Raw genomic sequence first — 459,936 nt, forward strand, 5'->3', positions numbered from 1 at the left:
GCGGCGATATCGGTCGCCCAATTGCCCGGGTCCATATAGCCGACCGCCACGAGCAGCCCAGGTCCCGTCGCGCGCAGCAGCTTGCGCCACAACGGTGCGGCGTCGGCGATCGCGACCGAACCGCGCACCTCGGACGGGCAGAAGGGCGCGGTCGCAACGCGCGGCAGTTGGACAGACATGCCCAGGCTGTATCAACAGGGACGCGGCGGTGCCACCATCATCGATCGATGTCGTTGATCGCAATCGGCGATCAGTCCGCCTCGAACACCGACCAGCCGGTACGCTGCACCAGCCGCTCCAGCGCAAGCGTGCCGAGTTGCGAGTTGCCGCGCGCATTCAGCCCGGGCGACCATACCGCGATGCTCGCCTTGCCCGGCGCGATCGCCAGGATCCCGCCGCCGACCCCGGATTTCGCGGGCAGGCCGACACGGAAGGCGAACTCCCCCGAACCATCGTAATGGCCACAGGTCAGCATCAGCGCATTGATGCGCAGCGCGCGGCGCGGCGACACCACGGAATGGCCGGTCGACGGATTACGCCCGCCGTTCATCAGATAGCGCCCGGCCAGCGCCAGTTGCCGGCAACTCATCGCCAGCGCGCATTGGTGAAAGTACACGCCGAGCACGCGGTCGACCTCGTGGTGCAGATTGCCGAACGCGCGCATATAATTGGCGAGCGCTTTGTTGCGGTAGCCTGTCGTTGCCTCCGCATCGGCGACCGTAGCATCGATGAAAATGTCGTCTTCACCCGCCAGTGCGCGCACGAACCGCAGGATCTCCGCGATCGCTTCGGCCGGCTCGCGGCGGCCGAGCAGGATGTCCGACACGACGATTGCGCCCGCGTTGATAAAGGGATTGCGCGGGATGCCGAGCTCCGCCTCCAGTTGCACGATCGAGTTGAACGCTGTCCCGGAGGGTTCGCGACCGACCCGCTGCCATACCGCATCACCCGCCGCGCCAAGCGCCAGCGTCAGCCCGAATACCTTGGCGACGCTCTGCACCGAGAATGGCTGCTCGGCATCCCCGGCGAGGTGGCAGGTGCCGTCGGCGGCGATCACGGCCATGCCGAACCGGCGCGGATCGACCGCGCCGAGCGGGGCGATATAATCGGCCACGGTGCCGCGATCAGGCGCGTCGGCCATCTCGGCGGCGATGTCTGCAACGATTGCGGAAAGGTCGGTCATGCGCCGGCTTAACGGGTAGCGCGCCGCGCCGCCATCTGTCACACGGCCGGAATGAAGCGATCGTCGGTAGCGGGGCTGGGCCAGCACATCACCAACTGGATGCGTTTGCGCAAGGACGGGCTGGTGCTGCCGCTCGGCGTGTTCCGGCGACGCATCGCCACCGGGATCGGCGCGGTTCTGCTCGGAATTGTCGCCTTGCTGTTCGCGAAGGCGGGCGATTGGGCGCAGCATGTGTTCGCGGCCGACGTGGCGCGCTGGCCTTACGCGCCGCTGCTGGCGAGCCCGGCAATCTTCGCGGTGATAACCTGGGCGACACTGCGCTGGGTCCCGCAGGCGCGCGGCTCGGGCATCCCGCAGGTCATCGCCGCGAGCCGCACGCCCGAACGCTCATCGCAGGGGCCGCTCGTGTCGCTGCGCACCGCCTTCGCCAAGATCGCGATGACGGTGGTCATGCTGTTCGCCGGCGCGAGCGTTGGGCGAGAGGGCCCGACCGTCCAGGTCAGCGCCGCGATCATGATCGCGGTGCACAAGGTGCTGCGCGTGCCGATCACCGCCGGCGTGCTGATCGCGGGCGGCGCGGCGGGCGTGGCGGCGGCGTTCAACACGCCGCTTGCCGGTGTTGCCTTTGCGATCGAGGAGCTGGCCTCCGCCTACGAACAGCGCGTGGCCGTGCTCGTGATGGCGGCGGTGATGATCTCCGGCCTCGTCAGCCTCGGTATCGCGGGTGATTACGTCTATTTCGGGTCGATGCGGCAGACGCTGTCGCTGGCATCGGTTGTGCTGATCTGCCCCGTGGCGGGGGTGGTGGGCGGTGCCAGCGGTGGGCTGTTCAGTCGCGCCGTGCTGGCCTTCACGTCGCCGTCTCACCCGCTGCTGAAGCGTATGCGCTCACGCCCGGTTCTGTTTTCCGCCGGCTGCGGTCTGGTGGTGGCGGTCCTCGGCATCGCCACGCGCGGCGAGGTGTGGGGTACCGGCTACGACGCGACCAAGCAGTTGGTAGAGGGCGGCACAGGAACCCTGTGGTTTGGGCCGGCCAAGCTCATCACCACGCTGGCGACGACACTGAGCGGTACGCCCGGCGGCATCTTCGCGCCGTCGCTGGCGGTGGGGGCCGGCATCGGTCATTTGATCGCGGCGGCGTTTCCGAGTGATCCTGGCGGCGCGGTGGTGACGCTCGGCATGGTGGCATATTTCGTCGGCGTGGTGCGCGCGCCGCTCACCGCCGTCATCATCATCAGCGAGGCGACCGCGAGCCGTGGCATGATCCTGCCGCTGTTCGCGACCGCGCTGATCGCGGATGGCGTGAGTTCGGTCATCTCGCGCGAGCGCCTGTATCATGGCCTGTCGCGCGGATTTCTCGAACCCGCAGCGCCAAAAGACCCTGAACGTGACGAAGCTCCAAGCGGCAGCGCAGGTCCGGCCAGGTAATGCTCTCCAACTTGCGGCGGGAGCGGCCGGCATGTCGATTGCAGCTGTCAGCGCGACCATGAGAGCGGCTGACGAAGCAAAGCGTAGCCCGTACCCCCGCACGACACACCACATCGGTTAGAATGTAGCGGTTGCCATCTCCCCCGCACATGCCCGATGATCGCGCCATGAGCACGCTCGACACGCGCACCGATCAGATGTTCCCGACGCTCGACTCGATGCAGATCGAGGTCGCGCGACGCTTCGCCAGTGCGCCTGCGCGCGACTTCGCGGCCGGTGAACTGGTCTACGGTATCGGCGATCTCGCCGCGCCGGCATGGCTGGTTCTGGCCGGCAGCATCGACGTCACTCGCCGCGCCGGGCTTCGCGATGAGGCGGTCATCACCGTCCATATGCCCGGCCAGTTCAGCGGTGAGGTGGCGCAGTTGTCCGGCCGTCCCACCATCGCTGCGGGCCATGCCGGTAAGGATGGCTGTATAGCGTTGCCGTTCGATGCCGCGCATCTGCGCGCGCTGATGGTCGGATCGGCCGATCTTGGCGAAATCGTGATGCGGGCGCTGATCCTGCGCCGCGTCGGCCTGATCGAGGAAGGGGGCGCAGGCTCGATCCTGATCGGCACGCCCGGCAGCGCCGATGTCGTGCGGCTGCAAGGCTTCATGACGCGCAACGGTTACCCGAATCTGGTACTCGACGCCGCTGCGGACGACGAGGGGCGCGCGCTGATCGAGCGTAGTGGTATCCTGCCCGAGGAACTGCCGTTGATGGTCTGTCCGAACGGGGCGATCCTCAAGCGACCGAGCGATGCCGAGGCCGCCGCCTGCCTCGGCATGACGCCCGATCTCGATCCTGCGGAACTCTACGATGTCGCGATCGTCGGCGCCGGGCCGGCGGGGCTGGCGGCATCGGTCTATGCAGCATCCGAAGGGCTGTCGGTCGTTGTGCTGGACGAACGCGCGACGGGCGGACAGGCGGGCGCATCCGCGCGGATCGAGAACTATCTTGGCTTTCCGACCGGCATCTCCGGCCGCGCGCTCGCCGGCCGCGCGCTGACGCAGGCGCTGAAGTTCGGGGTAGAGGTGGCGGTGCCGCTCGCTGTCGAGCGGCTCGATTGTGGCGAGACGCACCGGGCCGGCGATCCGCATACGCTGGTGCTGACCAACGGCGGTACGGTGAGGGCGCGCGCCGTCATCGTGGCGAGCGGTGCCCGCTATCGGCGGCCCGCGATCGACAATCTCGCCACATTCGACGGCGATGGTGTGTCATATTGGGCGTCGCCGATCGAGGCGAAGCTGTGCGAAGGCGAGTGTATCGCGCTGGTCGGCGGCGGCAACTCGGCCGGGCAGGCGGTGGTATTCCTCGCCGCCAAGGTCAAGCACCTCGATCTGGTGGTACGCCGCGATCTCCGCGAGACGATGTCGCGGTATCTGATCGACCGCATTGCCGCGTTGCCCAATGTGACGATTCACGTCGGCTCCGAAGTTGTCGGGCTGGAGGGCGATCGCGCGACCGGGCTGACTGCGGCGATCTTCAAGGATAGGGCGACCGGCGCGACTAGACGCTGTGCCTTGCGGCACCTCTTCCTGTTCATCGGTGCGGACCCCAATGCGGGTTGGCTGGACGGTTGCGTCGACACCGATGCGAAGGGCTTCATCGTGACCGGCGGATCGGCGCTTCCGCTTCAGACCAGCCTGCCTGGCGTGTTCGCGATCGGCGACGTGCGCGCCGGATCGACCAAGCGCGTCGCGGCGGCGGTCGGTGAGGGCGCGGCGGTGGTGGCGCAGATCCACATGATGTTAGCCGAATGAGTGATCCCTACGATCTCGGTCGCTTCGTCGCGGCGCAGGCCGACAGCTATGCCACAGCGCTTGCCGAGGTGCGGCGGGGCGCCAAGCGCAGCCACTGGATGTGGTTTATCTTCCCGCAGATCGCCGGCCTTGGATCAAGCGCAATGGCGCGCCACTATGCAATTCGGTCGCTCGACGAGGCGCGGGCATATCTCGCGCACCCGCTGCTGGGCGCGCGGCTGCGCGAGATCGTCGGCGCGCTGGCGGATCTGCCGAGCGCGTCGCCGGAGGCGGTGTTCGGCGGGATCGATGCGGTGAAGCTACGCTCGTCGCTGACCTTGTTTGAGGCGGCAGGCGGTGGCGCGATGTTCGGCGCGGCGCTCGACCGCTGGTTCGGGGGTCAGCGCGACCCAGCGACCGTCGCGCGATTGGCCGATGGCAGGGCATCGCAAACGCCGCATTAACCGCATCTTTGTTCGTCGCACTTTACATGGCCACGATGCGGGCACTTCATCGATCACCGTTGGAACTGGGTCTGATCCTAGTGTTCGCCGGCATCCTGTTCGTGTGTTTCCACAATATCGCGATGCTCGATCCGGGCAATAACGGCTGGCTCCTGCGCGGCACGGACAACGGCGAAAACGCGCTCGGGCTTCACGCCTGGCTCAACGATCCCGACGCGCGCGGCTTCTGGACGTACCTGCTGAATGCGCCGGAGGGCGTCAGCCTGCTGTTCACCGACAGCAATCCCCTGACCGCACTGCTGGTAAAGCCGTTCGCGCCACGGGGTGACTTTCAGATCATCGGGCTTTGGTTCCTGCTGTGCCTTGTCCTGCACCTCGGTTTCGCGCGGGCGCTGCTGGCGCCGTATGCGGCCACATCGCTGGGGCTGTGGTGCGGCGTGCTGTTGCTCACGCTGCTGCCGACGCTGTTCGTGCGGCAGTTGCATGCCAATCTGTGTGCGCATTGGCTGATCCTGTGGGCGCTGTGGATCCATGTGTCGCCGCACCGCGCCGGAAACTGGCGCTGGTGGCTGCCGGTGATGGCGGTGGCGGCGATGATCCACGCCTATCTGTTGGTGATGGTCGCGTGCATCTGGGGATCGGCAATGCTCGAGCGCTTCGTGCAGGATGCGCCCGCCCGGCTCCGACTGGTGACGGGCGCGGTCGCGACGTTCGGCGTTACGGTCGGCATCGTGTTGCTGCTGGTCGGCGGCGGCGCGTTGGTGTCGACGGGATCGTTCGGACGATACGGCATGCCGCTCGACGCGCCGTGGAATCCCGCCTTGGCCGGCATGTCGCCGTTCCTGCCTGCGCATCCGCAGGCGGTGGACCGCCAGGTCGAGGCGTTTCAGTACCTTGGCGCGGGCATCCTGCTGCTGGTGGTGATGGCGCCGTTCCTGTCACGCCGCACTGTGCCAGCGATTTCCATGCTGCACCGGCGACTGCTGTGGCTGCTCCCCGCACTGGTGGTGCTGACGCTGCTCGCGATATCGCGACGGGTGGACTGGGCGGGCGAGACGTTGCTGACCGTGCCGATGTCGGCGCACGCCGTCGCGCTGCTCGATCCGGTGCGCGCATCGGCACGGCTGTTCTGGCCGGTCGCCTATGTGCTGGTGCTATGGGCGGTGACGAGCGCCTATCGGTTGCCGCCGCAAGCGGCGCAACTGCTGCTCGCGCTGGTGCTGGCGGTTCAGATGGTCGATCTGGTCCCGCTCGCCACCTTGATGCGGCACGACGCCAGCATTGCCGAGGATCGCACCAGATGGCTGCGCACGCGCGACCCGCGCTGGGCAGCGGTGATCGCGCGCGCACGCGACATCACGTTCGTGCCGGCGGATGCGGTCACTCATCTCGACCTGTTCCAGGAGGTTGCGTGGCGCGCGATCGATGCCGGCAAACCGATGCGGCTGGTGTACGCAGCGCGCGACAATGCCATCACGATCGCGCGGCAGGAAAGGGAAACGCGCGATTTCACCAGCGGAAGGCTGGTACCCGGCCGGCTATACGTGGTGCTTCCCGGCATGGGTGCGCCGCCGGGGCGACCCGTCTTGGTGCTCGATGGCGTGCGGCTGGTTCAGGCCGGCCCGACGTCTCGCCGCCCCTGACCCCTTGCCATGCCGCGTGGGGTTCCGCTGCGCGCCGGCTATGCTATCTGCCGCCGATCAAAAGAATACGGAGCAGGATGATGAGCCTTCAACTCGATTTCGCGCTGGGCGAAACGGCGGATATGATCCGCGACACGACCGAACGCTTTGCCGCCGAACGGATCGCGCCGCTCGCCGCGCGCATCGACGCGGAGGACTGGTTCCCGCAAGCGCTGTGGCCGGAGATGGGCGCGCTCGGTCTGCACGGCATCACCGTGGCGGAGGCGGACGGCGGGCTAGGTCTCGGCTATCTTGAGCATGTCGTCGCGATCGAGGAGATCGCGCGGGCTTCCGCGTCGGTCGGCCTCAGCTACGGCGCGCATTCCAACCTGTGCATCAACCAGATCGCGCGCTGGGCCAATCCGGAGCAGAAGGCGAAGTATCTCCCCAAGCTGATTTCGGGCGAGCATGTCGGCAGCCTCGCCATGTCGGAGGTCGGCGCCGGATCGGATGTGGTGGGCATGAAGCTGCGCGCGGTGAAGACCGATGCTGGCTATGTGCTCAACGGCACCAAATTCTGGATCACCAACGCACCCTATGCCGATGTGCTGGTGGTCTATGCCAAAACGGGCGAGGGGTCGCGCGGCATCACCACCTTCCTGATCGAGAAGGACATGCCGGGCTTCGCGATTGGCCAGAAGATCGACAAGATGGGGATGCGCGGCTCGCCCACCGCCGAACTGGTGTTCACCGATTGCGAGGTGCCGGAGGCGAACGTCATGGCGACGGTGGGCGGCGGCGTCGGCGTGCTGATGTCCGGCCTCGACTACGAGCGCACCGTGCTGGCCGGTATCCAGACCGGCATCATGCAGGCATGCCTCGACGTGGTGCTGCCCTATGTGCGGGAGCGTAAGCAGTTCGGCCAGTCGGTCGGCGGATTTCAGCTGATGCAGGCCAAGATCGCCGACATGTACGTCGCGCTCAATTCGGCGCGGGCGTATATCTACACCGTTGCGCGCAACTGCGATGCAGGCCGCACGACGCGGTTCGATGCGGCAGGTGCGATCCTGCTCGCGTCCGAAAACGCGGTGCGGGTCAGTCTTGAGGCGATCCAGGCGCTTGGCGGGGCGGGCTATACCAAGGACTGGCCGGTCGAACGCTTCGCGCGTGACGCCAAGCTGCTCGATATTGGGGCGGGTACCAACGAGATTCGCCGCATGCTGATCGGTCGCGAGTTGATTGGCGCGGCATGAACCGGCTGCGGGTGCGCGCCGCGACACGGGACGACCTGCCCGAAATCGTCGCGATGCTGGCCGACGATATCAAGGGCGCGGCGCGCGAGGATGTCAGCCTGCCGCTCGATCCGGGCTACGTTGCCGCGTTCGAGGCGCTCGCGGCTGATCCCAAGCTGCTGCTCGCGGTGGCGGAGCTGGACGGGCGCGTGGTCGGCACGGTGCAGCTTGCGGCGCTGCCCGGTCTGTCGCGCAAGGGAATGGCGCGCGGTTATATCGAGGCGGTGCGCATCGCGAGCGACCTGCGCGGGCAGGGGCTGGGCGCCGAGCTGATCGGCTGGGCGGTCGACTGGTGCCGCGCCGCCGGTTGCGGGATGGTGCAACTCACCACCCAGCGCGACCGGGTCGACGCGCACCGCTTCTACGACCGGCTCGGCTGGGAGCGCAGCCACCTCGGCTACAAACTTACCCTGGACGGCCGCGCATGATCGCCGCGACGAAAGCCGATGCTGCCGAGACGGTGGAGCTGTGGCACGCTTGCGGCCTGACGCGGCCGTGGAACGATCCGCATGCCGATTTCGCGCTGGCGCTTGCCACTTCGACCTCGACAATACTCTTGGCGCGGGACGGAGATACGCTGATCGGCAGCGTGATGGTCGGTTTCGACGGACATCGCGGCTGGATCTACTACCTCGCGGTTGCCCCGAACCGTCGGCGTGGCGGTATCGGCCGTGCGCTGATGGCGGCGGCGGAAGCGTGGCTGGCGGAGCTTGACGCGCCCAAGGTGCAGTTGATGGTGCGCGACACCAACGATGCGGCGCTCGGCTTCTACGCGCGGCTCGGTTATGCGCCGCAGGCGGTGGTGACGCTCGGCCGCTTTCTCAACGGAATGGTGAAGCCATGACCATACTCTATGGCATCCGCAACTGCGACACGATGAAGAAGGCATGGACGTGGCTGGACGCGCATGACGTCGCCTACACGGTGCACGACTACAAAAAGATGGGGATAGATCGCGCCACGCTGGAGCGCTGGAGCGATGCGCTTGGCTGGGAGGTGCTGCTCAACCGCGCCGGCACGACCTTCCGCAAGCTGCCGGACAGCGCCAAGGCCGACCTCACCCGCGACACCGCCATCGACCTGATGATTGCGCAGCCGCCGATGATCAAACGCCCGGTGCTGGAAAGCGGCGCGACGCTGCTGGTGGGCTTCAGGCCTGAAGCCTATGCTGCGGCCGGCTTGAACGTTTAGGAGGACATAACCATGCCGACCGCCAGTTGGAACGGCGCCGTCATCGCGCAATCGGATGACACTGTAGTGGTCGAGGGCAACCACTATTTCCCGGCCGAATCGGTCGATCCCGCGGTACTGGAAGACAGCGCCACGCAGACGATCTGCCCGTGGAAGGGTACGGCCAGCTACAAGACGCTGGTGGTGGATGGCGCACGCAACCCGGATGCGGCGTGGTTCTACCCCGATCCGAAATCGGCTGCCGCCGAGATCAAGGGCCGCTTCGCGTTCTGGAAGGGCGTGACCGTCGCCTGACCACATCGAAGCGCCGCCGCGCGATCCTATCGCGGCGGCGGCGCTTCCTTATCGGTTCCTAGAGCCGATCAGTTGGCGCTCGACGCGAGCGCCTTCGCCGAGGATGCCGGCACGTCGAACGACACTTCGCGGCGGCCCGAGAAGCCGGTCACGCGGTTGCCGCGAACGCTGAGACGGAACGTGTCGCCGGTGTTGAGCACGCGACCGGAAATGACGGTGTGGTTAGCGACCTGTTGCGTCGTGTAGACATAGGTATCGCCATCGCGGGTGAAGGTGTGCTGCGGCGCCGTGTCAGCGAGCGCCGGGGTCGAAACGGCCGCGAAAAGCGAGGCGGCGAGGAGGAGGGTCTTGTTCATGATCTTTCCTTTCGGTTGGGTCGAAAGCCAGATCAGCATCCTGTATGTTCTCGTTGGCGAAGCCCGGATTATTGCAGTGCAGCAATTCCGCCAAACGCAAAGAACGCGCGCCCGGATGCACGAAACGAACGCCAATCCGCGCAGCTGACACACTTTCGCGACGTTGCGGGGCTATGACGAGGATCCGGGGGCAGGAGACAGATGTCGATGAGCGCTGCCAGTATCGCCCTCAACCGATTCGGCCTCGGCGGCCGCCCGGACCAGCCGATCCCCGCTGATCCCAAGGCGTGGCTGATCGCGCAATTCACGCGTTACGATGCGAAGCCGGACGCGATCCTCGCCGCACCGACCAGCGCGGGTGTTTCCGCCGAACTCGCCAGCTATTATCGCGAACGCCGGGCGCTGCGCCAGCAAGCGCAGATGACCGCTGCCGCACGCGGGCCCTCGCCGGCGATGGGCGTCAGCCCTGCGGCTGCGACCATGGTGCCCGCTCTGGGCAAGTCGAAACCTGGTCAGGTGGAGCGGACCCCCGAGATGCGTCAGGCCGCGCAGTTCGCCCGTCGCGCCGGGCGACAGGATTATGCCGGTGCGGTCGGCGCCCGCGCGCAGTCGGCGCTGATGACCGATACGCCTTTCGTCGAGCGGCTGGTGCAGTTCTGGTCGAATCACTTCGCTGTCTCCGCCGACAAGCTGGAACTCACCGGTCTGGCCGGAACGCTGGAGTTCGAGGCAGTCCGCCCGCATGTGCTCGGCCGGTTCGGCGATATGCTCGGCGCGGTCGAGCGGCATCCGGCGATGCTGCTTTATCTCGACCAGGCCGTGTCGATCGGCCCGGACAGCGCGATCGGCCTGCGCAACGCCGCGCGCGGCAAGGGCAAGGTTGGCCTGAACGAGAACCTCGCGCGGGAGATTTTAGAACTCCACACCTTGGGTGTGCGCAGCGGTTACGGGCAGGCCGACGTGACCGAGTTCGCACGGGCGCTGACGGGGTGGACCGTCGCCGGCATCGGCCAGGCGCCCGGCGCGCGCATGGCGGGGACGGACGGCCTGCCTGGCGATTTCCTGTTCGTCGGTGCGATGCACCAACCGGGCGACCGCACCATCATCGGCAAGACGTACCCGGCCGGCGGTGTCGAGCAGGCGCAGGCGGTGCTCGACGATGTGGCGCTGAACCCGGCGACCGCGACCCACCTCGCCACCAAGCTCGCCCGGCATTTCGCGGGCGACACGCCGCCGCCGGCGATGGTGAAGCGGTTGCAGGGTGCATACCTGCAATCGCGCGGCGACCTGCCGACGGTATACCGCGCGATCATCGATTCGCCCGAGGCTTGGGTGGAGGCGCCGCGCAAATTCCGCGATCCGTGGGAATGGGGAATCGCGACGATGCGCGCGCTCGGCCAGAAGACGGTCGACCCGCAGGGGGTGACCGGATTGATGAATCAACTCGGCCAGCCGGTGTGGAAGCCGGGTCAGCCGGTCGGCTACGACGATCTCGCCGCGACCTGGGCGGGGCCGGACGCGGTGATGCGCCGCGTCGAGGCCGCGGAACGCTTCGCGCAGCGCGCACCCACCACGATCGACGCGCGCGCGCTCGCGCCGAAGCTGTTCCCGGCGGCGGTCAGCGATGCCACCACGCAGGCGCTCGCCCGCGCGGAAAGCCCGGGACAGGCGCTCGCGCTGCTGCTTGTCGCACCCGAATTCCTGCGGAGATAGAACATGCTCGATCGTCGCTCCTTCATCGGTACTGGTGCGCTGGGTCTCGCCGGCGTGCTTGCGCCGCGCATGGCGTTCGCCAAGGCGGCGACCGACCGCCGCTTTGTCTTTATCATCCAACGTGGCGCGGCGGACGGGCTGCATATCGTCGCGCCTGTGGGTGATCCGGCGTATGCGGCTGCGCGGGGCGCGTTTGCCGAGGATTTCGCGACCGCGCCGAAGCTCGACGCGACCTTCGCGCTGCATCCGGCGCTCGGCGCAGTGAACCGGCTGTACGGCCAGAAACAAGCGTTGTTCGCGCATGCGATCGCCTCGCCGTACCGGGATCGCTCGCACTTCGACGGACAGAACGTGCTCGAGACTGGCGGTGCGAGCGCCTATCAGGTGCGCGACGGCTGGCTCAACCGCATGCTCGGCCTAGTATCGCCTGATGAGGCCAAGGCGATCGCGATCTCCGCGACGATGCCGATGGCCTTGCGTGGCCCGCATGAGGTGTCGTCCTACGCTAGCGCGGCGCTGCCGCAAGCGTCGGACGATCTGATGCAACGGGTGTCGATGCTCTATGCGGGGGACAGCCAGTTGCATGCGCTGTGGAGCGATGCGCTCGCTACGCGCAGCCTGACCGGCGACATGGCGGCCGACAACGGCAAGAACGCTGCGGCGACCGGCGCGCTGGCAGCCAAGTTGCTCGCTCCCGCCAACGGCGCACGCATCGCCATGATCGAGACCGGCGGCTGGGATACGCACACCGGCCAGCGCGGGCGACTGGCGGCACAGCTGAAGGGGCTCGATGGCATGATCGGCGCGCTCCAGAGCGGTCTCGGGCCGGTATGGGCGGACACGATGGTGCTGGTCGCCACCGAGTTCGGTCGGACGGTTGCGGTGAACGGTACCGGTGGCACCGATCATGGCACCGGCACGGCGGTGATGCTGCTCGGTGGTGCGGTGAAGGGTGGTCGCGTGCTGGCCGACTGGCCCGGTTTGGCGACGAGCGCCTTGTACGAGAACCGCGACCTGAAGCCGACCATGCAGCTCGACGCGCTGATCGCCGGTGCGACCGCGTCGCACTTCGGGATCGAGGGTGACCGCGCGATGGCGGCGTTGTTCCCGGGCGGGCGTGGCGGCAAGGCGGTGACCGGGCTGGCGTAGACCGCGCCGTTTGAACCCGGACGCGCATTCCGCTAAGGCCCGCGCTCGCCAGACACGACCGGACCAGACATGACCCTTTACGCCCGTTTCGCCGCGCATCTCGATGCGGCGCTCGATACGCTTGTTGCTGCCGGAGACCTGCCCGCCGGGCTGAACCGCGCGGCCGTCACGGTCGAGCCGCCGCGCGACGCGAGCCACGGCGACCTCGCCACCAATGCGGCAATGGTGCTCGCAAAGCCCGCCGCCACCAACCCGCGCGCGCTGGCCGAGAAGATCGCGGGAGAGTTGCGTAAGCTCGATGAGGTCGAGGACGTGGCGATCGCCGGGCCGGGCTTTATCAACATGAAGCTTAACGATGATAGCTGGCGCGCCGAGCTGTCCGCTATCCGTGATGCGGCGGGTGATTATGGCCGCTCCACCACGGGCCGTGGCACGACCGTCAACATCGAATATGTCTCGGCCAACCCGACCGGGCCGATGCACATGGGCCATTGCCGTGGCGCGGTGGTGGGCGATGCGCTCGCCGCCCTGCTGGAGTTCGCCGGGCACACCGTAATCCGCGAATATTACGTCAACGATGCCGGCGGACAGGTCGATACGCTCGCCCGCTCCGTGCACCTGCGCTACCGCGAGGCGCTGGGCGAAGATGTTGGCGCGATCCCGGAGGGTCTGTATCCGGGCGACTATCTTGTCCCGGTCGGTCAACAGCTTGCAGCCGAATATGGCGACCGCTTCGTAACGGCCGATGAGAGCGAGTGGCTGGTGCTGTTCCGCAAAACCGCGGTGGCGGCGATGCTGGTGATGATCCGCGCCGATCTCGCGCTGCTCGGCATCCACCATGATCTGTTCTCGTCCGAGGCCGAGTTGCAGGCCGAGGGCAAGCCGGAGGCGGCCGAGGCGGAGCTACGGGCGCGTGGTCTGATCTATGACGGCGTGCTGGAAGCGCCCAAGGGGCAGGAGCTCGAGGATTGGGAGCCGGTGGTGTTGCCGCTGTTCCGCTCGACACAGTTCGGCGACGATCAGGATCGACCGATTCGCAAGTCGAACGGGCAGTGGACGTATTTCGGCGCCGACCTCGCCTACCATTTCCAGAAGGCGCAAGCCGCCGACGCGCTCATCGACATCTGGGGCGCCGACCATGCCGGCACCGTCAAGCGCATAACCGCCGCGGTGCAGGCGCTGACCGGCGGCACGACTCGCTTCGACGTCAAGCTGGTGCAGATGGTGCGACTGCTGCGTGCTGGCGAGCCGGTGAAAATGTCTAAGCGTTCCGGGAACTTCGTGACGCTTGCTGATGTCGTGCGCGAGGTGGGCAAGGACGTGGTGCGCTTCACCATGCTGACCCGCAAGGCCGATGCGCAGATGGACTTTGACTTCGCGAAAGTGGTCGAGGCATCGAAGGACAACCCCGTCTTCTACGTCCAATATGCACATGCGCGGATCGCTTCGCTGCATCGCCGGGCGGCCGACGCGAATATCGTGTGTGACGGCGTCGACCTGTCTCAACTTGATACGGAAGATCTCGCGCTCGTGAAGCTGGCGGCGCAGTTCCCCCGCATCGTCGAGACGGCTGCGGCGGCACGTGAGCCACACCGAATTGCGTTTTATCTCTATGACTTGGCTGCTTCGCTTCACGCGTTGTGGAATGTCGGCAACGATCGGCCGGAACGGCGCTTCCTTTTGATCGACAATCCCGCCGTCACATGCGCGCGGCTTTTCCTCGCCGACGCGATCGGGCAGATCATTCGCAACGGTCTCTCCATCATGGGGGTTGAGGCTGTCGAGGAGATGAAGTGATGACGTCGCCCAAGCTGGATTCCCACGACGACGATCGCCTGCCGTGGCTGGAAACCGCAGAGGATGATTATCACGAAGGACCGTCAGCACTGCATATCGCGCTGGTCGTGGCGGCGTTGCTCGCGGTGATCGCCGCGGCGATCCTCGGCTATCAGCTCATCCGCAATGCGCGCGATGCCGGCGGCAACGGCGCGATGATCGCCGCGCAGGAGGGCGATTACAAGGTTAAGCCGGATGAGCCGGGCGGCCTCAAGGTCGAAGGCGAGGGCGATAGCGCCATTGCGACCAGCAACGGCGCAGGCAGCGGCAATGCGTCTATCAACGTGAAGGCGGTGCCGGAGGCGCCGATCATCGGCAAGAAGGTCGCTCCGGCGGTCAAGGAAGGCGCCGGCACCAGCAAGGCGGTGGTGGCGTTACCGCCTTCGCACGGCAAGCTGGAGGCGAAAACGACGACGCCTGCCATCGCGCACGGCCCGTCCGGCGGTGCACTCGTGCAGCTCGGCGCGTTCCCGTCCGAAGCGGCGGCCAATGCGGCATGGAGCAAGCTGTCCGCGCGGATTACTTATCTCGCGCCCCTCGGCAAGTCGGTGCAGGTTGCCGACGTAAACGGTCGCACCACCTACCGGCTGCGCGTCAACGCCGGAAGTGCCAGCCAAGCCGGCGAGCTTTGCGGTAAGCTGAAGGTTGCCGGCGAGGCGTGTTTCGTCGCCAAGGATTGAGAGGTAAGCGAACGTGCGTCGCGTTGGCGGTGACTGCCGCGCCGATGGTGCTCCAAATCCCAGGCGCTGGTTGAACCCGGTTGGACGGTCCGCCCAAGGCTGATATGTTGCCGGAATGAAGCCTGTCATCTTTGGCCTGTCGGGCCTTACCGTTACCGCCGATGAGCGCCGGTTTTTCGTTGAAGCCGAACCTCTCGGCTTCATCCTGTTCAAACGAAACATCGAGAACCGCGCGCAACTCCTTGCCCTGACGGATCAACTACGCGGCATGACGGGTCGTGATGATCTGCCGATCCTGATCGATCAAGAGGGCGGGCGCGTCGCGAGGATGGGGCCACCGGAATGGCCGGCATTTCCTGCCGGCCCGGCGTTCGAAGCCCTGTATGATGTGGCGCCGATCTCCGCCATCGAGGCGGTGCGCGTGCATGCCGAGGCAACCGGCGTGATGCTGGCCGAAGTCGGCATCAACGTCGATTGCTGGCCGATGCTCGACATCGCGCAACCGAATACCGCCGAGATCATCACCATCCGCGCGCTTGGTCGCGAGCCGATGCGTGTCGCGGCGATGGGCCGCGCGATCCTTGACGGCCTCGCGCGGGCCGGTGTGGTCGGTGTGGTCAAGCACATGCCGGGCCATGGCCGCGCGCTTGTCGACAGCCATCTCGAACTGCCGCGCGTAACTGCCGATGAAGCCGCGCTTGAGGTTGACCTCGAACCGTTCCGCAGGCTTGCAGATGCACCGATGGGGATGACGACCCATATCGTATTCGACGTGTGGGATGCAGCGCGCCCCGCGACGCTATCGCCGATCGTCGTCGAGCAGGTAATCCGCGGCAAGATCGGCTTCGACGGGCTGTTGATGACGGACGACATCGACATGAAGGCGTTGTCCGGCACCGCGGGCGAAAAGGCTGCGGCGGCGATTGCTGCAGGCTGTGATGTGGTGCTCGACTGCTGGGGGCGCATGGACGAGATGGTCGAAATCGTCGAGCGGCTTGACGATATCGCTGCGGTGTCACGCGCGCGGCTCGACCGTGCGATGGCGGGTGTAACGGCACGCAGGAGTGATGTTGCATTCGCGGAACTGGTCGCCAAGCGCGACGCGTTGCTGGCGCTGGTTTGATCCTACGCACCCGGCAGGTCGTGCGAACAAGTGACCTCGGTTGTCGCACACGTGTCGGATCTGATTACCCCGCACCATGACCGAACCCGAAACCCTCACGCTCGACCTGGATGGCTGGGAGGGGCCGCTCGATCTGCTGCTGGCGCTCGCGCGTAATCAGAAGGTCAATTTGCGGGAGATTTCGATCCTCGCGCTGGTCGATCAGTATCTCGCCTTTATCGAGCAAGCCCGCGAGATCAGGCTGGAGCTCGCCGCCGATTACCTGGTGATGGCTGCGTGGCTGGCATATCTCAAATCCGGTTTACTGCTGCCGCGCGATCCGGAGGTCGAGCCTTCCCCTGAGGATCTCGCCCTGCGGCTGCAACTGCGCCTGGAGCGGCTGAACGCGATGCGCGACGTCGGCGCTCGGCTGATGGCGCGCGACCGGATCGGTCGCGACGTCTTCGCGCGGGGTTCGCCCGAAGGCTTGAGAACCATGCGCAAAACATTGTGGCAGGCCGAAATCTTCGACCTTATTGCGGCGTATGGGCGGATCAGCGCGCGGACCCGTCCGGTCATGCACATCGTTGCCGATCGCCCGGTTATGACGCTGGAAGCTGCACTCGATCGTGTCGCCCGTCTGGTCGGCAGTACGGTGGACTGGGCGGTGATCGAAAGCTTTTTGCCCGACGGCGCAAGCGACCTGTTCCGCAAGTCCGCGCTCGCATCTTCGTTCCTCGCGGCGCTGGAACTTGCGCGGCAGGGGAGGGTGGAACTGCAACAGGCGTCCCCGTTCGCACCGCTGTACCTGCGCGCACTGCGATGACAGCGCCCGATCCTCTCGTCCGCGCGGTCGAGGCCATTCTGTTTGCCGCCACCGAGCCGCTGACGGCCGACGCAATTCGCGCACATGTCGGCGAGGGCGCGAATGTGCGGGCTGCGCTCGATCGGCTCGCCGCCGATTACGCCGGGCGCGGTGTCGAACTGGTCCGGCGTGGCGACCGCTGGCACTTCCAGACTGCCGCTGACATGGCGCACCTGCTGAGACGGGATCGCGAGGAACCGCGCAGGTTGAGCCGCGCCGGAACCGAGACTCTGGCGATCGTCGCCTATCATGAACCTGTCACCCGCGCGGAGATCGAGGCGATTCGCGGCGTACAGATTTCCAAGGGAACCATCGACGTGCTGATGGAAGCCGGTTGGGTGCGCCCCGCCGGACGACGCGAGGTTCCGGGTCGGCCGCTGCTCTATGCGACCACGCCGGCGTTTCTCGCGCACTTCGGTCTGGCGAGCCGCCGCGACTTGCCGGGGCTTGAGGATTTGCGTGCTGCCGGACTGCTCGATCCCCTCGATCTTGCGCTAGAAATGCAAGCGGACACGAACGAGGTGGTCAAGCGTTCGGAACAGGACTAGAAAGGTCTTGTACTAGGAGAAGTGTGATGGGTTTCGGTAGTCCGATTCATTGGCTCATTTTCGGCGTTTTGGCGATCCTCGTTCTGGGTGGTGGCCGCTTTTCGAGCATGATGGGCGATGTCGCGAAGGGCATCAAATCGTTCAAGAAGGGCATGGCCGAGGAAGACGAGCCTGCGCGCCCGGCAAGCCGCATCGAGGCGAAGGCCGCAGCGGAACCGGCGTTCGACGTGAACGGCGAAAAGGTTCGCGAAGACCGTTGAGGCCGCAACTCCCTTAACGTCCTCGCTGAAGGTTCTGCCCGTACATGTTCGATATTGCGCCTATGGAACTGCTGATCCTCGGGACGGTGGCGCTTGTCGTCATCCCGCCGAAGGATCTGCCCAAGGCAATGCGCGTCGCCGGCTATTGGGTCGGCCGGATGCGCGGCGTCGCCAACCAGTTTCGCAGTGGTTTCGACACGATGGTGCGCGAAGCCGAGTTGCAGGACATGGAAAAGAAGTGGGCAGCGGAGAACGAGCGCATCATGCGTGAGCATCCGCCGACACCAGCGATCGAGGCGCCGCCTGTGGCTGCGATCGAGCATGTGCCTGCTACCACGCAGCCGGATATGCCAGCGCTTCCCGATAGTGAGCGGCAGTATAGCGAGGATGGCCCTCCGGTGTACGTGGAGCATCCCACTGTCACCCCCGCCGCCGAAGCTGTTTCGGACGTCGCGGCCGACCGCGACAAGGCGCCGTCATGAACGCACCGGCCGACGAACTCGACGCCTCGCGCGCACCGTTGCTGGATCACCTCGTCGAACTGCGGCGTCGGCTGCTTTACAGCATTGCCGCGCTGGCGGTTGCGTTCGGCGTCTGCATGTATTTTGCCGAACCGATCTTTGGTATTCTGGTCCATCCGCTCATCCAGGCGGGCCAGAAGCGAATCTACTATACCGGTCTGTTCGAGGCTTTCTTCGTGCAGCTCAAGGTTGGACTGTTCGCTGGATTGATGGTCGCGTTTCCGGTGATCGCTAACCAGCTTTGGCAGTTCGTCTCACCGGGTCTGTACCGGAAAGAGAAGCGCGCGCTCCTACCGTTCCTGATCGCGACTCCGTTCCTGTTCGCGAGCGGTGCAGCGATGGCGTATTTCGTTGCGGTGCCGACGGCGCTGCATTTCCTGCTGAGTTATCAGGGCAACGTCGGGGGCATCGAGCAGACCGCTCTGCCGGCGGTCGACAAATATCTCGATTTCGTGATGCAGTTCCTGCTGGCCTTTGGCATCGCATTCCTGCTGCCGGTCGTGCTGATGTTGCTGGAACGGGCGGGAATTGTGACCCGCAAACAGTTGGTCGGCGCGCGCCGCTACGCGATCGTCGGCTGCTTTGGCGTTGCGCTGGTGCTTGCGCCGCCTGACGCGGGTTCGATGATCATGCTCGCGGTGCCGCTGATCCTGCTGTACGAACTCGCGTTGATCGCGATCTGGTTTACCGAGCGGCGGCGGCCTCCGGTTGAGATCGAAGCCGAACCCGCTGAATAAAAAAACCAGGGTCACGGCGGTGCCGGTGACCCTGATTTGTTCAAAACGGAATGACGAAGATTACTTGGCGTCGTGAGCAGTCTTGGCAACGGTGTTGCCCGCCGACTTAACATCCTTGCCGGCGCCTTCGATCGTGTTGCACGCGCTTACCAGCAATGCACCAGCGACGAGCGCCAATCCTACGAACTTCCGCATTTGAAATCTCCTGACCTTCCGAAGGAAACGCCTTCGTGCCCGAACAATGTTCGAGGTCGCGCTACGTTCCGCGTGCATAACGCTGCGACGTTTAAAATGTCTTGGGAGCCGGAGTTTGCACGGAAAAGAATTTGGGTCCGGCGCACTACCGGGGGGGGGGGAGGGTAGTGCGTCCGGACCCATGTCTTGGATAGCGAGAGCGGGGGGGCATAAAGTCGCTATCCGAGGTGTAGAACGTGGCGGGTCAAATCGGGTTCCGGGCGCCTGGAAAAAAGTGTGACATGCGTAGCGGCCGGTCGGGTCGTTTGTCAGCGGACGCGAGCCGCTGGCGCGGTCGGCCTCGTGCCGCTAGAGAAACGATATGTCCACGACCTTCACGATCGATACCGCGACCAGCCGCGCCAATCCCACGCCCACCCCGATGAAACGGCTGACCGTGCCCGCGATTCGCAAGCGCAAAGGTGCCGATGGGGGCGGCGAACCGCTGGTTATGCTGACCGCCTACACCGTGCGAATGGCGCAATTGCTCGATCCGCATTGCGATCTCCTACTGGTCGGCGACAGTCTGGGCCAGGTTATCTACGGTCTGCCGTCCACGCTGCCGGTAACGCTCGATATGATGTGCGCGCACGGCGCGGCGGTGGTGCGCGGCAGCTATCACGCTGTCGTCGTCATCGACATGCCGTTCGGCAGTTACGAAGCGAGCCCGCAGCTGGCGTTCACCTCGGCGGCGCGGATCATGGCGGAGACCGGCGCGGCCGCGGTCAAGCTCGAAGGCGGGGCGGCGATGGCGTCGACGGTCGCGTTCCTGTCCGAACGCGGCATTCCGGTGATGGGACATATCGGCCTCACGCCCCAGGCGGTGAATGCACTCGGCGGGTACGGTGCGCGGGGTCGCAGCGAAGCGGAGCAGGCCAAGATCCTCGCCGATGCGCACGCCATCGCCAACGCCGGCGCGTTTGCGATCGTGGCGGAAGGTGTGCTGGAGCCGCTGGCGCGCACCATCACGGAACAGGTCGCCTGTCCGGTCATCGGCATCGGCGCATCGGCGCAGTGCGACGGGCAGGTGCTGGTGACCGAGGATATGCTCGGCCTGTTCGAGCGCACGGCGCGGTTCGTCAAGAAGTTCGACGATATGGCCGGCCGCATTTCCGCCGCGGTTGAGACCTATGCGCGCGATGTACGATCCCGGGAATTCCCGGGCGCGGACCAGACGTATCTGCCGAAGGACTGACCACTTCCCCTTGTTGCCGCGGACCGCTAAGGTCGGCGTCTTCCCAGCCTGATGGAGCTTTGCGTTGGCCGTTACGCCGAATACCGATGCCGCATTCCTGCGCGAAGTCGATGAAGAGCTGCGCCGCGACCAGTTGGCGGGTGCGTGGGAGCGTTACGGACGGCTCGCCATCATCGCGCTGGTAGTCGCGCTGGCGCTGTTCGGCGGATACCTGTTGTGGCGCAATCACGAACAGTCGGTATCGGGTGCAAAGGCCGAGACGTTGCAGAAGGTATATGACGGCATCGCCGCCAAGACGCCGGGCGCGGATAAGCCGCTCGCCGATCTCGCAACCGCTGGTGAGCCGGGCTACCGTGCGCTGGCGAAGTTCACGCAGGCCGATCTGCTGCTCCAGAAGAACGATCTGGCGGGTGCGGCCAAGATTTTCGCAGCGATTGCAGCCGATACCGGCGTGGGCCAGCCCTTCCGCGATCTCGCGCTGATCCGTCAGACCAGTGCGGAATTCGACGGGCTCAAGCCGGATGTCGTCGTGGCACGGCTGCGCGATCTCGCCCGGCCGGAGAACCCCTGGTTCGGCAGCGCCGGCGAGCTGGTGGCGATGGCCTATCTGCGGATGAACAAGCCCGACCTAGCTGGCCCGCTGTTCGCTCAGATCGCGCGCAATAATGATGTACCCGACACGATCCGCCAGCGTGCCGTCCAGATGACGGGTATGCTCGGCATCGACGCTGTCGATCAGGTTGAGGACAAGAAGGCCAAATGAACAAGCGTACCGCAATCCTGGCCGCGGCGGCTTCTGCCTCGCTCGCGCTGAGCGGCTGTGCCGCGCTAAAAGGCGGCGGGCGTCACAAGACCCCGACGTTAGGCGAGCGCATCCCGATCCTCGCCTCCGAAAGCGCGGCGGACGCGGACAAGACCATCGCCGATGTGCAGGTCACGCTGCCGGAGCCGACCGTCAACGACAGTTGGGCGCAGCCCGGCGGCAGCGCGGCCAAGTCGCTAGGTCAGCTTGCGCTTGGCACCGCGCTCACCCGGCAGTGGACCGCGCAGATCGACGGCGGATCGAACCGGCAGCGCTTCGGCTCCGCGCCGATCGTGGCGGATGGCAAGTTGTTCGCGGTCGATGTCGACGCCACCATTCACGCGTTCGACGCCACGACTGGCGCCAAGATGTGGACTGCCGATATCGCGGCGGGTTCGAAGAAGAAGAACCGCGCGGCTCGCTTCGGCGGCGGCGCGAGCTTCGATGACGGCAAGATCTTTGCGACCGATGGCCTTGGTGACGTCGTCGCGTTCAACGCCAAGGACGGCAAGGAGTTGTGGCGGGTCCGCCCGGGCGGACCGCTGCGCAACGCGCCGGCGGTGGCACTCGGCCAATTGTATGTGCTGACGCAGGATAATCAGCTTTACGCGCTGTCGCAGGCGGATGGCTCGGTGGTGTGGACCGGTTCGGGCTCCCTCGAAACGCAGGGTGTGTTCGGCGTGGCCGCACCGGCGGTGGCGCAAGGTACGGTGATCGCCGGCTTCTCGTCCGGCGAGTTGACTGCCTATCGTTACGAGAACGGTCGCACGCTGTGGCAGGATGCGCTGTCGCGCTCCAGCATCTCGACCTCGGTATCGTCGCTTGCCGATATTGATGCCGATCCGGTGATCGATCGTGGCACGGTGTTCGCGGTCGGGCAGGGCGGCCGCACCGTCGCGCTGGAGATCAACTCCGGCCAGCGTCAGTGGGAGCAGAACTTCGCCGGTATTTCAACGCCGTGGGTTGCGGGTGAGTGGCTGTTCCTGGTGACCGACGACGCGCGTCTGGTCTGCTTGGCGCGTTCGACCGGCAAGGTGCGGTGGATCAGCCAGCTCCAGCATTACAAGAGCGACAAGGTCGTTGCGGACGATGTCGCTCCGACTGACAAGAAGAAGAAAAAGAAGAAGGAAAAGCACAAGAACCCGATCACGTGGTTCGGCCCGGTGCTGGCTGGCGGACGGCTGGTGCTGACCAACTCGCTCGGCCAGATCGTGTCCGCCGCGCCGGAGACGGGGAAAGTGGTGTCGTCGATCAACGCAAAACAGAGCTTCACGCTGCCGCCGATCGTGGCGAATCAGACGCTCTATGTGCTCGATCAGAAAGGCCATGTGGTCGCCTATAAGTGACGGCGGGGCGATGCTGTTCGCGACCGGAAGCCGCTGGCTGCTGAGCGGGCGGGTGTAGATCGACGCGAGCACCGAGCAGATGCTCCGCCGCATCGCTGGTGCGGACGGGTCGTCCCGCGCGGATTCAGGCAACGTCGGGCGGCACGAAGCGCCTCGGGGGTGACGAAGCCGTGCGCGTGCCGTAAGGGAGCGCGATGCCTAACCTCCCCGTGGTCGCGATTATCGGCCGGCCGAATGTCGGTAAATCGACCCTGTTCAACCGCCTCGTCGGCAAGAAGCTCGCGCTGGTCGACGATCGTCCCGGTGTGACCCGTGATCGCCGCGAGGGCGATGCCTCATTGATCGGGCTCGACTTCCGCGTGATCGACACCGCCGGCTATGAGGATCAGGACGCCGCCTCGCTCCCTGGTCGGATGCGGCAGCAGACCGAGGCCGCCGTCGCGCAGGCCGACGTCGCGTTGTTCTTGATCGACGCGCGTGCCGGCATCGTTCCGCTCGATGAGGAGATCGCGCGGTGGCTTCGAGGTTCGACCACGCCGATCGTGCTGGTCGCCAACAAAGCCGAAGGCCGTGCAGGTGAGGCCGGCATCATCGAGGCGCTCGCGCTCGGTTTCGGCGATCCGGTCGAACTTTCCGCCGAACACGGCGAAGGCCTCAGCGAATTGTTCGAGGCGCTGCTGCCGCATGTCGAACGCGACGCGGATGCGCCGATCGAGGAAGAGCCCGAGGACGACGAGTTCTACGAACATGGGCCGCTGAAGCTTGCCATCATCGGTCGCCCGAATGCGGGCAAGTCGACACTCATCAACAAGATCCTCGGCGAGGATCGCCTCATCACCGGTCCGGAGGCCGGGATCACGCGCGATTCCATCGCGATCGATTGGTCCTGGCAAGGGCGCCCGGTTCGCCTGATCGACACGGCCGGCATGCGTAAAAAGGCGCTCGTACAAGATAAGCTCGAGAAGCTTTCGGTTGCCGACGCGCTGCACGCGATCGATTTCGCTGAAGTTGTCGTCCTGTTGCTCGACGCAACACGCGGGCTGGAGGCGCAGGATCTGCGTATCGCCGACGCCGCACTTCAGGAAGGTCGCGCGCTGATCGTCGCGATCAACAAGTGGGACGTGGCCGAGAATGGCTCCAGCCTGTTCAACGGCATCCGGGGTGCACTTGAAGACGGGCTTAGCCAGGTCAAGGGTCTGCCCGTGCTGACCGTCTCGGCGGCGACCGGCAAGGGCATCGATACGATGATCCAGGTGGCGTTCGAAACGCGTGAGGCATGGTCGCGCCGCGTCGGCACTGGCGAACTCAACCGCTGGTTTGAAAAAGCGGTCGACGCCAATCCGCCGCCGGCGCCCGGTGGCAAGCGCATCAAGCTCCGGTATCTTACCCAGGCCAAGACGCGCCCGCCCGGTTTCGTGTTGTTCGGCACGCGCGTCGACCAACTGCCGATGAGCTACCAGCGCTATCTTATCAATGGCATACGGCGCGATCTCGGCTTTGGTGCGGTTCCGGTACGGTTGACGTTGCGGGCTCCAAAAAACCCGTTCGATCGCTAGGATGCCATAGTTGACGCGGCAGTAAGCGTGTCTCGTCAATACCTCGTTTACCGGGACCGCGTAGAAGCTTCCTATAACTATCTCGGTCACTCATGGTCGTGATGGAGGAGGTTTACAGTGGCGCTCGACGATCGGGATCTTGTCGACTGGACGGCGTTCGCAAGCGCGCGCAACGAGTTGGGTGCGGGCTTCGTACGTATCCTTGGCTATTTCCGCGAAGATGGCGTGAAATCCGTTGCGGCGATCGAAGCGGCGATGCGCGCGCAGAGCGCCGCCGGTCTCGTGTTGCCGGCGCACACGCTGAAGGGCGAGTCTCGGCAGTTCGGCGCCGAACCGCTCGGCATGCTGGCGGAGCGGATCGAAACGATCGCACGGGATTGTGTCGAAAACCGTGATACGCCCGAAGAGGCGCTTGCACTGGTGGCAAGCTTACGTCCGCTGTTCGAACGCACGCTATCGGTGCTGGAGCACGAGGCGAACCCCATCGTGGCGCGGCGCGGTGGCTTCGGACGGCGTGTCGCCTAGCCTTTTCCCGCACTCGCGGGAACGAAGCAGAAGCGCCGCTTTAACTCCGTAGCCGCTCGATCGCTTGCGCCAGCGCGACGTAGAGTTTGCCCATATCGGAAGACAGCAACGTCACGCCCATCGGCGAGCCGTCGCGCTGCGCGAGGATCGCGCGCAGCATCGCCTCGAAATCGTGGATGTAGCGGTTGACGTGATCGCGAAAGCGGTTGTCGCTGTCATACAGATGCGCGATATCTCGCGCTTCGGCTGCATCCAGCAACCGCACGGCGCGCCGGGTGAACACCCCGCGATCGCCGCGCAGATAGGCGGCCCATGCGCTGTCGGCGACTTCGGTCGAGAAGCTTTTGGCGATGTCGATCGAAGCGGAGTTGAGTGCCTCGATCAGCAGCGACACCCGGCGTGCGAAGCTGTCCTCGTCGGCCTTCTCGCGCTCGGTCCGTGCCTGGTCGATGCGGTTCTCGACGATCGTGCTGGCCTGAGAGATCGTCGCGATCTGATCGGTCAGCCGCGCCGAAATCCGGTCCGCCACGTCCGCCGCCGCCTCGGCCGCTTCGCCGATCGCGGTGAGGTGCAACTCCACCGTCGCCGATGCTGCGCGCTGCATTGCGTCGGAGGTCGCGGCCTCCAACGCCGCCGCCGCTTCGGGGATGACATCGGCGAGCGTCTCGCGCGCGCTCGCAGCGGCAGAATTCGCAGTGTCGCGCACCCGCAACAGCGCCTCCAGCAGCCGGGGCGCGGCATCCTCGGCAAACCGGTGCGCCTGTGCGACGGTGTCGTCGACCGACGTGCCGAGTGCGGCTGCCTGTTCGGTGCTGACCGCCAGCGTGTCCTGCAACGTGCCGGCCAGCTTCTCGACCTGGTCGCGCTGGCTGGACACCACGGCGGCGATCGCCTCGATCGCGTCGTGCGTGCTCTCGGCGGCGGTGACGAGCGCGAGCAGCTCGGGCTTGGCATCGCCGACGATGCCGCGACTGGCGATGATCCGTGCATCGAGTCGCGACAGCGCAGTCGGGATCGTCTCGTCGATCTCGCGCGTCGCCGAATCGAGCGCGATGAGCAGCCGCTCCGTCGTCGCGATCGTGGTCGAGGCGATCTGCTCGCCGGTGCGGATCGTGTCGGTCATGCCCTCGGCAGATACCCGCAGCGCCTCCATCGATACCGCCAGTTCCTGCGTGTGCGCGGCATGACGATTGTGGAAGGCGTCGAACTCGCCCGACAGATGGTGGACGCCGGTGCCGAGCATCTCGACCACTTCGCTGGTGGCGTCGCCCTGCGTGGCGAGCCGGTCGGAAATGCGGTCGATCATCGTTTCGATCACGGCGATACGTGCCGCAAGCGCCTCGGCGCTGTCGCGCGCGGCATGGTCGAGCGCGGCCTGGTTGGTGCCGAGCATCGCCAGCATCGCCTCGCCCTGCGCGGCGATCCCCTTGCGTGCTTCATCAACCGCGCCTGCCGTCCGGTCGAGCAGCGCGTCGACGGAGATCGACATATCCGCGCTGACTTGTTCCAGCCGCGCCGCCGCCGATTCGCTGGTCGCCTTCATCCGCATCAGATTGGCGGCGAGCTTCTGTGCGGCGCCACCGGCAACCTGATCCGCCTCACGTCCGCGTTCGGTCAGCGCGGAAAGCTGCACGTCCAGCGCAGTCGCGCTTTCACTCGCGACGATCGCGGTCTGCTTGATCTGCTCGGTCAGGGTGGCGGTATCCTCCCCCGCGCCGGGCAGCATGGCGATCAGCGTCTCGAGTTCCGCGCGCGCGCTGCCGGACAGGGCGGCGAGCGCCTGCGCGTTGATCTCCGCGCGCTGGATTTCGGCGCCGATGTCGCTGCCGATACCGGCGAGTCGCAAGGTCGCGGTCTCGCCGATCGCCGCCATCGCCGCTGCCTGTTCGGAGAGTTGCTGGCGGTTATCCTCGATTTTGCGCGACAGCACCGCGATCGTGCGTTCGAGATACGCCGCTTCGGCCCGCATCGCCTGTGCGGTGCCGGCAAAGCGCGTTGCCTCGGCGCGGCTGGTGCGAAGCGCGAGCAGAAGCAGGATGCCGATCAGCGCGGGCGGCACGCACAACGCCGCAATGAAAACCGTAAGGCCCATCGGCGGCGTTGCGGCGAGATGCGGCCAACTCAGCGCGAGCATGCCGACGACCCAGCCGAACGAAACCACCGCGCCAAGCGCGGGAAATACCCGGGCCAAGCTACGCGTGGGCGGCTCTTCGGGATCAGCAAACGTCAGCAAGTCGTCGGTAAATTCGGGAACCGCTTCGCCATTATGCTCCGTGATGTCCGCGCTGCCGCTGCTGGACGAATCTTCCGCGCCGGGGCGAAGATCAATGATGCGAGAACCCCCGTTCATACGCTTCGTTTACCATGATTTGCGTGCCGGCAAAGCGAATTGCGAAACTTTGCCTTAACACGGGTCGGGCTATTCACCTCCTATGGCTTATGATCCCGGTGCAATCGATGCAACGCTCGCGGCTGCGGTAGGTGACGAACCCGCGCTGATCGCGGAGTTGCGTGGCGCGTTCCTCGACAGTGCGAACCGCGCGCTGGGTCTGCTGGAGGCGGCGCGCCGTCCCGAAGAATGGCGCCTCGCGGCCAGCAGGTTGAAAGGCCTTGCGGCGAGTTTCGGTGCGATTCGTCTGATGGCGATTGCCGGAGAGGCTGCGGAAGCGCAGCCGATGGACGCGGCGATGGTGCGCCGGTTGCGCCGCGCGGTGGAGCGGCTCTGAGGCGGATCGCCGCAATCCGGCTAAGGACTGCTACCGCTTTGCCTTTGCGCGAGACTGCGCTTAAGGCCCCCCGATGCTGGCAGGCCTGATTTTTGCGACTGAAGATGCTGACGATCGTGCGGGAACGCTCGGCGAGACGTTGCCGTTCGGCGGCCTGACGCTGATCGAGTTCCAGGCGCGGCTGCTGATCGCGGCCGGTGCGACCCAGATCATCCTTGCGGTGGCCCGCATGACGCCGGGTCTGCTCGGCGCGATCAGCCGGATCGGGCGGCGCGGCGTGTCGGTCGATGCTGTGCGTACCGCGGTCGAGGCGGTCGAGCAGCTTCACCCGCTCGCGCGCGTGCTGGTGGTGGCTGACGGGCTGGTCACGACCGGCGATACCGTCGCGCTGCTTGCGGCGGAGCGTGGCGACGCGCTGCTGGTGACCGGCGACGCGGACCCGCAGTTCGAGCGGATCGGCGTATCGACCAACTGGGCCGGGCTCGCGCTGATCGATGTCGCGCGGATCAAGGATGTCGCGGTGATGCCGCGCGACTACGATTTCCAGTCCACCTTGTTGCGAATCGTCGCGCAGGCCGGGGCCAAGCAGATCCGCTTGCCCAAGGCGGCTGAAGCCGCGCACGGGATCGAACGCGATTCGCAGGCGCTGGCACGCTGGGGCAACGCCATTGTCGTGACGCTGATGGCGCAGCCGGATCGCTGGGCGGACCGCTACGCCGCCGCGCTGCCGGCGGGACTCGCGCTGCCGCCGCTGCTCGCACGTGGTGCGCCGAGTTGGGCGTTCAGCCTTGGCGCGGGCGTGGTGGGGCTGGCCGGGATCGGCGCGATCCTGTCGGCATGGCTGACGGTCGGGCTGGTCCTCATCATCCTCGGGGTGCTGCTTGCCACCACCGCACACATGCTGGCCTGGTTACGGGACGAGGCCTTGCCGGCGCGCATCCTCGCCGTTGTCGGCCCGGTGCTCGGCGCGGGCAGCGTAATGGCAGTGGGTGATGCCACGCACAGCGCGCTCGGCTGGGCGCTCGCGGTGGCGGCGGTCGTCGCGGGCGTGCTCGTGGAGCGAGTCGCGCTCGCGGCGTGGCCGCGCCGCTGGTGGTCGAGCCTGACCGCTGCGCCGATCGTGATGCTGCCGTTCGCGATCGTGAGCGCGCCGCTCGCCGCGCTCGGCTGCGTCGGTCTGTATGCCGCCGCCACCCTTGCCGTGGCGATTGAGACGCTTGTCGAAAAGCCTTAGGCGCGTTTTAACGATACCGCGCTAAGCATGCCGGCATGTCGATCCACGCTCGCGATCCCGATACAGGCGGCACTGCGACCGCCAGCGCGCTGCTCGCCCGGGCGGCGGACGCGGAACTGCGCGCGGATCATCGGCTCGCAACGTCGATCGACGACTTCTTTCTTGCTGGCGACGGTCGGCTCGACGACCGCGTTCGCGCGCGTCTCGCCGCAACGCTGGAGGCGCTGGTCGGCGCGATCGAGGCGGCGATTCGCGCACATGCCGCACGCCTGCTCGCGGCGCGCGGGCTCACCGCGCTTGCGGTCGACGTCGGCAGCGGGGCTCCGGTGGCGCTCGACCGGCTGCTTGGCGCCGGGCTGATGCGCGATCCGGCGGTGATGCACGAATTGATCGGCCGGGTACGCCAGACCCTGATCGCGGAGGCGCTGCCGGTCGAGGCCGCGCCGCTCGGGAGCAGCGGCAAGGCGGATCAGCCGAGCCTGCTCGCGCGGTTGTCGCGTCATGCCGATCATGTCGTCGCGACCGGCGCGGTCGCGCTGCTCGCTACCGAAAGCCGCCGCAGGGCGCCGCTGGTGGCTGGGGCCACGACCCGGACCGATCTGCCTGCCGCAATCCAGCAGCGCCTGATCTGGTGGGTCGCCGCGACCGTGCGCGAGGCGACCACGTCCGAGGGTGCCGGCACGACCGAGCCGCTTGACCGCGCGCTCGCCGAGTCGGCGCAGCGCAGCCTCGCCGCGCATAACGAAAGCGATCGGCTGGAGGCTGCCGCTACCCGGCTCGCGATCGCACTCGATCCGCGCGCGGAGGAACTTGCCGCCCTGCTCGCCGAAGCGCTGGCGGACCAGCGTTTGTCGCTGTTCATCGCGCTGCTCGGCCATGCGCTCGGGCTGCATTATGCCGACATGCGCGACATCGTCCTCGATCCTGATGCCGAACGGTTATGGCTGGTGCTCCGCGCGCTCAAACTCGATCGTCCCGCCATCGCCCGCATCGGTCTGGCGCTGTGCGAGGCCGATCCGCGCCGCGACGTCGAGCAGTTCGCCGACCTGCTCGATACTATCGTCGCGGTCGATCCGGCGCAGGCGCGGGCGGCCATCGCGCCGTTGCTGCTGCATCCCGAATATCGCGCCGCCGTGCTGGCGATCGCGCGTGGAGCCAAGGCATGACCGCGGGCGAGCCGATCCTGCCGCTGGTGCGCGGCCTGATCGATCGCGACGGGCGGCTGGTCGAGGCCGATCCGCGGCTGCACGATCTCAACGCGCGGGCAGGCGGCGCGCTTGGCGAAACCGTCGCGGTGCCGCAACTCGCCAGGCTGGCGCACCTTACGCAGCGGCTCGGCATCCTCGTCTCACGCGGCATCGTCGCTGCCGATGGTCCGGGCGACCTTGAATTGTGGGTGCGGGCCGAGCCGGTCGCGGCGGGCGTGTCGCTCACCATCACCGGCTGGGCGGACCGCCCGGCGTGGACCGCGTCTGATGCGATCGGCGACACCGATCACGCCGCGCTCGCCGCGGATGCCGACTGGCATTGGGAAACCGATTCGGCGCTGCGGCTGACCTTCCTCACGCCGGATGTCGGCGTGCGGCATGGCTTTGATGCCGACATGCTGCTCGGCGCGCCGCTAACCGGGCTGTTCGCGCTGGCCGAGGACAAGAGCGGCAGCTTCCCGATCCTCGGCGGTCTCGCGCTGCGCGAAAGGTTTGAGGATCAGCCCGCTACCTTGCGCGCGACCGGGGAGGCGGTGCGCCTCGCCGCGCGGCCGCGTCGCGACGCGCGTGGTGATTTTGCCGGCTTCATCGGCGCGGTGACACTCGAACGCGCGCCGCCCAGATCCGAACCACAGACGATCGACGATGCCAGCGGCACGTTCGCGGTGCGGCTCGATTCGGCGTTGCGCTCGCCGCTCGGCCGGATCATCGCCAATGCCGACAGCATCAACGCACAGACCGAAGGCCCGCTGCGGCAGGATTACGCCGATTACGCCGCCGATATCGCCAGCGCCGCGCGCCACCTGATGGGGCTGGTCGACGATCTCGTCGATCTCCAAGCGATCGAGCGTACCGATTTCCACGTCGCGACCGAACATATCGATCTCGCCGATCTCGCCCGCCGCGCCGCCGGGCTGCTTGCGGTGCGCGCGTCCGACATGAAGGTACGGATCGATAAGCCCACGCTTGGCGAGACGCTGCCGGCGATCGGGGAATTCCGTCGCGTGTTGCAGATCCTCGTCAACCTGATCGGCAATGCGGTGCGCTATTCGCCCGAGGGCGGCGTGATCTGGGTCCGGGCCGAGCGTGAGGGCGATCTCGCCGCGATCATCGTTGCGGATCAGGGCAAGGGTATCGCGCTGGACGATCAGGCGCGCATCTTTGAAAAGTTCGAACGCGTCGACCCGCGCGAACCCGGCGGAAGCGGTCTCGGCCTCTACATCGCGCGGCGACTGGCGCGGGCAATGGGCGGCGAGATCACCGTCGACAGCGCGCCGGGGCAGGGCGCCCGCTTCGTGCTGACGCTCCCGGCACAAGCCACCGGCGCCGCTTGATCCGGCGCGCGTGGCTGGCATAGCCGCGTGCATGAAGATTTTCTTCGACGGTGGCTGTCGTCCCAATCCCGGCCGTATCGAACTTGCCGTCGTCGCGCGCGGCGTTGCTTATGTCGACCGCGATGCCGGCCATGGGTCCAGCCACGACGCCGAGTGGCTGGCGTTGCTGCGCGCGGTTGCCCAGGTCCGCGCGCTGGGCGTGCGGGACGCGGTGCTGCTCGGCGATTCGGCGGCGATCGTCACGCAGGCCAACGCCGCGCTGGCCGGCCGAGCCGCGCCGGGTCACGCGTCCGACTTCGCCGCCGCTGTCGCCGGGCTTCGCTTGCGCGTCCGCCACATCAAACGGACGCAGAATCTCGCCGGCATCGCGCTTGCCCGGCTGCACCGATGACGCTGCCGATCCTCTACAGCTTCCGCCGTTGTCCGTACGCGATGCGCGCACGAATGGGTCTGCTCGTTTCCGAAACCTTGTGCGAGATCCGCGAAGTGGCGTTGCGCGCGAAGCCGAACGACCTGATCGCCGTGTCGCCGAAGGCGACCGTCCCGGTGCTGGTGCTGTCGGATGGCCGGGTGATCGATCAAAGTCTCGATATCCTGCGCTGGGCGCTCGCGCGGCATGATCCGGAGGACTGGCTGGCGGGAGACGACACCGCGCTGATCGCCGGCAACGACGGTACGTTTAAACATCATCTCGATCGCTACAAATATCCCGATCGCCACGGCAGCGACCCGCTAGACCATCGCGACGCCGCCGTGGCGTGGCTGATGACGCTGGAACACCGGCTCGCCAGTCGTGCCAATCTGTGTGGCGAGCGACGGCAGTTGGCCGATATCGCGATCTTCCCTTTCGTTCGGCAATTCGCCGCGGTCGAGCCGGACTGGTTTGCCGCGCAACCCCTTCCGGGTGTGCGGGCATGGCTCGATCGCCATCTTGCCGCGCCGCTGTTCTCGCGCGCGATGACGAAGCTCGCACCGTGGCGGGCAGGGACGTACGTCGTTCTGGGTGACAACACCTCGTCGTGAAATCGGCGCGTGTCGCCTCTTGAAGAATCGCCATGCCGATGTAATTAGCATCCTAATGATGTCCACGCGAACAACTTCCGAGGCGCAGATCGCGGGTCGCCTGCTGCCGCTCGCACGGGTGTGGCGCAAATTGGCGGACGACGCGCTCGAGGCGCAGGGCTTGTCCGCGGCGACCGCATGGGTACTGACCCAGCTTGGCCGGCTTGGTGACGAAGCGCGCCTGACCGACCTCGCCGAGGCCACGGAGATGACCGCGCCATCGCTGGTGCGACTGCTCGATCATCTCGTCGAACAAGGGCTCGTCACGCGCACCCCCGACGATCAGGATCGCCGTGCCAAGCGGCTCGCGCTGACCGAGCACGCCAGGCCGATCGTCGCGGAAAGCGAACGGTCGCTCGCGGCGTTGCGGCACCGCATCCTCGGTGACTTCGACGCGGAGACGCTTGCCGCCACTGCCGCCGTGCTCGAACGGATCAGCGCCGCCGCCGCTGCCGAGAGCGAGCGATGAACGACCGTTACGGCCTCGATATCGCGCTGTTCTCGATCAAATGCTTCGTCGCGGCCATGTTGGCCTATTACATCGCGCTCAAGATCGGGCTGACGCGTCCGTACTGGGCGGTCAGTACGTCCTACATCGTCGCGCAGCCGCTCGCCGGCGCGGTAATCTCCAAGGCGGTGTTCCGGCTGCTCGGCACCGCGCTCGGCGCGACGGCGGCGGTCGTATTGGTCCCCAACCTCGTCAACGCGCCCGAACTTCTGTCGCTCGCGCTCGCGCTGTGGCTGGGGTTGTGCCTGTTCATTTCGCTTCAGGACCGCACGCCGCGCAGCTACGTGTTCCTGCTGGCGGGGTATACCGCCTCGATCATCGGCTTCCCGAGCGTTGCCGCGCCGGGACAGATCTTCCAGACCTCGATCCTGCGTGTCGAGGAAATCTCGCTCGGCATCCTGTGCGGCAGCCTGATCCACGCGCTGGTCCTGCCGCGTTCGGTGACCGGGCTGCTGTTCACCCGTGTCGATGCGATCATCGCCGATGTCGAACGCTGGTCGCGTGACGCGTTGAGCGGCGCGCCGGACGAGACGGTGCTGCGCGAACGTCGGCGGCTAGCGCTCGACGTCAACGAACTGCACCAGCTTTCCACCCATCTGCCCTTCGACACGGCCCGCTTCCTGCCGCGCGTGCGGACGGTGCGCGCGCTTCAGGACCAACTTTCGCTGTTGCTGCCGCTGGGCAGCGCGGTGGAGGATCGCATCGCCGAACTGAATGCGAACGGCGGCGTACCGGTACGCCTTGCGGCGTTGATCGTGCGGACGTGTGAGTGGCTCGCCACGCCTGCCGTATCGATCGCCGAACGCGGCGCGCTGGTGGAGACTCTGGTTGCGGACATTCGCGCCGAGGAGCCGCCGGTCGCGGCGCCGCTGCAATGGCGGGATGCGCTGATCCTCAGCCTGACGTCGCGTCTCGCCGACCTGGTCCGATCGCACAGCGCGGTGCGTGACCTGCGCGATCAGATGCGCTCGCCGACCCGCGCCGCCGTCACGCCAGCGGTCGCCGCGGCGCTGCGCACCGCCTCCAACCGCACCTTCCACCGCGACCGCTTCGTGGCGTTGCGCGCGGCGTGGGGAACGATCGCGACGATGGTGCTCGGCTGCGCGTTCTGGATCGGCACCGGCTGGCCGGAGGGCGCGGGCGCGGTGCTGATCGCGGGCGTGTGCTGTGCCTTGTTCGGCAATAGCGATGATCCCGCGCCGGCGATCCGCACGTTTTTGTGGGGATCGATCATCGGCGTGTGCATCGCCGGCTTCTACGTCTTCGCGGTCTTGCCACGCGCGACCGATTACGTGACCGTCGCCGCCGTGCTCGCGCCGATGTTCCTGCTGCTCGGCGCGCTGCTGGCAATCCCCAAGTACAACCTCATCACGCTGGGCGCGTTGCTCGGTCTCGCCAATCTGATTGGCCTGAACGCGTCGTACGAAGGTGATTTTGCAAGCTTTGCCAACGGCGCGATCGCGCAACTCGTCGGCACCGGCTTCGCGGTGGTGACGGTCGGACTGTTCCAGACGGTCGGCGCCGAACAGAGCAGCGCCCGCCTGATCCGCGCCGGGTGGCGCGACCTTGCGCGCCGCAGCATCCTGCCGGGTGAACCGGACGAGATCGGCTGGGTCAGCAAGATGCTCGACCGGATCGGCCTGCTCGCCCCGCGCCTGGTCGCGCGCGGGCAGGACCCGGGCCGCCCGCTGTTCGACGTGCTGGTCGATCTGCGCGTCGGCGTATCGGTGGCAGGGCTGCGCCGCGTGAAGCTGGCGGCGGGCGAGTTCGGGCGCGGCATCATCAACCCGGTGCTGTCGCGGGTAAGCGCGCATTACCGGGCGCGCACGCTCGACGAGCCGACGGTTGACGATCCCGACCTGCTCGCCGCGATCGACACCGCGATGACCGCCTTCGCGGCCGATCCGGCACCGGGCGAGCGCCGCGACGCATTGTTAGCGCTGACCAGTTTGCGCCGGAACCTGTTCCCGGCTGCACCCGGCTATCATGCGGAGGTGGCGGCATGACCGGAGAAGTGAGCTTGTTCGGCGTCTACGTGCCCGGGTTGCTGCTGCTGGCGATCGCAGCCGCGATCCTGACGGCGGTAGCCTCGCGTTTGTTCGCGCTTGTCGGCCTGTACCGCGCGTTTGCCTATCGTCCGCTGGTCGATGTGGCGATCTATATCCTCATCCTCGGCGGGCTGGTGCTCGCCTTTGCGCCCCCTGGAGTTGCGCTGTGAACTGGAGTCGTTATCTCGCCCCCGCCGGTCGCCTCACCGCGACTTTGGTCCTCGTCATCGTCGCCGTCCTCGTCGCGCTGTGGCTGTGGCACCGCTACGAGGTCGATCCGTGGACCCGCGATGGTCGCGTCCGCGCCGACGTGGTGCGCGTGACGCCGGACGTTGGCGGACTGGTCACGAGCGTGGCCGTGCGCGACAATCAGCTCGTCCACGCCGGTGACCTGCTGTTCGTGGTCGATCGCCCGCGCTACGCGCTTGCGCTGGAGCAGGCACAAGCGGCGATCGCTAGCGCCCGCGCCACGCTTGCGCAGAATCGGCGCGAGGCCGCGCGCGATCTCGCACTCGGCGATCTCGTCGCGGCGGAGGCGCACGAACAGAACGTCGCCCGCGTCGCCACCGCGCAAGCGGCACTCGCCCAGGCCGAGGCGCAGGCGGGCACCGCCCGGCTCAATCTAGAACGCACGCAGGTGCACGCCAGCGTCAACGGCACGATCACCAACCTCGATCTCCACCCGGGCGATTACGTCGCCGCCGGCCAGCAGGCGCTGGCCCTGATCGACGCGGATTCGCTGCGGGTCGAGGCGTATTTCGAGGAGACCAAGCTCGGCGGCGTGCATCCCGGCGCGGTCGCGCGTGTGCGGCTGATGGGTGATCCGCGCGTGTTCACCGGTCACGTCGAAAGCATCGCCGCCGGCATCAGCGACAGCGAGCGCACCGACACCGGCAACCTGCTACCCAGCGTCAACGCGACCTTTTCCTGGGTCCGCCTCGCCCAGCGCATTCCAGTGCGCGTCAAGATCGACCGCGTACCCGCCGATCTGCGGTTGATCTCCGGACGAACGGCTACCGTGACGATCACGCCGACCGCCGTGGGCGCTGCCACCGTGCAACCGCGTCGGGCAGCGACGCCGGGGATCGCGCGATGATCCGGCGTGCCGTCACGGCGGCGATGCTCGCGGCGAGCGTGTCCGCATGTACCGCCGGGCTGGACTACCACCTCCCCGACGGCGCCGTCGCGCGCGCGCCCGCTGCCAATGGCGCTTTTCTGGGAGGCAAGGACAAAGCGTTCACCGCCGCCCCGCTGCCCGACCATTGGTGGCGGCTGTACGACGATGCGCTGCTCGACGGCCTTGTTACCGAAGGGCTGGCTGCGAACACCGACCTGCGCGCCGCCGACGCCAATCTGCGCGCGGCGAGTGCGGTTGTGCGCGAAGCGGAGGCCGGCCGTACGATCCAGACCACACTTTCTGGCGGGGCGACGCTGGCGCGGCCCTATGGCACCGGCGCACGGTTGCCGGGGCAGGTCGGGTACGATCTCGGTGGTGGTCTGTCCTACCCGCTCGATCTCGCCGGGCGCATCCGCCGCCAGATCGAAGCGGCGCGCGCCGATGCCGAGGCCATCGAAGCGGCGCGCGACGAGGTCCGCGTCACCGTCGCGGCGGCGGTGACGCGCAGTTACGCCGCCACCTGCACGGCCAACGTGCGGATCGCGGCGGCCAACCGCGTCATCGGCATCCAGCAACAGACGCTTACCGCCACGCAACGCCTGCAGCGCGGCGGCCGTGACACCGCCTTCGACGTCACGCGCGCACAGGCCGCCGTCGAGCAAAGCCGCGCGCAGCTTCCCGCGCTGATCGCGGCGCGGCAGGCATCGTTGTTCGAACTGGCGGCGTTGCTCGGGCGGGCGCCGGCGGACTATCCGCGTGCGGTGGAGACTTGCCGTAAGCTGCCTTTGGTGCGCAGCGTCGTACCGATCGGCGACGGCGCCGCGCTGATCCGTCGCCGCCCCGATATCCGTCAGGCGGAACGCAACCTTGCTTCCGCTACCACGCAGATCGGCGTGGCTACGGCGAGCCTGTATCCGCAGGTCAGCCTCGGCGGGTCGGCGGGGTTCACCGGGCCGCTGTCGCCGCTTAACGTTGGAACGGCGTTCAACCTCTCACTCGGGCCGCTGATAAGCTGGAGCTTCCCCAACCGCATCGCCGTACGCGCGCAGATTGCAGCCGCGGGCGCCAACGCCGACGCCGCGCTCGCCCGCTTCGACGGTACTGTGCTGGAAGGGCTGCGCCAGACCGAAACCGCCTTGTCCGCCTATGCGCGCACCCGCGACCAGGTGACCGACCTGACCCGCGCGCGCGACAGCGCAGCCAAGGCGGTGGCGCAGGCGGACCGCCTGACGCGCTTCGGCCGCGGCACCTTCCTCGACACGCTGAGTGCGCAGGCCACGCTTGCCAGCGCGGAAGCATCACTGGCAAGTGCGCAGGCTGCGCTGGTGGATGCGGAGGTCGATCTGTTCCTGGCACTGGGCGGCGGCTGGACACCGGACACAGCGGAGCCCGTGCCGAGTGGGAAGTGACGGCTGCAGTTATCCAGATTCAGCCGTTGCGGACCGAACATTCCCATCCTGAAACCCGCCACTCGTGACACAAGCAGCAAAAATCTACGCCATGAGCGGCGATGCTTTCAGCTAAAGACCTTGTCGGCCTGTGAGTTTTGGTCCCAACCGATTAACGACGATGCTACAAAGCGCACCCACCAGACCAGCACGCCATAGGGAGTTCTCCCCGAAGTGCAGCGCATCTAAACCAAGTAGAACTAGAAAAACGAGAACGCCAACCGCTATGGGATAAAGAAGTGTTGGCTTCATCACATCTGCTCCACGTCACCCGCAACGGTATGCTTTGCCGCTAGAACTGGCAAGCCGCTCGCATCATCCTGTGCTTGTGATGTCCAGATCACAAGTTCTGCATCACGTCGGAACCCGCAGACATACAGGCACCTCTATAATGGTATCCAAAGCACCGCGCTGTGGACCATCCAGCCAACACGTTCCGACGCTCACATAGCCTGAAAGCCGACCGGCAGTTACCGGGCGGAAAGCTGCCCGGTCAAGCTCGCCCGACTTCGGATGTTCGGCGAACTTACGAGGAGCTACATGCCGGTGCTGCAAATGTAATACGCGATGTCATAAGGCGGAGATTTGCGTTGGAGGTCGCGTCTACGACAGTCCTGTAAGGAACGGTCGCGCGCGCCTGAAGCCTCAGCGACCGGGAAGCTGCGGACGGCGTATCTTCGACAATGCGCCAAGCGCTACCGGGCGGAGCAACATCTCTAATGAAGGAAGCGACTTGATCAGGCTTGCCGCTGACCCGGAGGATGACGTCTTGCGATGGCGCGGCACACTGCTCAACGGCAGGGGGTGCGTCGAAGATCATCTTGCATCTCCTGTGGCCGCCACCGCACTTAGGGGCATCTTAGGCCGAGGCTATCACTCTCTACGGCGACAGGGAAGCGAACGGATCGCTAGCCACCCCTATCGGCTACTCCGAGATCCTGGAGGAAAAAGCTTCCGCTAGGCTGCCTTTGCGACCTGACCGAGCGTGTTCAGTTCGAACGGCGTGGTCTGGTAGATCTCGTTGATCCAGTTGCCGAACAACAGGTGGGCGTGGCTGCGCCACTGGTTCGCGGGCGGGCGTGTCGGATCGTCGTTCGGGAAATAGTTGGACGGCACCGGCCCGCCGTCGCGCGCATATTCGTCGGCGAGCGTGGTGGTGTCGTATTCGAGGTGGTTGAACATATACAGCCGGCGATACGCCGGATCTTCGAGCAGGCACGGCCCGGTCTCGTCGTTGTCGGCGAGGATGCGCAATGCGGGCGTGCGCAGCACGTCCTCGCGCCGCAGCTCGGTCCATCGCGACACCGGCACCGCGAAATCGTCGGAGAAGCCACGCAGATAAGGCGACGAGGGGATCAGGTTGCGGTGCGGGAACACGCCGGTTGCCTTCGCCGGCAGCGCATGCTTGCCGATGTTGTGGAAATGGTAAGCGGCGGCCTGCGCCGCCCAGCAGATCGTCAGACAGGAGTGCACATGCGTCTGCGTCCAGTCGAACACCTGCCGCATTTCGTCCCAGTAGCGGACCTGTTCGAACGGCAGCTTCTCCACCGGCGCGCCGGTGATGATGAAGCCATCGAACCGCTCGTCGCGGACGTCTGACCACGGCCGGTAGAATGCCGCCATATGATCGGCCGGGGTGTTGCGCGCGACGTGATCGGTCATCCGCACCAGCGTCAAGTCGATCTGGAGCGGGGAGGCGCCGATCAGGCGCGCAAGCTGCGTCTCGGTGCTGATCTTGTTGGGCATCAGGTTGAGCAGCCCGATCCGCAAGGGGCGGATGTCCTGCCGGGCGGCATCGGCCTCGCGCATCACGGTGATTCCTTCCGCTTCCAGCGTGCGGGTGGCGGGCAGGTCGTCGGGGATTTTGATCGGCACGGGCGTTTGGTCCTATGACGGGGCGGACGCTTGCGTGGCTCTGGTCCGTTTGGTTGCCGGATCGGCCACATCCTCTCTGGCGAGAGTGCCACCTTGCCCGGACGGCAGGTTGGCGTTGGGCGTCGTCCCAACTCTTGATGTTGCGATACTCTTACGAAATCGCGGGGTGCTTGGCAATGCCACCAAGCACGCTACATCGGCTTGCATGAGCGACAGCAATATCGTGATCTGCCCTGCCTGCGCGACCGCCAATCGCGTGCCAATAGAGAGACGTGGCGCAGGCGGCACCTGCGGGCGCTGCCATGCGCCGTTGTTCTCCGGTGCGCCGATCGTGCTGACCGCTGCCAACTTCGATGCCCATGCCGGGCGTGGCGACCTGCCGCTGCTGGTGGATTTCTGGGCGGAATGGTGCGGGCCATGCCGCCAGATGGCGCCGGCGTTCGCCGCTGCCGCACAGCAGCTCGAACCGGCAATGCGGCTCGGCAAGCTCGATACCGAGGCGGAGGCCGCGATCGCGGCGCGCTATGCAATCCGCTCGATCCCAACGATGATCCTGTTCCGCGGCGGCCGGGAAGTGGCGCGCCAGTCCGGCGCAATGCCCGCGAGCGCGATCGTCGGGTGGGCACGCGGGGTGATGTGAGGGCAGTTATCCGCGCACGAACACGACCGACAGATTGTTGGCCGGCATCTCGATCACCCGATCCAGATTGAGCCCGAGCGGGGTCGCCGCCGCCGCGACGGTGTCGAGGTCGCGGATACCCCATGACGGGTCACGCGCCTTGAGATCGGCATCGAAGGCAGCGTTGCTCGCCACCAGCGGAACGTCGGCGCATCGGAACGGACCGTAAAGGTACAGGTGACCGCCCGCCGGCAACAGCCGCGCCGCGCCGCCGAGCAGCCCCAGCGTCGCCCGCCACGGGCTGATGTGCACCATGTTGATTGCCAACACCGCGTCGGCGTCCACCATCGGCCACGGCTCGGCTGCGGCATCGATGTCGAGCGGCGCACGTACGTTCGCCAGCGGTGTGTCGTGCAGCCATGCCGCAATCGAGGTCCGCGCCGCGAGCGAAGGGTCGCTGGGCTGCCAGATCAGCGACGGCACGGCGGCGGCGAAGTGCGTGATATGCTCACCGGAACCGCTCGCGATCTCCAGCACTGTCCCGCGCTCCGGCAGCACCGTGCGCAAAACGTCCAGGATCGGTTCGCGATTGCGAAGGGCTGCCGGGCTGCTCAGGCGGTAGTCTGTGTCCATGGTGCGCCTTGCGACAGGGCGCGCCTAAAGCCAAGTCAAACCGGCGTATGCGCCGCCTGTACCGAGGTGCGGGCGATCACGCGCAGATACGTGTCGAGCACGGTCTGGTTGATCCGCTCCCAACGATAGCCGGCCGCCTCCGCCACGCCGGCGCGGCCTGCGCCGACGCGGAAGCTGGCGTCTTCGCAGAAGCGTTGCAGCGCGTCGGCATAGCCCTCGATATCGGTCGGATCGACGATCAGCCCGGTCAAGCCGTCTTCCAGCAGCCCGACCGCACCCGACGCCCGCGCCGCCACCACCGGCACACCCGCCGCCATCGCCTCCAGCGTCACGTTGCCGAACGTCTCGGTCACGCTCGGGTTGAAGAACACGTCCATCGATGCGACCGCGCGGCCGAGATCGTCCCCCGTCACGAAGCCTGCGAATACCGCATCGGGAATTTCCTTGGCGAACCAGTCGCGTGCCGGGCCTTCACCGACGACCAGCGTCCGGTGCCGCACGCCACGGACGTCGAGCGCGTGCATCGCCTTGGCGAACACATCGAGACCTTTTTCCTTGACCAGCCGGCCGAGGAAACCGATCGCGATCTCGTCATCGCCGATGCCGAGCGAACGCCGCCATTCGAGGCTGCGCCGGGCCGGGCTGAAGCGATCGTGGTTCACGCCGCGCGACCAGCGCGTGACCGGCGTCGTCACGCCCCATTCGCGCAGGATCTCGCCCATCATCTGGCTGGGGGCGAGCACCTCATCGACGCTCTGGTAGAATTTGCGCTGCATGCGCACGATCAGCGGCGCGACGAAACCGATGCCGTAATATTGCACATAGGTCTCGAAGCGCGTGTGGTAAGACGCGACCACCGGAATGTCCTTTTCCCGTGCATAGCGTACCGCCGAGTGGTTAAGGAAATCCGGCGCCGAGACGTGGACGAGGTTGGGCGCGAACGCATCCAGATCGGCGCGAACGCGCGCATCAATCGCAAGCCCAAGCTTATACTCGGCACGGCCGCCCGGCATCTTGACCGAGCGCGTGCCGACGAGGTCGCCGGTCGGCGCGAACGCTGGCTTGCGGCTCACCGGCGAATAGACGCGCACCGCCGCACCCTGCTTGAGCAGATAGCCGACCAGCAGGTTTAGCGTCTGGTTGGCACCGTCGCGGGTGTAATTGTAATTGCCGCTGAAGAGCGCAACGCGGAGGTTTGTCGCCTGCATCGCCGCGCCATAGCGTCGAGTCGGCGGATTGGGAACAGAACGTTTCGGCGGCGGTGGAGCGGCGGGTCTCTTTGGCTTGCTACCGGTCGGTTTGTGTGCGGCAGTCCGCTGTTTTCGCTGCAGCCGCCGCAAGACCGGTCCGCCTGTTCAGAAGCGTGGCGACCTGATCGGCAAAGCCCCGCATCGTTATCGGCAGATCGCTCGCGCTGAGACATCGCCGTGCTGGCTTCGACGCGCACACCGTCCCGAAGAACTGCCATCGGCCAGCACGATCGGGATCGAGACGTGACGCTCGAACCGCAGGGAATCGGAGTGTGATGTATCCGCCAGCTCGGTTCGGCGGAGACAAGACCGATCGCCATTGCCCGGCCGCTGTCGCGTATTTCGCAGCAGATTCGTCGTCTTGCGTTCGCGTTCTTCCCCGGTTCGAGTCCGAAGTCGATACTGTCGAGTATCTGACAGGCGATCCAAACCGTGTCGGTGACGCAAGCGACGGCGGCGAAGCCCATGTCCGTGAGGTTGCACACCGAACGAGCATGTCACGAATTCGGCAGAGTCTGTCTGGGAGACTGCCTGACGTACTAAATCGCCCATGATCATTCCGTCCATTCAACCGATCGTAGCATTCCGTCCCAATTAGCCGGGCAACATTGTTCCCGAGAGCAGCAGACTTCCCGCCCGCACGCCTCGGACCGCGCACTTCGGGCAAGATTTCTGTTCTCTAATCGTTCCGGTTCGGGTATCGGACACACCATGGCGAAACCACAGAAGCGCTACGTCTGCCAATCTTGCGGCTCGGTCTCCCATCGCTGGGCCGGGCAATGCGGGGATTGTTCGGAATGGAACACAATGGTCGAGGAGGCGGGTGCCGTCGTCACGCCGTTCCAGGCCAAGCATAACCTGCAAGGTGGCGGGCGTTTTATCACGCTGTCCGGCCTCGATACCGACGTCGAACTCCCCGAGCGTATGGCGAGCGGCATCGCCGAGTTCGACCGCGCGCTCGGTGGTGGTTTCGTGGAAGGATCGGCGACGTTGATCGGCGGCGATCCGGGGATCGGCAAGTCGACGCTGCTGTTGCAGGCGGCCGCGAAGATGGCGCTTGCCGGCAAGAGCGTCGCCTATGTTTCTGGCGAGGAGGCAGCCGATCAGGTGCGGCTTCGCGCGCGGCGGCTGGGGCTGGGCAACGCGCCGGTGCAACTCGCCTCCGCCACCTCCACGCGCGACATCCTGACGACGCTCTCCCAAGGGACGCCGCCCGACCTGCTGGTGATCGATTCGATCCAGACGATGCACTCCGATCTGATCGAGGGCGCACCGGGTACGGTCAGCCAGGTCCGCGCCTCTGCGCAGGAACTGATCCGTTTCGCCAAGGAACGTGGCACGGCGGTGGTGCTGGTCGGCCATGTCACCAAGGACGGCAGCATCGCCGGCCCGCGCGTGCTGGAACATATGGTCGACACCGTGCTGAGCTTCGAGGGCGAGCGCAGCCACCAGTATCGCATCCTGCGCGCGATCAAGAACCGCTTCGGCGGCACCGACGAGATTGGCGTGTTCGCGATGGTTGCGGAAGGCCTGACGGAGATTTCCAACCCTTCCGCACTGTTCCTGACGCAGCGCGACGAAGGCGTGACCGGCACCACCGTTTTCCCCGCGCTGGAGGGGACGCGGCCGGTGCTGGTCGAAATTCAGGCGCTGGTGGTGCGGCTGGCGAGCGGCGCGACGCCCAGGCGAGCGGTGGTCGGCTGGGACAGCGGGCGGCTGGCGATGATCCTTGCGGTGCTGGAGGCGCGCTGCGGCCTGAGTTTCTCGGCGTGCGAAGTCTATCTGAACATCGCCGGAGGGTACCGTGTGCAGGACCCGGCCGCAGATCTCGCGGTGGCGGCGGCACTGATCTCCGGCCTGTCCGAGCGGCCGGTCCCCGCCGACGCGGTCGCGTTCGGCGAGATCGCGCTGTCCGGCGAGGTGCGCCCGGTCGCGCACGGACCGCTTCGCATGAAGGAAGCCGCCAAACTTGGCTTCGAACGCGCGCTGGTGCCGGCGACCACCGCCGCCGATCCAGCGCCGCTTGCGCTGACCGGCTTTCGCACGCTCGGCGCTTTGGTCGAGCATATGCTGGGCAAGTAGCGGGTCGGCGACCTAGCCGCCTGACACGCTCGACTCGCACCCGCGCCCATCGTAAGCGCAGGCGCATCATGGGACTAAGCGCGCTCGACATCATCGTTTTGCTGGCCGTGGGTGGCGCGGCGATCCTCGGCGTGATGCGCGGGTTCGTGACGGAGGTGCTTTCGCTGTTCGCATGGGTAGCGATCGTGTTCGCGGTGAAGCTGTTCCATACACCCCTCGCGGCGGCGCTGACCGGCATGGTCGGCACGGTGACCGGCGCGGCGGTGCTGGCGTTCGCGATTCTGGCCGGTGTCACCTACTTCGGTGGCCGGCTGGTAGCCCGCGCGATCGGCGGTCGTATCCGCGATTCGGCGGTCGGACCGATCGATCGCGCGCTTGGCTTCGGGTTCGGCGCGGTGAAGGGCTTGATCCTGGCGAGCCTCGGCTTCCTGGTCGTCGTACTGATGACCGATACCGTACATGGTGGCCCCGCACACCGACCGGAGTGGCTGACCGCCTCGAAAACCTACCCGCTGCTCAATGCAACCAGCGCGAGCATCGCCGATTTCGTTGATCGCCGCCGCAAGGGCTTGCCGGTCTTCGGCCACACCATGGCACCGGCCGTCCCGACGGGGAACCGGACCGACTGACGCGACGGGCCGAGCGGGCGCCAACTTCGTTTCGCACCCGCCATCGTGTGGGGTGACGCGCCGCCGCATCGGCCCTACATCCACGGCATGACCGCGACGCTCTACAACACCGAAATCCTGCGCCTCGCCGCAACCATCCCCTATCAGGAGCGGCTCGCCGATCCGATGGCCTCTTCGGAGAAGCGATCGCCAATCTGCGGGAGCCGGGTCACGGTCGACGTGAACATGGGTGAGGACGGGCGTGTCGCCGAGGTGGGCATGTTGGTGCGCGCCTGTGCGCTCGGGCAGGCATCGTCCTCGCTGCTGGCGGCGCAGGTTGTAGGGCGGTCGCCGGCCGAGATCGCCGCCGCGCGCGACGCGTTGGCAGCCTGGCTGGCGGGCGAGGGCGACGTGCCCGACTGGCCCGGTCTCGACATCTTCACGCCGGCTTTGCCGCACAGTGCGCGACACCCCTCGATCCGGCTCGCGTTCGAGGCCGCGGCGGAAGCGGCTGCGGCCGCGGCGCTCAGCCGCGCGGCATGACGGAAAGTCTGCTGATCGACGGTGCAGCGCTCGGCGGGTTCGGGCTGCTGTTCGTGCTGATCTTCCGCCGGCTGGGGCTCGGCGCGACGCTGGGCTATCTCGTTGCCGGTGCCGTCGTCGGGCCGCAGGTGCTGGGGCTGGTCGGCGATGCCGATCAGAAGATCGGCGTCGCGGAACTCGGCATCACGTTGTTGCTGTTCATCGTCGGGCTGGAGCTCAACCCGTCGCGGCTGTGGAGCCTGCGCAAGGAGATTTTCGGGCTTGGCCTGATGCAGGTCATCACCTGCGGTATCGCAGTGACGGGCGTGGTGTGGCTGATCGCGCGGTTCTCGCTCGCCGCGTCGCTCGCGCTCGGCCTGCCGCTGGCGCTGTCGTCGACCGCGCAGGTGCTGCCGATGCTGCAATCCGCCGGTCGGTTGCGTACGCCGTTCGGGGAGCGCGCGTTCTCAATCCTGCTGTTCCAGGATCTGTCGATCGTGCCGCTCATCACCATCGTCACGGTGCTGTCGCGCAATCCCGCCGATGCGAACGGCCCGCCCGGCTGGCAGTTGTTCCTCTATACCGTGCTGGCGATTACCGGGCTGGTGCTGGCCGGGCGGTATCTGCTGCGGCCGATGTTCCGTGCGATCGGCAATCTCGGCGAGCGCGAGATGTTCGTCTTCGCGGCGCTGTTCACCGTCGTGGCGGCGGCGGCGATCATGGAGTCGCTCGGCCTCTCCACCGCGCTCGGCGCGTTCGTCGCGGGCGTGATGCTCGCCGATAGCCCGTACCGGCACGAGATCGAAACCGATGTCGAGCCGTTCCGCTCGATCCTGCTCGGCCTGTTCTTCCTGGCAATCGGGATGATGCTCGATCTGCATGCGATCGCCGCGCGCCCGTTGTTCGTGGTCGGCATGGCGCTCGCGCTGATCGTCACAAAGGCGGCGATCATGATGGGGATCGGCCTGCTGTTCCGCATGAGATGGCGCGAGGCGTTCGCGCTCGGCCTGCTGCTGAGCCAGGGCGGCGAGTTCGGTTTCGTGCTGTTCGCGCAGGCGCAGCACGCCTATCTGATCGCCCCGGAGGCGGCGAGCCTGTTCGGCGCGGTGGTCACGCTGTCGATGGCGACGACGCCGTTCCTGATGGCGATCACCAAGCGGCTGCGGACCGAACCGGTCGTGGATGGCGGCGACCGCGAGGGGCCGCGTTCCGATGGCGCCAACGCGCTAATCGTCGGCTACGGGCGCTTCGGCCAGACGGTCGCGCAGATGCTGATCGCGCAAGGGATTCCCGTCACGCTGATCGACACCGACATCGAGATGATCGACGTGGCGGGTGAGTTCGGCGCGAAGGTCTATTACGGCGATGGCACCCGGCTCGACCTGCTGCGACAGGCGGGGGCGGGCGAGGCGGAACTGATCCTGTTCTGCATCGACCAGGATCAGGTGACGACCGACCTGGTCGAGGCGGTGCATACCGCATTTCCGAACGCGAAGGTGTTCGTGCGCGCCTATGATCGCCGCTCGCTCATCAAGCTGAAGGGCAGCCCGGCGACGGCGGTGGTGCGCGAGGTGCTCGAGTCGGCGGTGAAGATGGCGCGCCTGGCGATGGCGAGCATCGAGATCGACGAGGAGGAGATCAACCGCAGCGAGGCGCATTACCGTGCTCGCGACAAGGAGCGGCTGCGCGTGCAACTCGACACCGGCAACTTCCGCGACGAGGCGGCGCGCATGATGGTGCAGGACACGCGTGAAGAATTGCGGGAGGGTGGCTGATGAACTGGCTAGTGGTGGCGGCGGCGCTTTCGGGAGCGTTGGCGGTCGGTGCAGGGGCATTCGGTGCACACGGCGCTAGTGGTGTAGCGGCGGCTTGGCTAAAGACCGGCGGCGAGTATCAGCTCATCCATGCGGTCGCGGCGCTGGTCGCGGCGCAGCTGGGTGCGCGCGGAGCGGGGTGGTTGTTCGTCGGCGGGGCGTTGGTGTTCTCCGGGACGCTGTATCTGATGGCGCTCGGCTTGCCGAATTGGCTCGGCGCAGTGACCCCGATCGGCGGGTTGTTGCTGATCGCGGGCTGGCTGTGGCTGGCATGGGCCGCCGCGCGCTGAGGATCAGCGTTCGTTGCCGCGCTGTTCGATGCGGCCGAGGAGTTCGCGCAGCAACACGCCGAGATCCTCACGACTGATGTCGAGCGGCTCGCCATAATCCGCAAGCACCGCGTCGATGTCATCTTCGCCAAGGGCGAGCGGCGCTTTCGGCGGGTGCGGGTGGGCAGGTGGATGCGCGTGGTGCGGATATGAGCGTCGCGTCGCGTTGTTGTAGACCAAAGCGACCGCCAGCAGCAGCGCCGAATTCAGCCCGACCGGAACCAGCGCGAAGCCGTAGCCGAGCGCGATGATATACGGGCCGCCGAGTACGGCCGTGAGCGCGACCGCGCCGCTTGGCGGATGGACGCAACGCAGCAGCGACGTGGCGAGCATGGTGCCGCCCACCGCCACCGACGCGGCGAGCAGCGGCGAGCCGATCCACCGCGCCGCCGTAACTCCGATCAACGCGGCGACGAGATTACCGCCGAGGATCGACCAGGGCTGCGCGAGCGGGCTTGCCGGCACGCCGAACAGCAGCACCGCCGATGCTCCCATCGGCGCGATCAGCAGTAGTGGTGCGGCGCCGGTACCGAACCACAAGGTCGACGCCAGCGCGGTGACGAGAATGCCGAGGAACGCACCAAAGCCGGCGCGAAGGCGCTCCGCAGGGCTGGTGGCGAGCACTGGTGGCATCAGACGGGACAGCAGATCCATGCAATAGCGGCCGCGCAGGCCCTTCCTTTTACGATCGCGAAGGCGCGGATCAGCGCTCTGGGGTTGGATCCGGGACCTTCAGCGCCGTCGTCAAATTTGCCCAGGCGGTTCCTGCCACCATGCGCGTTCGGCCAAGCTCGAACAGCGCCTGCATCGCGGGCTGCCGGAAGTCGAGCGAGGAAGACGTTTCCGTCGGCGGCACCGCCGCGACATACGTACCGACGTTGTTTTGCTGGCCGAAGGCTGCAACCGTAGCCAGTGACGTGCGCTGCGTTGCCTTGCTTGCAGTATCGAAACTGCGCGTCAGCAGCGAGATCAGCGAGCGTTTGGTCACAGCGAACTCGTCATCCGCCTTGCCGTTGATCAGCACGTAGATGCGGCCGCCGCTGCCGCGCCCGGTGGGGGCGATCAGCGCGGTGTCGGGCAGCGCGAAGAACGCGCCGATCGTGCTGCCGTCGACGTGCAGTTCCTGCGCGACGTGGTTGCCCATCTGCGCCGAGATCATCACCGGCGGAAACACGCCGGGGATCGCGGCGGAGGCGGTGAGGACGGTCGCGAACAGCGCGCGCGCGGCTGTGCCGCCGTGTGCGGCGATCGCGCCCATGTCCCACACGACAAGATCCTGGCTGTCGAGATCGGTGGTGGCGATCAGCAGTTTGCGCCCGCGTGCGTTCTCGGCGGCGACGGCGGCGAGCAGCCGCGGCGTCACAAAACTGTCGACCAAAGCACGCAACCGCTTGCCCGTGTAGATACTGTCGCGGAACAATGGATTCACGAAGGGGAAAGGCAGCAGATGCGAGGCGCGGCCGTCGGTGAAGCCGGTCTTCATCTCGGCATCCCATTTGGGCCCTAGGAACGCGAAGGGCGCGATCAGGGCGCCGGTGCTCACGCCGGTGACAACGCTGAACTCGGGGCGGGTGCCTGCCTGTGTCCAGCCATACAGTACGCCCGCGCCGAACGCTCCGTTCGCGCCACCGCCCGACAGCGCCAGCATGATCGGGGGAGTGCCGGCGGCATCGGCGTGAAACATCGCGCGTACGGCCGGATCATCGGGACCGTAACGCACATGCGGGAACCCGACCGGGTAGGCGATGGCGTGTTCGGCTTGCGTGAACGGCTCACGCGGGATGGTGACGCAGCCGCTGGTCGCGAGCAGCAGCGCCGCCAGTCCGGCACGGTACCACGAGCGTATCATCGTGGATCCCGGTTGAGAAAGGCTGCAACCGCATCGAGATCCACCGACGTGTCGACGAAACTTTGCCCGATGCCGCGTGCGAGCAGAAAGGGGAGGGTGCCGGCGTCCATCTTCTTGTCGTGCAGCATGTGCGCGACGAGCACCTCGCCGCTGGCCACGATGCCGGCAGCCGCAAGGCCGTCCGGCAGGCCGACGCTGCGCAGATGCGCGGCAACCCGCGCCGCCTCCGCCTGTGGCGCAAGACCCTTCGCGGCCGAGAACCCATAGGCCAGCGCCATGCCGGCGGCGACCGCCTCGCCATGCAGCAGCCGGTCGGAAAAGCCCGCCTCCGCCTCAAGCGCATGCCCGAACGTGTGGCCTAGGTTCAGTAGCGCCCGGCGTCCCCTGGTTTCGCGTTCGTCCTCCGCGACGATGCGCGCCTTGGCGGCGACGGAGTATGCAATGGCATGTTCGCGCAAGGCAAGATCGCCCGCGAGCAAGGCTGCGCCGTTCGCCTCGCACCAAGCGAAGAAGTCGGCATCGTCGATCAGGCCGTATTTCACCACCTCGGCATAACCCGCGCGTACCTGCCGCAGCGGCAGCGTTTCCAGGACGACAGGGTCGATCAGTACCAACGCCGGCTGATGGAATGCGCCGATCAGGTTCTTGCCGGCCTGCGTGTTGATCGCGGTCTTCCCGCCGACCGACGAATCGACCTGCGCGAGCAGCGTGGTCGGCACCTGCACGAAGCCGCAGCCGCGTTTGAGGATGCTGCACGCAAACCCGACCAGATCGCCGATCACACCGCCGCCGAGGGCGATGACATGATCGCCACGTTCGATGCCGAGATCGAGCAGCCGATCCGTCAGATGCTCCAGCATGGCCCAGCTTTTGGTCGATTCGCCCGGCGGCAGCACGATCGCCTCGCTCTCGACCCCCGCGTCGGAGAGTGCGCCGCGCAGCACGTCGAGATGCGGCCGCACGTTCTCGTCGGTGACGATCGCCATCACCCGCCCGCGGGCGAGCGGCTTCAAGTGTTCGGCGGCGCGGGCGAGCAGCCCGGCTTCGATCACCACGTCATAGCTGCGCGTGCCGAGCCCGACACGGACGATCGTCATAATCCGATAGCCTTGAGAATGGCGTTGACGGTCAGATCATGCGGGGCATGCTGGCTGACGACGCGGAGGTGGGATTGGGCATAGATCGGGTTGCGCACCCGCGCGAGATTTTCGAGAATGTGGCGCGGATCGCCGTCGCGCAGCAGCGGCCGGGTATCGCGCCTTGCCACGCGGCTGACCAGTACCTCGGGGCTGGCGTCGAGCCATATCGCCAGCGCGCTCGCGAGGATCAGCGCACGCGTATCGTCCTGGATGAACGCACCGCCGCCGGTGGCGATCACACGCGGTTCGCCGTTCATCAGCCGCGCGATCACCCGGCGCTCGCCATCGCGAAAGTGCGCCTCACCGAAGCGGGAGAAGATGTCCGACACCGTCATGCCTGCCGCCGTTTCGATCTCCGTATCGGCATCGACGAAGGGCAAACGCAGGCGCTGGGCGAGCCGACGGCCGACGGTCGACTTGCCGGCGCCCATCAGTCCGACGAGGACGATCGGCTGGCCATGCCAGACAGGATTGGGGGCGGGGCTTTGCAACATCGGAAACGGGCTATACAGCGCACCCGCCGCTCGGGCAAAAGGGCCTGCCGGGCCGGTTCCGCCCAATTGTTACAAGGTTTGCCAATGTCCCGCTCGCTGCTTTCGCTTCTGGTCGTGGTCGTCGTGCTCGTCGGCGGAATGTTTCTGCTTGCCGGCCGCGCGCACGAGAAGCCCCTGACCCATGTCGAGAAGGTTGTCACGCTTGCGAATCTCCAGGGCTGATCTCCCGCTACTCGCATTGGTGACGGCGATCGCGCTGGGTGTGGGGATTCCTGCACTCGGCCAGAGTTCGCCGCAGTCGATCCTTCCGCCCGGCTTTGGCGATCCCGCCGCCACGCCGACCCCGTCCGCACGCCCGTCGCCCGCGGGCAACGCGGTCGTGCGCAGCGTGCCTGCGCCCGTGGCAGCACCGCTGCCCGCCAGCAACGGCGCACCGCCGCCGGTCACGCTCCCCAGCAGCACGCCGACGCCGCTGCCGAGCGGCATGCCCACTCCGGGCGCCATCGCGCTGCCGGTGCGGTACGACATGCCTGCTTATGCGCGGCGCTCGCTGGCCCAGGTCGGGCCGGTCGGCCGGGCTGACGGTGGACTGCCGGCGCAGGCGTTCGGCAATGCGTCCGGCCGCTATGTAGAGGGGCTGATGCGCGGGCTAAACCTGCCGATCGCGTCGCGCTGGGTAGCGATCGCGCTGCGCCGTGCGCTCGTGTCCAAAGTCGATACGCCCGCCGGGGTCAACGGCGCGGACTTCGCGGCGGAGCGGGCCTGGCTGCTGCTGCGCATGGGCGACTCGGTTGCGGCGCGCGGTGTGGTGCAGAGCGTCGACAATCAGGATTACACGCCCAAGCTCTACGAGATCGCGATGCAGTCGGCGCTTGCCAACGGCGACCCGGCCGAACTGTGTCCGCTTGCCGAGGGCGGCTACGCACTTGGTTTCGAGCGTGGCTGGGTGCTGGCGCGCGCGATGTGCGCCGGGCTGGCGGGCAACCCGAGCAAGGTCGCGCCGCTGATCGCCGCTGCCAAGAAAAGCCACGTGGCGACCGGCATCGATCTGTTGCTCGCGCAGAAGATCGCCGGTGCCGGCGCGCGGGGCCGTCAGGCGGTGACGATCGAGTGGGATGACGTCGATCACCTCACCGCCTGGCGCTACGGTCTCGCGATGGCCTCGGCGACAGAGATTCCTCAGCCGCTGCTCGACGCGACCGGCCGCAACGTGATGGCATGGCGCGCGCTGTCGCCCATGCTCGCCGCCCACGTCCGCGCGCCGGGCGCGGAACTGGCGGCAGCGCGCGGTGTGTTCTCGAGCGCGGCGCTGGTCGACCTCTACGGTATGGTCACCGAGGAAGGGGACGAGGCGTTGCCGGAGGCGGCGATCGCGCGGGATTTGCAGACCGCGTATAGCGGCGGCGATATCTCCGCACGGCTGAACGCGATCAAATCGCTGTGGGACGCACCGAAATCCGACGCAGGCCGGTATGCCCGGCTGGTGTTGACCGCAGGGGCGGCCGCGCGCATGCCGGCCGGCACGCAAGGTGCGGATGCCGACCGGCTCGTCGCTGCGATGCTTGCGGCAGGCCATGACGTTACCGCGCAGAAGTGGCGCGCTGCCGTAGCCACGTCGAGCGACGCGTGGGCGATGCTTGCGCTCGCCGATCCTGGAATGCCGCGCTATCGCTTTGCGGCGGTCAGCAACTATGCCGGTGCAGGCAACAATGCGACGTTGAAGCGACGCATGTTCTTTGCCGGGCTGGCCGGGCTGGGGCGCATGTCGGCGAGCGATGTCGAGCAGGGCGCGCAATCGCTCGACATCCGCATCGGGCAGGAAAACGCCTGGACGCGCGCGATCGGTCGGGCGGCAATGTCGAACCAGCCGGGAACGGTGGTGCTGCTCGCGGCCGTCGGCATGCAGACGCCGACGTGGGGCGGCGTTTCGCCGGAAGCGCTGTACCATATCGTCGTGGCGCTACGCACGGTCGGCCTCGAAGGCGAGGCACGGATGATCGCGGCGGAGGCGCTCGCCCGGCTTTGATCGAGGTGCCGCCTCCCGGCGCCGACCGCGCGCTGATCGAGCGGTTCCTCGAGATGATGGCGGCGGAACGGGGGGCTGCGAAGAACACGCTGGCCGCCTATCGCAGCGATCTCGCGCTCGCGTCGGATTTTCTGGCAGGCAGGTTGGCAGCCGCCAGCGCCGACGATCTGATGCGGCTCGCCGGCATGTGGGCGGACCTGTCGCACGCGACGGTTGCGCGCAAGTCCGCGGCGTTGCGGCGGTTCTTCGCGTTTCTCGCGGATGAGGGGCACCGCACGGACGATCCCCGTGCTGCGCTGCCCCGGCCCGGCACCCGCCGTCCGCTCCCCAAAGTGCTGAGCCATGCCGATGTCGATCGCCTGTTCGCGGTCATCGCCGAACGGCTGGCGGCGGAACCGCTCGATCCGCGCGACCTGCGGCTCTCCGCGCTGGTGGAGTTGTTGTACGGATCAGGCCTGCGTGCGACCGAACTGGTGTCGCTGCCGCGCGGCGCGGTCGCACCCGACCGGCCTTACTGCATCCTGCGCGGTAAGGGCGGGCGCGAGCGGCTTGTACCGATTTCGGACCGGGCACGCGCGGCGGTCGCCGCCTGGCGCGTGCATGTGCCGGCGGATCAGCCGTGGCTGTTCCCGTCCGGCAAAAGCTTCTTGTCGCGCGTGCGATTGTTCCAGGTGTTGCGCGATCTTGGTGGGGCGGCGGGGATCCCGCACGATCGGATTTCCCCGCATGTGCTGCGCCATGCCTTCGCCACGCATCTGCTCGCCGGCGGCGCGGACCTGCGCGCGCTCCAGACCATGCTCGGCCATGCCGATATCGCGACAACGGAAATCTATACGCATGTCGACGCGAGCCGGCTGGTGGCGCTGGTCAACGAACGGCACCCCCTTGCGGAAGCGCAGGCGCGCCGCAATCGGGGCATGCTAGCGTCAGAGCGCATCGTGTAGCGCGGAAAGCGCGGTGTGTGCGTCGCGTTCTGCGTATGTCGTAACGTTGCGTCGCTGGAACATTCTCGACGGGGATTGGTTTCTGTGCCGTTACGACAAGGGAGATATGTAATGGCTGAGTATCGCAATCCGGACGGCACCACGACCTATGTGGAGAAGCGCAGCAACACCGGTAAGGTTATCGGGCTTATCCTGCTCGCGATCGTGATCGTCGTCGGTATCTTGTTCGCGACCGGCTTCTGGAGCGCGGACGTGAAGGGTGGATCGCTTCCCAAGGTCAATGTCAGCGCCAAGGGTGGTGACATGCCAGACGTCGACATGCACTCCAAGGAAGTCGTCGTCGGCACCAGCAAGCAGACCGTGACGGTGCCGAAGGTTGAGACGAAGAAGACGACCGTCGACGTACCGACCGTTGGCGTCAAGGACGGCAACTAAGCCCGATTGAAGCTATTGGGCGTCGCGTCGCGAAGGCGGCGCGGCGCCCATCGCATTTTGGAGTGGGGCTCGCGATGGCGAGACGGGGTTGCAGCGATGCGCACCATTGCCAACTCCGCCCTCAGCCCGTAACCGACGCGGCCTGATGGCAAGCTTTCTAGACTTTGAAAAACCGATCGCGGAGCTGCAGGCTCGCATCGATGAACTCCGTGAAACCGGCGCGGGCGGCACCGTCGACATTTCCGCCGATGTCGCGAGGCTCCAGGCCAAATCCGACAAATTGCTGCGCGATACCTACGCGAAGCTGACGCCGTGGCAGAAGACGCTGGTGGCACGGCACGGTGAGCGGCCGCACTTCAAGGATTATGTCGCCGGATTGTTCGAGGGGTTCGTTCCCCTCGCCGGTGATCGCGCTTTTGGTGACGATCAGGCGATCCTCGGGGGTTTCGCGCGCTTTCGCGGCCAGCGCGTGATGGTGATCGGCCACGAAAAGGGCAACGACACCGCCTCGCGCATCCGCCACAATTTCGGGTCCGGCAAGCCGGAGGGCTATCGCAAGGCAATCCGCCTGATGCAGCTTGCCGATCGCTTCGGTTTGCCGGTGCTGACGCTGGTCGACACCTCCGGCGCGTTCCCGGGCGTGCAGGCGGAGGAGCGCGGCCAGGCCGAGGCGATCGCGCGGTCTACAGAGCAATGTCTCGCGCTCGGCGTGCCGATGATCGCGGCGATCGTAGGTGAGGGCGGATCCGGCGGCGCGATCGCGCTGGCGGCGGCAAGTCGCGTCCTGATGTTCGAGAATGCGGTCTATTCGGTAATCTCGCCCGAGGGTTGCGCCGCGATCCTGTGGCGCACCAACGAGCGCGCGCCCGATGCTGCCGAGGCGATGAAAGTCACCGCGCAGGATCTTAAGGGCCTGGGTGTGATCGATACGATCGTGCCCGAGCCGCTTGGTGGCGCGCATCGTGATCCGACTGCGGCGATCAGCGCGCTCGGCAATGCCATCGCCGAGTCGCTTGGCGAATTAAGCGGGCTCGATGCGGACGGGCTCCGCCGCGCTCGGCGTGAGAAGTTTCTGGCGATGGGTCGCCTCTGAACCGACGGCGTGCAACTCGCCTCGATAAAGTGGTGACGTTGCTGAACCTCTCTGTGCGCTGATTGCCGGGTCGCTGGATCGCGGTGCGTCACGCGTAGCCGAGTACCGCGAGCAAATACGCACTCATTACGTCCCGTAACAGAAAAGGGCGGCAGAACCTTGGTTCCGCCGCCCTTTCCTATGTAAGCTTTAGGCGCTTACGAAGCCTTCATGTTGCTCGACACGTTGCCGAAGGTGGTCTTGAGCTGATTGCCCAGGCCCTGCATGGCGGCGATCGCGGCAACGGCGATCAGAGCAGCGATCAGGCCGTATTCGATTGCGGTGGCGCCCTTGCTGTTCTTGATGAACTTGCGGATGGTCTGCATGTGTCCGGTCTCCAGTGATTCAGTAGCTTCAGTTACCCGGCTGAACCGGGAGTGCCGGGCCAGCGATGCCGGTTTAGGCGGTCACTCTTGATAAAACTTTAAGGCGGGGCAGAACTTCTACGTAGCCTGCGGCTCAGCCGGTCTTGCTGGCATGCTGAACCTGGGAGCTGACGTTGTTCCAGATGCCGGTCGTCGTTCCTGCCATTTCAACCAGTGCGGTAATCATCGTGATGACGACCAGCGCGGCAATCAGGCCATATTCGATGGCGGTGCCGCCCCGCCGATCCTGCAGAACCGTTTTGATCAGCTTGGCGAACATGCTTCTTGCCCCGGAGCGGAAAATCCCGTCGTGGGGATAGCAAGGCAATCTTAAGGAAAGGCGAAGGGCGTGGTTGATGTGGACGAAGCCGGCGTTCTTCTGGTGGTCGCGGCAGCGCTGATCGAGGCGGACGGGCGTGTCCTGATGCAGCGTCGTCCGCCCGGTAAAGCTCATGCGGGGCTATGGGAGTTTCCCGGCGGAAAGGTCGAACTCGGCGAAGCCCCCGAAGCGGCCTTGGCGCGCGAACTGCGGGAAGAACTGGGCATCACGGTCGCGGCAGCAGATCTCGCGCCGCTGGCCTTTGCCAGCGTGCCGGCGGGTGCGCGAAACCTGGTGCTTTTGCTATACGGCTGCAAACGCTGGGTAGGCGTACCGGCGGCGCTGGAGGCGGACGCGCTGGTCTGGCGCCGTCCCGCCAGTTTGCGTGACTTGCCGATGCCGCCCGCCGACCTGCCGCTCGTCGCGGCGCTGGAAGCGCGCGAGTCGCGAAATGCAGGTCGTTGAGAGTGGAGGCCCGACCGGGAATCGAACCCGGGTGCAAGGATTTGCAGTCCTCTGCGTCACCACTCCGCCATCGGGCCGAGAGGCGGCCAGATGCGCGGAGCCGGCGGGCAAGTCAACCGCTGTTACGAAAAATGCGTGCGCCGCTTGGCGAGGTCGCATGTGCGCGATACAAGCGGCAGTCAGATTAAGTGTATTGCACGATCAACACAGTCGTGCCACAGGGGTGACTATGACTTCGACCGCATCTCAGCCCATTCTTTCCAATCCCAGTTCGGGCCATACGGATCTGGAGGCGATGCGTCACGCGATGGTCGCGAGCCAGTTGCGGCCCAACGCGGTCAACGATCCGCGCGTGGTGGCGGCAATGGATCGGGTGCTGCGTGAAGCATATCTGCCCGCTGGCGCTGCCGAGCTGGCCTATCGCGATACCGCCGTGCCGCTTGGTCACGGCCGCTTTCAGAACGTGCCGATCGCGACGGGCCGCCTGCTGACAGAAGCGTATCTGCAACCGACCGACCGGGTGCTGCTGATCGGTGCGGCGGGTGGCTACACCGCGGCAGTGCTGGCGCAGTTGGTCGCATCGGTGGTCGCGGTCGAGAGTGACGCCGGCCTCGCGTCGATGGCGCGGGCGGCGCTTGCGGGTATGGCATCGGTGACGCTGGTGGAGGGGCCTTTAGAAGCGGGGCATGCCGCCGGGGCACCTTACGACGTGCTGATCATCGACGGTTCGGTAGAGCAGGTGCCTGAGGCGCTGGTTTCGCAGGTTCATCCAGGTGGCCGTGCGGTGGCAGGCATCATCGATCGTGGCGTGACGCGGCTCAGCTCGGGTCGTCGCACCGCCGGTGGTTTCGGCTTGGTCGGATTCGCCGATATCGAGTGCGTGGCGCTGCCGGGGTTCTCGAAGCCTAAAACCTTCTCTTTCTAAAAGGGCGCTGCGCCGGCAATGCGATATGGATTGTATCTTGCCGGCGCGAGCGTGCTGCTCGCCGCCGCTCCCGCGAGCGCGAAGACGCTGCGCGAGGCGCTCGTCGAGGCGTATAACACGAACCCGACACTGACGGCCGATCGCGCCAACGTCCGCGCGATCGACGAGAACGTGCCGATCGCACGCGCGCAGGGGCTGCCATCGGCGAGCATCAACGCGCAGTATAACGAGAACGTCTACAACAACGCGAATACCCTCTCCAATCCGGCGCGACAGCTCAATGTGCAGCCGCAGGTGTCGGTGCCGATCTATGCCGGCGGGGCGGTGCGCAACTCGATCAAGGCGGCCAAGACGCGAGTCGATGCCGGCCGGCTGAGCCTGCGCGACACTGAAGCGAGTGTTTTCAGCTCCGTCGTCGGGGCGTTCATGGACGTGCTGCGCGACGAGGCTATCGTGGCGCTCAACGCGCAGAACGTGCACGTTCTCGACGTCAACCTTCAGGCGAGTCGTGATCGGTTCCAGGTTGGGGACCTGACCCGCACCGATGTCGCGCAGTCGGAGGCGCGACTGGCGCTCGCACGCAGCCAGTTGCAGAGCGCACAGGCGCAGCTGATCTCCAGCCGCGAGAATTACATCCGCTACGTCGGCACCGCCCCGGTCGGGCTTGAGCAGCCACCGGTGCTTCCCAACTTGCCGACCGACCCTGAAGCGGCGGTCGACGTCGCGCTTAAGGACAATCCGGCCTTGCTGTCGGCGCAGAAAAGCCGTGACGCCAGCGTCTATGACGTCGGTACCGCTGCTGCGCAGCGCCTGCCACGCCTGAACGCGGTGGCGAGCGGGACGTATTACGATTATTTCGGATCGCTCGGCTCCGCGACGCAATTCGGTATCTCGCAGAGTGGCAAGTCTGCTGCGCTCGGGCTGCAACTCAGCCTCCCATTGTATCAGGGCGGCGGCCCGACCGCGCAGATCCGTCAGGCGCAGGCGCGCCGCGGGCAGGCGATCGAGCAAGTTACCGAAGTCGAGCGTAACGTGATCGCTCAGACCCGGTCGGCCTATGCCGTGTGGAAATCCTCGCTAGAGGTGATCGCGTCCAGCGAGACGGCGGTGGACGCCAACAAGCTGTCGCTGGAGGGTGTGCGCGCTGAAAACAGCGTGGGCAGCCGGACCATTCTCGACATCCTCAATGCCGAGCAGGAACTGCTGAACTCGCAAATCACGCTCGTCTCGGCGCAACGTGATGCGTACGTTGCCGGTTTCTCGTTGCTGGCGGCAATGGGCAAGGCCGAATCGCGCGACCTCGGGCTAGACGGTGGGACGCTGTACGACCCGACGCTGAACTACAAGCGCGTCAGCCACACCATCTGGGATTGGGCGCCCGCGCCGGCGCCGAAGCCGGTTGCGACCTCGACCGCCGCGACCCTCCCGCAAACCGCGATTGTGACGAAGCCACTTGACCCGTTTCTCGATACACCAGTTGACAGCACTGCTACAAATCAGGGAAACAGCACGGTCAGAAAACGTTAACCATAGTGCGGGGGCAAAAAGGTTGATCGCGATGGGTGATATCAGCGCAGAACCGTCGATGGAGGACATTCTGTCTTCGATCAAGCGTATCATCGCTGAAGAGGGAGATGTGAGCGCCGGGCGGTTGCGCCGGCCGAACCGCGCCGCCGGTGGACGCCCATTGCCGCTCACTCAGCCGCGTGAAGTGCTCGAACTCAGCGATCCCGTCGATTATGACGATCAAGACGAAGCGGAGGAAGCAATGCCCGCCACTCGGCCCAAGATGAACACGCCCGAACCCGAGCCGGTGCAGTTCGCCGATGCACTTGCCCAGGCGAGATCGGAATCACCCGCTCAGGAAATGCCAAAGCAAGCACCTCAGCCGACATCGGCGGAACCTTTGTTGTCGCGCGGTGCCGAAACCGCGACGCGCGGACCGCTCGACGCGCTGTCACGCCTTGTCGTCAAGCCGGAGGTGTCCGGGTCGGACACGCTCGAAGGCATGGTACGCGAGATGCTGAAACCGATGTTGCGTGAGTGGCTCGATTCGCATCTCCCCGCCATGGTCGAGCAGATGGTCGCAAAGGAAATCGCGCGGATCACCAGCCAAGGGCGGTGATCGTGCGGTTCTCGCCTGCCGGTGTCGTTCACACGGGCAGCGCGGGCCTTACTGTTGAGGCATTGCGGTCATCAAGAAACGGGTAGCGTTGCGACCGGCTAATGCAGGCCATTTACCGGTCGCGTATTGCTGACACGACGTCAGCCAAGTCGCCGTGCGAGTTCCGATATCCCGGCTTAAGTCGGCGCCTATACTACCCGGCCGTCAGAGCGTCGCAATCAACAGCGACCACAGCATCATCAGAATACCGGCTAGGCTGACGAGGAACACGAGCGAGCGCACATAGGTAATGCCGGCCGCGTAGATCGGCAGATACGCTACCCGCGCGACCAGCCACACCGTCGCCCCGGCTGCGGTCCAGCGCGTGTGGATGCCGGCAAGGCCGAGCAGCGCCACCGCCGCGATCACCAGTGGAAACGTCTCGAAGAAATTGCCCTGCGCGCGCATCAGCCGGCCGACCAGCGGGGTCGGCGTGCCCGGGTCCGACTCACGGTTGCCGGCGTTCCAGGCGGTGCCGTATTGCGCTGTGCGCACGGTCGATGCGGCGAAGATGTGAACCAGCGCCAACACGCAGCCCCAAGCCAGAACGGCATATTCTGTGTGCATCCGGTGATCCTTGCATGCGGGTGTGATCGCCTCAATGCACGGGCAGAGGAGAGGTTGCTTTCATCTGCGGTTCAGCTTGGCCGGATACATTCGCCATCGTTGTTCAACATGCTGAGGAGACAGCCATGAACCTGTTCTCGAAAATCGCGCTGGCCGGAGTCGGCACGGTGGCGCTCGCGGGCAGCGCGTTTGCCGCCGAGCGATCGATGCACGTGATGAACGTCGACCTGCCCGACGGTTCGGTCGCGCATGTCCGCTATTTTGGCGATGTGGCACCCAAAGTGGAACTGGTGCCCATATCTCAAGCGGTGCCGGTCGCGCTGATCGATCCGCGCGTGGCGTTCGCCGGCTTCGACCAGATGTTCGCCGATTTCGACCGCCAGCAGGCCGAGATGCTGCAGCACGTCGCGGCAATGCAGACTGCGGCGGTGCCGACTAACGGCAAGCTCGATCAGTCGGCGGTGAAGACGCTGCCGAACGGCGGCGGGGTCAGCTATTCGTACACCTCGTACAGTAGCGGCGGTGACGGCAAGAGTGGCGGCTGTACGCAGAGCTACCAGCTGACCTCCTACGGCAACGCGCAGCCGAAGGTCGTTTCGCAAAGCACCGGCGATTGCGCCCATGCAGCGAAATTCAGCACCGCACCCACCCCGGTGAAGGCGCCTGCGCCCGCGCCGCAGCCCAAGACGGTGCCGCACGATGCGGTCTGATCGGGACTGACAAAGCGATAGCAAGGGCGGTGCGGCAACGCGCCGCCCTTTTCATTTGCTCGTGCGGCGGTAAACGCGGGGCATGAGCGAACTTCCCAAAACCTTCGACCCCGCCGAAATCGAGCAGCGCTGGTATGCGCATTGGGAGGCGAACGGCCTGTTCCGCCCCGATCGCCCCGGTGCCGAGCCGTGGACGATCGTCAACCCGCCGCCCAACGTGACCGGCTCGCTCCACATCGGCCATGCGCTCGACAACACGTTGCAGGATATTCTCGCGCGGCACGCCCGGTTGAAGGGCAAGGATGCTTTGTGGGTGGTCGGCACCGACCACGCCGGCATCGCCACGCAGATGGTGGTCGAGCGGCAGATGGCACAGCACGGCCAGAAGCGCACCGATTTTGCTCGCGAGGATTTCGTCGCCAAGGTGTGGGACTGGAAGGCAGAGAGCGGCGGCGAGATCACGCAGCAGTTGCGGCGGCTCGGCTGTTCGATGGACTGGAAGAATGAGCGCTTCACCATGGACGAGGGCTTTTCCAAGGCCGTCCTCAAGGTGTTCGTCGATCTTCACAAGGAGGGCTTGCTGTACCGCGACAAGCGGCTGGTGAACTGGGACCCCGGCCTCGGCACCGCGATCTCCGATCTTGAGGTCGAGACGCGCGAGATCAAGGGCGGGTTCTGGCATTTTCGCTATCCGCTCGCCGATGGCGTTCGCCTCGCGGATGGGCGCGACCATATCGTCGTCGCGACGACCCGGCCCGAGACGATGCTCGCCGATATGGCGGTGGCGGTGAACGCGTCGGACGAACGTTATGCCAGCGTGATCGGCAAGTTCATCGAGCAGCCGATCACCGGGCGGCGCATTCCGATCGTCGCGGACGATCATGCCGATCCCGAACTGGGGTCCGGCGCGGTCAAGATCACGCCGGGGCATGATTTCAACGATTTCGAGGTCGGCAAGCGCGCCGGCATCGAGGCGCGCGACATGCTCAACATGCTCGATGCCGCCGCCAACGTGGTGCAGACCGCGGATGGCCTTGTGCCGGCGGAGTTCATCGGGCTGCACCGCTTCCGCAAGGACAAGGTCGACGGCGCGCGTGAACTGGTGGTGGCGCGGATGAAGGCGCTCGGCCTGCTCGTCACGCACCTCGACAAGGAGGATGCCGAGCACGATTTCGAACCGCGTACGATCCAGACGCCGTATGGCGACCGCTCGGGCGTGGTGATCGAGCCGTGGCTGACCGACCAATGGTATGTCGATGCTGCGACGCTGGCGAAGCCCGCGATCGAGGCGGTGCGCTCGGGCGCGATCAGGATCGTGCCGAAGAGTTGGGAAAAGACGTTCTTCAACTGGATGGAGAATATTCAGCCGTGGTGTGTGTCTCGTCAATTGTGGTGGGGGCACCGCATCCCGGCTTGGTTCGGCGATGACGGCAAGGTCTATGTTGCGCTAACCGAAGCGGAAGCACGCGCTCGGGCGCCGGAGGGCGTTACACTAACGCAAGATTCCGATGTTCTCGACACATGGTTTTCTTCAGCGCTGTGGCCGTTCGCGACGATGGGCTGGCCGGACGACACGAACCCGACGCTCCACGGTCGCTACCCTAATGACGTGCTGATCTCCGGCTTCGACATTCTGTTCTTCTGGAACGCCCGCATGATGATGCAAGGGCTGCACTTCATGAAGGATGTGCCGTTCAAGACACTCTACCTGCACGGCCTGGTCCGGGCGGCGGACGGGCAGAAGATGTCGAAATCGAAGGGCAATGTCGTCAATCCGCTCGGGCTGATCGACCGCTACGGCGCGGATGCGCTGCGCTTCTTCATGGCGGCGATGGAAAGCCAGGGCCGCGACATCAAGATGGATGAGAAGCGCGTCGAGGGCTATCGCAACTTCGCGACCAAGCTGTGGAACGCCGCACGCTTCTGCCAGGCGAACGGGATCGTTGCGAGCACCGCGCTGGAGGCCCCCGCCGCTGTCCTCGCAGTCAACAAATGGATCATCGCCGAGACGATCGAAACGGTACAGGCGGTCGATCTCGCGCTTGCGGACTATCGCTTCGACGGCGCGGCCAACGCGATTTATCAGTTCGCATGGAGCCGGTTCTGCGACTGGTACATCGAACTCATCAAGCCGCTGCTCGGCCAGATGGACGCGCCCGCGAGCGGTGCGGAGGCGGATGAAACGCGCGCGGTGGCGGGCTGGGTGCTCGATCAGATCCTCGTGCTGCTTCACCCGTTTATGCCGTTCATCACTGAGGAGTTGTGGTCGAAGACCGGCGCCCGTGAGAGCGAACTGATCGTCGCGCACTGGCCGATGGCGGATGCGCGCGCGATCGATCCGGAGGCGCGGCGCGAGATCGACTGGCTGATCCGGCTGGTGAGCGAAGTGCGCGCGGCGCGGACCGAACTCAACATCCCGCCGGGTACGCGGATGCCGTTCCACGTCCGCGATGCGGGCGCGGAGACACAGGCGCGGATCGCGCGGCAGCAGGCGGTGATTGCCCGGCTCGCACGGATTGACGTGGCCGAGGGTGAAGCGCCCGCCGGTGGTGCGGCACAGGTGGTGATCGACGAAGCGACCTTTGTCCTGCCGCTTGCCGGCGTGATCGACCTTGATGCCGAACGCGCGCGGCTCACCAAGGGCATTGCGGCGGCGGAGAAGGAGCGGGATGCGCTGGCCGGACGGCTTGGCAATGCGAGCTTCGTCGAGCGTGCCAAGCCAGAGGCGGTCGAGAAGGCGCGCGCGGACCATGCCGAGAAAGCGGCCGACGCGGAGCGGCTCGGCGCGGCGCTGGCGCGGCTCGGGTAAGTCGCGCCCACCGCTACCACCCGTTCCGGTCGAGCGATGTCTAGACGCTTTGCGGCGCATGTGCGGCTTGTCGCTCGAAACGAACGGAGCGGGCGGCAGGACGCATGCCACGGGCCGGACTTTTCGCCGCGCCCTCTATCCCCGGTCCCCGCGCCCGCCTATCCACGAGCTTGAAGAACGAGGGGATGCACGCTTGGCACAACCACCGAACGGACGGGGCCGGGACCTGACGACCGGGCCGATCGGCTGGACGCTGCTCGCCTTCGCGTTGCCGACACTCGCATCGAACATCCTGCAAACGCTGAATGGGTCGATCAACTCGATCTGGGTCGGGCGCTTCCTCGGTGAAAGCGCGCTGGCGGCGACGTCCAACGCGACGATCGTGATGTTCCTCACCTTCGGCGCGGTGTTCGGCTTCGGCATGGCCGCGTCGATCCTGGTCGGGCAGTCGATGGGGCGGCACGACGTCGAGGCGGCGCGGCGGGCGTTCGGGTCGGCGGTGGGGCTGGTCGTGATCGCGGCCTTTGTGGTTGCCACGCTCGGCTACGTGTTCGCGCCCGAAATTCTGCACGTGATGGCGACGCCGGGCGATGCGCAGGCGATGGCGCTGATCTACCTGCGCGTGATCTTCTTGGGGCTACCGCTGTCGATGCTCGGCCTGCTGATCCAGATGGGGTTGCGCGGCACAGGCGACGCGATCACGCCGATGTGGTTCATGGTGCTGAGCGCCTGCATCGACGCGGGGCTCAACCCGCTGCTGATTCGCGGTATCGGGCCGTTCCCGCAGATGGGCATCGCCGGCGCGGCGACCGCAACACTGATTGCGTCGGCGGTGTCGGCGGTTGGCCTCGTCGTCTACGTCTACGCGCGGGATCTGCCGATCCGGCTGCGAGGTGCCGAGTTGCGCTATCTCATCCCCGACCTCGCGCTGGTGCGGATCATCGTGACCAAGGGCGTGCCGATGGCGGCGCAGATGCTGGTGATGTCGGTGTCGGGTCTCACCATGATTGGGCTGGTCAACCGGCAGGGGGTGGAGACGGCGGCCGCCTATGCGGTCTCGCAACAGCTGTGGAACTACATTCAGATGCCGGCAATGGCGATCGGCGCGGCGGTGAGCAGCATGGTCGCGCAGAACATCGGCGCGGGGTTGTGGGATCGGGTGAGCCGGATCACGCGGTCCGGCATCGTCTACAATTCGATCATCACTTTGGTGGTGATCGCCGCGATCATCCTGTTTGACCGGCCGGTGATGAGCCTGTTCGTCGCCAGTACCAGCCCGGCGATCCCGATCGCGCGGCATATTCAGCTGATCGCGAGCTGGACGTTCCTGCTGTTCGGCGCGACGATGGTACTGTTCGCTACGGTGCGGGCGAATGGCGCGACGCTGGCGCCGCTGCTGATCCTGATCGTCTCGCTGATCCCGTTCCGTATCGGCATCGCCTCGCTGGGACGGCCGTTGCTCGGCGCGGATGCTTTGTGGTGGGCGTTTCCGCTCAGTTCGGTGGTGTCGCTGGCTCTGGCCGCCTGGTACTTCCTGCGTGGCGGCTGGCGGTCGCAGATGATGGCGGTGCCCGAGCATGGCGAAACCGCGAAGGAAAGCGTCCGTGCGACCTCCGAACCGGCCGGGCGGTTGCACCCGAGCGGCTGAGGGCGCATCTGGGCGGGCATGAGCCACTATCCTGCACTTCGCCTCCGCCGCACCCGCTCGACCGCGTGGAGCCGCCGCCTCCATGCCGAGACGGTGCTGACCCCCGCCGACCTGATATGGCCGCTGTTCATCGCCGAAGGGGAGGGCGTCGAGGAGCCGATCGCGACGCTGCCGGGTGTATCGCGCTGGTCGATCGACGGCATCGTCGCGCGCGCGAAAGAGGCCCGGGACGCGGGGATCGCCTGCATTGCGCTCTTTCCCAACACGCCGCCGCATCTGCGCAGCGAGGATGGCCGCGAGGCGCTCAACCCCGACAATCTGATGTGCCGCGCAACCCGCGCGCTGAAGGATGCGGTGCCCGAGGTCGGCGTGCTGACCGATGTTGCACTCGACCCCTATACCGCGCACGGCCATGACGGGCTGGTCGATGATGCCGGCTATGTGGTTAACGACACCACCGCCGAGATGCTGGTCGCGCAGGCGCTCAACCAGGCGGCGGCGGGGGCGGACATCATCGCGCCGTCCGACATGATGGACGGTCGCATCGGCCAGATCCGCGATGCGCTGGAGGGCGAGGGGCGCGTCAACGTGCAGATCATGTCGTATGCCGCGAAATACGCGAGCGGCTTTTACGGGCCGTTCCGCGATGCGGTCGGCTCGCGCGGGCTGCTGAAAGGTGACAAGAAGACCTATCAGATGGACTCGGCCAATGCCGAGGAGGCGTTGCGCGAGGTCGCGCTCGATCTCGCCGAGGGTGCGGACAGCGTGATGGTCAAGCCCGGCCTGCCGTATCTCGACATCATCATGCGCGTGAAAACCGAGTTTCAGGTTCCGGTGTTCGCCTATCAGGTATCCGGCGAGTATGCGATGATCGAGGCGGCGGTCGCGGCGGGCGTGGCGGAGCGCGATGCGGTGGTGCTGGAGACGCTCATGGCGTTCAAGCGTGCCGGTTGTTCGGGCGTGCTGACCTATCACGCGCTGCACGCGGCGCGGCTGCTTGGCGGATGATCGAAACCGCCCGCCTGATCCTGCGCCCGCCGCAACCGGGCGATACGGCGGCTCTGCACGCGATGTGGAGCGATCCCCGCGTCATGGCGGATCTTGCCCCGGTCAAGTCGCCGGCGGAGAGCGCAGAGACCATCGCTCGGCACGAAGCGTACCGTGCCACCCACGGCGTTGGCTTCTGGACGACGCTACGCAAGGAAGATGGCGCGGTAATCGGCTTTTGCGGGCTGAAGCCCGGTGCCGAAGACACGCCTATCGCGGGCGAACTCGAAGTCGGCTGGATGCTGGCAGCCGATCACTGGCGGCGCGGTTTCGGGCACGAAGCGGCGGCGGCGAGCCTCGCTTGGGGGTGGGCCAACCACGACGCACCGCGCATCGTCGCGATCACCGCCGCGCAGAATGCCGCCAGCCGTGCTTTGATGGTCCGGCTTGGCATGACCCACACCGCAGCGCTCGACTTCGAGCATCCCAAGTTTGCCGCGGATGACCCGCGCCGCGCGACGGTCACTTACGCATTCGAGCGGCCCTGACCGCACCGCACCGGTGCGTTACTTGCCGGGCAGCATCGCCTGGATTGCTGCGATCCGGTTGACCTCTGCGGTAAGCTGCGCCTCGCCGCGGGCGTGCAGGGCTTCGAGCGCGGGGTAGGGCGGCTTTGCGTCACGCGCGCGGCCGATCGCCAGTTCATCGAGGTCGGTTACAGCGCTCGACGTCGCCGCGCGAAAGCTGTCAAGCTTGGCGAGCGCGGTCTGCGCCGTGATCCAGCGCTCGCCACCCGGCGTATCGCCGCGCGCCGCGCGCACCGCCCGTTCCGCCGCGTCGGCGGCGGGCGTAAAGCCGGTGTCGGTGGTGGCGAGTGTCTTGGCATAGGTAACGAGCGTCGCATCGAGGCTCGGGTCCGGTACCGCCGAAGCCGACGCCGCGGCGACCGGCTCGGCATTGCTGCGCCGTTCGATCGGGCGCGGTTGCAGCGAGGGATAGCGCGATACGCGCTGCTCGACGCAACCGGTCGACAGTAGGGCGGCCGACAGCATCGAAGCGGAGAGCACGAGACGATTTTTCATGGCGCTTGCTGTATTCTCCACAAAAGAATCGCGCAACGCACTTGCGCGACCCAAAAAGCGGTCGTAAAGGCGACCTCCCAGCGCACCCGTAGCTCAGCTGGATAGAGCATCAGACTACGAATCTGAGGGTCGGGCGTTCGAATCGCTCCGGGTGCACCACTTCTTTCTTGATGATTTCGGCGGCGCGTCACGCGCCGCCGAGTGTCCATGCCGCCGGTCAGCGCGGCCTGCCCGCGCAAGTCATCGTCGACCATCTTCAGCACGCACTTGTGCTCGGCGTCATCATCGATGACGGAAGTAGGACGACAGCGCCCTCGGCTTCGATCCGTACGCGGAACTGCAACGGCTTGATCTCGCAATCCTCGAAGCTGTGCCGTCGCGGATCCTTGGCATCATCTGACCAAGCTCTGGTGGGGAGTGCAAGGAGGGTCAGTGCGACGATGCCGAGCGGTCAGGCATAACGAGACAGCACCTCAGCACCGATCGGCAGCAGTTACCGCCAGTCGTTACGCTCGACCGAGTCGAGGATGCGTGCGCCTGCCATGAACACCGCCACCGGGCAGACCGCGAACAGCATCCAGCCGCCGACGCTGCCGTGATATTGCTCGACGTAGTGCACGCCGCGCTCGACCGAACCAAGGCCAAGGCCGTAGATGACCATGAAAGCCTCGAACTTGTTCTTGATGACGAACAGGCGGGAGATTTTGTGCAACATGCCATGATCTTAAGCAAAGCCCGGGCCAGTCGCAGATTCGCGTGGCTTGGGCTTAACGAACATGGTTACGTGTCAATTAACTCGACAAGGTCGAGCCCCTCCAGCAACGCGCGCCGCGCAGCTTCGATCGCCGCCATCAGCGTCGGGTCGCCGATCGCATCGTGGCCGATCTCCTCGGGCCAATGCTGCGTGACGATGCGCTCAATCAGATCGAGCCGCGCGGTGTCGACCAGAAAGCGCGGGTCCACCGTCGCCGGATCAGCGACCACGCGCAGCCGTAGGCAGGCCGGTCCGCCGCCGTTCGCCATCGACTGCCGCACATCCACCACCGCAACACGCCGGATCGGGCCGTTGCCCGCCAGCATCGCGCGCAGGTACGCGCGCACCGTCAGGTTGCTGACCGCCTCACGCGGGACGATCAGCGTCATGCCCCCTTCCGGTGGCGTTACAAGTTGCGCGTTGAACAGGTAGGATGAGATCGCATCGGCAAGGCTCACCTCGGCGGCAGGCACTTCGACGATCTCGACCTCCGGCAGACGTGCGCGCAAATTCGCGTAGAAGCCGGCGCGGTCGGCGAAGGCATGTTCGTGGGTGAAGAGCACGCGCTCGTTCGCGACCGCCACCACGTCATTGTGGAAGGCGCCGGCCGCGATCGCCTCGTCGGATTGCTGTACGAACAGCGTTCGCTCGGGCGTGAGCCCATGCGCGCGCGCCACCGCCGCGCTCGCTTCCGGATGCTGGCGCGCGGGGTATGGGCCGCCGGGCACGCCGTAGACGAACACTTCGACACCGGGTGCGCCGTGGTGCGCGCACAGACGCATGTGATTGGCGGCACCCTCGTCCCCGAACGGAGCGGGCACCGGCCCGTGCACCACGAAGGCAGGGTCTGCGAAAGCGAGGCGCAACTGTGCGAGCGTGCCCGGCCATTCGTGGCTGCGATGCGGCATCGTCACCAGATTGGCGGCGGAGAGGTGACACTTGCCGTCCGCCGTGTCGGGGGCGGGAGAAACGGTCGCGGCATTGGCCGCCCACATCGCCGAGGCGGACAGCGCCTGCGCCTGTAGATGCGGCGCAGCGGTTGTAAAATCGACCGACAAACTCGCCAGCCAGCGATGATCCGGGCGCGCAAGCGGCACGAACACGCCTTGCGTCAGCCCGAGTGCGAGGTTCGCGCGCATTTTCGCGATCCCCTCCAGCGCGGCCTTGCGCGGGTGAGACGGCGTACCGGCGCTTGCCGTCGCGGCAAGGTTGCCGGGACTGAGCCCAGCGAAATTGTGGCTCGGGCCGATCAGCCCGTCGAAGTTGATTTCCGTCAGCATCAGTAGCGCGCCACCCAGGCGAGATCGTCACCGTCGATCGCACCGAGACCCGTCGCACAGTCCCGATCGATCACCACCCCGTCGCCGGCGGCACGCACCTTGCCGTAAGCGCAGCAGAAGTCACCCAAGCGCCCGCACGCGACCAGCGCGGCCTGGCCGCCATCGTCGTCGACCGTGAGCAGGCGGGCGGGGCGGGCGTTGGCGATCGTCTTCACCTTGTCGGTCGGCGCGGTCATGGTTGGGCCGCCGTCGAAGATGTCGACGTATTTGTCGAAGGCGAAGCCCTCCATCTCGAGCATCCGCATCGCCGCGCGGCCGGAGGGATGGGGCAGGCCAATCGCCGCGCGGGCCTGTTCGGGCAGCATTGCGACGTAGATCGGGTGTTTGGGAAACAGGTCGGCAATGAACTGGTGGCCGTGGATCGCATTGAACTGGTCGGCATCCTGAAAATTCATGCCGAAGAACCGCCCCGCCAGCCCGTCCCAGAATGGCGAGCCGCCCGCCTCATCGATCACGCCGCGCAACTCGGCGAGGATGCGATCGGCAAAGCGCGCGCGGTGCTGCGCAATGAACATGTAGCGGCTGCGGGCGAGCAGCATACCCAGACCACCGGCGCGCTCGCCTGGGTGCAGGAACAGCCCGCCGACCTCGCTACACCCCTCCAGATCGGTGGTGAGGCTCAACTGGTCGGCGCGGAAGGTGCGGCCAAGCTCCTTGCTGTGCTGGGTCAGCGTGCCCATCCGGTAGCTGTAGAACGGGTAATGCTGGCCGACATGCGTGAAGATCTGGCAGGTGCCGCGCACCTCGCCGGTGGCGGTGTTTTCCAGCACCAGCACGAACAGTTCGTCGGCCAGGGTGCCGCCGTTGCTGGCGAAGGCGGCGTGACTCTTGTCGAGCTTCGCCTTGAGCGAGCGTCGGTCGGGCGGCAGGTTGGTAAAGCCGCCGCCGGTCAGCTTCGCCATCTCGTAGAGCGGTTGAAGATCCTCGTCGCGCGCGGCGCGGATGCGAAAACTCACAGGCTTCCTTTCTCGACAATGCGCAAGATGGTGAGCGCCGACAGCGCGGCGCGCTCGGGCAGGCTGTCGGGAATGAGGAATTCCCGGTCGGAATGGATCGCGCCGCCGCGCACGCCCATCGTATCCACGACAGGTACGCCGCATGCAGCGATATTGTTGCCGTCGCACACGCCGCCGGTGTCGCGCCAGGTGATGTCGAGGCCAAGGTCGGCACCGGCCTGCTTGACGACACCGAACAGCCGCGCCGCGCTCGCGTCGATCGGCTTGGGCGGGCGATTGAAGCCGCCGTGTACGCTGATCGTGACCTCGTGCGCCGCTGCGGTGGCGCTGACGGTGGCCTCGATATGGACCCGCGCGCGGTCGATCTCGCCAAGATCGGCCGGACGAAAGTTGACGCGCAGGATGGCAAGATCAGGCACCACGTTGTTCGGGCCGCCGCCTTCGATCCGCGCCGGGTTCACCGACAGGCGCGGTGAGCGTGCCTCCGCCAGCCTGAGCGCCACTGCGGCAGCGGCGAGGATGGCGTTTCGACCATCGTCGGGGTTGCGCCCCGCATGTGCGCTGCGTCCGCGTACCACGATCGAGAAATTGCCGGTGCCGCCGCGCGCACCCGCCAGCGTACCGTCGGGCAGCGCCGGTTCGTAGGTCAGCGCCGCCACTTTGCCGCGTGCGGCGCGTGCGATCAGCGGCGCGGAGGAAAACGAGCCGGTTTCCTCATCTGATCCGATCACCACCTCGTAGCCGATCCGCGCGGCCAGCGGGGTAGTCTCGATCGCGGACAGCGCTGCCAGCATCACCGCAAGGCCGCCCTTCATGTCGGCCACGCCGGGGCCGTTGAGGCTGCCATCGTCCTGCCAGCGCAAGGTCTGGAACGGGTGATCGGCCGGAAACACCGTGTCCATATGCCCGGTCAGCAGCATCTGCACCGGTGCGTCGGGCCGCACCGCCAGATGCAGGTGCCTCCCGTGATCGAGCGCCGCGACGCTGCCGTCCGCCAGCACTGTCTCGGCAGGCGCGGGGTCGGCAAGCACCAGCGTGCCCGGCAGCACGGCGAACGCATCGGCGAGTTCACCCGCCACCGCTGCGAGGCCAGTGAGATTGCGCGTGCCGGAGTTGATCGCCGCCCAACGCTCGGTCAATGCAAGCATCGGCGTCTCGCCGATCCGGGCGATTGCCGCTTGCTCCGGGGTGGAAAGGGTGTTCATCGCGCCAGCCTAGCGCGGGTTCAGGCGTTACTCCACCCGCTCCAGATCGGAGAAGGCAGGCGGAGCAACTACCGCGATCAGAAACTGTACACGATCGACGCGGTGCTCGACGTATCCGTATTCACGCGACCTTCCGGTGGCGTGCTTTCATACTGTACCGCGTAAGAGAGTTTCGCCGACAACGGCCCGAACAGCTTGGCGTTGATTGCGGTCGTGCTGCTCACCGTGCTGTTGATCCGCTGGAGATAGGCCGATGCCGCCTGCGTGATCGAAATCGCGCGGTTGAGCTTCAGGTTGAAATCCATCGATCCGCGCGCGGCGAAGCTGTTCTCCTCCGTTTCATCGGTGAACGACGTGCGCCGATATGCTGGCCCGACTTCGAGATCGAGTTTGACGTTGGACGCGCGCACGACGCCATAGCCGGCACCGACCGACGTCGCATAGCGGTCGTAATAGCCGAGGAACCGGTCGCTCTCGTAACTGCCGGTGCCGTAGATATAGCCGCGCTCCGAAAACTTGTAGTTCGGCTCGTACGACGCGAGATAGTGCTCGCGGCTGATGACGCCGCTGCTCTGCTTGTAGTCGACCGCGACGTTTACGGTGTGCTTCCACCGCAACGTCTCGCGGCTGAGCTTCACCGCCGCGCTCACGCCGAGGTCGTTGGTGTTACCCGTGGTCGCGTAGCCGCCAAGCTGCACGCTGCCTTTCCACAGGTCGAGCGGCCCGGCCTCGACGATCGTCTCGACCCGCTTCGCCTCACGCGCCTTGCGCCAGCCATCTACGGAGGCCTTGATCGTTTTCGCCGCCTCGGGTGCCGCGTTCGACGCGTATTTCGAAATGATGGTGATGTCGTTCTCGTTGCCCGACGCGATAGCCGCATCGAGCATCGCCTTCAACTGCGGCGGGATAGGCTGCTCGTTTTTCGCCGTCGAGGGAGAGGCAGTGGACGGGGCAGTCGCCGGGGCTGGCGACGGCTCCGGAACGGGCGCCGCGATGAGGATCACCGGAGGAAGCATCGGCGCGCTTTAGCATCCGCCACGCTGTGGCGAAAATCAGGCCGTCGTAGCGTCGGGTCCGCTTGCCGCATCAGCCGAGATGCCCGGCGAACATCTCCAGAATCTCTTCGTACAACGCCTTCTTAAACGGCACGATCAGCACCGGCAGATCGGCAGGGTCGATCCAGCGCCAGGCGATGAACTCTTCATGTTCGGTGGCGATGTTCACGTCGCTGTCCTCACCGTGGAACCGGTACAGGAACCAGCGTTGCCGCTGCCCGCGCCATTTGCCCTTCCAAACCTTGCCGACGAGATCGGGTGGGAGGTCGTAGCTTAGTTCGCGAGGGCCGATCGCGATCAGCGAAACCTTGTCGGGGGTGATGCCGGTTTCCTCGCCCAGTTCGCGTAAAGCGGCGGTTTCGGCATCCTCACCGGGATCGATCCCGCCCTGCGGCATCTGCCATGCCTCAATGCTGGCGTCCTTGCGTTGGCCGACGAACACCTTGCCGTCGCGGTTGAGGATCATCAGCCCGGCGCAGGGGCGATAGGGCAGCGAATAGATATCGGTCGTGTCGGTCATGGTGCGCCCGCTGTCGTGGAAAAGTCAGCCGTCTTTATGCTCGGGGGCTTGTGTGTTCCGCAATCATTGTCTTTGCCGCCGCGAATGCGCCGGCGCAGTCCGCTACCGCAGAGGGAAGCGCCTGGCGTAGCGTGACGAAGCCGTGTACCATCCCGGCCGCCTCGCGGAACGTCACCGGCACGCCCGCTTGTGGCAGCGCGGCGGCATAGGCGCGGCCTTGGTCACGGATCGGATCGAGCCCGGCGGTGAGAATAACCGCCGGCGGCATGCCGCCAGACACGCCGGCGAGCGGGGAGGCGCGCAGGTCATGCTGGTCGGCGCGGTAGGCGTCCCGGAACCATGCGAGACTTGCCCGGTCGAGCAGATAGCCGCTTTCGAAGTCGATCAGGCTGGGATAATCGCGCGTGCCGTCCGTCGCCGGGTAGAATAGCAAGTGGCCAATCACAGGCACGGCAGCAGGCGTATCGCGCAGCGCCATGGCGGTGACGATGGCAAGATTGCCGCCCGCGCTGTCGCCGCACAGCACGAGGCTGGTGACGGTTCGCGGCAGACCCTGCGGAGCGCTTGCCGCCCAATGCGCCGCCGCGACGCAATCTTGCGGAGCGGAGGGCCACGGGTGCTCGGGCGCGAGCCGGTAATCGACGGCAAGCACCGGCAGGTCGAGCGCCCGCGCCATCTCCGCGCAAAAACTGGCGTGCGTGTCGAGATCACCGATCACGAACCCGCCGCCGTGGAAGAACACCACCATCGGCCCGGCATCTCGCGCTGCCCGCGCGTCGAACAGCCGCGCCGGCAGATCGCCGGCCGGGCCGGGTATGGAGACGTCGATGATCGCGCCGAGCGGTCCCAGCGGCAGATCGGCGATATCCTTGATCGCGCGCAGCGATTGCCGCGCCTGCGCGGTGTCCATTTGGTGCATGCGCGGACCGGGTGCCGCGTTCAGGAAGGCGAGGAAGGCACGCACATCGGGTCGGACGAACACTTCCACGGCATAGCCTCATCAGCCGGTGCTTTGCGGTCGGGCCGCCGCGACCTTACCTAGGCCGAGTGATCCATATCGTCCATCATTCCGCCTACGTTTCGGCCGCGCATGTGCGCAGCCCCAGTCAGCTCAGCAAGAACGGCCTCGTCCGCGATTTGCTGCGTGCCGAGGGGGAGGAGATCGTCTGGCACGAACCCGACCGCATCCCGCGCGTCTGGCTGGAGGCGGTGCATGACGCGGATTACGTCGCCGAGGTACTGGAGGCACGTGTGCCGCCCGACAAGGAGCGCCGCATTGGCTTCGCGGTAAGCGAGGGTGTCGCCGAACGCTCGCAACGGGTCGTCGGGGGTACGTGGCTCGCAGGCCAGCTCGCGCTTGAGCACGGCTTCGCCGCCAACACCGCCGGCGGCAGCCACCACGCGTTGGCCGGCACTGGTGCCGGCTATTGCGTGCTTAATGACCTCGCGGTGGCGGCGGTGCGACTGGTGGAGGAGGGCACTGTCGAGCGGGTGATCGTGGTCGATTGCGACGTGCATCAGGGCGACGGCACCGCCTCACTGTGCGCGGGACGGCCCGAGATCGCCACCTATTCGATCCATGCGGAGAAGAACTTTCCCGTCCGCAAGGCGCGGTCAACGCTCGACGTGCCGCTCGCCGATGGCACCGGCGACGACGCGTATCTCACCGCGCTGGCGGACAGCCTTGCGCCCATGCTCGACAGCGTGCGGCCTGGGTTGATCCTCTATCAGGCCGGGGTCGATCCGTTTGGCGGCGATCGGTTGGGCCGCCTCGCGCTGACCGAACCTGGACTGATCGCGCGCGACCGTTTGGTTGCGGATCTCGCGATCGCACGCGGCATCCCGCTCGCCAGCACGGTCGGTGGCGGCTACGGCGCGGATACCGCCGCGATCGCCGCGCGCCATGTCGCGGCGATCCTCACGCTGGGACGCGCGTTTGCGAGTACTTGATCCGTTCCGGCACATCCCCACATGTTGGATTGCGAGGGCATTGGCGCCATGCTAGTGGCCTGCCGCTGTGGATCACAGGGGCGCATTCGGTCTGCATATGACATACATCGTTGATTTCCGGGCAAGAATAGCCCTCCCGTGAGCACAAACCTGATCAGCGCGGCCGATCCCGCGCCTGCTGGAGTCGATTCCACGACGTCCGGCCACGCCGCGCATGGTGGTGAGGGGCTTCCAAAGCTCGCGCTCGGCGCGATCGGGGTTGTGTTCGGCGACATCGGCACAAGTCCGCTCTACGCGTTTCGAGAGACGTTCGCCGGACACCACAAGCTCGACGTGGACGCGTTCCACATCATGGGTGTTTGCAGCCTGATTTTCTGGTCGATGCTGCTGGTCGTAACGATCCAGTACGTCACCATCATCATGCGCGCCGACAACAAGGGCGAAGGCGGCAGTCTCGCCCTGCTCGCGCTGATCTCGGGCCGCGTAAAGCAGATCCGCTGGTCACGCGGTATCGTGCTGCTCGGCGTGTTCGCGACCGCGCTGTTCTACGGCGACAGCATGATAACGCCGGCCGTTACCGTGCTCGGCGCGGTCGAGGGGCTCGCCGTCGCGCAGCCGAGCCTGTCGCATCTGGTGCTGCCGCTGTCCGGGCTCATCATCATCGCGCTGTTCGTCATCCAATCCAAGGGCACTGCCAAGATCGGCCTGTTCTTCGGACCCGTGATGCTGCTGTATTTCGTGGTGATCGCCGCGCTCGGCATCGCCAGCATCGTCAAGACGCCGGGCGTGCTTTGGGCATTGTCGCCGCATTACGCTGCCTTGTTCTTCGTTCACGATCCGCTGCGTGCGTTTCTCGCGCTGGGTTCGGTCGTGCTGGCGGTGACGGGCGCGGAGGCGCTCTATGCCGACATGGGGCATTTCGGGCGCAACCCGATCCGCGTGTCGTGGATGTTCTTCGTGCTGCCGGCGCTGATGCTCAACTATATGGGGCAGGGTGCGCTGCTGTTCCGTGACGCGGGCGCGTTGGAGAGCCCATTCTACAAACTCGCCCCGGCCGGCTGGGAACTCCCGCTCGTGCTGATCGCGACGGCGGCGGCGATGATCGCCAGCCAGGCGGTAATCTCCGGCGCGTTCTCCGTCACCCAGCAGGCGATCCAGCTCGGTTTCATGCCGCGCCTGCGCATCGAACACACCAATGCGCAGACGGCGGGGCAGATCTACATCCCGCTCATCAACTGGCTGCTGCTGACCATGGTACTGCTGCTGGTTGCGTTCTTCCGCAGTTCGTCGAACCTCACCGCCGCCTACGGTATCGCGGTTACGGGTGCGATGCTGATCGACACCTGCCTGCTGGTGGTGGTGTTGAGGCGGTTGTGGAACTGGTCGGTCTGGGCGGCGGCGCCACTGCTGGCGGTGTTCTTCCTGGTGGATGGCGCGTACTTCACGGCCAACCTCACCAAGATCGTGTCGGGCGGCTGGTTCCCGCTGCTCGCCGGCTTCATCATCTTTACGATCCTGACGACCTGGTCGAAGGGCCGTCAGTTGATGATCGCGCGGATGCGGGAGGGGGCGATGCCGATCAAGGTGTTCATCCAGTCCGCCGCCAGTGCCGCCACGCGCGTGCCCGGCACGGCCGTGTTCATGACCTCCACGCCGGAAGGTGTGCCGCACGCGCTGCTCCATAACCTCAAGCACAACAAGGTGCTGCACGAGCGTATCGTGCTGCTGACGGTGAAGATCGTCGATGAGCCGTATGTGGCGGAAGGGCAGCGCTGCTACCTCGAGGATCTCGACCACGGCTTTCACCGCATGGTGCTGAAGTATGGCTTTATCGAGGAGCCGGACGTGCCGGTCGCGCTGGCCAACGTGCATCGCTGCGGCGCTGAGTTCCGCATGATGGACACGAGCTTCTTCCTCGCCCGGCAGACACTGCTGCCATCGTCACGCCCGGGCATGATGATCTGGCGCGAGAAGTTGTTCGCGTGGCTGTTACGTAATGCCGAAAGCGCGATGGAGTTCTTTCGTCTGCCGACCAACCGCGTCGTCGAACTCGGCAGTCAGCTGGAGATTTGACCGAGCCTGCGCCAATCATCGTCACGGCGCTGTTCGGCAAGACCGATGCGGCGTTCTTCGACGACCTGCGCCGGCAGCACTTCCCGCCCGAGCGCAACCAACTTGCCGCGCATCTGACGATGTTCCACCATCTGCCGCCTGCTATCGCGGCGGAGCTGAAGCAGCGTCTATCGGCCGAAACGCGCGGCGTGCCGGCGCCGGACGCGCGAGTCGGTGGCTTGATGTCGCTCGGCGGCGGCGTCGCGTTCCGCATCGAGAGCCCGGCGCTGACGGCGATTCGCGCCGGTCTTGCCGATGCGTTCGCAGCCCTGCTGATGCCGCAGGACAAGGCCGGCTGGCGTCCGCACGTCACCATCCAGAACAAGGTGCCGCCCGCACAGGCGAAGGCGCTGCTGCACACGCTGGAGGCGGATTTCCGCCCGCGCACCGTGGCGATCGCCGGTCTGGCGAGCTGGTATTACCGTGGCGGGCCATGGGAACCGCTATCTCGTCACATGTTCACTTGACCGCGCGGTTTCCGGCACATATAGGCGCGCCTCCGAATGGCAGGGCGAAGTAGCTCAGCTGGTTAGAGCACGGGAATCATAATCCTGGGGTCGGGGGTTCAAGTCCCTCCTTCGCTACCATTCGGACCTACATCCGCGCCGCGAAGGCCCGATGCGGATCGTTCAGCACCAGCATCGTATCCCGCCGCGCCAGCGCGATGAGGCTGAGCCCGTGCGCTCGCGCACGATCCACCGCCAGCGCGGTCGGCGCGGAGATGCCGACCAGCAGCGCCGCGCCCGCCACCAGCGCCTTGTCGACCATCTCGAAGCTGATCCGCGAGGTGACGAGCAGGAACCCCGCGGCGATATCCTCCCCCGCACACGCACCGATCAGCTTGTCGAGCGCGTTGTGCCGCCCGACATCCTCGCGTGCCACCCGCACCATGCCCGCGTCGTCGCACCAGGCGGCGGCGTGCAGCGCGCCGGTGCGGGCGGTGAGCGGTTGATGCGCGCGGATCGCCTCTAGCGCGGCGAATAACGCGGCGACGGCGGTATGCGGGGCGGGAGCGGGCCGCGCGACCGGACGGACCACCTGTTCCAGCCCCGACACGCCGCACAGCCCGCACGCCGTCTCGCTGGTGCGATGCCGCACGCGGTCGTGGATGCGGCCCGCGCACCGCTCGGCGAGGGTAGCGCGGACGATCCAGCCGGAGGGTGTCTCGAACAGATCGAGATCGAGCAGGTCGGCGATCGAATCGATCAGCCGTTCGGTGAGCAGGAAGCCGGTGGCGAGATCGGCGAGCGCGTCCGGCGTCGCCATCAGCACCGCATAGCCGATGCCGTTGATCTCGATCGCGATCGGGGTCTCCACCGCAATCTCCCGGCTTGCCGTGTGGGCGCCGTTGCGGCTGAGCACGAGCACGGTTTCGGTGCGCGCGGTCATGCCGGCAGGTCCGCCGGCGTATTGACGTTGCGTAAAGGGCCGGGCGCGGGCACCGCCGTCGCCGCGATCGATTCGGCCCAGCGGCGGATCGACAGCGCGCCGTCCTTCACACCGGTCGTGTATCCGCCCAACCGCGCCGCCAGCCCATCCGCCGCCGCAACCGGCCAGCAGCCCAGGATCGGCGCATCCGCGCAATAGGCCGGCGCGGCGGCGATCAGGGTGTCGAGTAGCGCATCCGGCACCTCCGGCATGTCGCACCCGATCGTCAGCACATGGTCGAAGCCCTCGGCGCGGGCATGGCCGAGCGCGGCGGCGATCCCGCCGAGCGGGCCAAGCCCCGCCACCGGCACATCGGCGAGCATCGGCAATCCGCCCCAGGGCCGCCCGCACACCACCATCGCGCCGACGAACGGCTCTAGCGCCGCCTGCGCATGTGCGATCAACGCTTGCCCGCCGAGCAGCGCCAGCGCCTTGTCGCTGCCGAAGCGGCTCGACGCGCCACCGGCGATGATCGCGCCGAGAAGGGTGGGATATGTCATCAATGCTGGCCCTTGCTGTGCCCGTACGTTGTAGCGATCGTGGCGCGCTTGTCGTCAACCAAGCCCGGCGGCAACGTATCCCTTTCTCGGCAAAGGCCGGGTTGAGTTATGGTATGCGGGTAAACGGGCGCGGTGCTGAACGCCGAAGCTCAGCCTCATTTCCACAAACCCAATCCTCGCCCGCCCCGGTTTGCGCTGGCGCCCCACGACACCCATGTTGCAATCCCCGGCGCTTGCCTCAATAGCATCGCCCGCAAAGCCCAAGCTGGAAGCCGTTCATGACCACCCATACCACCCGCATGTTGATCCTCGGCTCCGGCCCGGCCGGCCTCACCGCCGCCATCTACGGCGCGCGTGCCGGCATGAAACCGATCCTCGTTCAGGGCATCCAGCCCGGTGGCCAGTTGATGACCACCACCGATGTCGAGAACTACCCCGGCTTCGCGGACGTCATCCAGGGCCCGTGGCTGATGGAGCAGATGCAGAAGCAGGCCGAGCATGTCGGCACCCGGCTGATGTACGATACCGTGGTCGAAGTCGACGTGTCGCAGCGCCCGTTCCGCCTGATCGGTGACGGCGGCGATGTGTACGAGGGCGACACGCTCGTCATCGCCACCGGCGCGCAGGCCAAGTGGCTCGGCCTCGACAGCGAGGAGGCGCTGAAGGGTAAGGGCGTCAGCGCCTGCGCGACCTGCGACGGCTTCTTCTACCGCGGCAAGAAGGTCGCGGTGATCGGCGGCGGCAACACCGCGGTCGAAGAGGCGTTGTACCTCACCAACCACTCGCCCGACGTGACGATCATCCACCGCCGTGACCACTTCCGCGCGGAGAAGATCCTTCAGGAGCGGCTGTTCGCGCACAAGGGCGTGACCGTGTTGTGGAACAAGGAAGTCGCCGAGTTCGTCGACGGCGGCGGCACGGCGGGACTCGTCGCACTCCAGTTGCGCGATACGGTGACGGGCGAGCTGTCGCGGCTCGATACCGATGGCGGCTTCGTCGCGATCGGCCATCACCCGGCGACCGAGCTGTTCCGTGGCCACATCGCGCTCGACGAGGATCATTACATCACGGTCGAGACTGGCACGACCAAGACCAACGTCCCCGGCGTGTTCGCCTGCGGCGACGTGATGGACAAGCATTACCGCCAGGCGGTGACGGCGGCGGGCAGCGGCTGCATGGCCGCGCTCGACGCCGAGCGCTTCCTGGCGGAGCAGGATTTCAAGCTGGCCGAAGCGGCAGAGTAAAGCGCCGCTTCGCTGCCGCGCATAGGGTGGCGGCAAACATCACAATGCCGCGAGGATCTGCTCCAGCAGCCAATCATCGTCGCCCGGCAGAGCGAAGCTGTGCGACACGCTGTCCAGTAACGCGACCGGCGCGATCAGCCCGGCATCCTTGATCGCGTGCCTGTACGCGATCGCGGTCGCATCGCCGTGTGCCAGCAGGATGGTGCTGCGCGTCCCCCAGCCATGCAGCGCGGTGATCAGTCGAACAGCCAAAGCCCCTTCTTCGGGCGCGGGGGCTTGCGCAACTTTGCGCAAGCCTTTCGCGACTTTGCCTAGGCTTACCCCTCCGGTAGCGAGCCGTAGCCACTCCTTCGGCGTACGTAGCGCGGCCGCGTAACGTGCCCGAATCGCGGCGGCGGGCGGCAGATCGCCACCGCCTTCTATCACCCAGGGATTGGCGAGGATAAGCCGGTCGATGCCCGCACACTCGCCGAACAGCGCCAGCGCGGTCGCTGCATCGCAGTTGCCGAATGCCACCAGCCGGCGCAGGCCGGTCTCCGCCGTAAAGGTTGCCGCCGCCGCTGCGATGTCGGGCGCGGCACTCAGAAAGCCGCTGTTCTCGCCACTGGAATCGCCTACGCCGCGCCGGTCAAATCGGAAAACCGGCACCCCCGCCTTCGCCAAACGCTGGGCTAGCATAGCCATACCCCGATGCGCGCCACTGCGCACCTCATTGCCGCCGGAGACGATCAGCAGGCCGGTTTCGCCGCTGGCCTCATCCAGCGTGCCGAGCAATCGCTCGCCCGCACAGGCAAAGGCGATCAGCCGCCGCATCGCGTGATCCATTCGGCAATGTCGTCTGCGAGTAGCGCGGCAAGCGCCAGGTCGTTGCCCGGTTCCGCCCGCCGCCACAACGGCGCGCCTTCAACCTTGCGATCCGCAGGCAGCGGGTCGCTCGCCAGCCGGAGCGTGCGCAGCGGCACGCCGATGGTCGCCGCCACCGCATCATCGTCCGCAAGCGCACCGAACAGCGGCAGCGCAATGCGGTTGCCGGCGAGGAGCATCGGCGCGTCGGTGTCTGCGTCGATCTTCACCGCGACTGTCTCGCCCCGCGCCCGCGCGCCGTTTGTCGTCGCGCGCCGCAGCTCGGCCAACACCGCCGCGCCTGCGATCGGCGCAAGTCGCCAGCGGCTCACCAGCGCCGCCTCGACATCCACGGCCGCGCCGCTGCGCAGCGCTATGCCGTGCCCGCTGCGACCCACGTGTACGACGACGGCGGCGAAGGCGGCGCGCCAATCTTCGAACCGGGCCGCTTCGGTGGGCAACAGGCTTTCACCTTGGCCCGGCAGGTCGGGCAGCGCACTGGCAATCCCGCGCGCGGCAAGCGCCCGGCACAGGCTGACCGCGAATGCGCGCAGGCGGTTGGCCTCCTCGAACAGCGGCATTGCGATGATCGCCAGCGGACCCGTATCGGGGCCGAAGCGCAGCATCGCCTCGCGGCCGCCGCGCCATTCGTAGTGGTCGATCACCGGGCGCGCGTGCGCGGGAGTGGGCGGGAGACCACGGCCACCGCCGCTAGCGCGCCCGCGTCCGCGCCACCGTCACTGCGGCACCTTGTCCGTCGCAAAGCGCACCAGCGCACCGAACGTCTCGAGCATCTCGCCATCGACCTCGTCGTCGTCGATCAGGATGCCGAGCCGCTCCTCCATTTCCGTCAGCACGCCCGCCACCGCCATCGAATCCAGTTCCGGCATCGCGCCGAACAGCGGCGTCTCGCTGCGCAGTTCGGCGGCGCGCGCTTCGCTCAGTCCCAACACATCCCGCAACACGCCGCGCACGGTGGTTTCGACAATGTAAGTATCATTTGGCAGCACTGTACGCCCCGTCATCCTGCTTTTGCAGGCGGGTTAGAGAAAGCCAGGCCGTCTGCCAAGGGTCGCGCGAGCCGCAACCTCTTCACAGCGCAGCAGGCTCGGCTATCAGGGGTGGATGATCGCGCTCGATCCCGTGCCACGTCCGATCGATACTTTGCCTGCGCTTGGAAGTGCGGGGGCGGTGGCGCTCGCCTTACGGGATGAGACGCTTCGCTATGCCGACTTGGAAGCGCGCACCGGCGCAATCGCCGCGTGGCTCGCCAAGGCGGTGGACAAGGGAAGCCGGGTGGCGAGTTGGCTGCCCAAGACCGTGACCGCGTGCGTGCTGCCGCTCGCGGTGCCGCGTGGCGGATTGGTGCACGTGCCGGTCAATCCCGTGCTGAAACGCGGGCAGGTCTCGCACATCCTCGCCGATAGCGGCGCATCGGTGCTGGTTACGCAAGCGGCGCGGGCCGCCACGCTGGAGCCGGGTGACGTGCCGCCGGGCTGCCGGATCGTACTGGAGGAGGAGATCGTCGGCGATGACGTCCTGCCGCCATCGCAATCCGATCCGAGTACGCTGGCGGCGATCCTCTATACCTCCGGGTCTACCGGCAAGCCCAAGGGGGTGATGCTGTCCCACGCCAACCTGTGGCTGGGCGCGATCAGCGTGGCGCATTATCTGAAGATCTCGCCGGAGGATCGCGTGCTCGCCGTGCTGCCGCTGAGCTTCGATTACGGTCAGAACCAGTTGCTTTCGACCTGGGCGGCGGGGGCGAGCGTCGCCCCGCTCGATTACCTCACCGCGCGCGATGTGGTGAAGGCGGTCGAGCGGACGGGGGCGACGACGCTGGCGGGGGTACCGCCGCTGTGGGTACAGTTGCTCGACGCCGAGTGGCCGGCGGAGACGGCGGCGCGGCTGCGACGGATGACCAATTCGGGCGGTGCGCTGACCCGCCCGATCATCGCGGGGCTTCGCGCGCGCTTCCCCAAAGCAGATTTGTATCCGATGTACGGACTGACCGAGGCGTTCCGATCGACCTATCTTGCGGCCGATCTGGTCGACGCGCACCCGGACGCGATCGGTCGGGCGATCCCGTTTGCAGAGGTGATGGCGGTAGCCGCCGACGGGTCGCGCGCCGCGCCGGATGCCCCGGGCGAGCTGGTTCATGCCGGGCCGCTCGTCGCGCAGGGATATTGGCAGGACCCGGAGCGCACCGCTGCACGCTTCCGCCCCGCGCCGGATTGGACGGCGAGCGGCGGGATGGCGGTGTGGTCGGGCGATACCGTGTTCGAGGGCGCGGACGGGCTGTTCCGCTTCGTTGGGCGTGACGACGAGATGATAAAAAGCGCGGGCAACCGCATCAGCCCGACCGAGATCGAGGATGCTGTGCTGCGCGGTGGTGAGGCAGGCGAGGCGGTGGCGATCGGCGTGCCCGATGCCCGGCTCGGGCAGGTGATCGTTGTGGTGGCACGGGCGGTCGGCGATGCCGGCAGCGCGGAGGCAGCGTTGCGCGAGCGGCTGCGGCGGGAGTTGCCGAGCTTCATGCAACCGGCGCGCTATGAATGGCGCGCGGCGCTCCCGCTCAACGCCAACGGCAAACTTGACCGCGCGACGCTGCGCCGCGAGGTGACGGCATGAAGCCGATGGGAACGATACCTGCCGACTATGCCGGCATGCCGCTGACGATTGCAGGACGCAGCGCGGAAGCGTGGGCGGAGGCGGCTGGCGATACGCCGCTGTTCGTCTATGATTTTGCCGCGATCGCGCGACGGATCGGGCGGTTTCGCGCGGCGTTTCCGCACGTCGATCTGCATTACGCGATCAAGGCCAATCCGTTTGCGCCGCTGCTTGAGGCAATGGCGCCGCTGGTCGATGGCTTCGATGTTGCTTCGGCTGGGGAACTGGCGCGGATCGCCGGGCTGAAATGGGGCGCGGCGGTGAGCTTCGCCGGGCCGGGCAAGCGGCGCGACGAGATCGAGGCGGCGATCCGCGCGGGCGTGACGATCAACCTCGAATCCGAAGGCGAGGCGGCGCGGGCGATCGCGATCGGTGATATGCTTGGCGTCGTGCCGCGTCTTGCCGTGCGGGTGAACCCGGAGATCGAGCTGCGCGGATCGGGGATGCGGATGGGCGGGCGCGCGTCGCCGTTTGGGATCGACGCCGATCGCGCCGCTGCCGTTGCGAGCGAGGTGATCGAGGCGGGGGCGGATTGGCGCGGGTGGCATATCTTCGCCGGCTCGCAGGCGCTCGACGAGGGTGCGATCATCGAAACGCAGGCGGAGACGCTGGCGCTGGCGGGCCGGCTTAGCGAGCAGGTCGGCGTTACGCCGCCGCTGGTCAATCTGGGCGGCGGGTTCGGCATCCCGTACTTCCCGGGCGAGGTGCCGCTCGATATCGAGAGCGTCGGCGCGGCGCTATGCGCGCGGCTGGCGGACCTGCCGGCGGTGCTGGCGGGCGCGCGTTTCGCGATCGAACTCGGGCGCTGGCTGGTCGGAGAGGCGGGCGTGTATCTGACGCGCGTGGTCGATCGCAAGGTGAGCCGGGGCGAGACCTTCATCGTTACCGATGGCGGCATGAACCACCAGCTTGCCGCTACCGGCAACCTCGGCACGGTGGTGCGCCGCAACTATCCGGTCGGCGTGGCGACTGCCGCCGCCGATACGTCACGGGAGGTTGCGAGCGTGGTGGGCCCGCTGTGCACGCCGCTCGACCGGCTGGCCGACCGGGTGGGGATCGCGCGGGCTGGGCCGGGCGATCTCATCGCGGTGTTCATGGCGGGGGCGTACGGGCTGTCGGCCAGCCCCGCCGGGTTCCTCGGCCATGCGGCCCCGCGCGAAATCCTGGCGGGCGTCCCGGACGTTCCTAACGCAATCTTCACCTCTCCACAGGCATAGCCAGACCATCGCCGCGAGCCTGCACGCAAGACACACGCGTACAGGATGTAGCAGCAGGGAGTTTGGTGAATGCGTAACTCGGGGCTTCTCAAGGGCTTGATGACGACCAGCGGGATCGCGCTGGCGCTGAATGGCTGCGCGACTGGCGGTGGCACGCAGTTGCCGCCAGCCGCTTTCGTCGCCACGCAGGAGCAGCCGGGCGAGGAATATGTCATCGGCCCGCTCGACCAGCTCAACATCTTCGTGTGGCGTAACCCCGAACTGTCGGCGAAGGTGCAGGTGCGCCCCGATGGCCGGATCACCACGCCACTCATCAACGACATGCCCGCCGTCGGCAAGACGCCGGCGATGCTCGCGGACGACATGAAGATCGCGCTCGGCGAATACATCAAGGACCCGATCGTCTCCGTCATCGTAGAGAATTTCTCTGGCACGTTCAGCCAACAGGTCCGCATCGTCGGTGCGACCGCGAAGCCCGCATCGATCCCGTACCGCGCGAACATGACGCTGCTCGACGCGATGATCGCGGTGGGGGGACTAAGCGAATATGCGGCGGGCAACCGTGCCAAGCTCGTCCGCTACGACCGCACCACCGGCAAGCAGGTCGAGTATAACGTCAAGCTGTCCAACCTGCTGAAGAACGGTGATTCGAAGGCGAACGTCCGGCTGGAGCCGGGCGACGTCATCATTATCCCCGAGAGCATGTTCTGAGGGGGCGCGCCGAGTGAACGGTCTCTTTGACGAACTGCGGATCGCGATCCATTCTATCTGGATGCGGCGCTGGCTTGCGCTTGGCGTGGCATGGGGCGTGGCGGTGGTCGGCTGGCTGTTCGTGGCGCAGATCCCAAGCAGCTACGAATCAACCGCGCGCGTGTTCGCGCAGATGCAGACGATCCTGCCGGCGGCGGTGGGCATCACGCCCGCCGACCAGCAGAAGGATCTCGACACGGTTCGCCAGACGCTGACCTCTGCCGACAATCTCGAGAAGGTCGTGCGCGGCACCGATCTCGCCAATACGGTCGCGACCGACAAGGATGTGGCGGACCGGGTGGCGGCGCTCCAGCAGGCGGTGAAGATCACCTCTGAGCAGGACAATACCTTTACCATTTCGGTCGCGCAGCGCAGCCCCAGGATCGCACGGCAGGTGGTGCAGAAGCTGCTCGACCTGTTCGTCGAACAGAACCTTTCCGGTGACAAGGCCGAGACCACCTCGACCCTGCAATTCCTCGACCAGCAGCTCGCGCAGAAGCAGAAGCAGCTTCAGGATGCCGAGACCAAGCGCGAGGCGTTCCAGAACCAGTTCCTCGGTTCGCTGCCCGGTACCGGATCGATCGCGGACCGGCTGGCGGCGGCGCGTGCGCAGATGTCGCAGGTCGACAGCGATCTGGCGGCGGCGCAGTCGAGCCTCGCGGTGGTGAACGGCCAGATGGCGGGCACGCCGGCGAGCGTGCCTGGCGCGGCGGCGAGCGCGGGTAGCGCCGGGCCGGCGCGCGCCCGACTGGCGGCGATCCAGGGCCAACTCGCCGATGCGCGGGCGCGGGGTTATACCGAACAGCACCCGGACGTGGTCGCGCTGAAAAGCCAGTTGGCGGCGGCGCAGGCGGCGGCGCGCAACGAGCCGCTGGTCGGCGGCACGGGCGCGGGCGCACGTGCATCCAACCCGCTATACCTTCAGTTGAAGTCCAATCAGGCTGACAAGCAGGCGCAGGTCGCCGCTGCGCTCAGCCGCAAGCGGCAGTTGCAGGGTGATATCGACGCGATCAGCGCGAAGCTGACCGGGGATTCCTCGCAGATGCAGGAACAGTCGCAAATCGAGCGCGACTATCAGGTGCTGAAGGACAGCTACGACAAGCTGCTCTCCGACCGCGAGGACGTACGCCTGCGCGGGCAGGCGCAATCGCAAACCGACCAGATCAAGTTCAGCGTGCTCGACCAGCCGAGTGCCCCGCGCGTACCGACCTCGCCCAATCGTCCGCTGCTGCTGACCGGTGTGCTGATCGCGGCGCTGGCGGTGGGTGGTGGTGCGGCGTTCGCGATGACGCAGGTGCAGACCACCTTCCCGACCGCGAAGCGGTTGGAGGCGGCTACGGGCCTCAGCGTGATCGGTTCGATCGGCGAAGCGGTAACCAAGGCGCAGATCGCGCAGCGGCGGCGACAGCTTGGCTATTTTGGCGGCGGCGCGGCGGCCCTGGTGGTCGCCTGGGTGGCGTTGCTCGGCGTCGAGATGCTCCAGCGAGGACTTGCGGCATGAACGACCTTACGCCTCGCAAGAAGGGCGGTTCGCTGATCGAGCGTGCCGCCAAGGTGTACGACTTCAACGCCGAACTGCGCGCACGAAACCCGCTGCCGCCGGTGGACGACGCGCCCGCGCCGTTGCCGCTGAAGGTGGTCGAGCCGGTCGTGGCGGAAATACCGGTGTTCACGCCCGCGCCCGTCAGCGGCGCTGTCGCGGTGATCGACCGCGCTATGCTTGCCGCCAACGGGCTGCTGGTGCCGGACGCGCCGGTCGGCGCGCTCGCTGAGGAGTTCCGGCTGGTCAAGCGGCAGTTGATGGTCACCGCGCGCAGCCTTCGCGCTGCCGATGCGGACAAATCGCGCACGATCCTCGTCTGTTCGGCAAAGCCGAACGACGGCAAGACCTATTGCGCGGTCAACCTCGCGATTTCGATGGCGGCGGAGCGTGAGGTCGAGGTGATCCTCGTTGATGCGGACTTCGCCAAGCCCGACGTGATGGCGCGGCTCGGCATTGCCGAGAGCATGGGTCTACTCGACGCGCTTGCCGATCCGGCAGTAGATATTGAGGACTGCGTGGTGCGCACCGATATCGCACAGTTCAGCGTGCTGCCCGCCGGCACCAAGTCGCACAACGACACCGAACTGCTCGGTAGCGCGCGCACCGCCAAGCTGATCGCCCGGCTGCTCGCCGCCGATCCGCGCCGCGTGCTGATCTTCGATTCGCCGCCGGTGCTGGCGGCGTCGCCCGCCGCCGTGCTGGCGCATCACGTCGGGCAGACCGTGATCGTGGTGCGCGCCGACAGGACGGTGGAAAGCGACTTGCGTGAGGCGGTCGCGCTGCTCGACGGGTGCGAGGAAATTCAGCTGTTGCTCAACGCAGTCAGCTATGCGCCCGGCGGCCGCCGTTTCGGCAGCTATTACGGGCAGGAGGAAAGCAAATGAAGGCTCTGCTGCTGAGCGGCGCGGCCTGCGCCGCGCTCATCGCGATCCCTGCACAGGCGCAGCGGTCGAAATCTATCACGCCGTATATCGAGCTTGCGCAGACGGTCGACGCCGATCTCACCAACAACGACGTGCTGACCTATTCCACGATCGCGGCCGGGGTGGATGCCAACATCCACACCACGCGCACCGACGTGCAGGTGAGCTACCGCTACGAACGGCGCATCGCCTGGAACAAGGACATCGGCGATAACGACGTGCACAGCGGCCTTGCTCGCGCCAACGTGCGCGTGGCGCCGGGCGTGAGCATCGAGGGCGGCGCGCTGGCGGTGCGGACGCGGAACGACATCCGTGGTGCCGCGCCGATCAACCTCGCTGCCGATAACGACAACATCAGCCAGGTCTATTCGGTTTATGCCGGGCCGACCGTGGCCACCAATGCCGGCCCGGTGCAGCTCAACGCGGCCTATCGCTACGGCTATACCAAGGTGGAGACGCCGGGTGCGACGTTGGTCGCGCCGGGTGCGCCGAAGCTCGATACCTTCGATATCGAACAGAGCCATGTCGTCACCGCCTCCGCCGGCGTCAAGGCGGGTGAGGTCCTGCCGGTCGGCGTCACTGTCAGCGGCGCATACGAACGCGACACGCAGAACCAGCTTCGTCAGCGTTACGAGGGCAAATACGCGCGCGGTGACGTGGTTCTGCCGGTCACGCGGACGCTCGCGGTACGCGCCGGCGCAGGGTACGAAAACATCAAGGTCACGCAGAAGGATGCGTTGCTGGACGCGGCGGGCAACGTCGTGACCGATCGCAACGGGCGGTTCGTCACCAACGAGGCTTCGCCGCGCCGGATCGCGTACGAGACGGATGGGCTGATCTATGACGCCGGCGTGATCTGGCGGCCGTCGCCGCGCACCTTGCTGACCGCCAACGTCGGCCGACGCTATGGCGGCACGATCTACACCGGATCGTTCTCCTACGCACCGACCCGCTCGGTGAGCCTGCAGATCGGGGTGTACGACGGCGTGACCACGTTTGGCCGTCAGCTTCAGGACGGTATCGGTCGCCTGCCGACCACCTTCATCACGCAGCGCGATGCGTTCGGCCAGCAGTTCGGCGGCTGTACCTTCAGCACCGGCAACTCGGCAGGTGGCTGCCTGAACGGTGCGCTCCAGTCGATTTCGACCTCTGCGTATCGCGCACGCGGCGTCGATGCGATCCTGTCGGCCAGCCGCGGCCCGATCAGCTACGGCGTCGGCGCGGGCTATGCCAACCGCCGTTTCTACGCCCCCGAGGGTGAGGGCTTCACCGTCGACGGCGTCGAGGACGACAGCTATTACGCGCAAGCCTATGTCGGCCTGACGCTCGATCCGGTGTCGAGCATCAACGCGGATATCATCGCGAACTATTATAAGTCGGGGATCGTCGGCTCGCGCGGCATCTACAGCGAGGGCGCAACCGTAAGTTACTACCGCAGCTTCGGACGGTTGGGCGCGAGCGCGACCGCCGGGCTCTACAACTTCAGCCAGCAGGGCCTTCGCGACCAGACCTCCGCGCAGGGTCAGGTCGGCATGCGGTACAGTTTCTGAGGACGAGTGGCATGTACGACGACCATTACGGACTGAACGGGCGGCCGTTCCAGCTCACGCCCGATCCGCGCTTCTGGTACGAGACCGCCACGCACCGCAAGGCGATGGCGTATCTTGGCTATGGCCTCAGCCAGGGCGAGGGCTTCATCGTCATCACCGGCGATGTCGGCGCGGGCAAGACGACTTTGGTCGGCCACCTGATGGCGACTGTCGATCGCGACCGCTTGCAGGCGATCAAGATTGTCTCCACCCAGATCGAGGCGGACGATCTGCTCCGCATGGTCGGCAACGGACTCGATCTGCAGACCGACGGCATGACCAAGGCGCAATTGCTCACCGCGATTGAACGCGGCCTGCACGCCACCGCGCGCAGTGGACGGCGCACGCTGCTGATCGTCGACGAAGCGCAGGCGCTGCCGGTGTCCGCGCTTGAAGAATTGCGGATGCTGTCGAACTTCCAGGCGGGAGGGCATGCGCTGCTGCAGATCTTCCTGCTCGGACAGCCCGAGTTCCGTGAACGGCTGCATGGCTCGGACCGGCTCGAGCAGCTCCGCCAACGCGTGATCGCGACGCATCACCTCGACCCGATGGAGCGCGAGGAAGTCGCACCGTACATGATCCACCGGCTCGGCGTGGTGGGGTGGACCGGGCGCCCGCATTTCACCGATGATGCGTTCGCCGCGCTGTACTCCGGCTCGGACGGCGTGCCGCGCCGGCTCAACCAGCTTGCTGGCCGAGTGCTAATGTTCGGCGCGATCGAGCAGCTCGACACGATTGACGCAGAGGTGGTGAATACGGTGCTGGCCGATATTTCCAACGACACGCCGGCCGAAACGCCTGCGCCGGCGCCAGTCGCCCAGAAAGCATCTGCGCAGCCGCAATCGGCCGTGGTGCGCCCGATCCGACCGGTGGACGCGCTACCCGATCCAGCCTTGCTGGCGCGGATCGAATCGCTTGAATCGCGTGCCGACGAGCCCGGTGCGGACCAGTCGCTGATGCAGGCGATCGCCTCGATCGAGTCGCGGCTGGAGAACGTGTCGGCCGGGCCGCGTGGCGATCGTGGCATCCTCGCACGGTTGACCTCGCTGGAGGCGCGAGTCGAGCAGGTACCGAAGCTGGATCCGGCCTTGCCTGAGCGAATTGCCTCGGTTGAGGCGCGGACCGATCAGATCGCCGGCGTGGTTGCGGATGTCGACCAGATGTTCCGCGAGGATCTCATCACGCTGGGCACGGCGATCGAGCAGACCGCCGCCCGCATCCCGGAGGCTGACGCCGCCGCCCGCGAGCGGCTGGGAGTGCTGGAAGCTCGGTTTGAACAGCTTGCCGCCGATATGGCGATCCCGGCGATCGAGGCGCAGCTTGGGTCGTTGGAGGAACGGTTCGAGGCGCTTGCCGCGCGTCGGCCGGAGGTCGATCCGGCAACCGAGGCACAGCTTGCCGCGCTGGAGGCGCGGCTTGACGAGGTGGCGGGCCGGCCGGTGCAAACCGATCCCGCGGTGACGGATCATCTCGGATCGCTTGAAGCGGCGATGGCGCAACTCTCCGCGCGCCCAAGCGACCTTCCGCCTGCGACAAAGGCGCGGCTTGCCGTCCTGGAGACGCAGGTCGAGGAGGCGCTGGAGGCTTCATCGGCGGGCGACCCCGCCAGCCGCGCGCGCATCGCATCGCTGGAGGCGCGCGTGGAGGAGCAGGACGCGGCGTTGCGGCGCGTCCTGACGCTGCTGGTCGATTGGGTGGAAGGCGAGGGGTCGCACGACATGGCCGGCCTCCGCCGCGATTTGCGCTGACGTCATGCGGCACGCGCTGTCGGTCGATATCGAGGAGTGGTTCCAGGTCGGCGCGTTCGAGCGGGTCATCGCGCCCGCCGACTGGGACCGGCTGGAATCGCGGGTGGAATACAATACCGATGCGGTGCTGGCGCTGTTCGCCGAAAGCGGGGTGAAGGCCACCTTCTTCACGCTCGGCTGGGTGGCGGAGCGGCACCCCGCGTTGATCCGCCGGATCGTCGCGGGCGGGCATGAACTCGCCAGCCACGGCTGGGCGCACACCCGCGTGTTCACGATGACCGCCGATCAGTTCCGCGCCGATATCGTGCGCGCACGAAAGACGCTGGAGGATGCCGGGGGTGTCGCCATCACCGGCTACCGCGCGCCGAGCTTCTCGATCGACAAGCGCACGCCCTGGGCGCACCCGATCCTTGCCGAGGAAGGCTATGCTTACTCGTCGAGCGTTGCGCCGCTGAGGCACGATCATTACGGCTGGCCCGAGGCGCCGCGCTACGCGTTCCGGCCGGTCGCGGACGCGGGGTTGGTCGAGGTGCCGGTGACGGTGGCCGAGTTCGGCCAGCGGCGGATGGCGACCGGCGGTGGCTTCTTCCGGTTGTTCCCGGCGGCGCTGACCAACCATGCAGTGCGGCAGGTATCGGCCGACGGCCAGCCGGCGGTGTTCTACTTCCACCCGTGGGAGATCGACACCGGCCAGCCGCGCGTCGCGGCGGCCCCGCTCAAGTCTCGGTTGCGGCATTACAGCCGGCTCGGCGCGATGGCGGGCAAGCTGCGCGGGCTGATCCGTGCGCATCGCTGGGACCGGATGGACCGTATCGTGGCGGATCTGACGGTGCCTGCGTGACCGTGCCGTTGTTGTCGCCCCCGCTCGGGCTGCGCGCCGCCGATCTGAGCAACGCCGCCGACTGTGAGCGGATCAGCGAATTCGTGCGCGGGCAGGCGGGCGGTACGCCTTTCCACCTGCCGGCGTGGAGCCTTGCGGTGGCGCGAGGGTGCGGGCAGCGCAGCCACACGCTGATCGTCGAACGTGCCGACGGCGGGATCGAGGGCGTGCTGCCGATGACCGAAATCCGTTCGCGTCTGTTCGGGCGGGCGTTGGTCTCGAACGGCTTCGCTGTGGGTGGCGGCATCCTCGCCAGCAACGATGCGGCGGCGGGTGTGCTGGCGGAAGCCGGCTGGGCGCTGGCGCTGAAGCTTGGCGTTTCGAGCCTCGAATTGCGCGGCGGCCTTGTGCCGGGCGGCGATTGGATTGCGGAGGAAGGCGCGTATCTCGGCTTCACTCGCCCGCTCGCGGTGTCGGACGAGGCCGAACTGATGGCCATCCCGCGCAAACAGCGGGCCGAAGTGCGCAAGGCGCGTGCGCTCGATCTCGACGTGTCGGTCGGGAGCGGCAAGGCCGACCGCGAGGCGCATTATACCGTCTACGCCGAATCGGTCCGCAATCTAGGCACGCCGGTGTTCCCGGCAAAGCTGTTCGCGTACGTGCTGGATGCGTTCGGCGATGATGCGGATATCCTGACGATCCGCTCCGCCGGTAAGCCGGTGGCGAGCGTGCTGTCGCTATATCATCGGGGTATCGTCTATCCTTATTGGGGCGGCGGCACGGTCGAAGCCCGCGCGCTGCGGGCCAACGACCGGATGTACTTCGCGCTGATGAGCCATGCCCGCGCACGCGGCTGCTCGACGTTCGACTTCGGGCGATCGAAGGTCGGTACCGGGCCGGCGGCGTTCAAGAAAAATTGGGGTTTCGAGGGTGTGCCGCTGCGCTATGCCAAGCGTGTGAAACCTGGCGAGACTCCGCGCGAGATCAACCCGCTCAGCCCGAAATACCGGCTGCAAGTCGACCTTTGGAAGAAGCTGCCCTTGCGACTTGCGAACATGATCGGTCCGCATATCGCCAAGGGGCTTGGCTGAGCGGTGGACTGACGTATGAGCGACATCCTGTTTTTAGCGCACCGCGTGCCCTATCCGCCGGATCGTGGTGACAAGATCCGGGGTTTCCACGTCCTCCAGCATCTGTGCGGCCATACGCGCGTCCACCTCGTCGCGTTCGCGGACGACGCGCGTGACCTGGAGGCGGGGCCGCCCGCGTGGCTGACGGGGGAACGCAAGGTGCTATGGCGCGGCAAACCCCGCTGGCGCGCGGTGGGCGAAGCGCTGCTCCAGCATCGTCCGGTGTCGCTGACTGCGTTCGACGATGCTGGCGTACGCGATGCGGTGGCAGACATTATGGCGCGGCATGCGATTGACACGATCTACGTGTTCTCGGGTCAGATGGCGCAGTATCTGCCGCCGACGTTGCCCCAGCGCGTGGTGATGGATTTCGTCGATATGGATTCGGCGAAGTTTGCCGATTACGCTGCCGCCGCGCGTGGCCCGTCACGTTGGATGATGGCGCGTGAAGCCAAGATGCTGCAGGCGTTCGAGCGCAGCATCGCGGAGCGCGTGGATGCCAGCCTGTTCGTCAGCACCGCCGAAGCCGCGCTGTTCCGGACTGAAACCGGAGCGGACCGCGTGATGGCGATCGAGAACGGCATCAACACGCAGGTATTCGATCCGGCAGCCGATTTCGCGCGGGCGGACGCTCCGGACGAGGTGATCGTCTTCACCGGCCAGATGGATTACCGCCCGAATATCGAGGCGGTCACGTGGTTCGCCCAGGCGATCCTGCCGCAGATCCGCGCCCGGCGCCCGCAGGCACATTTCGCGATCGTTGGTCGTGCGCCGGCTCAGGCTGTGAAGGCGCTTGCCAAACTCCCAGGCGTGATCGTGACGGGCGAAGTGGCGGACGTGCGCGGCTGGCTTGCCGCCGCGAGCGTGGTGGTCGCGCCGCTGAGATTGGCGCGCGGCATCCAGAACAAGGTGCTGGAGGCGATGGCGATGGCACGGCCCGTGGTCGCCTCCGTGCCCGCCGCGGAGGGTATCGCGCATGCCGGCACGATCCGGGTCGGCGCGGACGCGGCCGAGATAGCCGGAGCGGTGAGCGCGCTGCTTGCCGATCGCGACGCCGCCGCGGCGCTGGGCCAGTCGGCGCGTGCGCAGGTTCAGCGACGCTATAGCTGGGCGGCATGCCTCGCTCCGCTCGACACCGTCGTCGCGGGTGGGGCGCGGCAGGCGGCGTGACATACGCGGTTCCCTCGACCGGCTTTGCGCCGGCCGCCAGCCCGGTGGAGGCGGCGTGGCGCCGTCACCTCGCGGGGCTGGCCGGCGTGGCGGTGGTGATCGTCGCGGCGTTCTGGCACGATGTGATGACGCTGGTGCATCTGTGGTGGACCAGCACGACGTTCGGCCATTGCCTGTTCATCGCACCCGTACTCGCATGGCTCGTCTGGGCGCGGCGCGGCGATCTTGCGAAGCTGACTCCGGTCGGCTGGGTGCCGGGGCTGGTGATCGTCGCATGTGGCGGGATGGGCTGGTTGCTCGGCGATGCCGGCGGCGTCGCACTGGCGCGGCAGCTTGGGCTGGTGATGATGTTGCAAGGGTCGGTGGTGACGCTGCTCGGGCCGAATGTGGCGCGCGGGCTACTGTTTCCGCTGTGCTATGCGGTCTTCCTCGTGCCGTTCGGCGAGGGAATGGAGGGGCCGCTCCAGACCGTGACGGTCGCGATGACGATGCCGATGCTGCACCTGTTCGGTGTGCCGGCGCAGGTCGATGGCGTGCTCATCACCATCCCGAACGGGTATTTCGAAGTGGCGGAGGCGTGCTCGGGCGCGAAGTTCGTGATCGCGATGATCGCTTACGGTACGCTGGTCGCCAACGTCTGCTTCGTATCGTGGAGCAGGCGCGCGGTGTTCATGGTCGTCGCGCTCATCGTGCCGGTGATCGCCAACGGCCTCCGCGCGTTCGGGACGATCTACGCCGCGTACTTGACGTCGGTCGAACGCGCGACGGGGTTCGATCATATCATGTACGGCTGGATCTTCTTCGGGTTAGTAATGGCGGCGGTGATCGCGATCGGCTGGCGCTGGTTCGATCGTGCGCCCGATGCGCCCGTGTTCGATGCGAGCACGCTGCAAGCGGTGCCACGCTTCCGGTTGGATGCTTGGCTTGCGGCGGCGTTGGTGCTGGTGTCGATCGCGGTGTTCCCGGCGTGGAGCGCGGCCATCGCCAATCGTGCGCAAGTCCTGCCCGCGCGGATCGCGCTGCCGGACGTGCCGGGCTGGCACCGCGTGTCGATGAGCGTGCGAGCGCCCTGGGCACCGAACTATCCGGGTGCGGACCATTATCTGATCGGGCGTTACGCCGATGCGAACGGCGACGCTGTCGATCTTGCGATAGCCGTGTATGGGTCGCAGCATGAGGGCAAGGAAATCGTCTCGTTCGGCGTCGGCGCGTTGCGCGAGGATGACGTTTGGGTGCGGATCGAGAACCTGCCCGATCTGGATGGTGGCTCGGTGATCCACGTAACGGCGCCCGGCCCGGTCGAGCGGTTGATCGCGACCTGGTACCTGGTCGGTGATATCGTCACGCACAGCGGCGCGCGGCAAAAGCTGGCGACGCTGCAGGCCAAACTGCTCGGCGGGCCGCAGCGCGCGGTGGCGGTGCATGTCTCGGCCGAAGTGCTGCCGGGGCGAGACGCGCGGGCGGCGATGACGCGGTTCCTGGCCGCGCTTGGTCCGATCGACGCGGTGGCGGATCGCGCCGCCGGGATGCCACGCTAGATGTGCGGGATCGCCGGCCTGTTCTACCCCAATATGCCCAAGCCGGTCGATCCGGCGCGGGTGCGCACGATGACCGACGTGCAGGCGCATCGCGGGCCGGACGGCGGCGAGGTGTGGACTGCGCCCGGGGTCGGACTTGGTCATCGCCGGCTCTCGATCATCGATATTGCCGGCAGTCCGCAGCCGATGCGCAGCGCGGACGGCGCGCTCACCGTCACCTATAACGGCGAAATCTACAACTTCGCCGAACTGCGCGCAGAGTTGCAGGCAAAGGGCGCGCGGTTCCTCACCTCCGGCGATACCGAGGTGCTGCTGCACGGCTGGGCAGCGTGGGGCCCGGCGATGCTGGACCGGCTGAACGGCATGTTTGCGTTCGCGATCCACGATGCCGCGCGCCAGACCCTGTTCATGGCGCGCGACCGCATGGGCGTTAAGCCGCTCCATTATGTTGAGCTGCCCGACGGCGCGGTGGCGTTCGCATCCGAGCTGAAGGGGCTGCTTGCGCATCCGCTGCTGCGACGCGTGCCGCAGATTACCGCGATCGACGATTATCTCGCGTTCGGCTACGTGCCGGACGACACCTGTCTGGTCGCGGGCGTGAAGAAGCTGCCGGCCGGTCATTTCCTGTTGCTCGAACGTGGTAAGCCGGTGCCAGCGCCGTCGCGCTGGTGGGACGTGGACTTCTCGCGCCGCGCCACCGGCAGCCGTAAGGCGCTGGAGGAGGAATTGGTCGAGCGGATGCGTGCCGCCGTGACGATGCGGATGGTCGCCGACGTGCCGCTCGGCGCGTTCCTGTCGGGGGGAGTAGACAGTTCGGCGGTGGTCGCGTTGATGGCGGAAGCCTCGCCGCGTGCGGTGAAAACCTGCACGATCGGCTTTGACGAGGCGGGCGTGGACGAGCGGTCTTACGCGGATGTGATCGCCAGGCGGTTCGCCACCGAACATCGCGAACGGATCGTGTCGCCGCAGGACTTCTCGCTGATCGATACGCTGGTTGCCTCGTTCGACGAGCCGTTTGCGGATGCTTCCGCGCTCGCCACTTACCGGGTGTGCGAACTGGCGCGGGAGACGGTGACGGTGGCGTTATCGGGTGACGGCGCGGATGAGGCGTTTGCGGGCTATCGACGCTACAAGTTCCAGACGGCGGAGGAACGCGTGCGCGCGCTGTTGCCGGCGTCGCTGCGGTCGCGTGTGTTCGGGACGCTCGGGCGGCATTACCCCAAGGCGGACTGGGCGCCGCGCCAGTTGCGCGCCAAGACGACGCTGCTCGCACTCGCCGAGGATGGCGCGGAAGGCTATGCTCGGTCGGTCGGCGTGACAACGCCGGCACTGCGCGCGGCGCTGCTGACCAACGCGGCTCGCCTTGCGCTGGGTGGGCATCGCGCGGAGGATCGTTACGTCCGCTCGATGCGTGACGCACCGGCGCGCGACGCGTTGGATCGGGCGCAATATGCCGATTTCCAACATTGGTTGCCGGGTGACATCCTGACGAAGGCGGACCGCACCAGTATGGCGGTCAGCCTGGAGGCGCGCGAACCGCTGCTCGACTACAAACTGGTTGAGTTCGCCGCAACCTTGCCGGCGGACATGCGGCTGCGCGGCGGGCAGGGCAAATGGCTGATGAAAAAGGCGATGGAACGTTATCTGCCGAAAGATACGTTGTACCGGCCGAAGATGGGGTTTGTCACGCCGATCAGCGCGTGGTTCAGGGGTGCGCTGGCGGATGAAGCGGCGGCGTTGTCACGCTCGCGCACGTTGATCGGTAGTGGATGGTTTGACGCGCGGGCGATCGAGAAGATCGCGACGGATCATCGCGCGGGTCGGGCGGAACACGGTCGGACGTTATGGCAGTTGGTGATGCTCGAACGCAGCATGGCTCGGCTGTTCGGGTAGAAGGCCGCTAGTCCGACATCATGGGCAAAGCCCATGATGTCGGACGCCGACGATGTTTTGCGCCGGCCAGTCCGCTGGACTCAGCAGCCGTTGCGGCGGTTCTGCGCGGCGTCATGCTTCTTGTCGAGGTGACGGCCGAGCAGCGCACCGCCGACACCGCCCGCAACCGTGCCAAGCACGCCGCCGCCGAGTACGTTGCCCAGCACTGCGCCGCCAGCACCGCCAGCGAGCGCGCCGGTGGTGCCCGACGAACGGCGGCAATCCTGATAATAGGTACGGCGGTGATGATACCGGCGCGCGTCGGCTGCGGTCGGCACGATGGCGGCCGACGCCAGGATCGATGCGGTGGTCAGCGAGAGGACGATCTTACGCATGTTTACTGCTCCCTAGAAACTAATGACGGCTGCGAAACGTCCGCAGCCGTCTTAGGTTTCATGGAGCAATGCAGATTAACCGAACATGGCATTCCTGTTAATCGAAGGATGCGCCCCAGCGCCGCTTTACGCGATCCTTCCACAGCCCGCGATGATAAGCGTCCGACGCCAGCAGCGGCATCACCGAACCGGCTTCGGCGAACACCATCTGCTCGATTGCGGTGTTAACCTTGCCCCACGAGGCGGCTTCCTGAAGCGTCGAGGAAGAACACGCACCGTCACGCACGTCCGCCACGGTGATCTGCACCGCATACTTATGCACCTGCACGTCGTCATGGCCGAGGATCTCCGCGCACACCACCGTGTCCTGGATGAAGTTCTTGGGCACACCGCCGCCGATCATCAGCAGGCCGGTGACACCCGCCTTGATCTTGATCTCGGTCAGCTCGCGGAAGTCGGCGATCGCGTCGAGCACCATGTACGGCTTGCCGGCTTTCACCGAGTCGACCTGATGCTTGACGAGACCAAAGCCAGCCGAAGAGTCGACGAAGGCCGGGCAGAAGATCGGCACGTCATGCTCATAGGCGAGCTTGACGAGGCTGTTGTCCTTCTTGCCGTGCTCGACGAGGTACTTGCCCATCTCGCGGATGAACTCGCGGCTGGAATACGGGCGCGGCTCCAGCGTCTCGGCGATCTCGAAGATCGTGTGGTCGACGTGCTGGAGCTGTTCCTCGTCGATGTACGTGTCGTAGATCCGGTCGATCAGCAGCGAACGCAGCGTGTCGTCGTCCGGCACTTCCAGCGCCTGGTAATGCTTGTGACCGAGGCCCTCGAAGAAATCCATGTCAACGATCGACGCGCCGGTCGCGACGATGCCGTCGATCATGTTGTTGCGCAGCAGTTCTGCGTAGAGGTCCATGCAGCCGCCCGCCGACGTAGAACCGGCGATGACGAGGAAGATCGAGCAATCCGGATCGGCGAGCATCTGGTTGTAGATGTCGGTCGCGCGGCCGAGGTCGCGGCTGGTGAAGCTCATCTTCTTCATCGCATCGACGATCGGACGCGCGTCGAACTTTGTGATGTCGATATGCTCTACCGTGGTCGAAAGCAGTTCGGCCTTGCGGTTGGTATTGAGGGGTTCGGTCATGGGGACTCCCAATCGTCTCATGCACCGCCGTCGTTGTAAGGGGACGCGGAAACCCATGTGGAGGCGGCACGCCGAAGCGCGCCGCCCCTAACCGATTAAGTCTATGAAAAGCCTGTTACAGCTTCACGACGTTCGAAGCGACCTCTGCTTCGTCCTCGCCGTACAGCGACACCATCGGTTCATCCCCGACGATCACCGTCTCGTCCGATCCGAACCCGTTGAACGCGGTCCGCATCGCCGAGCCATACGCGCCGAGCATGCCGATCTCGAAGTAATCGCCCGCCTTGGTATCGGCGGGCAAGTAGAACGGCCCCGCCATGTAATCCATGTCGTCGCAGGTCGGCCCGTAGAAGCTGAACGGCATCAGCTTGGCATGGCTGTCCGGCTCGCGCAGGAGCTGGGTCGGGAAACGCCAGTCGATGTGCGCCGCATCGAACAGCGCGCCGTACGCGCCGTCGTTGATGTACAGCTCGTCGCCACGGCGCTTTTCGACGCGCACCAGGATCGAGCTGTACTCCGCGCACAATGCCCGTCCCGGCTCAGCCCACAGTTCGGCCGAATAGCTGACCGGCAGCGATTCGAACGCACGGTGGATCGTCTCGAAATAGCGTTCGAGCGGGGGTGGCTCCATGCCCGGATAGGACGAGGGGAAACCACCGCCGACGTCGATCACGTCGACCGTCACCGCCGCCTCGACGATTGCCGCGCGCACGCGCTCCATTGCGTTCGTATAGGCTTCCGGTGTCATCGCCTGGCTGCCGACGTGGAAGCAGATGCCGAGCGCGTCGGCAACCTGACGGGTGCGGAACAGCAGTTCCTTCGTCTCGCCGGGAGCGGCTCCGAATTTGGATGCGAGGCTGAGCTTCGAATGTTCCGAGGACACGCGCAACCGGACGCACAACGTGAGGTCTTCCGCTCCTCGTGTCGCGCGGACGATCTTGTCCAGTTCCTCGGTCGAATCGAGCGAGAAGGTGCGGACGCCGTGCGTGAAATACGCCTCGGCGATCGCTTCCTCGGCCTTGACCGGATGCATGAAGCACAGGGTCGCTTCCGGAAGCGTACGCGCGACGAGCCTGACCTCGGCGATCGAGGCGACGTCGTACTGCGTGATGCCACTGTCCCACAGAATCTGCAGGAGTGCGGGCGACGGGTTCGCCTTCACCGCATACATCGAGCGACCCGGAAACTTCTCGACGAAGAAACGAGCGGCACGCGATGCGGCGTGCGGACGAACGAGCGTGACCGGCTGAACCGGTCCGTGCTTAGCGATATCGACACCGGTGACGGTGGTCGAAATGGTGGTCGCTAACCCCAGCGCGCGATGATGCTTGTGCAACTCAAGGGACCTCCAATGTCGTGAGACAAGACGAAAAAAGCTGCCTTGCGGTTGGAAGTCCCATGGGGCAGCGGAAGCGCGAGATAGGATCGACGTTTTCGGATGTAAAGCGGTTTTGATTGGTCGGAGACAGAGTGTGACGATTTTACGACAACCGACCCGCGCAGGGGTGCGAGATGCCGCAGCGAAGATGGCGGCAATCGTGCCGCCGACGCCCCTTTTTATAGCGGATTTTCAGGGTGTTCCGATCGCCTTCAAAGCCGAATCGCTGCAGCCGGTGGGTGCGTTCAAAGTGCGCGGCGCATGGCACCGACTGACCGCGATCGATGCGGATCAGCGTCTGCGCGGGGTGGTGGCGTTTTCCTCGGGCAACCATGCGCAGGGCGTGGCGTGGGCGGCGAAACGGCTCGGCATGCCGGCGACGATCGTGATGCCCGCCGATGCACCCAGGTCTAAGCGCGAGGGTACGCTCGCGCTCGGGGCGGAGATTGTCAGCTACGACCGCGCGAGCGAGAGTCGCGAGACGATCGCGGCACGACTCGCCGAAGCACGAGGGGCGGTACTGGTGCCGAGTTTCGACGATCCGTGGATTATCGAAGGGCAGGGCAGCGCGGGTATCGAGGCTGCGGCGCAGATGGCGGAACATGGGCTCGGAGCGGTAACACAGGCGGTCGTGCCGTGCGGCGGCGGCGGGCTGGCGGCGGGCATCACGCTCGCGCTGCCCGATGCCGAGATCACCGTTGTCGAGCCGGAGGGCTGGGACGATATGCGGCGCAGTCTGGAGGCGGGGTGGATCGAGCCGGTCGGCAAAGCGCCGCCGCCGACCGCGTGCGATTCGCTTCAGACGCTGCGCGTGTCGCCGCTCACGTTCGACGTCCTGTCCGGGCGCGGCGTCGAGGGGCTGGCGGTGAGTGAGGCGGAGATCCGGGTCGCGCAACGCTGGGCAGCGGAGCGGCTGCGGCTGGTGGTGGAGCCGGGCGGTGCGGTGGCGCTGGCGGCGCTGCTTGCCGGCAAGGTGACGCCGGTGGCGGGGATGCTGGTGGTACTGTCCGGCGGGAACGTGGATCTGGCGGCATATGGCCGCGTGCTGGCAGGGCGCGATTGACCAGAGTGGCGCGGCATGGGCAAAGCCCATGCCGTCGGTCGGCGCTGGAGCGCCGCCGGCCGGCTCGACGGCGCGGGCGCGGATCAGCTTCGCTAATCCGCTGCTCCTGACTCACCTTATGGGTGAGTTAGGGTCGAGCCGCATATCGAGATATTTGTCCACGCTGCCCATCAGGTCGGGCATCTCATGTTCGAAGAAGTGGTTCGCCTTCGGGATGGTGTCGTGGTGGATGGTGATGTGCTTCTGCGTGCGCAGCTTGTCGACCAGCTTCTGCGTGGCGGCCGGCGGCGAGACCTCGTCGTTCTCGCCCTGAATGATGATGCCACTGGCCGGGCACGGCGCCAGGAACGTGAAGTCATACATGTTGGCCGGCGGTGCCACCGAAATGAAGCCGCGGATCTCTGGACGGCGCATCAGCAATTGCATGCCGATCCACGCGCCGAAGCTAAAACCCGCGATCCAGGTGGTCGAGGCTTCGGGGTGGAAGCTCTGCACCCAATCGAGCGCGCTCGCCGCGTCGGACAGTTCGCCGACGCCGTTGTCGAACGTCCCCTGGCTCTTCCCGACGCCGCGAAAATTGAACCGCAGTGTCGCAAAGCCGCGCCGCTGGAACGTCTTGTACAGTTCCTGCACGATGCGATTGTTCATCGTGCCGCCCGCTGTCGGATGCGGATGCAGGATCATCGCGACCGGCGCGCGCGGACGCGGTGCGGGGGAGAAACGGCCTTCGAGACGGCCATCGGGGCCGGGGAAAATGACTTCGGGCATCGAACCTGCTGACAAATAATTGGGGCGCGTAAGGACACGCGGAAGTTGCGCGCTATATAGGCACAGCGCGCGCAGGCGCAATCATTGTGAACCGGAGCCCGATTGGCCGACCGTCTCTATCTCGATCATGCCGCCACTACGCCGATGCTGCCGGAGGCGCGGGACGCTGTCGTCGCCGGCCTGGCGCATTGGGCGAACCCGTCGTCTCCGCATGCCGAGGGGCGCGCGGCGCGAGCGGCGCTAGAGCGGGCACGACGTGGGATCGCCGCCGCCTATGCCTGGCGCGGCGAGGTGCTGTTGACCAGCGGTGCAAGCGAATCATTGGCGATCGCGCTCGGCCGATCGGTGATCGAGCGACGGGTGATCGGCGCGACCGAGCATGACGCAGCGATCCGCGCCGCGCCGTGTGCGGAAATCGTGCCGGTCGGACCCGATGGCGTCATCGACTGCGCCGCGCTGGCGATGTCGCTGGCGACGCCGGGGCTGGTGGCGGTGCAATGGGCCAACAGCGAAACCGGCGTGCGCCAGCCCCTCGCCGAGATCGCCTCAATCGTTCATGCAGCGGGCGGGCTGCTGCTGGTCGACGCGACGCAAATGCCTGCGGGCGCCGATCCGGACCTCGCGGGCTTGGCCGACTTCATCGCGATCTCGGCGCACAAGCGTGGCGGTCCGCCGGGGATCGGCGCGTTGCTGGTTCGCGACTTGGCCACACTGTCCCCGGTCGGCGGGCAGGAGCGGGGCTATCGCGCCGGGACGGAGAACCTGCCGGGCGCGCTTGGCTATGCGGCGGCGCTGGCAGTGCCGGAACCGGTCGGGCGGCTTGCTGCCCTGCGCGCCCGGCTAGACGATGCGATCGCGCGCTCCGGTGGCGAAATCGTCGCGGCTGGCGCGGCCAGAAATCCCGCGATCGGATCGTACCGGATGCATGGCGCGGCGGCGGCGACCCAGTTGATCCGCTTCGACATGGTCGGCATCGCGGTGTCGGCGGGGAGCGCGTGCTCGTCGGGCAGCATGAAGCCAAGCCACGTTCTGACCGCGATGGGCTGGGATACGGATGCGAGCCGTGAGGTGATCCGCGTCAGCTTCGGTCGGGCAACGACGGAGGCGGATGTCGACCGCTTCGTTGCGGAGTGGCGCAGCATCTCGCGCGGCATGGGCAGGTTCGCGGCGTGATCTACCTCGATTATCAGGCGACCACAGCGCTTGCGCCCGAAGCGTTCGAAGCGATGGTGCCGTGGCTGCGTGACGACTTCGCCAATCCGCACTCCGCGCACGCGGGCGGACGCAGGGCCAAGGCGGCGGTGGAAGTCGCGCGCGCGCAGGTGGCCGCGCTGCTGCCGCCGGGCGGCCGCGTCGTCTTCACCAGCGGTGCGACCGAGGCGCTGAATTGGGCGATCAAGGGCACATGCGGCGGCATCGTCACGCTGGCGAGCGAACATGCGGCGGTGCTGGATACGGTGGAGGCGGTACGCTGCGGCGGACGCGAGGCGTTGGTGTTGCCGGTGAACCGCGACGGGCGGGTGGAACCTGATCATGTGGCCGCATCTGGAACCGGACTGGTAGCGGCGATGCTGGTCAACAATGAGATTGGCACCATCCAGCCGATCGCCGCTCTTGCCGCGCGGGCAAAGGCGGCGGGTGCGGTCATGCTGTGCGATGCGGTGCAGGGCTTCGGGCGTGTTCCGTTACCCCATGGCTGCGATCTGATCGCCATATCGGCGCACAAGATACATGGTCCGAAAGGGGTCGGTGCCTTGTGGATTCGCGATGGCATCGTGTTGACGCCGCTGCTGCACGGCGGCGGGCAGGAGGAAGGCGGGCGATCCGGTACTCTTTCCCCGGCGTTATGTGTCGGCTTTGGCGTCGCCGCGCTGCTTGCGCAGGACCGATATGCGCCGGACGCCGCCCATGCCGATCGGCTGTTCGACGCCTCACTCGATCGGTTCGCCGCCCGGGGGTGGATGCTAAATGGCTCGGCTGAGCATCGCTACAAGGGCAATCTGAACGTGCGACGAGACGGGCTGGACGTGGCGCGGCTGATGTCTCAACTGCGTGACATCGCCTTTTCCGCCGGCTCGGCCTGCGCGAGCGGATCGGGCCGGCCAAGCCACGTGCTGCGCGCGATCGGCCTTACGGACACGCAGGCTCGTACCAGTATCCGCATCGGCTTCGGCCGCTATACCAAGGAGGCCGACCTGATCGACGCCACCGATCGCATCATCGCCGCCGCCGACGCGCAACGTGTCGCGGCATGATCTGCGTCACGTTTATCGCCGCCGACGGTACGCGCAGCATGGCGCAGGCGCAGCCGGGCGATCGGTTGCTCGAAGTCGCGCAAAATGCCGGTCAGCCGCTCGAAGGGACGTGCGAGGGGCAGATGGCGTGCTCGACTTGCCACGTCATCGTCGACGGCGCCGATTTCGCCAACTTACCACCGGCGAGTGAGAATGAAGAGGATTTGCTGGACCTGGCCAGTGGCGCCACGCGCTACAGTCGGCTCGCCTGCCAGATCCGGCTCGAACGTGCCATCACGATCAGAATTCCGGCGCAATCGCGGAACATGCATGGTCGGTGATCATTACGCTCCCGTGCCCTCAAGGTAACAAAAGGAGCGAACCCTGTGAAAATGAAGCTGATCCTCTCGGCATGCCTCGCCGCCGCCGCGACGCTCGCCCCGGTCGCTGCGTCCGCGCAGCATCACGACCGCGTCGTGACGCGTACCGTCGTGCGCCACAGCGAACGCCATCACGGTTGGAACCGACATCATACCCGCCGCGTGTGCAACTGGAAGTGGCGTGGTCACCACAAGGTCCGCGTCTGCCGCACGGTTCGCTGGTAACACAGCGGCGCCCGGCTTGGATCGTCTGAGCGCAAGCTCGGCGATCCAGGCGTGCTCCGCTGCACGGCTCGAAAATAAGGAACCGATATGAAGATCACTGCCCTCGCTGCCGCCGTGTGCGTCGCGGCTGCCTCGCTCGCCCCACTGCCCGCGCTTGCCGCTCCCCACGGCTGGCATTCCAAAAAGGTCTGCAAAACGGTTCGTCAGGGCCACCACGTCAAGCGCGTCTGCAAGATGGTGCGCGTCCGCCGCTGACGCGGGCTTGATCTCTCCGCCCGACCCCGGCATATGCGCCGCGGGAGTCGGGCGGACGTGGTCGTCGCCAACTTGGTCAGGGCCGGAAGGCAGCAGCCACAACGATTTCGCTACGGGTCGTTCCGGCTCCCACCTCGCACTGCACAAGTCGCAGTAAAGCTGCGCCGCACAGATCGCAGCGCGCCCGGTCGGCGGCGCTAAAGTGCGACCGACGACAGTGGCTTTGCCCGCTAACAGATCCTTTCCACTGTCTTCCGGCTTCGAGGCTTCCCAGGCTCATGCTCGCGAGCGGCCGATGTTCTCAGTTCGCCGGGTCTCGCTCAGCACGGCGCACCAGTGAACCATTCCTTCGACAACACGCGCGGCCGCTCCTAAATAGAGCCGATGTCCGACTCCTTCGATCTCGGTGAACCGCCGCAGCCGCAAGCCACGCCCAAGCCCGAGGCATACCGAGTCCTCGCGCGTAAATACCGGCCGCAGACGTTCGCCGAGCTGATCGGCCAGGACGCGATGGTGCAGACGCTCGGCAACGCGATCAAGCGTGACCGGCTCGCACACGCCTTCCTGATGACTGGTGTGCGCGGAGTGGGCAAGACCTCGACCGCGCGGCTGATCGCCAAGGCACTCAATTGCATCGGCCCGGACGGGCAGGGCGGCCCGACCATCGACCCCTGCGGAGTGTGCGAGCCGTGCCGCGCGATCGCGGAGGGGCGCCACATCGACGTGATCGAGATGGACGCCGCCAGCCACACTGGCGTGGACGACGTGCGCGAGATTATCGACGCGGCGCGCTATGCGGCGGTGTCGGCGCGGTTCAAGATCTACATCGTCGACGAAGTGCACATGCTGTCCAAGAACGCCTTCAACGCGCTGTTGAAGACGCTGGAGGAGCCGCCCGCGCATGTGAAGTTCCTGTTCGCCACCACCGAGGTGAACAAGGTGCCGGTGACGGTGCTGTCGCGGTGCCAGCGTTTCGACCTGCGTCGTATCCCCGCCGAGAAGCTTGCCGAGCACTTCGCCTATGTCACGCAGGCTGAAGGGTTCGAGGCGGAGCCGGAGGCGCTCGGGCTGATCGCGCGCGCGGCGGAGGGGTCGGCGCGCGACGGTTTGTCGATTCTCGATCAGGCGATCGCGCATGCCGGGCAGGAGGGCGGCGGTGTCCGCGCCGATGCGGTGCGCGACATGCTCGGCCTGTCCGATCGTGGTGCCACCCGCAGCCTGTTCGCGCTGCTGCTGGCGAGCGACGGGGCAGGCGCGCTGTCCGCCTTGCGCCGCCAGTACGATCTTGGCGTCGACCCGCTCAGCGTGCTGCGCGCACTGCTCGAGACGGTGCACGGCACGACGTTGGTGAAGCTCGGCGCGGCGGTGGACGCCGGGCAGTCGGTTGAAGAACGCGCCGCACTTGCGGACTGGGCGAGCAGGCTTTCGTTCGCGGCGCTGCACCGGCTGTGGCAATTGCTGCTCAAGGCGCATGAGGAGGTCGGTCGCGCCGCGCTGCCGATCGAGGCGTGCGAAATGGCGTTGCTGCGACTCGTCCATGCCTCCACGCTGCCCGATCCGGGCGAACTAGCGAAGATGCTGGCAGAGGGCCGCGTTTCGGCGACGCCTCTACCGGCGCCAGCACCCGCTGCTATCGCGGCCCCGGTGGCGGAAGACGCACTGCCGGCGACGATCGCCGCGCTACGCCATTATCTCGACGACAACGGGCAGCAGGCGCTCGGCTACGGCGTCTATGCGCACGCCAGCGTGGTACTGTATGCCGCGCCGGAGGTGGTGCTGAGTTCCGCCCGCCCGATCTCGGCCGATTTTGTGCGCGACCTCAATGTCGAATTGAAGCGGCTGACCGGCAAGGTATGGAAGATCACCACCGACAACGTGCCCGGCGCGCCGACGTTGAAGGAGCGGGACCTCGCAGCCAAGGAAGCGCGTCGCGCCGCGATCCTCGCAACCCCGGTCGTGGCCGCCGCGTTTGAAGCCTTCCCCGGTGCCGAGTTTCCCGAAGAGGAGCTCGACCGCATCATATCCCTGCAACGGAGCGAAGCATGAACAATCTCGAAGACATCATGGCCATGGCGCAAAACGTTCAGGCCGAACTCGAAAAAGCCCAGGCTGGCCTCGACCAGGTCGAGGTGGAAGGTGCCGCCGGCGGCGGTCTGGTCAAGGTGCGTGCCTCCGCCAAGGGCCGCATCATCGGCTTGTCGATCGATGATTCGCTGCTCGTGCCGGCGGAAAAGCAGATGCTTGAGGATCTCGTCGTCGCCGCCTTCAACGATGCGCGCGCGAAGGCCGACGCCGCCTCCGGCGAAGCGATGTCGAAGATGACAAGCGGCATTCCGCTGCCGCCGGGCTTCAAGCTGCCGTTCTGATCGCTACGATCAACACTTGCCCTTGCCGAAGCGCATCCCTAAGGACGCGCTTCGCGTCGGGGAGTGGCGCAGTCTGGTAGCGCGCCTGCTTTGGGAGCAGGATGTCGCAGGTTCGAATCCTGTCTCCCCGACCACTTTATCGCGAAAGCGACGGATTTCCGCCACTTTGAGTGTGTTTTATTCCGGTCTGTGCACAGAGCTGTAGCACACACCGGTGACACACGCCGAAAAGGCGAAGACCCCCTGTGTGCAACATCCCCCATGCCCATCGACGTGCCGGCCGCTACACCTTCCGGCGCCGCGTCCATTTTCGAAATCTTATCTCGACCCCGCTATCGATCGCGCTGGGCACCGCCGACCCGAAGGTCGCGCGCACCCGCGCGTCGATCCTGTCGGCGCGGTTCGTGCGGGTGAAATCGGGCGTGGATGCGATGTTGGAAGACGGACGACGGCTGAGCGGACCCGAGATCGAAGCGCTCTTTCGCGCCGAGCTCGAAGCCGAACTCACTTCATACGTCCACAGCGCCTATGAAAACGCCTCATGGTCATCCTCTGTCCCCGAGGTGGCAGCTCAGGAAGCCGAAGCCTACAAGATCATCCGCCGCCCGGACCGTGAGCTGGGTTTGACCGACCAGGACCGGGCCGAGCTGGTCAGGCGCGGGCTTGATGCTGACATCGGGCCGATCGAGGAATACGCGCAGCAGATTCGCGATCTGCTGAGGGACGATGTGGTTGCAAAGCGACTGGAGGCGGTTGGCGCACCAGTCCATGCTGGCACCATTGCCGTTGCACGGACGCACCTGATTCGCGCCGCGGCAAGCGCCTGCGTACGTGTCCAGCGTGTCTTTGACGACGACATCATGGACGCCGCTGATCCGATCGCCGCTCTGATGGCGGACCTTGGGCCGCCGGCCGAAGTGCGAAGGCTCACGGCTCCCACCGAGCCGACGGTCGTTCCGGTTGTGCAGTCGGTCGACAGCCAGTTTCAGATCTACGACCCGCGCCTCTTCAGCGCGGCTATCCCCGACGTGCTGGCCTCCTTGAAAGCCGACGGCATTTGGAAGGGCGACCTCAAGCAGCAGCGTCGCATCATGGAAACGTTCGCTTGGATCACCGGCGACAAGCCGCTCGGCGCTTATACGCACCTCGATGCGGCCATGTTCAAGAAAAGAATCCAGCAACTGCCGGCCCGCTTCTACTACGGCACCTCAACCAAAGGCGCCATGTCACGCCCTTGGTCAGAAGTGATTGCCGAGCTGCCGCCCGTCGCCGCTGCTGAGCGGCGCAATCCCAAGACGACCAACCGCGACCTGTCGACAATGGCGACTGTCGCCAAGCATCTAGCGACAACGTCGTGGAAACCTCGCATGCCAGGTGCGATCGTGATGGACTTCGGTGCCGGGCGCATCGCGATCAAGGACGATCCCAATGTCGACACCCGCCCGCCCTGGACGACGGCGCATCTGGAGCATCTGTTCCGCTCTCCGATCTACACAGGCGGCGGTGGCGCGCTAAAACGCCTGCGCGCCGATGGACTCCGCTGCCAAGTCTGGCACGACGCCGCTTACTTTCTGCCACTGCTCTGGTTCTACCATCACAGCTGTCGCGAAGAAACGGGCGGGCTTGAGGTCGCCGACGTCATTACGAACCACGCTGTCCCGCATTTGCACATTCGCGACAACCTCACTCGCGGGCGTGATGGCGAAATGGCAGGCGAGAAGCGCGGAGCGCGAAATCGCAAGCTGCCGATCCATGCCGAGCTGAGGCGGTTGGGGTTCCTGGACTATGTCGAGGCGATACGCGCCGAAGGGCATGTCGCGCTCTTCCCCGAGCTTTATGTGAACGAGGAGAAGCGCGGCGGCGCGCACTTCTACGAGCGCGCCTGGCAGCACATGGTTGATTACATCGCGGAGCGACTACCGCTACCCATCAACCCTCTCGGCAAAGGTCCGGACATACATTCGATTCGGGCGCTAGGATCGAGCTTCTACGAGGTCGATGGCGTCAACGCTCTGATGCGCGCGGACGTTATGGGCCACGCAAGAGAAGGAACCAACGGCAAGCATTATTCAAAGCGCATGGCGACAGAAGGGCTTGATGTCGTGCTACCCGAGCGGCGCGAATTCATCGAGCGCTACGTCCCGACGATTACCGGTGACATCGATCCTCAACCCATACGGCTGTTGCCGCTGGAAAGTCGGTCACGGGTCGGCGCCGGCGTCACCCGCAAGCGCCGGAGTGATGCGGGCACATCGCGGGCAGGCGATCTGTCACAAGACTGACTTTACCTACTCGCCGAACAGGTCGGTGTGCGTTCAGCCCTGACGAAGACGACGGTGCCGCCCTTACGGGTGGCATCCTCACCCTTGTAGATCAGCAGAAAAATCGCCGCGGACATGACATTCGCGGTGGCTCGACCACTCGCCTTTGAGCGGATGATCCTTCCATTCCGGCCCGAGCGGCGCGTCGTTCGCGATCAGCATGAGCATCACCCGTTGAGCCGATTCATGTCGTAGTGACCGAACCCGACAGGCGCGCAATCACCGCGCGCCCCAGCGTCGCGGCTCGAACGGCAAATCGACGCGATCACTCAGCTTCCCAAGGCCCGGCAGCGATTCGTTATGCAGATCCTTGATACCGTGCTCACCCAAAACGGGGCAGCGCGCGGCGCAGAACAGGAGGCAGTCGCGACGGCCTGATCCTATCAGCCGCATCTTCTTGCGGCACAACTATAGCGGAACGAACGAAGGGAGAGGCAACCAGGCTGCAGCCGGTGGCGGAGCCGTTTCAGCCACGCTATACTTCTACTTAGGCAGCGGGATCATGCCGTGCATGAACGGGCTGACCTCACCTGGATGCGGCAGAACGGTGTCACCCAACTGCCGCAGACCATCCTGAATAAGCTGGTCAACCTTGATGAAGGAACTGCCACGGAGGCCATAGCCCCGCGCGTCCAAGTCGGCATGCGCTTCCTCTGTCGTCATGGTGTCGATACGATCGTCCGAGTCCAAGCTGTAGGGCCGGTCGGGCCGCGCCATGTGACGCAGCGCCTCGACCGGCACCCGCCAGTAAATTGGGTCCACATAGCTTTTCGCAGGCTTGCCGTCCCGGTTGGAGGCCTCGACCGACAGCCACACCCGCAGGACATCCCCCCGAAGTCGGGGCCACGCCTCCGTCACTAGTGCGACCGCGCGGGCGGGCGAGACGCCATGCTGCCATAGCTGGGTCACCACCAGCATCTGGAACAGCATGTCGGCATCAAACCGCACCGCGACGCCGGGGCCGACCGAAACACCCGGGGGGAATCCACCACGGGTGAGATGCTTCAAACGGCCCGCATAGGCGCTGCGATGGGCGTCGGCGATGTCGTGGAAGCCAGCGAGGAAGCGGTCCACCTCGCGCGTGCCGAGGGTTTTGAAGAGGATATCAACCATGGGGATACATATATCCCCTTGATCTGGCCGCGTCCAGAGCCTACATCGGGATAATTCTATCCCAGTCCGAGGCCCGCCATTCATGACCGCCTGCGATCACCCGTCAGCACATACCCCAACTCACCGCGCAGCTCAAGCCGGACGGGTCAGTCGCAGCCATTCGGCCGGGCCACGAGGCTTCGCCTCATGCAAGGTTTCAGTATTACACCGGATGCACGGCTGTGCGGCCCAGAGCGTCACGGTCCCCAAGAGCACATCCGTATCGTTGCGCATACATAACAACCCGTCCCGTGGCCGAAGCCGCTGGGAACAGGCCGTTTTCATCGAGATGCCGCGATGAGCACCATCGTCATCCAGACCAGGGTCGACGAAGCCATCGCCAAGCTCATCGACGAGCGTGTGACGGCGACCGGCAGCGACCGCGCGAAGGTCGTGCGCAGCTTGGTGGAGGCAGCGCTCGCCGCGCCCGAACCGGCGTCTGTCTCCGCGACCGACTCGCTGCTCGCTCGTGTCGCCGACGAGGTTGGGGCGCTCGCCGCCAGGATCGACGCGGTCATGGATGCCAGCCGTGCGGCCGAGCGCCATGCGTTCGCAGCCTACGCGGCCTCTCGCCTCCACGCGCTGATGGCGTTGCCGCAACACCAGCAGGAACCGTTCGTCCAGAAGCTCGCCGGAAGGCCCCAGACATGACCGCGATCGAGATCAGCCGGGGCCGTGCGATCGAGGCCAGGCGTAGCCAGGCCATCCTTACGCTGGTGCGCGTCGCGGCCGTGGGCGCGTTGCTCGGATTGGTGATCGGCGCGGCGCTTGCCTGGTTCGCATCCAGTCCCGACGATCGCCAACTCGCCACGGTATGGACCCGCGCGCAGATCGTCCGTCACTTCGACCCAGCAACGCTCCTGCGTCCCGCCCCCACGCCCGAAGCAACTGGATTCGGCGAGCCGGTGACGCCCGAGCACGTCGCCGCGATGAAGCTGCTGACCCGCATAGCAAGTGCCGGCGTTGTCGCCGCGATCCTGCTCGGGGCGGGGATGACCACGCTCCTGCGCCACCAATGGATCGCGACCGCACGCAAGGCGAACATGGACCAAGTGCTGCGGGGCAGCCGCACCGCGACCGCCCAGCAAGTGGCATCGCTGGTCGCGCTGGCGAAGAAGAAGGGCCGATCTATCGTGATCGGGGGCGTTCCCATTCCGCCCGGCGATGAGAACCGCCACCTGTTGCTCTCGGGCAAGACAGGCTCCGGCAAGACCACGGCGCTACGCGCGATCGTGCGCCAGATCGCCGAACGCGGAGAGGCCGCGCTGATCTTCGACCCGGACGGCAGCTACATTTCTGCATTCTACCAACCCGAACGCGGCGATGTGATTCTCAACCCATGGGATGCCCGCACCGCGCGATGGAACCCGCTCGCCGATGTCACCGACCTCGCCGATGCCAAGCGGCTGGCAACGATACTGATCCCCAAGCCCAAGGGCCTCACCGAGAACGCGATCTGGTATGATCAGGCCCGCACCGTCGTCGCGCAGCTCGTGCATCATCTTGTGCGCACCGGTCGCGCCGACCTCGACGTGCTGGCCACCATGCTCGCCAGCGCCGACAAGGACGAGCTGAGCGCTATCGTCGCGGGCACCCCGGCTGCCCGCGTGTTCGAGGCAGGCGCAGACAAGGCCACCAGCAGCGTGTTGTTCATGCTGAGCGCCGCAGCGGATATCGTCGCCCTGCTTGCCGCCATCCCCACATCGGCAGCACCGTTCAGTTTCGATGGTTTCTATTCCCGCCTCGACGACCAGGACGGACCAGCGCCCTTCATCTTTCTGGCCGCACCTCGGCGCTACCGCGCATCGGCCGATCCCGCGATCGTCGCCTGGATCGATGCAGCCGCATCCGCCATTCTTCAGCGCCCGCCCGATTGCCGCGTCAACGCCTGGATGATCCTCGACGAGCTGCCATCGCTGCCCCGCGTCGAGTCGCTGCTGACGCTGCTACCCGAAGGCCGCAAGCACCGCGCCGCCATCACGATCGCCTTCCAATCGATCGCCCAGGTCGTCGAGAGCTACGGCGAGCAGGGCAGCCAGATATTGACGGGCCAAGCCGGCACTCAGATCATCATGGCAGCGGGCGATCACGCGACCGCAAAGTGGGCCTCCGACCTCGCCGGCACGACCGAGACCGAGGGGCAGCGGCCCAGCGAGACGCTCGACATCGACGCCAAGACCGAGCGCGGATCGCTCACCACCACGCGTGATCGCTGCGCCCTGATATTCGATTCCGAGGTGATGGGACTCGCCATCGGCGAGGCGTTCGTTCGCCTGTCCGGCTACCCCGTAGCGTGCGTCACCATCGCGCCGCCCCTGGACGAACCTGCCATCGCCCCCGCGTTCATCCCCGCGCCCGTCGTGAACACGCCCGCCACGCCCGCAGCTATGCCCACGCCCGCGACGCGGATCGAGGACCGCGACGATTGGCTCACCATGGAAGGCCCCGAGTGATGGTCGCGACGATCGCCAAGCTCACCGACCCGGCCGCAGCCGCCAGCTATTACGAACCCGGCGCGGACGATTACTATACCGGCGACGACCGCACCCCCAGCCGCTGGCACGGTCGCGCCGCCCGCAAGCTCCGCCTGGACGGCGAGGTCGATCCCCAAACCTTCCGGGCGCTGCTCGAAGGCAAGATGACCGACGGCACCGTGCTCGGCACCGTCCGCGATGGCGCGCGCGAGCATACCTTGGGATGGGATGTCACCTTCTCCGCGCCCAAGAGCGTATCGACGATGGCGCTGGTCGCAGGGGACCGCCGCTTGCTCGACGCCCATGACCGCGCCGTCGTCATCGCGCTCGACTATGCCGAACGCCACGCGGCCGTGACGCGCATCCGAGAAGGCGGCAGCAAGCCCGAGCCGACCGCGACCGGCAACATCGCGGCCGCACTGTTTCCGCACTACACGGCCCGGCCAGTCCCGGACCAACCGCCAGACCCGCAGGTCCACACCCACGCCGTTGTCCTCAACGCGACCCAGCACGATGGCGAGTGGCGCAGCCTCGACAGCCGCCCCCTCTACAGGCTCAAGATGGATATGGGCGCGGTCTACCGCCAGGCGCTCGCGATCGAAGCACAGCAGCTCGGCTACGCCGTCACGATCACGAAGAAGGCGCATTTCGAGATCGATGGTGTGCCGGACGCGGTGACCGCTGCATTCTCCAAGCGGTCCGAACAGATCGTCGCCAGGCTCACCGAGGAGGGCATGACTCGCGCGACCGCCAGCGCCGCCCACAAGAACGTGATCGCGATCGACACCCGCGCGACCAAGGAGGCCGTCGATCACCGCGAACTCGCGCAGGCATGGCGTGACCGCGCGACCGCGCTCGGGTTCGACAGCCCCATACGTCGTCGCATGGTCTCCGATGCCGAGGCCCGCACCGTCGCACAACCCGGCCTCAGCACCCGCCAGCGCATGCCAGCAGCCGACCGCGCCGTCGCGCTCGCCACAGCCGCGATCAGCGAGCGGCAGGCGACCTTCTCAGCCGCAAGTGTCGAACGCGAGGCAGGAGACGCCGCCCTGGGCCGCGCTACCCATGCCGACATCCTTGCCGCCATCGCCCGCGCCAAACGCCGTCAGGCGCTGGTCGTGCGCGCTGCCCCCCGCGCCGCGCGTGGCGTGGTCGGCTTCGCGACCCGCGAAGGTGTCGAGGCCGAGCGCACCATGTTGCGCATTGAGGCCGAAGGACGCTACCAGTTCAAGGGCAAGCCAGTGCTCGACCGCGTTGCCGCCAGCAATATCGTCACCAGGATCAAGCTGGCACCGAAAGACCAGGGTCACGCCTGGAACGAGGGACAGCTCGAAGCGACGCGGGCGCTGCTGGTATCCGAGGCGGCCGTGACCGGCATCCAGGGTAGCGCGGGCACCGCGAAGACCACGACGGTTTTAAAGACCTTCGCCGACGCCGCCCGCGCCAAAGGATTCAAGATCCGCGCCCTCGCACCGACCGCCACGGCCGCAGACGTACTTGCGCGCGCGATCAACGCCAAGCCGATGACCGTCGCAATGATGCTCGACCGCGCCGACGACGAAGAACCGGCCAAGCGGATCGACATCATCGACGAGGCAAGCATGCTGTCCGCGCGCGACGCCGCCCGCGTGCTCGCCCACGCACAACGCACCGGCACGCGACTCGTGCTGGTCGGTGACGTCGCCCAGCTCGGCTCGGTCGAAGCCGGGCGCAGTTTTGGGCAGCTCCAGCAGGCGGGCATGCCGACGTTCAAGCTGGAGAAGATCGTCCGCCAGACCAACATCAAGACCCGCGAAGCGGTCGAGGCGATGCTCGCAGGGGACGCGAAGGCGGCATTCGCCGCCCTCGACGCCGGGGGCGGTGCCATCATCGAGCAGCGCGACGACCAGACCCGCATCGCCTCCCTCGCGCGGGATTTTGCGAAGCTGTCACCCCAGGAACGCGCGGGCACGCTCGTCCTCGACCCGACCCGCGAAGGACGCCGGAACCTCACCGATGCGATTCGGCTCGCGCTGCTACACGAGGGCCAACTCGGCGACGAGGCGCTGGTCGCAACCGTCCTCGAACCGCATGGCCTCACCCGCGCCGAGGCGGCCCAGGCGCGCAGCTACACCCCCGGCGATGTCGTCACATTTCGCAAGAGCACCAAGGGCAAGCCGCGCCCCGGCGTCGGATACCGCGTCGATGCCGTGGATGCACAGGCCGGGACCGTCCGGCTCGTGCCTCCGAACCCCAAGGCCAAGACCCACGATTGGAAGCCCGCGCGCTGGGGCAGCGCACACGCCGAGGCGTTCGCCGAGGTCGAGCAGGAGTTCCGCACCGGCGACAAGCTCCAGTTCACCCGCAACAACTACTTCGCCGAGCGCCTCAACGGCACGAGCGCGATGGTCGTCGCGGTCGATGCCCAGGGATCAAGCGTTTTGGTTGAGAAGGACGATGGCGAGCGGCAGATGCTCGACCTTCGTCATCTTGCCGACCGCCATATCCGACCGGGATGGGTCCGCACGATCCACAGCAGCCAGGGCGCAACGTGCGATCGGGTTATGGCGAATCTAGAAAGTTATCGCGTCAACACCGTCGATACCCGCGCCGCCTATGTCGCCATCTCACGCGCCCGCAAAGGGGCCTCGATCTATACCGATAGCCGCGCCAAGCTCACCGAGGCCCTCGGTTTGCGCGACGGGGCGCAGGTCGGCGCACTCGACGAGATCATGATGCGCGAGGGGGCGGGGTTCGGGATTACATAGTCCCGCGGCCGGGGTCGGTAAAGCGGGTGCAACCGCCCATTGATTTAATTAAGTCACCGGGGGGTCTACTACCGACGAAAAACGGTTTGCCGAGGTGTTAACGGATTGCCGTTAGCAGGGTGGTATGTGGCGATCCTCCATGACCCCGGGCGTTGCTCAATTGCCCAAGAGAACGTGCCTGCGACCGGAAAGCGCTCGATCGCTGCTGCATGCTGAGCGGTTCGCGCGCAAGGCCCTATCGCCAATGGATACGGCGATCACCATCGAGTTCAGCTCTGCTTTGGCCGGCAGCATACAGCCGTATGATCTGTTCCGGAAAATATGGGAGAATACGCGACGCGCCTGGAATTATCGGGTGGGTCAGGGCACGGCGCAAGGGAGCTTCGATGCGATCGCCGTGTGGGAGAGGCCGCCGAACGGGCCGATTCACGTTCACTGGCTGCTGCGTTGGTCGCCGCTCGACCAAAACAATCTCGAAAAGCGCATCCGCCGCGCAATGAAGAAGCTCGCCCCCAATATGCCCCACCGCTGCCTGATGGTGCAGCCCGCGACGACCACGAGCAAGCTCGCCAAATATATGGCGAAGGGTATCGACGCCCCTTACGCCGCCCACTTCTATCTTAAGCACTCGCCCCAGGGTCCGATCCATCATCGTCGAATTATCATCTCCCGGTCCCTTGGGCCAACGGCGCGCGAGCTATATCGACAGACGAGCGGGCGGTCGCCGATCTGACATCGGAGCGCGGCGACCCATCCGACCCCGCGCCGATGAGACGTCCGACGATCCCCAACACTTGCGCCCGCAAAAACGCACGAATCGAAGCCCTCGCGCCGAAAGCGGATTGCCTACTCCCATCGCGGGGAGGCAAAGCTGGCGGCATGAACGCAGTCGAAATCGAAGAAGCCGTATCTCAGCTGGTCGCCGAGCCCTTCGATCCGGCCGAATTTCCATATCAGTTCATCACCGCGTTCGGCGCCAAGAAGACCACCGTCGATCGCCTGCGCAAGGGTGACAGCAACCAGTCCGATGTGGGCGGCGTACTCCAGCGCAACAACATCCACATCGCCGTCGCGCCACCGGGCGGCGTGCATGATGTGCTGGCGGCCCTGCGCGCGAGTCCCAAGACGGCGTCGATCAAGGCCAAGTTTCTTTTCGCCACCGACGGTGAAACGGTCGAGGCGGAGGATCTGGTCGGCGGGGATGTGATCGCCTGCGCCTACGCCGACCTGCCACGCTATTTCGCAACATTCCTGCCGCTCGCGGGCATTTCCACTGTCAAGGAAATCAAGAATAACCCGGTCGACATCAAGGCGACCGGGCGGCTCAACAGGCTGTACGTCACGCTGCTGAACGACAATCCGGAATGGGCGACCGAGGAGCGGCGGCACGCGCTAAACCAGTTCATGGCGCGGCTGATCTTTTGTTATTTCGCCGAGGATACCGGCATCTTTAACGGCGAGGGGCTATTCACCGCTGCCGTCGCCAGGATGTCAGAGGCCGGGCATGGCAGCGGCGAGGCGCAATGGGGCAACACTCACGAAGTGCTTCAGCATCTGTTTCTAGCGATGGAAACGCCGGTCAAGCATGAGGGCAATTTCGACGACCGCTATCGCCGTGCCGCGGGCATCCGCCCCTATGCGGACGTCTTTCCCTATGTAAACGGCGGGCTATTTACCGCGGCTGGCGAATGTCCGCGGTTCAGCCGCACTGCGCGTGCCTATCTGCTTAGCGCAGGCGAGCTCGACTGGAAAGAGATCAACCCGGACATCTTCGGATCGATGATCCAGGCGGTCGCCGACGATGGCGAGCGCGGCGAGTTGGGTATGCACTATACCAGCGTACCCAACATCCTGAAGGTGCTGAACCCGCTGTTCCTCGACGACCTGCGCGAGCAACTGGAGGCGGCGGGCCACAGCAAGCAGAAGTTGCGCAACCTGCGCAAGCGGCTGGCGAACATCCGCGTCTTTGATCCGGCGTGTGGATCAGGCAATTTCCTGGTCATCGCTTACAAGAGGATGCGCGAGATCGAGGCGACGATCGTTGAACGGCTAGGCGGCGAGGCCAGCTTAAGGCTGGACGAGCGTCGCAGCGTCATCCCGCTCTCCAATTTCTACGGCATAGAGATCAAAGGCTTCGCCGCCGAGATCGCCCGCCTCGCGCTGCTGATCGCCGAATTTCAGGCGGACTGCCTGTACTTGAGCCAGCAGGAAGCGCGGGCGATGGTGCTGCCGCTGCACAAGACGGGGCAGATCACTGTTGGCAATGCGCTGCGGCTGGATTGGCTGGAGGTGTGCCCGGCGGTGCGGCGGGCGGACAACTCTGAGCGCGTTCTGGCCGGCCCGACGGGGCGGCCGGCTTTGGAAGAAAATGGGCTGGAAAGCGGAGCTGAGCCGGAAACCTATATTTGTGGAAACCCTCCTTACTATGGCGGTAAGCTGCAGACGCTTCAGCAGAAGGAGGATCTGGAAGCCGTTTTTACCGCGCGCAGCGAAAAATGGGCTTCGCTCGATTACGTAGCGGGATGGTTTTTAAAGGCGTCAGACTATCTGGGACGCACCGGAAACGCCGGCGCGCTGGTCAGCACCAACTCGATCTGCCAAGGGCAACAGGTCCCCATCCTCTGGCCGCTAATCCTCCAGATGGGCATCTCGATCGCTTTCGCCCACACGTCTTTTCGATGGTCGAATCTTGCCAGCGGAAAAGCGGTCGTCACCGTCGTCATTGTAGGCCTGACGCAGCAACGCCGAAAGCAGGCCGTGCGACTCTACGAGACCACCGATGACAACGAGACGGTCGTTCGCCGAGCCGATAATATAAATCCTTACCTGATCTCCGGCCCTGACATCATCGTTCAGCCTGTGTCGAAACCTGAAAATGGTCTCCATGAGATGATGTTCGGGAATATGCCGCGGGATAATGGCCATCTTCTCCTTTCCCCTGAGGAAATGGCTGCACTCGCAACGTCGCATCCCAGCGCGCGTCCTTTCCTTAAGCGCTTCCAGGGTTCCGAGGATTTTATCGAAGGGAAGTATAGGGGATGCATCTGGATCAGAGAAAAAGACCAGGAAGAGGCATCTCGCATCGCCCCGCTTGCCCGTCGGATGGAGGCCGTCGCTTCCGCACGCCGTGGGATGAAGGCGGCATCAACTAAGAAATTTGCGGATAAACCCTACCGTTTTGTCCAAATACAGGGCGTCGCGAGCCGTCAGTCCATTATCATCCCGCGGCATTCGTCCGAGGCGCGACCTTACCTTCCTGTAGGACTGGTAGATGTTGATGTTATAGTAGCAGACAGCGCATTGGCGATCTACGATGCGCCTTTATGGAATCTAGCAATCATCGCCTCGAGGCTGCATCTGGTTTGGATTTCGGCCGTCTGCGGCAAGATCAAGACTGATTTCAGATACTCCAACACATTGGGTTGGAATACGTTTCCTGTGCCTGATATTACCCAACAGGACAAAATCGATCTTATCGGGTCTGCAGAGCGAATAATACTGGTCCGTGAGGCACACTTTCCGGCTAGCGTTGCAGACCTTTACGACCCCAGCACGATGCCGAAGGACCTTTACACGGCGCATGAAGAAAATGACAATATTCTCGAGCGCGCTTATCTAGGACGTCGTTTTCGTAACGACACTGAAAGGCTGGAGATATTGTTTAAGTTGTATGATCAACGCACGAAACATTCTAGCGCTTTATTGTCCTGCGGCCTTTCACCAATGCTCAAACTATGAGGCTGAACTTGTGATCGTAAAGGCAATTACACAACCGACGACTGGATCCGTGATCAACTCGGTTTCTTGGATTTTAGACCAATGCGAAGTGTCGCAGATCGACATCGCAGTTGCCTACATCACCACGCAAGGAATTGAAAAGTTGATCTCTACGTTTAGCGTAGGGCTAGGCAACCGGTGGCCTGACGTGAAGAAGCGCTGGTTGACATCATTCGACTATCTGCGAACCACGCCGCTCGCTTTAAGCACGATCAATGACTTGCCAATGTCAAAACTAAGGATTCACAACAGCGCTGTGCTGGATCGTAGCGGCTGCGTCCCCGGCATACCATTTCATCCTAAATCGATGATTTTTACCGGATCGGACGCGCGTTTCGTTCTTGCGGGTTCCGGAAACATTTCGAAATCAGGGCTTACACGAGGCCACGAGGCTGGCATCGTCGTCGGGGTGCCGGATCCGGTTCCAGAAAACGCTGCTCAATCGGCGGCCTGTATTGATACCTTTGAGACTTGGTTTGACGGGCTTTGGGGGCCGGCGACAAAGTTAAATCCCGCTTTGCTGAGCCGCTATCGCGACATTTACGAAAGCCAGCCCAATTTAAAGAACCCTACACCGACCGAAGACGATACGACGCCCGAACATACGAAGCGCGGACAGCTCACGCCAGTTGACCTGCGCAAGTTGCGCGTTTGTGCAAATCTTTGGATTGAGGCCGATCGGCACATTACTCGTAATCGGGGTGCCGGTCTTCCAGGTAATCAGCTAATGATGAAGCGGCTAACACGCGTTTTCTTTGGATTCGCTCCGGATGATGTTCCACGAGATTCGCAACTTGGTCACTTGAAAATCGTATATGGCAATCATAACCCGCATGATTGCTCGCTGACATTCAGCAACAACCTGATGGACAAGCTGACGCTTCCGGTCCCCGGCGTTGACGGGCCGGCAAAATACGACAACGAGAATTTGCTGTTTCAACGGGTCGGCCCCAGCATGTTTAGACTTACAGTGGGTAGCAACTCGGCAAAGGCACAGTGGCGTCGCCGCAGTCAGGAGATCGATGCCGCCTTCAAGATGGGTGGCGGACGTGCTTGGGGGGTGTTCTAGTGCTCACCACCCAGTTCGTCAGAAATCGACGGCATATGAAATCGAGTGCCAGCATTCCGCAGCTTCCCGCGAAATGTGGTGCTGCAGAACAAGCGCTTGTCCCCACACTCGCAGGCCTACAGGTTCATAACCTTCCGCGTCTTGAACTGGGTGCGTTGGCGGAGAGAAGTAATGACTGAGACCCGCCCAATTCCCGCTGTCCGTCTGGTCAAGGCAAATACCGGCGTATCTTCCAAGCCAAACGAACTCGGCATGCGCGAAATGCAGCGCGAGGCCTATGCCTATCGCGGCGAGCAATATTTGCTGATCAAGTCGCCGCCCGCGTCGGGTAAGTCGCGCGCGCTGATGTTCATCGCGCTCGACAAGCTGCACAATCAGGGCGTCACCCAGGCGATTGTCGTCGTGCCGGAACGCTCGATCGGCGGCAGCTTCGCCGACGAGCCGCTCACCAAGCACGGCTTCTACTGGGACTGGACCGTCAAGCCCCACTGGAACCTGTGCAACGTTCCCGGCGCTGACGATGTGAAGGTCGCGAAGTCGAAGGTGAAGGCGGTGGCCGAATTCCTCGCCAGCGGTGATCCGGTGCTGGTATGCACCCACGCCACCTTTCGCTTCGCGCTCGCCGAGCTAGGAATTGAGGCGTTCGATGGGCGGCTGATCGCGGTGGACGAATTCCATCACGTTTCGGCCGACCCGGAGAACCGGCTGGGCATGCTGCTTGGCCAGCTGATCGCGCGCGACCAGGTGCATCTGATCGCGATGACGGGCAGCTATTTCCGCGGTGACGCGGTCGCGGTGCTCAGCCCGGAGGACGAGGCGAAGTTCGTCCCAGTCACCTATACCTATTATCAGCAGCTCAACGGTTACGAATATCTGAAGACGCTCGACATCGCCTACAGCTTCTACACCGGGCGCTATATCGACAAGATCAACAACCTTCTTGATCCGGCCGTGAAGACGATCGTCCACATCCCGAGCGTCAATTCGCGGGAGAGCACCAAGGACAAGCATCGCGAAGTAGAGGAGATCATGGATCACCTTGGCACCTGGCGCGGCACCGACGAGGCCACCGGCTTCCACCTGATCGAAACGGCGGCGGGCAATACGATCAAGATCGCCGATCTGGTCGATGACGATCCGTCGAAGCGCGACCGCGTGTCTTCGGCTCTGAAAAGCCCGGAAGCGCGTAGCAACCGCGACTATGTCGATATCATCATCGCGCTCGGCATGGCGAAGGAAGGGTTCGACTGGATCTGGTGCGAACATGCGCTGACCGTCGGCTACCGCTCGAGCCTGACCGAGATCATCCAGATTATCGGCCGCGCCACCCGCGATGCGCCGGGCAAGACGGTGGCACGCTTCACCAATCTGATCGCCGAACCAGCCGCTGCTGACGACCTAGTCGCCGACGCTGTCAACGACACGCTCAAAGCAATCGCCGCCAGCTTGCTGATGGAACAGGTGCTGGCGCCGCGCTTTGAATTCACGTCCAAGGATGTCGGGCCAAAGAAAGACTTCGACTATGGCCCCGGCGGCTACCGTGAAGGTGAGGCCAATGTCGGCGTGAACGAGGAGCGGGGCCAGTTTCACTTCGAGCTGAAGGGGCTGATCGAGCCGACCACGACTGAGGCGAAGCGCATTTGCCAAGAGGATCTGAACGAGGTCATCACCAGCTTCATCCAAGACAAACAGGCGATATCGCGCGGCCTGTTCGATCCAGAGCTGGTGCCCGAGGAGCTGACCGTGGTGCGCATGGGCAAGATCGTCCGCGATCGTTATCCCGAGCTGAGCGAGACCGATCAGGAAGCGGTGCGCCAGCATGCCATCGCCGCGCTCAACATCACCCAGCAGGCGGCGAAGGTGATCACCGAAACTGCCAGCGACGACGGCACCGGTGAGCTCAAGGCCAACACGTCCTTCGTCGATGGCGTGCGCAAGTTCATGAACGTTCGCGAGCTCGATATCGATCTGATCGACCACATCAATCCGTTCGACGCGGCCGTCGCGATCCTCGCCAAGGCGATGAATGCGGGTCTTCTGCGCCAGGTGCAGGCCGCGATTACCGCGCGCAAGAACACACTGACCGAGGAGGAGGCGCGCGCCTATGCGATCCGCGCCGTGCAGTGGAAGCGAGAGCGCGGCCGTGCGCCCGAGGCCACGTCGCAGGATCCGTGGGAGCGCCAGCTTGCCGTGGGCGTCGCCGCCTTCGCCCGTTATCGCGCCCAGGCCACGGCCAATGGCTGAAATGACCGACGACGACATCCTTGCCGAACTGGGCGTCGATCTGACGCCCAAGAAGGTGCGCGCGCGCACCACGCGCGAGGAGCGGATAATCGCGGGGTTCGAGGATATCGTGAAGTTCCGCGAAGAGCATAGCCGTGCCCCGCAGCACGGTGAGGACCGCGATATCTTCGAACGGCTCTACGCCGTCCGCCTCGACCGCTTGCGCGTGCAGGCTGATTGCCGCGCGTTGCTGGCGGACATAGACATGCATGGGCTGCTCGACGGCGTGACGGCCGTCGCGCCGGTCGATGATCTCGACGACAGTGCGCTGTTGGCTGAACTGGGCGTCGAAGCCCCGGCAGCCGACGACATCACTCAGTTGCGCAACGTCCGATCGAACGCCGAGCGATCCGCCGCCGAGGAGGTCGCCGCCGCGACCCGCTGCGACGACTTCGACGCTTTCAAGCCGCGCTTCGAACAGGTCCAGGTCGACCTCGACGCCGGCACCCGGACGACACGCCCCTTCGTCCGCGACCTCGGGATGTCGAAGGCCGACATTAAGCAGGGCGAGTTCTTCATCCTCGGAGGCCAGATCGCGTACGTGGCGAGCGTCGGCGATCCGATCGCGGCACCCAATGGCGAGGTCGACGCCCGCCTGCGCGTCGTCTATTCGAACGGCACGGAAAGCAATCTTTTACTCCGCTCGCTTCAGCGTGCTTTGTATAAGGACGAGGGCGGCCGCCGCGTCAGCGAACCGACCGCCGGTCCACTGTTCGGCGACCGCGGCGGCGCTGAGGACGAACCCGACCGCTTGCCGACCGGCACTCTCTACGTCCTGCGTAGCCGTTCCACCCATCCCACTATCGCCGCCCATCGCGAGCTCATTCACAAAATCGGTATCACGGGCGGCAAGGTGGAATCCCGGATTGCCCGTGCCGCGGACGACGCGACCTACCTCCTCGCTGACGTCGATGTGATCGCAACCTACACGCTGCACGACGTGCATCGCACGCGGCTGGAGGCTCTCATTCATCGCGTCCTTAATCGCGTCCGGTACGATGTCGAAATCCCCGATCGTTTCGGCAAGCCCGTCCGCCCACGCGAATGGTTTCTTGTGCCGCTGGCGATTATCGACGAGATCGTCGACCGGATCGGCGACGGGACGCTGGCGGGCACGACCTACGATCCAAAGACGGCAAGGCTGCTGCCGGAAGCGTCGATCTGACCTCTGTTGTTGGACGACCGTAACGTCCTGCGTCCCCTCCGATACCGGCAGATGCGCGATAGGTGGGAGGCCGGCACCCTCGCATCATGGTCGCCCGCCAACGTGCGTCCATCTTCCGTCGCTAGACGCTCGTCTAGCAGCGCGACAAAATAAGGTGCAACGTTGCGTGGTCAGAATCTGATACCTTTTAAGCACACATTATGATCGTTTGACTCCGACCGGCTGGACCCACAATCGGTCGTTCACGGCAGCTCGGCGGTTACCGCGGAAGCGGACGGTTGTTCAGGCAGGGCGGTTTGGCTGAAGATGGGCCGGTTGCGGACGGTCCGATTTGGAACCGATCATCGCTAAGCTGCGATTCTCAGCCCCATCGTGCAACTCCTCGTCAATTCACCCGGACCAAGGCCATTACCCGATCGACCAGCATCGACGAAGTTGGAATTCGGCGTTCGCTGTTGCGCATTTTCCTGTCGTCTGCGACAAGTAATCATGTCGCTGCAAACGATCCATTTCACTCAAGAACAAGCGCGCGATCTTGCGGGCGTCTCACCTGGTGAGGTGCGTGCGTGGCGCAAGGCAGTGAGGTATCTCGCCGCCAAGCCCGGCAAAGCGGCGCGCTTTACCTTCGCAGACATTCTCGGCTTAGCGATCACACGGCGGATTACCGGCGATTTTCACGTACGTATTAGCGATATCGGTGGCAGTATGGACGCGCTTTTTCGCGCCCTTTCAGAGAGTCGTCCCTTTGATCTCGAGGGCTCGGTCGCTCTGATTGACGCGCAGACAGCCCGCTTGGTGCCCGGCGCTGACCTTGGGGCCAAGCCACTTAAGGATCCAACCTTCGTCGTCCCCTGCGCGCAGCTCATCCACGATTTGAGCCAACGAGTAATGCCGCTCGCGCCCGCGTCGCTTCAAGCGGCATTACCCTTCGCGCCCCAGATGGTGAAGGCGGGCCGATGACTAACGCGGCGCTTCGTCAAATCCTGTCAGCGACCGGCTACATGGCCGACGGCGAAGCTGCGCCGGGCGTTCTGCTGGGCGAGGAAGCTCGCTTGGGTCGGCGAGGCCGATCTTTCACGCCCGACGCTCTGTGGCGCGGTCAGTCCTCTCTGACGGTCTATTTCAAGTTCACTTCGAGCCCGCCGGCCGATTTGGATTTGGCCGCTTGGCGTCACGAGATCTGGAATGAGGGTTTCGCGCCCCTACTCTGGATCGTGTCGCCGGATCGCATCGATCTCTATAACGGCTTCGGTCGCCCCCGGCCGGAGGCCGATCCGGCCCAGAACCGGCTCGCAACCTTCCTTACGATCGCATCCGGACTGGAGGAACTCGACGCGCTTGCTGGCCGGTTCGCCATGGAAACCGGGCAATTCTGGACCAAAACCAAGCAAGTAGATCGCAAAACCGCCGTCGATCAGCAACTGCTGTCGGACCTTGCGGCGCTCGAAAAGGACCTAGTCTCGGCGAACCTCGTGCGGGACGAGGCGCAGGCGCTGATAGGCCGGGCGATCTTCACTCAGTATCTGCTTGATCGCGACATCATCACCGCAGAACGGATGAGCAGTCTTTGTGGAACGACACGTCTGTCAGCCGCGCTGCGCGACCGGCATGCAACCAACCAGCTGTTCCAGTGGCTTTCCAAGACCTTCAACGGCGACATGTTCCCGCCGTCCTCGGCGGCCCCGCCCGCTCCAGAGCATCTTTCCCGGGTCGCCAACTTTCTGGATGCCGTTGATCCGGTCAGCGGGCAGACCACCTTCTTTCCGTATCAGTTCGACGTCATCCCGGTAGAGCTAATCAGTTCGATCTACGAACAGTTCGCACACTCCGGCGCCGCGCCCATCGCCGGACGTGCCCGATCCACGGAGGCCACCCGCGCAGGCGTCTATTATACCCGCCTGCCTGTGGTCGCCTTGATCCTTGACGAGGTCATGGACGGCCTCGACGGCGAACAGACCGTGCTCGACCTGACCTGCGGATCGGGCGTCTTCCTTGTCGAGGGGTTTCGGCGGTTGGTCCACCTGCAGGGCTTGAAAACGCCGCTGACGAGGGGGGGCATCCGCAAGGCGCTCTATACCCAGGTCTACGGCGTCGACATCAGCGAAGCTGCGATCCGGGTCGCGGCTTTCAGCCTCTATCTGGCAGCTCTTGAACTCGACCCCGATCCCCAGCCTCCGGAAGGCCTGACGTTCGAGCCTCTGATCGGCCGAACGCTATTCGTTGGCGACGCTCGAACCATCGATCAGACAGATGCCGGGATTGAACATCTCGTCGAAGATAACGGTCTAAAGTTGTTCGACGTCATCGTCGGCAACCCGCCTTGGAGCTTCAAAGGTAAAGCCGGCACGGCCGATCGCCGCAAGGGCGGACAGACCCTTCCCGCCCAGCCACGGGGCGTGGGCCTAGACTTCCTAATGCGGGCTGCCGAATTCGCGAACCCGCAAACGCGGTTTGGCATGGTCCTCAGCGCCACCCCATTCTTCAGCGCCAGTAAAACCGGCGCGTCAGCGGCACGCCACGTGGTCCGAGCGCTGGGCCCGGTGACGCTCGTCAATTTCTCGAACCTGCGATCCTGGCTGTTCGAAGGCGCAGCGATGCCGGCCATGGTCTTGTTCGCTCGGCATCGGCCCCAGCCAACCGAAACCGTGACCATCGTTCAGGTCCCGTGGTCGCCCGCGGGGCCGCGCTCCCATACCTTCGAAATCGCACCCAGCGATATCGTCCGTCTTTCGCTGGACGACTGGGAAGCACGGCCGACCCGCCTCAAGACGGCGGCTTTCGGCCGGCGCCGGGACCTGCGCCTCGTTGACGATCTGACCGACCGGCATCAGCCGCTTGGCGAGCGGCTTCGTGACCTGAAAACTGTGCTAGGCGATGGCCTTATTCTTGGCAAAGCCGAGAACCGGAACCGCGACGCGGCTTACCTGACTGCGCTCGACTATCTGCAGAAGGACGACCTCCAACCCTTCGCCGTGCCCGACGACCTACCCTCGTTCGGACTAACGGCCGCGCAGTGGCCGCGTGACCGGGCACTCTACAAAGCGCCCCTGCTGCTGGTGAAGGAATTTTTGCCCGGGGAGCCGAGGCCCTTGACCGCGGTCTCCGATCGCGACCTCGTCTTCGCCGAAGCCTTCTTTGGCGCACCTTTCCCCGCGTCCCATCGCGAAGCAGCCCATATCCTCGCCGGTGTCTTGGGCTCAGCCTTGGCGTCTTGGTTTTTCCTAATGACCGCCGGAGAATTCGGCCTCTACAAACGTCGTCTCTTCCGACAGGACGTGGCGCTACTGCCCACGCCCGATCTCAACCTGATCGCGAGTTCAGATGCCGGTCGAAAGATTTATCAGCTTGAGCAGCAATTCCAAACTCGGGCTCCGAATGTAGAAGATTGGATCGCGCTCGACGAGGCTGTCTTCGATCTCTACGGCCTCGACGCCGACGACCGGATAGTGGTGCGAGACGGGCTCCTCAAAGCAGGATGGCAATGGAGCGCGGGGCTTTCCGACTCGATGACCCCGGCGGACCCGCGCGAGGGTGTCGCGGCCTATGCACAGACCTTCTCGGCTGTGCTGGATCGATGGCTTTCGGCGCGTCGCCAACGAAGCGTTCGAGCGGAAGTGTTCGACCTGCGTGGTACGGATGCGATGCGGATTGTCCGATTCGTCCTGGAGGACGGCGCCAAGCCCCCGGAGGTCGAAATCGTCTCGCCGAACGGGAGTCTCACGGCGGTCTTCGGACGGCTCGGAGACCGAATGAGGGTGCCTCTTGCCAGCGCACTCACCGGTCAGCGTGAACTGCGGGTCCATGGCCGCAACGAGGTCGTGATCGTCAAGCCTGCGGCTCGTCGCCACTGGCTGGAAAGCGTTGCGCTTGAAGACGCAGACGCGGTGATCGCCGAGAGCTTTGCGGGGCGCCGACATTGAGGATCCCCGATGAGTTCCAAGGGGTGGTCGGGCGGGAATATATCGCTCTAGCCGATGAGGTGGTCGCCGCGATCCTGGTGACGGTGCGGAAGGGCTGGGCTTTGGCGGCCATAGATAGGGAAACAGTCTTAAAAGGCGAGGTCGTAATGACCGAGCGGCTGCGAGACGGCATGCGCCAGGCTCTCACGTCCGGAACGCTGGCGTGGGGCAAGTCCTTCATCGTGGCGCTCGGCATGGAGTCGCGCTCTACCCCCGATGTTATGACACCCGACGGTCGGACAGACATTCCCTTGTATGTCGTGGAAGTTTTCCTGCGCCACGCGGAGCACGATCCTCACGCGATCATCGAGTGCAAGCGCCTGGATGGAAGCGACACCTACCTTTGCCGCGAGTATGTGGTCGAGGGCGTCGATCGGTTCCGTTCGGGCAAATACGCCGAAAACCACGCCTCCGGCTTCATGGCGGGGTATCTGCTTGCCGGCGATGCGCAGTCGGCAGCGGCGGGCGTAAACGCTTATTTGGGACGCGTGAAACGCGCCGACGAACAGATCGTGCTTTCTAAAGTAGTCGACCATTCGGCATTTTGGCTGTCCGAACATGCCAGAACCGTTGATCGACCAGCCATCGCGATCCACCACGCTTTTCTCGGGCTGACGTCCAGCCTCTAAGAGATAACCTTGATGGCCAAGAAGCCCGAAATCCCCAGGTTTTTCGTAGCGCAGGCGGGTCAGCAAAGGCACGGGTAGAGCCGCCGCAGATCCGTCGCGACTATCAGCCAGATATTCAGATCAAATATATGCTTGTGGTGCCCAATGCGCCGCTCGATGACCGCTCGTACTTCCAAGACTTCACTCGCAAATCTTCCTTTTCATCCCTCTTCGGCCCGGCCTAATCACCTTGGAGCCGAATCTTCACAATCCAAGCCTTCCGCGCCCTATCCGGCTAGCATGATACGGCGACCAACGATGATAACGATACGGTCGCAATGCGGGCAGCGTCGCTAGCCCCTATCGCCCATGTTCATAGACTTAATTTGGTGCAGAATATAGCGCCGGGAGGTATCAAATACTGGTCAAAGAAATACGGAATGCCCGTCGATCATCTGGCTTGTCACAACGCGCTCTGGCGGATCGGATTGCTGTGGACGTTCAAACCGTCAGGAGGCTGGAAGCGGGCGTAGGCTCGGTCGCAACGCTGATGGCGATTATGACGGCGTTGGATTTCCGTCTGACTGGTCTTGGTTCGGGCACATGCTTGTCCGAACAACTGCGCTCCAGGCGACGCACCCGATCCTTGTCGCTGGATCAAGTGGCGGCAAAGGCGGGTCTGTCGCGGACGACTGTGGCCAGTTTGGAACGCGGTGGCGGATCGGTCGCGAGCCTGGTGAAGGTGCTGACGGTGCTCGCACCAAGCGCTCGCCGCCGAGCGCCCGAGAGGTCATTTTGGGGACAGGGCGACAAGGCAGATCGGGACAGCCGCTTCACACCGCCTGACTTCATGGATAGTGTTTACGCTGCCTTCGGGCCTATCGACCTGGATCCTTGCGCCGATCTTCGTAGCCCCGTGGTGGCGCGTCGTCGGATCCTTCTGAGCGAGGGTGGCGACGGTCTCGTTGACGATTGGTCCGGTCAACTTGCGTACGTCAATCCGCCTTTTTCTAATATGCTCGCCTGGCTTCGACGGGCCCACGACCAATGGCGCGCCGGCAAAGTCGCGACCGTTGTGTGCCTCGTTCCAGTGCGGACCGACTCGACCTTTTTCCATGACACTCTGAGCGCCGACGCCGACATCTTCCTGCTGCGAGGACGAGTTAAGTTCCTGAGCGCACGAGGCAAGCCGCAGTACACGCCCTTCTCACTCATGGTCGCCACTTTGGGAGCGACAACGAAGCAGAAGCGGCGATTTTCGGAGCTGGTCCCGGGCCACTGGCTCGCGCGAACCCAATTGATCACAGCCGAAAATCAACCGGTTCACTCTCCATCGCCAGCACACCCAAAACACATTGGTGCACGCGCCAGCGGTGGATGATCGATGAAGTGGTGCAGCGCTTCCAGTCCGAGTGCAGTTTCGCGGATCGTTATCTGCCGCTTCAGCGAGCCGTCATGCCCGATGGCGCGATATGCGTTGGTGAGGACGACGGCAAGGCGAAGCGTGGATCTTCAAGTTTCGCGCGCTGATCGATCCGGGCGACATTGGCCCGATCGAAGTGGCCTATGCGGTGATGGCGTGGGTGGCGGAGGTGGCATGCGTAACGCAATCGCGCCTACCAATCGACGAGCGGGTGAAGGCGCGGGCTTGGAGATTTCGGCTAGTTCAGCTCAAAGCCTCGAAATTGCGACATTAGCGCTCGCGAACAATACACTGGACAGTACCACACAACCGATTCACAAGGGTGGGGCAATCCTGCAAACCCGCGAATTTCCGTGGGTCTGGGTGATGGATATTCCGGGTTCGAATCCTGTCTCCCCGACCATTTGCCGCAAGTGGCTCTGCTGCGAGCGAAAAGTGTGGTTCCGCCGCAGTTCCTTCATCCTTCCTCCACTTCCCCGGCGCTACGGTCGCATCGTTACGCATGCGAGCCTTAAGCCGATGAATTCTATGTCCGAGATAACGGTGGAAAAGAGCTTCGCGACGCAGATCGTGCAGGCGATAGCCTGGCGGTCGGGCAGTCAGGTGATCGCGCAGCTTATCATGTGGGCGGCGACGTTCTTCGTCATCCGCATCCTCGATCCGCGCGATTACGGCCTGTTCGCCATGACGCAGAGCGTGCTGGTGTTCCTCAGTCTACTCAATGGGCAGGAATTCACCGCCTCGCTGATCCGCACGCCTGAACTCACCAAAACACTGATCCGGCAGGTGTTCGGCATCCTGGTGCTGCTGAACGGCGGCATCGCACTGGCGCAGGTGCTGATCGCGCCGCTGGCTGCACAATATTTCCACACCCCCATGGTGGCGCATCTGCTGACCGCGCAGGCCGCGCTGTACCTCGCCACGCCGTTCGTGGCGTTGCCGAGTGCGCTGCTGAGCCGGCAGCTCAACTACAAGGTGCAGGCGAAGGTGAACCTCGTCTCGGCGTTGATCGGCGCGGGCACATCATTGGGGTGCGCGCTGGCGGGGTTCGGGGTGTGGACGCTGGTGATCGCGCCGATGTGCGTGATCTGGTCGCGCGCGCTCGGCATGACGCTGGCGGCGCGGCTGGGGGTGCTGCCGACGTTCCGGCTGAAGGGCGCGGGCGGCGTGGTGTGGTTTGGCGGCGCGATGCTGCTGAGCTCGCTTTTATGGCTGTTCCAGACGCAGAGCGACATCGTGATTGGCGGTCGTTCGCTGGATGCGCGCCACCTCGGGCTCTACGCGGAGGCGCTGTTCCTCGCGCAGATCGTCACGAGCAAGTTCGTGCCGCCGCTTAACGACGTGGCGTTCTCGGCCTATGCGCGACTCCAAGGGGATCGCGAGACGACCGGTCACGCGTTCGCGAAGTCGGTGCGGCTCATCATGTTCGGTGCGCTGCCGTTCTACGTCGGGCTGGCGCTGGTGGCGGGGCCGTTTGTCGATGTCGTGCTCGGGCCGAAGTGGGATGATGCCACGCCGATCGTGCGGTTGCTGGCGGTAGCGATGCCGTTCCTGACGGTGCAGGTGCTGTTCGCGCCGGCGACCACCGCGCTTGGCCATCCGCGCCTGCAGGTGTGGGGTGCTGCGGTGGGGGCGCTCATCATGCCGATCGGTTTCGCCATCGGCGTGCGCTACGGCGCGGTCGGCATGGCGTGGAGCTGGGTAATCGGTGCCCCCATCCACATGATGTTGACGGCGGCGTTTTCGATGCCGGTGATCGGGACGTCGGCGCGGGCGCTGCTGCGTGCGGTGATGCCGGCGGCGATCGCCTCGGCCGGCATGGCGGCGGCGGTGCTGGCGGTATCGGAACTGATCGCGGGAATGGCGCCGCTGCAGACACTCGCGATTCTGGTGACCGTCGGCGTCGCGGTCTACGGTGGGCTGGTGCTGGTGGTGGCACGTCCGATCATTGGGGAGTTCGCCAAACTGATCGCGCGACGCGGGGCAGTGGCATGACGGCACCCGCGTTTACGGCAGACCTGCCGTCAAGCGTGGATCGTGACGTTCACGGTTAACTCGCCTGCGACCACAAGCGCCGCTGAATAGCCTTCCGCCAGCGTCAGGTCCGCGACGCTCCATCCCTCCGCCCCCGACAGCAACCGCGCCTCGCGCGTGACCGAGACGGCGAACGTATCGAGCGGGTAGGAGAGGCCCTTGCCGATCGCCTTCACAAAGGCTTCCTTGCGCGACCAGCAGTCGAAGAAGCCGCGCAGTCGGTCGCCTGGCGCGAGCGCGTCGAGCGCGGCGCGTTCGTCGACGCGGAACAGCCCGGCGGCGAGATCGCGCCAATCGAGACCGGGTTGATGACGTTCCAGATCAACGCCGAGGTCTTGCCCCGACACGGCAACAGCCCATAGCTCGTGCGAATGTGAGGTGCTGAAGTAGGGGCCGCCGCCGGGTAGCGCCGGCTTGCCATAGCCGTTCTCGATGTACCTGATCCGCTCCGCCGCGACGCCGGTCTCGCGCGCCAGCGTCTGCCGCAGGCGCGCGCGGCGCACCACGAAGCGCCGCCGGTCTCGCGCGAAGGCGAAGCGGGCGGCGCGGGCGCGCTCTTCGGGTGAGAGCAACAGCGTAAGCTGCTCGACCTCCGTGTCTGGCAGGTCGAGGCTGCCGACGTAGACCTCTGCCGCCGTCACCCGCGTCAGGCGCTGCGCTGACGTGCTGCCTCTGCATTGGCGCGGGCAAGGCGGGCGCGCAGCAGATCGGCGAACACGTCGACGTTGGTGCCCTCCAACATGGTGCGGTGCCCGCCGGGCACGATGTGCGCGTCGAACTGGCCACGCACCTGCGCGCGCCAGTCCTCGACAAAATCGAGCACGCCGGGGTGATCGTCGGGCTGGAACAGGATCACGTCGCCGTTGTACGCCGGCGGCGTGTAATGGCTGGCGGAGTGATCGAGCGCGGACTGGATCTTCGGCTGCAACACCGCCTCGCGCCCGCCCGCCAGCGCCGCCGCGTCGGACAGGCCGCGTAGGCGATCGACGAAATAGTGCCAGCGCTCGCCCTTCGGCTGCGCGAAGGTCTTGTCGAGGTGGTATTTGAACTTGCTGAGAAAGAACCGTGTCGCGCCCAGTTGCCGCGCACGTACCGGGTGGAACGGGTGGGCGAGCATCAGCAGCCGCACCTCGTCACCCGCCGCCTCGAGCTGCGTCGCCACCGCATAGGCGAGAATGCCCGAGGTGCACCAGCCGCCGATCCGGTACGGTCCGCTCGGCTGGATCTGGCGCAGCGCCGCGATGATGAGATCGGCGGTCTTGCGGAAATCCTTCTCGGGGGTGCCGCCGGCCGCCTCGATCACCGCCGCCGTCGACACGCCGTAGAACGGCTGGTCAGGCCCGAGCCGCTCGGCGAGTAAACGGAAGGTCGAGCCGCCGTCCAGCCACAGGATCGGCGGTTGCGTGCCGTTCGGCTGAATCGGTGCGACGGCCGGATTGTCGACACCTTTACCGCTCGCGATGATCTCCGCCATGTCGGCAAGGCGCGGTGCCTGGAACAGCGCCGCCATCGGCAGCTTGACGCCATAATCCTTTTCGATGCGACGGATCAGCCGCGCGATCAGCAGCGAATGGCCGCCGAGATCGAAGAAGTCCGCATTGCGCGAGGTGACCTCGGCCTTGAGTACGTCGCTCCAGATCGCGGCGAGCTTCTCCTGCGCGGGCGTCTCCAGCGGGGCATGATCGGTCACCGATGCCTTGCCCGGTTCGGGCAGCGCGTGACGGTCGACTTTGCCGTTCGGGGTCTGCGGCAGCTCCGGCAACACCATGAAGCGAGTCGGGATCATATAATCGGGCAGGGTGGCGGATAGCTGCTCGCGCCAATCCGCAACCTCGCCGGTGCCGACCAGGTAACCGCACAAAGCCCGCTCGCCGCTCGGATCTGGCCATGCCTTCACCACCGCCGCCGCGACGCCGGGCAGCGCCGCGAGCGCACCCTCGACCTCCTCGATGGCGATGCGGAAGCCGCGGATTTTTTCCTCGTTATCGGTGCGGCCGAGACATTCCAGCGCGCCGTCCGGGCGCCAGCGCGCAAGGTCGCCAGTCTTGTAGAGCCGTTCGCCGTCATGATCGATAAACTTGGACGCGGTGAGGTCAGGCCGGCCGCGATAGCCGATCGCGACACCGCGCCCGCCGACGCAGAGTTCGCCGACCGCGCCGAGCGGACGATCGTTGCCGTTCTGATCGAGGATGCGGATCGTGGTGTTGGCGATTGGTCGGCCGATCGTGATCGGACCGGCACGCGCGACCTCGGCCACGGTCGACCAGATCGTCGTCTCGGTCGGACCGTACATGTTCCACAATGCGCCGACGCGCGGCAGCAGTTGGTCGGCGAGCGCACGGGGCAGCTTCTCGCCGCCGCACAGTGCGGTTAGCGTGGGCGACCCTCGCCAGCCCGCCTCGATCAACCCGCGCCAGGTGGCGGGGGTGGCCTGAAGAATGTCGGGGTTCAAACGCGCGACGTCCTCGGCGAGTGCGATCATGTCGCTGGCGGTTTCGCGCGTGGCGAGATGGACCTTGCCACCGGTGACGAGCGGCAGCCAGATTTCCAGCTCGGCGATGTCGAACGACAAGGTGGTGATCGCGAGGATCGACTGGCGCGACGGCAGGCCGAGGCTGTCCTCCATGCCGACGAGGAAGTTGACCAGCGCGGCGTGCGGGATCTCGACCCCCTTGGGCTTGCCGGTCGATCCCGAAGTGTACAGCACATAGGCAGGCGCCTCCGCGTCGATCGCGGGGGCGGTGTAAGCGCGGTGTGGCCAGTGGCGATCGAGGCGGACCAGCGGCATCGTACCCTGCGGCAACGCGTGTTCGGTGCTGGGCTCGACCAGGATCAGCACCGGTTCGGCACTCTCCACGATCATCGCGAGACGTGCCTGCGGGAAGCCGGGATCGAGCGGCAAATACGCCGCGCCCGCTTTCAGCACGCCGAGCATCGCCGCGATCATGTACGGCGTGCGTTCGAGCGACAGCCCGACCAGCGCACCCGGCTTCACGCCGCGCGAGATCAGCTCTGCCGCGATCGCGTCGGAACGCGCGGCGAGTTCGGCGTAGGTCCAGCCTTCGCCAGACTGTTCGATCACCACCGTTTCGGGTTCGGCGGCGGCCCTGGCCGCGACCCAATCCACCACGCTCGCGTACGGCAGATCGCGCGTCGTCTGGTTCCAGTCTGCGGCGAGGCGGTCCTGCTCGTCCGCCGCCAGCATCGGCAGCCTCGCGAGCGGCGTCTCCGGATCGGCAGCGACACCTTCGAGCAGGCGGATCCAATGATCGGCCATGCGGCGGATCGTGGCGGGTTCGAACAGTTCGCTCGAATAGAGGAAGCGCCCGGCCATGCCCCCTTCGGGTCGCTCGTCGAGTTCGAGGTACAGGTCGTACTTCGCCGCGCCGACGGTCACGTCCATCTGGGTGAGATCCCAGCCGGTCGGGAACGGATCGACCGGCGGTTCGATCGAAAACAAGGTGTTGAACAGCGGATGCGTACCGGTGCCACGCTTGATGTCGAGTGCGCGGACCAGTTTGTCGAACGGGATGTCGCTCGCGCCGAGCGCGCCGATCACGCTGCGCTTCACTTCGGCGAGGTAGGCGCGGAACGGCGTGGACCCGAGCGGGTGGCTGCGGATCGCCATGGTGTTGAGGAAATAGCCCATCAACGGCTGCAATTCGGGCCGCCGCCGCGTATCGGTCACGCCGCCGACGATGATATCCTCGTCGCCCGTATAGCGGAACAGCATCGCCTTGTAGCCGGCGAGCAGCACTGAATAGAGCGTCGCGTTCTCGGCTCTCGCGATCTCCTTAAGCCGGTCGACCAGCCACGTGTCCAGTTCGAACACCTCCATCGAACCGGCGTGTGTCGGCAGCGCCGCGCGGGGACGATCGCCGACGACTTCGAGGCGCGGGATCGGTGCGGCAAGTTGCGTGCGCCAGAAATCAAGCTGGCGTTTGTAGTCCTCGCCCTGCTCGCGATCCGCCTGCCACACCGCATAGTCGGCATACTGCAACGTCGGTTCTGCTAGCGGTGAGGGGAGGCCAGCCTCATATGCGTCGACCAGCGCGGCGAGTTCGGGCACCAGGGTCTTGTAGATCGATACGCCATCGAAGATGACGTGGTGCAGCGTCAGGTACAGCCGGTGTTCGGCCTCGCTCAGCTTCACCACGCGGGCGCGGAACAAAGGCGCCCGGTCGGGCGCGATTGGCGCGCGCGCGTCTTCCGTCGCAAGGCGTACGGCCTCCCCTTCGCGTTCAGCTTCGGGGAAATGGCTGATGTCGAGGATGGCGAGGCTGATATGCTCCGATGGAGCCACCTGCATCACGTAATCCCCGTCGATCTCGACGATCGCCGAGCGCCAGATCGCATGGCGCCGGACCACCTCGGTCAGCGCGCGTTCCATCGCGGTGTGATCGTACCGCCCAAACCGATGAATCGTGATCGACTCGTTGTAGAGCGGCATCTCCGGCGCCATCTGCGCGTGAAGCCACAGCTGGTTCTGCTCGGCGGTGAGCGGAATGGTACGGGCCGGATCACGCGGGCGGATCGGCATGGGCGCGTGCGACTGCGCGGCGCGTCCCGCCAGCATCTGCGCGAGCAGGTCGCGGCGCGCCTGGGCGGCATCGAGTTTGACGAGCATGTTCATCCGAATGTCACTCCCAGTGACTTTAGGCCGCGCAGGCCAAGGTTCTCGCGCCAGGCGAGCTTTTGCTCGGGCAACGACAGGTTGGTCAGGCGGTCGAGCAGCAGGCGAAATGCAATCCGCCCCTCCATTCGCGCGAGCGGCGCGCCGAAGCAGAAGTGCGCCGCCCAACCGAACGCCATGTGGCGATTGTCCTTACGCTCGAAATCCAGCGCGTCGGGATCGGCGAAGCGTTCGGGATCGCGGTTGGCGGCGGCCATCACCGCCATCACCGGCTGGCCCTTGCGAAGGAGCTTGCCACCCATCAGCGTGTCCTCGGTAACGATGCGTGAGGTGTGCTGCGACGGGCTTTCATAGCGCAGCAGTTCCTCGACCGCGCTGTCCATGATCTCGGGCCGGTCGCGCAGTTCGGCAAGCTTCCCTGGCTGGCGCAACAGCGTCAGCAGCCCGCAGCCGATCAGGTTGGTGGTGGTTTCCTGCCCCCCCACCATCGTGACGATGGCGTTGGCGATCACCTCTTCCTCGGTCAGCTTCTGACCGTCGATCTCTGCCTCGACCAGCGATTTGACGAGACCGTCGTTGAGGCTGCCCGAATGGATCGCGTGCTGGAAATAGGCGATCATGTCAGCGGTGCTTTTCAGCACCTGCGCGATGCCGTCGGGATTGTGCGAGAAATTGCCGAGCATCTGCGCGTAGTCTGCCGACCAGCGTTTCAGTTGAAGGTGATCCTCCTCCGGCACGCCCATCAGATGCGCGAAAACGATTGAGGGAAACGGCTCGGCGAAATCGGCCATCACGTCCATCTCGCCCTTCGCCAGCGCGGCGTCGATCAGGCGGTTTGCGACCGACAGCACGCGTTCCTCCAGCGCTTCCACCCGGCGCGGCGTGAACGCGGTCGAGCACAATTTGCGCAGGATGGTGTGGTTGGGCGGATCGAGGAACAGCATCTGCTTGACCATCACCGCCGCGATCGGCTCGATCGAGCCGAGCCCAAGCGCGCGCATCATGTCGGGCGAGGGCATGCGATCCGCCGAAAACGTATGCAGCACCGCGTGCACGTCGCTGTAGCGCGTCACCACCCAGCTATGCAGATACGGATCCCAATAGACCGGGTCCTCGGTCCGCAACCGCGCGTACAGCGGATAGGGATCGGCCAGCACGGCCGGATCGAGCAGCCGGAACAGGCTGAGCGACGGATCGGAGACGGGGCGCGTCGCCATCAGGCCGACAGCCTCTGGATTTCGTCGTCGCTCATCGCTTCGATCTTGGCGAAGATCAGCGTCTCGACCACGTGCGACAGCTTGGCGACGGTCGCGGCCTCGAAGAGGTGGAACAGCGACAGATCGATGCCGAACGCGTCGCGCGCGCGGATGATGACCTGCGTGCCGAGCAACGAATGGCCGCCGAGCAGGAAGAAATCGTCGTCCACGCCGAAGTCGCGGTGGCCGAGCACGATGCTGACGATCTCGAACAGGCGCAGTTCGGTCGGCGTCTCGGGAGCGCGGCCACCTGCGCTTTCCGCCAGACCGACGGTGCTGGGATCGGGCAGGGCGCGTACGTCGATCTTGCCGTTTGGCGTGAGCGGCATCGCGTCGAGCCGGGCGAAGTGTGCGGGCACCATGTAATCCGGCAAGGTTTCGCCCAGTGCGGCGCGCAGGGCGCCGCCCGTGGTGTCACCATCAAGCGTGACGTAGGCGACCAGTTCGCCCTCGCGCACCACCACGTGAGCGGCGGCGACCTCGGGCAAGCGATGCAGCGCGGCGGCGACTTCGGCGGGTTCGATGCGGTGACCGCGCACCTTCACCTGACCGTCGACCCGGCCGAGGAAGGCATATTCGCCGTTCTCAAGCTGAAGCGCGAGATCGCCGGTGCGGTAGAGCCGACCATAATGCGAATGTTCGACGAAGCGTGCCTCGGTCATCGCCACGTCGCCGCGATAACCGCGCGCGACCTGCGCGCCGCCGATGCAGACTTCGCCCGGTGAACCCGGCATCACATCCTCACCGCCTGGATCGAGCAGGTGGATGGTGGTGCCGGCGATCGCCTTGCCGATCGACGGCAGGCCTTCGCCGTCTGGCAAGACCACGCCCGAAGTGGCCACGACGGTGCACTCGGTCGGACCATAGTTGTTGACGAACGTGAACGGCTGGCCCGGCTTCGGCCGCACCGTCAGCTTGTCCGCGCCGGTCAGCAGCATGCGCAAGCGCGTGTCGGCGGGCCAATCCATGCCGACCAGCGGCTCGGCAAGCGCGGTCGGCGCGAACGCGACCTCAACCCGCTCGCGCACCAGCCAATCGCGCAGAGCATGGGGATCGAGCCGCACCGCATCGTCCGCAAGACAGAGCGTGCCGCCCGCCGCCAGCGTCGGCCACACCTCCCAGGCCGCTGCATCGAAGCCGAGGCCGGCGAGGTGCGCAGTGCGCGTCCCCGCGCGGACCGCGAAGGCATCGTGGTGCCAGTCGACCAGGGCGGCAAGGTTGTCGTGTCCGACCTCGACCGCTTTCGGTTCGCCGGTCGAGCCGGAGGTGAAGATCACATAGGCGAGGTCGCCCGCCGGCAGCGGCGAGAAGTCGGCCGCCGCATCCGGCGCGATCGTACCGATTGCCGAGCCGATCACCGCCGCGCAGCCGGCACGCTCGACGAAGCTGGTAAGCCGTGCCTCGGGCCACGCTGGATCGAGCGGGAGATACGCCGCCCCGGCATACCATGCCGCCAGCAGCGCGATGATCTGATCCGCCGATCGCGGCAGGCACACCGCGACCGTATCGCCCGCAACCACGCCGTGCGCCGCAAGCGCGCCGGCCAGTCCGGTCGCGCGCGCATCGAGTTCGGCGTAGCTGAGCGCGCCAGCCATCGATTCAATTGCGATTGCCGCACCGATGTCGCGTGCGAAGTCGTGGACTCGCAGACCGATAGGGTGGGACATGATCGTGGTCGCTGGCAGGTCGCGCATCGGTATCTCCCCAAGTTGCGCGCACCAAACCAAAAAAAGGTGAGTTAACGGTTAAGGTCTCATCAGGCAGAGCGCTGAACATCCGCAGGATCGCGCACGAAACAGAGGTTTTCCGTGCGCCTGCGCCAGATTGGTCGAAATTGCTGGACCGCTGGGCTCGCGACGATACACGACCCGTTCATCGCGGATGCGCCAGGCGCGAGCGCTTTGACATACAGGTGGAACAGGATTGAACGTGACCCCGGTTTTGGCAAGCGCGCCGCTGCGTATCGCGGCGGTGATGATGATGGCGGCACTGGCAAGCGCCCCGGTCTTGGCGCGTGGTGGCGCGACCGCGACCACAACGGGCACGCTCCGCGTCGAGGTCGGCAACGTCCGCACCGCGCAAGGTCGCGTGCACATCTACGTCTGCACCGAGGCGCAGTTCCTGAAGACCTGCCCGCTTAAAGCCGAAGCGCCGGCCCGGCCCGGCATGACGGTGGTGACGGTCAACGGCCTGCCCGCTGGTCGCTATGCGGTTCAGGCATTCCTCGACGAGAACGGCAACGGCAAGCTCGACCGTGCGCTGTTCGGCGTGCCCAAGGAAGGCGTCGGTTTTTCCAACGATGCGCGGATCAAGCTTGCTCCACCGAAATGGAGCGACGCGGTGTTCGATGCGACCGGCGCTGACCAGACTATCAAGTTCAATCTGCGGTACTTCATCGGCGGCGACGCACGGCGTTGATCGCGGCGTTCATCCTGCGGCTGGTTTCGGTCAGCGTGCGGCGGCCGATCGTCGCCGCTTTGGCATGTCTGGTGCTGACCGCCGTTGCGCTTGCCTATGCGGCGGGCGGGTTCTCAATGACGACCGACACGGCGGCGTTGATCTCGCCCAAGGTGCAATGGCGGCAGAACGAAAAGGCGGTCGACGCCGCCTTCCCGAACCTGACCGACGTGCTGCTGGTGATCGTCGACGGCAAGACCCCCGAACTTGCCGAAGCGGGCGCGGCGAAGCTGTCGGATGCGCTGGCGGCGGACAACACCCATTTCCGCCGTGTACAGCGCCCGGACGGCGGCCCCTATTTCGCCAAGGAAGGGCTGATGTTCGGCTCGGTCGCCGAGGTGAAGGGCACGACCGACTCACTCATCAAGGCGCAACCGCTGCTCGGCCCGCTCGCGCGCGATCCCTCACTGCGCGGCATCGCGGGTGCGTTCTCGACAGCACTGCTAGGCGTGGAGCAGGGTAGCGCCAAGCTTGCGGACTTCGACACGCCGATGCGGACGCTGGCCGACGCCTTGGACAAAACGCTCGCCGGCAAACCCGCGTATTTCTCCTGGCAGGACATGATGGGCGGCACGGCGGCCCCGCGTCGTCGCCTGATCCTCGCACAACCGAAGCTCGATTACGGCGCGCTTCAGCCGGGCGAGGATGCGGTCGCCGCGATTGAGCAGCAGGCGGCAAAGCTCGGCCTCGACGCCGCGCACGGTGTTTCGGTGCGCACCACCGGCGAGGTGCCGCTCGCGGACGAGGAGTTCGCCACGCTGGAGGAGAATATCGGCTTCGTCGGCCTCGTCATGGCCGTCGCGATGCTGCTGACGCTGTGGCTGGCGACGCGATCGGTGAAGATCGTCGCGGCGATCGTGGTGACGATCATCGCCGGGCTGGTCATCACCACCGCCGCCGCTTTGCTCGCGGTCGGCACGCTGAACCTGATCTCGGTCGCGTTCATCCCGCTGTTCGTCGGGCTGGGGGTGGATTTCGGCATCCAGATCAGCGTGCGCTTCAATGCCGAACGGCTCGACGGGCATGACACGCCCGAGGCGCTGCGCCGCGCCGCCACCGCGCTCGCCGCGCCGCTCGCACTGGCGGCGGGGGCGGTGTTCCTCGGTTTTGGGGCGTTCCTGCCGACCGATTACATCGGCATTTCCGAACTCGGTATCATTGCCGGGATCGGCATGATCATCGCGCTGGTGCTGGCGATTACCCTGCTGCCGGCGTTGCTCACGTTGATGAAGCCCGGTGCACCGCGCCGCGAGGTCGGTTTCCGCGAGGCAGCACCGCTGGACCGCTGGCTCCACACGCATCGCAGGGCGGTGTTGTGGGCGTTTGCAGTGTCGATGCTGGTCAGCATCGCGCTGCTGCCGTTCGTCCGGTTCGACTTCAACCCGCTCCACCTGCGCGACCCCAACGGCCCCGCGATGCGCGCGCTCGCGGATCTGATGCACGATCCGCTGCGTACGCCCAACACGATCAACCTGCTCGCGGCCAACGCCGATGCGGCGAAGGTGATGACGGCGAAGCTATCCAGGCTGCCGGAGGTGGCGGAGGCCGTGACGATCGACGGCTTCGTGCCGGACGATCAGCCGCAGAAGCTCGCCGCAATTCAGGATACGTCGCTGTTGCTCGATCCGACGATCAACCCGTTTGATATGGCGCCGGCGCCGTCCGATACGGAGAACGTCGCCGCGCTGACCGCGACCGCCGCACAACTCCGCAAGGCTGCGGGTACGGCAACCGATCGACCGGCGCAGGACGCGCGCCACCTCGCCAATGCCTTCGCGCGGCTCGCAAGTGCCGCTGCGCCGGCCCGCGCGCGTGCGCGCGAGGTGCTGGTGACGCCGCTCAACGTCATGCTCGATCAGGTGCGTGCGCTGCTTCAGGCGGAACCCGTCACCCGCGCAACGCTGCCGCCGGAGATCGCCGGCAACTGGATCGCCAAGGATGGCCGTGCGCTGATCCAGGTGTTCCCGCGCGGGGACAGCAACGACAATGCCGTGCTGCGTCGGTTCACCAAGGCGGTGCGTGCGGTCGCCCCGTCCGCCTCGGGCCTGCCGGTCGCGACGCAAGAGGCGGCGGGCACGGTGGCATGGGCATTCGTGGAGGCGGGAATTCTCGCGCTGGTGCTGGTCAGCGGTCTGTTGTTCGTCGTACTGCGCGATGTGCGCGAGGTGGCGTTCACGCTGGCGCCGGTGGTGCTGTCCGGCTTTCTCACGCTCGGCAGTTGCGTGCTGATCGGTCAGCCGATCAACTTCGCCAACATCATCGCCTTTCCTCTGCTGTTCGGCGTCGGCGTCGCGTTTCACATCTATTTCGTGATGGCGTGGCGGGCAGGCGCGACCGACCTGCTGCAATCGAGCCTGGCGCGGGCGGTGCTGTTCAGCGCGCTCGCCACCGGCAGCGCGTTCGGCAGCCTGTGGCTGTCGCACCATCCCGGCACCGCAAGCATGGGCAAGATCCTGATGATCTCGCTCGCGTGGACCTTGGTGTGCGCGCTGATCTTCGAGCCGGCCTTGCTGGGACCGCCCCGCAAGGTGGTGCGGCAGCGGATGTAGCACGCCACCCATGCCGGTCGGCGCGCCGCTATGGCTTTGCCGAAGCCGCCGCCGGATCAGTTAATGGGTCGTCCAGCGCGGTCGCCGGGGCCGCTTTAGGCTCGGGATTGGTGGTCGGCGCGGGTGCGGCTGCCGGATCGGCGAGCGGATCGCTCAACTGCGACGCGGTGGATGATTGCGTCTCGCCAACCGGGGCCGGGGCGGCGGGGTCAGTCAGCGGGTCGCTCATCGCCGCGGAAGGTTGCGCGGCCGCGCCGGCGGGATCGGCCAGCGGATCTTCCAGCGGTGTCGCGCCTGCGCCGTCGCCATGCCGAATCGCATACACCTCCGCGGCACGCGTCTGAAGGAATGCGGACCGCAGCGTCGCATAGGGGTCGACCGCACCGCCGAGCAGCGCCTTCAGGTCGCCGTCCGCCTCTGCGCGCATATCAAGCCCGACCACTACGCCGGCCGGGATCTGATATTCCGCCCGATCGAACGGGAAGCCGATCGCCAGCGGCAGTACGGCGCCGTCCACCGGCGCGCTGCCGATGTCGCGAAAATCGCTCGGCCCGATGAAGGGCAGGAACAGGTACGGGCCCGGACCGACCCCATAGCGGCCCAGCGTGTTGCCGAAGCCGTTGGAATGGTGTGGCAGGTCGAAGCCTTTGGTCTTGGCGACGTCGACCAGCCCGCCGACACCGATCGTAGAGTTGATCGCGAACCGACCCAGCGTCCGCACCGCGCGCTTGGGCTTTAATTGCAGCACGTCGTTCACGAACACCACCGGCTCGCCGATGTTCGAGAAGACGTGACGGATGCCGCTGCGCATGATCTTGGGGATGATCGTCTTGTACGCCATGGCGAGCGGGCGAAACAGCAAATGGTCGAAAAACTGATGCACCGAGAAAAGCTTGCGGTTGAGCTTCTCGAGCGGATCGCCCTTGAAATGCCCGCTACCGGCGGGCTTGACCACTGCGGATGCCGCCGCCGGCGCCAGCGGCGTCGGCGCGATCATCCGCGCGACCGGTGCCGCCGCCTGCTGTTGTGCCATCGCCATCGTCGGCATCATCAACGATGCCGCGAGCGCGAACGCGCTCGCCCCCCCGAAACCCCGCATGCGGATCAGCGTGCCGCTTTGGCGGAAAGCTGGTCGAGGTGCGCAACCAACGCCTTTGCGCCGCCACGGGCGAGCACGCTGGCGAAATCGGATCGGCGGGTGGCGAGCTGACTTACCGAGTTCTGGTAATACACGTCGATGATCTTCCATTGGCCGCCGCTCTGGCGCAAGCGGTAGGCGATCGCGGTCGGACTGCCCGTCTTCGGCTCCAAGGTGGTGCGCACCAACTTGTCGCTGCCGCGCGTCTCGACGGCCGGTGCGATCTTGAAGCTTTCGCCCGACCAGCCGTCGAAATTGCCGGCATATTGCGCGATCGTCAGCTTGCGGATCGCCGCGACCAGCGCCGCCTGATCGGCAGGTGCGGTCGTCGTCCATGCCGAACCGATCGACAGCCGTGTCATCAGCGGGATATCGAACGCGCGGTCCACCACCGGGCCGATCTTTGCCGCACGGCCGGCGAACCCCATCGCCTTGCCGCCTTTCATGATCGCGAGCAGCCCGTCATCGAGCGCCTGGATCGGTGCGCCGGCCGGATCGGCGGTCTGCGCAGCCGCGGGCGCGGCAAGCGGGGCTACGGCGAGCAGCGCCGCCAGGCCAAGGAGGCGGGTCGTGGCAAGCATCGGAAACTCCATCACGTTCGGGGAATTAGATAGGGCCGCGGTGGCCGATCGTAAGGGCCGCCGTTATCAGCGACAGGCCATTAGCACAAACCGCTGACGCGTGGCTGAACGGCCACACGGCGCCCGGTCGTTACGGGCCTGCCCTTTTTCCGCTTCAATTTTCGACCACACGTACACATATGCAATCACTAACGGCGGCAACGACACCGGGTCACAGTTTGGGCACGGCCTTGTCGGAACCGATCGATACGGAAAGGACGGCGCCTTGCGCGTAATCTTGGCGAACCCGCGCGGATTTTGTGCGGGCGTAGTACGGGCGATCGAGATCGTCGAACGGGCGATCGACCGGTTCGGCGCACCGATCTACGTGCGTCACGAAATCGTGCACAACAAGCATGTCGTCGACACGTTGCGCCGCAAGGGCGCGGTGTTCGTCGAGGAACTGTCGGAGGTTCCCGCCGGCGCGATGACGGTGTTCAGCGCGCACGGCGTCGCGCGAACGGTCGAGGAGGAGGCAGCCGCGCGCGGTTTGCCGGTGCTTGATGCGACGTGCCCGCTCGTCACCAAAGTTCACATGCAGGGCAGGCGCTATGCCAAATCCGGCCGCACGCTCGTCCTTATCGGGCACGAGGGCCATGCCGAGGTGGTCGGCACCGTCGGGCAGGTCGATGCGCCGGTGCACCTCGTATCCTCGGCGGCGGCGGTAGCGGATCTGGATCTGCCCGACGATGCCGAGATCGCCTATATCACCCAGACGACGCTGAGCGTGGACGACACCCGCTCGATAATCGCGGCGTTGAAGGCGCGCTTCCGCAACCTGATCGGCCCCGATGTGTCGGAGATCTGCTACGCCACGCAGAATCGGCAGACTGCGGTGCGCGATCTGTGCCGTGTGGTCGATCTGCTGCTGGTGGTGGGGGCGGAGAACAGCTCTAACTCCAGCCGGCTGCGCGATCTCGGCATGGATGAAGGCCTGCCGAGTTATCTCGTCGCGGATGGCAGCGCGATTGACCCGGCGTGGTTCGATGGCGTGCAGACGATCGGCCTCACCGCCGGTGCGTCCGCGCCCGACGAACTGGTCGACGATGTGATCGCCGCGCTGCGCCGGATCGGTCCGGTCGAGGTCAGCCAGCTCGACGGAATCGAAGAGACACTGGAATTTGCCCTGCCGCGTGAGCTAAGAGGGCCGAAGACTACCGCCAGCCGCCCCGCGATGGCGAACTAGGACACGATATATGAGCCTTCCGCTTCCCGCGCTCGCCCGCATCGGCAGCTATACGCTGCGCAAGCATATTGGCGGGGGTAAATATCCGCTCGTGCTGATGCTGGAGCCGCTGCTGCGCTGCAACCTTGCCTGCCCCGGCTGCGGCAAGATCGACTATCCTGACGCGATCCTCAACCAGCGCCTGAGCTACGAGCAGTGCATGGAGGCGATCGACGACTGCGGTGCGCCAGCCGTCTCGATCGCCGGTGGTGAGCCGCTGCTGCATCGCGACATGCCGCGCATCGTCGAAGGCTATATCGCGAAGAAAAAGTTCGTGATCCTGTGCACTAACGCACTGCTGCTCAAGAAGAAGATCAACGACTACAAGCCGTCAAACTTCTTTACCTGGTCGATCCATCTCGATGGCGACAAGGGCATGCACGATCACGCGGTCGATCAGGACGGCACCTACGAGGTCGCGGTCGAGGCGATCGAACTGGCGAAGTCGAAGGGCTTCCGCGTGCAGGTCAACTGCACGGTGTTCGACGGCGCCGACCCGGCACGACTCGCGTCATTCTTCGACGAGATGGAAAAGCGTGGTATCGAAATCACGCTCTCGCCTGGATATTCCTACGAGCGCGCTGCGGACCAGGAGCACTTCCTGACCCGCGAACGCACCAAGACCTTCTTCCGTGACGTGTTCCGGCGCGGTGACGGCGGCAAGGCGTGGACCTTCACCAACTCGCCGCTCTTCCTCGATTTCCTCGCCGGCAACCGCTCGTACGAATGCACGCCGTGGTCGATGCCGCTGCGCACCGTGTTCGGCTGGCAGAAGCCCTGCTACCTCGTCGGCGAAGGCTATGTGCCGACCTTCTCGGAACTGATGGAAGGTACCGACTGGGATCAGTACGGCGTCGGCAAGTACGAGAAATGCTCGAACTGCATGGTGCATTGCGGATTCGAGGGTACTGCGGCAAGCGAGTCGATCCGCAATCCGCTCGCGATGTTCAACGTCGGCCGCAAGGGCATCCGCACCGAAGGGCCGATGGCGCCCGACATCGATCTGTCGCGTGCCCGTCCTGCCGAGGACGTCCACTCGACCCATGTCGAGCGTGAGTTGGCGAAGATCCAGGCGGCGGACCCGACCGGCTTCAAGCGGGTGCAGAAGGTCGCCTGATAGCGACGGCCCGCCCCTTCGAGGTCGGGCCGCCGTCTTGCCGGTCGGTTGGGATTGGCCGGTTCCCAAAAGTCCCGAACGATGACGGGGCGGCGCTAAGCCCGATCCCGCTCTTCTCCTCCGACATCACCCAGCGCCGCCCAGCTCCGCGATAGCGCGCTGAACGCCCGCCCGGCATCTCGTCCGGTACGGACCAGCGCGCGCATCTGCGTGGGGCGCCGCGCGAGCGATGCCAGCACCTTGCCAAGCGCCATGCCGCCATCTGGCTTCATGCCCACCAGCGCGGCGGGCGGCAGGACATGGTCGGCACCGTCGGAGATCGCGCGGATGATCGCGAACGGCAGCGCATGACGCGCCGCCACGCGCGCGGCGATGTGCGATTCCATATCGACAGCGATCGCCCCGGTGCTGCTACGAAGCGCATGCTTCTGGTCGAGCGTGGCGGCGATCGTGTCGCTACCCGCAATCGTGCCGACATGCGCCCCGGGCAGACGCGCGCGTAGTGCTTCCACCAACGTGCTCTCCCGGCCACTGCTTGACCCGGAGGCGGCGAGCGTACCGATTACCACGTCCCCCGGCCGCAACGCCGGGTCGAGCCCGCCCGCGACCCCGCTCGACACCACACCTGAGAACGGTCCGAAGGTGGCGATCGCATCTTCGAGCAGCGCCTCAAGCCGCGCGGGATCGCCGCCACCTGCGAGCGGGATCACACCCACCCGTCGGATGATCCCCGCCTCGCGCGTCAGCCCGCAGGCGACGAGCAGCGTCACATCCCCACCGACACGCGCCGTTGGTTGGAGCGCTTCAGATTGCGGTACCGCGCCAGCGCCCACAGCGGGAAATACTTGGGGTAGCCGTGGTATCGCAGGTAAAACACGCGCGGGAAACCACCGCCGGTATACATCTCCTGTCCCCACAGACCGTCCGCATCCTGCGTCTCCGCGAGGTAGCGCACGCCGCGATCCACCGCCGCACCGTCGACCTCACCCGCCGCCATCAGCGCGAGCAATGCCCAGCCGGTCTGCGATGCGGTGGAGGGGGCGGGGGTGTGGCCCCGGTAGGCAAGATCGTAACTGTCGCAATCCTCGCCCCAGCCGCCATCCGCGTTCTGGATCGTGACCAGCCACGCCACCGCCTTGCGCACCATCGCCGATTGCGGGTCGACGCCGGCGGCGTTCAGCGCGCACAGCACCGACCATGTACCGTAGATGTAGTTCACCCCCCAGCGCCCGAACCAGCTCCCTTCCGGCATCTGTTCGCGCTCCAGAAAGTCGAGCGCCTCGGCCATGCGAGGCGTGTCGAGCGGTTCGCCCAATTGGCCGAGCATCGACACCACCCGCGCCGACACGTCGCTGGTCGGCGGATCGAGCAGCGCGCCGTGATCTGCGAAGGGGATGTTGTTGAGATAATGATGGTGGTTGTCGGCATCGAACGCGCCCCAGCCGCCGCCCTTGCTCTGCAAGCCGACCGTCCACTCGACGGCGCGGTCCACCGCCATGCGGTAATCCGCGCCGGACCGCGCAGCGGCCCGGTCCATCGCCATCACCACCACGGCGGTATCGTCGAGATCGGGGTAATGCGCGTTGTTATACTGGAACGCCCAGCCGCCCGGACGGACGTCCGGCCGCACATCCGCCCAATCGCCCTTCACATCGAGCACCTGTAACGGCCGCAGCCATTCCAGCGCCGCATCGGCACGCGCCTCGTTCTCCGCGCCGCCCGCCTCCAGCATCGCGTGCGCGGCAAGTGCCGTATCCCACACCGGGGAGACGCACGGCTGGCAATACGCCTCGTCGTCCTTGACGACGAGCAGCTTCTCGACCGACTGTCGCGCGATCGCACGGTGCGGATGATCCTCCGGATAGCCGAGGCAATCGAACATCATCAGACTGTTCGCCATTGCCGGGTAGATCGCGCCGAGACCATCCTCACCGTTCAGCCGCTCGACGGTAAAGTCGACACAGGCCTGGATGGCGCGTTCGCGTGTGCGCTTCGGCCAGAGCCGGTCGACACCCTTCAGCACCACGTCAAGCCCGTTGAAGAACGCCGTCCATACCCGCTTGGTCTCGGCGGCCTTGCTCTCCGGGGGCTTTGGCGTGCCGGTGTAGAGTTCGTCGACCTTGATACCGCGCGGGTTGCGCGCCAGCGGCCGCTTTACCGACAGGACCAGCAGGGGAACAATAACGGTGCGCGCCCAGTACGACATCTTTGACAGATGCACTGGAAACCAGCGCGGCAGCAGGATCAGTTCGACGGGCAGGGTAGGAACCGCCGACCACGGTCCGGCCCCGAACAACGCAAGCTGAATGCGCGTGAATACGTTGGCCGCCTCCGCACCGCCTGCCGCCAGGATCGCGGCCCGCGCCGACGCCATATGTGGCGCGTCAATGTCGTCGCCGATCATCTTCAGCGCGTAATAGGCCTTGATGGTCGCGCTGACGTCGAACGCGCCGCCGTGGAACAGCGGCCAGCCGTGATGCGCCCCCTGGATGCGGCGTAGGTAACGGCCGATCTTCGCCTCGAGATCGACCGCGCGCGGCTCGCCGAGATAGTGGCGCAGCAGCACATATTCGGCCGGGATCGTCGCGTCGGCCTCGAGCTCGAACACCCAATGCCCGTCCGCCTTCTGCGCGGCGGCAAGTGCCTCCGCCGCGCGGCTGGTGGCGCGGTCCGCAAGCGTGACGAGGTCGGGCGTTTCTAAAACGGTAGCCATGATGCGCGCCTATATCAGCCGCGCGGCCTGCGCCAAGCGCGCGGCAGTCACGCCGGATTGCAGCGCGCCCTCGATGGTGGAGGGCAGGCCGGTCTGCGTCCAGTCGCCGGCGAGGAACAGGTTACGCCAGCGGGTCGCCGCAGGTGGGCGGCGGCGTTCCTGATGCGGTGTCGCGGCGAAGGTGGCGCGTTTTTCCTTCACGATCTGCCACCGGGGCAGCTCGGGCGGAAGGTTATGGATCGCGGCGATGTCTGCCCAGAACGCGGCGGCGAGTTCGGCGCGATCGGTGTCGATCATGTGATCGGCCGCACTCACCGTCACCGACAGGCGGTCCGAAAAGGCGAAAATCCACTCCGCTGTGCCACCGATCACGCCGATCATCGGCGTCGCACCGGCGGGCGGCACATAGGCGAAGTGGGCGTTGACGATCGCGCGGTAATCGTTGGGCACGGTCAGGTCCGGCACGAGCGTTTCCGCGATCCACGGCGGCACCGCTAGGATGACCGTCTCGTCCGATGCGACCGCTTCCTCGCCGCCGCCGAAATCGAGTGCGACCACGCGATCGTTCTCGAAACGGAGCGTACGCAGGCGCTGCTTCAGCGTGACGCTGGTGTGGTTACGCGCGAGCCAATCGAGCGCGGGATCGACGAAGGCGGCGGTAAGCGTCGGCTCGGCGATCCGCGGGCGCATTGCGTGGCCACCGCGCCCGAGCGTCTGGTTGATGATCGCGGCGGTCAGCGTCGCGTCGCCCTCCGCGGGCGCGGTGTTGAGCGCGGCAAGCAGCACCGGTTCGAGCAGCCGATCCCATAGCACGCCATGCGTATCGGTACGGTCGGCGACGGTCTGGCCCGGTGCTGCCCGGGTCAGCGCGGCGAGTCGCAAATAGTCGGTCGCGCGCGTGCCGGGCACACGCCGTGCCTTTGAAAAGATCCACCACGGCAGCCGCCCTTTGCTTGGACGGAAGCGCCATCGCTCGCCGGTGCGGCGGTCGGCAAAGGTGAATTCGGCCTGGTCCGGTCCGGCGAGGCGCTCGCTCGCGCCGATCGTGGCGAGGTAACCCGCCACCGCCGCGTTGCCCGACAGGACGAGGTGGTTACCGTTGTCGATCACCCGGTCGAGTTGCGGGTCGTGGTAGCTGCGGCAACGCCCGCCCGCCTGCGCCGCGCCGTCCGAAACCGTCACGCTGAACCCGGCGCGCGTCAGCTCGACCGCCGCCGACAGCCCCGCCATGCCGGCGCCGATTACGCGCGCGCGGCGGCTCACCGGAACATCCAAAGCCGCAACGCGGTGAGGATCAGCGTGGGCTTGTTGGTGCGGATGCGCGTGCGCGGCGGCGTCCAACCGGTCTGCTCCATCCGCGTCAGCATCGGGGCGTAGACCGCCGCCATCAGGCGCGGTGCGATCAGGTGTCCGCGCGGGCGCTTGGCGAGGATTGCGTTCGCCTCCGCATAATGGCCGTGCGCGAGCGTCGCCAGCGGCCGGCATGCGGCGTCGATGCGAGGATGGTTCACCACCTGCAGCGGGGTGGTGAACGGGATGTCGGCGGCGGTGAGATGCTCGCCCGCCAGATAGACGCGGCCGATCGCGGCATCCTCGTCGATATCACGCAGTATGTTGGTGAATTGCAGCGCCCGGCCGAGATGGTGCGACAGCTTTACGCCGGTTTCCCGCTCCATCCCGAAGATGTTGACCGACAGCCGCCCCACCGCCGAGGCCACCCGGTCGCAATACAGATCGAGCGTCTCGAACGGTACCCAGCGCACGTCCGCCTCGACGTCCATCGCCATGCCGTCGATCACCGCGAGGAAATCATCCTGTTGCAGGTCGAACCGGCGCACCGCCTCCGCCACGATCACCGCCTGGCCGGGCTCACGTCCGGCATAAAGCGCGGCGATATCGCTGCGCCATTGCTCCAGAGCGACGGCGCGGCTGGCGCGGTCGCCCTGCTGGTCGTCAGCGATATCGTCGACCGCGCGGCAGAAGGCATAGACCGCGTACATCGCCTCGCGCTCGGGCCTGGGCAGCACGCGCATGCCGGCGTAGAAGCTGCTGCCGGACACTTGCGATTGCAGCGAAGCGGGGGTGTTCTTGGCGTTCATGCGCGCTTGATCCAATAGCCGATCGCCGCGCCGGCGGCGAGCCGCGCCGCCTCGCTTTTGGTGTGATGTACGCGTTCGGCAAGCGGATCGCGCGTCTTCACACGCCGTGTGAGGTCCTCGGCCAAACGCTGGATGATCGCCACCTCCATGCCGAGCCGCCGGTCGCGGATGCCGCGCGCAAACCGGGCCGATCGCGCCAGCAGGTCCAGCGTCCTGTCGCCGAGATCGACGATCGTGTCGTGCAGGGCAGGGGTGGAGGCGTCCCGCCCGAGATCGGTCACATCGCCGCCGCGCTCGGATAACGCGGCGAGCGGTACGTACACCCGGCCGATCGTGCGATAATCCTTCCCGCAATCCTGCAGGTGATTGATGATCTGCAAGGCTGCACACAGCGCATCGTTCGCTGGCCACAGGCTGCGATCCTCGCCATGCACGTCGAGCACGTAGCGACCGACCGGCATCGCCGAATAGCGGCAATAGTCGATCAGATCGTCCCACGTCTGGTAGCGGTCGATCGTACAGTCGCGCTCGAACGCGGTGAGCAGATCGAGCGCATGAACCGGATCGAGTCCGCGGGCCGCCATGACGTCACGCAGGGCTGCCGACGGCGCATCGGCATCGCTCGTCCCCGTCACGGTCTCCCGCATCGCGGCGAGCAGCGTCAGCTTCTCGTCGGCACTCGCGCCAGGATTGTCGGCCACGTCGTCGGCGGCGCGGGCGAAACGGTAGAACGCCATGATCGGCGCGCGATGTTCCTTCTTGAGCAGCACGGAGGCGACGGGGAAGTTCTCGTCCTTATGCCCCTTGCCCGAGGCGAGTTCGGCGGCCCCGGTCATGCGTGGAGATCCGCCTGTGCGCGGCCCTTCCACATGCCGCCACGTCCGCGTGCGTGCTGCCACGCCGACAGCAGGGTGCAGGCGGCGTAGAAGCTCGCGATCGCCGGCAGCGCCACGCCCCATGCGGGCGAACGGCGGTAGAAACGCAGCATCGGTTGAAACAGGATCGCCATCGAAATCCAAGCCGTTAACCCAAGCGCCTGCGCATAGCCGCGTGCGAACACCGCAAGCAATGGCGGCGCGAGGTAGGTGAGCGCGAGGCCAAGCGTGGTGCCGACGAGCAGCACCGGCGAGTAGCGCAATTGCGCATAGGCCGATCGCGAGATCATCGCCGCGACCGATGCGGTCGTGTCGTACACCCGCACGCTGCGCGAGCGGCTGGTCAGCCCGAGCCAGATGTCGCCATGCCGCTTCATCAGCGCACCGAATGCGCAATCGTCGATCAGCGCGCCCCGCACCGCCGCGATCCCGCCGGCGGCCTCCAGCGCGGCACGCTCGACCAGCATCACGCCGCCCGCCGCCCCGCCGAGACCACGGCCACGCCGGTTCACCGTGCCGAACGGGTACAGCATCTGGAAGAACCACACGAACGCCGGGATCAGCGCGCGTTCGGCCAGACTGACGCAGCGCAACCGCGCCATCAGCGACACCAGCACGCGACGATCGCCGGTCGCGCGCGCGACGAGGCTGCGCAGCGTGTCCGCGTCATGCGCGATGTCTGCGTCGGTGAGCAGCAGGTAATCGGCATCGCCCGCCGCCGCGATGCCTTGCGACACCGCCCACAGCTTTCCCGTCCAGCCGCGTGCGAGCGGCGCACCGGGCAGGATCGTCAGTCGCCCCGGCCGCGTCGCGGCGGCGCGCGCGATGTTGGCGGTGTTGTCGCTGCTGCCGTCATCGACCAGGATGATACGGAAGTCGCCGGGATAGTCCTGCGTAACGAGGCTGCCGATCGACTGCGCGATCACCTCCGCCTCGTCGCGCGCCGGCACCACCGCCACCACCGAGGGCCAGCGCGCCGGCTCGGCAAGCGGCAGCGTGTCCCGCTCGCGCGCCAGCCAGAACCCGTCGCGGCCGAGCGCTATGCCCAACCAGATCGCTACGGTCAGCAACCCCAGCCAGATCACCGGATCATCCCGGCATGACGGAACCAGTCGATCGCGTCGCGCAGCGCTTCGACGTGCGGCCGTGCGCGGTAGCCGAGTTCGGCTTCGGCCTTCGCGCTGGAATAATACATCGCATGGCCGGCCATCTTGAGCGAGTCGATCGTCAGGAACGGTTCCTTGCCGGTCACCCGCGCAAGCTGTTCGTTCACCCACGCCAGCGGGTACAGCGGCGCGCGCGGCAATGCTACGGTCGGGGCCTTGCGCCCGACCAGCGCGGCGATCTCGCCCATCATCGTGCCGAGCGATACGTCCTGCCCGCCGAGGATGTAGCGCTCGGCCGTGCGGCCCTTCGCCATCGCGCGCAGATGCCCGTCCGCCACGTCATCGACATGGACGAGGTTGAGCCCGCTATCGACATAGGCCGGCATCTTGCCCGATGCCGCCTCGACGATGATCCGCCCGGTCGGTGTCGGCCGCACGTCGCGCGGACCGATTGGCGTGGAAGGATTGACGATCACCACCGGCAGCCCCTCCGCGGCCATCGCCTCGACCAGCCGTTCCGCCACCACCTTGCTGCGCTTGTACGCGCCGACCGCCTGATCCGGTCTGGCCGGGCGCGTCTCGTCGGATGGGCGCGCCGGGTCGGGCAGGAGGGTGGCGACGCTGCTGGTGTAGACGATCCGCTCCACCCCGGCATCCCGTGCCGCCGCCATCACGTTGCGTGTGCTGGCGAGGTTGTTGCGGACGATCTCCTCCGGGTCCGGCGCCCAGATGCGATAGTCGGCGGCGACGTGGAACAGGTGGCGCACGCCTGTCATTGCGCGGCGCATTGCCGCGAGGTCGCGCGCGTCACCCTCGACCAACTCGCCCGGAAAATCGACGAGATTGGCGCGCGGGCTGCTCGCGCGCACCAGCCCGCGCACGTGACGTCCCTCGGCCGCGAGCCGCCGCGCGACGGCCGAGCCGACGAACCCCGACACGCCCGTGACGAGAACCAGATCGCTGCTGTCCATCCGCGCCCCTTTACCGAAAGTCGTGGCGGAAGGAAGGCAGGTCTGGCGACGGCCCGGGCGGTGAAGCGTGCCTGACGGAGAGATGACGTTTTCGACACGTCCGCTCCGCGCTGTTTCAACCGATCCGAAACGGCTCTATGGGCGCAGGCATGGCGATGCTCGCGGAACTGGTCGGATCGGTGGCGCTCACGCTGGCGGGGGTCAGCATCGTCTGGACGTTCGCCGCGACGATCGTGCTCCGCCGCTATTTCGCGCGTCCCGCACCGCTTGCCGCGACGCGGGGCGGCGTCACGATCCTCAAACCGCTCCACGGCGCTGAGCCGCGTCTGTTCGACAATCTCGCCAGCTTCCTGATGCAATCGCATGGCGGGCCGGTGCAGATGGTGTGCGGCGTGCAACGCGCCGACGATCCGGCGATCGCGGTGGTCGAGGCGCTGCGCCGCCGCTTCCCGAACGCGACGATCGACCTGATTCTGGATGGCACTCGCCACGGATCGAGTGGCAAGATCTCCAACCTCGTCAACATGGAGCCGCACATCCGTCACCCGGTGGTGATGCTCAGCGACAGCGACATCGCGGTCGGGCGGGATTATGTCGCGCAACTGCTTGCCGCGCTCGATGCGCCCGGAGTCGGGATCGCCACCTGTGCCTATCACGGGCGAGGGGATGCCGGTTTCTGGTCGCGCCTTGGCGCTGCCGGTACCGACTGGCAGTTCCTCCCGGGGCTGACCTTCGGTGTCGTCAACCAATTGGCCAGCCCGTGTATGGGTTCGACCATCGCGATGCGTCGCGACACGCTGGCGCGGATCGGTGGCTTCGCCCGTTTCGCCGACGTCCTGGCGGACGATTATGCGATCGGCGCGGCGGTGCGCGGCCTCGGCTTGTCCGTAGTGATGCCGCCGCTGTTGGTCAGCCACGCATTCGACGAACGCTCGGCACGCGCGCTGTGGCGGCACGAGTTGCGCTGGGGGGTGACGGTGCGTGATCTGGCGTTTTGCTCCTATCTCGGCATGATCGTCGGATTTCCCCTACCGGTGGCGCTGTTTGCCGCATTGTGGTGGCCGGCAGCCGGCATCATTTTCGCGATAGCCGCGCTCGCCGTCCGCCTTTTCGCCGCAATTTCGGCCGAACGGGTTGCCGGTGCGCGGCCCGCGCCGCTCTGGGTGTTGCCGTTGCGCGACATCTTCGGATTCGCGGTGTTTTGCGCCAGCTTCTTCGTCCGCTCGGTTGATTGGCGCGGCGCGACGCTTAGAATAAGACCAAACGGCCACATCGCTGCGGCCCCGGAGACTTCACCATGATGCGTTCGCTTTTCCTGCAAGGCCCCTCGTTCGACGGTTACGACGGCGGCGCCGGTGCGCGCTATCAGATGAAGCGCGAGGTCAAGTCGTTCTGGTATCCGACCTGGCTCGCGCAGCCCGCCGCCATGGTGCCCGGCTCGAAGCTGATCGACGCGCCCGCGCACGACCAGTCGTGGGACGACATCAAGCACGAGGTCGACGGCATGGAGCTGATCGTGCTCCACACCTCGACGCCCAGCTTCGCGCAGGACGTGAAGTGCGCCGAGTTGATCCGCGCACGCAACCCGCAGGCGCTGATCGGGCTGGTCGGAGCGAAGGTCGCGGTCGAGCCGGACAAGAGCCTTGCCGCAACCGCTGCCGTGGATTTCGTTGCGCGCGAGGAATACGATTTCACGATCCTCGAAATCGCGCAGGGCAAGCCGCTCGCCGAGGTCGACGGGATCACCTGGCGCGCGCCGGACGGTTCGTTCGTCCACAACAAGAACCGCGCGATGATCGAGGATATGGATGTCCTGCCGATGGTTTCGCCGATCTACAAGCGCGACCTTCAGATCGAGAAATATTTCGGCGGCTATCTCAAGCATCCGTACGTCAGCTTCTACACCGGCCGTGGCTGCAAGAGCCGCTGCACCTTCTGCCTTTGGCCGCAGACCATCGGTGGTCACAACTACCGTGGCCGGTCGGTCGCCAAGGTGGTCGAGGAAGTGAAGTACATCATGGAGAACATCCCCGAGACCAAGGAGATCTTCTTCGACGATGACACGCTGACCGACATTCACTCGCGCGTCGAGGAAATCGCCATTGCGCTCGGGGAGCTCGGCTTCGGCAAGCCCGGCTTCCCAATGACGTGGAGCTGCAACGCCAAGGCAAACGTGCCGCGTAAGACCTTGGAAATCCTAAAGGCCAACGGCCTGCGGCTGCTACTGGTCGGTTACGAGAGCGGCAACCAGCAGATCCTCCATAACATCAAGAAGGGCCTGCGCGTCGACGTCGCCAAGCAGTTCACCAAGGATTGCCACGAACTCGGTATCGTCATCCACGGCACCTTCATCCTCGGCCTGCCCGGCGAAACGGAGGAAACGATCGAGGAGACGATCAACTACGCCAAGGAGATCAACCCGCACACCATCCAGGTATCGCTGGCGGCGCCCTATCCCGGCACCTTCCTCTACAAGCAGGCGACCGAGAACGGGTGGTTCGACAACAGCAACAGCCTGTTGACCGACGACGGCAACCAGATCGCGCAATTGTCCTACCCGCACCTGCATGCGAAGGTGATCTTCGAGAAGGTGGAGGAGTTCTACAAGCGGTTCTACTTCCGCCCGTCCAAGATCGGCTCGATCGTGTGGGAAATGCTGCGCGACTGGGATATGATGAAGCGTCGCCTGCGTGAAGGTGTCGAGTTCTTCGACTTCCTGCGCCGTCGCAAAGAGGCCGCGTAAGGGTCTGGTATCGCTATGAGTGCTGCGGAAATGACGGTGAACGAACGGCTCGCGGCACGCGGGCTTTTCGAGGATTGGGAACGCGCGGTGCGCGGGAAAGACCGCGCGACCATGACGTTGCTGTTGCGGCGGATCGGCATACCAAATGCGCCGCGCGTAGCCGATGTCGTTCTCGCCGACCCGGCATTCTACGGCTTCGATCCGGTCTGAGGCGCGAACGTGCGCACGGTCATCATCAACGCCGACGATTTCGGCGTGTCGATCCCGGTCAACGAAGCGGTCGAGCAGGCGCATCGTAACGGCATCCTCACCACGACCAGCCTGATGGTGACGGGCGAGGCGTGCGCCGACGCGGTCGCGCGGGCGCGCACGATGCCGACGCTGGGCGTGGGGTTGCACATCGCGCTTGCAGAGGTGCCGCCGGCGCTACCGCCCGAGCGTATCCCCGATCTTGTCGATGCGGACGGCAAGTTCCGTATCGAAGCGCTCGGCACCAGCATCGCGATTCTGCTGCGGCCGGCGGTGCGACGCCAACTCACCGCCGAGATCGAGGCGCAGTTCGGTTTGTTCCATGCAACCGGCCTGCCGCTCGATCACGTCGATTCGCACAAGCATATGCACATGCATCCGGTGATCGCCTCCACCGTGATCGCGGTGGGTAAACGCTTCGGCATGCGCGCGGGCCGCGCGCCGACCGAGCCGCGCGCGGTGATCCGCAAGGTCGAGACGGTGAAAGGCGTCGACATCGCAGCCCCGTTCGCGCGCAGCGTCCGCGCCAAGCTGCGCCGCGCCGGCATGGCCGCGCCAGATCATGTGTTCGGCCTCGCCTGGTCTGGCGCCATGACGCGTACGCGCGTGCGTGGCATCCTCGAACATCTACCCGAGGGCACCAGCGAGATCTATCTGCACCCGGCCACCGGCGATTATGCGCTGGCAGCACCGGGCTATAAGTATCAGGATGAATTGGCGGCTTTGCTCGATCCAGTCGCGCGCGAGATCATCGTGCGGGACCGGATCAAACTGGCGCGGTTCGCCGAGCTGTGAAACGGAACAAACTTCGATGAATTACATCCCCGGCAAAATCGAAGCCGCCGGCCCGCCTCCGGGCATGCGCGTGCCGCTCGGCAGCGAGGCGCACAAGATCCTGCTGTGCCGCGCGCTGCTCGACACGCACGACCCGTACACGCCCGCGCTGATCGACTGGCCCGACTTGGAGGAGGAAACCCGCCAGAAGATTGTCTCCCTGCCGATCTGGGACATGGCGGTGCAAACGGAGGGCCGCACCGGCCTGTTCGTGCAGACCTTCGCCGATTTCGTAACCGATCACGAATTGAAGACCGCGCTCGAGATGGACGCGTTCGAGGAGAAGCGGCACAAGATCGTGCTTGCGGACATGGTCCAGCATTACGGCATCGTGCTCGAACCCGAACCGCCGTACATCAAGCCCAAGGATGCCGAATGGGCCTTCATGCGCTCGGGTTTCTCGGAATGTATCGACAGTTTCTTCGGCTTCGGGTTGTTCAAGATCGCCAAGGACACTGGCTTCTTCCCGCCCGAACTGATCGACACGTTTGAACCGGTGATGCGCGAGGAGGGGCGGCACATCCTGTTCTTCGTCAACTGGGTGGCGTGGTGGCGGCGCAACATGCCGTGGTGGCGGCGACCCTATTTCGAACTGAAGGTCTGGGCGGTGTGGGTGTTCCTGTTCTGGGAGCGGATCGACATGGCCAAGGGCATGGGCGACAGCACCAAGGCGCAGGAGAACAACTTCACGCTCAACGGCTCTAAGGACCTGGGCGTGGAGGTCAGCTTCCCCGAGCTGGCTGCGATCTGCTTGTCCGAGAACGACCGTCGGCTGGCACCTTATGACGCGCGGCTGATCCGTCCCAAGTTCGTGCCCGGAATGATCCGGCTGGTGTTGCGCTTCATGCGGAAGACCCCGGCGGCGGCATGAACCGCTTTGCCCGCGCCGGGCTGCTGGCGGCGACCCTGGCGGGTATCGGCGTCGCGGCCTGGACGGTCGATGCGGTCGGCGCGCGGCACGTATTCGCCGCGATGACGGCGATCGGCTGGGTAGGCATGGCGGCGTTTCTGCTGTGCTCGTTCGGCGTTTTGTTGCTCCTTGGGGGCGCGTGGCTGGCCTGTGCGCCGGGCGAGCCGCTGCGCCGGCTGCCGCTGTTCATCTGGGCGCGCACCGCGCGCGAGGCGGCGACCGACGTGCTGCCGTTCTCGCAACTCGGCGGGCTGGTCGTCGGCGCACGCACGCTCGGCGCGCGCGGAGTGCGGGATTCGGTGGTCTATGCGTCGATGGTCGCCGACATGACGACGGAGATGGCCGCGCAACTGCTGTTTACGATCGGCGGCGTCGCAACCTTGCTGGCGATGCTCACGGCGGGGCCGGAAACGGCGCGGATCGCGCCGCTTGCGATCGGCGGGCTGGGTGTGATGGCGCTGCTGATGATCGTGTTCGTCGCCGGGCAGCGGCCGGTGTTGCGGCTGGTCGGTGCGATCGCGGCCCGCATGATTCCCGGTTCTGCCGAGGCGGTCGGCGCGGTGCGGGTGCAGCTTGACGCGGTGTATCGCCAGCCCCGTCGCATTCTGATCGCGTTCCTGCTCAATCTCGCCGCCTGGCTTGCCAGCGCGGCAAGTGCGTGGGTGGCGCTGTGGTTCATGGGCTCGCACCTGCCGCTGTGGGCGGTGCTGGCGATCGAGGCGCTGATCTTCACCTTGCGCAGCGTCGCTTTCGCGGTGCCCGGTGCAATCGGCATCCAGGAGGCGGCCTACGCGCTGATCGGTCCGATATTCGGTCTTCCGCCGACCACCGCACTGGCATTGTCGCTGCTCAAGCGCGCGCGCGACTTGATGATCGGGGTGCCGGCGATCGTTCTGTGGCAGGCAGGCGAGGTCGGTGCTCTCGTCGCGAAACGCCGCACCGCATGACGGCGGACGGACCCCGCCGCAGTGGCGTGACGCTTGCCGCCGTGCTGCTGTTGGTGGCCGCGCTTCAGCTTGCCGCCTACTGGCCGGGCATCATGTATTGGGATGCCGTGCGTCAATACGGTCAGGCGGTGAGTGGGCAATTCGATGACTGGCATCCGCCCGCGATGGAGTGGGTGTGGAGGCGTCTGATCGTGCTTCAGCCCGGCCCCGCGCCGATGCTGCTGCTTCAGACCGGGTTGTACTGGTTGGGTTTCGCGCTGCTCGCGGGCTCGGCGTGGCGCGCAGGTCGGCGGCGGCTCGCGGTGCTGATCGTCTTGCCCGCGCTGTTGCCGTTCGCGCTGGCGACGCTTGGGTCCGTTCTCAAGGACAGCCTGATGGCAGGTGCGCTGCTCGCCGCCGCCGGCCTGACGGCATGGGCCGGTGAGGAGCGGCGCTGGGGGCTGCGCAGCGCTGCGATCGCGCTGCTGTTGTTTGCCGCGACGCTGCGTTTCAACGCGCTGCTCGCCGCGCTGCCGCTGCTGGTGGCGGTGCTGCCGGGTACGTGGCGGCGAACGCCGACGCGGCTGATTACGTGCATCGTCGTGTCTGCGCTGGCGCTGGCGGTGGCGATGCCGCTCGCCAACCGAGCAACCGGCGCGCGCCCGAGCGGCGTCGCGTTATCGCTGGTCATTTTCGACCTCGGCGGGATCACCGAGCAAAGCGGTGTCGATGCGTTTCCACAGCTTGCGGTGGCCGACCCGGTTGCGATCAACCACCGCTGTTATGATCCGGTGCGGTGGGACAGCTACGCTTGGTGGGTGGCCGAGCCGTGCCCGATCGGCTTTGCCGGCGTTCGCGACGCCTTCGCCGCGCACCGCCAGAGCCCCTATCTGTTCTGGCTGAAGGCGATCGCCGCGCATCCACTCGCCTATGCCGAACATCGCCTTCGGCACGCCAACAACAACCTGCGCTTCATCATCGGCCATGATGTCGAACGTCCGGTGCAGCCGCAGTCCGCGCCGAACGATTGGGGCTATCGCATCGCGCGGAACCCGGCCCAACGCTGGATCGACTGGCTGGCGGTGCAGACATGCCGGACGCCGCTCGGTTGGCCGATCTGCTGGATCACGCTCGCGCTTGGGCTGGTGTGGGCCGGACGGCGCGTGGCCGGGGCGATGCCGCTTGCGTTGTCGGCGGCGATATATGGTGGCGGCTATCTCCTGCTGAGCGTCGCGTCGGATCTGCGCTATCATCTCTGGACGATGCTTGCGGCCGGGCTCGCCTTTGCCGTCGTCGCCGATGCGCTGCCACGCCGCCGATTGTTGCTGGCAAGTGCACCGGCGATCGCCGTCGCGATTGTCGGAACCGCTGCCCGGCTAGTCTGGTGATCCCGGGTGCAAGTTGACGCGTGGCCCATGAAAGCGCGTACGGACTGACCCGCCTTCCAGAGACCCGCGCGGTGCCCGCGTTATACCGTCCGAGCTTGCAGCGACGGTTCCACCGAAATCTAGGTCGAGGTCGCGGACCGCTACACGAGGATCCGGCACGTTATCGCAGGTTTGAGGCGCCTTCCTCTAAAACATCGATCCGGTCGCCAACGCTGATCGTGCCGCTGTTCTCGGCTATGGCATTCTGGCCGAACATCACGCCACCTTTGCCCATGCGTCCGATGCGCATCAGCGTCGATAATGGTTCATTGCCATTTTCGCGCGCGCCGCTGAGCGGGTCTTGCGTGATGACGATACAGCGCGAGCATGGCTTAGGGAGGCGCAGGGTTACGTTGCCGATGCGGATGCGCCGCCAGTGATCCTCCCGCCACGCAGTCGTACCGTCGATAACGATGTTGGGCCGGAACCGCGCCATCGCCACCGGCTCCGCCAGGTCTGCGTTGAGCGCGGCGAGTGATGCGGTTGTAACCAGCAGCACGGGAAACCGTCCGACAGCGCGATCTGATCGCCCGGCACCGCAAAGCCGGGATCGATCGGGCGGACGCCATCGTCACCCTGATACACCAGCCGCACCGACCGTCCGAGTGCGCGCGACAAATACCTCGTGCTGGCGTCTCCCGTGGTTCTTACACGCACGGTATCGCCCCAGATCCGAACCTCGATCGTAGGAGCGTCGTCATCAGGCTGAGGAACGCGACAGCAGCCGTGGACCAAGTGCCGGATCACCAACGCACGCCCGTCCGAAACAGTGTCGAACAGCGCCAGCTCCGGCACCTCACGTCGGGTGACGAAGCGGCCGTTATCGTCGACCAGCATCCAGCGCCGATCGCCACTGATCCCGCGCGGCCCGATCTTTGCGCATTCGAGGGCTTGGCCGCGCAGGCTCTTCACCGGAAAGCGGAACAAGTCGGTGACGGTGGGCGGAGGCACGTTCCGCCCCTATAGAGGATGACGGATAGACAAAAGTGCTTTGGTTCGCTGGGTCTCGCATCCGCGCGCAGGACCTCCAAGCCAGTCCGCACGACGAAGCGGCGAACGCGGGCCTTCATGCTGCGAGGCACCGCACCCGGATCTGTACGGGCAGCGCGGCCGTCGCCGACCGCGCTCCTTCGCTATGCTTTCAGAACGGTATCGAGGGCGCTGCGGAATTTGGCCATGTCTTCCGCCGAGCCCACCGTGACGCGGCTCATCGTCGGGTAAGCGTCCCATGAACGGCCGATCTGCACGCCCTGCGCGATCAGCGCCGACTGCATTGCCTTGGGATCCTTGCCGGCACCCCAGTCGACCATGAACATGTTTGCCTGCGAAGGAATGTACTTCAACCCGCGTTTCTTGACGTGGGCGAGTGTCTCCTCTCGCACCGCGATCATTTCGGCGCGCCGCGCGGCGATCTTGTCGGCGAGTGGCAGGACGGCGGTGCCACACGCCACCGCGGTCATCGGCAGCATGTTGGTGACCTGGCCACCGTCATAGCGCATCATCCGCTTGTAAAGATCGGGATGCGCGATGGTGAGGCCGAGCCGCATCCCGGCCATGCCGAACAGTTTGGAAAACGTGCGCATCACGATCACGTCGTTGCGCGTGCAGGCAAGCTTGGCGGCACTCTGGGTACCGGCAAAGTGAATGTACGCCTCGTCGACGAGCACCACCGAGTCCTTCGGCTTATTGGCGAGCAGCCACTCGATGTCGGCGATCGGCGTCAGCGTGCCGGTCGGATTGTTGGGCGAGCAGATGTAGTAGAGGCCGGCGTTGGGATCGGCGGCCAGCATCGCCTTCACGTCATGGCGGTAGTCAGGCGTCAGCGGCACGCGTGTCGGCTTGATCTGAAGCCACTGGGCGGTGCGCCAGCTCTGCTCGTACGTCGGGTTCGCCGTCACCAGCCCCTTTTGCGGCGAACAGAAGGTGACGACCGAACGGTTCAGCGGATCGCTCGATCCTGGCCAGGCGAGGACGCATTCGGGTGTGACGCCTTCGACCTGCGCAACGGCGGCGACGAGTTTGGCGTGTTCGTTGTCTGGCTCGTAACGGTTGCCACGCTCCGCCATCGCGCCGGAGGCCTGTACACCTTCCGTGAACGGTCCGGTCCAGCATTCGTTGGAGCCGATCCGCACTGCACCGACAAGCGCCTTGGCGGATTGCTGCGCGCGCGCGCCGCTCGACAATTGCGTTACTGCGGCGCCGGCGCCGAGCAGCATGGCGATGCGGCCGAGCTGGCGGCGTGAGTATCCGCGATCCTGAAGTTCCTCGCGTGCTTCGCGGTCGAGTAGGTCGATCGTCATCACTATGCTCCCCTGTCGGTATCAAGACATCGGGCCGCATCACGCCCACGTGGCGGCCGTACGAGATGGCGACCGCGACCCCTGCGTTACGTGCGCGGGCGATTGCGACCGGACAGGAACCTCTCCCCTGTTCCCTCGAGTCGGAACACACCACAACAGTCTTCGTCTGTCTAGTGTTGAGAAGAAAAATCTCTCCGGAAGAAATCAGTTCAGACGAGTGAGGCTGCGTGCAAAACGTCGAGCCTTGTCGACATAACCTTCCGCGGAAGCGACCAGCTTCTCCGTCTCGGCCGGGCTGAGTTCGCGTATGGCACGGGCCGGGCTGCCGATGATCAGGCTGCCGCTCGGAAAGCTCTTGCCTTCAGTGACGAGCGCGCCCGCGCCGACCAGCGATCCCGGGCCGATCGTCGCCCCATTAAGGATCACCGCACCCATCCCGACCAGCACGTCGGGCCCAATCGTGCAGCCGTGCAGGATCGCACGGTGCCCGATCGTGCAATCCGCCCCGATCGTGAGCGGCGCACCCGGATCGGAATGAAGCATCGCACCATCCTGCACGTTACTGCGTGCGCCGATGGTGATGGCGGTGTTGTCCGCGCGGATCACTGCGCCAAACCAGATGCTTACGTCCGGTGCGAGATGGACGGCGCCGATCAGGTCCGCACTGGGGGCGACCCAGACGTTTTCGGCAAGCGTGGGCTGGTGGCCCTCAAAGGCGTAGAGCGGCATGAGCGATCCTTCCGCGGATCGACTACCCGTATACGGCACCGATGTGAATTCGAGAGGAGCTCGGGTGAACGGCTTGTCGAAGCTGATCACGACCTCAAGCCGGCGGAGGGGAGAGAGACCGCTGCGACAAGCCTGAAAGATGATGCTGGCGAACGCGCGGTTGCGGAACCGGAGCGGCAAGACGTTGACCGCGACACGGACATGTTCGGGCCGTTCACAAGCCTGGCGGCAGGCTTCCTGCGTGACCAGGTCACCGATCGCGACGATACGGTCGTTTCTTGGGCAACCGGCACGACGCGCACAAGAACATGGGGCTGTATGTCGCCGATATGCTTGTGAAGAACCGTCTTCTCGCAAAACTCGCGCCGATGAAGCGCGTGGTGGTCGAGTGCTAGGTATCGCGTCGCCCCGGCGTTGCCAGGGCGACGCGGTGGCTCAGGCTTTCACGCAGGCGATCACCGCCGTGATCGCGACGGCGGTGTCCGCCATGTCCCGCACCTTGATCGAATCGATACCCGCCGCGCGGACCGGATCGTCGTTGCCGCCCGGATAGATCGCGTCACCCATGAACAGGATGTTGTCGAACTCAATACCGGCGTGCTCGCACAGGCGGCGCATGCCGTACGCCTTGTCGATGCCCTTGCGGGTGATGTCGACCGAAGTGGCGCCACCGATATTGATCGAATGTTCGGGCAGCATGCCGCGCAGGATGCCCTGCAACTTGCGGCGCTTCTCCTGATCGGGATCCCAGCCTTCCTTGGCATGGAGCGGGGCCTGCTGGCCAAGCGCGGACAAGGTGATCTGGCTGCCGCGATCCTCAATCCGCTCACCCCAGGTCTGCTCGCCGCCAAAGCCCGCCTCGTCCCACGCCTTGTTGAGCGCGGCGAGAATCTGGTCGCGCTCCTCGGACGTAAAGGCGTCGTTGTAGATCGTCTGCCAGGTCGTGCCGTCGTAACGGAACAGCTTGGTGCCGGTGGTGGGCATGATGAACAGGCGTTCGAGCTTCGCGTCGCCCTGCATGCGACCGACGACCTGTTTCTCGAACTGCGGCCAATCGCCGCCCGAGATTACCGCCACCTGTGCAACGTCGAGCAGGTGCTTGAGCAACAGGGACATCTCGTCGCCGATCGGCTGCTTGCTCTCGGCCAGCGTCCCGTCGAGATCGAACGCGATCATGGTCTTCATGGTACAAATTCTCCTGGACGGCAGCGCCGAACCGTAAAAAAGGGCGCCCCCGAGGGGACGCCCTTCATCAATCCGCGACCGATCGAAACCGGCCAGCGGAAAACATCACTTGGTGACGTTGTCAGCCTTGGCGTCGCCGTCCGCGCGGACGTTGTCAGCCATGTCATGCGCGTTGTCAGCGGCGTTCGACAGAACGTCCGATGCCGTGGCGTTCGACGTGTTGTCGGCCATGGCGTCCATGTTGTCGGCAGCCGAATCGATGTTGTCCGCGACCATGTCGGCGTTGTTCTCGATAGCGGCGGCCTCGGGGTTCTTGTTGCAGGCGGCGAGCGACATCAGGCCGGCGGCGACGAGAACAAGGGCGATTTTCTTCATGCGATTGCTCCCAAAGCAGTCTGTATTCTTCGCGGCCGGCCTGAGTGCCGTCGCGAACGTGGATGAACTTGCGCCCATCCGTGACGTTCCATTCGCAAATCCAGTCACCGGTTGTAAATCCGGTTTTTGCCTCGGTTCGGCTTATTTTTGCGGATTTACGTCCAGCAAAGGCTCCGGGGCGTCGGCGACGACCGCGAGCATCGCCGTCCAGGCAGCCACATTCTGCCGCAATTGTACGGGATCGATCCGGTCCAGCGTGTCCTCCGGCGTATGGTGCCAGTCGAAATAGCGCAGCGCAGACTGGTTGAGATCAATGCCACTCGCACCGAGTGCCAGCGTCGGCTCGACATCGGTGCCGCCATGAACCGTTTCATGCCCGCGCACCACGCCGATCGGCGCGAGCGCGACGGCGAGGCGATCCGCCACCGGCTTCGCGGCATCCGGAAAATGGGTGTTGAAGCGCCACACATTGTCTGCGCCCGAGTCTGATTCGGCGGCGAGCGCGTGGCGTTCGCCGGCATGCGCCTTGGCATAGGCGATGCCGCCGAACCCGCCGGTTTCCTCATCGCCGAACCACACGACGCGGATCGTGCGACGGTGTTTGCCGGCTTCCATCAGCCGCTTGGCCGCCGCCGTGGTGATCGCGAAACCCGCACCATCGTCGATAGCGCCGGTGCCGAGATCCCAGCTGTCGAGGTGCCCGCCGATGGTGATGATCCCTGCTGATGGATCGGTGCCCTGTACCTCCGCTACGACATTGCCCGATGGGCGAGTGCCGATGAAGTGGGGAGTCAGTGTAAGGTGCAGCGTGACAGGTTTGTCGCGCTTGAGCATGCGCTCGAGGTTTTCGGCATCCGCCACCGACAGCGCGGCGGCGGGGATCGGCGCGACGCCGGCTTCGAAATTGGTCGTGCCGGTGTGCGGCCCGCGTCCGTGATCGGTGCCGATCGAGCGGATCACCAGCGCGACCGCACCCTTCTTGGCGGCAAGGTTCGGCCCGAGAAAGCGCGCAAGTCCGTTGGTACCATAGCCCGAGCCGTCCTGCGTCGGCTGCATCGCGTTGGACACGAAGGCGATCTTGCCGGCAAGGCTGCCCGCTGGCGCGAGCATGAGATCGTTGATCGTCTCGAAATACACCACCGGCGCGGTCAACCCCGCCGCCGGCGTCGCACCGGAATTTCCGAGCGCGGTAAGGCGCAGTTTCTGGGGGTAGGGCGCCACCACCTCCGCCGTCTCCGCGCCGCGCTCCCACACGTTGTGGAGATCATAGGGTTCGATCCGCACGTTCCTGAAGCCAAGGCTTTTCAGCTTCGCCACGGCCCAAGTCCGCGCGCGCACCTCTGCGTCGGACCCGTCCGGACGGGGGCCGATCTCGGTGGTGATGCCCTCGACGATATCCCACGCGACGTCGTCGTTCAGCGCCGCGTCGCGCAGCGCCGCCACCTTCGCGTCGGGCGCAACGGCGGCGGGCATCACGCGCTGCGCGATTGCGGCCGAGCCGAGCAGGGTAGGGAGGGTGAGGGCGCAGGACAGCAGGGCGAGGCGCGAAGGGTTCATGAGGTCTTCCGAAGTGGCGGTTTGACGGGTGAACGCGCCGTCACGAACTGCCGACGGACGGGGTTGAGTAGGGGAAGGTCGCAGAGTTCCGCAATGGCGATATGGAGGCGGCGACCACGTTCCCGCGATCACGTTGCCAATTGGTCGCGATCCTCTTAAATGCACTGGTAATTCCACCAATCCGCAGTCCTGGAGCACGACCCCGCATGGCCGTCCAATATTCCTATGTGATGAAGGGCCTGACCAAGACCTTCCCGGGCGCGCCCAAGCCCGTACTCAACAACATCCATCTCCAGTTCCTGCCCGACGCCAAGATCGCGATCATCGGCCCCAACGGCTCGGGCAAGTCGACGCTGATGAAGATCATGGGCGGCATCGACCAGGATTACACCGGCGAAGCCTGGGCGGCGGACGGCATCAAGGTCGGCTACCTGCCGCAGGAGCCGCAACTCGATCCCACCAAGGACGTGATCGGCAACGTACGCGACGGCGCTGGCCCGATTGCCGACATGCTGGCGCGCTTCAACGCGATCTCGGCGGAGATGGGCGATCCCAAGGACGATACCGATTTCGACGCGCTGATGGAGGAAATGGGCGACCTTCAGGCCAAGATCGACGCCGCCGACGGTTGGAGCCTCGACAGCCAGCTCGAACAGGCGATGGAGGCTTTGCGCTGCCCGCCTGGCGACAGCCCGGTCACCAACCTGTCGGGCGGTGAGAAGCGCCGCGTGGCGTTGTGCAAGCTGCTGCTCGAGAAGCCTGACATCCTGCTGCTCGACGAGCCGACCAACCACCTCGATGCCGAGAGCGTGCAGTGGCTGGAAAACTTCCTCAAGGAATATACCGGCAACGTCATCCTCGTCACCCATGATCGCTACTTCCTTGATAACGTGGTGAACTGGGTGCTCGAGCTCGATCGCGGGCGCTATTACACCTACGAGAGCAACTATTCGGGCTATCTCGAGAAGAAGTCGCAGCGGCTTTCGCAGGAAGAGCGCGAAGAGCAGGGCAAGCAGAAGGCGATCGCCGACGAGCTGGCCTGGATGCGTCAGACCCCGAAGGCACGCCAGACCAAGTCCAAGGCGCGTATCCGCGCGTTCGACGAGCTGATGGCGGCGCAGGAAAACCGTTCGATCGGCAAGGCGCAGATCCTCATCCAGATCCCCGAGCGGCTTGGCGGCAAGGTGATCGAGGCGAAGGGCCTGACCAAGTCGTACGGCGACAAGCTGTTGTTCGAAAACCTCGAATTCACGCTGCCGCCCGGCGGCATCGTCGGCGTGATCGGGCCGAACGGCGCGGGCAAATCGACGCTGTTCAAGCTCATCACCGGGCAGGAACAGCCCGACGAGGGGACGCTGGAAGTCGGCTCGACGGTGCGGCTCGGCTATGTCGACCAGTCGCGCGACGATCTCGACCCCAACAAGAACGTCTGGCAGGAAATTTCCGACGAACTCGACGTGTTCCGCTTCGGCAAGCAGGAGCTTGGCACGCGCGCGTATGTCGGCGCGTTCAACTTCAAGGGTCAGGACCAGCAAAAGAAGGTCGGCCAGCTTTCCGGTGGTGAGCGCAATCGCGTCCACATGGCGAAGATGTTGAAGGAGGGCGGCAACGTCCTGCTGCTCGACGAGCCGACCAACGATCTCGACGTCGAAACCTTGCGCGCGCTGGAAGAGGCATTGGAGAGTTTCGCGGGTTGCGCGGTGGTGATCAGCCACGATCGTTTCTTCCTCGATCGCCTCGCCACGCACATCCTCGCGTTCGAGGGCAACAGCCATGTCGAATGGTTCGAGGGCAATTTCGAAAGCTACGAGGAAGACAAGCGCCGTCGCCTTGGCGATGCCGCCGATCGCCCGACCCGGCTGGCGTACAAGAAGCTGACCCGCTGATAGTCGCGGGGCTGATGGTCGGAGCGTTGCCATCTCGGCCGTCAGCCCCGCGATCGTCGCGGCGCCATAGCGGGGTGGTTGGGCGACACGGTGTACGGCTGATCGCATCTGGCGGCGGCTGTGCCCGGCTCAACCGCCCACCGCAGTTTTCGCGTTTGAGACGAGACAGGTTAGCGTGTTTCGCTTATAAGTCGCGAATGGTTCCAAGTGTCGTTAAAATCGCTTTGCTGGCCGCCGGTGCATCCGGCGCGCTGGCGGTTGCCGGGAGTGCGCAGGAGCAGCTCGGCTGGGGTCGCGCCACACAGGCGCTGACGCAGCAGCAATATCCGGCCCAGAGCGCGGCGTTATCAGCGGCGATCGCGCAGTGGAAGTCGCTCCAGCAGACCAGCGGTTATCCGTTTGAAACCTACGCCAATTTCCTCATCGCACATCCTGGCTGGCCCGCCGAGATGGCGCTGCGCCGCGCTGCCGAACGCACGCTTGACGGCACGACGCCGGTTTCGCCAAGCACCACGGTGGCGTTCTTCCGCCGCTTTCCGCCGCTGACCGCTGCCGGCAAGGTGCGGTTCGCGCAGAGCCTTGCCGCTGCCGGCTACCGTGACGAGGCCAACGTTGCGGCGCGCAATGCCTGGGTGTCGGGCAACTTGTCCGTAAACGACGAGACGGCGATCATTTCCGGCTTCTCGGGTGCGCTGACGCCGGCGGATCACGATGCGCGTATGGATGCGCTCTTGTGGCAGGGCGCGACGTCGGCGGCGCAGCGCCAGCTTGCGCTGACCAGCTATGCGCGTCGCCCGGTGTTCACGGCGCGGCTCGCGTTTCGTACCAACGCGGCCGATGCGCCGTCCCAGGCGATCGCGACGCAGGCCTATGGCGCGGCCGATCCGGGCTGGCTGGCGGATCGCGCGACGTGGTTGCGCAACAACGGCGGCTTCGGCGCGCGCGAATTGCTCGCGCGGCGCCCGGCGCTGGCGACACGACCGGGCAATGTCGAGGAGTGGTACGAAGTACTGCTCGCCAACGCCAAGGGCGCGGCGGCGGACGCGCAATATGCCACCGCCTACGACATCGCGCGGCAGGTGGATGACGCCTACCCGCTCGGCACCGACGTCAGCGCGCAGCCGTATGGCGAGCGGGACGATTATACCAGTCTCGTCTGGCTGGCCGGCTACACCGCGCTGAAGCAGCTTGGCCGCCCGGCGGATGCAGTGGCGCTGTTCGCCCGGTATGCCCACGCCTCGAAGACGCCGACCACGCAGTCCAAGGGTTTGTACTGGGCGGGTCGCGCTGCGGAGGCGGCGGGGCAGCGCGATGTCGCGACAAGCTATTACACGCAGGCTGCGGGCTTCCCTGATCTGTTTTACGGGCAGCTTGCCACCGAGCGGCTGGGCCGCGCGCTGACCGCACCCGGTGCACCGGTGATGCGTCCGGTCGATGCGAGCGCGCGCGATGCTTTCTACGGCCGCGAAGTGGTGCGCGCCGCGCAATATCTCGGCACCGCCGGCGATTGGGAGGATCAAAGCGCGTTCGTCCGCCAGATCGCGATCGACGCGAAGAGCGACAGCGATCACGTACTCGCCACCGAACTGTCGCGCATGCTGGGTCGCCCCGATCTCGGCGTGATGGTCGGGCGCAGCGCGCTTCAGAACGGTCTCAGCGATTATTCGACAGTCGGTTTCCCGACCGTGCGCGTGCCGGCCAGCGCCAACGACAACTGGGTGATGATCCATGCCATCGCGCGGCAGGAAAGTCAGTTCGACCGCGCCGCGATCAGCCATGCCGGCGCGCGCGGGCTGATGCAGCTGATGCCGGGCACCGCGCGCGAAACCGCGACGAAGCTCGGCCTCGGCTACAATGCCGGCAGCCTGATCACCGACACCGATTACAACATCATGGTGGGGTCGAGCTATTTTGCGCGCATCTTCAATCTGTATGGCAGCTACCCGTTGGCGGTCGCCGCGTACAATGCCGGACCGGGCAACGTGAACAAGTGGTTGCGCGCCAACGGCGACCCACGCACCGGCAGCGTCGACATCGTCGACTGGATCGAGGCGATCCCGATCTACGAGACCAAGAACTACGTTCAGCGCGTGCTGGAAAACGCGGTGGTGTACGATCTGATGAACCCGCAACACGCGCGCTCGACCGGCGCAAACCGGATCAGCTGGTATCTTGGCAAGGGCCGGCCGGGCTGAGCCTCCGCACGCGCGATGAACGACCGCCCCAATTACATCACGCCCGCAGGGTACGCGGTGCTGCGCGCCGAGTATGACGCGCTGTTAGGGGACGAGCGGCCCAAGCTGGTTGACGTGATCTCCTGGGCGGCGGGCAACGGCGACCGGTCTGAGAACGGCGATTACATTTACGGCCGCAAACGACTGCGCGAGATCGACCGCCGGCTGGGCTTCCTCGCGCGGCGGATGAAGGCGGCGAAGATCGTCGACCCCTCGGCACAGGGCGATCGCAGCCGAGTGTGGTTCGGCGCGACCGTCACCATTGCCGATGAAGATGATAACGAGCGCGACCTGACGCTGGTCGGCGACGATGAGACCGATGCCGGCGCCGGCAAGATCGGCTGGAACGCACCGCTCGCGCGCGCCTTGCGGGGGAGCACGGTGGGCGATCTGCGCCGCGTGACGTTGCCGGCGGGCGAGCGAGAGTATGAAGTGATCGCCATTGACTACCCCGAGGCGCGCGCCTGACGCGTCAGTCCGCAGTGGCCCACCTTTCGCAGCATCTGGTAATAGCCTAGTGCGCCGCTCGGTGCATCGCGTTCGCAGCCGATCCGTTCACCGAGCGCCCCGCGCACCACGCCGTACCTTTCTCCGATGATCGGCAGCATCACCCGCAGCCGCTCATCCACGCCGACCGCGTGGTCGCAGCGCGCCACGACCAGCAGCCACAGTCTGCGCTCGCGCGTGTGCGTGATGTTTCAGCGCGTCGCGCTGCTGCCTGCGTGCTTGCTAGCCAGCCCGTGCTGCTTGCCCCATCATCGCCGCCTCGTCTCCTGATCCGGATCGACGCTAGACGGCGATACTGAAGCTCGCGGAAAAAGGAAGCTGTTCAACCGTGCTTCACGCCGATGGCGTGGAGGCGACGAGCAACCCGTGGTGCTTCTTGCCGGCAGCGATCCGCACCGGCGCGGCGCCGACCGTCACGATCAGCGCCTCGTCGCTCACCTTGTCGTCGCCGACGCGTGCGCCGCCGCCCTTGATGAGCCGCTTGGCCTCACCCTTCGATGCGACCAGACCGAGGGCGACGAGCGCATCGAGAATGGCGATGCTGCCGCCTTCGACCGTAAACGTCGGCAGCGCGTCGCCAGCCGCGCCTTCCTCAAAGGTGCGGCGCGCGGTTTCGCGAGCCTCGGCGGCGGCGGCTTCGCCACGGCACAGCGCGGTGGCGGCGTCGGCGAGGATCTTCTTGGCGTCGTTGATCTCCGCGCCCTGCAGTGCCTCCAGCCGGGCGATCTCGTCGAGCGGCAGGTCGGTGAACAGCCGCAGAAACCGGCCGACATCGGCGTCCTGCGTGTTGCGCCAGAACTGCCAGTAATCATACGCGGGCAGTGCATCCGCGTTGAGCCACACCGCGCCCGACATGGTCTTGCCCATCTTGGCGCCGTCCGCCGTTGTGATGAGCGGGGTGGTCAGGCCGTACACCGTCTCGCCGGCGACGCGGCGGGTGAGTTCGATACCGTTGACGATATTACCCCACTGGTCCGATCCGCCCATCTGCAACCGCACACCCGAACGGCGCGACAGTTCGAGGAAGTCATAACCTTGCAAAATCATATAGTTGAATTCGAGAAAGCTCAACGACTGTTCGCGGTCGAGCCGCAGCTTGACCGAATCGAAACTGAGCATCCGGTTGATCGAGAAATGCTGGCCGATCTCGCGCAGGAACGGGATATATTCGAGCTTGTCGAGCCAGTCGGCGTTATCGACCATCACCGCATCCGAAGGCCCGTCGCCGAAGGTGAGGAACCGTTCGAACACGCGTTTGATCGAGGCGACGTTGCTGGTGATCGTATCGTCGGTGAGCAGCTTGCGCGCCTCATCCTTGAACGAGGGATCGCCGATCTTGCCCGTGCCGCCGCCCATCAGCACGACGGGCTTGTGCCCGGCCTGTTGAAGGCGGCGCAGCATCATGATCTGGACGAGGCTGCCGACGTGGAGCGACGGCGCAGTGGGATCGAAGCCGATATAGCCGGGCACGATCTGCTTGGCGGCGAGCGCGTCGAGGCCGTGCGCGTCGGTTACCTGGTGGATGTAGCCGCGCGCGGACAGCAGGCGGAGCAGATCGGAGCTGTATTCGGTCATGATGCGCGCCGCTTACAGGGTCTCGTGGCTCCTGAGTAGAGGGGACGCGCGCACTTCTCGCCGCAGCAGCTTGCCGAGATCGTTATAGGGCAGGGTATCGAGCACCGCGATCCGTTCCGGCACGCGAGAGGAGCGCAGCCGCGTGCGGACATGCGCGCGGATCGCATCGTCGGCTGGGGCGGCGTGGCCGGGGTGCAGCACCAGCGCCACGCCGATCGTCTCGCCCCATTCGGGCGACGGCAGGCCGACCGCGCAGGCGTCGGCGATGGCGGGATGGGCGAGCAAGGCGTCCTCTATCTCGCCCGGTGAGATGTTCTCGCCGCCACGCACGATCACGTCGTCGGCGCGGCCTTCGAGGAACAGGTATCCATCGCCGTCGCGCCAGCCGAGATCGCGCGTGGCGAACCAGCCGTCCGCATCGCGTGCATCTCGATCGTGGTACAGGCCCGATACCTGCGCGCCGCGTGCGTAGACTTCGCCGCGCTGGCCGGCGGGCAGGGGAGCGCCGGCGGCGTCGCGGATGGCGATGTCGATGCCGGGCAGCGGTCGCCCAGCCGATCGCAGGCGTGCGCGGATCGCCGGATCGGTTGCGGCATGGGCGGTGCGGTGGTCTTCGGGGGAGAGCGAGCAGATCGTCGCGCTGGTTTCGGTCAGGCCATAGGCGTTGGTGAAGCGTGCGAGCGGGAAACGGGTGAGCGTACGGTCGAGCAACTCCGCCGGCATCCGCCCCGCGCCGTACGAGATCGCGGTGAGCGAGGCGAGTGGTGCGGTATCATCGATCCGGTCGAGGATACGCGCAAGCATGGTCGGCACGAGGAAGGCGTAGGTCGGCGCTTCGGCCACGGCGAGGGCCAGCCACGCCTCGGTGTCGAAGGCGGGGAGCAGGATCAGCCGCCGCCGCGCGTTGATCGCGGTAAGTAGCGCGACGATGTTGGCGACGTGATAGGGCGGCACGCTGACCAGCGAGCCTTCGTGCGCGGTCGCCGGCAGCGGCGCAGCAGTGGCGGCGACATAGGCGAGCAGATGCGCGTGGTGGAGCAATGCCGCCTTGGGCGCGCCGGTGGTACCGCTGGTGAAGATCTGCACCGCCACGCCGTCGCCGGTGTGGGTGTGCAACGGGGTGGCTTGCCGCGCGGCGGCCACGAAGGTGGTGCTATCGATTACGGTCGCGCCCGGCGGGGCGGTGTGGCCGTCGCCGACGATCAGGTACGCCGGCGCGATGCGGGCGAGCAGCGCGCGCAGATCAGCGTCGCTGCGGCGGTAGTTAAGCGGTGCGTACGGCAATCCGGCGATCGCCGCGCCGAACAGCGCGATCACGCCCGCCGCGCCGTTGCCGTCGAGCAGCGCGACGTATTGCGCGCCACTGTCGCGGAACAGCGTCGCCGCACCACCTGCCGCCGCCCACAGTTCGGCGTAGCTCCAGCGTTCGCCGTCGCAGACCAGCGCGGCGCGATCGCCCGCCGCAGCGGCGGCGGCGTGGAGCAGGTCGGCGATGTTGGTCATGTCCGCGCGATCACGTCGGCCAGCGCGAGCAGCCGTTCGGCGGCGTCGAAATGGAGCTGCTCCACCATCGCGCCGTCGATCCGTGTCACGCCCAAGCCCTGCGCACGCGCCTCCGCCCAGCCGGCGACGATGCGGCGGGCCTGCGCGATCTCGTCTGGCGCGGGGCCGAAGATACGGTTGGCGATGTCGATCGAATTGGGGTGGACGAGCGACTTGCCGTCGAAGCCGAGCTCCACGCCCTGCCGGCACGCCGCCTCGAACCCGGCGAGATCGTCGAGATCGAGATGCACGCCGTCGATCACCGCCAGACGGTAAGCCCGCGCCGCCAGCACCATCAGCGACAGCGCGGTGAGCAGCGGCGCGCGATCCGGGGTGTGGCGTGCACGCAGATCCTTGGTGAGGTCGTTGGTTCCAGCGACGAACCCGGCGAGCCGATCGGACGCGGCGGCGATTTCGCCTGCGCGCAGAACGCCGAGTGGCGTCTCGATCATGCACCAGATGGGATGCGGGCAGGTACGCGCGACGGTCGTGACGGTGGCGGGCGCCTCGACCTTGGGCAACAGCACGCCGTGGATCGGCAGCGCCGCCGCCAGTACGAGATCGTCGGCATTGTCGGGCGCGCTTACCCGCAGGATCAGTTCACGGGTGGCGTAGCCGCCGGCGCGCACCGCCTCGGCGATCGCCGCGCGCGCGCGCGACTTGTTCTCCGGCCCGACCGCGTCCTCCAGATCGAAGATGATCGCGTCGCACGCCAGCGTCTTGGCCTTCTCCAGCGCACGCGGTTTGTCGCCGGGGACGTAGAGCATCGAGCGGCGCGGGCGGATCGGCTGGGTCATTCCGCCCGATTGGCCCCGGCCGCCCCGCTTGGCAAGCTCAGCCGCGCAGCAGCGCCAGCACCGTGGCGGCATGGTCGGGCCGCGCGATCAGCAGGTCGGGCAGGTACACGTCCGCCTGATTGTAGACGAGCGGGCTGCCGTCGATGCGCGAGCAGTGCAGGCCGTGCGCCGCCGCCACCGCCGCCGGTGCGGCATTGTCCCATTCATACTGGCCGCCGGAATGGAGGTAGATGTCGGCTTGCCCACGCACCACCGCCATCGCCTTGGCGCCAGCCGAGCCCATCGGCACCAGCTCCGCACCGAGCCGTTCCGCCACCATCACCGCTTCCGGCGCGGGACGACTGCGGCTGACCACCATCCGCAATACTGGCGGGGCGGGCGGCACCGGCGCGGGGCGGTCGCTGCGCAACACCACGCCGAGCCCGGGCAGCGCCACCGCGCCGACGCTCGCCACGCCGTCGATCGCCAGCGCGACGTGCACCGCCCAGTCGGCGCGTGCCTCGCCATATTCGCGCGTGCCGTCGACCGGATCGATGATCCACACGCGCGACTGGCCGATGCGGGTGCCGTCGCACTGCATTTCCTCGGAGAGCAGCGCGTCATCGGGCCGCGCGCTGCGGATCGCGTGGACGAGGAACTGGTTGGCGGTATGATCGCCCGCCACGCCAAGCGCCTTGCCGGTCAGTACGCCGCTCGCGCGCACTTCGAGCAGGATACGCCCGGCGGTCTCGGCGAGGTGCGCGGCGAGTTCGGCGTCGTTCACAGGTCATGGCTCCAGATGCCGACGATCTGTTCGACGATCAGGTCGGCGGCAGCTTCTGCGCTCATGCTGGTGGTGTCGATGCGGATCTCGGGGTGTTCGGGTGGCTCGTACGGGCTGTCGATGCCGGTGAAGTTGCGCAATTCACCGGCGCGCGCCTTCTTGTACAGGCCCTTGACGTCGCGCGCCTCGGCTTCGGCGAGCGGGGTGTCGATATGTACCTCTATGAACTCGCCCGCCGGCAGCATCGCGCGCACCATGTCGCGTTCGGAGCGGAATGGCGAAATGAACGCGGTGATGACGATCAGCCCGGCATCGGTCATCAGCTTGGCGACCTCGCCCACGCGGCGGATATTCTCTACCCGGTCGGCATCGGTGAAGCCGAGATCCTTGTTGAGGCCATGCCGCACATTGTCGCCGTCGAGCAGGAAACTGTGCTTGCCGAACGCGTACAGCTTCTTCTCGACGATATTGGCGATGGTTGATTTGCCCGATCCCGACAGGCCGGTCAGCCAGACGAGGCGGGGCTGCTGCCACTTCTGCTTGGCATGCGCGGCGCGGCTGACGTCGACCGCCTGCCAGTGGATGTTGTCGGCGCGGCGCAGGCTGAAGTGGATCATCCCGCCCGCGACGGTCGCGTTGGTCATCTTGTCGATCAGGATGAAGCCGCCCAAATCGCGATTGGCCGCGTACGGCTCGAACGGGATCGGTCGGTCGGTGGTGAGATTGGCGACGCCGATCGCGTTCAACTCGAGCGTCTTGGCGGCGAGTTGCTCCATGGTGTTGACGTTGACCTGGTATTTCGGCTGCTGCACCGTCGCGGAGACGGTCTGGCTGCCGATCTTGAGCCAATAGGCACGGCCGGGCAGCAGCGGCGCCTCGTCCATCCATACGATCGTCGCCTCGAACTGGTCGGCAACCTGCGGCGGCGCATCGGCGGCGGCGATCACGTCGCCGCGCGAGCAATCCACCTCGTCGGCAAGCGTCAGCGTCACCGACTGGCCCGCCACCGCTTCGTCGAGATCGCCGTCGGCGGTGACGATGCGCTTGACGGTTGAGGTCTTGCCGGAGGGCAACACGCGGATCGCATCCCCGGGCCGCACCCGCCCGCTCGCGATCAGCCCGGCGAACCCGCGGAAATCGAGGTTGGGGCGGTTGACCCATTGCACCAGCATGCGGAACGGCTTGACGGCATCGACCGTCGCATCGACCGCAACGGTTTCGAGATGCTCCATCAACGACGGCCCGGTGTACCACGGCGTGTTAGCGCTGGCGGCTGTGATGTTGTCGCCCTTGAAGCCCGAGATCGGCATCGCGACGAACGCATCGATGCCAATCGACTTGGCGAAGGCGGTGTATTCCGCGACGATCGCGTCGAACGTCGCCTGGTCGTAGCCGACCAGATCCATCTTGTTCACCGCCAGCACGATGTTGCGGATGCCGATCAGGTGGGCGAGGTACGAATGCCGCCGCGTCTGGGTCAGCACGCCCTTGCGCGCGTCGATCAGGATCACGGCGAGGTCGGCGGTGGAGGCGCCGGTCACCATGTTACGCGTATACTGTTCGTGCCCGGGCGTATCCGCGACGATGAACTTGCGCTTTTCGGTCGCGAAGAAGCGATAGGCCACGTCGATGGTGATGCCCTGCTCGCGCTCGGCAGCGAGGCCATCGACCAGCAGCGCGAAGTCGATCTCGCCACCCTGCGTGCCGACACGCTTGCTGTCCGCCTCCAGCGTGGCGAGCTGGTCCTCGAAGATCATCTTGGCGTCGTACAGCAACCGCCCGATCAGCGTGGATTTGCCGTCATCGACCGAGCCGCAGGTGATGAACCGCAGCATCGTCTTGTGCTGATGCACGTCGAGATACGCATCGATGTCGGCGGCGATGAGATCATCGGTCCGGTAGATCGTTTCGGCGGGTGTCATCAGAAATACCCCTCCTGCTTCTTCTTCTCCATGCTGGCGTCGCCACCGTCCTTGTCGATCGCGCGGCCCTGGCGTTCGCTGGTGGTGGTGAGCAGCATCTCCTGGATCACCTGCGGCAGCGTCGTCGCTTCGCTCTCCACCGCGCCGGTGAGCGGATAGCAGCCGAGCGTGCGGAACCGGATCGAGCGCGTCACCGGCTCCTCACCCGGCGCAAGGCGGAAGCGGTCATCGTCCACCATCAGCAGCATGCCGTCCCGCTCCACCGTCGGGCGCGGCGCGGAGAAGTACAGCGGCACGATCTCGATGCCTTCGAGGTGGATGTACTGCCAGATGTCGAGCTCGGTCCAGTTCGAGATCGGGAACACCCGCATGCTCTCGCCCTTGGCCTTGCGGACGTTGTAGAGGTGCCACAGTTCGGGGCGCTGCGCCTTCGGGTCCCAGCGGTGCGAGGCGGTGCGGAACGAGATGATCCGTTCCTTGGCGCGACTCTTCTCCTCGTCACGTCGCGCGCCGCCGAATGCCGCGTCGAAGCCGTACAGGTCGAGCGCCTGCTTCAACCCTTCGGTCTTCCACATGTCGGTGTGGAGCGGGCCGTGATCGAAGGGGTTGATGCCCCGCGCCTTGGCCTCGGGATTCTGATACACTAGCAGCTCCATTCCCGCTTCGGCGGCGGCACGGTCGCGTAGGCGGTACATCTCCTGGAACTTCCAGGTGGTGTCGACATGAAGCAGCGGGAACGGCGGTGGCGCGGGGTAGAACGCCTTCTTCGCAAGGTGCAGCATCACCGCCGAATCCTTGCCGACGCTGTACAGCATCACCGGCTTCTCCGCCTCGGCGACGACTTCGCGCAGGATGTGGATGGCTTCCGATTCAAGCCGTTGCAAATGGGTGAGGGTGGTCACACGGGGTTCCGATTGCGCGAAGAGGATAGAGTAAGCCTAAGTCGGTCCGCGACGGATTTCGGCAAGCGAGCGTTTCTAGGGGCCGCCCAACCGCAGCTAGGTTGGAGCTACAAAATCATGGCCTCACGATATGTGATGATCGCTGGCGCGGCTATCGCATTGTATGCCCTCGGCGCGGACCGTACATGCGCGTCGACACTTCGCCTGTCCGCCGCGACCGAACGCGGCGCGGGCCGAGGGGAAGGACGTCTGCCATGTTCGCCATGATCCGCCGGGTTGACCGGTACCTGTTGTTGCTGATCGCCACCGTCGTACTTGCCGCCGTGCTGCCCGCGCGCGGCGATGCGGCGATCTGGGTCGATCGCGGCGTGAACGTCGCGGTGGCGGCGCTGTTCCTGTTCTACGGCGCGCGACTGAAGCCCGAGGCGATCTGGGGCGGGCTGTCGCACTGGCGGTTGCAGGCGCTGATTTTTGCCAGCACCTATCTGCTATTCCCGCTTGTCGGCCTCGCCGTTACATTCGCACTCCGCGGCGTGTTGTCGAGCGAGGTGCGCGCGGGGCTGCTGTTCCTGTGTCTGCTGCCCTCCACCGTACAGTCCTCGATCGCGTTCACGTCGATCGCACGCGGTAACGTGGCCGGTGCGCTATGCGCCGCGTCGCTTTCCAACATGCTCGGCGTCATCATCACGCCGATCCTCGTGTCGCAGCTGTTGCCGGTGGCAAGCGGTGGCTTCTCGCTTGGCGCGCTGGAGGATATCGCCATGCAGATCCTGCTGCCTTTCGTTGTCGGGCAGGCGCTGCGCCCGTTGATCGGTGCGTGGCTGATGCGTCACCCGCTGCTGACGATGGTGGTAGACCGCGGATCGGTGCTGGTGGTGGTGTACGCCGCATTCAGCGCGGGCATGGTCGCTGGCATCTGGTATCAGCTTTCACCGGCGAGCATCGTTGCGGTGCTGGCTGTCGATCTTGCCATCCTCGCGTTCGTACTGGCCGCGACCACCGTCGTCAGCCGCCGCCTCGGCTTCTCGACACAGGACGAGATCGCCATCGTGTTCTGCGGCTCCAAGAAGAGCATGGCGGGCGGAATCCCGATGGCGGCGATCCTGTTCCCCGGCCACGCGGTTGGCCTGATCGTCCTGCCGCTGATGCTGTTCCATCAGGCGCAGTTGTTCGTCTGCGCGACGCTAGCCCGGCGTTACGGCGCGCGCGCAGACGCGGTTATGACGGGCAGCGATGAACCCGAGGGCCGCAGCGGCGTTGCACCGGCATGAACATGAAGCTTGGCCGAAGACCCGCCCACCACCGTGCCAACGTCTCACTGGCGCTTGGTCGACACGCGGGGCTGAGTGCAACCGTGAAAGTGACGAGCGGCGGGCTGCTCTCGATCGCGGGGCTGGTGTCGACCGTGCTGCTTTCGACCGCTGTGCTGGTCCATGTCGCGGTCCGGAGCAGCGCGCGATCGCTTGATCCCTGAGGAGGGGGGTGCATCGTCGGGCGACGATCCCGAACGGCGCTTGTATCCGGGTGTAGCGACCGATACGGCGCATCACCGCTCTCAAAGTCGCGAGGCAAGTCGATGTTTCTGTTGTTGATTTCTGCCGGAGCGACTGCTGCGCTTGCCGTGCCATCGGCATCGGAGGCGAACGGCGTCACGCCGGGCACCTTCACGATCGAGCCTGCCGGCGCCGCCACACCCGCGCAGAGCGAGCCCGCGTTTGTCGATGCGGTTCAAGCTGCGATCATGCGCGCAGGCTTTACCCCGCTGCCGAAGCCCAGCCACAGCCGGTACATCGCGACGGTCGTCGTCACTCACACCATGCGTGGCGCGGTAACGTCCGGCACCAAGTCGCGCCCCGCCTTCGGAGTGTCGAACTGGGGTACGGGGCTGGCAGTGGGTCTGCCGAAGAAAGACGATCAGCTCCACGGGTTGATCGTCACCGAACTCAAGGTCACGTTTCTCGTGCGCAGCGACAATCATCCGGTCTGGAGCGGCAGCGCGGTGACGGCGCAGGTAGACGGCACCCGCGCAGGTACGCCCGAAGCGGTCGCCGGAAAACTGGCGGATGCGCTGTTCGCGCAATTTCCGAGGCAGTTCCCCGCGCCAGTGTCGGTGCCCTGATAAAGACTGAGCGACTAGGTCGGATTGCTGCACGCAATCGGCGCATCCGTTCTGCCGGCTGCATGGTTTCGGCGCGCTCGGTCAGCGGGCGGCGTTCACCGGGTTCGACGCCTAGTCACTGACGGCGTCGAACAGCGGCAGCGTATTGTCCTCAGCTGCCTCGAAATTCGAGACCGTCACGCCGACCAGCCGGATACCCTTGTCGGTCGGCAACACCGATCGCACCAGCGCAAGCGCGGCGGCATGGAGATCGTCGCGGCTGCGCACCGGGCGGGTGGCGCTGCGGCTGCGGGTGATCTGCTGGAAGTCGTTATATTTCACCTTCACCGTCACGGTGCGGCCGAACGCCTGAGCGGCCTCGCACCATTCCCAAACGTCGTCCGCCATCTCCAGCACGCCCGCCTCGACCTCGGCAGGTTCGGTGCGGTCGCTGCGAAAGGTGGTTTCCGAGCCGGAGGATTTACGCACCCGGTCGGGGTTGACCGGGCGGTGGTCCACGCCGCGCGCGATCGCGTGATACCAGTCCGCCGAGCTCCCGAAATGGCGGCTCAGGAAGGCGTGCGACTTGGCGCGCAGGTCCGCCCCCGTCTCGATGCCGAGCGATGCCATTTTCCGCGCGGTGACCGGGCCGACGCCGTGGAAGCGTGACACCGGCAGCGTTTCGACCCACGCCGCGCCCATGTCCGGCGTCACCGCGAACTGGCCGTTTGGCTTGCGGTGGTCCGAGGCGAGCTTGGCAAGGAACTTGTTGTACGAGATGCCGGCGGAGGCGGTGAGGCCGGTTTCCTCCAGAATACGCGCGCGGATCGCCTTGGCGGTCGCCCATGCGGTCGGCAGGTTGCGCGGATTAGCGGTCACGTCGAGGTACGCCTCGTCCAGCGACAGCGGCTGGATTACGGGCGTGAACTCGGCGAAGATCGCGTGGATCTGCCGCGACACCGATTTGTAGACGTCGAAGCGCGGCCGCACGAACACCAGATCGGGGCAACGCCTGAGCGCCGTAACCGAAGGCAGCGCGGATTTCACGCCGAACACACGCGCCTCGTAACTCGCCGCCGCCACCACCCCGCGCGCCGAGGCGGAGCCGACCGCGACCGGCAGGCCGCGCAACGCCGGATTATCGCGCTGCTCTACGGACGCGAAAAACGCGTCCATGTCGATGTGGATGATTTTCCGGACGGCGGGCGAGTCCATGCGGGCGGTATAGCGGACGCCGAACGAAAAGGGAACGCTTGCAAGCGTTAGCGCGTCCCCGGCGCTCAGATGGAAACTCTGTCGCGCGGGAATGCTACCGCCAGTTTACCCGCGTTCCGTACCTGAACCCAGGCCTGCGCCGGGGGAGCTTAACGGGGGCAGATCAGCCGGCCACCGGCAACGCCACGCTGCCGTCGTCATGGCGGGTCAGCGGACCATAGGCGACCACCGTTTCCAGCAGCAGTGGGCCACCATACAGGTGCGGGAACAGCGCGCCACCGCGCGATGCCTCCCACTTCACCGCATCGCCCAGCGCTTCAAGGTCGACTGCGGCGATGTGGAGATCGTGCTGATCGGCGAAATGCTTGTCGACCGTTTCGGTCACTTGCGCGGCCGTCGACAAGTGGATGTAGCCATCCTCCAGATCAATCGGCGCGCCGGCGAAGCTGCCCGTTTCCAGCTCCGCCATCTGCGCGGCGGTCAGCACTTTATAAGCGGTCATCGGCTGTTCGCTCATTCGCCATCCTCCGGCCCGGCGATCGAATCCTCGCCCACGATTGCGCCATCGTCCGGCGCGACTTCCAGCGGGGCGAGCGGATCGCGCACGTCGGCCTCGGCCTCGCCTTCGGTTTCCTCGATCCGCGCGGCCGAAACGACATGCTCGTTGTTGGCCACATCGAACAACCGCACGCCCGCCGAGTTGCGGCTGATGACGCGCAGCGAACCGAGCGACATGCGGATCAGCTTGGCCTGATCGGTCACCAGCATCAACTGATGGCCCTTCGATGCCGGGAAGCTCGCCACCACCGGACCGTTGCGGCCGATATTGTCGATGTTGGTGATGCCTTGCCCGCCACGGCCCGAACGCCGGTAATCATAGGCGCTCGACAGCTTGCCATAGCCGTTCGCGCAGACGGTGAGGATGAACTGTTCGCGCGACACCAGTTCGTCGTAGCGCGCCTGTTCCAGGCTCGGTTCGCCTTCCTTCTCGCCCTTCCACGGTGCGAAGCGCAAATAGGTCTCCCGCTCCTCTGGAGTCGCGCCGACGCGGTGCAGCGTGGACAAGGAAATCACCTCGTCGCCAGCGGCGAGGCGCATTCCGCGAACGCCGGTCGAGTTGCGGCTCTGGAACTCCCGCACATCATCGGCGGCGAAGCGGATCGCCTTGCCCTGCCGTGTCGCGAGCAGCACGTCATCGCTCTCGTCAAGCAGCGCAACGCCGATCAGCCGGTCGTCCTCGTCCTCGCCCTCGAACTTCATGGCGATCTTGCCGGCGGTCGGCACGTTGGTGAACAGGTCCATCGAATTGCGACGGACGTTGCCCTTGGCAGTGGCGAACATGACGTGGAGCGCGCTCCACTCGGTCTCGTCCTCCGGCAGCGGCAGCACGGTCGAAATGACCTCACCCTCGGCTAGCGGCAACAGGTTGATCATCGGCCGTCCGCGCGTGGCGGCGCCGCCCTCGGGCAGCTTCCAAACCTTCATGCGGTAGACCTTGCCGAGGGTCGAGAAGAACAGCACCGGCGTGTGCGTCGAGGTGACGAACAGGTTGGTGACGACATCCTCGTCCTTGGTCGCCATGCCCGCGCGACCCTTGCCGCCGCGTGCCTGCGAGCGGAACGTGTCTAGCGTGGTGCGCTTGATATAGCCCTGCATCGTCACGGTGACGACCATGTCCTCGCGCTCGATCAGGTCTTCGTCGTCGATCCCGTCGGCGGCGGCGGCAATCTCGGTACGGCGCGGCGTGGCGAACTCGTCGCGCACCGCGACCAGCTCCTCGCGCATCACCTCGTAGAGGCGCACGCGATTGCCGAGGATCTCGAGCAGCTCGGCAATCGAGTCCGCCAACCCCTTCAGCTCGTCACCGATCTCGTCGCGGCCGAGCGCGGTGAGGCGGTGCAGACGCAGATCGAGGATCGCGCGGACCTGGATCTCGGACAGGCGGTAGCTGTCGCCGGTCGCCTCGACGTCGAACGCCTCGACCAGCTTGAGGTACGGCAGGATCTCGCTCGACGGCCAATCGCGCGCGATCAGCTTGGCGCGTGCTTCCGCAGGCGAGGCCGATCCCCGGATGATCCGCACCACCTCGTCGAGGTTGGTCACCGCGATGACGAGGCCGAGCAAGATATGCGCCCGCTCGCGCGCCTTGTTCAGCTCGAACTTCGAGCGGCGGGTGATGACCTGTTCGCGGAACTGGATGAACGCCTGGATAAAGTCGCGCAGGTTGAGCAGTTCGGGGCGGCCACCCCGGATCGCCAGCATGTTGGCCGGGAACGACCCTTGCGCCGGCGTATGCCGCCACAACTGGTTGAGCACCACGTCGGCGGTGGCATCGCGCTTGAGATCGATGACGACGCGCACGCCATGACGGCTCGATTCGTCGCGAATATCGCTGACGCCTTCGATGCGCTTGTCCTTGGCGGCCTCGGCGATCTTCTCGACCAGCGCGTTCTTGCCCTGCTGGAACGGGATCTCGGTCAGCACAATCGAGCGGCGGTCGCCGCGCGCTTCCTCGATCGTGTAGCGCGACCGCACGATCACCGAGCCACGCCCGGTCTCGTACGCCGAGCGGCAGCCCGCGCGGCCAAGGATGATCGCCCCGGTCGGGAAGTCCGGCCCCGGCACGATCTCCATCAACTGCTCGGTCGTGATCGCGCCGTCGTCCATATAGGCGAGGCAGGCGGTGATGACTTCGCCGAGATTGTGCGGCGGAATGTTGGTCGCCATGCCGACCGCAATGCCGCCCGCGCCGTTAACGAGCAGGTTGGGGAAGCGGGCAGGGAGCACCGACGGTTCGCTTTCCGAACCGTCGTAGTTCGGCACGAAATCGACGGTATCCTTGTCGAGATCCTGCATGAGGAAGCTCGCCGCCTTGGCGAGACGCGCCTCGGTATAGCGCATCGCGGCGGGCGGATCGGGGTCCATCGAGCCGAAATTGCCCTGGCCGTCGATCAGCGGCAGCCGCATCGCCCAGTCCTGCGTCATCCGCGCCAGCGCTTCGTAAATCGAGCTGTCGCCGTGCGGATGGTATTTACCGATCACGTCACCGACGATGCGCGCCGATTTGCGATAGGGCCGGTTGTAGTGAAAGCCGCTTTCCTGCGCCGAATACAGAATGCGGCGATGCACCGGCTTCAGGCCGTCGCGCACGTCGGGCAGCGCGCGCGCGACGATCACGCTCATCGCGTAATCGAGGTACGAGGTCTTCATTTCCTCGACGATCGAGATCGGGGAAATGTCCGATGGGTCGGCGAGCATCGTCTCGTCGGTCAAGATTGGTCTTCCGGGATTGTTTCGTTTGGATGACGAACCCTAGCCGAGCCGGCCACCCCTGTCACGCGCGACCTGCACGCGCGCCCGCGCACGCGAGGGGGCGGGGTGTAGCGGCACTCTCCCCAGATGCTCTTTTGCCGGTGAAGGGCAGGGTCCAGTTGCGGCGGGTAACGTCACGGAACGCGACGTCTCGGGACGCGCGCTCCGTGACTGGATCCAGCGCTGTGCCGGGTACGTCAGGAAAAAAGTACGGCGCTTACTTGCACGCCTTCTTGCTGGCGTTGCCGGCCTTCGAGCAATCGTAGGTGATAGTCTTGCCGCTTGCCGTCTTGGTGGTGACCATGCGGCCGCCAGTGGTCTTGGTGGCCTTGGTCATCTTCGTGGTCTTGGCCACGGTGGTCTTGTTCGTCGTCGCCATCGGCTTGGCGGTGGTGACGGTGGTCTTCGTGGCGGTCATCTGGCCGGTGGGTGCGGCGATGGCGGCCTGGCTGCCGACCAGCGCGGCGACGGCGAACAGCGGGGTGAGAATCTTCATATCAGGTCTCCTCCGACGCGGGTCGACGTGGATGCACGCCTCAGGCCCGGTCTGGGCCTATTCTGCTCCGGATATGCCGAACCGCAAATGACGTTTGTGTCATGGAGCGATTTCGGCGCCGTCCCAGGCGAAGTGCTTGCCCGTATCGGGCACCTTGATGCCGTCGATCACGTCGAGCAACTGCACCGCCGCGCGATCCGTGTCGAACAGATGCCCGGCTGCCACGTTACCCTGAAACGGCTTGGACAGCGCGGTGTCGACCGTGCCGGGGTGCAACGCCACCACGATCGCGCGGGGATTGCGACGCTTCTCCTCGATGGCGATGGTGCGCACCAGCATGTTGAGCGCCGCCTTGGACGCGCGATAGCCGTACCATCCGCCGAGCCGGTTGTCGGTGATGCTCCCCACTCGAGCCGACAACACGCCGAACAGCGCGCGCCCTCCCTGCGGCAGCAGCGGCAGGAAATGTTTGGCGACGATCGCCGGGCCGATCGCGTTGATCGCGAAGTTGCGCGCCAGCCATGCCGGGTCGAGATCGCCCAGCGCCTTTTCCGGGCCATGCGTATCGTCGTGCAGCAGGCCCGTGGCGACGAGGATCAGCGTCGGCGCCGGCCCCTTCGCGACGGTGGCGGCAGCGGCGGCGATGCTCGCCTCGTCTTCCAGATCGAGATGATACGCGCCCTCGAAGGCACGCGCAAAGCCGTGCACCACGTCGAACGTGCCCTCGTCCTCCAGCGCGCGCACCAGCGCCGCGCCGATCCCGCCCGAGGCACCGATGACGACCGCGCTGCTCACGACCGCAAGAACCGCCAGCGGTTGTCGTCGCTCTCGTCAGGATCGAACCGGTACCCGTCGCTGTCGAAGCCCTTCATGTCTTCCACCTTGGTGATGCGATGCTCGCACAGCCAGCGCGCGACCAGGCCGCGCGCGCGTTTGGCGTGAAAGCTGACGAAACGCGGGCCATCCGGGCCGGGCTCACGAAAATCCACGTCGATCACGCGGATGTCGCCGAGCCGCCCGTCGACGGCTGCGTAATATTCCTGGCTGGCGAGGTTGAGCACCACGCCCGATCCTTCCGCCGCGACATCCGCGCGGACCAGCGCCGCGACGCGGTCGCCCCACCAATCGACCAGGCTCTTGCGACGCGGTGCCCAGCGCGTGCCCATCTCGAGGCGGTACGGCTTCATCAGGTCGAGCGGGCGCAGCAGCCCGTACAGGCCGGACAGCATTCGAACATGATCCTGCGCGAAGTGGATCGCCGGTTCGTCGAGCGTCTTCGCCTCCAGCCCAGTATAAACGTCGCCGGCGAAGGCGAACAGCGCCGGCCGCTCCGGGTTGCTCTCGAACGCGGCGAAACGATCGGCGTTCAGCTTGGCGAGTTTGGGAGAGATGTGCATCAGCTCCGCCAGCTTCTTCTGGCTAAGCCGTGACGCGGCGGCGGCGAGCATGCCGGCCTCCTCCGCGAAGCGCGGACGTGTCGGCTTGAGGTCGGGAATCACGCTGTCGTAATCGAGCGTCTTGGCGGGGGAGAGCAGGGCGATCATGGCTCGAGCGGGTAGCGGTGCACGCGCGAAGCGTCAAAGGGAGCCGCGCGCGAGTTCAACCGTTGTTCAGCCCGCACCGGCCAGATGCCGGGATACGCGCGGTCGCTTGAACGCGACGAAGGCTATGGTAGAGCGGCGCGGCGATCGGCTTATGCCGCACTTTAGGAGAATTTTAGATGCAGGGTGTTTCGAGGATTGCGATTGCCGGGGCGCTCATGCTCGGCCTTGGCAGCACGGTGATCGCGCTTCCCGCCGGTGCGAAGAAGAAAGAGCCCGTGGAACCCGCGCCGGCCGAAGGCTTCAACCCAAAGAACCTGTCGAACGAGGCGCGTCCGTCGCTGATGGCGGTGCAGACCGCGCTCGCCGCAACGCCGCCCGATCTCGCGACCGCCGAAGCGAAGCTGACCGAGGCCGATGCCGCCGCGAAGAACGAATCGGACCGTTATATTATCGCCAAGATGCGCCTGCAGGTGCTCAACAACAAGATGCAGGCGATGCCGGAGAACCAGCGTAACGACATGGTGCTCGCCGATCCGCTCAACGCGCTGATCGCCAACTCGATCACGCCGCAGGCGGAAAAGGCGCAGTTCACCTACATTCGCGGCACGATCGCCTACAACAACAAGGACTATGCCAAGGCCGCGACGCTCTTCGCCTCGGCACGCAGCCTCGGCTACAACAAGGACGATCTGGCACTGAACCTCGCGCGCGCGAAGGTCGAAGCGGGTGACGTCGCCGGCGGTATCGCCGAACTCGGCACGGCTGTGAAGGCCGAGCAGGCGGCTGGCCGCAAGCCGCCGCAGGATTGGTACAAATATGCCGTGTCGCACGCGATCAAGGCCAATCTGCCGGAGCAGACCAACACCTGGACGCAGATGTGGCTTGCCGACTACGGCACCAAGGAAAACTGGCGGACGGTGATCTACACGTTCGGCTTCTCGGGCCCAGGTGCCACCCGCATGAACGATCGTAACCGGATCGATCTATACCGCCTGATGCGCGTGACCAACTCGCTTGCCGGCGCGAAGGAATATATCGACTACGCCGACGCGTCGAACAAGATCGGTCTGCCGACCGAAGCCAAGGCGGTCATCAAGGAAGGCTTCGATTCGAAGATCATCCCAGCCGGTAATGCAACCGCGACGGACATCGCCAAGCAGGCCAGCGAGTCGATCGCCTCGGACAAGCCGCTCGCCGCGCAGGAAAAGGCTGCCGCCGCGGCTGCCAAGGGCGATCTCGCCTCGCAGGCTGGTGACGCATACCTTGGTGAGCGCAACTACGCGAAGGCCGCGCAGCTCTACACGCTTGCCGCGACGAAGGGTGTGGCGGACATGGATCGCCTGAACCTGCACCTCGGCATCGCGCAGGCGCTGGGTGGTGACAAGGAAAATGCCAAGGCGACGCTGATGAAGGTGACGACGTCACCCAACTCCGACATTGCGAAGCTGTGGGTCACATGGCTCGCCTCGCCGCCCGTCGCGGCATAAGCAATCGCTGAGCGAGAGGCCGGGTGGCAGGCGTGCCGCCCGGCCTTTCTTTTGCCCGACGCGGCAGGGCGCCAGTCACCAGCTACGCCGCGGGCCAGTTATTCTACACGCACGGGTATGCCCGGCAGTGACTTTGCGGTGCGGATCGTCAGCGACGTTTTGACGCTGGCGACGTTCGGCGCGGGCGTCAGCTGCGTCATCAGGATGTCCTGAAAGCCCTTCAGATCACTTGCGACAATTTTCAGAATGAAGTCGATCTCGCCGTTCAGCATGTGGCACTCGCGCACTTCCGGAATCGTCGCGACATGCGCTTCGAACGCGGCAAGATCCTGCTCGGCCTGGCTGCGCAGGCTGACCATCGCAAACACGGTGATGGGATAGCCGAGCGTTGCCGCATCCAGATCCGCGTGATAGCCTTTGATCGCGCCAGCTTCCTCCAGCGCCCGCACGCGGCGCAGGCAGGGCGGGGCAGTCAGACCGACACGTTCGGCAAGTTCAACGTTGGTCATCCGGCCGTCACGCTGTAGCAACTCGAGAATGCGCCGGTCGATTACGTCAAACGCCATTACAGACCGCTCCAAAAGGGTAGATTTATTTCCATAGTCGAAGAGGTCTTTAGCATAAGATAATTGCGAGGGAACGCAATTGTCCCACAATGTTACGCCCGAAAATCGGCTATTCCGCCAACGCGCGTATCAGGTTAAGAATTGGTTACGGTGCGGCGGTTCGCGCGGCCAGGGGCTCGAGGATGGTTGCTTTGCGGTTCGACGACAGTCTCGAAACGGTGCTTTCGGCCGACGTGTCGACTCCTTTCGGCGCGCAGTCGACATGGCGGCAATTGGTCGATCTTCTCGGACGGCGCCGGGCAAAGGCGGACCCCGCGACCATCGCGCGCTTGCGGGCGCTTCGCCCGCACGTGCCGCTTGCCGTCAGGGCCGCCAGCGCCCGTGCGCTCGCTTACGCCGATCCGCCGGTCGAAGTGGTTAGGCTGTTCGCAGAAGACGACTCGGTCATCGCGGCCCCCGTGTTGCGCAGCGCGCGGATCGCCGAACGCGACTGGATCGCTCTGCTCCCAAACCTGTCGGCGGTCGGTCGATCCGTCCTGCGTCACCGTCGCGATTTGCCGACCGGCGTGGAGCGCGCGCTGGAGGCGTTCGGCAGCGTCGACTTCGTACTCCAGGCGTCGCCTGAGGCGGTACGCAAGGCAGCATCAGTACGCTTCCTGCGACCGGTCGCGCCGGCGCCTGTCGAGACGGTCGTCGCGCCGGAATCGTCTTTCGCTTCGATCGCCAGCATCGCCAATGGCTTGCCGGTCGTGGCGGAAGCGCTGCGGCAAAGCACAACCGACCCGGCAACGCCGCCACCGGCAGATGGCAGCTTCCAGATCGCTGAAATTGTCGCACGGCTCGACGCCTTTCATCGCGAGCGGGACGAACAGGGGCCGCAGCTTCAGGCGGAACTGCTTCCGGCCGAACCGCAGGAGTCGCGCGGCTTCCAGTTCGAAACCGATGCCCGCGGCCTGATCCGCTGGGTCGAGGGTGCATCCCGTGCGGCACTGATCGGGCTGTCGCTGGCTGCCGCGGGTGAGGATGCGGCCGTGGACGGCGTCGCCTCCGGTGCGTTCCGGCGCCGGTCCGGCTTCGCTAACGCACGTCTCGTTATCGTGGGAACGTCCGACGCGGCCGGCCATTGGCGGATTGGCGGCGCCCCGATGTTCGACCGGGCAAGCGGCCGCTTCACCGGCTATCGCGGCACCGGCCGCCGCCCGCGCGCGGAGGAAAGCGCGGAGATCGCGCGCGATCGCCGTAGTGCCGGGTCGGATGCTTTGCGCCAGCTCGTCCACGAACTGCGCACGCCCGCCAACGCAATTGCGGGCTTTGCCGAGATGATCGAATCCGAAATGCTCGGTCCGGTTCCGCAAACCTATCGCGGGCGGGCCGGGATGATCCGTGAGCAGGTTCACGCGCTGCTCGGCGCGATAGATGATATCGACATGGCTGCGCGGATTGATTCGCGCGCGCTTGATCTACGTCCGGACGTGGTGGTGCTTGCGCCCTTGCTGGCGCGCATCGCCGGTGATCTCGGCCCACTTGCAGGGCTGCGCTCGGCGGTGATCGAGTGTCGGGCGGCCCCCGACGCGGTGGTCTCCGGTGATGATCGCGCGGTCGAACGGCTGATCGGACGCTTGCTCGCCACGCTGGTTGCTTCGGCACAGGCGGGCGAGCGGATCGTCGTTGCAGCCGTGCGCGAGGATGCGCAGGTGGTGATCATGTTCGATCGGCCACAGTCGCTCGCCGCTTATACCGCCGAGGCGCTGCTCCAGATCGACGCGGAACATGCGGCAGAGCAGGCCGGTGCGCCGTTGCTTGGCACCGGGTTCGCCCTGCGCCTTGCGCGCAATCTGGCAAGTGAACTCGGCGGTGCGCTTATGCTTGGCGACACGGCCTTGACTTTGCGGCTGCCTGCCGCCGTTACTGCGGGGATGGGACAGGCTTCTTTCAACTAATCCGTGGCGCCTGCTCGCTCGCCATCAGGGTTCAGGCCGGAACCGCCACAATCCGCCGACCTGATCGATTGGCCTGCCGACTTCGGCATGCGCTTCACCGTCTTCATCGATACCGAGGAAGAGTTCGACTGGGCTGCACCGCTCGCGCGTGAAGGTCATACCCTCGCCTCGGTCGCGGCGATCCCGGAGGCGCACCGCCGGTTCGCTGACCACGGCGTCCCGCTTACCTACATGGTCGACTATCCGATCGCGACCGACGGGCGGGCACGTGATATCCTGCGCGAACTGCTTGGCGATGGCGTGTCGGCGATCGGGACGCAGTTGCACGCCTGGGTTAACCCACCCTTCAATGAAGTGCTTAGCGCTGCGAACAGCTATGCCGGCAATCTGCAGCAGTCTGTCGAGGCGGCAAAGCTCGACCTCCTGACCGATGCGATCACATCGGCGTTCGGGCAGCGTCCGATCGCCTATCGGGCGGGTCGTTACGGCATTGGGCCTGGGACGCTCGGGCTGCTGGCGGCGCGTGGGTATCGCCTCGACACTTCGATGCGCTCGCGTTACCGCTACACGGCGGATGGCGGGCCGGACTTCAGTGCGATCGGCAACGCCGCGTTCCGCTGCGGACCCGACCGCACGATCATCGAGCTGCCGCTTACGACGGTGTTCACCGGTGTTCTGCGAAGCGGCGGCGCCCGTTTGTACGGGCCGCTCGGCCGGGTGCCGAGGGCGCGCGGCTTGTTCGCGCGTGCCGGGCTGTTGTCTCGAGTCGCGCTCACGCCCGAAGATATGCCTCTGGCGGAAGCGCTGGAGGCGATAGCCGTCGCGGTCGGCGAGGGGGTGCGGGTGCTCAACTTCGCGTTCCACTCGCCCTCGCTCGCGCCCGGTCATACGCCGTACGTGCGCGACGCGGCCGATCTCGCGCGCTTTCATGGGTGGTGGCATGCGGTGCTGACCGACTTGGCCCGACGTGGCGTCCGCCCGGCGTCGCTCGATGCTCTGATCGCCAACGCACGCTGAACCTTGCCACCGCGCCTCCGCTTCCGCTAACGGTGCCGCGCAGGTGGGGCCTGTAGCTCAATGGTTAGAGCTGGCCGCTCATAACGGCTAGGTTGCGGGTTCGAGTCCTGCCGGGCCCACCAACGCCTCTTCTCACCGCCGCAAAGTGGCGTGGCGCGACCGCTCTCTATCGCGCACGTCAGCTCTATACCGCCCCAAGATACGTTTCAGGCTCGGCGACCGTCGCCAGCACCAGCTTCTGCAGCACGACGTTGTCGTCCAGACGCCACACCGAGACGGTGTGACGACCTGTACCGATCGCACCCAGTTGCGCGGGCAACCGCACCACGTTGTCGCACACCGCGTCGGCCCAGCGCTTCGTCGCCGCAGAACTATGCTCGCCACCGGTCGGCTCCAGCGACACCTGTAGAACCTGAACCGGCCCGTTATCGATCGATACGCCGATGCGCGATGTGCCGCGACCTGTCGTGTCTAGGGTCGGGGCCAGATACAGCGTCAGCGTGGCCGGGCCTGCTTTCTGGATCACCATGTCATAGTCGAGGTGAACGGCATCGTCCTGCGTCGTAGCGGCCCGCCCCTGCGGCAGCGCGATCATGCCGCCGCCGGTGCGTCCGAGATCTGCAATCGGGGTCCACCTGAGCCCCTTGCCATCGTGCGCGCGGCTGAACGCTGTGGCCTCGCGTGCGACGACCCCCGGGGGGGCGCCCACGCGATCGACAAATTTCGGTTGAAGCCTACGGCGATCGTTTGGCGTGTCGGCGCCAACACGCATGATGCTTGGCATAGTCTGCTGCGTCGGATCGTTCCAGATGACGTAGCTCATGTGGACCTGCGCCATCATGCCATCCCACTTGCCGCCGTTGATGCTGTGGTAGCGCTGCACCAGTTCGCCGTCGCGGCGGAACGCCGTCTCCACCATGTCGGCGAAGTAGTTGGCGCGAGCATCGTTTTTGGACGCGAGCAGCCGGTTCCAGGCGGTGCCGTAGTACAGCCGGTACAGGTTCGCCATCGCCGCGATGGGGTATTCGATCAGCTGGTAATAGGCGTCCCGCTGATCCGCCGACAGCCGCGCGCGCACGGCGATCATGCGTGCCTCCAGCGCATCCCATTCGGCGACCATCATGCCGAACTCGCCGCCATCCAGCCCCGCCGGGGTTACGCCGCCAAGTGGGAAGCTGGACTGGTCGATCAGCTCCGGTTTGCGTCGCGCGGTATATTGGCTGTACGCGGTGATCATCTCCCCGATCGCGCCGGCCTGTTCCGGGCCGAACGTCGCGGCTGCCCAGGCGCGCGGGTAATCAGCGAGTGCCTGTGGCGTCATCGCCTCCGGGTCCCATGCCTGCGCGAGGAAGAAGCCGAGCGGATATTCCATCGGCTTGATATCGCCGACATTGACGATCCAGATCGTGCGCACGTTATGCTGATACGCAAGGTCCATCTGCTGCCAGACCTTCTCGATCTGGTTGGTGTTGATCCATTTGTAGTTGCGCGGGCCGCCGACGTAATCAAAGTGATAATAGATGCCGTAGCCGCCCTTGCGCGGCGGCGCTGCAGGGTCTGGCAAGCGGCGAAGCTGGCCCCAATTGTCGTCGGAGAACAGCAGCGTCACGTCGTCCGGCACCTTCATGCCGTGATCGTAATAGTCCTGCACTTCCTTGTAGAGCGCCCACACCTGCGGCGTTTCGCTGGCGGGCTTGCCGGTGACGTCCGCGATGATCCTGCGCTGATCGGTCACGACCTGCTCGAGCAGCCCGGTGGCCGTGCCTTCGGCCATTGCCTGATCGCCATCCCCGCGCATGCCGACCGTCACGACGGACTCATACGCTTTGCCGTCGCCCTTCGACATCATCCGTTCGATCCCGCCGCGCCAGAAGGCGCGAAGATGATCGCCGTTCTTCGTATAGTCCCAGGCGCCGCCCGTGATCCCCTGATCCTGGTGGCGGTGCCACTCCTCCTGCGCGCGCAGCATCGGTTCGTGGTGGGAATTGCCCATCACCACGCCCATCGCGTCGGCCAGCACCATGCTGGCGGGATCGTCATCCGCGAACGCCTTGCCCCACATCGCGGGCCATAGATAGTTGCCCTTCATGCGCAGCAGCAGTTCGAACACATGCGCATACATGGCGGAATTCACCCCGCCGAATTTCTTGATCGCCCAGCCGGAGAGGCACGGATCCTCGTCGTTGATGAAGAAGCCGCGATACTTCACCTTCGGCTGATCGCGCCGGCTACCCGCCGGGATCAGGATGTCGCGCTGGCGGCGCACCGGCACGTCGGCGAACCAGTGCCACGGGGAAACGCCGATACGCTGTGACAGATCATAGGTACCGAATACAGCGCCGCGCCGGTCGGCGCCGACGATGACCAACGCCCGCGCTACGCCGGGCAGGGGATTGTCGACGACGATCTGGCGAAACGCTTCCCATTCTCCGTGCAGGTCGGCCGCCTGGATGCGGCCGGCGCGGACGAACTGGTCGATCATCGCGCTTTGGCCAAGCACGCCGATCACCACCACCGGACCGCGTACGTCCGCGATATGCCCTTCGATAAGCGTCGGGCGGGTTCCACACACACGGCCGAGATCGTCGGCGAAGCTCGCCGCGACCCGCCGCACGGCGCTGTCCGCACCAGCATCGACGAAGACGGTCGCGGCCGTTCCGTCGCCGATCAGGTGAAACGCAGTGCGCGGGTCGACGGCACTCTTTGAAGCGGGCGTTGCGAGCGCTGGGGTGGCTAGCGCACCGATGGCCGCTCCCAATCCCGCGCTTGCTAGCAAAGTGCGGCGTGACACAGCCGGTATCGAATATGCCCGCATCCCACTCTCCGACGTCGTTCGCTTGGCGCGGCTTTGCCCGCCAGCGTGTGTTTCATGAACCCGCCCGACCGCACTGCCGCGCGGTCAAGAACAGTAGCGATCGCACCCGCTAACGATAAAAAAGGGGCGCTGCAAAGCAACGCCCCTGAGGATCCCAACCGGGGAGGGGGGCCGGGCCTAGAACGTTCCGCGCAGACCAATGAGCAACTGGCGCCCGGGCTTGTACTGCGTGAACGTGTCGTTGGTGAACTGGAAGTAGGACTTCAACGTCGCGTTGGTGAAGTTCGACAGATTGATGGTCAACTGCGGCGCGTGTGGAATGTTGAAGATCTTGTCCAGATCGAATGCGGACGAGAAGTCGTAGCTCGTGTAGTCGAAGTTGTAGAGGCCAGCCGCCGGGATGCCGTTCTGCGCCAGACCGCTGCTCTGCGAGCCGCGACGCGACGTGGTGGAAACGCGCAGCATGACGCCGTGCTTCTCGTAATAGCCGGTGATGTTGTAGGTGAACGGCGCGACGCCGAACGCCACCGCTGCGCCCTTGCTGGTCTGGTCGACGATCGTGGCGTTGGCGTTGAAGCCGAAGCCGGTCACACCGATCAGCTTGGTCACGAAATCAAGCGGCTGAACCCACTGGAATTCGAGGCCGTTGATGGTCAGCTTGTCGGGCACGTTGATCTGCGAGGTGATCTGCACCTGCGCCGCGGTCGGACCGCCACGCGAGTTCAGCGCGATCTGCTGCGTCGGGTTCAGCGTATCGTAGGTGATGCCGTACTGTGCGAGATCGGTGAACGGCACCGTCGTGATGTTGGTGGTGGTGAACCCGTTGATCGACTTGCGGAACGCGTTGACGCTGATCACGCCCTCGCGGCCGGTGTAATATTCGAAACCGAGATCGAGGTTGGTCGACAAATACGGTTTCAACGCCGGGTTGCCGATTGACGCCTGATCCGCCGATGGTGCGGGGAACGACACGCCGGGCAGCTGCGCCGAAGGGTCGGGCCGCGTCATGGTGCGCGATCCTGCGACGCGCACCACCGCATGCTCGCCCAGATCATAGGCGAACGTCGCAGCCGGCAGCCAGTTGGTGTAGTGATTGCGGGTGGTCACCGATCCGGTCAGGTTGGGATACCGGCTGCCATCGGGCAACATCACACCGGCGGCGTTGGTGTTGCGTGGGTCGGGCAGCGAGGTCGTGCCGGTGATGAGCTGGATCGTGTCGACGTAGCGTAGGCCGACGTTGAACCGTACCGTGCCTTCGCCGAGTTCCTGCGCGCCGTTCAGGGTGGCGAATGCCGACTTCACGACTTCGCGGATCTGGCCACTCATCGCGCTGGTGTTCGATGCGCCGTTGGCTGGCGCCGTGTCGTGGAACGACTTGTAATTGGTCGCATTGGCAAACGCCGGGAAGTTAACCGTCACGAAGCCGGCCGGACCGGGCGACAGATAGCTCGGGAAGGCGGAATTTGGCACCAGCGAACCGCCGTAGGTCACCGGACCGGTCATGCCTGCGGTCGAACCGGTTCCGTACCCCGGATAGGCTGGATAGCCGGCCGGGGCGGCGCCGGGTGCATTCAGCCCTGCACACGGCGGCTGCGTGTTCGGCGAGGGTACGAAGACGCTGGGATTGTTGCCGCACGCCGCGTTCTGCCAGGCCTGGCTGTTGTCATAGCCCTGGATCATCCGCGAGACGTCGTCGAAAGCGCCGCCGACCTTCAGGTTCAGCTTGGTGCCGCCCCAGGTCAAATCGCCCCGGAAGCCCTTGGTCTTGTTGACGCGGCGCTCATCCTGAAGATTGAGCCGGCTGCCGGCGTACCACCCGAAGTTGTTCGGATCGTTGAGGTCCAGCCCGCTCTGAATCGTCGGTGCGCCGTCACCCGTGTTGGCATAAGTGACGGTGTTGCCGACGCCGAGCGGGGTGGTGGCACCAACGGTCGGGCTCTCGCGGTGGAACGTGGAGCGCGAATAGTTGCCCTGCAGGTTCAGCTTCAGCGTGTCCGAAATTTCCCATGCGCCGCCAGGGTTGACGCTGACTAGCTTCGTGGTTTCGATGTAGGGGCGGAATTCGTCGAAGAATTGTGCGTTGGCAAAGGTGCCGCCGGTCACGCTGCATCCGGCGCTGCAGTCGGTCTTGTCGAACGTCAGGTTGGTGGGGATGATCGCGCTGTTACGGACGATCCACGCCATATCCTCGCGGATCAGGTTGTTGTGCTTATAGCCGTACAGGCCATCGACATAGAAACGCAACGTGTCGGTCGGCCGCCACTCGGCGCTGACAATTGCGTTGATGCGATCGCGCGATCCGCGCTCGTCCGAGGTGCGGCCGAGACGCGGCAGCAGCGCGTTGTCGATCTGCTGGATCGTAGCGCCCGGATTGTGCGCGAGCAGGAATGCCTGGTCGATCGGCGTGCCTGCGACTAAGCCGGCGCCCGCACCGACCGGAACCACCGCCGGGATCGTCCAGTTGCCGCCCCCCGTAGTGTTGCAGCCCGTCGCCGCACCGCATTGCGCCGCAGTAAGCGCGGGGTTGGTATAGCCGATCGTTTCAAAGCCACGCGTGTCGGTGAGCAAGCGCTGGCCCGACACGCCGGCGAGGATGCCGATCGTGTCGTTGTGCCAGCTTCCAATCATCGAGCCGCGCACGCCGATACGATCATCCGGGCTCTGGTTCGAACCTTGAATATTGTAGGCGACATAGGATTTGGAATTGTCGAACGGGCGCGCTGACCGCAGATCGACGTTACCGGCAGCGCCACCTTCGAGAAGGTCGGCGGTGTAGCTCTTGTTGACGGTCAACTTGGTGAACAAGTCGGTCGGGAAGAAGCTCAGATCGACCGAGCGATCGGTGCCCTGCGCGTCGGTCGCACCGGAGGAGGCGACAGCGATGGGCGCGCCGTTCAGCGTGACGTTGGTGAAGTTCGAGCCGAGGCCACGGATGGCGACGTTCACGCCCTCGCCGGTGATGTCACGCGTGATGGTGATGCCGGGGATGCGGTTGAATGATTCCGCGATGTTGGTGTCGGGAAACTTGCCGATATCTTCGGCAAAGATCGAATCGGTAAAGCCGGTCGACTCGCGCTTTGCATTCGTCGATTTCGCAAGGCTCGAGCGATAGCCGGTCACGACGATATCGGGGGCAGTCGCGTCAGCAGCCTGATCCGCTACGGTAGGCAGGTTCGTGGTCTGCGGATCGGTGACCTGCGTCTGCGGAGTAGCGCTTTGAGCGTACACGGCTGAGCTATACAGTCCGGCAAAAGCGGTCGCGCAGCATAGAGCGATACGCTTCTTGTTCTGCCGTGACGAATGCGAGGTCATTCTTCTCTCCCTGGGTCGCCGACGTATTGTCGATCAGTGCGCTGGATACTTGGTACTAAGGTGCGTCTTCGGATAGCGAGCGGGTGAATGCGCCCCCCATGGGAAGGCATTCACCGTGACGCTTTCAATAACTGAGACGGTCAGCCGCTCTGTCTGCTCCGCACGCCCGTTCTGCCCTTTAGTCTGTTAGCGCTACCTACCTAAATCAATCTCGGATTGTCAACCGGCCGGTCAGGCCGATTGCGGTAAAATGCCTTGCCAATAGCCGGATGGTTGTTGGACGTGTTGTCGACACCGTTGATCTGCTCGAGCGGCAAATGAATGGCTTGTGCGCCAAAGCAGCAAACGGAAGCTGGCGCGATCGGGCAAATGTCGTTGTTGAATTGGTAATGCCGGCGGCGAGAAGAACTCAGGTCTCAGGGCGTCTCAAAGGACGTCAGGATCGGACAGGGACCGGCCGAACTGCTGGCGCATTCCGAAGCGAGACGCTTCAGTGAAGCACGGGATTTCTCCAGTTCGTCGATCCTGGCGTCGAGAGCGGCGATCCGTTCGCGGGCAAGCTCGCGCGCTCGCGCCCGGTCATCGGTGGCATCGAGCGCCATCAACTCGCCGATCTGTTCCAGTGTAAACCCCGCAGCCTGTGCTGCGCGGATAAAACGCAAGCGGCGTACGTCCTCGTCGCCGTACCGGCGTATACCCCCGCCAAGCCCCGCAACACCGGAGCGCTCGGGCGTTTGCAGGAGACCGCGCCGCTGATAGTAGCGCACCGTTTCCACGCCGACATCGCCCCGGCGCGCCAGACCGGAAATGGTGAGCGCCTGCACGTCGTGATGCTGTACCATGCGCACACTCTATGATCGGGAGGTTTGCAGTGCCAGTCGAAAGGCGGCCACGTACAGGCGTGCGAACGAACGGCGCCGCGCATCGCTGGCGCGAACGGTTCAGTACGCACGCGGGATCGCGCATGACGTAACTGATGAGAGTGACGCACAGGCGGATCGTTCGGCCCGGTCGTGCGATGTAGCCAGATGGCCAAAATTCGATACATTCTCGCGCCGATCATGTTCGGCCTCGCGCCGTTGCCAGCCACCGCGCAGACACAGCCGCTTGGCGCTGACCTTCAACGTTTCGACTATCCCTATCCGGTGAAATGGTTCGAGAGCCGCTCGCCCGATGTGCCGGTTCGTATGGCGTATCTCGACATTGCACCAACCACCACCGCAAACGGGCGCGTGGCCGTGCTGCTGCACGGCAAGAACTTCTGCGCAGCCACATGGGGCGATACCGCACGCGCCTTGGCAGCGCGGGGCTACCGCGTGATCGCGCCCGATCAGGTGGGCTTCTGCAAGTCATCCAAGCCGGGCGGGTTCCAGTACACCATCGCCGGGCTGGCAACGCTGACAAGGGACCTGCTCGACAGTATCGGTGTGGTACGACCGGTTCTGGTCGGGCATAGCACGGGCGGGTTGATCGCGATGCGCTATGCTCTGCTGTATCCGAAAGAGGTCGCGTCGCTGGTGTTGGTCAATCCCCTCGGGCTTAACGATACGCTGACCGAAGGCGTGCCATATGCACCACTCGGCGCGCTGTTGGCGGAGGAAGCAAAGACGGATGCGGCCTCGATCAAGGCGTATCAGATGCGCAATTACTATCACGGGACATGGCAGACGCGGTACGATCGCTGGGTGATGATGCTCGCCGGCCAATATGCGAGCCCGCATGGCGATACGGTGCGGACCGCGCAGGCACGCCTGTCCGAAATGATCGAGACCCAGCCGGTTGCTGCCGAAATCCCGCGCATTACCGTGCCAACGACACTCATCATCGGTCAGGCAGACAAGACCGCGTTCCGCGCGTCCAGCGCACCTGCGGACAGGCGCGACCAGATCCTTACGGTTCCTCAAGCCGCTGAGATGGCGGTGAAGCGCTTTCCGAATGCCCGATTGATCCGGCTGGCGGGGCTCGGTCATGCGCCACAGGTCGAGGCGCCCGCCCGCTTTCAGGACACTGTGCTGCAGGTCTTGGACACGCGATGAGATTGGGCGGCAGACTACGACCGCACAGCGCGATCGCGTATGCAGCCGGGCAAATTGTCACTGTCACTTACGTGCCGCGCGATGCGATCGGGGCGGCCCGCCGCGCACGGTCCTAAGCCGCCAGGGGCAGCGTACCGCTTTTGGTTGCCGGCTCTTTGATCTCGTCGGTGTGGACGTGAAAGCCAGTCAGCCACGCCGGACCGAACGCGGTGGTGAGCGCCACATCGGCCGCGTCTCGCCCACACGCCATCAGGATGCGCCCGATACGGGGGACCCGGTGCCGGGCGTCGAAACTGTGCCATGCGCCATCAAGATACACCTCGAACCATGCGTGGAAATCCATCGCGATGTCGACTGGTGGGATGCCGATGTCACCAAGGTAGCCGCTGCAATAGCGTGCCGGGATGTTCATGCACCGGCACAGCGCCACCGCAAGATGAGCGAAGTCGCGACACACGCCGACGCGCTCGCCATTGGCTTCCCAGGCGGTGCGGGTCGCACGCGCATATTGATACCCGTAGGTAAGCTGGGCATGGGTATAGTCGACGATCGCCTGCACGCGCGCCCAGCCGGGTTCGATCCCGCCGAACAGGTACCAGGCGGTATCCGAGAGCCGGTCGGTATCGCAATAGCGGCTACCGAGAAGGAATGGCAGCACTTCGGGAGGCAGCAAGTCGGGTGTATGCTGATCGGCCTGTGGCGACTGGCGGTCGGGTTCTCCGCAATCCTCGATGACGAAATCACACGACAGGGTGATCCCGCCGACCGGTACGACCAGCCTCGTGCAGACGTTGCCAAAGCCGTCGATGAAATCCTCCATCGCCACCGGGCGATCAGCAACGATGCGGTGTTCGGTCCTGAGGTCTGCGCGGCGCGAGGGGTGGAGGTTGAGCATCGCGACCATCGGCGTCGGCATGTCGGCAGCGAACGTCAGGTCATATCCGGCTCGGATCAACATCGACTGGGCTCCAGCATCTCGGGCGTTGACGGCGCGGCTCTCTAGCCTGACACACGATACTGTAAAGCATGATAAGCACATTGGTTGCGTTGTACGGAACATTCCGGTCCGAAGTGCGCCCGCGCGCGATCCGTGCGGCAGCGCAAGCGAGGGAGGTGCTTTGATGCGGATGAGCAGACGCGAGATAATGGCGGGGTCGATCGCCGCGAGCGGCATGGTAGCATGCGGCGCGGCGCGCGGCGCGGATGCGATCGACTGGCAAGCGCTGGCGCAGGACGTGAAGGCGCAGATGGCGTGGGCATGGGATCAGTACAAAGCGCACGCCTGGGGTAAGGACGAGATCAAGCCGGTCAGCGGCACGTTCTCCAGCTTTCCGCTCAAGACGCATCATCTCGGGCTCAGCCTGGTCGAGGCGCTCGATACCTTGTGGGTGATGGGGCTCGATAGCCGGTTCGAGGATGGGGTCGCGTGGGTCAAGGCCGATCTCGACTTTGCGGTAGACGGCGAGGTGTCGGTGTTCGAAACCTCGATCCGGCTGATCGGTGGCCTGTTGTCGGCGCATCACGCTTGCGGCGATGCGGTGCTGCTCGCCAAGGCGCGCGATCTCGCCGATCGGCTGCTGCCGGCGTTCGCCACGCCGACCGGTATGCCGTATCGCTTCGTCAACCTGAAGACCGGGGCCGTGCGCGAGCCTGTCACCAGCCCCGCCGATATCGCCACCTATCTGCCCGAATGGGGCACGCTCAGCCGCCTGACCGGCGATCCGCGTTACGCCGCCACGGCCAGGAAAGCGGCGACCGCAGTGTTCGACCGCCGTTCCAGGCTCGACCTTGTCGCGACCCAGATCAACGTCCTCGATGGCGTGTGGCAGTCGCGGCGTGCGACGGTCGGCTCCTATTGCGATAGCTTCTTCGAATATCTGTGGGACGGCTGGCAGCTGTTCGGCGATGCCGAGTGCAAGCGCATGTACGATGTCTGCACCGCCGCCATTCTGAAGCACCAGCAGGTTTGGCGTGACGGCAGCCTGTGGTTCGCCGACGTCGATTTCGAGACGGGGCAGGTCGTCAGCGCGGAACAGGACGAGCTTGCCGCCTTTTACGGCGGCCTGCTCGCACAGGGCGGATCGGCGAGGATCGGCGCCGCTTACGTGGAAAGCTGGGCCAAGGTGCAGGACCGCTACGGTGTCCTGCCGGAAGGGTACGACTATGCGGCGGCACAGCCAACGCAACGCGGCAACGCGCTGCGGCCGGAGCTGGCGGACGCCGCTTTCAATCTGTGGATGCTCGACCGCAACCCGCGCTGGCGCGAGATCGGCCGCACGCACTTCCTCGCCATGAAGCGGTGGAACAGGGCGGCCTATGGCTATACCGATATCGCCGATGTGACTGCGCGACCGATGCTTCAGGCGGATCATTGCCCCGGCTACTGGTGGTCCGAACAGATGAAATATTACTATCTGCTGTTCTCCGACACGCCGCGGTTCGATTACGCAAACAACTATCTGTCGACCGAAGGCAACGTTCTGTTGGGCTTCAGACGGTGACCTGCCATGTCGGCTGATCGTCGTGGTGGCAGGGGTGGCCGCCCGTGCTGAGCCAGTCGCAGCACGCTGCCGCGAATATCGAGGAAGCGCGCAGGTTACGTGCGGACGGCCTGTCGTATCGGCAGATCGGCCGCCGCTTGCAGCTTTCTTCCGCACAGCTCGGCCTTGTCCGCCGATCGTTAAAGCGCGAGAAGGCCGGGCGGACGCGGGTGCGGGCGACGATGCCGCACGCGACTGACCGAGACCTATTGGTCAGCCGTTCGGTACTGCCGGCGGGGCTGCGCCGGTGCCTTATTAACGCAGGCTACCGGACACTCGGCGATCTGGCGGATCGGCTGGACGACGCCGACCTGCCGGGGCTCGAGACCCTGCCGGGTATCGGTCCGCACCGGGCGCGGCTGGTGAAGGCGCTGCTGGACCACTACGAACTGCTCCACGGTACGAGCGATCTTCAGGGTGAAGTCGAGCGGCTGTTTCCCGAGTTGCGCGATGGGCCGGCGGGCTGATGGGCCCCGCTGACAAACTCGTCGCACAATCATCCGGTAAAGTCTGGGCTCCGCTGCGCGCCCGCACCCCGGCTAGCTCCACCGCGAGGGCTGTTTTTGACAGCGGTCAACAATGACCGATACGAGCGATGCCGCACCCGGTCGAGCGGGCGAGACGAGGACCACGGACATGATCGATTTCTCGGCGCTTCAGCACGCCAGCACCGTCGGCGATGCTTGGAAATACCCGCAGCGGCCGGCGAACCGCAGCGGGTATCTTCAGGTCGATCGGGCACCCGACCACCGGCTCTATTGGGAGGAATACGGCAACCCGGCGGGCGAACCGGTGATGTTCCTCCATGGCGGCCCGGGGGGTGCGTGTTCGCCGGTGATGTCGCGCTTTTTCGATCCGCAGCGGTACCGCGTGATCCTGTTCGATCAGCGCGGCTGCGGCAGGAGCGAGCCGACCGTCGCGCAGGCCGGGCCGGACGTCGCGCTGGTTCGCAACACCACCGATCATCTCGTCGACGATATCGACGCGCTTCGCGACGCGCTCGGCATCGCCGGGCCGATGCATGTATTCGGCGGAAGCTGGGGCAGCACGCTCGCGCTGGTCTATGCGATCCGGCATCCGCACAACGTCGCATCGCTGGTGCTGCGCGGCATCTTCATCGGCGCTCGGCAGGACCTCGAGTACATGTACCAGGGCAACGCCGCGACCTTTGCCGAGGCGCCGTTCGCGATGACCGCACCGGGCAGCTATGTCGCCTATCCCGATGAATGGCGCGCGTTCGTCGAGGTCATCCCGCTGCATGCGCGCACCGACATGATGCACGCGTACAAGGCGATCTTCGACGCCGTGCCGACCAGCGACGAGGACCGTGCGCGCCAGCTTCGCGCGGCGCTGGCCTGGTCAGTGTGGGAGGGGACAATCTCGAACATGATCCCGCAGGACGATGATCCCGGCAAATACGGCTATGCCGAATTCGCACTCTCGTTCGCGCAGATCGAGGCGCATTTCTTCGCCAACCACCTGTTCCTCGAACCCGATTACATCCTCGGCAACGTCGGCCGCATCGCGCACCTGCCGATCCACATCGTCCACGGGCGCTTCGATCAGGTCTGTCCGCTGACGCAGGCCTCGCGTCTGATCGAGGCGCTGGCGGATGTGGGGGCGACGCCGGTGACATATGTCAGGACCAACGCCGGTCACAGCGCGATGGAACTGCAAACCGCGCTGGCGCTCACCGCGATCATGGACGGGCTCGCGCCGATCGCGTGACTGGCTCCGTCGCGAGTGGCGCCACCGGGATACCGGGACGCCGCTCGCGAGTCGGGTGATCGTCCGCTTATCCCGCCATCAGCGCGGTGGTCAGCTCGCTGCCACGGGCCTGCTTCAGCACGCCGCAGTCGTGGACTTGCTCGACCGTGCGATCCAGCGACAGGCCGCCGCGCTTGTACTGGTCGACCTTGGGCCGCATCGCCGTCTCAATCATCGCCGCCTTTTCGACCGAGCAAAAGCCGGTGCCCATCGCCGGCAGCGAGGACGCGGTGAAGATGCCGTTGCCCTTCACGAACATGTCGTAATTGCTGACGAGCCAGTCGAACGCGCGATCGCGCGTCGCCGGCTCACTGGTCATGCCGCGCAGCAGGCTGAGCCGGTCGCTCGGGCGCAAGCGCGCATCGTCGAGGTGCGCGATCAGCCAAGTGCCGGTCGCGACATCGCCGGTGCCGCCGAGCGCGCGGATCGCGGCGTCGCGGAACAATGTGTCGTCGCTGGTCGCCGCCTGTGCGAACAGCTTGGCAAGCGCGGTTTCGCCGCCGCTGTCGAGGTACGCGCCGAACGCCGGCTCGTACAAAGACTGATCGAGTGCGGTCTTGTCGCCGCCGAGGTAGCCGGTCGCGGCAGCGGAAAGCTGGCTACGCACGGCCGGGTCCATCGCTTCGCCGCTGAGCAGCGCGACCGTCTCCGTCCGCAATCTCTGCTGGTCCGGGTCTTCGCTCAGATAGGCGCCGGCCTTCGGGCTGAAGCCGAGCCGCGCGAGCGTCGGCGCATAGAGGCTCGCCATCAGCTTGCGATACGCGGGCAGCGCGGCGTCCGGCACCATGCCGTGCGCGCGCAGCTCGGCAAGGCGGTGGCCGCCTGCGGTCGCCGCGCCGGAATACGGGTTCGCCATCATCGCCTTGGCAGCGGCGACGAGCAGCGTCGGAGACACCTCACCCGCGCGATAGCCCGCCCACAGGCTGTCGATCGTCGCCAGCGCCTCGCCCGGCGCGAGCGTCGGCGACGTCGCGATCAGCGCGCGCCAGTCCGGGTCGGCCATCGAGAAGCGATAATAGCCGGTGCCGCCGGCGTTGGGCATGATCGCGCCTGGCCCGGCCGCCGGGATGGTCGCGGATGCGCCGGTCAGCAGCGTGCAATTGCGCGCAGTACCGATCCGGTAGCAGAACGGGATCGACCAGCGCTCGGGCGCAAGCGTGCTGCCGAGCATCGCGTAGCGCGACTGTTGCAGCGTGAGCGCGCCGTCGGCACCGCGTGCGACATGAACGACAGGTACGCCCTGCTGGTCGACGAAGCTTTTCATCGCGGTCAGCACGCGCGGATCGTGCGCGGCTTCCGCCAGCGAAGCGAAGAACTGTTCGGTCGAGGCGTTGCCGTAGGCGTGGCGGTTCAGGTGCAACCGCACGCCCGCCTTGAACTTCTCGTCGCCAAGATAGGAGGCGATCATCCCGACGACCTGGCCACCCTTGCCATAGGTCACCGCGTCAAACGCGCTGTCGATCTCGCCACTGTTGACGATCGGCTGATGGATCGGACGGCCGGCCTTCAGCGCGTCGATGGTCATTGCGCGGAACGCTTCGTCGATCGCGCCGACGCCGATCTTGAGATCGGGCCGCCATTCGTTGCCGATGCGGTAGCCCATCCAGTTGGCGAAGCTTTCGTTCAGCCAGATGTCGTCCCACCAGGCGGGGGTGACGAGATCGCCGAACCACTGATGCGCGAGTTCGTGCGCGACGACCATGCCGAACGCCTGCTTCTGGCGGGTCGAAGCGCCCTTGTTCAGGAACAAGAGGCTGTCGCCGTAGGTGTCGGCGCCGGCGTTCTCCATCGCGCCGGGCATCACCGGCGAGCCGATCTGGTCGAGCTTGGGGAACGGGAAGGGGCGCCCGAAATACCGTTCCAGCAGGCCGACGATCGGCCCGGTGTTCTGGAGCGCGAAGTCCATCTGGTCCTTGTTGGGCTGCGTGCCGATCACGCGCACGGCCATGGGCGTGGCGCGCTCCGGCGTCGGCGCGGCGGTTCCGCTCACGCTCGCGAACGGGCCGACGCCGAACGCGACGAGGTACGTCGGCAGCGGCTTGGTCGGGGCGAAGCGATGCGTCACCATCGCGGCAGTTCCCCCGGCGGCAGACGGCGTGCTGCCGGTTTCCGGCGCGTTGCTGTAGACGGTCAGGCCGGGGCGGGTGGTCAGCGACACGGTGAACGGCGTCTTGTAGCCGGGCTGGTCGAAGCTTGGATAGGCGGCGCGCGCATCGGTCGACTCGAACTGGGTCCAGGCATACCATTGGTCGCCGACCTTGACGTGATACAGGCCGGCGGGACCGGCACCGAACGGTGCGTCATAATCGAACACCAACGTCGCCTTGCCGGCCGGAAGCGGCTTGGCGAAGTCCACCCGCGCCACGCCGAGCGGATCGACCTGTGTGTACGTGGCGGTCGTCTGCACCGCGCCGCCGCGCGCCTTGACGCTGGCGACGTGAAGCTCGCGGCCATGCAGGTACAGGCTGCTGGTCGGCGCCTTCAGCGTCACGTCGATCTCGACATGGCCTGAGAAGCGATCCTGGTCGGGCTGCACCACTAGGTCGAGCCGATAGGCGCTCGGCGTGGCGGCATCGGGCAGGATGCCCTCCGGCACCGCTTGCGTCGGTGCGGCGAGCGCGATGGCCGACGGCATGGACAGGGAGATCGCCGCAAGCGCGACGGTTCGCATCAAGGTTTTTGCAAGGTGGTTCATCGGCCACTGGATATGAGCGCGCCGGGTGCCGCGCAAGTCATGTCGGCTAAGGAATCGCGTGCCTCGGGCGCCTCGTCCGGCGGCTTGGAACGCCCGACGGCACGCAGGGTTGTAGTGGCAGCGCCCGGTACCTGAGACCGGCCAGCCTTCCACCACCGTCCAAATTGCAGCACGCCAGGAAAACCACATGACCGAGATGACCAGCGACTTCTTCGTGCAACGGCTGAAGGATTGGGGCGTGACCCGGATCTTCGGCTATTCCGGCGACGGCATCAACGGTGTGCTGGGCGCGCTCCAACGCGCCGAGAAGGCGGGTGAGGGGATCGACTTCATCCAGGTCCGGCACGAGGAGATGGCGGCGTTCATGGCCACCGCGCATGCCAAGTTCACCGGCGAACTCGGCGTCTGCCTGTCGACCGGCGGCCCCGGCGCGACCCACCTCATCACCGGGCTGTACGACGCCAAGAGCGATCACGTGCCGGTCCTCGCGATCGCCGGCCAGGCGGAAGCTTCGGTGCGCGGCGCGAGCTACCAGCAGGAACTGAACCTCGATCGCATGTTCGCCGATGTCGCCAACTTCGTGCAGGAGGCGAGCGTCCCCGCGCAGGTCCGCCACATGGTCGACCGGGGCTTGCGGATCGCGAAGGCGCGCAATGGCGTGACCGTGCTGATCCTGCCCAAGGATGTGCAGGACCTGCCATGGGAAGAGCCGAAGCAGGCGCACGGCTTCACCCGCTCGGGCACCGGCTACACCGCGCCGCGCGTCGTGCCGTATCCCGCCGACCTGCAACGCGCCGCCGATATCCTCAACGCCGGCAAGAAGGTGGCGATCCTGATCGGCGCGGGCGCGCGCGAGGCGGCGGATGCGGTGGTGCAGGTGGCGGAAACGCTCGGCGCGGGCGTGGCGAAGGCGCTGCTCGGCAAGGACGTGCTGCCCGACGATCTGCCGTTCGTGACCGGTGCGATCGGGCTGCTCGGCACCAAGCCGTCGTCCGACATGATGGCGGATTGCGACACATTGCTGATGATCGGCACCGGCTTCCCGTGGTCGGAGTTCCTGCCCAAGGACGGCGCGGTGCAGGCGGTGCAGATCGATATCGACCCCGCGATGCTCGGCCTGCGCTACCCGGTCGACGTCAACCTCCACGGCGATGCTCTGGAAACGCTGGAGGCGCTGCTGCCGTTGCTGGAGCGTAAGACGGATCGCGACTGGCAGGACGGCATCGCCGCCGGCGTGCGCGACTGGTGGAAGACGCTGGAGGCGCGGGCGATGGCGGACGCCAATCCGGTCAACCCGCAGCGCGTCGTCTGGGAAATGTCGCCGCTGCTGCCTGCCGACGCGATCGTCACGTCGGATTCGGGTTCGTGCGCCAACTGGTATGCGCGGGATTATGCGGTCAAGAAGGGCCAGCGCGGCTCGCTGTCCGGCGGGCTCGCCTCGATGGGGGCGGCGGTGCCCTACGCGATCGCCGCCAAGTTCGCGCATTCGACGCGCCCGGTCGTCGCGCTGGTCGGCGATGGCGCGATGCAGATGAACAACATGGCCGAACTCATCACCGTGCAGAAATACTGGCAGCGCTGGGCCGATCCGCGCTTCGTCGTGTGCGTGTTCAACAATCAGGACCTCAACGAGGTGACGTGGGAACAGCGCGTGATGGAGGGCAACCCGCGCTTCGCGACCACGCAGGATCTGCCCGACGTGCCTTATGCGAAGTTCGCGGAATCGATCGGGCTGCGGGGTATCTACGTCGACACGCCCGAGGCGCTTGCGGACGCATGGGCGCAGGCGCTGGCGTCCGATCGGCCGGTCGTGCTCGAGGTGAAGACCGATCCGGAGGTCGCGCCGTTCCCGCCGCATCTCACATTCGAGCAGGCCAAGACCTTCATGTCCTCGATCATGAAGGGCGACGAGGGCGCGGTGCACGTAATGGCGGAAACCGCACGGCAACTCGTGCGCGAGGTGCTGCCCGGCAAAGGACGGTGAGGGCTAACAGGGGGGGGGGGGCACGGCGGACGGCTCATCCGACGGATCGGCACCGCGTCATCGATCGGGTGCCGCCCGTATCCCTAGCCATTTGGCCCCTGCCAAAATGCTATAGGCCGCTGACGTTCAGCGCGTCGCGGAAGTACACTTCGGCGACCTGATGACCGTCTTTATCCAGCACGACGATCTTGCAGGACAGGCACAACGCGCCGCTCTTTACCTCGCCGGCCATCACGTCGCGTGCGGCGATCATCGCGTTCGCCGCAGCGGCGCTGGCGTCCGGAAGATCGACGCCCTCGAGGTCTTCCGTCACCACCCCGCATTCGTGGAGATTCATGTAATAGCGAGCCATTCTCATCTCTCAGCCGATTATGCCGTGTCTACGGACGTGAAATTTAGCCCCGGCCTTGCGCCGGGAACGCTTTCCTCGAGAAGACCCGTTCAAGCTGCGATGTGCAGATAAGCAGGTGAAAAGTCGGCGATCCGCTTCATTCTCGGCCAATCGGCGATCCGGATCTGCCGGCCCTCGCGCTCGATCACGCCTTCCTCGCGTAATTCACGCAACATGCGGTTGACGTGCACGGCCGTCAGCCCGGTTGCGTCGGCGATATCCTCCTGCGTCATCGGCAACGAGAAATGTGCGGGTGATCCGATGCCGGCGGCCTCCGCCCGCGCGGCGAACTCGCACAGCATGTGGGCGATGCGGGTCTTCGCGCTGCGCCGCCCGACGTTGAGCACCCACTCGCGGAACACCGATGCTTCGACCAGACAGTCCCTCCACAAGGCACGGGCGATTTCCGGCCGATGGTCGGTCAATTGGCGCATCGCGTCCATCGGCACGAACGCCAGCGTCGCGTCGGTGATCGTCTGCACGTTGTGGTCGGCACGATTGAACAGCAGGTGCTGAACATCGAGGATATCGCCGGGGATATGGAACGAGACGATCTGCCGGCCACCGTCGTTTGCCAATTTGTGACGGCAGGCAAACCCTTCGACCAGGACACAGCATTCCGAGATTATCTGACCCTCTGTCACGATCGAGGTCCGCGCCCGGACCAACTGCAAACGAAGCGGTAGCGCCTGTATCGCAGCGACCTCCTCTGCTGTCAGCATATTGAGCGCATTCAGTTTCGAAACGAACTTGTCCAGATGTGCCGCAGAGTTCGACATCCGCATCTCCCAGGGGTCCGCGTTCAAACGGACATACCGCCGGATGGTTTCGCGGTCTGATCTGTATCGATATGCTGGTGCTTCCGGGTCTATGCCGCAGCGAGATCAGTCGCGCGGCGTGTCGTGCTCCAACCCGTCCAGGACCGCTTCGGGCGAAACGTCCTGCTTTATCTCGTCGACTTCCGCATCGGGCAGCACGTTGACTTCCATCTTGCGCGCGATCGCATCGACCAGCGTGACGAGACGGGTCAGCTCATGTTCGGCAAGCAGGTTGATCTGAAGGTCCAGATCGGCCTGCTTGGCGGCTGCGCCCATCATGCGGTTCTGGCTGATGAGGACGAAGGTGGAAAGGAAGATCGCCTCGACGCTGGCCTCCATCGCCAGCACCACGAAACTTGGGTCGAACGGCCGCACCCCCGGTACCGTGCCGAGGTTGACCGCGATCCATGCGCCATAGGCAAGCGCATGGATGATGACGAACGTCATGCTGCCCGCGAACCGCGTGATCGCATCCGAAACCCGCTCGGACACCGTGGCGTGGCGCTCCTCGTTCGCGCGCCGTTCTTCCATGCGATGCATGTTGCGTTCCAGCACGGAGGTGAGGCCTGCTGGCGCCGGTGGTGAATGGGTGAGCGACGCGTCTGACACGGGCTGAAGTCCTTGCGAATGGCGGCGCAGGCGCCGTCCTGGGCTTTAACCCATCTCGCAAGGCAACGTTGCCATGGCGTCGCAATAGCCGTGAAGATCGTTGCCGCCCGCCCGCATGGGGATGCGCGGGCGGGCGGGGCTGGGGAGGGGCAGACGGATCAGAGGCGCGCGCGCACGCCGAAGAAGAACGCGCGACCGGTGTATTCGTAGAAGGCCGGTACGTTATTATAGGTCGAATAGCGTTGCGTCGCGCTGTCGAGCAGGTTGGAGCCCTGCACGTACACGGTCAGCTGCGGCAGGATGTCGTACGAAATGCTGCCCGCCAGTTCGTGATACGGCCGCTGCTTGATCGCCAGCGTGTTGATGTAGCTGTATTGCGACGAAGTGAAGCTCGACTGATACTGGTACGACACCGATGCGTTGATGCCGTGCTTTTCGTAGAAGATCTTGGCGTTGGCCGAGAAGGGCACCGCATCCTGCAAGTCGGTGGTCGGGAACCCCTCGCTCTTGGCGCGTGACCGGTTGTAGGTGGCGTTGGCCTGGAAGCCCAATCCGTTCTCCAGGAAATACTGGGCGCCCGCCTCGATACCGTACACGGTCGCGCTGTCGCCGTTGACATAGGTCAGCTCGGTGAACGGGAAGTTCGCCGGGGCACCCGCCACCTGGTTGGTCGGCGTCAGCGTGAACGGCACCGCGCGCGTCGTCACGAAATTGGTGAGGTGCTTGTAGAAGCCGGCCAGCGTCAGCGCGATGCTGCGGTTCGGATAATATTCGAGCGAGATGTCCGCCTGATCCGCCGATACCGGCTTCAGGTTCGGGTTGCCCGCATCGGTGACCACCGGCGTATTAGACTGCGCCGCCGAATAATCCTTGGCGGAGGACAACTGCCCGAAGGTCGGCCGCGAGATCGCCTGCGACGCGGCGAGACGGACGCGGAAGCCATGCGCGATATCGTAGGAGAAGTTCGCCGAAGGGAGCAGCCGCTGGTAGCTGCCGCCGCCGGTGATCGGCGCGATCGGGTTGAACACCACGTTGGCGGTGCCGACGCCGACCACCTGATAGCTGCGCACGGTGGTGCCGTAGCCCAGCGAGTTCACCGTGGTGTTGACGTAGCGCAGGCCGAAGTCGCCCTTCCACCGGTCACCGCCGACGTTGATCTGCGCATAGGCGTTCCACGTCTTTTCGGTGATCGCATAGGATGCGAGCTGATCCGGCACGACCTGCTGCGTGGCATAGCCGGTCGGATAGGGCTGGCCGGTGTTGGGATTGATGACGTTCGGGTTGTTCTCCGCCTTCTGTAGCGACGACAGATAGGTGTTGATGTCGAACGCCGGGATCGACCGTGGGAAATTACCCGTCACGTTGGGCAGGATGTTGGTGAACTCGGGCGGCTGCACCACGTTCGCGCCGATCTGCGAGAAGGCGAACGGATAGCCGCCGAAATTGTTGGCGGTGGTGTACTGGTTGTCGATCACATCGACGGTCTTCTTGCGGTCGCTATACGCGCCACCGAATGCGATCGAGCGGAGCAGGCCGTTGTCCGCGTCGTACAGCAGGTCGAGTTTGGCGGCGGCGCTACGGTCGGCGATGTTCTGGCCCTGGATGCCGATATAATGCGCGCGCAGGTCGTCGTTGCCGGCCTGGTCGAGCGTGCGGTTGGTGACGGTGCCATCGGCATTGGGAATGGTGAGGATCAGATCGGGCAGGCCGTTGCTGCGCGTCGCCACCTGAGCGCGCGATCCCGGAATGCCCGCAACAACGAAGCGATCCTGCCCGCCGGTGTTGTTGGTGGCCTTGCCATACGCGACGTCGGCGTTGACGGTCAGGCGGTCGGTCGCCTTCCAGTCGATATGGCCGCCAAGCTGATAGGTGATCGAGTTGCGCGGCTCGTCGGTGGACAGCACGTCGATCGTCGCATCGTTGACGGTGTAGTTGGTGAGGACCTTGTTCTTGTCGATCTGCACGTTGTTGAGATCGTAGCGGACGTTGCCGTCGTTATCGAACGGGGTTAGCCCGACTGAGACGCGGTGGTTATGCTCGGTATCGGTATAGTTGCTGTAGATGCCGTCGACACGCAGCTCGAAGCGGTCGGATGGCTTCCACTGATATGCGCTCGATCCGCCCCAGCGCTGGCGCTCGCCCAGCACATAGCCGACGCTGTAGAAATACGGCTCGATCACGCCGCCCGCGCCGCCCGGCGCATTGATGACGCTGCGCTGGCCGCCAGGGCTGGTGACGATGTCGTACACGTCGTTGCTGGAATATTCGCCGAGGTTGTCTGTGCGGAACTTGTACTTGTTGTACGTGCCCGAGATCAGGAAGCCCATCGTATCGTTGGCGAAGGTGGTGCTGACCACGCCCGACGCCTTGATGCCACCCTTCTCCGCGAACTGGTTGTACTGGCCCTCCAGCGAACCGGCGGCGTGGAAACCCTTGTGATCGAACGGCCGCGCGGTGCGCAGGTCGATATTGCCGCCGACGCTGCCTTCGAGCTGCGACGCCTGCGCCGCCTTCTGGATCTCCGCGCCGGAAATGACTTCGGAAGGGAGCACGTCGAACGCGAACGAACGGTCGGGGCCGTCGGTCGGCAGCACGCGGCCGTTAAGGGTGGTGAGCGCGAAGTTCTCGCCAAGCCCGCGCACCGTCACGCTGCGGCCCTCGCCGCGCCCGTCACGACCCACCGTCACGCCGGGAATGTTGGAGAGCGCTTCCGCCACGTTGCGGTTGGGGAACTTGCCGAGTTCTTCGGCGGAGATCGCGTCGACGATGGTGGAGGCATCACGCTTGGTATCGATCGAGCGCAGCAAGCTGCCGCGCACGCCGCGTACCACGATGTCGGGTCCGCCCGCGCCTGCCTGCGTTGCGGTGGCGTCGCCGTTGGTGGCGTCGCTCGTGCCACCGGGGCCGGACTGGATGGTGGAGCCGAGGTTGACCTGATCGGTCGGCGCGCCCGCCACCGGGCCTTGCTGCTCGGTCGTCGGCGCAGTCTGCGCGATCGCCTGCGATCCTGCGATCAGCGCCGTGAAGCTGATACCCGTGCAAACCACATTCCGCCACGTTTTCGCGTTGCCCATGTTCCGTCCTCCCATTTCACGATACAACCGCCGGAACTCTAATTCAGACGATCGCTTTGTTGCGCTTTGCTAACGCGCACGAAACAAAGTTGTCAAACGCTTTAAAACGAAACTTGCAAGTTGTTGCTGAACGGTTACAGTGCTGCGTTAACCCGCTTGGTATCGTCGGCGGGGAGCTCGATAAGCGCCTATAGCTTCGTTATGTAGCGCTACCACAAAATCGCTGATAGCATCGTCAACATCGATTCGCGTTCGCGTGCCATCCGTAGCGGGCGCTAGATCGCCGGTCGCCTCCGCACGTAATGCGTTTGCCTTCCAAAATAGCTTCGTAGCCGACAGGAACATCGTGAATATGGCGCATACATTGCCGAGGACGCGACATATTCGCGCCGCGATCACGCTTTCGGTCGCCACCATCACGGCACAACCGGCGCTGGCGCAGGTGGCCCCGCTCGAACCATCGGGCCGCTTCTCCGTCTACCCGAGCAGAGCCGCGCAAACCCCGCCGATGGGCTGGAACCCGTGGAATGCGTTTCGAACCGATGTCGATGAGGCAAAGGTCCGCGCATCGGCGCAGGCGCTGGTCACCACCGGGCTCGCCGCCAAGGGTTACACCTACGTCAACATCGACGACGGCTGGGCGCTGAAGCGCCTGCCGGACGGCCGCCTGCGCATTCGCGACAGCATGTTCCCGTCGAGCAAGACGGGCAGCGATACCGGCTCTTTCCTGCCGTTCACCGGCTTCCTGCACGGCCTCGGTCTGAAGGCAGGTCTATACACCGACATCGGCCGCGACACCTGTGCGCAGCGATGGGACGCCGACAGCTCGAATCTACCGGAAGGAACCGTCGCCGAACGGCAGGTCGGCAGCTTCGGCCATGCCGAGCAGGACATGCGCACCATGTTCGCCGACTGGAAATTCGACTATGTGAAGATCGATGCCTGCGGGGTGGCGGATTACACGCCCGTCGATCCTCCGGTCACGTCCGGCAACTATCAGGCGTTCGCACCGATGATCGTGCGCGGCGACATTCCCAAATCGGATCCGCGCGCGGTCGAGGCGCTCTACGCGACGCTGGGCGAGGCGGCGCACCGCTTCGGCGGGGACGCAGCCACGCTGTCGATCTGCGCCTGGGGCGAGGCGCTGTCGCCGATCTGGGGGCATGTGCGGGGCAATCTGTGGCGCACCAGTCCCGATGTCGAGTTCACGTGGAAAAGCATGCTCGGCAATTTCGACAGCGTGGTCGACGGCGCGCTCTATGCTGGCCCGGGCCATTGGAACGATCCCGATATGCTCGCGGTCGGTCACGGCGATTTCGACGTGCATCACCTGACCGAGGCCCGCAGCCACGTCACGATGTGGGCGATCGCTGCGGCGCCGCTGCTGCTCGGGTTCGATCTGCGGAATGCCCCGCCCGCGCTGCTCGATCTGGTCGGCAATACCGAGATGATCGCGATCGATCAGGACGCCGCTGGCAATCAGGGCGTGCCGTACCGCGACGGTGATGCGATGACGGTGGTGCGGACGCTCTCCGGTACTGGCCAGCGCGCGGTTGCGTTGCTCAATCGCGGCGCGCAGCCGGTGACGGCGCGCGTCACCTGGGCGCAACTCGGCTTCGCGCCCGGCAGCAGCGCCACCGTGCGGGATGTGTGGGCAAAGGCGGACCGCGAGCCTGCCACCGATACGATCACCGCGACGCTGCCCGCGCACGGCTCCGTGCTGTTGCGCGTCGCCGGCAGGCCTGCCGATCCATCCACGACGTTCCTCGACGAGATGCCGGCGCGCGTGAACATCGCCGCCGACGGTCTCACGCCTGAGACTGCGTTGGCGATGGGGAAGTTCCCCGCCCGCATCGCCAATGCGCCGGACGGAACGCCGCTTGTGGCTGCGGGGAAGGCGTTCACGCATGGCATCGGCCTTTTCGCGAACTCCCGGATCGAGCTGCGCGCCGGTGGCGACTTCCGCCGCTTCGTCGCCATTCCGGTGGTGCTCGGGAGCAAGCGGTCGGTACGCTTCCGCGTCTATGCGGATCGCAAGCTGGTGCGGGAGGTTTCGGTCACGCCGGCACAAGCGCCGCAGCCGATTGATGCGAACGTGGCGGGTGCGAACATCGTCGAACTCGTCGCGGTCGCCGCAAGTGGCGGTACGGGCCGGCCGCCGATGATCGGTTGGGGCAATGCAGCCTTGCGCCGCTGAAAGCATTTGCAGCAACGAAGCCGCTTCCCCCGGGAACGACGGCGCGACATAGAGGGACAAGCGGCGCGATGCCGATGGGCGGAAAGACGGACGTGACCAAGGAAGACGGCGGCATGGTCCGCGATACCAGTGAACGGCGGCTGCGCATCAGCACGATGGTGCGCGAACGCGGCAGCGTGCAGGTCGCGCCGCTCGCGCAGCGCTTCGGCGTATCGATGCAGACGATCCGCAAGGACCTGCGATATCTGGAAACGCGCGGCGTGATGGAGCGCTCCTATGGTGGCGCGATCAGCGCCGACGCGGTCAATGTCACTGCCGAGCCGGCGGTCGAGGTCAAGCGCTCCAGCCACGCCGACGAGAAGATGCGGATCGGCAAACTCGCGGCGGCAATGGTGCGTCCCGGCGAATCGATCGTGCTCGATTCCGGCACCACCGCGCTGCAGATCGCGCACTTCCTGCCCGATGACGAGGATATTACCGTCCTCACCAACGATCTCGACATCCTGTCGGTGCTGGCCACGAAGGAGCGGCTCAACATCGTCATGCTGGGCGGTATGTTACGCCGCAAGAACCGGGCGTTCTACGGCGCGCAGACGGTGGCGGCGCTGGAGAACCTGCGCGTCGACAAGCTGTTCCTGGGTGTCGACGGGTTCGACATCGAATGCGGCATCACCACGCATTACGAACCGGAGGCGCTGCTCAACCGCAAGATGGTCGAGGCCGCGCGTGAGGTGATTGCGGTGACGGACGTGTCGAAGTTCGGCCGCGTCTGCCTGCACCGCATCGTCAAGATCGACGATATCCACCACCTCATCGCCGACAAGAATGTCCCGGCGGAGATCCACGCCGCGTCGCAGCGGCTCGGCTTCAAGGTCCACGAGGCGTAAGGGGTCAGCGGCCCTGACCCTGCCGGGCGCGTACGCCCGGCAGGATCGCGCGCTCACCCCTTGAGGTGAAAGAACCGGCGCGCGTTGGTGTAATAGATCTTGTCGATCACCGCGCGCGGCAGCGCGAGCCCCGGCGCGTCGGCCTTGATCGCGGCGATCGGCTGCGACAGCGGCGTGGCGAGATAGCGCCAGTCCGAACGCCACATATCGTCCGCTTCCTTGCTGAAATTGCCGGTGGTCGGCGGGTTCTGCGCGCGCGCCTTGGGGTCGGGCGGGCTGTCGGTCAGGTCGGTGCCATACATCAGCCGGTCCTGATACTTGATGAAGAAGTCGCGCACCTTGGCATGGTTCTGGTTGGACTGGACCTGCACCTGGCTCATCCGCGCGGCGAGATCGACAACCGCATTGGGATAGCTGTCGAGGAACTTGGCGATCCGGTCGACGCTCCACTCCAGGCTCGCCAGATGCGCGCCGTCGAAGGCAAGCTTCGGGTGGCGCGTTACAAACCGGTCGCGCACCGCCATCAACTGCTCGTAGCCCGGCTCCTCGGGGTGCTTGTACATGTAATATTCGGGGTGTTCGCTGAAGTAGGTGCGATCATTGTCGGTGGTCATCTCGTCGAGCGGCAGCCAGCAGTTCTTCGGCTCGGCCTGATGCGCGATCAGCGGCACGCCCTTGGCCTGGATATGCGCCATGATCGGATCGAAGCGCGGATCGTCGAGGAACACGCGCTTGCCCGCGGTATCCTTGGCGATCATGCCGATGTTCTTCCACACCTTCACCGCCACCGCGCCGTGCGCGAAGCCATCGTCGATCTGACGGGTCGCCTGCGCGGTCCAGCCCTTGCCGCCGAACCCGTCCATCGAGAAGGTGGTGGCGAAGTGGAAACGCTTCGGATCGGCGGCGTGCATCTTGTACGCAATCCGCGCCTGCACCGGCAGCGGCGGGAAATCGGGATAGTCGACATTGATCGACAGCAGTTCGAACCCATCTTTACGGGCGATAGCGAGGAAGTCGGGCGCGTCGCGATTGGCGTGGACATGCGCATCAAGCTTGGCGACGTGCGTGAAATCAGCCTCGCTATAGGTGGTCTGCGCCGGCGCGGCGCCGGCAAGCATGATCGCCGCCAGCGGCGTCAACATCGTTGATACACGCATAATTCTCTCCAAACGAAACGTAACGAAATGCATCCTATGTTGCGTTTTGATTTGCGCAAGCCATAACCTTCGGGCACATCCCGTGTACGAAGTCGCTCGCCAGAGATGAAGCGGCGTTCCTGAGAGGTTAGTCCGTGTCATACCCTCATCTGTCCCGGCGAAGCGCGCTCGCCAAATTGTCGGGCGCCGCGGCCGCCTTGGTCGCCGCCCCCGCCGTCGCGCGCGTCGCCATCAAACAGGCGCCGGTCGTCTCGCTGTCGGACGGCGTGCTGACGATCGAATTCGACTCGGGCATGCACTCGCGCATTTCGAAAGCGGGCAAGGCGCTGACCGCGATGGAGCCGGGAGAGGCGATCCGCCTCGGCGACCAGCGCATCGTCGATCGTTTCCTGCTGGTCGAACAGACGCAGGAAACGGTGCCCGGTGGCCAGGCCCATCACCTGCGCGGTACCGCCGGGGGCGGCATCGAGAAGCGCGTGTCGGTGACGTTTCTCAAGGCCTATCCTGGCCTTGCGCTGCTCGACATCCGCTATCGCAATACCGGTACGGCGCCGCTCGCCGTCGATGGCTGGCAGACCGCGACGCACGATCTCCTCGCACATCCTGACGGCGCATGGAGCTTTTCCGGCGCGTCCTACCCCGATCGCCGAGACTGGGTGCAGCCGATCCGCCCGGGTACCGGGCAGCGTAACTTCATGGGCATGAACGCGTCGGATTACGGCGGCGGCACGCCGGTCGCGGTGGTGTGGCGGCGCGATGCCGGCATCGCCGTCGGCCACGTCGATGTCGTGCCGCGCCTCGTCTCGCTGCCGGTCGCCGGCCAGCCGACCGGAACGCGCATCGCCATCGCGGGTGACGAGGCGACGGTGCTGCCGCCCGGCGGCACGCTGACCCTGCCGCCGGTGTTCCTCATGGTGCACGACGGCGATCATTTCCGTGCCCTCGATGCCTATCGCCGGTTGATGGCGACCCGTGGCATCGCCGCGCCCGCCATCCCCGAGCCGAGCTATGCACCGGTGTGGTGCGCCTGGGGCTATGGCCGCGACTTCAAGATCGCCGAAGTGCTGACGGCGATGGGCAAGGCCAAGGAGATCGGTCTGGAATGGGCGGTGCTAGACGACGGCTGGCAGACCTCCGAAGGCGACTGGAAGCTCAACCCGGCCAAGTTCCCGCACGGCGAGGCCGACATGAAAGCCTTCGCGTCCGCGATCAAGGCGGGCGGCATGCGCCCGCGCCTGTGGCTGGCGCCACTCGCCGCCGATCCCGGCACCGATCTGCTCCGCGATCACGCTGACATGCTGCTGCTCGACAAGGACGGCGCGGCGCAGAACGTCAGCTTCTGGGACGCGTTTACGCTGTGCCCGGCCTATCCGCCGGTGGTCGACTATTTCCGCGGGCAAATCCGCCGCATCCTCGGGTGGGGTTTCGAGGGGTTGAAGCTCGACGGCCAGCATCTCAACGGTGTTGCGCCCTGCTACAACCCCGCGCACAACCACAAGCGGCCGGAGGAATCGTACGAGAAGCTCCAGGATTTCTGGAAGGCGCTTTACGACGAGGCGATCTCGATCAACCCGAACGCGGTGATGGAAATCTGCCCGTGCGGCGATTCCTTCGCGTTCCACAATATCCCCGGCATGAACCACACGCCCGCGTCCGATCCGACGTCGTCATGGCAAATCCGCCTCAAGGGCAAGACGTTCAAGGCGATGATGGGGCCGTCCGCGCCGTTTGCGGGCGATCATGTCGAACTGAGCGATCGCCACAACGACTTCGCCTCGCATTACGGCATCGGCGCGATCCCCTCGACCAAGTTCACCTGGCCGCATGATCCGGTCAACACCACCGATCCGCTGCCGCCGGGCGGCATCGTGCTGAACCCGGCGAAAGAGGCACTGTGGCGCAAGTGGATCGCTTTGTACCGTGTCAACATGCTCTCCAAGGGCGAATATCTCGGCGGACTGTACGACATCGGCTTCGACAAGCCCGAGGGCCACGCGATCCGCAAAGACGGGCGCATGCATTACGCCTTTTACGCGGATCGCTGGGCCGGCGCGGTTACCCTGCGCGGTCTGCCGCCCGGCCGCCACCGCGTGAAGGACAGTTTCACCGGGCAACCGCTCGGCACCGTCTCAGGCCCGGAGGCGACCTTGCCCGCCACGTTCGAGCATTTCCTCGTGCTCGACACCACGCCCCTCGACGGAAAGACCACCGCATGACCGCAACCTCTCCCGGCGGCCGCGCGTGGCTGCTCAACGCGATGGCGACGGTGGTGCTGTGGGGCATCTGGGGCGCGATTTCCGGTCTGTCGCCGCAGCACGGCTTCCCCGAAACTTTGGTCTATTGCGTGTGGGCGCTGACGATGATCCCGCCCGCGCTGGTGGTGCTGGCGCTCGCCAAGTGGAAGCTCGACCTGAACCCACGCGCCATCGCCTATGGTGTCGCGGTCGGTGCGCTTGGGGCAGGGGGGCAGATGGTGTTGTTCTACGCGGTGACGCGCGGGCCGGCCTATCTAATCTTCCCGGTCATCTCGCTGTCGCCGGTCGTCACCATCGCGCTGTCGTTCCTGTTCATGGGGGAGCGTACCGGCCGGCTTGGAGCGGTCGGCATCCTGCTCGCGCTGCTCGCGCTGCCGACGTTCGATTTCGCGCCCGGCGGCGATGCGCAGGGCGGCGGCTGGATTATCCTCGCGCTGATCGTGATGCTGTGCTGGGGCTTGCAGGCCTATTTCATGAAGGCCGCCAACACGATCATGTCGGGCGAGAGCATCTTTTTCTACATGACGGCGACGGGGCTGGCGCTGGTGCCGGTGGCGCTGTCGCTCACCGATTTTAGCCGCCCGATCAACTACGGCGCGGATGGACCCGGCCTCGCGGCGGTGATCCAGGTGTTGAACGCGATCGGTGCGCTGACGCTGGTGTTCGCCTTCCGCTACGGCAAGGCGATCATCGTCGCGCCACTCACCAACGCGGGCGCACCGCTCGCCACCGCGATCATCTCGCTGGTTGCGCTGGGTGTCATGCCCGGCCCGGTGAAACTGGTCGGCATCGTGCTTGCCGTGATCGCTTCGCTGTTGCTCGCGGTCGAATCGGACACGAAAGACGATACGGCTGTCACTGCGGTCGTGTAGGTTTCGTTTTGCATCATTACATTGCGTTAAAGCGCGATAGCTTGTAGTAAGCCGTCAAAGGAGAATGCCGGTGGAGACGATTCGAAACCTCGTCGCCGATCACAAACGTGGCAGGACGGTGGGCATCACCTCGGTGTGCTCGGCGCATCCGCTTGTGATCGAGGCGACCTTTGTTCACGCGCTGCGACGCGATGCGCGCTTCGTGCTGATCGAGGCGACATCCAATCAGGTCAATCAGGATGGCGGCTATACCGGCATGGTTCCGGCCGACTTCCGCGCGTTCGTGGAGGGCATCGCAGACCGGATCGGCTACCCTCGAGACCGTCTCGTGCTTGGCGGTGACCATCTCGGTCCCAACGCCTGGACCAGCCTGCCGGCAGATGCCGCGATGGCCAAGGCGGAGATCATGATCGGTGATTACGTGCGTGCCGGTTTCGCGAAGATTCACCTCGACTGTTCGATGTCCTGTGAAGGTGACCCGACGCCGCTGCCGGAACGCACCGTCGCCGAACGCGCCGCGCGCCTGTGCCGCGTGGCGGAGGATGCCTATTCGGGCGATCCCGCCGATGCACCGGTCTACGTCATCGGCACAGAAGTCCCCGTACCTGGCGGCGCCGCGGAAGACCTCGACACGCTCGCCGTGACGACACCGGAGGCTGCGCTCGCCACGCTCGACATGCACCGCAGCCTGTTCGCCGAAGCCGGTTTGAAGGACGCGTGGGAACGCGTGATCGCCACCGTCGTCCAGCCCGGCGTCGAGTTCGATCACATGAAGGTGGTCGATTATGATCCCGCCGCCGCCACCGCGCTCAGCGAGGCTATCGTCCCGGTCGATCATATCGTCTTTGAGGCGCACTCGACCGATTACCAGACTGCCGACGCACTCGCCGCGTTGGTGCGCGACCATTTCGCCATCCTGAAGGTCGGTCCCGGCGTGACCTTCGCGCTGCGTGAGGCGCTGTGGGCGCTCGATGCAATCGAACGCGAGACCGTGCCGGCGGAGCAGCGCGCCAACCTGCGTGCCACCGCTATTGCCCGGATGCAGGCGGAGCCGGGCAACTGGCGGAAATATTATCACGAGAGCGGCGACGCCCTCGAACTGCAACTGCAATACTCGCTCAGCGACCGCATCCGCTATTATTGGCCGGACGCGGAGATCAGTGAAGCGCAGGCTCGGCTGTTCGACAATTTGCGCGCGCATACTCCGCCATTGCCGCTGCTCAGCCAGTATTTGCCTGTCGCTTACGCAGCGGTTCGCGCTGGTATCGCCACGCTCGATCCCATCGACCTGATCGTCGCGCACATCGGTGCGACGCTCGACGCCTATTACGGAGCCTGCAATCCCAATGCTTGATACCAACCTCGCGCTCGACCACTCGGCTACGAGCGACGATAGCTGGACGCGGCGCGAAATCCTCCAGCAGCCCGCTACGCTACGCGCGACGCAAGCAATCCTCGACGCCTCTCATGCCGAGATCGACGGCTTCGTAGGTCCGCTGCTCGCACGGCCCGACCTCCGCATCATGCTGTGTGGTGCGGGCACGTCCGCCTTTATCGGCGAGTGCCTCGCACCGTGGCTGTCGGCGACGCTCGGCCGGCCGGTCGAGGCGGTGGCGACCACCGACATCGTCAGCGCGCCGCACCTGTACCTTGCGGCCGATCGCCCGACCCTGATGGTGTCGTTCGGCCGTTCCGGCAACAGCCCGGAAAGTGTCGCCGCCGTGGAACTCGCCGACGCGCGGGTGGCGTCGGTCCACCACCTTATCATCACCTGCAACGCGGATGGCGCGCTGTCGCGCCGCGTCACCGGTAACAACCACGTCGTGCTGCTGCCGGAGGAGACGCACGACCGCGCCTTCGCGATGACGTCCAGCTTCAGCGCGATGATGCTGTCGGCCTTGTCGATCTTCACCGGGCGGGGAACGATGCCCGCTCACGTCGAGGCGATCGCCAGCGCCGTCGAGGCGATGCTCGACCGGTCCGATGTCGAGGCGGCAACACTTGCCGGCGCGGATTTCGAGCGTGTCGTGTATTTGGGCAGCGGTGTGTTCCAGGGTCTCGCCCGCGAAGCCGCGCTGAAGCTGCTTGAACTCACCGACGGCGCGATTCCGACCGCGTTCGACTCCTCGCTCGGCTTCCGCCACGGTCCCAAGACGATCGTGACGCCGCGCACGCTGGTGGTGGTGTTCGTGTCGAACGATCCGCTGACCCGCCTCTACGACCTCGACATCATCGAGGAACTGCGTGCCGATGGCCGCTGCGGTGCAGTGGTGGTGATCGCCGCGCAAGACACCAGCGGCGCGACGCTGCTGGTCGAGAACGCGGCTGATCTGGCCGATGCCGACCTGCTGTTCCCGTACATCACGTTTGCACAGCTTTACGGCCTGCATTGCTCGTTGCGGCTCGGTCGTACGCCGGATCAGCCCAACGCCAGCGGCACCGTCAACCGCGTCGTACAAGGCGTGCGCATCCATACGCCAACCGCATGACGTTCTACCTTGGTGTGGATGGCGGCGGTACCAAGACTGAGTTCGTCGCCATCGACGATAGCGGGCAGGTGGTGGCGCGGGCGCTGACCGGCACCACCTATCACTTGCAAGTCGGGCTGGATGGAGCGGTGGCGCGGCTGTCCCAAGGTATCGGTACGGTGTGCGCGCAACTAGCGGTGTCCTGCAGCGATCTTGGCTATGCGTTCTTCGGCTTGCCGGCGTTCGGCGAAGACGCGCGGATCGATCCGCTGCTCGACGCCGCGTGCGGGCGTTTGTTGGGGCATGACCGCTACGGATGCGACAACGATATGGTATGCGGTTGGGCAGGGTCGCTGGCGTGTGCGGACGGAATCAATCTGGTCGCGGGAACCGGGTCGATCGGCTACGGCGAGCGGCAGGGCCGCAAGGCGCGCGCTGGCGGATGGGGAGAGGTCTTCAGCGACGAGGGATCGGCCTATTGGATCGCGCTGCGGGGGCTTAACGTCTTCACGCGGATGAGCGACGGGCGACTGCCGATCGGGCCGCTTAGGCAAGGGTTTATCGATGCGCTCGATCTGAGTACGGATCTCGACATTTGCGCACGCGTGATGGGTGAGCGCGGTATGGCCCGCGACGAGATCGCCGCACTCGCGCCGATCGTATCGCGGGCGGCGGAGCAGGGCGATTGGGAAGCGACCGCCATCCTTGAGCGGGCGGCTACGGAACTTGCGGGCATCGCGCAGGCTCTGCGGCGGCAACTGGCGTTCGGGCAGGATGAGACGGTGCTGCTGTCGTGGTCCGGCAGCATCCTGACCAAACTGGATGCGGTGCGAGAGCCGTTCCTGCGTACCTTGCAGAAACTCGCCCCGTATGAGCTGGTCGCGCCGCGTCATGATCCTGGGATGGGGGCGGCGTTGTATGCGGCGCTGCTCGGGCGTTCTGCCACGCCCTGAAGCGGTGCTGGGTAGCGGCTCAGAGTGGATCGATAAATTCGGCCCAGAAGGGCGATTGGCGGCTCTGGGTCGGATCCTTTCCGAGGAACAGGTCCGCGACCTCCTTTCGCAGCCACGCCACGGCCGGATCCGTATGCGCGCGGCGATGCCAGAACTGCTTCAACTCCACCGCCGGAACATCGAATGGAACGGGCAGCGTGCGCAAGCCGAGCAGCCGCGCGTAGATCTGGCCCACCGCAAGCGGCACGACCGTTAACATGTCCGATCGCGCCACCAGCAGTGGTACGCTCATGAAGTGAGGCGAGAGCAACGTGATCCGACGTTCCAGCCCGAGTTCCCGAACGCGGTGTTCGTAGCGTTCTTGGCTTCTGCCCTCCTGCGTCACGACGACATGCTCGGCCGCGAGATACTGGTCGAGGGAGAGTTCGTCGCCGATGGTCGGATGGTCAGGCCGGACCAGACAGACGAAGGGTTGCTCAAACAGCGTCTGTTCGTAATGCCCCGCCGTGTTGGGGTCGATGAGGTGGCCGATCGCAAGGTCGATCGTGCCATCCGCAAGCCCGCGCAAAAGATCGACCGGCTCGGCTGCGACCGAACGGATCGTGATGCCGGGCGCCTTCACTCGCAGCACCGCGATCAGGTCGGGCAGGAACACCAGATCGCCCAGATCGGACAAGCCGATCGCGATCCGGCGCTTGGCGCGGGCGGGATCGAACACGGCCACCGACACGATGTCCGAGCGGATGGTCGCGACGGTGCGCGTCACCGGCTCCCGCAGCTGTTCGGCAAAGGCGGTCGGCGCCATCACACCGCCCTGCCGCACGAAAAGCTCGTCACCGAAATGCTGCCGAAGGCGACGTAGTGCGAGGCTAACCCCCGGCTGCGTTAGGCCAAGCGCACGCCCCGCCGCCGAAACGTTGGCATGAGCGTACAGCGCGTCGAGCACGCGCAACAGGTTGAGATCGAGCGGCGCCATTTCCGCAGCTTATACCAGCTATTTGGCAAATATGCAGCGGTGATGATTTTCGCTGTGATATCATTGGGGCGAAAACAAGAGCGGCCCCGAGCCGTTGGAGATGGATTATGGAAGCGTCTCAGCATCAGCGCCACGATGGAAGCACGGTCACGCCGGGCTGGCCACGGAATAGCTGGTATGTCGCGGCAAGCTCGGACGAGATCGGCACGACACCGTTTGCGCGTCAGATCTGCGGCGTCCGCATGGTATTCTACCGCCCGTCGGGGCGCGCACCCGTCGCGTTCGAGGATTTTTGCCCGCATCGCGGCGCGCCACTGTCGTTGGGGTTCGTTCGCGGGGAGACGCTGGTTTGCGGCTACCACGGCCTGGCGGTCGATTGTCGCGGCGCGGTCGAAAGCATGCCGGGGCAGCGCGTCAAGAACTTCCCCCCGGTCAGCGCCTTTGCCGTGATCGAGCGCTATGGCTTCGTGTGGGTGTGGCCGGGCGATCAGGCGCAAGCCAGCCCGAGTGCGCTACCGGATCTTGCTTGGGGGGAGAGCGACGCATGGGCTTACGGGGGCGGCCGCTACCACATCGCATGCGATTATCGGCTGATGATCGACAATCTGATGGACCTCACCCACGAGACCTATGTCCATGCGAGCAGCATCGGCCAGAAGGAAATCGACGAGGCGCCGGTAAAGACACACACCGAGGGCGACGAGGTCATCACCAGCCGTTTCATGGAGAAGGTCAGCGCGCCACCGTTCTGGCGGATGGCGTTGCGGGGCGCGGGCTTGCCGGAAGACGCGGTGGTCGATCGGTGGCAGATCTGCCGCTTCAATCTGCCGAGCCACGTCATGATCGAGGTTGGCGTGGCGCTGACCGGAGAAGGTGGCTACCACGCCGATCCTTCCAAGAAAGCATCAAGCATCGTCGTCGACTTCATCACGCCGGAAACCGAGACGTCGCATTGGTATTTCTGGGGGATGGCACGTCAGTTCGCGGTGACGGACGCAGCACTCACCGACACGATCCGGACGGGACAGGGCAAGATCTTCAGCGAAGACCTCGACATGCTCGAGCAGCAGCAGCGTAACCTGACGCGCTATCCCGATCGGCGCCTGCTGAAGCTGAACATCGATGCCGGTGGTGCGCGCTCGAGATTGGCGATCGAGCGTGCCATCGCGCGCGAACAGGGCATCCCAGTCGTGGAGACAGCAACGGCGGCCTGACGGACTGGCAACGGTCGAGCGGCAACACGTCAGATAACGTTTATTATCGCGGCGTGGCCTGGACGCGGTTGATTGTGCAGTGCAGCATGACGATGTCTGTTGTCATGCCGGGCCAGTGCCGGCGCTGGAGACTGCATGATGCGCGGCATTTCTGATACGATCGCGCGGTTCAACGCCGCTGCGGCCCGCGCCCGTGTTGTTGGGCAGCCTGTGACCAGCAACTTGCGCCCACTGACGGGGCTCGGCTCGAACCCCGGTGGACTTGCCGGCTATTTGCATCTTCCGGACGATCTGCCCGCCGCAGCGCCGTTGGTCGTCGTCCTTCATGGCTGCACGCAAACGGCGGCGGGCTACGACGCAGCATCGGGTTGGTCGCGACTGGCCGACAAGCAGGGCTTTGCCGTGCTGTATCCCGAGCAGCAGCGCGGCAACAATCCGAACACGTGCTTCAACTGGTTCGAGGCGGGCGATACGCGGCGTGGGTCGGGGGAAGTCGAGTCGATCCACCAGATGATCCGGGCGGTGACACGCCAGCACGCGATCGATCCACGCCGGATCTACATCACCGGCCTGTCCGCTGGTGGCGCGATGACGGCGGCTATGCTGGCGTGCTACCCCGAACTGTTCGCTGGTGGCGCGATCATCGCGGGCCTGCCCTACGGAGTCGCGCGCGATATGGTGCAGGCGTTTGATCGCATGCGTGGCCATGGCCTACCGAGCGGGGACACGCTGTCGGCAGCGGTAACGGATGCTTCCTCGCATCGCGGCCCGTGGCCGAAGCTTTCCGTTTGGCATGGCGACAAGGACGCGACCGTCAGCGCGGCCAACGCCGATGCGATCGTAGCCCAGTGGCGCGGCGTGCATGGCTTGCCAGCTCAGCCTACGCGGGCCGATCGGGTCGATCAGATGCCGCATCGGGTGTGGTGCGGTGCGGACGGGCAAGTGCTTGTCGAGGAGTATATCATTCCTGGCATGGGCCACGGTACGCCGCTCAAGACCAAGGGCGCAGGTGCTTATGGTGCGGCCGCCCCGTTCATGCTGGACGTCGGCATTTCGTCTACGCTGCGGATCGCGGAGTTCTGGGGAATTGCGCCCGCGGGAGAGTCCGTTGCGTCGCAGCCGCGCTCCGAAGCGCGCGATGCCGCCACGCTGCCAATGCGCGCGGAGCCGCGCCGGCCGCAGGGGCGAAAGGTCGAGCCTGATGCGGCGCGTGGCGCAGCCGGGATCGGCAAGGTGATCGAGGATGCGCTTCGGGCCGCAGGGCTGATGCGCTAGCGGGTAGCGATGTGCCGGATCCGAGACGGCGGCAGTTTCAGAGGCATAGGCTCGAAAAAAAGGGCGGCGATTACGCCGCCCTTTCGCTGTCAGGCGCCGGTGGGCGCGACCGTTGGACCCTTGGCCACAGGGGCCGTGCCAGCGGCCGGGGGCGGGGGCGGCGGGGCTGCGTCGCGAGCGCCCGGGGGCGGCGGCGGGCCGTCGGGACCATCGGGACCATGCGGACCGCGCGGCGGCCCATGGGGATGATCGAGCGGCCCGAGCGCGAGCACCTTCTTGTCCGGGCCGACCAGGAACGCGGCGTGAACCAGTCCGCGTTCAAAGCGACCCTGCACCATCACCGGCTCACCGGCCGTAACCAGCGTGCGATCGTCCCCCTCCGGGCCGGCATCGACCAGCGCGCGCCCGCTTGCATCCGCCACGATGAACTTGTTGCCGTAGATTTCGGCGACCTGGCCGCGAATGGTGACGATGTTGCCGGAGGTGAGCGAACGGATCGCCACCGGCGTCGTTGGTGCCATCGTGACGGCGGGTCGGGTTTCCGACACCACCGCCGCACCGGCCGCACCGCCGAGCACGAGAAGTGCGGCGCCGATCACGGCAAGCTTGCTCTGGCGTTTCTTGCGGGCGCCATGCTGCGGGTGATCGTGCGATTCGAGTAGATCAGTCATTTGCAGGGTCCTTCTTGGTTGGTGGAGCCCTTTTACGACTCGGCGCCCGCACACCGCTGAACCACGCCGTTCAGATTGCGTTTAGTTTGCAGCCATAGGGGTTGAGGGGGAGGAACGGTCGCTTGCGCATTCTGCTCGTCGAAGACGATGATGTATTGGCCGAGGGGATCGCGCGGGCGCTCCGTGCGGAGAACTTCGCGGTCGACCACGCTGGCAACGGCCTAGACGGCGGCCATCTCGGCGCGACCGAACTGTACGACGCGGTGGTGCTGGACCTTGGCCTTCCGATCAAGGATGGCGTGACGGTGCTACGCGAATGGCGCGCGGAACGGCGCGACATGCCGGTCCTCGTCCTCACCGCGCGTGATGGATGGTCGGAGAAGGTCGCCGCGTTCAAGGCCGGCGCCGATGATTACCTCACCAAGCCGTTTCGCACAGAGGAGGTGGTGTTGCGGCTGCGTGCGCTCGTCCGGCGGGCTGCTGGCCATGCTGGCGCGATCCTGACCTGCGGCAAGCTCGTTTTCGACGCACAGCTCGGTACGTTCGAGTTGGAAGGGTTGCCGCTCAAGCTCACCGCGTTCGAATGGCGCGTCCTGTCCGCGCTGATGCTGCGCAAGGAAGTGGTCGTCGACCGCGCCGATCTGATCGAGCGTGTGTACGAGGGCGATGCGGATGTGGACTCCAACTCGATCGAAGTCATCATTGGACGGTTGCGCAAGAAGATCGGGCCGACGATGATCGAAACCGTGCGCGGGCGCGGCTACCGCGTGACGGCGACCGGTACATGAGACTGGTGCCGCGCTCGCTCGCCGGGCGTCTGCTTGGCATCGCCACGTTGACGACACTAGCGGCGCTGGTGTTCGCTGCGTTCAGCATCGGGCATGTGCTGGAGCGTTTCGTGGTTCAGGGCCTCGATCAACAACTCGATGCCGAGGTGACGATGCTGGCCAGGGCGGTGCGCGGCGATGGTACGCTGGACCATGCCCGTGTGGTCGACCTGCCGGTGTTCGATACGCCGGGCGCAGGCTGGGGCTGGCGTGTCGAGAGTGCACGCGGACGCTGGACCGGTGGCGATCCGACCGAAGGTGATGTGCCGATCGCTGGACCTGACCGTGCGCTCCTCCCTGGTAGTGGCGAGCGTTCCGGCGTGCACCCCGGCGAAGGCGTCGCGCGTTCCGGAGAGCGGGTGCATGTGCGCCAGAGCACGATTGATACCACTGCAGGACCGGCGGTCGTGACGGTGAGCGGACCACGACACCTTGCGCTTGCGCCGCTTCGCGATGCGCTGGTGCCGCTGCTCGGCTCGTTGGCTCTGCTGGGTGTCGCTCTGGTGGTCGCGACCGTCCTGCAACTTCGTTTCGGGTTGAGGCCGCTGCGTACGCTGCGCGCTTCGCTCGCCGACGTGCGCGCCGGGCGGGCGGGGCGGTTGCCCGCCGACCAGCCGGATGAGCTTGCCCCACTGGCGGCGGAACTCAACGCGTTGATCGACCAGAACGAAGCCGGGCTGGAACACGCGCGGCGCCATGTCGCCAATCTGGCGCATGGCCTGAAGACACCGCTTGCCGCGCTGAGCCTCAAGCTGGCGGAAAGCGGACGGGACCCGGACGGAAGCCTTGGTGCGATGGTGGCGGATATCGACAGCCGCATCCGCCACCACCTCGGCCGGGCAAGGGCGGCAGCTCCTGGCGGTGCCAGACGCGTGCGTACTGCGTTGAGACTGACGATCGACGATCTCGTCGCCGTGCTGCGACGGGTCCACGCCGACAAACCTGTCACGCTCTCGATTGACGTTGCGTCCACGCTGGTGGTGGTGGCCGATGCGCAGGATCTGAGCGAAATGCTCGGCAACCTTCTCGACAATGCGTGGCGACACACCGCTACGGCGATCACGATCAACGCTACACGCGTCGGCGCCAGCGTCGAGGTTCGGATCGAGGACGATGGTCCCGGAATTGCAGAGCAGGCGCTTGCCGACGCGCTCTCGCGTGGGCGGCGGCTGGACGAACGTGGCGATGGCCACGGCTTTGGCCTGCCGATCGCCGAGGAACTCGCGGAGTTGAACGGGGGGCGGCTGGCGCTTTCCACAGCGCGATCCGGTGGTCTGTGCGCGACCCTGACACTGCCGGCAGTCCCGACGGAGTTGGCCGGGTAGCGCTGCGGTCCGAAACAGAGGCGGCCTGACCGCAGGCATTGCCATTGGCGGGATGCTCGGCGATGAGAGGGTATGTCGATGCCCCAAGAACACGACCGCGAGCGCGTTGCGCGGATTGCCGCCGATCCCCGCTACATCGCGCTGGTGCGGGATCGACAACGGTTTTCCTGGGTGCTTACCGCGATCACGGTGGTCGTCTACAGCAGCTTCATCTCCTTCATCGCGTTCGACAAACCCTTGATGGCAAGCGCGATCGCCGGTGGCACGATCAGCATAGCGGTGGTGGCGGGTGTGGCGATGCTGATCGGGACCGTCGCGATTTGCGCGATCTACGTCTGGCGCGCCAACGGCAGCTATGATGCGCGGCTGGCAGAAGTGCTTGCGGATGCGCGGTCGTGAGGCGGCTGGCATTGCGCGCGACGGCGATAGCGATAGCGCTGCTCGGCTGGTCGAGCGTCGCGGGAGCGGCGATGGGCGGTGCGGTGCAACGCCAGCCGACCAACTGGACCGCGATTCTGATGTTCGCGGGCTTCGTCGGCATCACGTTGTGGATCACCGGTGTCGCGGCGCGGCGGACGCGCACCGTGTCCGACTTCTACACCGGCGGCGGCATCACCGGCTTTCAGAACGGACTGGCGATGGCGGGCGATTATTGCTCGGCCGCGTCGTTCCTCGGTATCACGTCGCAGATCTTCAACGATGGCTATGATGGGCTGATCTACGCGATCGGCTTCCTCGTCGGCTGGCCGATCGTGCTGTTTCTTGTTGCGGAAAAGCTGCGCAATCTCGGCCGCTTCACCTTCGCCGACGTTGCGTCGTACCGCTTCATGCAGGGGCCGGTCAGGACGTTCTCGGCCGTGAGCACGCTTTTTGTCGTCGCCTTCTACCTGATCGCGCAGATGGTCGGCGCCGGGCAACTCATCCAGTTGCTGTTCGGGCTGCCCTACCTCTACGCCATCGTCGTCGTCGGCGGGCTGATGATGGTGTACGTGCTGTTTGGCGGCATGCGCGCGACATCGTGGGTGCAGATCATCAAGGCGGTGATGTTGCTGTGTGGCGCGACGTTCCTCGTGCTGGGCGTCATGGCGCATGTGGGGTTCTCGTTCGAAACGCTGTTCGCGCAGGCCGTCGCTGTGAAAACGAAGCTGGCAGCGGAAAGTGGCCTGTCGCCGACGGACGCGGCGGTGAAGGGCCGCGCGATCATGGGCCCGGGCGGGTTCATCAAGGATCCGATTTCCGCACTGTCGTTCGGCTTCGCGCTGATGCTTGGGACGGCGGGCCTCCCGCATATCCTGATGCGCTTCTTTACGGTTCCCGATGCCCGCGAGGCGCGCAAATCGATCCTGTGGGCAACGGTGTGGATCGGTTATTTCTACGCGCTGACGTTCATACTCGGCTTCGGCGCGATCGTGATGATCTCCTTCAACCACGCCTATGTCGATGCCGGTGGCGCGCTGATCGGTGGCGGCAACATGGCGGTGATGCATCTGGCACATGCTATCGGCGGCAATCTGTTTCTCGGCTTCATCTCTGCCGTGGCGTTCGCGACGATTCTGGCGGTGGTGGCGGGGCTTACGCTGTCGGCCGCCTCGGCGATCTCGCACGACATCTACGCCAGCGTCATCCGCAAGGGGAAGGCCGATCCGGTAAAGGAACTGCGGGTGTCGCGGGTCACCACCGTCCTGCTCGGCATCGCGGCGATCATCCTTGGCATCGTCTTTCAGAAGCAGAACGTCGCCTTCATGGTCAGCCTCGCGTTCGCGCTCGCCGCATCGGGCAACTTCCCGGTGCTGGTCATGTCCCTGTTGTGGTCCGGTTGCACGACCAGGGGCGCAGCGTGGGGTGGCGCGATCGGACTGGTGACCGCGTTCGGATTAACCGTGCTGTCACCGGTGATCTGGGTGGCGGTGTTCGGGTTTGGCCATGCGATCTTCCCGTACAGTTCCCCCGCTTTGTTCTCGGTGCCGGCCGGGTTCATCGCGATCTGGCTGATTTCGCTGATCGACCGCTCACCGCGCGCCGCTATCGACAAGGCGGGTTATGCCGAGCAGCGCTTGCGTTCGGAAACCGGGCTTGGGGTCCACACGGCTGCGGTGCACTGACGGCAGTTCGCGTGGGCTGAACGGCGTCGAGGTGTAGGGTACGAACCATGTTAGACCTGTTCGATACGCCGCCTATCCCAGGGTTCGCCGCCGAACCGGCGTTGCTGAGTGCCCCGGAGGAGAGAACGCTGATCGGCCGGATCGACGCGCTTGATCTGACGCCTTTCCAGTTTCAGCAATGGCAAGGGAAGCGACTGACACACAGCTTCGGCTGGCATTACGATTTTCAGACCGGGGCCATCAGCACGGCAGATCCGATCCCCGATTGGCTGATGGAGGTGCGTGCAGCTGCGGCCGCCTTTGCCGGTCTCACACCGGCAGACCTCGTGCAGGTGCTGCTGACCCGTTACGATCCGGGTGCCGGCATTGGCTGGCACCGCGATCGACTGATTTACGAGCATGTCGTTGGCATCTCGCTCGGCGCGCCGGCGGACATGCGCTTTCGCAAACGAACCGATCGCGGCTGGCGCAGGGTGACCGTGCCGCTCGCACCGCGCGGGTCGTACCGGTTATCGGGGGAGGCACGGCATGCGTGGGAGCACAGCATCCTGCCGATGCAGGAGCGACGGTATTCGATTACAATGCGTAGCTTCGCGGATCGGGCTCCACCCCCTTGCGCGTAACTGCCTTGGCGCGCTCACCGCTCGCAAAGCGAATCTCGTGTCAGCGCTGGCACTGGTGTGCGTCCCGCGCGTTACGCCTTCCGCACCACCCCGAACATGAGGACATTTCACATGGCCGATACGAAGACCGACACCACGCCCTCCAACGGCAAGACCAGTCTCTCCGATGCGTTTCGCGAGCATTTTTCGGGCGACGCACCGCTGACCGAAAAGGCGAAGAGCTTTGCAAAGGCCCGCCCGGTCACGGCTGCCGCCTTCCTGGGCGTCGCGGCGATCGCTGTGCTGAATTCCCTGCGTGGCGTCCGAAGCTGATTACAACCGTGCCGCCTGCCTGCGGGCGGGCGGCACGACACCTTACAGGTGGACCAGCGTCCGCCCGATCAGCGCCAGCAGCGCGGCCACCGCAATCGCCATCTGCGGTGGTCGCAAGCGCGCGAAATGCTTGGGCACGTCGTGTTTGGCGGCACCGTCATGATCCAGCACGATCACCAGCGCGAAGCCGATCGACAGCAGCGCTAGCGCCACCAGCCAGGATCCAATCGCCCCGCATACCAGCGCCAGCCCAGCCGGTACGAAATAGACGATCATAACCACGATTTCTCGCAGTGTGGACGCCTCGGCATTGCCAAAGCCGTAGCCGCGTCGAACCCCCGCGACGAACGTCATTATCAGTCCGCCCCAGATGATCGCCAGCCCAGTCGCATGCGTGGGCCACGGCTGCGGCAGGGTCCACGCGCCAAGTGCTGCGGCGACGAGCGGAACCATCGGACCATAGCCGAAGATGATGCTGTCGAGTGGTATGGCTGATTTGTTCGCGTGCATCGCCCATTACCTGTGAAGCAGCCGTTCGCTGCGGTAGCTGATGTCCGTTGCTGTGCAGGACGGCGCGCTTAGTCGCGCTTCAGCGCATCCGGCTTGTGAGCGGCCTGCTTACCGTCCTCGGTTTCGACGATATATTGTGGATCGTCCTTGGTCGCAGCGACCTTGTGGCCCTTAATATGGGTTTCGCTGGTCTGCTGCTTCACAACTTTGCCATGCGCGGTGCCGCCGTGGCTCTTCCACGAAACCTTGTCGCCTTTTTTCAGGTGAATTGCCATCTGATCTGTCTCCCGGTCAGTCTTGGCTAAGACCCGGCAACTGCCGCTTCGGTTCCCACCCGCTGCATCCTCCGTGGAAAGATGAACGAACGTCATTTCGGTAGTGTCATTTTTTGGCGTCGCGCGTTGGGGCGGTTCTGCCAGGGAGATTGCAATGAAGCACGGCACCGACATCATGAACCACTCGGACCTGATCCTGCGCCCTGATCCGGCGCGTACGGTGCTGCGGCCGTTTGATGTCAGCGATCCCGCCGGCTTCGACACGCAGCAGCACAGCCGCCCGCAGCGCATCGTCGCACGCATACTCAGTCTCGATGCGGACATGGTGAAAAGCGAACTGGCGCGCGTGATGGATGGCCTCGTGCAGCGCCACCGCGACGTCGATGCCGCTATCCTGCGGCGGTACGAAGACGTGAAGGTGGCGGCGGGTTGCGTCGATGTCGAGCCTGACCAGGCGCGGTTGATCGGTGCGTATTTCCTTGAGGAATACGCTTTCGAAGCGGCGGCGCTGTTCAATCCCAGCATGATCCGGTTGGAAGATCAGTCCGACGCACCCGAAGGGGGCGTGCGCTTTGTCATGGCGTTACGCGGGATCGGGGAGGGGCATCTCTCGTCTGTTACGTTCCGCGTCGGCAGTTGGGATCCGGAGGGTGGTTTCCGCGTCGATCCACCGAGCGAATTCGCCGTTGCGCCGCGGATCGAAGCCGACGAAGGCGATGGTGCGGTCCGCATCCTGTGCGAAGGCAGCCAGAACCCGTCGGAGACGATCCTGTTTCCGGTTACCGAGGCGCAGCAGCGTGGCATCGAGGACATGCGGCTGGTCCAGTTTGTCGAGGACGACGGTACCGTGCGGCATCTGGGCACGTACACCGCATTCAGCGGCATGGATGCCCGCTGTGAGCTGGTCGAGGCGTTCGACTTTCGTCGCCTGACGATGTGCAAGATGACCGGCGAGGCTGCCTCGCGCAAGGGCATGGCGCTGTTCCCACGTCGGGTTGACGGCCAATTCGCCATGCTCGGGCGGCAGGATAACGAAAACCTGTGGCTGTTGCGCTCGGATAGCCTGACCCACTGGGAGGGCGGCGAACGCATCCTGATGCCGAAGTACTTCTGGGAGTTCGTGCAGATCGGCAACTGCGGATCGCCAATCGAGATCGATGAAGGCTGGCTGGTGCTGACCCATGGCGTGGGATCGGTGCGGAACTATTGTATCGGTGCCGCGCTGCTCGACCGAGACGATCCGCGCAAGGTACTTGGCCGTATGGCGCTCCCGCTCGTCCACCCCAGCCCCAAGGAGCGCGACGGTTACGTTCCCAACGTCGTCTATAGTTGTGGCGGGATCGTTCACAATCGCCGGTTGCTATTACCCTACGGCGTGGCGGATAACTTCGCGGCATTCGCGGATGTCGCACTCGACGATCTGATTGCGGAGCTGCGCTGACCGAGGCTGCGGCGGAACGACCCCGTTGCTCGACGGTTTGAAAACGCGACAGAAGCGGTGCGGCCCTTGGCGGCACGACAAGTAACGGGGCATTGTTTTGGACGAACAGGGACGCAACGCCGCGACGCCGTGGCAGATGCCGCGTGCGGCGTGGATCGCGGTGTTGAAGCGTGCGTATGCGGAAACGACGGACGATAACATCGGTCTGATCGCCGCCGGGGTGGCGTTCTACGGGTTCCTTGCGTTGGTGCCGCTGCTCGGCGCTGTGGTGCTCGTGTATGGCATCGCAGCGAGCCCGAAGACCGTCATTCATGACATGACCCAGCTAGCTGCGATCATGCCGAAGGATGTCGCGCATCTGATCGGCGAGCAGTTGATGAACGTCGTCAAGACTTCAGACGACAAGAAGGGGTTCGGTCTTCTGCTTGCGCTTGCGCTGGCTTTGTTCGGCGCGCGCAACGGCGCGGGCGCCGTCGTGACCGCGCTCAATATCGCATACGAAGAGCATGAGACGCGCAGCTTCCTGCGGGTGAACGCGCTGTCGCTGCTGATCACGGCGGCCGGCGTCGTGGTCGCGATGATCGCTCTGGTCGCGGTGGCGGCGCTCGGTCATCTTGAGAGCCTGTTGCCAGATGCGCCAGAAGCGGTCGTCGCCGCCGGGAAGGTCGTGACCTATCTGTTGTTTACCGCCGCAGGCGCGGCCGCGGCGGCTACGCTGTACCGTTATGGTCCGGCGCGGACCCACGCGCGATGGGCATGGCTGACGCCCGGTTCGCTGTTCGCGGCGCTGATGTGGCTGCTGTTGACGTTTGGCTTCGGCGTCTACGTGGCCAATTTCGGTAATTACAACGCGACCTATGGTTCGCTTGGCGCGGTAGTGGTGACGCTGACGTGGTTGTACCTGTCGAGCTATATCCTGCTGTTCGGTGCCGAATTGAACGCCGAACTAGAGCACCAGACTGCAAAAGACACGACCAATGCCGATGCACCATTGGGGGAGCGTGGCGCCTGGGTGGCCGATCATGTCGCCCTGGATGCGAAGTCTGGACACGACGCTAAATCGCCTGCCGCGCCCGCCGCCAGTGCCCGGCGACCCGATCCAGCGCCCTCCGCCCTTTCAGATTTCGTCACCAGCAGGATTACGACACGCGTTGGCGCCGTGGCGGGACTGCCGCGCATCGGCTGGGCACCCTCGGCGGCGGCGACGCTCGGCCTGTCGCTGATGCGCCGCGGTCGCGGTGTGCAAGGTGCCGCGCTGCTCGGCGGGACAGCGGCTGCGATGTGGCTGGCGAGGGACCGCGCCGCAGACCGGAAGGTCAAGGCCATCTTCTTTGACGTGGATGGCACCTTGGTCGATAGTAACGATTACCATGTCGATGCCTGGGATCAGGCGTTTCGCGAGCAAGGTCTTGCGGTGGAGCGGGACGCGATCAGGGGGCAGATCGGCAAAGGCGGCGATCTGCTCGTACCGACGCTTCTTCCGGGTATATCCGACGACATGCTTGGAACGTTGAGCGACCGCCACGGTGCAATCTTCAAGACGCTTTATCTCGACGCGGTGCGCCCGTTCGAGGGCGCTACAGCGCTGCTCCAGCATGTTCACGCTTGCGGCCAACGGGTGATTCTCGCCTCGTCGGCGGACGCCAAGGAGGTGAAGCACTACGTCGGCTTGCTGCGCGTCGGTAACGCTGTCGACGACACGACCAGTATCGATGATGTCGAAACCTCCAAACCCGCCGGCGATATCTTCGAGTCCGCACTTGCGAAGGTGAAGCCGCTTGCATCGCACGAGGTCATCGTGGTTGGTGACACGCCCTACGACGTTGAGGCAGCGGCCCGCTGCGGCATACGCGCAGTGGGATTGCGTTCCGGCGGATTCGACGATGCAGTGTTGCGTAAGGCTGGCGCCGTCGCGCTGTATGACGATGCGGCGGATTTGCTGGCGCATTATGAAGAGTCGCCGCTTAGCGGGCGGTGACGGAAGAGTGTCCGGGTCACTACGCTGGGCGGCGTTTAAGATACGCAAGAAACGCGGCAGATCAGCTATTGGGGGGGGGGGGAGCGCGGCGTGAACCTCGGATGACATGCTCGGTTGCAACAACGCTGCGACACGCTGTGTCACCGTGCGATATTGCGTCTGGGCAGAGTAGTGACGCCGTTCGCTCACGGTAGTGTGCAGCAGCAGGCTTGGCGTCTGGCGGGCTCACAGGGGGGGGATACAAATCTGGGCAAGAGAAGGCCCGGTGTCAGCCGCTGAAGATCAGAAAAACTTTCTTCGGCACATCGCGTGCGCTGGGCAAACGTTGCTAGTGATTGGTCTAGCGGGCCGAAAGCGGGAACACCTTTGTAGCGATGCTTGCTTAAGCGTTCGCGCCATATGAAGGCCCCAGGCGAAGGTTCGCCAACCGGCTTGCAGACTGGCCGAGTCATCAAGCGGGTCGGACCGATGTTCCCATCGCTCCGACCCGGCAGGCGTATTTACATCTTGTCGCCGAGTGCGCCCTTGACGCTGCCCTTGACGTCCTGCGCGGTGCCCTTGACCTGCTGCGCATCGCCTTCGGCTTCGAGCTGCTCGTTGCCGGTTGCCGAACCAATCACTTCCTTGACCTTGCCCGCGATCTTGTTGCCGGCTGCGTCCAGCTTGTCGGTGAATTCACCCATGAGAAATTCCTCTTGCGATCCCGAAAACGAATACCGCCCCGGCTCTCTCGCACGCAGATACAACCGCTTGGCCGGGTTTTCGGTTCCGAAACGATCAGGGAGGCCGCTTACCCGGTCGACGGATCAGCCCACACCATCACCGAAGCTGAGCCGCAGCCCCGCGCAGGGGGAACCGGCCCGGCGCAAGCGGCAGCACGTGAGTGGCAGTCGTGGCGGATCAGCATATCCGTTGCCCCAGCGAGCTTCGCGCCAACCGACTGCTGGGCAAACGCATTATTGCGGATGCTCGGTTGCGGTCGGCTCACCGAGGTAGAAACTGGTATGCGGCGGCTGGTTATACGCGGTATTCTGCCATGCGACCCCGAGGCGGTATACGGGATCCTGCATCAACGTGACGTAACGGTGCGTCGTCGGGAAGGGCGTTTCGTAAATGCGCAATTCGCGATTATCGGCAGAACGCAGCACGACCTCCTCGCGCCAATCGCCGAACAGATCCGCCTGCAGCGCCGGGTTGGCTTTCGTGCCGTTGTTCGACGCCGTACCGGTCGTTTCCAGCAGCGGCACCGCGCGACCCGCTCGCCAATCCCATTTGTAGATGGTAGTCCCGTCGAGCAACTCGCGCAGGCGGTCGCCGTCCCACCAGATCGCGAAGTTGGTCTGGCGCGGGGCGGTGCCGATCGCCTGACCATGTACGTCAAACAAGTCACGCGAATTGGAACCCCAGAACTCCGCACCGACGTGGCGTGGGTCTATGTCGGCGGCGAGACCGCGGCCGGTGTCGTGCTGGGCTGGCTTCTGCCACAGGATTTCGCCGGTGCGCGCATCCAGCAACGCGGAGCCGATGCCACCGTTGCGGTCCATCTCCTCATGCACGCCAAACTTCTCGAGGCCGGGGCGGGCCGGGTCTAGATCGCCGACGTGCATTGCGTCGCCGTGGAACAGCGGGTCTGTCCACAGCCCCTTGCCATCATCGTCGATCGCCATCGAACCGTAAATCACCTCGTCGCGGCCATCGCCATCGACATCGGCAATGCTCAACTGGTGATTGCCACGGCCTTCGTACTTCTCGTTGCCCGGAGCGTTGGAATCGAACAGCCAACGCTCGGTGAGTTTGCCGTCGCGGTAATCCCATGACGCGACAGTGGTCCGCCCGTAATAGCCGCGCCCGAACACCATGCTCGGCCGCGCCCCGTCGAAATAAGCGACACCTGCGAGGAAGCGATCAACGCGGTTGCCATAGCCGTCACCCCAGGTGTCGCGTAGCTGTTCGAAAGTCGGGTTGCCGCCGGGGTAGCGCGGTGGATCATAGGGCTTGCTGGCGAGCGCGCGGCCGGTGCGGCCGTCGAATACGGTGAGATATTCCGGGCCGTTCAGAATGCGCCCAGCCAGTTTGGCGACCCGTTTGCCATCAGCGGTATAGGCGGCACCGGTGCGGTCGGCCTGCGGCACCTCGCCATCCTTCTCGCGCCAGTCGGCATGGGCATCACCGATCGGTTGGCCGGTCCCGTCGATGGTGGCATCGGCCGTCTTCATCGCGATCTCGGCGCGGCCGTCACCGTCGAAATCGTAGACGAGGAATTGCGTATAGTGCGCGCCTGCCCGGATGTTCGGCCCTAGGTTGATCCGCCACAGCCGCTTGCCCTCCAGCGTATAGGCTTCGATCAACACAGGGCCGGTATACCCCCCCTGACTGTTATCGTGGCTGTTGGTCGGATCCCATTTGAGCACGATCTCATACCGACCATCTCCGTCGAGATCGCCCACGCTCGCGTCGTTGGCGGTGTAGGTATAGGCGAGGCCGTCCGGGGTGGTGCCGCCCGGCGGCACGTCGAGCGGGATACGCCAGAAACCGTCCGGCAAGGCGAGCGCGGGCGAGGGCGGTTCACGTCCGCCGATCATTCGAACTGCATAACCTTGGCGCGGGGTCCCGTGCTGGTCGACGATGCTGGTCGCGCCGGTCGCAGTGGTCGTCGCGATCCGCTTGCCGTCGCGCAAGACCTCGAAGCGGGCGGTGCGGGGATCGGTCGCAAGGAGCCGCCAACTGACGATCGCACCGCCGCCCGTGGCCGGTGACACCACTGCACCACGGTCGAGCTGCTCGATCTGACGTATCGGGCCTGCGAACAAAGGCGTGGTTGCGGCGCAGGCGAGAAGTACCGCCACAGACCTGGTAAAAGCGTCGCGCATCATGACCTCTCCCGCACCTGAACTTCTTCTTTTCCGTCCCACATAATGTTTTGAAGTTTTGCATATTGTCAATGGTATTGAAGGTGTGCGATGTGATTCGGGACGCCGTGATCGGCAGGTAGAAGGGGGCAACAACCTTCCAGCCGTCGACATCAAAGGCGTAGGAACGGCCGCAAAGGCCGAACAGGGGAGAGGAATATGACTACGCTTCGGCATCTATCCGCCACCAGATTTGCGGTGTCCTCGCTTGCGCTCGCAACTGGTTTGATGCTCGCCGCGTCGCCTGCCGCCGCACAGAGCGCCAGCAACGCGGCCTCCGAAACGCCACCCGCCGCCGGTCAAACCACGCCTAAGAATGACACCGCTAGCAACTCCACCGCCGGTGCTGACAAGGCGGTTAACGCTGAGGATGTGATCGTCGTCGGAACGCGCGCGTCGTTGCAATCGGGCATCGCCCGCAAGCGCAACGCGGGCACCATCGTCGATTCGATCGTCGCGGACGATATCGCCAGTTTTCCGGACAAGAACGTGGGCGACTCGCTCGCGCGCATTACCGGCGTGCAGCTCAACCGGGATTTCGGCGAGGGCGTGAACGTCTCGATCCGTGGCGTCGAACCCGACCTCAACCGTGTCGAGATCAATGGCGTCAGCCAGGCATCGACACAGGGCGGCCGTTCAGGCGATTTCCGCGAACTCGCCACCGAGCTGGTCAAGTCGATCGACGTCTACAAGGGCTATTCAGTCGACCTCACCGAGGGTGGTCTTGGCGGCACCGTCAGCATCGAAACGCGCCGGCCGCTCGAGCTGAAGAAGGCGCTGGCGAGCGTGGTGTTCTCCGAGCAACGGCTCGACACGACACAGGACTGGAAGCCGCGCATCACGCTTGTCGCCGGCACCCCCAAGCTGTTCCTTGACGGGCTGGGCGCGCTCATCAACGTGACCTACGATAACGTCACGACGCGGCAGGATTACATCAGCAACACCAATTGGTCGCGGCTCGCAGATTTCGACCATTCCGATCAGAAGACTGTCGCCGATCCGAATTATGCCGCTTACAACACGTATGCGAGCTGCGCGGGAGTCGGTGGTGCCAACGCCGCCAACGCCACCACGCGGCGCAAGGCATGCGAGACGCAGTTCTTTGACTGGGCGCCAACCGTGCCGCGCTATCGCAACTGGGTCCGCCACGACAAGCGCATCTCCGGCGACGCGCAGCTCCAGTATGAGTTCGCCCCCAACTTCCGCGCCTATGTCGAGGCGACGATCAACCATCGCGACCAGACCCTGCAAGACGCGAACTACTCGCTCGATATGGGCCGCTACCAGCGCTATCAGCTCGACCCGACGCTGCCGGTCGGCTTGAACGGTGGCGTGTCGCAGGCGCAGATTAAAGCCGGAAGCGCGACGGTAGACGACAATCACGTCGTCACCAGCTACACGACGGCGCTGAAGCCGAACGTGTTAAGCAGCACGGTCACCAGCGGCGATGCCAACATCCTTGGCATCCAGCGCCGCGACTATGCTGACGAACAATATTCCTATTATTACCAGGGCGGCTTCACCTGGGATCTGAACCGGCTGCACGTGAAGGCGCTCGGGTCGCACTCGCTGGCACGAGACATCGGCAATAATGCGCTGATCTCGATCACCACGTCGGTGCCGGGCGTCACGGTCGACCGGCGCAATTCACTCGGCATTCCGGCTTTCATCTTCCCGAGCACGGTGAACCCGGCGGACTACACGATCTACACCAACAATGCCGCGACCGATCCATATCAGGCCGGTCCGAGCATCCAGTGGCGCCCCAACGACTACGGCAACACCGAAAACGAGGGCAAGGTCGATGCGACCTACGATACCGATCTCCCGCTGCTGAAGAGCATCCAGTTCGGCGGGCAGGCGCGCTGGCAGAGCTACTTCCAATATCTCGGCGGTGGCTCGCGGCTGCTGGACAACGGCCAGTACCAGACGGCCTCTTATTACAGCTACACGACCAACCTCGTGAAGAACGTGACCGCACGCCAGACGATCGGCGCCACGGGTAGCGGCAACAACACCGCGACCTATCAACTCACCCCGGCGGAATATATCGGCATCCTGCAATCCGCCAACGGGCTCGTTCCCGGCGGAGCGCCGTTGTTCGCGGGCCTGCAAAACGCGCCGGGCGGTATCCCCGGACAGTTCGCGGTGCCGCTGTTCGATCGAGGCGTGCTCGGCCAATATTATGATCTGTCGAACTTCAATCAGGGCCAGATCCGGTCTGCCAACGGCCTCCCGCAGATCCCGAACGCGCAAATCGATGAGCGTGTCGCTTCGGCCTATCTGCGGCTGAACCTGGATACCGAGGTGTTCGGCATGCATCTCAGCGGCAACGGCGGCGTGCGCTATACCAACACGCGCGATGTCGGCACCGGCACCAACGTCGCGCGGGTCACGGCTCTGAACGCGGCGGGTACGGCGGTGACGACGGTGATTGCATCGCAGCAGATCAGCATTCGCAACAATTATGCGGACTTCCTGCCGGCGTTCAACCTTGCGCTGGATATCACGCCCAACCTGACTCTACGCGGCAACTGGGCCAAGAACCTCGCACGGCCCAAGCCGCTTGATCTGGTGCCGAACATCAATTGCGTGGACGACCAGACCACCGGCATCTTCGGGCAGGATGCCTGCAAGGCCGGCAACCCGGCCCTGAAGCCATACCGCGCAACCCAGTGGGAAGCGAACCTCGCCTGGTACGCAAATCGTGATACGCTGGTGAGCCTCGGCTATTACAAAAAGTTCGAGTCGAGCTTCGTCATCGGCGGTGTCACCCGCGACGACGTCAACCTGTTCGGCGATGGCATCCTCTACACGGTCAACCAGCCGGTCAACGGGTTCGGTGCGTTGCTCGATGGGTTCGAGGCGTCCGCGCAGACGGTGTTCACCTTCTTGCCTCGTCCGCTCGACGGGTTCGGGGCTAGCGGCAATTTCACCTATGCCCGCGCGCTGACCACCAATCTCACAAACCTCGCCACCAACCAGCCGCTTAACGATTATCCTGGTTTGTCCAAGTACACTTGGAACGCCAGCGTGTTTTACGACAAGGATTGGCTGAACGTCCGCGTAAACTACAACTTCCGTTCAAGCTGGCTGCAAATGACTTCCGACTCGAACAACGGCAACAACCCGATCTATCGCAAGTCGGAAGGATACCTGGACGGGAAGATCACCGTACGCGTGCCGAAGTACCATTTCAGCGTGTTCGTCGAGATGCAGAACATCAACAAGGAATATCAGCAGACTTACATCAAGAACCTCGGGCCGATTGACCTTTACTATCCGGGCCGCCGGTTCTTCACCGGCATCCAGGCAAAGTTCTGAACGGGGCAGGGAGACACGCCGAGGTTGCGCTTCCTTGATAGCCTAGCGCGGGATGCTGCGCCAGGCTGTGGGGAACGCTCAACATTCCACTACGTTCACCGCCAGCCCGCCGAGGCTTGTCTCCTTATATTTCGACTTCATGTCCTCGCCCGTCTGGCGCATCGTCTCGATCACCTGATCGAGGCTGACGATGTGGCGGCCATCGCCGTGCAGCGCGAGATAAGCCGCATTGACCGCCTTGATCGCACCCATCGTGTTGCGTTCGATGCAGGGGATCTGCACCAGACCGCCAATTGGATCGCAGGTCAGGCCGAGGTTGTGCTCCATGCCGATCTCGGCGGCGTTTTCGATCTGCGCGTTGGTCGCGCCTAGCGCCGCCGCGAGGCCACCCGCCGCCATCGAGCACGCTACGCCGACCTCGCCCTGACACCCCATCTCCGCGGCCGAGATCGATGCGCGTTGCTTGTACAGGAACCCCACTGCCGACGCGGTGTAGAGCAGCCTCCGCGAACCGTCCGCGGTGGCGCCGTGAACGAACGTCTCGTAATATTTTAGCACCGCCGGGATAACGCCGGCCGCACCATTGGTCGGCGCAGTCACGACGCGACCGCCGGCGGCATTTTCCTCGTTGACCGCGAGCGCCCACAGGCTGACCCACTCGAATACCAGGCTTGGGTCGGCGCGCGGACCGCGCTCGATCAGTTTTTCACGCATTGCCCGCGCCCGCCGTGTGACGCGAAGACCACCCGGCAGTACGCCTTCGCCATGGCAGCCGCGTTCGATCGAAGCGAACATCGCGGCGCGGACCGACGCCAGGAACGCGTCGGTCTCCTCCGGGTCGCGCCACGCCGCTTCGTTGGCGCGTACGATGTCGGCAATCGATAGGCCGGTCGCGGTGCCGATCTCCAGCAGTTCGTCACCGGAGGAAAAGGGGTGCGGCGGTGCCACGTTGACGCGCGCCGCTGCCTCGCCCTCCATGCGGATCGCGCCGCCGCCGATCGAGTAATACCGCCGCACGATCTCGCTCCCGTCCGACAGCGTCGCGGTGAAGGCCATGCCGTTGGGGTGGCCGGGCAGGAAGCTTGCGCGGAAGATCAGGTCGTTAGGCTCGTCAAAGCGGATCGGCGCATCGCCACCAAGCGGCAGTTCGCCACGCGCACGAATATCGGCGAGGATCGCCGGCACCCGGTCAGGATCGACGCCCTCCGGTGTGTGGCCAGCAAGGCCGAGCAGTACCGCGCCGTCGGTGCCGTGTCCGCGCCCGGTCAGCGCGAGCGAGCCGTACAGGTCGCACGTCACCCGGACCGGGTTCGCCTGCTCCTCGACCAGCATCCGTGCGAACGCAAAGGCCGCACGCATCGGCCCGACCGTGTGCGAACTGGACGGCCCAATGCCGATTGTGAACAGATCGACGACGCTGAGCGGAGCACTATTCTTATCAAGCACGGACGGCCTTTCGGATGGAGCGTCCGCTTACGCCATTTCCGCAAGGCTTTGCACGCCTAGATCGCCGCCAGGATCAGTCCGAACGGCACCGCCACTAGCGCAGCGGCGGCACCGGCCCTTGCGAACTCCGGCCGGTAGCTGCGCGCCGCCACGAGCGGCAGACCGACCGCAGGCCAAGCGCCGATCCACCACAGCGTCGCGTAGACCGGTTGCGCCGTGACAAGCACGATCGCCAGGGATGCAGCGAGCAGCACCCAACCGAAGAAGCGCGCCTGCTGTTGTCGCGCGACCGCCAGCCGCCGTCCGGTCAGCACATCGCCATGTTGCGGTTGCGCGACCGCGAGCGCGAACAGCGCTAGATACAGCAAAGCGGCCGATGCGATCAGCACCGTGCGCTCCGCCACGCCAGCCACGCGCACAGCGCACCAGCGGCAAGCAGCAGGAGATTGCCTGCGACCAGCACCGCATCACCGTCACCGATCCACCCGCCGAGGAACGGCAGCACGATCAGCCCAGCCGCCAGTCCTGCAAACGGCAGCGGCCAGCGCAATCGCTCCGGCAACGCGCTCGTGACCACCAGCACAACGCCGGCGGTTGCCAGTGCCGCCGTCACCTCCGCTCCGGCGCGCCCGCCACTGCCGAGCGGCAGCAGGCGATTGGCCCAAAGCAACGCCAGCGCACCCGCCGGCACGCCGACGATCACGCCGGCGTTTACACGCGCGAGCAGGCGGTTGGCGTGGTCGGGCAGACGGTCGCGCCGCTTGACCGTCCACAGGATCAGCCCGGTGGCGATCGCCAGCGTCAGCATGGCGCCGCCAAAAAAATACAGCCATCGTAGCGGCAGCGGTGCAAACCGTGCGACGTGCAGACCATACAGCCAGCTATAGGCGGTGATCGCCGGGCGATGTTCAATCCAGGCGTTGAGCAGCCGCCCGCTCACTGCGTCGTAGCTGGCGACACCGGCGTTGGTGGCGATCTGCGCCGCATCCGCGCAGGTGAAGCTCGCCACGGCGGCGGCGTCGCCAGGATTGAGGATCGTCACGCGGCCGACCGCGCCGCCGCAACGAACCTGCGCGTCGCGCATCATGTCCGCGACCGCGCCGAGCCGCGCGTGCCGACCGGCAGCAGGGCGATCGACCCCGCCCGGCGCAAGTTCGTGGAACATTGCTGGCATATCGGCGCCGTAACCGGAGACCCCGGGCCACGGCATACTGAGCGACAGCAGGGTCAATATGCCGGTCAGCGTAATCATCAGGTGGAACGGCAGCGCGAACACGCCGAGCACGTTGTGCGCGTCCAGCCACGATCGCTGCCCCTTGTCAGCCCGGAAGGTGAAGAAGTCGCGGAAGAAACGGCGGTGCGCGACGATGCCGGAGATCAGCGCGATCAGCATGGTCGCCGCCGCGAGCGACGCCAGCGTCCGGCCCCATGGGTACGGCAGTTCAAGCTCGAAATGCAGACGGTAGAAGAATTCACCGCCCAGCGTCTCGCGTAACACTGGCGCGCCGGTGGTGGGGTCCAGCGCGCGCAGCACGATCTTGCCGCCTTGCGTAAAATAGGCGTCGATCGTGTTGGTGCGCGCGTCGGGGGCGGTGAGATACCAGGCCGGCGCGTCGGCGGCGTTGTGCGACAGCCAGTCCGTCGCCGCAGTGATCGCGCGTACAGAATCTACCTGCGCGGTATTCTCGGGCCGCATCCAGCGGCTGATCTCGGGTTTGAACATGCTGAGCGTGCCGGCGAATGCCATCAGGTACAGCACATGGCCGAGCAACAGCCCGGTCCAGCCGTGGAGCCACGCCATTGTCTGGCGCGCCCCATCGTGGAGGCGGTTCATGCCGGGAGCGGGAGTGTCAGCGCCAGAGTGGCAAGCGCGAACGCAGCGGTCGCGATGCCGCCAAGCGCGCGCGCGGGGCTGCGTGCCAGAAACGCCCAAATCGTCACCGCCGGAAAAACCAGCAGCGCGGCAAGCATTCCGGTCATTACCGCCTCCGGCCGCGCCATCGGCAGCAGTCGTGCGAGCAGGGCACCAAGCGCAGCCACGACGGCATAGGCGCCGAAGCTGCCCGCGATCGTTCGGGCGGCGATATTGATCCGGTATGCCGAGCAGTGTCGATCGCGCACGACGCCGCGGACCGGTGCGGGAAACGCGGTGACGGTGTGCCGTACCGTTCCAACCCGACGCAAAGCCGAGCCGGGCAGATCGGCAGGCGCGCGTTCGCGGCGAGCGATCGTTGCGGGACTAGCGAGCGTGAGGGTGAAATGCCGGTTCATCGCGTTCCTTCTCCGGCCCCAAATACGAAGTTCACTTTTGCGAGTCAATCGCATTATCACGAACGCCTGCGGTTGCGTAAAGCAACGGCGACGTGACACTTTGCGCGAACAGCGCGTCGACATCATTGCGTTTTGCGTTGTGAGATGATGAGGTTCGCCATCGATGCCGATTAAGGCTGTTTGGGAGGGGCAGGGTATTCGCATCATCGGAACACACGCCTCCGGTGTGAGGGCGTCGCTAGCCGGGACGAGCGTGCTTATCGCCGTGCTGCTGGCGAGTGGATGCAGCCACAAGGTTCATTCCCCCGCGCCGCCACGGATCACCAGCGAACCGCATTTTCCGCTTGGAACATCCTCGATCGTGGTGCCGATCTCGGGCTCGCTCGATGATCTTGCCCGCGCACTTGAACGGCAGACGCCAAAGCGGTTGTGGGGAATTGACAAGCAACTCGACGCCTGTGTCGCCGCCAAGCGCGTCGATCTCGGCATCGCCCATGTGCGGGTGCTTCCCAAGCTTGGCTGCCGCATCGTTGGCGAGGTCACGCGTGGCCATCTGAAACTCGGCGGCAGCGGCAATCGACTGACCATCGACATCCCGGTCCACGCGACCATCGCCGCGCAGAAGGTTGGCGGCGTGGTATCCAAGACGGCGACCGGCGACGCGATCGTGCATGCCGTTGCGCAGCTTTCGATCACGGGCAATTGGTCGCCGAGCGCGAAGGTGCGGATTGCGTATGACTGGACGACGCCGCCCGGCATCGACTTCCTCGGTCAGCGCATCGAATTCGCGAGCAAGGCAGACGCACGGCTGAAACCGGTCATCGCGGGATTGGAATGCAGCCTGCCACGTGAACTCAACAAGCTCGATCTGCGCGCGAAACTCGCCTCGGCGTGGCGGCAGGGCTTTACCTCGATCATGCTCAACCGCGAGCGCCCACCGGCGTGGATGCGGGTCACGCCCAAGCGGCTCGGCTTCGGCGGCTACACGGTCGATCGGCGCACGCTGGTGCTGACGCTCTCCGCCGATGCGCTGACCGAGACGTTCGTCGGCGCTCGGCCTGCCGATCCTGCCGCAACGCCTTTGCCGCCGCCCGCAGCCTCGGTCGGCAAGCAGGGCCTTAACTTCTTCATACCCGTGCTGGCGGATTATGCCCAGCTCGAGCCGGTGGTGCACCGCGTGCTGGTGAAGCGCGCGAACAAGGGCATCACGCTCGCCGGGATCGGCCCGGTGGACGTCGCGTTCGGCAACGTGACGATCTATGCCACCAGCGGCGGGCGGCTTGCGATCGGCGTGCAGGCAAAGGCCAAGGCGCGGAACACCTCCCTCCTCGCCACGAAGGGCGAGGTGTGGCTGACGGCGGTGCCGTACAACGTGCCCAATTCGCAACTGATCCGCGCGCGCGATGTCGCCATTACAACTGACACCGACAGCGAGACGGTCAACCTGCTGGTCTCGCTGTTCAAGGACACGTCGGTTCGCGACACGATCGCCGAGGGCCTAGCGCACGAGTTCGCACCCGATTACCAGAAGGTTCTGCGGTCCGCGCGCAAGGCGATCGGCGCGCGGCGCGAGGGTGATTTCCTGCTCTCCGCAGACGTGACGCGCGTTGAGAACGGCACGCTGGCGGTAACCGGCAAGGGGCTGTTCCTGCCGGTGCGCGCAGCGGGGCAGGCGACGATCACCTACGCGCCGCTGCGGCGATAGCGTCAAAGGCGATTGGCGGCGACCGAGATGTGGCATATGGGCCGTCACGAACGCGGCGGGCAACCGCTGTCGTTCAGGATCGCGTCGGTGCCCCGCAAGGGGCTTAAACGGGAATGCGGTGCGGGCGCTTCGCCCTAATCCGCAGCTGTCCCTGCAACTGTAAGCGGCGAGCGCGATGCACGGGCCCGAAAGGGCAGCCACTGAAGCCGAGGTTTCGGGAAGGTGTGCATCAAGCCCTGACCCGTGAGCCAGGAGACCTGCCGACGTCATGGTCGCTCTTGTCGTGGTCCAGGAACAGGCCAGGGCACGGTTCTCCGTCTGAGCGACGAACCAAAGCGGTGGGGGCCGCAAGGGTTGCGCTTGGACCGGGTGCCGACTGGCGTCCGCCCGCCCGTGCGCGACCGGTCGTCGAAGGACGGTTTGCTCCCGCCGACCTGTCGCGACGCCCGGGGGAACATGTATGAAGACTGCCATTTCACTGTTTGCGCTGATCGCCGCCACGCCGGCGCTCGCGCAGACCGCGCCCGATGACGGCACCCCCACCGACACCGTGGTCGTCACCGCCGCCCGGGCGCCCGGCGGCATATCCACCGCGACGCTCGGCTCGTCGGCGACGGTGGTGACCGCGCAGGACCTGTCTGATCGCCAGACGGTGATCGTCTCGGACGTGCTGCGCGACGTACCCGGCATCTCGGTCAACCGTACCGGTGCGGTCGGCGGCATGACGCAGGTCCGCATCCGTGGCGCGGAGAGCAACCATACGCTGGTGCTGATCGACGGCATCGAGGCGGCTGACCCCTACTACGGCGAGTACGACTTCGCCTCGCTCACCGCCGATCCCGGCGCGCGGGTGGAGGTGCTGCGCGGTGAGCAGAGCGCGCTGTACGGATCGGATGCGATCGGCGGCGTCATCAACTACATCACCCCGACCGGGCGTGAGATGCCGGGCTTCGCGGGCCGGATCGAGGCCGGATCGTTCAACACGGTCGACGGCGCGGTGCGCGGGGCAGGGACTGCGGGCGACTTCGATTATGCGGTCGGCGGATCTTATTCCGGCATCGGCGGCTATGTCGTCGCGCCGGCAGGCGACCGGCGGATCGGGTCGAAGATCGGCACCGTCAACGGCAAGTTCGGCTATCAGTCGGGGGACTTCGGTTTGCGTGGCGTGGTGCGCTACACGCATATCGACGCGGACGTGAACGATCAGGATTACGCCGTCACCGGCAACGCGATCGACAGCGGCGGCAGCTACCTGAACGATGCGGTCTATGCGCTGGTCGGCGCGCACTACGACGCGCTGGAGGGGCGCTGGAGCAACGACCTCAGCGCACAGTTGCAGGATTCGCAGCGTCGGTTCCTCGACGACAATGGTGCCGAGACGAGCGGCGATACCGGGCGGCGCAAGAAGGTATCGTTCGTCTCCGCGCTGAAGCTTGGCGACGATGCGGTCAGCCACGTCATCACCGGTGCGGTCGATTACGAGCATGAATCCTATCAGGGCACGTCGGCGTTCATCACCGGCAGCAATCCGTTTCGCGATACCAACAACTGGGGTCTGGTCGGTCAGTATCAGGTAACGGTGGGCAGCCGGCTCGGCCTTGGTGGAGCGGTGCGGCATGATGCGAACCAGCGGTTCCGCGATGCGACCACCTGGCATCTGCAGGCGAGTTACCGGTTTGACACCGGCACGCGTGTTCACGCGGCGGGCGGCACCGGGGTCAAGGCGCCGGTGTTCTCCGAACTGTTCGGCTATTCCCCGACCAGCGGCTTCGTCGGCAACCCCAACCTCAAGCCCGAGGAATCGACCGGCTGGGAGGCCGGTGTCGAACAGAGCTTCCTCGCCGGGCACGGCCGCATCGACGTGACGTATTTCAACGCGGTGCTGCGCCACAAGATCGTCAGCACGTTTGATCCGGTATATACGGTGGTGAACGCGACCGGATCGTCGCCGCATCAGGGGGTCGAGGTGGCGCTCAATTTCGACCTGCCCGCCGGCTTCCGCTTCGATGGCAGCTACACCTATCTCGACGCACACGACGAGGCCGACGTGACGCTGATCCGCCGTCCGGCGCATATCGGCAGCGCCAATCTGGCGTGGCGGTCAAGGGACGACCGGTTCGGCGCCAACGTGACCGTGCGCTACAACGGTGATGCGCTCGACACCAACTTCGCGACGTATCAGACCGAGACGCTGAAGGCTTACACGCTGGTGAATTTCGGCGCGGATGTGGCGGTGGCACGCGGCATTTCGGTGTTCGGGCGGGTCGAAAATCTGCTCGACACTGACTTCCGCGAGAACGTCGGTTTCCGGGGTTCGCCGCGCGCGGGCTACGGCGGCATAAAGGCGCGGATCTGATGGCGGATCGCACCGAGGCCGAGCACGCCGAGAAGATGCGCAAGCGGCAAGCTGCGCAGGAACGCATCGTCGCCGCCAAGACGATCGAGAAGGGGCTGGTGATCGTCCACACCGGCGCGGGCAAGGGCAAGACCACCGCCGCGCTTGGGATGGCGGTGCGCGCGGTCGGCCACGGCATGAAGGTCGGGATCGTCCAGTTCGTCAAAGGCGCGATGACGACCGGCGAGAAGGCGGTGTTCGATCGGCTCGGCGATCTGGTCGAGTTCAAGCCGATGGGGGAGGGCTTTACCTGGGATACGCAGGACCGCGCGCGCGACATCGCGGTCACCCGCACCGCCTGGGAGGAGGTGAAGCGGATGGTGGACGATTCGTCCTACGGCATGGTCATCGCGGACGAACTCAACATTGTGCTGCGCTACGATTACCTGCCGCTGGACGAGGTATTGACGGCGCTTGCCGCAAAACCCGAGATGACGCACGTCGTCATCACCGGCCGCAATGCTCCGGCCGGGTTGATCGAGGCGGCCGATCTGGTGACGGAGATGACGCTGGTGAAGCACCCGTTCCGCGAACAGGGCGTGAAGGCTCAAGCGGGGGTGGAGTTTTGACCCACGGTGCGTGCGTGCCGGATTACGCCGAAGGATGCGCGATTCGGGTGCATCCCTCGACGTTGCCCGGCGCCAACGGTGTTCTAGCGTGCTCGCGAAGCCGTGACTTGCCGCACCAGGCTCTGCGCTGCCTGCACGTAAGCGGGGCTGCCGCACACCGTCCACGCTTCGGGCAGGTGCAGGCGTGGAATACGGTCCAGCGCAGGATGGTGCAGCATTTCCGTGCCCTGGTCGACGATATGATCGCTCGCCGTCTCGACGATCAGGTAATCCGGCCGCGCGGCGATCATCTCCTCGAGCGAGACCTGCGACAGCACCGGCTTGCCGAGCTTGGCGGCGAGGTTGATCAGGCCGATGCGGGTCATCAGTTCGTCCACGAGCGTACCCGTACCGGTGAGGAAGCCACGGCGTTGGTAGTAGGCCGCGACCGGATGACCCGGCACGCGCGGCAAGGTGGCAAGCGCGTGATCCATGCGGGCAATCAGCGCTTCGCCGCGCGCCGGGTGACCGACAGCGATGGCGACCTGACGGATCTGCGCGACGATATCGGCGTAACCGTTGGCCCAACCGAGATCGACGGTGCGGTAATGATGTGGCGCCAGTGCCGCCAGCATCCCGTTGCTGCGCGGCGGTGTGCCGACGATCAGATCGGGGGCGATCGCGACGATCTCCTCGGCGGACTGGCCGAGGATGTGCAGGCCGCCGATGCGCTTCGCCACCGCGGACATCTCCATATCCGGCGCGTTGCGCGTCAGTCCGGCAATCTGCGACCGGTCGGCGAGATCGACGAGAAGCTGGTCCGCGCAGAGGTTGAGCGAGACGATCCGGCGCGGCGCTTGCACGTGCGGGGGCGCCGGCGCTGCAGCGCCGCACGCGAGCAACAGCAGCGGAAGGAAGCGACGATGCGACATGCCGCGACCCATACGCGAGCGGTGCCGCGACACAAGCGCGCGGCGGCCGCATGACGCTGCCCCGCCCGGCATTGATCGGCGGATTGATCGCGCTCATCATCCTGTCGGCGCTCGCCTCGCTGGCGGTCGGGGCAGTGTCGATGGCACCGGCGCGCGTGGTGGCCGCGCTGGCCGGGCACGGCGATGCCGTCGCCTCCGCGATCGTCGTAGAACTGCGGTTGCCACGCACCATCATCGGGCTCGCGGTCGGCGCGATGCTCGGGCTCGCCGGTGCGGCGCTGCAGGGCTATCTGCGCAATCCGCTCGCGGAACCATCGGTGCTGGGTGCGTCGAACGCGGCGGCGCTCGGCGCGGTCGGCGCGATCTATTTCGGGTTGGCGGAACTGCACCCGGCGGTGCTGCCGGCGCTGGCGGTGCTCGGCGCGTTGGTGGCGTTGGCGTTGCTGTTCACGCTTGCCGGCCGATCCGAAAGCCCGCTCACCCTGATCCTCGCCGGTATCGCCGTGTCGACGCTCGGCGGTGCGGCGATCAGCCTCGCGCTCAACCTGTCGCCCAACCCTTTCGCAGCGATGGAGATCATGACGTGGCTGCTCGGCTCGATCGAGAACCGGTCGTTCGCGCATGTCTGGATCGCGCTGCCGTGTATCGCGGTCGGGGCGGCGCTGCTTGTGTTCGATGGCCGCGCGCTCGACGCGCTGACGCTGGGGGAGGACGGCGCACGCGCGCTGGGCGTTGACCTGCGCGCGGTGCGGCTGCGCTTGCTGCTCGGCGTGGCGATCGGGGTGGGTGGCGCGGTGGCGGTGTCCGGCGCGATCGGCTTCGTCGGGCTGATTGTGCCGCATCTGGTGCGTCCGCTGACCGACCGCAGCCCGTCGGCGATCCTCGTGCCGTCCGCCCTGGCCGGGGCGGTGCTGCTGACGCTGGCGGATATCGGCGTGCGGCTGATCCCCTCGACCACTGAGCTGAAGCTCGGCGTGGTGACGGCGTTCCTCGGCGTGCCGCTGTTCCTGACCTATCTGCTGCGGGAGCGACGGATATGGTGACGATCACGCTTGAGGACGTGGGCGTCACGCTAGGTCGGCGCGCGGTGTTGCAGGGCATCGGCACGATACTGGCGCCGGGGCGGCTGGTCGGCATCATCGGCCCGAACGGCGCGGGCAAATCGACCCTGCTGCGCGCAATGCTCGGCCTGCTTCCGTTCACCGGCACGATCCGCATCGACGGTGCGCCGCTCGGCGGCATGGCGCGTGGGGCGCTGGCGCGTAAAGTCGCCTATCTGCCGCAGGGGCAGACGTTGCACTGGCCGCTGAGCGTCGAACGGCTCGTCGCGCTCGGCCGGTTGCCGCACCTTGCGCCGATGTCGGGGCTATCGCCGGGCGATACCGCCGCAATCGAGACGGCGATGGAGCGCGCCGACGTGGCGGACCTGCGGAGCCGGATCGCAACCGAACTCTCCGGTGGCGAGCGTGCACGCGTGCTGCTCGCCCGCACGCTTGCGGTCGGGGCGCCGGCCCTCCTCGCGGACGAGCCGCTCGCCGCGCTCGACCCCGGCCATCAGCTCGACGTGATGGAGCTGCTCCGCGCCGAGGCGCGCGCCGGCGCGCTGGTGGTAACGGTGCTGCACGATCTGACGATAGCGGCGCGGTATTGCGACCGGCTGCTGCTGGTCGACAACGGCGCGCTCGTCGCCGACGATACGCCGCTTGCGGTGCTGACCCCGGCGCGGCTGCGCGAGGTGTACGGCATCACCGCCGCGATCGAACGGCACGGCGATGTCTTGACGATCGTGCCGACCGCGCGCGCGGCGAATTGACGCGGCACCGCGCCAAAGCTAACGCTGCGGCTGCGAAAGGTTCTCCGGAGACGGGGATGAAAAGGGAACGGGGTTCGATACCCCGGCTGCCCCTGCAACTGTAAGCGGTGAGCCATCGGGCCACACGCCATTGGGATCGCAAGATCCTGAGAAGGCGGTCCGAACCGGCGTTGACCCGTGAGCCAGGAGACCTGCCCGTCGCAGTCGTCCATCGCGCGGACAGGGTGTTCCGGGCGGGCGGGGTGTGAACCCGAGTGGCGACATGGTTGGACCGCGTGGACGCGGCGTGTCGCAAGACATGCCCGACGCGGCCCGTGTCGCAGGGTGCCCGTTCGATGCCACAGTTCCGTTCTCGCTTCATCCGCGTGGTCGCGGCGCGATGCTGACCCGTGTCGAGGATGGGCCGGCCGTGGTCGCCTGCAACACCTGCCGCCATTCGGCGGACGCGCGCGAACAGGATGGCGTGCGTGGCGGCGCGCTGCTGGTCGAGGCGCTGAACGCGGTAAAGGCGTCCGATCCCAAATACGCCGATGTCGCCGTGCAGGAGATGGCATGCCTGTTCGCCTGCACCGAGCATTGCACCGTGCATTTGCGCGCACCTGATAAGGTCGGATATGTGCTGGGCCGGTTCACGCCGGATGAGGCATCGGCACGCGCAATCCTCGATTATGCGGTGCATTATGCGGCAAGCGAATATGGCCGCGTGCCATTCGCGCAGTGGCCGCAGGGCGTGAAGGGACATTTCATCACGCGCACGCCGCCGCCGGGTTTCGTCGCGCAATGATGTTCCCGACCCCGGCGGCGTTCGCGGCGGCGCTGGCCGAGTCCATCGTTCCCGATAAGGCTGCGATCGCGGACGCGCGCGCACGGCAGGCGAGCCTGACCAAGCCGCCCGGCTCGCTTGGCCGGCTTGAGGATCTGGCGGTGTTCTTCTCCGGCTGGCAGGCGCAAGCGCGGCCGCAGATTCGGCGGGCGCGCGCGGTGGTGTTCGCCGGCAATCACGGCGTCACGGCGCACGGCGTCAGCGCGTTCCCGACGGCCGTAACCGCGCAGATGGTGGCCAATTTCAATGCGGGCGGCGCGGCGATCAACGCGCTCGCCGCCGCGGCGGGGCTGGAGTTGAAGGTCGTCGCGCTCGATCTCGATCGACCGACCGCAGACTTCACGCAAGCCCCGGCGATGACCGAAGCGGAGTGTCTGGCCGCAATGTCGGCGGGTGCGGACAGTGTGAGCGACGATCTCGATCTGCTCGTCGTCGGCGAGATGGGGATTGGCAATTCGACTGCGGCCGCCGCCATCGCCGCGCGCAGCATCGGTGGCAACGGTGCCGACTGGGTCGGACCGGGCACAGGCGTCGACCGTTTCGGCATTGCGCGCAAGGTCGCGGTGGTCGATCGTGCGCTGGCGTACCACGCGGGCGCGCCTGCCACCGCGTTCGAGACGCTGCGAAGGCTGGGCGGGCGGGAGATCGCCGCGATCGCTGGCGCTGTGGTGCGGGCGCGGCAGTTGCGGGTGCCGGTGATGCTTGACGGGTTCATCACCTGTGCGGCGGTCGCTCCGCTGGCGGCGGTGCCGGGCGCGATCGGGCATTGCCTCGCCGGGCACTGTTCGGCGGAACCCGGTCATGCCCGGCTGCTTTCGGCGCTGAAGCTTGAGCCGTTGCTGCGGCTGGATATGCGGCTGGGCGAGGCGAGCGGCGCTGCCGTCGCGGTCAATATCGTACGCGCAGCGCTGGCCGCGCATGACGACATGGCGACCTTCGCCGAAGCGGGCGTTTCGGCGGGCTGATGGCTGCGTTCGCGCTCCATCTGCTCCGCCATGGTGCGCCCGAAGGTACCGGCCGCTTGATCGGCCGCACCGATGCGTCGCCGACAACCGAGGGCATCGCCGCCTGCATGGCACAGGTCGAGAACCTTCGTGTCGAAGCGGTGATCTGTTCCGATCTCGCGCGGGCGCAACGTCCTGCCGAGACGATCGCGGCACGGCTCGCGCTGCCCGTCGCGGTCGATCGGCGCTGGAGCGAGCTCGATTTCGGCGCTTGGGAGGGGTTGTCGACCGACGTGATCGACCCGGCTGCCCTGGGTCGGTTCTGGGCCGATCCCGACGCCGCGCCGCCGCCGCAGGGTGAACGCTGGTCCGCGTTGGTGGCGCGTGTCGCGGCGGCGATTGCGGCGTTGCCGGCGCGGGATACGCTGGTTGTTACACATGGCGGCGCGATGCGCGCCGCCCTCGCGCACCTGTGCGGCTTCGGGCAACGGGAACTGTGGGCGTTCGACCTGCCCTATGCCGCGCTGCTCAGCCTCCGGGTGTGGCCGGGGGACCCACCGTCGGCGCAGATCGTGGCGCTATGTCCATGAGGAGCCTGCTGCTCGCCGTTCAGTTCCTTACGCGGCTGCCGCTGCCGCACGTCGTGGCGAGCGATGCCGAGTTCGCCGCGTCGATGCGCTGGTTCCCCTTGGTCGGGCTTCTGATAGGCGGGCTGGTTTCGGGTGCGGCGGTGCTGGGTAGTCGGGGCGACGCGTGGGTGGGAGCGCTTGCGGCGCTGGTGGTCTGGGTCGGTGTGAGCGGGGCGCTCCACCTCGATGGACTGGCCGACCTTGCCGATGCGCGCGGCGCGGCGCACGGCGATCCGGCGCGTCTGCTCGCGGTCTTGGCCGATCCGCACGTCGGCAGTTTCGGCGTGGTCGCGATTGGCCTGCAGCTGATCGCCAAGCTGGTGCTGCTGCACGCGGCGATCGCGCAGGCGGCATGGTGGCCGCTGCTGCTGATTCCGTCCGCCGCGCGGATCGGGCCGCTGGTGTGGACGCGCTGGTTACAGCCGTTGCACGCCGGGCTGGCCGCGCGGTTCCGCGACGCGGTGCGTCCGATAGATCTGGTGCTGTGGGCGCTCGCGTTGAGCGTCGCCGCGTTGCGATGGCCGATGGTCCTCATCACGCCGCTGCTGCTAGCGGGATGGGGGCTGTACGTCCGCCGCGCGATCGGCGGGATTTCAGGTGATGGACATGGTGCCGGCATCGAACTGGTCGAGACGCTGCTGCTCGCTGCGGTATTGCTGTGAACGGCTGGACCCATCACGGCGGGCGCTTGAGCGAGGCGCGCGCGGCGTTCGGTGACGCGGCGGCGCCGTGGCTCGACCTGTCGACGGGGATCAACCCGCATTGCTGGCCGACGGAAACCGTCACGATCGACTGGCGCAGCCTGCCGGACGAGCGCGCGCTGACCGCACTGGAGACCGTGGCTGCCGATTATTTCGGCGTCGATCGCGCGTATGTCGCGGCAGTGCCCGGCAGCGAGATCGGCCTGCGGATGCTCGGTGCGCTGTTGCCCGGGCCGGCGCGGTTTGTCCCACCGACATATCGCACCCATGCGGAAATGTTCCCGACCAGTACGCGACTTGAGGTCGATGCGCTCGCGGGCGTGGCGGCGGGAACGGTCGTGGTCGCCAATCCAAACAACCCCGATGGACGCACCGTTGCCGCCCAAGACCTGCTCGCGCTGCATGAACGGCTGCGGAGCGGTGACGGCTGGCTGGTCGTGGACGAGGCGTTCGTCGATGCCGATCCGATCATCAGCGTCGGCGCACAGGTGCATGATGCCGCGCGTTTGATCGTGGTGCGATCGTTCGGCAAGTTCTTCGGTCTGGCTGGGGTTCGGCTCGGTTTCGTGGTCGCGCCGCAGCCGATCGTCGCACGATTGCGGTCGTTGCTCGGCGCGTGGCCGGTCTCCGCGCCGGCAATCGCGATCGGAACCGCTGCTTATGGCGATGCCGGGTGGATCGTGGCGATGCGCGCGCAACTCGTGGCGGAGGCAGCGGCGCTCGATGCGGCGCTGATCGGGTGCGGCCTGACGCCGATAGGCAAATGCCCGCTGTTTCGGATGATCGCGGTCGGTGATGCCGCCGGCGTGTTCACACGTCTTGCCCACGCGGGAATCCTGACCCGTCCTTTCGACGACGATCCGCACCGTCTGCGCGTCGGCTTGCCAGCCGATGCGACCGCACTGGCGCGCCTTGAACGCGCATTGACGCATGGCTGAGCCGGTTGCCCTGGCAGCACTTGCGATCGAGGCGGCGTTCGGCTGGCCGGACGCGCTGTATCGCCGCATCGGCCATCCGGTCGGCGCGTTCGCGCGGATCATCGCCTCCTGCGAGGCGCGGTGGAATGGATCGCACCACACGTTTGCAAGGCGACGTCTCGCCGGTGTCGGTTTGGTGGTAGGGCTAAGTTTAGTGGCGGGCGGCGGGGCGGCCGGGTCGACAGCCATCGTGTCGGCGGCGATGGGGCAGTGGGCCTGGCTCGGCTGCGCGCTACTGGCAGTTCCCGGCCTGGCGCAACGCAGCCTGTTCGATCATGTTCGCGCGGTGCAGATAGCCTTGGCGAGCGGCGATCTCGCAGCCGCTCGCACCGCCGTCGCGCGGATCGTCGGTCGCGATGTGGCGAGGCTCGATGCGGCGGGGGTCGCACGCGCGGCGATCGAGAGTCTGGCGGAAAGCTTCTGCGATGGTATCGTCGCGCCGCTGTTCTGGCTGCTGCTGCTCGGCTTGCCGGGACTGTGGATCTACAAGGCGGTCAACACCGCCGACAGCCTGATCGGTCACCGCGAGCCACGCTGGCGCGCCTTCGGATGGGCGGCGGCCCGCAGCGATGATGTGCTTAATCTGGTACCAGCCCGGCTGGCGGGGCCGCTGCTGTGCCTGTGCGGTGGTGGCGGCTGGCGCGTTTTGTGGCGCGACGCGCGCCGTCATGCCTCCCCCAACGCCGGCTGGAGCGAGGCGGCCATGGCGGGCGCGCTCCACCTGCGCCTCGCCGGCCCGATCGTCTACGACGGCGCCCGCACCGACAAGCCGTGGATCGGCGATGGTCGTACTGCTGCCGATGCGGAGGATATTACCCGCGCGCTCCGCTTGTACGTGCGCGCGTGCCTCGCCTTGTGGTTGATCGCGGGAGGTGTGGCATGGCTGCGGTGATGTTTCAGGGTACCGGCTCGGACGTGGGCAAATCGGTGCTGGTCGCGGGGATCTGCCGTGCGCTCGTCAATCGCGGCCTGAGCGTGCGGCCGTTCAAGCCGCAGAACATGTCGAACAACGCCGCCGTCACCAGCGACGGTGGCGAGATCGGCCGCGCGCAGGCGTTGCAGGCGATCGCCTGCCGCGTGGCGCCGCATACCGATATGAACCCGGTGCTGCTCAAGCCACAGGCGGATCACAGCTCGCAACTGATCGTCCACGGTCGCGTGCGCGGAACACTTGGCGGGGGCAATTACCGCGCGGGCCGGGCTGCGCTGCTCGGCGACGTGCTGGCGAGCTATCACCGGCTGCGCGCCGGCTGCGACGTGGTGGTGGTCGAGGGCGCCGGCTCGCCTGCCGAGATCAATCTGCGTGGCGGCGATATCGCCAACATGGGTTTCGCCAGAGCTGCGGGCGTACCGGTGATCCTGATCGGCGACATCGATCGCGGCGGCGTGATCGCAGCGATCGTCGGTACACGAGCGGTTATCGATCCCGCCGATGCCGCGATGATCCGCGGCTTCATCATCAACAAGTTTCGTGGCGATCCGGCGCTGTTCGAGGATGGCTATCGGCAGATCGAGGCACTGGCCGGCTGGCGCGGGTTCGGCGTGGTGCCCTGGCTGGCGGCGACCGCGCGGCTGCCGAGCGAGGATGCCGTGGTGCTGGAGCGAGCGTCCTCAGTCACGTCCGGGCGAGTGCTGGTGGCGTGTCCGATCCTGCCGCGCATCGCCAACTTCGACGATCTCGATCCGCTCAAACTCGAACCCGCCGTCGATCTGGTGATGGTGCCACCCGGTCGGCCGATCCCCGCCGAGACGGCGCTGATCGTGCTGCCGGGATCCAAGGCGACGCTCGCCGATCTCGCTGCGCTGCGGGCTGAGGGTTGGGACGTAGACGTACGTGCGCACCATCGGCGCGGTGGCGCGATCCTGGGGCTGTGCGGCGGCTATCAGATGCTCGGTCGCCGCGTGATCGATAGCGCCGGCATCGAGGGACCAGCCGGAGAAGCGGCCGGGCTTGGCCTGCTCGACGTCGAGACGACGCTGACGCCGGGCAAAGCCTTGCGGCCGGTGCGCGGGCATGCCCAGAACGCATCGTTTTACGGATATGAGATGCACATCGGCGACACGTTCGGGCCGGATGCGTCGCGCCCGTTCGCACGCTTCGACGACGGGCGGTTCGATGGCGCGGTCAGCACGGATGGTCGCGTGATCGGCACCTATGTTCACGGGCTGCTTGCCGATGCGGCGCAACGGACCGCCCTGCTCGGGCGGATCGGGGCGCAGGGGGGCGGGGCCGACTATGACGCATCGGTCGACGCCGCGCTCGACGAGATCGCCGACGCGCTGGAACGGTATCTCGACATCGACGCCATCGTGGCGATTGCTTCGGAGGCGGCGCGATGACGTGTCTGTTTGTGCTTGGGGGCGCGCGTTCCGGCAAGAGCCGTTATGCGCAGGATCGTGCCGAGGCTCTGGGTGGTGTGTCGGTGTTCGTCGCCACCGCCCAAGCGTATGACGCGGAGATGGCCGAACGGATCGCCCACCATCAGGCGGACCGGGACGCGCGGTGGATGACGGTCGACGCACCACTCGCGCTGCCGGACGCGATCGCCGCGCATGCCGGCGCCGGGCGCGTGCTGCTGATCGACTGCCTGACATTGTGGACGTCGAACGTGATGCTGGCGGAACAGGGCATGGACGTCGCGACCGAGGCGCTTGTCGCCGCCATCCACGCCGCGCCCGGTACGCTGGTGATCGTCGCCAATGAAGTCGGGTTGGGGATCGTACCGGACAACGCGCTCGCCCGGCGCTTTCGCGATTACGCGGGTCGGTTGAACCAGCGCGTCGCCGCCGCTGCCGATGAAGTGGTGCTGATCACGGCGGGCTTGCCGATCAAGCTCAAGGGATGATTGGTCTGGCCGCGCGCGTGCTAGACCGATTGCGTCGCGGAGAAGCGCCGGCGCGTCGTCAGCGCCGCGATGCGTGCCTGCTCCACTGCGGCTTCTTCCGTCGCGAACAGCAAATGATCGAGCACCGCCGCCATGTGCGCGCGCATCGCGTTACGCGCCCGTGCGGGATCGCGCGACCGTAGCGCCTCGGCGATGGCGCGATGCTCCGCCACGACCGGTTTGACCTTGGCGGCCCGCGCCTTCGCCAGCAGCAGAGCCGTATCGGGCTCGCTTGCCCGCAGCGCCCAGAATTGTTCGACGGTATGCGACAGCGCGGCATTGCGCGTCGCCCGGCCGATCAGGAAGTGAAACTCGCGATCGGCATCCTCAAGCCACTCTTCCGGTTCGGCCTCGACCGCGATGCGATCGACCAGCGCATCCAGCGCGTCGAGTTCGGCATCGCTGATATGTACCGCCGCCAGCGCGGCAACCTCGCCTTCGATCGCGGCGCGCGCCTCGATCAACTCGAACGCGGTGACGCTGAAGCCCATCGCCTCGCTGCGGCCGGGAATGTTGCGCACATACGCGCCTGAGCCGATCTTGACCTCGACCAATCCCTGAACTTCGAGCGCGATGATCGCCTCACGCACCGTCGGGCGGCTGACGTTGTGTTCGATGGCGAGTTCGCGCTCTGCCGGCAAACGGTCTCCGATGGCATATTGCCCACCCGCGATTTGGTCGAACAAGCGACGGGCAAGCTGCTGGTACAGCCGGTCTTCACCCTGCTCGGCAGAGGACGCCTTCGGCTTGGACTTTCCCATGACGTTCATGATCGCACCAATCCAGCCACCCCCGTTGACGAAGCTTGATACGCTGCAAGCGGCCAAGCCAATTCCAGCCAAATGCTAGACCGTCCACCTGTGCGTCGCAAGCGTCGATCATGGTGTGGGCATCCGCTTGCTACGGGCGGTATGCGACGGGCGAACCGTTTTCCACTCCATCCGGATGCGCCACGCGGTGTCGTCGTGATGGCGGAAGCTGCGGCATGCGCCTTGTTCGAACAGGTGGGTGTAGCTGAGGCCGCGAACCGGGCGCGCACGGCTCTCCCGCTGGCGCGCGTCGTCGAGCGCGTGCACGCAGGCGTCGAAAGTTGGGAAGGTCGTATCCAGCAATGCGGCGGCGCTGTGCGGGGTCCAGTCCCGCCCGTGCGCCGGAATGGCGAGGCTGCTCGCGGCGAGAAATACAGGCCACACAGTCATCCGAATCACTGCGCAATCGGCGGCAGCGCGCCGTTGGAGGGCTGAGCGTCGGCGCAGGCCCGCAACATCGCAGAGCCGCCGATCGCGGCAAGCCGGGTCTGTGCCTCACGTGCAAGTGCCGCGGTGTCGATCGGCCAGCCGATCGCTGCCGTCTTGCCGCTGCCAGGAAACACCACATAGGCGACCCGACCATCGGGAAGGCCGTTACCGTTGCGCGGGTTGGGCGCTTCGGTGCCGAGCGCCCGCCAGAAGGCAACCGACGCTTCGCCGAACTGTTCGATCGGTCCTTCATCTGCGATCACGAACGGGGTGGTGCGCCCGTTGTCGAGATTGATCGCCCAGCCGATGTCCCCCATCTCGCCCATGCCATCGGTGCGGTAGATTGGCGCTGGCAGCACCAGATACGGGATACGCACGGCATCCACATAGCTGGTCGGACTGGCTGGGCCAGCGAAGGCGGTGTTGCGCAGCGACGTCATCGAGACGAAATAGCCCTTGTACGGTCCGTCCTGCTGCAGCGCCGGCTGGTCCGGGGCGAGCGGGTCGGCGGCCAGCACCGTCTGCCACCAGGATCCGTTCGGATAGCCGGCGGAGGCGAGACAATCGATGCCGCGACCGGCGTCGGGGCAGGAGTCGGGCACATCGTCGGGGTGGTAGGCGTTCGGCGCGCCATCGGCGTCGACGAGCTTGTCCTCGCTAGCGAAATAATACGCCGAGCGGTCGGCAAGCATGGAAACCGGCACGCCCATATAGTCGAACGTACTGCCAGCGGGGCAGACGGACTCGGCAGAGGCGGCCGCAGGGGCGATGGTCGGTGCAAGGCAGCACGACAAAGCGGTGGCGCACACCCACCGGAACGCAGACACGGGAAACGGCTTCCTCGGATTGTTGACGGGTCCGCTTCCGAACGTGGCGCGCGCGCGACTGTTCCCCGTGGCGGTACGGACGCCCGCGCTACAGCGCCCCACGCTTCTGCAATGCGGCTCGCCGCTGTGAGCGCCCGGTCACGACAACTGCGGCAAGACTGATCGCCGCCGCCGCCGTCAACCACAAACCCGGCACGGCCCGGTTGCCCGTCACGCTGATAAGCCAGGTGACGATGAACGGCGTAAAGCCGCCCACGGCGGTCGCAAGGCTGTAGGCAAGGCTGAAACCGGAGGCGCGAACCGCCGGCGGTACGATTTCGGTCAGGTAAACAACCATTGCGGAATTGTAGCTGGCGTATAGCGCCGACAACCACAGTTCGACCGCGATCAGCCGCAGCACGCTGGGGTGTCCGGTCAGCCATGCCATCGCCGGATAGGCGGTCAGCATCATCAGCACGGTGCAGGCGATCAGGATCGGCTTGCGCCCGATCCGGTCGGACAGCGCGCCCATCATCGGCAGCCACAGCAGGTTTGACGCGCCGACGCCGGCGGTGACGAGCAGGTTCGCCTGTTCGGGCAGATGCAGGATCTTGCCGAAGGTCGGCGTGTAGGCGGTGATCATGTAGAAGCTCACCGTCGTCATCAGCACCAGCCCAAGCCCGGCCAACACAATGCCGCGCGCCGCCCAGAGATGCCGCGCGATGGTGGCGATGCTATCGGGCGCGGCACGCGTCTCGAACGCGTCGCTCTCGCGCAGGTGGCGGCGCAGCACGAAGAGTAACGGCACGAGCAGGCAGCCGAGCCCGAGCGGCAGCCGCCAGCCCCAATCGGCAAGCTGCGCCGGCCCCAGTACGAACGACAACGCCACGCCGACGAGAGCGGCGACGATGACCGCAACCTGTTGCGAAGCGGACTGCCACGAAACGTAAAAGCCGGTGCGTCCCGGCGGTGCGATCTCAGCCAGGTACACGGACACGTTGCCCAGTTCTGCGCCCGCCGAAAAGCCCTGGATCAGCCGCCCGCCCAGCACGAGGGTTGGGGCCAGCACGCCGATCGTGGCGTAGCCCGGCGTGACGGTCAGCGTGACGATGCCGACGCTCATCAACGCCAGCGTCAGCAGCAGCCCGGCACGACGCCCGTGCCGATCGGTAAAGGCGCCCAGCACCAGAGCGCCGAGTGGCCGCATCAGGAAGCCGGCGCCGAAGGTTGCCAGAGATTTGAGCAGCCCGCTCGCCGCGTCGCCGGCTGGGAAATACGCCTGACCAATGGCGGCGGCGAAATAGCCGAATACCATGAAATCGTACATTTCAAGAAAGTTGCCGCTGGCGATGCGGAACACGTCGCCCGCACTCGTCGCGCGGCCGGGGGAGGTCTCGGCTGCCATGCGCGGTCCATGCGCGTTGCCGCCGGACGTGTCGAGACGAGATTGAACGAACCGGCGGCTCGTGCGCTTTGAAGAGAGGAGGTCTCAAGATGCTTGAACATGTTCCCGCCTGGCTCGGCAATCTGTTGCGCGGCCGTCGCGCTGGCCACGAGAAGCTCGTCGCGGCCGACCTGGCGCTGACGGTCGGCGCCGATGCGATCGATCTGACCAGTCCGGCGTTTGCGTCCGGCGGCCGTCTGCCGATGCGCTTCACCGCCGATGGTGAGGGCGTGTCGCCGCCGCTCGTCTGGACGGGCGTGCCGGAAGCTGCCGTCAGTCTCGCGCTGATCGTTGAGGATCCCGACGCACCGACCACCGCTCCGCTTGTACACGCGCTGATCTGGAATCTGCCGGCCGAAACCGGACGTCTCGCGGAGGGCGCGATCGGCGCGACGGATGCCGGCGAAACCGGCCGCAACAGCTACCTGCGCGAGGGTTGGCTACCGCCCGATCCACCGACCGGCCACGGCGATCACGATTACGTATTCCAGATGTTCGCATTGTCATCCGTGCCCGAACTCGATGAGGGCGCGGGGCGGGGCGCTTTCGTCGAGGCGATCGCCGGACGGGTGCTGGCGACGGGCGTGTTGATTGGCACGTATTCGCGCGGCGAGCCGGACGCGGTTGCTCCGCAGGGCGCGGTGGTGGCATGACGGCAGCGGCTCGCCCGCTGCGGCTCGGCTTCCCGGTAAAGGTGATGGGCCAGCCCGGCCTGAAATCGCAGGATACCCGGCGCTGGCAGAAGAACCCGCACCTGAAATGCTCGCTGGAACTGCTCGACCCGGTGCTGGACTATCTCAAGTCGAAGAAGCTCGACATGTACCGGCTGTCGTCGGACATTGCACCTTACGCCACGCATCCGGACATGCCGCAGTTCCACAACATGGTGGCGGAGAGCGACGCGGAACTGCGGGCGTTCGGCGCGAAGGCGCGGGCGTATGACATTCGCCTGTCATTCCACCCTTCGCAGTATGTGCTGCTCAACGCGCCGGATCCCGAGCTGACGCGCAAGAGCATCTGGGATCTCGCCAGCCAGGCCGAGATGCTCGACCGCATGGAACTGAATGACGAAGCGGTGATGATTACTCACGTCGGTGGCGTCTATGGCGACCACGAGGCGAGCCGGGCGCGCTGGATCGCCGGTTGGGAGCAGTGCCCGGAGCATGTCCGTCGGCGGCTGGTGCTGGAGAATGACGACATCCGCTTTTCGGCGGCGGATGCGTTGTGGATCCATGAACGCACCGGTGTGCGACTGATCTTCGACTATCAGCATTTCTGGTGCCTGAACCCGGAATGGCTCGATATGCGGAACACGCTCGAACGTTTCCTTGCCACATGGCCGGCAGGCGTGCGGCCGAAGATCCACTTCTCATCGCCGCGCACCGAACTTCGCGAGATCAAGCAGAAGATCAGCGCCACCGAGCGCGCCGCGGCCAAGGCGGGTTCGCCGAAGCGCAAATCGGGCGAACTGCTGAAAGCGCCGGTAAAGGCAACGGCCCGCGTGAAGACGGTGCTCCGCCCGCCGGTGTGGACCGGCCACGCCGACTTTACCAATCCGTTCGAGTTCGCCACCTTCATTCGCATCGCTGAAGGGCTGGAGTTCGACGTGATGCTTGAGGGCAAATCGAAGGATCTGAGCCTGTTGCGGCTACGTCCGGATCTGCTCCGGTTCGCGCCCGACGTTGCGGCCCGGTTCGGCATCACCGAACAGGATGCGTCCGAACTTGCGGCGGACGAAGCAAGGCTTGATCGAGGTGTGGATGCCGAAGGCGAGCCCGATGTCGACGAGGGGTACGCGCAAGCGGCCGAATAACGGAGGTGCCGCCTGCGGGCGGCACCTCCTCGTTGCGGATCAGCCGCGCAGGCTGTCCGGCACGACGCCGCCGTTTTCGGCGAGCTTTGCCATCACCGCCTTGTGGAGCGCGATATTCTCCTCCGCGCTACCGTCCGCGCCGACATGGACGTTGAGTTCGTCGGCCAGTCCCTTGCGTGCGGCAAGACTGGAGTCCAGATCGAGCAACTTGAGCAGATCGACGATCGACGTCTGGTAGTTGCCGCCGCCATCTTTCATCGACGCCATTTCCGACAGCACCGCGCCGACATCGACCGCCTGCGCGGGAGCCGCATTCGGTGTAGCGGTCGGGGCCGGCGATGCGGCGGGCGTAGCGGCTGGAGCGGCTGCCGGGGCGGCGTTGCCGGCCGTGCTTGCAGTCTTGTGGCCGAAAATCTTACCCATGATGTTGCCGAAGATGCTCATCGCGTAATGTCTCCTTACCAGCCGCCACCATGCGGCTTCGATCATGACAAACGACATGATGGACGCAAAAGGTCCGTCGCAAAGTGGTTGCGACGCAGCGGGGAACGCTGAGCAAGGGAAATCGTTGGTGCGCCTGTGCACTTTGCGATCAACAGGAGGATGCAATGAAAATCAGAACCTTGACCCTGCTTTCAGCGGCAACATTGTCACTGGCTGCGTGTGGCCATAAAACGGACACCGCCGATACGTCGAGCAATACCACTATCGTCGATAACGAGACGAATGACTCGATGATGGCGAACGGCGCGATGACCGATAACGGCATGACGATGACCGACAACGCGATGGCGCCGGCCACCGGCGGTCAAGCATTTGCCAACACCGCGGCTGCAAGCGACGCATTCGAGATCGCCTCGTCAAAGGCAGCGCTGGACATGTCGAAATCGGCTGCGGTCAAGAAGTTCGCGCAGAAGATGATCGACGCACACACCACGTCGACCGCCAAGCTGAAGACAATCACTGCTGGCCTGAGCCCGGCGATCACGCCCGATCCGACGCTGACGCCGGATCAGCAAACGCAGCTTGATGCGATGAAGAAGATGTCTGGTGCCGACTTCGACAAGGCGTACATCGATGCGCAGGTCGCCGGTCATCAGCAGACGCTCGACGCTTTGAAAAGCTATGCGGCAAGCGGCGACGTACCTGCGCTGAAGACGTTCGCAACCAACATGGTGCCGATCGTCGCGGCGCACCTCAACATGGCAAAGGGCTTGAACGCCTGATGTCGGGCGGGCCTGCCCGCTACAGGCGGGCAGGCCACGTCTATTGTATCCTGGTTTGCAACAAGGTGATCTTGCCGAGCAGACCGGCGGGTCGGACCAGCACCTTATCCTGATCCTGATCTTGGAACCGTTCGCCGTAGCGTGCGGTCAGCAATCGTCGGTCCGCCTTCGGCCGCGTAGAAAGCGCGTTGATCGCGCTGTTCATAACCCGCAGTTCGACTACATTCGGGCCAGGTCGTAGCAAATCTGTCACGTCGATACGCCATGGCGGCGCCCACACTGCTCCTGCCGGCTTGCCGTTCACGGTGACCAGCACCGCATCGCGCACCGGCGCGGCAATCGCGGCGGCAGGGCGTGCGTTGATGGGTAAATCGAGTGGCTGATCTTTACCGAAGTCGAGAAAGATGTGGCCCGACAAGGGTAGGGCATTTTTACGCAAACGAACCGTGCGACGGTAGGTAATGCTGCCAGAGAAGGTGGCATAAGCCGGATCATCAGTCCACGATGTGCCTGGTTTCGGTGGTGTCGGCAGGCCGGCCGCTGCCAAGCCGACCCATCCCGTCGACAGATCGGCCACCTGATCTATTCGTGTTTCCAGCGGTTTTTCTGGTGGCGACTGCGTGAAGATCAGGAAGCGGCTCTGATATGGCGCAAGGTCGATTGCGATCAGCCCATGTCCAGCGCTGAAGCGACTGCCGCTCGCGGCATCCCACCATTGTCCATGTTCGGTGTCGGCGGCGAAGGTAGCGTATGTATGCAGCTGCCGCGGACCAGAATTGACAATGAGATACACGTCCCCCTCCGGCAGGTGCCGATGAACGAAACCGACGTCTCGATCGGGACGCGCCAGTGCCATGTCCGGGTGCAGCATAGCGCGCAACGCGGTTTCGAGCTTCGCTGTCGGGACGACCGACACCTGCTCACGTATGTCCGGCGCTGCCAATCGTGCGCCGGTTTCACGCACACTGCGGCTGGCGCTGTCCCCGTCGATCAGCCCGCCGCCTCGTTCGGGCAGGTGTTCGGTCGCAATCACCTTGCCGCCGGCCGCCACCCATGCGGCAACGATGCGGTATGCGGCAGGGTCGATGCGGGTCAGAGCCGGCAGCACCAACACCTTGTACTTCAGCGCGCCGGCGCGGATTGCCGCCGCGTCGATGGAGTCGAAGGTCTGTCCGGCATCCAGCACGCCGTCGATCACCGTCTGACCCAGCCGGGCGCGCATACCGTCGTTTAACGACGCTCGGCCGGGGCGCATCGCCGCCAGACCGTCCTCGCTTGGAAGGTAGATGGCAACATCGGTGGCAGGCACGCCCATGCGCAGCATCGCGCTGGTTCGCTGCAGATACCGCGTCACCGCCGACATCGCCGGACTCCATGGATTATGATCATTGAGCGCGGCCGCTGCGTAGAACGCCCAACCCGGTTCGGGCACATCCGGCGGCGAATAGGGCCAGCCGTGGCCGATGATCTGGTTCACGCCCTGGAGGAACATGCGATCCGCCTCCATCTTCATGTCGAGTGGCGTCGCTGCCCATGCGGGCGAATGCAGCCACGTCCAAGTCTCCGCCGACACGACCGGGCGACCGTAAAGATGCGCGGCAGAGGTTGCCCAGCGCGTCGAGGTGAAGGCACGCCAGTCAGAACCCTCGCCCTCGGGCAGATCGACGAGCGCGTTGCTCGACAACATCGGGGGCGGCGTGCCGTAAGCCTGCGTCCGAAAGCGCGTTCCGTGAGCGTGCGCCCAGGCAGTAATCGTCGTGAAATACCGTTCGTTGAGCAATTCCGTCAGCGTGCGCGCCCAATCGAACCGCACCGCTGCACCCGCGTCCGTTTCGTCGAACAGTGCCGGCAGGTGGTCGAGCAGGTCATAGCCACGCCGCCGCCGGAACTCGGCAGGTAGATCGTCCGTCCAGGCCGCGCCATAGGCTTCGAGGCTGTCGGAGAACATCGCATAGGGCGGCGGTGCGCTTTGGAAGGCGGAAAGCAACGGCTGTCCGACATGGTCGAGGTAGTCGATGATTGCCGCTTTGTTGAGATGATCGATAACATAGCCTTCGGCGCCGACGCCGGCACGCTTGACCTGTTGTCCAGTCCGCCCGGCGATGAACACCGTGACAGGTCGAGCCTGAGATACCGGTGTCAGAGACACAGAGACACCGTTGATCGCCGCGACCCGCCGACCCTCGACAAACGCTGCCAGAACGCTTTCACCTGGGCCGAGGGCTGGTAGCGCGACCCTGCTCACATTTGCCGGCGCGGTAATCGTGAATAGGCGTACGCCGGCGGACGCTTGCGTAATTGGTACCGATGGCCCGCCATACGGCCAACCGCTGCCGAGCGTCACGTCGATCCGCATGCCGCTCGCGCGTGCGGTCTCGCCGGCATGACGGAGCGCCGCCAGGAACGGTGGTGACAGGAAGGGTACGTTGTGGATGCCGCGGGTCGGATCGTCAGGCGATAAAGGATACGTGGCCTGCACCTCGAATCCGCCGAAGCCCTCCGCGCGCATTGCCGCAATCTCGCGATCGATTTCGACCGGTGTCGCGCTGGGGCCGAACCACCACCAGCGCACCATCGGCCGCGCATCCTCCGGCGGGTGCGTGAACGTCTGCCACAACGTCGATGCAGCAGGGGCGGCGTCTGCGGACGGAGACGCAAGCGCAACCAAGACGAGCGGCGCGATCGCGAACGCTTTCCAGATCCTCTCCATGGAACGAGACATGCCCCAAAGCGGTGCGGCCGGGCAAGCGCCTCATGCCGCCGTGTTTGTGGGGATCGTCTCGGCGTGTGAACCGTTCGGGGGCGGACGCTTATCAGGAGATGACCATGCTGGAACTGAGCAGCCCATCCTTTGCCGACGGCGATATGCTTCCCGATCGTTTTGCAAAGAACCACGGCAATATCATGCCTGCTCTCCAATGGACCGGCGCACCCGATGGTACCGCCAGCTTTGCGTTGATCGTCCAGGATCCGGATGCGCCCCACGGTACCGTCTGCCACCTTGCGGTGGGCGGGATAGGCGTCGACCGCAGCGGACTTGAGGAAGGCGAACCGCTCCATGGCCTGCTGGTCTGTCGCAACGTCTTCGGCGATGCCGGCTGGGGTGGTCCGCGTCCGCCGGCTGGGGATGGTGCGCATCGATACCACTTTCGATTGCTGGCGCTCGATACGGCCATCCTCGCGATCGAAACAGGTGCCGCGCCCGAGGAACTGATCCGCGCGGTCGAAGGTCATGTCATCGCGGACGCCGAACTGGTCGGCCGGTACGAGACGAAAGCCTTTGGCCCGATCAACCGCGCGGTGCGGTTGCGCCGGTTTGGCGAGACGGACGTGCTGGAACTCGGCCAGGTACCGGTTCCGCAGGCGCAGGACGACGAGGTGTTGGTGAAGGTCGTCGCGGCCAGCGTCAACCCAGTCGACTACAAGACGATGCAAGGCGAGTTTCCTCCGGTCGGTGAGGGCGATTTGCCGATCGTGCTGGGCCGCGATCTCGCCGGTACGATCGAGGCAGTCGGTACGCGCGCACATTATATGCTCAGCAAGGGCGATCGCGTGTTTGCGCACATCGGCTTCGATCGCGGCGCGCAGAGCAACTATGTGGTCGTCAAGGCAGTCGAACTGGTTGCCGCCCCTGCGTCGATCGATCTGGTACAGGCCGGTGGTATCGGACTTGCGGCGATGACCGCGTGGCAGGGGCTGTTCGATCATGGTGGATTGGGAGCTGGGCAGCGCGTGCTGATCCACGGCGGCGCGGGCGGAGTGGGGCACCTTGCGGTGCAGTTCGCACGCGCGCGCGGCGCAGAGGTGTTCGCCACCGCCGGCCCGGACGATCTCGATTTCGTGGCAAGCCTCGGCGCGGACACGGTGATCGATTACAAGAACCAGCGGTTCGAGGATATCGCGCGCGGCGTGGATGTGGTGTTCGATCTTGTCGGCGGCGATACGACCGAACGCTCTTGGGCCGTGCTGCGGGAGGGCGGTATCCTTGTCTCGACGCTCGCCGAACCCGATCAGGCGCAGGCCAAGGCCCACAACGTCCGCGCCGCTCCACGTTGGTTGGCGGAGCCCAATGCCGCGCAACTGGGTGAGGTCGCCAGACTGATCGATGCTGGTGAGGTTCGTATCTCTGTAGCCGAAACCTTCCCGATCGAACGAGTTCGTGACGCCTATGATCGCGCACAGCAGGGACACGTCCGGGGCAAGATCGTGCTGACCTTTGGCGATGATCCATCTGACTGAGCGGCATTAGCGGCAGGCGTCGTTCGCCTGCCGCATCACCAAGCCACCTCATGCCGGGAACGGCAAATTACTCGCTGTGGCCGGACGATCACTTGACCATGCGTCTTGGCGGCCGGGCCGAGCACACGAAGCTGGCTTTGTTGATCGCCGCCGCTGAAACCGTTCAGGTTTGCGGCGTTTCCGCTTCAACGTAGGTGGCGAAAGCCTGCTCCCAGTCGGGATGCCACCGTGACAAGGCAGGGCGGTTCTCGGTCATGTCACCTGCGCTCCACCGGATGCGGGCCGCATCGACTTGCGGTGCGACCGCGTTGTCGGGGCACAGGATGTAGAAGTCACCTGCCTGAACTCGCGCGATCATCAGATCGACGACCTGCTTTGCTGTCCATGCGCCGTCAGGCTTCGGTCCTCGCGGGTCACGGCTCATGCCCGTGAACGTCCAGCCCGGCACCAGAAGGTGAGCCGATACCTGATCGCCCTCAGCGCGCAGCCCATGCGCGAGTTGTTCGGTCAGAGTGCGGATGCCCGCCTTCGACACTGCATATGCCGGGTGACCCGGAGGATTGATGATGCCCTGCTTCGATCCTGTGTTGATGATCGCTGAAGGACCACCTTGCCCAAGCATCAGCGGTGCGAATGCGTGGACGCCGTGGATCACACCCCACAAATTGACGTCGAGAATCTGCCGCCACGCATCCAGGCCGCTCCAGTTGTCGTCGTCGCTGCCGCCGATGCCGGCGTTGTTCATCAACACGTCCACCCGCCCGAATGCCGACACAGCCAGGTCGCGCAACCGTTCAACATCGGCGAGCTTCGCAACGTCGCCCGCAAGCACGCGAACCTCTCCCGGCAGGGTCGCGGCCAGCGCCTTCAGCGCGTCTTGATCGCGATCGAACATCACGATCTTCATGCCCATCTCGCTGAACCGGCGTGCCGCCGCCGCGCCGATGCCGCTGGCCCCGCCCGTAATGACGGCAACGCCGCCCTGCTGGAACACGTCAGTCATGGCTTTACTCCTCCGGTCGCGGCGACAATTTGCAATTCCGATCAGCGGATCACGAACACGCCTTTGTAATCGTCGTCCGCATCAGCGAGCGTGGTGCTGCTGAACTCATACGTGCCGCCCCGGCGGGTGGCGGGCGCCTGCAAATGAACGGTGGCGCGCCGGCCCGAGTCGAGGACGATCTGACCATCACGAACCCACCCGCGATCCTGCCGCGCGATCCGCGCGTTGGCGAAGAAGGCCTTCTGCGTCAGATTGTGGCCCTTGCCCGACCGATTAGTGACGCGGAGAACATAAAGCCCGTTCTGCTGCACCGCGATCCGGCGCGGGATGAAGCCATGATCGGTCATCGTGATCGAGATCGGCTGCGCCTTTGTCCAGTTGGGGGCTTGCGCGGCGGCGGGGGCTGCCAACACGGCAAGTGCGAGAACCAAGGTCTTCATTCGATATCTCCGGATCGTCGTCATGCAGGGCAAATGTGCGAGCCGATGCTTCGTTCCCCGCCAAGGCTGTCGGACCCACGTCGGTGGCATCGGCGTTGGTGCGACACTTGCACGGTAGATACGAGAGGCGACGATGGCCGAAAAACATTTCACACCGACCCAGCGCATGGCTGCGGCAGCACGACGCGGATTGCGCTTGCGAGAGACTTTCAATCGTGGTGGCACTCAGGTCGGCGTCGACCGCGCGCATCAGCTTGCCAACCGCGCCGACGTGTCGGCGGCGGACATCAAGGCGATGCACAGCTATTTCGCCCGTCACGCGGTCGATAAGGAGACCAAGACCCACCAATGGGATTCGGACGATGACCCTTCGGCCGGCTTCATCGCATGGCTTCTATGGGGCGGCGACGACGGCAAGGCGTGGGCGGATCGCAACGTGAAGACCCTGGACGATTGAGCTCACGGGGCGTCGCTTCCCCGGTAAACCCTGCCCGCACGAGGAATCGAACCCCGGACATCCACTTTACAAGGGTGGCGCTCTACCAACTGAGCTATACGGGCAGGCGTTCGCCCATAACCGCTGTCGGCGCGCTCGCCAAGACCGGCATGACGCCGCCGATGCGATTTGTCGCAGGTCAGGTAACGCCAAAGGTCCAGCCTTCCGTGCCGGCGATGGTCGGCGTTAACGGTTCCGGCCGCCATAACGTCGCTCGACCAGCGTTGACGCGCAGCCACGCCGCCGTCAGCAGCGCATCGGTAGCATGATCGCTGTAGCGGGCGAGCGGCACGTGTGGTCGTGAACCCATCGTCGCCAGCGCGCTGTCGAGTGCTGCGGCATCGCGCAACTTGCTCAATCCTTTGCGGAGGCCAGCGGCACGCGCCGCGATGGTGGTATAGATCTCGACCACCACTGCGCCTGCGTGTGGCACCGGATCGAACGGCCACACGGGTATCGCTGTCCCGAGGTGATGGAGCAGGCGCATGCCGGCGAAGCTGGCCTTGGCGACCTGCGCCGCGCCGATCGCATCGTAGACGGTGGACGGTTTGCCGCCGCCATTGGCGTTGTACCGCGCCTCGCAACGGCGGAAGTGCAGGAAACCGGCCTTGGCCCCATCCGCTGCGCCAAGGTAAAAATGCGTGCCCCGTCGCTGTTCGAGAAACGACGCCGCACCAAGATCGACATCGGCGCTGTGCGCATCGACATACCCCCAGAACGCGCGGGCGGTGGCAGGGGTGTCCTCGCCCGGCAGGTACGCGCCGCGCTCCACAAAAGGCGGCGCGAAACTGAAGTCGAAGCCGACCAGCAGCGGTTCATCCCGCTGCGCCTTCAGCCACGCGAGGATCGCACTGCGGGACCATAGCCCACCGGGTGGTGCGACCAGCACGGGTGCGGCGTCGCCCGCGTCACACACCGCGAGTGCGATGCCCGGGTGACGCGCACCTTTCGCGCCCGACCAGTCGATCGCGGCGAACCGGGTGAAGCGATCAGGTGCGATCGTCGGCCGCCTTCAGGTCCGCCCACCAAGCCATCCGCTCGGCGATGCGCTTTTCAAGGCCACGATCGGTGGGGACGTAGAAGGTCTGCGGCGCCATCTCTTCGGGCCAGTAATTGGCGCCGGAATAGCCCGTGTCGGTATCGTGATCGTAAGCGTAACCCTTGCCGTAGCCGATGTCCTTCATCAGCTTCGTCGGCGCGTTGAGGATGTTCTGCGGCGGCATCAACGAGCCGGTTTCCTTCGCCACACGCCAAGCCGCCTTTTGCGCGGTGTAGGCGGCGTTGGATTTGGGCGCGGTGGCGCAATACAGACACGCCTGCGCGATGGCGAGTTCGCCTTCGGGGCTGCCGAGGAACTCATAGGCATCCTTGGCGGCGAGGCATACCGCGAGCGCGTTAGAATCCGCCAGGCCGATGTCCTCGCTCGCGAATCTGACGATCCGGCGGAGCACGTACAGCGGCTCCTCGCCCGCCGTCAGCATCCGCGCAAGATAGTAAAGCGCCGCCTGCGGGTCCGACCCGCGCAGCGATTTGTGGAGCGCGGAAATGAGGTTGTAATGCCCCTCGCGGTCCTTGTCATAGACCGCGACGCGGCGTTGCAGGAATGCGGATAATTCCGCTGCATCAAGCGGTTGCGGCAGATCGACCGAGAACAATGTCTCCGCCTGATTGAGCAGGAAACGTCCGTCCCCGTCGGCGCTTGCAACGATCGCCTCGCGCGCTTCGGGCGTGAGCGGCAGGGGCCGTTCCTCCAGCGCCTCGCCGCGCGAGAGCAGCAGTTCGAGCGCGGCGGCATCCAGGCGGCGCAGGATCAGCACCTGCGCGCGGCTGAGCAGTGCGGCGTTGAGTTCGAATGAAGGGTTTTCGGTCGTCGCACCGATCAGGGTGACGGTGCCATCCTCGACATAGGGCAGGAAACCATCCTGCTGGGCGCGGTTGAAACGGTGGATCTCATCCACAAACAACAATGTGCGCTTGCCAAGTTTTGCATGCTCTTTGGCGTCGGCAAACGCCCGTTTCAAATCGGCTACGCCGGAAAACACCGCCGAGATTGCCACGAAACGCAAGGCTACCGCATCTGCCAGCAGCCTGGCGATGGTGGTTTTACCCGTACCGGGCGGTCCCCACAGGATCATGGAAGACAGTCGCCCCGCCGCGACCATTCGGCCGATAGCGCCTTCGGGACCGGTGAGGTGATCCTGCCCAACGACCTCGGCAAGACGCTGCGGGCGCAAGCGGTCGGCGAGCGGCGCAGTGTCGGGCAGCGCATCTGGGGCGGGGGGATCAAACGCGGCGAAGAGGTCGGCCATCCCCGCCAAATAGGGCCGCGCAGAAAAATTGCACGAGGGGACTTGCGTCGACACTATCAAGATATATCCTCGCTGCATCGTATAATAGAAGGAAACGAAATGTTTGGATTGAATAAACGCGGTGGGGGGCATGGCCATCACCACCATCATCATCACGGCATCGGCGGCGGCTTCGGCGGTCGCGGTTTTGAGGGCGGCTGGGGCGAGGGTCGCGGTGGGCCGGGCGGCGGGCGTGCGCGCCGGATGTTCGACGGCGGCGAGTTGAAGCTGGTGCTGCTCAAGCTGATCGCCGACGAACCGCGCCATGGTTACGACTTGATCCGCCAAGTCGAGGAACTGACCGGCGGCGCCTACGCGCCCAGCCCGGGCGTGGTGTACCCCACGCTGACGCTGCTCGACGACATGGGCCTGATCGAAGCGGGCAAGAGCGAGGGCGCCAAGAGACTGTTTACCGTCACTGAAGCGGGCACGGCGAACCTCGCCGAAAACGCGGAACTGGTCGAGGCGCTGTTCGCGCGGCTGGCGGAAGTCGGCAAGCACAGCGCGCGGAGCGATGGCGGTCCGGTCCGGCGGGCGGTCGGCAACCTGCGCGCGGCGCTTCAGAACCGTGTGATGCAGGACGATACCGACCCTGAGACGCTGCACCAGATCGCCGCGCTGCTCGACGAAGTGACGCAGAAGATCGAGCGCCTCTGACATGACCCGGTTGCAGCTGCTGCGGAAGCGGCTTTCGATCGATACGCCGGCGCCGCATGCGCCGGCGGGAAAGGACAAAGACATGACCATCAGTGCAACCGCGACGGTGCCGACCGACAGCGCGAGCAAATACCTCCAGCAGGTGTGCAAACATTGGCAGCACAATCTTGCGGTGGAGTTCACGCCCGATCACGGCACGATCGTCTTCCCCAAGGATGCGCGCGGCGCGGACTGGCCGGCCGACGGGCTGGTGACGTTCGACGCCGGCGCGTCCGCGCTGGAGGTGCGGATCGACGCCAGTTCGGACGGTCAGCTCGAAGGGCTGAAGGGGGCGGTCGCACGCCATATCGATCGCTTCGCCTTCCGCGAGGCGCCGCTGGCGTTCGACTGGAAGGCCGCATAGCCGCGGCCGGGGTGACTGGCAGCCGGCCTGACGCCTCCCTATATCCGGCGGCGAAAGGATCTCTCCCATGGCCTATGCGAAGACCGACGCCGCCATCGCGGCGCTCACCCCCGAACAGTTCCGCGTGACGCAGCAGTCCGGCACCGAACGCCCCGGCACCGGCCCGCTGCTCTATAACAAGGAGCCGGGGATTTATGTCGACATCGTGTCGGGCGAGCCGCTGTTTGCTTCGTCCGATAAGTTCGAATCCGGGTGTGGCTGGCCGAGCTTCACCAAGCCGATCGAGCCGGCGAATGTCGCGGAACTGCGCGACGTGACGCATGGCATGGTTCGTACCGAAGTAAGGTCGCAGCATGGCGACAGCCATCTTGGTCACGTGTTCGACGACGGCCCGCGCGATCGCGGTGGGCTGCGCTACTGCATCAACTCGGCGTCGCTGCGCTTCGTCCACCGCGATGACATGGAGGCAGAGGGCTACGGCGACTATCTGCCGCAGGTCGAAGAGGTGGCGTGAGCCGTTTGCCGATCTGATACGAAGGGCCGCGTTTCGCGGCCCTTTTTGTGTGCAGAGCCGTGGTCCGCCAACGGCCAAGGTTGGGGCCAGGGACCGGGCTGTTAGTCCGTCGCCTTGCCATTCTGTTCCAGCAGCAGCTTGGCGATGCCCGACCAGTCCTGCTCACCCATGCCGGCATCGATCGCCTCGCCCATCCGGCCGCGTACGGTGTCCAGCATCGGCAGGCGCTTGCCCGCCTTTTCCGCCGCTTCGGTGGCGAGCCGCAGATCCTTCAGGCCGAGCTTCATGCGGAAGCCCGGCTCGTAGTCGCCGCTTGCGATCTTGGCGCTGTAGGTCTGATAGATGCGGCCGGGGAACAGCGTGCCGAGCATCAGTTCGAAGAATGCGTCCGGCGTGACACCATTGTCGCCTGTCAGCACCAGCGCCTCGGCCATCGCCTCGATCGCGAAGGTAATCATCATGTTGCCGGCGATCTTGGCGGCGTTGGCCTGATGCGGTTCGTTGCCGAGCGTCCAGATCTTCTGCGTCATCGCCTCGAACGCCGGGCGCGCCGTCTCGATCGCGGCGGCGTCACCCGCCACCACCATGTTGAGCGCGCCCGCTGCCGCCGCATCGGGTCGCCCGAACACGGGCGCGGAGAGATAGCCCAGGTCCGCCGCCGCATGCGCCGCCGCCAGTTCATCCGCAAACGCGACCGATATCGTCGCGGTGACCGCATGGATCAGCCCGGCGCGGGCATGGTCGAGCAGGCCGGCATCGAGGATCACGCTGCGGATCGCGGCATCGTCGGCCAACATGGTCAGCACCAGTTCGGCCTGGAAGATTTCGGCTGGCGTATCGACCATGCGCGCGCCGGCGATCGGTCTGCCACCGTCGCCCGAGCGGTTCCAGATCGTCACGTCATGGCCGGCGTGTACGAGATTGTCCGCCATGCCGCGCCCCATCGCGCCCAGTCCGATCAAACCTACCTGCATCGTCATATCCTCGTCAGTAGCGGTCGAGCGAGAGATCGCCCGTTTCGATTTCAGGGGTGCGGCCGGAGATGAGATCGGCGATGACCTGCCCCGATCCGCACGCCATCGTCCACCCAAGCGTGCCGTGCCCGGTGTTGAGGAACAGGTTGTGCAGGCGCGTCTTGCCGATCACCGGGACGCTATCCGGCGTCATCGGGCGAAGGCCCGACCAGTAGCTCGCCCGCGCCAGATCGCCTGCACCGGGGAACAGCCCGCCGACCGAATGTTCGAGCGTGGCGCGGCGCGCTTCGGGCAGGTGATTGTTGAAACCCGAAATCTCCGCCATCCCGCCGACGCGGATGCGGTCGCCGAGCCGGGTGATCGCCACCTTGTAGCTTTCGTCCAGCAAGGTCGAGACCGGGGCGCGGTTCGCCTGTGTGATCGGCACGGTAATCGAATAGCCCTTCACCGGGTACACCGGCAGCCGCAGCCCGAGCGGCTGAACCAGCCGCGGCGAATAGCTGCCCATCGCGACCAGATACGCATCGCCGGTAACGCGACCGCGATCGGTGAGGACACCGGTGATGCGCCCACCCTCGACATCAAGCCGCTCGATCGTGCGACCGTAGTCGAACGTCACCCCCGCCGCCGCCGCCAGGTCGGCAAGCGCGTTGGTGAACTTGAAACAGTCGCCAGTCTCGTCGTGCGGCAGGCGCAGGCCGCCCGCGATCGGCACGTCACTGTTGGCGAGGCCGGGTTCGGCGGCGATGCAACCGGCACGGTCGAGCAGCTCGAACGGCACGCCGCCTTCCTGCAAGACCGCGATATCCTTGGCGGTGCCGTCGAGTTGTTTGGCCTCGCGAAACAGTTGCAGCGTACCCTGCATCCGCTCGTCGTAGTGGATGCCGGTGAATTGTCGCAGCGCATCTAGCCGGTCGCGGCTGTATTCCGCCACCCGCACCATTCGCGCCTTGTTGATAGCATAGCGTTCTGCGGTGCAGTTACGCAGCATCGCATACAGCCATCGCAGCATTGCGACATCCGGCTGCGGCCGCAGGATGAGCGGCGCGTGCCGCATCATCAGCCACTTCACCGCCTTTTGCGGGATGCCGGGCGCCGCCCAGGGCGAGGCATAGCCCGGCGAAATCTCGCCCGCATTGGCGAAGCTCGTCTCCAGCGCCGGCCCCGCCTGCCGGTCGATGACCACCACCTCATGCCCGGCCTGCGCCAGATACCAAGCGGAGGTGACGCCGATCACACCGCTGCCGAGGACGACCACTTTCATTCTTCACTCTCCAGGTGCGCGGCCGTTCCATCGTGCAGCAAACGAGCGGCGCGCGCGGTCAGATCGCCGAGCGCTGCCGGTTTGGTCAACACTTTCACCGTCATAGCCGACATCTTGATGGTTCAACACGGCATTCTCGCGGTTCAAGTGTTCCTCATGACATATCTGGCGAGCGGGGCTTGGCCGTGCATGTCGCCGCAATATCAACGACGCGCCACCGCGTGAACGGGCCGCCCATCCTCCGGATGACCACGTCCGTTCCAAAGCGTCGATGCGGAAGCATTCATGCTGCCCCATCAAACATGGGTCGCAGCCGTTTTCAGATCATCGACGAAGCGCGCATATTCCTCCGCCTTGGCAGCCGGATCGGGCAGACGCAGCAGGAAGCTCGGGTGGACGGTGATCCAGCCAGCACCGCCGCCGGGCAGGTCGATCAGGCGGCTACGCTCACGGCTGATCGTCACCGCTTTGCCGAGCAGCGAGCGGGCGGCGGTGGCGCCGAGTGCGACGGTCAGCTTCGGGCGGACGATCGCGCGTTCCTGCTCGATCCACCAGCGGCACGCGGTAATCTCGCCGGTGTCGGGCTTGGCGTGGATGCGGCGTTTGCCGCGCTGCTCGAACTTGAAATGCTTGACCGCGTTGGTGACGTAGACGGTGCTGCGCTCCACCCCGGCTTCCGCCATCGCTCGGTCGAACAATTGCCCGGCGGGGCCGACGAACGGGTGGCCGGCAAGATCCTCCTGATCGCCGGGTTGTTCGCCGACGAACATCATCGCCGCGTCGATCGGGCCTTCGCCGAAAACGGTCTGCGTGGCTTGTTCGTGCAGGGAACACCGCGTGCAGCTCATCGCCTCCTCCCGCAAAGCAGCCCAGGCCGCGTCGATATTGCCGCCCGGTTTCGCCTGTGCTGTCGCCACCATACCCGCCTCCCTCGCCTGCGCGCCCGCGATCATCTGCGGCACCAGTGCCGTCTCGGGCATGTTCTTCCAGTATTTGCGCGGCATCTCCTTCAGCATCGCGCCGACCTTGAGCCGCGCGGGATTGAAGATCGCGGCGTAATAGCTGTGCCACATCTGTTCGACCGGATCGCCGTCGGGCGCATCCGCCTGAGTCGCGCCCGGACCTTCGGTGAGCACCGTGCCGTCCCAGTGGATCGACACTTCGGGGGTGAGGATCGACCAATGCATCGCCGCGAACCGGTCCATGAAGAACCCGGCATTGGCGCGCACGATGTGGAACTCCGGCTCGAACCACGCGACGAACCGCGGCGTGCCCTCGTCATCCATTTCGCGGAAGCGCAGGAACGCGCGCATCTTGTGGATATCGCGGCGCACCGTGCGGGCGAGCCCCTCAATACGCCGCACCAGCGGATCGGCGGCGTCGTCGATCAGGCTCGGCCGCTCACGCATCCGCACCAGCAACGTGTGGAGCAGCGCGAATCGCTCACGGTCGGTGTGGAGGATCGCCTTTTTGGCGAGATCTACGAACGCGCGCGGCACGCTGAACCCGGCGGCGGGGGCCGGGGGCGGGGGTGTGCTGCCGAACAACTCGCCCGGGTCCGCGCCGACCCGCCAGACGATGCGATCGGGCGGGATGCCATCCAGCACCGCCGCGCGCACGCCATCGCGCCAGCCGTCGAAATCATCCTCGCTGTCGAGCGTAACGGTGCGCATCGCGTCCGTCACGCGAACAATTCCATCTGCTTGGCCGCCGGTTTGGGGAGCGGCAGATCGGCCTGGTCGGACAACGCGATCGGCCGCCAGTCGCTCGCCACCAGAAACGGGCGAACCTTGCTGATCGAGGAGGTCAGCCGCCCAATATCCGCGAGCGACAGCGTGCGCCCGCGTCGCGCGGCGAGGATCTTGTCGACCGCGCGCGTGCCGAGGCCGGGCACGCGCAGCAGCATTTCGCGCGGTGCCTTGTTGACGTCGACCGGGAAGCAGCCGCGAAACTTGAGCGCCCACGCAAGCTTCGGATCGATATCGAGCCGCATCATGCCGTTGTCGTCCGCCGCCGCCGCGACCTCGCCGGGCTGGTATTCGTAAAATCGCATTAACCAGTCGGATTGATACAGCCGATGTTCGCGCATCAGTGGGGGGCGTTGCAGCGGCAGCACCGCGCTGGCGTCCGGGATCGGCGAGAAGGCGGAGTAATATACCCGCTTGAGATTGAACGACCCGTAGAGATTGGCCGCACGCGAGACGATGTCGCGATCGGTCGCGGCATCCGCGCCGACGATCATCTGCGTGGACTGCCCGGCGGGAGCGAAGCGCGGCGCGGACTTGTAATGCTTCTTCGCATCGGCGGTATCGATAATGGCATCCGACATGCCCGCCATCGCGCCTTCGATACTCTCCTGCGTCTTTTCGGGGGCGAGCCGCTTGAGACCACTCGCGGTCGGCAGTTCGACGTTGATCGAGATACGGTCGGCAAACATACCCGCCTGATGGATCAGCTCGGGATCGGCATCCGGGATCGTCTTGAGGTGGATATAGCCCCGAAAGTCGTGATCTTCCCGCAGGCTCCGCGCGACCTCGACGATCTGCTCCATCGTATAATTTGATGAGCCGATAATGCCGGAGGATAGGAACAGCCCCTCGATATAATTGCGCCGGTAGAAGGAGAGGGTGAGGCGCACCACCTCCTCGGCGGTGAAGCGCGCGCGGCGGACGTTGCTGCTCTTGCGGTTGATGCAATAATGGCAGTCGAAGATGCAGCTGTTGGTCAGCAGGATCTTGAGCAGGCTGATGCAGCGTCCGTCCGGCGCATAGGCGTGGCAAATGCCCATGCCGGCATCGGTCGAGCCGATCCCCTTGCCATCGCGCGACGAGCGTTTGACCGTGCCGGAAGAGGCGCAGCTCGCATCATATTTTGCAGCGTCGGCAAGAATCTCGAGCTTCGCGCGGGTATCGAGCTGGGCCATACGTTCGATATATGTTCTTTATTGTTGGATGTCGAGCGATCAACGCATCAACATCAACAATGGCTACCACACGATCAGCGCAAGCAAGCGTCCAGCCCGTCGTTACGGACCACGCCGACCCGGCGCGACAGCACGTTGCCATGCCGCCGCACGAAACCATGCGGATCGATCGCTGCGCGCTTCTTCGGCTGCGGCAGCACGGCGGCGATGCGTCCGGCCTCCGAGGGGCTGAGCGAGGAGGCGTCATGGCGGAAGTAGCGCATCGCGCCGGCGTTGACGCCGTAGGTGCCGATGCCGGTTTCCGCGACGTTGAGGTACACCTCCATGATGCGGCGCTTGCCCCACAGGTTCTCGATCAGCACGGTGAAATACGCTTCCAGCGCTTTGCGCGCATAGCCGCCGCCCTGAAACAGGAAGACGTTCTTGGCGGTCTGCTGGCTTATCGTCGAGCCGCCGCGGATGCGGCCGCCCTGCGCGTTGCGGCGATAGGCATTCTCGATCGCGGCGATATCAAAACCGTGGTGCGAGCAGAACCGCGAGTCTTCTCCCGCGATCGCCGCGCGTGGCATATCGGGATCGATCTGCGACAACGGCATCCACGATTTCGATATGCTATGGCCGCTCGCCATATCGCCCAGCATGGTCAGCGTAACGGGTGGGGGCACGAAACGGTACACGAGCACCATCGCCACTGACAGCATCAGGAAACCGATGACGATCTTGAAGACCCAGCCGATCAGGCGAAGGATCATCGAACGGCGCCGGGGCGGGGTGGTATCATACAGCGGGTTCCTGCGCCGTGGCGCTCCGACGGGTGGCATGCACTGCCATCACCCGCCGGACGCCACTTCGCAAGCCCGATCAGGCGGCGACCAGCATCCGCTTGTCACCGGCCAACCGCATCATCGCCTTTTGCAGCTTCTCGAACGCCCGCACCTCGATCTGGCGAACCCGCTCGCGCGAGACGCCGTATACCTGGCTCAGTTCCTCAAGCGTCTTGGGCTCGTCGGTGAGGCGCCGTTCGGTGAGGATGTGCTGCTCGCGCTCGTTCAGGTCGGTCATCGCGTTTTCGAGCATGGTGTGGCGGACGTCCGCCTCCTGCGCATCGGCGACGATCGTGTCCTGCAGGGGCGAATCGTCCTGCAACCAATCCTGCCACTGGCCGTCGCCATCTTCGCGCATCGGCACGTTGAGCGAGGTATCCCCGCCCATCGACATGCGGCGATTCATGCTGGTGACTTCAGCCTCGGTCACGCCGAGGTCGTGCGCGATCTTGGCGAGATGCTCGGGCGAGAGATCGCCATCCTCGAACGCGTCGAGCTTGGACTTCATGCGGCGCAGGTTGAAAAACAGCTTCTTCTGCGCGGCGGTGGTGCCCATCTTGACGAGGCTCCACGACCGCAGGATGAACTCCTGGATCGACGCGCGAATCCACCACATCGCATAAGTGGCGAGGCGGAAGCCGCGATCAGCCTCGAACTTCTTCACGCCCTGCATCAGGCCGATATTGCCCTCGGAGATCAGCTCCGACACGGGCAGGCCATAGCCACGATACCCCATCGCGATCTTCGCGACGAGGCGGAGATGCGAGGTGACGAGCTGCGCCGCCGCATCGGTATCGCCATGCTCCTCGAAACGCTTGGCGAGCATATATTCCTGCTCGGGCGCGAGGATTGGAAACTTTTTGATCTCAGACAGATAGCGGTTGAGGCTTGCCTCACCGCCAAGAGCGGGGATCGTCGCCGGTAAATTGCCGGAGGCCATGATCAATCTCCCATAAAATCGCGCGTCCCGGGTACCGTGGCGACGCGCATACGAAACCTATACGTTAAGACTATCGAACAGTTCCTGCATGTCCGACGGCATTTCGCTATCAAATGCCAAAGCGTTGCTTTCTAGCGGGTGAATGAACCCGAGCCTTGCGGCGTGCAACGCCTGCCGGCGGAAATCCAACGTTTCCAGAACAGGCCGGTGAACCGGTTTTGTTCTACCATAGACCGGGTCGCCCAACAAGGGATGTCCGATCGAAGCCATGTGCACGCGCACCTGATGGGTGCGACCCGTTTCCAGCCGACATTCGACCAGCGCGGCATCCCGCAGCCGGGTGAGCGTGCTGAAATGCGTGACGGCGCGCTTGCCGCCAGCCACGATCGCGACCTTCTTACGATTCTGCGGGCTCCGCGCGAGCGGGGCGTCGACCTTGCCCTCGCTCGGGGTTGGGCGGCCACCGACGATTGCCTTGTAGCGCCGGTCGATACTGTGCGCGGCGAACTGCTTGGCGAGACCTTCGTGCGCGCGGTCGGTCTTGGCGGCGACCATCAGGCCGGACGTGTCCTTGTCGATCCGGTGGACGATGCCCGGCCGCGCGACGCCACCGATCCCCGACAGTCGCCCCGCGCAATAGTGGAGCAGCGCGTTGACCAGCGTGCCGTCGAGATTGCCCGCCGCCGGATGCACCACCAGCCCGGCCTGCTTGTCGATGACGATGAGGTGATCGTCCTCGAACACGATATTGAGCGCGATGTCCTGCGGCTCATTGTGCGCGGGGCGCGGGGCGGGGACGTTGACGCGGTAGAGGCCGCCCGGCACCGCCTTGCTGGCCGGATCGCGGCGCAGCACGCCGGCCTCGTCGGTCACCTCGCCGGTCGAGATCAAGGCTTTCAGTCGCTCGCGCGAGATCGTCGGCAACGCATCAGCCAGCGCCCGGTCGAGCCGTAGCCCTTCGGCGTCGGCGACGCGCGCTTCGATAGTGGAAACCCCCCGGTCCATAGCGTAAGAATTTGGGCGTTATGTTGGAGATTTCAAGCGCTGCACTGCAACGGATTGTCGCCGACGCGGCTGTCGACCCCACGCGAGAGCGATGCGGGATTTTGTTCGGGGGCGACGATCGGATCGTCGACGCTTCGCTCTGCGCCAACGTCGCGGCCGATCCGACGCGCACGTTCGAGATCGATCCCGTCGCACTGTTCGCGGCATTGCGGGCCGAACGGGCGGGCGGTGCGACGATCGTCGGCTATTGGCATTCGCATCCCAGCGGCGACGTGCGGCCGTCCGCTACCGATGCGGCGATGGCGGTGCCGGACGGCAAGATCTGGCTAATCGTCAGCGGCGTTACAGTCGGCATGTGGCGGGCGGGAAACCAGCCGGGCGCGGTGCGTTTCGATGCGATACCGTACCAAGTGGGAGAGGTCATGTGATGCGTTCGAAGATGATCGCGCTGATGATGGTGGTGCCCTTCGTGGTCCTTTCCGGCAGCGCTGCCATCGGACAACACGCGCCGTCCGCTGCCGCCAACTGCGCGCGCGCTACGAGCGCCTCGGAGAAGATGATCTGCGGCAATGCGCGGCTAGTGGAGGGCGATGCAGGGCTCGCGACTGTCTATAGCCGCTTGATCCAGCACAGCGCGCCATCCCAGCAAGCCGTGGTCCGTAACGGGCAACGCGCCTGGCTGGCGCGACGCGACCGGTGTCGCGACACGACATGCCTGCGGAACCTGTACGATGCGCGCACCACCGCCCTGTATGCCCAACTCGAAGCGCGCGATGCGGTCCTACGGCGCGGGGTCGCGAAGATCGGACAATGCGCCGTCGCCAAGATCGATCAGATTGGCCCACGTCTGGCCGATGGCAGCGACTTGAACAGTCGCCCCGACGATACCGGCACCAGCGTCAGCTTCACCAATGGCGTGCATCAGGTGTCGTACGATCTTGAAAAGCCGGTTGCACGCTCGCGGATCGGCGATCCGGCGAAGGTGTGCCTGGTGTCGATCCCGCGCAACTGCCCGCCCGGTGACGATCGCGGGCGGCAGTATGCCGTCACCAACCTGCGCACCGGCGAACACTGGCAGATGTACGATTCGCAGCATATGTGCGGCGGCGCCTGATACGCGCACACGACTTGCGGCAACGCCGCCGCTACGCCAAAGAGGCCCGACACGCGGGAGCCTTGTCCTTTGACTATCAACGCCGTCGACTTCGCCAGCCTGCTGTGCTCGCGCCTTTGCCATGATCTGCTTAGCCCGGTGGGCGCGCTCAACAACGGGCTCGAACTGCTCGCGGACGAGCATGATCCCGACATGCGTGCGCGCTGTCTGGAACTGCTTAGTGAGAGCGCGAAAGCATCCGCCAACAAGCTAAAGTTCTTCCGACTGGCGTTCGGTGCGGCGGGCGGTTTCGGCGAGACGATCGATTCGCGTGAGGCGCGCGCGGCGATCGAGGGGCTGTTCGGCGATACCCACCGGGTGAAGCTCGGCTGGTTGGTCGAAGACCCGAGCCTTCCAAAATCCGGCATCAAGGTGCTGCTCAACCTCGCACTGATCGCGGGCGACGCGTTGATCCGCGGCGGCCAGCTCGACGTCGGCGCGGAATGCGTCGGCAAGCAGATGGAGATCGTGGTGCGTGCCGATGGCCCGCGCATCGTGCTCGACAACGAACTGCGCACCGCGTTGACCGGCGTTGGCGCGGTCGCCGCGATTACACCGCGTGCGGCGGCGGCGTATCTGGTCCAGTCGATCGTTGCCGAGGGCAAGGGCTCTATTCAGGTGTCCGACCCCGAAGATCCGGTGCTGCTGTTCGGCGCCACCCTGACGGTAGCGTAAACCCGGCTTTAACGGCTCGTCCTGCAAAGAGGCCCTCGCGCACGCCGAGGGCACATGGACGATCTTCTTCAGGAATTCATCGCAGAAACGCGCGAGACGCTGGAAGCGCTTTCCGGTGAGATCGTCGCGTGGGAATCGGCTCCGGCCGATCGCGAACGGCTCGATGCGATCTTTCGCTTCGTCCACACCGTCAAAGGGAGCTGTGGCTTCCTCGATCTGCCACGCCTCAGCCGGCTTAGCCATGCCGCCGAGGATGTGCTGGCGGCGGTCCGGTCCGGCGAACGCACGCCCGACACAAGGCTGGTCAACGCCGTGCTCGCGATCGTCGATCGTATCGGTGAGATCGTGGAAGCGATCGACGGTGGGATCGCGCTCGACGACGGCGGCGAGGAACTGCTGATCGCCGCCCTCGACAAGGGCGCCCAAGCGGCGGCGCCCGCCGCGATCGCGCCGGTGCCCCGCACCGCGCCGACCCGCAGTGTACGCCTCAACGTCGACCTGCTCGATCGCATGATGAGCGGCATGTCCGACATGGTGCTGGCGCGTAATGAACTTGCGCGGCGTTTGCGCGACGAGGGTGCCGATCCGGCGATCGAAGCGGCGCTCGAACGGCTTTCCGCCACCGTTGCCGAAATGCGCGACACGGTGACGCGCACGCGCATGCAGAAGATCGATGCATTGTTTTCCGCACTGCCGCGCATGGTGCGCGATACCGCCGCCGAACTTGGCAAGTCGGTGACGCTGCATGTCGAAGGAAGCGACGTCGAACTCGATCGCGAGATGATCGAGATGATGCGCGACCCGCTCGTCCATATCGTCCGTAACGCGATTGATCACGGGATCGAGGCGCCTGCCGCGCGCCGTGCCGCAGGTAAGCGCGAAAACGGCAGGCTGACCGTGTCCGCGCGCCAGTCGGGCAACCAGATCATCGTCGTGATCGAGGATGACGGCGCCGGCATCGACACCGCCGCGCTGGTCGAAAAAGCCGCTCGCAGCGGTAGCCGCACGGATGCGGAACTGCGCGAGATGAGCGACCGTGCGAAGCTCGATCTCGTGTTCGAGGCAGGCGTCTCCACCAAGGACACCGTCACGTCAGTGTCGGGGCGTGGCGTCGGCATGGACGTGGTGCGCGCCAACGTCGAACAGATCGGCGGGCGCATCGATCTCACCAACGTACCCGGCAAGGGTCTTTCAATCGCGATCCACGTGCCGCTCACGCTGTCGATCATCGCGGCGATCGGCGTCAGCGCCGGCGATCAGCGTTTCGCGATCTCACGGCAAGCGATCGAGGAGATCGTTTCTGTGCAAGGCGAGTCGATCCGCATCGATCTGCTCGGCAGCACGCAGGTCGCCACGGTCCGCGACCGACGGATGCCGCTGGTCGATCTCGCTGGCTTGCTAGGTGTCGTACGGGAACGTGAGGCGGGTAAGCTCGCGATCCTCAGCATCCCCGGCGGCAGTTTCGCGTTGGCGGTGGACGACGTGCTCGATCACGAGGAACTGGTCATCAAGCCGGCCGCGCCTGCGGTGATGGCGACCGGGGTCTACGCCGGCCAAACCCTTCCCGATACCGGCGTGCCGATGCTGCTGCTGGATTGCGCGGGCATTGCGGCGCACGCGGGTATCCGCTTCTGGCGCGAAACCGTGACGGAAGACGCCGAAGCGCAGACCGAGACGACCGCCGCATCCGCGTTGTTGTTCGACGACTTGGACGGGGCACGCCGCTTGGTGGCGCTCGCCGCGATCGACCGGATCGAACCGGTATCGACGCATGCGATCCGCTATTCGGCCGGGCGTTTGCGCCTGTCGCTGGACGACCGCATCATCCCGCTTGTCGCGCACGATAATTGGGCTGACCGTGCACAGGTCCACATCCTGCGCCTGCGCGACGGCGACAGCGAGGTTGGCTATGCGATTGGGGATGCAATCGACATCGTCGATTTGCCCGAGGTGGTGATGCCCGCGAGCGTGCCTGGCCCAATCGCAGGCGTGGCCGCGATCGACGGCCAGCAAATCGAGGTTCTCGACCTGTTCTGGCTGTTTAGTGAGCATGGCACCCTGCCGCAGCATGCCGCACCGCCGCTATGCCTGCTCGACGGCAGTGAAACGGCGTGGATGACGAGCTTTCTCAAGCCGGTGCTGGAGAGTGCCGGCTACCGGGTAGCCACCACGTTGAAGGGCACGGACCAGCCCGATGTGGTGCTGACGATGGACGCGACCGTGCTTGCGGTCGGTACATCGGTGCCGGTCGTCCGGCTACGCCGCGAGCCCGATGGTGCGGCTTCGGGCACCGTTTACCGATATGACCGCGAGGGATTGCTTGCGGCGCTCAACCTTTCCAGCGGAGCCCGGTGATGAGTGGCCTGTTCCTGATCGCCCACCTCGCCGGGCGTGCCGTCGCGATCGACTCGGCGCAGGTCGATTCGGTCGTCGATATTGGCACGATCGTGCCGGTGCCGCGCGCCGACGCGCAAGTACGCGGGCTTGCCGCGCTGCGCAGCCGGGTGGTTACCGTGATCGATCCGCGCGCGGCGATCGGCGTCGGCGAAAGCGTCGGCAATCGCGCGGTCATCACCCGGATCGACGGGCATCATTACGCCATTCTGGTCGACACGCTGGAAGACGTGGCACCGTTCGACTTCCGCCCGCTCGCATCCGGCGTCGTGCTGGACGGCGCGTGGAGCAGCATCGGCTACGGCACCGTGGAAATGGATGGAGAGCCGATCCTGGCCGTCGACCTGCGTGCCTTGGTACCGTGCGCAACTCCGGTCGCTGCCTGAGGGCGCAATTAACCGGACTCGAAGGTTTTTGCGCCAAAACGGAGCTGTAAAGCGTAAAACGGGGTCAATAATGAAAACCTGCCTGGTCGTCGATGATTCGAAGGTGATCCGCAAGGTCGCGCGGCACATCCTGGAAACCCTCAATTTCAGGGTCACCGAGGCTGGTGATGGCCGTCAGGCGCTCGACAGTTGCCTGGAGTCGGTGCCCGACGTGGTGCTGCTCGATTGGAACATGCCGGTAATGAGCGGGATGGACTTCCTGCGCGCGCTGCGCGATTCGAGCGTCGCACGTCGCCCTAAGGTGGTGTTCTGCACGACCGAGAATGGGATGGCTCATATCCGTGCCGCAATCGAGGCGGGGGCCGACGAATATGTCATGAAGCCGTTCGACCGCGAGACGTTGGAAAGTAAGCTGCAGATCGTCGGTATGGCCTGAGCGGAGTTTCATCCGTGCCACCCGTCAGCGCCATCGCGCGGCCGAGCGTTGCCGATGCGGCTCCTACGCGGATCCTGATCGTCGATGATTCCGCGGTCGCGCGGGCGGTAATCGGCCGTGCCATCGAAGCCGACCCGCGTTTCAAGGTGGTCGGCTCGGTACCGCACACGGCCGCTGCGCTGGGGTTTCTGAAAACCAATCGCGCCGACGCGCTGGTCCTCGATATCGAGATGCCCGGGGTTAGTGGCCTGGCGGCACTGCCGTCGTTGATTGCAGAAGGGCAGGGCGCCAAGGTGCTGATCGTGTCTTCCTCCGCCGGTGATGGCGCGTCGACAACCATCGAGGCGCTGGCGTTGGGTGCAGCCGACACTTTGGTCAAGCCGGCAGTCGGTGGCTTTGCGGGTCGATTCTCCGTCGATCTGGTCGAAAAACTGGGGCGGCTCTGCACCGGCGAGCGAGCCGTCGGCCCGGTTCGCGCCGCGCCACCGCGTTTGGCAGCTGGCGGTTTCGACATCGTTGGGATCGGTGCTTCGACCGGGGGCATCCACGCGCTCAAACTCATTCTCACCGAACTGCCGGCGAGCTTTACCGTACCGATCCTCATTACCCAGCACCTGCCGGAATCGTTCATGCCCTATTTTGCAGCGCAGGTCGCCGTGCTCGCGAACCGGCCATGCGTCGTCGCCGAGAACAGGATGCGCGTTCGCGCCGGCCACGTATACGTGGCGCCCGGTGATGCCCACATGCGTATCGTGAGTGCAGGGGATGGCGCGGCGGTTCGGCTGATAGACAAAGCCGCGCCGAGCGGATGCATGCCTTCGGTTGATCCGATGCTGGAGTCGCTCGCCGAAGTGTATGGCCCCCGCGCGCTTGCCATCGTGCTCAGCGGCATGGGCCGCGACGGCAGCGCTGGCGCTTGTCAGATCGCGCATGCCGGCGGTGCGGTGGTCGTGCAGGATCGTGAAAGCTCGGTGGTCTGGGGTATGCCCGGCGCGGTCGCGCGGGCGGGATCTGCGCACGCTATCCTGCCACCCGCAGAGATCGCGAAGCTTATCGTCACCGGACGGAGACCGTCATGATGCCGCCAAAGGCCGCCTCGCCGGCACGTGGGGCGTTGAACCTTCTGGCGGCTTTGCTGGAAGCGCGTACCGGTCAGCAGATCGGCCACGATCGCGCGTGGCGGATCGAAAGTGCGTTGAAACCGCTGATGCGCGAGCGGGGTTACGAGACGATCGAGGCGCTGGCGGCTGCGACCGCCGGAGCCAGCGAACTCGCCACGGCTGCCGTAAATGCGATGCTGAACCACGAAAGCTCGTTCTTCCGCGATGGTCAGGTCTTCGACGTGGTCGCGGAGGCGGCGCGCGACTATCGCGCTAACGCGACCGATCACCGTCGCCGGCTGCGCGTCTGGTCGGCCGGCTGCTCGACCGGCCAGGAGCCGGTTTCACTGGCGATTACCCTCGCCGAAACCGCGACGGGTTTCGACGAGGACGCAGCGGAAATCATCGCGACTGACGTGTCCGACGTGGCGCTCGCGCGGGCACGATCTGGCATCTACTCGCAATTCGAGATCCAACGCGGGCTGTCCATTCGCCGCATGATCGGCTGGTTTGAGCCACATGGTAACGAATGGGCGGTCAAGCGCGATCTGCTGCGCCACCTTCAGTATCGCCGTATGAACCTCGTCGCTGACCCGCTGCCCGGCGGACGCTTCGATATCGTGCTGTGCCGCAACGTTCTGCTGTATCTATCACCGGATTCGCGCCGTCTGGTGCTCGATCGGATTGCGTCGACGCTGCGGGCGGACGGACTGCTCGTGCTCGGCGCGGGCGAGACAGTGATAGGGCAGAGCGACTGCTTCCGGCCAAGCGCGCGCTACCGGGGCCTGTATGAGTTGGCGAACGCCGCCAGACCGGGTATCGCTGCTGCCTGATCCGCCTGCGCCGTACCCGCGTGGGGGGCGTGTGCAGGAGACAGCATGACGATCATCGAGACGGCGTCCCCCAATTTCGACGAGCGCACGCTGCCGGTCACCATGATCGTTCTCCACTATACTGGCATGGTCGATGCGGTGTCCGCGCTGGAGCGGCTGTGCGATCCCGCCGCCAAGGTGTCGGCACATTATCTGATCGACGAGGATGGCACGGTTTATCGCCTTGTCGCCGAGGACAAGCGCGCCTGGCACGCCGGCGCATCGTGCTGGCGGCGGATCGAGGACGTCAACAGCGCATCCGTCGGCATCGAACTGGTCAACCCGGGGCACGAGCATGGCTACCGTGACTTTGCCGAGCCGCAGGTCGATGCGCTGGTCGGGTTGGTGGCGGAGATCAAGGAACGCCATGGCATCACACGTGGTAACGTCGTCGGCCACTCCGACATTGCGCCGACGCGCAAGCAGGATCCGGGCGAGTTGTTCCCCTGGCACCGCCTTGCCCGGCTGCGGCTTGCGCTGCCGCGCCCGACCCGCAACCTGCTGGACCCGATGTGGACCGACGCCGGCTTCCTGATCGCACTGGAACGCTTTGGTTATGACGTGAAAGACAAGCTCGCGGCGGTGGTTGCCTTCCAGCGCCGCTACCGCCCGGAGCTGATCGACGGCGAGATCGACGGCGAATGTCGCAGCATCCTGCTCGCTTTGTTGTTGCCGAAACCGCAGGGCGACGACTAAGGCAGCTCCACCAGAGGGTCGGGCGGCCGCGTCATGTGCTTGTTGCATGCCGAGGAAAGTCCGGGCTCCGCGAAACGACGGTGCCGGGTAACGCCCGGCGGGGGCGACCCCAGGGACAGTGCCACAGAGAGCAAACCGCCGATGGGCCGCGCGCAAGCGGGGCGACAGGCAAGGGTGAAAGGGTGCGGTAAAAGCGCACCGCGCCGCCGGTAACGGCAGGCGGCAAGGCAAACCCCACCGGGAGCAAGACCGAATAGGGACGGCATATGGGCATCGTTTCTGCTCGTCGTCCGGGTTGGTTGCTTGAGGCGGCGTGCAAACGTCGCCCTAGAGGAATGGTCGCCTATCCCTTGCAAGAGGGTGGACAGAACCCGGCTTACAGACCCTCTGGTACTTTCCCGCGCGTAAGCTCAAAATCTACGGCTCGGCCATTCGGTCATGGCATTGCCGTGCCCGTGTGCCTAAATGGACGGCTATGGCGCGTGCGACAAGACAAGACGATTGGGGCTTCCCCCGCTGGCGGGCCTATGGCGAATCCAGCCGTGAGACGGCCAAGGTGCGCCTGTGCGACCGGCATGGCTGTACCGAACCCGGCAACTGCCCGGCGCCCAAATCGCCCAACAGCCCGGATCGCTGGTATTTCTGCCAGGAACATGCCGGCGAATACAATCGCGGCTGGAATTACTTCGAGGGGTTGAGCGCGGAGGAGGCGGCCGATCGCGAGGCGGCGGAAACGCGCACGGCGGACGGCTACACGACCTCCCGCCATCAGCAATGGGCCGGCTCGGGCGACGGCACGCGTTCGCGCGACGAACTGCGCGCGCTGGAGGTGCTCGGCCTCGAGGTCGATGCCGAGTTCGAGGCGGTCCGGCTGGCGTGGCGGAGACTCGCCAAGCAGAACCACCCAGACGTACGCCCCGGCGACAAGGATGCTGCCACGCGGTTTCAGGCGATTCAAGCAGCTTACGACGTGATCCGTGTTGCCGAGGAACATCGCCAATGGAAACCCGAGGCATGAAGACGGTTCACTCGGACTGGTCGCACACGCTGATGATCTGCGCGAAATGCACCAAGAAGATTGGCGGTGGGTTCGGAGCCAAAGGAAAGCATCCACTCGCCAAGGTCTTGCGCAAGGAACTTGGGGTAAAATCCGGTCGCAAGGCAGCGATGGGAATCGTCGAGGTCAAATGCCTCAAGGTTTGCCCCAAGAACGCAGTGACGGTGGTGGACAGTCGCGACGTCCATGAATGGAAGATCGTCGCGGCTGGTGTATCGACCGCGGCGGTCATCGAGGGATTGGAACTGAACGCGTCAGCGCCCGTTTAGAATAACTGGGCTAACGTGCCGGAATCCTTCGAGGAATAGTCGAGATGCGTGCAAACCAGTGTCTTACCGTCTTCGCCGCGATCGCCGCGATCGGCTCTACCGCCCCGCTACAGGCGCGCGATCGGCTTAGCGGAGAGGCCAGGCTCGCCAAGATGATCGAGGGACGTACCGCCGGCAAACCCGTCGATTGTGTTCCGATCACGCAGATCCGCTCCACCGAGATTATCGATCACACCGCAATCGCCTACACCGCCAGCAACGGCACGATCTATGTGAACCGGCCGAGCGGTGCCAATTTCCTCGACGATGACGACATCCTCGTCAGTGAGCCATATAACGGTCAGGCGTGTCGCATCGACATCGTGCGCCTGATTGATCGCGGTTCGCGGATGCCGAGCGGCTCGGTCGGACTAAACGACTTCGTACCTTACCCGAAGCCGCCCAAGCCGCCGAAGGCGGGCTGATCGTTTAGGCGCCCGCGTAGCGTTCGGCGGTTTCACGGATCAGCGCGATCATGTTCGGGATGCCTTGCGTACGGTTGGAGCTTAGCTGGTTCTTGAGATCGAACGGCGCGAGCGCAGCAGTGATGTCGGTTTCGTTTATCGCTGTCGCGGGCTGATCCTGCACCGTCAGCAGTACGAGTGCGATGATGCCCTTGGTAATCGCGGCGTTAGAATCGGCAAGGAAGTGGAGCGTGCCGTCGTCGCGCCGCATCGGATAGACCCACACTGACGCGGAACAGCCGCGCACCAGCGTCGCATCGGTCTTGAGCGGATCGGGCATCGGCTCAAGCGTCTTGCCGAGGTCGATCAGCAGGCGATAGCGGTCGTCCTGATCGAGGAAGCTGTATTCGTCTTGCAGGTCAGCGAGGGTGGTCATGGCGTAGCGCGGTAACGGTCTTAAAGCTACGCGTCCACTGATCCCGTCCGCCCCCACGGCAAAGGCCGGTGCCGAGTTCTAGCAGCCGCGTAAAGCGGCTTTGCGCTTCCAGACCGTGCCCGTTCGAATTCAGCCTTCGCCTGGGGGAAGGGCGCGGCGTGGCAACGCACAGTCACAGGTCCACTCCGGCGGCGATCGCCTCGAGTTTGCGAATGCGCTCCTTGAGATCGGCGATCTCGATGCGCGCGCTCGCGTTGGGCAGCGTCGGCACGGCGCGATCCCCGAAATGCTGTTGCAACTCCTGCTGCTTCAGCGCCAGCCAGCCGCGCCAGCCGTTGAGCGTCGCGTAGGTCAGCATCGCCAGACCGGCGAGCGCCGTGACGGCCATCGTGATGGCTAGGGTCGGGTCGGTCATGATCCCTGCTCCTGCGCTCATGAGGGTCACTTGGGGTCACGCAGGCGTTCGATCTCGCGATCGAGGCGGGCGGTGCTCGTGTCACTGTCGGTGGCGAGGCGTTCGAGGACGGCAAGCCGTTCCTTCATACCGCGCAGCTCGTCACGCAGCCGCTCGTTCTCGGCGCGGGTGGCGGTGTCGTCGCGGAAGGCGACGCTTTCGCCGGGCTTGGAGTGGACCACACCGAAGCGGGCCATCGCGACGCGGCCGACGGTGATGACGACGATGATGGCGACAACCATCTCAAACGGATTCATGTGAAAACTCCCCTCAGCTTTTTGCGATGTTACTGTGCGATCGACTGCCCGGCGAGCCGTTCCTTGCGGCGGCGCGGGCGGTCGATGCTTTCGGTGGCGAACACGCCGATCGCGGTGAACGCGGCGAGGATGAGAAGAAAACCGGTGACGATCATGAGGCAGACCTTTCCTGTCGGCGCGGCCGGTGGCCGCACACGGGTGGATTTTCGGTAATGTGAGAGTGGTCGGGCGGGCCGCTCAGGGGAGCGCGCGCAACGCCTCGATTTCGCGGGAGGTGCGCTCGGCGGGGTCGGTGGCGATGCGTTCGAGTACGGCGATCCGCTCCTCCAGCCGGCTGATCTGCCCGGCCTGCCGGTCGTTGTCCTGCGACAGCAGATCGATGGTGCGCTGGGTTTGCGCGTCGATGCGGGAGACGGTGTTGCCCTTCTTATCGGCGATTGGGTAGCCGTGCCTGGCGCGTACCCAGGTTGTGAAGGCCCAACTGATCGGGCCGATAGTGATCGCCGCAACCGGCACGATCAAACCCCATTCCATCGTTCTAATCCCTTGTTCTGAATGGACCGATCAGCGCAGTGCGTCGATTTCGTGCAACAGCCGTTGCGGCCGATCGGTGACGATCTGTTCGACGACCGCCAGCCGGCGGCGCATCTCGGCGGCTTCACGCTGTTGGAACAGCACCTCCTCGTCAGGCTTGGTGGAAACCGCTTGCAGGCTGTGCATCGCTTTCCTGACCTTGCGGTTCGCGAACCACTGGATGGCTAGCGTGGCGCAACTTCCAAACAATGTGCCCATGATGAAAAACGGCGTGGCGTCCATGATCTTCCCCTTATCCCGGCGACGGAGCGATCAACGCAAGCTGTCGATCTCGTCAGCGAGGCGGCTGTGGCGGCTGGTGTACATCGTCTCGATGTCGGCGAGGCGACGGTCGATATCGCGGAACTTCGAGCGGACCTCGGCGGTCGATCGCGTCGGGTTGGTGCGGACGCCCTGCCAGAACTTCTCGTCCTCGGGGCTGTCGTACAGGCCGTAGGGCTTGGCATCGGCCATCCACGCGACCAGCCCATAGGCGAGCAGGGTCCAGGGGAAGCCGCCGACCACGGTCAGCACGACCAGGCCGACACGGACGAGGGTGACGTCCATCCCCGTGTAATCCGCGATCCCGGCACAAACGCCGAGCCATTTGCCGTTCGGTTTGTCGACGTAGAATTTGGTGCGGCTGGCGGTCATCGCTCAGTTCCTTTTGGCGAGGTCATAGGAAGGGCGCGGCTCAGCAGGGCTCATGCCGGGGCGCCAGTCGGGATTATCGGCGGCGATGATCCGCTCCACCGTCTGCAACCGGTCTTCCAACCGGCGCGCGAGCAGGTGGAGCTCATCGAGCAACTTCTCGTCCTCGTTGGTGATCTTGGGTGCCTGCTTCCACTTGGTGACGTAGTGCAGGATCACCCACGGCGCGCCGACGAACAGCATGCCGCAGATCACGATGGGGAGGAAAACGTCCTCCATATCAGCCCTCCTTGCCCATGCGCGCCTTCAGCGCGGCGAGTTCGGCATCGACCTTATCGGCGGACTTCAGCTCGGCGATTTCCTCCTCCAGCGTCTTCGGCGCGGCGCCGAAGCCGGCGGCATCAGCGCGGCCCTCGGCCATGTCGACGCGGCGGTCGAGCATGTCGAAGCGCGAGAACGCCTCTTGCATCCGGGGTCCGTTGACCATCTCGCGCAGCTTGAAGCGGTTCTGCGCGCTCTCCAGCCGGGTGACGATCTGGTTCTGGCGGGTGCGGGCCTCGCGCAGCTTGGTCTGCAGCTTGTTGATGTCCTCCTCCGAAGCGCGCAGCGTCTCGTCGAGCAAGGTGATCTCGTCGCCAAGCTGGCCGGCCATGTCGGCGGCCTTTTGCTTCTCGACGAGCGCTGCCTTGGCGAGGTCCTCGCGGCCCTTCGACAGCGCCAGTTCGGCCTTCTCGGTCCAGCTATCCTGCAACTTGCCAAGCTTGTCGATGTGGCGGCGCATCTCCTTCTGGTCGGCGATGGTGCGCGCGGCGGAGGCGCGGACCTCGACCAGGGTTTCCTCCATCTCGAGGATAATCATGCGGATCATCTTCGCCGGATCTTCCGCCTTGTCGAGCAGGTCGGTAAAGTTGGCGGCGACGATGTCGCGGGTGCGGGAAAAGATACCCATCCAAAAAACTCCTTGGCTAAACGCGATACTCGGTGCGTACCCGAACAGCTTTGCAGGGTGCGTGCCGTTTTTTGAAAATGGCGGATTTCCGGCGTTTTTGTCATCGGTGTAGCAGCATGACAAAACAGCACACTTGCCAAGCCTTGGGATTTTACGCCAAGCCTTGGCAATGGAGCGAACTACCCAGGTCATCGGCCAGTCCGGCCCGTTTCTCGATGCGCTGGAACGCGCCAGCCGCGCCGCCGCGCTTGATCGCCCGGTGCTGGTGATCGGCGAACGCGGCACCGGCAAGGAACTCGTCGCGGAACGGCTGCATCGGCTCAGCCCGCGCTGGGACCAGCCGCTGGTGGTGATGAACTGCGCGGCGCTACCGGAAACGCTGATCGAGGCCGAACTGTTCGGACACGAGGCGGGCGCGTTCACCGGCGCGACCAAGGCACGGGTCGGGCGGTTCGAGGAGGCGCATGGCGGCACCTTGTTCCTCGACGAACTCGGCACGCTGTCGATGGCGGCGCAGGATCGACTGCTGCGCGCGGTCGAGTACGGCGAGGTGACGCGGATCGGCTCGTCGCGTCCGCTGCGGGTGAACGTGCGCATCGTCGCCGCCACCAACGAGCATCTGCCCGACAAGGTGGCACGGCACCAGTTTCGCGCCGATCTGCTCGACCGGCTGTCGTTCGAGGTGGTGACGTTGCCGCCGCTGCGCGCGCGCACCGGCGACGTGCCGGTGCTGGCGGAACATTACGGGCGGCGCATGGCGTCGGAAATGGGGCGGCTCGACTGGCCCGGCTTCTCGCGCGAGGCGATGGCGGAGCTGATCGCGTACGACTGGCCCGGCAACGTCCGCGAGTTGCGCAACGTGGTGGAACGCGCGGTGTACCGCTGGGAACGCGACACACCGATCGACGCGATCGAGTTCGATCCGTTCCAATCGCCGCATCGCCCGCGGTCGGTCGCGGGTGGGGCGCCCGCATCGGTGGAAACCACCGCCACCGCTCCCGCCGAGACGACGGACGAACCCGGCGACTTCAAAAGCCGCACCGCCCGGTTCGAGCGCGACCTGCTCAAGAAGGCGATGGCGGAGCACCGTTTCAACCAGCGCGCCACCGCCGACGAGCTCGGCCTCAGCTACGACCAGTTGCGCCATGCACTGAAACGACACGGGTTGATCTCGGCGGGCAGCTGACACGCGCCGCCGCAGGGAATCGGTTGCGTAACGAGTTCGGCGGACCCATTTGACCAGCCTGACGTTTGCCTATTCGAGTTTCCAAAGGAGAAGACCATGGCTTTCGAACTCCCCCCGCTCCCCTACGCCTATGACGCGCTGGAGCCGACGATCTCGAAAGAGACGATGACCTTCCACCACGACAAGCATCACGCGGCGTACACCAACAAGCTCAACGAGGGCGTCGCCGCCGACCCGAAGCTTGAGGGCAAGACGATCGAGGAGATTCTCGGCATGATCTCGTCGCTGCCGCCGCTGGTGCGCAACAATGGCGGCGGTTTTTGGAACCACGACTTCTTCTGGAAGATCATGGGTCCGGAAGGCACCACGCAGCCATCGGGCAAGCTCGCCGAGGCGATCGACGCATACGGTGGTCTCGACAAGCTGAAGGAAGACTTCAATACCAAAGGCGCGGGCCAGTTCGGTTCGGGGTGGGCGTGGGTGATCGCCGATCAGAGCGGCGCGCTCAAGGTCGTCTCGACCCCCAACCAGGACAATCCGTTGATGGACGACGCCAAGGACAAGGGCGCGCCGATTCTCGGTAACGACGTGTGGGAACACGCCTATTACCTGACCTACATGAACGACCGCCCAGGCTACCTGAAGGCGTGGTGGAACGTCGTGAACTGGGACGCCGCCGGCAAGCTGTACGACGCCGCCGTCGCGTAAGTGTTGTGAGCCTCCCCTGCTTTCTGGGGGAGGCTCTTTCCTTTGTTTTCGGAAGTAGAGGCTGGAAAAAGTACGGCGACAGATTTACATCGTCACCATCGTCAGGAGAGTGGCTATGTTTCGCTATGGACTGTTCGCACTTGCGATGACCGGTTGCGCTGTTCCGGTCGCCGCGCAGCAACGCACCGACGCCGATGAAGCGTTTCGCGCTGGCGAAGCGCAGCGGGTAGAGGCTGCCACCTTTCCTGCGCTATCCTCGTCAATGAACACGCGGTCGTCGCGCGGGATCGCGATTGCGGTTGGTGGCACCGGCGATGGCGATTGCTGGGCGGCGCGCAAGGGCAAGCGAGTGTCCGCCGATCAGGCCGGAGCGCTAGGCCCGATCGGACGTAGCCAGTCGTTCCTCGTTGTGGCGGAACGCGGCGCGCCTGCGGCTTGCCTTGGTCAGGCGGTCGCCGCGCTTCATGGCAAGGGCTATGCGAAGTTCCTGCCGCTTATTGCGCGAGATTAACGCAGCGAAGGTTAACCCTCGGGCGGCACCGGCGGCTTGTCATCGCTCAGCGTCAGGCCGTGCTTCATCAGCATCGGCACGTTGGCGACCGCGAACAGCAGCGTGATGATGACGCAGCCAGGCATCTTGTACCAAACCCACGCGTTCCAGCCGGCGTCCTTGCCCCAGGCGGCGAGCGTACCGCGCCACACCGCTTCGTTGGCGATCGCCATCAGGATGAAGAACACCGCCCAGTTACGCGTCAGCTTGCGCCAGCCTGCCGCATCCAGCCCGGGGTAGGCGGTTTCGAGCAACTGCTGGAGCAGCGGTCGCCCGGTCATCCAGCCGAACAGCAGGATGCCGCCGAACAGCGCGTAGACGAACGTCGGCTTCATCTGGATGAACTGCTGATCGTGGAAATAGATCGTCAGCCCGCCGAACACGAGCACCAGCGCGCCGGTAATCCACAGCATCGGCGAGATCGAGCCGAGTTTAATCTGCGAGAATATCAGCGCGATCACCTCGGCGATCATAAAGGCGATCGTCGCCGCGATCGCCTTGGCGACCACCGGGCCGGGCGCGAGGAAATTGACCGCGAAGAACACCGCGAGCGGGCCGTAGTCCACCGCCATGCGCAGCATCGGCGCGTTGACCGGCTTGTTATCCGTAGATCCGTTAGCCACGGGGCCGCACTCCATCGACACCGGCGATGATCCGCGACACTTCGTTGGGGTCGAATGGGCGCAGATCGCCCATACCTTCGCCGACGCCGATCGCATGGATGGGCAGGCCGTATTTCTCTGCCGCCGCCACCAGGATGCCGCCGCGTGCCGAGCCGTCGAGCTTGGTCATGACGAGGCCGGTGACGCCCGCCATCTCCTTGAACACCTCGATCTGGCTGAGCGCATTCTGGCCGGTGGTCGCATCCAGCACCAGCACCACGTCATGTGGCGCGGCGGGGTTGAGGCGGCCGAGCACGCGGCGGATCTTGGACAGTTCATCCATCAGTTCACGCTTGTTCTGGAGCCGCCCGGCAGTGTCGACGATCAGCACGTCGGTGCCGATCTCGGTCGCCTGCTTCACCGCCTCGTAGACGATGCCGGCGGCGTCGCCGCCTTCCTTGCCGCGCACCAGCGGTACACCGGCGCGCTCGGCCCAGGTGGCAAGCTGACCGATCGCGGCGGCGCGAAACGTGTCGCCCGCCGCCAGCATCACCGCGTAATCCTGTTCCTTTAGCCAGTGCGCGAGCTTGGCGATGGTTGTGGTCTTGCCCGAGCCGTTGACGCCGATGACGAGGATCACCTGCGGACGGGGGAACGCCTCGATTTCCAATGGCTTCGCGACCGTTTCAAGCACCTTCTCGATTTCCTCGGCGACGGTCAGGCGGATGCCGAGATCCTCCATGTCGCGTTCGTAAATGCCGGCGGACAGCCGGTCGCGGATGCGCGCGGCGGTCTGCGGGCCAAGGTCCGAGGCGATCAGCGCCTCCTCGATCTCGTCGAGCGTCTCGTTGTCGAGCGGCGCGGTGCCGAGGCCGACGAGATTGCCGATCAACCGATCAGAGGTGCGTTTGAAGCCGCCGAGCAGGCGCTCGTGCCAGCCGGGAGTGGTGCTCATGCGAAAACGTCTTTCTGTACCGTCCCCGGCGCAGACCGGGATACAGTTGCGGAGGTGGAGGTAACCGAGCGCGGCGCTTGGTCAGGGGCGTCCCCCGACCGGACCCCGGCCTGCGCCGGGGATGCGATAAGGGTGGAGCCGTCTACACGGTCGATCGTCACGCGTGCGATGCTGCCGACGTCCGTCGGGGGTATCCACACCTCGGCGAAGTTGCCGGCGTGGCCACGATCGCCCGGCCGCTCGACCAGCACGTCCTGCGTCGTGCCGATCAAACCGCGCAGCCACGTTGCCTTGCGGGCTGCCGCCGCAGCGCGAAGCTCCGCCGCGCGTGCCTTGGCGATCGCGACCGGCACCTGCGGCATCCGCGCCGCCGGGGTGCCGGTGCGCGGGGAATAGGGGAAGATGTGCGCATGGACGATATTGCAATCCTCGATCAGCGCACGCGTATTGGCGAACATCGCATCGTCCTCGGTCGGGAAGCCGGCGATCAGGTCGGCGCCGATCGCGATCTCCGGACGTGCCGTCTTCAATCGCGCGACCAGCGCCACCGCCTGCGCGCGGCTATGACGGCGCTTCATGCGCTTGAGGATCATGTCGTCGCCAGCCTGAAACGACAGATGGACATGCGGCATCACGCGCGGCTCATAGGCGATCAACTCGAACAGCAGATCGTCTATCTCCACTGAATCGAGCGACGACAGCCGCAGTCGCGCCAGCCCCGGCACGTATGCGAGGATCCGCTCGACCAGCATGCCCAGCGACGGCGCACCCGGCAGATCCGGGCCATAACTGGTGAGATCGACCCCGGTCAGCACCACTTCGCGATAGCCGGCATCGACCAGCGCGGCGATCCGGTCGATCACGCCGCCTGCCGGCACCGAGCGGCTGTTGCCGCGCCCGAACGGGATCGCGCAGAAGGTGCAGCGGTGGTCGCAGCCGTTCTGCACCTCGACAAAGGCGCGGGCGTGCGCGGCGAAGGCGCTGGCGAGATGCGGCGCCGTCTCGCGCACCTGCATGATGTCGCCGACGAGGACGGGTGCGGCGGCTGCCCAGGCTGACGAGGTCAGCTTCTCGGCGTTGCCGATCACCCGGTCCACTTCCGCCATCGCGGCAAATCCGGCCGGGTCGATCTGCGCTGCACACCCGGTCACGACGATCTCCGCACCCGGCCGCTCGCGGCGCGCGCGGCGGATCGCGGCGCGCGTTTCCGCGACGGCGGTGTTGGTGACGGCGCAACTATTGACCACCACCGTGTCCTGCCCGGCCAGCAGCGTACGAATCGTCTCGCTCTCGGCGATGTTGAGCCGACAGCCGAGACTGATGACATGGGGATCAGCCATCAGCGTGGCCGGGGCGGTCGTTCATGCGGGTGATCTAGGGATCACGGGCACGCATGTCCATCTAGCCAAGACTACGCCGGTGGTGTCCGATCGGCTGGGCGGGCTGACGCAACAGTCCGCGCTGCGCAAGGAGGCGGCGCGTGTTCGCAGTGTTCGCCGGTTGGGCATAGTGATACCCCTGACCGCGCGCGCAGCCGAGCAGGCGCAGCCGCTCCTCAGCGGCAGCATTTTCGATGCCGACGGCGGTGATCGGCAGATTGAAACATTCTCCAAGCCTAGCGACGGCGTTGACCGTGACCGCACGGTCCGGATCGTCGGCCATGGCACCGATGAAGTCGTGGTTGATCTTGATCCGGTCAAAAGTGGCGGCCCGCAGATGCGCAAGGCTGGAGAAGCCGCTGCCGAACTCGTCGAGCACCAGCCCCACGCCCTGATTGTTCAGGCTGGTGAGGATAGACTGCACCAGCGGCAGATTGTCGAACAGCGCAGCCTCCGTTACCTCCACCTCAAGCCGATTGGCCGGAAAGGCCGTCTCCGTCAGTACCTTGATGATCTTCTGTGCGAGCCATGCATCCTTGAGCTGGCGCGGCCCGAGATTTATCGAAAGCGTCAGCGTCGGGTCCCAATCGCGCGCGGCGAGGAATGCCTGCCGCATTACCGACAGCGAAAGATCGGCGATCATGCCGGTGCGTTCCGCGATCGGCACGAACATCGCCGGAACGATGATCGCGCCGTTGGGCTGCTCCCAGCGCGCGAGCACCTCGAAGCCGCACAACTTTCCAGTCAGCAGATCGATCTGCTGCTCGAAATACGGTGCGATCTCCTGCCGCTGGATCGCGTCGCGCAAGCTCGTTTCCAGCGCGATGCGCGCCTCCTGCTCGCGCTCCATCGAGCGATCGAACCAGGCGAAGCGGTTTCTGCCGGCGTTCTTCGCGGCATAGAGCGCGCTGTCGGCATTGCGGAGCAACGCATCGATGCTCACGCAACCATGATCGGACCGCGCGATCCCTACCGAAGCACTGATGTTGAGCAGCAGTTCCTCGCATCTGAAAGGCTGGGCGAGTTTGCTGATGATACGATCGGCCACGCGCTCGACAGGCCCGGGGTGGGTTGAGTCGAACAGGAAAGTGCAGGCGAATTCATCCCCGCCGATCCGCGCCGACAATGCGCCTGTCGGGAGGACCTCGGCGATCGCGGCAGCGACCTGTCGCAGCAGCGCATCGCCGACGGCGTGTCCGTGCAGGTCGTTGATCTCCTTGAAATGATCGAGATCGATTATCACGAGCGCCACCGCCTTGTAGCGGCGGGCGGCGTTGACAAGCATCGTACCGCCGTCCTCGGCCAAACTGCGACGGTTCAGAAATCCGGTCAGCGGATCGCGCGCGGCGAGCAGGTGGGCACGTTGCTCGGCCGCAGTGTGGACGGCGACTTCGGTGGACAAGTCTCGCTGGCGTCGCCAGCCGAACAGGATCAGTGCGACATTCAGCAACAGCGCGATGACAAGCGTTCGATCGATCTGCGACCCGCCCGACACATAAGCGCTAAGCACCTTCGAGAGCACCGCACTGCCGATACCGACGAACAGTATGATCGCGGACACGGTGATCGCGTCGATCCAAAGCTTTTGACGAGGCATCGCCTTGTGGCCTGCGCCTTCCTCGCCGTGTTCCAATCCCATTACTTTTTCCTGAAATCTCCGCCACCGGTTCATGCCAGCGAGCAGTGTATTTCAGGTTAAGCGCTAGCGGCTTGCCGGAGGGACGCGGAGCCGTTAAGAGAACGGCTGTTCGTTTCCTTGCGGGGATTCGTAAAAGGCTCGCCCCATGGGGTAACGCCGGCCGACGAGGTTTCGTCCGCCGGCGTCTTTTGCGTTTTCCAGCGGGTAGGCGTTCAAAGCGGAAGGTTTATCGATGTTCGACAGTCTCAGCGATCGTCTTGGCGGTGTGTTCGATCGGTTGCGCGGCCGTGGTGCGCTGACCGAGGCGGACGTGCGTGCGGCGATGCGTGAAGTGCGCGTCGCACTGCTCGAAGCCGACGTCGCGCTGCCGGTGGCGCGCGAGTTCGTCGACAAGGCGACCGAGCTTGCGGTCGGCCAGAACGTGTTGCGCTCGGTCACGCCGGGACAGCAGGTCGTCAAGATCGTCAATGACGCGCTGGTCGAGATGCTCGGCGGCGCGGAGGGCGGCAACGCCGCCGAACTCGAGATCAACGTCTCGCCGCCTGCCGTCATCATGATGGTCGGCCTGCAAGGCTCCGGCAAGACCACCACCACCGCCAAGATCGCGCGGCGCCTGTCTAACGGGCAGGCCGGTCGCGAGCGCAAGAAGGTGTTGATGGCGTCGCTCGACGTCAACCGCCCGAACGCGCAGGAACAGCTCGCCACGCTGGGCACGCAGACCGAGGTGGCGACGCTGCCGATCGTGCCGGGCCAGCAGCCGGTCGATATCGCGCGCCGCGCCATGCAGGCCGCCAAGCTGCAAGGCTATGACGTGCTGATGCTCGATACGGCGGGCCGTCTCCACGTCGATCAGGCGCTGATGGACGAAATGCGCGCCGTCGCCGATGTGGCGAAGCCGGCGGAGATCCTGCTCGTCGTCGATGCGCTGACGGGGCAAGACGCGGTCAACGTCGCCACCAGTTTCTCGAGCCAAGTTCCGCTCACCGGCGTGGTGCTGACCCGTATGGACGGCGATGCGCGCGGCGGTGCGGCGCTGTCGATGCGCGCCGTCACCGGCAAGCCGATCAAGTTCGCCGGCACGGGCGAGAAGATGGACGCGCTCGAGCCGTTCCACCCAAGCCGTGTCGCCGGCCGCATCCTCGGCATGGGCGACGTTGTCAGCCTGGTCGAGCGCGCCGCCGAGACGATCCAGCAGGAAGATGCCGAGAAGATCGCCGCGCGGCTCGCCAAGGGCCAGTTCGATCTCAACGATCTGCGCGCGCAGCTTCAGCAGATGCGCAAGATGGGCGGCCTCGGCGCGCTCGCGGGGATGCTGCCCGGCCTCAAGAAGGCGCAGGGGGCGGTCGAGCAGGTCGGCGGCGACAAGGTGCTGATCCAGATGGATGCGATGATCGGCTCGATGACCGCCAAGGAGCGCGCCAAGCCCGAACTGCTCAACGCCAAGCGCAAGATTCGCGTCGCCAAAGGGTCTGGCACGACCGTGCAGGACGTCAACAAGCTGCTGAAAATGCATCAGGAGATGGCGAACGCCATGAAGAAGATTCGCAAGATGGGCGGATTGAAGGGCATGGCGGCAATGTTCGGCAAGGGTGGATTGGGCGGCGGCGGCATGGGCGGCCTCGGCGGTGCCGGCGCGCCGGATATCGGCAGCCTGATCGGCGGCAACAGCGGTGGTCTGCCGGGCCTGGGCGGCGGTCAGGCGAAGCTGCCGCCGGGGTTCGAGAACCTCATGAATCGCAAGAAATAATCACAGAATATCACCTCATCCGATTGAAGAAGAAGGAAATACCCTAATGGCAATCAGCATTCGTCTGTCGCGTGGCGGCTCCAAGAAGCGTCCGTACTACCGCATCGTCGTCGCCGATGCGCGCAGCCCGCGCGACGGCAAGTTCATCGAGAAGATCGGCACCTACAACCCGCTGCTCGCCAAGGACGACGAGAAGCGCATCATCCTCGACACCGAGCGTGCGAAGTACTGGCTTGGCAACGGCGCGCAGCCGACCGACCGCGTCGCCCGCTTCCTCGACGTGACCGGCGTCAAGGAGCGTCCGGCACGCAACAACCCGAACAAGGGCAAGCCTGGCGAGAAGGCCACCGAACGCGCCGAGGAGCGTGCCACCAAGCTCGCCGAGGCCGAGGAAGCCGCCAAGGCAGCAGCAGCCGCACCGGCTGAAGAAGCGCCTGCCGCTGAAGAGGCTTCGGCCGAAGCATAATGGTGCAAGATCGCCCGGTCACGCTGGCCGTCATCATTGGCGCGCATGGCGTGACGGGCGAAGTGCGGCTCAAGGTCTTCACCGAGGACCTTGGCCGCTACAAGACGCTCGGCGCCAGCACCGGGATCGCGTTGACACTCAAGTCGGCGCGCCCCGGCAGTAACGGCACGATCGCGCGCTTCGCTGAAGTCACCGATCGCAACGCGGCGGAAGCGCTGCGCGGCACGGAGTTGACCGTGCCGCGTTCCGCCTTGCCGCCGCTTGAGCCGGGCGAATATTACCACGCCGATCTGGTCGGCCTGCCGGCGGTATCCACCACCGGCGAACCGCTCGGCCATGTCGTCAGCGTCGAAGACTTTGGCGCAGGCGACGTGATCGAGGTTGAGCGCCCTGCGGTGGACGACAAACCCGGCGCCCGTTTCATGGTGCCGATGAACGCCGACGCCGTGCCCGAATGGGACGCGGAGCGGCTGGTGATTGATGCCGCATTCGTGGTCTGAGCCACTGGCATGACCTTCCCCGCGACCATCCTCACCTTATACCCGGACATGTTCCCCGGTCCGCTCGGGCTTTCGCTCGCCGGGCGCGCGCTGGCGGAGGGCCGGTGGAGCCTTGATGCGCGCAACATCCGCGACTTCGCGACCGACCGGCATCGCACTGTTGATGATACGCCGGCCGGGGGCGGGGCGGGGATGGTGCTGCGCGCCGATGTTCTTGCCGCCGCGATCGACAGCGTCGCCACCGATGCGCCGCTGATCGCGATGACTCCGCGCGGGAAGCCGCTCGGCCAACCGCGTGTACGCGAGCTTGCCGCCGGCCCCGGCGTGACCATCCTGTGCGGCCGGTTCGAGGGGTTCGACGAGCGCATCTTCGCCGCCCGTCAGATCGAGGAGGTCTCGATCGGCGACTATGTCCTGTCGGGCGGCGAGATGGGCGCGCTGGTGCTGCTCGACGCTTGCATTCGGCTGCTCCCCGGCGTAATGGGCGCGGCTTCCAGCGGGGATGACGAGAGCTTCGAAAGCGGCCTGCTCGAATACCCGCAATATACCCGACCTCAGCAATGGGAAGGGCGCACGATCCCCGAAGTGCTGCGATCGGGGGATCATGCGAGGATCGCGGCCTGGCGAAAGCACATGGCCGAGACCGAGACACGGCTACGGAGGCCGGACCTTTGGGAACGCTACGACGGCGTTCGGGTCCAGTCTCCCTCTGGCGCGCGGCGACTGATGAAGGACGAATGAGATGAATCTCATCCAGACGATCGAAGCCGAGAACATCGCGAAGTTCCTCGAAGCCAAGAAGATCCCTGAATTCCGCCCGGGCGACACGCTCAAGGTCGGCGTGAAGGTGGTCGAAGGCGACCGTACCCGCGTCCAGAACTACGAAGGCGTGTGCATCGCGCGTTCGAACAAGGGCATGGGCTCGAACTTCACCGTGCGGAAAATCAGCTTCGGTGAGGGCGTGGAGCGCGTGTTCCCGCTGTATTCGCCGAACATCGATAGCATCGAAGTCGTCCGCAAGGGTGCGGTGCGTCGTGCGAAGCTTTATTACCTGCGTGGTCGTACCGGCAAGTCGGCGCGTATCGCCGAGCGCCGCGACAACCGTCCGGCGAAGGGCACCGTCGCGGCCGAATAAGCCGCGAACGCCCGCGAGGCGTTACGAAAAGGGCGCTGGGACGAAGGTTCCGGCGCCCTTTTTTGTTGTTACGGAGGCGGCGCGCTGATACCCCGCGCCGCAGTTGGGGAGTAGCATCCGGCCGCCCACGCCGGGGACGTGTCAACATACTTGCGCCTGCGTGGCGCATGGCACGGCCAGCGGAGCATACCGCCTTGCGAGACCAGCACGCTCCACACCGCACCGGCCGGTATGGGGCGTGCTGTCGCGCGTCCGGTGAGTTTCGCTATGAGCCCCGTCTCGATCGCCATCCTGTCGTTAAGCATGTCCGCCGATGCGTTCGCCGCCGCGATCGGGCGCGGTGCCGCGCGCCGCCCGAGCATTGCGGGCGCGCTGCGCAGCGGCATGGTGTTCGGCATGATCGAGGGAGTGACGCCGCTGGTCGGCTGGGCCGTGGGTGTCGCCGCCAGTGCCTATGTCGCCTCGATCGATCACTGGATCGCGTTCGTGCTGCTGGCCGCAGTGGGCGGCAAGATGATCTGGGAGGCGATCCGCCGCGACGGCGAGCGGAACGAGACCGGGACCGAGGGCAATGGCATCTGGTCGCTGATCTTCACCGCAGTCGGCACCAGCATCGATGCAGCAGCGGTGGGGGTGTCGCTGGCGTTGCTCGACGTGCCGATCCTGGTCGTCTCCGCCTCGATCGGACTGTCGACGTTCGCGATGGCCACGATCGGCCTGCTGATCGGCCGGGCGGTGGGTGGGCGCTTCGGCGCGATCGCGGAGCTGCTCGGTGGGATCGCTCTGGTGCTGATCGGCACCGGCATTCTTGCCGAACACCTCGGCTATCTGCCGGGCTGACTTAACTATGCGTATTATGTTTGCAACACACATGTGGCCGGTCTACGGCACCGCCTGCGGAGGGTAGGGGCCGGATGAGCGACATAGCGATGACGAGCGCCGTCGAGCCGGACGGCGCGCCCCGCATCGCGGTGCTGGACATCCTGCGCGGTGTCGCGATCCTCGGCATCCTGTTCATGAACATCAACGACATGGGCCAGTCGGTATTCGCCTCGTACAACGATATCCGACACCTCGGCTGGAGCGCGGCAGACCAGATCGCATGGACGGTCCGTGAGGTGTTCGCCAACGGCACCACCCGCTGCCTGCTGGAGATGATGTTCGGAGCGGGTATGGTGATCCTCACCAGTCGTGCGGCCGAAGCAGCGGGGCAGTATCAGGTGCTTGGCCGCTATTACTTGCGCAACCTGATCTTGCTGGTGTTCGGCCTGCTCCATGTATTCATGCTGTTATGGCCGGGCGATATCCTCCACACGTACGGAATTGCCGCGCTGATCGCGTTTCTGTTCGTCCAACTGCCGGGCAAGTGGCTGGTAGTGGTAGGACTGAACATGGCGGTGTTCACCTTCATCAGCGGCGTATCGGACATCACTGTCGCCACGCAACGCAGCGCGGCGCTTGCCGGGATCACGGTCGAACAGCGTGCCGGCCTGCCCCTGAGCGGCGGCGACCAGCAGGCAATCGCCGATGCGGCGAGGGCGCGCGCGCGCAAGACTGCCATCACGCGGGAGATGGCGGCGCTCGTCACGAGGGAGGATCGGGACCGGCGTGGTACCCCTATCACATGGGTACAGGCGCAATGGCGCACCTTCATGGTGATCGAGGGCTATGGTCTTGAGGTCCTCTATGTGTGGGAAGCCGCCTCGACGATGCTGATCGGCGCGGGGCTGTTCAAGCTCGGCGTGTTGCAGGGCGGTCGATCGCGCGCCTTTTACCTGGGCATGGCGGTGATCGGCTATGCAGTCGGCATCGCGTTGCGCGGGGTCGCGGCGTGGCAGGTCATGCAGTTTGATACGGCGCCACAAATCGACTGGGCGACGGCCGAGGCCGGGCGGCTGGCGATGACGCTCGGCCATCTCGGCGCGATCAACGCACTGACGATGACGGTGATCGGCGCGCGTTTGCTGCGCCCGTTCGTCGCGGCGGGGCGGACTGCGTTGACGCTCTACATCGCGCAGACGATCATCTGTCTCTGGGTGCTGTTTCCGCCGTTCGCGCTGAACCTGTACGGGCAGCTGAGTTGGGCGCCGCTGATGCTGGTTGCGGTTGCCGTCGATGCGATGTTGCTATGCGCGGCGAATATCTATCTGCGCCACCTGGACATCGCGCCAGTGGAATGGGCGTGGCGTTCGCTGCTGGAGGGGCGGCGGCTACCTTGGCGGCATCCCAAGCCTGCCCCCGCCGAAGGCCGGGACCCAGTTGCGCAACGCGGATAGACTGGCGTTGCGCTTGGTAGCCCGCGACCTTTAAGCTGGACCCCGACCTTCGCCGAAGAAGGCGATCGTAGAACAGGCCACCCCTTTACGTGCACCGCGCCGCCCGCGATAAGGCCGCATCCGCCTGCCGTTCGCGCGGGCGACGATCACCTGAGAGTTGCGGAGATGTGGTTTGCGGAAAAGCGCTTTGATCGCTGGGCTGTTGTTGATGACGGCAGCGGCGCCCCTCATGGCTGCTGAGGCGACCCCGCCCGCGCCAGGCCAGCCACAGGGGCAGCAGCCGCTCACCCTGTCGCGCGTGTTCGGCAGCCCCGATCTCGCCGGTCCGCAGCCGCGCGCGTTGCAACTGTCGCCGGATGGCACGTTGCTGACGTCGCTGCGTCCGCGTGCTGACGAGAAGGAACGGCTCGATCTGTGGGCGCGCGACACCCGCACCGGCGCGGAGCGGATGCTGGTCGATTCGCGCAAGGTCGGCAGCGGCGCGGAATTGTCCGAGACTGAGAAGATGCAGCGCGAACGCGCCCGCATCGCCGGCAGCAAGGGCATCGTCGCCTATGATTGGGCGCCCGACGGCAAGTCGATCCTCGTGCCGCTCGACGGCGATCTCTACCTCGCCACGCTCGACGGCACGGTGCGCAAGCTGACCAACCAGCCCGGCGGCCAGCTCAACCCCACCGTATCGCCGAACAGCGGCTTTATCGGTTTCGTGCGGGATCAGAACCTGTACGTCCAGCCGCTCGCCGGCGGGGCGCCCCGGGCGCTGACGCAGGATGGCGGCAAGACCGTGCACTGGGGCGAGGCCGAGTTCGTCGCGCAGGAGGAAATGCACCGATTCACCGGCTATTGGTGGTCGCCCGACGACAAGCGCATTGCGGTCGAGCGGTTCGACGAGGCTCCGGTCGGCGTCGTCACCCGGGCGGCGATCGGCGCGAATGGCACCAAGGTCTACGATCAGCGCTATCCGGCGGCGAGCACGCCCAACGCGCTGGTCGATCTTTACGTCGTCAGTCTCGATGGCGCGCAGGTGAAGGTCGATCTCGGCAGCAACCGCGACATCTACCTCGCCCGCGTCTACTGGACGCCGGATGGCTCCGCCTTGCTGGTTCAGCGCGAGAGCCGCGACCAGAAGACGCTCGACATGCTCAGTGTCGATCCCGCCACCGGCGCATCGAAGGTGCTGTTCACTGAAAAGTCGGGCGTGCGCAGCTGGCTCAACCTCAGCGATGCCTACCGGATGCTAGATGATGGCAGCCTGATCTGGTCGTCCGAGCGCACCGGCTACCGCCAGCTCTACCGCTACGTACACGGCAAGTGGACCGCGCTGACGCATGGCGACTGGGTGGTGGAATCGCTGATCGGGGTCGATCAGGCGGCGGGCAAGGTGTATCTCGTCGCCAACAAGGACGGCCCGCTCGAACAGCATGTCTACGCGCTCGACATGAAGCACGGTAACGCCGTCACCCGGCTGACCGAGGCGGGGTATTGGAACACTGCGACGATGGACGCTGCGGCCAGCCGCATCATCGTCACGCGCTCCAGCCCGAACCAGCCGCCGCAGACCTACCTCGCCGATACCGCCGGCAAGCGCGTGGCTTGGATCAACGAAAATGCGGTGGTACCGGGTCACCCCTATTACCCGTACCTCGCCGCGCACCGCGATACCCAGTTCGGCACGATCAAGGCCGATGACGGCAGCACGCTGTATTACGAGATGATTACCCCCAAGCTGGAGCCAGGCAAGAAATACCCTGTGTTCTTCCAGCATTACGGCGGCCCCGGCACCGGCCAGCAGGTCATGCGCAATTGGTTGGGGGCGCTGCCGCAGTACCTCGTCCAGCACGGCTATATTTTCTTCCAGATCGACAATCGCGGTTCATACAATCGTGGCAAGGCGTTCGAGGACCAGATCTATCGCGCAATGGGTACGGTCGAGGTGGCGGATCAGCTCGCCGGCGCGAAGTTCATCAAGAGCCAACCATTCGTCGATCCGAACAAGGTGGCGATCTACGGCTGGTCCTATGGTGGTTACATGACGCTGAAGATGCTGGAGGCGAACCAGGGCGTCTATGCGGCAGGTGTGTCCGGCGCGCCGGTGACGAAGTGGGAGCTCTACGACACCCATTACACCGAACGCTACATGGGCAGCCCGACCAAAGACGCAGCCGCTTACGCCAGGTCCGACGCTTTGGGTGACGCCACGAAGATCGCCGATCCGCTGTTGCTGATCCACGGCATGGCCGACGATAACGTCGTGTTCGAGAACTCGACCGCGTTCGCCGCCGAGATGCAGAAGAACGATCGTCCGTTCGAGATGATGTTCTACCCCGGCTATACCCACCGCGTCGGGGGGCCGGGAATCAGCGAGCATCTCTGGCATACGATCCTGAGCTTTCTCGATCGCAACGTGAAGAACAAGCCGTAAGCCCATGCGATTCCTGACGACCTTCCACCTGTGGCCGTTCCTGGACACGGTCGTCAGTTATCTCACCGCCTTCGTGCTCGGCACCCTGATCGGTGCCGAGCGCCAATACCGCCAGCGCACGGCGGGACTGCGGACCAACGCGCTGGTCGCGCTCGGCTCGGCGGCGTTCGTCGATCTGGGCCAGCGGCTGGGCGGCGATGTCGAGTCGATCCGCATTATCGCCTATGTCGTGTCGGGGATCGGCTTCCTCGGCGCGGGCGTCATCATGAAGGAGGGGATGAACGTCCGCGGCCTCAACACCGCGGCGACCCTGTGGTGTTCGGCTGCGGTCGGTTCGATCGCGGGCAGCGACATGATCGCGGAAGCCGTCCTGCTCACCGTCTGCGTCATCCTCGTCAACACCGTGCTGCGGCCGCTGGTCGACGCGATCAACCGCATCCCGATCGAGGGTCGCAGCGTCGAGGCGACGTACAGCGTCACCATCACCACCGTGCCCGAGGCGGCCGGGCCGATGGGCGACCTCCTCACCGAACATCTCGATACCGCGCAACTGCCGGTCGCCGAACTCGATATCGTCCCGCGCGGGGAGGACCGCGTCGAGATCGTCGCCAAGCTGGTCAGCACCAATGTCGATGCCGCCGAACTCGACGCGCTGACCGATCATCTCGGCAAGGTGCACGGCATCACCCATGCGACATGGCAGGCGCGCACGCACGATTAGGAAAGCGGGTGGACGCAGCCGCGCAATCTCGCTACGCGCAGCGCCCGAATTGGAGAACATCATGGGTTATCGGATCGTCGTCGCAGGGGCCACCGGCAATGTCGGGCGCGAAATGCTGAACATTCTGGCGGAGCGCGAGTTTCCGGCGGACGAGATCGCCGTCGTCGCATCCTCGCGCAGCCAGGGCGACGAGGTCGATTTCGGCGAGACCGGCAAGAAGCTCAAGATCCAGAACATCGAACATTTCGATCCGACCGGGTGGGACATGGCGCTGTTCGCGATCGGTTCGGACGCGACCAAGATCCACGCGCCGCGCTTCGCCGCCGCCGGTTGCACGGTGATCGACAATTCGTCGCTGTACCGGATGGACCCGGACGTGCCGCTGATCGTGCCGGAGGTGAACCCGGAGGCGATCGAGGGCTATCGCGCCAAGAACATCATCGCCAACCCGAACTGCTCGACCGCGCAGATGGTCGTCGCCTTGAAGCCGCTGCATGACGCCGCGAAGATCAAGCGCGTCGTCGTCGCGACCTATCAATCGGTGTCGGGCGCGGGCAAGGCCGGCATGGACGAACTGTTCGAACAGAGCCGCAACATCTTCGTCGGCGACAGCGCCGAGGCGAAGAAGTTCACCAAGCAGATCGCCTTCAACGTGATCCCGCACATCGACAGCTTCCTCGACGACGGCTCCACCAAGGAAGAGTGGAAGATGGTGGTCGAAACCAAAAAGATCCTCGATCCCAAGATCAAGGTTCATGCCACCTGCGTGCGCGTCCCGGTGTTCGTCGGTCATTCGGAAGCGATCAACATCGAATTCGAGAACGAGCTCTCCGCCGAGGACGCGCAAAAAATTCTGCGCGAGGCCCCCGGCGTGATGCTGGTGGATAAGCGCGAGGACGGTGGATACGTCACACCGGTCGAATGCGTCGGCGAATATGCCACCTTCATCAGCCGCGTGCGCGAAGACCCTACGGTGGAGAACGGCCTGTCGCTGTGGTGTGTGTCGGATAACCTGCGCAAGGGTGCGGCGCTTAACGCAGTGCAGATCGCCGAGTTGCTCGGGCGCCGCCACCTGCAAAAGGACTGATGTCATGGCGACCGCCGGTCCTCCTGAAATGATGACCGGCGGTTGCCAGTGCGGTCGCATCCGTTATGCGGTGCGGATCGATAGCGACGACGCGTATCTGTGCCACTGTCGGATGTGCCAGCGCGCCACCGGCGGCGTGTCGATCGCCTTCAAGGGCGTGGCGATCGCCGATCTCACCTGGACGACGCAAGCGCCCGACCGCTACCGATCCTCGCCGATCGCGCAGCGCGGGTTTTGCCGGGAATGCGGAACCCCGCTGACCTTCGAGTTTGTGTCGCCCGACGAAACGATGGACGTTACGGTGGGCAGCTTCGACCACCCCGGTCGCTTCGTGCCGCGCCACCATTTCGCGACGGAAAGCCTGCACGAAGCATGGATCGACACGCACACCCTGCCGCGGATAAGGAGCGAGGATAATCCCTCGACCTCGAACCGCTGGATGGACGCCGTTGGCAAGCTCTCCGACTGACCGACCCGAACCGCAATATTTCGACAGCTTCGACGGCAAGCGAATTGCCTGGTACGAGATGGGCGAGGGCAAGCCGCTGGTCCTGATCCACGGCTATTTCTCGGACGCGTTCACCAACTGGATCCGCTACGGCCACGCCGCGGTGATCGCCGCGCGCGGATTCCGCGTCATCATGCCCGATCTGCGCGCGCACGGCAGCAGCGCCAAACCGCACGATGCCGCCAGCTACCCGCCCGACGTGCTGATGCGCGATGCTTTCGCGCTGGTCGAACATTTGGCGCTAAGCAATTACGATCTCGCCGGATATTCTCTGGGCGGGCGCACCGTGATGCGGATGCTGGCAAACGGCGCGACACCGCGCCGCGCGGTTTTGTCGGGCATGGGCTATCAGGGGATCATCGATACCCACGGGCGGGGGCGATATTTCCGCAACGTCCTTACCAATCTTGGCAGTTTCGAACGCGGCACCACCGAGTGGATGACGGAGGCGTTCCTAAAGACCACCAAAGGCGACCCGCAGGCGCTGCTCCGCATTCTCGACACGTTCGTCGACACGCCGCCCGCTACCATCGCCGGTATCGCCACGCCGACGCTGGTGCTGACTGGTGTTGAGGATCACGACAACGGTTCCGGCGCGGAACTGGCGATGGCACTGCCGAACGGCAGCTTCCGCGAGATCCCCGGCAACCACATGAACGCGGTGATGAAGCCCGAGCTCGGCACGGAAATCGCCAACTTCCTCGCCGCTTGACCGCGAGGGGCGGGCGGCACAGTCTGCCGCAATCAGAACGATAAAAAAGGGACATTGATGATCCGCACCGGCATTTCCACCGCCGCGCTGGCGCTTGCGCTCGCGGTTACCCCCGCGTTCGCGCAGACCACCGCACCAAAACCCACCGTCGCGCAGGCCGATGGCTTCGTCGCTGACGCCGAGAAAAATCTCGCCGATTTTTCCACGCCGACGCAGCAGGCGACGTGGATCAACGAAACCTACATAACCGATGACAGCGATGCGATCGCTGCACGGTTCGGCGCGGAAAGCACCGAAATGCAGGTGAAGTATGCGCTCGGCGCGGCACCCTTCGCGACGCTTCCCGGCCTCTCGTTCGATACCAAGCGCAAGCTCGATCTGCTGCGCGGCGGGCTGACGCTGCCTGCGCCGACCACGCCGGGCGCGGCCACCGAACTTTCCACCATCGTGACACGCATGTCCTCCGCTTACGGCAAGGGCATGGGCACGCTCAACGGCAAGCCGATCAATGGCAGCGATATCGAAGCGGCGATGGGTACCACGCGCGATCCCGCCAGGCTGAAGGAAATGTGGGTCAGCTGGCACGATCAAGTCGGCGCGCCGATGCGCAAGGACTATGCGCGGCAGGTGGTGATCGCCAATCAGGGCGCGAAGCAGCTCGGCTATGCCGACACCGGCGCGTTGTGGCGCGCCGGCTACGACATGACACCCGACCAATTTGCCGCACTCACTGACAAGCTGTGGCATCAGGTCGAGCCGCTCTATCTCGCGCTGCACACCTATGTCCGTTGGAAGCTGAACGAGAAGTACGGCGACGCGGTGCAGGCCAAGACTGGCCCGATCCGCGCCGATCTGCTCGGCAACATGTGGGCGCAGGAATGGGGCAACATCTACGATGTGGTGGCGCCGAAGGGAGCGGGCGATCTCGGCTATGATGTCGGCGATCTGCTCAAGGCCAAGGGCTACGATCCGGTCCGAATGTTCAAAACGGGTGAGGGTTTCTACACCTCGCTCGGCTTCAAACCGCTGCCCGACACGTTCTGGAAGCGGTCGCAGATCGTCAAGCCGGCCGATCGTGACGTGTTGTGCCATGCCTCGGCGTGGGACGTCGACAATGTCGATGATCTGCGCATCAAGATGTGCGCCAAGGTGAACTCGGACGATTTCACCACCATCCATCACGAGATGGGCCACAATTTCTACCAGCGGGCGTACAACACCCAGCCGTTCCTCTATAAGAACGGTGCCAACGATGGCTTCCACGAGGCGATCGGCGATTTCATCGCGCTGTCGATCACGCCCGATTACCTGGTGAAGATCGGCCTGCTCGATCCTGCCAAGGTGCCGAGCGCGGACAAGGATATTGGTCTGTTGCTGCGTCAGGCAATGGACAAGGTGGCGTTCCTGCCGTTCGGCCTGTTGATCGACAAGTGGCGCTGGGGCGTCTTCTCGGGCGCGATCCCGGAGAGCCAGTATGAGAAAGGCTGGAACGACCTGCGCCTGAAGTATCAGGGCGTAGTACCCCCGGTTGCCCGCGACGAGAGCAAGTTCGATCTGGCCGCCAAGATGCACGTGGCCGCTGGCGTGCCGTACACCCGCTACTTCCTCGCGCGCCTGCTTCAGTTCCAATTCTACCAGGCAGCGTGCAAGCAAGCCGGCTGGACCGGGCCGCTGCATCGTTGCTCGTTCTACGGCAACAAGGAGGTGGGAGCACGGCTCAATACGATGCTGGCGATGGGCCAGTCGAAGCCGTGGCCAGATGCGCTACAGGCGTTCACCGGCAGCCGCGAGATGTCGGGTCAGGCGATGGTCGACTATTTCGCGCCGCTTAAAAGCTGGCTAGATCAGCAGAACAAGGGTCATCCGACCGGTTGGTGATTTTGGCGCGCTGCCGGTGTCGTTTGGGGCGGCACCGGCAGCGTACGATCAGACGTTGGTCGACGTTGCCGCGTTGGTACCGGTGACGACCGCGTCCGGCTTTTTCTCTCCCTCGGCACCAACCGCATCCTCGATCTTGCCGACGATGGCTTCGACGGACTTCGGTTTGCGCAACGCGAATACCGCGGCACCCGCCGCCGCCACGGCAGCAACCGCGCCACCGGCAAGCGCCGGCCAACGCGTCGCCGGCTTTTTGGGCGGGCTCGCTTTAGCCTTGGTCGCGCGCTTGGCTGCGGTTGCGGGCTTTTTGGCGGGCGTTGCTGGCTTCTTCGCAGGCGGCGCCTTTGCCGGCGTTAAGGGCTTGCCTGCTGCGGCCTTTGCGGCCGATGCCTTCGCGGCGGCGGCTTTCGGCGCAGCCGCTTTCGTCGAAGTCGATTTGCTGGCGACGGTCTTGCGACCGGCGTTCTTGGCGGTGGTATCGGACTTGGAGGTGTCTTCGTCAGCCATCACGCGATCCTAATCGTTGAGGTGGCGTAACGCATGGAACTCTTCGCGGTTGCGTGTTCGATCAGCGGAACGGCGGTTCGTTGAAGGCCCGCAGTTTGCGTGAGTGAAGCTTCGCACCTTCCCGCCGCAATTCCTCGCATGCCTCGATACCGATCTTGAGATGCTCGGCGATGGCACGTTCGTAGAAGCGGTTGGCTTGCCCCGGCAACTTCAACTCGCCGTGCAGCGGCTTGTCCGACACGCACAGAAGCGTCCCGTATGGCACGCGAAATCGATAGCCCTGCGCAGCGATCGTTGCCGATTCCATGTCGATGCCGACTGCGCGGCTCAGTGAGAAGCGCAGCGCTGACTTGGAGTAACGCAGCTCCCAGTTTCGGTCGTCCGTGGTGACGATGGTGCCGGTGCGCAGGCGCCTTTTAAGCTCTTCGCCCGATTGCCCGGAGATCGTCTCGGCCGCGCGCGCCATTGCGAGTTGCACCTCGGCAATCGCCGGCACTGGGATCTCCGGCGGCAGCACGTCGTCAAGGACGTGGTCGTCGCGTAAATATGCATGCGCGAGCACATAGTCGCCGATCCGCTGGCTAGGGCGAAGACCGCCGCAATGGCCGATCATCAGCCACGCCTCAGGGCGTAGCACGGCGAGGTGGTCGCAGATCGTCTTCGCGTTGGCGGGACCGACGCCGATGTTGACAAGGGTGATGCCGGTGCCGTCCGCCGCCATGAGGTGGTAGGCCGGCATCTGGTGCCGGCGCCACGCGCTGGTATCAGCCATGAACGCCTCCACGTCGTCGCCGACATGCAGCATCCGCCCGCCTGCGCCCGACAGCGCTGAAAAGCGCGAGCCTTCGCCAAGCTGATCGAACGCCCACCGGATGAATTCATCAACATAACGATGATAATTGGTGAACAGCACAAAACGCTGAACATGCTCGGGCGGCGTGCCAGTGTAGTGCCGCAGCCGTGCGAGGGAAAAGTCGGTGCGCAATCCGTCGAACAACGCAAGCGGACGAATATCATCGGCTATGGTGTAAAGGCCATCGGCAATCTCGTCGCCGATATGGGCGAGTTCGGTGGCCGGAAAATGCCGGGACAGTTCCGCAGTGGATACAGTATCGAGCCGAAGCGCATGACCAGCGTCGATCACGTACGGGAAGGGGATCTCCTGTCGTCCCGCGACGGCGACGACTTCGACGTCGTAATCCTCAATCAGCAACGTCAGCTGTTCGATCAGATAATCCGCGAAGATCGCTGGTTTGGTGACGCTGATGCGGTATTCGCCTGCCGATACCAGCCGCCCAAAAGACCGTGGCGGGACGGTCGTGGCGCCACCGCTGTAGCGGACGTGGATCTCAGGATATGCAAAGCTGCCGTCGCGACGGCTGGCAGGGTCGGGTACGACACCGCCATCAAGATAGGCGGTCAACGCAGCCTGCAACCGTTCAACTGATGCGGAGTAGAGCCGATCGAGTTCGGCAACGATAGCGGCGGCGGGGGTGGCGATTGTCGTCATCCACCGGGGCTATAACAGCACCGTTACGCTGGCAAGGCAGCGTAACGGTGCTGGCAATGGGTTCAGGCTTTCGACTTCGCCTTGCCGGCCTGCGCAGGCTCGTCGTCTTCGAGCAGCTTCGATACGCCGAACGCTGCACCGGCGACGGTAGCGGCAACGCCGGCGCCGATCGCTGCTGCGGCAACAGGATGTTCCTTCACCGCTTCGATCGTGGTCTCGACCGCCTGGCCGATCGCGTCCTTCGCCTGAGCGTATAAGGACGAGGAGGTTTCAGTCACGGTCTTGGCCGCATCCTGAGCAGCGGCGGTTGCTGTCTTTGCGGCTTCCTGCGCGCTCGTGGTCGCTGAGTGCAGGATCGAATCGGTCTTGGCCGCGGATCCGTTGGTGGCTTCGCTGGTAGTGTCGGTCATGGAACAGCCCTCCTTGCTTCACCGAAACAAACGGCTTGCGGGCGAGAGCGTTCCATGACCGCAACGGCTTATCAGATCTCGCTCAGCAGATATTCCGCAGCAGAAACCTTGAACTCGCCCGGCGCTTCGACATTGAGCTGTTCGACCACACCGTCGTTGACGAGCATCGAGAAGCGCTGACCACGCGTGCCCATGCCGAACTTCGCGGCATCCATGGTCAGGCCAAGCGCGGTGACGAGATCTGCGCTGCCGTCGGCAAGCATGGTGATGCCGTCCGCGCCCGCATCCTTGCTCCACGCAGCGAGCACGAACGGATCGTTGACGGCAGTGCAGGCGATCTCATCCACCCCCTTCGCCTTCAGGTCGGCTGCCTTGTCGATATAGCCGGGCAGGTGGCGAGCCGAGCAGGTTGGCGTGTAGGCGCCGGGTACCGAAAACACCGCGACCTTGCGGCCCGCGAAATACGTGTCCGAGCTGACCTGATCGGGGCCGTCTGCGGTGACCTTGGTGAGAGTGACGCTTGGGATGCGGTCGCCGACGCTGATCGTCATGAAATTCTCCGATTGAGGATGGGGCACCGATTAGGTCGGCGTATCGGACAACGAATTCAAGCGTGACGCGCACGGAACGGCGGCTATTATCCGAGTATGGAATCGGCCGCTTTTCTCACGGGGCAGCTATTGCTCGCGCTTCCCGGCATCGGCGATCCGCGCTTCGAACGCGCGGCGATCGCGATGTGTGCACATGACGAGAATGGCGCGATCGGGATCGGCACCGGGGCGTTAATCGCCGATCTGGGCCTGCACGAACTGCTCGCGCAGTTCGAGATCGAGCCCGGTCTTGCACCCGATGCGCCGGTGCATTTCGGTGGTCCGGTGGAGCCGCAGCGCGGCTTTGTTCTGCATAGCTCGGATTGGGCGGGGCAGGACACGATCGACGTCGCCGGCCGCTGGTCGCTGTCGGGTACGATCGATGTGTTGCGCGCGATTGCCGAAGGCAAGGGGCCAAGCCGCTGGCTGGTCGCGCTCGGCTACGCCGGCTGGGGCGCGGGGCAACTGGAGGGAGAACTCACGCGCCACGGATGGTTCAATGCACCAGCCGATGCAGACCTGCTGTTCGGAAGCGCTCCGGCTAAGCGCTGGGAGAGCGGCTTCAAGCGCATCGGCATCGATCCGCGCATGCTCGGCAGCGAAACCGGGAGGGCTTAGGCGGCTGCGTCGCTTTCTTGCGCAGAGAGGTGCAGTTCGCCCTCGCGCGAGCCGTGCGGTCGCGACATGGCTGCGCAGGATTTCGGCGACATGGGGGAAATTGCAGCCACCTGCGTCTGTCGCCGCCGTCGGGGTAGATCGTCGAATCGTTAGTAGATGCGGACAGCGCCGCGAGATGGGACGTAGCGACGACCTTTGCACACGAAATCCTGATATAAAGATATCTTTATGTTTGATCCTCTAGCGAACCCGCGCTACGGGGCTGCGCATCCAACCGCGTTATTCGGAGACTCCCACGTGGCCACCGTACTCGACCGCAAGAACGACTATGTCGTCGCCGACATCAGCCTCGCCGATTATGGCCGCGCCGAAATCAACATCGCCGAAACCGAAATGCCGGGCCTCATGGCGCTGCGCAGCGAGTTTGGCGCGTCCGCTCCGCTGAAGGGTGCGCGCATTACCGGATCGCTGCACATGACGATCCAGACCGCCGTGCTGATCGAGACGCTGACCGCGCTCGGCGCCGATGTCCGTTGGGCGACCTGCAACATCTACTCGACGCAGGACCATGCCGCCGCCGCGATTGCCGCGACTGGCGTGCCGGTGTTCGCGATCAAGGGCGAGAGCCTGGCGGATTACTGGGATTACGTCGGCTCGATCTTCGATTGGGACGATGGCACCGGGCAGACCTGCAACATGATCCTCGACGATGGCGGCGACGCGACGATGTTCGCGCTGTGGGGCGCCAAGCTCGAGGCCGGCCACACCATGCCGGAGCCCGAGAACGAGGAAGAGGTGGAGATGCAGCGCGCGCTCAAGGCGTTCATCGCCAAGAAGCCGGGTTACCTCACCGAGACGGTCAAGAACATCAAGGGCGTGTCGGAAGAGACCACCACCGGCGTTCACCGCCTGTACGCGATCTCGAAGAAGGGCGAGCTGCCGTTCCCGGCGATCAACGTCAACGACAGCGTTACCAAGTCGAAGTTCGACAACCTGTACGGTTGCAAGGAATCGCTGGTCGACGCGATCCGTCGCGGCACCGACGTGATGCTCGCTGGCAAGGTCGCCACCGTCGCCGGCTTCGGTGACGTCGGCAAGGGTTCGGCCCAGTCGCTCCGCAACGGCGGCGCGCGCGTCCTCGTCACCGAGATCGACCCGATCTGCGCGTTGCAGGCGGCAATGGAGGGCTTCGAGGTCGTGACGATGGAAGAGGCGGTCACCCGCTCGGACATCTTCGTCACCGCCACCGGCAACGCCGACGTCATCACCGCCGATCACATGAAGGCGATGAAGAACATGGCGATCGTCTGCAACATCGGCCACTTCGACAGCGAGATCCAGATCTCCGCGCTGTCGAACTACAAGTGGACCGAGGTCAAGCCGCAGGTCGACCTGGTCGAGTTCCCAGACGGCAAGCAGATCATCGTCCTGTCGAAGGGCCGTCTCGTCAACCTCGGCAATGCGACCGGCCACCCGTCGTTCGTGATGTCGGCGAGCTTCACCAACCAGACGCTGGCGCAGATCGAGCTGTTCACCAAGGCCGAGAACTACGGCAACGACGTGTACGTCCTGCCGAAGCATCTCGACGAGAAGGTGGCGGCACTGCACCTCGAAAAGCTCGGCGTGAAGATGACGACGCTTTCGCAGAAGCAGGCCGACTACATCGGCGTGCCGGTCGAAGGCCCGTTCAAGCCCGACCATTACCGCTACTGATCTCGCGCTCGCGAGATAGCGGAAGGGGCCGTGGAGCGATCTACGGCCCCTTTTTCGTTGCCGTAGTTTGCGTTAGCCCGGCGTCACGCTAGGGCTTGCGATCAGCAAGGGAGCCGCGACGACGTGCCGATGATCAGGGGCCTGCAATGAACGGCACATCGACGCTTGAGCTGGTGCTGTCGGGCGTGGTGCTGGCCGCGCTGATCGTCGCGACCACATGGGCGCTTTTCGTCGGTCTGCGTGCGAGGCGCGATGCCGCGGAAGCGCTGGACCAAAACGTCCGACTGGCGGCCCTGCTGAAATCCTCGCCGGCGCTCGTAGTGGTGGTACGTGCGGACGGGCGGCTCGACGCGTCGGAGCGGCTTGGCGAGTGGCTCGGGCTGGCGACAACGCCGCGCTACGTCGCCGATCTGGCGGGGGACGGCACAGCGGGTTTCGGCCCTGCCGACGCGCGCGGCCTCGCCGACGACATCGCCGCCGCGCAAAAATCCGGCCGAGGCTTTACCAGATCGGTGCAGGCACAAGGTGCCGCCCGTGCGCTGCTGATCCGTGGGGCCAAAGCCGCGGGCGATCTTCGCGCGCCCGGCGGCGTGGTGCTGTGGTTGTTCGACGCAACCGACAGCCTGTCAGAAATCGCGCGATTGAACGACGAGGTTGCCGCCGCGCACCGCGCGTTCGACGTACTGACCGGCCTCATCCAGGCCGCGCCGATGCCGATGTGGTATCGTGGGAGCGACATGCGGCTGGCGATGGTCAACAGCCATTACGCGGACGCGGTCGATGCCGCCGATCCCGAGGACGCGGTTGTGCGGGGGCTGGAACTGGTCGAGAGTGGGGGGCTCGGCGGCCCGCTCGCCGGGGCGATCGCCGCGCGGGAGAGCAGCCGGTTGCAGGTCAAGGCGATGCCCGCGACGATCAAGGGCGAGCGGCGGATGTTGCGCGTGTACGACGTGCCGATGCCGGATGGCGGCGTTGCCGGCTTTGCCGTCGACGTCGAGGATCTCGAACAGGCGCGCGCCACGATCAAACGGCTTGGGGACACCGAGCGCGCGACGCTTGACCGACTTTCGGCCGGGGTCGCGCAGTTCGGGTCGGACCGGGCGCTGATCTTCTTCAATCAGCCATTCCAGCGGATTTTCGGGATCGGTAGCGACTGGCTGGCGGACTCGCCGGAATTTGATCGCGTGCTGGAACGCATGCGCGAGGCGAACCGGCTGCCGGAGGTGCGTGACTTCCCCGGCTGGAAGGCCGAGCGGCGTGCTTGGTTCGTTGCGACCGGCGGCGCGATCGAGGAGCAATGGCACCTGCCCGGTGGCGTTCATCTGCGCGTCGTCGCGCAGCCGCTGCCGGATGGAGGGTTGCTGCTGATCTTCGAGGACCGCACCGAGCAGGTCCAGCTTGCCAGCGGAATGGATACCCTGTTGCGGGTGCGGGCGGCGACGTTCGAGAACCTGTTCGAGGCGCTCGGCGTGTTCGCCGCCGATGGCAAGCTGCAACTGTGGAACAACAAGTTTCGGACCTTGTGGAATTTCGATGAGGCGTTCCTCGCGACGCACCCGCGCGTCGATGCGCTCGCGGAAGTAGCGGCCTCGCAACTCGCCAATCCGGATCGGGCGGCGCTGATCGGCGAATTGGTTCGCGCCGCCACGGTCGAGCGGCAGCAGCGCGGCGGACAGGTGCGTTTTGCCGATGGGCGCTATTTCGAGTTCGCGGCCGTGCCGCTGCCCGACGGCAACGGGCTTTTCACGATGCTCGACACCACGGATCGACGCCGTATCGAGACTGCGTTGCGCGATCGCAACGAAGCGCTGGAAGCGGCGGATCGCGTCAAGACGTCGTTTGTCGCCAACATGAGCTACGAATTGCGTACGCCGCTCACGTCAATCAGCGGGTTCGCGGAAATGCTGAGTGCGGGTTACGGTGGTAAGCTCGGCGACGACGCGACGACCTATGTCGAGGCAATCATGGATTCGGTGCAGCGTCTCGGCGCCTTGATCGATGATGTTCTGGATCTCACGCAGAGCGACACCGCCGATCCCGTGGTGGTGCGCGACGAGGTCAATCTGGTGCCGCTCGCACGCGGCGCCGCGCAGACGATCCAGTCGATGGTCGAGAGGCGCGGGTTGGAGTTCGCGGTCGAGGTCATGCCGTCCGCCGGCGTCGTGCGTGGCGACGGCAAACGCATCCGGCAGGTAATCGAGCATCTGCTCCGTCATGCCGTTGCAGGCACGGCGACGGGGGGACGCATCCTGCTCCGCGTCGACGGCAATTCGAGCGGCGCCCGGATCGTCGTGTCGGACGATGGCGCTGGCATGAGCCGGCAGGCGGTCGCTCGCGCGTTCGATCGCTTTGCCCAACCGGAGGTGACGCGCGATGGCGAGCGGGCGCTCGGCCTTGGCCTGCCGCTCGCCAAGCAGTTCGTCGAAACGCACGGCGGCACGATCGAGCTTATGTCGGAGCCGGGCGAGGGGACAGCCATCACCGTGCTGCTGCCGCGTAACCGATGAGGATGGAGTTGCCCGATGAAGCGGCGAGCGCCGCGTTCGGCGCGCGTCTTGCCGGATTGGTGCAGCCGGGCGACGTCATCACGCTGACCGGAACGCTTGGCGCGGGCAAGACCAGCATCGCGCGCGGTTTGCTCGCCGCACTGGGTCTGGAGGGTGAGGCACCGTCGCCCAGCTTCGCGATCGTGCAGCCTTACGAACCGCCTGAAACCAGGATGCCGGTGCTGCACGTCGACCTCTATCGGATCGAAGAACCGCAGGAGATCGCGGAACTGGGCTTGGACGAAGCGCTGGCGGACTCGGTGCTGATCGTCGAATGGCCGGACCGCGCGCCCGGCGCATGGCCGCATGCGCTGGCGCTCACCCTGGATTTCGCCCCCGGTGGCGGCCGCCGCTTGACAGCGCAGGTGCCGGCGGCATGGAAGGCGCGATGGCCCTTTCCCCTGTATCCAACATGATCCCGCCGCCGCAAGCGCGCGACTTCCTGCGCGCGCTAGGCTGGGGTGACGCCGAGATCCTGCCGCTTGCCGGTGATGCGTCGTTCCGGCGATACTTTCGTGTCGTCGAACCCGCGCGCCGCGCAGTGCTGATGGATGCGCCGCCGCCTCACGAGGATCCGCGCCCATTCATTGCCATTGCCGGCTGGTTGGCCGAGCGCGGCTTCCACGCACCTGCGATACTCGGCCGCGATCTCGCCAACGGTCTGGTGCTGATCGAGGACTTTGGTGACGAACGGCTGTGCGAAACCGCGGATGCAGAACCGGAGCGGCAGCGTGATCTGTACGGCGCGGCGGTCGACATCCTCGTCGGTCTGCATCGCCACCATGCCGGTGACGTACCGCCGTACGATGGTGCCGTGCTGCACCGTGAAGCCGATCTGTTGGTCGAATGGTATTGTCCCGCCGTTGGGATCGAGCCGGATCGTGCCGGCTATACGGCTGCCTGGGACGCGGTGTTCGACCTTGCCCGCGCCAGCCGGCCGGTGATGGTGCTGCGGGATTACCATGCCGAGAATCTGATGCTGACCGAGCAAGGCTTTGGCCTGCTCGATTTTCAGGACGCACTGGCCGGACATCCGGCTTATGATCTCGTGTCGCTGCTTCAGGATGCGCGGCGGGACGTACCGGAGGCGATCGAGACAGAAATGCTGGAACGCTACCGCGTGGCTACGGGGGCCGACGCGGCATTCGACGCTGCCTACCGCGTGCTGGGCGCGCAGCGGAATGCGAAGATCATCGGCATCTTCACGCGGCTTTGGAAGCGAGACGGCAAGCCGCGCTACCCTGCGCTGTGCCCGCGCGTTTGGGCGTATCTCGAGCGCGATCTCGCGCACCCCGATCTCGCGCCGGTGAAAGCTTGGTTCGACGCGCATATCCCGCCTGAATTGCGCGGCGATCCGATGGTGGTCGCACAGGCATGACCGCGAAGAAGACGCTCGCGCTGCGCCCGGTGCCGGACGCGATCGTGCCTGAAACGGCGATGGTGATGGCGGCGGGGCTCGGCAAGCGCATGCGCCCACTGACCGCCACGCGGCCCAAGCCGCTGGTCGAGGTGGCGGGCAAGCCGCTGATCGACCATGTGCTCGACCGGCTACGATCGGCAGGGGTGAAGCGCGCGGTCGTCAACGTGCATTATCTCGCCGACCCGCTGGAGGCGCATCTGCGCAACCGGGTGAAGGGGATCGATATCGTCGTTTCGGACGAACGCACTGAGTTGATGGAGACCGGTGGCGGCCTCGTGCAGGCGCGCGACCTGATCGGCGACAAGCCGTTCGTGGTGGCGAACAGCGACAATCTCTGGATCGACGGGCCGAGCGACGCGATCCGCTTGCTCGCGCGACAGTGGGACGACGAGCGGATGGACGCGCTGCTGCTGATGGTGCCGCTGGCGCGTGCGCATAATCATAGCGGACAGGGCGACTTCCGCCTGGCACCGGACGGACGGATCACCGGCTGGCGGATCCCCGGCAAGCCTGCGCCGTTCGTCTTCACCGGCGTGCAGATCCTGTCGCCGCGCGTGATCCGTGATTGGCCGGCGGGGCCGTTCTCGACCCGGTTGTTCTGGGAGCGCGCGATCGAAGCGGGACGTGCCTTTGGCATGGTGCACCAGGGATTATGGTTCGACGTCGGCTCGCCCGCCGCGATCGGCAGGACCGAGGCGATCCTTGCCGATGGCTGAGCGGGGCCAACCGCAACTCTATACGATCCCGGCCCACCGCGCGTTCGCTGATGCGCTGGCGGCGGGCTTGATCCGGCAGTTCGGGGCAGATCCGCTCGGGCTGGCGCGGGGTTTGGTGCTGCTGCCCAACAACCGCGCCAAGCGTGCCGTAACTGACGCGTTCGTACGGGCGAGCGGCGGCGGGCTGCTGCTGCCGCGCATGGTGGCGATCGGCGATCCCGCGCTGGACGAGGCGGTAGGCGCGGCGCTCGACCCTGCCGACGCCGTTGATCCCGTGCCGCCGGCAGTCGCGCCGATGCAGCGCCGGCTAATCCTCGCGCGGCTCGTTGTCGAGGAGCGCGCACGGACCCGCCAGCCCGTCGACGCGGCCGAGGCGGTGCGATTGGCTGGCGATCTCGCCCACACGCTTGATCAGTTGCTGGTGGAGGAGGTGGCGCCACGGGCGCTTCGCGAGATCGACCTGGGCGAGGAACTTTCGGCGCACTGGCGGCGCGCGCTCGACCTGTTCGAGATCGTGCTGGACCGCTGGCCGGGCGAACTGGCGCGGCTTGGCTGTATCGATCTGGCGGATCGGCGCGCGCGGCTGCTCCGTCGGCTCGCGCTGCGCTGGAAGGATACGCCGCCCCCAGGTTTCGTGTGCGCGGCCGGTGTCACTGACACTGCGCCGGCGGTGGCCATGCTGCTACGGCGGGTCGCGACGATGCCGCGCGGAATGGTGGTCATCTCCGATCTTGCGACCAGTATGGAGGACCAAGAGTGGCAGGCGCTCGGCCCCCACGCGCCCGACCCGGGGACCGGCACACGCAAGCGCTCGATCGAAACGCATCCGCAGTTTCACCTCAAGCTGCTGCTCGAACGGATGGGGTTCAATCGCGCGGAGGTGATGCGCTGGCGCGACGCGAGCGAGTTCGACGCGACGCCGGCGCGCGGCACAGCCATCGCCAACGCACTCGCCCCCGCTGATTTCACCGGCAAGTGGACGGATTTGCCCGCTGCCGAACGCCGCCTCACCGGGATCGCCGCCGCCGAACTCGCCACCCCGGCGGAGGAGGCGCAGGCGATCGCGCTGGCGTTGCGGGAGGCGCTGGAAACGCCCGAGCGTACCGCAGCGCTCGTCACGCCGGATCGGGCATTGGCGCGGCGGGTGGCGGCGCATTGCGGGCGTTGGGGGATCGAGATCGACGATAGCGCCGGGCGGCCGCTATCGATCCTACCGTCGGGTACGTTGCTGCTCGCGCTCGCCGATGCCGCCGCGCAACGCTTCGCGCCGCTCGCGTTGTTGACCTTGCTCAAACATCCCTTGGTGTGTGCCGGCGAGGGGCGGCGGCCTTGGCTTGACGGCGCGCGCAAGCTCGACCGGGTGTTGCGTGGCCCGCGTCCGGCGGCTGGACTCGACGGGATCGACGCGCACCTCGCTGATGCACCCAGGCGCGAGGTAGCACGGCGTGCTTCTGCGGCGGCATGGTGGCCGCATGCGCGTGCGCTGCTCGCGCCGATGGAGCGGGTGTTCGCGGGCGGGGAGCAGCCGCTCGCCGCTCTGGTGGCGGCGTTGCGCGAAACGGCACAGGCGCTGTGCGGGGACTTCCTCTGGAGTGGTCCGGCCGGGCGCGCAGCATCCGACTTTCTCGCCGGTCTCGAAGTGCGCGCCGCTGAGGGGCCTGCGCTGGTCGACCCCGATTCGCTCGCGGCGTTGCTGCGCACCTTGATGGATGAGATCGCGGTTAGGCCGCCGCAGGGTGGTCATCCGCGTCTGGCGATCTACGGCCTGATCGAGGCGCGGCTGCAGCCGGCCGACCTGATGATCCTCGGCGGGCTCAACGAAGGTGTATGGCCGGGGCAGAGCGCGCCTGACCCGTGGCTCGCGCCGCGCATCCGGGTTGCGCTCGGGCTGCCGGGGCAGGAGCGTGGTATCGGCATGGCGGCGCACGATCTGGCCGGAGCGCTCGGTGCACCGCGGGCACTGCTAACACGCGCCCGGCGCGATGCAACGCAGCCTGCGATCGCCTCGCGCTTCTGGCTGCGGTTGCAGGCTTTGGCGGGCGAGACTTGGGCGCGGGGCCGCGCACTACCGCTGGAACGGTGGACGCGCGATCTCGACGATCCGGCCATCCATGAACCCGCCGACCAGCCCGCGCCAGTGCCGCCTGCGCTGCTGCGCCCCAAGAAGATCGCAGTCACCGACGTCGATCGCCTCAAGGCCGATCCCTATGCTTTCTACGCGCGTGCGATCCTGCGGCTGAGCGCGCTCGATCCGGTCGATGCCGACCCAAGTGCGGCGTGGCGCGGCACCGCCGTCCACGCGATCCTGGAGGAATGGGCGCGTGAGGATGCGTGCCACCCGGACAAGCTGCACGATCGCGCCCGCGCAATGCTCAACGACGAGCGCACGCACCCGATGATGCGCGCTTTGTGGCAGCCGCGGCTTATGCAGGCGATCGACTGGATCGCGCTTACGATCGCCGAACAGGGCGAGGCGGGTCGCAGCGTGATCGCGGTGGAGCGGCGCGGCAGCATCGACATTGCCGGCGTGACGCTGAACGGCACGTTCGACCGGCTCGACCGGATGCCGGACGGCACGCTGGCCGTAATTGATTACAAGACCGGCACGCCGCCCTCGCCGGCCGCGGTACGCGCCGGGTTCAGCCTGCAACTGGGGTTGCTCGGGCTGATCGCCGAACGCGGCGGCTTTGAAGGCATTAGCGGGGTTACGCGCGGCTTTGAGTATTGGTCGCTCGGCAAACGCAGCGATCAGTTCGGCTACGTCACCTCGCCGGTCGACCCGGCGGGCAAGAACGATAAGATTCTTCCTGAACAGTTCACCGCCATCGCCGCCGAGAATTTCGCGGGCGTGGCCGGCCGCTGGCTGACCGGCAGCGAGGCGTTCACCGCCAAGCTCCACCCCGAGTTCGCCCCTTACAGCGAGTACGACCAGTTGATGCGCCGCGACGAATGGTATGGCCGTGAGCGATAGCGGCAGCTTTTCCGCGCTGCCGCCGTTGAAGGACGATCAGGCACGGGCGAGTGCGCCGGACGGGCACGTCTGGCTGTCCGCGTCGGCGGGCACGGGGAAGACGCAGGTGCTGACCGCGCGGGTGTACCGCTTGCTGTTGCGCGGCGTCGATCCGTCGGCGATCCTGTGTCTGACCTTCACCAAGGCGGGCGCGGCGGAGATGGCCGGGCGGATCGGCGCACGACTGGCGGCGTGGGTGCGGATGCCGGAGGCGCAGCTTGGCAGCGACCTGATCGCGCTGGGCGAAGATCCAACCCCGGAGCTGCGGGCGCGGGCACGGACGCTGTTCGCCAAGGTGCTGGATGCGCCGGGCGGCGGCATTCGCATCCAGACGATCCACGGCTTCTGTCAGAGCCTGCTCGCGGCCTTTCCGGTCGAAGCTGGACTGACGCCCGGCTTCCGGCCGATCGAAGCGCGTGAGGAAGCGGTGCTGGCGCGCGAGGCTTTGGCGGAACTGCTGGTCGAGGCGGATGGGCAGGGCCGGACCCGTCCGATCGAAGCGGTCGGTGCGCTCAGCGTGCGGCTGGGCGAGGGCGAGGCGGAGAAGTTCCTGATCGCCTGCGCGCGTGCGCCCAAGGCGATGGCGGCGCTGCCGGGGACGTATGAAGGGGTGGCGGCGTTCGTGCGTCGGCAGCTCGATTTGCCGGCAGGTGATGTCGAGGCGGCGATCGTCGCGGGGTGCGGCGACGATGCGTTCGATTGCGACGCCGTCGCGCGCCTCGCCGCCGCCAACCGGGCGTGGGGGACCGCGACCGGCGGCAACCACGCCGACGTTGCCGAATGTTGGGTCGAGGCGAGTGCGGAAATGCGGGCGCGCATGCTGATCGACCTTGTGGGCGTGCCGTTCACCGCCAAAGGCGAGCCGCGCAAATATTCCAAGAAGCTGCTCGATGCCGATCCGGACTATGCTGAACTCGCGCAGGCGGTCGGCGAGGCGGCGACCGCTCTGCTGTCCCTACGGCATCGGGCCGTTTATGCCGGCCTGCTCGCCGATGCGCTCGATGTCGGACGCGATTATGCCGCTGCCTATACGCGCGCCAAGCGGCGGCTGGGGGCGGTCGATTTCGACGATCTCATCGCTGCGACGATCGACCTGCTCGGCCAGCCCGGTATCGGCGAGTGGGTGCGCTTCAAGCTTGATCGCGAGACCTCGCACATCCTGATCGACGAGGCGCAGGACACCAATCCGGAGCAATGGGCGATCATCGGCGCGCTCGCCGACGAATTCTTCGTGGGCGAGGGCGCGCATGGCGGCGCGGTGCGCACGTTGTTCACGGTGGGCGACTTCAAGCAGGCGATCTTCGGTTTTCAGGGTACCGATCCGCGCTTTTTCGGGGCGGCGGAGGAGCGTTTTGGGCGTCTTGCGCGTGGCGCATGGGCGGCGGCGGAGGAAACGCGCCGGCGCGGTGGCGAGACGTTCGCGGGGGCGTGGAACCGGCTGTCGCTGACCCAATCGTTCCGCTCGACCCGACCGGTGCTGGAGTTCGTCGATGCCGCAATGGCGGGACTGCCCGAACCCGGCCTCGGCGCGGTCGCGCAACTGGAGCGCCACGCGAGCGAGGTGCCGGGGCCGGGCACGGTGACACTGTGGCCGCTGGTCGTCGCGGGTGGCAGCGACGAGGATGAGGAAGGTTGGATCGCCGATTCCACCCGCGAACTCGCCAAGCGGATCGCGCGCACGATCAAGGGCTGGATCGGCACGCTGATGCTGGAAAGCAAAGGCCGCCTGCTGGAGCCGCAGGACGTGATGATCCTGGTGAAACGGCGCGGCGACCTTGCCTCGCTGATCGTCGCGCGGCTCTATGCGGAAGGGGTGCCGGTGGCGGGCGTCGACCGGCTGCGGCTGAACGCGCCGCTGAGCGTGCGGGATTTGCTCGCCGCGATCCGTTTCGTGTTGCAGCCGGAAGACGATCTGTCGCTGGCGTCACTGCTCGTCTCGCCGCTGATCGGGTGGTCGCAGGAGCTGTTGCTGGAGGCGGCGCCGCGTGAGTCCGAAAGCCTGTGGCGGCATCTCGATCGTGAACGGCCGGATGACCTCGGGCCCCTTCGGGCAATGCTCGACCGGGCCGACATCGCCACGCCGTACCAGTTTCTCGAGGAACTCCTGTCGGGGCACCTTGGCGGGCGACGGGCGCTGCTGCGGCGGCTGGGGCAGGAGGCGCGTGATCCGATCGAGGAACTGCTCACCGCCGCGCTGCAGTTCGAAACGCAGGGCACGCCGTCACTGCAACGTTTCCTCGACTGGTTCGATCGCGGCGAGGTCGAGATCAAGCGCGACCCGTCCGCGCCGCTCGACGCCGTGCGGGTGATGACCGCTCACGGCGCCAAGGGGCTGCAGGCACCGCTGGTGATCCTGGCGGACGCGGCGGTCGATCCCACCAAATCGCCGCGCAACACGCTGAAATGGCCGGTTGACGACATCGACGCCGCACTGCCGATCTTCCGCCCGCGCAAGGAGGAAGCGGGGCCGCTTGCCGAGCTGATCGAGCAGACCGCGCAGCGCGAGCTGGAGGAGCATTGGCGGCTGTTCTACGTCGCGGCAACGCGCGCGGAGGAACGGCTGGTGATCGCCGGGTCGCTCGGTCCGCTCGCCAAGGGCGAGCCGCCGCCCGCAAGCTGGTACGCTGCCGCCGCGCAGGCGATGGCGGATCTCGGCATCGCGGCGGCAGAGGATGGCGCACGCGATTACCTCGGCTGCGGTGACCTGAAGCCGGTCAAGCGGCGCGAGCGCAATGTGGGGATGGCTGATCCCCACGCACCTGTGCCGGATTGGGCGTATCAGGCCGCGCCAATCGAAGCGCGGCCGCCGCGTCCGCTCGCGCCATCGTCGCTGGGCGACGATGCGGTGGCCGATCCGCCACCGACGCCCGCGATGCGCGATGCGGCCGAGCGTGGGCGGCTGATCCATGCGCTGTTCGAACGGTTGCCGGCGGTGCCGCCGGAGGGCCGCGCAGATGCTGCCGAGCGGTGGCTGGCGGGTGGGGGCGGTGTCGCCGACGCCGGGGTGCGGGCCGAGATCGCGACGACGGTGCTGACGATCCTTGCCGAGCCGGCATTTGCCGCCTTGTTCGGCCCCGATGCCCTGTCGGAGGCGCCGATCGCGGCGGTCGTGGGGGACGGTGTGGTGGTGTCGGGCACGGTCGACCGTCTGCTCGTCACGCCGGAGCGGATCACCATCGTCGATTTCAAGACCGGGCGACGCGCGCCGCTGTCGCTGGCGGAGGTGCCGCCCTACCATGTCCGGCAGATGGCGGCCTATGTCGAGGCGCTCGGCGTGATCTTTCCTGGTCGATCCGTGGAGGCGGCGTTGCTGTATACCGGAGCGCCGATCCTGCTGGTACTGCCGCCGGCGCTGCTGGCGGAGCACAAGCCGCGCTTTGCTGTCACGCAGCAAAGCTAGCTGCAAAGAGTGACCGTAACGGGTTGAGCCGGGCGGATGGGCGTCTTACGTTGGTGCAAACAAGGAGACTTCATCATGGCCACCAAGCAGATTACGGATTCCAGCTTCGACACCGACGTGCTCAACGCCGACGGCCCCGTGCTGGTCGATTTCTGGGCGGAGTGGTGCGGGCCGTGCAAGATGATCGGGCCGAGCCTGGAGGAGATCTCCGAGGAGTTGGGCGAGCAGGTGACGATCACCAAGCTCAACATCGACGAGAACCCCGATGCGCCGGGCAAGTACGGCGTGCGCGGTATCCCGACGATGATCCTGTTCAAGAACGGCGTGCCCGCTGCAACCAAGGTCGGCGCCGAGCCGAAGGGCCGACTGAAGGCCTGGCTGGAAGGCGAACTCGCCTGATCATCCGACAGCGCGCCTGAGTTGTCGACCAGCGCGCGCTTCGCTCTATGTTGCGGACGGCACACTCTTGAAAGTGCCGTCCGTTGCGCGCTTAGCTCCGATAGTCGGCGTTAATCGAAATGTAGCCGTGGGTCAGGTCGCAGGTCCAAACGGTGGCGCGCCCTTCGCCGAGGCCGAGATCGACACCGATCTCGATCTCGTGACCCTTGAGGTGCGCGGCGACGGGCGCCTCATCATACCCCTCGCTTGCCAGGCCGCCGCTCGCGACCTGCGTGTTGCCGAACCGGATCGAAAGCAGGTCGCGCTCCGCCGGCTCGCCCGCCTTGCCGACCGCCATGACGACCCGTCCCCAATTGGCATCCTCGCCGGCAATTGCGGTTTTCACCAGCGGTGAATTGGCGATCGACAGCGCGACGCGGTGCGCGCTGCGGTCGCTCTCCGCGCCGGTCACCTGGATCTCGATAAACTTGGTCGCGCCTTCACCATCGCGGACCACCAGATGGGCGAGTTGCAGGCACAGGTCGGATAGCGCCGCGCGGAACGCATCCGCGCCGGCATCTTCCGAACTGGCGATCGGGGCATTGCCGGCCTTGCCGGTCGCGAACGCCAGCACCGTGTCGCTGGTCGAAGTGTCGCTGTCGACGGTGATGCACGAGAAACTGGTGCGGTTGGCCTCCGCCAGGGCGGCCTGCAGGAAAGCTGCATCCACTGCCGCGTCGGTGAAGATGAAGCCGAGCATCGTCGCCATGTCGGGCGCGATCATGCCCGAACCCTTGACGATGCCGACCAGCGTCACCGTGCGGCCATCCACAACCGCCGTGGTGACGGCACCCTTGGTGAAGGTGTCGGTCGTGCTGATCGCCTGCGCCGCATCTTCCCAACCGCAGGCAGGTGCAGCCAGTGCGGCGTCGATCCCGGCTTCGGCCTTGTCGATCGGCAGCGGCACGCCGATGACCCCGGTCGAGGCGACGAACACGTCCGATGGCTGGCAATCGAGTGACCCGGCCGCGCGTGCTGCGATCGCCTCTACGGCGGCACGGCCGCGCCCGCCTGTGAATGCGTTCGCATTACCGGCGTTCACCACCAATGCGCGCGCAGCACCGAGCGTCAACGCTTTGCGACACCATTCCACCTCGGGGGAGGGGCAGCGGCTCTGCGTCGTCACGCCCGCGACTGTGGTGCCGGGATCGAGCCTGACAAAGGTCAGGTCGCAGCGATCCCATGCCTTGTACCCCGCGCGAGCGACATGCGCGGTCACTCCGGCGATTGGCGGCAAGGCAGGGAACGCGGCGGGCGCGAGTGGCGAGCGGGCATAGGTCATGTGCCGTTCCTTAGATCGTGATCGGCTGGACACAAGACCTATGGCGACGGTGCCGGAAGATGATCGCGGTCGCGCTCGATCCGTCACGCACATCGCTCGGCTGGACGCGTGCGTCGAACCGCTTTAAAGCCCACCCCGACTATGGAGTTCCTGCTCTTCCTCTGTGCCGCGCTGTCGGCGCTGACCGGTGCGATCACCGGCAGCCGCTCGCCGGATCTCGACGTTCAGATCGAGCGCGTTTCACAAGGCGCCGGTACCGTTGCGACGGCGGCGGTGCGGACGGTGGCCGCGATCGTTTGGGCCCAACGCGCCCCCGCGCTTCTTGCGCTGCGGAACACCGCGACACCACGTTCTTTCTCGTTCGACGACGGCATTTCCGCGCGGGGCGAGCGTCGGCGCGAGTAACCGCTCGGCGGCGCGGTTCTCGACGTTTCAACCTCGCGCACGACATCCCTTTCGACAGCATTGCAGCCGGGCTCGCCCCGTGCGCGACCACTCTTGAATATATTGGACACACCCCATGCTCGGCGGCCTTGCCAAAACCCTGTTCGGTTCCTCGAACGAACGCTACGTCAAATCGCTCGGTACGATCGTGAACAAGATCAACGGCTTCGAGCCCACGATCTCCGCGATGTCGGACGAACAGCTCTCCGCGCAGACGATCGCCTTCCGTGAGCGGCTGGGGAACGGCGAAACGCTCGACAGCATCCTGCCGGAAGCGTTCGCGACCGTTCGCGAGGCCGCCAAGCGTACGCTCGGCCAGCGGCATTACGACGTGCAGATGGTCGGCGGCATCGTCCTCCACCGCGGCGAGATCGCCGAAATGCGCACCGGCGAGGGCAAGACGCTGGTGGCGACGCTCGCGACCTATCTCAACGCGCTGCCCGGCACGGGCGTTCACGTCATCACCGTCAACGACTATCTCGCCGCGCGCGATGCCGGCTGGATGTCGCAGGTGTACAGCTTCCTCGGGCTGACGACGGGCGTGATCGTGCCGAACCTCAGCGACGAACAGCGCCGCGCCGCCTATGCGTCCGACATCACGTACGGCACCAACAACGAGTTCGGCTTCGATTACCTGCGCGACAACATGAAGTACGATCGCGGCTCGATGGTGCAGCGCGCGTTCAACATGGCGATCGTCGACGAGGTCGATTCGGTGCTGATCGACGAGGCGCGCACGCCGCTCATCATCTCCGGGCCAACCGACGACAAGACCGATCTGTACCGCAGCGTCGATCTGGTGGTGAAGCAGCTCGCGCCTGAGGATTACGAGAAGGACGAGAAGCAGAAGTCGATCATGCTCACCGAGGATGGCACCGAGAAGGTCGAGCGGATGCTCGAGGCGGCGGAGCTGCTGGAAGGCGCGAACCTTTACGATTTCGAGAACACGCAGGTCGTTCACCACGTCAATCAGGCGCTGCGGGCGAACATGATGTTCAAGGCGGACACGGATTACATCGTCAAGGACGGCAAGGTCGTCATCATCGATGAGTTCACCGGCCGCATGATGGACGGCCGCCGCTGGTCCGACGGCCTGCATCAGGCGGTCGAGGCAAAGGAAGGCGTCACGATTGAGCCTGAGAACCAGACGATGGCCTCGGTCACTTTCCAGAACTATTTCCGCATGTATCCGAAGCTTGCCGGCATGACCGGCACGGCGGCCACGGAAGCGGCCGAGTTCTACGATATCTACAAGATGAACGTCGTGACGATCCCGACCAACGTGCCGGTCAAGCGCGTCGACGAGGAAGACGAGTTCTACAAGGATACGCAGGACAAATTCCAGGCGATCGCCAAGAAGATCCGCGTCCATGCAGAGCTGGGTCAGCCGGTGCTGGTCGGCACCGTGTCGATCGAAAAATCCGAACTGCTGAGCGAGTTCCTCGTGCAGGAGCAGGTGCCGCACAAGGTGCTGAACGCGCGCTTCCACGAGATGGAGGCGCACATCGTCGCGCAGGCGGGACGCAAGTCGGCGGTGACGATCGCCACCAACATGGCTGGACGCGGCACCGACATCCAGCTCGGCGGCAACCTAGAGTTCCGTATGCTCGACGAGCATCCCGATCTGGCCGAGGGAACGCCCGAGTACGAGGCGCGCGCCGCCGAGATCAAGCAGGAGATCGCCGCCGAGAAGAAGGCGGTGCTCGACGCCGGTGGTCTGTTCGTGCTTGGCACCGAGCGGCACGAAAGCCGCCGTATCGACAATCAGTTGCGCGGCCGTTCGGGGCGCCAGGGCGATCCGGGCCTGTCGCGCTTCTATCTCAGCCTCGATGACGATCTGCTCCGCATCTTTGGACCGGACACGCTGTTCGCGCGGATGATGCGCTCGAACATCGGCGACGGCGAAGCGATCGGGTCGAAGTGGCTGTCGAAAGCGATCGAGACCGCGCAGAAGAAGGTCGAGGCGCGCAACTACGATATCCGCAAGCAGGTCGTCGAATATGACGACGTGATGAACGATCAGCGCAAGGTAATCTACGACCAGCGCTCCGATATCATGGACGCCGACACCGTCGGCGACGTTGTCGAGGACATGCGCGCCGAGACGGTCAACGCGATCGTCGGTGAAGCCTGCCCGCCGGGAACCTACCCCGAGCAATGGGACATCGCGGGCATGAAGGAGAAGCTTCAGACCCAACTCAACATCGCGCCGCCGATCGACGACTGGTTGGCCGAAGAGGCGATCGATCCCGAGATCGTCGAGGAGCGCGTTCGCGCCGCCGCCGATGCGCAGGTGGCGGAGAAGGCCGGAGCACTCGCCCCCGAGACGTGGGTGCAGATTGAAAAGTCGATCCTGCTCCAGAACCTCGACCACCACTGGAAGGAGCATCTCGCCACGATCGAGGCGCTGCGTCAGGTCGTTCACTTGCGCGCCTATGCGCAGAAGACGCCGATCAACGAGTATAAGCAGGAGGCCTTCCAGCTATTCCAGCGGATGCTCGACATGATCCGGGAGGAAGTAACCCGCACGATCGCCTATGCCGAGTTCCAGCTCGAGCCGGTACCTGACCTGCCGCAACTGCCGGATTTCATCACCACGCACTTCGATCCGTTCACCGGTGAGGACGACAGCTACACCTTCGACGGTGGCCATGTGACAAGCGCTTTACCGACGCTGTCGATCCCGCGGCCGGACGGTCACGAAATCGGTCAGGATCCAGCGGAGTGGGCTGGCAACGTCAGCCGCAACGCACCGTGCCCATGCGGGTCGGGGCTCAAGTACAAGCACTGCCACGGGCAGGTCTGAACCGAATTCGGCGGAGTCCGGTTCGGGCTCCGCCACTGGCCGGCGTTATCGTTTGCCGGGTGTCGGCAACACGATTGTCGGACCGAGATGTTGAAGGACATCGCGCGCATCGAATGCGTGAATGTTGCGCTCCGGTTTCGGTCCGAGGCCCATCACGATTTCGGCATGCGCTTCGAACTGCTCGATCGTCTGGACGTCGAGGCCCTGATCCCAGAACGGACCGCCCCAGAACGGATCCCAGCTACGCCATCCAAAACCACGACCACGATACCGCCAGCTTGGACCCCAGCCGCCATACAGGCCGCCGGCAAAGGGCTCGGGTGTCGCGAAGGTGTGGGTGCTCTTGTCGGTGCCGCGATCGGCCAACACAAAATAGTCAAAGCCGTGCTGCACCGTCAGTTCGGCGGCCCGGTACAGCAGATATCGCTCGACGGTGTCCCGCGGCGTGTACCCGTTGCCGGCAAAGCTTACCATGAAGCGGTTCGCCTCGATCTGCCGATCGCTGTAGCCGGTGCGTTGGGAGGCGGTGGCCGGGCGGTAGGTGGTCTGCGTCGCACAGCCCCCGGCAAGCAGTGTCGCCGCCAGTAGCGCGCCCGTTGCCGCGCGGCGCAAGGTTCGAGTTTTCAACATGGGGAGCCTCCAGTTCCACGCGCTCGCGTCGAACGACGGCCGCCGCCGTCGGAGGACAGAACGCGTCGGTCAGCATACGACTGAGAGGCGTAAAGTCTCGTGACAAATGCGACAGCTACGCCTGCGCTCCGGCGCAACGGTGCGGCTCAGTCCTCGCCGAAACGCCCCTCGACGAGTTCAACCAGGGCGCTGACCGATTGCTCGGCACCTTCGCCTTCGGCATGAATGACGATCGTGTCGCCCATCGCCGCGCCAAGCATCATCAATCCCATGATCGACGTGCCCGTCACCGATCCCGACCCATCCTTTTCAACCGCAACCTCGCACGGTTGAGTTGATGCCAGCGTCACGAACTTGGCGCTTGCGCGCGCGTGCAACCCACGTTTGTTGGTTATCAGGACGGTTCGGGTAACCTGGCTCACGCCGCCGCTTCTCCCAGCACTTCGGATGCAACCGATATGTACTTGCGGCCAGCTTCGCGCGCTGCGGCGACCGCGTCCACTACTTTCATGGCTTTGCGAGCAGATTCCAGCCGGATCAGCATCGGCAGGTTGATGCCGGCGATCACCTCGATGCGGCCGCGCTCCATCAGCGAGATCGCGAGATTGGAGGGCGTGCCACCGAACAAGTCGGTCAGCACGATGACGCCACGCCCGACATCAACGGTCTTGATGGCTTCCGCAATGTCGTTGCGACGCGCTTCCATGTCGTCATCCGGCCCGATCGCAACTGTAGCGACGTGATCCTGCTTTCCAACGACATGCTCCATCGCGGTCACGAATTCGTCGGCAAGCCGGCCATGTGTCACCAGTACGAGCCCGATCATCGCGCAAACCCGATCATCAATCCTGTTTCCCGTCCCCGTCGGCTGCCGCATGGGCCCCTTCAAGCGAGTCTTGCGGCGCTGCGGCAAGATCGCGATGCAGGACCGTGGGGGAAAAACCGGCGTCACGCAACCTTGACGCCACCCGTTCCGTGACGTGAACGGAGCGGTGTCTCCCCCCAGTACACCCGAATGCGACGGTGACGTAGGATTTCCCCTCCGCCCTGTAGCGTGGCAGCAACAGCAAGAGCAGCGATTCGATCTGCCCGACCGCGGCCGCGTAGGCTGGATCGTCGGCGACATAAGCGCTCACGTCGGCATCCAGCCCGGTGCCGGGGCGGAGTTCCGGCACCCAGTGCGGATTACGCAGAAAACGCATATCGAACACGAGATCGGCCCCGCGCGGAATACCGCGTGCGAAGCCGAACGACATCACCTGCAATGTCGGCTCGCCCAGCCGCTCGCCTGAAAACGTGGCGCGGACCTGCTGGGCCAGTTCGTTGGCGGCAAGATCGGTGGTGTCGATCAGCCGGTTCGCCCAGCTTCTGAGCGGTGCGAGCAACTCTCGTTCGCGTGCAATGCCGTCCGATGCCGGCCGGTCGAGCGCAAGCGGATGGCGACGCCGCGTTTCCGAATAGCGCCGCGCGAGTTCACCGCCCGCGCAATCGAGGAACAGCGTGCCGATATCAAGATCATGATCCTCACGCAGCGACTTGATCCGCGCGACGATCTTGGCGGGGTCGAAATCGCGGGTGCGTGCATCGATACCGATCGCAAGCGGCTGCGACGAACCGTCCGCGCCCTCCGGCAGCGGAGCGCTCAGCAACCGGTCGAGCAGCACCAACGGCAAATTGTCGACGATCTCCCAGCCGAGATCCTCCAGTGTGCGCAGCACGGTCGATTTGCCCGCGCCCGACATTCCGGTGACGAGTAGGATATCCTTGCGCTCGTGTGTCATGCCGCCTCGTGTGTCGCGCTCTTCAACGCCAGTTCAATCTTGATCGTTGCCGACGCCTCACGAGAATCGCCCCGCAACAGCGGAATAGCAAGTCCGGTAAGTTCCTCGATCAGCCCGGCCTCCGGCATGCGTTCCACCGGTTCGCCAAGCCGCACTGCGAGTGCGACCTGTGCCTGCGCCACGAACGGCAGGGTGACGATGCCAATACCGCGCACCTCGATGAGGCCGGCGATGGTTGCGGGTGCAGACGCGAACAGGAGACCGTGTGCGGTACTCAGTTCAGTCTGATCGTCGCTCACCAGCACCGCGCCGCGATCGATCAGCCGTAGCGCAAGGTCGGATTTCCCGCTGCCCGAGGCGCCGAGCAGCAGAACCCCGCGCCCGTCAATCGCCACGCAGGTGCCATGCACGCGCGTCACGTCTGCGAGCCGAGTGGCAGACGCACCACGAACCGCGCCCCGTGCAGCCGATCGTCTCGCGCCTCGACGTGGATCGTGCCGTGGTGCGCCTCCACGATGGTACGGGCGATGGCGAGGCCCAGTCCGGAATGCTTGCCGAACGACTCGTCAGCCGGCCGGAACGAGTTGAACCGGTGGAAGATCGTCTCGCGCGATTCCTCTGGCACGCCCGGACCTTCATCCTCGACGCGGATCACCACCTCGCCCGCTTCGACCATCGCCGAGAGAACGATCAGACCGTGCTCGGGCGAGAAGGATACCGCGTTGGTAATCAGGTTCTCGAACACCCGCTCCAGCCGCGCGCCCTCGCCGGCGATGATCAGCGGTGTCGCCGGCGGACGATCGAACCGCAGCGCCACGTCTCGCTCCAGCCCGCGCTCCTCATGCTGCGCGATCAGCGCGGCGATCAGCGCGCCGAGATCGACGCTTTCGAACTTCGCGCGGCTGAGCTGCGCGTCGAGGCGCGAGGCCTCGGCTATGTCGGTGATGAGCCGGTCGAGCCGGTGCACGTCGTCACGGACGATCGCGAGCAGCCGCTGTTGAAGCTCCGGATCGTGTATGCGCGACAGCCCGTCCACCGCGGACCGCAAAGATGCGAGCGGATTTTTCATTTCGTGCGTCACGTCCGCCGCGAACGCCTCGATCGCGTCGATCCGCGCACGCAGTGCAAGGCTCATGTCGGAAAGCGCGCGGGCGAGCATGCCGATCTCGTCACGGCGCGAGGGGAGGCGCGGCACCACCACTTCCCGCGCCCGCCCGAGCCGTACCCGCACGGCGGCGCGCGCCAAACGTCGCAGCGGGCGGACGATAGTGCGTGCGAGGAACAGCGAGAGCAGCACCGACACGATCGACACGATCGCCAACACCACGCCAAGCCGGAAACGCTCGACCCGCACCGTCTTGGTGATGTCGCGCGCGTTGATCGTCGTCATCACGACGCCGACGCCGGGTACCCGCGCGGCAGCGGTGATGACCGGGGTGCGATCGGGCGCTCGCCATACGTTGGCGGGGGCGGTGCCGGTGGTGCGCGCGATGCGGACGACCGGCCATTCGTTACCGCTGCGAAGCTCGCGGTACAGGGGCGGCCGAGGCGCCGCCACGACCGTATCGATCACCGCATCGAGGAAACGCGCCGCTGTCAAACCCCAGCCTTGCTTGTCCGGATCGGCCAGCACGAAATTGCGGAGCCCGAGCGCCTGTGTATCCAGCACCGGACGCGCTGCGTTGTCGTACAGGCGTATCCGCGTGCCGGTATCGCGCCCGAGCCGGACCGCCACCGCCGCCCGTTCAGGGAGGTCGACCGCACCCATCGCCTCCGCAATCAGTCGCGCCTCCCGTTGCGCCTGGGCGACCCGGCTGTCGACGATGCGACTGCGATAGGAATCGAGATAGAAGAAGCCGCCCGCCAGCAGCGCCAGCGCGAAGACGTTGACGAACAGGATGCGCGGCGTGAGCGAGACCCGCGCGGACCAGCGTAACGTCAGTTCGCGGTCTTCACTCCTCGGAGAAGCGATAACCGGCACCATAAAGCGTTTCAATCGCGTCGAAATCGGGATCGGTCTGGCGGAACTTGCGCCGTACGCGTTTGATGTGGCTGTCGATCGTGCGATCGTCGACGTAGATGTCATCCTGATAGGCGGCATCCATCAACTGATTGCGCGTCTTCACCACGCCCGGCCGCTGCGCCAGCGCTTCCAGGATGAGGAATTCGGTCACGGTTAGCGTCACGTCGCCGCCGTTCCATGTGACCTTGTGCCGCGACGTATCCATGGAAAGCCGGCCGCGAACCAGCACCGTCTCGGCCGGATCGGCGCTCTCTGACGCACCGGGATGCGAGGCTTCGCTACGCCGCAGGATCGCGCGGATGCGGGCGATCAGCAGCCGCTGCGAGAACGGCTTGGCGATATAGTCGTCCGCCCCCATCGCCAGGCCGAGCGCCTCGTCCAGCTCATCGTCCTTCGAGGTGAGGAAGATCACCGGCACCATACTCTTCTCGCGCATCCGCCGCAGCAGTTCGAGACCGTCCATGCGCGGCATCTTGATGTCGAAAATCGCGAGGTCGGGTGGGTTCTCGATCAGCGCCTTCAGCGCCGTCTCTCCATCCGAATACACCCGCGTCAAAAATCCCTCCGCCTGAAGCGCGATGGAGACGGAGGTGAGGATGTTGCGATCATCATCGACGAGCGCGATCGTAGCCGTCATCGGCGGAAACCTTCATTGCTGGGCGTCTGCGTTAATGCAAAGCGGAGCAGTGCTCAACCACCGCGCGAACTGGGCGTGGAGGATCGCGGCGACGTGGCAGACGCACGGGCCGGGTCGAAGCTGTGCGGTGGCGCGGGCGGCCTGCGTGAACAAACCTCGACGCCACACCCCTAGCGCTGGCGAGGGCCGTTGTTTACATGGACCGCCACGACTCGCTTTTCCCCTTCGCGCAGGACACGGCACTCCATGGACATTCGCCTCGGCCTCACTTTCGACGATGTCCTGCTGTATCCGGCCGAGAGCGATATCGTTCCGTCGCAGACGAACACCGCGACGCGACTGACGCGCGGCATCGCGCTCGACATTCCCATCCTTTCCTCGGCGATGGACACCGTGACCGAGGCCGACATGGCGATCGTGATGGCGCAGCTTGGCGGCATCGGCGTGCTTCACCGCAACCTCACCGTCGAGGATCAGGTCGCCGCGGTCCGCGCGGTCAAGCGGTTCGAGAGCGGCATGGTGGTCAATCCGATCACCATCGCGCCGTCCGCCACGCTCGCGGAGGCGCAGGCGATCATGAAGCGCCACAAGATCAGCGGTATCCCGGTGGTCGAGGCGAACGGCCGGCTGGTCGGCATCCTCACCAACCGTGACGTGCGCTTCGCCGAAAATCCCGCGCAGCCGGTCGCCGAGTTGATGACGCACGACAATCTCGCCACGGTTTCCCCCGGCGTCACCTCCGAGGAAGCGCGCCGGTTGCTGCACCAGCGCCGTATCGAGAAGCTGATCGTCGTCGACGACGCCTATCGCTGCATCGGCCTCATCACCGTCAAGGATATTGAGAAAGCGGTCACCTACCCGAACGCCACCAAGGACGGCACCGGGCGCCTGCGGGTCGCCGCCGCGACGACCGTCGGCGACAAGGGGTTCGACCGGACTGCCGCGTTGATCGACGCGGAACTCGATCTCGTCGTGATCGACACCGCGCATGGCCATAATCGCGACGTCGCGCGCGCGGTTGAGCGGGTCAAGAAGCTTTCCAATTCCGTGCAGGTCATCGCCGGGAACGTCGCCACGGGTGAGGCGACACGTGCGCTGATCGACGCGGGCGCGGACGGCATCAAGGTCGGCATCGGGCCGGGTTCGATCTGCACCACCCGCGTCGTGGCCGGCGTGGGTGTGCCGCAGCTGACGGCAGTGATGGATTGCGCCGAGGTTGGCCAGAAACTCGGCGTGCCAGTAATCGCCGACGGCGGCGTTCGTACGTCGGGCGATATCGCCAAGGCGCTCGCGGCGGGCGCATCGTCGGTGATGATCGGTTCGCTGCTGGCCGGCACGGAGGAGGCACCGGGCGAGACGTTCCTGTATCAGGGCCGCGCCTACAAGAGCTATCGCGGCATGGGTTCGGTCGGCGCAATGGGACGCGGGTCGGCGGATCGGTACTTCCAGGGCGACATCAAGGATCAACTCAAGCTGGTACCTGAGGGGATCGAGGGGCAGGTCGCCTATAAGGGGCCGGCACGTGACGTCATCCATCAACTGGTCGGCGGCATCCGCGCGGCGATGGGCTATACCGGATCGGCGACGATCGAGGATCTGCAGCAGCGCGCCCGGTTCGTGCAGATCACCGGGGCAGGTCTTCGCGAGAGCCATGTTCACGACGTCACGATCACACGTGAGGCGCCCAACTATCCGACGCGGTAGGGCAGGCTGGTCCGATTGTACCTTCCTGCCGCGTCAAGCGGTAGCAAGCTCAGGGCGGCCAGACCGTTGATGTGCATGGTGCGCAATTTACGCCGACTGTGGTGGCGCGGTTGCGGCAGGACGAGCGTGGCAATCGCCCAACCCTCTTCAATCGTCTGGACGAACCGATGACACCCGCCGCTCGTACGCAAGCCGCCATCGACTTGCTCGACCAAATCATCACCGCCGCACGCGCAGGTGGTGCCGCAGCCGATACGCTGATCGCGCGCTACTTCGCCAGCCGGCGCTACGCCGGCTCGAAAGACCGGCGTGCGGTGCGCGAACTTGCTTATGCCGCGATCCGGCTATGCGGCGAGATCCCGGCGAGCGGCCGTGCCGCAATGCTGGCGCTCGCCAACACTCAGGTCGAGATCGCCGGACACTTCTCCGGGGAGGGGCATGGCCCAGCGCCTGTCAGCGCGGGTGAGATTCCCGCAGCCATCGGCACCACTCCGGCCTGGCTTGGCGAGGCGTTGAACGCGTCCGGTATCGATGAAGCGGAACGTGCTGCGCTGATAGCGCGGGCACCGCTCAATGTTCGGATTAACCGATTGCGGGTTAAAAGCGTTTCGATAGAAGGCGCGGGCGTCGTGCCGGGCCTCCCCGATGCGTTGCGGCTTCCGAGCGGCACCAACGTCGAGACCCTCGAAGCATGGCAGACCGGCGCGATTGAAGTGCAGGATGCGGGCAGTCAGATTGTCACATCGGCGGCGCAGGCCTTGCCCGGACAACACGTCGTCGATCTTTGCGCGGGCGCAGGCGGCAAGACGCTCGCCCTCGCAGCGGCAATGGCGAACACCGGTGAGATCCTCGCCACGGACAGCGACCGTGTGCGGCTCTCGCGACTTGCGCCGCGCGCTCAGCGTGCCGGTGTGTCGATCGTCACCACCCGGTTGCTCGACCCGAACCGCGAGGCGGAGGCGTTGACCGATTGGGCGGAGCGGGCCGATTGCGTGCTGATCGACGCGCCCTGTTCGGGTACCGGCACATGGCGGCGCAACCCCGAAGCACGCTGGCGGCTCACGCCCGACCGGCTCGCGCGGCTGGTCGAGACGCAGGCGCGGCTGATCGACGTCGGTGCCGCGCTGGTGAAGCCGGGCGGTGCGTTAGTCTATATCGTATGTTCGCTGCTCGATGGGGAAGGGGCCGCGCAGGCGGCGCGCTTCCTCGCCGCCAATCCAGACTGGAGGGCCGAGCCGCTCAAGCTGCCAGCCGGTCGCACGCACGGCGCAGGCACGCGGTTGACGCCTGCGCACGATGATACCGACGGCTTTTTTGTCGCACGTTTTGTTCGCATGGCCGCACATCGCGTGCTACCCTAACGCATTGTGCCGAAGCTGGAGCTGATCATGCGCTATCTGCCCGTCGCCGCTGCTGCCGCGATGACGCTGCTGACGATATCGACTGCGGTACAGGGTCAGCGGCCCGACAGTGTAATCGACGCGCGCTCGTCGGCTTGGGTCGCAAAGGGCAAGGCTGCGCAGGCATCCGGTGATCTGGGCGGCGCCACTGACGCGTTTGAGAGTGCGCTCGCGATCGACCCGCGCAATCGCGAAGGTTTCATCGGGCTTGGCGAGATCGCTCGAGTGCACGATCTGCCTGGCAAGGCGATCCGCTACTACCGCGAGGCGCTCGAGTTGCAGCCGGATGACGTGGCGGCGTTGACGGAACAAGGTGAAGCGCTGGTCCAGCAGGGCGCCGTCGACCGCGCCAAGGGGAACCTCACCAAACTGCGCGCGATTTGCAGCAAGAAAGCCTGTCCGGAGGTTGCTCAGCTGACCGCCGCGATCGCTAAGGGGCCGCCTGTGGTAACAGCCTCCGTGACGTCGGCGGCCAGCGCCACGAAGAACTAGCGCCTGTTCGTTACGCGGGCAGGCAAGGCTACGGTGTTCACGACCCGACCTTGGCTGCCAAGGAGGCAAACTCCGCAACCGAAATGGTTTCCGCACGTCGGGCCGCGTCTATGCCGAGCGACTCCAACGCGGCCAGTGCGCCGGCGACCGGCTTCAGACTCTGACGCAGCATCTTGCGACGCTGACCGAACGCAGCCGCTGTCAGCCGCTCGAGCACGCCGAGGTCAACACCGTGCGGCGCATCGGCGGGCACGATGTGGACGACCGCCGACATGACTTTGGGTGGCGGCGTGAAGGCCGAACGGTGCACCGGCATCGCCAGTTTGGCGGTACTGCGCCACTGCGACAGGATCGCGAGGCGGCCGTAGGCATCATCGCCGACGCCGGCGACGATCCGCTCCGCGACTTCACGCTGGAACATCAACGTCAGGCTCTGCCACCAAGGCGCCCAATTCGTGCTGAGCCACCGTACCAGCAGCGCAGTACCGATGTTGTACGGCAGGTTCGAGGCAATGTGCGGCTTGCCTTCGAACAGCGATGCCGCGTCTATCTCCAGCGCGTCACCCTCGATCACGCGTAGCCGGTCGGGGTAGGCTTCGCCCAGTTCGGCAAGCGCCGGAATGCAGCGATGGTCCCGTTCAATCGCGGTCACCCGCGCACCCGCCGCAAGCAGCGCCCGCGTAAGGCCACCGGGGCCGGGGCCGATCTCCAGCACTTCGGCGTCGGTCAGGTCGCCGGGAACGCGCGCGATGCGAGCGAGCAACTGCGCGTCGAGCAAGAAGTTCTGGCCAAGCGCCTTGCTCGCGGCAAGGCCGTGGCGCGCGATGACATCGCGCAGGGGCGGCAGATCGGGGGTCACGCCGTCGCTGCCGCGCGCCGTGTCGCCGCATCTGCCGCCATTGCGATGGCGGCGATCATTGCGCCTGGCTCTGCGATGTTCTGGCCGGCGATGCCGAAGGCGGTGCCGTGATCGGGCGAGGTCCGCACGATCGGCAGGCCAAGCGTGATGTTCACGCCCTCATCGAAGTGCAGCGTCTTGATCGGGATCAACGCCTGATCGTGATAACAGCACATCGCGGCATCGTAGCCGGCACGGGCGCGCGCGTGGAACATCGTGTCGGCGGCGAACGGGCCGGTCGCATCGATCCCCTCGCTACGCAGCAACTCTACCGCGGGGATCAGGATATCGATTTCCTCGCGGCCGATCTTACCGCTCTCCCCGGCATGCGGGTTGACCCCCGCGAAAGCGAGACGCGGGTTGAGAATGCCGAAATTGCGCATCAGGCCGCGCGCGGTCGCACGACCCTTGGCGGCGATCAGCTCGATCGTAAGCTGCCCGGGCACCGCGCTCAGCGGGATGTGGGTGGTGATCGGTACGACGCGAAGGTCCGGCCCGGCCAGCATCATCACGGCGTTCTCGCCGGCGATACCGCACCGCTCCGCCACGAATTCGGTTTGGCCGGGGTGGGTAAAGCCGATCTGGTACAGTTGAGCCTTCGAAACAGGCGCAGTCACCAACGCGCCCGCTGCGCCGGACCGCACCAGCCCTTGCGCGAGTTCAAGCGCGTGCAGCGCACATCGTGCGCCATCGACATCTGGGTGCCCCGGCACAATCTCGCCGCCATCGGCGACGCCCAGCACCGGAAGTCCGCGGTCGAACGCAGCCGCGGCTTCGGCTGGTTCGCGAATGTGACAGATCGGTCCGGGCCATACCGCCTGCACCGCGCGCGCGTCCCCGACCGCGAAAAACGGCGGCAGCGCACGCCTCGTCCGCTCGTCCCATGCCTTGGCGATGATTTCCGGACCGATACCGGCCGGATCGCCCATCGACACGGCGAGCGGCTGGATCATCGGCGTAGCTCTCAATTCAACGATATTCGATGATGGCGTCACGGCGCAGATCGCGCAACATCTGCTGCGCGCGGCGGTTGACGCGCTGCTGCTCCATCTGGTCGCGGATCTGGTCGACACCCGGCAAAGCGGTATTCATCTTGGGATCGTCACGCCCGCAAAGTACCAGCGCGCGCACGCCGTCCTTCTGCGATCCGAACGGGGGGGTAGCCTCACCGACCTGCAGTTTCAGAAGAATGTCCTGAAGCTGGGTCGGCAGATCGCGGATCTTCACCGCGTCGTTGTCAACCACGTCCGCACCGATCGCGCTGGCGACCTTGGCGACGCCGCCACAGCCGTGGATGCTGCCAAGTTCCTTGGCGAACTGCGCGACCCGCGCGTTAGCGTCGGCCTGGGTAAGGCCCGCGGCGAACTTCACGCTCACCTGCTTGAGCGAGAGGCGGGCATCACGTGGGTCGGCTTCCAGCACCTTGCGCTTGTCCACCAGATACAGGATCGAAAATCCGCCTGGAACCTCGATCGGTCCGGCAATCTGACCGACCTGCATCTGCTTCGCGGCTTCGACGAGGCTTTGCGGCAGGGCGCTGAGCTGGCTTTGCGACAGCCAGTCGAGATCGCCGCCAGTGCTACGCGTCGAGGATTCCGAAAATTGCGCGTAATATTCAAACGGCTTCGTGCCCTTTTGAATATCCGCGATCATCTGCTTTTCCTGCTCGAAAACCTGCTGCTGGCGTTCTGGCGAAGCGGAAAGATAGATTTCCTTGAGATGATATTCTTCGCTGCCCTTGTTCTCTTCCATCCGCTTGAGGATCAGCTTGATCTCCTCATCGCCCACGTTGACCATCGGCTCGACGCGACGGCGCAGATAGCCGCTCCACGCCAGTTCCGCCTCGATCTGGCGGCGCAGCGAACGGTCCGACGAACCCGACTGGCGCAGGAACGCGCGGAACTCGGCGGTGGTCTTGCCGAAATTGGCGGCGACGCGGTTGAACGCCTGATCGATCTGTTCCTTGGAGATCGTCACCTCGTTCGCCTTGGCGTCTTGAATCTGGAGCGTCTCGTCGATCAGCGAGCGCAGCACCTGGAGCTTCAGCCGCTCCTTGTCCTCGTCGCTGAGCTTCAACTGGTTCGCGGCCATGATGAGCGCCACGCGCTGGTCGACATCGGTGCCGGTGATGACACTGTCGTTGACGATCGCGGTCGCCTTGCGGACGTTTGGATCGACCTTGCCGAAAATCTGCAGATTGCTCGGGATATTGAGCGAGGTTTGTGGTGTGCTGTCGTCAGCGACGGTCTGCGCGATCGACGACGCCGTCATCGACATCGCCGCGAGCGCGACACCGGTATATCCCATGATGCGGCTTAAACGGGCCGCCTTGATCGACGCATGCTTCACTTGATCACTGTCCCATCCCCGCGCGGAATCGCGCCCGCGGCACCGCGCGGCACTCGTAAAATCGTCGATCGCACCTGAACCATCGCTTAGCGGCCAAGGTTCTTGAACGCCAGCGTCAACAGGAAGCTGTTGCCTGCTTGCGCATCGCCGGTGTTCCGATAATCGCGCTTCCACGTCAATCCGAGGCGGAGGCAATCGTCCTCATACTGGAAACCGAGCCGGTGGCGGACCGGGCTGAAGCCGTCGGCGATCGATAGCGGATCCTCCTTCCGGTCCGTCAAGTCGACCACAGTCGAGCCGAACACCGACCAGAACCGTGTGACCTGCACACGACCGCCGACCCGGGCCTCCTCACGGTCCTGAAGATCCTCGATGATCGGCCTGATGTTGCGGTTGAGGCGCAGGTAGCCAAGTAGCAAATACGTACTGCGCGAGCCGATCGTCGCATCCACCTCGTTGCGGCGTAGCGCGAACGTGTCCTTGTCGAGCCGGTAGCGGAAGGCCAGCGAGAAGATGTCATGGAAGCGCACGTCGGTCCGTCCGACGATATCCGAGAAACGGTCGGTCAGCCCGGTGCCATCGAGAAACAGGCTCGGCCGTTGGTCCAGCCGGTAGCTTTGGCCGATGTTAGCGGCGATCGACAGGCCGGGCAGATCTACCGCCCAGTCCGCGCCATAGGTGATGCGGCTCGAATCCTCGAAGCGATCGTAGCCGGGGAAACGGTTGAGCGCGAACAGATTGGAATCCTCGAGATCGATCGCGCGTGCGTCCTCGTTCGGGATATTGATGTTCGCGATCTGCGGCGAAGCGACGATCTGGACCCGCGGAGTCAATCGCTGCGTACCGCTGAGGAAGGTGCCAATGAAGGGCCACTTCACGTCCACGGCAAGCGCACCGATCGCGCGTGTCTGCCAACCGTCGAGCCCGCGATAGCTGGCGATATCGGTCGAGCCGACGTCACTGGCGTGATAGACGTCGCCGCGACCAAAGGCCGTGAACGTGACCTCTTGACCCCAAGGCGTCAGCTTGCGCAGATCCCATTGAAAGCTGGCGAAAGCGCGCTGCGTATCCTGCCCTTCGGTCCGCGATATGGCGAGGCTGTTCGCCTGCAACGATACCTTGCCGCCGAGGATGCCGTCGTTGAAGCGATAGCGCCAATCGATCTCAGGCAGCGCGATCGGTTGCTGACCCTGACTGTCGTTGGCGCGCAGCGTCTGCACGTACCAGCCGGTGATCGCAAAATACGCATTGGGGCTGATCCGCTCCAGGCTGGCGGTCGAACGCAGTCTGTCGTCGCGCGATATGTCGTAGCGCCGCAGGAACGTCTTGTCGCTGGCGTAGCGCAGCGATCCCGACAGGCTCCAGTTTTCGCTAAGCTGAAAGTTCGCGACACCGTCGACATAGCCACGCAGCGCGCTTTCGGTGGAAAGCGGCGCGGTGGTTTGCAGGTCGTCGCTGCGCCGGCTGACAGTCACATAGCCGCCGATCCGGTATGCACCGTGATCGGTCAATGCGCTGAAGTCGGTGTGCAACATCGGCGCGGTGGCAGTGAACAGCATCGGCGTCACGACGAGACTGCGGCTCGGGCCAAGCGCGACGTTATAGGGTTGCGCGATCTCGAACCCGTTGACCCGGTCGTACCGCGCATCGGGCGCTAGCAGGCCGCTCTGGTTGCCGCCACCCACCGCGTTCGAGAACGCCGGTAGCGGCAACGTAGGCAAGCCGAACAGGTTTATACGCGCGCCCTTGTAATAGATGCGCTGCCGGTCCGGCCGATACGTGACGCGTACCGCGGTAATCTTCCACGACGGCTCCTTCGGGCAGCCGCTCGACGTAGCGACCGCGCACGGCGTGTAGGCCGCGTCTTCCATCGTAACCGTTTCGTCGGGTGCGCGTGTTCCCTTGCGCGCGGCAAGACGGCCGCCATGTTCGAGAACGATCAGCATGTTGTCGACCACGCCGTCCTTCAGCGAATCAGTCAATTCGATCGAATCGCCATAAGCGGTGTCGCCGCCGGGATTGGTAACGACGACGTTGCCGTTGGCCATGACCTTGCCGGTTGTGTGGTTCCAGACCACCTTGTCCGCGCGTAGCCGGTCGCCCGTGCGGTACATGCGGACATCGCCGGTGGCGGTGACGGTGTCGTCGCTACCTTCGTAATCAAGCGAATCCGCACTGAACTGAACCTGATCGGCGCTCGCGCTCGGCGTCGCGGATGGCGGCGGCGGGGCGATGGCGCGTGTTTGCAGATCCTGCGCGTGCGCTCCGGCGATCGGGACGGCAAACGGCAGCGCGCAGGTGGCAAGAAAGAAGGAACGCTTCACGTCGGCACTGAACCCCGGTGTCCGCGCGAATGGCGGTGAATGATGCTGCCCTATCGCACCGGCGCGGCGATGCTGCAACGGCACTGCTCACGAACGGCAGACGGGTCATCGTTTCGCTTTGCGCCGGCTGCGTTTGCATGCTTGCGCCAGCACGCGTGTTGCCGCGCCCGGCCACCCTCCCTAGATACGATGGTAGATACAATGAACATATTTGAGGCTTCGTCCGCATGAAGATCGCGTTTTCCGCCGCAACTCCCGATGCCAACACGCCGCTTGCCCTGACGATCGAGAAGGACGGTCTTGCGCGCCTCGCCTCGTCCACGCTGGACGTCGCCACGATCGCTCTGGCGCAATCTGCGGCGCGGGCGAGTCGTTTCGAGGGGGAAGCGGGCGGCGTGGTCGAGCTGTTCGTCGCGAACGGCGGGGAGGCACGTCGCTTGCTGCTGCTCGGCGTGGGGGCGGGAAGTGAGGTTGATTACGAACGTGCAGGCGGTGCTTTGACGGCGAAACTGCTTACCTCAGGCGAGACGGCGGTGGCGTTGGACCTCGGCAATTCGGCGCCGACGCCAGCGGCGGCCGCCCGCCTGGCTGCTGCCGCCACGCAGCGGGCGTGGCGGCATGACGCCTATCGCACGACCCTGCCGGCCAAGAACAAGCCGACGCTGAGCAGCATCACGCTGCACCGAGCGCCCGGTGGGGCCGACGCTGCGTGGGCGCGACAGGATGCGATAACGCAAGGTTTGGAACTGACCCGGACGCTGGTCGCGGAGCCTGCCAACATCCTCTATCCGCAAAGCTTCGTCGATCGTGTGCTCGCCTCCGTCGAGGGATTGGGGCTGGAGGCGACGGTACTCGGCGAAGCGGAGATGCGCGAGCTTGGCATGGGGGCGCTGCTGGGCGTCAGCCAGGGTTCGCCACGCGAAGCGAAGATCCTCGCGCTGAAGTGGAACGGCGCAGGTGCTGGTGACCCTGAACTGGCGCTGGTCGGCAAGGGGGTTACGTTCGACACTGGCGGCATCTCGATCAAGCCCGCAGCCGGCATGGAAGACATGAAGTGGGACATGGGCGGCGCGGGCGCGGTGGTCGGCGCGATGAAGGCGCTCGCTTCGCGCAAGGCCAAGGCCAACGTCATCGGCGTTTGCGGTCTGGTCGAAAACATGCCCGACGGTAACGCGCAGCGTCCGGGAGACGTGGTGACGTCGATGTCGGGTCAGACGATCGAGGTCATCAACACGGATGCAGAGGGCCGGCTGGTGCTGTGCGACGTATTGACCTGGGTACAGCGTACGCACCGCCCGAAAACGATTGTCGATCTCGCCACGCTGACCGGCGCGATGATCGTCGCGCTCGGCACCGAACACGGCGGCTGCTTCGCCAACGACGATGCACTTGCCGATCAATTGCTCGCCGCAGGCAAGGCGACCGGCGACCTGCTGTGGCGCTTCCCGCTGGCCGACGCGTACAACAAGCTGATCGATTCGCCGATTGCCGACATGAAGAACGTCGGCCCACGCGGCGCCGGCTCGATCACAGCCGCGCAGTTCCTCCAGCGTTTCGTCGAGCCGGGAGTGCGGTGGTCCCACCTCGACATCGCCGGCATGGTCTGGTCCGACAAGGCGGGCGCTACCTATGACAAGGGCGCGACCGGATACGGCGTGCGGCTGCTCGATCGATTCGTCTCGGATCATTTCGAGGGCTGAACGACGGGGAAGGGGCGGCGTGAAGGTCGATTTTTACCACCTGACCGTCACACCGCTCGACCGCGCCTTGCCGCAAATCGCGGAGAAGGTGCTGTCGAGCGGTGGCCGGCTGCTGATCGTTGCAGGAAGTGAAACGCAGCGCGGTGTGCTCGATCGTTTGCTATGGACGTACAGTCCGGAGAGCTTCCTGCCACATGGCCAGGCGGGTGAAGTAAACGACGCGGATCAGCCGGTGCTGATCACGGCCGTCGCCGATGCGGGTAACGGCGCGCGCAATATCGCGCTGGTGGACGGCATGTGGCGCGATGCCGCGCTTGAATTCGAGCGGGCGTTCCATTTTTTCGACGATGATCGCATTGTCGAGGCGCGTGCCGCCTGGCGCGCGCTTGGCGACAAAGCGGATGTGGAGCGGCGTTACTGGAAACAGAGCGACAGTGGTCGGTGGGAGCAGGCAGCTTAGCCGTGTAACCGAACAGCGGCGGGCGGGTCGCGCTCCTGCGGAACTGGCACGTCCCGCCGCTTGCATCGCCAAGCGCGCACGACTAGGGAGCCGCGACTTCCCGCATTTCAACCACAGGAGCTTCACGGTCATGGCCGCGAACCGCACTTTCTCGATCATCAAGCCCGACGCAACCCGCCGCAACATCACCGGCGCGGTCACCAAGATGCTGGAGGAAGCCGGCCTGCGCGTCGTCGCCTCCAAGCGCATCCACATGAGTCGCGAGCAGGCCGAGGAGTTCTACGGCGTTCACCGCGAGCGCCCGTTCTTCAACGATCTGGTCACGTTCATGATCTCCGGCCCAGTCGTCGTGCAGGTGCTGGAAGGCGAGAACGCCGTGCAGCGCAACCGTGACATCATGGGCGCGACCAACCCGGCCAACGCCGATGTCGGCACGATCCGCAAGGAACTCGCCGAATCGATCGAGGCGAACTCGGTGCACGGTTCGGACAGCGACGAGAATGCCGCGACCGAGATCGCGTTCTTCTTCAAGCCGGAAGAGATCGTCGGCTGATCTGAGTATTTGCGATCCCCGGCCTATGCCGGGGATCGTTGTTACGAAGCGACGGGCTTCGGCTTTTCCTTCGACCATACCGCATCGAGCCGCGCCGCCGAGGCGGTCCGCTCGCGCAGCAGCATGCCTTTCAGCTTGAGCGTATGACCGCCGAGCAGCTTGCCCTCGATACTCCACACCACATCGTAGATCGCCGTATCGGTACGCTGCTGGTCGCCATCCCAATAGGTTGCGCTCACCAGCACCGGCAGGCGACCGTCGCGCTTGTCCGATCCATCCTTGGTGGCGTCCACCAGCGCATCCTTGATCCATGCCGCTTCGATATGCGGCGTGAGGATGCTGGTCTGCGCCGCGACGCCGAGTGCCCTAGGGAAACGAATGTCTACGCTTTGCACGTCGTGCTCGGCATCTTTGAGCGCGAGACTTTCACCGCCATGCTCGGGCGTTGCGGACAAGCGGACGAGGGAGCGGGTGCGCGCCTCGGTAACTTTCTCGACCTGCTTCTCGTGATCGTCGTTGCGGCGTTCCGAATAGGTCAGCCACAGGCCGGTCGCCGAGATCAGCAGTCCGGCCACGGCCACGATCTCCGCCAGCGTTACCCAGCGCTTACGGATCGCCCGCGCCTCCGCACGTTCGTTGGCGTTCGGCCCTGGTCCGGTACCGCTCACCGGCCGCCCGCCTCGAGCAGATCGCGCGGGGCCGCCAGTTCCCAACTCACCGCGACGCGATCGCCCACGCGGTCCCAATCGGTGGCGGCGCCGCTCAACCGTATCGCTATCCAGCCAAAGGCGGCGAGTTCGCCGGGTAGGCTATAAAGCTCCGGCTCGCTGTCGATTAGCATGCGCTGTTCCTCGGCGCCGGTGGTGCGGACCACCGCAACCGTCTCGCCATCGCCGTGATGATCGTGCCAGAAATAGGCGAACATCTTGTCTTCCGCGACGACGAACACGGGTGCGCGATGCGACACGCGCTCAGCGGTACCCGGCATCGCGAGGCAAAGATCGCGAAGGCGGGCTAGGGCGGTTTCGGCGTCTTGGGTCATCGCGATACAAACTCGGCCAGAGTGCGGGGATACAGACGGTGTTCCTGTTCGAGCACGCGCGCGGCAAGCGCTTCGGGCGTGTCGCCGGGCAGGATCGGCACCTCGGCTTGCCCCAGCACATCGCCACCGTCGAGTTCTTCGGTGACGATGTGGACCGAGCAGCCGCCGTGCGCGTCCCCCGCCGCGATGGCGCGGGCGTGCGTGTCGAGGCCCTTGTACTTGGGCAGCAGCGAGGGGTGGATGTTGACGATACGACCGCGCCAGCGCGCGACGAAATCATCTGAAAGGAGGCGCATGTAGCCCGCCAGTGCGATCGTCTCGACCTGCGCCTCGCGCAAAGCGCTGTCGAGGGCTGCTTCGTATGCAGGCTTGCCGACATTCTTGGGGGCAAGCGCCCAGGTGGCGAGACCCTGCGCTTGCGCCCATGCGATTCCCGCAGCGTCCGGCTTGTCGCTTGCGATCAGCGCGACGTCGTAGGGGGCGTTAGGATCGCGTGCGGCCTCGACCAGCGACATCATGTTCGAGCCGCGCCCGGACAGGAGGATGCCGACCCGCCGCTTCATAGGGCCGGCGCCACCGGGACTCTTCCCCTCAGGCATTGTGCGTCGCCGACCACGCTTCCCGCGCGCTCCACGTTTCGATCCGGCCGCTGACCGTGCAGCCCCGTTCGCCAGCGACGATCTCACCAATGCGCAGCACGGTTTCGCCCGCGCCTTCCAGCATCGCGGTCACGTCGGCCACCGCATCGGCGGCGACCACCACCGCCATGCCGACGCCGCAGTTGAAGGTGCGTGCCATTTCGCCGGGTTCAATGCCACCTTGTGCTTGCAGGAACGCCATCAATCGCGACTGTTCCCAATCGTCGGCATGGATCATCGCGTGCGTCCCATCGGGCAGCACGCGCGGAATGTTTTCGAGCAGGCCGCCACCGGTAATGTGCGCCAGCCCCTTGATGCGCCCGACGCGGAGTGCGGGCAGCAGGCTCTTCACGTAGATGCGGGTCGGCGCCATCAGCGCGTCGATCAGCAGCGTATCCATGTCGAACAGCGCGGGACGGTCCAGCTTCCAGCCTTTGTCGGCGGCGAGGCGGCGCACCAGCGAGAAGCCGTTGGAGTGTACACCCGAGGAGGCGAGGCCGAGCACCACGTCTCCAGCCGAGATCTCGCGCCCGGTCAGCACCCGATCGCGCTCGACCGCACCCACGCAGAAGCCGGCGAGATCGTAATCGCCGGCTGCGTACATGCCCGGCATCTCGGCGGTTTCACCACCGATCAACGCGCAGCCGGCCTGTAGGCATCCGTCCGCGATCGATGCGACGACGCGTTCGGCGACGCCGGCCTCAAGTTTGCCAGTCGCATAATAGTCGAGGAAGAACAGCGGCTCCGCGCCCTGAACGATCAGGTCGTTGGCGCACATCGCGACGAGGTCGATGCCAACGCCGTCGTGGCGGTCATGCTCGATCGCCAGTTTCAGCTTGGTGCCGACGCCGTCGTTGGCGGCGACCAGCAGCGGATCGACGAAGCCCGCCGCCTTCAAATCGAAGAAACCGCCGAAGCCGCCAAGGTCCGCATCCGCGCCCGGACGACGGGTGGCTTTCGCCAGTGGCGCGATCGCGCGGACGAGCGCATTTCCGGCCTCGATCGAGACGCCGGCCTGCGCATAGGTGTAAGGTTTGTCGCTCATGAACGCCGAGTAGACATATCCTGCTTGGATTTCCACGCCTGCTTCGCCAAAAGGGCGCCGACATGCCCTCGCGCCTTTCCCGCCCGTTCCAGTTGCTCATCGCCGCGACCTGTGTCGCCAGCGGTGGGCTGCTGCTTGCCCAGGATGCCTCGGCGCCCGTGCCCGCCTCCTCCGGTGCGATCGGCGACGGGTCGGGCAGTTACGAGGTCGGCGGCATCCGTGTCGACGTGAGCGCGGGCAACGCCGAGGCCGCGCGTTATGCCGGCTGGCGGCTGGCGCAGCGCAAGGGCTGGCAGATGCTGGCACAGCGGCTCGGCGCGAGTGTGGGCAGCGTGTCCGACGGGACGCTCGATTCGATGGTGTCCGGCATCATCATCGAGAAGGAGGAGATCGGGCCGAACCGTTATATCGGCCGCCTCGGTGTGCTGTTCAGTCGCGCGCGGGCGGGCGCGCTGCTCGGCGTGGCGGATCAGGAGCAACGCTCCACCTCGATGCTGACGATCCCGATCGCCTATTCGGGCGGCGCTGCGATCGCGTTCGAGCAGGATAACCCGTGGGTGCAGGCATGGGGCCGGTTCCGCACCGGCAACAGCGCGATCGATTACGTGCGGCCAAGCGGCACCGGCAGTGATTCGCTGCTGCTCAACCTCGGCCAGACGACGCGGCCGGGGCGGGCGTGGTGGCGCACCGTGCTCGACCAATATGGCTCGAACGACGTGCTGGTGCCGATCGTGCGGCTGTCGCGGCAATGGCCGGGCGGGCCGATCATCGGTGCGTTCCAGGCGCGTCATGGGCCGGACAATCACCTTATTACGCATTTCACGTTGCGGGTCGGCAATGCCGATGCCTTGCCGCTGCTGCTCGACGAGGGCGTGAAGCGGATCGACGCGGCCTACCAGGCGGAATTGCGCAGCGGCGGCCTGCAACCCGATTCGAGCCTTGCTTACGTGCCGCCGGTCCGCGCGACGCCGACTCCCACGCCTACGCCGACCGAGACGCCGACCGATCTGCCGGTCGTCTCCGGTACCGCGCCGATCACGATCGCGCCGAGCGATACCGCCACCGTCACGATCACCGTACAGGTCGATACGCCGGGCGCCGCCGCCGTTACCGCAACCGAGGCATCGCTGCGGAGCCTTGCCGGCGTGCGCAGCGCAGTCACTACCAGCCTCGCGCTCGGCGGCGTTTCGGTGATGCGTGTCGCGTTCGATGCGGACCCTGCGCTGTTTCGCGCCGAGCTTGAAGCAAAGGGCTGGACGGTGAGCGGCAGCGGCACGACCGTCCGCATCCGCCGTGCCGGCGCAACCGACGGTAACCCGGGGTGAGCGCACAACTGGCTTTGCCGTTCGAATGGCCGGCGGACCCGCATGACGATGAGTTTCTCGTAACCGAATCGAACCAGCGCGCCGTTCAGCAACTCGAGCAATGGACCAGCTGGCCGGTAGCGGCAGTGGTCATCACTGGCCCGCGCAAATCGGGGCGCAGCCTGCTCGCGCGGATCTTCGCCGCGAAGACGGGCGGACAACTGGTGGACGATGCCGAGCAGCAGGGCGAGGCCGACATCTTCCACGCGTGGAACCGCGCGCAGGAAACCCGCCTGCCGGTGGTGATCGTAGCCTATGCAGCCCCGCCGGAATGGACGATCCGGCTGCCCGATCTGCGCTCGCGACTGGCCGCCAGCCCGACCGTGCGAATCGGTGCGCCCGACGAGGCGCTGATGCGCGCGGTGCTGGAGCGGCAGTTCTTCCGGCGCGGTCTCGACGCGCGGCCTGACCTGATCGAGTGGCTCGCCAAGCGGATCGAACGGACTCACGTGGCGTTGTTGCGCACGGTGGATGTGCTCGATGAAGCGGTGCTGGAAAGCCGCAAGCGCCTGTCGATCCCGCTGGCGCGCGCCACCCTGACCGACGCTGGTCTGATCGACGGTTTGCAACACGAACTGGCAGGATTCTGATGAACAGACCAGCGCATCTCGCCCGTCTCGACAATGACGAGGATCCGTTCGCCCCCACCGAGGGCACCGACCGGCTGTTCAACCGCGAGCTGTCGTGGATGGCATTCAACCGCCGCGTGCTGGAGGAAGCGCGCAACCCGGCGCATCCGCTGCTGGAACGGTTGCGCTTCCTGTCGATCTCGGGATCGAACCTCGATGAGTTCTTCATGGTGCGCGTCGCCGGGCTGAAGGGCCAGCAGTTGCAGGATGTCGACCGGCTCTCCGCCGATGGCCTCAACAGCAGCCAGCAACTTGCAGCGATCGTTGGGGAGGCGGACGAGCTGATCGAACGCCAGCGCACCGTGTGGCGCGAACTGCGCGGTTTGCTGGCCGAGACCGGCATTGAAATTCTCACCTCGCGCACGATCGACGAATCGCTCACAGCCGAGGAACTCCGCTGGCTGGAAACGCAGTTCCGCGAACAGATCTTCCCGATCCTCACCCCGCAGGCGCTCGACCCCGCGCATCCCTTTCCGTTCATCTCCAACCAGGGGCTGGCGGTGATGTTCGATCTGGTGCGCCAGTCGGACGATCAGCCGATTCGCGAGCTGGTGATGCTGCCCGCGCCGATGCCGCGCTTCCTGCGCGTGCCGGGCGAGACGGTGCGCTACGTCGCGGTCGAATCGCTGGTCAAGCGGTTCGCGCCGCTGATCTTCCCGGGCTATCATGTGCTCGGCGGCGCGGAGTTCCGCGTGCTGCGCGACAGCGATATCGAGATCGAGGAGGATGCCGAGGATCTCGTCCGCTACTTCGCCAATGCGATCAAGCGGCGGCGGCGCGGGCGCGTGATCCGGCTCGAGCTGGAAAGCGGTATGCCCGAGGCGCTGGGCGCGGTGCTGCGCGAGGAGCTGGGCGGGACCAATGCCTTTGTCACCGAGAGCGGCGCGTTTCTCGGCGTCGGAGATCTCAGCGCGATTGTCGATGAGGATCGGCCCGATCTCAAGTTCCCGCCATTCTCGCCGCGCTTCCCGGAGCGGATCCGTGAGTTCGGCGGCGATTGCTTTGCGGCGATCAGCAGCAAGGACATCATCGTCCACCATCCGTATGAGACGTTCGAGGTGGTGCTCGCCTTTCTGAAGCAGGCGGCAAACGACCCGGACGTGGTGGCGATCAAACAGACGCTATACCGCGCGGGCAAGCAGCCCGCCGTTATCAATGCGCTCATCACCGCCGCCGAAGCGGGCAAGTCGGTAACCGCTGTGGTCGAGTTGAAGGCGCGCTTTGACGAGGAGCAGAACCTGCTGTGGGCGTCCGCGCTCGAGCGGGCCGGCGTGCAGGTGGTGTACGGCTTCATCGACTGGAAGACGCACGCCAAGGTTTCTATGGTCGTACGCCGCGAGGCCGGGCAATACCGCACCTATTGCCACTTCGGCACCGGCAATTATCACCCGATCACCGCGCGCATCTATACCGACCTGAGCTTTTTCACCGCCGATCCCGAGATCGGCCGCGATGCCGCACAGATGTTCAACTACGTCACCGGGTATATCGAGCCGACCGGCATGGCGAAGATGAGCCTTTCCCCGCGTGACCTGCGCCCGCGCCTGATGGCGCTGATCGATTCGGAGATCGCCAACGCGCTGGGCGGCAAACCCGCCGCGATCTGGGCGAAGATGAACTCGGTAGTCGATCCGCAGGTGATCGAGAAGCTGTACGAGGCCAGTAACGCCGGTGTGATGATCGACCTCATCATCCGCGGCATCTGCTGCCTCAGGCCGGGTGTGCCGGGCATGTCGGAGAATATCCGCGTGAAGTCGGTAGTCGGCCGGTTCCTCGAACACAGCCGGATCTGGTGTTTCGGCAACGGTGCCGAACTGCCGAGCGACACCGCCAAGGTGTTCATCTCCTCCGCCGACTGGATGCAGCGCAATTTCGACCGGCGCGTCGAATATATGCTGCCGATCGAGAATGCGACGGTGCACCGGCAGGTCCTCGACCAGGTGATGGTGGCGAACCTGATCGACAACGAACAGAGCTGGGAATTGCAGAGTGACGGCAGCTATGTGCGCGACGAACCGGGCGACCGGCCGTTCAACCTGCATCGTTACTTCATGACCAATCCGTCGCTGTCCGGACGCGGTACGGCGCTGACCGCGAGCGATGCGGTGCCCAAGCTGTCGCTGCGACGTAACCGCTGAACATGGCGTTGTTCGGTAAAACGCCGGTCGCGCTCGAGCCGCGCACCGCGATCATCGACATCGGTTCGAATTCGATCCGACTTGTCGTCTATCAGGGACCGGCGCGGTTGCCGGCGATCCTGTTTAACGAAAAGGTGATGGCCGGGCTGGGGCGCGGCCTTGCCGATACCGGCGCGATCTCGCCATCGTCGTTGCGCATGGCGGAGGATGCGCTGGACCGCTTCGCCGCCGTCGCCCGCGAGATGGAGGTCGATCAGCTTCGCACCGTCGCGACGGCGGCGGTGCGCGATGCCAGCAACGGCAAGGCGTTGCTGGCGATGGCCAAGGCGGCGGGACTGACGGTGGAGTTGCTGTCGGGCGAGGAGGAGGCGGTCGGCGCGGGCTATGGCGTGCTGTCGGGCATTCCCGATGCCAACGGCATCGTCGGCGATCTTGGCGGAGGCAGCCTCGAACTGATCCGCGTACGCGGTGGTGCGGTGCAGGACCGGGTTTCTTTCCCGCTCGGTGTGTTGCGTGTCGCGGCAATTCGGGGCGAGGGGCCGGGCGCGTTGCAACGGCGCGTCACGAAACTCCTCAAGGATGCCGGCTGGGCCGGGCGTGGCAAGGGGCTGCCGCTGTATTTGGTCGGAGGCTCGTGGCGATCGATGGCGCGGCTCGACATGCACCTTGGCGAATATCCGCTCCCGGTGATCCACCAATATGCCATGCCCCGCGCGTCGATCACGCGGATGGGACGGACTATCGCACAGGTCAACAAGGGCTGGCTGCGCGCCGTGCCGGGGCTGCAATCGGGGCGGGCGGGGTCGCTCGGCAATGCGACGTCGTTATTGGCGATTTTGCTCAAGCAACTGGGCTGCGAGCGTACGATTGTCTCTGCTTATGGCTTGCGCGAGGGGTTGCTCTATCAGGCGCTGGATGCCGAGACACGCGCACTCGATCCGCTGATCGTGGCGGCGCGCGACGAGGGCAGGCGGCATGGGCGTTTCGCCGAACATGGCGATTTGTTGGACCGGTGGATCGCGCCGCTGTTCGTGACCGATGCGCCGGCAATGGCGCGGCTCCGGTTGGCGGCGTCTCTGCTCGCCGATGTCGGCTGGCGCGCCAACCCCGATTTTCGGGCAGAGCGCGGTGTCGAGATCGCGCTGCACGGCAATTGGGTCGGCATTGATGCACGCGGGCGGGCGCTGATGGCGCAGGCGCTGTTCACCAGCCTCGGCGGGGGGATGGAGGCACCGGCACCGGTCGGCGCACTGGCACCCCCCGCCGAGCTGAAGCGCGCGATCGGTTGGGGACTGGCGATGCGGCTCGGCCAGCGGCTGAGCGGCGGGCTGGAGGGGCCGTTGCGGCGCACCCGACTCAGCGATGAGAACGGAGCGGCGGTGCTGACGATGCCCGCCGCGGACCGCGCGCTGTATAGCGAGGCGGTGGAGCGGCGGCATGCCGCACTGGCGACGGCACTCGGTCGCAAGGCGATCTTCTCGACCTGAGGCCCGCCGCCGTTACTCGGTGACGACGGCCTCGGTACGGGTCATCTTGAGCTTGCCGTTCACCACTGCGAACGCGAGCCGGCCCTCGACCAGATCGAGCGCATCGCGGCCGAACTGGTCGAATCGCCAGCCTTCGAGGATCGACAGCCCCTCGCGCTGCCCGGCGGCAAGCGCGTCGAGATCGTCACCGCGCGCGAGCAGCCGCGCCGCGACGTCGATATCGCGCGACCGAATCTTGAGCAGCAACTTGAGCAGGTCCGCCACCAAGGCCCCGTCCTTGCCAAGACCGGGCTTGCGATCGTCGCGCGCGGGCATTTCCTCCGCCGCCATCGGTTCGGCGTTCTCCAGCGCGGCCATCATCCGGCTACCGATGTCGTTGGTCGCCCAGGTCGGCGACAGGCCACGCACCTTGGCGAGATCGGCCTGTTTGCGCGGCGGGTGGCCGGCAATGTCGGCGATCGTCTCGTCCTTGACGATGCGGCCGCGCGGCAGGTTCTTACCCTGCGCTTCCAACTCGCGCCAGCGCGCCAAGGCCTTGAGGCGGCCGAGGATGTCCGCCTTGCGACTCGGCACGCGAATGCGCCGCCATGCAGTATCGGGATCGTTGGCGTAATTGGCGGGATCGCCGATTCGCTCCATCTCGATGTCGAGCCACGCGCCGCGCCCGGTCTTGCGCAGGCGCTGAAGCATCTTGGGGAAGATCTTGGCGAGATGCGTCACGTCGCCGATCGCATATTCGATCTGCCGGGCATCCAGCGGGCGGCGGCTCCAGTCGGTGAAGCGCGCGCCCTTGTCGACGCTGATGCCGAGATACGCGTCGACCAGATTGGAATAGCCGATCTGCTCGCCCTGGCCGAGCGCCATCGCCGCGACCTGGGTGTCGAACAGCGGGTAGGGGGTCTTGCCGGTGAGGTTGTAGACGATCTCGAGATCCTGCCCGCCGGCGTGGAAGACCTTCAGCACATCCTCGTTATTGACCATCAGATCGAGCAGCGGCGTCATGTCGAGACCGGGCGCCAACGGATCGATCGCCGCCGCCTCGTTCTCGTCGGCGATCTGGATCAGGCAGAGTTCCGGCCAGAAGGTGTTCTCGCGCATGAACTCTGTATCTACGCAGACGAAGTCGGCTTCGGCGAGGCGGGTGCAGAGATTGGCGAGCGTGGCGCTGTCGGTAATGAGCGGATGGATATGCATCTTCACCCCTTAGCGAGGGATGCGCGCCTTGACAAAGGCGTGTCGTAAAGGGAGGTGCGCGACCATATTCCCAACGCTCCGCTTGGCCGGGGCGCAGACCGTAGAGACAGCACATGCACGCCTATCGCACGCACACTTGCGCCGAACTTCGCGCCGAACACGTCGGCCAGGAAGTCCGCCTGTCGGGCTGGGTCCACAAGAAGCGCGACCACGGCGATCTCGTCTTCGTCGACTTACGCGACCATTACGGCATCACCCAGATCGTCACCGATGTGAGCGGCGCGGTGTTCGATGTGATCGAAAGCCTGCGTAGCGAGAGCGTGGTGACGATCACCGGCACCGTGGTAGCGCGTGCGGGCGAGGCGGTGAACCCCAACCTGCCGACCGGCGCGATCGAGGTGCGCGCCACCTCCGCGGTGGTGCAGTCGGTCGCGCATGAACTGCCGATGCCGGTGGCGAGCGAGAACGAATATCCCGAGGACATTCGCCTGCGTTATCGCTTCCTCGATCTGCGCCGCGAGCGGCTGCACGCCAACATCCTGCTGCGTTCGCAGGTGATCTCGTCGCTGCGCCAGCGCATGATCGGGCAGGGCTTCACCGAGTTCCAGACGCCGATCCTGACCGCGAGCAGCCCCGAAGGCGCGCGCGACTATCTGGTGCCGAGCCGGGTCCACCCGGGCAAGTTCTACGCGCTGCCGCAGGCGCCGCAGATGTTCAAGCAGTTGCTGATGGTGGCCGGGTTCGACCGCTATTTCCAGATCGCGCCGTGCTTCCGCGACGAGGATGCCCGCGCCGATCGTTCGCCGGGCGAGTTCTACCAGCTCGATTTCGAGATGAGCTTCGTCACGCAGGACGACGTGTTCGCCGCGATCGAGCCGGTGCTGCACGGGGTTTTCGAACAGTTCGCAGACTGGCAGGGCAAGGGGCGCACCGTCTCGCCGCTGCCGTTCAAGCGCATTCCGTACCGCGAATCGATGCTCAAGTACGGCAACGACAAACCCGACCTGCGCAATCCGATCCTGATCTCGGATGTGTCGGCGCAGTTCGTCGGTTCGGGGTTCGGCCGGTTTGCGTCGATTGTGGAAGCGGGTGACGTGGTGCGGGCGATCCCGGCACCGGGCACGGCGGACAAGAGCCGCAAATTCTTCGACGATATGAACAGTTGGGCGCAGGGCGAAGGTTTTGCCGGGCTTGGCTACGCCACCCGAAAGGGCGGCGAATGGGGTGGCCCGATCGCCAAGAACCACGGCGAGGCGAAGATGAGCGAGATGGCCGACGCACTCGGCCTCGGCCCGGATGATGGCATGTTCTTCGCCGCCGGCAAGGAGGCTCAGGCCGCCAAGCTCGCCGGCCTCGCCCGCACCCGCGTGGCGGAGACGCTCGGGCTGATCGACGACAAAAGGTTCGAGTTCTGCTGGATCGTTGATTTCCCGATGTTCGAATATGACGAGGACCTCAAGAAGGTCGACTTCAGCCACAACCCGTTCTCGATGCCTCAGGGCGAGATGGAGGCTTTGGAAACCAAGGACCCGCTCGATATCCTCGCCTACCAGTACGATATCGTCTGCAACGGGGTGGAGCTGTCGTCGGGCGCGATCCGGAACCACAAGCCCGAGATCATGTATAAGGCGTTCGAGATCGCCGGCTATACGCAGGCCGAGGTCGATACGAACTTCGCGGGCATGATCAACGCGTTCAAGTGCGGCGCGCCGCCGCACGGCGGCTCCGCGCCGGGCGTCGATCGCATCGTCATGCTGCTGGCGGACGAGCCGAACATCCGCGAGGTCATCACCTTCCCGATGACGCAGAAGGCGGAGGACCTCATGATGGGTGCGCCGAACTTCGCCAGCCCCAAGCAGTTGAAGGAATTGCACATCAAGCTGGACGGTCCGGGCACGAAGTAACGCTTTGGCCGCCGCGCCGGAACTGTTCCGGCGCGGCGGGATTGAGCGGTGATGACCATCGATCTCAAAGATTACGAATCCGGTGCGGATTTCGCCGGCGATTACGAGCACGCCATCACCAAACTGCAAAAGCGGCTCGCGCACATCCAGGTCGCGCATATCATCCACGGCAAGCGCGCGATCGTGCTGTTCGAGGGCTGGGACGCGGCGGGCAAGGGCGGCATCATTCAGCGGCTGACCGGCGAATGGGACCCGCGCAATTTCGAGGTCTGGCCGATCAAGGCACCGACCGAAGCGGAACGTGACCGGCACTTTCTGTGGCGCTTCTGGCAGCGGCTGCCTGCCAATGGCGACATCGCCGTGTTCGATCGCAGCTGGTATGGTCGCGTGCTGGTCGAACGTGTCGAAGGTTATGCTTCCAAGGACGACTGGAAGCGTGGTTATGACGAAATCAACGCATTCGAGGCGCAGCAGGTCGAATCGGGCACGACGATCGTAAAGCTGTTCGTCCACACCAGCCAGAAAACGCAGGACAAGCGGCTCGCGGCCCGGCTCGACCATCCTTGGAAACGCTGGAAGACCGGGCTGGACGATTATCGCAACCGTGCCAAGCGTGACGCGTATCTCGACGCGATGCACGACATGTTCTGCCGCACCGATACACGCGTGGCGCCTTGGCACGTCGTGGACGGTAATCGCAAGAAATCCGCGCGGATTGTCGCTCTCACGCTGATTGCGGACGCGCTGGAGGCAAACGTGGACATGACCCCGCCGGTGCTCGACCCGGAGGTTGAGAAAGTCGCGCGGGCCGCGCTGAAGGGCGAGTGTCCTTAACCGGAGCCTAAACCTTTCACGCTAAGCGTGTGCCGGATGAACTGGCGCCGCTTTTCCTTGTTGTCGTGTCTGCTGCTGATGCTGCCGGCGATCCTGCTCGCGCCATCCTGCACGCGCGCGCCGCGGATGCAGGTGGTGATGGACATCCCGCCGATCGTCCGAGCGCCCGATCTGCTCAAGCGGCTCGCGCTTAACGTGCCGGGGGATGTGATCCACGCCTCGATGAAGGAGGACGCGACCGCGTTCGAGGATCAGGCCGCGCCTGCGTTCTTCGCGCAGGCACAGACCGCCGACGATGCCACCCGCGCGCTCGATTGCCTGACTGCGGCGGTCTATTACGAGGCGCGATCGGAAGGTGACGAGGGCGAACGCGCCGTTGCGCAGGTCGTGCTCAACCGTGTGCGGGATCGCGCGTTTCCGCGCAGCATCTGCGGCGTCGTATATCAGGGGTCGAGCCGCCGTACCGGTTGCCAGTTCAGCTTCACCTGCGATGGTTCGCTCAACCGGCCGATCGAGTCACGCGCCTGGGCCCGCGCGCGCGCGGTTGCGATGGGCGCACTGGCCGGGTTGGTCTACGCTCCGGTCGGTTCGGCGACGTTCTACCACGCCAATTACGTGTCGCCATGGTGGGCGGGCAGCATGAAACAGGTCGCCTCGGTCGGCGCGCATATCTTCTACCGCTGGCGCGGTGCGATGGAGAATGCGCTGGCGTTCCGCCAGACTTATTCGGGGAGCGAGAGTCTGCCTGGCGACATCACCCCGTTGTTAGCCGCGACCGACACCAGCGGTTTTGCCCCGTCGAGCGCCGTGAATGGCGGAATCCAGGTGGTCGGTTCGGTGACGATCCACCGCAGCATGGGCGATGACACACCCACCCCTGCGATAACAGCGCCCCCGGCCATGGCGGACAGCGGTGTGGGCGGCGTGCGGGTGCATCGCGGCAACGCAGATCTATCCGCGGCGCCGATCCCGGCCATTGCCCAAAGTGAAGGCAAGCCGCGCCACATCACCGTTTCACAAGCGAGCATGGCGCAGGCCGACCCGGCCTGATCATCGGCAATCGGACCCGCTACCCTGCGGCGATCCTCAGGCGGGGGCGAATGTGCCCTCGTCATCCATGACGTGCAACACCCCGTCGGCGATGGCGAAATAGGCGCCGCGCAGCTTTAGCGTGCCCGCCGCCTCGCGCTCGGGGATGAAGGGGAAGGTGCGCAGGTTGGCAAGGCTGACACGGACCGTCTCCAGCTCGAGCGCGCGGATTGCCTCCGGGCCGGTGCCGTGCTGGGCGACGATCCGGTCGCGCGCCTCGTCCAGCATGTCGACCCAGTGTGCGATGAAGCCCCCTTCGCCGGGTTCCTTGCCCTCGAAAGCATGGGTGAGGGCCGCCTTCACGCCACCGCAGGAGCCGTGACCCATCACCACCACATCGGTGACGTTGAGTTGCGTCACCGCGAATTCCAGTGCGGCCGAGACGCCGTGGCGCGAACCGTCGTGTTCGAATGGCGGGACAAGATTGGCAACGTTGCGAACCACGAAAATCTCACCGGGTGAGGTGTCGAAAATCTGCGAAGGATCGACCCGGCTATCCGAACAGGCGATCACCAGCACGCGCGGCGCCTGGCCCTCGCGCAGTTCGGCCCAGCGCGCGCGCTGCCGTGTCCAATCCACCACGCGGAACCGCTGATACCCGTCGATCAGATCGTCGAAACCGCTCATGCTTGCTCTCCAGGCGCAGTGATGGGCGGTTCCTAACGGCAAACCCGCGCTTCCGACAAGCGCAAGCGCGATGATGCGCCCGGCAGTTGTGGGGAGCCGCCTTGATCGCTATTTGACCCACATGAACGACATTACGCCGATCGCCCATCCTGCCCTGACGCCTGCCGAGCCGCGCCCCGAAGGACGACAGCGCAAACCGGACTGGATTCGGGTGAAGGCACCGATGGGTGCGGTGTATAACGAAACCAAGGGGCTGATGCGGCGGCTCGGCCTCAATACGGTGTGTGAGGAAGCGGCTTGCCCGAACATCGGCGAGTGCTGGACCAAGAAGCACGCCACGGTGATGATCTTGGGCGACACCTGCACGCGGGCCTGCGCGTTCTGCAACGTGAAGACCGGCATGCCGCGCGCGGTCGACAAGCTGGAGCCGCAACACACCGCCGATGCCGCCGCCGAACTTGGGCTGGAACATATCGTTATCACCTCCGTCGATCGTGACGATCTGCCGGATGGCGGCGCGTCGCAATTCGTGAAGGTGATCGAGGCGCTACGCCGCACCACGCCGACGACAACGATCGAGATCCTGACACCTGATTTCCGCAATAAGACGCAGGCTGCGGTTGAGTCGATCGTGACCGCGCGGCCGGACGTGTACAACCACAACCTGGAAACGGTGCCGCGCCTTTATCCGACAATCCGCCCCGGTGCGCGCTACTACGCGTCGCTGCGACTGCTGGAGAGCGTGAAGCGGCACGACCCGTCGATCTTTACCAAGTCCGGGGTCATGCTCGGGCTGGGTGAGGAGCGGCTGGAGGTGCATCAGGTGATGGACGACATGCGCTCCGCCGACATCGATTTTCTGACGATGGGGCAGTATCTCCAGCCGACGCCGCGCCATGCCAAGGTGATCGATTTCGTGACCCCCAAGGCGTTCGACGCCTATGCGCAGATCGCACGCGCGAAGGGCTTCCTGCTGGTCGCATCCTCGCCGTTGACGCGGTCGAGCTATCACGCTGGCGATGACTTTGCCCGCCTGCGTGCCGCGCGGGAGGCAAAGCTGGCGATGGTGCGGGTGTGATGGCCGGGGTAGCACACTTTGCCTAAGCATCACGAAACGCGCCGCCTGCCGTATACGCCGGAGCAGATGTTCGACCTCGTCGCCGACGTGGCGCGCTACCCGGAGTTCCTGCCGTGGGTATCCGCGATGCGGGTGCGGTCGAACACCGATACGCAGATGGTTGCCGACATGATCGTCGGCTTCAAGGGCCTGCGCGAGACGTTCACCTCGAAGATCGATAAGGAACGGCCAAACCGGGTGCATGTCGATTATGTCGACGGACCGCTGAAATATCTGCGTAACGATTGGGTTTTCCGCCCGGAGGGCACTGGTTGCGCGGTCGATTTCACGGTCGATTTTGCGTTCAAGAATCGCGTGTTCGAGATGTTGGCTGGGCAGGTGTTCGGTGTTGCGCTCCGCAAGATGATCGGCGCATTCGAGGAACGCGCCGCCCTGCTTTACGGGGCCTCGTCCCGCTCTGTTGCAGACGGCAGCAACAATTCAAGCGCGCATAACGCCGCCTGAAGGCGGATGCCGCCGCGACCGATGTCGCCGAACTGCTTACGATCCGCGACGACGTGCTGGGGGTCTGCCCCTCGCTCGGCGCGCGCGAAGACGACAGTGCCGACCGGTTTCTTCTCGGTGCCGCCATCGGGGCCTGCGACGCCGGTGATCGCCACGGCGATATCCGCGCCGCTTGCCTCGAGCGCACCCTGCGCCATGCTCCACGCAGTCGCGATCGAAACCGCGCCGAACGTATCGAGCACATCCGGGCTGACGTTGAGCGTGTCGACCTTCGCGTCGTTGGAATACGTGATGTAGCCGCGTTCGAACATGGCGGACGAACCCGGGATTTCGGTAATCGCGGCCGCGACGAGGCCACCGGTGCAGCTTTCCGCGACGCAAATCGTGCGGCCGGCCGCCAGGTTGGTATCGACCGCCTTCTGGGCGGCGGCGACGAGTTCGGCAGGCAGGATGGTCAGCATCGTCACTGGGCTCCGAACGGACAAATTGGGATGGCGGCTGGCTTGACGCCGTTCTTGCGGTCGGTTGCCGCGATCTGCATCGCCGCAACGATCGCACCGACCGCGTTCTTGGGCGGCAACGGCGCGATCATGGTGAGAAACCGGTTGGCCGGGCCGCAATCGGCCGGCGTCACCTGCTGCGCAACGATCGGCCCGGCAAGCGAGATCAGCATCAGCCGGGCGAGATCGTTATCGAGCATCGGCGTTGCTTCGGGCGGCAGGATTTTGGCCAACGCCCGTCTGGTATTCGGCCAATTCGCATCGGCAAGCGCGCGGTAATTGTCGCCAAACGCCCGCCCGGGCGAGCGCAACAGCGCGGTAGGGGGCAGCTGCGTCGCACAAGTGCGGCCCACCTCCTCCAGCGCATCGGGGATGACGGTGATGAGCAGCGATTCCGCCTCGGGCGCAGTCACGCAAGCGCGTGCACGAAGCGGCTGGGCCACAGCGTTTGAGGCAAGTGCGCACGCGGCAGCGGCGACCGCGAGAAGACGCCGGGTTCTCATCATGCCGCGATCCTGATCGTCGCCACCGCCTGCGCTGCGATGCCCTCGCCACGACCGGTGAAGCCGAGCCGTTCGGTCGTGGTCGCCTTGACGCTGATCTGACCGGGAGCCACCTGCAGCAGATCGGCGATACGGGCGCGCATACCCTCGCGGTGGGGGCCGATCTTGGGGGCCTCGCAGATGATGGTAAGGTCGATGAAGTCGATGATCCCACCGCGGCGCGCGATCAGCGTGGCGGCATGCTGGAGGAACTGCGCCGAGTTCGCGCCACGCCACTGCGGATCGCTCGGCGGGAAGTGCATGCCGATATCGCCATCCGCGATCGTACCCAGCAACGCGTCGGTGACCGCGTGGAGCGCGACGTCGGCATCGCTATGGCCCGAAAGCCCCTTGTCGTGCGGGATCAACAACCCGCCCAGCCACAGCTCCTCGCCCTCGACGAGGCGATGAACGTCATAGCCGGTGGCGGTACGCACGCGCAGGGTGGCGGCATGGCGCGCTTCGGCGGCGGCGAAATCGGACGGGTGGGTGATCTTCTCGAGCATCGGGTCGCCTTGGACGATGGAGACATTATAGCCGGATCGCGGGACCATCTGCGCGTCGTCGGTCGCTTCCGCATGCTCGGGCCAGTCGCGGTGTGCGGCCAGCACCTCGGCGAAGCGGAACGCTTGCGGCGTCTGCACCCGGTAAAGGTGGTCGCGCGAGACCGTCTCGCCGAGCGTGCCGTCGTGGCGCACCAGCGTGTCGGCGACGGCAAGCGCGGGAATCGCAGCGACATCCGAGTCGAGCGCGGCGAGCAGCCGGTCGATCACGTCCGCCGAGAGGAACGGACGGGCGGCATCATGGATCAGCACGCGATCTGGCGCTTCGGCGGCGAGCGCCTGCAAGCCGTTGCAAACCGAGTCGCGGCGGGTCATGCCCCCAATGACGAACGGCACGTCACCGAGAGTCTCGGCGAGCAAAGCCTCCTGACCGGCACCGATCACCACCAGCACACCCGCGATGGCGGGATGCGCGGCAAACGCGGCGTGGCTGTGCGCGAGCAGCGGTTTGCCGGCGAGCGGGGCGAACTGTTTGGGAAGCGCGCTGCCGCTGCGCAGGCCCTGCCCGGCGGCTACGATGATCGCGTATGTTTTGGGTGACGACATGATGCCAGCGCCTAGCCCAAGCCGCCGCGACTGCCAACCTTGCCGCATCGGCGCCCTTCGCATATAGACTGCCTGTTTTTCAGGCAGACCCACAGTGATCGCGCGTACCCTCGCACCCATCCAGATCGGCCCCGTCACGATTTCGCAGCCGGTGATCCTGGCGCCGATGACGGGCGTGACCGACATGCCGTTCCGCACGATCGTGCGGCGCTACGGCTCCGGGCTCAACGTCACCGAGATGGTGGCGAGCCAAGCGGCGATCCGCGAAACGCGCCAGTCGTTGCAGAAGGCGGCATGGCATCCGATCGAAGACCCGGTGTCGATGCAGCTTGTCGGCTGTACGCCCCATGAGATGGGCGAGGCCGCCAAGCTATCGGAGGACCGTGGCGCCGCGATCATCGACATCAACATGGGCTGCCCGGTGCGCAAGGTGACCAGCGGCGATGCCGGATCGGCGCTGATGCGCGATCTCGTCAGCGCTGCCGCGATCGTCAGAGGCGTGGTCGATGCGGTGAAGGTGCCGGTCACGTTGAAGATGCGGATGGGTTGGGATCATTCCAGTCTCAACGCGCCGGAACTCGCCCATATCGCCGAGGATCTCGGGGTGAAACTGATCACCGTGCACGGCCGCACCCGCAACCAGATGTACAAGGGCAGCGCCGACTGGGCGTTCATCCGCAAGGTCAAGGACGCGGTGCGCGTGCCGGTCATCGCCAATGGCGACATCTGTTCGATCGAGGATGCCGAGGCGGCGCTCGATCAGTCCGGAGCGGATGGCATCATGATCGGGCGTGGAGCGTACGGGCGGCCGTGGCTGCTCGGTCAGGTGATGGAGTGGTTCCGCTCCGGCCGCCGGGTTGCCGATCCTACGCTGGACGAGCAATATAGCCTGATTGCAGCGCATTATGAGTCGATGCTGGAGCATTATGGCAACGAGACCGGCGTCAACATGATGCGCAAGCACATCGGCTGGTACACGCGTGGGCTGCATGGATCGGCCGAGTTCCGCAACAAGACCAACCAGATCGCCGATCCCAATCAGGTCAAGGCGATGCTGGCCGAATTCTATGCGCCGTATCGGAGCCGCGCGGCGGCATGACGTCATGATGATGGAGGCGGGGCCGAGCTTCGCCGAGTTGTTCGCAACGCTTCCCGTTGCGGTGATCGTGGTCGATCCTGAGTTTCGGATCACCTACGCCAACGCTGAATGCGAGACGTTGCTGAACCTGTCCGAACGGCTCATGCGCGGTCAGACGCTGGGTAGTGTGCTTGATGCGCCACGCGCACCCGATAACCGCGATGATCGGTTGTTCGCCGCCTTTGATACCGAAATCGACTTGCGGCGCGGCGGCCGAATCCGTCTCGATTACATCGAAGCTGCGGTAACAGACTGGCCGGGCTGGCGAACCATCACTTTGCATCACGTCGCCGGGTCGCGACGGTTGGGGCATTCGTCGGATCGCGCGTCTGCCGCCCGCGCCGCAATCGGCGCCGCGGCGATGCTCGCGCACGAGATCAAGAATCCCTTGTCGGGCATACGGGGCGCCGCGCAATTGCTGGCGGGGCCAAGAACCGACAATCAGTTGACGACGCTTATCACCACCGAGGTCGATCGCATCGCCGCGCTAATCGATCGGATGCAGGACTTTACCGACACGCGACCGCTTAACATTGAGCCGTCCAACATCTACCCACTGCTCGACCATGCCCGACGCGTGGCGCTCGCGGGGTTCGGTCGCGATGTCACGATCGAGGAACGGTTCGATCCGTCGCTGCCGCCGGTGCTGGTCGATCCCGACGCACTGCTGCAAGTTGTGCTGAACCTCCTCAAGAACGGCTGCGAGGCGCTGACCGCAGTCACAAATCCCCGCATTCTGCTGTCCACCGCCTATCGACATGGAATGGCAGTCAGTCCGTCACCGGGCCGCCCACGCCGGCCGCTACCGATCGAGGTATGCGTGATCGACAATGGCCCGGGCGCGCCGGAGGAAATTGCCGATCACCTTTTCGACCCGTTCATCTCCGGAAAGCCGGAGGGGCAGGGGCTTGGCCTGTCTCTGGTTGACAAGCTGGTGCGCGACATGGGCGGCATCGTCCAATATGCACGCGAGGGGTCGCCGCTCTCCACCGTTTTTCGTATCCTGCTTCCCAGAGGTTCCGCGTGACCAGAGCCGGCAACATCCTCGTCGTCGATGATGACAACGCGATCCGCACGGTTGTCGTCCATGCACTCCAACGCGACGGCCACCGCCTGACCACCGCCGCCACGCTCGCGGAGATGGAGATGCGGATGGCGTCCGGCATGCCCGACGTCCTTATCACGGACGTGGTGCTACCCGACGGCAACGGCCTCGATATGGTAGAGCGCTTGCTGGTCGAACATCCCGGCCTGCCGGTGATCGTGCTGTCCGCGCAGAACACATTGACGACGGCCGTGCGCTCCACCGAGGTTGGTGCGTTCGACTATCTGCCCAAACCGTTCGATATTGATACGCTCGCGGCTGCCGTTCAAAGCGCGCTCGCGCGGGGTTCCGGCGGCGTGATCGAGCCGATCGGTGAGGAAGATCGCGCGTTGCCGCTGATCGGCCGTTCCCCGGCGATGCAGGATGTCTATCGTGTCATCGCCCGCGTGGTCTCCAACGATCTTACCGTCCTGGTGTCAGGAGAGTCCGGCACTGGCAAGGAACTCGTCGCCCGTGCGATCCATGATCTCGGGCCCCGCCGCCGATCGCCGTTCATCGCGATCAACATGGCCGCGATCCCGCGCGAACTGATCGAGGCGGAACTGTTCGGACATGAACGCGGTGCGTTTACTGGTGCACAGGCGCGTTCGGCCGGAAGGTTCGAGCAGGCGGCGGGCGGGACGTTGTTCCTGGATGAGATCGGTGACATGCCGATGGAGGCGCAGACCCGCTTGTTGCGCGTGCTGCAGTCCGGCGAGTTCACCACGGTCGGCGGCGCGCGCACGATCCGCGCCGACGTTCGGATCGTGGCGGCGACCAATCGTGATCTGTCGCAACTCGTGGCGAACGGGCAGTTCCGCGAAGATCTATTCTACCGGCTCAACGTCGTTCCGGTGACTTTGCCCGCGTTGCGTGCCCGGCGGCAGGACATTGCCTTGCTGGCCCGCCACTTCCTCGATCGCGCTGCCGAAAGCGGTTTGCCGCGTAAGCAACTCGACCCGCACGCAGTAGCCGTGCTGGAGAGTCACGATTGGCCCGGCAACGTTCGGGAACTCGAGAACATGATGCGCCGCATGGCAGTGCTGAGCCGTGATGACATGATCGGCTCGGGAGAGGTGCGCGTACTGCTCGGCGGCGCCTATTCGGCGATCACGCCCGAAGAGGTTGATCCCGGTATCGCCGCCGCGATCCGCGCACGACTCGAACGTCTCGCCGTCGAGGAGCCTGCCGCACTCGATGACGGTTCGCTGTACGACCGCATCATCGGTGAAGTGGAACGACCTCTGATTGAGGCGCTGCTGGAACGGCATGGCAACAACCAGTTGCGGGCGGCACGCGCGTTGGGGATCAATCGCAATACTCTGCGCAAGCGGCTTGATACACTTGGCATCGGCTAGTGCAGCGACGGCGAGCCGAGCCGGTGACCGGCTGACATGAACGTTTAGTGTGTTTTCTTTGCAACGGTAACGTTGTACCTTTAACACGATGGTGACGCGCGTCGAACCAAGTTCAAGCCGGCATAGGCTTCGTGTTCCAGGGCCGACTGCCGCGGTTGAGGTTGCCGCGCTGGGCACGACGGTGGCCATCGCGCTGGCGACATATTTGGTCGTCCGCTCACATGCGGTTGCCGAACGCATGGTGCCGCCGGCGCTCAGCGCATTTTTATTGCTCGCGAATCTGCTGCCGCTTGTCGCGGTCATTATCCTGTTCGGACGGCGGATCGCCCGCCATCGCGCGCAACGGTCTGCCGTCGCCGGCGGGGGACAGCTTCACGTCCGGTTGGTCGCGATCTTTTCGCTGCTCGCCAGCATTCCCATCGTTCTGACGGTGATTGCGGCATCCTTCATGTTCCAATCAGGCATAGAATTCTGGGTGTCGGACCGCGCGCGCAGTTCGTTCGAAGCATCCATGAACATGGTCCGAGATTCGCAGCGTCAGATCATCACGCGCTGGTCGGATGAAGGTCGTGCGATGGCGGCCGACATCGCTGGTCAATCGGCACAGATCCCGATCGATTCCCGTAGTTTCCCGACCTTCCTTCTGACCCAGGCATATACGCGCAGCCTCAGTCAGGCAGCGGTATTTCGCGCGATGCCTAATGGGTCCATCGAGCCGATCTCCGTGGTTGCGATACCCGATCTGTCTGTGCTCAGCCGGCGTGCCGACCGCGCGATCCTTGAGATCGTAAAGCGGCAGCACCGCGCCTATGCTGATCTCGCCAAGGACATGGTGTGGGTCATCACACCGCTGCCGGGGTCAGATGACCTGTATCTTTACGTCGGCACGGTAGCCAATGCCGAATTTCTCAACCGGCAGCACGTCGCTGCCGAGGATGTGTTGAAGGACTATCGTGACATTCAGTCACGGGCGCGCAAGCTGCAGCTCCTGTTCAACGCAGCCCTGTTCGCTGTCGCCTTGCTGATCGTGGGCGTCGCGGTGTGGATCGCGCTGGCCGTGGCCGATCGACTGGTGCGCCCGATCGACGAACTGGTCGGCGCCGCCCGCCTGATCGCGGATGGCGACCTTACCGCGCGCGTTCCGGAACGCGAGGAGCGCGATGAAGTCGGCACGCTTTCCAACGCGTTCAACCAGATGACCAGCCGTCTGCAGGAGCAAACCAGCGCGCTTGAAAGCCGCCGCGCGCTGATCGAGGCGGTGCTGTCTGGTGTCACCGCCGGGGTTATTTCGATCGGGCGTGACGGGATGATCCGATTGATCAACCGATCGGCTGCAACTTTGCTGAAGACCGGTGACGGTAACCCGGTCGGTCGGCAGCTTTCGTTGATAGCGCCAGAACTGGGTGCGCTGATCGCCAGCGAGGACCGTGAAGCGATCGTCGAGGTCGACGCCGGCGGTGAGGCCAAGACCCTGGCAGTGAAGATCACCCGCGCCGCCGAAGGCCCGATCCTGACGTTTGATGATATCACCGGGCAATTGCTGGACCAGCGGCGGGCTGCATGGTCGGATGTCGCCCGGCGGATCGCACACGAGATCAAGAACCCGCTGACCCCGATTCAGCTCGCCGCCGAGCGGCTCCAGCGCCGCTATGGTAAGCAGATCGTCGCCGACGACGGTACATTCGCGCGGCTGACCGATACGATCGTTCGCCAGGTCGGTGATCTGCGGCGGATGGTCGATGAGTTTTCGTCGTTCGCGCGCATGCCGAAGCCGATGTTCCGCCGCGAGTCCCTGCTCGACCTCGCGCGACAGACCTTGTTCCTGCACGAAGTCGCACATCCGCAGATCCGCTTCGTGCTTCAGTATGACGAACCCGGTCCGGCGTTGATATGTGACCGGCGCCAGATCAGCCAGGCGCTGACCAATATCGTCAAGAACGCGGTCGAAGCGATCGAAGCGAAGGGAGAATCCACTGAGGGTGCAGTCTCGATGACGCTTTCGAACGATAGCGTGTCGGCCACGATCGTCGTGCGCGACACTGGCGTCGGTCTGCCGGCGAACCGCGACCGCATCGTCGAACCCTATGTCACGACGCGCGCGCGCGGCACCGGCCTTGGGCTCGCGATTGTTACCAAGATCGTCGAGGAGCATTTCGGCACGATCACCTTCACCGACAATCCCGGTGGCGGCACGTGCGTAGCCATTCGCTTCGACACCAGTGCGCTCGCCGCTCTCGATCAGGGGAACGCGCCCGTGACCGACCAGCATGCGCCCGAACTTTCTCAGAACCGGACATAGAACATGGCACTCGATATCCTCATCGTCGACGACGAGCATGACATCCGCGATCTGGTGGCGGGCGTGCTGGAAGACGAGGGCTACGGCACCCGTAGTGCCGCGAACAGCGACGGAGCGCTGGAGGCGATCTCGATGCGTCGTCCCTCGCTGGTGTTGCTCGACGTGTGGTTGCACGGTTCGCGGCTAGACGGGCTGGATCTGCTCGACGAGATCAAGCGTCGCGACTCTACCATCCCGGTGTTGATGATCTCCGGCCATGGCAATCTCGACACTGCGGTCGCTGCGATCCGCCGGGGTGCGGCCGACTTCATCGAGAAACCTTTCGAAGCCGAGCGGCTGTTGCTGATGGTTGCGCGCGCGACCGAAACCGAGCGCTTGCGCCGGGAGGTCGCTTCGCTTCGCGCCGTGGCCGCCCGGGATGCCGACCTTACCGGCAACTCTGCCGCGATCAATGCGGTCCGCGCGACGCTCAAGCGGGTCGCCGCGACCGGCAGCCGCGTGTTGGTGATGGGCGCGGCGGGTGTCGGCAAGGAGATCGCCGCGCGGTTGCTCCACGGCTGGAGCCAGCGTGTCGATGCACCCTTCGTCATCGTCAACGCCGCGCGCATGACGCCCGAGCGGGTCGATGAGGAATTGTTCGGCGTGGAGGAGGGGGGTGATCTCGTCCGTTCCGGCCTGCTGGAACAAGCGCATGGCGGGACGTTGTTCCTCGACGAGATCGCCGACATGCCGATCGCCACACAGGCGCGCATACTCCGCGTGCTGACGGACCAGAGCTTCACGCGCGTCGGCGGCACGCGCATCGTCAAGGTCGATGTCCGGGTCGTGTCGGCAACGGCGCGCGATCTCGCCCATGAGATATCCGAAGGGCGTTTTCGCGAGGATCTCTACTACCGGCTCAACGTCGTGCCGGTACAGATCCCGGCGCTGGCCGAACGCCGCGAGGACATCCCGGCGTTGATCTCCCACTTCGTCGCACATTACGCCGCAGACCGGCGGGTGCCGACGCCGGAGATCGCGCCGGATGCGATGGTCGCGCTGCAATCCTACGAGTGGCCCGGCAACGTCCGGCAACTCCGCAACATCGTCGAACGTGTCATCATCATGGCACCAGGCGATCGGATCGGTCGTATCGATCTCGACATGCTGCCGAGCGAGGTGCTGGGCGACCCCGGCGAATTGGGCAGCGGCGGAACGGCGATCATGGGCTCACCGCTGCGAGAGGCTCGGGAGACGTTCGAGCGTGAGTATCTCCGGGTGCAGATCAAGCGGTTCTCGGGTAACATCTCGCGCACCGCGAACTTCATCGGCATGGAGCGTTCCGCATTGCACCGCAAATTGAAGTTGCTCGGTATCACGGAAGGTCGCGACGAATAGTGGACGAAATCGCCAATCGTACCTAGATTAGCGCCGCGACAATCGCACAACCGACGCCGTAAATGGCGCGCTGCGGGAAAAAACCCGCCAAGAACAAAGGATCGACCGATGGCCGACAAACAAGCTTCCCTCCAGGACCTTTTCCTCAACGCGCTCCGCCGCTCCAAGACGCCGGTGACGATGTTTCTCGTCAAGGGCGTCAAGCTGCAAGGCATCGTGACGTGGTTCGACAATTTCTCCGTGCTGTTGCGTCGTGATGGTCAATCCCAGTTGATCTACAAGCACGCTATCTCCACGATCATGCCGTCGAGCGCGGTCGATATCGCCGCGATCATCAACGCCGTGGGAGAAGCGCAGCGTAAGGCGCCGTTGTTGCAAGAAATCTTCCTGAACGCAGTGCGAAAATCGAACGACAACGTGACCATGTTCCTGGTCAACGGCGTGATGTTGCAGGGACATATCGCGGCGTTCGATCTGTTCTGCATGTTGCTTCAGCGTGATGGCATGTCCCAGCTTGTCTACAAACATGCGGTGTCCACTATCCAGCCGGCGCATCCCTTGAACCTCGCCGACGAACAGGCGGATATTGACGAAGAATGAGAGCAAGACGTTGACGACAGGTTTCGAGCGCGACCGTGATGAATTTGCCCGCGGTGCGCGCGCAATCGTCGTGTATCCGGATCATGGCGCCTCGGCACGGGATGCCGAGGCGCGGCTGGAAGAGACCTCCGGACTTGCCGCCGCAATTGGCGTGACGGTAGTGGAAAAGGTGCCGCTGCGGGTGCGCGCGCCTAAACCGGCGACACTGATTGGTAGCGGGCAGGTCGAACAGCTCGCTGCGTCGGTGCGTATGGAGGAAGCGGGCCTGGTTGTCTTCGATGCCGCGCTCACGCCGGTTCAGCAACGCAACCTGGAAACGGCGCTCGAAGCCAAGGTGATCGACCGCACCGGATTGATCCTGGAGATCTTCGGCGAACGTGCAGCAACGGCCGAGGGTCGGTTGCAGGTTGAACTTGCTCATCTCGATTATCAGGCTGGCCGGCTGGTGCGTAGCTGGACCCACCTGGAGCGGCAACGTGGCGGTTTCGGCTTCCTGGGCGGTCCGGGCGAAACCCAGATCGAAGCGGATCGCCGCCTGATCCGTGACCGTATGGCGCGGCTCCGCAAGGAACTTGAGTCCGTCAGCCGCACCCGCGGTCTACACCGTGAACGGCGCCAGCGCGCCCCGTGGCCCGTGATCGCGCTGGTCGGCTATACCAATGCCGGAAAGTCGACACTGTTCAATCGGCTCACCGGTGCGCATGTCATGGCGGAGGATCTGTTGTTCGCCACCCTTGATCCGACCTTGCGGCAGATTTCCCTGCCCGGGATCGACAAGGCAATCCTGTCGGACACCGTTGGGTTCGTTTCGGAACTGCCCACCCAGCTCGTTGCCGCCTTCAAGGCGACGCTCGAAGAGGTCGTGTCGGCCGATCTGCTCATTCACGTTCGCGACATCGCCCACCCCGACACGCAGGCGCAGCGAGCCGACGTCGAGGAGGTTTTGCGTGATTTAGGTGTAGCGGACACCACGCCGCGGATTGAGGCATGGAACAAGCTCGATCTGCTCGAAAGCGAGGCACATGACGATATGCTTGCGGAGGCTTCGCGGCGTGATGATGTGGTGGCGATTTCCGCGTTAAGCGGGGAAGGGGTCGATACGCTCGTCGCAACGATTGGTGCACTGCTGACGCAGGGCCATCGCCGTTACTCGATCACGCTCGACGCTGCCGATGGCGCTGGCGCGGCGTGGCTGCACGCGCACGGCGAAGTGCTTGGTCAGGATGTGGATAGCGACCACGCGGTGTACGATGTCAGAATGTCACCTAGCGACTACGAACGCTTTCTGACGCGAAGCTGAGACGGAACGGCGTACGTCGATCAAGCTTGGTCTTGCTTTTCAGCGGACTTGGCTTGACGCCACAGTTCCTCCTGCGCGTCGAGATCTCGTGATGCCATCGCGGGGTCGAGTGCTTCCATTGTGCGAAAGCGTCGCTCGAACTTCGCGTTCCCAGCGCGCAGGGCGGCTTCCGCATCGACGCCGAGGTGCTTTGCCCAGTTAACCACTGCAAACAGGAGATCGCCGATCTCTTCCGCGCGTTCGGTGTGCGTTGTTGCGCGGGCCACTTCGGACAGCTCTTCGTCGATCTTTGCACGCGGGCCGCTTGCATCAGGCCAGTCGAAGCCGACCCGCGCCGCGCGCTTTTGCAACTTTTCCGCGCGGAGCAGCGCGGGCAGGCCGATCGCCACGCCATCGAGCGCGCCTGACGACGCCTTGGCAGCGCGCTCGTCAGCCTTGATCTGTTCCCAAAGGTGATCGCCGCCATTCGCCGCATCGCCGAAGATATGAGGGTGACGCCGTTCCATCTTATCGCTGATCGACGTGACGACATCGGCAAATGCGAAATGCCCGGCTTCTTCGGCCATGCGGCTATGGAACACGACCTGGAGCAACAGATCTCCAAGCTCATCGCGCAACTCCGCCATATCGCCGCGCTCACATGCGTCGGCGACTTCGTAAGCTTCCTCGATCGTGTACGGCGCTATCGAGGCGAAGGTCTGCGCGCGGTCCCATTCACAACCGAGCGCAGGGTCGCGCAGGCGAGCCATGATGGTTAGCAGTCGCTCGATCATCATCCAACCTTCCTAGTTCGCCAGTTCGATAATATGTATTATGTTAAATTGCCGGTGTACCGCGGCTGCTCTCTTGCTGCGGTACCCGTGCCTGTCGCTTGCTGCCATGCCGCGATCGCCAGATACAGCAACGCAAAGATCGCCAGCCATGCGAGCGCCATTTTCACCACCTCACCGACCGGTAGTCTTCGCGAGATCAACGCAGCGACCGGCAGCATCAGCATGACCACGTAAAGCAGCACGTCGCCCGTCACAGCGTGATCTCCAGCCCGTCATACCCCGGTTCCACCCCACGCGGCAGCCGCCCGGCGAGCGTCGCATAATCTAACGACTGATCCATATGCGTGAGCACCGCGCGTCGTGGCTTCAGTGTCGCGATCCAGCCCAACGTCGTCGCAAGCTCGGCATGAGACGGGTGAACGCGCTCCCGCAGGGCATCAACGATCCAGACGTCGAGCTTGCTGTAAAGCCGCTCTGCATCTTCCGTCATTGCCTTGATATCGGTCGCATAGCCGAGGCTCCTGGCATCGGCTTCGAAGCGCAATCCGGCGGAGGTAATCGCGCCATGCGGCTGATCGACAACACCGATCGTGATGTCTCCCACGATGAGGGTATCAGCCAGATGTTCCATCGTGGCGGTCGGTGGATAGCCGCCCGCGCCGGCGAAGACATAGGGGAAGCGCGTGGTCAGAGTGGTGGCTGTCCAAGGTCGCGCGAAGCCCCGCACCGGGTGGCCGAGTTCGTGATACACCTGTCGCAAATCGTCGATGCCGTGCGTGTGATCGGCATGGTCGTGCGTCCAGATCACCGCGTCTACCGTGCCGACCCGCGCTGCCAGCAGCTGCGCTCGCATGTCCGGCCCGGTGTCGACAAGGATGCGCGTGGTTTCAGTTTCTACCAAGATTGACGCGCGCGTGCGGGCGTTGCGCGGATCAGCCGGATTGCATGCGCCCCAGTCGTTGCCGATCCGTGGCACACCGGACGACGTGCCCGATCCGAGAACCCGCACCTTCATATGCGTACTTTGTTGAACAACGTGTAAAAATTGCTGGCGGTTGCCGCCGCCAGCGCGGCGAGACTATCCTGCCGCAACCCAGCCAGAAACGCGCCCGTGTCGGCAACGAATGCGGGTTCCCCCACCTTACCCCGATGCGGCACGGGCGCGAGGAACGGCGCGTCGGTCTCAATCAGCAACCGCTCGATCGGCAGGCGCTTCGCTGTCGCCTGCAACGCCTGCGCGTTCTTGAACGTCACGATACCCGAAATCGAAATATAGAAACCGAGGTCCAGCGCAATATCGGCAAAGGCGTCGCTTGCGGTGAAACAGTGGATCACGCCGGGGAACGCCCCCTGCTCCATCTCCTCACGCAGGATCGCCGCAGTATCATCCTCGGCCTCGCGGGTGTGTACGACGATTGGCAACTGCGTTTCCCGCGCCGCGGCGATATGCGCACGAAAACTTGCCTGCTGACGTTCGCGGTCACTCTTGTCGTAATAATAATCGAGGCCGGTTTCGCCGATGCCGACAACCCGTGGATGCTGCGCACGCTCGATCAGGCGCGCTGTGCCGACGTCGGGGTGCTGATCGGCTTCGTGCGGGTGAATGCCGACCGTTGCCCAGACGTCCGGCTCACGCTCGGCGGTGCCGAGTACCTGATCCCATTCGCTTTCCCGCGTTGCGATGTTCAGCATCACCTCGACACCTGTGGCACGGGCGCGGGCAAGCACCTCCTGCTGGCGCTCACCCAATCCCTTGTAATCGAGATGACAATGGCTGTCGGCGAACATCAAGCAGCGCCCTCGCCTACGTCTTCTACCGGGACTTCCAATCGCGGAAACAGTCCGACCGGCTGCTCCAGGCGGAAGCCGCTCTTGGCAAGCTCTGCGTACCAAGGTGTTCCGATTGCGACGAAATCCCGCAGGTTTGCGGCAATACCCATGCGGTCGAGCAAGGTCGCGGCGCTGCGCGGGATGATCGGCTGGATAGCGACTGCAAGCTGCGCGATGCAGATGTAGAGCGTCGCCAGCACCGTCTCCATCCGCGCGGGATCGGTCTTGCGGAGCTTCCAGGGCGCCTGTTCGTCAATATAGGCGTTGCAGGCGTATACCGCCTGCATCCAGTGTTCCGTGGCGTGCGACAACGCAAGATCGCCGAACGCCGCAGGGATCGCCTGTTGCACGGCTTTGCCGACAACCTCCAAGAGCGCCTCGTCCGCGGGATCATCGCCGTGGATTGCCGGCAGCGCGGCATCGCAGTTTTTGAAAATCTGCGACAGGGTGCGCTGGGCGAGATTGCCGAAGCCATTGGCGAGATCGGCGTTGATGCGCGTGACGATCGCATCGGCCGAATAGCTGCCGTCCTGACCGAAGCTGACCTCGCGCAACAGGAAATAGCGCACGGCATCGACCCCGAAGAGGGCGATCAGGTCGGCCGGATCGGTGACGTTGCCGAGCGACTTCGACATCTTCTCACCACGGTTAAGCAGAAAGCCGTGTCCGAATACCATCTTCGGAAGCGCAAGCTTCGCACTCATCAGGAACGCCGGCCAATAAACAGCATGAAATCGCACGATATCCTTGCCGATAAGGTGGAGATCGGCTGGCCAAAATCGCGCAAGTGTCTGCCCGTCATCGGGATAGCCCGCGCCGGTGAGATAGTTGGTCAGCGCATCGACCCAGACATACATGACGTGACCATCGCTGCCCGGCACCTTGACGCCCCAATCGAAGCTGGTGCGGGAAATCGACAGGTCGGCAAGGCCGCCTTCCACGAAGCGCAGCACCTCGTTGCGACGGCTGTCAGGGCGGATGAAGTCTGGATGCGCGGCATAGTGGTCGAGTAAAGGCTGCTGGTACTTTGAAAGGCGAAAAAACCAGCTCTCCTCCGCCGTCCAGGTGACAGGCGTGCCTTGCGGCGACAGCTTCGTGCCCCCGTCCCCGTCGATCAGTTCCTTTTCATCGTAGAATGCCTCGTCGCGAACCGAGTACCAGCCTTCGTAACGGCTTAGGTACAGATCACCGGCGTCCGCCATCGCTTGCCAGATCGCCTGGCTGGCGCGGTGATGGTCCGGTTCAGTCGTGCGAATGAAGCGATCATACGAGATATCAAGGCTGTCGCACATGGACCTGAAAAGGCCGGACATCTCATCTGCAAGCGCGCGTACCTCGACTCCCTTGTCGCGGGCGGTTTGCACCATTTTGAGGCCGTGTTCATCGGTGCCGGTCTGGAAGCGGACGTCACGGCCGGCCTGCCGATGGAAACGCGCGATCGCGTCGGCGGCAATGGCTTCATAGGCGTGGCCGATGTGCGGCTTGCCGTTGGGGTAGCTGATTGCGGTGGTGATGTAATAGGGTTCGGCCATGCCGATCCTCTAGGCCGGCACGGCGAGCTTCGCAACGAGGCCGGCCATTTCATACACCGTGCCCTGTGCGTCTAGCGACAGTGCGCGTGCCGTCGTCGATAAGGCACGTGCCGCGTCGTAGCTGTCGAGCGCGACGCGCAGGCGCTCGCCATGCTGGCCACGCGCCATCTCCGCAATGAAAGCGGGTGCGCGATCTAGAAACGCCTCGTAGCGGGGCTGTGCGGCTTTCGGAGCGAGCGCCTTGGACAACTTCACCCGCCGTGCGTTGCTGCGGTCGCCATCGCGCGCGATCGCGGCGAGCGCATCATCCAGCGCAGCTAAGTCAAGGCCGGCGAACCCAAGCGCTCGCCCCGGCGATCCGGCCCCCGCCCGCACCAACGCCGCGACTTCGGCATCCGTAGCCTGCCCGAGGTTTGCCTGGATGACCGCGCGCATATCCTCGCTCCCGAGCGGATCGAAGCGCAGCGTGCGGCACCGGGAGCGGATCGTCGGCAGCAGGCGGCCTGGCGCATGGCTGATAAGGATAAAGATGGTTCCCGCCGGCGGCTCCTCAAGGCTCTTGAGCAGCGCGTTAGATGCGCCAGGTCGCTCGACATCGTCGATAGCGTCGATCAGGACAACCCGACGGGGTGAGAGCGACGGTTTCATCGCGAACATCGGCAGTAATCCGCGCACCTGCGCGATGGTGATACTGCGTGCCAACTCCTGACCCGTCTTATCGGATTCCTTCGGTAAGCGTTTGATTTCGCGATAGTCAGGATGGGAGCCAGCCTCGATCAGCCGGCGTGTTTGGTTGCTTTCCGGTATGTCGAAGCCGGGGGGCAGCATGCCCGGCGCCGCCGCCTCGGCCAGCAGGCGCAGCGCCGCGGCGCGGGCGAAACGCGCCTTTCCAGTCCCTTCCGGACCGGCGAACAGCCATGCATGATGCAGTGAACCGCTCGCCATCGCGGCCGCGAACACAGCGTGTGCGGAATCGTTGCCGATCGGTAAGGCTGACGTCATGCTAGGGCAGGCAAAAGGTCGGCAAGGCCATCCAGCAACGCTTGTGTGATGCTTTGCGGGCTGGCTACGGCGTCGACAATCCGGAAGCGCTCCGGGTCGTTAGCTGCGAACCGCCGGAAAGCAGCGGCGACATCGGCGTGGAATTTGTCTCCCCGTGCGGCGAAGCGATCAGCCGCGGCACCATCGCGACTTTCCGCACGGGCGCGGCCCTGTTCCACTGGCACCTCAAGGACGAAGGTACGATCAGGCAGCAGTCCGCCGGCGCCGAACGCGTGTAGCGCGAGGATTTCGGCATCGTCGATACCGCCGGCCAGCCCCTGATAGGCGCGGCTGCTGTCGAGATACCGGTCACAGATGACCCACGCGCCGGAGCGGATCGCGGGGGCAATGGTCTTCTCGATATGATCGGCGCGCGCCGCGGCGAAGAGCAAGGCTTCGCTGCGTACGCTCCATCGACCCTGCGCGCCCTGCAGCAGCAGCGCGCGGATAGCCTCCGCGCCCTCGCTGCCGCCGGGTTCACGGGTGACGACCACCTCCAGGCCGCGCGCGCGCAGCTCCTCGGCGATCAATCGTGCCTGCGTTGACTTGCCAGCGCCCTCCCCGCCTTCGAGCGAGATGAAGCGTCCGCATGTGCTCATGGTGTCAGGCGCCGAACAGGCCCATCAGCCCGGCCCAGACCCGACCGAAGAAACCCGCCTCGGCCACGTCGGTTGCGGCGACCAGCGGCAGCTTCTGTGCAGGCATATCGGGCGCGGTGACGATCAGATCGGCGATGTGCTGACCGGCCTTGATCGGCGCCTTGATCGGACCGTCATAGGAAACCTTCAGCGATATTTCCGAGCCGACGCCCGCCGGCAAAGTCGCGGTCAGGTTCGAGCCGGCGACCAGATCGACGTGATTGGTGCTGCCGCCCTGCACCTCGGCGGTCTCGACCTTCTTGCCCTTCGCGACGATCGGTTTGGCCTGCCATGTGCGGAAGCCCCAGTTCATGAACTTGACCGATTCGTCCGCGCGCTGGCCGTAAGTGCCGAGCCCGGCCAATACCATGACGAGACGGCGCCCGTTCTGGATCGCCGAGCCGGTGAAGCCGTAGCCCGCCTCCTCGGTATGACCGGTCTTCAGGCCATCGGCGCCGGCGACGCGGCCGAGCAGCGGATCGCGGTTATCCTGCTTGATCGCGGCGCCCGCGCCCAGCGTCTTGCCCCAGGTGAAATCGGGCCGCGAGTAGAAGCGTTTATAGAGGTCGGGGAAATTGGTGATCGTCGCCTTGGCCAACGTCGCGAGGTCGCGCGCGGTGACGTAGGTCACGCCGCCATCGGGCCAACCGTTCGACGTACCGAAGTGGCTGTTCTTGAGGCCGATCTTCGCCGCCTCACGGTTCATCCGCTCGACGAACGCCGGTTCCGAACCCGAGATGCCCTCCGCCAGCACGACACAGGCATCGTTGCCCGACAGCGTTACGATACCGTACAGCAGATCGGCCACGCTGACCTTTTCGCCCGATGACAGGAACATGGTCGAGCCTTGCGAATGCCATTTGCGCCACGTTTCGGGCTGCATCTCGATCATCTGGTCGAGCTTGAGGTCGCCGCTCTTCACGAGGCTGAACGCGACATAGACCGTCATCATCTTGGCGAGCGACGCCGGCGGCATGCGGCGATCGGCATCCTTCTGGTACAGGATCGAGCCGGACGACATATCTTCCATATACGCAACCGGGGCGGGCGTATCGAACACCGGCGCGGCGGCAAGGACGGGCTGCACCGCGACGAGCGCGATGACGGAAGCGGCGATCAGTTTCTTCATGGGACGGTCCTGTTACGCTGGAAGTCTAGTCGGTGTGCGCGACACGCGCGTCGCGATAGCCGCGCCGCGCCGCGCCGTCACGCGCGCGATTGGCCGATGCGAGATCGCCGTAAGGCCCAAGCTGCACGCGGTACAGCCCACCACCGCCGACGACCCGCCCGCCCAGCGTCCGGGCGAGCTGGTTGGCACGTGCGGCGGCCGAGAGCGCCGCGACCTGCACGATGTAGCCGGAGCGCAGCACCGGGGCCGCCGCACGCGGCGCCGCCCGCGCCGCACGTGTCGACGGTACCGGATCGCGAGGGGTTGGATTGGTTGCACTTGCCCGAAGTGGCGATCGGCCGACGGCGCGCGGTGCCACCGGCGCAGGCGCGACCTCATCCACCTGCGGTTGAGACTGGTCGCGCTTCGGCGGGAGGTGCACGGGTGCAGACGCCATCGCTTGCGGTACGCGCTTGCGCAACGCCTTGAGCAGAACCTCGGGCGCGTCGATGCGCGCCGAAGCCGGAGCGCCAGCGCGAAGCGCGGTCTGGTCCTGCGGGCTCGGCAGGGCGGCGCGTACACGAACGCCCACGCCGGGCGCGATACCGAGCGCGTGGAACGCACCTTCCGACAACAACACGACGCCGCCAGGCGCCTGACTGGCCGCGACCATTGCGAGGACAGTGCGCCCGCCGCCAAGTTCGGTCAGTTCGACGAAGTTGCCCGGGGCCGCGCCCGCCGCCGCGACCGAGATGCCTCGTGCCCCGCCGTCATCCGGCTGCGCCACCGCGACCGTATCGAACACCTGCCCGCCTGAAGTCGCGCGCGGTCCGGCGCCCTGCGGCATGTCCGGCGGCAGCGCATCCTGAACGGGTGGCGCGGGTTGCACCGGCTGTGACCAGCCCGCGCGCGGCGTGTCTGCGGGCGCGGCCGGGGCATGGTGGCGATCCGCACTACCGAGAACGGCCGACACGGCGATCAGCAACAGCATCACTGCGCAACCGCATCGGAGAGCAGCCCGACCGATAACGCGTAGAAGTTCGAGCAATTGTAATCGAGGATCACGCGGTAATTCCCGGTCAGGAGATAAGCGGTGTTGCCGGCGCCGTCGGGTTCGATCAAGGTGGCGAGCACGTTATCCGGCGGCCATGAGCGGCTCTGCGACGTAATGCCAAGCGCGCGCCACTCCGCCATCGTCTTCCAGCCGCTATGCCGCTGGAACACACGTGGGCAACGCGGGCTGACCATGCGATTGACCACTTGCGACCGATCGAACCCCGCCGGCACGTTCACCGCCACGCCCCAGGGCTGACCACGCCGCCAGCCGGCATTGACGAAGTAATTGCCGATCGAGGCGAGCGTGTCGGCATCGCTTGTCCAGATATCCGCCCGCCCGTCACCGTCACCATCGCGCGCGAGCCGATTGTAGACAGACGGCAGGAATTGCGGTCCGCCGGTGGCGCCGGCCCAGCTTCCCACCAGCTTGGAACGCGGCACGCCGTTATCGATCATCTTCAGCGCGCCGATGAACTCTTCCGTGAACAGCGCACGACGGCGCCCTTCAAACGCTAGCGATGCCAGCGCACGTGGCAGATCGAAGCCGCCCATCACCACGCCGTAATTGGTTTCGTTACCCCAAATCGCCACCATGATCGATTCGGGCACGCCCGTCTCATCTTCAATCTTGCGCAGCCGCCACCGCTGCGCCTGATAGGCGGCGCGGCCACGGCTGATCCGCTGCGCATCGACGTGGGCGATCCGGTACGGCGCATAGGGCGGCACCGCCGTACTGGCGGGATTTCCTGGTTGCTGACGATCAAGATCGATCACGCGCTGATTTAACGTCAGACTCGGCAGCACCGCATCGAGCGTCCGCTCCGATACGCCTTCCGAACGTGCCTGCACACGCAACTGCGCGAGAAAGCTCTGAAAGCTGGAGTCGTCCTGGGCGTGTGCCGGCGCCACCGGCATCCCGCAGCCAAGCAGCGCCAACGCCGCGCCCAAGATCGTCAAGGTTTTTGGTAAGCCCCACATGCGGCGACACTGGCACAAGCCCACGCCGACATGAACCCCCAAAGACCGCACCTCTTGCACAAATTGCCGTTCTCGACGTAAGCGGGCGCAGGCGGTTCGCAGTTGATCGGACGACGTTGGGGGCCGCCTCATGCGTGTCTGACCCGGCAGGTCGGCTGTGGTATGGAAGAGTGTCCGAGTGGTTTAAGGAACCGGTCTTGAAAACCGGCGAGCGGGCAACCGTTCCGTGGGTTCGAATCCCACCTCTTCCGCCAGCCGTATGGTATCGCGTCACGGCAGCACCAAAGAGCCACCTAACTCGGTGCCGCACGCACACCTGACCACACGGCGAGAGCTTCCCTATCCGCCAGGATTGTCGCAACAATCCCCACAATGGACCGTTCGCGAATCGACACACTTACATCACGCCAGCGCGAGGCGCTGAGGCTTCTGGCTGCCCCGATGCGGCCCAAGGAAGTGGCCGCCGCCATGGGGCTTTCTCCGCGAACGGTGGAGGATCACCTCGCGGAGGCGACCCGTCGGATCGGCGCCGGCAGCTCGCTGGAAGCTGCGCGGCTGCTCGCGGAGCACGAGCGCGGGACACCGGGAAATCTACGGACGGGTGAAAACCGGATAGAAATACAGGAGGTCGAGCCGGCAGTGTCGCCCTTGCCGGTGAAGTCTGAACCGGCTTCGCAGGGACGGCTGATAACACTGGGCCTATGGCAACGATCGGCGTTGATTTTCGGTCTGACCATAGGACTCATCTTCTCGGTCTTCATTCTGATCGCAGGTGGAGAAAGCGTCGCCCGCGTACTCAGGAGCGAAAGTTCAGCACCGCACCGCTAACGCAGTCGCGCCGGTTTCCAACCGCGCGGCGGGGAGAAACCATGTCCAAGCTTAATGACCGCCTGCATGTCGGGCAAAAGATCGCGCCGCCGCTCCGTGCACTTGAAGGGGACTTCGAGTCCGCTTTCGCCAATGCCGGACGTTTGATGACCGCCATCGGTGAAGGTCGCCTGAAGGCACGGGCGCCGTTCGGCGTCGGTGTAAAGGCGATCGAACAGATCAACCTGTGCCTTAACTCGATGGTCGACGCAGCCAAGTCGATCGACGCACTGCATATCTCGCTTGACGAACTTCGCGCTGACTTCGGTCTGCCGGCAACCGCCTTCGGCGACTACGGGGACAAACCCTCGGCAACGCCAGTTGAAGATTCGCGATCGCTCCGGATCGCCAGTTAACAAACCCAATCTTGCGACAGGTGGATATGCACGCTCTCGAAATGTTCGATCTTTGGGTGATCGTGTGCATCGTGCCGCCGCTCTGGAAGGGCGGCGGACCCGAGCGAATTGCGGCTGTGTCGATCGGTATTGCGGCACTCGCGACAAAAGTGTCGGTCGAAGGCTTCCAGTTGAGCTACCGCACGGCAAGTCCGGTCGTGGTCCTGTTGGACATCGCTTTAGCGGCCGCTCTTATCTGCCTTGCTATGAAAGCAAACCGCATCTGGACCATGCTCCTTGCCTCGCTACAGATGTGTGTCGTGTTGGCGCACATCGCGAAGCTGGCGATCACTCAACTTGATCCGCTCGCGTACTACGTCATCTTGACGAAGTGGGCGTATGTCACCGCCGCTCTGCCAGCTGTTGGGGCGATCCGCCACCAGCTGCGTCTGCGTTCTTTCAAGGTAGATCAATCATGGTCACCGTCACGATGAGTATTCATGAAGCACTTGCGCGCGTTGAGGCGGCGACCCGCGACCTCAGCCTGCAGTTTGCCGACGAGCAGCGGCGACGTGGCGAGCCGATCGTCCCCGAGCTGCCCCGCACGGATGCGGAACGCGCCCTCGCCTCCGCAAAGCGGGTGGCACGCGCGCGGCGGCGACGTGACACCGAACTGGCGGAAGTCGCCGACCTGTTCCGCGACCCAGCGTGGGATCTTCTCCTGGACCTGTTCATAACCGGAGAGGAGCGTGGCGATGTATCAATCACCAGCGTCTGCGTTGGCGCGACGGTACCGGGTTCAACGGGCTTGCGCCATCTTGCGGCGTTACAGCAGCGCGGGTTCGTGAACGTCCGCGCGGATCCCACAGACCGCCGCCGGCGCAACATCCGGCTGGAAGATAGTGTCCGGCAACGGCTGATCCGATATTTCTCCGGACCGGAGTTTCAGGCTCGGCCATTCTCGTGAATAGCACGTAAGGTGCATGCGAGGGTTGCGGCAGCGTCAGTCCTGATTTTCGTAGGCGAGTTGCAGAACGCCCCAATGGCGACTCTCAACCCAGATCGAGGCAATCACCTGCTTCAGCAACACCACGCCTCCCTTGGTAAGCGGGCGCCGGTACGCCTTCAGGCAGAACGGCGTCTCGGTGCGGACCTGGATACGGGTTTCCGGATAGCTGTAGATCAGGCCGGCGCGCGAATATTCCTGGTTCCAGGTCGGATCGTTCGGCCGCTGGGCGAGCGATCGTTCCGGCATCGCGACCGCTCCGAAACAGTTCCGGTCGGTAAAGCTCATGCCGAAGAAGCCCGGCAACTGACGCGCATGCTCCTGATGCGGTCTCGCCAGCCGGGTCAGCAGCGGTTGCGCGGGGTGCGTAAACAACGGTGGGTTGCTGTTCGCTACCGGGGCGTAGCTATCGCTTAGTATCGTTCCAAGCGCGATCTCTCCCGATGTGACGGCTGCGGCAAGCCCCTCTCCGACGGAACGCGCGACATCCAGACCGAAGCGGATGTAGGGAGAATCGGGCATCTCCGACCCGCTCTCCGCCAGCATCTGAAGCAACGCATTGGTATCGTCGCTCACGCCGGAGACCCGCGTGGAAAGCTGCTGGAGTCCGGCCGCGTTCTGCGAGGAGGCGCTGGTCAGCGCAACCAGACCCGCGCGGACGCGGTCGACCGCCTGAACCATCGATTCGACCCGCTCTGCAACGCTGTCGCTATTACGTTCCAGCCCCAGCATCAGCGATCTCAGATGATCGACCAGCGCCTCAATCCCTTGCGCGCTGCGATGTGCGGACTGCGCCTTGGCCACGCCCTGCCCGATCCGCTCCAGCATGCCGCCGGCTTCCTGGGTCAGTTTGGTGATCGACTGCTCAATCCGCTTGGTAGCGGATGCGGTTTCGCCCGCCAGCTTTTTCACCTCGCTCGCGACTACGCCAAAGCCGAGGCCCGCGTCGCCCGCTCGCGCGGCTTCGATCGTCGCGTTGAGGGCAAGAAGATTGGTCTGCTTGGCGATGACGTTGATGCTGGCGCTGATGTAGCCGACTTCGTTCAAGGCATCGTTGAACGAGCCGAGCCCATCGTGAATGCGGCTGACCTGTCCAATCAGATCCACCACGTCGCCGGTTGCGGTGCCGAGTTGCGCTGTCGAATCCTTGATGACAATCTTCGCAGCCGCGGTGTCATTACGCGCCTCGCGGGCGGCTGCCGCGACGTCATCGACGTCCCCGGACAGGATGTTCGCATCCTGTCCGACGTTGTCGATCGTCGCTGCCTGCGCTGTCACCCGTTCGGCAAGCGCCGCGATATCGGCTTGCAAGTCGAGTGTACGGATGCCCAGCTCGCCCGACATGCGCGCGGCCTGCTTGATCGTTGTCTCGGTTACATCGGCACGGATGGTCATGACCCATTGCCTAGCCTCGATCAACTAAGATGACCTTAAGCAGGCGCGCGGATGTCCCGTAGCAAGGGCATCCGCGCGTTTCCGTGTGGCCGTTGCGATCGGGTCAGACGGGCTGACCCTTTTGTTCAAGCTCCATCATCCCGTGAAGGACCTTGTCGAGCGTCAGTGGGTAATCGCGCACCCGCACCCCACACGCGTTGTAGATTGCGTTGGCGATCGACGCGCCCGCACCCGAGATGCCGAGTTCGCCAATGCCCTTGGCATGCAGCGGGTTAGCGTGATGGTCGCGCTCGGACACGAAGTGGACTTCCAGCTGAGGAACGTCCGCATTCACCGGGATATGATATTCGGCAAGGTCGTGGTTGACGAGCTTGCCGTTGCGCGTGTCGTGCAGAACCTCCTCCGTCAGCGCCGCGCCGATGCCGAAGGTCATTCCGCCGAGGCACTGCGACCGGGCGGTCTTCTCGTTGAGGATCCGCCCGGCAGCAAAGACCCCCAGCATTCGGCGAACGCGGGTTTCGCCAGTCACCGCGTTGACGGCGACCTCCGCGAAATGCGCGCCGAACGATGCCTGGGTCACCGCATCCTTCTGCTTGCCCGGACTGATCGAACCCGTCGCTTCCATCCCCTCGCCGACGATCTCCGAGAGCGGGACGGAGCGGTTGCCCGCGATGGCATGACCATCTTTCAGCGTCATCGCATCCGGCTCCACACCGAGTGCCTTTGCGATCTGCCGACGCAGTTCCTCGCACGCGAGATATACGGCCGACCCGGAGCCACACGCGCCCCATGACCCGCCAGACCCGTTAGACGCAGGCAGATCGCTGTCGCCCATCCGGATCTCGATCACGCGCGGATCCAGGCCGAGCAACTCACCGGCCACCTGGGACAGCACAGAATAGGTCCCGGTGCCGATGTCCGTCATTGCTGTTTCGATCATCGCGTGCCCAGAAGCGTCGATCCGCACGCGGGCTTCTTCCTGCTGCAATATGTTGCTGCGAGCCGCGCTGGCGACGCCCATACCGATCAGCCATTCGCCTTCGCGACGTTGACCCGGCCGCGCGTGTCGCGCGTCCCAGCCGAAACGCTCGGCACCCTCGTCAAGACATTGGCGCAGCGACCGGGACGAATACGGAATGTTCTTCTCGGGGTCGACGAGTGGTTCGTTGCGGCGCCGCAGTTCAATGGGATCGAGTTCCATCTTCTCGGCGAGCATGTCCATCGCGACTTCAAGTGCCAGCATACCCGATGCTTCTCCCGGCGCACGCATCGAGCCAGACAGGACGAGGTTCAATCGCACCTGATCATGCGTGATGAGCCGGTTCTCGCCCGGATACAGGAAGTGCGTTCCAATACCCGATGGCTCAAAGAAATCTTCGCCCGGAAGATTGGACGTCAGCGTCTCATGGCCGATGCCGATCAGTCGCCCGTAAGCATCGGCAGCCAGCCTGATGCGCTGCTCGGTGTTCGAGCGGCGTACGGTGGCGTCGAACACCTGCTGGCGCAGCATCACCGCCTTGACCGGCCGGCCGAGCCGCTTGGCAGCGATTGCCGCTGCGGTCGTCTCCGGTGCGATGCCAAGCTTCGAACCAAAGCCGCCACCGATGTAGGGCGCGACGATCCGCACCTTGTCCTTGGACAAGCCAAGCGCATCGGCAAGCTGCATCGCATCTTTGGTCGGGATCTGGTACGCGCCGTACACGATCAGCTTGTCGTCCTCCCACATCGCCACCGATGCGTGCGGCTCCATCGCCGCCGAGTTCTGGCTGGGGGTGGTGAACGTCTCGTCCACGGTGGTGGCCGCTTCTGACATTGCCGCCGCAATGTCGCCCTGCGAGAAGTGGGCGGGCGTGTTGTTCGGTGGCGGCGTATCCGTTTCGCTCTTGTGCGCCGCGAAGTCGAAGCGCCCTTCCCCGTTTTCATAAGCTACGGGAAGCTGGATCGCTGCGTCGCGCGCGGCCTCATAGTTTTCCGCCAGCACGATTGCGATCACCTGACCGAAATACGCGATTTCTTCCACACCCTGCGTCGGCGACTTGGTCTCGCCGCCCTGCCCGGAGTTACGGATGAAAGCTTTGTAGTCCGTGACGACGTCGATCACGCCCGGTAGCGATTTGACCGCATCGGCATCTATCGACACCACGCGGCCCGACGCGATCCGGGCTCCGACCAGCACGCCATACACCATGTCGGGGAAGCTGTACTCGGCCGAATAAGGCGCTTGGCCCGTGACCTTTAGCGGCCCTTCGTAGCGATCTAGCGGTTTGCCGATGACGTTTTGCGCACCGAGGTCGAGCAGGCTGGTGGGCTGCGCTTCGTCCATGCGCAGTTTATTGGTGTGGCCGAACCCGAACATCATTCAACTCCCGTCAGTTCATGGAGCGTCGCCGCGAGAGTCCGCCGGGCGAGCGGGATTTTGAAATCGTTATCGCCGAAGCCACGGGCCTCGGCGACGAGCGCATCCGCCGCCGCATTGAAGACCGACGCGGTCGGCGCTTGCCCGATCAGCGCCGTTTCAACAGCCGTGTCGCGCCACGGCTTGTGCGCCAGCCCTCCGAAAGCAAGCGCAGCCGAGGCGATCCGGCCATCCTGCACGTCGACGACACCGGCGACAGAAACCAGCGCGAAGGCGTAGGAGGCGCGATCTCGCACCTTGCGATACGCCTGCCGGCCGGCTGGTGGAGCGGGCAGCTCGACATGGGTGATGAGTTCGCCCTGCTCCAGCACCGTGTCGATATGGGGTGTGTCGCCTGGCAGGCGATGAAAGTCGCCGATCGCGATACGGTTGCTGCCACCATCCGCCTTCACCGTGACGACCGTCGCATCGAGCGCACGCATCGCCACAGCCATATCACTTGGGTGCGTCGCGATACACTGGTCGCTGGTGCCCAGCACCGCCAGAATGCGATTGACGCCGCCGATCGCGGAGCAGCCGCTGCCGGGATCGCGCTTGTTGCACGGCGTAGCGACGTCATAGAAATAGTAACAACGCGTGCGTTGCAGCAGGTTGCCGCCGGTGCTCGCCTTGTTCCGCAATTGTCCGGTGGCACCAGCCAGCAGCGCCCGGCTCAGTACAGGGTAGCGCGAGATCACGCGCGGGTCGGCGGCAAGATCGCTGTTCGGCACCATCGCCCCGATTGTCAGGCCGCCGTCATCCCGTTCCACGATCTGGGCGAGGTCGAGACGGCTGACGTCGACGAGCCGCGCGGGTGTCTCGACCTGCAACTTCATCAGGTCGAGCAGGTTCGTACCACCGGCAATAAAATGCGTGGTCGGCTCGGTCGCCGCTGCTGCCGCCTGTTCTGGGCTTTCCGCCAACAGATAGTCGAACGTCTTCATGCGGCGACCCCCTCTTTGGCATCAGCGTCACGGAGAGAGACTTCGGTGATCGCATCGACGATGTTCGGGTACGCGGCGCAGCGGCAGAGGTTGCCGCTCATCCGTTCGGATATTTCCGCGTTATCGAGCGTGACGTTCTCCAGATCGGCGGACACATGGCTCGGCCAACCTTTCGCAGCCTCGTCGAGCATACCGACCGCCGAACAGATCTGGCCCGATGTGCAATAGCCGCACTGATAACCATCATGATGCAGGAACGCTTCCTGCATCGGGTGAAGCGCCTCGGGATTGCCCAACCCTTCGATCGTCGTGATCTCATCGTTCTGGTGCATCACCGCGAGCGACAGGCAACTGTTCACACGGCGGCCATTAACGAGCATGGTGCACGCCCCGCACTGGCCGTGATCACACCCCTTTTTCGAACCGGTGAGGGACAGATGCTCCCGACACAGATCGAGGAGGCTGGTTCGGATGTCCACGTCCACTTCGTGAACCTGTCCGTTGATGTTGAAGCGCATCTTTGTTGCTCCCCTATGGCATGTCAGACACGCTGACGCCGACTGCCCGCGGATTCTAGTGGGTCGGATCAGGCGTGGAGCCGCAACCTCCCGGGACGCTGCCCCACGTGCTAATCCGTTGACCAGAGCGTAACTCACGAAGCCGCCGTCGGTTGCTTCCGCCGGTACACAGTGCGACGCTATGCGGCCCAAGCCCGCCGAATGATACGCGGGCTATCGCGCGGCACTGGCGCACGAAAGTGCGAGCATGTGCGGTGACGATGTTTCGCAGCCTATTATTACAATCGTGGCATACCGATGCCGGCACTGTCCGGGAGAATATGGCCGCCCTTCATTACCAATCGGACATGACGAACCGCCCCCACGTTCACGGTTGGATCGCCCTCCACGGCGATGAGATCGGCGAGCAAGCCCGGCTTCACAGCGCCGACCCTGTCGGAGAGATGCAGCCAACGCGCATTGCCCCAGGTTGCCGCGATCAGCGCCTGAGCAGGCTTCATCCCGGCGGCGACCAGCAATTCGATTTCGCGTGCGTTGCTGCCATGCGCGAAGACACCGACGTCGCCGCCCATGCAGATCGGCACGCCTGCCGCCAGCGCCAGCCGAAAGCTCGTTCGGTTCAGTTCGACCGATGGCGGCGCGGGTTCGCTACCGTTCCAGCCGCGATACCGCGCGGTAGCATCGGACGCGGCGAGCGTCGGACATAACGCGATATGCTTGGCAGCCATGCTCGCGAAAATCTCCTGCGTGCCGCCGTACCCATGTTCGATGGTGTCGACGCCCGCAGCCACCGCCCGGCGCATGCCCTCGGCCGTGGCGGCATGAACCGCCACCGGCCGGCCGGCATCATGCCCGGCCGCGACCGCTGCCTGCATTTCTTCGAGACTCAGCGTCGCGTGGCTTTCTTCGCCCGGGCGCCAGCGGTAGTCGGCGTATAGCTTGATCCAGTCCGCGCCGGCCGCGATTTGCCTGCGCACTGCGGCGACGATCTGATCGACGCCCGAAACCTCTTCGGCGCCCTGCGGGATGACGACGCCCGGTTCGAAACCCTTGGGGCCATATGCGCCGAGCGCGACGATAGCGCGCGTCGCAACGGACAGGCGTGGCCCGGGCACGATCCCCTGATCGATCGCAGCCTTCAACCCAACATCCGCAAAGCCTGCTCCTTCCGTGCCGAGATCGCGTTCGCTGGTGAAACCTGCCAGCAGAGTCGCCTTGGCATTCGCCACTGCGCGCGCCGTGCGCAGCGCCAGCGGCTCGTGCAGGACCTGATCGTCCCAAGTCGTTTCGTTGTACGGATGGAGAAACAGATGGCTGTGCCCCTCGATCATCCCGGGCATCAGGGTGTCGCCTGCGAGATCGATGATCTGCGCCCCTGCGGGCACCGGCAGATCGGCTCCCACCGCGACGATCTTGTCTCCGGTGACGATCACTTGCCACCCGGCGTGCACCTTCCCGTCGACGCCGTCGAATATCCCTGCGGGCTTCAAAACGACCGACACAGGGTCGGACGCCCTTGCTACGACCGGAGTTGCCAACATCATCGCCACCATGATCGTCAGCAAACGCATAGACCCCCCCCTGATTTACTTCGCGGAGCAGACGATACGGCGCTTTGCCCGGCACGCAACGCCCGGACGTGCACTAGCGGTAACTATTTAGGAGGGGGACGAAGGTCGCGCGGTGCCTGGCCTCAGCAGACGACGTGACGGCATGGAAAGCATGGCTGTTCCGGCACCATCGCCTCTTAAAAGGCTGCCCAAGTCATTAACGATGACCGCCGAGCGATCAGCCGCGTCCATGCGCTGCGGCAAGACTATCGATGGCGATGTGACCAAGCGGCTGATGAAACTGACAGCCCGCGACGTAATCGTCAGCCCACATGATCGTCGCGCTGATCTGGCCGACCTTGGGAAGCGTAAGCCAGATCATCGATCCCGCCTTCATCGGGGAGTAGGTGTGCAGCCGCGCGCCGTGTAGAGAAAGATCCGTAATTTTGCAAAGTGTGCGATCAAGCCCGCCCCGCCCGATCTTGGCATCCAGCGAAACCGGTGCACGGGGGCTGCGACGGCGACCATCGCGTTGGGCAGGCTCGTATTCGGCGGCGATCATGGCTTCCCCTCCCGTGCAAGCGCTGCGACGGAAGGAGAAGCTAATCCGCGACGGTTAACGTGCCGCTAACGTGATGTAGTGCTTACTTCTTGCCGCTCAGCGAAATACCGCCGAAACGCTTGTTGAAGCGTGCCACCTGACCACCGGCGTCGAGCATCTGGCCCTTGCCGCCCGTCCATGCCGGATGCGCGAGCGGATCGATCTCGAGCTGCATCAGGTCACCTTCCTTGCCCCAGGTCGAGCGCGTCTCGAACGTGGTGCCGTCGGTCATCTGGATCTTGATCATGTGGTAGTCGGGGTGCGTATTGCTCTTCACGTCGTATCTCCGGGAAAATGTCGCTGGTTACCGACCAGCCACGAAGGCGCGGCCCGTATCAGAGCCGCGCGGTATGTGCAACTCAGGCCTGCCGCGCCTTGAGCCAGCGGATCAACGCCGTGACCGACCAGATCGCCTCGACCACGCCAAACGGCCAAGCCCCTTGCAGGAAACCATAGATCGAACCCAGCACGCAGCCAGCCGCGAAGCCCAGTATCCACCAGGTCGATCGCGCTTCAAGGGCATAGCAAAGCAACGTGAAAGACAGCGAGACGAGCCCGAAGCACGTCAATCTATCCATCCGGTGTCCTAAACCTTGGGCGGATCGGCGATCATCGCGGTGAAGTTCGCCTCGGCAGCAAGCTGGCCGTCGATGGTCGCGCGGCCAGCGAACTTGCAGACGCTGGCACGCTTCTGCACGAACTCGACCTCGAGCTTGAGCAGCACGCCCGGCTCAACCGGCTTGCGAAACTTCGCACCGTCGATCGCCATGAAGTAGACGAGCTTGCCCGACCCCGCGAGGCCGAGACTTTCGACCGCGAGGATGCCGGCGGCCTGCGCCATCGCCTCTACGATAAGCACGCCCGGCATGATCGGACGACCCGGGAAATGCCCCTGGAAGAAGTTCTCGTTGATCGTCACCGCCTTGATTGCCGTAATCGACCGGTCGAGGATGATCTCCTCGACACGGTCGACCAGCAGCATCGGGTAACGGTGCGGCAACGCCGCCATGACCCGCCCGATATCGAGCGGTCCAGTGGCGCGCTGTGCTGCGTCGTCGCTCATCGTGACGATCAGCGGCCCTGCGGCGCGTTCTTCGGCGCCGCACCGGCGGGAGCAGCGGCACCGCCCTGCTGACGCTGCATCGCGCTGTAGTAAACGAGCTGCTGATACCGCTGGAACAGCTGCCCGGTCTGCTGGCTCGGCTGCCAGTTGGCGGGCGGCGTGACCGACACAGTCGGCGTTTGACGATCGAGCTCGGCCTTGATTTCGTCAGTCAGGTCGGCGGCGGGCGTGTTATACTGCACCGCGCCGGCCGAGAGCAGCAGGCTGACCTTCTGCGAAGCGACGACTGACTTCATCGCGGTCTCATACTTCATCGAAATCTGCTCGATCGCATAAGCCTGCGCCAGCGTCGCGGGTGCGCGCAGACGGCTGACTTCCTGCTGACCGGCCTTCTGCGCGGCTTCGAGGCGCGCCAGCACTGGGCTCTTGGCAGCCTGCGCTGCCTGAACCTCGGCGTCGGACAACTGCTTGTCCTTGTTCGTGTCGAGCGGCGCCCAGATCGTGGCGAGTTCCGTGTCGAGCGCCTGCTGACGCGTGCGCGCCTGATCAAGCTGTGCCTTGTAGGTCGTCGCGATCGTCTGGTTGGCGGCGTCGAGCGCCTTAGCGCCGAGGATCACCGACTCCGGGTCGGCAAAACCGATGCCGGAAACCTGCGCGTTCGCCTGCGCGGCGATGAACGCTGCCGGCGCGGCGATCGCGCAACCGAGCAATACCTTCTTGAACGTGTTCATCAGAATTGTGTCCCTACGTTGAATGTCACAAGCTTGGTGTCGTCGCCCTTAACCTTCAGGAGCGCGTATGCAACGTCGATCCGCAGCGGCCCGAACGGCGAATTCCAGTTTACCCCGGTGCCGATCGACAAACGCGGCTTCGGCGAGTCACCGAGGAATTCCTCAAGGAAGGGCGAGGTGGGGGTGGTGTAAAGCGTGTTGATCGAAGAGCCGACGCACGTTCCGCCCGCGACCGTGGAATAACCGACCTTACACGTCGTCGTTGCGTTCGGCGCGCCTGCATCGGTCGACGGCACGACGTAAAGTTGCTGGCCGTTCGCGGCGAACCCAGGCGAGTTCAGCGGCAGAACTGTCACGCGACCGGTAACCGGATCGATCGTCGTCGGGAACGTCGCGCTCGGCAGCGGACGCGTAACCCCCCAAAGCGCGCCGGCCTGCACGTAGATCGACGGACGAAGCCCAAGTTCGCGCGCGCCCGAGCCAAGCGGGATCTGCATTTCCAGTCTGGCATTATAGTATTTGGTGCCACCAAGCGCGTCGTCGACGATGCTGTTGCGATCGGTGACGAGCGTCTGGTTGCCGGCTGCGTCCGTGGTGTACGGCGTACGCTTCACACGCGGGCCGATACCGCGAATGTCGAAGCCGGGGAAATCCGGTTCGCCCAGATAGAAGCGATCGGTGATACGGATCGGGTCGACGCCGGCGGGCTTCTTGCCTTCCAGCGAGAAGATATAGCCGCCCTCGACATGCGCGGAGACGATGAATCCGCTGCCGAGGTTCTTGTATTTGGTGCCGTCGACGCGCGTGCGGATGTAGCGCACATCGCCACCCAGGCCGGCGAAATCCTGGCTGACGCTGAACTTCTGGCCTGCGGTCGGTCGAAGCCGGCTGTTGGTGGAATCGAAGATCAGCGAATAGCCGACGGACGAGGTCCAACGGTTGCCAAGCGCACTGCACAGATACGAACCCGCAGTGAGTACGTTACAGGTGCCGTCCGCGTTGAAATACGTCGATGCGAGGCCGACCTCGTCGTAGGTCAAACCATACCGCGCCGCGAGCGACCAATATTCGGTGAGCGGGATGCCGGCGCGAAGCTGGAAGCCGGTCGAGACCTGCGTATAGGTGGTCTGACGCGTATCGCCAGCGAAGTTGAACGCGTTGTAATCGCGCCGGAAGATATCGCCGCCGATCGCGATGTTCTTGTTGAACAGATACGGTTCGGTAAAGCCGAGATCGATCGACTTGGAATAATAAGAATAGTTGACGCTGGCGCGCAGCTCCTGCCCCTTGCCGCGGAAGTTGCGCTGGGTGATCGACGCCTGGATGATGAAGCTCTCCAGACTCGAATAGCCCGCCGACAGCGACAGCTCGCCGGTCGACTTCTCCTCGACGTTCGCGTCGAGCACCACACGATCCGGCGCGGACCCCTGGCTCTGCTTGATCTCGAACTTGTCCTGGAAGAACCCAAGCGAGTTGATCCGGTCCTGCGACCGCTTGACCTGGAAGCTGTTGAACGCGTCACCCTCTGCGAGACGAATTTCGCGGCGGATCACCTTATCCTGCGTCTGCGTGTTTCCGGTGACGTTGATGCGCTCAACATAGGTGCGCTTGGCTTCGGCGATGTGGAAATTGATCCCCATCGTCAGCGCTTCCTTATCGCGCGTGAACTCGGGGTTGGTATCCGCGAACGCATAGCCGACCAGACCGGCCGACTGGTTCAGGCTATCGACGGTGTCCTCGACCTTCTTGGCGTCGTACCAATCGCCCTTCTTGATGGTCAGGCCGGCGGCGACCTTCTTGTTGTCGAAATCGCGAATGTCGCTGTCGACGGTCACGTCGCCGAACTTGTAGCGCTTTCCTTCCTCCACCACGTAGGTGATGATGAAGTCCTTCTTGTCCGGCGTCAGTTCGGCCACGGCGGAGGTCACGCGGAAGTCGGCATAGCCGTTGGTCAGATAGAACTGACGCAGCTTCTGCTGATCGTAGGCGAGACGATCCTGATCGTAGCTCGTGTTCGAACTGAGCAGCGTCGTCAGGCGCGCTTCCTTGGTCGCCATCTGGCCACGCAGCGTCTTGTCGGAGAACACCTCGTTGCCGAGGATGTTGATCTGGCGGACCTTTGACTTCGGCCCCTCGTTGATCTCGAAGATCACGTCGACGCGATTCTGGTCGAGCGTGACCATCTTCGGTTCGATCGCGGCGGCGAAGCGGCCCTGCCGGCGATACAGCTCGACGATGCGCGCGACATCCTGGCGGACTGCGGTACGCGTGAAGATCTGGCGCGGCTTGAGCTTGATCTCCTTGGTGATCTTGTCGTCCTTCAGGCGCTTGTTGCCCTCCAGAATAACGCGGTTGATGATCGGGTTTTCGCGGACGCGCAGCACGATGTTGCCGCTTTCGACACCGCTGATTTCGACGTTGGCGAACAGATCGCTGGCGAGCAGATCCTTGATCGCCTGATCGAGCAGTTCGTTGTTGTAGGGTATGCCGACGCGCAGCTTGGTATACGACAACACCGTCTCGGGCTCGATCCGCTGCGAGCCTTCGACGCGCAGCGTCAGGATCTTCTTGGCGTTCGGATCGCTGACGACGACCGCCGGACCGGTGGACGGCGCTGGCGGCATCGGGATCGGTTCGGCCACGCCGCGCGGTGCCCCGCCACGCTGGCCACCACCGCGATGACCGCCGCCGCGCATCCCGCCCTGGGCATCGGCCGCGCTCGGCATCGTGGAAAGCACCGTACCCGCCAGAAGCGTGACGAGCGCATGCTTTCCGAACGTCGAAACCTTGATCGCTGTCACTTCCCACCCCAAATCGGAGAAATCATACTCGCGGACCGCAACACCGCGGGACCGCCCTGCCTCACCTTCGTCAACCGATCAAGCCGGCGAGGTTCTTCCAGAGCCCAAACGAGCCCAGATCATTGAATGTCACCATCAGCATCAGCGCGAGCATCGCCGCGAGCCCGCCGCGGAACGCCCATTCCTGCACCTGCACGGGGACGGGCCGCCGTCGCACTGCCTCGATCGCGTAGAAGAACAGGTGGCCACCGTCGAGAACCGGCACTGGCAACAGGTTGATGAAGCCCAAATTAATCGAGATCACCGCGATCATCCAGATCAGAGCGGGTACGCCTAGTGACAGTTGCTCGCCGGACACCTTGGCGATGCGCAATGGGCCGCCAAGCTCGTCTACCGACCGGCGGCCAGTCAGGATCTGACCAAGGCCATCGAGCGTCCCACGCAAGATTTCGCCGGTCATTCTGATCCCGATGAACGGTGCCTCGAGCGCGCCGACCGGACGCAGTACCGGCTTGGTCGGGCCGATACCCAGCAGCCCCCGCCGGAACTCATTGCCGAACGCATCGCGCTGAACGAGCGCGCCGATCGTCACATCGCGGCTCATGATATTGTCGGCCCGCACGAAACGCACCGTGACGCGCTCATCGGGACGCAAGGCGGTGAATTGCGCAAGATCGGAAAACGTCGAGACAGCACGTCCGCCGAGACTGGTGAGGCGGTCGCCCGGCTGCAATCCTGCCACCGCCGCCGCGCTTTTGGGTTCGATCGTACCGATTACGGATGGTGTCGCGTCAACGCCGTAAGCGAGCGCGAAACCGGCGAGGATCAGGACGGCGACGATAAAATTGGTCACCGGCCCGGCCGCGACCACGATCGCGCGCTGCCACACCGGTCTTGCCTGCAACGTTCGTGCGCGTTCCTCCGGTGGAAGCATCAGCCACTCTTCGCCAGGCTGGCTTGCGGCATTCATGTCGCCGGCGAATTTCACGTATCCGCCCAGCGGCATCCAAGAGAATTTCCACCGCGTGCCGCGCTTGTCGGTAACGCCAAACACTTCCTGCCCGAAACCAACCGAGAACGCGTCGATCTTTACCCCGAACAGCCGCCCGGCGAGGTAATGCCCCATTTCATGCAGGAAGATCAGCGGGCCGATCACTAGCGCGAACGCCAGCACGGTCAACAGGAAGCCGGGGCTATGGGTCACTGGGCGCAATCCTTCACTCGCTCGGCCGCGACCCTGCGCGCCTCCCCGTCGACGGCAAGCACGTCGGCGAGTGCCCCAGGCGCGGGCGGATCGTAGCGCCCCAGCGTATCTTCGACGATTGCGGCAATTTCGAGGAAGCCGACCTGCCCATCGAGAAACGCCGCCACCGCGATCTCGTTGGCGGCGTTGAGGATAGCCGGGCGCGCACCGCCCGCATCGAGCGCCTCGCGAGCCAGCCTCAGCGCGGGGAACCGCGCGGCATCCGGCGCTTCAAAATCGAGCCGACCGATCTTGACCAAATCGAGCGGTGCCATCGGCGTCGTCATCCGGTCGGGCCAGGCAAGGCAACTCGCGATCGGTACGCGCATGTCGGGTGGTCCAAGCTGCGCTAGCGTGGAGCCATCGACATATTCAACCATCGAATGGATCACCGACTGGCGGTGCAGGATGATCTCGATCGCGTCGTACGGCACCGGGAACAGCCGGGCGGCCTCGATCAGTTCCAGCCCCTTGTTCATCATCGTTGCCGAATCGATCGAGATCTTGGCGCCCATCGACCAGTTCGGGTGCGCGACCGCTTGCGCTACCGTGACCTCACGCATCCGATCGAGCGACCAGTCGCGAAACGGGCCGCCGCTCGCGGTAAGGATGATCCGGCGTACGCGACTCGGTCGCGCCACATCGAAACATTGGAAGATCGCATTGTGTTCGGAATCCGCCGGCAACAGCGTCGCGCCGCTCTTTTCCGCCGCCGCCAACACGATCTCGCCGGCTGAAACCAGCGGCTCCTTGTTGGCGATGATGACCGTGCGACCCTGGTTGATCGCCGCCAGTACCGGTTCCAGCCCAGCACAGCCGACGATCGCACCCATCGTGATATCCGCGCCGAGATCGGCGCTATCGCGGACCGCCTGCGCGCCGCCCGCCGCCACGATATCGGTACCGGCCAGCGCCGCGCGAAGTGCGCCGAGGCACGCCTCGTCCGCGACAACAGCGCGCTTTGCACGAGTGCGGATCGCCGCCTCGGCAAGTTTGTTGACGTCGCGATGCGCGGTGAGCGCAAGCACCTGAAACGCATCGGGTTCGCGCTCGATCAGGTCGAGCGTCGAGGAGCCGACGGAACCCGTCGCGCCCAGAATCGTAACCGTCTTCATCAGAAATAGAATCTCGGCAAAATGACCAGAAACGCGGCCACCGGCGCTACGGGAACCAACCCGTCGAGCCTGTCTAGCACACCTCCGTGGCCGGGGAAGATGTTGCCGCTGTCCTTGACGCCAGCGCGGCGCTTCAACCAGCTTTCATAGAAATCACCGGCCTGAGCGATGACCGCGAGGAACGGCGTCGCCAGCGTCAGCCGTAGCGGCAGGCCATAAGCGTGATGCATCACCGCGCCGAACACGCCTGCGAACGCCATGCCGCCGATCAGCCCGGCCCACGTCTTGTTGGGGCTGATCGCCGGTGCGATCTTTGGCCCACCGATCAACCGGCCTGCGGTGTAGGCACCGATGTCGCACGCCCAGACCGAAGCCAGCACCCATAGCGTGAAGACAATACCCTCTTTTTGTTCGCGGATCGCCAGCAACGCGAGAGTAGGCATGCCGACGTAGATTGCGCCGGCCGCAAGCATCGGGCGCTGCGTGACGATTACGATGAAAAACGCAGCGCCGATTAGCAGGCCAAGGGTAAAGAACCCCGGCCCCGCCATGATCGGTGCCATCACGGACAGGGGCACGAAAAGTGCAAACTGCCCCAGCCGCTTCAGCGATGGCGGGGTCTTCATCAGATCTGACCACTCGGCCATCATCAGCAGACCCAGCGCGACGCACACCACCCAGAAAGCGATGTCACCCGCGACGATCGTCGCCAGCGCGACCGCGATAAGCGCGATGCCGACGACGATCCGGAGCATCAGTTCCGAAGGCCGCTTCGGCGTAGACCGCTCGTTCACAGGCCCCCGAACCGGCGCTGCCGCTGGCCGAAGATTGCGATCGCGTCGGCGAGCGCGTCACCGTCGAAATCGGGCCACAGCGTTTCCGTGAACAGCAGCTCGGCGTAGGCCGCCTGCCACAGCAGGAAGTTCGACAATCGCACCTCCCCCGATGTGCGGATCAGCAGGTCGAGCGGCGGCAGATCATAGGTGTCGAGTTGCGATTCGATTAGCCCGGTATCGATCTCAGCCGGGTCTAGCTCGCCCTGCATCGCGCGCTCGGCAAGGCGCCGCGCCACGTTGGCGAGTTCTGCCTGTGACCCATAATTGAGCGCGACCGCGAGGAGCGGGCCGGTGTTGCCAGCGGTGCGGGCGATCGCGTCGTCCACCATCACCACCAGGTCGGGCGAAAACCGCCGATAGTCACCGATCACCCGCAACCGCACGTTCTCTCGGACCAGTTCGTCTAGATCGGAACGGATGAACACGCGCATCAGCGCCATCAGATCACTGATCTCATCCTCCGGGCGGCGCCAGTTCTCCGAGGAAAAGGCATAGAGTGTCAGCGCGTCGATCCCCATCGCGCGGGCGGCGCGGGTGACGCGGCGTACCGCATCGATGCCAGCCTTGTGCCCGGCGACACGCGGCAGAAAACGCTTCTTCGCCCAACGGCCGTTGCCATCCATTATGATCGCGACGTGGCGCGGAATCGCCACACCGTCGGCCATTTGCGCAGCCGGGGCGGGCCTTGTGCTCACTTGCCCAGGATTTCCTTTTCCTTCGCCGTCGCCGCGGCATCGATGTCGGCGATCGTAGCGTCGGTCAGCTTCTGCACTTCGGTTTCGAGGCGCTTGCGCTCGTCTTCCGAAATCACGCCCTTCTTCTCGTCGGTTTTGAGGCTGTCCATGCCGTCGCGACGCACATTGCGCGCGGCGATACGAGCGCCCTCGGCATATTTGCCGGCGAGCTTGGCAAGCTCCTTGCGGCGCTCTTCGGTGAGATCCGGGATGGGCAGGCGCAGCGTCTGGCCGTCGACGATCGGGTTGAGGCCGAGGCCGGCCGAACGGATCGCCTTGTCGGCCGGGCCGACGTTGGTCTTGTCCCACACCTGCACCGAAATCATGCGCGGCTCCGGCACCGACACCGTAGCGATAGTGTTGAGCGGCATGTGCGCGCCATACACCTCTACCGTAACGGGATCGAGCAGCGAGACCGACGCACGCCCGGTGCGCAGACCGCCGAGATCGCCCTTGAGCGCCTCGACACTGCCGCTCATGCGACGTTCGAGATCAGCCTTGTCATAAGCGGCCATGTTATTCTCCTTGAGCCTGAACGACCGTCGAAACGCCCTCACCGCGTAGCACGGCGGCGAAGTTGCCGTGTTCGCGGATGTTGAAGACGACGATCGGAATGTTGTTGTCGCGGCACAGCGCGATCGCGCTCGCGTCCATCACCTTCAGATCCTGCGCGAGCACGGTGCTGTAACCAACGGTTTCAAAACGCTTCGCGGCCGGCACCTTTTTCGGATCGGCATCATAGACACCATCGACTGAAGTGCCTTTGAACAGCGCATCACACTTCATCTCGGCCGCGCGCAATGCGGCGCCGCTGTCAGTGGTGAAGAACGGGCTGCCGACGCCGGCGGCAAAGATCACCACCCGGCCCTTTTCGAGGTGCCGCTCCGCACGGCGGCGGATGAAGGGTTCGCACACCGATTGCATTGGGATCGCCGATTGCACGCGGGTGTCGACGCCGATCTGCTCAAGCGCGTTCTGTACCGCCAGCGCATTCATCACGGTGGCGAGCATACCCATGTAATCGGCAGTCGCGCGCTCGATGCCCTTGGCAGCGGCAGACAGGCCACGGAAAATATTGCCGCCACCGACCACGACGCACATTTCATATCCGGCAGCGCGGGCATCGGCGATCTCACCGGCAACGCGAGCGGTGACGACGGGATCGATCGACAAGCCCCCCTCGCCCATCAGGACTTCGCCCGATAATTTCAACAAGATGCGTTTGAATCTAGGATCGCTCACGGGATTCCATCGTGTTGAGGGGGCGGGGTGCGGGCCGGACCTTAGTCGCGGCCTTCCGCGATTGGAAGCGCGGAAACCGTGCAGACATTTTCAGCATGTCGTGCAGGCGAAACCGTACGCCCGCTGTCGTCGTACGACAGCGGGCGGACCGGCACTCAGGTGCGGGCTTACGCCTTGGCGGGAACGCCCGAAGCAGCGGCGACTTCCGCCGCGAAGTCGCTGACTTCCTTCTCGATACCTTCGCCGAGCTGGAAGCGGACGTAGTCGGTCAGAGTGATCGGCTTGCCGGCGGCCTTGGCGGCGGCGGCGATTACGTCCTGCACTGGGGTCTTGCCGTCCATCACGAATGCCTGCGTGAGCAGCGCGTTTTCGCGGATGAACTTGTCGACCGGGCCACGGATGATCTTCTCGGCGACTTCCGGCGACTTGCCGGCGATCTTGTCGGCGTTCTTCTCCTTGAAGATCGCAGCTTCGCGCTCGATCACGGCCGGGTCGATGCCTTCGGCGTTGAGCGCGAGCGGGAATGCAGCGGCGATGTGCATCGCGATCTGCTTGCCGAGCGGCTCGAGCACGTCGGCACCCGCCTCGCTCTCCAGCGCGACCAGCACGCCGATCTTGCCGAGGCCCGGCGCCTGCGCGTTGTGGATGTACGGCACGACTGCGCCGGCGGTCACTTCGAGGCGCTTGGCACGGCGGATTGCCTGGTTCTCACCGATCGTGGCGATGTTGGTGACGAGAGTCTCCTCGACGGTCTTCTCGCCGAGCGAGGTCGCCTTGATCGTCTCGACATCGTCGCCCATTTCGAGCGCCACCGAGACGACATCGCGGACGAACGTCTGGAACTGCACGTTCTTTGCTACGAAATCGGTTTCCGAATTGACCTCGACGGCGGCGCCCTTGGTGCCGGACACTTCGACGCCGACCAGACCCTCGGCCGCGGTGCGGCTCGACTTCTTGGCGGCGGCGGCGAGGCCCTTGGCGCGCAGCCAGTCCATCGCGGCATCCATGTCGCCGGCAGCTTCGGTCAGCGCCTTCTTGCAATCCATCATGCCCGCGCCGCTTTTCTCGCGCAGGTCCTTCACCGCAGCGGCTGTAATATCGGCCATGTCTAATTCCTCATCAGGTTTTGCAGATATGAGAATGGACGGAGTAGGGCCACGCCCTACCCCGTCCATATGTCAGTTCAACGACGCTCAGGCGTCGAGCTGGCGCTCGGTCTCGGCAGCCATCTCGGTAGCGACCGGCTCGGCGATTGCCGGCACGTCGCCCGGCTCGGCCGCCGGGGTTTCGACGGTCAGCGCTTCCTCAACCGGGGGCTGCTCCATCGAACCGAAATCGGTGCCACGACGGGTCGCCTGCTCGTGGCCACCACGCGTCGCGGCGATCGCAATCGCTTCGCAGTACAGACGGATCGCGCGGCTGGCGTCATCGTTCGCGGGAACCGGAAAGGCGATGCCGTCCGGCGACACGTTCGAGTCCAGGATCGCAACGACCGGGATGCCGAGCGTGTTAGCTTCCTTGATCGCCAGCTCTTCCTTGTTCGCGTCGATCACGAACATCACGTCGGGGATGCCGCCCATGTCGCGAATGCCGCCGAGCGACAGCTCGAGCTTGTCCTTTTCACGGGTGAGCTGAAGCACTTCCTTCTTGGTAAGGCCGTGCGTGTCGCCCGAAAGCTGCTCTTCGAGTGCCTTCATGCGCTTAATCGAATTCGAGATCGTCTTCCAGTTGGTGAGCATGCCACCCAGCCAGCGGTGGTTGACGAAATGCTGGCCCGAACGACGCGCGGCATCGGCAACCGGCTCTTGCGCCTGGCGCTTGGTGCCGACGAACAGAACCTTGCCGCCAGCGGCGGTCGAGGCGCTGATGAATTCGAGCGCGCGTGCGAGCAGCGGAACGGTCTGCGAAAGATCAAGGATGTGGACGCCGTTACGGTCGCCAAAGATGTAAGGCTTCATCTTCGGGTTCCAGCGGTGCGTCTGGTGGCCGAAGTGCGCGCCCGTTTCGAGCAATTGCTGCATGGAAACGACAGGTGCCGCCATGTGATATTCCTTTCCGGTTATGCCTCTGGGAAGCGTGTGATCCGTGAGGGCTACCCTCTGGACACCGGTATATGTGCTTCCCATGCGGTGTTGAGACGCGGCCGTTAGCGTGCGTCGCCACCAAAATCAAGCTTGACACTAAGTACAAATGCGGAACATAACCGGCTCAACAACGGTACAGGGAACAAACCTGTGGGTAAGTTGCTTTAACCATCAGATTTTTAACGGCGTAATCAAGGATTTGGGCGATGATCGCAGTTATCGACAGCATGACGTTCGCCGTTGCCTTTGCGGCTTCGGTCTGGGTTTTCGCATTCACCTTGGTACCGGCGCTTCCGCGGATCGCAGCGATTTTGCGCGGCGAAGCAGAGTACGAGGCTGCTAACGCGTTCGTGGCGGTCAGTGATCGCCGGGTGCGGACGCGAGCACGCCCGGTGCAACGGGTCCGGTTGGTATCGCTTCGCGAAGCCGCTTGACCCGGCGATAGCTGCGAATGCTGAACGGCAGCGTAGCAAGATACGCTACGCACAGTGCGGACAGCGTATACCATGGCGCCGAGATGAGCGACGCGCCGAGCAGTACCACCACCGCAATCGCCTCGAAACGAATGTGATCGCGAAGCTTCAACGAACTCCAGCTGAACGTCGCGACACTGGAGATCATTAGTATCGCGATCGCGGCGACCCATGGTATTACGACCACTGGCGACCTTAGCCACGTCTGAGCACTCCAGAACGACACATACATTGGCAGCATCGCCAGTGCCGCCCCAGCCGGCGCGGGCGCGCCGGTCAGAAATCCAGCGGATTTATGAGGTTGTTCGCGCACATCGATGTTAGCATTAAAGCGCGCCAATCGCAGGGCGCAGAACACCGCAAAAACCAAGGCACATAACCAGCCAACGCGCGGCACATCCTTGAGCGACCAGAGATACAGAATGATCGCGGGCGAGACACCAAAGGAAATCGCGTCGGACAAAGAGTCGAGTTCTGCCCCGAAGCGACTCTCGCCACGCACCAATCGCGCAACTGTACCGTCAAGACCGTCCAGGACGGCAGCGATCATGATCATCGCCACTGCCGCCTCCCAGTCTGCGGAAATGGCATAACGGATGCCGGTCAGGCCGAAGCACAAGGCCAATGCCGTTACGGCATTTGGAGCAACCGCGCGAAGCGGTAAACCGCGCCGGGATTGACGTAGTGGACGACGCATCTCAGCCGCGCGCCTTGAACGGGCGCGTCACTGCGAAATCCCGACAGCAACGGTACCGCCCAAGCGGCCCAATACCGTTTCGCCCGCAATGCTGCGTTGTCCAAGTGCCACTTGGCAGGCACAATCCTCGGGCAGGAAGACATCTACGCGGCTGCCGAACCGGATCAGGCCGACCCGCTGACCGCGAGCGATGATGTCGCCGGCCTTGACGAACGGCACGATCCGACGCGCGACCAACCCTGCGATTTGCGTAAACCCGACCCGCTGGCCGTTACGGTCCTCGACGACGATATGCTGGCGCTCGTTCTCCTCGCTCGCCTTGTCGAGGTCGGCGTTCAGGAACTTACCCGAGATATAGACCACCTGCCGGATTGTCCCCGCGATCGGCGTGCGGTTGATATGCACGTCGAACACCGACATGAAGATCGACACACGGACCAGCGGGAGTTCCCCCAGTCCGCCCGGTCCGGCGATCTCGCGCGGTACCGGCACCCGCTCGATCATGGTGATGAGGCCGTCGGCCGGCGCAATAACCAGTCCCTCACCCTGCGGCGTAACGCGGATCGGGTCGCGGAAGAACAACGCCACCCATGCTGTGACGGCGATGAGTGGCCACGTCAAAACTGGCACGAACAGCCACGCGACAAAGGTGATGACGGCGGCGATCGCGACGTATTTGCGACCCTCCGGGTGCATGTCGGCAAAACGCCATTTGACGGTCGAAGTCGCGATTTCGGGTTTATCGAGAGAAGGCATAGCGGCTGACCTAGGCGCTCACGCACCTCAACACAATTCCCTGTCGCGTGCGCCCAAGCGGTTGATCCCGCGCCACCATACCCGTAGACGCTGGCCAAACCTCCTCCTGCAAGAGAGACATTAATGGCGAAGATCAAGGTGAAGACGCCCGTCGTGGAGATCGACGGCGACGAGATGACGAGGATCATCTGGCAGTGGATCCGCGAGCGGCTCATCCTTCCCTACCTCGACATCGATCTCGAATATTACGATCTCGGCGTGCAAAAGCGCGACGAGACCAACGACCAGATCACCATCGATTCGGCCAAGGCGATCCAGAAGTACGGCGTCGGCGTAAAGTGCGCGACGATCACTCCGGACGAGCAGCGCGTCGAAGAATTCGGTCTCAAGCAGATGTGGAAGTCGCCAAACGGCACGATCCGCAACATCCTCGGTGGCACGATCTTCCGCGAGCCGATCGTGATCTCGAACGTGCCGCGCCTGATCCCGGGCTGGACCAAGCCGATCGTCGTCGGCCGTCATGCCTTCGGCGACCAGTATCGCGCCACCGACTTCCTCGTCCCCGGCCCCGGCAAGCTGCGCCTCGTGTTCGACGGTGTTGACGGCACCAAGATCGATAAGGAGGTGTTCGACTTCCCGTCGCCGGGCGTCGCGCTGGCGATGTATAACCTCGACGATTCGATCCGCGACTTCGCACGCGCTTCGATGCACTACGGTCTGAACCTGAAATGGCCGGTGTACCTGTCAACCAAGAACACCATCCTCAAGGCCTACGACGGCCGCTTCAAGGACTTGTTCGCGGAAGTGTACGAGACCGAGTTCAAGGACAAGTTCAAGGAAGCCGGCATCACCTACGAGCATCGCCTGATCGACGACATGGTCGCATCGGCGCTGAAGTGGAGCGGCGAATTCGTTTGGGCGTGCAAGAACTACGATGGCGACGTGCAGTCGGATCAGGTCGCGCAAGGCTTCGGATCGCTGGGCCTGATGACCTCGGTGCTGCTCACGCCGGACGGCAAGACCGTCGAGGCCGAAGCCGCACATGGCACCGTTACGCGCCACTTCCGTATGCATGAGCAGGGCAAGGCGACCTCGACCAACCCGATCGCATCCATCTTCGCGTGGACGCGCGGCCTGATCTATCGTGGCAAGTTTGACGGCACGCCCGAGGTTACCAAGTTCGCCGAGACGCTGGAGCGGGTCTGCATCCAGACGGTCGAGAGCGGCAAGATGACCAAGGATCTCGCGCTGCTGATCGGCCCGAACCAGGCGTGGATGACGACCGAGCAGTTCTTCGAGGCCGTTCGCGTGAACCTGGAAGCTGAAATGGGTGCGATCACCGCCTGATTTGCCAATCCCGCGAAGCATTAAAGGAGCCGCTCGCCTTCGGGTCGGGCGGCTTCTTTGTTTGAATATCCACGTAATCGCCACAGTCGCCGGCTGACAAACCGGTCACGATCAGATTACATAGCCTAATGGCACTGGCGCTCGACAATAACGGACTGAGCGACACGCTCGTCATCCTCGGCGCCGCCGGGCTTGTAATCCCCACATTTGCGCGTTTTCGGATCAGCCCGGTTATCGGCTTCATCCTTGTCGGCGTTCTGGTCGGTCCGGCCGGGCTGGGTTCGCTGGTCGGCCGCTATCCGTGGCTTTACTACATCACCATTTCCGACGCGCACGCGATCGAGCCGTTCGCCGAGTTTGGCATTATTCTGCTGCTGTTCTCGATCGGTCTCGAACTGTCCTTCAAGCGATTATGGGCGATGCGGGCGCAGGTGTTCGGCACCGGTGCGGCCGAACTCATCGGTTCGGGAGTCATCATCGGCACGGCGCTGCACCTGCTTGGCCAAGATTGGCCGGGCGCGATCGGACTAGGGTTTGCGCTGACGCTTTCCTCCACTGCGCTGGTCATCCCGATAGCGGGGACGGCCAGCGCCGTCGGGCGATCCGCATTCGCCATGTTGCTGTTCGAAGACCTTGCATTGGTCCCGATTATTTTCGTGTTGGCGGCGTTCTCGCCCAATGCGGCGGGCGATGATTGGGCGTTCGTCGGCGTACTCGGGCGCGGAATCGTGACGGTCGCGGCCATGTTCGTTGGAGGTCGCTTCATTCTGCCACGCCTGTTTGCGCAGGCCGCTAGGACAAAAAGCCCGGAGCTGTTCCTCGCGGCCTCGCTGCTGATCGTGATCGCAGCCAGCCTTGCCACGGCGGCCGCGGGCCTGTCGCCGATCGTTGGCGCACTGCTCGCCGGACTGCTGATCGCAGAGACCGATTATCACAACGAGGTCGAGGTGATGACCGCTCCGTTCAAGGGGCTGGCGCTGGGCGTGTTCCTCATCACGGTCGGCATGAGTCTCGATCTCCGCACCGTGGCGGAGAATTGGGAATCGTTGCTGCTCGGCATTCTGGGCGTGATCGCCGCCAAGACGCTGGTGACGTTTGCCTTGCTGAAGCTGGGCGGCGTCAAGTCGGGGATTGCGGCGGAGACCGGCCTATTGATGGCGAGCCCGTCCGAAACGACGTTGATCGTTCTCGGCACCGCAGCGCAGGCTGCGTTGATCGCACCCTCCACCGCCGCGTTCTGGCAGACGATTACGGCGGTCGGGCTCACGATCACGCCGCTGCTCGCCTGGGCGGGGCGGCGCATGGCGGTACGGATCGAACGTCGCAGCGGCGGCGGTGACGCTCCGGAATTGATGATCCCGCTTGAAGGACCCGGCACAGTCATCATCGGCTTCGGGCGCGTGGGCCGGATGGTAGCGGATATGCTCACCACGCACGGACAGCCCTATGTTGCGGTCGAGGCGGATATCGACACCGTTACGGCGGCGAGACGCGATGGCTACCCCCTCATTTTCGGGGATGTCGCGCGGCCCGAACTGGTCGACCGCCTCAATCTCGGTCGAGCCAAGGCGCTCATCATGACGATGGACGATCCAGTACTGACCGTACAACTCACGCGCCGGGTGCGCGGCTGGGTTCCCGATTTGACGATAATCGCACGCGCGCGAGATGTGGACCATGCCGCTGAACTGTACCGGGCGGGGGTAACCGACGCTGTGCCGGAGACACTGGAAAGCTCGTTACAACTTTCTGAAGCGGTACTGAGCGATCTCGGCGTCGCGGTCGGCCCGGTTATCGCTTCGATCCACGAAAAGCGTGATGAGCTGCGCAAGGGCATCAAGAAAGCCGCGGATCTAGAACGATTGCCGCGCCTCAAACGTGTGCGCGTAAATGAGGGCTGATTCCTTCCGCGCGGCCGACAAGCAGCCCCTCACCGGCAACTCCACGGCAATGTAAAGCAGCAACGAAGACGAACCATCTGGTGCGCGCAAGTTGGCGAGCAATCGTTGATCTTAGTTTTACCGCCGTCCGAACAGCTTTTCGATATCGCCGTGCGCGAGCTTCACCCAAGTCGGCCGGCCGTGGTTGCACTGACCAGAGTGTGGCGTCACCTCCATTTCCCGCAAAAGGGCGTTCATCTCCGCAACCGACAGCACACGTCCTGCACGAACTGATCCGTGACACGCCATCGTGGCCGCGACATGATCGATCCTTTCTTTCAGGCTCAGCGCCTCGTCGAATGCGGCGAGTTCGTCGGCGATGTCGGTAACCAGACCGACAACGTCCCCCTGCCCTAACAGCGCGGGCACCCCGCGCACCAACATCGCGCGCGGTCCGAAGCGGTCGAGATCGAGCCCGAATTCCGCCAACTCCGCCGCCCGCGCTTCGAGCCTGTCGCAGGCCGGTTCGTCAAGTTCGACGACCTCGGCCAACAGCAGCGCCTGCGAGGCGACACCACCGCCCGCCATGGCATTGCGCATTCGCTCTAGCACCAGACGCTCGTGCGCGGCGTGTTGATCGACCAGCACCAGCCCATCTTCCGCCTCGGCGACGATATACGTGCGTGCAACCTGTCCACGCGCCACGCCCAGCGGGTAGCGTTCGATTTGCGGCGGCGGCTGATACGCTGCCTCGGCACGCGCCTGGGGCGGTGGCGCGGTAAAGCTCGGGCGACGATCATGCACCGCGTGGCTGTGTACGAAGTCGGTCTCCGCCGTGTTGCTGCCCTCCTCGCCCCTTCCGGACCCGGCAGCCGCAACCGGTCCGCTTTGCCACAGGTGCGGTTCAGCAGGCGCCACCGGTTCGCTTTGCCACAGTTCGAGCGCGGCGACCTCCGGCCGCTGCGCGCTGCGATGCCCGGCGGCGTCCAGCGCCCGCCGCAAACCGCTTACGATCAGGCCGCGCACCAGTGCAGGATCTCGAAAGCGCACTTCGGTCTTTGCCGGGTGGACATTAATGTCGACAAGATCGCCGGGTACGTCAAGGAACAGCGCGACGACGGCGTGACGATCGCGCGCGAGCAACTCCGCATAGGCACCGCGCACCGCGCCTGCCAGCAGCCGGTCTTTCACCGGCCGACCGTTGACGAACAGATACTGATGATCGGCGATGCCACGGTTGAAGGTGGGCAGACCGGCGACTCCTCCCAGCCTCACACCGTCGCGCTCCAGATCGATACCGATCCCGTTCTCAACCAGACCGCGATCAGTCAGCGCGGCCACGCGGTCAGGCAACATCTCACCGGCAAGTACAGTCAATACGCGGCGCCCGTCATGTTCGAGCGTGAAGCCGATGTCGGGTCGCGCCATCGCCAGCCGCTTTACCACATCAAGGCTGGCGGCATATTCCGACCGAGCCGACCGCAAGAACTTGCGACGCGCCGGCACGCGTTCAAACAACGCCTCCACCCTCACGCGTGTGCCCGGGGGAATCGCGGCCGGACCCTCCCCCGTCAGGTCGCCGTTATCGACGACTCGGCTCCAGCCTTCCGCACCAGAAACGCGACTCTCCAACGAAAGCCTCGCCACGCTCGCAATAGAAGGCAACGCCTCGCCGCGAAAACCCAACGTTGCAACCGCTTCGATTGCTTCGTCTGGCAGCTTCGAAGTGGCGTGCCGTTCCAACGCGAGCGCCATGTCGGCGGGTGCCATGCCACAACCATCGTCCGTCACTTCGACGAGTTCTGTCCCGCCTGCGACGAGCCGAATGGAAATGCGCGATGCGCCCGCATCGATCGCATTTTCGACCAGTTCCTTCAGCGCGCTGGCGGGGCGTTCGACCACCTCGCCCGCTGCAATTCGATTGACCAGATGTTCGGGCAGGCGCCGTATTGACATGAGTCATGCTCTAGCCCAAGCGCAGCCATCCCGCGACCCGCATTCATCATTCGCGATCAGGGCAAATGCTCTGATCGCTTTGACCATGAACACGACGACCGGGGGAGTGCGAATTGCCGCAACCTTGCGCTAGGGGCGGCCCAGAACGGAACGATCAATGGCCTTCTTCTCGCGTTTCTTCAAATTCATGTCGCATGACATGGCGATCGACCTCGGGACCGCGAACACCGTCGTTTATCTGCGCGGACGCGGCATCGTGCTCAACGAGCCATCGGTCGTCGCGGTCGAGACGCTGAACGGTGTTAAGCGCGTGAAGGCGGTTGGCGACGATGCCAAGCTGATGATGGGCAAGACCCCGGACAGCATTCAGGCGATCCGCCCGCTGCGCGATGGCGTGATTGCCGACATCGACGTCGCCGAGCAGATGATCAAGCACTTCATCACCAAGGTGCATGGTGGCCAGCGTCGCTTCATGCGTTGGCCCCAGATCGTCATCTGCGTGCCGTCAGGCTCGACGTCTGTCGAGCGACGCGCAATCCGTGACGCCGCCTCCAATGCGGGCGCATCGCAGGTGTGGCTGATCGAGGAGCCGATGGCAGCCGCGATCGGCGCCGACATGCCCGTTACCGAGCCGATCGGTTCGATGGTGGTCGACATCGGCGGCGGCACGACGGAAGTGGCGGTTTTGTCGCTGCGCGGGCTCGCCTACACCACGTCCGTGCGCGTCGGTGGCGACAAGATGGACGAGGCGATCGTCTCCTACGTGCGGCGCAATCATAATTTGCTGATCGGCGACGCTACGGCGGAGCGGATCAAGCAGGAAGTCGGCGTTGCCAAACCGCCGGCGGATGGCATCGGCCTGACGATACACATCAAGGGTCGCGATCTCGTCAACGGTGTGCCGAAGGAGATCCAGATCAACCAGGGTCAGATCGCCGAAGCGCTCAGCGAGCCGGTCGGCACGATCGTCGAGGGCGTTCGCATCGCGCTTGAGAACACCGCGCCTGAACTGGCCGCCGACATTGTTGATCAAGGTATCGTTCTCACAGGCGGCGGCGCGCTGCTGCAAGGCATCGACGAAGTGCTGCGTGACGAGACCGGCCTTCCCGTTACTGTCGCGGACGATCCGCTGACCTGCGTTGCGCTCGGCACAGGCCGCGCACTCGAAGATCCGATCTTCCGCGGGGTGCTGCACAGCGCCTGACGATGGCGCGGCCGGTCATCGTGGCGAGGCGCGATACCGGCTACGCAAGATCGTCCGCTAAGTGTAAGGGGCGGCATGCTTCTAACTGCCCTTTTGGGCCTTGGACGAGGGTTTGATGGCGCCGTCGAATAATCGGCGTCCGGGGTTTTCGCGCCGGGCGCAATATGGCGTATTTTGGAGTTACGTGTTCGCGGTGGCGGGCATGCTGGTGGGCGTGATCCTGCTTGCCTTGTCGTATTTCGATCCCACCACTTTCGGCGCCGCGCGGACCGCCGTGGCTGAGGTGACTGCGCCGGTTTCTTCGGGATTGTCCTCTGTGGGGCGTACAGTCGGAGCGGTGCCGAACGGGATCGGGAGCTACTTCATGATCCACGATCAGAACATCGCGCTCCGCAAGCAGATCGCCGACGATCATGCGGTGACGATGCGCGCGCGCGCCATCAACTATGAGAATCGGCGATTGAAGGCATTGCTCGGGCTGCGGGAGCGGATCGGCGTACCGGTCGTCTCGGCCAGACTCGTAAGCTCATCACCGACCAGCACGCGACGCTACGCCACCCTCAACGCTGGCTCTTGGCAGGGTGTGGAACGAGGGCAGCCAGTTCTCGGGCCGGACGGTCTGATCGGTCAGGTCGTCGAAGCGGGTCCGAATACGGCGCGCGTACTGCTACTGATCGATCCGGAAAGCTCAGTGCCGGTCCGTCGGACGCGTGATGGCCTGCCCGCTCTTGCGGTTGGCCGAGGTGACGGTCTGATCGACATCCGTTCGGTCAGCAACGCCGCAGCTTCGTTCGCGCCGGCCGAGGTTTTTGTCACCTCCGGCGCCGGGGGGGTTTACCCGCCCAACATACCCGTCGCCAAGATCCTGCGTCACGGCCGCGACATCGTGCTAGCCGAGGCGGTGATGCGACCCAACACGCTTGATTTCGCGTTGGTTCAGCGCGCGTTTCTGCCGGCCCCGCCCCGACCGGTTGCCACGCCCGTAGCGGTAGCAAAGCCATGAGAGCGCGGCATCGCGGCCCGTTCGAGGAAGCGCCCGAGACGCGGCTGTCCCGACTCCTGCCCGCGATTGCGATCATGCTTGGTTCGTGCGTGACGATATGGCCGACGATAGCGGAATTTCCGTTCTTGCCGCCTGTCGGTTTGCTGATGCTGCTGGCCTGGCGCTTGATCCGTGCCGACGCACTGCCGATCTGGGCACCGCTTGCGCTTGGGCTGTTCGATGATCTGGTCAGTGGGCAGCCGCTCGGACTGAGCATTGCGACCTGGACGATGTGTTTCTTCATGATCGACATGATCGACGAGCGGCTGATGTTCCGTGACTTCTGGCAGAACTGGTTGATCGCGGCGGGCGGTACGGCATTCTACCTGGTGGTGGGGCGTCTCACCGCCGTGCGCTTCGGGGCACCTGTCGATACCGTGCTGCTGTTGCAGGTGCTCGCGTCGATCATGCTGTTCCCAGTCATATCGCTGCTTTGCGCGTGGCTCGATCGGGATTACGAACCGGCATGAGCCGACCACGACGGATCATGAACGACGCGACGCAAACCTATAGCTTTTCGCGTCGTGCGATAATGCTTGGCGCCGCGCAAGGTGGTGTGGCGTTGTTGCTGGCGGGACGGATGACGTGGCTCGCGATTGCCGAAAACGCGCATTATAGTTCCCTGTCGGAAAGCAATCGGGTCAACACGACCCCGGTACCGCCACGGCGCGGCTGGATCGTTGATCGCAATGGTGCGCCGATCGCAAACAATCGCACGGATTTTCGTGTCGATCTCATCCCGGATCTGATCGAGGACAAGGACAAGACCCTCGCGGCATTGCAGCGCCTGCTCAGCCTGCCGCCGGAAGAAATGACGCGCATCGTCGCCGACCTAAAACATGCCGCCGGGTTCCAACCCGTGCAGGTCGCCGACGACCTCGACTGGGAACGGTTCGCGGCGGTTAGCGTCCATCTGCCCGAACTTCCTGGCGTCGCGCCGACCCGCGCATTCGCGCGCAGCTATCCGGCTGGTGCTGCCGTTGCGCATCTTACCGGCTATGTGGGCTCCGCATCGGCCGAACAGTATCTCAAGACCAAGGACCCCCTTCTTCTCGTACCGGGTTTCAAAATCGGTAAGGACGGCCTTGAGAAAACACTGGACAAGCAACTGCGCGGCGAGCCCGGTGCCAAGCGGGTCGAGGTGACCGCACGCGGCAAGCTGGTGCGCGAGCTAGCGACTCGTCCCGACACCCCGGGACAGACAACACGGTTGACGATCGACGCTGGCCTTCAAGACTATGCCGCCCGCCGGTTGGGCACGAACTCCGGGTCGGCTGTGGTGATCGACTGCCTCACCGGTGAAATGCTGGCCATGGTTTCGATGCCGGCCTATGATCCCAACAGCTTCTCCGACGGAATCAGCCATCTCGAATGGAAGATGCTTTCCGATAACGACCATGTTCCGCTGATGAACAAGGTGTTGCAAGGGCTCTATCCACCGGGCTCGACGGTTAAGCCGATGAATGGCCTCGCCTTGCTGGCGGCGGGCGTCAGCGCGAGCGACCGGGTCAACTGCACGGGTGCGCTGCGTGTCGGCAACGGGATCTTTCATTGCCACAAGAAACGTGGCCACGGGCCACTCGACCTCAAGAACGCGATCATGCAGAGTTGCGACATCTACTTTTATGAGATGGCGCGGCGAGTCGGTTATGGCGCCATCGCTCCGGTCGCGCGCGCAATGGGTCTTGGCCAGAAGTTCGACTTGCCGTTTGCTTCGCAGCGTTACGGCACCGTGCCAGATCCCGCATGGAAGTTGCGGAAATATAAGGCGCAGTGGACCGTGGCCGACTCGCTGAACGCGTCCATCGGTCAGGGTTATGTGCTCGCGAACCCGCTCCAACTTGCGGTGATGGCGTCGCGACTCGCGTCTGGAAAGGCACTTCACCCCAGCATTCTCGCCGGCCACGCTCCAGCTGCTGCCGATCTGTCGATCTCGCCCGAACATTTCGCGGTTGTGCGCGATGCCATGTTCGGGGTGGTGAACGGGGGCGGCACTGGCGGCGCCGCCCGTATGCAAATCCCCGGCGTCGCCATCGCGGGCAAGACCGGCACGGCTCAGGTCCGCCGCATTTCAATGGCGGAGCGCAGTACCGGCGTCCTTAAAAACGCGTCATTGCCCTTCAAACTGCGTGACCATGCTTTGTTCATCGGCTTCGCACCGGCCGACAAGCCGCGTTACGCCGTCGCCGTTGTGCTGGAGCATGGCGGCCATACCGTGCGGAACCTCGACACGCCCGGCATCGGCCGCGATATCATGACCTATCTATTCGACCGCGACAAAGCGATGGCGACGTTAGCGGAGTACGAGCCAACCTGGGGCGGAGACATCCGCACGCGCATGACAGCGGAGGCGGCGGCATACCGCGCCGCTGCCAATGCGCCGCCGCCGGCGCAGGCGGTGCAGACCGAACTGAATGCGACCGCGCCCACCGACGCGCCGGCTGTCCACGCCGCAACCGCTGCGGACACGTCGACCGCCGAGTCGGTCGCCCACACCACCCCGGCCGGCAACAGCATCGCCGCCGATGGTACCACGGAGCGTGATCCATGAGTGCACGCGATTACGTGCCGAAGCCGATCTCGCAATTGCCGTGGCTGATCATTTTGCTGACACTTGCGATCGGCTGTTTCGATCTGCTCGTGCTGTATTCGGCGGCTGGCGGCAGCGTTCGGCCATGGGCGTTTTCGCAGGGGATCCGGTTCTTCGTGTTCCTCTGCGGTGCGGTGGCGCTGTCGCGTGTGCCGGAGCGGATGTGGAGCAAAGCGGCCTTTCCCGCGTATGGCGCCCTCGTGGTGCTTCTGGTGCTGGTCGAACTGATCGGCGCCGTACGCGGAGGCGGTCAGCGGTGGCTGGACCTCGGCATCATCCGTTTGCAGCCATCAGAACTCATGAAGCTCTCGATCGTTCTCGCGGTCGCGAAGTTCTACGACGGCCTGCCAGCAGGAGAAACACGTCGGTTCAGTGCGGTCTGGCCAGCGGCAGGCCTTATCCTGGCACCCGCTGCGCTGGTCATGAAACAGCCCGACCTTGGCACAGCATTGATGATCATGGCGAGTGGCATCACCGTCATGTTCTTGGCCGGGATACCGCTTCGGTTGTTCATCGGCGGCGCGCTCGCCGTCGGCGCTGCGGTACCCCTTGCCGTCAACTTCGTCCTGCACGGTTACCAGCGCAACCGTATCCTCGTCTTTCTTGATCCCGAGAGCGATCCGCTTGGCATCGGCTATCACATCAGCCAGTCGAAAATCGCGATCGGATCAGGTGGAGTGTTCGGGAAAGGTTTTCTGAACGGCACCCAGAGCCATCTCGACTATTTGCCCGAAGGTCACACCGATTTTGCTCTGGCGACGATGATGGAAGAATGGGGTCTGATCGGCGGCGTGCTGCTGATCGTTACGTTCTTCACGATCATCTACTGGGGCATGAACGTGGCGCAACAGGCCGAGAGCCGCTTTGCCCGGCTTACCGCCGCCGGCCTGGCGACGACCTTGTTTTTCTATGTTTCGATCAACATGGCGATGGTGATGGGGTTGGCGCCCGTTGTCGGTGTGCCGCTGCCGCTCATCAGTTTCGGTGGCTCCGCGCAAATGACGGTGATGCTGTGTCTGGGCGTGCTGATGTCGATCGACCGCCAGAACAAAAAAACCGTCCGCTGGTAATAAAAGGGATTGCATCGTGCGGCGCGGATGGTATCAGCGCGCCTCCCGACGGGGAAGCGCACCAACGCTTTCCACTAAAACGGTACGGACGCATAGCTCAGTTGGTAGAGCAGCTGACTCTTAATCAGCGGGTCCTTGGTTCGAGCCCAAGTGCGTCCACCACCTCCATACTTGCTGATACACTTGCATCGTCCGCCGGGACTCTACCAGGCGTTGCGGTGCAGATGACGCGGGCATGAAATTAACGGGCATTTTGGCGCGGCCCGTGAAGCTGCGAATTACCCACTTTAAATAGCTTGCTGCGCATCCGGGTCCCGCTGTACGTGACAATCAAATGACAGCTCCTCCCACGGACCGGTCGCGGGATCGCCGGATCGAGGATCCGACCAACCTTTGGATCATACACCCGGCAGCACGTGCCATGCTGCCAGGCTTCGTCGCGCGCGGTATTTCAGCCAATTCTGTCTCTCTTGGTGGGCTGGCGCTCGGCGGCCTGGCGGCGCTGTCTTACGCTCAGTGGGAGAGCTGGCCGTTCGCCGTACTCGGCCTCGCGCTGTCGATCGCTTGGCTGGTGGCGGATGGTCTCGACGGGATGGTGGCGCGCGCCACGGGGACTGCAAGCCCACTCGGCCGCGTACTGGATGGTTTATGCGACCATGGCGTGTTTACGTTGATCTACGTCGTACTTGCATCCTCGATCGGCACGGCCGCGTGCTGGGCGCTAACCTTCGCAGCAGGCGCCGCTCACGCGATCCAGTCCAACCTCTACGAGAGTGAGCGTGCGCGCTTCCACCGCAGGTGCAATGGCGTGGCGGTCGCAGCTCGACCAGTATCGAGCGGCAACCCGCTTGTCGGCCTCTACGATCACGTCGCGGGGATGCTGGAGCGTTTCGCCGGTCGCTTCGACGCCGTGCTGGCAGGCCAAGCGGCTCCGGCAGATTTGGCAAACGCTTATGGTGCAGCGGCGGCCGCGCCAATGCGCCTGATGAGCCTGCTCAGTGCCAACGTCCGCGTCTATGCGATCTTTTTCGCCTGTCTTGCCAGTGACCCGCGCTGGTTCTGGTGGTTCGAGCTCATCCCGCTTTCCGTCGTCCTCCTTGTCGGCCTCGTCTGGCATCGCAGGGTCGAGGCACGCCTGATTCGCAGCGCTTCTGCGCGCAGCGTCAATTCTGAAAATCCATTTCACTCGAAGGACATGAACACTCAATGACGAGCATCAACGTCGCCGTGGTCGGCATCGGCAATTGCGCAAGTTCCCTCGTTCAAGGTCTGTCGCATTACCGCGACGGCGCCAACGAGACGATCGGGCTTATGCACCTTGATCTCGGCGGCTACCGCCCCAGCGACATCAAGGTCGTTGCGGCATGGGACGTCGACAAACGGAAGGTCGGCAAGGACGTAGCGGAGGCGATCTTCGCCAAGCCCAACTGCACGACGGTGTTTTGCCCATCGATCGAACCCACTGGTGCCATCGTGCAGATGGGCGCGGTTTTCGACGGCGTGGCCGAGCACATGGCGGACTATGCTGACGACCGCACCTTCATGCTCGCCGATGCACCGCAGCCCAGCAAGCAGGACGTGGTAGCGGCACTTCGCGCGTCCAAGACCGACGTGCTGATGAACTACCTTCCGGTCGGATCGCAGATCGCGAGCGAGTTCTACGCGGAATGTGCGCTCGAGGCCGGCGTGGCATTCGTCAACAACATCCCCGTTTTCATCGCCAGCAACCCCGAATGGGCCGATCGCTTCACCAAGGCCGGCGTCCCGATCATCGGCGACGACATCAAGGCGCAATTGGGCGCGACGATCGTCCACCGCGTGCTGACGGATCTGTTTGCCAAGCGCGGCGTGAAGCTGGAGCGTACCTACCAGCTCAACACCGGCGGCAACACGGACTTCCTCAACATGTCGAACCACCGCCGGCTCGCCTCCAAGAAGATCTCCAAGACCGAGGCCGTACAGTCCGTCGCCGCCGAGCGGCTCGATGACGAGAATGTGCATATCGGACCATCCGATTACGTACCGTGGCAGAACGATAACAAGGTTTGCTTCCTGCGCATGGAAGGGACGATGTTCGGCGGGGTTCCGATGAACCTCGAGCTGCGCCTCTCCGTCGAAGACAGCCCGAACAGCGCGGGCGTTGCGATCGATATGATCCGTTGCGCCAAACTGGCCAAGGATCGCGGTCTGGCGGGGCCGATCGACGGGGCATCCGCCTACTTCTGCAAGCATCCACGTACGCAGATGACCGACGACCTGGCGGCGCAGGCGGTGGAAGACTTCATCACGCAACGGGGATGATCGGCACCGCAATTTTGTTGGCGGCGGGCGAAGGCACCCGCCTCCGCTCCGCAGCCCCGCTCAAACCGCTGTGTCCGGTCGGCGGCCGTCCGTTGATCGACCATGCGATCGATGGCTTGGCCGTTGCCGGACTGGAGCGGGTAGTAGTCGTTCTGGGGCACGGCGCGGAGCAGATCGAGGCGCACCTCGCGTCGTCGGCATGGCCGATCACCGTGCAGACGGTGCGGACTGGCGATCACCTGAAGCCGAATGGCGTGTCGGTTCTCGCGGCGGAAGCATATGTCGCGAGTACCGAGGCGGTGCTCGCCATGTGCGACCATCTCGTCGACCCCGCCCTGTATCGCCGTACCGCCGAAGCCGGGGCTGCCGGCGGTGCACGGTTGGCGATCGACCGCCGCATCGGCAGCGACTTGATCGATCTGGACGATGTCACATGCGTCCAGACGGAAGGCGAGCGCATCGTCGCGATCGGCAAAGGTCTCGCCAGCTACGACTGTTTTGATACAGGTGTGTTCGCGATCGGGCCTGGGCTGTTCGACGCGCTCCACCGCCTGAAAGACCCCTCCCTTACGGAGGGCATGCGCATTTTGGCGGAACAACGAAACGCGTTGATCCTCGACTGCAGCGACGTTGACTGGATCGACGTTGATGATCAGGCTGCATTGGACAAGGCAGAGGCATGGTGGCGCGACCGAAGATAATCTCGGCTTTGTCTGGGGCATGGCTACGTCGGGAGCAGCTCACACCACTACAGCAGTGAAAATACTACGCCTTACGCGCGTGCCGCTCCGTCAATACTGGTGCGGGTGGCGCTGGACCGTACGGGCGTGACCGCGTGGGTGGCCGGCATGCTGACTGGTGCTGCCGGCCATCCGGTAACCGGCGCGGCGACGAGCGAAGCAAAGTCGGTCAGCGTTGCACCCAGACACCATCGGACTGACGCCGAATGAGACGGTGATCAAGTACGGAGTGGCTGGAATGGGCAGGACGTCCAGCACGCCGCGACAGGATCTCGTTGCACAATGCTTTGACACCAACCCTGGCCATGTCGGAAATCGGTTGACGGATGGTCGTCAGTTCCGGCCAGATCGCCGTTGCAAGCGTCGTATCGTCGAATCCGCACACGGTGAGATCGCCGGGAATGCTTAGGGCTTTCCGGTGCGCTACGCTGACAATGGCCGCCGCCATGTCATCGTTGCTGGCGAAAATGGCGGTTGGCCGGTCGGCGAGGTCGAGCAGTGCCTCTGCGGCATCCAGTCCCGATCTATAGGTAAAAAGTCCCTCCGCAATTAGCGTCGCATCGAGCGCGATCCCGGCCTCGGCTAGGGCCGCATGATACCCTTCAAGGCGGCGGATGCTTTCACTGTGTCCGCGGTCGCCTACGACGAAGCCGATCCGACGATGCCCAAGCGAAAGGATGAGCCGCATCATCTCCATGGCGGCTCCAAATTCGTCGATGTTCACCGCCAGAAGGTTGCGCGATGGCATGCCGCTGCCGATCGCCACTGCGGGCACGCTTTCGCTGACGATCATCGCAATCAAGTCTGCCGTATCGCAAAGCGGCGATGGCAGAACCAGCCCATCGACGCCATCCGCGACCATTCTCCTGGCGACGACCACCGCATCCTCGTCCGGCCGGCATTTCTGAACGACCAGTTGGACGTTCAATTGACTCGCGATGTCCAGCCCGCCGATCAGCAGGGCGCTGAGGTAATTCGTGCTAGGGTTGGTGAATAAGAGCCCGATCCGCATTTGTTGCGCACCGGTCAGATTACGCGCGGCGAGATTTGGGGAATATTTCAGCCGCCGGATCGCGTCGAGGATGCGATCGCGCGTTTCCTCCCTGACGCTCCCGTCCTTGTTGACCACACGCGATACGGTCATTGCGGAAACGCCGGCCATTTCTGCGACATCGCGAAGCGTTGCAGCTTTGATCGCGCGCTGGGGTGGTTGAGACGTCATTGGCACCTTCCGCGAGATCGTTACGGTCTCTCACCGACTTGCGCAATGCATCCTGCGCCAGATTTATAGTATGCCCCATAGCATAAATTGGAAGTTCGGCTGTACATCCGCCGAAAGAGCCGGCGCTTGACGGTGCGGCTTCAGGCGCGGAGACTAGCGCTACGGAGAAGTCGGAGAGGTGCGCGCATGCTAGGGTTGACACGACGCGAGGCTGTCCTCGGCGCGCTTGGGGGAATGGTGGCAGCGCCGCTTGCTGGAGAAGGTACATCGAGCCTATCGCTGAACGCAATCGCCACCCGAAAAGGCCTGAGCTTTGGATCCGCAATCGCGTCTGGCGCGCCCGGTGCAGATCGGGGCTCGGTCGCAAACCCCGCCTATGCCAATCTGGTGGCGAGCCAATGCGGGTTGGTTGTCGCCGAGAATGAAATGAAGTGGCAGGCTTTGCGGCCGACGCCGACGACCTTTGCCTTTGAACGGTTCGACACCATTCTGCGTTGGGCCGAGCGGCAGCACCTTGCGGTCCGTGGGCACAACTTGCTGTGGCATCAGCCTAAGTGGTTGCCGGCTTGGTTGAACACATACGACTTCGGGGCAACGCCGCACCGTGAAGCGGAACGGCTGCTGACGACGCATATAAACACCGTGCTGAGGCGCTACGGCCAACGGATCGGCAGCTACGACGTCGTCAACGAAGCGGTCCGCCCTGCTGACGGCGTGTTGTATGACACCTCGCTGTCGCGGGCGCTCGGCGGTGCGGAGCCGACGCTGGATCTGGCCTTCCACACCGCGCGCGTCGCCGCTCCCCATGCGCAGCTGGTCTATAACGACTATATGAGCTGGGAGCCCGGCAATGCCGCACATCGCGCCGGGGTGCTGAGGTTGCTGGAAGGGTTTCGACGGCGCAACGTGCCGATCGACGCTCTTGGCATCCAGTCGCATCTCGTCACACAGGGGCCGGATGTCGCGGCAAGCGTAACGCGGTTGCAACGCGACTGGCGGCAGTTCCTCAATGCGGTGACGCAGATGGGCTATGCTTTGCTGATCACGGAACTGGACGTTCGTGATAATGGCTTGCCAGCGGACATCGCCGTCCGCGACCGAGCGGTGGCGGAGTACACGCGAGGCTATCTCGACGTGACGTTGAGCTATCCCGCGGTGCGTGATGTGCTGAGCTGGGGGCTGTGTGATCGCTACAGCTGGATCGAAGGGTTCGAACCGCGCAAGGATGGCGCCCGTCGCAGGCCCAGTCTTTACGACACGCAGTTCCGGCCGAAGCCGATGCGCGAAGCGGTCGCGGCAGCGTTCGCCACCGCGACCTCGCGCTGAGAAGCGATGCGAGCTGAGGGGCGGGTGAACCGCCCCGACCCCCAACCTCGCGGCCCGGCGCATGCGCCGGGGCCGGGATCTCAGAAGTTGCCGCGCAGGATGAACGAGAAGCGGCGGTCGTTGACGAAGTAGGACCGCGGGGCAAGTACGTTGGGATCACCGCTATACGCCTGCAAGGTCTTCGTTACAGAGTTGGTGAGGTTCACCCCCTGCACGCCGATCTTCACGTATTTGTTGATGTTGATGAACGCCGAGGCATCGAGCTGACCGGACGCATCCTGGAAGATCGACGTGTATGGATAGATGACATCCGCCGCCGTCAGCAGGTAGCTGGAGCGCCAGTTGTAGGCCGCGCGGATGGAGATCGGACCCTTTTCGTAGAACAGCGTGGCGTTCACATTGTGTTTGGACAGCCCTTCCAGCGGCAAGCTGCCGGTCTTGGTCTGCGCCGCGACGTTCGTCACCGGTGATCCGCCGTTCAGGAAGGAGTTCGGCAAGCCGTTGCTCTGAATGAACGTATAGTTGCCGGTGAAGCCGAAACCGCTCAGGAAGCCCGGAAGGAAATTGAAGGTCTGCTGGTAAGCGACCTCCGCTCCCTTCACCTTGCCGTGTCCGCTGTAGTTCGCCGGGCCCCGCGTCAGCAAGTCGAACGTCTGCCCGTTGCTGGTGAGCGGCAGGCTGACCAGCGACTGGTAGAAGAAGCCGGTGATGTCCTTGTAGAACACGTCCGCCGTCAACGACCCGACCCGCGAGAAGTACCACTCCGCCGTGGCGTCGAACTGCCACGCCGTTGCAGGCTTCAGGTAAGGGTTGCCGACCTGGCTCTGGAAGTTGCCGTTTCCATCGATCGAGATCTGCTGGAAATTGCGCACCAGATTGGTGTCCGGCCGCGTCAGCACCTTCGATCCTGCGAAGCGCACCAGAAGTTGCGGTGTCAGACCGACCTTCAAGTTGAAGCTCGGCAGCCAGTAGGTGTATTTGTTGGTTGCCTGGCCGAGAACGATCGTCGGGTTCGGAGCGGCAAACTGCTGCAGGCGCGCATACCCTGCGGCTCCGAGCAGACAGACGCCACCCGGTGCAGCCGGAGCGTAGCCGGCCGGCAGGTTGGTCGCGGCCGCTGGAACGCAGCGGCTCTGGTAGCTGTCGGCGATCCCGAGGGTGGATTGGCTGGGAATGATGCTGCCGCCGAAATTATCCATGTCGGTGTGTACGAAGCGGACACCGATGTTGCCGGCAATGTCCAGACCCTGGACCAGCGTCTTGCTGTTGAACGACGCCATTGCGTAAGCGGCGCTGTCGCGCTGGTGCACACGCGTCACCTCGTTCGGCAGGTAAGGCGAATCCGCGCCGACGCCTGCGCGGAGAGCCGCGGGGGTCCACCGAGTCGACGGATTATCCTGGCTCGCAGCGCCGACCGCCTCAATCTGGTTGATGAACCCGACAGTCTTGTTGTAGCCGTCGATCATGTTGCCGTTGTAGTAATAGGCACCAGCCGGCCCCGGCGTCGCACCCCGGAAGAAATTGCTGAAGTTGTAGAAGCTCGCGTTGCCGCCGTTGACCTGGTTGATCGAAACCGGCGTGCCGGCCCAGACCTCGCTGAGCATGCCCCAATTGTACGCCGAGTACTTCACCGTCTGGTCGCGGTCGGCATATCGTGCGCCGAACCGGATCTTGTCGATGAAATCGCCGTCTACATCGTAGGTGAAGTCACCCTTGAACTGGAACTCCTTGCCACGGCTGTCTTCGAAATGGTCCATGGCTGCGCGCCAGAACTCTACGTTCGGATCGGCGAAATACTGCTGATCGTTTTCGCCGACGAGCGTCGGGTTGGCAGGCCCTGCCCAGCCGGCTGCCAGCGTCGCGGGCTTGTGCGACATGACCGTCGGCAGGTTGCCGGTGAGGTTCAGTTCTTGATCGGCATAGGTTTCGCCGAAAATGTTAAGTTGGCTGACCTGATGGTGCGATTCCGTGTAGTCGGCATCAAGCGCGATGTGCAGCCGCTCGGTCGGATGAAGCAGCGCGTTCAAGCCATAGTCGTTGACCGTGTTCTGCTCGTAGGTCTGGCCGCGTGACAGCGAAATCGGCGCGCCCCCGGTCGGGATGAACGTCTCCATCGGCGTGCCGCTGAGGCTGCTGCGATAGCCGGTACCCGGCGTGGTGATGTACCCGCTCTGGAACAGTCCGTTGCTGTCATACTTGTAGTTGGTGAACTGACCGACCGGACACTGCGCGCGCACGGTCCCTGAATTTACGTCGGCCGGGTTGGTCAGCGGGCCAGCATTGTTCTGCTGGCAGCCGATCGGATAGGTGCTGTACTCGGACAGGTCCGGAGCCGCCTCGAACGTATGCTCGTCCGACAGGTTGGTCGTGTGCGAGCGGATATACTGACCCGTCAGCAGGAAGCGGCCGTCGTTGGTTTCGTATTGAGCAGCCAGCGCGATACCGTCACGCTTGCGGTCGAAATCCTGCGTACGATACTGGCCGCCGAGAGGCGAATAGAGGCCAGCCATCGGATCTGCGAAGCCATCTGCACCCGCCGTCGAGGCGGCACCGCACGCGGAGTTAGCTGCCGGCAACGTCGTCGTATCGCCATTACCCGGCAGCGGATTGCGGCAGATCGTGGTGCCGCCCTGACTCTGGTATGTGACCAGAGTGTTGTCGCGCGCCTGAAAATTGGTGATCTGCAGGCCGTCGGCGCGGCTGCGCACACGCGAATAGGAAACGTCGCCGAGCAGGCCGAACGTGCCGATGCCGGTATTCCAGGTGTCGCTGATCAGGATAGACCCGGTCGGCGCCCACTTCTTCTGCAGGTCACCGTAGCTGCCTTCGGCGTCAACACCGACATGCAGGCCCTTGTTGTCAAAAGGCTTGCGTGTGTTGAGGTTGACGGTGCCGGCAAGACCGCCCTCGATTGAGGCGGCGGTGACGTTCTTGTACACCTCGACGGATCCGAGCAGTTCGGCGGGCACGTCGGAGAAGTTGATCGACTGACCGCCAATACCGGCGGAGAAAGCATCACGGCCGTTGAATTCGGAGCGGACGAAGTTGAGGCCGCGGATCACGACACCCGAGCCTTCGACCGAGAAGTGATCGGGATCGTTGGACGCCGCGAAGCGGCTGATCGACACACCCGGGACGCGCTGAAGCGCCTCGGTCACCGACCGGTCCGGCAGCGCGCCAATGTCCTGCGCGGTGATCGCATCCACGACCGTGTCGGAGTTACGTTTGATATTCTGCGCGTTCGCCAGGCTCTGGCGGATGCCGGTTACGACGATGTCGTCGTCTGACGCTTTGCCGCCACTCGACAGCGGGGCGGCCTGCGGATCGGAACTCGATGCTTCGGTAGAAGACAGCGTCGTGCCGGACGAACCCGCGGTCCCCTGCCCAGCAACCGCCCCCGTAGGAGACGTCTGATTAGCGGGGTCGGCGTTCGTCTGCGCGTGCGCAGTGCCGGCAATGGCGACGCACAGCGCCGTGGCAGACGCACCGTGAAGGAAGCGAACGAAGTGGCGAACAGCAGTTGTAGATGGCGCAATACGGCGCATTGAGAACCCCTCCCTAGAAGTCGACGCTGTTATCGCGCCTGATCATTTGTTACCCGCCGGACCCACCCGATCCGGCCCGATTATGTTTGCGGTAACATTTCTGAGAAATCAAACACAAAGTTTCGACCTTTGTGACAATCCGGCAACGCTGTTGTAACAATCCGCCTGCGGTTGACGTCGCGCCGTGAATAAGGGAGCAGTCGCCCGGAGCGCACGTCTGAGGCGTCTCGTGGAGAGCAGCAATGCCGGTGCCGGCGGAGTCGAAGGTTCAGGTTGTGGTCGTGGGTGGAGGGACTGCCGGCTGGATGACCGCTGCCGCTCTCACCCGCCTGCTACCCCATCATTGCTCGATCAGGCTGGTCGAATCGGAAGCGATTGGCGTGGTCGGCGTCGGTGAAGCGACGTTGCCGCACATCCGCGCGTTCAATGAACGTCTCGGCATCGATGAAGCGGATTTCATGGCGCGCACCCGCGCGACCTTCAAGCTCGGCATTGAGTTCCGTGATTGGGGGCGGATCGGCGACAGCTATATTCATCCATTCGGCACTTTCGGGCGCGGAACCGGCGCAGTCGACTTCCAGCATTACTGGACGCGGTTGTTGCGTGAGGGTGCGGCGCTCCCGTCGCTCGATACAGTGTCCTACGCGTGCGCACTGGCGCGGAGTGGCAAGTTCGATCATCCGACAACAGACCGGGCGTCGCTTTTGAGCACCTTCGGTTACGCTTATCAGTTCGACGCGCTGTTGTTCGCGCCGTATTTGCGCAAGATCGCCGAAGAAGGTGGCGCCGTTCGTACCGAGGGCAGGATTGCCACCGTCGAGCGCGACAGCGAGACTGGCGATATCACCGCAGTCGTCCTCGACGACGGTGATCGGATTGCCGGCGATCTGTTCGTGGACTGCTCGGGTTTTCGCTCGCTGCTGCTCGGCGACACGCTGGAGGAGCCGTTCGTCGACTGGTCGCGGTGGCTGCCAACCGACCGCGCGGTGGCCATGCCGTGCCGCACCCATACCGCCGTGACGCCATATACGAGTGCGATCGCGATGCCGGCGGGCTGGCGGTGGCGGATTCCACTGCAACACCGCACCGGCAACGGCTACGTCTACGCAAGCGCCTTCGTGTCGGACGACGATGCTCGCCGCGCCTTGGAATCCGCTGTGGAGGGCGAGGCGTTGGCTGCGCCACGCATCTTGCGGTTCAAAGCGGGGCGGCGGCGGCGCAGCTGGGTCGGCAATTGTGTTGCGATCGGCCTCGCCAGCGGCTTCCTGGAGCCGCTGGAGTCCACCAGCATCTATTTCGTCCAGCAGGCGATCACCACATTGATCGAGCTATTCCCGCAACGCGCTATTGCCGCCAGCGACCGGGACGAATTCAACCGTATCATCGACCTGGAATATGATCGAATCCGCGACTTTTTGATCCTTCACTATCATGCGACCACCCGCGACGACTCGCCGTTTTGGGATCATGTTCGCACCATGACGGTGCCGGACAGCCTGTCTGAGAAACTCGACCTGTGGCGCACGCGGGGCCGGCTTGTGAAATACCGCGAGGGCGTGTTCCTGGATCCAAGCTGGGTGGCGGTCTATCTTGGGCAAGGCATCGTACCGGAAGGATGGGATCCGCGGGTCGACTCGATGGCTACCGACGTTCTGCTGCGCAATCTGGAGACACTGCGCAACGATATCGGCGGCGATGTCGCCCGCCGCCCTGATCACCGCAGCTTCATCGAGCGGTATTGCGCCATGGCGCAGGCTGCATGATGCCTCAGCAGCGGCTCGGACGCGTGCTGGTGGCGGGAGGCGGCATCACGGGGTGGTGCGCCGCCGCCGCACTGAAACGCCGCGCCCCGTTTCTGGATGTGACTATCCTGTCGTGTGCGCCTTCGCGGCATGCGCTCGCCGACCGGATCGCATGTACCCTGCCCTCGCTCCTCGGCTTCCAGGAGGACCTCGGCATCGGCACGGCGGACGGCGTTGTCCGGGCCGGCAGCGGTTACCGACTTGGAACGCTTTTCACCGGCTGGTCGAGCGGAATGCCGGCTTATGTCCACGCCTACAGTCGGTACGGAGCGTCGCTGGGGGCCACCGCGTTCCACCATCATTGGCTTCGCGCCGCACAGGACGGTTTGGCGGTGGCGTTCGACGACCATTCCGCTGCGGCTGTCATGGCACGAGCCGACCGGTTCGCGCCGCCGACGCCGGGCACGCCCTTTGCCGACCATGAGTTCGGATTGACCTTGGATCTTGCGCGCCATGCGTTGATGCTTCGCGCGTTTGCGCTTCACGTCGGCGTTCATGAAATCACGGGCGAGATCGGTGGCGTTTCGCTGGACGCGGCCGGGGCGATCGCGTCGGTAGCCCTCACCGCCGGCCCTTCGCTCCATGCCGATCTGTTCGTCGATGCCACCGGCCCCGAGGCGACGTTGCGCAATGCGATTGACGATGAACGGGACGATTGGAGCGCTTGGCTGCCATGCGACCGAGTGCTGATCTCCAGAACGCATGACGAACCGATGGTCCTTACCACCATCACCGCGCACGAAGCCGGTTGGCGCTGGGCTAGTGGCGTGCAGGGCGGTTTCGCCTATGCCTCCCGCGCGATCAGCGATGGTAAGGCGGCCCGCGTGCTGCGAAATGCGACCGGAACCACAGCGGACGAACCGATCCACGTGCGCGCGGGCACGCGGCGGCAGCCATGGCGTGCCAACTGTGTCGCGATTGGCGATGCGGCGACGGAGATCGAACCGCTCGAATGGTGCAACCTGCATCTTGCGCTGAGCGCGATAGACCGGTTGATCACGATGCTGCCCGGGCGTGTCGCTGCCCCGGTTGAAATAGCAGAGTTCAATCGCCAGACGCTAGCCGAAGCCGAGCGGGTCCGCGATTTCCTCGTTATGCATTACCGAACCGCCCGGCGCGGCGAGCCGTTGTGGCGCGACATCGCCGCTGTCGAACCTCCCGCCAGTCTTTCCCATACTCTCGCGCAGTTCGCCGAACGGGGCCGCCTTCCCTTTTATGAGGAAGAGACGTTCGCACGGGACAGTTGGGTCGCGGTGCTGATCGGCCAGGGGTTCCTGCCACGCCGAATGGACCCGCTGGTTTCCGGCATCCCTGAAGCGAGCGCGCGGGCCGCGATGTCGCGCCACGCGGCCATGATCGCTGCCGAGGTTCCGAAAGTCCCGACCCACGCCGCCTACCGCGCGGCCGAGATAAGAAACTTGACCCGATGAACGAGCATTCGATCCGCCGTGTTGTCATCGTCGGGGGCGGCACCGCCGGCTGGATGGCCGCCGCCGCCTTCGCCCGCTTTCTCAACAACGGCTATACGCAGGTGACGCTGATCGAGTCGGAGGAGATCGGCACCGTCGGCGTCGGCGAGGCGACGATCCCGCCGCTGATCAATTTCAACCAGATGCTCGGGCTGAATGAAAACGCGTTCCTCGCCGCGACGGCGGGAACGTTCAAGCTGGGGATTGAATTCGTCGACTGGGGAGCAGTCGGGGAACGGTATTTTCACCCCTTCGGGAAATTCGGCCACGACTTGCAGGGAATTCACTTCCACCAACTGTGGCTGCGCGAGAAGGCGCGGCGGCCGATCGAAGATATCTCGGCGTGGTCGATGAGCGCGATGGCGGCGGCGCACGGCACGTTCGGCCGCGCCGCCGAAGACGCGCGGTCCCCGGTACGCGATCTCTTCTACGCCTTCCATTTCGACGCATCGCTCTACGCGCGCGTCCTGCGCGACTATGCCGAAAAAGGCGGCGTAAACCGCGTCGAGGGCAAGATCGCCGCGGTCGATCAACGTCCCGAGGACGGCTATGTAACCGCCGTGGCACTTGAAAACGGGCAACGGATCGAAGGCGATCTGTTCATCGACTGCTCGGGCTTCCGCGGGTTGCTGATCGAAGAAACGCTGCAGACCGGCTACGAAAGCTACGCGCACTGGCTGCCGTGCGACCGCGCCGTAGCGGTCCCGTGCACGCTGCCCAATCCGGCCGAGCCTGACCCGTTCACCCGCTCGACCGCGCATCAGGCGGGCTGGCAGTGGCGTATCCCGCTCCAGCACCGGATGGGCAACGGACTGGTTTATTGCAGCCAATATCTCAACGACAATGCCGCCGAGGCGCAGTTGCTGGCAAACCTCGAAGGCGAGCCGCTCGCCCCGCCGCGCCGGCTGCGTTTCACCGCCGGTCGCCGCCGCCAGTTCTGGAACCGCAACGTAGTGGCGCTTGGCCTGTCGAGCGGGTTTATCGAGCCGCTGGAATCGACAAGCATCCATCTCGTGCAGGCGGCGATTCAACGGCTCCTCGCGCTGTTCCCGGACAAGCGGTTCGACCCGGCGGAACGGGACGAGTTCAACCGGCAGATGCGCGATCTGTACGAGGACATCCGCGACTTCATCATCCTCCATTACAAGGCGACGCGGCGCAATGATTCGCCGTTCTGGGATCAGGTGCGCACGATGGACATACCTGACAGCCTGCAACGCAAGATCGACCTGTTCACGGGCAAGGGCCGGGTGTTCCGGGAAGGTTACGACCTGTTCACCGACCCGAGCTGGATCGCCGTCTTCATGGGTCAGGGTATCGTTCCGCGAAGCTGGGAGCCGGCCGCGGATGCGCTGGACGAGCAGAAGGTCGCGGTCGCGCTCGAACAGATGCGGCGCGGCTATGCGGATACCGCGCAGCGCCTGCCGACGCACGGTGATTTTCTCAGGCGAACCGCCCTGTCGCCGCTGGCGGCACCAGTGCCCGCCTCCACCCCTACTGCGGCGGAAGACGTCCCGTTCTTCGCCTTCACCGCGGAATCGCCTTTCGACGTAAACGGCGGCGGTTCTCCATTGTGAGCGGCCCGCGCGCAGCCGTGAGGGCGCGATGACGAGCACCCCCCGCCCCGCGCCGATCGCGGAGGTGCACGGCATCGACCGCGCCCGGTTCGATGCCGAAGTTCGCGCTTCCGCTCAGCCGGTGATCCTGCGCGGTCTGGCCGACGACTGGCCTGCGGTCCGCGCGGCACGCCGATCGGATGAGGCGCTGGTCAAACACCTCAAGACCTTCAGCCATGCCGAGCCGGTAGGCGCGATCGTCGGCGCACCCGAAATCGACGGGCGGTTTTTCTACGAGCCCGATCTTACCGCACTCAACTTCACGCGTGGCCGCTCGCAACTCGACCCCTTTCTGGATCGGTTGCTGCGCGACCGGAGCGCCGCGCGCCCTTATGCGATGGCGGTCCAGTCGATCCCTGCGCCGGACCTGTTGCCGGGCTTCGTAGCGGAACATCCGATGACGCTGCTGGATGACAGCGTTGTTCCGCGCCTCTGGCTCGGCAACGCGATCCGCGTGGCGACGCATTACGACCTGATGGAGAACATCGCCGTGGTCGTCGCCGGGCGCCGCCGCTTCACGCTGTTCCCGCCCGACCAGGTCGCAAACCTCTACATGGGCCCCTACGAACTGACCCCGGCCGGGACGCCGGTCAGCATGGTCGATCCGGATGCGCCAGACTTGGATCGCTATCCGCGCTTTGCCGAGGCGCTGGCGCATGCGAGCGAGGCAACGCTGGAGCCGGGCGATGCGCTCTACATCCCGTTCCACTGGTGGCATGCGGTTGCCTCGCTCTCCCCGGTCAACGTGCTGTGCAACTATTGGTGGAACCCGGCGCCGCAAGGTCTGCCGAATCCTTATGACGCATTGCTGCTTGGGCTATATGCGCTGCGCACGTTGCCGGACGACCAGCGTCGGGCGTGGCAGGCGATGTTCGACCATTTCGTGTTCCAGTCGCACGGTGATCCGTCCGAACATCTGCCGCCGCAGGTTCGGGGCGTGCTGGGTCAAGCCGACCGGACCGGCCTGGAGCGCATGCGTACGACGCTATTGCAGAGCCTTGGCCGGGCGTGACTGCGCGGCCTCGGGGTGTACGCTACCGTTGCAGCATCCGGATGAGGAACTGGCGGATCTTGCCCGTGCGCTCGGCACTCTGCGCACCAAGGATGCCCCGCGCTGACGCTGGAAGATGATCCCCAGCTCTGGCCGCGTCCGGCGCGAAGACGAGATGATCGTACCAACTGCGCCAGGCCGCCTTTTCCGCGGCCGGAAGATCGCGCACCGCCTCGATGGCGTGGACGAGCGCCACAAACGCGGCGCCGGAGCGATGTTCCCACCAGTAATTGACCAACACGTTGAGGCGGTCGAAGGCGCGAACATGATGCCACCAGGTCGGTGGAATGAAGATCGCGTCGCCCGGATCGAGTTCGGCAACCTGCGCATGCGCCATCGCCTCGGCGAAGCGCGGGTAGCGATCCAGATCCGGCGCATCGGGATCGACCATGCTCGACGGCGGCCCGGCCATCGTGTTGTCGAGCGGTCCGACATACAGGTTGGCGAGCTGCTCTGGCGGGAAAAGCGTGAAGCGGCGCCGGCCTGCGACGACACAGGCGATGTTGATCGACGTGTCGTAGTGCGTCGCGATCCGCGTTGCGTTGCCGATCCACAGTCGCGCCGGCGCACCGATGCCAAGCCCCAGCGGATTCGCATCCTCCCAGCCGGGCAGATGCTCGGGTGCCGTCGCCGCATTCGCATACAGCGTGTGTGGGCGCTCCGCAGCATCCTCGGAGAAGCGCAGCAGTTCGGCGACCAGCGTGCCGATCGGAACTTGCTGGCGATGGAAGTTGAACCCGCTCAGCGTGTCGTCTGCGTAGAAGAAACGCCCGTTCGCTTGCGGTGGCGCGATCAGCACTTCAAGCGGCCTGCCTCCGGAGCCGAACCCTGCGAGGTAACCCGCCATCGCACGATCGCCGTCTCGGCCGCTAGCGACCGCCGGCCAATGATCGACCTGGCCGCGCAGGACGACCGGCTGGAAGGTATTGACCACCTCCCGCGCAAAGGTCGCCGCGTCGACCGCCGAGCGTTCGGAAATCGGTGTAGTCACAGGATGGGCGCCGCGAACATCGTCCGCCACGCTAGCTGGATGTGACGCAAAGCAACAGTGGCTCAGCGCGATCAGCCCGCATTTCGCCGTACCGACGTTTAACGGTGCGGATTGACAGGATGCGCCCGGTACAGTGTGATACCGTTAACATTATCGCTATCGCATCCACGGAAGATAGTCGAAGCAGCAGGAGAGTTTTATGCGCGGGTGGACAATTCCGGTTGTGACGGCGCTGGCGCTTTTGGCTGGATGGGGTGTGGCCGCACCGCTCAGCAATGCCGCACCACGACCATCGATTCAGCATAAGTTACCTGCCCGCCCGCTTATCGCGCTGACGTTCGACGACTTGCCTGCGCATGGCCCATTACCTCAGGGGGGCGACCGGCTCGTAATCGGCAAGACCATCATCGCCGCGCTCGCCGCGCATCATGCGCCGGCGTTCGGCTTTATGAACGCGAGCTTCGGCGCAGGCGATCCCAATGCGCCGAAAGTGCTTGCCGCCTGGCGTGCAGCCGGGCTGCCGATCGGCAATCACACGTTCGGCCATGTCAATCTCGACACAGTAGGAGCAGACGCCTTCCTGGCGGACGTGGCGCGCAACGAACCAGCGCTGTCGGCGGTCGCGGGTGGCGCCGACTGGCACTGGTTCCGCTACCCGTTTCTTGTCGAGGGGCAGTCGGACACGGTGCGCGAGGCTGTGCGCGCTGGGCTGCGCGACCGTGGGTATCGCATTGCCGCCGTCACGATGAGCTTTGGCGATTACGCCTGGAACGATGCCTTCGCGCGCTGCACCGCGCACCATGACGAGCCGGCGATCGCCGCACTGGAAACGAGCTACCTCGCAGCAGCGCGCACCCAGGCACAACGATCCCGCGATCTCGCACAGGCGGCGCTCGGCCATGATATCCCGTACGTCCTGCTGATGCATCTCGGCGCGTTCGACGCCCGGATGCTGCCACGACTGCTGAACCTGTACGAGCAGATGGGCTTCGGCTTCACGACTTTGCCCGCGGCGGAAGCTGACCCCTTCTATCGCGCGGCCCGCGATCTGACGATCCCAGGGCCGACAGCGACCCTGGAAGCAGCGGCGCGTGCAAAGAACTTGCCCATCCCTGCCAACGCGCCGGTTCCGGCTGCCTCCGTGTGCGCATGATGGCGCGCGGCTCATATTCACATCGGGATCGTTGGATCAACGCCAAGAGCGGTCATGCGTAACCCCAGCCATATCAACAACACGTCGCGCGTGAAACGATGCGCCATGTCGAAGCATCGGTAACGCCCGAGGGTGAAACCCTCCGCACATGGTCAGCCGAGTCCGTGCGATCACACGCGGATGTGTCACTTCACTCGGCCGTCGCCTTGCTCCCGATCACTCTTGCGGTGCGCCGAACGACAGTTCTTCCGCTGAGCCGACTTCCTGATCGCCGGCGAACAGTCGGTCCAATCGGCTTCGCACGTCGCGTCGATAGTTTTTCGATGCCATGGCGCGCGTCGCCGACACCGAAACCTGATCGGCGATCGCGTCCTTGATCCGCTCGAGCGCGGCCTCCTCAAGCACGTTCGCGCGGCGCAGTTCGATACACAGCTGCACAAGGCCGATCGCCGTCGCGTGGGCGCGCAGCTCGACGTTGGTAAGCTCCCAGTGCAGCCGTTTCTGCTGGTCGTAAGACGTTGACATACTGTTTCCCTCTCCAGCGCGATCGTAGGCGCTGAAGAGCAGTTTACGCCACCCCTGGCATGCAACTCAAGCGCAGAGGCTTCTTACCGGCAGGCCCGGCTTACCGTCTGAGAGGGTCGCGGGCAGCAGGATCATCCCCTTCGAGTCCACCGCCCAACGAGCGGTACAGTTCGACGAGATTACTCTCTCTGTTCAGCCGTGTGGTGACCAGTTGCTGCTGCGCGGCATAGGCGGTGCGCTGGGAATCGAGCGTGTTGAGGAAGGATTCCACGCCGGCGCGATAGCGCGCATCCGAAATCCGCAGGGCTGCTGTCGCGGCATTTACGCGCGCAGTCTGCGCCGACACCTGCTCATCAATCGTGCCGCGTTGCGCGAGGGCATCAGCAACCTCGCGAAACGCGGTCTGCACTGCCCGCTCGTACGTCGCGACCGCAGCCTGCTGTTGCGCTTCGGCGGATCGTAGATTGCCGCGTCGGCGCCCCCCATCGAAGATCGGCAACGCGATCGACGGGGCACCGGTATATGTGAAGCTGCCACCAGCGAAGAGGCCGCTGAGCGCAGTGCTGATCGTGCCGACCGTCGCGGTAAGCGAGATGGTTGGGAACAACGCTGCGCGCGCCGCGCCGATATTGGCGTTCTGCGCGACCAGCTGGTGCTCGGCCTGCAACACGTCGGGCCGGCGCAACAGCACGTCAGAGGAGATACCGCCCGGAAGCACATTGAGAGCGGAATCACCGCTGCCAAGCCCCTGTGGAAGCAAGTCGGGTCCGATCGGCGCCCCGACCAGAAGGTCAAGCGCGTTCTTGTCCTGTGCCAGCCGCGTCTTCAGCACCGCAATGTCGTTGCGGGCGGTCTGGTAGGTGGTTTCCGCCTGCCGCGCTTCGAGCTCCGAAGCGACACCGATGCGGAACTGCGCACGCGTCAATTCGAGCGACTGCTGGAATGACGTCAGCGATTGCTGCGAGATCCTGAGTTGGTCCTGATCGGACGCGAACGTCATCCACGCCGTCGCAATCTCGGCGATCAGGCTGATGCGCGTGGCGCGTTGCGCGGCCTCGGTCGCGAAATACTGTTCCAGCGCGGCGCGGCTGAGATTGCGCACCCGCCCGAACAAATCCACCTCGTATGCGGACACGCCGGCGTTCAGCGAGTAAAACTGAAGATCGGACGATCCCGACCCAATCGCCGCGCCAGTTCCGACGCCGGCCCCGGTCCCGGTCCCTGCACCGGTCCCGGTACCAACTCCGGTACCGGTGCCCGTGCCCGTGCCCGTGCCCGTGCCAACCCCGGTACCCGTTCCGGTTCCCGCCCCGCCACTCGCGGCCCCGCCCAACGCGCCGGCCGCACCTTGGACGTTGTTGGTGTACGTCGCCGAACCGGACAACGCCACGGTCGGTAACAGATCGGCACGCTGGATCCGATACTGTGCGCGCGCCTGTAGCACGTTCGCCGCTGCGATACGAAGATCGCGGTTATTCTCCAGACCCAGCGCAATCGTGCTGCGAAGGCGATCGTCGGTAAAGAACGCGCGCCAGCCGATCTTGGTGACGTCGGGCGCGTCGGTTTCCGCTGCGGGGTAGACACCCCCGGCCGGCAGTGCCGCGGGTACTTCACCGACAGGGCGGACATATTTCGGCGCCAAGTTACAACCGGCGAGCGCAGTGGCCGCAAGCAGGCCGAGGATGCATTTGCTCTTCATCACAACTCAGGCTCCCTGCGGGGTGGGGGTCGCCCCACGCTCGCCGTCATCATGCCGTCCGTCATCACCGTGCCGGCGGTCCGCTACGTCGTCTTTTGTCTGATCGCCTTTGTGGAACAGGCTCAGCACCACCACAAAGAACATCGGCACGAAGAAGATCGCGAGGATCGTCGCCGACAGCATGCCGCCGACCACCGCGCGACCGATCGCATTCTGTCCGCCCGCACCCGCGCCGTTCGCGATCGCCAGCGGGAACACGCCGAAGATGAACGCGAGACTGGTCATCAGGATCGGCCGCAGCCGCAGCTTCGCCGCCTCGATCGCCGCGTCGAACGGCGCCAACCCCTCACGCATCTTCTCCTCGGCGAATTCAACGATCAGGATCGCGTTCTTCGCCGACACGCCAATCGTGGTGATGAGACCGACCTGAAGGTAGATGTCATTGTTCAGTCCGGTGAGGAACGCCGCCAGCAGCGCGCCAACGACGCCCAGCGGCACCACCAGCATCACCGAGATCGGCACCGACCAGCTTTCGTACAGCGCGGCAAGGCAGAGGAACACGATCAGTAGAGACAGACCGTAGAGCGCCGGCGCCTGACCACCCGAAAGCTGCTCCTCGTAGCTGAGCCCGGTCCAGTCGAGCCGTGTGCCCGGCGGGAGCTTGGCCTGCATGTCCTGCATCGCCTTGAGGGCCGCGCCCGACGAGACGCCGGGTGCCGGCGCGCCGAGGATCTCCATTGAAGGCTGACCGTTGTAGCGAGTCAACTGCATCGGCCCCTGCCGCCAGGAGAGGTTGGAGAAGGCGGTGAACGGCGCCATGGTGCCACTCGATCCGCGCACGAACAGATCGCCAAGATCCTCAGGTGCCATGCGATAGGGCGCATCGGCCTGGATGTAGACCCGCTTGACGCGGCCACGGTCGATGAAGTCGTTGACATAGGCACCGCCCCACGCGGTCGAGATGGTGTTGTTCACCGTTGCGAGATCGAGCCCGAGTGCACCTGCCTTGTCCTGGTCGATATCGACCTTGAGCTGCGGCGCATCGTCCAGCGCGTTCGGACGGACGCCGACCAGCGACTTGTTCTGCGATGCCATGCCGAGCAACTGGTTGCGCGCGGCCAGCAGCTTGGCATGGCCAAGCCCGCCCTCGTCGACCAGCTGGAGGTCGAAGCCGGTCGCATTGCCCAGCTCCTGCACAGCCGGCGGGATGACCGCGAAGATCAGCCCGTCCTTGTAGCTCGAGAACACGCCCATTGCGCGCGCAACCACAGCTTGCGCCTTGTTCTTGGCGCCCGGACGATCCTTCCATTCCTTCATCGGCATGAAAGCGATGCCGGTATTCTGCCCGGTACCCGCAAAGCTGAAGCCATTGATGGTGTACACACCGCGGATCGCGTCGCCGGCATCGCGCAGGAAGTGGTCGCGGACCAGGTCCAGCCCCTTCTGGGTGCGTGCGGTGGTGGATCCTGCCGGCCCCTGCACCAGCGCGATCATCACACCCTGGTCCTCATCGGGCAGGAACCCGGTCGGCAGGCGCGCGAACAGGAGCACCATACCCGCGATGATCAACGCATAGGCGATCAGCGAACGGCCCCAGCGGCGCGTGGTCGAGCGTACACCGGTTTCATAGCGTGCCCGGCCCCGGTCGAATTTATCATTGAACCAGCGGAAGAACTTCGCGAGCGGCCCCGTGCCCGCGTGCTTGTTCGGATCATGCGGTTTCAGGATCGTCGCACACAATGCCGGCGTCAGGATCAACGCGACTGCGATCGACAGCACCATCGCCGAGACGATCGTGATCGAGAACTGACGGTAGATCACGCCGGTCGATCCGCCGAAGAACGCCATCGGCAGGAACACAGCCGACAGCACTAGCGCGATGCCGATCAACGCGCCGGTGATCTCGTCCATCGATTTACGCGCCGCTTCCTTCGGCGACAGATGCTCGGTCGTTATCAATCGCTCGACGTTCTCCACGACGACGATCGCGTCGTCGACGAGCAGACCGATCGCCAGCACCATGCCGAACAGCGTGAGCGTGTTGATCGAATAGCCAAACGCGGCGAGCACCGCGAACGTGCCGGTCAGAACCACCGGCACCGCAATGGTCGGGATCAGCGTCGCGCGAAAATTCTGGAGGAACAGGAACATGACGAGGAAGACGAGGACGACCGCCTCGAACAACGTCTCGATCACCTGTTCGATCGAGAGGCGAACGAACGGCGACGTATCGTACGGGAAGATGACCTTCACGTCGGGCGGAAACTGCTTGGCGAGTTCGGTAACCCGCTCCTTGACCGCGACGACCGTGTTGAGCGCGTTGGCCCCCGGCGCCAGCTTGACCGCGATGCCGGAGGCGGGCTTCCCGTTCCACTCCGCGGAGAAGCCGTAATTCTCGGCGCCGATCGCGACGCGCGCGACATCACCCAGCCGCACAACGGACCCATCGGTGTTCGTCTTCAGTCGGATCTTCGCGAATTCCGCCGGCGAGGTCAGCCGCGACGAGACGGAGACCGTCGCGTTCAGCATCTGCTCCTTGGGGGCGGGCTGCGCGCCGATCTGCCCGGCCGATATCTGCGCGTTCTGCGCCGTCACCGCGTTGGTCACGTCGGTCATGGTAAGCGCGTAATTGTTGAGCTTCAGCGGGTCGACCCAGATGCGCATCGCATATTGCGACCCGAAGATCTGCGTGTCGCCGACGCCGGTCACGCGGGCGAGCGGGTCCTGAATCTTGGAGGCGACGATATCGGCGAGATCGTCGGCGTCGTGCTGGCCATTTTCGGAATACAGGCCGACGAAGAGCAGGATGTTCTGCGTGGCCTTGGCGACGATGATGCCCTGGCGCTGCACTTCCTGCGGCAACAGCGGCGTCGCCGCCTGCAACTTGTTCTGGACCTGGACCTGCGCGATATCAGGATTCGTGCCCTGTTCGAACGTGATCGTGATCGTGACCGTGCCGGCCGACGACGACGATGACGAGAAATAGCGCAGGTGGTCGAGGCCCTTGAGCTGCTGCTCGATGATCTGCGTGGTCGTATTTTCGAGGGTCTGCGCGTCGGCACCTGGATAGGTCGCGGTTATCGATACGGCGGGCGGCGCGATCGCCGGGAATTGTGCGATCGGCAACGTGCGGACCGCCAGCAGACCGGCGATGACGATCATCACCGCCAGCACATAGGCGAAGATCGGGCGATCGATGAAATAGCGTGACATGGCTGTTTATTTCGCCTGCGTCTTGGCCGCACCCGCTGGCGGCTGCACAGCCGCGGGCTTGGCATTGGGATCCCACGGCTTGCCCTGTACGGGCATACCGGGACGCAGCAGCATGCCGCCTTCGACGATGATCTTGTCGCCGGGCTTCAGCCCGCCCGTCACGATCCAGTTGTCGCCGCTGGTGCGGTTGGACTGTATCGAACGCACCTCGACCTTGTTGCCCGCACCGATGACCATGACGGTCGGCTCGCCCTTCTCGTCGCGGCTGACTGCGCGCTGCGGAACGAGCATTGCGTTGGCCCGAGTTCCCTCCGCCAAGGACGCACGGACGAACATGCCCGGCAGAAGCAGGCCGTTGGGATTCGGGAACAACGCGCGGATGATCTGCGACCCAGTCGTCGGGTCGACCGTGACGTCGGCGAAGCGCAGCGTCCCCGTCGACCCATAGTCGCTGCCGTCTTCCAGCTTCAGCGTGACCTTTGCATTGCCGTCGCGGGTCAACTGCCCGCTGATGATCTGTTGGCGCAGCTTCAGCAGGTCGGCACTCGACTCCTGAATGTCGACGTAGACCGGGTCGATCCGCTGGATCGTTGCCAGCGGGTTCGCCTGCGATGCGGATACCAGTGCGCCGGTGGTGAACAGCGAGCGGCCGATCCGGCCGGTGATCGGCGCGCGAATAGTAGTGCGGCCAAGGTCGATCTGCGCTGTCCGAAGCGCCGCCTGCTGCGCGGCTACATCGGCCCGCGCCTGCGCCGCGCTGGTCTGCGCATTCTCATATTCCTGGCGGGCGATCGCGTTGATCTTGACCAGTTCGCCGTACCGGCGGGCAAGCGCCGCGCTGGATGCGATACCCGACTGGGCGCGGGTCAACGCGGCGCGGGCACTGGCGACCTGCGCCTGATACGGCGACGGATCGATCCGGTACAACGGCTGCCCCTTGTGGACCACATCCCCTTCGACGAACAGCCGGTCGAGCACCAGCCCGTTTACCTGCGGCCGCACCTCCGACGTCTCGAACGCGGTCGTGCGGCCGGGCAACTCCGTGGTCAGCGTCACCGGCGCCTCGCGCGCAACGACATAGCCGACGCTGGGTGGGCCTTGCGGAGCCTGCTGCTGCTTGCCACCGCCACACGCCGAAAGGGCGAGCAAAGCGCTGGATGCCAACACACAGCTCATCAGCCGCTTGGAGACCATAGAATTTCCCGCTTGAAAAAAAGAAAGAGAGCGATCACTCACGAATGCAGCCGTTAGTCGCGTCGTGCGCATGCGTCAACAAGCTCCAGAAAGGCCGTGAATTGCCGTTTGCCGAATGCCTCTCGTTAACACGTGCTGAGTTGCGTCGGCAAAACATCAAACAGGTCGCGCGAAGATTGTTCGTGGAACATGGCTTCCATCGGACAGGTATCGCATTGATCGCAAAGACTTCTGGCGTCGCGGTTCAACAATTGTATCGAGACTTCCCCGCCAAAGAAGACATCATTGCTGCGATCGTAGAAGAGGATTGTGGCAGATTTGCGAATCTGGCCGCTCTTGAACTGGCATTAGCGCAAGAGGATCGAGAAGCAGTACGGAACTGGCTGATTTCGGCAGTAACAAGGTGCGATCCTGAAGGAGATCGCCTGTTTCTCGAAATCGCCGCCGAAGCCGCACGTAATGAACGCATTCGATCTATTTTTTCAAATGTTCGAACCGCAATGATTTCGAATATGAGCAGGGCGTTTGCTGGCTTGACAGGCCATTCGGTTGCGCTCGACCATCATCGGATGCTTGCGGAGTCGCTACTTATTGCTTCGATGGGTTCGGTATGTGTCCGGGCCCTGCACGGCTACGAGTCTCCTGACTCAAGCATCAAATTAATATCCTGCCTGATCGACGGAGAAGTGCGGTAAGGCTCACGTCATGCGTGATTGCCGAAAGCCGCTGCCTTCGAAAAACAGCCGATTACGAAAAGAGCGTGCGGCAGATTAAGTTTTGCCAAGCGATCAGCGCCCGCAAAGCTTTACAGACGCAAATGACGCGTATGCGCAATCACCTCAGTTCCTGCCAGCCTCCGTCAAGGCGTTCGTGATCATGGCGGCGATCGTCTCCTCGGCGCGCGCGCGAGTGCTCTGATCCTTGGAGGTGAGGTCGTGCCGCACCCATTCCGGGAGCCGTGCGATAACTGCCATCGTGGTAGCTTGGAGTGTCTCGTTCATCACGCACGCTATGCAATCATATGGCTCGACGCAGCAACTATGAAGACTGTCCTGCGCGGTCATAAAACCTGACTGGTGCACAACGGCAACAATTGCGTGACGCGACGAGGAAGCGCCCCTTCCCACCGGCTGGATCATTACCGGCTTCCCGGTTGTACAAGCGGTTCCTGGCCTGAGCGACCAGCGTGGGGCTGCCGCGCAGTGCCGGCGTGGATGTAAGACAACGTGTCAACTGAAGCTTGCGACCCCTTCACGGTCGCCCTAGGGCATGGCAGCGATAGCGTGTGTTATGACGCACAATGGGGGCAATATGTATGCGCCGAATGATCAATGAGGCGCGGGCCGCTCTTTTGTCGATCTGATGCCCACCTCCAGCATACCACTCCCTGCAGAAACGTCCGCGCAAAGGCTGGCACCGCAAGCGCCCGCCTTGACACACGTATTCTCGATCCGCGCCGAGCTTATGCCGCCGGTCGAGCAAGGCGTCGTTGACGGCATGCGCAAAAGGTTCATCGCGATCAGCGGCGGCCGCGTCGATGGACCGCGTTTGCAGGGCGTCGTTCTGGCGGGTGGCGGCGACTGGCAGACGATTGATCCGACCGGCCGCACCGAAGTCTACGCGCGCTACGCGTTGAAGGCCGGGGACGGGACGGTGATCGATGTCAGCAACCCTGGTGTTCGGACAGCGTCGCCAGAGGTGACGGACCAGCTCGTCCGGGGTGAACCGGTCGAAGAAGGCGCCTATTATTTCCGGACCAGCCCGCGCTTCGATGTTGCGGCGGGCCGACACGAATGGCTTCGACGCAGCGTGTTCGTCGGGCGCGGCATACGCAAACCGAATCACGTCGAGATACATATCTTCGCTGTCGGATGACGGTGCAACGCATCTGTGACGATCGTGTTTTTTGCACCGTCACAGGCAGGCGGCAAAATAGGTCTAACGCTGTTGTCCGCCGCAGCAATGCGGGTCGAGTCGCATGTCTGCGGTGCGATCCATGCGATGCTCTCCTCCTGCCAACCAGGCGCGTGCCACCGCCACCAAAGGCCATTTCCGCTATGGGAAGTCTGTAATCAAATTGGCACGTTCGGGCTCCGCGTCCTGGACGCAAGCCAGCAGTTGCCGCAAATTCGACTGTTACGGGCTCTGCGGTGACGACGGCGCCGAGATCGGCATCGGTCTTGCGCGCTTGCGGCACTGTTGATGCGGCCGGAGCCGATCTCTCGTAGTGCTCCCGTGCGTCACGATCACCCAAGGGCGCGGCGGTAGAGTTCCAGCGTCATGGTCATGGCTTGGAGGAACAACGCGGGATCGTAGCGCGGCCCCTCATCCCGCAGGAAGGCATGCTGCGCGTTGAACTCGTGCCACGTGTAGCGGGCCCCGACCTCTTCAAGCCGCGCGCGGATGCGCTCCCGCCCGGCGAACGGTACGTGCGGATCTTGTCGGCCCCAAACAAACATCGCCTCCGCTCGAAGCTCCGCCATGCGGGCCAGGCTGTCGTCATGGGAGCCCTCACCGAGTGTTCCCGAATGGATGTCGGTTGCGTAGAAGCAGGCGGCGGCCGACACACGTGGGTCAAGCGCCGCGCGGTAAGCGAGATGCCCGCCAAGGCAGACGCCGAAGGTCGCCAGCCGACCATCACAGGCTGGGTGCTCCGCCAGCGCGGTCAGCCCCGCTTTGGCATCGGCATCATAGGCATCGATCGATTTGGAAAATTTGAGCGCATTGCCGCGTTCGGTGCCGGCCGAGTCGTATTGCAACACCGTGCCCGCCGGCTCGTACTCGTGATACACTTCCGGCACGGCGACAACATAGCCGTTACCGGCCAGCATCGCCGCGAGCCGTCGGATGGGGGACGTGACCTGGTAGATTTCCGAAAACAGCAAGACACCGGGGAAACACCCGTCAATCGCCGGCCTGGCGATATGCATCCGCATCGCCTGCCCTTCGCCCATGATTACGTCCTGCGTTTCATCGCTGCGTAGGATCAACTGCCGCTCTCCGCCTTCGAAGTATCGGCAGCGCGTGCTATTTCAGGGAACCACCGTCAAGCGGCAGCGACTATCGGCATCTAATCACCAATGCGTGGGGCGCCAAACCGCACCGGACGCGGCGAAAAGCTCGGTGAGGTAACAGAACAGCGCACCGAAGCCGACCAATCGCTGAACCTGCCACCGCACCGCCAGGAGGATCGGCTTCTTGTAACGCTCCAGCTCTGCTGCCGGTGGACAATATGTCTCTGATTGCTGCTAAGGCGCACGCGGTATGTCCCGGAACGATCGCCGCCCCTTCTTCATCCTTCTTGCGTTGGTCGCGGTGGCGCTGGTCGCGGCCGGACTCTGGCTGATGCTGGCGCTCGGTTGGTTCAGGACGAAGCCGACGCCGTTTGGTTGGCCGGTCTCGCTCACCATCATGGCGGGAGACGGTAACAGCGGCGATGCGGACGGCGTGGGCAAAACGGCACGCTTTGGCGACCCATTCGGAATCGCGATCGACTCCCGCGGCGCACTGTACGTGGCCGATGCGGGAGCAATCGGCCGCATCCGGCGGATTGATCGAGATGGCACGGTTACGACGCTACCGGGCAAATTCGATAGCCCCTCCGGCTTGGCGCTCGATCGTGCAGGCGATATTCTGGTCGCCGATACCGCCGCCAACACCGTGCGCAAGATCAGCCCGGATGGTATCGTGAGCACGCTGGCGGGAGACGGAACCGCCGGGTATCGCGACGGCGCAGCAAGACAGGCACGTTTCAACGGTCCGATCGGGCTCACGACTGACGCCAAGGGGAACGTCTATGTCGCGGATACTTACAACGATCGTATTCGCGTCATCACCACCGATGGCCAGGTGCGGACGCTCGCGGGTCAG

At 65.2% G+C, this 459,936-nt stretch carries 425 protein-coding genes, 8 tRNA genes, 2 other RNA genes, 2 pseudogenes and 3 riboswitches (2 of these 440 running past the window's edge); of the genes and pseudogenes, 250 read left to right on the top strand and 187 right to left on the bottom strand.

Annotation, left to right across the window (positions count from 1 at the left end; all coding sequences use genetic code 11):
* Together L8F97_RS00250 and L8F97_RS00255 are read right to left on the bottom strand one after the other, a co-directional pair.
* A protein-coding gene (locus tag L8F97_RS00250) for an Nramp family divalent metal transporter (RefSeq protein WP_242146001.1) crosses the window boundary here: on the bottom strand, positions 1-179 show its 5' portion. Its footprint begins 1,138 nt before the window's first position; the window shows 179 of its 1,317 coding nt (coding positions 1-179); its start codon is at positions 177-179; its stop codon lies off the left edge, out of view.
* A gap of 71 nt (positions 180-250) precedes the next feature.
* A complete protein-coding gene (locus L8F97_RS00255) occupies positions 251-1,183 on the bottom strand; it encodes a glutaminase (RefSeq protein WP_242146002.1) in 933 nt (310 codons plus the stop codon).
* A 99-nt stretch (positions 1,184-1,282) separates the two neighbouring features.
* Between L8F97_RS00255 and L8F97_RS00260 the strand changes: the two genes are divergently transcribed.
* The 9 genes from L8F97_RS00260 to L8F97_RS00300 all read left to right on the top strand — a co-directional run bounded on the left by L8F97_RS00260 (position 1,283) and on the right by L8F97_RS00300 (position 9,258).
* Complete coding sequence (locus L8F97_RS00260) at positions 1,283-2,611, top strand: chloride channel protein (RefSeq protein ID WP_242147054.1); 1,329 nt, start codon at positions 1,283-1,285, stop codon at positions 2,609-2,611.
* Between the two features lie 167 nt (positions 2,612-2,778).
* The gene (locus tag L8F97_RS00265) at positions 2,779-4,416 is read left to right on the top strand and encodes an FAD-dependent oxidoreductase (RefSeq protein ID WP_242146003.1); all 1,638 of its coding nucleotides are present in this window, start codon (positions 2,779-2,781) and stop codon (positions 4,414-4,416) included.
* Positions 4,413-4,859: a DUF1810 domain-containing protein gene (locus L8F97_RS00270; protein ID WP_242146004.1), complete on the top strand. Its 447-nt coding sequence runs from the start codon at positions 4,413-4,415 to the stop codon at positions 4,857-4,859. Before L8F97_RS00265 ends, L8F97_RS00270 begins: the two co-directional genes overlap by 4 nt.
* Before the next feature lie 59 nt (positions 4,860-4,918).
* Entirely contained in the window at positions 4,919-6,502 is a 1,584-nt protein-coding gene (locus L8F97_RS00275) for a DUF6311 domain-containing protein (RefSeq protein WP_242146005.1), read from the top strand.
* A gap of 80 nt (positions 6,503-6,582) precedes the next feature.
* Positions 6,583-7,734, top strand: a complete 1,152-nt coding sequence (locus tag L8F97_RS00280; protein WP_242146006.1) for an acyl-CoA dehydrogenase family protein — start codon at positions 6,583-6,585, stop codon at positions 7,732-7,734.
* On the top strand, positions 7,731-8,201 hold the full coding sequence (locus tag L8F97_RS00285; protein WP_242146007.1) for a GNAT family N-acetyltransferase: 471 nt from the start codon (positions 7,731-7,733) through the stop codon (positions 8,199-8,201). The genes L8F97_RS00280 and L8F97_RS00285 overlap by 4 nt, the downstream gene beginning before the upstream one ends.
* Entirely contained in the window at positions 8,198-8,617 is a 420-nt protein-coding gene (locus tag L8F97_RS00290; protein ID WP_242146008.1) for a GNAT family acetyltransferase, read from the top strand. The genes L8F97_RS00285 and L8F97_RS00290 overlap by 4 nt, the downstream gene beginning before the upstream one ends.
* A complete protein-coding gene (locus tag L8F97_RS00295; RefSeq protein WP_242146009.1) occupies positions 8,614-8,964 on the top strand; it encodes an arsenate reductase in 351 nt (116 codons plus the stop codon). Before L8F97_RS00290 ends, L8F97_RS00295 begins: the two co-directional genes overlap by 4 nt.
* A 12-nt stretch (positions 8,965-8,976) precedes the next feature.
* Entirely contained in the window at positions 8,977-9,258 is a 282-nt protein-coding gene (locus L8F97_RS00300; protein WP_242146010.1) for a DUF427 domain-containing protein, read from the top strand.
* Between the two features lie 68 nt (positions 9,259-9,326).
* On the opposite strand, the gene L8F97_RS00305 is transcribed toward L8F97_RS00300, so the two are convergent.
* Positions 9,327-9,614 carry a hypothetical protein gene (locus L8F97_RS00305; protein ID WP_242146011.1) on the bottom strand — a complete coding sequence of 96 codons (288 nt, stop codon included), beginning with the start codon at positions 9,612-9,614 and terminating at the stop codon, positions 9,327-9,329.
* Between L8F97_RS00305 and L8F97_RS00310 the strand changes: the two genes are divergently transcribed.
* The 11 genes from L8F97_RS00310 (at position 9,613) to tatC (ending at position 19,025) form a co-directional block, all read left to right on the top strand.
* Positions 9,613-9,762, top strand: a complete 150-nt coding sequence (locus tag L8F97_RS00310) for a hypothetical protein (RefSeq protein ID WP_242146012.1) — start codon at positions 9,613-9,615, stop codon at positions 9,760-9,762. The two genes, L8F97_RS00305 and L8F97_RS00310, sit on opposite strands and share 2 nt — an antisense overlap.
* A gap of 59 nt (positions 9,763-9,821) precedes the next feature.
* Positions 9,822-11,327, top strand: a complete 1,506-nt coding sequence (locus tag L8F97_RS00315; RefSeq protein ID WP_242146013.1) for a DUF1800 family protein — start codon at positions 9,822-9,824, stop codon at positions 11,325-11,327.
* A gap of 3 nt (positions 11,328-11,330) precedes the next feature.
* Complete coding sequence (locus L8F97_RS00320; protein ID WP_242146014.1) at positions 11,331-12,476, top strand: DUF1501 domain-containing protein; 1,146 nt, start codon at positions 11,331-11,333, stop codon at positions 12,474-12,476.
* A gap of 69 nt (positions 12,477-12,545) precedes the next feature.
* Positions 12,546-14,273 (top strand): arginine--tRNA ligase, encoded by a 1,728-nt coding sequence (gene argS / locus L8F97_RS00325; protein WP_242146015.1) that lies wholly within the window; start codon positions 12,546-12,548, stop codon positions 14,271-14,273.
* Positions 14,273-14,992: an SPOR domain-containing protein gene (locus tag L8F97_RS00330; RefSeq protein WP_242146016.1), complete on the top strand. Its 720-nt coding sequence runs from the start codon at positions 14,273-14,275 to the stop codon at positions 14,990-14,992. The genes argS and L8F97_RS00330 overlap by 1 nt, the downstream gene beginning before the upstream one ends.
* Before the next feature lie 115 nt (positions 14,993-15,107).
* The gene (locus L8F97_RS00335) at positions 15,108-16,115 is read left to right on the top strand and encodes a glycoside hydrolase family 3 N-terminal domain-containing protein (RefSeq protein ID WP_242146017.1); all 1,008 of its coding nucleotides are present in this window, start codon (positions 15,108-15,110) and stop codon (positions 16,113-16,115) included.
* Positions 16,116-16,191: 76 nt separating this feature from the next.
* Positions 16,192-16,920 (top strand): segregation and condensation protein A, encoded by a 729-nt coding sequence (locus L8F97_RS00340; RefSeq protein WP_242146018.1) that lies wholly within the window; start codon positions 16,192-16,194, stop codon positions 16,918-16,920.
* Positions 16,917-17,507: an SMC-Scp complex subunit ScpB gene (gene scpB, locus L8F97_RS00345; protein ID WP_242146019.1), complete on the top strand. Its 591-nt coding sequence runs from the start codon at positions 16,917-16,919 to the stop codon at positions 17,505-17,507. The genes L8F97_RS00340 and scpB overlap by 4 nt, the downstream gene beginning before the upstream one ends.
* Before the next feature lie 26 nt (positions 17,508-17,533).
* A complete protein-coding gene (locus L8F97_RS00350; RefSeq protein WP_242146020.1) occupies positions 17,534-17,767 on the top strand; it encodes a Sec-independent protein translocase TatA in 234 nt (77 codons plus the stop codon).
* Positions 17,768-17,811: 44 nt separating this feature from the next.
* Positions 17,812-18,249, top strand: a complete 438-nt coding sequence (tatB, locus tag L8F97_RS00355) for a Sec-independent protein translocase protein TatB (RefSeq protein WP_242146021.1) — start codon at positions 17,812-17,814, stop codon at positions 18,247-18,249.
* A complete protein-coding gene (gene tatC, locus L8F97_RS00360; protein ID WP_242146022.1) occupies positions 18,246-19,025 on the top strand; it encodes a twin-arginine translocase subunit TatC in 780 nt (259 codons plus the stop codon). The genes tatB and tatC overlap by 4 nt, the downstream gene beginning before the upstream one ends.
* Before the next feature lie 60 nt (positions 19,026-19,085).
* Here tatC and L8F97_RS00365 read toward each other — a convergent pair whose 3' ends face one another.
* On the bottom strand, positions 19,086-19,220 hold the full coding sequence (locus L8F97_RS00365; RefSeq protein WP_242146023.1) for an entericidin A/B family lipoprotein: 135 nt from the start codon (positions 19,218-19,220) through the stop codon (positions 19,086-19,088).
* A 361-nt stretch (positions 19,221-19,581) separates the two neighbouring features.
* On the opposite strand from L8F97_RS00365, the gene panB reads away from it, so the two are divergent.
* The 5 genes from panB to L8F97_RS00390 all read left to right on the top strand — a co-directional run bounded on the left by panB (position 19,582) and on the right by L8F97_RS00390 (position 24,683).
* Positions 19,582-20,454 (top strand): 3-methyl-2-oxobutanoate hydroxymethyltransferase, encoded by an 873-nt coding sequence (gene panB, locus L8F97_RS00370; protein WP_242146024.1) that lies wholly within the window; start codon positions 19,582-19,584, stop codon positions 20,452-20,454.
* A 64-nt stretch (positions 20,455-20,518) separates the two neighbouring features.
* Positions 20,519-21,217, top strand: coding sequence for a tetratricopeptide repeat protein (locus tag L8F97_RS00375; RefSeq protein WP_242146025.1), 699 nt, complete (start codon positions 20,519-20,521; stop codon positions 21,215-21,217).
* A complete protein-coding gene (locus tag L8F97_RS00380; protein WP_242146026.1) occupies positions 21,214-22,602 on the top strand; it encodes a PQQ-binding-like beta-propeller repeat protein in 1,389 nt (462 codons plus the stop codon). Before L8F97_RS00375 ends, L8F97_RS00380 begins: the two co-directional genes overlap by 4 nt.
* Before the next feature lie 194 nt (positions 22,603-22,796).
* A complete protein-coding gene (der, locus tag L8F97_RS00385; protein WP_242146027.1) occupies positions 22,797-24,158 on the top strand; it encodes a ribosome biogenesis GTPase Der in 1,362 nt (453 codons plus the stop codon).
* Positions 24,159-24,275: 117 nt separating this feature from the next.
* Positions 24,276-24,683, top strand: coding sequence for an Hpt domain-containing protein (locus L8F97_RS00390; RefSeq protein WP_242146028.1), 408 nt, complete (start codon positions 24,276-24,278; stop codon positions 24,681-24,683).
* 40 nt (positions 24,684-24,723) lie between these two features.
* On the opposite strand, the gene L8F97_RS00395 is transcribed toward L8F97_RS00390, so the two are convergent.
* Positions 24,724-27,033, bottom strand: a complete 2,310-nt coding sequence (locus L8F97_RS00395) for a hypothetical protein (protein WP_242146029.1) — start codon at positions 27,031-27,033, stop codon at positions 24,724-24,726.
* An 82-nt stretch (positions 27,034-27,115) separates the two neighbouring features.
* Between L8F97_RS00395 and L8F97_RS00400 the strand changes: the two genes are divergently transcribed.
* The 11 genes from L8F97_RS00400 (at position 27,116) to L8F97_RS00450 (ending at position 37,329) form a co-directional block, all read left to right on the top strand.
* Positions 27,116-27,409 (top strand): Hpt domain-containing protein, encoded by a 294-nt coding sequence (locus L8F97_RS00400; protein WP_242146030.1) that lies wholly within the window; start codon positions 27,116-27,118, stop codon positions 27,407-27,409.
* A 73-nt stretch (positions 27,410-27,482) separates the two neighbouring features.
* Entirely contained in the window at positions 27,483-28,643 is a 1,161-nt protein-coding gene (locus tag L8F97_RS00405; protein WP_242146031.1) for a hypothetical protein, read from the top strand.
* A 35-nt stretch (positions 28,644-28,678) separates the two neighbouring features.
* Positions 28,679-29,809, top strand: coding sequence for a DUF2336 domain-containing protein (locus L8F97_RS00410; protein WP_242146032.1), 1,131 nt, complete (start codon positions 28,679-28,681; stop codon positions 29,807-29,809).
* Entirely contained in the window at positions 29,806-31,185 is a 1,380-nt protein-coding gene (locus L8F97_RS00415; protein ID WP_242146033.1) for a sensor histidine kinase, read from the top strand. Before L8F97_RS00410 ends, L8F97_RS00415 begins: the two co-directional genes overlap by 4 nt.
* Before the next feature lie 31 nt (positions 31,186-31,216).
* Complete coding sequence (locus L8F97_RS00420; protein ID WP_242146034.1) at positions 31,217-31,576, top strand: ribonuclease HI; 360 nt, start codon at positions 31,217-31,219, stop codon at positions 31,574-31,576.
* Positions 31,573-32,208: a glutathione S-transferase gene (locus tag L8F97_RS00425; RefSeq protein WP_242146035.1), complete on the top strand. Its 636-nt coding sequence runs from the start codon at positions 31,573-31,575 to the stop codon at positions 32,206-32,208. Before L8F97_RS00420 ends, L8F97_RS00425 begins: the two co-directional genes overlap by 4 nt.
* 58 nt (positions 32,209-32,266) lie before the next feature.
* On the top strand, positions 32,267-32,716 hold the full coding sequence (locus L8F97_RS00430; RefSeq protein ID WP_242146036.1) for a MarR family winged helix-turn-helix transcriptional regulator: 450 nt from the start codon (positions 32,267-32,269) through the stop codon (positions 32,714-32,716).
* Positions 32,713-34,761 (top strand): FUSC family protein, encoded by a 2,049-nt coding sequence (locus L8F97_RS00435; RefSeq protein WP_242146037.1) that lies wholly within the window; start codon positions 32,713-32,715, stop codon positions 34,759-34,761. The genes L8F97_RS00430 and L8F97_RS00435 overlap by 4 nt, the downstream gene beginning before the upstream one ends.
* On the top strand, positions 34,758-34,973 hold the full coding sequence (locus L8F97_RS00440) for a DUF1656 domain-containing protein (protein ID WP_242146038.1): 216 nt from the start codon (positions 34,758-34,760) through the stop codon (positions 34,971-34,973). The genes L8F97_RS00435 and L8F97_RS00440 overlap by 4 nt, the downstream gene beginning before the upstream one ends.
* The gene (locus L8F97_RS00445; RefSeq protein WP_242146039.1) at positions 34,970-35,899 is read left to right on the top strand and encodes an efflux RND transporter periplasmic adaptor subunit; all 930 of its coding nucleotides are present in this window, start codon (positions 34,970-34,972) and stop codon (positions 35,897-35,899) included. The genes L8F97_RS00440 and L8F97_RS00445 overlap by 4 nt, the downstream gene beginning before the upstream one ends.
* Entirely contained in the window at positions 35,896-37,329 is a 1,434-nt protein-coding gene (locus tag L8F97_RS00450; RefSeq protein WP_242146040.1) for an efflux transporter outer membrane subunit, read from the top strand. Before L8F97_RS00445 ends, L8F97_RS00450 begins: the two co-directional genes overlap by 4 nt.
* A gap of 996 nt (positions 37,330-38,325) precedes the next feature.
* Here L8F97_RS00450 and metA read toward each other — a convergent pair.
* Positions 38,326-39,243 (bottom strand): homoserine O-succinyltransferase, encoded by a 918-nt coding sequence (gene metA / locus L8F97_RS00455; RefSeq protein ID WP_242146041.1) that lies wholly within the window; start codon positions 39,241-39,243, stop codon positions 38,326-38,328.
* A gap of 39 nt (positions 39,244-39,282) precedes the next feature.
* Positions 39,283-39,389: riboswitch (SAM-I-IV-variant riboswitch) on the bottom strand.
* A 59-nt stretch (positions 39,390-39,448) separates the two neighbouring features.
* Here metA and trxC point away from each other — a divergent pair.
* Positions 39,449-39,883 carry a thioredoxin TrxC gene (trxC, locus tag L8F97_RS00460; protein ID WP_242146042.1) on the top strand — a complete coding sequence of 145 codons (435 nt, stop codon included), beginning with the start codon at positions 39,449-39,451 and terminating at the stop codon, positions 39,881-39,883.
* 6 nt (positions 39,884-39,889) lie between these two features.
* Here trxC and L8F97_RS00465 read toward each other — a convergent pair whose 3' ends face one another.
* Together L8F97_RS00465 and L8F97_RS00470 are read right to left on the bottom strand one after the other, a co-directional pair.
* Positions 39,890-40,495: a DUF938 domain-containing protein gene (locus L8F97_RS00465; RefSeq protein WP_242146043.1), complete on the bottom strand. Its 606-nt coding sequence runs from the start codon at positions 40,493-40,495 to the stop codon at positions 39,890-39,892.
* Positions 40,496-40,530: 35 nt separating this feature from the next.
* Entirely contained in the window at positions 40,531-41,703 is a 1,173-nt protein-coding gene (locus L8F97_RS00470; protein ID WP_242146044.1) for a glycosyltransferase family 4 protein, read from the bottom strand.
* Positions 41,704-42,456: 753 nt separating this feature from the next.
* Between L8F97_RS00470 and radA the strand changes: the two genes are divergently transcribed.
* The 5 genes from radA (at position 42,457) to L8F97_RS00495 (ending at position 47,061) form a co-directional block, all read left to right on the top strand.
* The gene (radA, locus tag L8F97_RS00475; RefSeq protein WP_242146045.1) at positions 42,457-43,827 is read left to right on the top strand and encodes a DNA repair protein RadA; all 1,371 of its coding nucleotides are present in this window, start codon (positions 42,457-42,459) and stop codon (positions 43,825-43,827) included.
* A 68-nt stretch (positions 43,828-43,895) separates the two neighbouring features.
* On the top strand, positions 43,896-44,456 hold the full coding sequence (locus L8F97_RS00480; RefSeq protein WP_242146046.1) for a CvpA family protein: 561 nt from the start codon (positions 43,896-43,898) through the stop codon (positions 44,454-44,456).
* Between the two features lie 87 nt (positions 44,457-44,543).
* Positions 44,544-44,978, top strand: a complete 435-nt coding sequence (locus tag L8F97_RS00485) for an iron-sulfur cluster assembly scaffold protein (RefSeq protein WP_242146047.1) — start codon at positions 44,544-44,546, stop codon at positions 44,976-44,978.
* Positions 44,975-46,732: a cation:proton antiporter gene (locus L8F97_RS00490; RefSeq protein ID WP_242146048.1), complete on the top strand. Its 1,758-nt coding sequence runs from the start codon at positions 44,975-44,977 to the stop codon at positions 46,730-46,732. Before L8F97_RS00485 ends, L8F97_RS00490 begins: the two co-directional genes overlap by 4 nt.
* A complete protein-coding gene (locus L8F97_RS00495; RefSeq protein WP_242146049.1) occupies positions 46,732-47,061 on the top strand; it encodes a DUF423 domain-containing protein in 330 nt (109 codons plus the stop codon). The genes L8F97_RS00490 and L8F97_RS00495 overlap by 1 nt, the downstream gene beginning before the upstream one ends.
* Positions 47,062-47,064: 3 nt before the next feature.
* Here L8F97_RS00495 and L8F97_RS00500 read toward each other — a convergent pair whose 3' ends face one another.
* The 4 genes from L8F97_RS00500 to L8F97_RS00515 are packed head-to-tail and all read right to left on the bottom strand — an operon-like array spanning position 47,065 to position 50,582.
* Positions 47,065-47,754 (bottom strand): HPP family protein, encoded by a 690-nt coding sequence (locus L8F97_RS00500; RefSeq protein ID WP_242146050.1) that lies wholly within the window; start codon positions 47,752-47,754, stop codon positions 47,065-47,067.
* 49 nt (positions 47,755-47,803) lie between these two features.
* The gene (locus L8F97_RS00505; protein ID WP_242146051.1) at positions 47,804-48,949 is read right to left on the bottom strand and encodes a patatin-like phospholipase family protein; all 1,146 of its coding nucleotides are present in this window, start codon (positions 48,947-48,949) and stop codon (positions 47,804-47,806) included.
* Positions 48,946-50,046, bottom strand: coding sequence for a 3-dehydroquinate synthase (gene aroB, locus L8F97_RS00510; RefSeq protein ID WP_242146052.1), 1,101 nt, complete (start codon positions 50,044-50,046; stop codon positions 48,946-48,948). The genes L8F97_RS00505 and aroB overlap by 4 nt, the downstream gene beginning before the upstream one ends.
* The gene (locus L8F97_RS00515) at positions 50,043-50,582 is read right to left on the bottom strand and encodes a shikimate kinase (protein ID WP_242146053.1); all 540 of its coding nucleotides are present in this window, start codon (positions 50,580-50,582) and stop codon (positions 50,043-50,045) included. The genes aroB and L8F97_RS00515 overlap by 4 nt, the downstream gene beginning before the upstream one ends.
* An 84-nt stretch (positions 50,583-50,666) precedes the next feature.
* Here L8F97_RS00515 and L8F97_RS00520 point away from each other — a divergent pair, with 84 nt between their 5' ends.
* The 5 genes from L8F97_RS00520 to L8F97_RS00540 all read left to right on the top strand — a co-directional run bounded on the left by L8F97_RS00520 (position 50,667) and on the right by L8F97_RS00540 (position 55,080).
* Entirely contained in the window at positions 50,667-50,804 is a 138-nt protein-coding gene (locus tag L8F97_RS00520; RefSeq protein ID WP_242146054.1) for a hypothetical protein, read from the top strand.
* Positions 50,785-52,608, top strand: a complete 1,824-nt coding sequence (locus tag L8F97_RS00525; RefSeq protein WP_242146055.1) for a hypothetical protein — start codon at positions 50,785-50,787, stop codon at positions 52,606-52,608. Before L8F97_RS00520 ends, L8F97_RS00525 begins: the two co-directional genes overlap by 20 nt.
* Before the next feature lie 5 nt (positions 52,609-52,613).
* Positions 52,614-53,552 (top strand): tyrosine-type recombinase/integrase, encoded by a 939-nt coding sequence (locus L8F97_RS00530; RefSeq protein ID WP_313931870.1) that lies wholly within the window; start codon positions 52,614-52,616, stop codon positions 53,550-53,552.
* 111 nt (positions 53,553-53,663) lie between these two features.
* Positions 53,664-53,987, top strand: a complete 324-nt coding sequence (locus tag L8F97_RS00535) for a hypothetical protein (protein ID WP_242146056.1) — start codon at positions 53,664-53,666, stop codon at positions 53,985-53,987.
* A 145-nt stretch (positions 53,988-54,132) separates the two neighbouring features.
* Positions 54,133-55,080 (top strand): acetyl-CoA carboxylase carboxyltransferase subunit alpha, encoded by a 948-nt coding sequence (locus tag L8F97_RS00540; RefSeq protein ID WP_242146057.1) that lies wholly within the window; start codon positions 54,133-54,135, stop codon positions 55,078-55,080.
* A 197-nt stretch (positions 55,081-55,277) separates the two neighbouring features.
* Here the strand turns inward: L8F97_RS00540 and L8F97_RS00545 are convergent, their stop codons facing one another.
* Together L8F97_RS00545 and L8F97_RS00550 are read right to left on the bottom strand one after the other, a co-directional pair.
* Positions 55,278-55,445 (bottom strand): Flp family type IVb pilin, encoded by a 168-nt coding sequence (locus tag L8F97_RS00545; protein WP_242146058.1) that lies wholly within the window; start codon positions 55,443-55,445, stop codon positions 55,278-55,280.
* A 133-nt stretch (positions 55,446-55,578) separates the two neighbouring features.
* The gene (locus tag L8F97_RS00550) at positions 55,579-55,764 is read right to left on the bottom strand and encodes a Flp family type IVb pilin (RefSeq protein ID WP_242146059.1); all 186 of its coding nucleotides are present in this window, start codon (positions 55,762-55,764) and stop codon (positions 55,579-55,581) included.
* Positions 55,765-55,842: 78 nt separating this feature from the next.
* Here L8F97_RS00550 and L8F97_RS00555 point away from each other — a divergent pair, with 78 nt between their 5' ends.
* Positions 55,843-56,268: a (deoxy)nucleoside triphosphate pyrophosphohydrolase gene (locus L8F97_RS00555; protein ID WP_313931871.1), complete on the top strand. Its 426-nt coding sequence runs from the start codon at positions 55,843-55,845 to the stop codon at positions 56,266-56,268.
* Positions 56,269-56,271: 3 nt separating this feature from the next.
* On the opposite strand, the gene L8F97_RS00560 is transcribed toward L8F97_RS00555, so the two are convergent.
* Positions 56,272-56,345, bottom strand: a tRNA-Cys gene (locus L8F97_RS00560).
* A 152-nt stretch (positions 56,346-56,497) separates the two neighbouring features.
* Here L8F97_RS00560 and L8F97_RS00565 point away from each other — a divergent pair.
* From L8F97_RS00565 to L8F97_RS00575, 3 genes are read left to right on the top strand one after another with little or no spacing between them, the layout of a single operon-like run.
* The gene (locus L8F97_RS00565) at positions 56,498-57,193 is read left to right on the top strand and encodes a protein-L-isoaspartate O-methyltransferase family protein (RefSeq protein WP_242146060.1); all 696 of its coding nucleotides are present in this window, start codon (positions 56,498-56,500) and stop codon (positions 57,191-57,193) included.
* A gap of 18 nt (positions 57,194-57,211) precedes the next feature.
* On the top strand, positions 57,212-58,720 hold the full coding sequence (locus L8F97_RS00570) for a TolC family outer membrane protein (protein WP_242146061.1): 1,509 nt from the start codon (positions 57,212-57,214) through the stop codon (positions 58,718-58,720).
* Positions 58,721-58,751: 31 nt separating this feature from the next.
* Positions 58,752-59,318, top strand: coding sequence for a DUF2497 domain-containing protein (locus tag L8F97_RS00575; protein WP_242147060.1), 567 nt, complete (start codon positions 58,752-58,754; stop codon positions 59,316-59,318).
* Positions 59,319-59,522: 204 nt separating this feature from the next.
* Here the strand turns inward: L8F97_RS00575 and L8F97_RS00580 are convergent, their stop codons facing one another.
* On the bottom strand, positions 59,523-59,924 hold the full coding sequence (locus L8F97_RS00580; protein ID WP_242146062.1) for an MAPEG family protein: 402 nt from the start codon (positions 59,922-59,924) through the stop codon (positions 59,523-59,525).
* Between the two features lie 125 nt (positions 59,925-60,049).
* Between L8F97_RS00580 and L8F97_RS00585 the strand changes: the two genes are divergently transcribed.
* The 5 genes from L8F97_RS00585 to L8F97_RS00605 all read left to right on the top strand — a co-directional run bounded on the left by L8F97_RS00585 (position 60,050) and on the right by L8F97_RS00605 (position 66,626).
* Positions 60,050-60,634: a hypothetical protein gene (locus tag L8F97_RS00585; protein WP_242146063.1), complete on the top strand. Its 585-nt coding sequence runs from the start codon at positions 60,050-60,052 to the stop codon at positions 60,632-60,634.
* Between the two features lie 82 nt (positions 60,635-60,716).
* Positions 60,717-63,443 carry a valine--tRNA ligase gene (locus L8F97_RS00590; protein WP_242146064.1) on the top strand — a complete coding sequence of 909 codons (2,727 nt, stop codon included), beginning with the start codon at positions 60,717-60,719 and terminating at the stop codon, positions 63,441-63,443.
* A 193-nt stretch (positions 63,444-63,636) separates the two neighbouring features.
* A complete protein-coding gene (locus L8F97_RS00595; protein ID WP_242146065.1) occupies positions 63,637-65,091 on the top strand; it encodes an MATE family efflux transporter in 1,455 nt (484 codons plus the stop codon).
* An 18-nt stretch (positions 65,092-65,109) separates the two neighbouring features.
* A complete protein-coding gene (gene hemB, locus L8F97_RS00600) occupies positions 65,110-66,099 on the top strand; it encodes a porphobilinogen synthase (RefSeq protein WP_242146066.1) in 990 nt (329 codons plus the stop codon).
* A complete protein-coding gene (locus tag L8F97_RS00605; protein ID WP_242146067.1) occupies positions 66,096-66,626 on the top strand; it encodes a GNAT family N-acetyltransferase in 531 nt (176 codons plus the stop codon). The genes hemB and L8F97_RS00605 overlap by 4 nt, the downstream gene beginning before the upstream one ends.
* Before the next feature lie 18 nt (positions 66,627-66,644).
* Here L8F97_RS00605 and L8F97_RS00610 read toward each other — a convergent pair whose 3' ends face one another.
* The gene (locus L8F97_RS00610; protein ID WP_242146068.1) at positions 66,645-67,160 is read right to left on the bottom strand and encodes a hypothetical protein; all 516 of its coding nucleotides are present in this window, start codon (positions 67,158-67,160) and stop codon (positions 66,645-66,647) included.
* Between the two features lie 82 nt (positions 67,161-67,242).
* Between L8F97_RS00610 and L8F97_RS00615 the strand changes: the two genes are divergently transcribed.
* Positions 67,243-67,319 (top strand) — tRNA-Arg (locus tag L8F97_RS00615).
* 334 nt (positions 67,320-67,653) lie between these two features.
* On the opposite strand, the gene L8F97_RS00620 is transcribed toward L8F97_RS00615, so the two are convergent.
* The 7 genes from L8F97_RS00620 to L8F97_RS00650 form a co-directional block, all read right to left on the bottom strand.
* A complete protein-coding gene (locus L8F97_RS00620) occupies positions 67,654-67,875 on the bottom strand; it encodes a hypothetical protein (RefSeq protein WP_242146069.1) in 222 nt (73 codons plus the stop codon).
* 65 nt (positions 67,876-67,940) lie between these two features.
* Positions 67,941-69,194 (bottom strand): N-succinylarginine dihydrolase, encoded by a 1,254-nt coding sequence (locus tag L8F97_RS00625; protein WP_242146070.1) that lies wholly within the window; start codon positions 69,192-69,194, stop codon positions 67,941-67,943.
* On the bottom strand, positions 69,194-70,210 hold the full coding sequence (locus L8F97_RS00630; RefSeq protein ID WP_242146071.1) for an arginine N-succinyltransferase: 1,017 nt from the start codon (positions 70,208-70,210) through the stop codon (positions 69,194-69,196). Before L8F97_RS00630 ends, L8F97_RS00625 begins: the two co-directional genes overlap by 1 nt.
* Complete coding sequence (locus L8F97_RS00635; RefSeq protein ID WP_242146072.1) at positions 70,207-71,415, bottom strand: hydrolase; 1,209 nt, start codon at positions 71,413-71,415, stop codon at positions 70,207-70,209. The genes L8F97_RS00630 and L8F97_RS00635 overlap by 4 nt, the downstream gene beginning before the upstream one ends.
* A 77-nt stretch (positions 71,416-71,492) precedes the next feature.
* Positions 71,493-72,431, bottom strand: a complete 939-nt coding sequence (locus tag L8F97_RS00640) for a YdiY family protein (protein WP_242146073.1) — start codon at positions 72,429-72,431, stop codon at positions 71,493-71,495.
* A gap of 70 nt (positions 72,432-72,501) precedes the next feature.
* Positions 72,502-72,990 (bottom strand): RNA pyrophosphohydrolase, encoded by a 489-nt coding sequence (locus L8F97_RS00645; protein ID WP_242146074.1) that lies wholly within the window; start codon positions 72,988-72,990, stop codon positions 72,502-72,504.
* Positions 72,991-73,024: 34 nt separating this feature from the next.
* Positions 73,025-73,909 (bottom strand): alpha/beta hydrolase, encoded by an 885-nt coding sequence (locus L8F97_RS00650; RefSeq protein ID WP_242147062.1) that lies wholly within the window; start codon positions 73,907-73,909, stop codon positions 73,025-73,027.
* A 128-nt stretch (positions 73,910-74,037) separates the two neighbouring features.
* Here L8F97_RS00650 and L8F97_RS00655 point away from each other — a divergent pair, with 128 nt between their 5' ends.
* The 4 genes from L8F97_RS00655 to L8F97_RS00670 all read left to right on the top strand — a co-directional run bounded on the left by L8F97_RS00655 (position 74,038) and on the right by L8F97_RS00670 (position 77,639).
* Complete coding sequence (locus L8F97_RS00655; protein ID WP_242146075.1) at positions 74,038-74,940, top strand: histone deacetylase; 903 nt, start codon at positions 74,038-74,040, stop codon at positions 74,938-74,940.
* Positions 74,941-75,093: 153 nt separating this feature from the next.
* Positions 75,094-77,013, top strand: a complete 1,920-nt coding sequence (locus L8F97_RS00660) for a potassium transporter Kup (RefSeq protein WP_409928998.1) — start codon at positions 75,094-75,096, stop codon at positions 77,011-77,013.
* Complete coding sequence (locus L8F97_RS00665) at positions 77,010-77,519, top strand: 2'-5' RNA ligase family protein (protein ID WP_242146077.1); 510 nt, start codon at positions 77,010-77,012, stop codon at positions 77,517-77,519. Before L8F97_RS00660 ends, L8F97_RS00665 begins: the two co-directional genes overlap by 4 nt.
* A gap of 43 nt (positions 77,520-77,562) precedes the next feature.
* Positions 77,563-77,639 (top strand) — tRNA-Met (locus tag L8F97_RS00670).
* Between the two features lie 7 nt (positions 77,640-77,646).
* Here the strand turns inward: L8F97_RS00670 and fdhD are convergent.
* Together fdhD and L8F97_RS00680 are read right to left on the bottom strand one after the other, a co-directional pair.
* Entirely contained in the window at positions 77,647-78,441 is a 795-nt protein-coding gene (gene fdhD, locus L8F97_RS00675; protein WP_242146078.1) for a formate dehydrogenase accessory sulfurtransferase FdhD, read from the bottom strand.
* Positions 78,438-78,980, bottom strand: coding sequence for a molybdenum cofactor guanylyltransferase (locus L8F97_RS00680; protein WP_242146079.1), 543 nt, complete (start codon positions 78,978-78,980; stop codon positions 78,438-78,440). Before L8F97_RS00680 ends, fdhD begins: the two co-directional genes overlap by 4 nt.
* A gap of 278 nt (positions 78,981-79,258) precedes the next feature.
* Between L8F97_RS00680 and trxB the strand changes: the two genes are divergently transcribed.
* Complete coding sequence (trxB, locus tag L8F97_RS00685; protein WP_242146080.1) at positions 79,259-80,224, top strand: thioredoxin-disulfide reductase; 966 nt, start codon at positions 79,259-79,261, stop codon at positions 80,222-80,224.
* Positions 80,225-80,263: 39 nt separating this feature from the next.
* On the opposite strand, the gene L8F97_RS00690 is transcribed toward trxB, so the two are convergent.
* The 3 genes from L8F97_RS00690 to L8F97_RS00700 all read right to left on the bottom strand — a co-directional run bounded on the left by L8F97_RS00690 (position 80,264) and on the right by L8F97_RS00700 (position 82,092).
* Positions 80,264-81,037, bottom strand: a complete 774-nt coding sequence (locus tag L8F97_RS00690) for a hydrolase 1, exosortase A system-associated (RefSeq protein ID WP_242146081.1) — start codon at positions 81,035-81,037, stop codon at positions 80,264-80,266.
* A complete protein-coding gene (locus L8F97_RS00695; protein ID WP_242146082.1) occupies positions 81,025-81,732 on the bottom strand; it encodes a hypothetical protein in 708 nt (235 codons plus the stop codon). Before L8F97_RS00695 ends, L8F97_RS00690 begins: the two co-directional genes overlap by 13 nt.
* A 72-nt stretch (positions 81,733-81,804) precedes the next feature.
* Positions 81,805-82,092: an acyl carrier protein gene (locus L8F97_RS00700; RefSeq protein ID WP_242146083.1), complete on the bottom strand. Its 288-nt coding sequence runs from the start codon at positions 82,090-82,092 to the stop codon at positions 81,805-81,807.
* 100 nt (positions 82,093-82,192) lie between these two features.
* On the opposite strand from L8F97_RS00700, the gene L8F97_RS00705 reads away from it, so the two are divergent.
* The 12 genes and pseudogenes from L8F97_RS00705 to L8F97_RS00760 all read left to right on the top strand — a co-directional run bounded on the left by L8F97_RS00705 (position 82,193) and on the right by L8F97_RS00760 (position 98,058).
* Positions 82,193-83,698, top strand: a complete 1,506-nt coding sequence (locus L8F97_RS00705) for an AMP-binding protein (RefSeq protein ID WP_242146084.1) — start codon at positions 82,193-82,195, stop codon at positions 83,696-83,698.
* Complete coding sequence (locus L8F97_RS00710) at positions 83,695-84,954, top strand: pyridoxal-dependent decarboxylase, exosortase A system-associated (protein ID WP_242146085.1); 1,260 nt, start codon at positions 83,695-83,697, stop codon at positions 84,952-84,954. The genes L8F97_RS00705 and L8F97_RS00710 overlap by 4 nt, the downstream gene beginning before the upstream one ends.
* 69 nt (positions 84,955-85,023) lie before the next feature.
* The gene (locus tag L8F97_RS00715) at positions 85,024-85,665 is read left to right on the top strand and encodes an XrtA/PEP-CTERM system exopolysaccharide export protein (RefSeq protein ID WP_242146086.1); all 642 of its coding nucleotides are present in this window, start codon (positions 85,024-85,026) and stop codon (positions 85,663-85,665) included.
* Between the two features lie 13 nt (positions 85,666-85,678).
* Positions 85,679-87,205, top strand: a complete 1,527-nt coding sequence (locus L8F97_RS00720; protein ID WP_242146087.1) for an XrtA system polysaccharide chain length determinant — start codon at positions 85,679-85,681, stop codon at positions 87,203-87,205.
* Positions 87,202-88,131: an AAA family ATPase gene (locus tag L8F97_RS00725; protein ID WP_242146088.1), complete on the top strand. Its 930-nt coding sequence runs from the start codon at positions 87,202-87,204 to the stop codon at positions 88,129-88,131. The genes L8F97_RS00720 and L8F97_RS00725 overlap by 4 nt, the downstream gene beginning before the upstream one ends.
* Positions 88,128-89,720, top strand: a complete 1,593-nt coding sequence (locus L8F97_RS00730) for a hypothetical protein (protein ID WP_242146089.1) — start codon at positions 88,128-88,130, stop codon at positions 89,718-89,720. The genes L8F97_RS00725 and L8F97_RS00730 overlap by 4 nt, the downstream gene beginning before the upstream one ends.
* An 11-nt stretch (positions 89,721-89,731) precedes the next feature.
* Positions 89,732-90,661: pseudogene (locus L8F97_RS22810) on the top strand (XrtA/PEP-CTERM system-associated ATPase); the annotation flags it as partial.
* An 850-nt stretch (positions 90,662-91,511) separates the two neighbouring features.
* Positions 91,512-92,348 (top strand): XrtA system polysaccharide deacetylase, encoded by an 837-nt coding sequence (locus L8F97_RS00740; RefSeq protein ID WP_242146091.1) that lies wholly within the window; start codon positions 91,512-91,514, stop codon positions 92,346-92,348.
* Positions 92,345-93,418 (top strand): FemAB family XrtA/PEP-CTERM system-associated protein, encoded by a 1,074-nt coding sequence (locus L8F97_RS00745; RefSeq protein WP_242146092.1) that lies wholly within the window; start codon positions 92,345-92,347, stop codon positions 93,416-93,418. The genes L8F97_RS00740 and L8F97_RS00745 overlap by 4 nt, the downstream gene beginning before the upstream one ends.
* Before the next feature lie 15 nt (positions 93,419-93,433).
* Positions 93,434-94,627 (top strand): TIGR03087 family PEP-CTERM/XrtA system glycosyltransferase, encoded by a 1,194-nt coding sequence (locus tag L8F97_RS00750; protein ID WP_242146093.1) that lies wholly within the window; start codon positions 93,434-93,436, stop codon positions 94,625-94,627.
* Complete coding sequence (xrtA, locus tag L8F97_RS00755) at positions 94,624-96,165, top strand: exosortase A (protein WP_242146094.1); 1,542 nt, start codon at positions 94,624-94,626, stop codon at positions 96,163-96,165. Before L8F97_RS00750 ends, xrtA begins: the two co-directional genes overlap by 4 nt.
* Positions 96,166-98,058, top strand: coding sequence for an XrtA/PEP-CTERM system amidotransferase (locus L8F97_RS00760; RefSeq protein ID WP_242146095.1), 1,893 nt, complete (start codon positions 96,166-96,168; stop codon positions 98,056-98,058).
* An 80-nt stretch (positions 98,059-98,138) separates the two neighbouring features.
* Here the strand turns inward: L8F97_RS00760 and L8F97_RS00765 are convergent, their stop codons facing one another.
* From L8F97_RS00765 to L8F97_RS00775, 3 genes are all read right to left on the bottom strand, one after another.
* Positions 98,139-98,432, bottom strand: a complete 294-nt coding sequence (locus tag L8F97_RS00765; RefSeq protein WP_242146096.1) for a hypothetical protein — start codon at positions 98,430-98,432, stop codon at positions 98,139-98,141.
* Positions 98,433-98,529: 97 nt separating this feature from the next.
* Positions 98,530-99,579 carry a 1,9-bis(guanidino)-5-aza-nonane synthase gene (locus L8F97_RS00770; RefSeq protein WP_242146097.1) on the bottom strand — a complete coding sequence of 350 codons (1,050 nt, stop codon included), beginning with the start codon at positions 99,577-99,579 and terminating at the stop codon, positions 98,530-98,532.
* Positions 99,580-99,694: 115 nt separating this feature from the next.
* Positions 99,695-100,915 (bottom strand): type III PLP-dependent enzyme, encoded by a 1,221-nt coding sequence (locus L8F97_RS00775; protein WP_242146098.1) that lies wholly within the window; start codon positions 100,913-100,915, stop codon positions 99,695-99,697.
* A gap of 190 nt (positions 100,916-101,105) precedes the next feature.
* Between L8F97_RS00775 and L8F97_RS00780 the strand changes: the two genes are divergently transcribed.
* Positions 101,106-102,020 carry a threonine/serine dehydratase gene (locus L8F97_RS00780; RefSeq protein ID WP_242147064.1) on the top strand — a complete coding sequence of 305 codons (915 nt, stop codon included), beginning with the start codon at positions 101,106-101,108 and terminating at the stop codon, positions 102,018-102,020.
* A 111-nt stretch (positions 102,021-102,131) separates the two neighbouring features.
* Here the strand turns inward: L8F97_RS00780 and L8F97_RS00785 are convergent, their stop codons facing one another.
* Positions 102,132-102,788: an alpha/beta hydrolase gene (locus L8F97_RS00785; protein ID WP_242146099.1), complete on the bottom strand. Its 657-nt coding sequence runs from the start codon at positions 102,786-102,788 to the stop codon at positions 102,132-102,134.
* Between the two features lie 102 nt (positions 102,789-102,890).
* Between L8F97_RS00785 and L8F97_RS00790 the strand changes: the two genes are divergently transcribed.
* From L8F97_RS00790 to L8F97_RS00835, 10 genes are all read left to right on the top strand, one after another.
* On the top strand, positions 102,891-103,961 hold the full coding sequence (locus L8F97_RS00790) for a cysteine desulfurase family protein (protein WP_242146100.1): 1,071 nt from the start codon (positions 102,891-102,893) through the stop codon (positions 103,959-103,961).
* Positions 103,958-105,043 carry a cysteine desulfurase family protein gene (locus L8F97_RS00795; RefSeq protein WP_242147066.1) on the top strand — a complete coding sequence of 362 codons (1,086 nt, stop codon included), beginning with the start codon at positions 103,958-103,960 and terminating at the stop codon, positions 105,041-105,043. Before L8F97_RS00790 ends, L8F97_RS00795 begins: the two co-directional genes overlap by 4 nt.
* A complete protein-coding gene (locus tag L8F97_RS00800; RefSeq protein WP_242146101.1) occupies positions 105,040-105,363 on the top strand; it encodes a 2Fe-2S iron-sulfur cluster-binding protein in 324 nt (107 codons plus the stop codon). The genes L8F97_RS00795 and L8F97_RS00800 overlap by 4 nt, the downstream gene beginning before the upstream one ends.
* 51 nt (positions 105,364-105,414) lie before the next feature.
* Positions 105,415-105,627 (top strand): hypothetical protein, encoded by a 213-nt coding sequence (locus tag L8F97_RS00805; protein WP_242146102.1) that lies wholly within the window; start codon positions 105,415-105,417, stop codon positions 105,625-105,627.
* A gap of 87 nt (positions 105,628-105,714) precedes the next feature.
* Positions 105,715-105,882, top strand: coding sequence for a hypothetical protein (locus tag L8F97_RS00810; RefSeq protein WP_242146103.1), 168 nt, complete (start codon positions 105,715-105,717; stop codon positions 105,880-105,882).
* Between the two features lie 39 nt (positions 105,883-105,921).
* An RNA gene (gene ffs, locus L8F97_RS00815) (signal recognition particle sRNA small type) lies at positions 105,922-106,019 on the top strand.
* Between the two features lie 247 nt (positions 106,020-106,266).
* Positions 106,267-107,928, top strand: a complete 1,662-nt coding sequence (locus tag L8F97_RS00820; protein ID WP_242146104.1) for a DNA polymerase III subunit gamma/tau — start codon at positions 106,267-106,269, stop codon at positions 107,926-107,928.
* Positions 107,925-108,248: a YbaB/EbfC family nucleoid-associated protein gene (locus tag L8F97_RS00825; RefSeq protein WP_242146105.1), complete on the top strand. Its 324-nt coding sequence runs from the start codon at positions 107,925-107,927 to the stop codon at positions 108,246-108,248. Before L8F97_RS00820 ends, L8F97_RS00825 begins: the two co-directional genes overlap by 4 nt.
* A 57-nt stretch (positions 108,249-108,305) precedes the next feature.
* A tRNA-Pro gene (locus L8F97_RS00830) sits at positions 108,306-108,382 on the top strand.
* Between the two features lie 111 nt (positions 108,383-108,493).
* Positions 108,494-110,530, top strand: coding sequence for a hypothetical protein (locus L8F97_RS00835; RefSeq protein WP_242146106.1), 2,037 nt, complete (start codon positions 108,494-108,496; stop codon positions 110,528-110,530).
* Between the two features lie 78 nt (positions 110,531-110,608).
* On the opposite strand, the gene L8F97_RS00840 is transcribed toward L8F97_RS00835, so the two are convergent.
* Both L8F97_RS00840 and L8F97_RS00845 read right to left on the bottom strand, forming a co-directional pair.
* Positions 110,609-110,731: a type II toxin-antitoxin system mRNA interferase toxin, RelE/StbE family gene (locus L8F97_RS00840; RefSeq protein ID WP_242146107.1), complete on the bottom strand. Its 123-nt coding sequence runs from the start codon at positions 110,729-110,731 to the stop codon at positions 110,609-110,611.
* 321 nt (positions 110,732-111,052) lie between these two features.
* Positions 111,053-111,682 carry a hypothetical protein gene (locus L8F97_RS00845; RefSeq protein WP_242146108.1) on the bottom strand — a complete coding sequence of 210 codons (630 nt, stop codon included), beginning with the start codon at positions 111,680-111,682 and terminating at the stop codon, positions 111,053-111,055.
* 336 nt (positions 111,683-112,018) lie between these two features.
* On the opposite strand from L8F97_RS00845, the gene L8F97_RS00850 reads away from it, so the two are divergent.
* From L8F97_RS00850 to L8F97_RS00910, 13 genes are all read left to right on the top strand, one after another.
* Positions 112,019-112,372, top strand: coding sequence for a hypothetical protein (locus L8F97_RS00850; RefSeq protein WP_242146109.1), 354 nt, complete (start codon positions 112,019-112,021; stop codon positions 112,370-112,372).
* A complete protein-coding gene (locus L8F97_RS00855) occupies positions 112,369-114,174 on the top strand; it encodes a type IV secretion system DNA-binding domain-containing protein (protein WP_242146110.1) in 1,806 nt (601 codons plus the stop codon). The genes L8F97_RS00850 and L8F97_RS00855 overlap by 4 nt, the downstream gene beginning before the upstream one ends.
* Entirely contained in the window at positions 114,174-116,942 is a 2,769-nt protein-coding gene (mobF, locus tag L8F97_RS00860; RefSeq protein WP_242146111.1) for a MobF family relaxase, read from the top strand. Before L8F97_RS00855 ends, mobF begins: the two co-directional genes overlap by 1 nt.
* Before the next feature lie 139 nt (positions 116,943-117,081).
* Positions 117,082-117,675, top strand: coding sequence for a hypothetical protein (locus L8F97_RS00865; protein WP_242146112.1), 594 nt, complete (start codon positions 117,082-117,084; stop codon positions 117,673-117,675).
* Between the two features lie 146 nt (positions 117,676-117,821).
* Positions 117,822-120,680, top strand: coding sequence for a class I SAM-dependent DNA methyltransferase (locus L8F97_RS00870; protein ID WP_242146113.1), 2,859 nt, complete (start codon positions 117,822-117,824; stop codon positions 120,678-120,680).
* A 49-nt stretch (positions 120,681-120,729) separates the two neighbouring features.
* Entirely contained in the window at positions 120,730-121,788 is a 1,059-nt protein-coding gene (locus tag L8F97_RS00875; protein ID WP_242146114.1) for a hypothetical protein, read from the top strand.
* A gap of 171 nt (positions 121,789-121,959) precedes the next feature.
* Positions 121,960-124,032, top strand: coding sequence for a DEAD/DEAH box helicase (locus L8F97_RS00880; protein WP_242146115.1), 2,073 nt, complete (start codon positions 121,960-121,962; stop codon positions 124,030-124,032).
* Position 124,033: 1 nt separating this feature from the next.
* Positions 124,034-125,236: a GIY-YIG nuclease family protein gene (locus L8F97_RS00885; protein ID WP_313931898.1), complete on the top strand. Its 1,203-nt coding sequence runs from the start codon at positions 124,034-124,036 to the stop codon at positions 125,234-125,236.
* A gap of 489 nt (positions 125,237-125,725) precedes the next feature.
* The gene (locus L8F97_RS00890; RefSeq protein WP_242146116.1) at positions 125,726-126,196 is read left to right on the top strand and encodes a hypothetical protein; all 471 of its coding nucleotides are present in this window, start codon (positions 125,726-125,728) and stop codon (positions 126,194-126,196) included.
* Complete coding sequence (locus L8F97_RS00895; RefSeq protein ID WP_242146117.1) at positions 126,193-129,156, top strand: class I SAM-dependent DNA methyltransferase; 2,964 nt, start codon at positions 126,193-126,195, stop codon at positions 129,154-129,156. Before L8F97_RS00890 ends, L8F97_RS00895 begins: the two co-directional genes overlap by 4 nt.
* Positions 129,153-129,824, top strand: coding sequence for a hypothetical protein (locus tag L8F97_RS00900; protein ID WP_242146118.1), 672 nt, complete (start codon positions 129,153-129,155; stop codon positions 129,822-129,824). Before L8F97_RS00895 ends, L8F97_RS00900 begins: the two co-directional genes overlap by 4 nt.
* 412 nt (positions 129,825-130,236) lie before the next feature.
* Positions 130,237-131,184: a DNA N-6-adenine-methyltransferase gene (locus tag L8F97_RS00905; protein ID WP_313931899.1), complete on the top strand. Its 948-nt coding sequence runs from the start codon at positions 130,237-130,239 to the stop codon at positions 131,182-131,184.
* Positions 131,185-131,754: 570 nt separating this feature from the next.
* Positions 131,755-133,221 carry a lipopolysaccharide biosynthesis protein gene (locus L8F97_RS00910; protein WP_313931873.1) on the top strand — a complete coding sequence of 489 codons (1,467 nt, stop codon included), beginning with the start codon at positions 131,755-131,757 and terminating at the stop codon, positions 133,219-133,221.
* Positions 133,222-133,250: 29 nt separating this feature from the next.
* On the opposite strand, the gene L8F97_RS00915 is transcribed toward L8F97_RS00910, so the two are convergent.
* The 4 genes from L8F97_RS00915 to L8F97_RS00930 are packed head-to-tail and all read right to left on the bottom strand — an operon-like array spanning position 133,251 to position 140,843.
* A complete protein-coding gene (locus L8F97_RS00915) occupies positions 133,251-133,901 on the bottom strand; it encodes a 4'-phosphopantetheinyl transferase family protein (RefSeq protein WP_242146121.1) in 651 nt (216 codons plus the stop codon).
* Between the two features lie 5 nt (positions 133,902-133,906).
* Positions 133,907-137,893 carry a non-ribosomal peptide synthetase gene (locus L8F97_RS00920; RefSeq protein WP_242146122.1) on the bottom strand — a complete coding sequence of 1,329 codons (3,987 nt, stop codon included), beginning with the start codon at positions 137,891-137,893 and terminating at the stop codon, positions 133,907-133,909.
* A complete protein-coding gene (locus L8F97_RS00925) occupies positions 137,890-139,110 on the bottom strand; it encodes a cytochrome P450 (RefSeq protein WP_242146123.1) in 1,221 nt (406 codons plus the stop codon). The genes L8F97_RS00920 and L8F97_RS00925 overlap by 4 nt, the downstream gene beginning before the upstream one ends.
* Entirely contained in the window at positions 139,110-140,843 is a 1,734-nt protein-coding gene (locus L8F97_RS00930) for a non-ribosomal peptide synthetase (RefSeq protein ID WP_242146124.1), read from the bottom strand. The genes L8F97_RS00925 and L8F97_RS00930 overlap by 1 nt, the downstream gene beginning before the upstream one ends.
* A 235-nt stretch (positions 140,844-141,078) precedes the next feature.
* Here L8F97_RS00930 and L8F97_RS00935 point away from each other — a divergent pair, with 235 nt between their 5' ends.
* The gene (locus L8F97_RS00935) at positions 141,079-141,567 is read left to right on the top strand and encodes a DUF2141 domain-containing protein (RefSeq protein WP_242146125.1); all 489 of its coding nucleotides are present in this window, start codon (positions 141,079-141,081) and stop codon (positions 141,565-141,567) included.
* Positions 141,564-144,155, top strand: coding sequence for an MMPL family transporter (locus L8F97_RS00940; RefSeq protein ID WP_242146126.1), 2,592 nt, complete (start codon positions 141,564-141,566; stop codon positions 144,153-144,155). The genes L8F97_RS00935 and L8F97_RS00940 overlap by 4 nt, the downstream gene beginning before the upstream one ends.
* A 28-nt stretch (positions 144,156-144,183) precedes the next feature.
* On the opposite strand, the gene L8F97_RS00945 is transcribed toward L8F97_RS00940, so the two are convergent.
* Positions 144,184-145,254 carry a VacJ family lipoprotein gene (locus L8F97_RS00945; protein ID WP_242146127.1) on the bottom strand — a complete coding sequence of 357 codons (1,071 nt, stop codon included), beginning with the start codon at positions 145,252-145,254 and terminating at the stop codon, positions 144,184-144,186.
* A 5-nt stretch (positions 145,255-145,259) separates the two neighbouring features.
* Positions 145,260-145,874: an ABC transporter substrate-binding protein gene (locus L8F97_RS00950; RefSeq protein ID WP_242146128.1), complete on the bottom strand. Its 615-nt coding sequence runs from the start codon at positions 145,872-145,874 to the stop codon at positions 145,260-145,262.
* Positions 145,875-146,139: 265 nt separating this feature from the next.
* Between L8F97_RS00950 and ispH the strand changes: the two genes are divergently transcribed.
* Both ispH and hpnH read left to right on the top strand, forming a co-directional pair.
* Positions 146,140-147,099 (top strand): 4-hydroxy-3-methylbut-2-enyl diphosphate reductase, encoded by a 960-nt coding sequence (ispH, locus tag L8F97_RS00955; protein ID WP_242146129.1) that lies wholly within the window; start codon positions 146,140-146,142, stop codon positions 147,097-147,099.
* Positions 147,100-147,109: 10 nt separating this feature from the next.
* Positions 147,110-148,255, top strand: coding sequence for an adenosyl-hopene transferase HpnH (gene hpnH, locus L8F97_RS00960; RefSeq protein WP_242146130.1), 1,146 nt, complete (start codon positions 147,110-147,112; stop codon positions 148,253-148,255).
* 95 nt (positions 148,256-148,350) lie between these two features.
* Here the strand turns inward: hpnH and L8F97_RS00965 are convergent, their stop codons facing one another.
* The 7 genes from L8F97_RS00965 to hpnA are packed head-to-tail and all read right to left on the bottom strand — an operon-like array spanning position 148,351 to position 156,019.
* Positions 148,351-149,025, bottom strand: a complete 675-nt coding sequence (locus tag L8F97_RS00965) for a phosphorylase (protein ID WP_242146131.1) — start codon at positions 149,023-149,025, stop codon at positions 148,351-148,353.
* Positions 149,022-150,968 carry a squalene--hopene cyclase gene (shc, locus tag L8F97_RS00970; RefSeq protein ID WP_242146132.1) on the bottom strand — a complete coding sequence of 649 codons (1,947 nt, stop codon included), beginning with the start codon at positions 150,966-150,968 and terminating at the stop codon, positions 149,022-149,024. The genes L8F97_RS00965 and shc overlap by 4 nt, the downstream gene beginning before the upstream one ends.
* 9 nt (positions 150,969-150,977) lie before the next feature.
* Entirely contained in the window at positions 150,978-152,231 is a 1,254-nt protein-coding gene (hpnE, locus tag L8F97_RS00975) for a hydroxysqualene dehydroxylase HpnE (protein ID WP_313931874.1), read from the bottom strand.
* On the bottom strand, positions 152,228-153,067 hold the full coding sequence (gene hpnD, locus L8F97_RS00980; RefSeq protein WP_242146133.1) for a presqualene diphosphate synthase HpnD: 840 nt from the start codon (positions 153,065-153,067) through the stop codon (positions 152,228-152,230). Before hpnD ends, hpnE begins: the two co-directional genes overlap by 4 nt.
* The gene (hpnC, locus tag L8F97_RS00985) at positions 153,064-153,903 is read right to left on the bottom strand and encodes a squalene synthase HpnC (RefSeq protein WP_242146134.1); all 840 of its coding nucleotides are present in this window, start codon (positions 153,901-153,903) and stop codon (positions 153,064-153,066) included. The genes hpnD and hpnC overlap by 4 nt, the downstream gene beginning before the upstream one ends.
* Complete coding sequence (locus L8F97_RS00990) at positions 153,900-155,027, bottom strand: glycosyltransferase (protein ID WP_242146135.1); 1,128 nt, start codon at positions 155,025-155,027, stop codon at positions 153,900-153,902. The genes hpnC and L8F97_RS00990 overlap by 4 nt, the downstream gene beginning before the upstream one ends.
* A complete protein-coding gene (hpnA, locus tag L8F97_RS00995; RefSeq protein WP_242146136.1) occupies positions 155,024-156,019 on the bottom strand; it encodes a hopanoid-associated sugar epimerase in 996 nt (331 codons plus the stop codon). Before hpnA ends, L8F97_RS00990 begins: the two co-directional genes overlap by 4 nt.
* A 149-nt stretch (positions 156,020-156,168) precedes the next feature.
* Between hpnA and hpnI the strand changes: the two genes are divergently transcribed.
* From hpnI to L8F97_RS01030, 7 genes are read left to right on the top strand one after another with little or no spacing between them, the layout of a single operon-like run.
* Positions 156,169-157,320, top strand: a complete 1,152-nt coding sequence (gene hpnI / locus L8F97_RS01000) for a bacteriohopanetetrol glucosamine biosynthesis glycosyltransferase HpnI (protein WP_242146137.1) — start codon at positions 156,169-156,171, stop codon at positions 157,318-157,320.
* Positions 157,317-158,762: a hopanoid biosynthesis associated radical SAM protein HpnJ gene (hpnJ, locus tag L8F97_RS01005; protein WP_242146138.1), complete on the top strand. Its 1,446-nt coding sequence runs from the start codon at positions 157,317-157,319 to the stop codon at positions 158,760-158,762. Before hpnI ends, hpnJ begins: the two co-directional genes overlap by 4 nt.
* A gap of 15 nt (positions 158,763-158,777) precedes the next feature.
* Positions 158,778-158,972 (top strand): hypothetical protein, encoded by a 195-nt coding sequence (locus tag L8F97_RS01010; protein ID WP_242146139.1) that lies wholly within the window; start codon positions 158,778-158,780, stop codon positions 158,970-158,972.
* Positions 158,973-158,981: 9 nt separating this feature from the next.
* A complete protein-coding gene (hpnK, locus tag L8F97_RS01015) occupies positions 158,982-159,806 on the top strand; it encodes a hopanoid biosynthesis-associated protein HpnK (protein WP_242146140.1) in 825 nt (274 codons plus the stop codon).
* 16 nt (positions 159,807-159,822) lie between these two features.
* On the top strand, positions 159,823-160,716 hold the full coding sequence (locus L8F97_RS01020; RefSeq protein ID WP_242146141.1) for a ferritin-like domain-containing protein: 894 nt from the start codon (positions 159,823-159,825) through the stop codon (positions 160,714-160,716).
* A complete protein-coding gene (locus L8F97_RS01025) occupies positions 160,713-161,702 on the top strand; it encodes a lysylphosphatidylglycerol synthase domain-containing protein (protein ID WP_242146142.1) in 990 nt (329 codons plus the stop codon). Before L8F97_RS01020 ends, L8F97_RS01025 begins: the two co-directional genes overlap by 4 nt.
* Positions 161,699-163,069, top strand: coding sequence for a hypothetical protein (locus L8F97_RS01030; protein ID WP_242146143.1), 1,371 nt, complete (start codon positions 161,699-161,701; stop codon positions 163,067-163,069). The genes L8F97_RS01025 and L8F97_RS01030 overlap by 4 nt, the downstream gene beginning before the upstream one ends.
* A gap of 160 nt (positions 163,070-163,229) precedes the next feature.
* Here the strand turns inward: L8F97_RS01030 and L8F97_RS01035 are convergent, their stop codons facing one another.
* The 7 genes and pseudogenes from L8F97_RS01035 to L8F97_RS01060 form a co-directional block, all read right to left on the bottom strand.
* A complete protein-coding gene (locus tag L8F97_RS01035; RefSeq protein ID WP_242146144.1) occupies positions 163,230-163,607 on the bottom strand; it encodes an MOSC domain-containing protein in 378 nt (125 codons plus the stop codon).
* A 110-nt stretch (positions 163,608-163,717) separates the two neighbouring features.
* Positions 163,718-164,059, bottom strand: a pseudogene (locus L8F97_RS22955) (MOSC N-terminal beta barrel domain-containing protein); the annotation flags it as partial.
* Positions 164,060-164,241: 182 nt separating this feature from the next.
* A complete protein-coding gene (locus L8F97_RS01040) occupies positions 164,242-165,408 on the bottom strand; it encodes a pyridoxal phosphate-dependent aminotransferase (protein ID WP_242146145.1) in 1,167 nt (388 codons plus the stop codon).
* A 204-nt stretch (positions 165,409-165,612) separates the two neighbouring features.
* Positions 165,613-166,137 (bottom strand): gamma carbonic anhydrase family protein, encoded by a 525-nt coding sequence (locus L8F97_RS01045; RefSeq protein WP_242146146.1) that lies wholly within the window; start codon positions 166,135-166,137, stop codon positions 165,613-165,615.
* A 435-nt stretch (positions 166,138-166,572) separates the two neighbouring features.
* Positions 166,573-167,322, bottom strand: coding sequence for an HAD-IIB family hydrolase (locus tag L8F97_RS01050; protein WP_242146147.1), 750 nt, complete (start codon positions 167,320-167,322; stop codon positions 166,573-166,575).
* A 105-nt stretch (positions 167,323-167,427) separates the two neighbouring features.
* Entirely contained in the window at positions 167,428-167,697 is a 270-nt protein-coding gene (locus L8F97_RS01055; protein ID WP_242146148.1) for a hypothetical protein, read from the bottom strand.
* Between the two features lie 141 nt (positions 167,698-167,838).
* Positions 167,839-169,254, bottom strand: coding sequence for a M20/M25/M40 family metallo-hydrolase (locus L8F97_RS01060; protein WP_409928988.1), 1,416 nt, complete (start codon positions 169,252-169,254; stop codon positions 167,839-167,841).
* 206 nt (positions 169,255-169,460) lie between these two features.
* Between L8F97_RS01060 and ettA the strand changes: the two genes are divergently transcribed.
* From ettA to greB, 3 genes are all read left to right on the top strand, one after another.
* Complete coding sequence (gene ettA, locus L8F97_RS01065; protein ID WP_242146149.1) at positions 169,461-171,140, top strand: energy-dependent translational throttle protein EttA; 1,680 nt, start codon at positions 169,461-169,463, stop codon at positions 171,138-171,140.
* A gap of 197 nt (positions 171,141-171,337) precedes the next feature.
* Entirely contained in the window at positions 171,338-173,335 is a 1,998-nt protein-coding gene (locus L8F97_RS01070; RefSeq protein ID WP_242146150.1) for a lytic transglycosylase domain-containing protein, read from the top strand.
* Between the two features lie 15 nt (positions 173,336-173,350).
* Positions 173,351-173,842, top strand: a complete 492-nt coding sequence (greB, locus tag L8F97_RS01075) for a transcription elongation factor GreB (RefSeq protein WP_242146151.1) — start codon at positions 173,351-173,353, stop codon at positions 173,840-173,842.
* Here the strand turns inward: greB and L8F97_RS01080 are convergent.
* The 7 genes from L8F97_RS01080 to cysD form a co-directional block, all read right to left on the bottom strand.
* Complete coding sequence (locus L8F97_RS01080) at positions 173,821-174,030, bottom strand: hypothetical protein (protein WP_242146152.1); 210 nt, start codon at positions 174,028-174,030, stop codon at positions 173,821-173,823. The genes greB and L8F97_RS01080 overlap by 22 nt on opposite strands.
* A gap of 184 nt (positions 174,031-174,214) precedes the next feature.
* Positions 174,215-175,456: a tyrosine--tRNA ligase gene (gene tyrS, locus L8F97_RS01085; protein WP_242146153.1), complete on the bottom strand. Its 1,242-nt coding sequence runs from the start codon at positions 175,454-175,456 to the stop codon at positions 174,215-174,217.
* 12 nt (positions 175,457-175,468) lie between these two features.
* A complete protein-coding gene (locus L8F97_RS01090) occupies positions 175,469-176,959 on the bottom strand; it encodes a class I adenylate-forming enzyme family protein (RefSeq protein ID WP_242146154.1) in 1,491 nt (496 codons plus the stop codon).
* Positions 176,956-177,795, bottom strand: coding sequence for an HpcH/HpaI aldolase/citrate lyase family protein (locus tag L8F97_RS01095; RefSeq protein WP_242146155.1), 840 nt, complete (start codon positions 177,793-177,795; stop codon positions 176,956-176,958). Before L8F97_RS01095 ends, L8F97_RS01090 begins: the two co-directional genes overlap by 4 nt.
* Positions 177,796-177,832: 37 nt before the next feature.
* Positions 177,833-178,558: a 3'(2'),5'-bisphosphate nucleotidase CysQ gene (locus L8F97_RS01100; protein WP_242146156.1), complete on the bottom strand. Its 726-nt coding sequence runs from the start codon at positions 178,556-178,558 to the stop codon at positions 177,833-177,835.
* Complete coding sequence (cysN, locus tag L8F97_RS01105; protein ID WP_242146157.1) at positions 178,555-180,480, bottom strand: sulfate adenylyltransferase subunit CysN; 1,926 nt, start codon at positions 180,478-180,480, stop codon at positions 178,555-178,557. The genes L8F97_RS01100 and cysN overlap by 4 nt, the downstream gene beginning before the upstream one ends.
* The gene (gene cysD, locus L8F97_RS01110; RefSeq protein ID WP_242146158.1) at positions 180,480-181,382 is read right to left on the bottom strand and encodes a sulfate adenylyltransferase subunit CysD; all 903 of its coding nucleotides are present in this window, start codon (positions 181,380-181,382) and stop codon (positions 180,480-180,482) included. The genes cysN and cysD overlap by 1 nt, the downstream gene beginning before the upstream one ends.
* A 254-nt stretch (positions 181,383-181,636) precedes the next feature.
* Between cysD and L8F97_RS01115 the strand changes: the two genes are divergently transcribed.
* The 3 genes from L8F97_RS01115 (at position 181,637) to L8F97_RS01125 (ending at position 183,501) form a co-directional block, all read left to right on the top strand.
* Entirely contained in the window at positions 181,637-182,653 is a 1,017-nt protein-coding gene (locus L8F97_RS01115; RefSeq protein WP_242146159.1) for a bile acid:sodium symporter family protein, read from the top strand.
* The gene (locus L8F97_RS01120; RefSeq protein ID WP_242146160.1) at positions 182,650-182,856 is read left to right on the top strand and encodes a hypothetical protein; all 207 of its coding nucleotides are present in this window, start codon (positions 182,650-182,652) and stop codon (positions 182,854-182,856) included. Before L8F97_RS01115 ends, L8F97_RS01120 begins: the two co-directional genes overlap by 4 nt.
* Positions 182,857-182,958: 102 nt before the next feature.
* Entirely contained in the window at positions 182,959-183,501 is a 543-nt protein-coding gene (locus tag L8F97_RS01125; RefSeq protein ID WP_242146161.1) for a hypothetical protein, read from the top strand.
* Between the two features lie 111 nt (positions 183,502-183,612).
* Here L8F97_RS01125 and dinB read toward each other — a convergent pair whose 3' ends face one another.
* The 6 genes from dinB to yaaA all read right to left on the bottom strand — a co-directional run bounded on the left by dinB (position 183,613) and on the right by yaaA (position 190,047).
* Positions 183,613-184,695: a DNA polymerase IV gene (gene dinB / locus L8F97_RS01130; protein WP_242146162.1), complete on the bottom strand. Its 1,083-nt coding sequence runs from the start codon at positions 184,693-184,695 to the stop codon at positions 183,613-183,615.
* 163 nt (positions 184,696-184,858) lie between these two features.
* Complete coding sequence (locus L8F97_RS01135; protein WP_242146163.1) at positions 184,859-185,212, bottom strand: DUF952 domain-containing protein; 354 nt, start codon at positions 185,210-185,212, stop codon at positions 184,859-184,861.
* Complete coding sequence (gene gyrA / locus L8F97_RS01140) at positions 185,209-187,968, bottom strand: DNA gyrase subunit A (protein WP_242146164.1); 2,760 nt, start codon at positions 187,966-187,968, stop codon at positions 185,209-185,211. The genes L8F97_RS01135 and gyrA overlap by 4 nt, the downstream gene beginning before the upstream one ends.
* A 256-nt stretch (positions 187,969-188,224) precedes the next feature.
* Positions 188,225-188,503, bottom strand: coding sequence for a hypothetical protein (locus tag L8F97_RS01145; RefSeq protein ID WP_242146165.1), 279 nt, complete (start codon positions 188,501-188,503; stop codon positions 188,225-188,227).
* Between the two features lie 99 nt (positions 188,504-188,602).
* Positions 188,603-189,298 (bottom strand): SDR family NAD(P)-dependent oxidoreductase, encoded by a 696-nt coding sequence (locus L8F97_RS01150; protein ID WP_242146166.1) that lies wholly within the window; start codon positions 189,296-189,298, stop codon positions 188,603-188,605.
* On the bottom strand, positions 189,295-190,047 hold the full coding sequence (gene yaaA / locus L8F97_RS01155) for a peroxide stress protein YaaA (protein ID WP_242146167.1): 753 nt from the start codon (positions 190,045-190,047) through the stop codon (positions 189,295-189,297). The genes L8F97_RS01150 and yaaA overlap by 4 nt, the downstream gene beginning before the upstream one ends.
* Positions 190,048-190,223: 176 nt before the next feature.
* On the opposite strand from yaaA, the gene L8F97_RS01160 reads away from it, so the two are divergent.
* Entirely contained in the window at positions 190,224-191,534 is a 1,311-nt protein-coding gene (locus L8F97_RS01160; RefSeq protein WP_242146168.1) for a hypothetical protein, read from the top strand.
* Positions 191,535-191,632: 98 nt separating this feature from the next.
* Here L8F97_RS01160 and L8F97_RS01165 read toward each other — a convergent pair whose 3' ends face one another.
* A complete protein-coding gene (locus tag L8F97_RS01165) occupies positions 191,633-192,100 on the bottom strand; it encodes an Lrp/AsnC family transcriptional regulator (protein WP_242147073.1) in 468 nt (155 codons plus the stop codon).
* A gap of 182 nt (positions 192,101-192,282) precedes the next feature.
* Here L8F97_RS01165 and L8F97_RS01170 point away from each other — a divergent pair, with 182 nt between their 5' ends.
* From L8F97_RS01170 to L8F97_RS01180, 3 genes are all read left to right on the top strand, one after another.
* Positions 192,283-194,040, top strand: coding sequence for a sensor histidine kinase (locus tag L8F97_RS01170; RefSeq protein WP_242146169.1), 1,758 nt, complete (start codon positions 192,283-192,285; stop codon positions 194,038-194,040).
* An 87-nt stretch (positions 194,041-194,127) separates the two neighbouring features.
* Entirely contained in the window at positions 194,128-195,057 is a 930-nt protein-coding gene (locus L8F97_RS01175) for a polysaccharide deacetylase family protein (protein WP_242146170.1), read from the top strand.
* Positions 195,058-195,103: 46 nt separating this feature from the next.
* Positions 195,104-195,179 (top strand) — tRNA-Ile (locus L8F97_RS01180).
* Positions 195,180-195,241: 62 nt separating this feature from the next.
* Here the strand turns inward: L8F97_RS01180 and L8F97_RS01185 are convergent.
* The 3 genes from L8F97_RS01185 to L8F97_RS01195 form a co-directional block, all read right to left on the bottom strand.
* Complete coding sequence (locus L8F97_RS01185) at positions 195,242-197,815, bottom strand: glycosyl hydrolase 115 family protein (RefSeq protein WP_242146171.1); 2,574 nt, start codon at positions 197,813-197,815, stop codon at positions 195,242-195,244.
* 234 nt (positions 197,816-198,049) lie between these two features.
* A complete protein-coding gene (locus L8F97_RS01190; protein ID WP_242146172.1) occupies positions 198,050-201,184 on the bottom strand; it encodes a TonB-dependent receptor in 3,135 nt (1,044 codons plus the stop codon).
* Positions 201,185-201,600: 416 nt separating this feature from the next.
* Positions 201,601-202,026: a MerR family transcriptional regulator gene (locus L8F97_RS01195; protein WP_242146173.1), complete on the bottom strand. Its 426-nt coding sequence runs from the start codon at positions 202,024-202,026 to the stop codon at positions 201,601-201,603.
* A 186-nt stretch (positions 202,027-202,212) separates the two neighbouring features.
* On the opposite strand from L8F97_RS01195, the gene L8F97_RS01200 reads away from it, so the two are divergent.
* Positions 202,213-203,220, top strand: a complete 1,008-nt coding sequence (locus tag L8F97_RS01200) for an alpha/beta fold hydrolase (RefSeq protein ID WP_242146174.1) — start codon at positions 202,213-202,215, stop codon at positions 203,218-203,220.
* A 112-nt stretch (positions 203,221-203,332) separates the two neighbouring features.
* Here the strand turns inward: L8F97_RS01200 and L8F97_RS01205 are convergent, their stop codons facing one another.
* Positions 203,333-204,178, bottom strand: a complete 846-nt coding sequence (locus L8F97_RS01205) for a transglutaminase-like domain-containing protein (RefSeq protein ID WP_242146175.1) — start codon at positions 204,176-204,178, stop codon at positions 203,333-203,335.
* Between the two features lie 163 nt (positions 204,179-204,341).
* Here L8F97_RS01205 and L8F97_RS01210 point away from each other — a divergent pair, with 163 nt between their 5' ends.
* From L8F97_RS01210 to pip, 3 genes are all read left to right on the top strand, one after another.
* The gene (locus tag L8F97_RS01210; protein WP_242146176.1) at positions 204,342-205,721 is read left to right on the top strand and encodes a glycoside hydrolase family 47 protein; all 1,380 of its coding nucleotides are present in this window, start codon (positions 204,342-204,344) and stop codon (positions 205,719-205,721) included.
* 44 nt (positions 205,722-205,765) lie between these two features.
* On the top strand, positions 205,766-206,227 hold the full coding sequence (locus tag L8F97_RS01215) for a hypothetical protein (RefSeq protein ID WP_242146177.1): 462 nt from the start codon (positions 205,766-205,768) through the stop codon (positions 206,225-206,227).
* A gap of 112 nt (positions 206,228-206,339) precedes the next feature.
* Entirely contained in the window at positions 206,340-207,488 is a 1,149-nt protein-coding gene (gene pip, locus L8F97_RS01220) for a prolyl aminopeptidase (RefSeq protein ID WP_242146178.1), read from the top strand.
* A 67-nt stretch (positions 207,489-207,555) separates the two neighbouring features.
* On the opposite strand, the gene L8F97_RS01225 is transcribed toward pip, so the two are convergent.
* Positions 207,556-210,222, bottom strand: coding sequence for a M1 family metallopeptidase (locus L8F97_RS01225; RefSeq protein WP_242146179.1), 2,667 nt, complete (start codon positions 210,220-210,222; stop codon positions 207,556-207,558).
* 187 nt (positions 210,223-210,409) lie between these two features.
* On the opposite strand from L8F97_RS01225, the gene L8F97_RS01230 reads away from it, so the two are divergent.
* Positions 210,410-212,206: a thiamine pyrophosphate-requiring protein gene (locus tag L8F97_RS01230; protein ID WP_242146180.1), complete on the top strand. Its 1,797-nt coding sequence runs from the start codon at positions 210,410-210,412 to the stop codon at positions 212,204-212,206.
* A 109-nt stretch (positions 212,207-212,315) separates the two neighbouring features.
* Here the strand turns inward: L8F97_RS01230 and L8F97_RS01235 are convergent, their stop codons facing one another.
* The 4 genes from L8F97_RS01235 to L8F97_RS01250 all read right to left on the bottom strand — a co-directional run bounded on the left by L8F97_RS01235 (position 212,316) and on the right by L8F97_RS01250 (position 217,098).
* On the bottom strand, positions 212,316-212,558 hold the full coding sequence (locus L8F97_RS01235; protein WP_242146181.1) for a DUF6894 family protein: 243 nt from the start codon (positions 212,556-212,558) through the stop codon (positions 212,316-212,318).
* 89 nt (positions 212,559-212,647) lie between these two features.
* Positions 212,648-213,376 (bottom strand): Crp/Fnr family transcriptional regulator, encoded by a 729-nt coding sequence (locus tag L8F97_RS01240; protein WP_242146182.1) that lies wholly within the window; start codon positions 213,374-213,376, stop codon positions 212,648-212,650.
* A gap of 105 nt (positions 213,377-213,481) precedes the next feature.
* On the bottom strand, positions 213,482-214,024 hold the full coding sequence (locus L8F97_RS01245; RefSeq protein WP_242146183.1) for a DUF1003 domain-containing protein: 543 nt from the start codon (positions 214,022-214,024) through the stop codon (positions 213,482-213,484).
* Positions 214,025-214,182: 158 nt separating this feature from the next.
* On the bottom strand, positions 214,183-217,098 hold the full coding sequence (locus tag L8F97_RS01250) for a TonB-dependent receptor (protein ID WP_242146184.1): 2,916 nt from the start codon (positions 217,096-217,098) through the stop codon (positions 214,183-214,185).
* Between the two features lie 352 nt (positions 217,099-217,450).
* Between L8F97_RS01250 and L8F97_RS01255 the strand changes: the two genes are divergently transcribed.
* Both L8F97_RS01255 and agaR read left to right on the top strand, forming a co-directional pair.
* Entirely contained in the window at positions 217,451-219,295 is a 1,845-nt protein-coding gene (locus L8F97_RS01255) for an NPCBM/NEW2 domain-containing protein (protein WP_242146185.1), read from the top strand.
* Positions 219,296-219,369: 74 nt separating this feature from the next.
* Positions 219,370-220,182: a transcriptional repressor AgaR gene (gene agaR / locus L8F97_RS01260; protein ID WP_242146186.1), complete on the top strand. Its 813-nt coding sequence runs from the start codon at positions 219,370-219,372 to the stop codon at positions 220,180-220,182.
* A 53-nt stretch (positions 220,183-220,235) separates the two neighbouring features.
* On the opposite strand, the gene L8F97_RS01265 is transcribed toward agaR, so the two are convergent.
* A complete protein-coding gene (locus L8F97_RS01265; RefSeq protein WP_242146187.1) occupies positions 220,236-221,339 on the bottom strand; it encodes an amidohydrolase family protein in 1,104 nt (367 codons plus the stop codon).
* Positions 221,340-221,473: 134 nt separating this feature from the next.
* Between L8F97_RS01265 and L8F97_RS01270 the strand changes: the two genes are divergently transcribed.
* The 5 genes from L8F97_RS01270 to L8F97_RS01290 all read left to right on the top strand — a co-directional run bounded on the left by L8F97_RS01270 (position 221,474) and on the right by L8F97_RS01290 (position 227,887).
* Entirely contained in the window at positions 221,474-223,555 is a 2,082-nt protein-coding gene (locus L8F97_RS01270) for a glycoside hydrolase family 36 protein (protein ID WP_242146188.1), read from the top strand.
* The gene (locus L8F97_RS01275) at positions 223,552-224,466 is read left to right on the top strand and encodes a DMT family transporter (RefSeq protein ID WP_242146189.1); all 915 of its coding nucleotides are present in this window, start codon (positions 223,552-223,554) and stop codon (positions 224,464-224,466) included. Before L8F97_RS01270 ends, L8F97_RS01275 begins: the two co-directional genes overlap by 4 nt.
* A 70-nt stretch (positions 224,467-224,536) precedes the next feature.
* The gene (locus L8F97_RS01280) at positions 224,537-225,820 is read left to right on the top strand and encodes a D-tagatose-bisphosphate aldolase, class II, non-catalytic subunit (RefSeq protein WP_409928989.1); all 1,284 of its coding nucleotides are present in this window, start codon (positions 224,537-224,539) and stop codon (positions 225,818-225,820) included.
* Entirely contained in the window at positions 225,813-226,955 is a 1,143-nt protein-coding gene (locus L8F97_RS01285; RefSeq protein ID WP_242146191.1) for an SIS domain-containing protein, read from the top strand. The genes L8F97_RS01280 and L8F97_RS01285 overlap by 8 nt, the downstream gene beginning before the upstream one ends.
* Positions 226,952-227,887 carry an N-acetylglucosamine kinase gene (locus tag L8F97_RS01290; RefSeq protein ID WP_242146192.1) on the top strand — a complete coding sequence of 312 codons (936 nt, stop codon included), beginning with the start codon at positions 226,952-226,954 and terminating at the stop codon, positions 227,885-227,887. Before L8F97_RS01285 ends, L8F97_RS01290 begins: the two co-directional genes overlap by 4 nt.
* Positions 227,888-227,906: 19 nt before the next feature.
* On the opposite strand, the gene L8F97_RS01295 is transcribed toward L8F97_RS01290, so the two are convergent.
* Complete coding sequence (locus tag L8F97_RS01295; RefSeq protein ID WP_242146193.1) at positions 227,907-228,863, bottom strand: LysR family transcriptional regulator; 957 nt, start codon at positions 228,861-228,863, stop codon at positions 227,907-227,909.
* A 107-nt stretch (positions 228,864-228,970) separates the two neighbouring features.
* Between L8F97_RS01295 and L8F97_RS01300 the strand changes: the two genes are divergently transcribed.
* Positions 228,971-230,077 carry an aromatic ring-hydroxylating oxygenase subunit alpha gene (locus tag L8F97_RS01300; protein ID WP_242146194.1) on the top strand — a complete coding sequence of 369 codons (1,107 nt, stop codon included), beginning with the start codon at positions 228,971-228,973 and terminating at the stop codon, positions 230,075-230,077.
* Positions 230,078-230,212: 135 nt separating this feature from the next.
* Entirely contained in the window at positions 230,213-231,352 is a 1,140-nt protein-coding gene (locus L8F97_RS01305) for an alpha/beta hydrolase family esterase (protein WP_242146195.1), read from the top strand.
* A gap of 89 nt (positions 231,353-231,441) precedes the next feature.
* Here L8F97_RS01305 and L8F97_RS01310 read toward each other — a convergent pair whose 3' ends face one another.
* Positions 231,442-232,023 carry a hypothetical protein gene (locus tag L8F97_RS01310; RefSeq protein ID WP_242146196.1) on the bottom strand — a complete coding sequence of 194 codons (582 nt, stop codon included), beginning with the start codon at positions 232,021-232,023 and terminating at the stop codon, positions 231,442-231,444.
* 122 nt (positions 232,024-232,145) lie between these two features.
* On the opposite strand from L8F97_RS01310, the gene L8F97_RS01315 reads away from it, so the two are divergent.
* The 6 genes from L8F97_RS01315 to L8F97_RS01340 all read left to right on the top strand — a co-directional run bounded on the left by L8F97_RS01315 (position 232,146) and on the right by L8F97_RS01340 (position 237,212).
* Positions 232,146-232,811 carry a response regulator transcription factor gene (locus tag L8F97_RS01315; RefSeq protein ID WP_242146197.1) on the top strand — a complete coding sequence of 222 codons (666 nt, stop codon included), beginning with the start codon at positions 232,146-232,148 and terminating at the stop codon, positions 232,809-232,811.
* Positions 232,808-234,175, top strand: a complete 1,368-nt coding sequence (locus tag L8F97_RS01320; RefSeq protein ID WP_242146198.1) for a sensor histidine kinase — start codon at positions 232,808-232,810, stop codon at positions 234,173-234,175. The genes L8F97_RS01315 and L8F97_RS01320 overlap by 4 nt, the downstream gene beginning before the upstream one ends.
* Before the next feature lie 78 nt (positions 234,176-234,253).
* Entirely contained in the window at positions 234,254-234,574 is a 321-nt protein-coding gene (locus tag L8F97_RS01325) for a DUF485 domain-containing protein (RefSeq protein ID WP_242146199.1), read from the top strand.
* Between the two features lie 5 nt (positions 234,575-234,579).
* Complete coding sequence (locus L8F97_RS01330) at positions 234,580-236,277, top strand: cation acetate symporter (protein WP_277924728.1); 1,698 nt, start codon at positions 234,580-234,582, stop codon at positions 236,275-236,277.
* A 47-nt stretch (positions 236,278-236,324) separates the two neighbouring features.
* Entirely contained in the window at positions 236,325-236,900 is a 576-nt protein-coding gene (locus tag L8F97_RS01335) for an alpha-ketoglutarate-dependent dioxygenase AlkB (RefSeq protein ID WP_242146201.1), read from the top strand.
* Between the two features lie 111 nt (positions 236,901-237,011).
* Positions 237,012-237,212 (top strand): hypothetical protein, encoded by a 201-nt coding sequence (locus L8F97_RS01340; protein WP_242146202.1) that lies wholly within the window; start codon positions 237,012-237,014, stop codon positions 237,210-237,212.
* 42 nt (positions 237,213-237,254) lie between these two features.
* Here L8F97_RS01340 and L8F97_RS01345 read toward each other — a convergent pair whose 3' ends face one another.
* Positions 237,255-237,722 (bottom strand): DUF3429 domain-containing protein, encoded by a 468-nt coding sequence (locus tag L8F97_RS01345; RefSeq protein ID WP_242146203.1) that lies wholly within the window; start codon positions 237,720-237,722, stop codon positions 237,255-237,257.
* 68 nt (positions 237,723-237,790) lie between these two features.
* The gene (locus tag L8F97_RS01350; RefSeq protein ID WP_242146204.1) at positions 237,791-238,174 is read right to left on the bottom strand and encodes a DUF2945 domain-containing protein; all 384 of its coding nucleotides are present in this window, start codon (positions 238,172-238,174) and stop codon (positions 237,791-237,793) included.
* Here L8F97_RS01350 and L8F97_RS01355 point away from each other — a divergent pair.
* Both L8F97_RS01355 and L8F97_RS01360 read left to right on the top strand, forming a co-directional pair.
* Positions 238,152-239,438, top strand: a complete 1,287-nt coding sequence (locus tag L8F97_RS01355) for a glycoside hydrolase family 130 protein (RefSeq protein WP_242146205.1) — start codon at positions 238,152-238,154, stop codon at positions 239,436-239,438. The genes L8F97_RS01350 and L8F97_RS01355 overlap by 23 nt on opposite strands.
* Before the next feature lie 97 nt (positions 239,439-239,535).
* Positions 239,536-241,416 carry a YhjD/YihY/BrkB family envelope integrity protein gene (locus L8F97_RS01360; RefSeq protein WP_242146206.1) on the top strand — a complete coding sequence of 627 codons (1,881 nt, stop codon included), beginning with the start codon at positions 239,536-239,538 and terminating at the stop codon, positions 241,414-241,416.
* Between the two features lie 500 nt (positions 241,417-241,916).
* Here L8F97_RS01360 and L8F97_RS01365 read toward each other — a convergent pair whose 3' ends face one another.
* Together L8F97_RS01365 and L8F97_RS01370 are read right to left on the bottom strand one after the other, a co-directional pair.
* Positions 241,917-242,099, bottom strand: a complete 183-nt coding sequence (locus L8F97_RS01365; RefSeq protein ID WP_242146207.1) for a CsbD family protein — start codon at positions 242,097-242,099, stop codon at positions 241,917-241,919.
* Between the two features lie 273 nt (positions 242,100-242,372).
* Positions 242,373-244,289, bottom strand: coding sequence for a rhamnogalacturonan lyase (locus L8F97_RS01370; protein WP_409928990.1), 1,917 nt, complete (start codon positions 244,287-244,289; stop codon positions 242,373-242,375).
* Positions 244,290-244,484: 195 nt separating this feature from the next.
* On the opposite strand from L8F97_RS01370, the gene L8F97_RS01375 reads away from it, so the two are divergent.
* The gene (locus L8F97_RS01375) at positions 244,485-247,649 is read left to right on the top strand and encodes a TonB-dependent receptor (protein ID WP_242146208.1); all 3,165 of its coding nucleotides are present in this window, start codon (positions 244,485-244,487) and stop codon (positions 247,647-247,649) included.
* 78 nt (positions 247,650-247,727) lie between these two features.
* On the opposite strand, the gene L8F97_RS01380 is transcribed toward L8F97_RS01375, so the two are convergent.
* The 4 genes from L8F97_RS01380 to L8F97_RS01395 are packed head-to-tail and all read right to left on the bottom strand — an operon-like array spanning position 247,728 to position 251,366.
* Complete coding sequence (locus L8F97_RS01380; protein ID WP_267386324.1) at positions 247,728-249,095, bottom strand: L-serine ammonia-lyase; 1,368 nt, start codon at positions 249,093-249,095, stop codon at positions 247,728-247,730.
* Positions 249,096-249,151: 56 nt separating this feature from the next.
* Entirely contained in the window at positions 249,152-249,484 is a 333-nt protein-coding gene (locus tag L8F97_RS01385; RefSeq protein WP_242146209.1) for a DUF3325 family protein, read from the bottom strand.
* A complete protein-coding gene (locus L8F97_RS01390; RefSeq protein ID WP_242146210.1) occupies positions 249,478-250,929 on the bottom strand; it encodes a PepSY-associated TM helix domain-containing protein in 1,452 nt (483 codons plus the stop codon). The genes L8F97_RS01385 and L8F97_RS01390 overlap by 7 nt, the downstream gene beginning before the upstream one ends.
* Positions 250,926-251,366: a hypothetical protein gene (locus tag L8F97_RS01395; RefSeq protein ID WP_242146211.1), complete on the bottom strand. Its 441-nt coding sequence runs from the start codon at positions 251,364-251,366 to the stop codon at positions 250,926-250,928. Before L8F97_RS01395 ends, L8F97_RS01390 begins: the two co-directional genes overlap by 4 nt.
* 163 nt (positions 251,367-251,529) lie before the next feature.
* Between L8F97_RS01395 and L8F97_RS01400 the strand changes: the two genes are divergently transcribed.
* The 3 genes from L8F97_RS01400 (at position 251,530) to cobO (ending at position 256,035) form a co-directional block, all read left to right on the top strand.
* Complete coding sequence (locus L8F97_RS01400) at positions 251,530-253,071, top strand: DUF4403 family protein (RefSeq protein WP_242146212.1); 1,542 nt, start codon at positions 251,530-251,532, stop codon at positions 253,069-253,071.
* 68 nt (positions 253,072-253,139) lie between these two features.
* Positions 253,140-253,351, top strand: a riboswitch (cobalamin riboswitch).
* 180 nt (positions 253,352-253,531) lie between these two features.
* Complete coding sequence (locus L8F97_RS01405) at positions 253,532-255,427, top strand: TonB-dependent receptor plug domain-containing protein (RefSeq protein WP_242146213.1); 1,896 nt, start codon at positions 253,532-253,534, stop codon at positions 255,425-255,427.
* The gene (gene cobO, locus L8F97_RS01410; RefSeq protein ID WP_242146214.1) at positions 255,427-256,035 is read left to right on the top strand and encodes a cob(I)yrinic acid a,c-diamide adenosyltransferase; all 609 of its coding nucleotides are present in this window, start codon (positions 255,427-255,429) and stop codon (positions 256,033-256,035) included. The genes L8F97_RS01405 and cobO overlap by 1 nt, the downstream gene beginning before the upstream one ends.
* Before the next feature lie 83 nt (positions 256,036-256,118).
* On the opposite strand, the gene L8F97_RS01415 is transcribed toward cobO, so the two are convergent.
* The gene (locus L8F97_RS01415; protein WP_242146215.1) at positions 256,119-256,946 is read right to left on the bottom strand and encodes an ABC transporter substrate-binding protein; all 828 of its coding nucleotides are present in this window, start codon (positions 256,944-256,946) and stop codon (positions 256,119-256,121) included.
* Between the two features lie 50 nt (positions 256,947-256,996).
* On the opposite strand from L8F97_RS01415, the gene L8F97_RS01420 reads away from it, so the two are divergent.
* The 10 genes from L8F97_RS01420 (at position 256,997) to cobU (ending at position 265,679) form a co-directional block, all read left to right on the top strand.
* Complete coding sequence (locus tag L8F97_RS01420; RefSeq protein ID WP_242146216.1) at positions 256,997-257,989, top strand: FecCD family ABC transporter permease; 993 nt, start codon at positions 256,997-256,999, stop codon at positions 257,987-257,989.
* Complete coding sequence (locus tag L8F97_RS01425) at positions 257,983-258,759, top strand: ABC transporter ATP-binding protein (protein ID WP_242146217.1); 777 nt, start codon at positions 257,983-257,985, stop codon at positions 258,757-258,759. The genes L8F97_RS01420 and L8F97_RS01425 overlap by 7 nt, the downstream gene beginning before the upstream one ends.
* Before the next feature lie 20 nt (positions 258,760-258,779).
* Positions 258,780-258,973, top strand: a riboswitch (cobalamin riboswitch).
* A gap of 165 nt (positions 258,974-259,138) precedes the next feature.
* On the top strand, positions 259,139-259,543 hold the full coding sequence (locus L8F97_RS01430) for a DUF1636 domain-containing protein (RefSeq protein WP_242147079.1): 405 nt from the start codon (positions 259,139-259,141) through the stop codon (positions 259,541-259,543).
* Positions 259,540-260,547: a nicotinate-nucleotide--dimethylbenzimidazole phosphoribosyltransferase gene (gene cobT, locus L8F97_RS01435; protein ID WP_242146218.1), complete on the top strand. Its 1,008-nt coding sequence runs from the start codon at positions 259,540-259,542 to the stop codon at positions 260,545-260,547. The genes L8F97_RS01430 and cobT overlap by 4 nt, the downstream gene beginning before the upstream one ends.
* Positions 260,547-261,116, top strand: coding sequence for a histidine phosphatase family protein (locus L8F97_RS01440; RefSeq protein ID WP_242146219.1), 570 nt, complete (start codon positions 260,547-260,549; stop codon positions 261,114-261,116). Before cobT ends, L8F97_RS01440 begins: the two co-directional genes overlap by 1 nt.
* Positions 261,113-261,817: an adenosylcobinamide-GDP ribazoletransferase gene (locus tag L8F97_RS01445; protein WP_242146220.1), complete on the top strand. Its 705-nt coding sequence runs from the start codon at positions 261,113-261,115 to the stop codon at positions 261,815-261,817. Before L8F97_RS01440 ends, L8F97_RS01445 begins: the two co-directional genes overlap by 4 nt.
* A gap of 26 nt (positions 261,818-261,843) precedes the next feature.
* A complete protein-coding gene (locus L8F97_RS01450; RefSeq protein ID WP_242146221.1) occupies positions 261,844-262,794 on the top strand; it encodes an aminotransferase class I/II-fold pyridoxal phosphate-dependent enzyme in 951 nt (316 codons plus the stop codon).
* A complete protein-coding gene (cbiB, locus tag L8F97_RS01455) occupies positions 262,787-263,725 on the top strand; it encodes an adenosylcobinamide-phosphate synthase CbiB (RefSeq protein WP_242146222.1) in 939 nt (312 codons plus the stop codon). The genes L8F97_RS01450 and cbiB overlap by 8 nt, the downstream gene beginning before the upstream one ends.
* Positions 263,713-265,173: a cobyric acid synthase gene (locus L8F97_RS01460; RefSeq protein ID WP_242146223.1), complete on the top strand. Its 1,461-nt coding sequence runs from the start codon at positions 263,713-263,715 to the stop codon at positions 265,171-265,173. Before cbiB ends, L8F97_RS01460 begins: the two co-directional genes overlap by 13 nt.
* The gene (cobU, locus tag L8F97_RS01465) at positions 265,170-265,679 is read left to right on the top strand and encodes a bifunctional adenosylcobinamide kinase/adenosylcobinamide-phosphate guanylyltransferase (protein ID WP_242146224.1); all 510 of its coding nucleotides are present in this window, start codon (positions 265,170-265,172) and stop codon (positions 265,677-265,679) included. Before L8F97_RS01460 ends, cobU begins: the two co-directional genes overlap by 4 nt.
* A gap of 20 nt (positions 265,680-265,699) precedes the next feature.
* Here the strand turns inward: cobU and L8F97_RS01470 are convergent, their stop codons facing one another.
* The 4 genes from L8F97_RS01470 to tcuC form a co-directional block, all read right to left on the bottom strand.
* Positions 265,700-266,479 (bottom strand): FadR/GntR family transcriptional regulator, encoded by a 780-nt coding sequence (locus L8F97_RS01470; protein WP_242147081.1) that lies wholly within the window; start codon positions 266,477-266,479, stop codon positions 265,700-265,702.
* Positions 266,480-266,596: 117 nt separating this feature from the next.
* Entirely contained in the window at positions 266,597-266,917 is a 321-nt protein-coding gene (locus L8F97_RS01475) for a hypothetical protein (protein WP_242146225.1), read from the bottom strand.
* A 5-nt stretch (positions 266,918-266,922) separates the two neighbouring features.
* On the bottom strand, positions 266,923-267,783 hold the full coding sequence (locus tag L8F97_RS22815; protein WP_242146226.1) for a glycoside hydrolase family 75 protein: 861 nt from the start codon (positions 267,781-267,783) through the stop codon (positions 266,923-266,925).
* An 88-nt stretch (positions 267,784-267,871) separates the two neighbouring features.
* Positions 267,872-269,167: a tricarballylate/proton symporter TcuC gene (gene tcuC / locus L8F97_RS01485; protein WP_242146227.1), complete on the bottom strand. Its 1,296-nt coding sequence runs from the start codon at positions 269,165-269,167 to the stop codon at positions 267,872-267,874.
* Between the two features lie 89 nt (positions 269,168-269,256).
* Here tcuC and L8F97_RS01490 point away from each other — a divergent pair, with 89 nt between their 5' ends.
* Together L8F97_RS01490 and uvsE are read left to right on the top strand one after the other, a co-directional pair.
* A complete protein-coding gene (locus L8F97_RS01490) occupies positions 269,257-269,859 on the top strand; it encodes a YbhB/YbcL family Raf kinase inhibitor-like protein (RefSeq protein ID WP_242146228.1) in 603 nt (200 codons plus the stop codon).
* Entirely contained in the window at positions 269,856-271,019 is a 1,164-nt protein-coding gene (uvsE, locus tag L8F97_RS01495) for a UV DNA damage repair endonuclease UvsE (protein WP_242146229.1), read from the top strand. Before L8F97_RS01490 ends, uvsE begins: the two co-directional genes overlap by 4 nt.
* Positions 271,020-271,058: 39 nt before the next feature.
* On the opposite strand, the gene L8F97_RS01500 is transcribed toward uvsE, so the two are convergent.
* Positions 271,059-271,463, bottom strand: a complete 405-nt coding sequence (locus L8F97_RS01500; RefSeq protein WP_242147083.1) for a DUF3597 domain-containing protein — start codon at positions 271,461-271,463, stop codon at positions 271,059-271,061.
* Between the two features lie 83 nt (positions 271,464-271,546).
* Between L8F97_RS01500 and L8F97_RS01505 the strand changes: the two genes are divergently transcribed.
* On the top strand, positions 271,547-272,245 hold the full coding sequence (locus L8F97_RS01505) for a DUF4142 domain-containing protein (RefSeq protein ID WP_313931879.1): 699 nt from the start codon (positions 271,547-271,549) through the stop codon (positions 272,243-272,245).
* A gap of 40 nt (positions 272,246-272,285) precedes the next feature.
* Here the strand turns inward: L8F97_RS01505 and L8F97_RS01510 are convergent, their stop codons facing one another.
* A complete protein-coding gene (locus tag L8F97_RS01510) occupies positions 272,286-274,955 on the bottom strand; it encodes a glycosyl hydrolase (RefSeq protein WP_242146230.1) in 2,670 nt (889 codons plus the stop codon).
* Positions 274,956-275,071: 116 nt separating this feature from the next.
* On the opposite strand from L8F97_RS01510, the gene L8F97_RS01515 reads away from it, so the two are divergent.
* The gene (locus L8F97_RS01515; RefSeq protein ID WP_242146231.1) at positions 275,072-276,484 is read left to right on the top strand and encodes a YbhB/YbcL family Raf kinase inhibitor-like protein; all 1,413 of its coding nucleotides are present in this window, start codon (positions 275,072-275,074) and stop codon (positions 276,482-276,484) included.
* 163 nt (positions 276,485-276,647) lie between these two features.
* Here the strand turns inward: L8F97_RS01515 and L8F97_RS01520 are convergent, their stop codons facing one another.
* Together L8F97_RS01520 and L8F97_RS01525 are read right to left on the bottom strand one after the other, a co-directional pair.
* Positions 276,648-277,487, bottom strand: coding sequence for an SDR family NAD(P)-dependent oxidoreductase (locus L8F97_RS01520; RefSeq protein ID WP_242146232.1), 840 nt, complete (start codon positions 277,485-277,487; stop codon positions 276,648-276,650).
* Between the two features lie 41 nt (positions 277,488-277,528).
* Positions 277,529-277,927, bottom strand: a complete 399-nt coding sequence (locus tag L8F97_RS01525; protein ID WP_242146233.1) for a cupredoxin domain-containing protein — start codon at positions 277,925-277,927, stop codon at positions 277,529-277,531.
* Positions 277,928-278,060: 133 nt separating this feature from the next.
* Between L8F97_RS01525 and L8F97_RS01530 the strand changes: the two genes are divergently transcribed.
* Positions 278,061-278,384, top strand: a complete 324-nt coding sequence (locus L8F97_RS01530; protein ID WP_242146234.1) for a hypothetical protein — start codon at positions 278,061-278,063, stop codon at positions 278,382-278,384.
* Positions 278,385-278,415: 31 nt separating this feature from the next.
* Here L8F97_RS01530 and L8F97_RS01535 read toward each other — a convergent pair.
* From L8F97_RS01535 to L8F97_RS01545, 3 genes are all read right to left on the bottom strand, one after another.
* A tRNA-Thr gene (locus L8F97_RS01535) sits at positions 278,416-278,488 on the bottom strand.
* Positions 278,489-278,562: 74 nt separating this feature from the next.
* The gene (locus tag L8F97_RS01540) at positions 278,563-279,423 is read right to left on the bottom strand and encodes a hypothetical protein (RefSeq protein ID WP_242147086.1); all 861 of its coding nucleotides are present in this window, start codon (positions 279,421-279,423) and stop codon (positions 278,563-278,565) included.
* A complete protein-coding gene (locus tag L8F97_RS01545; RefSeq protein ID WP_242146235.1) occupies positions 279,413-280,732 on the bottom strand; it encodes a replication-associated recombination protein A in 1,320 nt (439 codons plus the stop codon). The genes L8F97_RS01540 and L8F97_RS01545 overlap by 11 nt, the downstream gene beginning before the upstream one ends.
* A 99-nt stretch (positions 280,733-280,831) precedes the next feature.
* Here L8F97_RS01545 and L8F97_RS01550 point away from each other — a divergent pair, with 99 nt between their 5' ends.
* From L8F97_RS01550 to msrB, 3 genes are all read left to right on the top strand, one after another.
* A complete protein-coding gene (locus L8F97_RS01550) occupies positions 280,832-281,428 on the top strand; it encodes a PadR family transcriptional regulator (protein WP_242146236.1) in 597 nt (198 codons plus the stop codon).
* 82 nt (positions 281,429-281,510) lie between these two features.
* Positions 281,511-281,831, top strand: coding sequence for a DUF2218 domain-containing protein (locus tag L8F97_RS01555; RefSeq protein WP_242146237.1), 321 nt, complete (start codon positions 281,511-281,513; stop codon positions 281,829-281,831).
* Between the two features lie 67 nt (positions 281,832-281,898).
* Positions 281,899-282,345, top strand: coding sequence for a peptide-methionine (R)-S-oxide reductase MsrB (msrB, locus tag L8F97_RS01560; RefSeq protein WP_242146238.1), 447 nt, complete (start codon positions 281,899-281,901; stop codon positions 282,343-282,345).
* A gap of 101 nt (positions 282,346-282,446) precedes the next feature.
* Here the strand turns inward: msrB and L8F97_RS01565 are convergent, their stop codons facing one another.
* The 7 genes from L8F97_RS01565 to L8F97_RS01595 form a co-directional block, all read right to left on the bottom strand.
* Complete coding sequence (locus L8F97_RS01565; RefSeq protein WP_242146239.1) at positions 282,447-283,319, bottom strand: NAD(P)-dependent oxidoreductase; 873 nt, start codon at positions 283,317-283,319, stop codon at positions 282,447-282,449.
* 13 nt (positions 283,320-283,332) lie between these two features.
* Positions 283,333-284,583, bottom strand: coding sequence for a D-amino acid dehydrogenase (locus tag L8F97_RS01570; protein WP_242146240.1), 1,251 nt, complete (start codon positions 284,581-284,583; stop codon positions 283,333-283,335).
* A 296-nt stretch (positions 284,584-284,879) separates the two neighbouring features.
* Entirely contained in the window at positions 284,880-286,256 is a 1,377-nt protein-coding gene (locus tag L8F97_RS01575; RefSeq protein ID WP_242147088.1) for a UdgX family uracil-DNA binding protein, read from the bottom strand.
* Between the two features lie 8 nt (positions 286,257-286,264).
* The gene (locus L8F97_RS01580; protein ID WP_242146241.1) at positions 286,265-287,506 is read right to left on the bottom strand and encodes a putative DNA modification/repair radical SAM protein; all 1,242 of its coding nucleotides are present in this window, start codon (positions 287,504-287,506) and stop codon (positions 286,265-286,267) included.
* Between the two features lie 74 nt (positions 287,507-287,580).
* Positions 287,581-288,258: a monofunctional biosynthetic peptidoglycan transglycosylase gene (gene mtgA, locus L8F97_RS01585; RefSeq protein ID WP_242146242.1), complete on the bottom strand. Its 678-nt coding sequence runs from the start codon at positions 288,256-288,258 to the stop codon at positions 287,581-287,583.
* A 109-nt stretch (positions 288,259-288,367) separates the two neighbouring features.
* The gene (gene rpoH / locus L8F97_RS01590) at positions 288,368-289,270 is read right to left on the bottom strand and encodes an RNA polymerase sigma factor RpoH (RefSeq protein ID WP_242146243.1); all 903 of its coding nucleotides are present in this window, start codon (positions 289,268-289,270) and stop codon (positions 288,368-288,370) included.
* Positions 289,271-289,327: 57 nt separating this feature from the next.
* Positions 289,328-290,275 carry an RluA family pseudouridine synthase gene (locus L8F97_RS01595; RefSeq protein WP_242146244.1) on the bottom strand — a complete coding sequence of 316 codons (948 nt, stop codon included), beginning with the start codon at positions 290,273-290,275 and terminating at the stop codon, positions 289,328-289,330.
* A gap of 20 nt (positions 290,276-290,295) precedes the next feature.
* Here L8F97_RS01595 and L8F97_RS01600 point away from each other — a divergent pair, with 20 nt between their 5' ends.
* The 13 genes from L8F97_RS01600 to L8F97_RS01660 all read left to right on the top strand — a co-directional run bounded on the left by L8F97_RS01600 (position 290,296) and on the right by L8F97_RS01660 (position 299,777).
* A complete protein-coding gene (locus tag L8F97_RS01600) occupies positions 290,296-290,703 on the top strand; it encodes a Mov34/MPN/PAD-1 family protein (RefSeq protein ID WP_242146245.1) in 408 nt (135 codons plus the stop codon).
* Positions 290,700-291,389: a lysozyme inhibitor LprI family protein gene (locus L8F97_RS01605; protein ID WP_242146246.1), complete on the top strand. Its 690-nt coding sequence runs from the start codon at positions 290,700-290,702 to the stop codon at positions 291,387-291,389. Before L8F97_RS01600 ends, L8F97_RS01605 begins: the two co-directional genes overlap by 4 nt.
* A 69-nt stretch (positions 291,390-291,458) precedes the next feature.
* Positions 291,459-292,103 carry a histidine phosphotransferase family protein gene (locus tag L8F97_RS01610; protein ID WP_242146247.1) on the top strand — a complete coding sequence of 215 codons (645 nt, stop codon included), beginning with the start codon at positions 291,459-291,461 and terminating at the stop codon, positions 292,101-292,103.
* Between the two features lie 54 nt (positions 292,104-292,157).
* On the top strand, positions 292,158-294,458 hold the full coding sequence (locus L8F97_RS01615) for a chemotaxis protein CheA (protein ID WP_242146248.1): 2,301 nt from the start codon (positions 292,158-292,160) through the stop codon (positions 294,456-294,458).
* Positions 294,458-294,883 (top strand): chemotaxis protein CheW, encoded by a 426-nt coding sequence (locus L8F97_RS01620; RefSeq protein ID WP_242146249.1) that lies wholly within the window; start codon positions 294,458-294,460, stop codon positions 294,881-294,883. The genes L8F97_RS01615 and L8F97_RS01620 overlap by 1 nt, the downstream gene beginning before the upstream one ends.
* Positions 294,884-294,953: 70 nt before the next feature.
* On the top strand, positions 294,954-295,319 hold the full coding sequence (locus tag L8F97_RS01625) for a response regulator (RefSeq protein WP_242146250.1): 366 nt from the start codon (positions 294,954-294,956) through the stop codon (positions 295,317-295,319).
* A 14-nt stretch (positions 295,320-295,333) separates the two neighbouring features.
* On the top strand, positions 295,334-296,398 hold the full coding sequence (cheB, locus tag L8F97_RS01630) for a chemotaxis-specific protein-glutamate methyltransferase CheB (protein WP_242146251.1): 1,065 nt from the start codon (positions 295,334-295,336) through the stop codon (positions 296,396-296,398).
* Positions 296,395-297,252, top strand: coding sequence for a CheR family methyltransferase (locus L8F97_RS01635; RefSeq protein WP_242146252.1), 858 nt, complete (start codon positions 296,395-296,397; stop codon positions 297,250-297,252). Before cheB ends, L8F97_RS01635 begins: the two co-directional genes overlap by 4 nt.
* 45 nt (positions 297,253-297,297) lie before the next feature.
* Complete coding sequence (locus L8F97_RS01640; RefSeq protein ID WP_242146253.1) at positions 297,298-297,987, top strand: N-acetylmuramoyl-L-alanine amidase; 690 nt, start codon at positions 297,298-297,300, stop codon at positions 297,985-297,987.
* A 10-nt stretch (positions 297,988-297,997) separates the two neighbouring features.
* An RNA gene (gene rnpB, locus L8F97_RS01645) (RNase P RNA component class A) lies at positions 297,998-298,382 on the top strand.
* Between the two features lie 80 nt (positions 298,383-298,462).
* Positions 298,463-299,005, top strand: a complete 543-nt coding sequence (locus tag L8F97_RS01650) for a J domain-containing protein (protein ID WP_242146254.1) — start codon at positions 298,463-298,465, stop codon at positions 299,003-299,005.
* Positions 299,002-299,313, top strand: a complete 312-nt coding sequence (locus L8F97_RS01655) for a hypothetical protein (RefSeq protein WP_242146255.1) — start codon at positions 299,002-299,004, stop codon at positions 299,311-299,313. The genes L8F97_RS01650 and L8F97_RS01655 overlap by 4 nt, the downstream gene beginning before the upstream one ends.
* Before the next feature lie 44 nt (positions 299,314-299,357).
* Positions 299,358-299,777 (top strand): hypothetical protein, encoded by a 420-nt coding sequence (locus L8F97_RS01660; protein ID WP_242146256.1) that lies wholly within the window; start codon positions 299,358-299,360, stop codon positions 299,775-299,777.
* 4 nt (positions 299,778-299,781) lie between these two features.
* Here the strand turns inward: L8F97_RS01660 and L8F97_RS01665 are convergent, their stop codons facing one another.
* The 9 genes from L8F97_RS01665 to pspA all read right to left on the bottom strand — a co-directional run bounded on the left by L8F97_RS01665 (position 299,782) and on the right by pspA (position 303,076).
* Complete coding sequence (locus L8F97_RS01665; protein ID WP_242146257.1) at positions 299,782-300,192, bottom strand: SufE family protein; 411 nt, start codon at positions 300,190-300,192, stop codon at positions 299,782-299,784.
* A 172-nt stretch (positions 300,193-300,364) separates the two neighbouring features.
* Positions 300,365-300,607 carry a hypothetical protein gene (locus tag L8F97_RS01670; protein ID WP_242146258.1) on the bottom strand — a complete coding sequence of 81 codons (243 nt, stop codon included), beginning with the start codon at positions 300,605-300,607 and terminating at the stop codon, positions 300,365-300,367.
* A 26-nt stretch (positions 300,608-300,633) separates the two neighbouring features.
* Positions 300,634-300,903: a hypothetical protein gene (locus L8F97_RS01675; RefSeq protein ID WP_242146259.1), complete on the bottom strand. Its 270-nt coding sequence runs from the start codon at positions 300,901-300,903 to the stop codon at positions 300,634-300,636.
* A gap of 29 nt (positions 300,904-300,932) precedes the next feature.
* A complete protein-coding gene (locus L8F97_RS22550) occupies positions 300,933-301,058 on the bottom strand; it encodes a hypothetical protein (protein ID WP_277924680.1) in 126 nt (41 codons plus the stop codon).
* An 82-nt stretch (positions 301,059-301,140) separates the two neighbouring features.
* Positions 301,141-301,437 carry a hypothetical protein gene (locus L8F97_RS01680; protein WP_242146260.1) on the bottom strand — a complete coding sequence of 99 codons (297 nt, stop codon included), beginning with the start codon at positions 301,435-301,437 and terminating at the stop codon, positions 301,141-301,143.
* Between the two features lie 30 nt (positions 301,438-301,467).
* A complete protein-coding gene (locus L8F97_RS01685) occupies positions 301,468-301,719 on the bottom strand; it encodes a hypothetical protein (protein WP_242146261.1) in 252 nt (83 codons plus the stop codon).
* Positions 301,720-301,749: 30 nt separating this feature from the next.
* Positions 301,750-302,130, bottom strand: a complete 381-nt coding sequence (gene pspC / locus L8F97_RS01690; RefSeq protein WP_242146262.1) for an envelope stress response membrane protein PspC — start codon at positions 302,128-302,130, stop codon at positions 301,750-301,752.
* A gap of 3 nt (positions 302,131-302,133) precedes the next feature.
* Positions 302,134-302,406 (bottom strand): envelope stress response membrane protein PspB, encoded by a 273-nt coding sequence (pspB, locus tag L8F97_RS01695; RefSeq protein WP_242146263.1) that lies wholly within the window; start codon positions 302,404-302,406, stop codon positions 302,134-302,136.
* Position 302,407: 1 nt separating this feature from the next.
* A complete protein-coding gene (gene pspA / locus L8F97_RS01700; RefSeq protein ID WP_242146264.1) occupies positions 302,408-303,076 on the bottom strand; it encodes a phage shock protein PspA in 669 nt (222 codons plus the stop codon).
* A gap of 169 nt (positions 303,077-303,245) precedes the next feature.
* Here pspA and pspF point away from each other — a divergent pair, with 169 nt between their 5' ends.
* The 3 genes from pspF to L8F97_RS01715 all read left to right on the top strand — a co-directional run bounded on the left by pspF (position 303,246) and on the right by L8F97_RS01715 (position 305,481).
* Positions 303,246-304,262 carry a phage shock protein operon transcriptional activator gene (pspF, locus tag L8F97_RS01705; RefSeq protein ID WP_242146265.1) on the top strand — a complete coding sequence of 339 codons (1,017 nt, stop codon included), beginning with the start codon at positions 303,246-303,248 and terminating at the stop codon, positions 304,260-304,262.
* 96 nt (positions 304,263-304,358) lie between these two features.
* Positions 304,359-304,970 (top strand): superoxide dismutase, encoded by a 612-nt coding sequence (locus L8F97_RS01710; protein ID WP_242146266.1) that lies wholly within the window; start codon positions 304,359-304,361, stop codon positions 304,968-304,970.
* Positions 304,971-305,085: 115 nt separating this feature from the next.
* Positions 305,086-305,481 carry a hypothetical protein gene (locus L8F97_RS01715; RefSeq protein WP_242146267.1) on the top strand — a complete coding sequence of 132 codons (396 nt, stop codon included), beginning with the start codon at positions 305,086-305,088 and terminating at the stop codon, positions 305,479-305,481.
* 11 nt (positions 305,482-305,492) lie between these two features.
* On the opposite strand, the gene L8F97_RS01720 is transcribed toward L8F97_RS01715, so the two are convergent.
* The 4 genes from L8F97_RS01720 to L8F97_RS01735 form a co-directional block, all read right to left on the bottom strand.
* On the bottom strand, positions 305,493-306,143 hold the full coding sequence (locus tag L8F97_RS01720; protein ID WP_313931882.1) for an inner membrane-spanning protein YciB: 651 nt from the start codon (positions 306,141-306,143) through the stop codon (positions 305,493-305,495).
* Positions 306,136-307,077 carry a signal recognition particle-docking protein FtsY gene (gene ftsY / locus L8F97_RS01725; protein WP_242146268.1) on the bottom strand — a complete coding sequence of 314 codons (942 nt, stop codon included), beginning with the start codon at positions 307,075-307,077 and terminating at the stop codon, positions 306,136-306,138. Before ftsY ends, L8F97_RS01720 begins: the two co-directional genes overlap by 8 nt.
* Positions 307,074-308,417, bottom strand: coding sequence for a tRNA (N(6)-L-threonylcarbamoyladenosine(37)-C(2))-methylthiotransferase MtaB (mtaB, locus tag L8F97_RS01730; RefSeq protein ID WP_242146269.1), 1,344 nt, complete (start codon positions 308,415-308,417; stop codon positions 307,074-307,076). The genes ftsY and mtaB overlap by 4 nt, the downstream gene beginning before the upstream one ends.
* A 61-nt stretch (positions 308,418-308,478) precedes the next feature.
* A complete protein-coding gene (locus L8F97_RS01735; RefSeq protein WP_242146270.1) occupies positions 308,479-310,095 on the bottom strand; it encodes a putative bifunctional diguanylate cyclase/phosphodiesterase in 1,617 nt (538 codons plus the stop codon).
* Between the two features lie 232 nt (positions 310,096-310,327).
* On the opposite strand from L8F97_RS01735, the gene ffh reads away from it, so the two are divergent.
* From ffh to L8F97_RS01800, 13 genes are all read left to right on the top strand, one after another.
* Positions 310,328-311,842, top strand: a complete 1,515-nt coding sequence (gene ffh / locus L8F97_RS01740; RefSeq protein WP_242146271.1) for a signal recognition particle protein — start codon at positions 310,328-310,330, stop codon at positions 311,840-311,842.
* 46 nt (positions 311,843-311,888) lie between these two features.
* Positions 311,889-312,308, top strand: coding sequence for a 30S ribosomal protein S16 (rpsP, locus tag L8F97_RS01745; protein ID WP_242146272.1), 420 nt, complete (start codon positions 311,889-311,891; stop codon positions 312,306-312,308).
* Entirely contained in the window at positions 312,308-312,808 is a 501-nt protein-coding gene (rimM, locus tag L8F97_RS01750; RefSeq protein WP_242146273.1) for a ribosome maturation factor RimM, read from the top strand. The genes rpsP and rimM overlap by 1 nt, the downstream gene beginning before the upstream one ends.
* A 9-nt stretch (positions 312,809-312,817) precedes the next feature.
* The gene (trmD, locus tag L8F97_RS01755) at positions 312,818-313,549 is read left to right on the top strand and encodes a tRNA (guanosine(37)-N1)-methyltransferase TrmD (protein ID WP_242146274.1); all 732 of its coding nucleotides are present in this window, start codon (positions 312,818-312,820) and stop codon (positions 313,547-313,549) included.
* Between the two features lies 1 nt (position 313,550).
* Positions 313,551-313,943 (top strand): 50S ribosomal protein L19, encoded by a 393-nt coding sequence (gene rplS / locus L8F97_RS01760; RefSeq protein WP_242146275.1) that lies wholly within the window; start codon positions 313,551-313,553, stop codon positions 313,941-313,943.
* Positions 313,944-314,081: 138 nt separating this feature from the next.
* Positions 314,082-314,783 (top strand): manganese efflux pump MntP family protein, encoded by a 702-nt coding sequence (locus L8F97_RS01765; RefSeq protein WP_242146276.1) that lies wholly within the window; start codon positions 314,082-314,084, stop codon positions 314,781-314,783.
* An 89-nt stretch (positions 314,784-314,872) separates the two neighbouring features.
* Positions 314,873-316,219 carry a DUF418 domain-containing protein gene (locus L8F97_RS01770; RefSeq protein WP_242146277.1) on the top strand — a complete coding sequence of 449 codons (1,347 nt, stop codon included), beginning with the start codon at positions 314,873-314,875 and terminating at the stop codon, positions 316,217-316,219.
* A 229-nt stretch (positions 316,220-316,448) separates the two neighbouring features.
* Complete coding sequence (locus L8F97_RS01775; protein WP_242146278.1) at positions 316,449-318,641, top strand: S9 family peptidase; 2,193 nt, start codon at positions 316,449-316,451, stop codon at positions 318,639-318,641.
* A gap of 4 nt (positions 318,642-318,645) precedes the next feature.
* Positions 318,646-319,362, top strand: a complete 717-nt coding sequence (locus L8F97_RS01780; protein WP_242146279.1) for an MgtC/SapB family protein — start codon at positions 318,646-318,648, stop codon at positions 319,360-319,362.
* 61 nt (positions 319,363-319,423) lie between these two features.
* Positions 319,424-320,449, top strand: coding sequence for an aspartate-semialdehyde dehydrogenase (locus L8F97_RS01785; RefSeq protein ID WP_242146280.1), 1,026 nt, complete (start codon positions 319,424-319,426; stop codon positions 320,447-320,449).
* A 4-nt stretch (positions 320,450-320,453) separates the two neighbouring features.
* Positions 320,454-320,918, top strand: a complete 465-nt coding sequence (locus L8F97_RS01790; RefSeq protein ID WP_242146281.1) for a GFA family protein — start codon at positions 320,454-320,456, stop codon at positions 320,916-320,918.
* The gene (locus tag L8F97_RS01795; RefSeq protein WP_242146282.1) at positions 320,899-321,669 is read left to right on the top strand and encodes an alpha/beta fold hydrolase; all 771 of its coding nucleotides are present in this window, start codon (positions 320,899-320,901) and stop codon (positions 321,667-321,669) included. Before L8F97_RS01790 ends, L8F97_RS01795 begins: the two co-directional genes overlap by 20 nt.
* A 57-nt stretch (positions 321,670-321,726) precedes the next feature.
* On the top strand, positions 321,727-323,547 hold the full coding sequence (locus tag L8F97_RS01800) for a M2 family metallopeptidase (protein WP_242146283.1): 1,821 nt from the start codon (positions 321,727-321,729) through the stop codon (positions 323,545-323,547).
* A 48-nt stretch (positions 323,548-323,595) separates the two neighbouring features.
* Here L8F97_RS01800 and L8F97_RS01805 read toward each other — a convergent pair whose 3' ends face one another.
* From L8F97_RS01805 to L8F97_RS01820, 4 genes are all read right to left on the bottom strand, one after another.
* Positions 323,596-324,054 carry a hypothetical protein gene (locus L8F97_RS01805; protein ID WP_242146284.1) on the bottom strand — a complete coding sequence of 153 codons (459 nt, stop codon included), beginning with the start codon at positions 324,052-324,054 and terminating at the stop codon, positions 323,596-323,598.
* Positions 324,055-324,115: 61 nt separating this feature from the next.
* Positions 324,116-325,564 (bottom strand): AMP nucleosidase, encoded by a 1,449-nt coding sequence (locus tag L8F97_RS01810; RefSeq protein ID WP_242146285.1) that lies wholly within the window; start codon positions 325,562-325,564, stop codon positions 324,116-324,118.
* A gap of 62 nt (positions 325,565-325,626) precedes the next feature.
* A complete protein-coding gene (locus L8F97_RS01815) occupies positions 325,627-325,974 on the bottom strand; it encodes a hypothetical protein (RefSeq protein WP_242146286.1) in 348 nt (115 codons plus the stop codon).
* 71 nt (positions 325,975-326,045) lie between these two features.
* Positions 326,046-326,525 carry a peroxiredoxin gene (locus tag L8F97_RS01820; RefSeq protein ID WP_242146287.1) on the bottom strand — a complete coding sequence of 160 codons (480 nt, stop codon included), beginning with the start codon at positions 326,523-326,525 and terminating at the stop codon, positions 326,046-326,048.
* 96 nt (positions 326,526-326,621) lie between these two features.
* Between L8F97_RS01820 and L8F97_RS01825 the strand changes: the two genes are divergently transcribed.
* From L8F97_RS01825 to trxA, 9 genes are all read left to right on the top strand, one after another.
* The gene (locus L8F97_RS01825; protein ID WP_242146288.1) at positions 326,622-327,182 is read left to right on the top strand and encodes a YqgE/AlgH family protein; all 561 of its coding nucleotides are present in this window, start codon (positions 326,622-326,624) and stop codon (positions 327,180-327,182) included.
* Between the two features lie 297 nt (positions 327,183-327,479).
* On the top strand, positions 327,480-328,895 hold the full coding sequence (ahcY, locus tag L8F97_RS01830; protein ID WP_242146289.1) for an adenosylhomocysteinase: 1,416 nt from the start codon (positions 327,480-327,482) through the stop codon (positions 328,893-328,895).
* Between the two features lie 146 nt (positions 328,896-329,041).
* Positions 329,042-331,402 (top strand): sensor histidine kinase, encoded by a 2,361-nt coding sequence (locus tag L8F97_RS01835; RefSeq protein WP_242146290.1) that lies wholly within the window; start codon positions 329,042-329,044, stop codon positions 331,400-331,402.
* A gap of 2 nt (positions 331,403-331,404) precedes the next feature.
* Complete coding sequence (gene tsaE, locus L8F97_RS01840; RefSeq protein WP_242147093.1) at positions 331,405-331,857, top strand: tRNA (adenosine(37)-N6)-threonylcarbamoyltransferase complex ATPase subunit type 1 TsaE; 453 nt, start codon at positions 331,405-331,407, stop codon at positions 331,855-331,857.
* Positions 331,854-332,819 carry an aminoglycoside phosphotransferase family protein gene (locus L8F97_RS01845; RefSeq protein WP_242147095.1) on the top strand — a complete coding sequence of 322 codons (966 nt, stop codon included), beginning with the start codon at positions 331,854-331,856 and terminating at the stop codon, positions 332,817-332,819. Before tsaE ends, L8F97_RS01845 begins: the two co-directional genes overlap by 4 nt.
* Complete coding sequence (locus tag L8F97_RS01850; protein ID WP_242146291.1) at positions 332,816-333,577, top strand: nucleotidyltransferase family protein; 762 nt, start codon at positions 332,816-332,818, stop codon at positions 333,575-333,577. The genes L8F97_RS01845 and L8F97_RS01850 overlap by 4 nt, the downstream gene beginning before the upstream one ends.
* Positions 333,570-336,548: a double-strand break repair protein AddB gene (addB, locus tag L8F97_RS01855; RefSeq protein WP_242146292.1), complete on the top strand. Its 2,979-nt coding sequence runs from the start codon at positions 333,570-333,572 to the stop codon at positions 336,546-336,548. The genes L8F97_RS01850 and addB overlap by 8 nt, the downstream gene beginning before the upstream one ends.
* Complete coding sequence (addA, locus tag L8F97_RS01860) at positions 336,532-339,987, top strand: double-strand break repair helicase AddA (protein ID WP_242146293.1); 3,456 nt, start codon at positions 336,532-336,534, stop codon at positions 339,985-339,987. Before addB ends, addA begins: the two co-directional genes overlap by 17 nt.
* Positions 339,988-340,062: 75 nt before the next feature.
* A complete protein-coding gene (trxA, locus tag L8F97_RS01865) occupies positions 340,063-340,386 on the top strand; it encodes a thioredoxin TrxA (RefSeq protein ID WP_242146294.1) in 324 nt (107 codons plus the stop codon).
* Between the two features lie 91 nt (positions 340,387-340,477).
* Here trxA and argJ read toward each other — a convergent pair whose 3' ends face one another.
* On the bottom strand, positions 340,478-341,707 hold the full coding sequence (gene argJ, locus L8F97_RS01870) for a bifunctional glutamate N-acetyltransferase/amino-acid acetyltransferase ArgJ (RefSeq protein WP_242146295.1): 1,230 nt from the start codon (positions 341,705-341,707) through the stop codon (positions 340,478-340,480).
* A 141-nt stretch (positions 341,708-341,848) separates the two neighbouring features.
* Here argJ and L8F97_RS01875 point away from each other — a divergent pair, with 141 nt between their 5' ends.
* Together L8F97_RS01875 and secA are read left to right on the top strand one after the other, a co-directional pair.
* Positions 341,849-342,112 carry a hypothetical protein gene (locus L8F97_RS01875; protein WP_242146296.1) on the top strand — a complete coding sequence of 88 codons (264 nt, stop codon included), beginning with the start codon at positions 341,849-341,851 and terminating at the stop codon, positions 342,110-342,112.
* Positions 342,113-342,227: 115 nt separating this feature from the next.
* The gene (gene secA, locus L8F97_RS01880) at positions 342,228-344,957 is read left to right on the top strand and encodes a preprotein translocase subunit SecA (protein ID WP_242146297.1); all 2,730 of its coding nucleotides are present in this window, start codon (positions 342,228-342,230) and stop codon (positions 344,955-344,957) included.
* A gap of 45 nt (positions 344,958-345,002) precedes the next feature.
* Here secA and L8F97_RS01885 read toward each other — a convergent pair whose 3' ends face one another.
* The 7 genes from L8F97_RS01885 to L8F97_RS01915 all read right to left on the bottom strand — a co-directional run bounded on the left by L8F97_RS01885 (position 345,003) and on the right by L8F97_RS01915 (position 350,028).
* Entirely contained in the window at positions 345,003-345,587 is a 585-nt protein-coding gene (locus tag L8F97_RS01885; protein WP_242146298.1) for a CC0125/CC1285 family lipoprotein, read from the bottom strand.
* Positions 345,588-345,733: 146 nt separating this feature from the next.
* Positions 345,734-346,009, bottom strand: coding sequence for an HPr family phosphocarrier protein (locus L8F97_RS01890; protein ID WP_242146299.1), 276 nt, complete (start codon positions 346,007-346,009; stop codon positions 345,734-345,736).
* Positions 346,006-346,413 carry a PTS sugar transporter subunit IIA gene (locus tag L8F97_RS01895; protein WP_242146300.1) on the bottom strand — a complete coding sequence of 136 codons (408 nt, stop codon included), beginning with the start codon at positions 346,411-346,413 and terminating at the stop codon, positions 346,006-346,008. The genes L8F97_RS01890 and L8F97_RS01895 overlap by 4 nt, the downstream gene beginning before the upstream one ends.
* A gap of 16 nt (positions 346,414-346,429) precedes the next feature.
* Positions 346,430-347,368 carry an RNase adapter RapZ gene (gene rapZ, locus L8F97_RS01900; protein ID WP_242146301.1) on the bottom strand — a complete coding sequence of 313 codons (939 nt, stop codon included), beginning with the start codon at positions 347,366-347,368 and terminating at the stop codon, positions 346,430-346,432.
* Entirely contained in the window at positions 347,365-347,787 is a 423-nt protein-coding gene (locus tag L8F97_RS01905; protein WP_242146302.1) for an HPr kinase/phosphorylase, read from the bottom strand. Before L8F97_RS01905 ends, rapZ begins: the two co-directional genes overlap by 4 nt.
* Positions 347,784-349,352 carry a sensor histidine kinase gene (locus L8F97_RS01910; RefSeq protein ID WP_242146303.1) on the bottom strand — a complete coding sequence of 523 codons (1,569 nt, stop codon included), beginning with the start codon at positions 349,350-349,352 and terminating at the stop codon, positions 347,784-347,786. The genes L8F97_RS01905 and L8F97_RS01910 overlap by 4 nt, the downstream gene beginning before the upstream one ends.
* A complete protein-coding gene (locus L8F97_RS01915; protein WP_242146304.1) occupies positions 349,321-350,028 on the bottom strand; it encodes a response regulator transcription factor in 708 nt (235 codons plus the stop codon). Before L8F97_RS01915 ends, L8F97_RS01910 begins: the two co-directional genes overlap by 32 nt.
* A 246-nt stretch (positions 350,029-350,274) precedes the next feature.
* On the opposite strand from L8F97_RS01915, the gene guaB reads away from it, so the two are divergent.
* The 3 genes from guaB to L8F97_RS01930 all read left to right on the top strand — a co-directional run bounded on the left by guaB (position 350,275) and on the right by L8F97_RS01930 (position 353,624).
* Positions 350,275-351,732 carry an IMP dehydrogenase gene (guaB, locus tag L8F97_RS01920; RefSeq protein ID WP_242146305.1) on the top strand — a complete coding sequence of 486 codons (1,458 nt, stop codon included), beginning with the start codon at positions 350,275-350,277 and terminating at the stop codon, positions 351,730-351,732.
* 167 nt (positions 351,733-351,899) lie between these two features.
* Positions 351,900-353,093, top strand: coding sequence for an RsmB/NOP family class I SAM-dependent RNA methyltransferase (locus L8F97_RS01925; RefSeq protein ID WP_242146306.1), 1,194 nt, complete (start codon positions 351,900-351,902; stop codon positions 353,091-353,093).
* A 27-nt stretch (positions 353,094-353,120) separates the two neighbouring features.
* Entirely contained in the window at positions 353,121-353,624 is a 504-nt protein-coding gene (locus L8F97_RS01930; protein ID WP_242146307.1) for a tetratricopeptide repeat protein, read from the top strand.
* Between the two features lie 37 nt (positions 353,625-353,661).
* Here L8F97_RS01930 and rsmA read toward each other — a convergent pair whose 3' ends face one another.
* From rsmA to L8F97_RS01950, 4 genes are all read right to left on the bottom strand, one after another.
* Entirely contained in the window at positions 353,662-354,483 is an 822-nt protein-coding gene (gene rsmA / locus L8F97_RS01935; protein WP_242146308.1) for a 16S rRNA (adenine(1518)-N(6)/adenine(1519)-N(6))-dimethyltransferase RsmA, read from the bottom strand.
* Entirely contained in the window at positions 354,480-355,475 is a 996-nt protein-coding gene (pdxA, locus tag L8F97_RS01940) for a 4-hydroxythreonine-4-phosphate dehydrogenase PdxA (RefSeq protein WP_242146309.1), read from the bottom strand. The genes rsmA and pdxA overlap by 4 nt, the downstream gene beginning before the upstream one ends.
* Positions 355,476-355,491: 16 nt before the next feature.
* Entirely contained in the window at positions 355,492-356,829 is a 1,338-nt protein-coding gene (locus L8F97_RS01945) for a peptidylprolyl isomerase (RefSeq protein ID WP_242146310.1), read from the bottom strand.
* Positions 356,830-356,957: 128 nt separating this feature from the next.
* Positions 356,958-359,195, bottom strand: coding sequence for an LPS-assembly protein LptD (locus L8F97_RS01950; protein WP_242146311.1), 2,238 nt, complete (start codon positions 359,193-359,195; stop codon positions 356,958-356,960).
* Between the two features lie 227 nt (positions 359,196-359,422).
* On the opposite strand from L8F97_RS01950, the gene L8F97_RS01955 reads away from it, so the two are divergent.
* The 3 genes from L8F97_RS01955 (at position 359,423) to ndk (ending at position 361,908) form a co-directional block, all read left to right on the top strand.
* Positions 359,423-360,895 (top strand): leucyl aminopeptidase, encoded by a 1,473-nt coding sequence (locus tag L8F97_RS01955; protein WP_242146312.1) that lies wholly within the window; start codon positions 359,423-359,425, stop codon positions 360,893-360,895.
* A gap of 19 nt (positions 360,896-360,914) precedes the next feature.
* Positions 360,915-361,355 carry a DNA polymerase III subunit chi gene (locus L8F97_RS01960; RefSeq protein WP_242146313.1) on the top strand — a complete coding sequence of 147 codons (441 nt, stop codon included), beginning with the start codon at positions 360,915-360,917 and terminating at the stop codon, positions 361,353-361,355.
* Between the two features lie 130 nt (positions 361,356-361,485).
* A complete protein-coding gene (ndk, locus tag L8F97_RS01965; protein WP_242146314.1) occupies positions 361,486-361,908 on the top strand; it encodes a nucleoside-diphosphate kinase in 423 nt (140 codons plus the stop codon).
* A 41-nt stretch (positions 361,909-361,949) separates the two neighbouring features.
* Here the strand turns inward: ndk and L8F97_RS01970 are convergent, their stop codons facing one another.
* The 4 genes from L8F97_RS01970 to purM are packed head-to-tail and all read right to left on the bottom strand — an operon-like array spanning position 361,950 to position 364,633.
* Complete coding sequence (locus L8F97_RS01970; protein ID WP_242146315.1) at positions 361,950-362,576, bottom strand: hypothetical protein; 627 nt, start codon at positions 362,574-362,576, stop codon at positions 361,950-361,952.
* Positions 362,573-362,950 carry an MmcQ/YjbR family DNA-binding protein gene (locus L8F97_RS01975; RefSeq protein WP_242146316.1) on the bottom strand — a complete coding sequence of 126 codons (378 nt, stop codon included), beginning with the start codon at positions 362,948-362,950 and terminating at the stop codon, positions 362,573-362,575. Before L8F97_RS01975 ends, L8F97_RS01970 begins: the two co-directional genes overlap by 4 nt.
* A complete protein-coding gene (gene purN / locus L8F97_RS01980) occupies positions 362,947-363,513 on the bottom strand; it encodes a phosphoribosylglycinamide formyltransferase (RefSeq protein ID WP_242146317.1) in 567 nt (188 codons plus the stop codon). Before purN ends, L8F97_RS01975 begins: the two co-directional genes overlap by 4 nt.
* Before the next feature lie 28 nt (positions 363,514-363,541).
* A complete protein-coding gene (purM, locus tag L8F97_RS01985) occupies positions 363,542-364,633 on the bottom strand; it encodes a phosphoribosylformylglycinamidine cyclo-ligase (RefSeq protein WP_242146318.1) in 1,092 nt (363 codons plus the stop codon).
* Positions 364,634-364,695: 62 nt separating this feature from the next.
* On the opposite strand from purM, the gene L8F97_RS01990 reads away from it, so the two are divergent.
* From L8F97_RS01990 to L8F97_RS02005, 4 genes are read left to right on the top strand one after another with little or no spacing between them, the layout of a single operon-like run.
* On the top strand, positions 364,696-365,958 hold the full coding sequence (locus tag L8F97_RS01990) for a heavy-metal-associated domain-containing protein (RefSeq protein WP_242146319.1): 1,263 nt from the start codon (positions 364,696-364,698) through the stop codon (positions 365,956-365,958).
* Entirely contained in the window at positions 365,955-366,587 is a 633-nt protein-coding gene (locus tag L8F97_RS01995) for an HdaA/DnaA family protein (RefSeq protein ID WP_242146320.1), read from the top strand. The genes L8F97_RS01990 and L8F97_RS01995 overlap by 4 nt, the downstream gene beginning before the upstream one ends.
* On the top strand, positions 366,587-368,764 hold the full coding sequence (locus tag L8F97_RS02000; protein ID WP_242146321.1) for an RNA degradosome polyphosphate kinase: 2,178 nt from the start codon (positions 366,587-366,589) through the stop codon (positions 368,762-368,764). The genes L8F97_RS01995 and L8F97_RS02000 overlap by 1 nt, the downstream gene beginning before the upstream one ends.
* Positions 368,765-368,766: 2 nt before the next feature.
* Positions 368,767-370,251: a Ppx/GppA family phosphatase gene (locus L8F97_RS02005; RefSeq protein WP_242146322.1), complete on the top strand. Its 1,485-nt coding sequence runs from the start codon at positions 368,767-368,769 to the stop codon at positions 370,249-370,251.
* Between the two features lie 12 nt (positions 370,252-370,263).
* Here L8F97_RS02005 and rnd read toward each other — a convergent pair whose 3' ends face one another.
* Positions 370,264-371,445, bottom strand: a complete 1,182-nt coding sequence (gene rnd, locus L8F97_RS02010) for a ribonuclease D (protein WP_242146323.1) — start codon at positions 371,443-371,445, stop codon at positions 370,264-370,266.
* 113 nt (positions 371,446-371,558) lie between these two features.
* On the opposite strand from rnd, the gene aspS reads away from it, so the two are divergent.
* From aspS to L8F97_RS02025, 3 genes are read left to right on the top strand one after another with little or no spacing between them, the layout of a single operon-like run.
* Positions 371,559-373,349 carry an aspartate--tRNA ligase gene (gene aspS / locus L8F97_RS02015; RefSeq protein ID WP_242146324.1) on the top strand — a complete coding sequence of 597 codons (1,791 nt, stop codon included), beginning with the start codon at positions 371,559-371,561 and terminating at the stop codon, positions 373,347-373,349.
* Positions 373,350-373,400: 51 nt separating this feature from the next.
* A complete protein-coding gene (locus L8F97_RS02020) occupies positions 373,401-374,183 on the top strand; it encodes a polyphosphate kinase 2 family protein (protein WP_242146325.1) in 783 nt (260 codons plus the stop codon).
* A gap of 36 nt (positions 374,184-374,219) precedes the next feature.
* Positions 374,220-375,233: a cell wall hydrolase gene (locus tag L8F97_RS02025; protein WP_242146326.1), complete on the top strand. Its 1,014-nt coding sequence runs from the start codon at positions 374,220-374,222 to the stop codon at positions 375,231-375,233.
* Positions 375,234-375,269: 36 nt separating this feature from the next.
* On the opposite strand, the gene L8F97_RS02030 is transcribed toward L8F97_RS02025, so the two are convergent.
* Entirely contained in the window at positions 375,270-375,899 is a 630-nt protein-coding gene (locus tag L8F97_RS02030) for a carbonic anhydrase (protein ID WP_242146327.1), read from the bottom strand.
* A 121-nt stretch (positions 375,900-376,020) separates the two neighbouring features.
* Here L8F97_RS02030 and lipA point away from each other — a divergent pair, with 121 nt between their 5' ends.
* Positions 376,021-376,977: a lipoyl synthase gene (lipA, locus tag L8F97_RS02035; protein ID WP_242146328.1), complete on the top strand. Its 957-nt coding sequence runs from the start codon at positions 376,021-376,023 to the stop codon at positions 376,975-376,977.
* An 18-nt stretch (positions 376,978-376,995) separates the two neighbouring features.
* Positions 376,996-377,481: a type II toxin-antitoxin system RatA family toxin gene (locus L8F97_RS02040; protein ID WP_242146329.1), complete on the top strand. Its 486-nt coding sequence runs from the start codon at positions 376,996-376,998 to the stop codon at positions 377,479-377,481.
* On the opposite strand, the gene L8F97_RS02045 is transcribed toward L8F97_RS02040, so the two are convergent.
* From L8F97_RS02045 to L8F97_RS02055, 3 genes are all read right to left on the bottom strand, one after another.
* Positions 377,415-377,942: a CinA family protein gene (locus L8F97_RS02045; RefSeq protein ID WP_242147097.1), complete on the bottom strand. Its 528-nt coding sequence runs from the start codon at positions 377,940-377,942 to the stop codon at positions 377,415-377,417. The two genes, L8F97_RS02040 and L8F97_RS02045, sit on opposite strands and share 67 nt — an antisense overlap.
* Before the next feature lie 2 nt (positions 377,943-377,944).
* A complete protein-coding gene (locus tag L8F97_RS02050) occupies positions 377,945-378,394 on the bottom strand; it encodes a hypothetical protein (RefSeq protein WP_242146330.1) in 450 nt (149 codons plus the stop codon).
* Positions 378,395-378,483: 89 nt separating this feature from the next.
* Positions 378,484-379,632 carry a bifunctional 2-C-methyl-D-erythritol 4-phosphate cytidylyltransferase/2-C-methyl-D-erythritol 2,4-cyclodiphosphate synthase gene (locus L8F97_RS02055; protein WP_242146331.1) on the bottom strand — a complete coding sequence of 383 codons (1,149 nt, stop codon included), beginning with the start codon at positions 379,630-379,632 and terminating at the stop codon, positions 378,484-378,486.
* Between the two features lie 97 nt (positions 379,633-379,729).
* On the opposite strand from L8F97_RS02055, the gene dusB reads away from it, so the two are divergent.
* The 7 genes from dusB to hflX all read left to right on the top strand — a co-directional run bounded on the left by dusB (position 379,730) and on the right by hflX (position 388,788).
* Complete coding sequence (dusB, locus tag L8F97_RS02060; RefSeq protein WP_242147099.1) at positions 379,730-380,731, top strand: tRNA dihydrouridine synthase DusB; 1,002 nt, start codon at positions 379,730-379,732, stop codon at positions 380,729-380,731.
* On the top strand, positions 380,700-381,797 hold the full coding sequence (locus L8F97_RS02065) for a two-component system sensor histidine kinase NtrB (RefSeq protein ID WP_242146332.1): 1,098 nt from the start codon (positions 380,700-380,702) through the stop codon (positions 381,795-381,797). The genes dusB and L8F97_RS02065 overlap by 32 nt, the downstream gene beginning before the upstream one ends.
* Entirely contained in the window at positions 381,794-383,212 is a 1,419-nt protein-coding gene (ntrC, locus tag L8F97_RS02070) for a nitrogen regulation protein NR(I) (protein ID WP_242146333.1), read from the top strand. Before L8F97_RS02065 ends, ntrC begins: the two co-directional genes overlap by 4 nt.
* An 88-nt stretch (positions 383,213-383,300) precedes the next feature.
* Positions 383,301-385,511, top strand: a complete 2,211-nt coding sequence (locus L8F97_RS02075) for a sensor histidine kinase NtrY-like (RefSeq protein WP_277924682.1) — start codon at positions 383,301-383,303, stop codon at positions 385,509-385,511.
* A 3-nt stretch (positions 385,512-385,514) separates the two neighbouring features.
* Positions 385,515-386,888 (top strand): sigma-54-dependent transcriptional regulator, encoded by a 1,374-nt coding sequence (locus tag L8F97_RS02080; protein ID WP_242146335.1) that lies wholly within the window; start codon positions 385,515-385,517, stop codon positions 386,886-386,888.
* Positions 386,889-386,903: 15 nt separating this feature from the next.
* Positions 386,904-387,488, top strand: a complete 585-nt coding sequence (gene hfq, locus L8F97_RS02085; RefSeq protein ID WP_313931900.1) for an RNA chaperone Hfq — start codon at positions 386,904-386,906, stop codon at positions 387,486-387,488.
* A 10-nt stretch (positions 387,489-387,498) separates the two neighbouring features.
* Complete coding sequence (gene hflX / locus L8F97_RS02090; protein ID WP_242146337.1) at positions 387,499-388,788, top strand: GTPase HflX; 1,290 nt, start codon at positions 387,499-387,501, stop codon at positions 388,786-388,788.
* A gap of 20 nt (positions 388,789-388,808) precedes the next feature.
* Here the strand turns inward: hflX and mazG are convergent, their stop codons facing one another.
* From mazG to L8F97_RS02140, 10 genes are read right to left on the bottom strand one after another with little or no spacing between them, the layout of a single operon-like run.
* A complete protein-coding gene (mazG, locus tag L8F97_RS02095) occupies positions 388,809-389,561 on the bottom strand; it encodes a nucleoside triphosphate pyrophosphohydrolase (RefSeq protein ID WP_242146338.1) in 753 nt (250 codons plus the stop codon).
* 38 nt (positions 389,562-389,599) lie between these two features.
* A complete protein-coding gene (locus L8F97_RS02100; protein ID WP_242146339.1) occupies positions 389,600-389,815 on the bottom strand; it encodes a hypothetical protein in 216 nt (71 codons plus the stop codon).
* On the bottom strand, positions 389,812-390,576 hold the full coding sequence (locus tag L8F97_RS02105; RefSeq protein ID WP_242146340.1) for an MBL fold metallo-hydrolase: 765 nt from the start codon (positions 390,574-390,576) through the stop codon (positions 389,812-389,814). Before L8F97_RS02105 ends, L8F97_RS02100 begins: the two co-directional genes overlap by 4 nt.
* Entirely contained in the window at positions 390,573-391,349 is a 777-nt protein-coding gene (locus L8F97_RS02110; RefSeq protein WP_242146341.1) for a TatD family hydrolase, read from the bottom strand. The genes L8F97_RS02105 and L8F97_RS02110 overlap by 4 nt, the downstream gene beginning before the upstream one ends.
* On the bottom strand, positions 391,349-392,923 hold the full coding sequence (gene metG / locus L8F97_RS02115; protein ID WP_242146342.1) for a methionine--tRNA ligase: 1,575 nt from the start codon (positions 392,921-392,923) through the stop codon (positions 391,349-391,351). The genes L8F97_RS02110 and metG overlap by 1 nt, the downstream gene beginning before the upstream one ends.
* A 9-nt stretch (positions 392,924-392,932) precedes the next feature.
* Entirely contained in the window at positions 392,933-393,925 is a 993-nt protein-coding gene (locus L8F97_RS02120) for an AAA family ATPase (RefSeq protein WP_242146343.1), read from the bottom strand.
* Positions 393,922-394,563, bottom strand: coding sequence for a dTMP kinase (gene tmk / locus L8F97_RS02125; RefSeq protein WP_242146344.1), 642 nt, complete (start codon positions 394,561-394,563; stop codon positions 393,922-393,924). The genes L8F97_RS02120 and tmk overlap by 4 nt, the downstream gene beginning before the upstream one ends.
* Positions 394,564-394,567: 4 nt before the next feature.
* Positions 394,568-395,731 carry a D-alanyl-D-alanine carboxypeptidase family protein gene (locus L8F97_RS02130; protein WP_242146345.1) on the bottom strand — a complete coding sequence of 388 codons (1,164 nt, stop codon included), beginning with the start codon at positions 395,729-395,731 and terminating at the stop codon, positions 394,568-394,570.
* A gap of 25 nt (positions 395,732-395,756) precedes the next feature.
* Positions 395,757-396,701, bottom strand: a complete 945-nt coding sequence (locus tag L8F97_RS02135; protein WP_242146346.1) for an SPOR domain-containing protein — start codon at positions 396,699-396,701, stop codon at positions 395,757-395,759.
* Positions 396,701-397,744: a lytic transglycosylase domain-containing protein gene (locus L8F97_RS02140; protein ID WP_409928991.1), complete on the bottom strand. Its 1,044-nt coding sequence runs from the start codon at positions 397,742-397,744 to the stop codon at positions 396,701-396,703. Before L8F97_RS02140 ends, L8F97_RS02135 begins: the two co-directional genes overlap by 1 nt.
* Before the next feature lie 164 nt (positions 397,745-397,908).
* Between L8F97_RS02140 and L8F97_RS02145 the strand changes: the two genes are divergently transcribed.
* The 5 genes from L8F97_RS02145 to L8F97_RS02165 all read left to right on the top strand — a co-directional run bounded on the left by L8F97_RS02145 (position 397,909) and on the right by L8F97_RS02165 (position 399,913).
* A tRNA-Ser gene (locus L8F97_RS02145) sits at positions 397,909-397,998 on the top strand.
* A 118-nt stretch (positions 397,999-398,116) separates the two neighbouring features.
* Positions 398,117-398,572, top strand: coding sequence for a LuxR C-terminal-related transcriptional regulator (locus L8F97_RS02150; RefSeq protein ID WP_242146347.1), 456 nt, complete (start codon positions 398,117-398,119; stop codon positions 398,570-398,572).
* 41 nt (positions 398,573-398,613) lie between these two features.
* Positions 398,614-398,967 carry a hypothetical protein gene (locus L8F97_RS02155; protein WP_242146348.1) on the top strand — a complete coding sequence of 118 codons (354 nt, stop codon included), beginning with the start codon at positions 398,614-398,616 and terminating at the stop codon, positions 398,965-398,967.
* Positions 398,968-399,008: 41 nt separating this feature from the next.
* Positions 399,009-399,440, top strand: coding sequence for a hypothetical protein (locus tag L8F97_RS02160; protein ID WP_242146349.1), 432 nt, complete (start codon positions 399,009-399,011; stop codon positions 399,438-399,440).
* Complete coding sequence (locus L8F97_RS02165) at positions 399,422-399,913, top strand: hypothetical protein (RefSeq protein ID WP_242146350.1); 492 nt, start codon at positions 399,422-399,424, stop codon at positions 399,911-399,913. Before L8F97_RS02160 ends, L8F97_RS02165 begins: the two co-directional genes overlap by 19 nt.
* A 36-nt stretch (positions 399,914-399,949) precedes the next feature.
* Here L8F97_RS02165 and L8F97_RS02170 read toward each other — a convergent pair whose 3' ends face one another.
* The 21 genes from L8F97_RS02170 to L8F97_RS02270 all read right to left on the bottom strand — a co-directional run bounded on the left by L8F97_RS02170 (position 399,950) and on the right by L8F97_RS02270 (position 421,130).
* Positions 399,950-401,347 carry a methyl-accepting chemotaxis protein gene (locus L8F97_RS02170; RefSeq protein WP_242146351.1) on the bottom strand — a complete coding sequence of 466 codons (1,398 nt, stop codon included), beginning with the start codon at positions 401,345-401,347 and terminating at the stop codon, positions 399,950-399,952.
* Positions 401,348-401,450: 103 nt separating this feature from the next.
* Entirely contained in the window at positions 401,451-403,703 is a 2,253-nt protein-coding gene (locus L8F97_RS02175) for a xanthine dehydrogenase family protein molybdopterin-binding subunit (RefSeq protein ID WP_242147103.1), read from the bottom strand.
* Positions 403,703-404,686 carry an FAD binding domain-containing protein gene (locus L8F97_RS02180; protein WP_242146352.1) on the bottom strand — a complete coding sequence of 328 codons (984 nt, stop codon included), beginning with the start codon at positions 404,684-404,686 and terminating at the stop codon, positions 403,703-403,705. The genes L8F97_RS02175 and L8F97_RS02180 overlap by 1 nt, the downstream gene beginning before the upstream one ends.
* Positions 404,683-405,204, bottom strand: a complete 522-nt coding sequence (locus L8F97_RS02185; RefSeq protein ID WP_242146353.1) for a 2Fe-2S iron-sulfur cluster-binding protein — start codon at positions 405,202-405,204, stop codon at positions 404,683-404,685. Before L8F97_RS02185 ends, L8F97_RS02180 begins: the two co-directional genes overlap by 4 nt.
* Positions 405,205-405,482: 278 nt before the next feature.
* Positions 405,483-406,775: a metal-dependent hydrolase family protein gene (locus L8F97_RS02190; protein WP_242146354.1), complete on the bottom strand. Its 1,293-nt coding sequence runs from the start codon at positions 406,773-406,775 to the stop codon at positions 405,483-405,485.
* A 217-nt stretch (positions 406,776-406,992) separates the two neighbouring features.
* The gene (locus L8F97_RS02195; protein WP_242146355.1) at positions 406,993-407,316 is read right to left on the bottom strand and encodes a PilZ domain-containing protein; all 324 of its coding nucleotides are present in this window, start codon (positions 407,314-407,316) and stop codon (positions 406,993-406,995) included.
* Positions 407,317-407,398: 82 nt separating this feature from the next.
* Positions 407,399-407,632: a 50S ribosomal protein L31 gene (rpmE, locus tag L8F97_RS02200; RefSeq protein WP_242146356.1), complete on the bottom strand. Its 234-nt coding sequence runs from the start codon at positions 407,630-407,632 to the stop codon at positions 407,399-407,401.
* A gap of 82 nt (positions 407,633-407,714) precedes the next feature.
* The gene (locus tag L8F97_RS02205) at positions 407,715-407,933 is read right to left on the bottom strand and encodes a hypothetical protein (RefSeq protein ID WP_242146357.1); all 219 of its coding nucleotides are present in this window, start codon (positions 407,931-407,933) and stop codon (positions 407,715-407,717) included.
* Between the two features lie 8 nt (positions 407,934-407,941).
* Positions 407,942-408,418 carry a 3-hydroxyacyl-ACP dehydratase FabZ gene (gene fabZ / locus L8F97_RS02210; RefSeq protein WP_242146358.1) on the bottom strand — a complete coding sequence of 159 codons (477 nt, stop codon included), beginning with the start codon at positions 408,416-408,418 and terminating at the stop codon, positions 407,942-407,944.
* Between the two features lie 8 nt (positions 408,419-408,426).
* Complete coding sequence (locus L8F97_RS02215; protein ID WP_242146359.1) at positions 408,427-409,149, bottom strand: OmpH family outer membrane protein; 723 nt, start codon at positions 409,147-409,149, stop codon at positions 408,427-408,429.
* The gene (bamA, locus tag L8F97_RS02220) at positions 409,149-411,950 is read right to left on the bottom strand and encodes an outer membrane protein assembly factor BamA (RefSeq protein WP_409928992.1); all 2,802 of its coding nucleotides are present in this window, start codon (positions 411,948-411,950) and stop codon (positions 409,149-409,151) included. Before bamA ends, L8F97_RS02215 begins: the two co-directional genes overlap by 1 nt.
* Positions 411,951-412,020: 70 nt before the next feature.
* Complete coding sequence (locus L8F97_RS02225) at positions 412,021-413,154, bottom strand: M50 family metallopeptidase (RefSeq protein WP_242146360.1); 1,134 nt, start codon at positions 413,152-413,154, stop codon at positions 412,021-412,023.
* A complete protein-coding gene (locus L8F97_RS02230; protein ID WP_242146361.1) occupies positions 413,151-414,308 on the bottom strand; it encodes a 1-deoxy-D-xylulose-5-phosphate reductoisomerase in 1,158 nt (385 codons plus the stop codon). The genes L8F97_RS02225 and L8F97_RS02230 overlap by 4 nt, the downstream gene beginning before the upstream one ends.
* Complete coding sequence (locus L8F97_RS02235; RefSeq protein ID WP_242146362.1) at positions 414,308-415,063, bottom strand: phosphatidate cytidylyltransferase; 756 nt, start codon at positions 415,061-415,063, stop codon at positions 414,308-414,310. Before L8F97_RS02235 ends, L8F97_RS02230 begins: the two co-directional genes overlap by 1 nt.
* 35 nt (positions 415,064-415,098) lie before the next feature.
* On the bottom strand, positions 415,099-415,809 hold the full coding sequence (locus L8F97_RS02240; RefSeq protein ID WP_242146363.1) for an isoprenyl transferase: 711 nt from the start codon (positions 415,807-415,809) through the stop codon (positions 415,099-415,101).
* Between the two features lie 26 nt (positions 415,810-415,835).
* The gene (frr, locus tag L8F97_RS02245) at positions 415,836-416,393 is read right to left on the bottom strand and encodes a ribosome recycling factor (protein WP_242146364.1); all 558 of its coding nucleotides are present in this window, start codon (positions 416,391-416,393) and stop codon (positions 415,836-415,838) included.
* A gap of 1 nt (position 416,394) precedes the next feature.
* Positions 416,395-417,066, bottom strand: a complete 672-nt coding sequence (pyrH, locus tag L8F97_RS02250; protein WP_277924741.1) for a UMP kinase — start codon at positions 417,064-417,066, stop codon at positions 416,395-416,397.
* A 221-nt stretch (positions 417,067-417,287) separates the two neighbouring features.
* Positions 417,288-418,226: a translation elongation factor Ts gene (gene tsf / locus L8F97_RS02255; protein WP_242146366.1), complete on the bottom strand. Its 939-nt coding sequence runs from the start codon at positions 418,224-418,226 to the stop codon at positions 417,288-417,290.
* An 87-nt stretch (positions 418,227-418,313) separates the two neighbouring features.
* Positions 418,314-419,162 (bottom strand): 30S ribosomal protein S2, encoded by an 849-nt coding sequence (gene rpsB, locus L8F97_RS02260; protein WP_242146367.1) that lies wholly within the window; start codon positions 419,160-419,162, stop codon positions 418,314-418,316.
* A gap of 399 nt (positions 419,163-419,561) precedes the next feature.
* Positions 419,562-420,374: a CDP-diacylglycerol--serine O-phosphatidyltransferase gene (gene pssA, locus L8F97_RS02265; RefSeq protein ID WP_242146368.1), complete on the bottom strand. Its 813-nt coding sequence runs from the start codon at positions 420,372-420,374 to the stop codon at positions 419,562-419,564.
* Positions 420,375-420,401: 27 nt separating this feature from the next.
* A complete protein-coding gene (locus L8F97_RS02270) occupies positions 420,402-421,130 on the bottom strand; it encodes a phosphatidylserine decarboxylase (protein ID WP_242146369.1) in 729 nt (242 codons plus the stop codon).
* A gap of 123 nt (positions 421,131-421,253) precedes the next feature.
* On the opposite strand from L8F97_RS02270, the gene L8F97_RS02275 reads away from it, so the two are divergent.
* Entirely contained in the window at positions 421,254-422,477 is a 1,224-nt protein-coding gene (locus L8F97_RS02275; RefSeq protein WP_242146370.1) for an NADP-dependent isocitrate dehydrogenase, read from the top strand.
* Positions 422,478-422,605: 128 nt separating this feature from the next.
* Positions 422,606-424,378: a cation:proton antiporter gene (locus L8F97_RS02280; protein ID WP_242146371.1), complete on the top strand. Its 1,773-nt coding sequence runs from the start codon at positions 422,606-422,608 to the stop codon at positions 424,376-424,378.
* A 117-nt stretch (positions 424,379-424,495) separates the two neighbouring features.
* Here L8F97_RS02280 and mutL read toward each other — a convergent pair whose 3' ends face one another.
* On the bottom strand, positions 424,496-426,313 hold the full coding sequence (gene mutL / locus L8F97_RS02285) for a DNA mismatch repair endonuclease MutL (RefSeq protein WP_242146372.1): 1,818 nt from the start codon (positions 426,311-426,313) through the stop codon (positions 424,496-424,498).
* A gap of 157 nt (positions 426,314-426,470) precedes the next feature.
* On the opposite strand from mutL, the gene L8F97_RS02290 reads away from it, so the two are divergent.
* The 9 genes from L8F97_RS02290 (at position 426,471) to L8F97_RS02330 (ending at position 435,221) form a co-directional block, all read left to right on the top strand.
* The gene (locus L8F97_RS02290; RefSeq protein WP_242146373.1) at positions 426,471-427,517 is read left to right on the top strand and encodes a rod shape-determining protein; all 1,047 of its coding nucleotides are present in this window, start codon (positions 426,471-426,473) and stop codon (positions 427,515-427,517) included.
* A gap of 115 nt (positions 427,518-427,632) precedes the next feature.
* Complete coding sequence (gene mreC / locus L8F97_RS02295; protein WP_242146374.1) at positions 427,633-428,520, top strand: rod shape-determining protein MreC; 888 nt, start codon at positions 427,633-427,635, stop codon at positions 428,518-428,520.
* Positions 428,517-429,029: a rod shape-determining protein MreD gene (locus L8F97_RS02300; RefSeq protein WP_242146375.1), complete on the top strand. Its 513-nt coding sequence runs from the start codon at positions 428,517-428,519 to the stop codon at positions 429,027-429,029. Before mreC ends, L8F97_RS02300 begins: the two co-directional genes overlap by 4 nt.
* A complete protein-coding gene (gene mrdA, locus L8F97_RS02305; protein WP_242146376.1) occupies positions 429,026-431,110 on the top strand; it encodes a penicillin-binding protein 2 in 2,085 nt (694 codons plus the stop codon). The genes L8F97_RS02300 and mrdA overlap by 4 nt, the downstream gene beginning before the upstream one ends.
* Positions 431,107-432,219, top strand: a complete 1,113-nt coding sequence (rodA, locus tag L8F97_RS02310; protein ID WP_242146377.1) for a rod shape-determining protein RodA — start codon at positions 431,107-431,109, stop codon at positions 432,217-432,219. Before mrdA ends, rodA begins: the two co-directional genes overlap by 4 nt.
* 86 nt (positions 432,220-432,305) lie before the next feature.
* Positions 432,306-432,381: transfer RNA gene (locus L8F97_RS02315), tRNA-Lys, on the top strand.
* Positions 432,382-432,553: 172 nt separating this feature from the next.
* Positions 432,554-433,429 carry a CDP-alcohol phosphatidyltransferase family protein gene (locus tag L8F97_RS02320; protein ID WP_242146378.1) on the top strand — a complete coding sequence of 292 codons (876 nt, stop codon included), beginning with the start codon at positions 432,554-432,556 and terminating at the stop codon, positions 433,427-433,429.
* Positions 433,426-434,520, top strand: coding sequence for an inositol-3-phosphate synthase (locus L8F97_RS02325; protein ID WP_242146379.1), 1,095 nt, complete (start codon positions 433,426-433,428; stop codon positions 434,518-434,520). The genes L8F97_RS02320 and L8F97_RS02325 overlap by 4 nt, the downstream gene beginning before the upstream one ends.
* Positions 434,517-435,221 carry an NTP transferase domain-containing protein gene (locus tag L8F97_RS02330; protein ID WP_242146380.1) on the top strand — a complete coding sequence of 235 codons (705 nt, stop codon included), beginning with the start codon at positions 434,517-434,519 and terminating at the stop codon, positions 435,219-435,221. The genes L8F97_RS02325 and L8F97_RS02330 overlap by 4 nt, the downstream gene beginning before the upstream one ends.
* A gap of 208 nt (positions 435,222-435,429) precedes the next feature.
* Here L8F97_RS02330 and L8F97_RS02335 read toward each other — a convergent pair whose 3' ends face one another.
* The gene (locus L8F97_RS02335; RefSeq protein WP_242146381.1) at positions 435,430-436,482 is read right to left on the bottom strand and encodes a LacI family DNA-binding transcriptional regulator; all 1,053 of its coding nucleotides are present in this window, start codon (positions 436,480-436,482) and stop codon (positions 435,430-435,432) included.
* Positions 436,483-436,668: 186 nt separating this feature from the next.
* Here L8F97_RS02335 and L8F97_RS02340 point away from each other — a divergent pair, with 186 nt between their 5' ends.
* Entirely contained in the window at positions 436,669-437,808 is a 1,140-nt protein-coding gene (locus tag L8F97_RS02340) for an endo-1,4-beta-xylanase (protein WP_242146382.1), read from the top strand.
* A gap of 80 nt (positions 437,809-437,888) precedes the next feature.
* On the opposite strand, the gene L8F97_RS02345 is transcribed toward L8F97_RS02340, so the two are convergent.
* The gene (locus L8F97_RS02345; protein ID WP_409928999.1) at positions 437,889-441,278 is read right to left on the bottom strand and encodes a TonB-dependent receptor; all 3,390 of its coding nucleotides are present in this window, start codon (positions 441,276-441,278) and stop codon (positions 437,889-437,891) included.
* 317 nt (positions 441,279-441,595) lie between these two features.
* Between L8F97_RS02345 and L8F97_RS02350 the strand changes: the two genes are divergently transcribed.
* The 4 genes from L8F97_RS02350 to L8F97_RS02365 are packed head-to-tail and all read left to right on the top strand — an operon-like array spanning position 441,596 to position 447,252.
* Positions 441,596-443,116 carry a tryptophan halogenase family protein gene (locus L8F97_RS02350; RefSeq protein ID WP_277924683.1) on the top strand — a complete coding sequence of 507 codons (1,521 nt, stop codon included), beginning with the start codon at positions 441,596-441,598 and terminating at the stop codon, positions 443,114-443,116.
* Entirely contained in the window at positions 443,113-444,585 is a 1,473-nt protein-coding gene (locus L8F97_RS02355; RefSeq protein ID WP_242146385.1) for a tryptophan halogenase family protein, read from the top strand. Before L8F97_RS02350 ends, L8F97_RS02355 begins: the two co-directional genes overlap by 4 nt.
* Positions 444,582-446,201, top strand: a complete 1,620-nt coding sequence (locus L8F97_RS02360; protein ID WP_242146386.1) for a tryptophan halogenase family protein — start codon at positions 444,582-444,584, stop codon at positions 446,199-446,201. The genes L8F97_RS02355 and L8F97_RS02360 overlap by 4 nt, the downstream gene beginning before the upstream one ends.
* 28 nt (positions 446,202-446,229) lie before the next feature.
* The gene (locus L8F97_RS02365; protein ID WP_242146387.1) at positions 446,230-447,252 is read left to right on the top strand and encodes a cupin-like domain-containing protein; all 1,023 of its coding nucleotides are present in this window, start codon (positions 446,230-446,232) and stop codon (positions 447,250-447,252) included.
* A gap of 22 nt (positions 447,253-447,274) precedes the next feature.
* On the opposite strand, the gene L8F97_RS02370 is transcribed toward L8F97_RS02365, so the two are convergent.
* Positions 447,275-448,282, bottom strand: a complete 1,008-nt coding sequence (locus L8F97_RS02370) for a cupin-like domain-containing protein (protein WP_242146388.1) — start codon at positions 448,280-448,282, stop codon at positions 447,275-447,277.
* A 199-nt stretch (positions 448,283-448,481) separates the two neighbouring features.
* On the opposite strand from L8F97_RS02370, the gene L8F97_RS02375 reads away from it, so the two are divergent.
* Complete coding sequence (locus tag L8F97_RS02375) at positions 448,482-449,435, top strand: polysaccharide deacetylase family protein (protein ID WP_242146389.1); 954 nt, start codon at positions 448,482-448,484, stop codon at positions 449,433-449,435.
* Positions 449,436-449,651: 216 nt separating this feature from the next.
* Here the strand turns inward: L8F97_RS02375 and L8F97_RS02380 are convergent, their stop codons facing one another.
* The 4 genes from L8F97_RS02380 to L8F97_RS02395 form a co-directional block, all read right to left on the bottom strand.
* A complete protein-coding gene (locus L8F97_RS02380) occupies positions 449,652-449,960 on the bottom strand; it encodes a hypothetical protein (RefSeq protein WP_242146390.1) in 309 nt (102 codons plus the stop codon).
* A gap of 100 nt (positions 449,961-450,060) precedes the next feature.
* On the bottom strand, positions 450,061-451,659 hold the full coding sequence (locus tag L8F97_RS02385) for an efflux transporter outer membrane subunit (RefSeq protein WP_242147107.1): 1,599 nt from the start codon (positions 451,657-451,659) through the stop codon (positions 450,061-450,063).
* 6 nt (positions 451,660-451,665) lie between these two features.
* Complete coding sequence (locus L8F97_RS02390) at positions 451,666-454,872, bottom strand: efflux RND transporter permease subunit (RefSeq protein ID WP_242146391.1); 3,207 nt, start codon at positions 454,870-454,872, stop codon at positions 451,666-451,668.
* A gap of 6 nt (positions 454,873-454,878) precedes the next feature.
* Positions 454,879-456,066, bottom strand: coding sequence for an efflux RND transporter periplasmic adaptor subunit (locus tag L8F97_RS02395; protein WP_242146392.1), 1,188 nt, complete (start codon positions 456,064-456,066; stop codon positions 454,879-454,881).
* Between the two features lie 140 nt (positions 456,067-456,206).
* Here L8F97_RS02395 and L8F97_RS02400 point away from each other — a divergent pair, with 140 nt between their 5' ends.
* A complete protein-coding gene (locus L8F97_RS02400; protein WP_409929000.1) occupies positions 456,207-456,761 on the top strand; it encodes a TetR/AcrR family transcriptional regulator in 555 nt (184 codons plus the stop codon).
* Positions 456,762-456,905: 144 nt separating this feature from the next.
* Here the strand turns inward: L8F97_RS02400 and L8F97_RS02405 are convergent, their stop codons facing one another.
* The gene (locus L8F97_RS02405) at positions 456,906-457,067 is read right to left on the bottom strand and encodes a DUF6771 family protein (protein WP_242146394.1); all 162 of its coding nucleotides are present in this window, start codon (positions 457,065-457,067) and stop codon (positions 456,906-456,908) included.
* Between the two features lie 430 nt (positions 457,068-457,497).
* Here L8F97_RS02405 and L8F97_RS02410 point away from each other — a divergent pair, with 430 nt between their 5' ends.
* Entirely contained in the window at positions 457,498-457,941 is a 444-nt protein-coding gene (locus L8F97_RS02410) for a DUF3237 domain-containing protein (RefSeq protein WP_242146395.1), read from the top strand.
* A gap of 371 nt (positions 457,942-458,312) precedes the next feature.
* Here the strand turns inward: L8F97_RS02410 and L8F97_RS02415 are convergent, their stop codons facing one another.
* Positions 458,313-459,020 carry a dienelactone hydrolase family protein gene (locus L8F97_RS02415; RefSeq protein ID WP_242146396.1) on the bottom strand — a complete coding sequence of 236 codons (708 nt, stop codon included), beginning with the start codon at positions 459,018-459,020 and terminating at the stop codon, positions 458,313-458,315.
* A gap of 310 nt (positions 459,021-459,330) precedes the next feature.
* On the opposite strand from L8F97_RS02415, the gene L8F97_RS02420 reads away from it, so the two are divergent.
* Positions 459,331-459,936, top strand: partial view of a hypothetical protein gene (locus L8F97_RS02420; RefSeq protein ID WP_242146397.1) — the 5' end (the start) only. It continues 1,476 nt past the right edge of the window; only the first 606 of its 2,082 coding nucleotides appear in the window; its start codon is at positions 459,331-459,333; its stop codon lies off the right edge, out of view.

This window comes from Sphingomonas sp. BAUL-RG-20F-R05-02 (assembly GCF_022662305.1).
Lineage (GTDB): Bacteria > Pseudomonadota > Alphaproteobacteria > Sphingomonadales > Sphingomonadaceae > Sphingomonas.

Bases quoted from the DNA above. Each gene is read 5' to 3' on its own strand.
- L8F97_RS00255 (WP_242146002.1), bottom strand. From the start codon at position 1,183: ATGACCGACCTTTCCGCAATCGTTGCAGACATCGCCGCCGAGATGGCC.
- L8F97_RS00260 (WP_242147054.1), top strand. From the start codon at position 1,283: ATGCGTTTGCGCAAGGACGGGCTGGTGCTGCCGCTCGGCGTGTTCCGG.
- L8F97_RS00265 (WP_242146003.1), top strand. From the start codon at position 2,779: ATGAGCACGCTCGACACGCGCACCGATCAGATGTTCCCGACGCTCGAC.
- L8F97_RS00270 (WP_242146004.1), top strand. From the start codon at position 4,413: ATGAGTGATCCCTACGATCTCGGTCGCTTCGTCGCGGCGCAGGCCGAC.
- L8F97_RS00280 (WP_242146006.1), top strand. From the start codon at position 6,583: ATGAGCCTTCAACTCGATTTCGCGCTGGGCGAAACGGCGGATATGATC.
- L8F97_RS00285 (WP_242146007.1), top strand. From the start codon at position 7,731: ATGAACCGGCTGCGGGTGCGCGCCGCGACACGGGACGACCTGCCCGAA.
- L8F97_RS00290 (WP_242146008.1), top strand. From the start codon at position 8,198: ATGATCGCCGCGACGAAAGCCGATGCTGCCGAGACGGTGGAGCTGTGG.
- L8F97_RS00295 (WP_242146009.1), top strand. From the start codon at position 8,614: ATGACCATACTCTATGGCATCCGCAACTGCGACACGATGAAGAAGGCA.
- L8F97_RS00300 (WP_242146010.1), top strand. From the start codon at position 8,977: ATGCCGACCGCCAGTTGGAACGGCGCCGTCATCGCGCAATCGGATGAC.
- L8F97_RS00310 (WP_242146012.1), top strand. From the start codon at position 9,613: ATGATCTTTCCTTTCGGTTGGGTCGAAAGCCAGATCAGCATCCTGTAT.
- L8F97_RS00305 (WP_242146011.1), bottom strand. From the start codon at position 9,614: ATGAACAAGACCCTCCTCCTCGCCGCCTCGCTTTTCGCGGCCGTTTCG.
- L8F97_RS00315 (WP_242146013.1), top strand. From the start codon at position 9,822: ATGAGCGCTGCCAGTATCGCCCTCAACCGATTCGGCCTCGGCGGCCGC.
- L8F97_RS00320 (WP_242146014.1), top strand. From the start codon at position 11,331: ATGCTCGATCGTCGCTCCTTCATCGGTACTGGTGCGCTGGGTCTCGCC.
- argS (WP_242146015.1), top strand. From the start codon at position 12,546: ATGACCCTTTACGCCCGTTTCGCCGCGCATCTCGATGCGGCGCTCGAT.
- L8F97_RS00330 (WP_242146016.1), top strand. From the start codon at position 14,273: ATGACGTCGCCCAAGCTGGATTCCCACGACGACGATCGCCTGCCGTGG.
- L8F97_RS00335 (WP_242146017.1), top strand. From the start codon at position 15,108: ATGAAGCCTGTCATCTTTGGCCTGTCGGGCCTTACCGTTACCGCCGAT.
- L8F97_RS00340 (WP_242146018.1), top strand. From the start codon at position 16,192: ATGACCGAACCCGAAACCCTCACGCTCGACCTGGATGGCTGGGAGGGG.
- scpB (WP_242146019.1), top strand. From the start codon at position 16,917: ATGACAGCGCCCGATCCTCTCGTCCGCGCGGTCGAGGCCATTCTGTTT.
- L8F97_RS00350 (WP_242146020.1), top strand. From the start codon at position 17,534: ATGGGTTTCGGTAGTCCGATTCATTGGCTCATTTTCGGCGTTTTGGCG.
- tatB (WP_242146021.1), top strand. From the start codon at position 17,812: ATGTTCGATATTGCGCCTATGGAACTGCTGATCCTCGGGACGGTGGCG.
- tatC (WP_242146022.1), top strand. From the start codon at position 18,246: ATGAACGCACCGGCCGACGAACTCGACGCCTCGCGCGCACCGTTGCTG.
- L8F97_RS00365 (WP_242146023.1), bottom strand. From the start codon at position 19,220: ATGCGGAAGTTCGTAGGATTGGCGCTCGTCGCTGGTGCATTGCTGGTA.
- panB (WP_242146024.1), top strand. From the start codon at position 19,582: ATGTCCACGACCTTCACGATCGATACCGCGACCAGCCGCGCCAATCCC.
- L8F97_RS00380 (WP_242146026.1), top strand. From the start codon at position 21,214: ATGAACAAGCGTACCGCAATCCTGGCCGCGGCGGCTTCTGCCTCGCTC.
- der (WP_242146027.1), top strand. From the start codon at position 22,797: ATGCCTAACCTCCCCGTGGTCGCGATTATCGGCCGGCCGAATGTCGGT.
- L8F97_RS00395 (WP_242146029.1), bottom strand. From the start codon at position 27,033: ATGAACGGGGGTTCTCGCATCATTGATCTTCGCCCCGGCGCGGAAGAT.
- L8F97_RS00400 (WP_242146030.1), top strand. From the start codon at position 27,116: ATGGCTTATGATCCCGGTGCAATCGATGCAACGCTCGCGGCTGCGGTA.
- L8F97_RS00405 (WP_242146031.1), top strand. From the start codon at position 27,483: ATGCTGGCAGGCCTGATTTTTGCGACTGAAGATGCTGACGATCGTGCG.
- L8F97_RS00410 (WP_242146032.1), top strand. From the start codon at position 28,679: ATGTCGATCCACGCTCGCGATCCCGATACAGGCGGCACTGCGACCGCC.
- L8F97_RS00415 (WP_242146033.1), top strand. From the start codon at position 29,806: ATGACCGCGGGCGAGCCGATCCTGCCGCTGGTGCGCGGCCTGATCGAT.
- L8F97_RS00420 (WP_242146034.1), top strand. From the start codon at position 31,217: ATGAAGATTTTCTTCGACGGTGGCTGTCGTCCCAATCCCGGCCGTATC.
- L8F97_RS00425 (WP_242146035.1), top strand. From the start codon at position 31,573: ATGACGCTGCCGATCCTCTACAGCTTCCGCCGTTGTCCGTACGCGATG.
- L8F97_RS00430 (WP_242146036.1), top strand. From the start codon at position 32,267: ATGTCCACGCGAACAACTTCCGAGGCGCAGATCGCGGGTCGCCTGCTG.
- L8F97_RS00435 (WP_242146037.1), top strand. From the start codon at position 32,713: ATGAACGACCGTTACGGCCTCGATATCGCGCTGTTCTCGATCAAATGC.
- L8F97_RS00440 (WP_242146038.1), top strand. From the start codon at position 34,758: ATGACCGGAGAAGTGAGCTTGTTCGGCGTCTACGTGCCCGGGTTGCTG.
- L8F97_RS00450 (WP_242146040.1), top strand. From the start codon at position 35,896: ATGATCCGGCGTGCCGTCACGGCGGCGATGCTCGCGGCGAGCGTGTCC.
- trxC (WP_242146042.1), top strand. From the start codon at position 39,449: ATGAGCGACAGCAATATCGTGATCTGCCCTGCCTGCGCGACCGCCAAT.
- L8F97_RS00465 (WP_242146043.1), bottom strand. From the start codon at position 40,495: ATGGACACAGACTACCGCCTGAGCAGCCCGGCAGCCCTTCGCAATCGC.
- L8F97_RS00470 (WP_242146044.1), bottom strand. From the start codon at position 41,703: ATGCAGGCGACAAACCTCCGCGTTGCGCTCTTCAGCGGCAATTACAAT.
- radA (WP_242146045.1), top strand. From the start codon at position 42,457: ATGGCGAAACCACAGAAGCGCTACGTCTGCCAATCTTGCGGCTCGGTC.
- L8F97_RS00480 (WP_242146046.1), top strand. From the start codon at position 43,896: ATGGGACTAAGCGCGCTCGACATCATCGTTTTGCTGGCCGTGGGTGGC.
- L8F97_RS00485 (WP_242146047.1), top strand. From the start codon at position 44,544: ATGACCGCGACGCTCTACAACACCGAAATCCTGCGCCTCGCCGCAACC.
- L8F97_RS00490 (WP_242146048.1), top strand. From the start codon at position 44,975: ATGACGGAAAGTCTGCTGATCGACGGTGCAGCGCTCGGCGGGTTCGGG.
- L8F97_RS00495 (WP_242146049.1), top strand. From the start codon at position 46,732: ATGAACTGGCTAGTGGTGGCGGCGGCGCTTTCGGGAGCGTTGGCGGTC.
- L8F97_RS00500 (WP_242146050.1), bottom strand. From the start codon at position 47,754: ATGGATCTGCTGTCCCGTCTGATGCCACCAGTGCTCGCCACCAGCCCT.
- L8F97_RS00505 (WP_242146051.1), bottom strand. From the start codon at position 48,949: ATGATACGCTCGTGGTACCGTGCCGGACTGGCGGCGCTGCTGCTCGCG.
- aroB (WP_242146052.1), bottom strand. From the start codon at position 50,046: ATGACGATCGTCCGTGTCGGGCTCGGCACGCGCAGCTATGACGTGGTG.
- L8F97_RS00515 (WP_242146053.1), bottom strand. From the start codon at position 50,582: ATGTTGCAAAGCCCCGCCCCCAATCCTGTCTGGCATGGCCAGCCGATC.
- L8F97_RS00520 (WP_242146054.1), top strand. From the start codon at position 50,667: ATGTCCCGCTCGCTGCTTTCGCTTCTGGTCGTGGTCGTCGTGCTCGTC.
- L8F97_RS00535 (WP_242146056.1), top strand. From the start codon at position 53,664: ATGGCTGAGTATCGCAATCCGGACGGCACCACGACCTATGTGGAGAAG.
- L8F97_RS00540 (WP_242146057.1), top strand. From the start codon at position 54,133: ATGGCAAGCTTTCTAGACTTTGAAAAACCGATCGCGGAGCTGCAGGCT.
- L8F97_RS00545 (WP_242146058.1), bottom strand. From the start codon at position 55,445: ATGCAGACCATCCGCAAGTTCATCAAGAACAGCAAGGGCGCCACCGCA.
- L8F97_RS00550 (WP_242146059.1), bottom strand. From the start codon at position 55,764: ATGTTCGCCAAGCTGATCAAAACGGTTCTGCAGGATCGGCGGGGCGGC.
- L8F97_RS00565 (WP_242146060.1), top strand. From the start codon at position 56,498: ATGACTTCGACCGCATCTCAGCCCATTCTTTCCAATCCCAGTTCGGGC.
- L8F97_RS00570 (WP_242146061.1), top strand. From the start codon at position 57,212: ATGCGATATGGATTGTATCTTGCCGGCGCGAGCGTGCTGCTCGCCGCC.
- L8F97_RS00575 (WP_242147060.1), top strand. From the start codon at position 58,752: ATGGGTGATATCAGCGCAGAACCGTCGATGGAGGACATTCTGTCTTCG.
- L8F97_RS00580 (WP_242146062.1), bottom strand. From the start codon at position 59,924: ATGCACACAGAATATGCCGTTCTGGCTTGGGGCTGCGTGTTGGCGCTG.
- L8F97_RS00585 (WP_242146063.1), top strand. From the start codon at position 60,050: ATGAACCTGTTCTCGAAAATCGCGCTGGCCGGAGTCGGCACGGTGGCG.
- L8F97_RS00590 (WP_242146064.1), top strand. From the start codon at position 60,717: ATGAGCGAACTTCCCAAAACCTTCGACCCCGCCGAAATCGAGCAGCGC.
- hemB (WP_242146066.1), top strand. From the start codon at position 65,110: ATGAGCCACTATCCTGCACTTCGCCTCCGCCGCACCCGCTCGACCGCG.
- L8F97_RS00605 (WP_242146067.1), top strand. From the start codon at position 66,096: ATGATCGAAACCGCCCGCCTGATCCTGCGCCCGCCGCAACCGGGCGAT.
- L8F97_RS00610 (WP_242146068.1), bottom strand. From the start codon at position 67,160: ATGAAAAATCGTCTCGTGCTCTCCGCTTCGATGCTGTCGGCCGCCCTA.
- L8F97_RS00620 (WP_242146069.1), bottom strand. From the start codon at position 67,875: ATGTTGCACAAAATCTCCCGCCTGTTCGTCATCAAGAACAAGTTCGAG.
- L8F97_RS00625 (WP_242146070.1), bottom strand. From the start codon at position 69,194: ATGCTGACGGAAATCAACTTCGACGGGCTGATCGGCCCGAGCCACAAT.
- L8F97_RS00635 (WP_242146072.1), bottom strand. From the start codon at position 71,415: ATGAACACCCTTTCCACCCCGGAGCAAGCGGCAATCGCCCGGATCGGC.
- L8F97_RS00640 (WP_242146073.1), bottom strand. From the start codon at position 72,431: ATGCTTCCTCCGGTGATCCTCATCGCGGCGCCCGTTCCGGAGCCGTCG.
- L8F97_RS00645 (WP_242146074.1), bottom strand. From the start codon at position 72,990: ATGACCGACACGACCGATATCTATTCGCTGCCCTATCGCCCCTGCGCC.
- L8F97_RS00650 (WP_242147062.1), bottom strand. From the start codon at position 73,909: ATGCACCAAATGGACACCGCGCAGGCGCGGCAATCGCTGCGCGCGATC.
- fdhD (WP_242146078.1), bottom strand. From the start codon at position 78,441: ATGACCGCGCGCACCGAAACCGTGCTCGTGCTCAGCCGCAACGGCGCC.
- L8F97_RS00680 (WP_242146079.1), bottom strand. From the start codon at position 78,980: ATGACATATCCCACCCTTCTCGGCGCGATCATCGCCGGTGGCGCGTCG.
- trxB (WP_242146080.1), top strand. From the start codon at position 79,259: ATGACCACCCATACCACCCGCATGTTGATCCTCGGCTCCGGCCCGGCC.
- L8F97_RS00690 (WP_242146081.1), bottom strand. From the start codon at position 81,037: ATGCGGCGGCTGATCGCCTTTGCCTGTGCGGGCGAGCGATTGCTCGGC.
- L8F97_RS00700 (WP_242146083.1), bottom strand. From the start codon at position 82,092: ATGACGGGGCGTACAGTGCTGCCAAATGATACTTACATTGTCGAAACC.
- L8F97_RS00705 (WP_242146084.1), top strand. From the start codon at position 82,193: ATGATCGCGCTCGATCCCGTGCCACGTCCGATCGATACTTTGCCTGCG.
- L8F97_RS00710 (WP_242146085.1), top strand. From the start codon at position 83,695: ATGAAGCCGATGGGAACGATACCTGCCGACTATGCCGGCATGCCGCTG.
- L8F97_RS00715 (WP_242146086.1), top strand. From the start codon at position 85,024: ATGCGTAACTCGGGGCTTCTCAAGGGCTTGATGACGACCAGCGGGATC.
- L8F97_RS00725 (WP_242146088.1), top strand. From the start codon at position 87,202: ATGAACGACCTTACGCCTCGCAAGAAGGGCGGTTCGCTGATCGAGCGT.
- L8F97_RS00730 (WP_242146089.1), top strand. From the start codon at position 88,128: ATGAAGGCTCTGCTGCTGAGCGGCGCGGCCTGCGCCGCGCTCATCGCG.
- L8F97_RS00740 (WP_242146091.1), top strand. From the start codon at position 91,512: ATGCGGCACGCGCTGTCGGTCGATATCGAGGAGTGGTTCCAGGTCGGC.
- L8F97_RS00750 (WP_242146093.1), top strand. From the start codon at position 93,434: ATGAGCGACATCCTGTTTTTAGCGCACCGCGTGCCCTATCCGCCGGAT.
- L8F97_RS00760 (WP_242146095.1), top strand. From the start codon at position 96,166: ATGTGCGGGATCGCCGGCCTGTTCTACCCCAATATGCCCAAGCCGGTC.
- L8F97_RS00765 (WP_242146096.1), bottom strand. From the start codon at position 98,432: ATGCGTAAGATCGTCCTCTCGCTGACCACCGCATCGATCCTGGCGTCG.
- L8F97_RS00770 (WP_242146097.1), bottom strand. From the start codon at position 99,579: ATGACCGAACCCCTCAATACCAACCGCAAGGCCGAACTGCTTTCGACC.
- L8F97_RS00780 (WP_242147064.1), top strand. From the start codon at position 101,106: ATGGCGGCAATCGTGCCGCCGACGCCCCTTTTTATAGCGGATTTTCAG.
- L8F97_RS00785 (WP_242146099.1), bottom strand. From the start codon at position 102,788: ATGCCCGAAGTCATTTTCCCCGGCCCCGATGGCCGTCTCGAAGGCCGT.
- L8F97_RS00800 (WP_242146101.1), top strand. From the start codon at position 105,040: ATGATCTGCGTCACGTTTATCGCCGCCGACGGTACGCGCAGCATGGCG.
- L8F97_RS00805 (WP_242146102.1), top strand. From the start codon at position 105,415: ATGAAGCTGATCCTCTCGGCATGCCTCGCCGCCGCCGCGACGCTCGCC.
- L8F97_RS00810 (WP_242146103.1), top strand. From the start codon at position 105,715: ATGAAGATCACTGCCCTCGCTGCCGCCGTGTGCGTCGCGGCTGCCTCG.
- L8F97_RS00820 (WP_242146104.1), top strand. From the start codon at position 106,267: ATGTCCGACTCCTTCGATCTCGGTGAACCGCCGCAGCCGCAAGCCACG.
- L8F97_RS00825 (WP_242146105.1), top strand. From the start codon at position 107,925: ATGAACAATCTCGAAGACATCATGGCCATGGCGCAAAACGTTCAGGCC.
- L8F97_RS00840 (WP_242146107.1), bottom strand. From the start codon at position 110,731: ATGCTGATCGCGAACGACGCGCCGCTCGGGCCGGAATGGAAGGATCAT.
- L8F97_RS00845 (WP_242146108.1), bottom strand. From the start codon at position 111,682: ATGGTTGATATCCTCTTCAAAACCCTCGGCACGCGCGAGGTGGACCGC.
- L8F97_RS00850 (WP_242146109.1), top strand. From the start codon at position 112,019: ATGAGCACCATCGTCATCCAGACCAGGGTCGACGAAGCCATCGCCAAG.
- L8F97_RS00855 (WP_242146110.1), top strand. From the start codon at position 112,369: ATGACCGCGATCGAGATCAGCCGGGGCCGTGCGATCGAGGCCAGGCGT.
- mobF (WP_242146111.1), top strand. From the start codon at position 114,174: ATGGTCGCGACGATCGCCAAGCTCACCGACCCGGCCGCAGCCGCCAGC.
- L8F97_RS00865 (WP_242146112.1), top strand. From the start codon at position 117,082: ATGACCCCGGGCGTTGCTCAATTGCCCAAGAGAACGTGCCTGCGACCG.
- L8F97_RS00870 (WP_242146113.1), top strand. From the start codon at position 117,822: ATGAACGCAGTCGAAATCGAAGAAGCCGTATCTCAGCTGGTCGCCGAG.
- L8F97_RS00880 (WP_242146115.1), top strand. From the start codon at position 121,960: ATGACTGAGACCCGCCCAATTCCCGCTGTCCGTCTGGTCAAGGCAAAT.
- L8F97_RS00885 (WP_313931898.1), top strand. From the start codon at position 124,034: ATGACCGACGACGACATCCTTGCCGAACTGGGCGTCGATCTGACGCCC.
- L8F97_RS00890 (WP_242146116.1), top strand. From the start codon at position 125,726: ATGTCGCTGCAAACGATCCATTTCACTCAAGAACAAGCGCGCGATCTT.
- L8F97_RS00895 (WP_242146117.1), top strand. From the start codon at position 126,193: ATGACTAACGCGGCGCTTCGTCAAATCCTGTCAGCGACCGGCTACATG.
- L8F97_RS00910 (WP_313931873.1), top strand. From the start codon at position 131,755: ATGTCCGAGATAACGGTGGAAAAGAGCTTCGCGACGCAGATCGTGCAG.
- L8F97_RS00920 (WP_242146122.1), bottom strand. From the start codon at position 137,893: ATGAACATGCTCGTCAAACTCGATGCCGCCCAGGCGCGCCGCGACCTG.
- L8F97_RS00925 (WP_242146123.1), bottom strand. From the start codon at position 139,110: ATGGCGACGCGCCCCGTCTCCGATCCGTCGCTCAGCCTGTTCCGGCTG.
- L8F97_RS00930 (WP_242146124.1), bottom strand. From the start codon at position 140,843: ATGCGCGACCTGCCAGCGACCACGATCATGTCCCACCCTATCGGTCTG.
- L8F97_RS00945 (WP_242146127.1), bottom strand. From the start codon at position 145,254: ATGCGGGGTTTCGGGGGGGCGAGCGCGTTCGCGCTCGCGGCATCGTTG.
- L8F97_RS00950 (WP_242146128.1), bottom strand. From the start codon at position 145,874: ATGCTTGCCACGACCCGCCTCCTTGGCCTGGCGGCGCTGCTCGCCGTA.
- hpnH (WP_242146130.1), top strand. From the start codon at position 147,110: ATGAGCCTTCCGCTTCCCGCGCTCGCCCGCATCGGCAGCTATACGCTG.
- shc (WP_242146132.1), bottom strand. From the start codon at position 150,968: ATGGCTACCGTTTTAGAAACGCCCGACCTCGTCACGCTTGCGGACCGC.
- hpnD (WP_242146133.1), bottom strand. From the start codon at position 153,067: ATGAACGCCAAGAACACCCCCGCTTCGCTGCAATCGCAAGTGTCCGGC.
- hpnC (WP_242146134.1), bottom strand. From the start codon at position 153,903: ATGACCGGGGCCGCCGAACTCGCCTCGGGCAAGGGGCATAAGGACGAG.
- hpnA (WP_242146136.1), bottom strand. From the start codon at position 156,019: ATGGACAGCAGCGATCTGGTTCTCGTCACGGGCGTGTCGGGGTTCGTC.
- hpnI (WP_242146137.1), top strand. From the start codon at position 156,169: ATGGCGATGCTCGCGGAACTGGTCGGATCGGTGGCGCTCACGCTGGCG.
- hpnJ (WP_242146138.1), top strand. From the start codon at position 157,317: ATGATGCGTTCGCTTTTCCTGCAAGGCCCCTCGTTCGACGGTTACGAC.
- L8F97_RS01010 (WP_242146139.1), top strand. From the start codon at position 158,778: ATGAGTGCTGCGGAAATGACGGTGAACGAACGGCTCGCGGCACGCGGG.
- L8F97_RS01020 (WP_242146141.1), top strand. From the start codon at position 159,823: ATGAATTACATCCCCGGCAAAATCGAAGCCGCCGGCCCGCCTCCGGGC.
- L8F97_RS01025 (WP_242146142.1), top strand. From the start codon at position 160,713: ATGAACCGCTTTGCCCGCGCCGGGCTGCTGGCGGCGACCCTGGCGGGT.
- L8F97_RS01030 (WP_242146143.1), top strand. From the start codon at position 161,699: ATGACGGCGGACGGACCCCGCCGCAGTGGCGTGACGCTTGCCGCCGTG.
- L8F97_RS01040 (WP_242146145.1), bottom strand. From the start codon at position 165,408: ATGACGATCGACCTACTCGACCGCGAAGCACGCGAGGAACTTCAGGAT.
- L8F97_RS01045 (WP_242146146.1), bottom strand. From the start codon at position 166,137: ATGCCGCTCTACGCCTTTGAGGGCCACCAGCCCACGCTTGCCGAAAAC.
- L8F97_RS01050 (WP_242146147.1), bottom strand. From the start codon at position 167,322: ATGAAGACCATGATCGCGTTCGATCTCGACGGGACGCTGGCCGAGAGC.
- L8F97_RS01055 (WP_242146148.1), bottom strand. From the start codon at position 167,697: ATGAAGAAAATCGCCCTTGTTCTCGTCGCCGCCGGCCTGATGTCGCTC.
- L8F97_RS01060 (WP_409928988.1), bottom strand. From the start codon at position 169,254: ATGAACCCTTCGCGCCTCGCCCTGCTGTCCTGCGCCCTCACCCTCCCT.
- ettA (WP_242146149.1), top strand. From the start codon at position 169,461: ATGGCCGTCCAATATTCCTATGTGATGAAGGGCCTGACCAAGACCTTC.
- L8F97_RS01070 (WP_242146150.1), top strand. From the start codon at position 171,338: ATGGTTCCAAGTGTCGTTAAAATCGCTTTGCTGGCCGCCGGTGCATCC.
- greB (WP_242146151.1), top strand. From the start codon at position 173,351: ATGAACGACCGCCCCAATTACATCACGCCCGCAGGGTACGCGGTGCTG.
- tyrS (WP_242146153.1), bottom strand. From the start codon at position 175,456: ATGACCGAATACAGCTCCGATCTGCTCCGCCTGCTGTCCGCGCGCGGC.
- L8F97_RS01090 (WP_242146154.1), bottom strand. From the start codon at position 176,959: ATGACCAACATCGCCGACCTGCTCCACGCCGCCGCCGCTGCGGCGGGC.
- L8F97_RS01095 (WP_242146155.1), bottom strand. From the start codon at position 177,795: ATGACCCAGCCGATCCGCCCGCGCCGCTCGATGCTCTACGTCCCCGGC.
- cysN (WP_242146157.1), bottom strand. From the start codon at position 180,480: ATGACACCCGCCGAAACGATCTACCGGACCGATGATCTCATCGCCGCC.
- L8F97_RS01115 (WP_242146159.1), top strand. From the start codon at position 181,637: ATGTTCGCCATGATCCGCCGGGTTGACCGGTACCTGTTGTTGCTGATC.
- L8F97_RS01120 (WP_242146160.1), top strand. From the start codon at position 182,650: ATGAACATGAAGCTTGGCCGAAGACCCGCCCACCACCGTGCCAACGTC.
- L8F97_RS01125 (WP_242146161.1), top strand. From the start codon at position 182,959: ATGTTTCTGTTGTTGATTTCTGCCGGAGCGACTGCTGCGCTTGCCGTG.
- dinB (WP_242146162.1), bottom strand. From the start codon at position 184,695: ATGGACTCGCCCGCCGTCCGGAAAATCATCCACATCGACATGGACGCG.
- L8F97_RS01135 (WP_242146163.1), bottom strand. From the start codon at position 185,212: ATGAGCGAACAGCCGATGACCGCTTATAAAGTGCTGACCGCCGCGCAG.
- L8F97_RS01145 (WP_242146165.1), bottom strand. From the start codon at position 188,503: ATGAAGATTCTCACCCCGCTGTTCGCCGTCGCCGCGCTGGTCGGCAGC.
- yaaA (WP_242146167.1), bottom strand. From the start codon at position 190,047: ATGATCGCCCTGCTCTCCCCCGCCAAGACGCTCGATTACGACAGCGTG.
- L8F97_RS01160 (WP_242146168.1), top strand. From the start codon at position 190,224: ATGCAGGGTGTTTCGAGGATTGCGATTGCCGGGGCGCTCATGCTCGGC.
- L8F97_RS01165 (WP_242147073.1), bottom strand. From the start codon at position 192,100: ATGGCGTTTGACGTAATCGACCGGCGCATTCTCGAGTTGCTACAGCGT.
- L8F97_RS01170 (WP_242146169.1), top strand. From the start codon at position 192,283: ATGGTTGCTTTGCGGTTCGACGACAGTCTCGAAACGGTGCTTTCGGCC.
- L8F97_RS01175 (WP_242146170.1), top strand. From the start codon at position 194,128: ATGCGCTTCACCGTCTTCATCGATACCGAGGAAGAGTTCGACTGGGCT.
- L8F97_RS01190 (WP_242146172.1), bottom strand. From the start codon at position 201,184: ATGACCTCGCATTCGTCACGGCAGAACAAGAAGCGTATCGCTCTATGC.
- L8F97_RS01195 (WP_242146173.1), bottom strand. From the start codon at position 202,026: ATGGTACAGCATCACGACGTGCAGGCGCTCACCATTTCCGGTCTGGCG.
- L8F97_RS01200 (WP_242146174.1), top strand. From the start codon at position 202,213: ATGGCCAAAATTCGATACATTCTCGCGCCGATCATGTTCGGCCTCGCG.
- L8F97_RS01205 (WP_242146175.1), bottom strand. From the start codon at position 204,178: ATGTTGATCCGAGCCGGATATGACCTGACGTTCGCTGCCGACATGCCG.
- L8F97_RS01210 (WP_242146176.1), top strand. From the start codon at position 204,342: ATGCGGATGAGCAGACGCGAGATAATGGCGGGGTCGATCGCCGCGAGC.
- pip (WP_242146178.1), top strand. From the start codon at position 206,340: ATGACCGATACGAGCGATGCCGCACCCGGTCGAGCGGGCGAGACGAGG.
- L8F97_RS01225 (WP_242146179.1), bottom strand. From the start codon at position 210,222: ATGAACCACCTTGCAAAAACCTTGATGCGAACCGTCGCGCTTGCGGCG.
- L8F97_RS01230 (WP_242146180.1), top strand. From the start codon at position 210,410: ATGACCGAGATGACCAGCGACTTCTTCGTGCAACGGCTGAAGGATTGG.
- L8F97_RS01235 (WP_242146181.1), bottom strand. From the start codon at position 212,558: ATGGCTCGCTATTACATGAATCTCCACGAATGCGGGGTGGTGACGGAA.
- L8F97_RS01240 (WP_242146182.1), bottom strand. From the start codon at position 213,376: ATGTCGAACTCTGCGGCACATCTGGACAAGTTCGTTTCGAAACTGAAT.
- L8F97_RS01250 (WP_242146184.1), bottom strand. From the start codon at position 217,098: ATGGGCAACGCGAAAACGTGGCGGAATGTGGTTTGCACGGGTATCAGC.
- L8F97_RS01255 (WP_242146185.1), top strand. From the start codon at position 217,451: ATGGCGCATACATTGCCGAGGACGCGACATATTCGCGCCGCGATCACG.
- agaR (WP_242146186.1), top strand. From the start codon at position 219,370: ATGGGCGGAAAGACGGACGTGACCAAGGAAGACGGCGGCATGGTCCGC.
- L8F97_RS01265 (WP_242146187.1), bottom strand. From the start codon at position 221,339: ATGCGTGTATCAACGATGTTGACGCCGCTGGCGGCGATCATGCTTGCC.
- L8F97_RS01275 (WP_242146189.1), top strand. From the start codon at position 223,552: ATGACCGCAACCTCTCCCGGCGGCCGCGCGTGGCTGCTCAACGCGATG.
- L8F97_RS01285 (WP_242146191.1), top strand. From the start codon at position 225,813: ATGCTTGATACCAACCTCGCGCTCGACCACTCGGCTACGAGCGACGAT.
- L8F97_RS01290 (WP_242146192.1), top strand. From the start codon at position 226,952: ATGACGTTCTACCTTGGTGTGGATGGCGGCGGTACCAAGACTGAGTTC.
- L8F97_RS01295 (WP_242146193.1), bottom strand. From the start codon at position 228,863: ATGGCGCCGCTCGATCTCAACCTGTTGCGCGTGCTCGACGCGCTGTAC.
- L8F97_RS01300 (WP_242146194.1), top strand. From the start codon at position 228,971: ATGGAAGCGTCTCAGCATCAGCGCCACGATGGAAGCACGGTCACGCCG.
- L8F97_RS01305 (WP_242146195.1), top strand. From the start codon at position 230,213: ATGATGCGCGGCATTTCTGATACGATCGCGCGGTTCAACGCCGCTGCG.
- L8F97_RS01310 (WP_242146196.1), bottom strand. From the start codon at position 232,023: ATGACTGATCTACTCGAATCGCACGATCACCCGCAGCATGGCGCCCGC.
- L8F97_RS01320 (WP_242146198.1), top strand. From the start codon at position 232,808: ATGAGACTGGTGCCGCGCTCGCTCGCCGGGCGTCTGCTTGGCATCGCC.
- L8F97_RS01325 (WP_242146199.1), top strand. From the start codon at position 234,254: ATGCCCCAAGAACACGACCGCGAGCGCGTTGCGCGGATTGCCGCCGAT.
- L8F97_RS01335 (WP_242146201.1), top strand. From the start codon at position 236,325: ATGTTAGACCTGTTCGATACGCCGCCTATCCCAGGGTTCGCCGCCGAA.
- L8F97_RS01340 (WP_242146202.1), top strand. From the start codon at position 237,012: ATGGCCGATACGAAGACCGACACCACGCCCTCCAACGGCAAGACCAGT.
- L8F97_RS01345 (WP_242146203.1), bottom strand. From the start codon at position 237,722: ATGCACGCGAACAAATCAGCCATACCACTCGACAGCATCATCTTCGGC.
- L8F97_RS01355 (WP_242146205.1), top strand. From the start codon at position 238,152: ATGAAGCACGGCACCGACATCATGAACCACTCGGACCTGATCCTGCGC.
- L8F97_RS01350 (WP_242146204.1), bottom strand. From the start codon at position 238,174: ATGATGTCGGTGCCGTGCTTCATTGCAATCTCCCTGGCAGAACCGCCC.
- L8F97_RS01365 (WP_242146207.1), bottom strand. From the start codon at position 242,099: ATGGGTGAATTCACCGACAAGCTGGACGCAGCCGGCAACAAGATCGCG.
- L8F97_RS01370 (WP_409928990.1), bottom strand. From the start codon at position 244,289: ATGATGCGCGACGCTTTTACCAGGTCTGTGGCGGTACTTCTCGCCTGC.
- L8F97_RS01375 (WP_242146208.1), top strand. From the start codon at position 244,485: ATGACTACGCTTCGGCATCTATCCGCCACCAGATTTGCGGTGTCCTCG.
- L8F97_RS01390 (WP_242146210.1), bottom strand. From the start codon at position 250,929: ATGAACCGCCTCCACGATGGGGCGCGCCAGACAATGGCGTGGCTCCAC.
- L8F97_RS01395 (WP_242146211.1), bottom strand. From the start codon at position 251,366: ATGAACCGGCATTTCACCCTCACGCTCGCTAGTCCCGCAACGATCGCT.
- L8F97_RS01400 (WP_242146212.1), top strand. From the start codon at position 251,530: ATGCCGATTAAGGCTGTTTGGGAGGGGCAGGGTATTCGCATCATCGGA.
- L8F97_RS01405 (WP_242146213.1), top strand. From the start codon at position 253,532: ATGAAGACTGCCATTTCACTGTTTGCGCTGATCGCCGCCACGCCGGCG.
- cobO (WP_242146214.1), top strand. From the start codon at position 255,427: ATGGCGGATCGCACCGAGGCCGAGCACGCCGAGAAGATGCGCAAGCGG.
- L8F97_RS01415 (WP_242146215.1), bottom strand. From the start codon at position 256,946: ATGTCGCATCGTCGCTTCCTTCCGCTGCTGTTGCTCGCGTGCGGCGCT.
- L8F97_RS01420 (WP_242146216.1), top strand. From the start codon at position 256,997: ATGACGCTGCCCCGCCCGGCATTGATCGGCGGATTGATCGCGCTCATC.
- L8F97_RS01425 (WP_242146217.1), top strand. From the start codon at position 257,983: ATGGTGACGATCACGCTTGAGGACGTGGGCGTCACGCTAGGTCGGCGC.
- L8F97_RS01430 (WP_242147079.1), top strand. From the start codon at position 259,139: ATGCTGACCCGTGTCGAGGATGGGCCGGCCGTGGTCGCCTGCAACACC.
- cobT (WP_242146218.1), top strand. From the start codon at position 259,540: ATGATGTTCCCGACCCCGGCGGCGTTCGCGGCGGCGCTGGCCGAGTCC.
- L8F97_RS01440 (WP_242146219.1), top strand. From the start codon at position 260,547: ATGGCTGCGTTCGCGCTCCATCTGCTCCGCCATGGTGCGCCCGAAGGT.
- L8F97_RS01445 (WP_242146220.1), top strand. From the start codon at position 261,113: ATGAGGAGCCTGCTGCTCGCCGTTCAGTTCCTTACGCGGCTGCCGCTG.
- cbiB (WP_242146222.1), top strand. From the start codon at position 262,787: ATGGCTGAGCCGGTTGCCCTGGCAGCACTTGCGATCGAGGCGGCGTTC.
- L8F97_RS01460 (WP_242146223.1), top strand. From the start codon at position 263,713: ATGGCTGCGGTGATGTTTCAGGGTACCGGCTCGGACGTGGGCAAATCG.
- cobU (WP_242146224.1), top strand. From the start codon at position 265,170: ATGACGTGTCTGTTTGTGCTTGGGGGCGCGCGTTCCGGCAAGAGCCGT.
- L8F97_RS01470 (WP_242147081.1), bottom strand. From the start codon at position 266,479: ATGGGAAAGTCCAAGCCGAAGGCGTCCTCTGCCGAGCAGGGTGAAGAC.
- L8F97_RS01475 (WP_242146225.1), bottom strand. From the start codon at position 266,917: ATGACTGTGTGGCCTGTATTTCTCGCCGCGAGCAGCCTCGCCATTCCG.
- tcuC (WP_242146227.1), bottom strand. From the start codon at position 269,167: ATGGCAGCCGAGACCTCCCCCGGCCGCGCGACGAGTGCGGGCGACGTG.
- L8F97_RS01490 (WP_242146228.1), top strand. From the start codon at position 269,257: ATGCTTGAACATGTTCCCGCCTGGCTCGGCAATCTGTTGCGCGGCCGT.
- uvsE (WP_242146229.1), top strand. From the start codon at position 269,856: ATGACGGCAGCGGCTCGCCCGCTGCGGCTCGGCTTCCCGGTAAAGGTG.
- L8F97_RS01500 (WP_242147083.1), bottom strand. From the start codon at position 271,463: ATGAGCATCTTCGGCAACATCATGGGTAAGATTTTCGGCCACAAGACT.
- L8F97_RS01510 (WP_242146230.1), bottom strand. From the start codon at position 274,955: ATGGAGAGGATCTGGAAAGCGTTCGCGATCGCGCCGCTCGTCTTGGTT.
- L8F97_RS01515 (WP_242146231.1), top strand. From the start codon at position 275,072: ATGCTGGAACTGAGCAGCCCATCCTTTGCCGACGGCGATATGCTTCCC.
- L8F97_RS01520 (WP_242146232.1), bottom strand. From the start codon at position 277,487: ATGACTGACGTGTTCCAGCAGGGCGGCGTTGCCGTCATTACGGGCGGG.
- L8F97_RS01525 (WP_242146233.1), bottom strand. From the start codon at position 277,927: ATGAAGACCTTGGTTCTCGCACTTGCCGTGTTGGCAGCCCCCGCCGCC.
- L8F97_RS01530 (WP_242146234.1), top strand. From the start codon at position 278,061: ATGGCCGAAAAACATTTCACACCGACCCAGCGCATGGCTGCGGCAGCA.
- L8F97_RS01545 (WP_242146235.1), bottom strand. From the start codon at position 280,732: ATGGCCGACCTCTTCGCCGCGTTTGATCCCCCCGCCCCAGATGCGCTG.
- L8F97_RS01550 (WP_242146236.1), top strand. From the start codon at position 280,832: ATGTTTGGATTGAATAAACGCGGTGGGGGGCATGGCCATCACCACCAT.
- L8F97_RS01555 (WP_242146237.1), top strand. From the start codon at position 281,511: ATGACCATCAGTGCAACCGCGACGGTGCCGACCGACAGCGCGAGCAAA.
- msrB (WP_242146238.1), top strand. From the start codon at position 281,899: ATGGCCTATGCGAAGACCGACGCCGCCATCGCGGCGCTCACCCCCGAA.
- L8F97_RS01565 (WP_242146239.1), bottom strand. From the start codon at position 283,319: ATGCAGGTAGGTTTGATCGGACTGGGCGCGATGGGGCGCGGCATGGCG.
- L8F97_RS01570 (WP_242146240.1), bottom strand. From the start codon at position 284,583: ATGAAAGTGGTCGTCCTCGGCAGCGGTGTGATCGGCGTCACCTCCGCT.
- L8F97_RS01575 (WP_242147088.1), bottom strand. From the start codon at position 286,256: ATGCGCACCGTTACGCTCGACAGCGAGGATGATTTCGACGGCTGGCGC.
- L8F97_RS01580 (WP_242146241.1), bottom strand. From the start codon at position 287,506: ATGGCCCAGCTCGATACCCGCGCGAAGCTCGAGATTCTTGCCGACGCT.
- mtgA (WP_242146242.1), bottom strand. From the start codon at position 288,258: ATGATCCTTCGCCTGATCGGCTGGGTCTTCAAGATCGTCATCGGTTTC.
- rpoH (WP_242146243.1), bottom strand. From the start codon at position 289,270: ATGGCCTCCGGCAATTTACCGGCGACGATCCCCGCTCTTGGCGGTGAG.
- L8F97_RS01595 (WP_242146244.1), bottom strand. From the start codon at position 290,275: ATGGACCGGGGGGTTTCCACTATCGAAGCGCGCGTCGCCGACGCCGAA.
- L8F97_RS01600 (WP_242146245.1), top strand. From the start codon at position 290,296: ATGTTGGAGATTTCAAGCGCTGCACTGCAACGGATTGTCGCCGACGCG.
- L8F97_RS01615 (WP_242146248.1), top strand. From the start codon at position 292,158: ATGGACGATCTTCTTCAGGAATTCATCGCAGAAACGCGCGAGACGCTG.
- L8F97_RS01620 (WP_242146249.1), top strand. From the start codon at position 294,458: ATGAGTGGCCTGTTCCTGATCGCCCACCTCGCCGGGCGTGCCGTCGCG.
- L8F97_RS01625 (WP_242146250.1), top strand. From the start codon at position 294,954: ATGAAAACCTGCCTGGTCGTCGATGATTCGAAGGTGATCCGCAAGGTC.
- L8F97_RS01635 (WP_242146252.1), top strand. From the start codon at position 296,395: ATGATGCCGCCAAAGGCCGCCTCGCCGGCACGTGGGGCGTTGAACCTT.
- L8F97_RS01640 (WP_242146253.1), top strand. From the start codon at position 297,298: ATGACGATCATCGAGACGGCGTCCCCCAATTTCGACGAGCGCACGCTG.
- L8F97_RS01650 (WP_242146254.1), top strand. From the start codon at position 298,463: ATGGCGCGTGCGACAAGACAAGACGATTGGGGCTTCCCCCGCTGGCGG.
- L8F97_RS01655 (WP_242146255.1), top strand. From the start codon at position 299,002: ATGAAGACGGTTCACTCGGACTGGTCGCACACGCTGATGATCTGCGCG.
- L8F97_RS01660 (WP_242146256.1), top strand. From the start codon at position 299,358: ATGCGTGCAAACCAGTGTCTTACCGTCTTCGCCGCGATCGCCGCGATC.
- L8F97_RS01665 (WP_242146257.1), bottom strand. From the start codon at position 300,192: ATGACCACCCTCGCTGACCTGCAAGACGAATACAGCTTCCTCGATCAG.
- L8F97_RS01670 (WP_242146258.1), bottom strand. From the start codon at position 300,607: ATGACCGACCCGACCCTAGCCATCACGATGGCCGTCACGGCGCTCGCC.
- L8F97_RS01675 (WP_242146259.1), bottom strand. From the start codon at position 300,903: ATGAATCCGTTTGAGATGGTTGTCGCCATCATCGTCGTCATCACCGTC.
- L8F97_RS22550 (WP_277924680.1), bottom strand. From the start codon at position 301,058: ATGATCGTCACCGGTTTTCTTCTCATCCTCGCCGCGTTCACCGCGATC.
- L8F97_RS01680 (WP_242146260.1), bottom strand. From the start codon at position 301,437: ATGGAATGGGGTTTGATCGTGCCGGTTGCGGCGATCACTATCGGCCCG.
- L8F97_RS01685 (WP_242146261.1), bottom strand. From the start codon at position 301,719: ATGGACGCCACGCCGTTTTTCATCATGGGCACATTGTTTGGAAGTTGC.
- pspC (WP_242146262.1), bottom strand. From the start codon at position 302,130: ATGACCGCCAGCCGCACCAAATTCTACGTCGACAAACCGAACGGCAAA.
- pspB (WP_242146263.1), bottom strand. From the start codon at position 302,406: ATGGAGGACGTTTTCCTCCCCATCGTGATCTGCGGCATGCTGTTCGTC.
- pspA (WP_242146264.1), bottom strand. From the start codon at position 303,076: ATGGGTATCTTTTCCCGCACCCGCGACATCGTCGCCGCCAACTTTACC.
- pspF (WP_242146265.1), top strand. From the start codon at position 303,246: ATGGAGCGAACTACCCAGGTCATCGGCCAGTCCGGCCCGTTTCTCGAT.
- L8F97_RS01710 (WP_242146266.1), top strand. From the start codon at position 304,359: ATGGCTTTCGAACTCCCCCCGCTCCCCTACGCCTATGACGCGCTGGAG.
- L8F97_RS01715 (WP_242146267.1), top strand. From the start codon at position 305,086: ATGTTTCGCTATGGACTGTTCGCACTTGCGATGACCGGTTGCGCTGTT.
- ftsY (WP_242146268.1), bottom strand. From the start codon at position 307,077: ATGAGCACCACTCCCGGCTGGCACGAGCGCCTGCTCGGCGGCTTCAAA.
- mtaB (WP_242146269.1), bottom strand. From the start codon at position 308,417: ATGGCTGATCCCCATGTCATCAGTCTCGGCTGTCGGCTCAACATCGCC.
- L8F97_RS01735 (WP_242146270.1), bottom strand. From the start codon at position 310,095: ATGGGATTGGAACACGGCGAGGAAGGCGCAGGCCACAAGGCGATGCCT.
- ffh (WP_242146271.1), top strand. From the start codon at position 310,328: ATGTTCGACAGTCTCAGCGATCGTCTTGGCGGTGTGTTCGATCGGTTG.
- rpsP (WP_242146272.1), top strand. From the start codon at position 311,889: ATGGCAATCAGCATTCGTCTGTCGCGTGGCGGCTCCAAGAAGCGTCCG.
- rimM (WP_242146273.1), top strand. From the start codon at position 312,308: ATGGTGCAAGATCGCCCGGTCACGCTGGCCGTCATCATTGGCGCGCAT.
- trmD (WP_242146274.1), top strand. From the start codon at position 312,818: ATGACCTTCCCCGCGACCATCCTCACCTTATACCCGGACATGTTCCCC.
- rplS (WP_242146275.1), top strand. From the start codon at position 313,551: ATGAATCTCATCCAGACGATCGAAGCCGAGAACATCGCGAAGTTCCTC.
- L8F97_RS01770 (WP_242146277.1), top strand. From the start codon at position 314,873: ATGACGAGCGCCGTCGAGCCGGACGGCGCGCCCCGCATCGCGGTGCTG.
- L8F97_RS01775 (WP_242146278.1), top strand. From the start codon at position 316,449: ATGGCTGCTGAGGCGACCCCGCCCGCGCCAGGCCAGCCACAGGGGCAG.
- L8F97_RS01780 (WP_242146279.1), top strand. From the start codon at position 318,646: ATGCGATTCCTGACGACCTTCCACCTGTGGCCGTTCCTGGACACGGTC.
- L8F97_RS01785 (WP_242146280.1), top strand. From the start codon at position 319,424: ATGGGTTATCGGATCGTCGTCGCAGGGGCCACCGGCAATGTCGGGCGC.
- L8F97_RS01790 (WP_242146281.1), top strand. From the start codon at position 320,454: ATGGCGACCGCCGGTCCTCCTGAAATGATGACCGGCGGTTGCCAGTGC.
- L8F97_RS01800 (WP_242146283.1), top strand. From the start codon at position 321,727: ATGATCCGCACCGGCATTTCCACCGCCGCGCTGGCGCTTGCGCTCGCG.
- L8F97_RS01805 (WP_242146284.1), bottom strand. From the start codon at position 324,054: ATGGCTGACGAAGACACCTCCAAGTCCGATACCACCGCCAAGAACGCC.
- L8F97_RS01810 (WP_242146285.1), bottom strand. From the start codon at position 325,564: ATGACGACAATCGCCACCCCCGCCGCCGCTATCGTTGCCGAACTCGAT.
- L8F97_RS01815 (WP_242146286.1), bottom strand. From the start codon at position 325,974: ATGACCGACACTACCAGCGAAGCCACCAACGGATCCGCGGCCAAGACC.
- L8F97_RS01820 (WP_242146287.1), bottom strand. From the start codon at position 326,525: ATGACGATCAGCGTCGGCGACCGCATCCCAAGCGTCACTCTCACCAAG.
- L8F97_RS01825 (WP_242146288.1), top strand. From the start codon at position 326,622: ATGGAATCGGCCGCTTTTCTCACGGGGCAGCTATTGCTCGCGCTTCCC.
- L8F97_RS01835 (WP_242146290.1), top strand. From the start codon at position 329,042: ATGAACGGCACATCGACGCTTGAGCTGGTGCTGTCGGGCGTGGTGCTG.
- tsaE (WP_242147093.1), top strand. From the start codon at position 331,405: ATGGAGTTGCCCGATGAAGCGGCGAGCGCCGCGTTCGGCGCGCGTCTT.
- L8F97_RS01845 (WP_242147095.1), top strand. From the start codon at position 331,854: ATGATCCCGCCGCCGCAAGCGCGCGACTTCCTGCGCGCGCTAGGCTGG.
- L8F97_RS01850 (WP_242146291.1), top strand. From the start codon at position 332,816: ATGACCGCGAAGAAGACGCTCGCGCTGCGCCCGGTGCCGGACGCGATC.
- addB (WP_242146292.1), top strand. From the start codon at position 333,570: ATGGCTGAGCGGGGCCAACCGCAACTCTATACGATCCCGGCCCACCGC.
- addA (WP_242146293.1), top strand. From the start codon at position 336,532: ATGGCCGTGAGCGATAGCGGCAGCTTTTCCGCGCTGCCGCCGTTGAAG.
- trxA (WP_242146294.1), top strand. From the start codon at position 340,063: ATGGCCACCAAGCAGATTACGGATTCCAGCTTCGACACCGACGTGCTC.
- argJ (WP_242146295.1), bottom strand. From the start codon at position 341,707: ATGACCTATGCCCGCTCGCCACTCGCGCCCGCCGCGTTCCCTGCCTTG.
- L8F97_RS01875 (WP_242146296.1), top strand. From the start codon at position 341,849: ATGGAGTTCCTGCTCTTCCTCTGTGCCGCGCTGTCGGCGCTGACCGGT.
- secA (WP_242146297.1), top strand. From the start codon at position 342,228: ATGCTCGGCGGCCTTGCCAAAACCCTGTTCGGTTCCTCGAACGAACGC.
- L8F97_RS01885 (WP_242146298.1), bottom strand. From the start codon at position 345,587: ATGTTGAAAACTCGAACCTTGCGCCGCGCGGCAACGGGCGCGCTACTG.
- L8F97_RS01895 (WP_242146300.1), bottom strand. From the start codon at position 346,413: ATGATCGGGCTCGTACTGGTGACACATGGCCGGCTTGCCGACGAATTC.
- rapZ (WP_242146301.1), bottom strand. From the start codon at position 347,368: ATGACACACGAGCGCAAGGATATCCTACTCGTCACCGGAATGTCGGGC.
- L8F97_RS01910 (WP_242146303.1), bottom strand. From the start codon at position 349,352: ATGGTGCCGGTTATCGCTTCTCCGAGGAGTGAAGACCGCGAACTGACG.
- L8F97_RS01915 (WP_242146304.1), bottom strand. From the start codon at position 350,028: ATGACGGCTACGATCGCGCTCGTCGATGATGATCGCAACATCCTCACC.
- guaB (WP_242146305.1), top strand. From the start codon at position 350,275: ATGGACATTCGCCTCGGCCTCACTTTCGACGATGTCCTGCTGTATCCG.
- L8F97_RS01925 (WP_242146306.1), top strand. From the start codon at position 351,900: ATGACACCCGCCGCTCGTACGCAAGCCGCCATCGACTTGCTCGACCAA.
- L8F97_RS01930 (WP_242146307.1), top strand. From the start codon at position 353,121: ATGCGCTATCTGCCCGTCGCCGCTGCTGCCGCGATGACGCTGCTGACG.
- pdxA (WP_242146309.1), bottom strand. From the start codon at position 355,475: ATGATCCAGCCGCTCGCCGTGTCGATGGGCGATCCGGCCGGTATCGGT.
- L8F97_RS01945 (WP_242146310.1), bottom strand. From the start codon at position 356,829: ATGGGATATACCGGTGTCGCGCTCGCGGCGATGTCGATGACGGCGTCG.
- L8F97_RS01955 (WP_242146312.1), top strand. From the start codon at position 359,423: ATGAAGATCGCGTTTTCCGCCGCAACTCCCGATGCCAACACGCCGCTT.
- ndk (WP_242146314.1), top strand. From the start codon at position 361,486: ATGGCCGCGAACCGCACTTTCTCGATCATCAAGCCCGACGCAACCCGC.
- L8F97_RS01975 (WP_242146316.1), bottom strand. From the start codon at position 362,950: ATGACCCAAGACGCCGAAACCGCCCTAGCCCGCCTTCGCGATCTTTGC.
- purN (WP_242146317.1), bottom strand. From the start codon at position 363,513: ATGAAGCGGCGGGTCGGCATCCTCCTGTCCGGGCGCGGCTCGAACATG.
- purM (WP_242146318.1), bottom strand. From the start codon at position 364,633: ATGAGCGACAAACCTTACACCTATGCGCAGGCCGGCGTCTCGATCGAG.
- L8F97_RS01990 (WP_242146319.1), top strand. From the start codon at position 364,696: ATGCCCTCGCGCCTTTCCCGCCCGTTCCAGTTGCTCATCGCCGCGACC.
- L8F97_RS02000 (WP_242146321.1), top strand. From the start codon at position 366,587: ATGAACAGACCAGCGCATCTCGCCCGTCTCGACAATGACGAGGATCCG.
- L8F97_RS02005 (WP_242146322.1), top strand. From the start codon at position 368,767: ATGGCGTTGTTCGGTAAAACGCCGGTCGCGCTCGAGCCGCGCACCGCG.
- rnd (WP_242146323.1), bottom strand. From the start codon at position 371,445: ATGCATATCCATCCGCTCATTACCGACAGCGCCACGCTCGCCAATCTC.
- aspS (WP_242146324.1), top strand. From the start codon at position 371,559: ATGCACGCCTATCGCACGCACACTTGCGCCGAACTTCGCGCCGAACAC.
- L8F97_RS02020 (WP_242146325.1), top strand. From the start codon at position 373,401: ATGACCATCGATCTCAAAGATTACGAATCCGGTGCGGATTTCGCCGGC.
- L8F97_RS02025 (WP_242146326.1), top strand. From the start codon at position 374,220: ATGAACTGGCGCCGCTTTTCCTTGTTGTCGTGTCTGCTGCTGATGCTG.
- L8F97_RS02030 (WP_242146327.1), bottom strand. From the start codon at position 375,899: ATGAGCGGTTTCGACGATCTGATCGACGGGTATCAGCGGTTCCGCGTG.
- lipA (WP_242146328.1), top strand. From the start codon at position 376,021: ATGAACGACATTACGCCGATCGCCCATCCTGCCCTGACGCCTGCCGAG.
- L8F97_RS02045 (WP_242147097.1), bottom strand. From the start codon at position 377,942: ATGCTGACCATCCTGCCTGCCGAACTCGTCGCCGCCGCCCAGAAGGCG.
- L8F97_RS02055 (WP_242146331.1), bottom strand. From the start codon at position 379,632: ATGTCGTCACCCAAAACATACGCGATCATCGTAGCCGCCGGGCAGGGC.
- L8F97_RS02065 (WP_242146332.1), top strand. From the start codon at position 380,700: ATGCGCCGTATCGGAGCCGCGCGGCGGCATGACGTCATGATGATGGAG.
- L8F97_RS02075 (WP_277924682.1), top strand. From the start codon at position 383,301: ATGGTGACGCGCGTCGAACCAAGTTCAAGCCGGCATAGGCTTCGTGTT.
- L8F97_RS02080 (WP_242146335.1), top strand. From the start codon at position 385,515: ATGGCACTCGATATCCTCATCGTCGACGACGAGCATGACATCCGCGAT.
- mazG (WP_242146338.1), bottom strand. From the start codon at position 389,561: ATGATCGAGCGACTGCTAACCATCATGGCTCGCCTGCGCGACCCTGCG.
- L8F97_RS02105 (WP_242146340.1), bottom strand. From the start codon at position 390,576: ATGAAGGTGCGGGTTCTCGGATCGGGCACGTCGTCCGGTGTGCCACGG.
- L8F97_RS02110 (WP_242146341.1), bottom strand. From the start codon at position 391,349: ATGTTCGCCGACAGCCATTGTCATCTCGATTACAAGGGATTGGGTGAG.
- metG (WP_242146342.1), bottom strand. From the start codon at position 392,923: ATGGCCGAACCCTATTACATCACCACCGCAATCAGCTACCCCAACGGC.
- L8F97_RS02120 (WP_242146343.1), bottom strand. From the start codon at position 393,925: ATGACGTCAGCCTTACCGATCGGCAACGATTCCGCACACGCTGTGTTC.
- tmk (WP_242146344.1), bottom strand. From the start codon at position 394,563: ATGAGCACATGCGGACGCTTCATCTCGCTCGAAGGCGGGGAGGGCGCT.
- L8F97_RS02130 (WP_242146345.1), bottom strand. From the start codon at position 395,731: ATGAAGAAACTGATCGCCGCTTCCGTCATCGCGCTCGTCGCGGTGCAG.
- L8F97_RS02135 (WP_242146346.1), bottom strand. From the start codon at position 396,701: ATGCTGTTGCTGATCGCCGTGTCGGCCGTTCTCGGTAGTGCGGATCGC.
- L8F97_RS02140 (WP_409928991.1), bottom strand. From the start codon at position 397,744: ATGTGGGGCTTACCAAAAACCTTGACGATCTTGGGCGCGGCGTTGGCG.
- L8F97_RS02150 (WP_242146347.1), top strand. From the start codon at position 398,117: ATGGACCGTTCGCGAATCGACACACTTACATCACGCCAGCGCGAGGCG.
- L8F97_RS02155 (WP_242146348.1), top strand. From the start codon at position 398,614: ATGTCCAAGCTTAATGACCGCCTGCATGTCGGGCAAAAGATCGCGCCG.
- L8F97_RS02160 (WP_242146349.1), top strand. From the start codon at position 399,009: ATGTTCGATCTTTGGGTGATCGTGTGCATCGTGCCGCCGCTCTGGAAG.
- L8F97_RS02165 (WP_242146350.1), top strand. From the start codon at position 399,422: ATGGTCACCGTCACGATGAGTATTCATGAAGCACTTGCGCGCGTTGAG.
- L8F97_RS02170 (WP_242146351.1), bottom strand. From the start codon at position 401,347: ATGACCATCCGTGCCGATGTAACCGAGACAACGATCAAGCAGGCCGCG.
- L8F97_RS02175 (WP_242147103.1), bottom strand. From the start codon at position 403,703: ATGTTCGGGTTCGGCCACACCAATAAACTGCGCATGGACGAAGCGCAG.
- L8F97_RS02180 (WP_242146352.1), bottom strand. From the start codon at position 404,686: ATGAAGACGTTCGACTATCTGTTGGCGGAAAGCCCAGAACAGGCGGCA.
- L8F97_RS02185 (WP_242146353.1), bottom strand. From the start codon at position 405,204: ATGCGCTTCAACATCAACGGACAGGTTCACGAAGTGGACGTGGACATC.
- L8F97_RS02190 (WP_242146354.1), bottom strand. From the start codon at position 406,775: ATGCGTTTGCTGACGATCATGGTGGCGATGATGTTGGCAACTCCGGTC.
- L8F97_RS02195 (WP_242146355.1), bottom strand. From the start codon at position 407,316: ATGATCGCCGCCGAATACGAGCCTGCCCAACGCGATGGTCGCCGTCGC.
- L8F97_RS02205 (WP_242146357.1), bottom strand. From the start codon at position 407,933: ATGGATAGATTGACGTGCTTCGGGCTCGTCTCGCTGTCTTTCACGTTG.
- fabZ (WP_242146358.1), bottom strand. From the start codon at position 408,418: ATGAGCGACGACGCAGCACAGCGCGCCACTGGACCGCTCGATATCGGG.
- L8F97_RS02215 (WP_242146359.1), bottom strand. From the start codon at position 409,149: ATGAACACGTTCAAGAAGGTATTGCTCGGTTGCGCGATCGCCGCGCCG.
- L8F97_RS02230 (WP_242146361.1), bottom strand. From the start codon at position 414,308: ATGAAGACGGTTACGATTCTGGGCGCGACGGGTTCCGTCGGCTCCTCG.
- L8F97_RS02235 (WP_242146362.1), bottom strand. From the start codon at position 415,063: ATGCTCCGGATCGTCGTCGGCATCGCGCTTATCGCGGTCGCGCTGGCG.
- L8F97_RS02240 (WP_242146363.1), bottom strand. From the start codon at position 415,809: ATGGCCGACGGTGTGGCGATTCCGCGCCACGTCGCGATCATAATGGAT.
- frr (WP_242146364.1), bottom strand. From the start codon at position 416,393: ATGGCCGCTTATGACAAGGCTGATCTCGAACGTCGCATGAGCGGCAGT.
- pyrH (WP_277924741.1), bottom strand. From the start codon at position 417,066: ATGGGCGAGGGGGGCTTGTCGATCGATCCCGTCGTCACCGCTCGCGTT.
- tsf (WP_242146366.1), bottom strand. From the start codon at position 418,226: ATGGCCGATATTACAGCCGCTGCGGTGAAGGACCTGCGCGAGAAAAGC.
- rpsB (WP_242146367.1), bottom strand. From the start codon at position 419,162: ATGGCGGCACCTGTCGTTTCCATGCAGCAATTGCTCGAAACGGGCGCG.
- pssA (WP_242146368.1), bottom strand. From the start codon at position 420,374: ATGCGTCGTCCACTACGTCAATCCCGGCGCGGTTTACCGCTTCGCGCG.
- L8F97_RS02270 (WP_242146369.1), bottom strand. From the start codon at position 421,130: ATGCCTTCTCTCGATAAACCCGAAATCGCGACTTCGACCGTCAAATGG.
- L8F97_RS02275 (WP_242146370.1), top strand. From the start codon at position 421,254: ATGGCGAAGATCAAGGTGAAGACGCCCGTCGTGGAGATCGACGGCGAC.
- L8F97_RS02280 (WP_242146371.1), top strand. From the start codon at position 422,606: ATGGCACTGGCGCTCGACAATAACGGACTGAGCGACACGCTCGTCATC.
- mutL (WP_242146372.1), bottom strand. From the start codon at position 426,313: ATGTCAATACGGCGCCTGCCCGAACATCTGGTCAATCGAATTGCAGCG.
- L8F97_RS02290 (WP_242146373.1), top strand. From the start codon at position 426,471: ATGGCCTTCTTCTCGCGTTTCTTCAAATTCATGTCGCATGACATGGCG.
- mreC (WP_242146374.1), top strand. From the start codon at position 427,633: ATGGCGCCGTCGAATAATCGGCGTCCGGGGTTTTCGCGCCGGGCGCAA.
- L8F97_RS02300 (WP_242146375.1), top strand. From the start codon at position 428,517: ATGAGAGCGCGGCATCGCGGCCCGTTCGAGGAAGCGCCCGAGACGCGG.
- mrdA (WP_242146376.1), top strand. From the start codon at position 429,026: ATGAGCCGACCACGACGGATCATGAACGACGCGACGCAAACCTATAGC.
- rodA (WP_242146377.1), top strand. From the start codon at position 431,107: ATGAGTGCACGCGATTACGTGCCGAAGCCGATCTCGCAATTGCCGTGG.
- L8F97_RS02320 (WP_242146378.1), top strand. From the start codon at position 432,554: ATGACAGCTCCTCCCACGGACCGGTCGCGGGATCGCCGGATCGAGGAT.
- L8F97_RS02325 (WP_242146379.1), top strand. From the start codon at position 433,426: ATGACGAGCATCAACGTCGCCGTGGTCGGCATCGGCAATTGCGCAAGT.
- L8F97_RS02330 (WP_242146380.1), top strand. From the start codon at position 434,517: ATGATCGGCACCGCAATTTTGTTGGCGGCGGGCGAAGGCACCCGCCTC.
- L8F97_RS02335 (WP_242146381.1), bottom strand. From the start codon at position 436,482: ATGACGTCTCAACCACCCCAGCGCGCGATCAAAGCTGCAACGCTTCGC.
- L8F97_RS02340 (WP_242146382.1), top strand. From the start codon at position 436,669: ATGCTAGGGTTGACACGACGCGAGGCTGTCCTCGGCGCGCTTGGGGGA.
- L8F97_RS02350 (WP_277924683.1), top strand. From the start codon at position 441,596: ATGCCGGTGCCGGCGGAGTCGAAGGTTCAGGTTGTGGTCGTGGGTGGA.
- L8F97_RS02355 (WP_242146385.1), top strand. From the start codon at position 443,113: ATGATGCCTCAGCAGCGGCTCGGACGCGTGCTGGTGGCGGGAGGCGGC.
- L8F97_RS02360 (WP_242146386.1), top strand. From the start codon at position 444,582: ATGAACGAGCATTCGATCCGCCGTGTTGTCATCGTCGGGGGCGGCACC.
- L8F97_RS02365 (WP_242146387.1), top strand. From the start codon at position 446,230: ATGACGAGCACCCCCCGCCCCGCGCCGATCGCGGAGGTGCACGGCATC.
- L8F97_RS02375 (WP_242146389.1), top strand. From the start codon at position 448,482: ATGCGCGGGTGGACAATTCCGGTTGTGACGGCGCTGGCGCTTTTGGCT.
- L8F97_RS02380 (WP_242146390.1), bottom strand. From the start codon at position 449,960: ATGTCAACGTCTTACGACCAGCAGAAACGGCTGCACTGGGAGCTTACC.
- L8F97_RS02385 (WP_242147107.1), bottom strand. From the start codon at position 451,659: ATGAAGAGCAAATGCATCCTCGGCCTGCTTGCGGCCACTGCGCTCGCC.
- L8F97_RS02390 (WP_242146391.1), bottom strand. From the start codon at position 454,872: ATGTCACGCTATTTCATCGATCGCCCGATCTTCGCCTATGTGCTGGCG.
- L8F97_RS02395 (WP_242146392.1), bottom strand. From the start codon at position 456,066: ATGGTCTCCAAGCGGCTGATGAGCTGTGTGTTGGCATCCAGCGCTTTG.
- L8F97_RS02405 (WP_242146394.1), bottom strand. From the start codon at position 457,067: ATGAACGAGACACTCCAAGCTACCACGATGGCAGTTATCGCACGGCTC.
- L8F97_RS02415 (WP_242146396.1), bottom strand. From the start codon at position 459,020: ATGGGCGAAGGGCAGGCGATGCGGATGCATATCGCCAGGCCGGCGATT.